Consider the following 457686-nt stretch of genomic DNA (forward strand, 5'->3'; position numbering starts at 1 on the left):
TTTTACAACCTGATCCGCTGCATCATTATGGTGCCGTTTGCCGAACCGATGGCCGGGCTGTGCAAGCGGCTGATTGGGGACGATACCGAAACCGACCTGCGCCTGAAGCCGCGCCATCTTGATCCCGGCTCGCTCGATACCCCGGCGCTGGCGCTGGCGAATGCCGCGCGTGAAACCCTGCGCATGGGCGATGTGCTGGAGCAGATGCTCACCACCTTCAGCAAGGTGGTACATGGCGAACTGCGTGAGGATCGCGAAATCCGTAAGCTGGATGACGATGTTGACGTGCTGTACACCGCCATCAAGCTCTACCTGGCGCAGATGCCGAAGGAAGATCTCCCGGAAGAGGATTCACGGCGCTGGGCGGAAACCATTGAGATGGCGCTGAACCTGGAAATGGCGGGCGATATTCTGGAGCGCATGAGCGGTGACGTGGCTGATAAATCGCTGGCAGCGCGCCGGGCGTTTTCGCAGGAGGGCATGAAGGAGCTGGATGCGCAGCTGGAGCTGTTAACTCACAATTTGCGCCTCAGCCTGTCGGTGTTTTTATCGCGTGATATCACCAGTGCCAGGCGCCTGCGCCGCTCGAAGCACCGTTTCCGTATCACCAACCGCCGCTATTCGCACTCGCATGTCGATCGCCTGCATCAGCATAACGTTCAGAGCATCGAAACCAGCTCGCTGCACCTCGGCCTGCTGGGCGACATGAAGCGCCTGAACTCACTGTTCTGCGCGGTGGCCTACAGCGTGCTGGAACAGCCGGATGATGATAAAGATGAGGATTGAGTGAGGTTGACCGCAACGGGTCAGGCATGCCCGATCCCTGCGTCATTTTGCCGGTGTTGGTAGGGGTCAGGCATGCCTGACCCGCAGTCATAGCCGCAGCCACACCGGTGCAGGCAGGTTACTTCTTCTTAATCGGCTTACCGGACCAGTAACCGGCCAGCAGCGAACCGGACAGGTTGTGCCACACCGAGAACAGCGCACCCGGCAGGGCGGCGAGCGGGGAGAAGTACAGCTTGCCGAGCGTTGCCGCCAGGCCGGAGTTCTGCATCCCCACTTCCAGCGCCAGCGTGCGGCAGGTCGATTCGTCGAAGCCAAACAGCTTGCCGCCCCAGTAACCGCCCAGCAGTCCAATCGCGTTATGCAGGATCACCGCGACAATCACCACCAGGCCAACGGAACCGATAAAGCCCTGGCTGCCTGCCACCACCGCGCTGATGATCAGCAAAATACACACCATCGAAAATGCCGGCAGATACGGCTCGACGCGCTTTACCACGCCGTTCAGGGTGTGATGGATAATCAAGCCAAGGCCGATCGGCACCACCACAATTTTCACAATGCTCAGCAGCATGCCGACGACATCGACCTGAATATGGGTATCAACGTACAGCTTGGTCAGCAGCGGGGTGGCAAATACGCCAACCAGCGCGGAGACGGAAGAGATGGTCACTGACAGCGCGACATCACCCTTAGCCAGATAGATCATCACGTTCGATGCGGTGCCGCTGGCGACGCTGCCGACCAGAATCATGCCGGCGGAGAGGTCCGGCGGCATATTGAACAGCTTAGCCAGGCCCCACGCGGCCAGCGGCATCACCAGATAATGCAGAAAAGTCCCGGCAATCACCGGCGCCGGACGGGTCAGCACACGCTTAAAGTCATCGATGTTCAGCGTCACGCCCATGCCGAACATAATCAGCATCAGCAGGTAGGTGACGTATGGGCCAATCCCGGTAAAGGTGGTGGGGGTGTAATACGCGGCGACAGAGAGCAGGACTGCCCAGAGGGGAAACAGTCGGGTAATGGTGGCGAGCATAGCCGGAAATCCTTATTAGAGTTTTTGAATAAGCGTGAATATTTGCCATAGCACAGGACAACGAAGGCAGGATCATAGCATTAAAAACGGGGTGAAAAGGCAGCGAGATCGGGCGAAAATAAAGCAGAAAACCCCACCGGAGTGGGGTTCAGGCAGCACAGCGTTCTTAGGCTTTCGCTTGCAGTAAAAAGCGATAGATCAGGCCACCCAGGATCGCGCCAACAATCGGCATCACCCAGAACAGCCACAGCTGGTCGATGGCCCAGCTTCCCTGGAATAGCGCCACGGCGGTGCTGCGCGCCGGATTGACCGAGGTATTGGTTACCGGGATGCTGATCAGATGGATTAGGGTTAACGCCAGACCAATGGCTAGCGGGGCAAAACCGGCAGGCGCGCGTTTATCGGTCGCACCGTGAATAACAATCAGGAACACGGCGGTAAGGACCACTTCGATTAACGCACAGGCCAGTAGCGAATAGTTGCCCGGCGAGTGCGCCCCGTAACCGTTAGAAGCAAAGCCGCCGCCCATTACGTCAAAGCCTGCCTTGCCGCTGGCAATGGCATACAGCACCGCACCTGCCGCCAGCCCGCCGACCAGTTGGGCAATGATATAGGGCAGCAGCAGTCGTGCTTCAAAGCGGCCACCCACCCACAGCCCGATGGAGACCGCCGGATTAAAGTGCCCGCCGGAGATATGCCCGACGGCATACGCCATGGTCAGCACCGTCAGGCCAAACGCTATCGCCACCCCGACAAAACCAATCCCCAGTTCGGGAAAGACAGCCGCCAGCACCGCACTACCACAACCGCCAAACACCAGTACAAACGTCCCGAAAAATTCTGCCATAAATTTCTGCATCACAACCCTCACAATATGATTAGTTTAAATGCGGGATTATTCACAACTGCAACGGTATATTCGTCGATCAATTGCATTTTAGACGAGGAAATGAACAAATTGAGTGGCTTCAGGGGGCGGGTTATCAAGATATTTTAATCACCTAACTCAAACTGGACCGATTAATGATGCTTAAGGAGATCCGCGTCTAAGGCCTGTCTGATGCGGGCAAAAAAAAACCGGGCCAGGCCCGGTTTGAGTGTTACTCGAATAAATTTCGGTGCAGCGTCTGAACCACCTTCTCGGCATCGTTGCCCGGTACCAGGAAGCAGAGGTTATAGCTGCTGGCGCCATAGCAGATCATGCGCAGATTGAACGGGTCGAGCACGCCAAACACCTCTTTACCCACGCCACACGCCTGCGACAGCTTGTTGCCGATAATCGCGATCAGCGCCAGGTTCTCTTCAACCTCAACGCGGCAAAGTGAGGAAAGCTCGGTGAGCAGCGCCTGTGAAAGCAGGCTGTCGCCGGTAGAGGTCGAGCCGGTGGTGTCCAGCGTCAGCGCCACGCTCACTTCGGAGGTGGTGATCAGGTCGACAGAAATCTGATGGCGCGCCAGGATGCTGAACAGTTCAGCCAGGAAGCCGTGCGTGTGCAGCATGCTCAGGCTGTGCAGCGTCAGCAGTGTCTGCTTGCGGCGCAGAGCCAGCGCGCGGAACAGCGGCGGGTTCTCGGTTTTGTTGCAGACGATAGTGCCGCCCGCAGCCGGGTCCTTACTGGAGCCGACAAACACCGGAATATCACGGCGTACCGCAGGCAGCAGGGTCGCCGGGTGCAGCACTTTGGCACCGAAGGTCGCCATTTCGGCGGCTTCTTCGAAGGTAATCACATCAATGCGCTTCGCCGCCGGCACCACGCGGGGATCGGTGGTGTAGATACCCGGCACATCGGTCCAGATATCAATGCGCGCAGCATTCAGCGCTTCGCCCAACAGCGCAGCGGTATAATCGCTGCCGCCGCGGCCCAACGTGGTGGTGCGGCCCTTCGCTTCGCTGCCAATAAAGCCCTGAGTCACAATCAGCGCTTCCGCAATGCGCGGCTGCAGCTGCACGCTAGCCAGCTCGGCGAGCGTCGCCACCTCCGGCGCGGCGCGACCAAAGTGGTCGTCGGTGCGCATCACTTTGCGCACGTCGAACCACTCTGCGGCAGCTTCGCGCTGGCGCAGGATCTCAACAAACAGCAGGGTGGACATCAGCTCACCGTGGCTGACCAGTTCGTCGGTCAGTGCGGTCGAATTGGCCAGTGCCGCCGCTTCGGACAGCATGGTGATGTTATCCAGCATGCGGTCGATCTCTTCGCGGATCACCGCTGGCTGGTTAAGCGAATCGATAATGGCGTACTGAATGCGGCGGATCTCATCCAGCAGGTAAGCGCGCTGCTCCTGCGGCTGGCCTTCAGCCAGAGAGACCAACAGATTAGTGACACCCGCAGACGCGGAAAGGACCACCAGACGAACGTCGGGGTTAGACAGCACGACATCGGCGCTGCGGTTCATAGCGTGGAAGTCGGCTACGCTGGTGCCGCCAAATTTCGCTACGATCAGGTTTTGAGACATTACGATGACTACCTTCGTGTCAGGATATATTCCATCAGCTTGGCACAAGGGAAGGGCAGATGAGGGGAAGCCGAAGCATAAAGCGACGATTTACCCAGAAGCGCCCCACCTCGCCGCCCGACTACCGGACGTTGCTGGTGACAACCCAGAGGATTCAGCCCCTGTGGTCGATACGCCCCACTCCGCGTGGTTGGTACCTCGGCGTCGCTTCCCCCTGATGTGTCTTCACCGGATACGGCTCCTCCAACACACTACCTGGGCGACGCGCCTCTTCTGGCTTACGCACGTGGTGCATAAGTTGCGGACTAGAAATATCGGGTTATGCCTCCCCTGTCAACGCTTGTCGGCTGAGGATTATTCATTTTTGTTATGACCGCGCTGGTATCACTCGTGCTTATCACTTTTGTCAGCTAAATCACCGTTTAGACCATAAGCGTCAATTCTTATAAGCACGCCCCAGGCTATAATTTTTTTCCTTAACAGGGTATGAATAGTCATACTGAAACCCCTGGTGGGCACGATCCTCACCCGCCGAGTGCAAAATCGCGATGGGATGATTGCTGATACCTGTTGCAGGAAAAGGAAAGAGCCTGCTCCTTAACGGGTAACATGTCGTCCGATCTGAATGACGGTTCTTAAATAAAAAGAGTGTGTTGCTATGAAAAATATCAATCCGACACAAACCGCTGCCTGGCAGGCACTGCAGCAGCATTTTGAACAGATGAAAGATGTGCAGATTGCCGACCTGTTCGCGCAAGATGCCGACCGGTTTGCTAAATTCTCCGCGACTTTTGACGACCAGATGCTGGTGGATTTTTCCAAAAACCGCATCACCCAGGAAACCCTCGACAAGCTGCAAGCGCTGGCGAAAGAGACCGACCTGCAGGGCGCGATCAAGTCGATGTTCTCCGGCGAGAAGATCAACCGCACTGAAGATCGTGCCGTGCTGCACGTGGCGCTGCGCAACCGCAGCAACACCCCGATCATGGTTGATGGCAAAGATGTGATGCCGGAAGTCAACGCGGTGCTGGAAAAGATGAAAGGCTTCTCCGAGCGCATTATCAGCGGCGACTGGAAAGGCTACACCGGCAAAGCCATCACTGACGTGGTGAACATTGGTATCGGCGGCTCGGACCTCGGTCCGTTTATGGTCACCGAAGCACTGCGCCCATATAAGAACCACCTGAATATGCACTTCGTTTCCAACGTCGACGGCACCCATATTGCCGAAACGCTGAAAACGCTGAACCCGGAAACCACGCTGTTCCTCGTGGCCTCGAAAACCTTCACCACTCAGGAGACCATGACCAACGCCCACAGCGCGCGTGACTGGTTCCTGACCTCCGGTGAACAGGAAGACGTGGCGAAGCACTTTGCCGCGCTGTCGACCAACGCTAAGGCGGTCAGCGAGTTCGGGATTGATACTGACAACATGTTCGAGTTCTGGGACTGGGTCGGCGGCCGCTACTCACTGTGGTCGGCGATTGGCCTGTCGATCATCCTGTCTATCGGTTTCAGCAACTTTGAGAAGCTGCTGAGCGGCGCGCACGCGATGGACCGCCACTTTGCCGACACGCCGGAAGAGAAAAACCTGCCGGTGCTGCTGGCGCTGATCGGCATCTGGTACAACAACTTCTTTGGTGCTGAAACCGAAGCGATCCTGCCGTACGACCAGTATATGCACCGCTTTGCCGCCTATTTCCAGCAGGGCAACATGGAGTCCAACGGTAAGTACGTTGACCGTAACGGCACGCCGGTAACTTACGAAACGGGTCCGATTATCTGGGGCGAGCCGGGCACTAACGGCCAGCATGCGTTCTACCAGCTGATCCACCAGGGCACTAAGCTTATCCCTTGCGACTTTATTGCTCCGGCGAACACCCACAACAAGTTGGGCGATCATCACAGCAAGCTGCTGTCGAACTTCTTTGCCCAGACCGAAGCGCTGGCGTTTGGTAAAGCGCGTGACGTGGTAGAGAAAGAGTTTGCCGATGCCGGAAAAGATGCGCAGTCCGTCGAGCACGTGGTGCCGTTCAAAGTGTTTGAAGGTAACCGCCCGACCAACTCCATCCTGCTGCGTGATATCACGCCGTTCAGCCTCGGCGCGCTGATTGCGCTGTATGAGCATAAGATCTTCACTCAGGGCGCAATCCTCAACATCTTTACCTTCGATCAGTGGGGCGTTGAGCTGGGCAAACAGCTGGCTAACCGCATCCTGCCGGAACTCTCCGGCGCGGATAACGTCACCAGCCACGACAGCTCTACCAATGGCCTGATTAACCGCTATAAGTCCTGGCGTTAATTCTCCCTCGAAGGGGCGAGGTGTGCCTCGCCCTGGGTCAGGCGTGCCTGACCCCTACAAATCCGGATTACCCGTAAACGGTAGGGGTCGACCATTTTTTCCGGTCGACCCGTTCCGATGGCCTGCACAATATTGCCGAACCCCCATTTACTGGGGGTTTTTTATTTTCTGGTATATCCTGGTACTGGTTGACAGCCGGGCAGCCCCCTGTCAGCGATAATCCCACCGTCATCTCGCCGTAAAACCCCCCCAAAGATGAGTAAAATTTGCGTTTTTGAGATGGGCATATTCCTAAAATTGCGCAAAATCACCCGATTTTGCGGCAGAAAATTCTGAATCTGGCCGCTGTTTGCAGGGGCTAAACTCGGTCATTCTCTGTGATTATCTTCATGTTTTTAAATGGATTATTACAAAGATAATGCCATTTGCTACCGTCATGTCATTAATATTTCATCTGGCTGGAATTTTTAGCCTATGGCGCCAGATTTAAATTAAATATTGGTATTAATCTCCGTTTAAGGCACTTATGTAGATAAATATCTGCCTTAACCGCAACTTTCCCGCCATTTACCAGTGTTTTACACCATCTCTTTCCGCGCCGGATGGCCCGCTGCTTTCTGATAATTTATTCCCCATACTGGTGTCGCCAGGTGCCATCCAGGCCCTGGTATCCATTCATTTAATGAAGGGAAAGTGTGATGAAAAAAGTCTTATGGGCTACTGCAGCCATAGTGTACTTAGCGAGTGCTTCGGGCGCGTTTGCCGCAGAAGCAGCTGGCGCATCAGCGACAGAGACCGGTGCAGCTGCCGGTGCTGAAGCCGGTGCGATGTCGGCCGGTGTAACCACTGCCGTTGGTATTGGTGCTGCTGGCGCTCTGGCCGGTATCGCGCTGGCCGCGAGCAGCGGTGGTAATGGTTCCAATACCGGAACCACGACCACCACGACCACAAGCACCACCCGCTAAGTACAAAAAATTAATCATAACCACACGCTTGTGTGGTTATTTTCAGCCTTGTTCTACTTTGCTCAGGGACACACACAGGTGCGAAACCTTCCACTGCTGATCCTCTGCCTGCTGCTTCAGGCCTGTACTCAAACGCAAAAAGGATTGGGTGAAACCGTCAAGCTGGCATTTTTCGGCGCTGACGACATCCAGATGACTAACCAACAAATCGACAGTTTGCCCTACGCCAGCATGTATTTGCGCGTCAATGACGGCCAGCAAATCTTCGTGGTGCTCGGCTTCAACGAGAACGGCCAGCAGAAGTGGATCACCCGCGATCGGGCGATGCTGGTGACCCAGCATGGTCGTCTGGTGAAAACGCTGGGCATGGCCGATAACCTCAATGACGTCAGTAATCTGGCTAACGACCCGCTGCGTGATGCGCTGCATCTTAGCGATGGGGCCAGCTGGGCACGGGCGATGAGCTGGACGGAAAACGGCCAGCCGCGCGCTGCAACCGCGACATCCCGCTTTACCCGCCTGAAGGATGAGGTGCTGCAGCTGGCCGGTGAGCCGGTGGCGTGCCGCGTGTGGCAGGAAGAGGTCAGCGCCGACGACGGCCACGCCTGGCGCAATACGTTCTGGATTGATACCACCAGCGGGCAGGTCCGTCAGGCCCGGCAGATGCTGGGTGCGGACACTATCCCGGTTGAATTCACTATCCTGAAGCCTGCGAAATCATGAAAAAAACACTAACAACTCTTCTCGCAGGGATAGTGGCATCGCTGTCGCTGCAGGCTGTGGCGGATAGCCAGGTCACGGTATTTTATCCCGGGCAAACGGTACCGGTGGCGATCGTCCACGCCGAAAATCTCGCTCAGCTGGTCACCAGCCCGGTGCTTCAGCAGAAAACCTGGTGGCCCGGCACGGTGATAAGCGAAAAGCTGGCTACGGCGGTAGCAGTACAGCAGCAGCAGATGCTGATGGCGCGCCTGCAGGCGTGGCGCGACGAATTGAACAGTGACGGTGACGGCGAACAGGCGGCCATCGTGGACAACGTGCGTCAGCAGATCGCGGCGCTAAAAGTGACAGGACGGCAGAGAGTCAATCTCGACCCGGACTGGGTGCGCTTACGGCCAGAGGCTAACCGCACGCTGCAGGGCGAGTACAGCGTCTATACCCTGGAAAAACCCACCTCGGTGACGCTGTCCGGAGTGGTGGAGAAGGCGGGCAATACGCCGTGGGCGGCCGGGCGATCCGTGGTGGATTACCTCGATGCTCACCCACGCATGAGCGGCGGCGAGCGCAACACCGCGCAGGTGATCTCCCCGGCGGGTGAGGTGACCGAGGTGCCCGTGGCTTACTGGAATCGACGTCACTACGAGCCGCAGCCGGGTAGCATCCTCTTTGTTGGCTTCTCCTCCTGGACGCTGCCGAGCGCCTATGCCGATCTCAACCAGCAGATCGTTTCTGTTCTGACGCACCGGATCCCTGACTGATGAAAAAACGTTATCTTCTCAGCCTGCTGTCATTTTCCGTCGCCTGTGCCTGCCAGGCGCAGGCGGCCACCTGGCCCGACCCGATCGGCCCCTCCCAGTCCGACTTCGGCGGCGTGGGCCTGATGCAGGTGCCGACCGCGCGTATGGCAAAAGAGGGCGAGTTCAGCCTTAACTATCGCTACAACGACCAGTACCATTTCTACTCCTCCTCGGTGCAGCTGTTCCCGTGGCTGGAAGCCACCATCCGCTACACCGACGTAAAAACCCGCGAGTACAGCGCGGTGTCGAGCTTCTCGGGCGATCAGACCTATAAAGATAAAGCGTTCGACCTCAAGCTGCGGCTGTGGGAAGAGGGCTTCTGGCTGCCGGAAGTCTCGGTGGGCTCGCGCGATCTCGGCGGTACCGGGCTGTTCGACAGTGAATACCTGGTGGCGACCAAAGCCTGGGGACCGTTTGATTTCACCCTTGGCCTCGGCTGGGGCTACATCGGTAACAGCGGCACCATCAAGAACCCGTTCTGCTCCGCCAGTGAAAAATACTGCTACCGCACTGAAGGCAACGGCACCGCCGGTTCGGTCAGCGGCAGCGATATGTTCAAAGGCCCGACGGCGCTGTTTGGCGGCATCGAATACCAGACCCCGTGGCAGCCGCTGCGCCTGAAAATGGAGTACGAAGGCAACGACTACCAGGATGATTTTGCCGGTCGTCTGGAGCAGAAGAGCAAGTTCAACGTCGGGGCAATTTACCGCCTCACCGACTGGGCAGACGTCAACGTCAGCTATGAGCGTGGCAACACCTTTATGGCGGGCTTTACCCTGCGCACCAACTTCAACGACCTGCATCAAAACCAGCGCGACACGCCGAAGCCGGAGTACAATCCGCAGCCGCAGGATCGCTTCCTCGACCCGACGGTGACCGCCAGCCAGCTGACCGACCTGAAGTACAATGCCGGGCTTAACGCGCCGAATATTCAGGTGGATGGCAGCACCATGACCGTCACCGGCGAACAGTATAAATATCGCGATACCCAGCGCGGCGTCGATCGCGCCAACGTGATCCTCGCCAATCATCTGCCGTCAGGTATTGAGACGCTGCGCGTCACCCAGACGCGCAGCAACATGCCGCAGGTTACTACCGAAACCAACGTCGGCAGCCTGCAACGCCAGCTGGCAGGCTATCCGCTCGGGCGTGAAGAGACGCTACAGCAGCAGCGGGTAAATCCGGTCAGGCTGGGCCATACCGAGCAGGGCTTCCGCATTGACGGCGACCGTCTCAACTACAGCCTGTCGCCGGTGCTTAACCAGTCGGTAGGCGGCCCGGAAAGTTTCTATCTGTACCAGGTGGGGGTGATGGCCAATGCCAGCTTCTGGCTGACCGACCACCTGCTGCTGGACGGCAGCCTGTTCGGCAATCTGACCAACAACTACGACAAGTTTAACTACAACGGCGCCCCGTCCGACTCCTCGCTGCCGCGCGTGCGTACCCACATTCGCGACTACGTGGAAAACAACGTCTATGTGAATAACCTGCAGGCCAACTACATGCGCGAGCTGGGCAACGGTTTCTACGGTCAGCTGTACGGCGGCTATCTGGAGACCATGTACGGCGGCGTGGGTGGGGAAGTGCTGTATCGTCCGCTGGATGCCAGCTGGGCGGTGGGCGTCGATGCCAATTACGTCAAGCAGCGTGACTGGGACAATATGATGCAGTTCACCGACTATACGGCGAAGGTGGGCAACATTACCGGTTACTGGCAGCCGTGGTTTATGCGTAACGTGCTGGTGAAAGCCAGCGTCGGGCAGTACCTGGCGGAAGATAAAGGCGTGACGGTCGACGTGTCGAAGCGCTTCGACAGCGGCATTATCGTTGGCGCTTACGCCACCAAAACCAACGTCTCGGCGGAGGAGTACGGCGAGGGTGACTTCACCAAAGGCTTCTATATTTCGGTGCCGATGGATGTGTTCAGCGTGTCGCCAACCCGTGGCCGTGCGCAGGTTAACTGGACGCCGCTGACGCGCGATGGCGGTCAGATGCTGGGCCGTAAGTACCAGCTGTACGATATGACCACCGATCGCGACGCCAACTACCGTTAACCACCCCGTTGATGTCGGGGGCGACCTTCTCTTCCGGTCGCCCCGTGCCGACGGTTTGCACCGGCCGTAATGAAGACCTTCTCTTTCGGTCGCCCCGGTTTGACGGGCTGACCGAAAAGGAGGGTCAGCCCCTACGTGTCACACCCTGTAAAATGCCTTTGCCCAATCGAAATGTTGTGATCTGCGTCACGCTCAAGCATATTGTATCCGTCGGCATTCCCGACGGATAACAATGACTTTGAGGCACCCGAGATGACTTCCCAAGACCGTAACACGCCCGCCACCCGGCTGGCCTTTGCCCTGCAAATGGTATTAAACACCGGCCTGATCGTGCTGGCCTGTATCCTGATCATTTTCCTCGGCAAAGAGACTATCCACCTCGGCAATGTGCTGCTCAACACCGGCGAGCAGACCTCGTCGTATCTGCTGATTGAAGGCATCGTTATCTACTTCCTTTACTTCGAGTTTATCGCCCTGATCATTAAATACTTCCAGTCGGGCTACCACTTCCCGCTGCGCTACTTTGTTTATATCGGCATCACCGCGATTATCCGCCTGATTATCGTCGACCATAAAAACCCGTTCGACACCCTGGCCTATTCCATAGCCATCCTGATCTTAGTGGTCACGCTGTGGCTGGCGAACAGCAACCGGCTGAAGCGCGAATAAAAAAAAGGCGATCCGAAGATCGCCTGAAGACACAGGGTAACGCTAAGCACTCTCGCAGTGGCAACAACAAAATCGAATTAACCCTTTACGCCGCCCGCCGTCAGGCCATTGACCAGCCAGCGCTGGGCGACAATAAACACCAGCGTAATCGGCAGCGCCGACAGCACCGCCGCCGCGGCAAAATCGCCCCACAGATAGTTCTGCGGATTCAGATACTGCTGCATGCCGACCGCCAGCGTGTATCTGTTAACGTCGCGCAGCAGCAGCGAGGCGACCGGCACTTCGGTAACGGCAGCAATAAACGACAGAATAAACACCACCGCCAGAATCGGCACCGACAGCGGCAGCAGGATCAGACGGAACGCCTGCCACGGCGTGGCACCGTCCAGCGCCGCTGCTTCTTCCAGCGAGCCATCGATCGTTTCGAAATAGCCCTTAATCGTCCAGACATGCAGCGCGATACCGCCCAGATAGGCGAAGATCAGCCCGGCATGGGTATTCAGCCCGATAAATGGCAGATACTGGCCAAGGCGGTCAAACAGCGCATACAGCGCCACCAGCGACAACACCGCCGGGAACATCTGGAAAATCAGCATCCCCTTCAGCAGGCTGGCTTTGCCGCGAAAGCGCATGCGGGCAAAGGCATAAGCGCAGGTGGTGGAGAGGGCGACGATGCCGACGGCGGTGATCGCCGCGACCTTCACCGAGTTCCACAGCCACAGCAGCACCGGGAACGGCGGCGGCGTCACGCTGCCGTTCTCATGCGTTACCGCAAAGCCGAGCGCCAGCTTCCAGTGATCCCAGGAAATATGCTCCGGCAGCAGCGAGCCAATCGCATAGTTGCCGGGGCGCAGCGAAATGGCGATCACCATCAGCAGCGGATACATAATCACCGCGACAAACGCCAGCAGCAGCAGGTGGGTCAGCAGCAGCCGCAGCTTTTGCGATTTAGGTTGCACGACAGCCATATCTACCTCACTCGATTTTCATACGCGTGGCTTTCAGGTTCAGCACCGCCAGCCCGCCAACTAACAGGAAGATCAGCGTGGCAATCGCCGCCGCCAGGCCAAAGTCCTGCCCGCCGCCGCCCTCAAAGGCGATGCGCCAGGTGTAGCTCACCAGCAGGTCGGTATAGCCTGCCGGAGTGGTGGTGCCAAGCCGGTCCGGGCCGCCGTTGGTCAGCAGCTGGATCAGCACAAAGTTATTAAAGTTAAAGGCGAAGCTGGCAATCATCAGCGGCGTCAGCGGCTTGAGCAGCAGCGGTAGCGTGATGCGGAAGAAGTTCTGCCCTGGCGTGGCGCCGTCGAGCGCTGAGGCCTCATAGAGATCCTCCGGGATCGCCTTCAGCAGCCCCATGCACAGAATCATCATGTACGGATAGCCAAGCCAGGTATTGACGATCACCAGCATGCCGCGCGCCAGCGTCGGGTCGCTAAACCAGGCCGGTTTTATCCCCAGCAGGCTTTGCAGCATGATATTGATCTCGCCGAAGCTCTGGTTGAACAACCCTTTGAAGATCAGAATCGAGATAAACGCCGGGACCGCATACGGCAGGATCAGCAGCAGGCGATAGGTGGCGCGGCCGCGCAGTGCTTCCCACTGCATCAGGCAGGCCAGCACCATGCCCACGGCGGTGGTCAGCAGAACCGTCAGCAGTGAGAACACCACGGTCCAGACGAAGATCGCCAGGAACGGTTTCTGAATGCCATCGTCGGTCATCACCCGCAGGAAGTTTTTCCAGCCGATCGGCACGGTATAGCCCGGGCTGAGACGCTCGCCGCTCCACTGCTGCGCGGCGTCTTTTGCCTGATAAAACCCGCTGGCGTCGTTCGGCCAGTAAACCGTGCCGTTCTGCTGATTGGTCAGCTCACCCGCGCTGCCCAGCTTGTAGAGCGGCTGACTGGCGGAGAACTGGCGCAGTGAACTCATGCGCAGGCGGCTGCCGTCCGGCAGCATGGCGCTGATGCGCGCCAGTGCCTGGCGGTTCTGCGTCACCACGCGCAGCATGGCTCGCTCGCCCGGAGGGTTGCTGCTCTGCGCTTGCAGCGTCAGAGACTGGTCTTTCTGCTCATCGAACGAGAACGGCGCAGAGAGGAAACGCTGCTGATTGTCGTCGCTGAGCTGTAAAATCCACTGATTGCCCGCCGGCCACAGGCTGAAGCTGTAGTGCTCCCCGGCCTGATACTGACGGTCCAGTAGCACCGTCTGCGCCCGTTCAAAGGTCAGCTGGTTGGTGCTGCTGTAGTTGGTAAAGGCAATGGCAATGGTGGCCGCCAGCGGGAACAGGACGAACAGCGCCATGCCCGCCAGCCCCGGATACACATAGCGCCAGGCGCTGGCGCGGCGCTGGGCGAAAATCACCAGCCCGGTGCTGAGCACAATCAGCGTCAGGGCGGCAAACAGCGTTTCGCCCTGCGCATACATCAGCACCACCAGATAACCGGTGAAAATGGCAAACAGGCTGATAACAAGCCACTTCAGGGCGTTCTGTCCGGCTGGCTTCACCATACGAGATTCCTTATCCGGTGGGTTATTTGGTGATGCGCGTCTGCGCGTCTTTCAGCGCGGCATCCACCGTCTGACGGCCATTAATCGCATTCAGCACCGCCGTGCGCTCGGCATACCAGAAGGCGCTCATCTGCGGCACGTTCGGCATGATTTCACCCTTCTGCGAGTTGGCCATGGTGGCGGCGATTTTCGGATCCTGCGCCAGCTTTTCCTGCATCGACTTCAGCGCCACGGCACCCAGCGGCTTATCGGCGTTAACTTTCGCCAGCCCGTCATCGGTCAGCAGATAGTTTTCGATAAACTCTTTCGCCAGCTCTTTGTTCGGACTGGCGGCGTTGATGCCCGCGCTCAGCACGCCAACAAACGGTTTCGACGGCTGGCCTTTAAAGGTCGGCAGCAGGGTAACGCCGTAGTTGATTTTGGCGCTGTCAATATTGCCCCACGCCCACGGGCCGTTGATGGTCATCGCCGTTTCGCCCTTGTTAAAGGCGGCTTCGGCAATGGCAAAGTCGGTATCGGCATTCAGGTGTTTGTTTTTAATCAGATCGACGAGGAACTGTAAGCCCTCCTGCGAGCCTTTGTTCGCCACGCCAACATCTTTCAGGTCATAGCTGCCGTCAGGTTTTTTCTTGAAGGCGTAGCCACCGTCAGCGGCGGTGAGCGGCCAGGTGAAATAGGGTTCCTGCAGGTTAAACATGATGGCGCTTTTGCCTTTGGCGCGCAGCTGCTTGTCGAGCGCCGGGATCGCTTCCCAACTTTTTGGCGGCTCGGGCAGCAGGTCTTTGTTGTAGATCAGCGACAGCGCTTCGGCAGCAATCGGGTAGCCAATCAGCTTACCGTTAAAACGTACCGCGTCCCAGGTGAAGGGGTAGAGCTTGTCCTGGAAGGCTTTATCCGGCGACACCTCCGCCAGCAGGCCGGACTGCGCGTAGCCGCCAAAGCGGTCATGTGCCCAGAAGATAATGTCCGGGCCGTCCCCGGTGGCCGCCACCTGCGGATACTTCTCTTCCAGCTTGTCCGGGTGCTCTACCGAGACCTTAATGCCGGTATCCTGCTCAAACTTCTTCCCGACTTCCGCCAGACCGTTGTAGCCCTTGTCGCCGTTGATCCAGATAACCAGTTTGCCCTCTTCAATCTTTGCCAGCGCCGTCGCCGGGAGCAGCGCGCAGGTCAGGCTGCACAGCAGCAGGGTTTTCGTACTTAATCTGAACTTCGCCATATTTCGTTCCTCTAAGTGTGAGAAGCCGGGATGTGCCCGCAGTCTGCGGTTAATGCACGCAACTGGCTTCCTCCCTGCGTCTACTCCCCCCAATTGCGTTATGTGATCGCGCTTACATAAGCGTGAAATCTGCGTGTGCGCGCACAAAAAACACCCCCTGATTTTGCCCGTGACGTCACGAATTTCCGCCGCCGCCCCGGCTTGCCTTCATGCTGCCCGTTTCCTCATCCTCCTTTCTCCTCCCCCATAAAAAAGCGCCCGGTGGAGGAGTTGCCGCGCCGCCGCCTGCCGCACACTCCGGCCATCGAACAGCGTGGAAGGGAGAGGCAGATGGCCAGCGTGGTGCTGAATAATGTCACTAAAGCATGGGGTGACGTGGTGGTATCAGATGCGATTGACCTGACGATTGCCGAAGGGGAATTCGTGGTGTTTGTCGGTCCTTCGGGCTGCGGCAAGTCAACGCTGCTGCGGATGATTGCCGGGCTGGAGGAGATCACCTCCGGCGAGCTGCTGATTGGCGACCGCCGCATGAATGAAGTGCCGCCCGCCGGGCGCGGCGTCGGCATGGTGTTCCAGTCATACGCGCTCTATCCCCATCTGACCGTGGCGGAAAACATGTCCTTCGGCCTGAAGCTGGCCGGGGTGCCGAAAGCGCAAATCCAGCAGCGGGTGAACCAGGTCGCCGAAGTGCTGCAGCTGGCGCACCTGCTGGAACGCCAGCCGAAAGCGCTCTCCGGCGGCCAGCGTCAGCGCGTGGCAATCGGCCGCACGCTGGTGGCAGAGCCGCAGGTATTCCTGCTGGATGAACCTTTGTCAAACCTCGATGCCGCGCTGCGCGTGCAGATGCGCATTGAGATCTCCCGCCTGCATAAGCGCTTACAGCGCACCATGATTTACGTCACTCACGACCAGGTAGAAGCGATGACGCTGGCCGACAAAATCGTGGTGCTGGAGGGCGGTCGCATTGCCCAGATCGGTAAACCGCTCGAGCTGTACCACTATCCCGCCAACCGCTTCGTTGCCGGGTTTATCGGCTCGCCGAAGATGAACTTCCTGCCGGTCAAAGTGACCGCCACCGCCATTGATCAGGTGCAGGTTGAGCTGCCGAATCGCCAACAGATCTGGCTACCCGTCGCAAGTGACGGCGTGCAGCCCGGCAGCAATATGTCGCTTGGCATTCGCCCCGAGCACCTGCTGCCGAGCGAGGTCGCCGACGTCACGCTCGCCGGTGTGGTACAGGTGGTCGAACAGCTCGGCCACGAAACCCAGATCCATATCCAGATCCCCGCGCTGCGTCAGAACCTGGTTTACCGCCAGAACGACGTGGTGCTGGTAGAAGAAGGTGCCCATTACGCCATCGGCCTGCCGCCCCAGCGTTGCCATCTGTTTCGCGAAGATGGTCGTGCCTGTCGCCGGCTGCATCAGGAACCGGGTGTTGAAGCACTCCAGCAAAAGCAGTGATAACAGGAGTCAAACAGAATGATTAAGCTGAAATATCCTCTGGCAGTGGCCATTGCGATGGCCATCTCCGGCCAGGCAGCGGCGGTAGATTTTAAAGGCTATGCGCGTTCAGGCATCGGCTGGACCGGCAGCGGCGGCGAGCAGCAGTGCTTCCAGGCGACCGGGGCCAACAGCAAATACCGTCTGGGTAACGAATGTGAAACCTACGCCGAATTAAAACTCGGGCAGGAGCTGTGGAAAGAGGGCGATAAGAGCTTCTACTTCGACACCAACCTGGCCTATGCCGTGTCTCAGCGTTCAGATTTCGAAAGCGTCGATCCCGGCTTTCGTGAAGTGAACGTGCAGGGTAAAAACCTGATCGAGTGGCTGCCAGGTTCTACCCTGTGGGCGGGTAAACGCTTCTATCAGCGTCATGACGTCCATATGATCGACTTCTACTACTGGGACATCTCCGGGCCGGGTGCCGGTCTGGAAAACGTCGATCTCGGCTTCGGTAAACTGTCGATGGCAGTGACGCGTAACGGCGAAGCAGGCGGCTCTTACGGCTTTATCGATAACCAGCAGAACCAGGTGCCGACCATTAACGACACCTTCGACGTGCGGCTTGCCGAGCTGAATACTAACCCGGGCGGCGTGCTGGAGTTCGGCGTCGACTACGGTCGTGCTAACGTGCAGGACGGCTACTCGCTGGCCGACGGCGCCACCAAAGATGGCTGGATGCTGACCGCAGAACATACCCAGACTATCTACAACGGCTACAACAAGTTTGTCGTGCAGTACGCGACCGATGCGCTGACCTCCCAGCGTAACGGCCGTACCGAAGGTTCCAGCATTGATAACAACGGCAAAATGATGCGCTTAATCGACCATGGCGCGCTCGACTTCAATGACAAATGGGGCCTGATGTACGTGGCGATGTTCCAGGATGTGGACCGCGACAACCAGAACGGCACCACCTGGTACACCGCCGGCGTGCGCCCGATGTACAAATGGACGCCAATCATGAGCACCCTGCTGGAGCTCGGCTATGACAACGTCAAGTCGCAGGAAACCGGCGATCGCAACAGCCAGTATAAAGTGACCCTTGCCCAGCAGTGGCAGGCCGGTGACAGCATCTGGTCGCGCCCGGCAATCCGCCTGTTCGCAACTTACGCCAAGTGGGATGAGAAGTGGGGCTACGCCACGGCGGACGATACCGGCTTCACCTCCGGCACCGCCTACAACGATACCAGCGCCAAAACCTTCAGCCGCGGAAACGATGACGAAGTCACCTTCGGCGTGCAGATGGAAGCCTGGTGGTAACCCCTGCCTGACCGCATGTTTTACCCCGATGTTGCATTGCCTGGCGGCATCGGGGTTGTCCGTTTGAGGAACCTAAAATGAAAAAAAATCTGCTGTCTCTCTGCCTGATCGCCGCGTTTGGCCTCGGTGCAGCCCCGCTGTCGCAGGCGGAAACCTTCACTTCTCCGACTAACGTGGCGGTGGCACCGAGCATCCCGGCGGACGCGCTTCAGCGCCTCTCCTGGCTGCCGATGACGCCGCCTGTCTCGAACGATATCCAGCTGAACGCCTCGTCGCAGTCGCTCAACCAGGGCGAAATCACCGGCCCGGTTGCCGCCGTGACGCTGCCCGCCGATCGCGGCTCGCTGGAGATTACCCTCACCAGCGTGGTGAAAGACAAGCGCGTGTACGTGCCGAACGTGCTGGTGCTGGATGAGCAGAAACGCCCGGCGGCCTTCTATCCCGGTAGCTACTTCCCGTATGAAAAACCTGGCGTGGTGTCAATGGACAGGCTGGAGGGAACGCTGAAGCTCACCCCGGCGCTGGGCCAGAAGCAGATCTATCTGCTGATCTACACCACCCGTCAGGACCTGACCACCACCACCCAGCTGAAAAATCCAGCAAAAGCCTACGCGGAAGGGGTGGGTAATGCAGTGCCGTCAATCCCCGATCCGGTGGCGACTCACGTCAGCGATGGCCTGATCAAGCTAAAGGTTAAGGCGGAGCAGGGTAGCGGCAACATTATGATAGGCCAGGTGTTTAACCAGCCTGAACCGCAGCCGGTGGTGGTTGGCGGCAGCGCACCTGCCAGCGCTCCGGCTCCGGCGGCGTCAGCGCCTGCAGCCAAAGGCGAACCGATGCTCAGCGATACCGAAAGCTACTTCAACCAGGGCATCCGCCAGGCGGCGAAAGCGGGCGATATCGACAAAGCCCTGCGCCTGATGAATGAGGCTGAGCGTTTAGGCTCCACCTCAGCGCGCAAAACCTTTATCAGCAGTGTGAAAGGCAAGGGCTAAGCTCTGCCCCGCCATGGGCTGCAAGCCCATGGCGGGGGACGGCGTGAAACCCCGCACTGCTGTTGTGGCGGGATGACTGGTGCGCTGCGTTATCGGGCGCACTTTTTTTCACGCTTTTTCCTGACAAAATTCCTCACTTTTACCGCGCTTTAATAGGTTTGCCCCCGGGGTGTGCGATACACTCAGGCATCAAACGTTTTACGGAGAAGTGTTATGGCTGATAACGCGCTGTCGCTGTTGCGCGCGATCAACTGGCTACCGAACTCATCACCCCTGCTAACCGCCCCCCTGCTCGACTGGCTGATGGAAGTTGATTCCATGACCCGCCGCTTTGAGCGTCACTGCCAGTGCGTGACGGTTAATCTGCTGCGTGAAGGGTTTGTTGGCGCTGAGGAAGCGGGAGAGGATGCGGCGCTGCTGCCGGATGAGTCTCAATACTGGCTGCGGGAAATCGAGCTGTGTGGCGATGGCGTGCCGTGGCTGGTGGCGCGCACCCTGGTGCCGGAATCGACCCTCAACGGCCCGGAGCAAAAGCTCCAGCAGCTCGGCACTGTCCCGCTCGGGCGCTATCTGTTTGCCACCTCGACCCTGACGCGTGATTTTATTGACGTTGGCCACAGTGCGGAACTGTGGGGGCGGCGCTCGCGCCTGCGGCTGGCGGGCAAACCACTGCTGTTAACCGAACTGTTTTTACCGCCTTCACCGCTCTACGCCAGCCTGGAGGCCAAGTAGCATGGAGAGAACGTTGCCAATGAGTAAGCTGTCGGCATATAGCCGCCTGATGCGCATCGATAAACCGATTGGCTCGCTGCTGCTGTTGTGGCCAACGCTGTGGGCGTTGTGGCTGTCCGGCATGCAGATGCCGCCACTCAATGTGCTGCTGGTGTTCGTGCTGGGCGTATTCTTTATGCGCGCCGCGGGCTGCGTGGTGAATGACTTTGCCGACCGTAAAATCGACGGCCACGTTAAGCGCACGCGCGGGCGCCCGCTGCCGAGCGGCGCGGTCAGCAGTAAAGAGGCCAAAGTGTTGTTTGCCGTGCTGGTGCTTATCTCCTTTGCGCTGGTGCTGACCATGAACCGCCTGACTATCTGGCTGTCATTTGGTGGCCTGGCGCTGGCGTGGATGTACCCGTTTATGAAGCGCCATACCCATCTGCCGCAGGTGGTGCTCGGTGCGGCGTTTGGCTGGTCGATCCCGATGGGCTGGGCGGCAGTGAGCGGCAGCGTGCCGCTGAACTGCTGGCTGCTGTTCCTCGCCAATATCTGCTGGACCGTGGCCTACGACACGCAGTATGCGATGGTCGACCGCGATGACGACCTGAAGATCGGCGTGAAATCGACGGCAATCCTGTTTGGGCGCTTCGACAATTTGATTAACGGCGTGCTGCAGCTGGCGGCGCTGGGCCTGCTGGCGCTGGTTGGCATGCGTAGCGGGCTGGGCAGTGCCTTCTACTGGTCGATGCTGGTGGCGGCGGGGTTGTTTGTTTATCAACAGAAGCTGACCGCCCATCGCCAGCGCGAGCTGTGCTTCAAGGCGTTTCTCAATAATAACTGGGTAGGCTTCACGCTGTTCGTCGGCGTGGTGCTGGGCATCTGGCAGTAGCGGGTCGGGCATGCCCGACCCCTACACGGATCGGGTGCCCGTGAATCGTAGGGGCCGATCTTCTGTTTCGATCGGCCCGTAGTGATGCCCGCGCAATAAAAAAGGTCGACCGGAAAAAAGGTCGACCTCTACGCATATCGGGTGCCCGTAGATCCTGTTCTCAGTCGGGCGCGACCGCGCTCTCAATCGTCATCCGGACTTCCTGAGTGATCAGCTCGGCCAGCAGCTGATAAACCTGCTGCGTGCGCTCGACCTGGGCGTCGCCAGAATCACTGATATAGCCCTCATCACGCAGCGTCAGCACCAGTGAAGTAAACACCGCTTTATCAAAGAACTCCGGCGCGTTAATCCCGTGCAGCACCGACAGGCGCTGGGCCATGGTGCGGCTCTCTTTCTCCAGCGTACCGCGATTGATTGCCGGGTTAGCGCTGAGGATAGAGAAGGTAATCGCGTAACGCTGCAGGGTTTCACGGACGCCAGCCGCCAGCAGCTGCAGCGTGCGGAAACGACCCGGGCTCAGGCGCAGCGTGCTTTCATCGGCATTCAGCAGCCCCTGGCGCGCCATCTCCGCGATCAGCGCATCCAGCACCGCAGGCAGTTCTGCAATATCCCAGCGCAGGAACAGCTCGGCCTTCAGCATCGGATAAACCACGCTCACCTGGCGCAGCAGCCCGGCGCGGTCGATCTCGCGGTGCTGCATCAGAATCGCAGCAATCAGCGACGGCAGGACCAGCATGTGATGAATGTTGTTGCGGTAATAGGTCATCAGCACCGCCTGCTCGCGCGGCAGAATGACAATCTCACCGATGCTGTCCTGCTCCAGCTCGAACTTATTCATGCTCAGCGCATGTTCCAGCAGCGCTTCCGGCGTCATATCCGGCACGGTGGAGTCCGGCGAATAGGGCACGTTGCGCAGCAGTTGGGTATAGCAGTCGAGCTGTTCAGTCAGCTGTTCACGCGTCATCGAACGCTGGCGTGAGGCCAGCAGCGCGGTGACGCACAGGTTCATGGCATTAGCGGCACCGGCGTTGTTGATGCGCACCATCACTTTCTGGGCGATATCGTTGACGGCCGGGGTCAGCCACGCCGGGCGCTGGGCTTCAATAGGGTCGATCGCGTCACGCCACTCCGGCACCTGCTGGTTAAGGTAGGAGACCAGCGGCAGCGGCTCACCGAAGTTGACGTAGCCCTGACCGAGGTTGCGCAGCTTACGCAGCCCGCGCACCATCGACATAAAGCCCTCTTTCTCTTTCGTCGCACCGCGCAGCTCTTTGGCGTAAGTACCCACTTCCATCACGTGCTCGTAACCGATGTAGATGGGCACCAGGGTAATTGGGCGATTACCGCCGCGCAGCATCGCCTGAATGGTCATCGACAGCGTGCCGGTTTTCGGGTCGAGCAGGCGACCGGTACGTGAACGGCCCCCCTCAACGAAATACTCCACCGAATAGCCGCGGGTAAACAGCTCGCCGAGATATTCGCGGAACACCGTGGAGTAGAGCTTGTTGCCCTTGAAGGTGCGGCGAATAAAGAACGCACCCAGGCGGCGGAAGATCGGACCGGCTGGCCAGAAGTTCAGGTTGATACCGGCAGCGATATGCGGCGGCACCAGACCCTGGTGATACAGTACGTAAGAGAGCAGCAGGTAGTCCATATGGCTGCGATGGCAGGGGACGTAAACAATTTCATGCCCGTCCTGCGCCAGCTGGCGCACGCGCTCGCCGCCATTAACGTTGATGCCCTGATACAGCTTGCTCCAGGTCCAGCCCATGATGCGGTCGGTGAGGCGAATCGCCTCGTAGGAGAAGTCGGCAGCAATCTCTTCCATCAGCTCAACGGCGTTCTGCTGGGCTTTCTCATGGGAAATTTTCTTGCTGCGCGCTTCATCCTCCACCGCCTTGGCGATAGCTTTCGACTGCAGCAGCTTATTGAACAGGTCCTGACGCACCGGCAGGCGTGGCCCGACGGCAGCCAGACGCTGGCGGGCAAAGTGCATCCGCGCCACGCGGGCCAGCTTCTGGGCAATAATCTTGTCGGTGCCGTGCTCGGTGGCCATATGGCGTAAAGAGACCATCGGCGAGAAGCGCACAAAGCTGTCGCGGCCCAGCCACAGCACCGCAAAGAATTTCTGAATGCCGTTCAGCATCCGCAGATGCGGCTGTGCATCGCCCTGAACCTCGCGGCCCGGCGAGCGCCCGAACATCACCGATACCGGCACCATCTGCACATCCAGGTCCGGATGGCTGCGGTGCAGGTCGAGATATTCATGGAACAGCTTGACTGACTCAAGGTTCGGCACGAAATAGGGGAATACGCGTGGGCCATCATGGATAAACACATGACGTGGCAAAACGGCCCCGTCTATCTCCAGCGGTTCCAGCGGATCGGGGAGATCCTGCTTGCGGCACTGCTCTCGCAGTGCAAGGAGATCGGCCTTTGAATCATAAGGCAGTACATACATAATAGGGCGCGACGTATCCAGCCCGAGCTCGGCAACCGGCTCAGCGGGGATCGCCTTGCTTTTTACCAGGAATTTAACTGGTAGATTCAATAAGTTATAATATAAATTACGCCAACCTGACATAGACAACATGAAGCCTCTTGTTAGCAAAGCGCCGCAAGCATACCAGAAAGCGCCAACAGATTCTGTGGTGTTGCAAAATGTGCGCCACCCAGACATTGACGCTCAACATCGTAAAGGGTTCCCTGATTATGGCAAGTAACGTCACCGGATTGACTCGGATTATAAAAGCTGCGGGCTATTCCTGGAAAGGTTTACGCGCGGCATGGCAGCATGAAGCGGCATTTCGTCAGGAGGCTATCGCCGCTATTGTTGCCATTGTTGTTGCTCTGTGGCTCGACGTGGACGCCATCACTCGTGTTCTGCTGGTCGGCTCCGTGGTGCTGGTGATTATCGTTGAGGTGCTCAATAGCGCCGTTGAAGCGGTCGTCGACCGCATCGGCAGTGAAATTCACCCGCTGGCAGGCCGGGCGAAAGATATGGGTTCGGCAGCCGTATTGCTGACGATTTTGCTGGCTGTTTTTGTCTGGATTATGCTGTTAGTGCCGCATTTGCGATGAGTTTTCCAAAATTTGCAACAAACTGAATTTTGACCAACTTTAGGTTTTCATCGCGCAAATACCTGTATATACTCACAGTCGACTGTATAAACAACCAGGGGGCGGGATGAAAGCACTAACGGCAAGGCAGCAGCAGGTTTACGACCTGATTCGCGACCACATTAACCAGACCGGCATGCCGCCGACACGGGCAGAGATTGCTACGCAGCTCGGTTTCCGTTCCCCGAATGCCGCTGAAGAACACCTCAAAGCGTTGGCGCGTAAAGGCGTGATTGAGATTGTTTCAGGCGCTTCACGCGGTATCCGCCTGATGATGGAAGAAGAAGACGGTCTTCCGCTGATTGGTCGCGTCGCCGCAGGTGAACCGCTGCTGGCTGAGCAACATATCGAAGGCCACTACAAAGTGGACCCTGACCTGTTTAAACCGGGCGCCGATTTCCTGCTGCGCGTCAGCGGAATGTCGATGAGAGATATCGGCATTATGGATGGTGACCTGCTGGCGGTACATAAAACTGAAGATGTGCGTAACGGCCAGGTGGTGGTTGCCCGTATCGATGATGAAGTGACCGTTAAGCGCCTGAAGCGCCAGGGTAACACCGTGCATCTGCTGCCGGAAAACCCGGAATTCCAGCCTATCGTGGTTGACCTGCGTAACCAGACGCTGACCATCGAAGGTCTGGCCGTCGGCGTGATCCGCAACGGCAACTGGCTGTAGCAGTTACTCCCTCTAAGCGGGTCGGTCATGACCGACCCCGACTAAATCCAGATACCGACCCCTGTGAAATCCTGGTAACGCACCATGCGACTCCTCACTACAGCTGATAAACACCTCTGGCGGCTGGCGCTGCCGATGATCCTCTCCAATATCACCGTGCCGCTGCTAGGCCTGGTGGATACCGCCGTGATTGGCCATCTCGATAGCCCGGTTTACCTGGGCGGCGTTGCGGTCGGTACTACCGTTACCAGCTTCCTGTTTATGCTGCTGCTGTTCCTGCGTATGAGCACCACCGGGCTGACCGCGCAGGCATTTGGCGCGCAGGACAAACCTGCGCTGGCGCGCGCGCTAATGCAGCCGCTGCTGCTGGCACTGCTCGCCGGGCTGCTGTTCATCATCCTGAAAACGCCGCTCACTCAGCTGGCGCTCAGTCTGACCGGCGGCAGCGAGGCGGTGCTGCACCAGGCGGCGCTGTTTATGCAGATCCGCTGGCTCAGCGCCCCGGCAACGCTGGCTAACCTGGTGCTGCTCGGCTGGCTGCTGGGCGTGCAGTATGCGCGTGCGCCGGTGATCCTGCTGGTGGTCGGTAACCTGGTGAATATTCTGCTCGACCTGTGGTTCGTTATCGGCCTGGGGTGGGGCGTGCAGGGCGCGGCGGCGGCCACCGCTATTGCGGAGTACGTCAGCTTTATTGTCGGGCTGCTGCTGGTGTGGCGGGTGATGGTACTGCGCGGCCTGTCGCTGCGCCTATTACTCAATGCCTGGCGCGGAAACCTGGGGCGCCTGCTGCGACTTAATCGCGACATCATGCTGCGCTCGCTGCTGCTGCAAATCTGCTTCGCCTCGCTGACCCTCTTAGGGGCGCGGCTCGGCAGCGATGTGGTGGCGGTCAATGCAGTGCTGCTGATGTTCCTGACTTTTACCGCCTATGCCCTCGACGGCTTTGCCTATGCGGTGGAAGCCTGCGCCGGCGAAGCCTACGGCGCCAGCAACAGCCAGCGCCTGCTCAGCGTCTGGCACGCTGCCTGCCGCCAGTCGGTGGTGGTAGCCATCGCCTTCTCGTTACTCTATGCGCTGTGTGGCGAGCAGATAGTCGCGTTGCTGACCTCGCTACAGCCGCTGCAGCAGCTGGCCCATCGCTATCTTTGGTGGCAGGTTGTGATGCCGTTGGCGGGAGTGGGATGCTATCTGCTGGACGGGATGTTTATTGGCGCCACGCGCGCCAGCGAGATGCGTAACGGCATGGCGATAGCCGCGGTCGGTTTTGCCTTAACCCTGTGCAGCGTTCCCTGGTTGGGTAATCATGGGCTGTGGCTGGCAATGACCGTGTTCCTGCTGCTGCGCGGCCTGACGCTGTGGATTATCTGGCGCAGGCACTGGCGCAACGGCACCTGGTTTGCTCACTGAAACATTTGTTTACGTCTTCCGCCGCTGCGCTACCTCTATGATGTATTAGGGTTTTTCTCTGCTTTATGGCTTTTTTGTCAGGGGTTGTCGCAACGAGAACCCATTTCTCTACTACAATTATCTCTACGTTAAGCACTTGACCAGATATTTGACTGGTATCTAAGTGGAATTCTTAACCATAAAAGCTGTTTTAACCCAAGGTAGAGGAAACACATCATGAATAAAGACGAAGCCGGCGGTAACTGGAAACAGTTTAAAGGTAAAGTGAAAGAGCAATGGGGCAAGCTGACGGATGACGACCTGACCGTGGTTGAAGGTAAACGCGATCAGTTGGTCGGCAAAATCCAGGAGCGCTACGGCTATCAGAAAGATCAGGCCGAAAAAGAGCTTAAAGACTGGGAAACCCGTAACGATCATCGCTGGTAAGCGACGAACGACAGTAAGTATTAGCTCCTACCCAGGCACATGGAATGTGCCATCCCCCAATAATTCCCGCAAAAAATTTATCAACGCCCGCGCTTTTTACTCTGCACGCTATGATCGTGCTGGCACGCATCCTGATGGGTGCAGGCTTCAATCTCACCACACTCCTGACAAAATCCGTGCGCTTCAATCACACTATGCCCAAGGGTAAAACCTGACTTCAGGGCCAAAGATTTCAAGATATCTTCCACGCCATCCGCATGCTGTTCGCGAACGAGACCGCAGCGATCGCAAATCAACATCGCTGAGGTGTGCGAGGGCTCTTCAAAATGGTGGCAGACCACGTAGCTATTGGTTGACTCGACGCGGTGGATAAAACCCTGCTCCAGCAGGAAGTCCAGCGCCCGATAAATGGTCGGGGGTTTTGCCTGGGGTTCAGAGACGCGCAGCAGGTCCAGCAGGTCATAGGCGCTGATAGCCCCATTCTGTTCGCTCATCAGGCGCAGCACTTCAAGGCGCTGTGGCGTAAGACGCACGCTACGCTGCTGGCAAATCACTTCAGCCTGCGTCAGGATTTTTTCTGCACTGGTAATATTCATGGATCCCCCTCAGGCAAGATAGGATGTTATTTTATCACGTCTGCCACAAAACGCCGAGTTTGCCATTTTAACCTGCCGACCCTGCATTAATGACTGGTATTGCCGATAAGCTAAGCTGATAAAGAACGTTTAATCAGTGGCGGCTTAACGATCAGGTCCAGATTTTTTTTGATTAACACAACTAATCTGATTTGCAGCGCTTAGCGTTTATGTCTACCTTTTTTATAGGGCCGGATGCGTTTTTACCGCGAAGTCACAGTGTAAAAATGCTCAACTGTTAGCGTGTTAACAGATTAATAAAATGGCAATGACCTGAAAAGCCCACTCATTTTCTCTCAATTCACAGCAATGAAATGCTGCCTGTATGTTCATCATTCAGGTATGACGGTTGTGCGCGCGTTTTCGCATTCGCTTTTACATTTTCTATGGTGGATTCTGGGTAAATGGCTAATACATTCAAAAAGTTGATCGGGGTTTCCCGGCCTGTGGTGTTACCCGCTCTGTTTCTGGCGCCTTTCAGCGTGATGGCCGCCGGCAACTATTTCGACGCCCGCAACGATGCGATGGGCGGCACCGGCGTGGCCTCTTCAACCTACGGATCTGCGGTGCTGGCTAACCCAGCCCTGATGACCAAAGCGCAGCCGGAGGATAAGGTCAGTATCATCCTGCCTGCGGCCGGTGCGCAGATCAGTGATAACGATAAACTGATCGACAAAGTTGACGATCTGACCAACTCCGTCGACGGTTATCGTGACCTGCTGAATAACTTCGTCTTCCCCACCGATATTCCGCGTATCCAGGCCGCGGCGGGCGATTTAGCTAACCGGCTGGAGGATATTCGCGGTGAGAAAGCCTGGGGGCAGGCCGGTGCGGCATTTGCCGTGACGGTGCCGAATGATGTGCTGACCTTTGCCCTGGTGACCAAAGCCTACGGAACAGCCTCAGTCAGTAGTGAAATCAGCCAGAGCGATATCGACAACCTGAACGCGGTCGCCGGGGGAGGCTTGCCATCATCGCTGGATCTCACTTCCGTCGGGCTGGGCCGCGGGGCCATCGTCTATGATTTCGGCGTGGCAATGGCGCATGAATTTGATATCGGTGGCCACCCGGTGTCGTTTGGCGTGACGCCGAAACTGCAGAAAACCACGCTGTATAACTACAGCGCCTCGGTGTACACCTACGACAAGTCAGACTTTACCGACGGTCGTTACAAGAACAACAATACCGGCTTTAACGTTGACGCCGGTGTCGCCACCGATCTCGGTGACAACTGGACGTTCGGCCTGAGCGGGCAGAACCTGATTTCGCGTGATATCGACACCAAAGAAGTGAACGGTTACATCGATACCTACCAGATCCGCCCGCTGGTCACTTCCGGCGTGTCGTTCCACACCGAGCGTCTGACCACCGCGCTGGATGTTGACCTGACGCCAACCAAACGCTTTAAGTCAATGCAGGACAGCCAGTACGCTTCGGTCGGTGCAGAATATCGTCTGCTGAGCTGGCTGCAGCTGCGCGCCGGCTACCGCGCCGATATGAAATCGAACGATACCAACGTGTTCACCGGTGGTTTCGGTATTTCACCGTACAACAAGGTGCATCTGGATCTCGCCGGAATGGCGGGTAAGGACAACACCTGGGGCGCAGTGGCGCAGCTGAACTTCACCTTCTGACCCTCTGCGGGCGAGGCTTGCCTCGCCCCTGCGTGATCCCCGTTTTGCGTAGCCAAAACAGTGCCCTGAACTGCACGGATGATGTAAATATCGCCAGGCGTTGCACGTTCAGGAACACGTGGTATACTGTTCCACATTAAGGAACACGGACGCCACAATGATTACAAGCTTCAAACACAAAGGATTGAAAAATTTTTTCATGAAAGCCGATCGTAGCGGGATTGAACAAAAATTGGTGTCCCGCATCAAGACACGGCTTACCGTAATCGACGCGGCTGAAACCATCGATGCTATCAATCTCCCTGGGTATGACCTGCATCAGCTCAAGGGCGATCGTGCCGACATCTGGTCAATCAGTGTCTCCGGGAACTGGCGCATCACGTTCAGGTTTATCGACGGAGATGCAGAAATTCTCAATTTGGAGGATTATCACTAATGAGAATGGCAACCCCCGCCTATCCGGGCGAAATCATCGCAGAGATTTTGGAAGACAATAACGTTAGTCTTCGACAGTTTGCTAAAGCCATGGACATTGCGCCGTCTACAGCAAGCCGTTTGCTGGCAGGGCAAACTTCGGTAACGTCTGAAATGGCGCTGAAATTGGCGGCTGTGGTTGGTAGCACCCCGGAAACCTGGCTGAAGATTCAGACGAACTTCAGCCTGAATGAAGCCAGGAAAAAGACTGATACCAGCCATTTGCACAAGCTGGCATTTGCTTGAGCCGGATTTAGGCACAAAAAAAGGGGTATCCTTTCGGCTACCCCTCTCTGTTACTGCATCTTTTGCCATTCGTCTTTAGCTTCCTTCCTTCGCTTATCAATAAACTCCGCCGGGTCCGAAACATCCACTGTGCGCGGTGATTTCTGATAGCTGCGATCCGGAAAGTCGCGAGGAGCAATTCGCCACCGCGCAGGGTTGATACCAGGGGACGACCGGAAAAAAAGGTCGTCCCCTACAGGATCACTCCCCACCGTGCTATCATTGCGCACAATATCGTCACCCCTTCTGATACAGAGTTAGCGCTTTTCATGACCGAGAAATTACCTGCACACCGCTTTTCCATTGCCCCGATGCTCGACTGGACCGATCGTCACTGCCGTTACTTCCATCGCCAGTTGACGCGGCAGACGCTGCTGTACACCGAAATGGTGACCACCGGCGCGATCATCCACGGTAAAGGCGACTATCTGGCATTCAGCCCGGAAGAGCAGCCGGTTGCACTGCAGCTGGGCGGCAGCGATCCCGCTGCGCTGGCGCAGTGTGCCGTGCTGGCGGAACAGCGCGGCTACAATGAGGTGAACCTCAACGTGGGCTGCCCATCAGACCGCGTGCAGAACGGCCGCTTTGGTGCCTGCCTGATGGGTGAAGCCCAGCTGGTGGCGGATGGCATTAAAGCGATGCGCGACAAGGTCTCGATCCCGGTCACGGTGAAAACCCGCATCGGCATTGATGACCAGGACAGCTATGAATTTCTCTGTGATTTTATCCGCACGGTGTCAGAGCAGGGCGGCTGCGACTCCTTTATCATCCATGCGCGTAAAGCCTGGCTTTCCGGCCTGAGCCCGAAAGAGAACCGTGAAATCCCACCGCTCGACTACCCGCGCGTTTATCAGCTGAAGCGCGATTTCCCGCACCTGACGCTGGCGATTAACGGCGGCGTGAAGACGCTGGAAGAAGCGCAAACTCACCTGCAGCATCTGGACGGCGTAATGATGGGGCGCGAAGCCTATCAGAACCCTGGCCTGCTGGCGCAGGTGGACCAGCAGATTTTCGGCAGCAGTCAGCCGGTGGTGGACCCGGTTGCCGTGGTGCGTTCAATGTACCCCTACATTGAACGTGAACTGGCGAACGGCACCTACCTCGGCCATGTTACCCGTCATATGTTGGGCCTGTTCCAGGGGATCCCGGGTGCGCGCCAGTGGCGGCGTTACCTCAGCGAAAACGCGCACAAAGCGGGCGCGGGCGTTGACGTGGTCGAGAAGGCGCTCTCGCTGGTTGCCGATAAGATCCCTGCCGCAGTTTAAGTTCGTCAAAACTTCACCAGATTGTGATGAATTTCATCAGGGGAAATCCTCCCCTGGTGAATATCTCTCATGAATATCAATCAGTTAACTTCTTCTCCATTCTGGCACGCTTCTTGTAATAGCTCTCCTGGAGTCCAATATCTGGAGCGAGTGATTATGTTAGAGATCCTGTTTGTCATCGGTTTTTTTCTGATGCTGCTGCTGACCGGTATTTCCCTGCTGGGAATTATCGCGGCGCTGCTGGTTGCCACCGTGGTGATGTTCGTGGGTGGGCTGTTTGCTATTGTTATTAAATTGTTGCCGTGGCTGGTGGTGGCGGTGGTTGCCGTGTGGCTGTATCGCGCGTTGCGCAAGCCGTCAGCGGATGATAAGCCCTGGCTATCTCGCTGATATCAATCAGGAGTCTGCTGCTTCCGTGAATGTAATGCGGGCTGGATCACATCATGACAAATTGCTTAGCTGAATATCGCAATTAAACATATTTTTTACTTATGAATTCTGTCAGGATGGTTTAACTGAATCATCACGTATTCATCGCCGCTGACCCTACACCAGCGCGAACTATAAAAAAGAAAGAAACAAAAAGGGGCTTCCGCAAGGGAGCCCCATTTTTTTGCCTGAATGATGCAGTGGGTCAGGCATGCCTGACCCTGGAACATCTAGGGAATCAACAAGCTCGACCCCTGGGTGCCGCGGCTCTCGAGCGTCTGATGCGCCTTTTGCGCATCCGCCAGCGCAAATTTCTGTGCCTGTGGCACATCTACCCTGATCGCGTTGCTGGCAATCAGCGAGAACAGCTCATTGCTGGCCTGCGTCAGCGCCTCACGCGTGGTGATATAGCCGTTGAGCGACGGGCGGGTAACGTACAGCGAGCCTTTCTGATTCAGGATCGCCAGATTCACCCCGGTGACCGGGCCGGAAGAGTTGCCAAAGCTAACCATCAGCCCACGGCGTTGCAGGCAGTCGAGCGAGGCTTCCCAGGTATCTTTCCCCACCGAGTCATACACCACGCGCAGCTTTTTACCGTGCGTCAGCTCGCTGACCCGCCCGGCAATATTCTCTTCGCGATAATTAATGGTGGCCCATGCCCCGGCATCTTTTGCCATCTGCGCCTTCTCCGCTGAGCCGACCGTACCAATCAAATGCGCACCCAGCGCTTTCGCCCACTGGCAGGCAATCAGCCCAACGCCCCCGGCCGCCGCGTGGAACAGGAATACCTCATCCGGCTGCACCACATAGGTCTGGCGCAGCAGGTAATGCACGGTCAGCCCTTTGAGGAAGGAGGCAGCAGCCTGCTCAAAGGAGATGGCATCCGGCAGCAGCGCCAGCTTATCTACCGGCACGTTATGCACTTCACTGTAGGCACCGAGGGAGGATTGCGCGTATACCACGCGGTCACCCGGCTTCAGTTCGCTGACGCCGGGGCCAACACGCGTCACCACGCCTGCCGCTTCGGTGCCTAAACCGGATGGCAGCGGGGCAGGATAAAGCCCGCTGCGCACGTAGGTATCGATATAGTTGATACCTATCGCTTTATTCTCAACCTGCACCTCTCCCGCAGCCGGATCGGCCGGGTCGAAGTCCACCAGTTGCATCACTTCGGGTGCGCCGTGCTGGCTGATTTGTATACGTTTTGCCATGATCACTCCTGTGGATTGCGCCGCGAATGGGGGAGGACGCAGGCTATGCAAACGAGTATACTTGCGCGTCCCCCCACAAGATTTTTGGTATTACATCACTATGGCAGGAAATAAACCCACCAACAAATCCTTCGAAAACCGTGAGCCGCGTGACCGTCAGATGGAAGGTCTGAAGCTGCCGCCGCACTCGCTGGAAGCAGAACAGTCGGTGTTGGGCGGTTTAATGCTGGATAACGAACGCTGGGATAATGTCTCCGAGCGCGTGGTGGCGAAGGACTTCTTCAGCCGACCGCACCGCATGATTTTCGCGGAAATGCAGCACCTGCTGGAACAGGGCAAGCCGATCGATCTGATCACGCTGTCCGAGTCGATGGAAACCAAGGGCGAGCTGAGCATGGTGGGTGGCTTTGCTTATCTGGCCGAGCTGTCGAAAAACACGCCAAGTGCGGCGAACATTGGCGCTTATGCCGATATCGTGCGTGAACGCGCGGTAGTACGTGAGATGATTGCGGTGGCGAATGAGATCGCCGACGCGGGTTACGATCCGCAGGGCCGTACCAGCGAGGATCTGCTCGATCTCGCTGAATCCCGCGTATTCCAGATCGCCGAAAGCCGCGCCAATAAAGATGACGGCCCGAAAAGCGTCGATCAGATCCTCGAAGCCACCATTGCGCGTATTGAATCGCTCTATCAGACGCCGCACGACGGGGTAACCGGCGTCGATACCGGCTATCACGACCTGAACAAGAAGACCGCGGGTCTGCAGCGCTCGGATCTGATTATCGTGGCGGCTCGTCCGGCAATGGGTAAAACCACCTTCGCCATGAACCTGTGTGAAAACGCCGCGATGCTGCAGGATAAACCGGTGCTGATCTTCAGCCTCGAGATGCCCGGCGAGCAGATCATGATGCGTATGCTGGCGTCGCTGTCACGCGTGGACCAGACGCGCATTCGTACCGGCCAGCTGGATGATGAGGACTGGGCGCGTATCTCCAGCACCATGGGCATCCTGCTGGAGAAGAAGAACATGTTTATCGATGACTCTTCCGGCCTGACGCCAACCGAAGTCCGCTCGCGTGCGCGCCGTATCTTCCGCGAGCACGGCGGTCTGAGCATGATCATGATCGACTACCTGCAGCTGATGCGCGTGCCGTCACTGTCCGATAACCGTACGCTGGAGATCGCCGAGATCTCACGCTCGCTTAAGGCGCTGGCGAAAGAGCTGCAGGTGCCGGTGGTGGCGCTGTCGCAGCTTAACCGCTCCCTGGAGCAGCGTGCCGATAAGCGCCCGGTCAACTCCGACCTGCGTGAATCCGGCTCCATCGAGCAGGATGCCGACCTGATCATGTTTATCTACCGTGATGAGGTGTATCACGAAAACAGCGATCTGAAAGGGGTGGCGGAGATCATTCTGGGTAAGCAGCGTAACGGCCCCATCGGCACCGTGCGCCTGACCTTTAACGGCCAGTGGTCACGCTTCGATAACTACGCGGGCCCACAGTACGACGACGAATAATCACATCATTAACGGGCCGATCGAAAAAGAGGATCGGCCCCTACGGTTCACCCCAGCCTCGTTAGCCTCTCCGGATCATCACAAAATAGTGTTGGACAACACTGCAAAAAATGCGGTTATCTGTCGGTAAGCAGTACCCAGCAACCGGCATGGACGAACGATGACCCAGATTGATGATTTCGACCTTAAGATACTGACTTTACTGGAAGCAAACGGCCGCCTGACCAATCAGGAACTGAGCGATATCGTCGGGCTTTCCGCCTCACAGTGTTCCCGCCGCCGCATTAACCTTGAGCAGGCGGGATTGATCCTCGGCTACCACGCCAGGCTGTCGCCGGATGCGGTGGGTTTAGGCATGATCGGCCTGATTGAGGTGCGTCTGATCAACCATACCGCGGAATACGTTGAAAGTTTTCACCGCATGGTGGCGGAGCAGGCGGGCATTGTTGATGCCTATAAAACCACCGGAGATGCCGATTACCTGTTGAAAGTCGCGGTTGCCGATCTCGCCGGGCTGAGTGCTTTAATCAGCCAGCTGGTCGCCGGGCATCAGAGCGTGGCGCATGTGAAAACCTCAGTGGTCCTCAACCGTTTGAAGGAGAATGGTTTGATGTCGGTAAGCGAGACTCTGCTGCGCTAGAATGGTGCGTGTTACGCACCGCAATTGTGCATAAAACTCTGGGTGCATGCGGTATCCGTGCGGTAAAACAGCTTTCAGTGCGTGAAATGATGCTGTATTAATCATTTCATGCACAAAATCGAGCAATAAAGCGCCTTGTATTCAATGGGTTAATTCGCTGGCACCATCCGGTGGTTTGAACCTCCACCGGATTGGTGCGATTTTTGCTAGGTTATTGCTAAAATTTGGCGGTCCCTCTGCCATATCCCTAGTCATAATCACCAGAGAATCAATCTGATGGACAACGTGGTACACCCTGTCAAAATCCCCCATACCCTGCTGGAAGATGTGCTGGCTATCGTGCTCGGCACTCTGATGGTCTCCTTTGGCGTTACCCTGTTAAAACAGGCCGGGGCGTTAACCGGCAGCACTGCAGGCATTGCCTTTCTCATCAGTTACCTGAGCAAAACCTCTTTTGGCCTCGCTTTCTTTCTGATTAACATCCCGTTCTACTGGCTGGCGGTCAGGCGCATGGGCTGGGCATTCACTGTAAAAACCTTCTCTGCCGTGGCGCTGGTTTCGCTCTTCAGCCACCTGCACCCGTTATTTATCCATTTTTCCGCGCTGGATCCCTTTTATGCGACACTGTTCGGTAACGTGGTGATGGGAATTGGGTTTATAGTGTTATTTCGCCATAAGGCCAGCCTTGGCGGCATCAATATTCTGGCGCTGTGGCTGCAGGACCGTTACGGTATCCGTGCCGGAAAATTGCAGATGGTGGTCGATACCTGCGTGGTGCTGGCCTCGCTGTTTGTGGTCTCACGCGAGATGCTGGCAGCCTCAATTGCCGGAGCCGTGGTGCTCAACCTGATTATCGCCATGAACCATCGCCCTGGCCGCTATTTCGTATGAGTCGCTGAATTTATTGATTATTTAATGGAGATTTGCACCGTGTTTCAAAACGTTGATGCCTACGCTGGCGACCCGATCCTCTCCCTGATGGAAACCTTCAAGCAGGATGCCCGCCCGCACAAGGTCAACCTGAGCATTGGTCTGTACTACAACGAGCAGGGTGTGATCCCACAGATGCAGGCTGTTGCCGCCGCTGAAGAGCAGCTGCACGCCCAGCCGCAGGCCGCCTCGCTCTATCTGCCGATGGAAGGGCTGCCGCCTTACCGCAGCGCCATCGCACCTTTGCTGTTCGGCGCCGAGCACCCGGTACTGAAAGCGGGCCGCATCGCCACTATTCAGACGCTGGGCGGTTCCGGTGCGCTGAAAGTCGGTGCCGACTTCCTGAAGTTCTACTTCCCGAATTCGCAGGTGTGGGTCAGCGATCCGACGTGGGAAAACCATATCGCCATCTTCAACGGTGCCGGTTTCACCGTCAATACCTACCCGTGGTACGACACGGCAACCAACGGCCTGAAGTTTGATGCGCTGCTGGAAAAACTCAGTACGCTGCCGGCGCAAAGCATCGTGCTGCTGCATCCGTGCTGTCACAACCCAACCGGTGCTGACCTGACTAATGCGCAGTGGGATGAAGTGACCAGGGTGCTGAAAGATCGCGAGCTGATCCCGTTCCTCGACATCGCCTATCAGGGCTTTGGCGGCGGCATGGAGGAAGATGCCTACGCTATTCGCAGCATCGCCGCAGCGGGCCTGCCAGCGCTGGTCAGTAACTCATTCTCAAAAATCTTCTCGCTGTACGGCGAGCGCGTTGGCGGTCTGTCAATCGTCTGCGATGACGCCGAAGAAGCCGCCCGCGTACTGGGCCAGCTGAAGGCCACCGTGCGCCGCAACTACTCCAGCCCGCCAAACTTCGGGGCGCAGGTGGTTTCCTGCGTGCTGAATAACCCTGAGCTGAAGGCCAGCTGGCTGGCCGAAGTGGAAGCGATGCGCCTGCGTATTATTGAGATGCGCCAGGTGCTGGTGGACGCGCTGACTCAGGCGGTGCCGGGCAAGAACTTCGACTTCCTGCTCAAGCAGCGCGGTATGTTCAGCTACACCGGCCTGAGCGCTGCACAGGTTGATCGTCTGCGTAACGAGTTTGGTGTCTATCTGATCGCCAGCGGCCGCGTCTGCATGGCCGGTCTCAACCGCAACAACGTGCATCAGGTAGCGGAAGCCTTCGCCGCCGTGATGTAATTTCTGCTGGCCGGGGCTGCCCGGCCACAGTTTTTCCCTTTTCAGGTTTACCTTTTCGCCACTTGCTGCACACTTAACGGAACCGATAAGTTAAGGAGCCGTATCATGTGGTATCAGCAAACCCTTACCCTGAACGAAAAACCACGCGGATTTCATCTGGTTACTGACGAAATCCTCGCAGAACTGCGCCGCTTAGCGGATGTTCAGACCGGGCTGTTGCACCTGCTATTGCAGCACACTTCCGCCTCACTGACGCTGAATGAGAACTGCGACCCAACGGTCCGTGCCGATATGGAGCAGCATTTCCTGCGCACGGTACCGGAAGATGCGCCGTATCAGCACGATTACGAAGGGGCCGACGATATGCCCGCCCACATCAAGTCCTCACTGCTGGGCACCTCGCTGATGCTGCCGGTCAGCCGCGGGCGCCTGCTGCTGGGTACCTGGCAGGGGATTTATCTTGGTGAACACCGTATTCACGGCGGGCAGCGGCGCATTGTCGCCACTTTACAGGGGGATGATTAATTATGACGGTTTCCGATTTGCTCACCTACTGCATGAACAAACCCGGCGCGCAGCAGAGCGTGCACAGCGACTGGAAAGCCACGCAGATTAAGGTCGATGATGTGATGTTTGCCATGGTGCACGAGATTGATGGCCACCCGGCGGTGGCACTGAAGTGCAGCCCGGCGCTGGCGGAGTTGATCCGCGAGCAGCACAGCGATGTGCATCCCAGCGCGCACCTCAATCCGTCGCACTGGAACACCGTACTGCTCGACGGTTCGCTTAAAGATTCACAGATCTATTATCTGGTCGATGCATCGCTGCAGCAGATCCAGAAACAGGGCTGACCTCGACGAAACCCGTAGGGGTCGGGCATGCCCGACCCGCTTTATTATGAGGCGCGCAGTGAATCGATATCGATCACGAAACGGTACTTCACGTCGCTTTTCAGCATACGCTCGTAGGCCTCATTGATCTGATCGATCTTAATCATCTCGATATCGGAAGTGATGTTGTGCTTACCACAGAAATCCAGCATCTCCTGCGTCTCTTTGATCCCACCGATCAGCGATCCTGCCACGCTGCGGCGTTTGAAGATCATATTAACCACCTGCGTTGACGGATGGTCATGCTCCGGCACGCCAACCAGCGTCATGGTGCCATCGCGGCGCAGCAGGTTGATAAACGGGTTGAGATCGTGCTGAGCAGCAACGGTGTTAAGAATGAAGTCGAAGCTGTTGGTGTGCTGCGCCATCTGATCGGCATCTTTCGAGATCACCACTTCATCGGCGCCCAGGCGCTTACCGTCTTCTACTTTAGAAGGCGAAGTAGTGAAGAGCACCACGTGTGCACCCATCGCATGAGCAATTTTCACGCCCATATGACCCAGTCCGCCAAGGCCAACGATACCGACTTTTTTGCCCGGGCCAACGCCCCAGTGATGCAGTGGGGAGAAGGTGGTGATACCCGCGCACAGCAGCGGAGCAGCACCGGCCGGATCAAGATTTTCCGGCACGCGCAGCACGAAGTCTTCGTGTACGACCACTTGAGTCGAGTAACCGCCGTAGGTGATATCGCCGCTGGTGCGGTCTTTACCGTTGTAGGTGCCGACGAAACCCTCTTCGCAGTACTGCTCAAGATCCTCTTTACAGCTGTCGCAGGTGCGGCAGGAGTCGACCATACAGCCTACGCCGACCAGATCGCCAACTTTGTATTTATGGCCGTGCGCGCCGACTGCCGTCACGCGGCCAACAATCTCGTGGCCTGGCACTACCGGAAAGATCGTGTTGCGCCATTCATTGCGCGCCTGGTGCAGGTCAGAGTGGCACACGCCGCAGTACTGCACTTCAATCTGCACATCATGTTCACGCAGTTCGCGCGGTTTAAACTCAAACGGAGCCAGCGGAGATTTTGCGTCCTGAGCGGCATAAGCATGCGTAATATTCATTGGTCTCTCCAGTTGTGGATGATGTGGCGCATTGGCCGTAATGGCGGGAGCAGGCAGCAGGAAAAGCGGGCCTTCTCCGCAAAAAGATGAAGGTTAAGCATAGTCACTCAACGGCGTAACGGGTATATCCAAAACTCTCTAAGTCTTGCCTGATCCTGCAAGATTTTGTGGTAATTGTAAGAAAAGTGCAGCAAATAGCGGGGAAAACCAGGGCTGACAGTAGCGGGGCAGGCATGCCCGACCCGTACGGGATTGCGGCGGGTATAAGCCAGGGGCGAGGCATGCCTCGCCCGTCGGTTATTAACCCTGTAACAGCGGTTTCAGGAAGCGCGCGGTGTGCGAACGCTCGCACTGCGCCACGGTTTCCGGCGTGCCGGAGACGAGGATTTCACCGCCGCCGCTGCCGCCTTCCGGGCCGAGATCGACAATCCAGTCGGCGGTTTTGATCACATCAAGGTTGTGCTCAATCACCACGATGGTATTGCCCTGGTCGCGCAGCTGGTGCAGGACTTCCAGCAACTGCTGGATATCGGCGAAGTGCAGACCGGTGGTCGGCTCATCAAGGATATACAGCGTCTGCCCGGTGCCGCGCTTCGACAGCTCACGCGCCAGCTTCACGCGCTGCGCTTCACCGCCGGACAGCGTGGTAGCCGACTGACCGAGGCGGATATACGACAGGCCAACGTCCATCAGCGTTTGCAGCTTACGCGCCAGCGCCGGTACCGCATCGAAGAACTCACGCGCTTCTTCAATGGTCATCTCCAGCACTTCATGAATGCTCTTGCCCTTGTACTTTACTTCCAGCGTCTCGCGGTTATAGCGTTTGCCTTTACACTGGTCGCACGGCACGTAGATATCCGGCAGGAAGTGCATCTCAACCTTGATCACGCCGTCGCCCTGGCAGGCTTCGCAGCGCCCGCCGCGCACGTTAAAGCTGAAACGCCCCGGCGTGTAGCCACGGGTACGTGATTCCGGCACCCCGGCAAACAGCTCGCGCACCGGGGTAAAGATACCGGTATAGGTTGCCGGGTTGGAGCGCGGCGTGCGGCCAATCGGGCTTTGATCGATATCGATAACTTTGTCGAAGTGCTCCATGCCGCTGATGCTGCGGTAAGGCGCGGCTTCGGCAATGGTGGCGCCGTTCAGCTGGCGCTGGGCCAGCGGGAACAGGGTATCGTTGATCAGCGTCGATTTACCGGAGCCGGACACGCCGGTAACGCAGGTAAACAGGCCAACCGGCAGCGTCAGGGTGACATCCTTCAGGTTGTTGCCGCTGGCTCCGGTCAGCTTCAGCACTTTCGCCGGGTCGCCCTTCACCCGCTCCTCAGGAATGGCGATGCCGCGCTTGCCGCTGAGGAACTGCCCGGTCAGCGACGCTTCTACAGCCATAATGTCGTCAACGGTGCCTTCGGCGACAATCTGCCCGCCGTGCACGCCCGCGCCGGGCCCGATATCGATCACATGGTCAGCAGCGCGAATCGCATCTTCATCATGCTCCACCACAATCACCGTATTGCCGAGATTGCGCAGGTGGACCAGCGTTTCCAGCAGGCGTTCATTGTCGCGCTGATGCAGACCGATAGACGGCTCATCCAGTACGTACATCACGCCGACCAGTCCGGCACCAATCTGGCTGGCCAGACGAATACGCTGCGCCTCACCGCCGGAGAGCGTTTCCGCCGAGCGCGACATCGACAGGTAGTTCAGCCCGACGTTCACCAGGAACTTCAGGCGGTCGCCGATCTCTTTCAGCACTTTCTCAGCAATCTGCGCGCGCTGGCCGCTGAGCTTCATATTCTGGAAAAACGCCATCGCATGGCCGATGCTCATATCTGAGATGGTCGGCAGCGTGGTGTTCTCAACAAAAACGTGGCGTGCTTCACGGCGCAGACGGGTGCCGTGGCAGCTGGTGCAGGAGCGGTTACTGATAAATTTCGCCAGCTCTTCGCGTACCGCAGACGATTCTGTCTCTTTATAACGGCGCTCGATATTGTGCAGCACGCCCTCGAACGGATGGCGGCGCACTGAAGTGTCTCCGCGATCGTTGACGTATTTAAACTCGATATTGTCTTTGCCGGAACCGTACAGGATCACCTTGCGGCTCTCTTCCGGCAGGGAGTTGAACGGCGCTTCGATATCAAACTTCAGATGCTCCGCCAGCGAGCGCAGCATCTGGAAATAGTAGAAGTTGCGGCGGTCCCAGCCGCGGATCGCGCCGCCGGCCAGCGACAGCTCCGGGTTCTGCACCACGCGCTCCGGGTCGAAATACTGCTGAACGCCCAGCCCGTCACAGGTCGGGCAGGCACCGGCCGGGTTATTGAAGGAGAACAGGCGGGGTTCCAGCTCGTTCATGCTGTAGCCGCAAATCGGGCAGGCGAAGTTGGCCGAGAACAGCAGCTCTTCAGCGGCGGCGTCATCCATATCGGCCACCACGGCGGTGCCGCCGGAGAGCTCCAGCGCGGTTTCAAACGACTCTGCCAGGCGCTGCGCGAGATCGTCACGTACCTTAAAGCGGTCCACCACCACTTCGATGGTGTGTTTCTTCTGCAGTTCCAGCTTTGGCGGATCGGAGAGATCGCACACTTCACCGTCGATGCGGGCGCGGATATAGCCCTGGCTGGCGAGGTTTTCCAACGTTTTGCTGTGCTCACCTTTGCGATCTTTGACGATCGGGGCCAGCAGCATCAGGCGGCGGCCTTCCGGCTGCGCCAGCACGTTGTCCACCATCTGGCTGACGGTCTGTGCCGCCAGCGTGACGTCGTGATCCGGACAGCGCGGTTCGCCAACGCGGGCAAACAGCAGGCGCAGGTAGTCATGGATTTCGGTGATGGTGCCGACGGTGGAACGCGGGTTATGCGAGGTAGATTTCTGCTCGATCGAAATCGCCGGAGAGAGCCCCTCAATGTGGTCAACGTCCGGTTTTTCCATCAGTGACAGGAACTGGCGCGCATAGGCGGAGAGCGATTCAACGTAGCGGCGCTGACCCTCGGCGTACAGCGTATCAAACGCCAGCGAGGACTTGCCGGAACCTGACAGGCCGGTCACCACGATCAGTTTATCGCGCGGAATGGTCAGGTTGATGTTTTTCAAATTGTGGGTGCGGGCACCCCGTACTTCGATCTTATCCATTCACAATTCCCGGATTAGCACAAACCTCACCATGCCTGCCCGGCACGGCCAGAAAGAAACGTGTCATTATGGCACAAAAAAACCTGAATGGATAACCAGTGTTTTGCCCTGAAGTGCCATGCAAACTGATGCAACGCTGCAACGAAAGTAAGCCTTTTTCGAGGCGTCTCCTAAATGTAGGATCTCAGGGTAGCCCATGATAGAATTTTGCGCCTAGACTTAGAGAACGAACATTAACCGGAGAGAGCAACATGGCCAGCAGAGGCGTAAACAAAGTAATTTTAGTCGGAAATCTGGGGCAGGACCCGGAAGTTCGCTACATGCCGAATGGCGGTGCCGTTGCCAACATCACTCTGGCTACCTCCGAATCCTGGCGCGACAAGCAGACCGGCGAAACCAAAGAGAAAACTGAATGGCACCGCGTTGTGCTGTTCGGCAAGCTGGCAGAAGTGGCCGGTGAATACCTGCGTAAAGGCTCTCAGGTTTATATCGAAGGCGCACTGCAGACCCGTAAATGGACTGACCAGGCTGGCGTTGAGAAGTACACCACCGAAGTTGTGGTTAACGTTGGCGGCACCATGCAGATGCTGGGCGGTCGTGCTCAGGGCGGCGGTGCTCCAGCAGGCGGCGGTCAGGGCGCAGGCAACAACAACGGTTGGGGCCAGCCTCAGCAGCCACAGGGCGGCAACCAGTTCAGCGGCGGCGCACAGCAGTCCCGTCCGCAGCAGGCTCCACAGCAGAACAGCGCACCTGCTAACAATGAGCCACCAATGGACTTCGACGACGACATCCCTTTCTGATTTGACAGCGTCGTCAGCGAGTCAAAAAAAGCCCCGCATACCAATGCGGGGCTTTTTGTTTTCAGCTCATTTAGAGGGTTCTTTGTCTTTTCTCTTGCCCCATTGATGGGATAACCCTTGTAGACAGGCTGTCAGTTACTCTCCGATTCCGCCTCTTCCGCCTCTTTGCCTTGCTCGTCATCTCCGCCGGAAATCAAATCACTCAGCTTCATCTCGCCCAGTTCGCTGATCTTTTTCTTCGCCTCATCCAGCGGTTGTGCGGCATTCAGCTCGGCCATTTTTTGGTCGGCGAGATCGGTGGCCTGTTTGCGGGTTTCATCCCACTGGGATTGCGCGGATTCGACCAGGCTGGTCGCACTCTTATCGGCTTCTTTGATCTTCTCTTTGGTGGCGTCGTCGCAGGCGGCGATCATCGTCACCATCGCGGTTATGACCAGAATACCTAACTTTTTCATGATGAAGTTTCCCAGATTAATTTAAAGAGCAGGGTTAGCCGCAGGCGCAAACACCTGAATAGCTTTAGTTTTGATTGTGAAGCGAGCAGGGGTCTGCCCGATCAGCTCACCGTCGGCGTTGATATCATGCGGGCGACGGGTGGTCAGCGTCAGCGCGGTGGTGGAAAGCGTGCGCACCTTGCGCCAGCGGCCATGCGTGCCGCGCCGCAGCGCAGGCAGCAGGGCGATCATCTGCCACCAGTGCGCCACTTCCAGGCTGTACACGTCCAGTAATCCGTCATCGGGGGCAGCACTCTGTTCCACGGTCATCCCGCCACCGTAAAAACGCCCGTTTCCGACTGAAACCTGTACGGTTTTCACCTTCTCGGTCACGCCGTCATGCTCGATGCTGGCGCTAAACGGGCGGCTCTGTTTCAGCAGCTTAAACGCGGCCAGCGCATAGCCGAAGGTGCCCCAGCGCTTTTTCGATTCGGCGGTCAGATGGCGGGCAAGCGTGGCGGAAAAGCCGATGCTGGAGACGTTGAAAAACAGGTGGCCATTAACTTCGCCAAGATCGACCTCCCGGCGATGTCCGGCGGCAATAATTTTTACCGCCTGCTGCAGATCGTTGCTGATGCCGAGCGTGCGGGCAAAATCATTGGCGGTACCCAGCGGCAATACGCCGAGCGGCAAGCCGCTGCTCATTAACCCCGGCGCTGCGGCATTCAGGCTGCCGTCACCGCCGCCAACAATCACCAGATCAATGCCGTCGGCCCAGGCGCGGATCAGGTCACTGCTGCTGCGGCGATCCTCTTTTGGCGGTTCAATCACGTCGATGCGGTGCGCTGACAGGCTCTGTTTCGCCTGCTGGCGTAGCGCTTTGCCATTGCGCGAATGCTCATTGATCAATAACAGCGCGGTCAGATTGAGTGGCTCAGAATCGGTGTTATCTCTCATTAGGCTTAATTCAACTCATTGAACGGAACGGGGGGAGAGTGCATCGAATCACGGTAATGAGCAGGTGAGCAATCGCCATTTCTCATGTTTACATTTATCGATAAATCATGACGTCCCCTTTTTCTGCCTCTGCGCCAATTACCCCTGTTTATCTCACGATTTCGGTCATAACTTTTTCTTATCGGTCGTCTCTGCCTTGAGGGGGCGCCAGGGCAGAGCTGGCGGTGCTTTGCGCGATTTTTGCTGCTTTTCCCTGCGCTTTTCAGCTCATCACTTTTTCATTGCACCCTTAAAGTGCGGTGATATAGTCGCGCAAGGAACCTCATCATCCCTCTGATTATCCTGAAAAATAATGAATGTCATTAGGGCTAGCTCATCTCGCATAAGGAATTTGTTATGACAGCTTTTACCTCTCTGGAAGCGTTTCTCACCTCTTTACAGCAGCGCGATCCGCATCAGCCAGAGTATCTGCAGGCGGTGCGCGAAGTATTCACCTCCCTGTGGCCATTCCTCGAACAAAACCCTCACTATCAGCAGCAGGCGCTACTGGAGCGGCTGGTTGAGCCGGAGCGCGCTATTCAGTTCCGCGTGGCCTGGGTTGATGATAAAGGCCAGGTACAGGTTAATCGTGCGTGGCGCGTGCAGTTCAGCTCGGCGATTGGTCCGTATAAAGGAGGGATGCGCTTTCATCCATCGGTAAATCTGTCGATCCTCAAGTTCCTCGGCTTCGAGCAGACCTTTAAAAATGCGCTGACGACGTTACCCATGGGCGGTGGCAAGGGCGGTTCTGACTTCAACCCGAAAGGGAAAAGTCACGGTGAAGTGATGCGCTTCTGTCAGGCGCTGATGACCGAACTGTATCGCCACCTTGGCCCGGATACCGACGTTCCGGCCGGGGATATCGGCGTGGGCGGGCGCGAAGTGGCATTTATGGCTGGGATGATGAAGAAGCTGTCGAATAACACCGCCTGCGTGTTCACCGGCAAAGGACTGTCGTTCGGCGGCAGTCTGATCCGCCCGGAAGCGACCGGCTATGGCCTGGTGTACTTTACCGACGCGATGCTGAAACGCCACGGTCTGGGCTTTGAGGGCAGCACGGTTGCCGTGTCCGGCGCGGGCAACGTGGCGCAGTATGCGATTGAAAAGGCGATGGCGCTGGGCGCGCGCGTGCTGACCGCGTCGGATTCACGCGGCACGGTAGTGGATGAAGCGGGCTTTACGCCTGCGAGCCTGGCGCATCTGGCCGAGATCAAAAACGAACGATACGGCAGCGTGGAAGAGTATGCGCGCGAACGCAACCTGGTGTATCTCGCCGGGCAGCAGCCGTGGAGCGTGCCGGTGGATATCGCGCTGCCGTGCGCCACGCAGAATGAGCTGGATCTACCTGCCGCCCGTCTGCTGATTGCCAATGGCGTAAAGGCGGTGGCGGAAGGTGCCAACATGCCAACCACCATCCAGGCGACCGATGCGTTTCTTGATGCGGGCGTGCTGTTTGCGCCCGGCAAGGCAGCGAATGCGGGCGGGGTGGCGACTTCCGGGCTGGAGATGGCGCAGAACGCCGCCCGTCTGAGCTGGAAGGCGGAGAAGGTCGATATCCGCCTGCAACATATCATGCTGGATATCCACCACGCCTGCGTGGAGCACGGCGGGGAGGGCAAGCAGACGCAGTATGTGCGCGGCGCCAACATTGCCGGATTCGTCAAAGTCGCCGACGCGATGCTGGCGCAGGGCGTGCTGTAAGCGCGATAAACACCCGGCAGGGGCCGATCTTTTTCCGATCGGCCCGTCCCCATGTTGCACCGACGGGCGGACCGGAAAAGAGGGTCCGCCCCTACAAATAACGTGGTTCTCACCTGTAGGGGCCGATCCTCTTTACCGATCGGCCCTACCCATGTTGCCCCGACGGGCGGACCGGAAAAGAGGGTCCGCCCCTACAAATAACGTGGTTCTCACCTGTAGGGGCCGATCCTCTTTACCGATCGGCCCTACCCATGTTGCACCGACGGGCGGACCGGAAAAGAGGGTCCGCCCCTACAAAACAACGCGGTTCTCACCCGTAGGGGCCGATCCTCTTTTTCGATCGGCCGCCGGGCCATTACAAAACCGTGGCGGTCTGCTGCTGCTCCCGGCGCTGCTTCACCCGCCAGAACCACGCCAGCAGGATAAACCACAGCGGCATTGCACAGAGCGCGCTCAGCGTATCCGGGTCAAACACCATCACCACCAGCGAGAACAGGAAAAACAGCAGGGTTAGCCAGCTCATCACAATCCCCGCCGGCATCTTAAACGTCGCGCGCTGGTGCAGTTGCGGGCAGCGCTTGCGGTACACCAGATAGGCCACCAGAATCATCCCCCAGCTGTAAATCACCAGGATTGCCGCCAGCGTCGACACCACGGTAAACAGCGTCATCACGTTCGGCACCAGGAACAGCAGCAGCGTCCCGCTTAACATGCAAAAGCAGGAGAACATCAGGCTGCGCACCGGAATGCGCGTGGTGCGCGACAGAATGCGGAACTGCCAGTGGGCGTGCTGCTCAACCGACAGGCCATAAAGCATGCGCGTGCTGGAGTAGACGCCGCTGTTGGCCGAGGACATCGCCGAGGTCAGGGCCACAAAGTTGATCACCGCGGCGGCGGCAGGCAGGCCCGCCTTGGCAAACAGCGTGACGAACGGGCTGGTCTCCGGCGAAATATGCTGCCACGAGGTCACCGCAATAATCACCACCATCGAAAGCACATAGAAGATGATGATGCGCAGCGGAATCGCCTTGATCGCCTTCGGCAGCACCGTCTGCGGCGATTTGGTTTCGGCGCTCATGGTGCCGAGCAGCTCAATACCGGTGTAGGAGAAAATCGCGATCTGGAAACCGGCAAAAAAGCCGACAATGCCGTGCGGCATAAACACCGCCGGGTCGCTGAGGTTATGCAGCGAGGCGGTCACGCCGTCCGGGGAGGTCCAGCCGGTTGCCACCATCCAGATGCCGGTGACAATCAGCGCCACAATGGCGATCACCTTAATAATCGCAAACCAGAATTCCGCCTCGCCAAACATTTTCACCGACAGCAGGTTAAACAGGCACAGCAACCCAAGGGTGAACAGCGCCGGTATCCACGGTGACAGCTGCGGTAGCCAGTACTGTACATAACCTCCGCACACCACCACATCGGCAATACAGGTCACCACCCAGCTCAGCCAGTAGGACCAGCCGAGGAAGAAGCTGGCCTTAGGGCCGAGATAGTCGGAAACGAAATCGGCGAAGGAGCGGTAATCGAGCTTTGTCAGCAGCACTTCACCCATCGCGCGCATCACCATATACATAAAGAAGCCGACCACGATATAGGTGATAAGGATCGAGGTGCCGGAAACGGCGATGGTTTTGCCCGCGCCCATAAACAGCCCGGTGCCGATCGCACCGCCGAGGGAGATAAGCTGAATATGGCGTGAACTCAGGCCGCGATGCAGGTGTTGCTGCGCATCCGTTTGGTCAGACATAGCATCCTCTCAACATTGTATTATTAGCGGGCAAAACCACCCCTTCCCCATAGAAATATCAGGGCGTTACGAGCGCAGGAAGTCGGTAAGTGGGCATCATGCTGGCGCTGTGCTGTAACAAAGTCAACACAGTGTCATCCGTAATTATTCACTTTATGATCACATTCAACTTTTTGAAAAACAGAGGGAAATTTTTTTATATGCATTTTTACTGCATATAAGTTGCATAAAATTGCGTTATCTATACCAGAGTAAAAAGTTAACTAATTATTCATTCGTAAGCGGGTCAGGTACACTCGATGCGGCAAAAAAATAAACGCTAAGGAGAGGCAAGAAGATGCAACACGCTCTTACCCTGCAACAGCTGACCGACCTGGTCAGCGCCGATAATCTGATTACCGATAGCTACCAGAAAGCCTGGTACTGCAAAGGCTTTCGCGTCGGGCACGGTGATGCGCTGGCGGTGGTGCTGCCGGAAACGCTGCTGCAGCTGTGGCAGGTGCTGCAGGTGTGCCAGCAGGATGACTGCATAATTTTGATGCAGGCATCTAATACCGGGGTGACCGGCGGTTCAACGCCGCACGGTGATGACTACGATCGCCCGGTGATTATCGTCAGCACGCGCAAGATCAAAGGCGTGCAGGTGATTGATAATGCAGAGCAGATTATTGCCTTTCCCGGCAGCACCCTGACCGAGCTGGAAGCGGCGCTTGCCCCTTACAATAAGGAGCCGCATTCGGTGATCGGCTCCTCGTGCATTGGCGCGTCGGTGGTGGGCGGTATCTGTAATAATTCCGGCGGCTCGCTGCTGCAGCGCGGCCCGGCGTTTACCGAGAAGTCGCTGTTTGCGCAAATTACCGAGGACGGCCAGCTGCTGCTGGTCAATCACCTCGGTATCGATCTCGGCACTGCGCCGGAGGAGATCATCGCCAACCTGGAGGCCGGGCAGTACACCACCGGTACCGCGCCGGATTGGGCGGGTAAGATCTGGGCGGATGACTATGCGGCGGTGATCAAAGACGTGGCGGCGGAAACCCCAACGCGCTTCAACGGCAATCCGCAGTATCTGCACGACAGCGCGGGCTGCGCCGGCAAAGTGATCGTTTTCGCCGTGCGCCTGGCAACCTTTGACGCTACCCCGCAGGAGGACACCTTCTATATCGGCAGCAACGATGAGCAGGTGCTGCTCGGCCTGCGCCGCTATCTGATTGAGAATCTGGAAACCCTGCCGATTCAGGCGGAGTATATCCACCGCAACGCCTTCCGTTTGACGCTGCGCTATGCCCGCCATATGTTCCTGTCGATCAAGCGCCTTGGCCCGGCGGCGCTGCCCGGCCTGATGCGTAAAAAGGCGTTGTGGGATGCGCGGGTGAAAAAGCTGAAGCTGTTCCCTGCCAACACCATCGATAAGCTGATCCAGTGGGGCAACCGCGTGACGCCATCAACCGTGGCGCCGCGCCTGCTCTCCTGGCATCGCCGCTATGAACACCATCTGATGATTAAACTGGCCCACGATGAGGTTGCGTCGATGAGCCGTCTGCTGACGGCCTTTTTCGCCGCGCGCAACGGCGAGTGGTTTCACTGCAGCGAAGCTGAACAGCAGGATGCGTTTCTGGTGCGTTTCGGCGTGGGTGCCTGCACGGTGTTCTACTGCGACTATTACGGTATTAATACCGACGACAGGCTGATCGCCTTTGACGTCGCCCTGCGCCGTAACGATACGCAGTGGCTGATCCACCTGCCGCCGGAGCTACAGTCACAGGTGCTGGAAAACTCCTGCTGCGGCCACTTCTTCTGCCTGGTCAACCATCAGGACTACATCCTCAAGCCGGGCGTTGATGGCGCCCGGTTCAAGGCGGCGGTGCTGGAGTATCTCGACCAGCGCGGGGCGAAATATCCGGCCGAGCACAATATTGGCCACCTGTATCACGCCTCACAAGCGCATCAGCAGCACTTCCATCAGCTCGATCCCACCAATAGCTGCAATCCGGGCATTGGCAAAACCAGCAAGAAGAAGCACTGGGCATGAATCCGACACCGTTAGTTTTACTGCCCGGCGTGATGTGTGATGCCGGGCTGTGGCAGCGTATGCTGCCGGAGCTGGAGCAGCTTGGCCCGCTGATTTACGGCGATCTGTCGCAGGGGCGCTCCATTACGGAGATGGCCGATGCGGTACTGGCAGCCTGCCCGCCACGGTTCACGCTGGTGGGGTTCTCAATGGGCGGATATGTTGCGCGCGAGATCCTGCGCCGGGTGCCGCAGCGCGTGCAGAGTCTGGTGCTGATCGCCACCTCCAGCGCGGCGGACAGTGAGGCGATGGCGGAGTTTAAGCAGGCGGTGGCGGAGAATCTGCAGCGCGCCAGCGGCACCTTCCACGGCATCGGCCAGCGGGCGATCGCGCAATCGCTGAGCCGTGACCATCAGTCCGACCCGCAGCTGCAGCAGGCGATCCTCGATATGAGCGTGCGCCTCGGGCGCGAGACCTTTATCCGCCAGCTGCGGATGCCGCGCAGCAGCGACACCGATCTCCTGTCGGCCATCCGCTGCCCCACGCTGGTGATTGCCGCCGCCGACGATCGCATGCGCACGCTGGAAGAGTCGCGGCAGCTGGCGGCGGCCATTCCCGCATCGCGGCTGGAAGTGGTCGAAAACAGTGGGCATATGCTGCCGCTGGAGCAGCCCGGTGCGCTGCTTATGCTGCTGCGCGACTGGCTGGGCAACGCAGCATAAACAGTTACTAAAAAAACAGGCGGGCAGAGGGGCGCAGGGCTGGATTAGCCGGATAATTTCAATACAATCACTGTCGGCCAGGATGGCACTAAAATGCTCAGGAGTGTAAGTGGTGATTTATCCGGGATGGTTTGCATGAAAAAGTGGTTGCTGATGCTGGTTGTCACGCTGTTTGCCTGTGGGGCGGTGGCGGCGGAGCATAACGTCGATCCACAGGGGACCAGCCTGGCCTTTTACAGCTGGTATCTGACGGCATTGAGTAAAGAAGAGAGCCCGATCGATGAACACGATCCGCTGTTAAATGAATATGTCACCCAGCGGCTGCTGCAAAAAATTAACCTGCTGATCAAAAGCCCTGATGGCATGGACGATGACTATTTTCTGCAGGATCAGGACTACAGCGATGGCTGGGTCAATAACGTCAGCGTCAGCCGTTTTACCTACAACGGCAACCGCGCCGCCGGGGATGTGATCCTCGGCCGCGATCCCAGCGACCAGCAGCATCTGCTGGTAACGCTGGTGCATGAACGCGACGGCTGGAAGATCGACGAAGTGCAGCAGGAATCCACCCCCGCGCAGTAATCCCCTCAGGCGAAGCGGCTAAACTGCTGGTGCAGATCGTCCAGCAGCTGATAGCGGCGGCGATACTCCGCGCGTTTCTTACTGGGGATCTCTTCCATGGCTTTGTGTGCCAGTTCCGCTGGCAGTTGCCATAGCTGGCGCGACAGGCGGCTGGCATCAAGCGACTGCCAGAACTCATCATAGCTGGCGACAAACGCCTCTTTCTTTTTAAAGCGATAGCGCAGGCTGCGCCAGGTGTGGCTGCAGTCGCTGACCCCCTGCAGGGTGCTGATACCGAGCTCACGCGCCAGCAAAAATGCCACTTCCAGCAGTAATCGTTTCGGAAACAGACCGTAGCAGGCTTTGGTCGCGAGGCGGATTGCCTCGTGGGGCGTATCGCGATGGGCACCCTGCACGCAACCAATGACCAGCACCGGCTGGCCGCGCTGTTCGGTAATGGCGAACGTCAGCACTGCCAGCGTAACCTCCCCACTACTGAGCAGCATCACCACTTCACCCTCGCGCTCGCAGCGGCCATTACAGGCAACTGTGACGCGAAAAGGTTGGTCATCCTTGCCATAAAAACTCACCAGCTCGGTGGAGTGCGGCGACAGCAGCGCCTGGCGCAGAACGCCAGCGGTTAACTGTTGCATAAAACGGTAATGTTGGCCGATGGTCCGGGCACGCTGGGTGGCGCTCAGCCCCAGATGCAGGTACGGGCGGTGAACTTTTCCCGGCAGCATCGGCTGAAGCACAAGTGCTTCGCGCATTGCCGGGATATCCGCCAGCTGCCTCATATGCAGGGCGGTGCTGTGCGGAAAGGCCAGCGAGCGCAGCAGGAACTTTGCCCGATAAGCGGAGGATTGCCATGTGGCGTTCGGCGTGATGCGTCCGCTGACCAGGGCAGTAAACAGTGAGAGCGCGCTCTCGGGACTGCTGAAAAACAGTGCTTCTGATGACATGACAATAAGCCGTTGTAGGAAAGTGTCCCGATTAAAGCAGGACAAAGCTTAATGGTGCCTCAATGCCCGGTGACTGTTTCGTGACGTTATCATTCGGTTGAATCGGCGTTTACTCTTCTCTGGTAACCCCTGTGCGGTGGCATAAACGGCTAAAGTCGGCGTAGACTGAATCGCGTATGGTGATGCCCATCTATTAACAAGGAGTTAGCTTGATGAAACTGTTCTATACCCCGGGTGCCTGTTCGTTATCTCCCCACATTGCTCTGGAAGAAGTGGGTGCGACCTTCACGCTGGAACGCGTTGATCTGAAAACTAAAAAAACCGAAAGCGGCGCAGATTTCACCACCATCAACAGCAAAGGCTATATTCCTGCCTTACTGCTGGATGATGGCAGCCTGCTGACCGAAGGTACCGTGATTGCGCAGTACGTGGCTGACCTCAAGCCGGAGTCGGGTCTTGCGCCCTTAGCCGGCACCGCCGAACGCTACAGGCTGATGGAGTGGCTGAGCTTTATCAGCACCGAGCTGCACAAGCCGATGGGGTCGCTATTCAACCCCGCGCAGTCGGCGGACTGGAAACAGGCGGCGACCGGCAATCTGAACAAACGTCTCGACTGGCTCTCCGGCGCGCTGGCGGGTAAAAACTGGCTGATGGGCGATAAATTTACCGTGGCCGATGCCTATCTGTTTACCGTTCTCGGCTGGAGCAAAGTGGTGGGCTTTAGCCTGGATAACTGGCCGGATCTGCAGGCGTTTGCGGGCCGCGTTGCGGCTCGTCCGGCGGTTCAGCGCGCGATGAAGGCGGAAGGTCTGATTTAACCCGGCTGGAAAGCGTGAGGCAAACACCGTAAGCTGACGCCCTGTTCATTTTTTGATGGGGTCGGCAGTGGAAGGGGTACCAGAGCAGTTTTGCTACGAGCAGGATCGCGCCAGCTTCCGGCATCTTTCCGGGCAGCCAGGCGTCGAGCTGTATCGTGCGCATATCACGCGTTACGCCTTCGAGCCTCATACGCATGAAGCGTTCGGCATCGGCACCATCGATCGCGGTGCCGAACGCTTTCGCTATCGCGGGGCGCAGCATGTCGCCCCGGTCGATTCACTGGTGCTGATGAACCCGGACGAGCTGCACACCGGCGAATCCGCCACCGAAGGCGGCTGGCAGTACCGTATGATCTACCTTGAGCCACAACGTCTGGCTGCCCTGACCGGGGAAGCAGAATGGTGGTTTGAACAGGCGGTGTGCCACGATCCACAGCGCGCCCGTCTGCTGTCGCAGCTGCTGGAAAATCTGTGGCATCACGATGATCCGCTGGCCGTGGATGGCCTGTTGCTCAACCTCTGCGAGCTACTGCGCCCGCACGCCCGCATCGCCCGCCCCTTAGCGGCAGGACCACGCCATCGCTTTGACGTGGTGCGTGATTATCTGCGCGCGAACCTCTGCGAACGCATCTCCCTGAATGAGCTGGCCGCGCTGGTCTCGCTCAGCCCGTATCACTTTCAGCGGCAGTTTAAGGCACAGTACCACGTCACCCCGCATCAGATGCTGATGGCATTTCGCCTTTACCGCGCCAGCCAGCTGTTGGCCGCCGGCCTGCCTGCGGCGGACGTGGCAGCGTCGGTCGGGCTGACCGACCAGGCGCACCTGACGCGCTCCTTCGCCATCCGCTACGGCATTACCCCTTCGCGCTATCAGAAGCAGGTGCGTGCTCAGCTGCGCTGATCGCAATTTGCTACAATCTCTGCCCGCTCTCTTTCCCCATACTGGCGTTTTCTTTTGGCCGGAGCGGACTATGCTTGCTGGAATTTTCTTTGCCCTGATTGCAGGGCTGATGTGGGGGCTGATCTTCGTTGGCCCGCTGATGGTGCCGGATTATCCCGGCACGCTGCAGTCGATGGGGCGTTACCTGGCGTTTGGACTGATTGCGCTGCTGCTGGCCTGGCAGGATCGCCATCGTCTGAAGAAACTGTCGCGCCGCGACTGGCAGGAGGCTTTTCGCCTGACGCTGGTCGGCAACCTTCTCTATTACGCCTGCCTGGCGACGGCGATCCAGCGCACCGGCGCGCCAATCTCTACCATGATTATCGGCACGCTGCCGGTGGTTATCTCGGTGAGTGCCAATCTGTTTTACGGCGCTGAAGAAGGGCGCTTGCGCTGGGCGAAACTCTGCCCCGCGCTGCTGCTGATTGCTGCCGGGCTGGTGTGCGTCAACGTGGCCGAGTTGCGTACAGTGGGGCAGCAGTTTGATCTTTGGCGCTACCTGAGCGGCATGGCGCTGGCGTTTGCCGCCGTCGTTTGCTGGACATGGTATCCACTGCGCAATGCCCGCTGGCTGCGCCGGCATCCCATCCGCCCGGCGACCTGGGCAACTGCGCAGGGGGTGGTCACGCTGCCGCTGGCCGCTGTGGGTTATCTGCTGGTGATGGCGCTGCTTCATGTGACCAGGCCGGAGTTCGCCTTGCCCTTTGGCCCGCGTCCCGGCGTATTTATTGCGCTGATGCTGGCGATTGCGCTGCTCTGCTCGTGGCTGGGCACGCTGTGCTGGAATGAAGCCAGCCAGCGCTTGCCGACTGTGCTGGTGGGGCCACTTATCGTGTTCGAAATCCTCGCTGGACTCACTTATACCTTTTTATTACGTCAGTCGTGGCCGCCGTTACTCACCCTGTGCGGCGTGGCTTGCCTGATGGTCGGCGTGATTAGCGCAATGCGTATCAAGCCTGAGCCGGTAGTAAAGTCGTTGAAGATAACTGAGTAATGCAGGCTGCTGGCGAGGAAATCCTGACGATTTCTGTCGCGCAGCGGCCCGCTCTGGCTCGCGCTCACCGCGGGCCATATAATCGCATTTGTGTGGTTTAGATCACACTTTTTTGGCCATGTCGTTCGCGCTTTTTTTCATCTCTTGCCACCGCTGCTTGGCACAATCCAGGATTGTTCCGCTATAAGAATAATCGCTATTCTTATTGCACCTTTTTTTGGACAGTGAATCCCTCCTACTGAATGTTAAATTCTCCATTTTTGAGACGCATTTATCTTGCGGATACCACTATTTAATCGAAAAAATGAGTCAAAAATTGATAAGTCGCCCGAGGTTTTCCCCATGGGAAGAGGAGGGATTGATAAGATAAAACATCATTTAACAGTAGTGAAGGCGTGGGTTAAGCCTGTAATGTTTAACTCTGATAATGTAAAAGCGCACTTGTAGCATGATGCTACTCACATTCTGATGCCCTTAAAGGCGCGTGGCAGCACATTTCGTTAAACATAAGCTCAGAGACGGATCGCCCACGATGAATTAGTTTAATGAACCAGTGATTAAGCGAGAATGATTATCGTGGCAGGGGCATTACCGGCGGGTATTGGCGGAATTATTAGAAGTTGTTAAGTCACTTTCGGCGCGTTTATCTTTGCCTGCAAAGATAAACGCGCATTGAAAGCCTTGATGCTACTGAGTTTTTAGCTGGTGACTGAGTAAGTTACGGCCAAACTACTGGGCGGGATTACGAATAACTCATTAGTAAAAATCCGCGCCAAAAAAACGTCCGGTACTTTTCAATAAGTGTTGAGAATATTTTAATTTGGACCTGTTAATACATAATAAACAGCTTAAAACGATTACTGATTTTCGAGATTATACGGGTAATGGTATACGCTACGGCTGATATCCAGCAGGCGACAGCTGCGGCGCGTGCCGATGTCATAAGTATCCTGCAAAAAATTAACGGCCTGGCGCTTGTCATTGGTGGTAAAGAAATTCTTCAATACGCTTTGCAGCATCTCTTTGTCCGATGACAGGGTTTGCAGTTCCCGCTCCATAGTGTGCACCTTTTCCTCCAACTCTTTGATTTTTCGCCCTTCTTCTGAGGAAAGGCCAGCATATTTCTTTTTCCAACTGTAGAAAGTTGCTTCAGAAATCCCCAGTTCATCACAAATCTCTTTCACCTTAATGCCGCTCTCAGAAGCTTTAATGGCACTGGTGATTTGCTCTTCGGTATATCGTGACTTTCTCATAATGCTATTACCTTTCTTAACAATATTTGGATGAGAATAACTGCATTAATCAATGGATCTGTTTTGTGCAGATATTGGCGCAGTGTTTAAAAGTACGCGATTGGAATGGCAGGCTTTAAGTTAAGGGATTATGAAGAAATAACATCATGGGATTTCTCCTATTTTATTTCAAAAGGGTTTTGTTAGCTTTCGATATTGGTTTTTTTGATATAAATTCGTCTCATGCCAGTACAAGACCAGGCAGTAATTAGGAAAACTCCAGCGGGCAGGGAAAAAAAACTGTGCTAACTTTGCTCCCGACTTAAGAATTTTTGTGAAAACGGTCACAGTATGAATAAGACCAGAGTTAACTACACTCGCAGCAGTTGAGAATGTGGCACGGTTAAAAAAACCGTCTCAAAAATAAATGGCATGATTTAATAAAAGGCACGCCGATGCCTGATTAGCAGATTAATTTTCGCTTTGTCGCCAGGTATCACTGTGCGTTATTGAATCAGTTGTGGACAAGGATGTGTTGGTTAGTGGCTTTAGGGTGTTGGAAACACAAAGGATGCTTCGATGAAATACAGTGTGATGTCTAATGCTGCCTGGATGATGTCTGAAAAGATTGTCTCGGTTTTTGGTGTAATTTTTGTCACCTCCTATGTGGCCAAATCTTTCGGTCCAGCCATATTTGGCCAAATAGCATTTTCTGCATCACTTTTTTCAATTGTTCAGACTATTGCCATTTTTGGTACTGAAACCATTCTTTTCAAAAGCATCAGCAAAAGTGCATCGAAAGGAATGCGGTTGATGGCCGTGGCGAAATCACTGCGCCTGACATTATTACTGGTGCTGTCGTTACCGGTATTGCTGTATGTCTGGTTGACCATGCGTGAAAATTTTATTGTTTTTGCCGTGGCTTCATTTATTTCGGCCATGTTCGTTACTCAGGATATTTTTAGCGTATACAACAATGCGCGCCTTGAATCGCGAATGAACACGGTGGCCAATGCCACGGGGATGATACTCAGTTTCGCCATCAGCTTTGGCGTTGCCTGGTTCAAACTCAGCCCGTTGCTGCTGTCACTGTCGATTGTTGCGGTTACGCTGGTACCGTATCTGATCAAGCGCAGCCGCTTTTATCAGACCAACAGCATCAGCCCACCGCCGCGGCGCAAGCGCAGGAATTATTTACGTTATTTACTGCATGCGGGTTTGCCACTGGCGATTTCCAGCGTGTTTATCTCTATCCAGGTAAAGACGGCACAGTTCTTTCTGGTTGGGGTTGGCTCAGCGCATGAGCTGGGGTTGTTCACCGCAGCAAACACCATTTCTGCTTCATGGATTTTTATTCCGGTCGCAATCATTACATCGTGCTTTTCTGAGATTTTCCGGGAACGCGGTGATGTGGCAGTAAAACTGGCTTCACGACTGTACGGATATGTAATGGCAGTTTCATTTTTGATGCTCTCCCTTGTCACGCTGTTTGGTGACAGGATCATCAACAGCCTTTATGGGCAAGACTACACACAATCGGGAAACCTCATTACGTTGTTGTCGTTAGCAACCTGCTTTTCGGCAATGGGAACAGTAGCGTATCGCTACATGGTTAAAGAGGGCGGTTTCAACTACTTACTGGTGAAAGTCATTTTACTGGTGGTGATTGGTCTGGCAACGTCTTACTTCTTTATCCACTCCTGGGGATTAACAGGCGCAGCCTGGAGCGTGTTTGTTACTGAGCTTTTATCCCTGACGATAATGAATTATTTCTTTAAGAATGGCGTCATTCTTAAAATACAGCTTTCCTCACTCAACTACAAAACCTACAGATGAGGTAAATCATGTTGAAGCTCAAAGCAGAATTGAGAAAAGGTTTTGTTTACCTGCTCAAAAAGATGCCTTGGTCTTACCAGGATAAAGTTTATTACTTTCAGAAATTCAGAAGTATACCTAACATCCGGGAACCTAAGTTATTCAATGAGAAAGTTCTGTATCGTAAATATGTGACCGGCGATCATGTACGCTATGCCAATCTTTCAGATAAATTGCTGGTAAGAGATTATATTGCCCGCGTTATTGGCGAAGAGTATCTGATTCCGTTGATTCATGAGACTGACGATCCGATTTCACTGCTCAGCCTGGGCAGTCTGAAAAATACCGTGATCAAGCCGAACCATGGCTCAGGGATGGTCGAAATCGTGCTGGAAGAGCCCGACTGCATTCAGAAGCAGCTGCTGATTAAACGATGTGATGAGTGGCTGCATCAGGACTTCTCGCACCATGCGCGTGAGATCCACTATCGCTATATCAAGCCGCGCATTCTGGTTGAGCAATACGTCGGGGATGGCAAGTTTGCCGCCGTTGACTACAAGTTCCATATGTTCAACAAGAAAGACGGCAACTTTGAGTATGTGCTGCAGGTGATCTACAACCGCGCAGGCTGTTCGGCGCTGTCGATGAACTTCTACGTTAACAACCTGAAGAACTGCTTCTATAAAATCCGCGATACCGGTTTTGATATCAGCGGCGATATGGAGACGCTGGAACGTGCGCTAACCCTCAGCAAACAGCTGGCGGCAGATTTTGACTATGTGCGCGTGGACTGGTACATCCATGAAGGGCATATCTACTTTGGCGAACTGACGTTTACCCCAGGCGCGGGGTTGGTGACCGGTCTGGATAACGGACTGAATCAGCTGATGGGAGATATGTGGCTGCAGGACCGTAAATCAGAAGCGTTGCCGGGAAGCAAAGAGCCCGAAGATGTGCCGTTACCGGCGGTGCTAAAAAAGATTTAAAGAGTGGCAAATAATACCCTGTACGGCGAGCCGGGTCAGCTCGCCATGCAGGTGTCGCTTACGGCATTGGCCAGTCAGCGGGTGTACGGCTCATCACTTCGACAAACACATCTTTGGTGATATGCCAGAAGTTGTGCAGATTTTCCATACTCAGCGTAATACCCAGCAGCCCGGTGACAAACCAGCATGACATACCGATACCGATACCAGTAAACATGAAAGCCATCGCATTGCGACTGGCTTTTCGGCACTGCACGTTAAAGGTGCTGGCAATAAACATCATCACTGCACTCAGCAGTTCCCATCTCATGAGTAGTACGCTGGTGGTAATCGTAGCCATCTTATCTAAACTCCACGGTGATCGGTCCTGACAAACGGATGCATCATCACCATGAGCGGACGGGAGCTGCCAGGTAGGCTCCGTTTCGCCTTGACGCGCAGGTCATTAAAGTGTGACGGCGGTCACATTATATCACTCGATTTTAAAAGTTGAACAATATTTATACTTGGTATGGTCGTTTTTTTAGTATCAAAAGTGACCGTAACCTCTGGCGAAAAACGTTAGTTAGCTCTCAGTGATTTGACTTACCGCTAAGTCAAACTTGATGGTTTAAGATGAATCTCACGCTGTTTAAAGTTGTGCAGCCTGGCGATGACCTGTAGGATTTTTATTAATGCTGCTCCTAATCTTAATTTCCAGAAATCTATTCTGGAGGGTTTCCGCTTGCCGAAATCCAAGCAAAAATAATTAATCAGGGGCAGAAGATAATAAGGAGCCTGCGTGTCATTTAATGGTAACTCCTGGCTATCCAGCCTTTTACACCAGCGAAATAAAACCGTGGCCGCGCGCGAACTGCCGACCATGCGCGAGTCTTTTCAGCGCATTCACCTGATCATTATCGTGGTATCGCTGCTGTTCAGCGGTGCATCGCTGTCGGCGCTGTCGATGTTCGCACTGCGCAGCTACGCCGAGAATAATATTCAGCTGGTCGCAACCAGCGTCAGCTACAGCGCGCAAATGGCGGTAGCGCAGAATGATGCAGCAGCGGCAAAGGAGATCCTGCGCGAGATCGGTAACCAGGCAGAATTTGCCTCCGGGCGCATTTATAACGCGAACCTGCAGCTGCTCGCCAGCTGGCAGCAGCCGGGCAAGGCAGAGCACAGCGGGCTGAGCGCTGCCGTGTCGCGCTGGCTGTTTCCGCAACCGGTAAGCGCGCCGGTGATGCTGCATCGGCAGGAAATTGGCCGGGTGTGGATCAGCGGCGATGCGACTCGCGTGCTGCACTATCTGTGGCAGGCACTGCTGTGGCTAAGCGGCAGCCTGTTTGTCACCGCGCTGGTGGCGTGTGCGCTGTCGAACCGCATGCATGCGGGGATCCTCCTGGGCCTGCAAAATATCGCCTCCGTTGCCCACGATGTGCGCCGCCGACGGGCATTTTCCCTGCGCGTGCCGTCATCGTCGATTGCAGAGCTGAACAAGCTAAGCGGCGACTTTAACAGCCTGCTCGACGAGCTGGATAACTGGCAGCGCCATCTGAAGCGTGAAAATGACACGCTGGCCCACCAGGCGCTGCACGATTCCCTGACCGGCCTGCCCAACCGCAAGGCGTTTGAGCAGCAGCTGGCGACGCTGATGCAGGATGCGCTGGCGCGCAAGCAGGTTGGCGTGCTGTTTATTGACGGCGACCGCTTCAAGCAGGTCAACGATCGTTTCGGCCACGCGGCGGGGGACTACGTGCTGACCGTCACCGCGCAGCGGCTGCGCGCCAGTTTACCCGCGTATAATTTGGTGGCGCGTCTCGGCGGCGATGAGTTTGCCGTGCTGCTGCCAACGGTAGAGCGCGAGGAGCAGGTGGCTCAGGTGGCGCGCAACATCCTTGATGCGATGGCGCTGCCGATCCCTCTGCCGGAAGGTACGCGGGTAAGGCAGGCGCTAAGCATCGGCGTGGCGCTGGCTAAAAATCACCGTTCGGCCGAGTCGCTGCTGGCGCAGGCCGATGCGGCGATGTATCACATCAAGGAGATGGGCGGTGGCTGGTACCTGTCGCCCTCGTACTGGGGGCAGGAGGCGCAGGGGCTGCCACCGTCAATCGCAGTGGCGTCGCGCTGATTCAGTTGCGCAGCCCGCTGCTTGAGTAGTCGCTGCAGTCGACGTTCCAGCTGCTGCGCTGTAAAGACTGGCGGCGCATAGCGTGGCGATAAGCGGTTGGCGTCTGTGAGAACTGGCGGCGGAACACGCGTGAGAAGGTCTGCTGCGAGTCATAGCCATACTGCATAGCGATATCAAACACCGGGCGCTGGGTCTGACGCAGGGCTTCTGCGGCCAGCGTCAGGCGGCGTTCGCGAATATAGTTGCCCAGCGTCTGCCTGGTGACGGTGCGGAACATACGCTGCAGGTGCCATTTCGAATATCCCGATTTTGCCGCCACTTCATCTATCGACAACGTCTTATCCAGGTTGTTATCAATCCAGTGGGTCAGGGTGTTGATGATGTCGTCATGCATTCCTTTTTCTCCCAGGTCTTGTGCGTCAAACGGTCGCGGTCTCAATGGTTGCTGAGTATAATTCCTCAAGTTAACTTGAGGTAAAGGGCCAAATGAAAAAAAGTCTCAACAATCCCAACAAGCGAGAACTGACCCCCGGCGACGTGGCGCAGCGCTGCGGCGTGGCGGTCTCCACGCTGCACTTCTATGAAAGCAAAGGATTAATTAGCAGCTATCGTAACCCCGGCAACCAGCGGCGTTACACGCGCGACGTGCTGCGGCGCGTGGCGGTGATCAAGATTGCCCAGCGCATCGGTATTCCGCTGGCGACCATCAGCGACAGTCTGATGCAGTACCCGCCGGGCAAACGCATGTCGCCAAAAGAGTGGGCGGTGCTGTCGCAGCAGTGGCGTGTAGAGCTGGATCGCCGCATCGAGACGCTGACCCATCTCAGAGACGACCTCGACGGCTGCATCGGCTGTGGCTGCCTGTCGATGGAGGACTGCCCGCTGCGCAACCCGGGCGACAGGCTGAGCGAGCAGGGCACCGGCGCGATCCTGCTGGATGTGAAAGGGCCATAAACTCCTATACTTAGAGTTTGTTCACCGCTTGAAGGAGTGGCTATGATCACCGTGCATCATCTGAATAATTCGCGCTCGCAGCGTGTGCTGTGGCTGCTGGAAGAGCTGGAAGTGCCCTACCAGATCAAGCGTTACCAGCGCGAAGCCAGCATGCTGGCCCCCGCCGAGCTGAAAAAAGTGCATCCGCTGGGGAAATCCCCGGTTATCACCGACGGAAATCGCGTGGTGGCCGAGTCCGGCGCGATCCTCGAATACCTGGAAGCCCACTATGACGCAGAAAATCGGCTGAAACTTTTCGATGAGGAGGAGGTGATCCAGTCGCGCTACTGGCTACACTACGCGGAAGGCTCACTGATGCCGCTGCTGGTGATGAAGCTGATCTTCAGCCGCATGGGGCAGGCTCCGGTGCCGTGGCTGCTGCGCCCGATCGGCAGTGCCTTTGGCAAAGGGGTACAGAAAGGCTATCTCAATCCACAGATCGCGACTCACCGCCAGTTTATTGAGCAGCACCTGACCAGCCATCAGTGGTTTGCCGGCAGCCGCTTCAGCATTGCCGATGTGCAAATGAGTTTTCCGCTACAGGCGCTGACCGCACGCGGAGGCGCCGCCGACAGCCCGGCGATTCAGGCATGGCTGCAAAAAGTGCAGGCGCGTGCCGCCTGGCAGCGCGCTCTGCAGCAGGGTGGCGAAATTAACCTCTCCTGAATCTTTTTCTCCCCCTGACGCATAAAGGTTTCACCCAGCCTGCATCGTGCCATAGCCATAAGAAAGCGCTATTACGATGCAGGCACGCTCCCCCGCTACTATTATCCCCGTCATACTTCAAGCTGCAGATGCGTTGGCCGCATTACTCGACCCATCCGTGGGTCTCGCCCTTTCAGGGCTGCTGTGAACAGCGTTCAAATCTGCTCCATGCAGATTTGTCGCTCACCCGAATCACTTACGGAAGTCAAGCTCATCGGGATTTACTCGTTTGCCGCCTTCCTGCAGCCAGAATTATTTAGGGGATATTTTGCTGAGATCCGCTTAACAGGTGTTGAAAATGCACCAATAAACACCGGATAATCGTTTGCTCACAAATAAGCACTGCAATTACGCGGTTTTTTGCGTGGAATAGAAAACGTTTGCCTTTATCCGGTCAGCGCCTCGCCCTGAGGTTTTTTGTACCGCGTATATTGTGCCAGGGATGCAAATGTTGGACGCCGCTGGGTAACAGCGGTACTGCGCAGCGATAACTCATAAGAAAGCTCAGGGGATTACTATGTCGACTCCTTCTCAACCGGCCAGCGGCTCTTTAGACGCCTGGTTCAAAATCTCTGCGCGCGGCAGTAGCGTGCGCCAGGAAGTCTTAGCCGGACTCACCACCTTCCTTGCGATGGTTTACTCGGTGATCGTGGTGCCTTCAATGCTGGGCAAAGCCGGTTTCCCACCGACCGCCGTGTTCGTCGCGACCTGCCTGGTGGCCGGTTTCGGCTCGCTGCTGATGGGCCTGTGGGCCAACCTGCCGATGGCGATTGGCTGTGCTATCTCACTGACGGCATTTACCGCCTTCAGCCTGGTGCTGGGCCAGCATATCAGCGTTCCGGTGGCACTCGGTGCGGTATTCCTGATGGGGGTGCTGTTTACGCTGATTTCCGCCACCGGTATCCGCGCGTGGATTTTGCGTAACCTGCCGATGGGCGTGGCGCACGGCACCGGCGTGGGTATTGGCCTGTTCCTGCTGCTGATTGCGGCGGATGGCGTTGGCCTGGTGGTGAAAAACCCGGGCCCAGGCCTGCCGGTTACGCTGGGTCACTTCCCCTCCTTCCCGGTGGTGATGACGCTGCTTGGTCTGGCGGTGATTTTCGGCCTGGAAAAACTGCGGGTGCCGGGCGGCATCCTGCTGACGATTATTGCTATCTCGGTGATTGGTCTGATCTTCGACCCGGCGGTGAGCTATCAGGGGCTGTTCGCGATGCCAAGCCTGAGCGATGCGCAGGGTAACTCGCTGCTGTTCAGCCTTGATATTCTTGGCGCGCTGAAACCGGCGGTGCTGCCAAGCGTGCTGGCGCTGGTGATGACGGCGGTGTTTGACGCCACCGGTACCATCCGCGCGGTGGCTGGCCAGGCAAATCTGCTGGACAAAGATAACCAGATTATTAACGGCGGCAAGGCACTGACCACCGACTCACTGAGCAGCATCTTCTCCGGTCTGGTCGGCGCCGCACCTGCGGCCGTGTATATCGAATCGGCAGCGGGCACGGCGGCGGGCGGTAAAACCGGTCTGACGGCGATTGTGGTTGGCGTGCTGTTCCTGATGATCCTGTTCCTGTCGCCGCTGGCCTATCTGGTCCCTGGCTATGCCACGGCGCCTGCGCTGATGTACGTTGGCCTGCTGATGCTGAGCAACGTGTCGAAAATTGATTTCAGCGACTTCGTGGATGCGATGTCCGGCCTGCTGGCTGCGGTATTTATCGTGCTGACCTGTAATATCGTCACCGGCATCATGCTCGGTTTCGGCGCCCTGGTCATCGGCCGTATCTTTGCCGGCGAGTGGCGCAAGCTGAATGCGGGCACGGTGATCATTGCCGTGGCCCTGGTCGCTTTCTATGCCGGCGGTTGGGCGATTTAATCCTGTTTCGGGGCCGAATTCGTCGGCCCCACCTTCAGATGTCACTGAATTTCTCCTCTATACGCACATCCTGTTTCTAAACATTTTCTTAATTTGTTTTACTATCATTCAGGACATGATCATCATCATGTTCGTGGTTGTTTTTTACCCACCGGAAGACGTATAAAGAAAGGAAAGCATGGAAATCTTCTTCACCATCCTCATTTTGACGCTGGTTGTTTCGCTGTCCGGCGTTGCTGCACGCATCATTCCGTTTCAAATTCCCCTGCCGCTGGTGCAGATCGCCATGGGCGCGCTGCTGGCGTGGCCGACCTTTGGTCTGCATGTCGACTTTGACCCGGAGCTGTTTTTAGTCCTGTTTATCCCGCCGCTGCTGTTTGCCGATGGCTGGAAAACCCCAACCAGTGAGTTTCTGCACCACGGGCGCGAGATCCTCGGCCTGGCGCTGGTGCTGGTACTGATTACCGTGGTCGGTATCGGCTATCTGATTTACTGGCTGGTGCCGGGCATTCCGCTGCTGGCCGCCTTTGCGCTGGCGGCGGTGCTGTCACCCACCGATGCCGTGGCGCTCTCCGGTATCGTCGGCGAGGGGCGCATCCCGAAAAAGATCATGGCGATTTTGCAGGGCGAGGCGCTGATGAACGATGCGTCTGGCCTGGTGTCGCTGAAATTTGCCGTTGCGGTGGCGATGGGCACCATGGTGTTTACCGTTTCCGGCGCCTCGATAGAGTTCCTGAAAGTGGCGATCGGCGGCCTGCTGGCGGGTATTGCCATCTGCTGGCTGTACGGTAAATCGCTGCGCCTGTTCAGCCGCTGGAGCGGGGATGATCCGGCCACCCAGACCGTGCTGCTGCTGCTGCTGCCGTTTGCTTCTTATCTGATTGCCGAACATATCGGCGTCTCCGGTATCCTTGCGGCGGTAGCAGCCGGGATGACCATTTCGCGCTCCGGCATTATCCGCCAGGCACCGCTGGCGATGCGCCTGCGCGCCAACAGCGTCTGGCAGATGCTGGAGTTTGTCTTTAACGGCATGGTGTTCCTGATGCTGGGCCTGCAGCTGCCGGGCATACTTGAAATCTCGGTGCACCAGGCGGATGCGGATCCCAACGTTGAGCTGTGGGCGCTGTTTGCTTCCGTGGTGATGATCTATGTCGCGCTGATGATTGTACGTTTTGGCTGGCTGTGGACCATGCGCCTCATCAGCCGCACCGCGCTGAAAAAGCGTCCGATGGAGTTCTCCAGCTACTCGACGCGTGAACTGCTGATTGCCTCCTTTGCCGGGGTGCGCGGGGCGATTACTCTGGCCGGTGTGCTCTCTATTCCACTGCTGCTGACCAACGGCGATGATTTCCCGGCGCGCTATGAGCTGGTGTTCCTCGCCACCGGGGTGATCCTGTTCTCACTGCTGGTCGGCGTCGTGGTGCTGCCGCTGCTGCTGCGCGGGGTGGAAGGGATTGATAAAACCGTTCACCGCCGCGAAGTACAGATGGCGCGCGCGGTGATGGCCGGCACGGCGATCGAGAGCCTGTACAAGATGGAAGAGCGCCTGGCGGCGGATACGGAAGAGAATATCGACCCGGAGCTGCTGAAAGAGATCAGTTCGCGCGTGGTGGGTAACCTGCGCCGCCGCGTGGACGGTAAGGAAGATCTGGAGCGCGCACTGTATGCCGAGAACCTCGAACGCCGCTTCCGCCTTAGCGGCCTGCGTGCCGAGCGCGGCGAGCTGTATCATCTGCGCGCCACGCAGCAGATCAGCAACGAAACCATGCAGAAACTGCTGCACGACCTCGACCTGCTGGAAACGCTGCTGATTGAGAAAGAGGAATGAAGGGATTGCGGGTCGGGCATGCCCGACCCCTACGCGATTTCGCAGGGGCGAGGCATGCCTCGCCCTGGTTTTGCCGGGGTTACAACGATAACCGCGGCGCTTCTCCCGGCCAGAACTCGCGGCAGCAGGTGATCCACGCCTGGGCGCTGCGCGACAGATAGCTGCCTTCCCGCCAGATCAAGCCCAGTTTCCACACCAGCTCCGACTTCAGCGGCAGCCACAGCAGCTGGCTTTTATCCAGCCGCTGACAGATTGGCTCCGGCAGGATCGCCACCCCCATTCCCGCCTGCACCATTGCCGCCAGAAAATCCCACTGCCCGCTGCGTACCGCAATCTGTGGGGTAAAGCCGCTGGCCTGGAAGGCGCGCATCAGCTGGCGATTGAGCGAGAACTCTTCGTTATAAATCAGGATCGGCAGCCCGGCCAGCTCGCTGATCGGCAGATGACTGCGGCGCAGCCACTGCTCGGTGCGCGGCACCAGTACGCACAGCGGGTGGCTCATCAGCGCCAGCGAGTTTAGCGGCAAATCGTCGGCTACCGGCAGCGCGGTCATGGCGATATCAAGGCTGCCAGACAGCACCGCCTGCTGCACCGTCAGGCCGCCAAATTCGGAAATTTTCAGCTTCACCCCAGGATAGCGCTGGCGAAAGGCCGAAATGGAACCGGCAATCTGCATCCCGACCATGGGCGGAATGCCGAGGCGCAGCTCGCCGGTTTTCAGCTCGTTAATATCGCTGATCTCCGCTTCCAGCTGCTTAAACTCCTGCAGGATGGTCAGCCCGCGCTGATACACCGCCTGGCCGGTATCGGTCAGATGCAGTTTGCGGCCCTCGCGGATCAGCAGCGTACAGCCCAGCTCGTCTTCCAGCTGGCGCAGCATCTTACTGATCGTCGGCTGAGTGACGTACAGCTGCTCGGCTGCGCGGGTAAAGCTCTGCTGGCGAACCACTTCCACAAAGTAGCGCAGGGCGCGAACGTCCATAATCATTCCTGTCTGGCATAGTTTGAATAATATTAAGTCATTTTTTTCACCCTTTGTTACCGCTTTATAATGTTTGCAGTAAAAACAATTGGCGATGGGGTAAACATCATGGCGCTGGCAATAAGCCCGCAGAGAACGGGCTGGCTGCACAGGTTACAGGTTCCGCTACAGGTGATGCTGTACATTGGGCTATTTGTTTTTTCAGAACAGCTAGTTATCTGGTTCCATTTGCCGCTTCCGGCCAATATCGTCGGCATGTTACTGCTGCTGACACTGATTATCTGCCGCGTGATGCCGCTCGGCTGGGTGAAGGCCGGAGCCAGCTGGCTGCTGGCGGAAATGCTGCTGTTTTTTGTTCCTGCGGTGGTGGCGGTGGTTAACTACGCCGAGCTGCTGCGTCTTGAGGGCTGGCGCATTCTGCTGGTGATTGGCCTCAGCACGCTGCTGGTGCTGGCGGCGACCTCGCTGGTGGTCGAGCGGGTTTATCGTTTCGAAATCTGGCTGGCGCAGCGCAAACAGGAGAAACGCGATGCGTGATTTGCTGCTGAGTATTGCCTGCCTGCTGGCCACGCTGCTGGTTTACTTCCTCAACAAACGCCTGTACCGCCGCTGGCACCGACTGCTGATGATGCCGCTGGTGATGACGCCAATGGTGCTGGTGGCGCTGCTGCTGGTGACGCATATCTCCTGGCAGGATTACATTGGCGAGAGCCGCTGGCTGCTGTGGCTGCTCGGCCCGGCCACCCTGGCGTTTGCCGTGCCGGTGTATGAGAACCTGGCGATTATCCGCCGCCACTGGCTGTCGCTCAGCGCCGGGGTGATCACCGCCACTACCGTCGCGGTGTGCAGCTCGGTGTGGCTGGCGCGCCTGCTGACGCTGCCGGAGGAGATCCAGCGCAGCCTGGCAGTGCGCTCCATCACTACACCGTTTGCGCTGGCGGCGGCGAAACAGCTCGGCGGGCAGCCGGATCTGGTGGCGCTGTTCGTGGTGATCACCGGGGTATTTGGTATGGCGGTCGGTGACCTGCTGTTTCTGCGCCTGGCGATCAAGCAGGGGCTGGCAAAAGGTGCCGGGTTTGGCGCGGCATCGCACGGGGCGGGTACGGCACGCGCCTATGAGATCGGCCAGCAGGAGGGGGTGGTTTCCAGCCTGGTGATGATGCTGTCAGGCGTGGTGACCGTGGTGATTGCCCCGGCGATTGGCCATGTTATGTGGGCGGTTGCCTGAAACATTCACTTGCGCGATGTTTTGTAATGTTACTCAAATTCATCTCAATTGGTTTCTTTCTCATATAAATCCGTATTGGGTTGGTTTACTCTGCACAGCCGCCGCATTTCGGCGTGAGTAAAATTAATCAGGAGAAAAAAATGAAAAGAGTGGCAATGACAACGGGCGCACTGGCGCTGCTGGCGCTGGCAGGCTCTGCTCAGGCTATCGAAGGTGGCGTGAATGTGGGCAAAAATTACACTGACGTACACGTAGGCCTGGGAACTAACTCACCTGGTTTTGCCCTTTCCGGTGACTGGTTGCGCAGCGATCACGACGGTAACGTTGAAAGCCTGGGTCTGGGCTACAACGTCGCGGTCGGTGATGTGTTCCTGTCACCTACCGTGAAAGCCATGTCCACCAACCCGAAAGACACCAAAGATGGCTACGGTATTGCTATCGGTGGCGGCGTGAAGGTTCCGGTTACCAATATGTTCAACGTGTACGGTGAATATTTCTGGTCGCCGGATTCGTTCTCCAGCCATATCGACAACTACCAGGAAGCGTCAGCGGGCGTGAGCTTCCAGCCGATTTCGCTGGTTGATGTCAGCGTGGGTTATAAATACATGACGATGAACGGTAAAGATGGCCGTAAAGACAACGTGGTGGCCGATGGCCCATACGTTGGCGCCGCAGTGCATTTCTAATCACGTCACCGTCTCGTAGGGGCGAGGCATGCCTCGCCCTGGGTCGGGCATGCCCGACCCCTACGGGGCCCTTTTCAATGCCGCAGTTAATGTCCTTTCCCACCCTCAATGCCAATACCGGTCTGCGAACGCACAAACTGTGCGCGGAAGCGCAGGCGCTCCTGCGCGCCGGATGCCGAGTGATCGGTGATGGAGAACAGCCACGTCCCGATAAACGCCACCAGCATTGAGAACAGCGCCGGATACTCATACGGGAAGATCGCTTTGGCGTGCCCCAGCACCTGCACCCACACCGTCGGGCCGAGGATCATCAGCAGTACCGCCGTCAGCAGCCCCAGCCAGCCGCCAATCATCGCGCCGCGCGTGGTCAGCTTCGACCAGTACATCGACAGCAGGATAATCGGGAAGTTACAGCTGGCCGCGATGGAGAACGCCAGGCCGACCATAAAGGCGATGTTCTGCTTCTCAAACATTATCCCCAGCAGAATCGCCACCACGCCCAGGATCACCACGGTAATCTTCGAGACGCGCAGCTCCTCTTTCTCACTCGCCTGTCCCTGACGGAACACGCTGGCGTAGAGATCGTGCGAAACGGCCGAAGCGCCAGCCAGCGTCAGCCCGGCGACCACCGCCAGGATAGTGGCAAACGCCACGGCGGAGATAAAGCCAAGGAACAGGCTGCCGCCTACCGCATCGGCCAGATGCACCGCCGCCATGTTATTACCGCCAATCAGCGCGCCGGTGGCATCTTTAAACGCCGGGTTAGCCCCGACCAGCAGGATGGCGCCGAAGCCGATAATAAAGGTCAGGAAGTAGAAGTAGCCCATAAAGCCGGTGGCGTAGAACACGCTTTTACGCGCCTCGCGCGCGTCGCTGACGGTGAAGAAGCGCATCAGGATATGCGGCAGGCCGGCGGTACCAAACATCAACCCGAGGCCGAGCGACAGCGCGGATATCGGGTCATGTACCAGCCCGCCGGGGCTCATAATCGCAATGCCTTTCGGGTGCACCTTCATTGCTTCGGTAAACAGTGTGTTAAAGCTGAAGCCAACGGTCTTCATCACCATAATTGCCATAAAGCTGGCGCCGAACAGCAGCAGCACGGCTTTAATAATCTGCACCCAGGTGGTGGCGAGCATGCCGCCAAACAGCACATACATCACCATCAGAATACCGACCAGCACCACGGCAACGTGATAGTCGAGGCCGAAAAGCAGCTGGATAAGTTTGCCCGCGCCGACCATCTGCGCAATCAAGTACAGCGCCACCACCACCAGCGAGCCGCAGGCCGACAGTACGCGGATCGGCTTCTGCTTCAGGCGGTAAGAGGCGACGTCGGCAAAGGTATAGCGCCCGAGGTTGCGCAGGCGTTCGGCAATCAGGAACAGGATAATTGGCCAGCCGACGAGGAAGCCGAGCGAGTAGATCAGCCCGTCATAGCCGGAGGTGTAAACCAGCGCGGAGATACCGAGGAAAGAGGCCGCCGACATAAAGTCCCCGGCCATCGCCAGCCCGTTCTGGAAGCCGGTGATATTGCCGCCTGCGGTATAATAATCGCTGCGTGAACGGGTGCGTTTGGACGCCCAGTAAGTGATGCCAAGCGTAAAGGCGACGAATATCAGAAACATGATAATCGCTTCGACGTTGGTCGGCTGGCGCTCAACCGCCCCGCTGATAGCATCGGCCGCCAGCACGCCGCCCGGCAGTAACACCGCCAGAGCAGGTAACAGATATCGTGATTTCATCCCTTCACCTCTTTCAGCAGTTCACGGGTCAGGCGATCGAATTCACCATTCGCGCGCCAGACATACACACCGGTCAACAGGAAGGAGATGACAATTAAGCCAACGCCTATGGGAATGCCGCGCGTCACATTGGTGCCTTGGTGCAGCGGCGTACCCAGCCACGCGGGCGCGAAGGCAATCAGTAAAATAAAGCCGACGTAAAGCACCAGCATAATTATCGACAGCAGGGTGGCAAAGCTCTGGCGTTTTCTCACCAGCTCTTTAAAGCGTGCGCTTTTTTCTATTCTTTCATATAAGACATCGTTCATTGCAGCATCTCCAGAGGTAGAGAGGGTGAGTATTTTTTTATAACTTCACGGTGCTGAAAATTAAGACGTAATACGGCAGGGCTGCTCTGTGGCAGTTAGGATTGAGAGAATAATGGGGGCGCTGAGAGGCCCCCACGGAGTTATGGCATTTTAATGGACTGCTTCTCTTCGAGTAATTTTTCCACCACGCCTGGATCGGCGAGAGTCGAGGTATCGCCGAGGTTGCTGGTATCACCGGCGGCAATTTTGCGCAAAATGCGGCGCATAATTTTCCCCGAGCGGGTTTTAGGCAGTGAGTCGGTCCAGTGCAGCACGTCCGGCGTGGCAATCGGGCCGATCTCTTTACGTACCCAGTTACGCACTTCGCTATACAGCTCCGGCGACGGCTCTTCGCCGCTATTCAGCGTGATATAGGCATAGATCGCCTGGCCCTTCAGCCCGTGTGGAATACCGACCACGGCGGCCTCGGCGATTTTCGGATGGGAGACCAGCGCAGATTCAATCTCCGCGGTGCCCAGGCGGTGGCCGGAGACATTCAGTACGTCATCCACGCGCCCGGTGATCCAGTAATAGCCATCTTCATCACGGCGCGCGCCGTCGCCGCTGAAGTACATATTTTTAAAGGTGGAGAAGTAGGTCTGCTCAAAGCGCTCGTGATCGCCAAACAGCGTGCGCGCCTGACCCGGCCAGGAGTCGACAATCGCCAGGTTGCCTTCGGTCGCGCCCTCCAGCACGTTGCCTTCGTTATCCACCAGCGCGGGCTGGACGCCGAAGAACGGATGGGTCGCCGAGCCGGGTTTCAGCGCGGTGGCACCCGGCAGCGGGGTGATCATAAAGCCGCCGGTTTCGGTTTGCCACCAGGTGTCAGAGATAGGACAGTTGCCGTTACCTATTTTCTTGTGGAACCACTCCCAGGCTTCCGGGTTGATTGGCTCACCGACGGAGCCGAGAATGCGCAGGCTGGAGCGGTCGGTGCCCTCAATGGCTCTGTCGCCCTCTGCCATGAGCGCACGCACGGCGGTCGGCGCAGTGTAGAGAATGGTGACCTTATGCTTGTCCACCACTTCGGCCATCCGGCTCGGTTTCGGCCAGTTTGGCACCCCTTCAAACATCAGGGTGGTAGCACCACACGCCAGCGGGCCGTACAGCAGGTAGCTGTGACCGGTGACCCAGCCAACATCGGCGGTACACCAGTAGACATCTTCCGGATGGTAATCAAACACGTATTTAAAGGTGGTGGCTGCGTACACCAGGTAGCCGCCGGTGGTGTGCAGCACGCCTTTCGGCTTGCCGGTGGAACCCGAGGTGTAGAGGATAAACAGCGGGTCCTCGGCGTTCATCTCTTCCGGCTGGTGGTGGGCGCTGGCTTTGTTCATCAGCTCGTGCCACCAGAGATCGCGATCGCCGTTCCAGCCGACATCTTTGCCGGTGCGTTTAAACACCACCACTTTACCTACGCTGGTGACAGCGGGGTTAGCCAGCGCGTCGTCGACGTTTTTCTTCAGCGGGATGCTGCGCCCGGCGCGCACGCCCTCATCGGCGGTGATCACCAGGCGGGCGTTACTGTCGATAATCCGGCCAGAGACGGCTTCCGGCGAGAAGCCACCGAAGATCACCGAGTGCACCGCGCCAATGCGCGCGCAGGCCAGCATCGCCACGGCCGCTTCCGGCACCATGGGCATATAGATCGCCACGACATCGCCCTTATTGATGCCGAGCTCTTTCAGGGTGTTGGCAAAGCGGCACACGTCGCGGTGCAGCTCACGGTAGCTAATGGTTTTGCTTTCGCTGGCGTCATCACCTTCCCAGATGATGGCCGGATGGTCGCCGCGCGTTTGCAGATGGCGATCAAGGCAGTTAGCGGCAAGGTTTAGCGTGCCGTCCTCATACCAGCGAATGGAAATATTGCCGGGGGCGAAAGAGGTGTTCTTCACCGTGCGGTAGGGTTTGATCCAGTCAAGTATCTTGCCTTGCTCACCCCAGAATGCGTCTGGGTCCTGTACCGACTGCTGATACATCGACTGGTACTGCTGGGCATTAATCAGGGTGTTTTCCGCGATGTTCGCGGGCACCGGGTATACGTGTGATTGGCTCATGGCTGGTCTCCTTGAAGATGTTAATAATATGTCAATCAATGGTTAAGTGAAGATGCGCGTTTGGCTTTGTTTTCTTTTTGCGCGGCAGATCACGTCATAACGGAATGTAATGAAATGGCAATATCACTTTGCTCAAAAGAGAAGAGGCGATGCTAACAATCTTAGAAAAATGCCCGCTAAGGTGCGCAAAAAAAGCGCAACCAGACCATTTCGTTGTTACGGGTAATTGTTCAATTTTTGCATGGCTATGCTATTTGCCATAAGAATATTACCTTTTATAACAAAGGTTTATTTTAAGTGGCTACAGGCAGTGCTTTATCCTGTCTACTGAGCATTAAATAGACACATCTCGCGTAGGGTTGCATTCTTACCGCTGAAAATGGTACTGATTACGCGCCTGCAAAACAGGAATCAACCATCCATTACCTGCGAATTGCCCGATCCCGGTCATCCTCCTTCGAGTGTTATTCACTCCGCATGCAGTACGCGGAAAGCAGGTTTTGTTAAGGAAAAATACAATATGAAAGCTGTAAAATTCAGCCTCGCCTGGCAAATTCTGGTGGCGTTGGTACTGGGGATCACCGTCGGGGCGATACTGCATAACCAGCCGGAAAACCGTGAATGGTTAGTCACTAACGTACTCACGCCGGCTGGGGATATCTTTATCCACCTGATTAAAATGATCGTGGTGCCTATCGTCATTTCCACGCTGATTGTCGGCATTGCCGGCGTCGGGGATGCGAAAAAACTGGGGCGTATTGGCGTTAAAACCATCGTCTACTTTGAAGTGATTACCACCATTGCCATTGTGACAGGTATTACTCTGGCGAACGTGTTCCAACCCGGCTCCGGCATTGATATGTCGACGCTGGCAACGGTGGACATCTCTAAATATGAAGCGACCACGCAGCAGGTGCAGAGCGGCCCGCATAGCCTGGTGACCACTATCCTGTCGCTGATCCCGCAGAATATCTTCGCGGCGATTGCCAGGGGTGACATGCTGCCGATTATCTTCTTCTCGGTGCTGTTTGGCCTTGGACTCTCTTCACTGCCGTTCTGAACACCGCGATCCGCTGGTGAAAGTGTTCCGCTCAACGTCAGAAGCGATGTTCAAAGTGACCCATATGATTATGCGTTATGCCCCTGTTGGGGTGTTTGCGCTGATCTCGGTGACGGTAGCAAACTTCGGTTTTGCCTCGCTGTGGCCGCTGGCGAAGCTGGTGATACTGGTGTATGCCGCTATCTTCTTCTTCGCGCTGGTGGTGCTGGGTGGGGTGGCGCGCTTCTGCGGTCTGCGCATCACCACGCTGATACGTATCCTCAAGGATGAGCTCATCCTCTCTTACTCCACGGCCAGCTCTGAAACCGTGCTGCCGCGCATCATGGAGAAGATGGAAGCCTACGGCGCGCCGAAGTCGATCACCAGCTTTGTGGTGCCGACCGGCTACTCGTTTAACCTGGACGGTTCGACGCTGTACCAAAGTATCGCCGCCATCTTTATCGCGCAGCTATACGGCATTGACCTGTCGCTGGGCGATGAGATCGTACTGGTGCTGACGCTGATGGTGACGTCAAAAGGGATTGCTGGCGTGCCGGGCGTCTCCTTCGTGGTGCTGCTGGCCACTCTTGGCAGCGTCGGAATTCCGCTGGAAGGCCTGGCATTTATCGCCGGCGTTGACCGTATCCTCGATATGGCACGTACCGCGCTGAACGTGGTGGGCAACGCGCTGGCGGTGCTGGTGATTGCCAAGTGGGAAGATCAGTTTGATGCGAAGCAGGCGCTCGCCTATGAAGCACAGCTGAAAGCCCAGCCTACGGGCCAGTAAAAATCGCGGGCGGGTGATGCGTCACCTGCCCGTTTTGCCTCCACTCTCCAGTTTAGCCCTGGATCCTACCTCACAAATCTCGCAAAAATTCCCGTAAGTTTGATTTAAGTGCCCTGGCGTTCAGTGCCGATCTGTGAAGCGGGCGTCTCATACCGCAAGGTTACTATTATGATTTGTCATCAATAAGTTAGCTGAGAATTTTTCGCTGCTATTAGTGTCGCTGTTGGTAACACTATTTTATCTTTGCCGTGAATTTCATAAAAAAATTCAGAATAATGAGTTGCCAGAAAATAAATCAAAAACTATAGATGAATAGACATTATTATCAGCAAAAGTATTAATGAGACTAATTATTGATATTAGTGCCATTTATTTATAGAGATTCTATTTATCATTTATTTTATTTGAATATTTATCCTTGTTATTAACAGGTGCCTTTCTGGGGATGTCACTCCGCACGGATGGATGAATCTGCTGCTTCCCAAGGCCCGGCAATAAACCCTGTATGGACTCAGGGGGACTGCATTCGCCCGGAGGAAATATGCGTTACAGATTAAATCCAGTGTTATCAGGCCTGCTCGCCGCTTTTAGTATTCCTTTCGCTACTGCCGATGTGCTATCTATTTATTCCCCGCTAACGAACGATAATCTTGCTAACCGACAGGCGGTAATTAATGATGGTTCCGTCGGCGCTATTACCGGTAATCAACGCTTCCAGCCCGGAACCAATGGTGCAGTCAATACCACGCTGGGCTCATTACAAAGCGCCGGGCGTATTGTTAATGACAACGGGGTGATTGGTGCCGAGCGTCTCGATCCCGGCCCGCAGAATTTCGCGATAACCATCCCCGATGCGACCACCGGCGGCAACACCACTTTCCAGGTCTATAACCCCGCCAGTCTGGTGGCGCAAACCCCGGTTGGCGCCAGCACTGCGGTAGCGGATATCGTCAACGTGGGTGACGATCAGTACATCAATACCCGTATTGCCGATGTCACAAACGGCACGCTAAACGTCGATATTGGGCAGCGCGGGGCACGGTCGACCGCCGCGACCAATGGCTGGACCATGGCGGCCAAGCAGAGCACGCTGTTCAACGTTGACGGTACCACCAACAGCTCAACGGTGAACTGGAATTCGAACAACCGCATCACCTTTACCGGCGCAGCCGCAGACCCCACGGTGCCGCGCCAGTTCCAGGTCACCAACGTCGCTACCTACAAGGGCGCATTTAGCGTCACCACCCTTGATGGCAAAAGTAACGCGTTTAACGTCACCAGCGCTGCCGGGCTAAAAAGCTATAACGACTGGCTGATTACCCAGCTGAAAAGCGGAAATCTCAATACTGCCTCCTACCTGACCGAATTTAACAAAGCCTTCAGTAAAACCAACCAGAATATCGACTACACCATCAGCGCGGATGACCCGAACGATGACGTGGCGCAGGCGATTGGCGACCGGGTGGTGATCGGCGCCAGCGGGGCCAGTGCGCAGGTGAATATTGCGGCGGGCAGCACGCTGGAAGTGGTCGGCGCCAACGGCGGTGCCATTCGCGCCACCGACGGGGCGACCGTGACAAATAACGGTAAAGTCTCCAGCTCCGGCGGGCTGGGCTCCGACAGCGCGGCGCTGAGCCTGAATACCGGCAGCCGCGGCACCAACTCCGCTACCGGGGTGATCAACGGCGGCTTCTATAATCGCGTCGATGGTACCGGAGTCGGGGCGACCGGCTATAACTCGAACGGCGTCAACGTGGCGGGGGGCAGCACCTTCGATAATGCCGGGATTGTCAACTTCGCCAGCGGCGGCAACCCGGCGGGCGGCTCGACGGCGGCGATTAATCTGACCTCTTCCACGGCGACCAACAGCGGCAACATCAACGTCGGCGTTAATGGCTCCAGCGCCAGCGGCACCACCAGCGGCGTGGCGGTGGATACCGGCTCTGATTTTACCAACGCCCGCGGCGGGACGATCTACCTGGGTCGCGGCCCGCAGAACAGCCTGGGTGAAGAGACGGCAGAAACCGCGCTGAATCAAAGTGGGACCACCAGCGGCATTTCGGTCAGCGGCAACGGCAGCGCCATCAACCACGGTGAGATTATTATGGGTAGCAGGGTACAGAACGGCGCCGGCATGCTGGCCAGCGGCGGAGCTAACAGTACCCTGATTAACGATACCGACGGCGTGATTACCGTCAGCGGCGCAGCGGCGGCTGTACCGCGGGAAAATATCGCCATGTCGGTGCTCAATGCGGGCAGCGGCGGCAATATTGAAAACCGCGGTACCATTAACCTCAACGGCGTCAACGCCACCGGGCTGAAGGTGCTGGCCACCAACGGCAATACGGCGGCAGCGCAGTCCAGCGGCACTATCAACGTTGCGGGCGGCGCGGATCCCGACAGCGGCACGCGCAACTTCGGCGTCTGGGCGGAAGGCCAGGGCAGCGGTACGGCCACGGCCAATGTCGATGGCCCGATCAACCTGACCGGTAACGGGGCCATTGGTGTCCATGCGCGCGGCAATGCGACGGTGCTGGTCAACAGCGACGCCGTACCGCGCTTCAGCCAGGGCAGCAATCAGATCGCCTTCTTCGCTTACGGCCCGAATGCCAGGATCGACGTGACCAATAATAACGCCTTTGACGTAACCACCAGCGGCTCGACCCTGTTCCGTCTGGAGCAGGGCGCGGACTTTGCCGGTAACAACCTGTCGCTAACCGCTTCCGGCGCTAACTCCGTCGGGGTGATGGGGACCGGAACGGGGGGCACCGAGATCAACACGCAGAACGCCAGCTTTGAGGTTTCCGGCAGTGGTGCCACCGCGGTCATTATTGAAGGGGGAGCGGTGGGAAATATTGATGCCGGAACCACCATCAACCTCAGCGGCGTTAATGCTGTCGGGGCGATTGCCGACGGGCAGAAACACACCCTGGCCGGGCGCACCAGCGGCAGCCCGGTGGCCAGCACCACGCTGACCTCGCAGGCTGCCCTCAGCTCCGGCCAGACCGGGCTAACCGGACTGATTGCCCGCAACCGGGCGCAGCTCACCAACGCCGGGAATATCACTTTCACCGGCGCCGGCTCCACCGGCATCCTGGTGGAGAGCGGGGCAACGGGTGCCAACAGCGGCGATATCTCGGTGACCGATGGCGGCTTCGGCATGCGCGTCAACGGCAGCGGTAGCCAGGCGACCACGGCGAACAATAGCGGCACGATTAATGTGGAAGGCGGCTCGACCAGCCAGCGTACGCGCGGCGTCAGCGCGGCCGGCAGCCGGGCGGTGGCAAACCTGACGGGAGCCATCAACATGAACGGACGCGGAGCGATAGGCGCCGAGGCGCTGAACGGCGCAACGGTTAACGTGGGTAGCGCTGCAACGCCCGCGTTTAACAATAGCGATCAGATTGCCTGGCACGCAGCGGGCGTCGGCTCAACCATCAACAGCAGCAGCAGCGCCACCAGCAACGTGACGACCGACCGCTCGGCGCTATACCGCATTGATGATGCCGCCGCGTTGAACTTCAGCACGCCGGCAAATATTACCCTCAGTGGGGCAGGCAGCAGTGGCGTGATCGCCTCCGGCCCCGACAGCCTGTTTAACAGCGGCAGCAGCCAGTTCAACGTTAACGGCAACGGGGCGAATGCGCTACGCGTCGAAGGCGGTGCCAGCGCCACGCTCGGCAGCGGCACCCGCGTGGCGCTTAACGGCGCCAGCAGCATTGGCGTATTGGTGAATAATCTGCGTACCGACCTCAGCAATGCGCTGGATGGCAGTGCAGCGCCCACCCTGGTCACCAGCAGCGCCAGCGTGAGCGCAACAGGTGCCAACAGCATCGGCTATGACGTGGCCAACGGCGCCACGCTGGTTAACGACGGTGCGGTGAATATGAACGGCGCCAACAATATCGGTATCCGCACGCGCAGCGGCAGCAACATTACCAATAACGGCGTGGTGAATGTTGCCAACGGCACCGGGCTGGATATCAGCGGCAGCGGCACCACGCTGGCGAAAGGCGGTGCGATTAACGTGGCGGACGGCGTGGCCGGGGTGCGTATCGGCTCCGGCTCCAGCCTTGCGCTAAGCGGCAGCGACACGGTGATCGCCACCAACGGCAGCGCGCACGGCATTCTGCTCGACAGCGGGGCGGCGGCGCTGAGTGCCAGCGATGCCACCATCAACGTTAACGGCAGCGGCAACGGCATTGAAAACCGCGTCGAGACGCGCAGCGTGACGTTGAATAACCTGACGGTCAACGTCGCCGACGGCAGCGGCCTGCGTACCGCCGTACCGTTCGATCCCGCCTCGACGGTGACCACTAACGTCAGCGGCAGCGGCAGCGGGCTGAATTTCACCCAGGCCAACGGCAGCGCAACCACCAACGATTTGATCCTCGGCAGCGGCTATCAGTTTAACGTCAGCGGCGCGGGCGGCACCGGGATCCGCGCCAATACCACCGGAGCGGTGCAGTCGGCGGCCAACGTCAATATCACCAGCGCCAGCGGCGGTTCGGCCCTGGTAGCGGGCACCGCCAGCTCGGTGCTGAACACCGGGACGCTGGTCTCCGCCAGCACCCGAGCGCCGGTAGTGGATTTACGCGGCGGCACTGCGGTGTTTGAAAACCGTGGCACCATCACGCCAGGCTCGCCTGAGGGCGTGGCGGTGGCGGGCAGCAACGCCAACGATGTGGTGCTGCTGACTAACGGTGACGTGCTGGGGGATATCAATACCGGCGGCGGCACCGATGCACTCGAGTGGACCGGCGGTACGCTGAACGGCAGCCTGACGCTGGGCAATGGTGTGAATAACCGCGCCCTGATCCAGGGCGTTGACCTGGCGCAAACGCGTCACATCACTAACGGCGGAGCAACGGGCAGTGCGTTGACCTTTGACAATATCAGCGCGCGCGGTGGCTCGTTTAGCGCGGATGATATCAGTAAAGGCACCAACCTCGGCTCGGGCTGGAGCACCATTAACTTCAGTAACAGCCAGTGGACGCTGACCGATAATCTGCAGCTGGCGCACAGCACCGTCAATATCGACAGCGGCTCCACGCTGTATGCCGGGAACGGCGTTAATCCGGTGCTGACAGGCGGCAGCAGCAACTCGCTGACGGTGAATAACGGCGGGCTGATTGACCTGACCAACGGCAGCGGATCGCCGGGCAACTCGCTGACGATTAACGGCAATCTCGCCTCTGCAGGTGGTTCGGTGAAAATAAATACCGAGCTGAACGCGGGCGGCGCGCTGAGCAATCAGTTCAGCGATAACCTGCGGGTGACCGGCAATGCCAGCGGCACCACGCTGCTGGATGTCACCCCCACCGCGCTCAGCACGGGGGCGCTGACCGACCTCGACTTCAGCAGCTCAATTGAGAGTAATGAAGGGATTTCACTGGCGCAGGTGGCGGGTAATGCCAGCAGAGATAGCTTTGCGCTGAAGGATGGCTACCTGGCCGCCGGCCCCTGGAGCTACGGGCTGTACAGCTTCGCACCGGGCACCAGTGATGCCAGCCAGCGGCGCGTTGCCGGGGGCAGCGATAATCAGTTCTGGGACTATCGCCTGGCAAATAACTACGTCTGCGCAGGCGGTGCTGCCTGTCTGACCACCTTTAACAACTACCTCGCGCCGAATCAGGAGAGCCGCCCGGCGGTGGTGCCGCAGGTGCCTTCCTATATCTCTGCACCGGTCGGCCTGGCCTACTACACCGCGGCGATTATCGATGACCTGCATAAACGCCTTGGCGAGCTGCGCCACCAGCAGAGCCAGCAGGCGGGCGACAGCGGCGAGATGTTCGTGCGCTATATTGGCTCCAACCTGACCTGGAGCAGTAATAAGAGCTTTAAAGACTTCGGCTATGACTTCGACCTCGACTATAGCGCGCTGCAAATCGGCGGTAACCTGCTGCGGCTCGACGGCGAGAAAGACAGCCTGCGCGGGGGCCTGGCCTATACCCGCGGCAACACCCGCCTGCGCCCGGATGCGGCGGACGGTTACAGCTCCACCACCTTTGACAGCGACAGCCTGGCGCTCTATATGACCTGGCAGCGTGAAAGCGGCTTCTACCTGGATGGCGCACTGTCGTATGACTGGCACCGTGGCGAAACCGATATCCCGCGCCAGAAGGATGTGGCGAAGCTGAGAGGCAAAGGCTGGACGGCATCACTGGAGAGCGGCTACCCGTTTGAGTTTGATAACGGCGTGCGGCTGGAACCGCAGGCGCAGCTAATGTACATGCACCTGGGGATGGATGACTTCACCGATAAAGACCAGCTGACCGTGAAGTACGACAGCTACAACCAGACCATTGGCCGCCTCGGTGCGCGACTCGATCGCACCTGGACCGATGAGAGCAACCGTCAGTACACGCCTTACGTGCGCGCTAACTACTATCGCGGCTGGGGCGGTGAGTCAAAAACCCGCATTGGTGCGGAAAACCTCGACGTCAGTAACACCTTCAGCGGCGGCAACTTTGGCCAGATGTGGGAACTGGGCGTCGGTGGCACCATCACCTTTAAAAACGACGTCTCGCTGTATGCGGAAACCGACTACCGCAAGCAGATCGACGACAACGGGGCTAAGGGCTGGCGCTATAACGTCGGCGTGCGCTGGAACTTCTGATCGTCAGGCGGGCTGTATCACGCAGCCCGCCGTACTAAACATGCATCAGCAGTATTATAAACGTTGCCTTTAGAGTCATCGCTGACTCTGAAGGTGTCTTAGCTGGCTCTTTTCCGCCTCTCCCCGCCAAAATGTCGTTATGCCGCAATATTGCGCGCTTTGCTGGCGCGATCGCAAAATCAGGCGAACGCCGGCTAAAGATCCACGAACTCACGCCGAAAATATAAAAAAACGTAATTAATATTCTCCTCGCCAACCTTTGTTGATCCCTTTAAGGATTTAACCCATGCGTAATAATTTGCCCGTTACACAGCAAGAGTACCTGTTTGACGATCGCGCCACCCTGATGTCAACCACCGACACCCACAGCCATATCACCTATGCCAATGATGCGTTTATTGAGGCCAGCGGTTTCTCGCCGGAGGAGATTAACGGTCAGCCGCACAATATGGTGCGCCACCCGGATATGCCGCCGGAAGCGTTCGCCGATATGTGGGCGACCCTGAAGCAGGGCGAACCCTGGACCGCGCTGGTAAAAAACCGCCGCAAAAACGGCGATCACTACTGGGTGCGCGCCAACGCCATTCCGGTGGTGCGCGACGGCGTGGTACAGGGCTATATGTCGGTGCGCACCAGGCCAACCCCGCAGGAGGTGCGCGACACCGAACGCCTGTATCAGAACTTCCGCGAGGGCAAAGCCAAAGGGCTGCGTTTTCATAAAGGGCTGATTGTCCGCACCGGCATGATGCGCTGGCGCTCGATTTTCAAAACCCTGTCGCTGCGCTGGCGTATTCGCTCGGCGCTGCTGGCCCTGCTGCCGCTGTCAACGCTTGGCGTTTGGGGGCTGGGGCTGAGCCCGGCCGCGCTGGCGATGTTTGCTGGCGGCATGGCGCTGCTGCTGCTGCTGGCTTCGGCCTGGCTGGAGATGCAGGTCTCCCGGCCGATTGAGCGCGTCTGCCGCCAGGCGCTGCGCGTGGCGACCGGGGCCGATCATAAAGTGGAGCAGATGGACCGCGTGGATGAAGTTGGCACGACGCTACGCGCCATTGGTCAGCTGGGGCTGATGTTCCGCTGGCTGGTGGATGACGTCAGCGGCCAGGCGATCAACGTGCTGAGCGCCAGCGATTCTATTGCCCAGAGCAACAGCGAGCTGAGCCGCCGCACGGAACAGGCTGCGGCCAACGTGCAGCAGACGGCAGCGACCATGAACGAGATGACTGCGACGGTGAAGAGCAACACCGAAACTGCCGCCGAAGTGAAAACCCTGTCAGCCAGCACCAGCAGTGCGGCGGTGCAGGGTGGAGAAGCGATGGCGGATATGGTGACGATGATGGCGGAAATTACCGACAGCTCGAAGAAAATCGCCAATATTACCAGCGTGATCGACGGCATCGCCTTCCAGACCAATATCCTGGCGCTGAATGCGGCGGTGGAAGCGGCGCGCGCCGGTGAGCAGGGTAAAGGTTTTGCCGTGGTCGCCGGGGAAGTGCGCAGTCTCGCCCAGCGCAGCGCCAAGGCCGCCAGCGAGATAAAACAGCTGGTGGAAACCAGCGCCGAGAAGGTGAAGTCCGGCACGCTGCACGTTAACGAGGCCGGTAAAACCATCGAAAGTATTGTCTCGCAGGTGCAAAACGTCACCGCGCTGATTGCCCAGATCAGCTCCGCCACCGCCGAGCAGGCCACGGCCATCGGTGAGATTAGCCTGGCAGTGGAAGATCTCGATAACATTACCCACCAGAACGCCGCGAAGGTGGAGGAGGGCGCGCAGGCCTCCGGCCGCATGACCCGCCAGGCCACTCGTCTGGTCGAAGCGATCAGCGTGTTCCGTTAAACCCACCGGGCGCCTTTTCGCGTTGGGGGCGACCCTTTTTTCCGGTCGCCCCGTGCCAAGGACTGGCACCGTCTTGATGAAGATGATCTTTTCCGATCGACCCGTGATTTTGTTAATCTGGTCCTCCATCCCTGCGTGAGGATCCTATGTCAGCCACCGTCGACTTTTCCTTTGCTCACCGCCCGCTGATCCCCTATGCGCACGACTATCGCCACGGCGACTGCCAGCCGCTGCATCATCATAATTGTGCGCAGCTGGTGCATACGCTGAGCGGCGTGGTGAAGGTGGAGACGCCGCAGGGGCACTGGATTGTGCCGCCGGGGCGTGGCGTCTGGCTGCCTGCTGGCGTGCCTCATGCGTTGCAAATCACCGGAGAGGTAGCGGCGCGTACGCTGTTTGTCGACCCGCTGGCGCGCGCCGATCTGCCCGCCACCTGCCAGGTGGTGCAGGTTTCACCGCTGCTGCGTGAGCTGATAGTTAGCGCGCTGGAGCTGCCGGAGGCCTATGCGCCTGCCAGCCGCGCCGAACGGATTTATGAACTGATCCTTGATGAGATCCGCGTGATGGCCGAGCTGCCGTTTACCCTACCGGAACCGAGCAGTAACGCGCTGATTGCGCTGTGCCAGGCATTACGTGCGGCGCCGGGGGAGAGCTGGACGCTGGAGAGCAGCGCCCGGCGGATGAACGTCAGCAGCCGCACTCTGGCGCGGCGCTTTTATCAGGAAACCGGACTGCAGTTCAGTGACTGGGTGCGGCGCGCCAGAGTAATGGAGGCCCTGACGCGGCTGGCGCTCGGTGAGTCGGTGCTGGCGGTCTCACTCGAGCTGGGTTATGAGAGCCAGAGCGCTTTCAGCGCCATGTTCCGCCGCATTCTCGGCGTGGCGCCCAGCGACTACTTCCCGTCCGCCCGCTGACCCTGTGCCAGCGCATTCAGCAGCGCCTGCAGCGAGGCCCGCGACACGTCGCTGTCGATGCCCACGCCCCACGCGCTGCGGTTATCGGGAAAAGTGCAGAGCAGATAGGTGGCGGAGCGGCTGTCGCTACGCTGGCCGAGGGTGTGCTCGTGGTAATCCTGGATTGAGAGCGGCACGTCAAACGCCTGGCGCAGCGCGTCAACCGCCGCGGACAACAGGCCGTTGCCACGCCCGCTAATCTGCTGCATTTTTTCCCCCTGGCGTACGCTGGCGCTGAACAGCAGTTGGCCCTGGCTATCGCTTTCGCTGCGATACTCCGCCAGCTGGAGCGGCGGCGTATCAATGCCGTACTCCTGGCGGAAAAGCTGCCAGAGCGCCGCCTGGGTCATCTCTTTACTCTCGCGGTCTGCTTCCTGCTGCACCCGCTGGCTGAAGTCCTGCTGTAGCGCACGCGGCAGGCTCAGACCGTGATTCTGCTCGATCATCCACGCGGCCCCGCTCTTGCCGGACTGGCTGTTGACGCGGATCACGGCCTCATAGCTACAGCCGATGTCTGCCGGATCGAGCGGCAAATAAGGGACTTCCCAGCGATTATCCTGCTGCTGTTTGCGTTCGGCGAAACCTTTCTTAATCGCATCCTGGTGCGATCCGGAGAAGGCGGTAAATACCAGCTCCCCGGCATAAGGATGGCGCGGATGCACCGGCAGCTGATTGCACAGCTCGACGACGTCCACCACCTGCTTAATCTGACTGAAATCGAGCTGCGGATGGATGCCCTGGCTATAGAAGTTGAGCGCCATCGTGACCAGGTCGACATTGCCAGTGCGCTCGCCGTTGCCGAACAGGCAGCCTTCGACGCGATCCGCACCGGCCAGCAGCGCCAGCTCGGCAGCGGCAATGCCGGTGCCGCGATCGTTATGCGGATGCACGCTGATGCATACCTGCTCACGCTGCGAGAAGTGGCGGCAGAAGTATTCAATCTGGTCGGCGTAAACATTCGGCGTGCTGACCTCCACGGTGGCGGGCAGGTTGATAATCATTGGCCGCGCGGCACACGGCTGCCACACGGCGGCGACCGCCTCGCAGATCTCCAGCGCAAACTCCGCTTCGGTAAAGCAGAAGGTTTCCGGTGAGTATTCATAGGTCCAGCGCGTCTCTGGCTGCGCTTCGCAGCGTTGGCGGATCAGGCGGGTGGCATTCACTGCCAGTTCAATAATCTGCGCTTTGCTCTGGCGGAACACCAGGCGGCGAAACACCGGCGCGGTAGCGTTGTACAGATGAACGCAGGCACTGTGCGCACCCTTCAGCGCGACGAAGGTGCGGTCGATCAGGTCGTCCCTCGCCTGAGTCAGCACCTGGAGGGTGACATCGTCGGGGATCATGCGCTCCTCGATCAGCTCGCGCACAAAGTTAAAATCGGTCTGCGACGCCGAAGGAAACGCCACCTCAATCTCTTTAAAGCCACACTGCAGCAGCAGCTGCCAGAACTGCTTTTTCCGCACGGCATCCATCGGTTCCGCCAGCGACTGATTGCCATCACGCAGGTCGGTGGAGAGCCAGCGCGGTGCCTGGCTGAGCGTGCGTCCGGGCCACTGGCGATCGGTTAACTGTAACGGAGGAAAGGGATGATACTTGTCAGCGGGGTGTTGCAGCATGGTCTGGCTCCTTGTGTTGTGAGCCGTTAGTCTGACGCGCAGCGCGGCGGCTGGCTGGCGCATAACTGACAACCTGTGGTGCAAAACTGACAGGCGAAAAACATAAAAAAAAGAGCAAACGATGAAGTTTGCCCCTTGTAACGCCCTGGTGGTGGCGTGATAGGTCTGTTATCTGCGGATAAATGATCACTGCCAGCAAGGCTGATAGAAATATCTCATTATATCCTTGCTGCTTTAATGGAGATATAGGCGTGCTTTATTATGTCAGTGGATCTGACACTGAAGGTTATAAGCGTCTTTTCTCATCAGTGCAGGAAGATTAATAGCAAAATGTGATTGATACTGCAATTTCATTTAGTACGCCATGCAGCCACTAATATGTGTTTAAATATTACCACAAAGAAAAAATTCATAACATTCAATTGGTTGGTGTTATTTAGTGTGGGGTTTTTCTGAGTTTAGTATCGCGAAGGTTATTTTTCGCTTTCATCACGCGTGCAAACGACGAATAAAAGGCTATAACTGGACGTTAGCAGACTATTAATTATTAGATGTACAGGTAACAGATATTACTCATGCACAAGAGGGAGAGACAATGAGTCAGTTCTTTATGAATCAGAAGCAGGATCTGGTCAATGAGGCGATTGAAGGAGTGCTGCAAAGCGCGGCCAGCCACAATCTGGCGCGGCTGGCGCTGGGGCCGCAGATGCGGGTGGTGGTACGCAGCGACTGGGATAAGTCGCGGGTTGCCCTGATCTCCGGCGGTGGCTCTGGCCATGAACCGGCCCATATCGGTTTTGTTGGCAAAGGCATGCTAACCGCGGCGGTCTGCGGCGATGTATTTGCTTCACCCAGCGTGGATGCGGTGCTGCACGCCATTATTAACGTCACGGGCGAAGCGGGCTGCCTGCTGATCGTCAAAAACTACACCGGCGACCGTCTCAACTTCGGCCTTGCGGCGGAAAAAGCCAAACAGCTGGGCTATCGCGTTGAGATGGTGATGGTGCGTGATGATATCGCCCTGCCGGATAATCCGCAGCCGCGCGGAATTGCCGGAACGGCGCTGGTGCATAAGGTCGCTGGCTTTGCCGCTGAGCAGGGGCAGGGGTTGGAGGCCGTCAGCGCGCTGGCGCAGCGAGCAATTGATGCGACTGCCTCTATCGGGCTGGCCTTTACCACCTGCCACGTGCCGGGGGAGGATCGTGACGATCATCGCGTCGAGCCGGGGTGCAGCGAGCTGGGCATGGGGATCCACGGCGAGCCGGGCGCCTCGACGCTGAAAACGCAAAACAGCGCGGAGATCGTGGCGGAGCTGACGCAGCGTTTAGCCAGCAAAAGTGGCAGCGGTAAGCTGGCGCTGCTGGTGAATAATCTGGGCGGTTTCTCCGCGCTGGAGATGGCTATCCTGACGCGCGAAACGCTGAAATCTGCTCTCGGTAAACAGGTGAAGCTGCTGATTGGCCCGGCAACGCTGGTCAGCGCGCTGGATATGAAAGGCTTCTCACTCTCCACCCTGCAGCTTGATGATGAGCTGGAAGCCGCGCTGTTAGCCCCGGTAGAAACCAGCGGCTGGGTGCGTGCGTTTGAACCCCAGCCGGCAAAAGAGCAGGAAGCGCAACGCGTCGCGCAGCAGCAGAGCTTTACGCCTTCAAATAATGCGGCCGTGGCCGCCACGCTTCACACGCTGTGCCAGACGCTGATTGAACTGGAGAGCGAACTAAACCAGCTGGATGCCAAAGTAGGTGATGGCGATACCGGATCCACCTTCTCTGCCGGAGCGCGCAGCGTGCTGGAAGCCAGCCAGAACGGGGAGCTGCCGCTCGACCAGATGGATGCGCTGCTTACGGTGGTGGGCGAAAAGCTGGCGAACGTGATGGGGGGCTCCAGCGGCGTGCTGATGTCGATTATGTTTACCGCTGCCGGGCAGCAGTTGAAGCAGGGTAAATCGCTGGCCGCGGCGCTGACCTTTGGCCTTGAACGCATGCAGCATTACGGTGGAGCGGGCGTGGGCGACCGCACGATGATCGACGCACTCGACCCGGCGTTTGCCGCGTTAGCGGCAGGCAAAAATCTGGCCGCTGTTGCTGCCGCAGCAAAGCAGGGCGCGGACAGTACCCGCCAGATGCTCAGCGCCGCCGCCGGGCGCTCCTCCTACCTCAATCAGGAGAGCCTGAAGGACGTTAAAGATCCGGGGGCTTACGCGGTGGAGAGCGTCTTCGCTGCGCTGGCCGCTCAAAGATAATGCTGCGGCAAGGGCCGATCGAAACAGAAGATCGGCCCCTACAGTAGGGGCTGACCCTCTTTTTCGGTCAGCCCGAAGGGATCATCCAGCGTGCGCTCAAAGCCACGCAGACGTTTGTAGATCGACATCAGCTCCACCAGCGTGGTCCATGAGTTAATCAGGTACTGGAATGATCCACGTACCTGATCGAATACGTTAGTGATCTGTCTCATCAGCCCAAGCGTGATCGCACCGGTAACAATCGACGGGAACAGCATCAGCATGCCAAATACCGCGTCCACCTGCAGATAGAAAATACGCACGATATTGAAGTAGAGATAGTGGAAGTAGAGGCGGAAATAGTTCCTGCGCACGCCAAGGAACAGTTCACGCACCGTCGGCGGCTGCGCCCGCGATGCATCATCCTCGCCGTAGACCAGCTCTTTACGATAGGCCGCCTCAACCCGCTGATTGCGGAACGACAGCCCCGGCAGTTTGATGCCGACGATGGCCAGTAGCCCGGTGCCGAACAGCGACCACAACACGGCGGCAATCACCAATGCATAAGGGATGCTGCCCAGAACTGGCACGGTTTTCACATGCACCGACAGCGTTACCAGCACCGGCAGGAAGGCAATCAGCGTCATAATGGCGTTAATAAAGCTGACGCCCATATCCTCCAGCGTGGAGGCAAAACGCATCGTGTCCTCCTGCACACGCTGCGCGGCACCCTCAATGTGGCGCAGGCGCGGCCAGTACTGCATGTAGTAATTGTTCATCGCCGTGCGCCAGCGGAACACGTAATGGCTGATAAAGAACAGATTTATCGTGTTAATCGTTACGTAAATCAGGGCGATGTAGAGAAACGTTCTGGTTAACGCGTAGAGGGTGGTCACCTTAACGGTATTGGGATGCGCCATCGCCTGCTGAATGAGATCGAAAAAAGGCTCATACCAGCTGTTGATTGCCACGCCCAGTTCTACCGAAAACCAGGTAATGAAGATAATCAGCGCGCTGCCGAGTATTGACCAGTATTGCCACGGGTGCGGGCTGGCAATAAACCAGAAACCGGCAAACAGCAGCGTGACCAGCAGGTAGTAGCTGTAGATTGCGAGCATCGATGGGGCAATAAAGCGTGAAACGTTATTCGGTAAAGGCCCGTCGGCAACCGGGGAGAAATGCATCAGGTGAGCGAACAGGCTGTCGGCATAGCCGAACCACAGCAGTATCGCCAGCAGGCTCCAGATTGCCGCACTGCTGAAGAACAGCGCTGGCCTGGGGAAAAAGGATTTAAACATAGGCACTCCGCTGTCAATGTTGGATGGTTATACCCTGATTGACTGTGAGTAATCTCACTGTGGTTGTATCTATTAATTTCAGTGGTGAAGCCTGAACGTTTGAATAAGTTATTTATACCTTTTTTAACTCAATTTCATTTATTTTATAAAAGCCAACAGACAAATTTCCCACATAAATATAAGCGCAGCGGCAAGTTTATTTTTTTTTAGCGCTGAATGTTTTTTAAACAAAGCCGATAACGATCAATGAACCGCAGTGCTGAAGCGGAAATTGCTTGAATTGGCTGATGTTTTCGGTTTATACCCGTGTGGTTTTAACACACACAAAACAGGGTACCTGCGGCGAAAGAGCGCGTGGGACGGTAATTTTTACGTCAGTTAATGGCGTATTGCAGCGTTGCGCATATTTTCTACTGTGGGGAAAATGACGGCCAGCGCCCAGGCGAAAATAATAATGAATGAAGACTCTGATGTCATGTACCGTCTACTGGTACAGAGCGTGGTTGACTACGCCATATATATGCTGACGCCAGAAGGTAACGTCGCTAACTGGAATCCGGGCGCGCAGCGCGCCAAAGGATACCGCCCTGATGAGATCGTCGGGAAAAACTTTCGCTGTTTCTACAGCACTCAGGATCGGCTGGACAAAGTACCGGAGAAGAATCTGGCCACCGCTTACCGAACCGGGCGCTTTGAAGAGCAGGGCTGGCGCTACCGTAAAGACGGCAGCGCGTTTTGGGCCAACGTCGTCATTGATGCGGTTCGCGATGATGACGGCAGGCTGATTGGTTACGCCAAGATCACCCGCGACTGTACCGAGGTGCGCGAGTACGAACAGCAGATCCTGCGTGGGAAAGATCTGGCCGAGCAGAACAGTAAAAAAATGGCCTCGCTGTCAAAATTCCTCGACATTATCGTCGCCAATATTCCGTCCAGCGTGATTGTTGAGGATGTGGTCTCGCGCGAGATCCTGCTGATCAACAGCAAGGCGCAGCAGCTGCTTGGCGGCACGCAGCGCCACTTTATCGGCAAGCGCGCGCCCGACTGCATGACGGCGGAAATGGGCGAATATTTTATGCAGCTCTCCGATGCGGCGCAGCGCAAGGAGGGGATGCAGCGCAACGAACGTCTGCTGAACACGCCGGGCGGCGAGCGTATTCTGAATACCACCGCCACCATTATTCGCGGCAACGACGAACGCCATAACTACGTGCTGCTGATCGCCGACGACGTCACCGATCAGCGTGCGGCGGATGCGCGCATCCACCATATGGCGCACCACGATAACCTCACCAGCCTGCCGAACCGCGTGCTGTTTAGCCAGCGCCTGACCGCCGCGCTGCGCGAGGATCGCGATGCCCGCCGGCTGACCGCCACGCTGGGGCTGGATCTCGATAACTTCAAAAACGTTAACGACGCGCTCGGCCATCAGGTCGGCGACGAGCTGCTGCGTTCGGTGGCGGTGCGTCTGCACTCGGTGCTGCGCGACCAGGATACGCTGGCGCGCAGCGGCGGCGATGAGTTCTCTGTCGTGCTGCCGGGGCTGTCGCATCAGCAGGAGGCGGAAGTGGTCGCCAGCCGCCTGATCGAAACCCTTCGTCCGCCGTTTAACGTGGACGGGCACAACCTCTCCATCGGGCTGAGCATCGGTATTGCCATCGCCGACAGCGGCATGACCACCCCGGACCAGCTGCTGCGCTGCGCGGATATGGCGCTGTATGAAGCCAAGCGCAACGGGCGCAACCGCTTTGAACACTTCACCGCTGCCATGGGCGATATGGCGCAGAAGCGTCGGGTCATCGAGAGCGACCTGCGCGAGGCGCTCACCCGCCGCCAGCTCAAGCTTTACTATCAGCCGATCACCAACAACCTGCATCAGGAGATCATCGGCTATGAAGCGCTGATGCGCTGGCATCACCCGGAAAAGGGCACCATCATGCCGATGGACTTTATTCCGATAGCCGAAGAGACCGGCCTGATCCACAGCCTGGGGGCTTACGCGCTGTATGAAGCCTGCCGCGAGGCCGCTACCTGGCCCGGCGATCAGAGCGTGGCGGTCAATCTGTCGCCGCTGCAGTTTAAAAACAGCGCCCTGGTGTCGGTGGTGGAAGCGGCGCTGAAAGATTCCGGGCTGGCCCCGCATCGTCTGGAGGTGGAGATCACCGAATCGGTGCTGCTGGATAACACGCTGGTCAATATCCATATTCTGCAAAAGCTTAAGGCGTTGGGCGTGCATATTGCGCTGGATGATTTCGGCACCGGCTATTCATCGCTCAGCTACCTGCGCTCATTCCCGTTCGATAAGATCAAGATAGACAAGTCGTTTATCAATGATATGCATGACAGTCGGGAAGCGCTGGCGATTATCAGGGCGATTACCGGCATGAGCCGCAGCCTGGATATTCAAATCACCGCCGAAGGAGTGGAGAGCAACGAGCAGTTCGAACGGCTGAAAGCGGAAGGGTGCACCCTGTTCCAGGGCTACTACTTTGGCCGCCCGCAGCCGTCGGAGAGCCGTTTGCAAGAGTTTTAATATCCGTAGGGGGCGACCGCTGTTCTGGTCGCCCCGCCAGCCTCCACCGGTTTAAATATTCTCTAAATTTATCCCGCGCGTTTTCGGCCCGAAAATGCCGATGGTTAGCATCACGATCAACATGCTGACCACGATAAATGCGATCACCCCCTGGGTGCCCGCCGCCTGCAAAATCATGCCGATAATCAGACTGCTAAACACCGTCGACAGGCGGCTGAACGAGTAGCAGAAGCCGACCGCACGGGCGCGAATATAGGTCGGGAACACCTCGGTCTGATAAGCGTGATAGCTGTAGGTCAGCCAGGCATTTGAATAAGTAATGCAGAAGCCGCAGAGGATCAGCATCAGCGGATTATTCTGCAGCGCAAACAGCGTGCCGAACACCACCGTCATCAGCGACGACAGAACGATCTGCCACTTGTTCTCAATCTTATCGGCGTAGCGGCTGCAAATCAGCGAGCCGAGCGGGTAGGCAAGGGTAATAAAGAATGCGTACAGCAGGCTGTGGGTGATGGTCGCGCCTTTGCCGGACAGTAGCGCGGGCAGCCAGTTGCCGAAGCCGAAGAAACCAATCGCCTGGAAGATATTCATCACCACCAGCATCAGCGTGCGCCGGCGGTATTGCGGCGCCCAGATATCGCGAAAACGGCCTTTACGCTGGCTGATTTCTGCCGTTTCAATCTCTTGTGGATGTGGGGCGCTGTCCGCCGCGCCGCAGCGAATTTCCACCGCGCTGACCACCTGATGCGCTTCCTGATGGCGCCCCTGCTGCGCCAGCCAGCGCGGAGACTCCGGCAGGTTCTTGCGTACCAGCCAGATAACCATTGAGCAGACCGCACCGGCTATCACCACCCAGCGCCAGCCTGTCAGGCCAAGAATGGTCTGCGGCACCAGCCACCAGGACATCAGCGCCACCGCCGGTACCGATAAAAACTGTACAAAGAAGGCGAAGGCAAAGGCTTTGCTGCGCAGGCGCGTCGGGACACATTCTGTAAGATAAGTATCGATGGTCACCAGCTCAATGCCCAGCCCGACGCCGACCAGAAAGCGGCAGAAGATGATCCACTCCGCCTGATTCTGAAACGCCATCAGCAGTGAAAAACAGCCGTACCACGCCAGGGCAAACATAAACGTCAGGCGGCGGCCAAAGCGATCGGCGTAAGGGGCCAGCAGACTGGCCCCGAAAAACAGCCCGAGGAAGGTCACGGAAGCAAATGCGGCCTGGTCAGATATGCCAAATACGCCGAGATCGCCAACATGAAATATGCCTCCGGCGATTAAACCTGAACTGATATAGCCCGTCTGGAACAGATCGTAGAGTTCGAAAAAACCGCCAAGCGAGAGTAAGGCAATAAAGCGCCACAGCCCGGCAGAAGCGGGAAGGGCATCGATGCGTTCAGATAATTTATTGTTATTAAAGGGTTTGTGTTGCGGTTCGGGCATCCCTGGGGCGCAGGCTTCACTCATGTTACGTTCCTGATAATCATTGCACGGTAAAATAATTTTCCATGCTAATAGTTAGCAGTAAAATTTAAATTTTGAATTACGCCCTGTAAGCAGAAAAATAAGCATAAAAAATGGCAATGGCCGTTTTGCTGCTATTTCTTCCTGTTTCATCCGCCAGGCGTTCAGACTGAAGCTTGCGCAGTTGTTAATGATTTTGTGCCATTTTGTTTCCATACCCTCACGCTTTTCCCCGGTTACTGTTACAATCTGCATTATTGTTACCGGTAACAATCTGCCGGTAGATACCGACCTGGTAAAAAAGCAGGCGGCGACTCACTATTGTCCCTACACTTTGTGTCATTAAAATTGTGTCACTAAACTTTTTGTCATTAAAAAAGCGACCCCCCATTTTAATCAGCACCCTGTGCTGGTTCGAGAAGGCAATGTCATGTCAGAGCAAAAAAACGGAAGCACGCGCAGAGACTTTCTGCTGAAAACTATCACCCTCGCCCCGGCGATGGCGATTGGCTCCGCAGGGCTGGGTTCACTGGCCGCCGCTGCGCCCGCCGTGGCGAAAGAGGCCGCTAAAACCGGGCCACAGCAGGCGCGCGAGTACCAGCCAACGTGGTTTACCCCCGAAGAGTATGCCTTTCTGCAGGCCGCCGTTGCGCGCCTGATCCCGGCCGATGAACGCGGCCCTGGCGCGCTGGAAGCGGGCGTGCCCGAGTATATCGACCGCCAGATGAACACCCCGTATGCCACCGGCGCCAACTGGTACATGCAGGGGCCGTTCCACCCGGATGCCGATAAAGCGCTGGGCTACCAGCTGCCATTGACCCCGCGTGATATCTATCGCCTTGGCCTGGCCGATGCCGATGCGCTGGCAAAACAGCAGCATGGCAAGGTGTTTGCTGCGCTAAGCGGCGAGCAGCAGGATGCGCTGTTACAGGCGCTGGAAGCGGGCAGCGTGGAGCTGAAACAGCTCCCTGCCAAAACCTTTTTCTCCTTCCTGCTGCAGAACACCCGCGAAGGGTTCTTCAGCGACCCGATCCACGGCGGCAACCAGGGGCTGGTCGGCTGGCAGCTGATTAACTTCCCCGGCGCGCGCGCTGATTTTATGGACTGGGTGGAGCGCGGCGAGCAGTACCCGCTGCCGCCGGTGTCAATTCGTGGGGAAAGAGCATAACCATGGCAAACGTACAGAAGAAAGTCGATGCGGTAATCGTCGGTTTCGGCTGGGCCGGGGCGATTATGGCCAAAGAGCTGACCGAAGCCGGTCTTAACGTGGTGGCGCTGGAGCGCGGCCCGCATCGCGATACCTATCCTGACGGTGCGTATCCGCAGGTGATTGACGAACTGACCTATAACATTCGTAAAAAGCTGTTCCAGGATCTGTCAAAAAGCACCGTGACCATCCGTCATAACTCCGCGCAGACCGCGCAGCCGTATCGTCAGCTGGCGGCATTCCTGCCCGGTACCGGCACCGGCGGCGCGGGCCTGCACTGGTCCGGCGTGCATTTCCGCGTCGACCCGATGGAACTGCGCATGCGCAGCCATTATGAAGAGCGCTACGGCAAAAACTTTATCCCGGAAGGGATGACCATCCAGGACTTCGGCGTCACTTACGACGAGCTGGAACCCTATTTCGACCAGGCCGAGAAGGTGTTCGGCACTTCCGGTTCAGCCTGGAGCGTAAAGGGTAAAGTGGTCGGTCAGGGCGGCAAAGGCAACCCGTTTGCCCCGGACCGCTCCAGCCCGTTCCCGCTGCCCGCGCAGAAGCGCACTTACTCGGCGCAGCTGTTTGCCCAGGCGGCGGAAAGCATTGGCTACCATCCGTACGACCTGCCTTCTGCCAATACCTCCGGCCCGTATACCAACACCTACGGTGCGCAGATGGGGCCGTGCAACTTCTGCGGCTACTGCAGCGGCTATGCCTGCTATATGTATTCCAAAGCCTCGCCGAACGTCAACATCCTGCCTGCACTGCGCCAGGAGTCGAAGTTCGAGCTGCGCAATAACGCTTACGTCCTGCGCGTTAACCTGACGGACGACAAGAAGCACGCGACTGGCGTCACCTATGTTGATGCACTGGGGCGTGAAAACGAACAGCCTGCTGACCTGGTGATCCTCTCCGCGTTCCAGTTCCACAACGTGCATCTGATGCTGCTGTCCGGCATCGGCAAGCCGTACGATCCGGTGACGAACGAAGGCACCGTCGGGCGCAACTTCGCCTATCAGAACATCTCCACCATCAAAGCGTTCTTCGATAAAGACGTGTTCACCAATAACTTTATCGGTGCAGGCGGCGCGGGCGTTGGGGTGGATGACTTCAACGGCGACAACTTCGACCACGCGCAGTATGGCTTCGTTGGCGGTTCGCCGATGTGGGTGAACCAGGCGGGGGTCAAGCCGATCTCCGGCCTGCCTACCCCTCCGGGCACGCCGAACTGGGGCAGCAAGTGGAAAGCGGCGGTGGCCGATCACTACACCCACCACGTGTCGATGGATGCCCACGGCGCGCATCAGTCGTACCGCAATAACTACCTCGACCTCGATCCCAACTACAAGGATATCCACGGCCAGCCGCTGCTGCGTATGACCTTCGACTGGCAGGAAAACGACATCAAAATGTCGCAGTTTATGCACGGTCGCATGCACAAGATTGCCGAGGCGATGAACCCGAAATTGATCAGCGGTGCGCCAAAAATGCCGGGCGCGCACTTCGACACCACCGTCTATCAGACCACGCATATGAACGGCGGCGCGATCATGGGTGAAGATCCAAAAACCAGCGCGATTAACCGTTATCTGCAGAGCTGGGACGTGCCGAACGTCTTTGTGCCGGGCGCCTCCGCTTTCCCGCAGGGGCTGGGCTACAACCCGACCGGTATGGTGGCGGCGCTGACCTACTGGTCGGCGAAGGCGATTCGTGAACAGTACCTGAAAAACCCGGGCCCACTGGTGCAGGCATAAGGATAAGCAGATGAAAAAGTTACTTCTTATTGCCCTGCTGCCGGGCATGCTGGCGTTTAACGCGCTGGCAGAGGATAGCGCGGCGGCTGAAATTCAGCGCGGTGAGTATCTGGCGCGCGCCGGGGACTGCGTGGCCTGCCACACCAAAGCGGGCGGCGAAGCATTTGCCGGTGGCCTGCCGATGGCAACGCCTATCGGCACCATTTACTCCACCAATATTACCCCGGACAAGCAGAGCGGGATTGGCGGCTACAGCTATGACGACTTCCAGAAAGCGGTGCGTCACGGCGTGGCGAAAAACGGCGACACGCTCTACCCGGCGATGCCTTACCCGTCCTACGCGGTGGTCAGCGACGAGGATATGCAGGCGCTTTACACCTACTTTATGCACGGCGTTAAGCCGGTGAACCAGGCGAACAAAGAGAGCGACATTCCGTGGCCGCTGTCGATGCGCTGGCCGCTGGCGATCTGGCGCGGCGTATTTGCGCCGGACGTCAAGGCCTTCCAGCCGATCAAAGGGCAGGATCCGGTGCTGGCGCGCGGCCAGTATCTGGTTGAGGGCCTTGGCCACTGCGGCGCCTGCCATACGCCGCGCAGCATCACCATGCAGGAAAAAGCGCTGAACAACGAGGAAGGCAGTGATTACCTCTCCGGCAGCAGCGCGCCCATCGACGGCTGGACCGCGAGCAATCTGCGCGGTGATGGCCGCGACGGGCTGGGCCGCTGGAGTGAAGATGACCTGGTGCAGTTCCTGCGCATGGGCCGTAACGATCGCACCGCGGTATTTGGCGGTATGACCGATGTGGTACAGCACAGCCTGCAGCACCTGACGCCGGAAGATGCGACCGCGATTGCACGCTACCTGAAATCGCTGGGGGCTAAAGATCCCAACCAGGTGGGCTTCACGCCGGATGATGCAGTGGCGAAAGCGCTGTGGAAGGGCGACGACAGCAAAACTGGCGCATCAGTCTACGTTGACAGCTGCGCGGCCTGCCATAAAACCGACGGCAGCGGCTACCAGCGCTTCTTCCCGGAGCTGCGCGGTAATCCGGTGGTGCTGGCGGAAGATCCGACTTCGCTGATTCATATTGTGCTGAGCGGCGCACAGCTGCCGGGCGTCAAGGATGCACCAACCACCATCACCATGCCGGCCTTCGGCTGGCGCCTGAACGACCAGCAGGTCGCAGACGTGGTGAACTTTATCCGCACCAGCTGGGGCAATACCGCGAAGTCTGCGGTATCAGCCAGCGACGTGGCGAAAGTGCGCAAGGATGAAACGGTGGTCAATCAGCAGGGCAATGTTGATGTGGAGAAGTTGACGCCATAACGTTGAGCTGGCCTTGCGGGTCGATCGGAAAAGATGATCGACCCCTACGGTTCGTGGGCATTTCCGGTTCGGAAAACCCGGCCGTTGTAGGGGCGGACCTTCTGTTTCGGTCCGCCCGCCAATGGGCACTCTATTGCCCGTAATACGCCCCCGCCCCATGTTTACGCAGATAATGCTTATCCAGCAGCACCTGCTGCATATCGCGCATCCCCGGCGTCAGCTGGCGCGAGAAAATCCCCATATAGGCAATCTCCTCCAGTACCACCGCGTTATGCACCGCATTCTCCGCGCTGCTGCCCCAGGCAAACGGGCCGTGGGCGTTGACCAGCACCGCCGGGATCGCCGTCGGGCTGATGCCGCGTGACTGGAAGGTATCAATAATCACCTCGCCGGTGTTGTGTTCGTAATTCTCCGCGATCTCCTGCGCTGTCATCAGAACGGGTGCAGGGAATGGTGCCGTAGAAATAGTCGGCGTGGGTGGTGCCCCAGGCGGGGAGATCCAGCCCGGCCTGCGCCCAGATGGTGGCGTGGCGCGAATGGGTATGAACAATGCCGCCGATATCGTTAAACGCACGATACAGCGCCAGATGGGTCGCGGTATCAGAAGAGGGCTTTTTGCTGCCCTCCACGGTGCGGCCGCTCTCCAGCTCCACCACCACGATATCGTCAACGGTCATAACGTCATACTCCACGCCGGAGGGTTTGATCGCCACCAGCCCGCTGTTGCGGTCAATGGCGCTGACGTTGCCCCAGGTGAAGGTCACCAGACGGTGGCGCGGCAGGGCCAGATTGGCCGCGAAAACCTGCTGTTTCAGCGTTGATAAACTCATTGTAAGCCTCCTTCCTGCATTTTCTGTTCAATCCAGCGCCGCGCCTGCACAATCTCGGCCACCGGCTCCTCGGCTTTTTCTGTCCACATCTCAATCAGAAACGCGCCACGATAGTTCAGCTGTTTCAGCGTGCGGAACACGCCAACAAAATCGACGCAGCCTGCGCCAAACGGCACGTCACGAAACTGCCCCGGCGAGCTGGCGGTGACGGGCTGCGTATCTTTGAGGTGGATAGCGGCGATGCGATCAATGCCCAGCGCCAGCTCGGCGGCGACGTCATTGCCCCAGGCGGTCAGATTGCCGACGTCGGGATAGACGGTGAACCACGGCGAGGCCTGCTGCTTATCCCAGTGTTTCCACTTGCTGATGGCGTTGATAAATTCGGTATCCATAATCTCGACGGCCAGCATCACCTGCGCGGCTGCGGCGCGATCCACCGCCCACGCCAGCCCTTCAGCGAAGCGCGCCACCGTCCCCTCGTCATGCGCTTCGTAGTAAACGTCGTAGCCCGCCAGCTGGATGGTGCGGATGCCAACGTCCTTTGCCAGCTGGATCGCCTGCTCCATCAGGCTATAGGCCTGCTGGCGTATCTCCGGGTCGTGACTGCCAAACGGGAAGCGGCGGTGGCCCGAGAGGCACATCGACGGGATGGTCACGCCGGTTTCCATCATTGCGTTGACCAGCGAGAGGCGCTGCTCTTTGCTCCACTGCAGGCGCGACAGCCGCAGATCGGTTTCGTCCACCGACATCTCGACAAAGTCGAAACCGCAGGCTTTTGCCAGCGCCAGACGTTCCGGCCAGCTCAGGTGAGGCGGCAGGGCTTTTTCATAAATTCCCAGCGGATGTTGGCGCATGATTATTGTCCCCAGATGCTGGCAATGGCCTGATGGAAGTCGGCGGCGGTCGCCCGCCCGTCGGCGCTTTCGCTCAGCGCCCGCCCGACGATAAACGCCTTCACGTCGATGTTTTTAAACTGCGGCAGTTCGTCCGGGGTAATGCCGCCGGTGACCGACAGGGCAAAGCCCAGATCGGACAGGGCTTTCATCGCGTCCAGATCCTGCTGGCTCCACTGCTGGCCGCTGGCCTGGGCATCGCGTCCACGATGGTAAATGGCCTGCGTCAGCCCCAGCTCGCGCCAGCGCTTAGCATCAGCCAGCGTCCAGTGGCCGAACAGCTCAATCTGAATGTCGCCCTGATGCTGGTGGGCCACCTCCAGCGCGCTGGCAAAGGTCGCCAGCGGGGCTGCGCAGATCACCGTCATCCAGTTGGCGCCGGCTTCAAACGCCAGCGTCGCCAGCGTCGCCCCGGCATCCGCCACTTTAAAATCGGCCACCAGGGTTTTCGCGGGCAGCTGCTGACGCAGCTGGCGCACCGCGTCTATCCCGGCGCTGAAGCACAGAATGGTGCCGGCTTCGACAATATCGACCTGCTGATGCAGGCGCTGTGCCGTCTCCAGCGCGGCATCCAGCCGGGTGTGGTCGAGGGCCAGCTGAAGCTGGGGAACCCGGGAACGGCTCATGATGTGACTCCTTGTGTGGCGATCAGCGCCGCCAGTAGTTGCTGATAACGTTGATATTTTTTCTGATACAGGGCATGACGCTCGCTATCGGGCTGGTAGCTGACCATTTCGGGTACCAGCGCCTGCTGTGCCTGTTGCAGCGAGACATACGCCCCGGTTCCGGTCATTGCCGCCAGCGCTGCGCCCAGGCAGCCGCTCTCTTCGATCTGCGGGATCTCCACCGGCAGGCCGCTGGCGTCGGCAAACATTTGCATCCATACCGCTGAACGCGTCGATCCCCCGCTCAGGCGCAAGGCCTTGACCTGCGGGAAGCGTGTCAGAATGCGATTGAGGTGGGTGAGGTGGGAGAACACCACGCCTTCGTAGATCGCCTGCACCAGATGGCCGCGCTGGTGGCCCGCCTGCATACCGAAGAAGCTGGCGTGCAGGTCAGCCCCGGCGTTGCAGCCGTAGAGGAACGGCAGGAACAGCAGGGAACTCGCGGCTGGCGGTAGTTCCGCCACCCACTGATTAAGCAGGTCGTAGTCATCGATGCCCCACTGCTGGCAAAACCACTCCAGATTGGCGGCCGAGGTCGGGCTGGCTTCGTGAATAATGTACTGGCCGTCAATGGCATAGCGGCCGTAAACAAACGGATAGTCGGCTTCGTCGCTGATGCGATCGGTAATCCCGCTGGTCACCGACCAGGTGCCCATGACGGCGTTCAGTCGGGTATCGTCATGCAGCCCGGCGCACAGCGCGGTAGAGACCACGTCGAACAGCCCACCGACCACCGGCGTGCCCGCGCGCAGTCCGCACAGGGCGGCCGCTTCAGCGCTGACATAGCCCGCCATGTCCGTTGGCCCGACAATCGGCGGCAGGGCAGGCAGAATATCGCCGATGCCGAGAGTTTCTGCCAGCGCGGCGGACCAGCCGCCCTGCTGCATGTCGTACAGGTTGGATTCGGAGATATTGGTCTCTTCGCAGGCCAGCTCTCCGGTCAGGCAGTAGCGCAGATAGTCATGGGCCATCAGCACGCTGCCGATCGCCGCGTAGCGCTGCGGTTGATGCTCCTTCAGCCAGCGCAGCAGTGACACCGGATGTCCGGTCCATAACGTCTGTCGGGTGAGCGGATATAGCGTCTGCGGCATGCCGTCACGCTGCCACTGCTGCACCAGCGCCAGCGCCCGGCGGTCGGAGGAGAGAATGCCGTTACCCAGCGGCTGCTGCTGTTTATCCAGCAGAAACAGCCCTTTGCCCTGCGCCGAAATGCCGACGCCGGCAATCTGTGCGGCATCCAGCCCGCTGCGTTTCAGCACCTCTGCGATGACCCGTGCGGCCTGCTGCCACAGCAGCGGCATATCGCGCTCGGCCCAGCCCGGCTGCGGCACCTGCACCGGCAGCGTCTGGCGTGACACTGCCTGTTCGCGGCCCTGTGCGTCATACAGCCCGGCCTTAATAAAGGTGCCGCCGCAGTCCAGCCCTAACCAGTAATTCATGCGGCCTCCCGGTGCTGCGCATCGCAGCGGGCTGGCAGCGTTAACGCCAGCAGTGAGGCAATCGCCAGCGCGATCGCCAGGCTGTAGACCCCGGCATCTTTGCTGTACGCCACGATTAACACCCCGACCATATAGGGGCCGCAGAAGCCACCGAGGTTGCCCAGGGCGTTAATCACCCCGCGCGCACCGCCGGCCACTTCGGCATTAAACAGGCGTGGAGGAATGCTCCAGAACACCCCAGCCGCTGACTGGATAAAGAAACCGCAGCCAACCAGCGCTGCGTAAGACCACCAGATATGCGCTTTCAGCACTACCGACAGCGCCATACACAGGGCAAAACCGGCCAGCGGCAGGGCGACGAACAGCTTGCGGCGTCCGGTGGCATCCGACAGCGCGGAGAACAGGAACATGCCGAAAATCGCGCAGACATAGGGCAGGATCGCCAACATGCCGACCTGCTCCAGATTGCCGTGGGTCAGCCCTTTGAGAATGGTGGGTAGCCACAGGGTGTAGCCGTAGATCCCGGTCTGATAGAAGAAGTTCACCAGGATCAGCCGCCACATCACCGGCTCACGCATCACCTGACGCAGTGAGGCTTTACGGCTGTTTTTGCCTTTGATCAGCAGCTGCTCGTCGTGCAGGGTTTTGATCAGATACTGTTTTTCCGCCGCGGAGATCCACTTCGCCTCCTGCGGGCGGTTGCTGATGGTGAAATGCCACAGCGCCATGACAAACAGCGACAGCACACCCTCAACGAAGAACAGCATGCGCCAGTCCCAGGCGGTAATGATCCAGCCGGAGAGCGGGGCGGTGAGGATCCCGGCGATCGGCACAAACATGATCACAATGGCGTTGGCGCGGCCGCGCTCGGCATCGGGGAACCAGTTACCGATCATCGTCAGCACCACCGGTAACATCCCGCCTTCGGAAACCCCCAGCGCAAAACGCAGCGCCAGCAGCTGATACTGATTGCTGGCGAGGCCGGTCAGCAGGGAGATTACCGCCCAGGCCAGCAGTGACCAGCCGATAAAGCGTTTACCGTTGCCGTAGACCGCCAGCTTGCCCCCCGGCACCTGTAAGAACAGATAACCGATAAAGAAGATGCCCCCGGCCAGTCCGGCCATTGAGGCGCTGATGCCGAGATCGGCATCCATCCCGCCCGGCATGGCAAAGGCGATATTGACCCGATCCATATAGGAAATAATGCAGGTGATCAGGATCGGCGGAATGATCCGCAGCCAGCGCAGAGACGGGATCCCTTCGCGGGCGAGGGTGGTAGACGTCAGGCTCATAGCGATCCTCTTTTAGTCAGCGAGATCGGCCACAGGGATCTTTACCACCACCTTGCGGATCGCCTCAGGGGCATGCAGCGCGCAGTTTGGGCGGTGAATATCCTGCGGGAAGAACACCGCGAAGTTTCCCGGCCGCATCCGCAGCAGGGTTTCATTGGCGGCATCCTGGTAAAAGATGATGTCGCGTACGTCATCATACGGCTGGTGGATCGCCGGTTCCGCTCCCCCGGTGGAGACGCCCATCAGCTCATTGCCGCAGACCAGGTACTGCACATCGATAAAGTGCCGGTGCGCCTCCGGGTAGTTGTCGCCGTGCGGGGCGGTTTGCAGGTCAAGCACCTGCACCTGCCAGCCGGTTTGGCTGTCCTGGTAACGCCCGGCGGCCATCGTGGCCAGATCGTGGCGGGCTAAATAGTCGATGGCGCGCGCAATCGCAGGCGGATAGTGACGGGCATCGGTGTGGTTGATATGGCCAAAAATCATGCGGTGTACTCCCGTTACAGTGCCTGGATGCGTGCCCAGACGCGTTCATCCACCGGAATGCCGAGGCGCTGGTTTTCAGCGCGAATACCGGGGAACTTGTGGCCCGGCAGGCGGATCGCCTGCTGGTCGGCGCGCTCGGCACCGGTAATCGATTCGCGGATGCGCGCCAGCTTGCTGTCGCGGGTGGCGCCGTCGATCAGGCGATCGACATCGATGGCGATAAAGACCTGGGAGATGCCAAATTCGTCGCCGTTATCCTCGGTCACTTCGGTAACGGAGGCCCCGTCAGAGAGCAGGGTGGCGACCATATCCAGCACGATTGAGAGCGCGGAACCTTTCCAGTAGCCCATGGGCAAAATGCGGCGATTTTCTTCTATCGTGGCGGGATCGCGAGTGTATTGGCCGTCATTGTCAAAACCGCCGTCGACCGGCAGGGTTTTGCCCGCCAGGCGGTTCACTTCCAGCATGCCGTAGGAGAACATCGACATCGACATATCGACCATGGTGATCGGTTCGCCCGGCACGGCAACGATTAGCGGGTTGGTGCCGATGGCGCAGCTTTTGGCCCCCCACGGCGGCATAACCGCAATGGAGTTGGTCCAGCAGACGCCGATATAGCCTTTTTCTGCTGCCTGCCAGCCGTAGCTGCCGCCGCGCATCCAGTGGTTGGCATTACGCAGCGCCACCAGACCGATCCCGTGGCCGTCGGCCAGTTCAATGGCGCGATCCATCATGCTGCGGGCGGTAAGATTGCCTATCGCACGGTGCGCATCCCACTGTTCGATCGCCCCCAGCGAGAGGATCTTTTCGGCTTCTGCCTGCGGCACGATATGCCCGGCGTCCAGCTGCTGGATAAAGCGGGGAAAACGATTCACCCCGTGGGAGTAAACGCCGCTCTCGCTGGTGTCAGCGAACAGGGTGGCACAGCTTTCGGCTTTCTCTGCTGGCACACCGCGCGCCAGTAACACCCGCAGAAACTCCTGTTTCAACTGCTGATAGCTGATTCTCATACTGCTGTTTCTCCCCGGAGATGGCTTTATTTCAATATATGGAATGTCGTTCCAAATAAATCCTATGCGCCTGACGAGGACAAGTCAAAGAAATGAGCTGTGATTTTGTCTTTATAAAACAGTGAGATAAAAATAGTATTGGGTTCTGTGATCGGTAACACATCGGGTGAAGTCGTGGCGTGGGGAAGCCGGGTCAGGCATGCCTGACCCCGACAAAAAAACGCATCGCGGCCATCCCTTACCGTCAGGGCGTGGCACGCCTTGCCCGGCCGTTAACCGACGATCGCCCGGTACAGCGAGGTGGTGGCGGTAATATACAGCTCATTACCCTGCGGGCCGCCGAGGGTGCAGTTTGACACCCGTTCCGGCACCGCGATCTTGCCGCGCGTCACGCCTTTGCTGTCGAAAATAATCACCCCGTCGGCGCAGCTACAGTAAAGATTGCCGCGCGGATCCACGCAGAAGCCATCCGGAAAACCGGGGGCCACCTCGGCAAACAGCCGCCCGCTGCCCAGCTCCCGGCCATCTACCGGATAGACCCTGAGCTGGCGGCGACCCAGCGTCGGGAAGTCAACCACCGACATATCCGCGACATACAGCAGGCTTTCATCGGGCGAAAAGGCCAGCCCGTTGGGGCGTTGCAGATCGCTGGCGGCGATGGTCAGCCGCTGTTCGATCGGATCGAAGCAGTAGAGATAACAGCCGATCACCTGGCTGTGCGCGTGATAGCCCTCCTCGTCGCTGACGATGCCGTAAGGCGGATCGGTGAACCAGATCGTGCCATCGGATCGCACCACGACGTCGTTCGGCGAGTTGAAACGCTTGCCGTCCACCTTCTCCACCAGCAGCCTGACGCTGCCGTCATGCTCGGTGCGGCTGATGGCGCGGCGGCCATGCTCGCAGCTCACCACCCGGCCCTCATTATCCAGGGCATTGCCGTTGGCGTAGTGCGACGATGCCCGCCACAGGCTGACTTCGCCATTGCGCTGCCAGCAGAACATGCGGTTACCCTTCACGTCGCTGAACACCACTGCATCCTGGCCGGGCAGCCATACCGGCCCCTCAGCCCAGATGGCCGGGGAGCAGAGTTTTTCCAGCGTCAGATTATCGGTCTGCATAGCGCCTCCGTTACTTCACGCCCCAGATAGTTTTGTAATGCCCCTGATAATCATTCTGCGGGTCGTAATGGTTCTGCGGCCCGCCGTCGCTGCCGATATTATCGCGGGTGATCAGATGCGCGGGGGTGACGTAACCTGATGGCGGCTGCCCGGCAAAGGCGCGGTTAAACTCATCCAGCAGCTGCCAGCCGTGCAGTTTCAGCGGCTCGGCCACCGTGCCGATCTGGCTGTCGCCGCTGCGAATACGCTGGAAGGCAGAGATTGACCCATCCCCGGCGGAGATATTAAACGGCGCGTTTTTGCCGCCTTTGCCGGCGGTCTTCAGCGCCGGGGCCATAAAGTCAAAGTAGAGGTCGTTGATCGCCAGCGCGTACTGGAAGCTGTCGCCGTATTTTTGCAGCAGGCTGAAGGTCATCGACGGCATACGGTTGGCGGTATCGGCCAGCGGGGTATCGATAAACTCCACCACTTTACAGCCGCTGCATTTCTCAATTTCCTGCTTCATCGCGTTGGCCTTATCCAGGGCAATTTGATACAGCGAATCGGTGAAAATCAGCACCTGCGCCTTGCCACCGGACTGCACCACCGCATACTGCGCGGCAAGGCGGGCGACCTCGTTAGAGTCTGAGGTGATGTTGGCGACCACGTTATATTTGGCAATCGGTCCCGGCTGCGGTTCGGCGTGCCAGGCCATCAGCACGATTTTTTGCTGAACCGCTTTTTTCAGCGGAATTTTCGCCACGTTCGGATTCCAGCCGCCAATAACAATGCCGTCAGGGCGCTGGGCGATCGCCTGATTGAGCGCCGCCAGCTGATCTTTCACCGAGCCGCCACCGTCGAGGGTTTCCAGCTTCCAGCCCGCCGCCGCCGCGGCTTCACTCAGCCCCTGCTGCACGCCCTGCACGCCGCCGTTTTTCATATCAGAGGCGATAAAAATCACCTTCTTATTCTTTTGCAGGGTCGGGCCGGTCGTCGGGCCGTCCCACTCTGTGACGCTGGCAGTGGCTTTGGTGACCGCCGCCGTGGCCCGATCGAGATAGCTGTCGGCCCAGGCGGGCAGCGAACCTGCCAGCAGGGCGCCAAGGGTCAGAGCAAGAAGATGACGTTTCATAAGGTACTCCCTGGAGTGAGGGTTTTCTGGTTATTGTCAGGAGTGGTAGCCGGAGCGGTTTGACTGCGCACCACGGCCTTTTGATTCAACATCCGGCGACGCTGGGCGTAACCGGCGAGGGTGATGGAGAGCAGCAGGGTGGCGCCGTTAAACAACGGTTCAACCCAGAAGTCGCCGCCGAACTGCTGGATGCCGGCAATGCCGATTGCCAGGATGGCGATGCCGACCACGGTGCCCCAGACATTCACGCGTCCGGGGCGAATGGTGGTACTGCCGAGGAATGCACCCACCAGCGCAGGCAGCAGGTAATCCATGCCGACGCTGGCCTGACCAACGCCCTGTTCGGCGGCGATTAGCACCCCGCTGAAGCCGGTCAGCACGCTGGAGGCGATAAAGGCACCGATGGTAAATTTATTCACCGCAATACCGTTCAGCCGCGCCGCCGCAGGGTTACCGCCTACGGCATACATGCAGCGGCCAAGCGGGGTGTGTTCGGTGATCAGCCACAGGATAATGGCCACGGCCAGTACGTAGAACGCGCCGATTGGGATACCGAAGATTTCGGTATGATGCAGGGCGGTAAAAGCATCAGGCAGATCGCCGACGATCTGGCGGCCGCCGGAGTGCCACAGCGCCACGGCGTACAGCACGGTGCCGGAGCCCAGGGTAGCCACGAAGCTATCGATATCGGCCAGCGCCACCAGAATGCCGTTCAGCAAGCCGTAAACGGCGGAGATGGCCAGTACGGTCAGCACCGCCATCTGCCAGGAGAAGCCATATTCCACCTGTAAGGTGATGGCGAGGATATGCCAAAGCACAATACCAAAGCCGACGTTCAGGTCGATTTTGCCAACAATCATCGGAATGGTGGCGGCCAGCGCCAGCAGGGCAATTTTGGCCTTACTGGCGAGGATCGCCTGTAAGGTCAGCATGCTGGCAAATGAGGGCGACAGTAAGGAAAACAGCAGGGTGAGCAAAATACACAGCAGCAGCAGGCCGTAGCGGGTGACGATCTGCATCAGCCACGCGGCGGGGCCGTGCTCGCTGAGGCTGACCCGCTGTTCCAGCGCGGTAGACTTCACGGATGTTTTGGACATAGCAGCTTCTCCTGCCACCGTTGGGAGGTGGCGTTAATCATTCAGGCGGTGGCGACAGGGGTTTCGTGGCTGGCAGAGGCCAGTTCGAGTAAGTTGGCAAAGGTGACGCGTTCATTTTTCAGTTCACCCACCACCTGACCACGGTTAAACACCAGCGCGCGGTTGCAGATATGGGCGATCTCTTCGAAGTCGTTGGAGATCACCAGCACCGCCACGCCGTCGGCCAGCGCTTTATTCAGCAGGTGATAGATCTCTTCCCGTGCGCCGACATCGACGCCAGCGGTGGGATCTTCGAGGATCAGCAGCGGGGCATTGAGGTGCATCCAGCGCGCCATCACCACTTTTTGCTGATTGCCGCCGGAGAGGGCGCTGATGTCGAGGTTGACGTCTTTCGGACGGACATCGAACAGCTGCACTTTCCACCAGCTGGCCCCGATTTCGGCGCGGCGGCCGTAGCGTGACAGCAGGGCATGGCCGCTGGCGCAGGGATTAATAAACAGGTTTTCGCGCACGCTCATCGACATCACCAGGCTTTCGCCAGTACGGTCGCCTGCCACCAGAGAGATACCTGCGGCCATCGCCTGCTGCGGCGACTGCGCGTCATACCGTTTGTCCCGGAACTGAATGTTGCCGCCGCTGCGCTGGCGCAGGCCAAACAGCAGGCGACCAATCTCCTCCTGCCCGGCACCGCGCAGACCGGCCAGCGCCAGCATCTCGCCGGGTTGCAGGCTGAAGGAGACCGGGCCGACCTCATCAATACACACCTGGTCGAGAGCCAGTACCGGATCTTTGCCTGCCGGCAGGGCTTCACGCCGGTCGCCGTCGATCGCTTCTCCGACGATCATTTCCACCAGATTGCGCAGGGTGTATTGCGCCGTCATCCCGCCCGCCACCCGTTTGCCGTCGCGCATTACGCAGACGCGATCGGCAATCTCTATCACCTCATCCAGACGATGAGTGACGTAAATCATCCCGACCTTCTTACTTTTCAGATGGTTGATCACGCTGAACAGGTGGCGCACGTCGTTGGCGGGTAGCGAGGCGGTGGGCTCATCCAGCACCAGTACTTCGGCGTTGACCGCCACGGCACGGGCAATCGCCAGCAGGGATTTTTCGGTACGCGACAGCTCAAATACGCGGGCGTCCGGATCGAGTGCGATGCCGACCTCCTCCAGCGCCGCACGCGAACGTTCACGCACCGCACGCCAGTCAATCAGCCCCAGACGGCGGGTAAATCCCATCACCAGCGCCATATTCTCCGCCACGGTCATCCACTCAATCAGCCCGAGATCCTGATGGATAAAGGCGATCGGTTGCTGACGGGCGGTTTTTAAACTGGCGGCAGAAGCGATGCTGGTATGTTGAAAACGGATCTCCCCGCTGTCGCGGGCATAGACTCCGGCCAGCACTTTGATCAGCGTGGACTTTCCGGCACCGTTTTCCCCCAACAGGGCGACCACTTCGCCAGGGAAAACCTCCAGACTGACATCGTTAACAGCGATATTGCCGCCAAAGCGTTTGGTGATATGGCTCAGAGTAAGAACCGGCGTACCGGGTGTATGCTGCATGACAGCCTCCTGCAACTCCTGGTGGGCATTCAACGCGGCGTGGTTAGGAAAAAAGCACCGCAATATTCCAATATGCGAAATCAAGTTTCAAAAATACTATTCTCAGTTGCAGCGGAAAGCAAAGGCACGGGTGTTTTATTTGTTTAGATAAAACAATGATTTATTTTTGATGTTGTGGAATTGTGATGGACAGCGCACTTCTGCAGCGGGCGCCTGCGGGTGAAATTCTGCCTAAAACGGCGCTGAAACAGGGTTCCATGTTCACAGTGCAGGGTGCATGGGGTAACATCGGGCCACTCCCCGTTGCGGGGCAGGAACTTAAGGGGAAGTGTGGATGAGCGTGAAGGACGATAAGAAAGACAAGCCGCTGGGCACCCAGAGCCTGTTTCGTGGCCTTCAGTTGATTGAACTGTTAAGCAACTATCCGAACGGCTGCCCGCTGGCCACTCTGTCTGAGCTGTCCGGAATGAATAAAAGTACGGTACACCGCCTGTTGCAGGGGCTGCACAGCAGCGGCTATGTGACTCAGGCACCGTCGCCGGGCAGTTATCGTCTGACCACTAAATTTATCTCCGTCGGGCAGAAGGCGCTCTCGTCGCTGAACGTGATCCACGTTGCGGCGCCGCATCTGGAAAAACTCAATCTTGAGGTCGGTGAAACCGTCAACTTCTCCAGCCGCGAAGATGACCATGTGATCCTGATTTACAAGCTGGAACCGACCACCGGCATGATGCGGACCCGCGCCTATATTGGCCAGCATATGCCGCTTTACTGCTCGGCAATGGGCAAGATTTTTATGGCCTGGGGCAGCGAAGATTATCCCGCGCAGTACTGGCAGAGCCATCAGGACACTATCCAGCCGCTAACGAAAAATACCATCACCACGCTACCGGAGATGCTGGACGAGCTGAAAAATATTCGTCAGCAGCAGACGGCGATGGACCGCGAAGAGAACGAGTTGGGCGTTTCCTGTATTGCCGCGCCGGTGTTTGATATTCAGCAGCGGGTGCCGTTCGCGGTATCGGTATCGTTACCGACGGCGAAACTGCAGCAGATTGGGGTGAAAAAACTGATGGCGCCGGTGGTGGCGACCGCCAAAGCCATCTCCGCCGAATTGGGCTTTCACGGTTAATGCATCATCCCGGGGCGGCCCGTGTTGCGGTCGCCTCGCTTTATTCAATTGTTAATTTCTCCAGCGTGTTCAGCAGGGCATCCACCTTCGGCGTCAGCTGCTTTTTACGTGGCCACACCACGTACAGCGGTAAACCCGGCACGCTCAGCTCCGGCAGGAATGGCACCAGCTCGCCATTGGCTAACTGCTCTTCCATCAGCCACGTTGCCATCTGCGCCACCCCCAAACCCGCCATTACCGCTGCGCGCTGCGCTTCGCCATCCCCTAAAGCCATGCGGTGCGCCACGGTGCGCGTGGTGACCCGTCCGTCCGGCGAGGTGACGTGCCACGGGCTGGTACTGCCGTCGCCGCGGTAATAGACAATCGCCCGGTGCTGCTCCAGCTCGGCCAGCGACTGCGGCGTGCCGTGCTGAGCCAGGTAAGCGGGCGAAGCGCAGAAGATCAGCCGCTCGCAGCCCTGGTAACGTACGCTGAGGGAGGGGGGATAGTTGCCCGGCCCGCCGATGCGGATCGCCACATCCACCCCTTCCTCAAACAGATCGACAAAGCGGTCGGAGAACGACAGGCTGAGCTGCATCTCAGGGTATTGCAGGCAGAACTGGTTGAGCAGCGGCAGCACGTGCAGGCGGCCGTAAGTGTGCGGCACCGTCAGCATCAGGCGCCCGACCGGGATGGTGCGCTGGGCGGCCAGCACCGCTTCGGCTTCCGCCAGTTCGTTCAGCACGCGGGTACAGGTATCATAAAATGCCTGTCCGGCGTCGGTCAGCGCCAGGCTGCGGGTGGTGCGCTCGAACAGCCGCGAGCCGAGCCGCTCCTCCAGCCGCGCGACACTCTTACTCACCGCCGAACTGGTCAGATGCAGGCTCTCCGCCGCCGCGGTAAAGCTGCCGTGTTCCACGGTGGCAACAAACGGGGTTATCCCGCGCAGACGATCGTCAGATAGCGCCATTCATTCCTCCAGTTCATTAATCCTGTGAATTTATACCTGAGATGGGAATTATATTCTCTATTAAGCTTAACCCATCAACCGAACAGGAGAGAACCTATGCAACAACGAGCTTTGATTGTCGGCGTCAGTGGCGTCACCGGAAGTGCGCTGGCGGAACGTCTGCTGGCTGAGGGCTGGGCGGTTTACGGGCTGTCGCGCGGGCGGACTCCGGTCGCTGCAGGCGTGCAATCGCTGACTGCTGACCTGACCGATGCCGCTTCCGTACAGTCCGCATTACAGGGCGTGGTAGTGGATAAGGTGTTCTTCAGCGCCTGGGCGCGCCAGGAAACTGAAAAAGAGAATATCCGCGTCAACGGCGGCATGGTGCGTAACGTGCTGAGCGCGCTGGGTGACTCGCTGAAGGGCGGCCATGTGGCGCTGATCACCGGTCTGAAACACTACCTTGGCCCGTTTGACGCCTACGGTAAAGGCGCCGTGCCGCAGACGCCGTTCCGTGAGGAGCAGGGCCGCCAGCCGGTCGAAAACTTCTACTACGCGCAGGAAGATGAGGTGTTTGCCGCCGCAGAGAAATACGGTTTCAGCTGGAGCGTGCATCGCCCGCATACGGTGATTGGTTTCGCCGTCGGCAACGCGATGAACATGGGCCAGACGCTGGCGGTGTATGCCAGCCTGTGTAAACAGAGCGGGCAGCCGTTTATCTTCCCTGGCTCGAAAGCGCAGTGGGAAGGGGTTAGCGACATGACCGACGCACGGCTGCTGGCCGATCAGCTGCTGTGGGCGGCGACCACGCCGTCGGCGCAGAATCAGGACTACAATGTGGTCAACGGCGACGTGTTCCGCTGGCAGTGGATGTGGGGCGAAATTGCCGACTACTTCGCTATCGAAGCCGCGCCGTTCAGTGGCGAAGTGCAGCCGCTGGAAGGCCGGATGAACGACGCCCCTGCCCAGTGGCAGGCGCTGGCGCAGCAGCACGGGCTCAAGCAGGACGATGTGACTAAGCTGGCCTCCTGGTGGCACACCGATGCCGATCTCGGTCGCCCGATGGAAGTGTTCACCGACGTCAGCAAAAGCCGTCAGGCCGGGTTCACTGGCTATCAGCCAACGCGTGAAGCGTTCTTCGAACTGTTCGATCACCTGAAAGCCGAGCAGCTGATCCCGCGCTGAGAGGCAACGGTTGTTTCCTGATGGAAACAATCGTGCGCTTTGATAGTTTATTGTTGCGCTGAAAACTGGCTGTGGCAGGATGGTTTCAACGGGTGATTACCCACTTAAATTGAAACGAATCTGAATTAAGGGTCTGCTATGAACGATAAAGTTGTTAACTGGAATGGTGGCTTACAGCCGGAAGCCGTGAAGATCCTGTCTGCTGAAGGCGGCATGATCGTCTGCCCAACCAAAGTGGGCTACATCATCATGACTTCCGATGCCAAAGGTCTGGAGCGCAAATTTGACGCCAAGCAGCGTAACCGTAACAAGCCGGGCGTCGTGCTGTGTGGTTCTCTGGCGCAGCTGAAAGAGCTGGCGCAGCTGAACCCGGAAATCGAAGCGCTGTATCAGCAGCACTGGGACAAAGACGTGCTGCTGGGCTGCATCCTGCCGTGGAAAGAAGAAGCGGTTGCGCGTATCCCGGATGACGGTTCTAAAGATCTGATGATGGACCGCCGCCAGACCAGCTGCTTCGTGATTAAGTTCGGTACCCCGGGCGAAAATCTGGCGAAAGAGCTGTGGGAAAACCACGGTAAATTCTCCTTCGCCAGCTCGGCCAACCCGTCAGGCAAAGGCAACCGTGGCCTGGTAGAGGGCATCGGTGAGCGCATTGAGCAGCACGCTGACCTGATTATCGCTGCCAACGACTATGTGAAATCTATCCAGCCAAACGAGTCTGAAAAGACCCGCTATGAGCAGGGTGTGATGGTGGCGATGGTTGATGATAATGGCAAACTGGTGCCAGAGCAGAAGGGCGAGCGCAATATTACCCCTTGCCCGGTACTGATCCGCAAAGGTCTGGACGTGGATAAGATTATGTCGATGATGTCGGATATCTTTACCACCTGGGATTACCGTCACGGCAACTATTATTAATCTTCTGCCGAAGATGAATAAAGGGCTGACCGAAACAGAAGGTCAGCCCCTACTGTAGGGGGCGATCTTCTTTTCGATCGCCCCTTTTATTCCTGCAACGCCTTCTGCAAATCTTCAATAAATAATCTCACCCGTGGCGAAATGAAATTATCACTCTTCACCAGAATATACGATTTATAAATATCCATTTCCCAGTCGGGTAATATCTGCACCAGCCTGCCGCTTTCCACCGCTTCCTGCGCAATATAACTCGGTAAATAAGCAATGCCGGTCTGCGCGACCGCGGAATTTAACAGGGCGATACTGTTGTTGGCGCGAAAACGGCTGCGCACCTCAATATCTTTCTTCTGCTTTTCCTTACGAAACGGCAATGAAATGGTGTGGGCGGGGCCGCGGAACAGAATAAAATCCTGGCGCGGCAGGTCGTCCGGGCTGGCGATGGCATTCAGCTTACTGAGATAGCCCGGCGCGGCATAAAGTCCCCAGGCAATATCAATCAGCGGTCGGTAGTGGCGGTGATCCGGCAGGTCGCGGGTGATGGCAATGGCGATATCAAAATGGTCATCTTCCAGATTCACCGGGCGGTCGGTGAGATCGAGGTCAATGCTGACGTGGATATTGCCCGCCACAAAGCTATTAAGCACCGGTACAATGCACTGGCAGCCAAAGGTGACCGGGGCCACGACGCGCAGGCTGCCGGTTGGCTCCTCATGGAACTGGCGGATAAACAGGTCTGCGCTTTTCACCTCGTGCAGAATGCGGTAGCAGTAGTGATAATAGGTCATACCGACTTCCGTCACCTGAATGCGCCGCGTGGTGCGCTGCAGCAGCTTCGCCCCGAGACGCACTTCCAGCGCCGAGATCTCTTTACTCACCGAGGATTTTGCCAGCCCGAGCGTCTTTGCCGCTTCGGTATAGCTCAGCGTTTCCACCACCCTGGCAAAAATAATCATCCCGTGCAGGTTTTCAAAATCGCTCATTATTATCCCGGATTGTTTTCAGGCGGAAACAGTGCGCGATATTAGCATATTCCGCGTTTACTGCGCAGGGAAAAGCGCTATGGTGATTAAAATTCATTTACTCCCCGGTAATCTCACAACGCAGAGAGTTAATTTAATGGGTCAGACAATTAGCCAGAAAATACTCGCCCGAGCCAGCGGGCGCGAAAGCGTCACGCCTGGAGAAATAGTTTGGGCAAAGGTCGATATATTAATGTCGCACGATCCCTGCACGCCCGGTGTCGCCAGCGTATTTAAAAAAGAGTTTGGCGCCCAGGCTAAAGTCTGGGATGCGCAACGTTTTATTATGATCCCGGACCACTTTGTCTATTCTGCTGATGCGCAGGCGAATCAAAATATTCGCGTGATGCGCGAATTCGCCGCGGAGCAGGGAATTAAACACTTCTACGATGTGGGTACGCCACAGTATAAAGGCGTCTGCCACATCGGGCTGGCGGAAGGGGGGCATACTCGTCCTGGTGAAGTGCTGCTCGGCACCGATTCGCACACCGTAACCGCCGGGGCGTTTGGCTGTTTTGCTATTGGTTTGGGGATCACCGATGCTGCCTACGCGCTGGGCACAGGCGAGATCCCGCTGAAAGTGCCCTCCACTATTCGCGTTAACTACCACGGCGAACAGCCCGCCCACGTGCAGGCGAAAGATCTGATCCTCGCGCTGATGGCGGAGCTCACGGCAGACGGTGCAACCTATGAAGCGATTGAGTTCGGCGGCAGCGTGGTGGAGGCGATGTCGGTCGATGAGCGTATGACGATGTGCAATATGGTGGTGGAGTGCGGCGCGAAAAACGGCATTATGGTGCCGAACCAGGCGACGCTGGATTATCTGGCCGGGCGCACTGATATCCCTTATCACGTGGTCGAGGCCGATGCCGATGCCTGCTACAGCCGGGTGATGGAGTTTGATGTCTCGACCATGCAGCCGCTGGTGGCAAAACCGCACTCGCCGGATAACGTCGTTACGGCTGACAGCCTGAAAAATGTTGCTGTCTCACAGGCTTATATTGGCTCCTGCACCGGCGGCAAGCTGGCGGATTTTCACGCGGCTGCGCAGGTACTTAAAGGGCACCAGGTGTGCATTCCCACCTTTGCCGTTCCGGCGACCAAAGAGGTATTCCATCAGCTGATCGCGACTCAGCTCGACGGCCAGTCGCTGTATCAGATCCTCTGCGACGCGGGTGTGCAGCTCTCTGCTGAAGCCGGATGCGCCGCCTGCTGCGGCGGCCCTGCCGATACCTTTGGCCGGGTGAATGACCCGATATCGGTGATCTCCACCACCAACCGCAATTTTGTCGGACGCATGGGCCACAAGCGGGCCTGCATTTATCTTGCCTCACCTTATTCCGTCGCGGCGGCGGCAGTGACGGGCACCATTACCAACCCGCTGGGCATGACAGGAGCAGCACAATGAACGCCATTATTCAGGGTGCGGTGTACGTACTGGGTGACAATATTGATACCGATCAGATTCTGAGTGCCGAATTTCTTAAGGTCAATCCCTCCACGCCGGAAGGCTACGCGCAGCTGGGAGCACTGGCGATGTGCGGCCTGCCGGAAGGTGCCCAGCCGTTTATTGATGCCGTCAGCGGGCGCAGCGCCTATCCGATCATCGTGGCGGGAAAAAATTTTGGCTGTGGGTCGTCGCGGGAACATGCGGTGGTGGCGCTGGGTGCGGCGGGGGTAAAGGCGGTGCTGGCACAATCCTATGCGCGTATCTTCTTCCGTAACTGTGTGGCCACCGGGGAGCTACTGCCGGTGGCCTGTGGCCAGGCGTTATACCGGCAGTTATGCACCGGCGACCGGATAACCCTTGATACCGTCACGCAGAGCGTGACGCTGGAGGCAACGGGGGAGCAACTGGCGATCGACCCGGTAGGGGAGCTGGCGAGTATCGTTGATGCGGGCGGGCTGTTTGCCTTTGCCCGCGCCAGCGGACGCATCAAAACCGCCGGGTAAATTACTTCGCCGAGATGGCCAGTGCGCCACCGGCAAAGACGAACAGGCTGCCCGTGGAGCGGTTGAGAATGCGCAGACGGCGGCGGCTGGCGAAGACGCCCGATAGGCGGCGACCGGCGCAGGCATAGCTGAACATAATGCTGCAATCCAGCACCGCCCAGGTGATGGCCAGCGTGGCGAACTGCAGGGCGTGCGGCTGGCTGGCATCGATGAAGTTCGGGAACAGCGCGGCGAAGAACAGCAGATCCTTCGGGTTGCTGATGCCGACGGTGAAGCCTTTGCGGAACAGACGAAATGCCCCTGGGGCCTCTTCCATTTCGCTGGTGCTGACCGCCGTCGGCTCGCTGTTATCGCGCCAGGCAGCAATTCCCAGCCAGATCAGATAGGCAGCGCCCACCACTTTCAGCACGGTAAAGGCGGTGGTTGAGGCGGCGAGGATCGCGCCCAGACCCAGCGCAGAGGCGGTCATCAGCATCATTGCGGCCAGTACGCCACCGCTGACGGTCGCCAGCGCCTGCCTGCGGCCATAGCGCAGGCCGTGGGTCATGCTGATCAGCGCCGAAGGGCCGGGAATGGCAATCAGTGCGGCAATCACACCGGTGTACGCCAGCCAGAGTTGAAGCGTCATGAAAAAAATCCTTTAATTTACAACCCTCTGCCTGAGAGTCTCAGCGTTAGGGGAATGGGGTTCAGAGTAAAGCCTTTCGAAGGCGCAATAGTTTATTTTCCCGGCGATAAGAAGTAAATCTCCGCCGTAAGAAATATCCCGATTCAGATGTAGGATTGTGCTGAGTATTGTCTGAAACCTCAGTTCGGCGCCCGATTTGCAACTTTTACACCGGTGTAACACCCGGGCGGGTAACGGCTCGGCAAGGGTAATCTCGACCTGTTCAGCGGAATGTGAACTAATTGTCTGTTCATACTGAAGATTATGGCGCGCTGCGCGAATTTACGCTGTTTTATCAGTTTGGCTTCTCAGCGGGATAACTCGCTGTAATAAATCAATTAATTCATCGAAATTAACACTACGATTAACATTGTCAGTTTGTGTTTATTTTCCAGTAATACTTCCCCTGTCTGTCAATAAATTAAGGGAAATTCGCCATCTGTTTATTTTTTGAAATATCTCTTCATTAAGAGTAATAGAAACATCGGGTTGCGTCGCGAGACTGCGGTACTATAATAGGTTGCTTATTCACCAAGCGACTTTGTCGGACTTTTTCGGCATCAGGAGGTTCTTATCACTTTCAACCAAAACGAAACGCTGATTGACAATAACCATACTGAATATGAAGCCTGGTATGATGATTATGAGTCGGGTCCAGAGGCGGGGGTTGAACCGCAGCCGGAGCCGATTCGTGGGCTGCCCGCCCCGGACATCCTCACGCCGTCAGACCGTTATCAGGATCTGTTCGAGGCGGTGCAGATGTCGCGTATTTTCCCCGACAGCAAAACCTTTGCCGACTGTGCGCCGAAGATTGAACCGGAGCGCATCCTGTATCGCTATTATCTGGAACGCGAGCAGCAGCAGTTCGACCTGCTGAAGTTTGTGCTGGAGAATTTCGATCTGCCGGGGACTTATGACAGCCGCTATGTGTCTGACCCCACCAACACCATGGCGCAGCACATTGATTCCCTGTGGCCGGTACTCACCCGTCAGCCGCAGAAGCACAGTGAGTTCTCCTCCCTGCTGCCGCTGCCAAAACCCTATGTGGTGCCGGGTGGTCGCTTTAGTGAGACCTATTACTGGGACTCATACTTCAGCATGCTGGGCTTTGCGGCGGCAGGGCGCTGCGATCTGATGCGCAATATGGCCGATAACTTTGCGTGGATGATCGACAAGTACGGCCATATTCCTAACGGCAACCGGACCTATTATCTCAGCCGCTCGCAGCCGCCGGTGTTCGCCATGATGGTCGAGCTGTTTGAGAAGAACGACGTGCATGAAGCGGCGCACTATCTGCCGCAGCTGAAAAGCGAATATGCGTTCTGGATGGACGGGCAGGAAAACCTGCAGCCGAATCAGGCCTATCGCCACGTGGTGATGCTGCCGGACGGCTCGGTGCTGAACCGCTACTGGGATGACCGCGACACGCCGCGCGACGAATCCTGGTATGAGGATGTAGAGACGGCCCGCCAGTCGTCACGCCCGGCGAGCGAAGTCTACCGCGACCTGCGTGCCGGGGCGGCTTCCGGCTGGGACTATACCTCGCGCTGGCTGAGCGAGCCTGGCCGTCTGGAGAGTATCCAGACCACCAGCATTGTGCCGATCGATCTCAATGCGTTCCTCTACAAGCTGGAAACCACCATTGCGCGCCTGTCGGCCAGCAAAGGCGACCAGGCGACTGCGGATCGCTATCAGCAGCTGGCGCTGACGCGCCGTGAAATCGTTGATAAGTATCTGTGGGAAGAGGATACCGGCCTGTATCGTGACTATAACTGGCGCGATGGTGAAAAGGCGTCGTTCTCTGCCGCTGCGGTCACCCCGGTGTATGTCGGCATGTCGAGCCTGGATCAGGCGACGCGCACCTCGAAAGCGGTGCGGAATTATCTGCTGGCTCCGGGCGGCATGCTGTGCAGCATGGAAGTGACCGGCGAGCAGTGGGACAGCCCGAACGGCTGGGCGCCGCTGCAGTGGCTGGCGGTGAAAGGCTTCAACAGCTACGGCGAAGAGCTGCTGGCGCAGGAGATTGCCAGCCGCTGGCTGAAAACCGTCGGTGCGACCTATGACCAGCACCATAAGATGGTGGAGAAGTACAACATCAGCGGTGATGCCGCGCTGCTGGGCGGCGGCGGTGAGTATCCGCTGCAGGATGGCTTCGGCTGGACCAATGGCGTGACGCGCCGCCTGCTGGAGATGTATCCACAGCTGTAATGACCCCGGGGCGGCACGCTGTCGCCCCGTTTAATTTCCCCGCGCATTATAAAAGTGGCTTATAAACGGCCGCGCTTTCATAAGACAAATGCTTTATTTCTTGATGTGAAATCATGCTATTACTGGTGCTTAACCCTATAAAGCTCCCGGAGATCGTGGCATGAAAAAACTGACTTTAACCGCGCTGGCACTGTTGGCGGGGTTTAGCGCTTCGGCATTTGCCGCTGAAGAGCTGCGCTTCGGCGTCGACCCGACTTTCCCACCGTTTGAATCGAAAGCGCCTGATGGCTCGCTGCAGGGTTTTGATATCGATATGGGTAACGCTATCTGCCAGCAGATGCAGGTGAAATGCGTCTGGGTGCAGACCGGCTATGACGGCATCATCCCGGCGCTGCAGGCGCGTAAATTTGACGCAATTCTCTCGGCCATGGCGATGACCGAAAAGCGCCGCCAGCAGGTGGCCTTCACCGATATGCTCTACAACACGCCGAGCGCACTGCTGACGCGTAAAGAGAGTAAGCTGCTGCCGGAGCTGGCATCGCTGAAGGGCAAAACCGTCGGCGTGGCGCAGGGCACTACCCAGGAGGGCTACGCGAAAGCGATGTGGGGCAGCCAGGGCGTGGAAGTGATTAGCTACCCTAACCAGTCCGAGATTTATCCGGATCTCGCTTCGGGGCGTCTCGACTCCACCTTTACCAGCGCGGCATCCGCCGAATCGGGCTTTCTGAAAACCCCTCAGGGTGCCGATTATCACATCGCCGGTAAACCGCTGTATGACCCGAAATACTTTGGTGAAGGCGTGGGGATTGGGCTGCGTAAAGATGACACTGCGCGCATTGCCAAAATTAACGCGGCGATGGCCGAGCTGCATAAAAACGGCACCTACGACCAGCTGTCGAAAAAGTACTTCAGCTTTGATGTTTACCACCGCCCGGAGTAGACCATGACGCAGATAACACTGCCCGATTATCGCCAGCAGCGGGCGCGCTTCCTGGCGGCCGCTAGGCGGCTGGGCGGGGCAATCACTGGCTATCCGCACCCGCTGGCAGGACCGCAGGGCGAGGCACTCTCAACCGAGGTGGCGGTGATTGGCCGGGCCGATGCGCCGCAGGTGATGCTGGTGGTTTCCGGCACGCACGGCGTTGAAGGGTATTATGGTTCTGACAGCCAGATCGCCTGGCTCGATGCGCTCGACGGCAGTTCGCTGCCGCCGCACGTGGCGCTGGTGATGGTGCATCTGATCAATCCCTGGGGCACCGCGCACCTGCGCCGCGTCAATGAAGATAATGCTGACCTGAACCGTAACTTTATCGATTTCAGCGCGGCTATTCCGCAAAACCTGGCGTACCCGCCGCTGCACAGCATTTATCGCTGTCAGGATATTGATGGCCCCGAGCGCGCTGCCGCCGATATGCAGATGGCGCAGAAGTGTGCCGATATGGGCTGGAGCGGCGTAAAGCGGATTGTCGAAGCCGGCCAGTATCAGTTTGCCGACGGCATTTTCTACGGTGGCTGCGAGCCCAGCTGGTCGCAGCGCACGCTGCGTCAGATTATTGCCAATCATCTGCAAATGGCGCGGCGGATTATCAGCTTCGATCTGCACACCGGCGCGGGGGCTTACGGCCATCCGATGCTGTTAGCCATTGCCGAGCGCCCTTATGCGGCGCTGGAGCAGGCTAAGCAGCTGTTCGGCGAGTGGCTGACGGTGATCCTGACCGGTGACAACCGCGACAGTGAAACCGGGGTCACCGCGACGGCAACCGGCTATCTGTCACAGTTTATGCTCGACCAGTTACCGGACACCGAACTGCTGCAGCTGGTAGTAGAGTGCGGCACCTACGAAGGGCGGGAGATGCATCGCCGGGTGCGCGACGATCACTGGCTGCATCTTTACGGCGAGCCGCTTAGCGAGCAGGGCATCGCGCTGAAAAAGCAGCTGTTTGAGGGGTTCTATCCGGCGGATGAAGACTGGCGAGCGCTAACGGCACTGCGCACCCGCCAGATCTTCCAGCGCGGTTGGGATGCCCTGATCGGCTAAGGTTACAGGCGCCCGTAGAAGGTCATGCGGGCGCTTTCCGACAGCGCAATATCCGGCTGGGCATTGTAAGCCAGCACCACCAGCATGCGCGTGGTATCGCCTTCCGTTGGTGAGACGCGATGCAGCGCATTACGCCCGCGGAACAGCACTAAATCCCCCGGTTCAATCGCCAGCTGCTGTACCGCACGTTCCCCGTCCAGCACTTCGGCTACCCCGGCAAAATTCATTTCACCCGCTTCCGCATCACGCAAATGGTTGACGTACTCAAACACGCCGCCCGCCTCGGGTTTCTGGATCAGCAAAGTAATGGCAAACGAGGAGTTATCAAAGTGCCAGCCCAGCTCCTGCCCGGTATGCGCGTAGTGCAGGTTGATAGAGGAGAGCGTGTCGGCATAAGGATAGAGCTGCTGCTCCTGCAATACCCCGCAGAGAAAGGCCTTAAACACCGGCGAGTCGTACAGGGTACGCAGCGGGGAATCAGCCGGGATCTCTTCATCGGTGATGCAGCCTTTCGACGAGACCACCTGACGGTTGCGCGGGTGGTTGTCAGCATAGTGCGCATCGGGCTTTTGCAGATAGACGTTGTGCTGGCTGGCAGCGTAGAACGCCAGCTGCTGATTTTCATCGCCTTCCTGCTTAATCGCGGCCAGCGCATCCGCAGTCAGAAAGCCGCGCAGCACCAGCGCGCCGTCGCTGGCCAATTGCTGCTGGCAGCGGGCGATATAGTCAGCATCGTCAATCGGGTGGGTAGTGAGGTTAAGCAGCGGGGCAAGAGGATTCATCGCGTTCTCATCGGCAGAATGGGGATAAACCAATGTAAAGCTTTGCCCGACGCGTTGCTACGGGTTGTGGCTGATTTCTCATCAGATTATGGACAAAAAAAAGAACCCGATCTTTCAACCGGGCTCTCTTTCTCTGCGCTCGCCGCTGCGGGTAACAGCGACGAGGGCGGTGCGACAAGTACTCCCCAACAGGCGATATATTAGTACGCTTTGTGAGCAGGGTCAATGTGCGGTTATTGTGAAATTATCACTCAGGGTATTATAATTTCAGCGCTGTTGAAGAGTCGTCGTCACTTTTAAGGTGGGCAAGAAAAAGTTTTCGCTCCCGACCGGTAACAGGTGGTGCTGCCCGGTTTGCCTCCACCTGAGAGGGCGACAAGTGCTCCCCAACAGCGAGTACACGCCGTCAGGGGAAATGGAAAGGCACTGATGGTGCGGTGCGCACTCTCCCACAAGGAGCGTGCCGAGTGATAATTGCAGAAGCAATTCTGCTGGCGTTGAACATTGTTCTCGCCAGCCTGCAAATTGTCGTTGCGATAAAGCAACTGACCAGTAGCCGGTAAGGACACTGGAACTCTGAGCAAAGGCGAAGCTAACCCCTTCGCCTTTTTTCGTCTCTATCTAGAATAAAAGCAAAAAAAGAACCCGATCTTTCGACCGGGCTCTCTTTCTCAGCGCTCGCCGCTGCGGGTAACAGCGGTAAGGGCGGTGCGACAAGTACTCTCCTCAACGGGTGAGATTTTAGTACGCTTTGTGAGCAGGGGCAATATGCACTTATTGTGAGATTATCACTGACGGGATTATCATTTCGCCGCTTTCCCAGGGCCACCATTGCTCAGCGCGTTGAGATCGGTTTCTGCCAGCAGCGATCGCAGCGGGGCGAACAGCGGCTGCGGCAGAGCGCCTACGTCAAACCACTGCCAGCCCTTACATTTTTCCGGTTCCAGGCGCTGCGGCGTGCCTTCGGCGTCGTAATTAAGCATAAAAATCGTGACGTAATGTTTCTGCTCACGGCTGAAAAAGTCATTTGTAAAGGGACCATTAATGCATTTCCCTAAGGTTAATCCGGTTTCTTCGGCGACCTCCCGCGCGGCGCACTGCTGCGGCGTCTCGCCATACTCCAGATGCCCGCCGGGGGCTGACCAGTCGCCGGCACCGTGGCTGCCGCTGCGTTTCCCCAGTAACAGCAGGCCATTGCGGAATATCAGGACGCCAACGCCCACTCGTGGATAGGTCATATTTACTCCTCGCGATGATGTTTTAAGCTGTCTCAGCCTGCCATCCGCCGCGGGCTGAAAGTAGACTGGGGTATCAGCCACGCTTAACTATTCCCCTGATTTACAATCCATTTACAAATCCGCCTGCGTAGTGTGAAACTGGTCACAATTTTTTAAACCAGGCATCCATTTATGTTAACACGCAGGACACTCATCACTTCCGGTGCGGCGCTGCTGGGCATGGCGGTACTCAACCCGTCCCTCTCCTGGGGCGCCGCGCCTGCCGCTTCGAGCGACAGCCATATTTTTTACCGGATCTCGCTGTTATTAACCGGGCGCACGCAGCTTAGCCCGCTGGTTTCAGAGCGCGCACTGCACTGCCTGGCGGCGGAAGATGCGCAGTTTCCAGCCCATCTTCAGCAGCTGAGCAGCGCGTTGCAGAGCGCGGGCATCACTCAAGCGGACCAGCTTAACGGTCATGCGCTGATGCAGGGTGGCAGCGGTGACACGATCAAAACCATTATCTCAGCCTGGTATCTCGGCTACACCGGTACGCCGGTTGCGCTGCGTGCCGTTGATAATACCCGTTTTGTCACCTACACCGATGCGCTGATGTATGCCCCGACGCTGGATGCCACCGTCATCCCAACGTATTCCCGTGGTCATACCAATTACTGGACCCAGCCGCCAGCAACACTAAAAAACGATTAACTCTTTCTCTTTTAATGTGAGCACCACGATGAGCCAACAATACGATGCCGACGTGATTGTCGTCGGTTCCGGCGCGCTGGGCAGTAATGCCGCCACTACGCTGGCCCGCATGGGCAAATCGGTGATTATTCTGGAAGCCGGAGAGAAGATCCCGCGCTGGAAAATCGTCGAAAACTTCCGTAATTCGCCGAAAAAAGGCAACTATAACTCGCCGTATCCGAACGAGCCCTGGGCGCACCACTCTTACGACGAACAGTATATTGAAAATACCGGTTCGTTCGACTTTCGCCCCGGCATGCTGAAGCTGGTGGGCGGCACGACCTGGCACTGGGCCGCAGCCTGCTGGCGCTATCTGCCGAATGATATGAAGCTGAAAACTCTGTACGGCGTCGGTCGCGACTGGCCGATGGAGTACAGCGAACTGGAGCCGTATTACCAGAAGGCGGAAGAGGCGCTCGGCGTGTGCGGCAGCGATACGGACGACCAGAGCGGCCAGGGCGGCAGCGCCTTTCCGCCGCGCTCAAAACCGTACCCGATGGAGCCGGAAGGCGAAACCTATATTTTCCAGCGCCTGAAAAGCCGCCTCAGCCCGGCCGGGTACCACTTTATCCATGAGCCTAATGGCCGCGCCACCCGTCCTTATGACGGTCGCCCGGCGTGCAGCGGCAACAACAACTGCATGCCGGTGTGCCCGATTGGCTCGATGTACAGCGGCGACAAGCACGCGCAGCACGCGGAAGATGCCGGGGCGCGTCTGCTGACCGACTCCACCGCGTGGAAGCTGGAAAAAGGCGCCGACGGTAAGATTGTGGCGGTACACGTACGCAGTTCAAAAGGCGTCGATACGCGCCTGACGGCGAAATATTTTATCGTTGCCGCACACGGGCTGGAAACGCCCAAGCTGCTGCTGATCTCGGATGTCGCCAACAGTTCCGATCAGGTTGGGCGTAACCTGATGGACCACACCGGCATGGGGCTGCAGTTCCTTGCCGATGAGCCGCTGTGGCCCGGCCGGGGAGCGGTGCAGCAGGGCGGCATCTTCAACTATCGCGACGGCGACTTCCGCAAAAAACACGCCGCCATCAAACACGCCATGTCGAACAACGTGCCGAATATGGCGGTGGCGCAGCGGCTGATCGCCAAAGGGGTCATCGGTAAGGCGCTCGACGAGCAGATCCGTCACCAGGCCGCGCGCTGGGTGGATATCTCCACGGTATTTGAGATCCTGCCGCACGCCACCAACACCGTGCGCCCGAGCAGCACGCGCAAAGATGCCCTCGGCATCCCGATGCTGACGGTGCATTACGAGGTGGATGATTACGTCAAGGCGGCGAAAAACGTGGTAGATGCCGACTATCGCCGCTTCGTCAGCCTGATGGGCGGAGAAGTGGTGGAGGACAACACCGGCTGGCAGAACCGCGACCACCTGATGGGCACGGTGATCATGGGCGCTGACCCGAAAGATTCGGTGGTCAATCACGAATGCCGCAGCTGGGATCACAGCAATCTGTTCCTTGCGACGACGGGCGTTATTCCGGCTTCCGGCGTCATCAACCCCACGCTGACCGGCGTGGCGCTGAGTATCCGCATGGCGGAAATCATTGAGAGGGAGATCTGATGATGAAAACGCTTCTGACTACTCTGCTGCTGACCTGCGCTTTCAGCGCGGCGGCGGCTGATGCACAGCCTGACCCGGCGCTGATTGCCCGCGGTAAGTACGTGGCCGTCGCCGCCGACTGCGGCGCCTGCCACCGTCAGACCGCTGAGAACGGCGCGCCGTTTGCCGGGGGCTACGCCATCGACTCGCCGATGGGGCGCATTATTGCCAGCAATATCACCCCGTCGAAGCAGTTCGGCATCGGCAACTACACGGAACAGCAGTTCGCCGACGCGCTGCGCAAAGGGGTGGCCGCCGACGGCAGTAACCTCTACCCGGCGATGCCGTACACCGCCTATCAGGGGATGACCGATGAGGATATCCGCGCGCTATACGCCTACCTGATGCACGACGTGAAGCCGGTCGAGCAGGCTCCGGCGGAGAAAACTCAACTGGCGTTCCCGTTCAATATTCGCCAGATCATGTGGGGCTGGAACCTGCTGTACCGCGACGATAAGCCTTTTAAACCGCAGGCCGATCTCAGCGCGCAGCTCAATCGCGGTAAATATCTGGTCGACGTGCTGGCCCACTGCAGCACCTGCCATACCCCGCGCAACCTAATGATGGCGGAAGAGAGCAGCCGCTATCTGGCGGGCAGCCCGCTGGGTGGCTGGTACGCCCCCAATATTACGCCGGATAAATCAGGGATTGGCGACTGGAGCCAGCAGGATATTGTCACCTATCTGAAAACCGGCCACCTTGAGGGCAAAGCGCAGGCGGCGGGTGCGATGGGCGAAGCGGTGGAGCACAGCTTCCAGTACCTGCCGGATAACGATTTGCAGGCAATTGCCGCGTGGATCAAACAGGTCCCCGCGCAGCAAAGCCCGCTGGCGGTCACCGCTGATAAACCGGCTGCGACCGATATCAACGCGGTGATTAGCGGGCAGGGCGACCAGGCTTCGCTGGCGGACAGCGCCACCACCGACGGTGCGGTGCTGTACAGCGGCGCCTGTTCCAGCTGCCATGGCCGGACGGGCGAGGGCACGAAGGATAACTTCTACCCGTCGCTGACCCACAACAGCGCGGTCTCCGCCGCCACGCCGAACAACCTGGTGATGACCATCGTTGACGGCATTCATCGTAAAAGCCGCGATGCGGACGTGGGCATGCCAGCGTTTGCTACCGAGCTGAACAACGCGCAGATTGCCTCGGTCACCCGCTATGTGCGCAGCCACTTTGCCGGAATTAATGATGAGTTAACGGCCGATGAGGTCGCCCAGCTGCGTCAGGGCGGGCAAGCGCCGCTGATTGTGCGTTACATGAACTGGCTGATTGCCGGAGGCGTGGTGCTGGTGCTGCTGCTCCTCTTCGCGCTGCTGCGCCTGCGCAGGCGCTAACCTCGCCAACCCATGAGCGGACCGTTCTGGTCCGCTTCTCTCTCTAACGCAGACGTTCCTGCACAAAATCACGGATGCTGCTCTCCTGACAGTGTTCAAAGAAGCAGTGCTGGAAGCGTTCCCCGGAAATCGCCGTTTTCACCAGCTCCGGGTCAATGGCGCGCAGCGTATCGAGATAGTTATCTTTGATCACCGCGGCCTTCACCTTGTTGAGGATCCCGGCGTTGCGCACCTGTGGCTCTTTGCGCTCCGGTGGGTAACCCTGACCTTTGGCACCGGCGAAGGCCTTCTCAAAGATAAAGCGCAGGTTCAGCTCCGCGCCCCAGCCAAAACCTTTAGCGAACGGCAGCGACAGCGCATTGCCATTGTTGATCTGGGCAAATAAATAGGCATCCGCCGGGTCGATGCAGTAGCCGCACACCACGCCGGGGTGAATATTGAGAGAGACCAGCGCGCCCTGACCGGTGCCGCACCCGGCGATGACAAAATCCACGGCTTTTGAATTCAGTAGCAGGCTGGCCATAATCCCCAGGTGGATGTAGGTCAGGTGGTGATCCTGCTCATCGCTCATGCCGACGTTATACACCGGAAAGTCCTGCTGGGCGGCAACCTGCTGCAGTTCATTCAGCACGATGGCGTTCTTCGCGGCCTGGCTGTTTTCCATCATCAATGCAATTTTCATCCGGTCTCTCCTGATTAAGCGGGTCGTGATGTCAGGTGAGTGTAGTGCGACCCGCCGAAGAGCTCAAGTAAAAGTAAAACAGCGTTTCATTTTTGTGATTTGGCTATCTCATCCCGCGACGAGATCAAATTCTGTGATGAAACTATCACTTAGCTCGCAGCGGCATGACTATCCTGCGGGTGGGACTTTTCAGGAGAACAGTAATGAGCGACCGGTTTATCAGCGCGGACCATATTCGTGACCGCTTTTCCAAAGCGATGTCGGCGATGTACCAGACGGAAGTTCCTCAATATGGCACGCTGTTGCAGCTGGTGCGTGAGGTGAATCAACAGGTTTTACAGCAGCACCCTGAGCAGCTGGCAGCGGCGCAGTGGCAGCAGGAAGTGGAGCGGCTAAGCGTGGAGCGTCACGGCGCTATCCGCGTCGGCAGCGCGCAGGAGTTAGCGACGCTGCGCCAGGTGTTTGCGGTGATGGGCATGTCGGCGGTCGGCTATTACGACCTGTCGGCGGCGGGCGTGCCGGTGCACTCCACCGCGTTCCGCCCGGTGGAAGAGCGCGCGCTGCAGATCAATCCATTTCGCGTGTTTACCTCGCTGCTGCGCCTGGAGCTGATTAGCGATGACGCGCTGCGCCAGCGGGTCAGTGAGATCCTGCAACAGCGCGATATCTTTACGCCGCGCCTGCGCGAGCTGCTGGCGCAGTGGCAGCAGGAGGGCGGGCTGAGGGATGATGATGCCGATGAGTTTGTGCGCCAGGCGCTGGAAACGTTCCGCTGGCACCAGCAGGCCTCGGTCGATCTCAGCACCTATAACACCCTGCTGGCGCAGCACCGGCTGATCGCCGACGTGGTCTGCTTCCGCGGGCCGCATATCAACCATCTGACGCCGCGCACGCTGGATATTGACCGCGTGCAGCAGCTGATGCCGGAGTATGGCATCACGCCGAAGGAGACCATAGAAGGACCGCCAGCGCGCAGCTGCCCGATCCTGCTGCGTCAGACCAGTTTTAAAGCCCTGAACGAGGCGATTGATTTCAGCGACCGCACGGCCGGCACGCATACGGCGCGCTTTGGCGAGATTGAGCAGCGCGGCGTGGCGTTAACCCGTAAAGGACGCGCGCTGTACGACCGCCTGCTGCGCGAGGCCGCAGCGGAAAAACACAGCGATAACGCCAGCCATCAGCAGCATCTCAGCGCGGTGTTCGCTGCCTTCCCGGATGATGCCGCAACCTTACGGCGCGAGCAGCTGGCGTGGTATCGCTACCGGCGTAATCAGCAGGTCAGCGCGCAGCCGGGCGAAGATCTGGAGAGCCTGATTGCCCGTGGCGCGGTGACGGCCGAGCCGATTATCTACGAGGATTTTTTGCCGGTGAGTGCGGCAGGGATTTTCCAGTCGAATCTGGGCAGCGATGCCAGTTCAGTGGGCAGCGGCAACCCCAGCCAGGCGGAATTTGAACGGGCGCTGGGCGTGGCCGTGATTGATGAGTTCAGCCTGTACCAGCAGCTGCAGCAGGACTCAATCGATAATTTGTTCCGTTAAGGGGCACGCCCACCACGGGGCGAGCGGAAAAATGGTCGGCCCCTGCAACAAACTGCCTTCGTAGGGGCGGACCTTCTTTTTCGGTCAGCCCGCTTTTAATGGCTAAACGGATGGCTCCCGGTCAGCACGCGCTCAATCACATTGAGCGCGCCTTGCTGATTGTTACTCTCGGTGTGATACCCCGCGACCTTTTTCACGCCGGGCTGGGCATTATCCATGGCAAAGCCAAAGCCGGCGTGGGCCACCATTTCGATATCATTGCCGCTGTCGCCGACCGCCACCACTTCCTCATCGGCAATCTGCCACTGACGCTGCAGCAGCTTCAGCCCGTGGGCTTTATGTACGCCGGGTATGATCAGGTCGACAAAGCCAAAGCCGCTGGAAACCGGGGTGACGATACCCTCCAGCGCATCCCCGATATGCGCCATCAGCTCGGGGATCTTCTCGTCATTCAGATTCAGGGAGAACTTAAAGATGGTGTCATCCAGCGCGGCAAAATTCTCGCGCAGTTCAAGGCGATGATAATGCTTAGCCATCAGCGCCAGCAGCGGTTGCGGGGTGGTATCAAGCATGTACGCGCTGCGCGGTCCGCACACCACGGCATGAATATAGGGAATGCCCGCCAGCACTTCCAGCACGCGCCGCAGATGCGCATCGCTGAGCGCACCACAAAACAGCGTTTTACCCTTATCCACGATATTCGCCCCATTTTCGGCGATAAAAGCGATCTCATCGCGGATTTCTGGGAAGAAGCTAATCAGCTGGTAATACTGGTTGCCGCTGGCCACCACAAACTTGATTCCCCGCTGCTTTAGCTGCTGATACTGCTGTAAAAATCGCGCTTTGTTATAGCGCTTATTATCGTCGAGAAAGGTGCCGTCCATATCCACAGCAATCATTTTAATCATCACGCCAGCCCCAGGTTGAAATAAACAGAAGATAAACCCTGCCTATCATCGGGGAAAAACATACCGTGAAAAAGAGGTCGTTTTTGCCGATGGCTTCCCCTTTTCAACCGCAAAACAGGCTGTTATCCGACGCCGGTAGCGATTTTATTCCCCCTGACAGGGCATCAGCAGCACAAGAGGATAGGTTAGAAATATCTGAGTAAAAAAAGAGGCATCGAACAGCGCCGTGGAAAGAGATTGTGAATCCGCAACGGCTTTCATAATATGAAAATCACGCTTTATTTTGAAACATCCTGTCACGTCATGGAGCAGAAATGAAAGAGAGACAGCGGCGCATTCTCGACCGGGTAGAAGAGAAAGGTAAAGTCAGCATCAGCGAGCTGGCGCGTCTGTCCGGGGTTTCCGGGGTGACGATCCGTAAAGATCTCGCGGAGCTGGAGAGTCTGCACTATCTGAGCCGCGCCCACGGTTATGCGGTGTCGCTGAACGACCTCAGCGAACGCGTCAGCAGCAACTTCACCACCAAAGAGGCGATGGCAAAACGGGCGCTGACGCTGCTGGAGGAGGGCGATACGCTGTTTATTGAAGCGGGCAGCAGCAATGCGCATTTCGCCCGTGAGATTGGCCGCTCCGGGCTGGATGTCATGGTGGTCACGCCCTGCGTTTATGTGGCTAATGAACTGAAAAACTGCCATCAGGATGTGGTGCTGATCGGTGGCGTGCTGCAAAAACGCAGCGAGTGCCTCGTCGGGCCGCTGACGCATCTGTGCATCAATAACATCAATTTTAACAAGGTATTCATCGGCATTGATGGCTACCACCCGAACTATGGCTTCACCGGCCGCGATATTATGCGCGCAGAGAATATCCGCCTGGCAATTGAGAAAGGCGTGCAGAACTTTGTCATCGCCGAGTCGGCGAAATTCGGCAAGCTGTTCCCCTATAACGTGGCGAAGCACAGCGATATCGACACGGTGATTACCGATGCGGGCCTGCTGCTGAACGTCGAAACGGCGCTGACGCAGCAGGGCGTGACGGTGATGAAAGCCTGACGCTTTCATAAAACGTAGCCTGAGTGACTCAATCCTGCCGCAGATGAAAGCGCGCTTTCACTTATTGCAGGCGGCAGTGGATGTAACACCATTAATCAGTTAATTTCCATAGAGATACATCGCCATTCGCGCATTTAATTTGTGCATGTGGAAGCGTGATGGCGATCAAATTTAGCCACCAGGATTTCATTTATCTTGCTGTGAAACAAAATAGCTTTCATTTGAAAGGTAAACTGGCTTCCCGGAGGGTGTGATGGAATTTTATTTAGATACCGCTGACGTCGGCGTGGTGAAACGCCTGGCGGCGATCCTGCCGATCAAAGGGGTCACCACCAATCCCAGCATTGTGGCACGCAGCAGGCGTCTGCTCAGCAGCGTGCTGCAGGAGCTGGTCTCAATCCTGCCTGCTGACAGTACGCTGTTTGCTCAGGTGATCGCCCACGATGCCGCGGCGATGGTGGATGAGGCGCTGCAGCTGCGCGAAGCGGTGCCGGGACTGGTGGTGAAAGTGCCGGTGACGCATCAGGGGCTGACGGCGATTAAAGCGCTGACGCAGCAGAATATCCCGACCCTGGGCACGGCTGTATACGGTGCCGGACAGGGGTTTTACGCGGCGCTGGCCGGGGCGAGCTATATCGCGCCCTATGTGAACCGCATCGATGCGCAGGGCGGAGACGGTATTGCGCTGGTGAAGGAGCTGCAAACCCTGCTCGGGCTGCACTGCCCGCACAGTAAAGTGCTGGCGGCCAGCTTCCGCACGCCGCGCCAGGTGCTCGACTGTATGCTGGCGGGCTGCCAGGCGATCACCGTCGATCCCGACGTGGCCGAGCTGTTCCTGCTCGATCCGGCGGTCGACAGCGCGCTGCAGCGCTTCGATCAGGACTGGTCTGCGGCCTACGGTAGCCTGCAGCTGTCGTAGATCTCTTACTCGCTGGCGAGGTGCTGTTCCAGCTTCGCCAGCAGCGCCACCAGCTGCTGCTGCTCATCATCACTCAGGGCGGTCAGCATCGCTCTCTCATTTGCCACATGCTTGCCCACCAGCTCATCAATCAGCTGAAAACCGCTGTCGGTCAACTGCACGTGCACCGAACGGCGGTCGCCAACAATCGGCACGCGGATAAGGTGGCCGTGCTTCTCCAGGCGATCGAGGCGGCTGGTTAGCGTGCTGTTGTTGATCATCAGGGCGCTGACAATCTGCGACGGGTTCAGTGCGTAGGGCGCGCCGCTGCGGCGCAGGGTAGCGAGAATATCGAATTCGCTGCTGGAGAGCCCGTACTGGCTGAACAGCTGCTGGATTTTCAGCCCGGCGAAATAGCGGGTGCGGCCGAGCTGACCAATCACCCGCATGGGCGCGACATCGAGGTCCGGGCGCTCCTGCTGCCACTGCGCAATGATGGTGTCGATAGGCATCTGTGAACTCATCTTTCTGATATTCCTTCTTATTTTTTTACTGTCACTCGCATGCTTGCGCCAAAGTAGCATAATTTGGGCAAAAATATCATCCGCGGATATTTCACTTTCGAAATACTTTGACTGATTTATAACGCTGTCGTACTTTACGATCTCGTAATAAATTCGGCCTGTCGCCGGATAATGCGCGGAGTGCAAAATGATAGCGTTACGACACCTGGCGTTTCTCGCCCCCTGCGTGTGGGGCTCCACCTACTATGTCACTACCCAGTTTTTACCGGATGATAAGCCGCTGCTGGCGGCACTGATCCGCGCGCTGCCCGCCGGGCTGATCCTGATTTGTGGGGCACGCCTGCCGGAGTGGCGCTGGCTGCTGCGGCTGCTGGTGCTGGGTGCGCTGAATATCGGCCTGTTCTTTATCCTGCTGTTTTCTGCAGCCTATCGCGTACCGGGTGGGGTGGTGGCGCTGATTGGGGCGCTGCAACCGCTGGCGGTGATCGCGCTCTCCAGCCTGCTGCTTGCGCAGCGCGCCAGCAGAAGCCAGCTGCTGGCGGCCGGGCTGGGGGCGGTGGGCGTTTTTCTGCTGATTGCGCTGCCTTCAGGACGGCTCGATCCCGTCGGGCTGCTGGCGGCGTTTCTCGCCACCCTGAGCATGGGCAGCGGGCTGGTCTTAACGAAAAAGTGGGGCAGGCCCCCACGGATGAGCATGATGACGTTTACCGGCTGGCAGCTGCTGGCCGGTGGACTGGTGGTGCTGCCCGCCCAGCTGCTGACGGAGTCCTTGCCGTCAGCGCTGACCCTGACCAATCTGCTTGGCTATGCCTGGGTGGCGATCCCCGGTTCGCTGTGCGCCTACTGGCTGTGGTTTGCCGGCGCCGAAGCAAACCCCCCGGTGGTGATGTCGCTGCTGGGGTTGCTCAGCCCGCTGGTGGCGCTGATCATCGGCTATGCGCTGCTCGACCAGACGCTGAACGCCAGCCAGCGGGTGGGTGCGCTGCTGATTTTCAGCGTGGTGCTGATGGTGCAGTGGGGCAACGCGCGGCGCGTCCCTGCATCCTGACAATAAAGCTGCCCGCGCCTGCCAGCGTCAGCAGCGCCACCACGCCAGGCCAGCCCGCTTTTTCCAGCATCAGGCTGCCGAGCGCTGAACCTATTGCCATGCCAATAAACACCCCGGTGAACATCAGCGCATTGAGACGGCTGCGGGCGGCCGGTTCCAGGCCGAAAATCAGCGTCTGGTGCGATACCAGCGTAGCCTGCACGCCGAAATCAAAGCCGATGGCGGAGATGACAATCAGCGCCAGCTGGGCAGGTACCGGCAGCAGCGGCAGTAAGAACAGCGCCGCGAAGGAGACGGTCGCCAGCGCGGTGCTGAACTGCGTCACCAGCGCCGGGCCGCGGCGGTCTGCCATGGCGCCCGCCAGCGGAGCCGCCAGCGCACCGGCAGCGCCGGCGAGGCCAAATGCTCCCGCCGTGGCGCTGCCAAGCCCGTAGTGGTTATGCAGCATAACCGCCAGCGTCGACCAGAAAGCGCTGAATCCAACCGACAGCAGCCCCTGCGCCAGCGCGGCGCGGCGCAGTTCGCCATGCTGGCGCCAGAGATGGCGCATTGAGGCCAGCAGCGCCGGGTAGCTCAGACTGGTGCTCGGGGCGATATGCGGCAGGCGGCGCCATAAAATCAGCGTCATCATCAGCACCAGCGCCGCCGCGAGGATAAACATCACGCGCCAGCCAAAAACCTGCGCGACCAGCCCGCTCACCACGCGCGACAGCAGAATGCCAAGCAGCAGCCCGGTCATCACCGTGCCGACGGTTTTACCGCGCTGCGCTTCCGGTGACAGGCTGGCCGAGGCCGGAACAATATCCTGCGCCATGGTCGCGGTAATACCAATGGCCAGGCTGGCAGCCAGCAGCACCATGATGTTGCCCGCGGCGGCGCTCAGCAGCAGCGCCAGCGTCAGCAGCACGCCCTTGATGGTGATGATGGTGCGGCGATCGTGACGGTCGCCCAGCGGAGCCAGCAGTAAGATACCCAGCGCGTAGCCCATCTGCGTCAGCGTCGGCACCAGGCCGCTGGCGGTGACGCTGGCGTGCAGATCGCCGGATAAAATCGCCAGCATCGGCTGGCTGTAATAGATGGATGCCACGCTAAAGCCCGCGCCGCTGGCTAACATCAGCACGGTGCGGCCGCTGAGCGGTGGAGGAGTGAGTGATGCGCCGGAGAGGGTCGACATGTTGTGTAGCCTGTTAGTCAGTAGTGGATGCCGCTATTGTCCGCTGCGCAGGTGACGCTGGGTAGTCGCCTGGCGAGTAAAACTGTTATACGATGAGCGTATGAACAAATCTTCTCTTGCTGGCACGGACCGTATAGAACTGATGCAGACCTTCGTGCGCATCGTTGAAGCAGGCAGCCTGTCTGCGGCGGCCGCGCGTCTGGAAACCAGCCAGCCGACCATCAGCCGCCGCCTGCAGGCGCTGGAAAAGCTGCTCGGCCTGAAGCTGGTGCAGCGCACCACGCACGTCATGAAGCTGACCGAGGACGGCGAACGCTGCTATGCGCATGCCAAAACGCTGCTGGAGAGCTGGCAGGGGATCGAGGACGATCTGCGCGGCGTCACCGAGGAGCCGCAGGGCGTGCTGCGCGTGCTGGCTCCGCACGCCTTTGGTCAGGACCAGATGATCGCTCCGCTGCAATCCTATCTGCAGCGTTACCCCAAAATGACCGTCGACTGGATGCTGAGCGACCGCCGCCCGGACTTTATTGCCGAGGGTATCGACTGCGCGGTGCACGTCGGCCCGGTAACCGATCCGTCGGTGGTGGCCCTGCTGGTGGCGGAAGTGCCGCGTATTGTGATCGGCACCCCGGCGCTGCTGGCACAGCGGCCGCTGCCGCGCCATCCCCAGCAGCTGCAGGACCTGCCGTGGCTGTCGCTGAGTATTTTCTATCGCCACAGCGTGACGCTCAGCCATGAGCAGAGCGGGGAGATGCAACGTTTTGATATTCAGCCACGCCTGATGACCGACAGCCTGTACGCGCTGCGCAATGCGGCGCTGGCTGGGATGGGGGTGGGCATTGCCTCGTCCTGGGTGGTGGCAGAGGATATTGCGCGCGGTGAGCTGCTGCATCTGGCCCCCGAGTGGCAGGCTTCCGCGCTGCCGGTTTATCTGGTTTATCCGCATGCGCGCTACTACCCGGCGCGTTTACGCATGTTTCTGGCGCTGATGAAAGAGGTCATGCCGGCACTGAGCGGGACTCAGCACCCGGGAAGATAGAAGGGCGCCCGTCAGAAGCGCCCGTTAAGCGGTGATTAGAAGCTGTAGCTGACGCCCGCCTGCCAGGTACGGTCGCGGCCGATCCAGCAGTTATTGGTGTCGTAGCAGGTGAAGGTCTCTTTGTTGGTCAGGTTCTGCGCGCTGACTTTCAGCGTGACGCCCGACAGCGTTGCGTCCACTGCCGCCATATTGTAGGACAGCGCCATATCAAACAGCGTGGTGCCGCCCAGTTTGCCCTGATCGTTGGCCAGCGAAATCTCCATCGGACCGGTATAACGCGCACCGCCACCGACGGTCAGACCGCGCAGCACGCTGCTGTCGAAGGTATAATCCCCCCAAACGTTAAATGCATTCTCGGCCACCTGGGTAGGGCGCTTGCCCTGGTATTTATCATCTTTGGTATTCAGCGCGTGGGTATAGGCGTAGTTGGCGATGATAGTGATATTGTCGGTTGGGCGGGCGTTCAGCGACACTTCGGCCCCCTTCGACTCCACTTCCCCGGTTTGACGATAGTTCAGATAGCTGAGATCGGAAGTCAGCACGTTTTTCTGGCGGATAGTAAACACCGAGGCTGTCAGGGTGGTGGCATAGTCAGCCAGCAGGTATTTCACACCGCCTTCCAGCTGGCGGCTGGTAGTGGGTTTGGCGCTGGTCAGATTGCCGGTTGGCGACACGGGCAGGAAACCTTCGGAGTAGCTGATAAACGGCGCGATACCGTTATCGAAGGTGTAAAGCGCGCCGAGGCGTTTGGTCAGACGATGCTGTTCAACCCAGCTCTTATCGTTGTTGCTCAGAGAGTTGGTATTGGTTGAACGGTAGTCGTCATAGCGCAGTCCGGCGATCAGGCTTAGCTGGTCAAACTCGATTTGGTCCTGGAAGTAGTAGCCGGTCTGATTGTAGCTCAGGCGATTTTTCTGCGCGGTATACAACCCCAGAGCGGACTCTGACACCAGGTTGTAATCCGGGTGCAGCATATCGATATCCGGTGATTTCTGCGAGGCGTACTGATAGTTAAAGTGCGAGTCCAGGCGCTGGTGATCGATACCGACCATCAGATGGTTTTTAACGTCGCCGATATCTACCTGTTTGGTGAGCTGATTATCGATATTAAAGCTGCGCAGGTCTTCGTCGGTGGTGTAGGCAAAGCGCGGCAGGATAATGCTGTCCGCCGTCTGCGTCATGCTACCGGTGGCGTAGATGCTGCGCTGATGGGTATCGACATCGAAGTAGCGTGCTTTCTGCGCGAAGCCCCAGCCGCTGTCAAACTCATGTTCAAAACTGTAGCCAACGGACCACTGGCGCTGCTTAAAGCCGCTCCAGTTATCACCGGAGTAATCACGGCGGGAAGCGTGCCCCGAACGCAGATAAGCCATCGGCAGCGGATTAGACGGCGTCAGGCTTGGGATATCCTGGTACTGGGCATCAAGGGTCAGACGCGTTTTATCCGATGTCTGCCAGGTCACGGAAGGGGCCAGCAGGTAATTTTCTGATTGAGTGGAATGTGGCTGATCGTCGCCCGCGCTGGCCTTGCCGATAAAGCGGTAACTCCAGTCGCTGTCGGCAATCGCACCGGTACTGTCGATATAGCCTTCACGCAGGTTGCGGCTACCCGAATTAAAGCCCACTTCGGTTTGCTGCTCGCGCTGCGGTTTTTTACTCTGAATGTTGACCAGGCCGCCCGGCGATCCGTTGCCGTACAGCACAGAGGCCGGGCCTTTCAGGATATCCACGTGATCGATCAGGATCGGGTCAATATTGGCTTTAGTATTACCGGTGACGTTATACGGCAGCTGCAAGCCGTCGTAGAAGGTGTTATCGACGGTGAAACCGCGAATTTTGTACTCGCTCATATAGCTGGTCGAGCCGCGGGTTTCTGTCGACACGCCAGGCGCATAGCGCAGGATCTCATTCAGCGAGTTGGCATGGCGCTGGCTAATTTCCCTGCTGCTGACGCTGTTAATCACCTGCGGTGTTTTACTCTCCGGCACTGCCGACTTAGTGGCGCTGTTGGTGTAAGCCGGCAGGGTGGCTGCGGAGCCGTCACCGGAGGCACTGACCACGAGGGTGTCATCGGCGCTGGCGGCAAAAGCGGAAGAACTGAAGATGCTGGTGATAAGCACGGCAAGAAGGCACGGCTTAAAAGTAAACGTTTTCATGGTTGCCATTATGATAATGTGAAAGATAACGACAATTATTATCATTAGCGATTCAAAAACAATAAGGCGGTGAAAATAAAAACGGCAGGGAGGTTGATTGCGGGTGGCAGTTGGCGACTCAGTGAAAGCCGCATCTCACCTTCAGGCGGTTAAGCTCCTTCTCCTTGTCGAAGATGGGGAAGAGTGTCTGGCTGGCGTGCGCCACGTCCGATACCGGCACATCCTTAGTATGAAAGTGGTGGTTTTTTCAAAAAATTAATCACGCGAAAAAATAGTAAACTTTCATCAAAATATGAAAGGCGCGCCGCAGTTAATTTCAGCGTTTTCAGCGTTTTCAGCGATTTTACAGAGATGCAGGCGTATATTTGTACAGTAGTTAACAGCGAAAGATGGGTACAAAGATAGAGTAATAAAGAGTTATTAAACGCGGACTGAAGGTGCGTCAACACCAGCAGCCCGCTTACCACAGCAACTATACAAGGTAGTTATCATGGCTAAGCGCGATTGTAAGTCAGAACCGCAGGCAACTGAAGTACCGCAACCGACCCACCGCTGTGAGTTTCATAGCAGCGCCCTGCATCATGGGCTGTTTTTACGCGGAGAGTGGCTGGAGCAGGCGGGATTTATAACTTTCACGATAAAGCTTGTAGACTTAAAAGATGATTCTTTGCTTTGTCGATAAGATTTATGAACTCATCATAATTAAATTCAAAAATATCATCATCATTAGGATAAATAAGCACGCTTAAAGAATGTCTATCTTCAGATAGACAGATTTCACCCCACTGACACGATTAAATGATAACTCAACATAAAGATCATCTCTATCCGTAGAACTTCCTGCGCTATATTCCAGCATGATATTAACTCCATATTATTTAGATGGTTCACTGAAACCAATCAATCGTGAACCATCGGCATTAAATCTCAATGCACGGCCGTCAGGTGCAGTGGCTTCAACTACTGTAACCTTCTGTTTATTCTCAAAACAACTCTACTTTGAACTTTCGCATTAGGATTACTCAAGATCTCATTCACGATTGATTGAGCCTCTTGATTCAATACAGCAGCTTTCTGGCTGGTATATGAATATACCGAACCTTCTCTGCCACCATGTTTCTGTAAAGCACGCCCAGCATCAGTTAAACCATTTCTGTTAGGAGCCGATGCCGGGCTGCCTGATACTGATGGTACAACCGTTCACGCCGTAACCGGAGATTATGTATACGCTGAAGAAGGTCTGTAAGCTGTCGGCCCGTAAGCAGCAGCAGGTAACAGAGTTGGTCGAGGTGGTCAGCGGGCGGCAGATACAGAGCGGAAACAGGCTGGGGTATAGATAAAAATCCCGACATCGCGGCCGGGATTTGTTTTGCCTAAAGGTTAATGAAAATCGTCTTGTGTGAGCTGTTTACCCGTCGGGATGACTTCATTTTTATCAAAAGACAAAAGATTTTCTTTATCATAAAGCTTTATTGAGAACCCATAAAGTATCCCATCCTCTTCACTTATTCCCATAATTGCCTATATATATCTTGTTTTTTTCTTTGCAGTCAGTGGATATTTCCACTTCCTGGTAAAACCAATCTTATTTTCCACGAAAGCTTACCTTAGTTATTCCTGAGTGACCATTAGCGTATAAATGTTCTCTTCACCCTAACTGATATCAGGAAATAGGGGATCCAGACCGCAGCATGAATAACCTTCTGTGCGATTCGTTTTATATCAGCAGCGTTAACCTCAATCTGTAAAAAATGATCCGCTAGCCAAAGATCTGAAAGGTCAACCGCGATGGCTGTGATAAGTAGAGTGATATAGTACAGGGGGAGAGTGCGCTTTTTTCTGAAAAATAAGCTTCCGAGATAGATGCTACCAGTCACCAGAGCTAGCATCATAGCTGTTTCGTAAATTAATAGTGATTTTAACGTGTTGCTTATATTTTTGTAGTTAAACATCAATATATTCAAATTGTTTACAAAACTAGCTGTATAGAGGCAGCCGTTCAAAATCAGTGCGGTTAATGGGAACCACAGCCAGCCGCCAATTTTACTGAGCTCTTTTTTCTCACAGGCTGCGCAGTAATCAGATTCACTAATCGCGGGCTGGTCGCACTTGATACATTCCATTTTTTTGGATCTCCTATTCAAATTGTCTAATGTTTTAGTTAAATACAATTGGTGGGCATAAAGAGTGCCGCTATTTTGTGGCGCTATCAATGTAGTTGTAGCTGTTTAATACTCCTGCGCTGTTTAAATTCAACGACAGAATCTGATCTTTATCATTATTAAACGGGATGAAAAAATAGATGCGGCGATCTGTTCGGGTGGATTTGTAAATCCAGGTGTTCATCTTGTTGTATTCTACAGGAAAAGCCGGTACGCCCAGAAGTAGTAAAATATCCTTTTTTGTGGTGCTGCCAGCAGTTAACTTTTCCTTTATCGTGGTTTCTGTATAACCGTCAAGAGCGTTGGTGCGTGTTCTGTCAATATTCGCCATACAGCCTGAAAGAAATATGGCAAGTATGAATGTTAAAACGTTTTTCATTACTTAATTATCTCTTCAACGTAAATGCCCCTGCGTCCTAGCGATGTCCGCCGCCTGGCTGCCGATATCGCCGATAAGCTGCGCCTCCTTCAGGCGGTGCTGCTCCTTCTCCTTGTCGAAGATGGGAAAGCGCGCCGCAAATTTCCTTAGTTTTTTTTCGACGATTAGTCAACATTTCGGAGACCCAATATTTATTGAGACTTATTCAATCAAAATAAAAATCATTTAAAAAAAGTAGGTTTTCTTTGTGTCCCAGAGCTACTATCTCTGAATGAATTTCATCGAAGCTTCCTAGCAAAATAAAAATAATCCCGTTATTTTCCCAGACTTTTTTCATCCAGTCAGATATTTTCCCAAAACTTCCGTCTTGCTGGGAAATGTTATCAGCTTCGATGTTGGTAAAATATAATTTATCCTGGGAGTTAATGATTCCCTGAATAACTCCTACTGTGCTGATAGGGATTTTCCCTGTGCCAGTTAACACTAATCCCTTCTTTCCAGGGGTGATGTAAGATTTTTTATTATTTATTTTACTTACATCTATCCCCCGACTCTCAATCAAACCCCATGTCTTTTTGTGTTTTACAATTGCATTATCAGGTTGCTCTGGTGTTAATTCCAATATTACATTTATTTGCTTTTCTTCAGTAAGTGAAATTTTTTCTGCCATCATTTTCACTAAAGCTTCGCCCATTTTTTTGCGAGGCTCATTAGGCATTTCCCAGCTTAATGCAGAAATATTTTCCCCTTCAATGAAATATTTTTCAAATTTAGCTATCTCATTGTTTTTATTTATATTTTCAGCGTATCTTGTTACGATCTTAGTAGTCATAGTGATTGCCTGTTTGATCGTTAAAATGTGATCCACGATTTTGAGGGTCATCAACTCCAAAAAAGTGTCCTCCAGCATCATCTCGTATATAAATTTTCTGGGTTCCGCCGCCCGGTTTAGATACTTCAAACTCATAAATTAAACCTGGCTGTGGGTTTCCACGTTTATCTGTGTTAGGCAAGACTTGAGTTGGGCTCTGGCTAACAGGTATACCTGACTGCCTCTTGGCTTCATTGAATGCTCCAGCTCTTCCTGCTCCTTCTGGTGATAAATTAGCAGGTTTGTCACCTTCAGACTGATAAGCCAGATCATCCTTACCCGGCCCATCAGGGATCGGCGTAACCGTAGTATTGCCGCCCGTATCTGGTGCTCCATCGTTGTTACCTGTATGCGTAGCTCCGTTCTGATCGCGCTGATCTGGCGTGGTGAGCGAAGTATCCTTTTCACCCTGATGGCCCGGATTTTCCAGCTTACCGCCCGTCAGGTCATCCTTCACCGGCAGGGTTTCGGTTTTACTGCCAGAACCGTCCGAATGCTGCTGGCTTTGCGCTGAAACTATTGCCATCAGCACGCAGGCGTCATTTGCCAGGCAGCCCGCGCTCAGCCCTGCTTTTACCGCTTTCGTCAGCGCCAGCGCCGCCTGGTCGTTCGCGTTGCCTTTTCCTGCTTCGGCCATCGCCGCCGAGTTCAGCGTCTGCTGTGCCAGCATCTGTGACAGCATTCCCGCGCCGACCATATTGTTGCTGAGTTCGTTCTGGCCCGCCTGTGCGCCTGCAACGGCTCCTGCCGTATCGCCTCCGGCAACGCCGCCAGCAAGGCCTGCTGCCAGCGTTCCCAGTGCGACCAGCGTCTGTTTCTGCTCCTCGCTCAGCTGGCTGACGGGCACATCACCATACATTGCTTTTTTGATGGTTTCACCCATCGCCGCAGTCGTCAGCGCACCCGCAGCACCCGCCGCGGCTGAGTTCCCCTGCAGCTGTGCGATAACGCCAGCCACCACCGCATGAGCCATTACGCGGCTGGCCTCGTCCGGCGCGGTCTGCTTGATAACCTCGGCGATGTAAGGCGTGGAGCCGCCCGCAATGGCCTTCGCCAGGTCGCCGCCCGCCAGGCCCTGCACCGCAGCCGTGGCGGCCTGGATACCCTGCTGGAGCGCGCTGCCCGTGCCGTACTTCTGCATCTCGGCCTTATAAACGTCCGAGCTGCGCAGCGCTACCAGATATTCGGCCTTTTCTTTGTCGGTCGCATTCTCCTTCAGCGGGCCAAGCGCTTTTTTTGCCGCCGCCAGCCCGTTGAGGTCGCCCTGCGTCCTCGCAATATCCGCCGCCTGGCTGCCTATCTCGCCAATCAGCTGCGCCTCCTTCAGGCGGTTCTGCTCCTTCTCCTTGTCGAAGATGGGGGAGAGCGTCTGGTTGGCGTGCTCCACGTCGCGGCTCAGGTCAACCACGTCCTGCTTCTGGTTCGCCTGGTCACGCACGATAATCGTGCCGTCGCTGACCGCCGATTTCGTGGTTGAGCTGTCGCTGCCCCTGCCGTTAACGCCGGTCAGCAGGCCGTTGGCCATATTGCCGGCGAACTGGCCGCCGATGCTGCCGCCGCTGCTGACGCCGACGCTCTGGTGCTCCACCTGGTAGTCGGCCTGGTTGCGGATATCGCTGAAGCCGAGGGTGCCGGTATCCAGTTTGTTTTTCGCCGCGTCCGCCGTGGAGCCCATCACCGCGCCGTTCAGCTGGGTGTGCCCGCCGACCGTGACGTCAAAGCCGCCCTTACCGGCAAAGATGCCGGTCTGCTCCTCCACCGACCGCCAGCTGCTGTGCATTTTATCCCGGCTCAGGTTCGCCGAGGCGCTGCCGCCGCCGGAGCTGACGCTGCCGCCCGCGCTGGCGCTCTGCTGCTTCGAGTCGTAGTAGTCTTCGTCCTGCTGGCTGGTCAGGGTCAGGTCGCGGCCGACGTTTATCTTCACCGCCTCGCCGCTGGCCTGCGCCCCGGTCAGGGTGGCGTCGCGCCCGCTGGTGATGCTGAGGTTGCTGCCCGCGTTGACGGTGGTCTCGCTGTGGGTGGTGCCGTTGCCGGTCTCGCTGCCGCGCCCCCTGTTGACGCTGGCGTTGAGCGACGGGCCGTTCGACCCCTGGCCGAAGCTGATGCCGACGCCGACCGAGCCGCCGTGGCTCTCGTTCCTGCCGTCCAGGCGCTGGGTGTTCTGCGCCGAGGTCAGGTTAACGTCGCGCGCCGCGCCGAGGCTGATATCCTTTCCGGCCTGCAGCCGGCTGCCCTGCACGTTGAGGTCGGTGCCGGTGGCGTTCACCGTCAGGCTGTTGCCCGCGGTCAGGCTGCTGCCCTGGCTCTGCGTCTGCGTCGAGGTCTGTTCGGAGCGGGAAGACTGGCTGCCGTAAGAGAGGTTAACGCCCGCCATGCTGCCCGGCGCGCCGCCCGCTTCTGCCAGGCTGGCGGCCTGTGCCGCCTGCACCCCGGTCAGCGCGGCCTTCATGCCCTGCAGGGCGGCGAGGCGGCCGCTGCTCTCTTTACTGGCGTCGTTCGCCGTTGATACCGCCGAGTTTATGGCGCTGCCCGCGGTGCCGGAGAGCGCCAGGGTCAGGCCGCTCTGCTTCTGCTCGACCACGTGCCGCTGGCTGCTCTGGTTCCCGGCGGCGAGGATATTCACCTCTTTCCCCTTCAGGGCGATGTCCTTCGCCGCCAGCACGTCGGCCCCCTTCACCGTCAGGCTATTGCCCGCGCTCAGGGTCACGCTGCCGCCGGTGCTGCCCACGGTGCTGCCGAGGCTGCTCAGGCTGCGCGCCACGTCGGTGGTTCTGGTGCTGGAGGAGCCGGCCGTCACGCCGACGCCGCCGGTGCCGGACAGGCCGCTCTTCTTCTCCTGCAGCATATGCGACTCGTCGCGCTGCTCCGTGGCGGCGTTCACCGTCAGGCTGTTGCCCGCGCTCAGCGCCACGTCGTGGCTGCCCGCCACGCTGCTGCCGGTGACGGTCAGGTCGCGCCCGGCCCGCATCAGCACGCTATCGCCGCCGAGCTGGCTGCCGTTCACGCTCTGCTGGCTGACGGTGTCGCGCGACTCGGTGCGGGTTTTTGCCAGCATGCCGCTGCTGCCGGTGGCCTTGTAGTGCTGGTCGAGCGTGGTGCCGTCGGTGCCGTGCTGTACGCGGATGTCGTTGCCCGCCGCCACGCCGAGCTGCTGCCCGGCGTTGATGGTGCCGGCGGTCAGGTTCACGTCATGCCCGGCGGCGAGCGCCACGCTGCCCTTGCCGGTCACCGTGCTGCCGACCTGCCGGCTGCTGCCGTGGTGCTGCCAGTTGTCGCCCCAGCTGAGGTTGTCTTTGCTGCCGGTGTCGACGGTGGTGAGGTTCAGGTCGCGCCCGGCGCGGATAGCGGTGCTGCCGTTCTCGCCGCTGTTCACCACCTGCGCCGCGCTCAGGCTGACGTCGCGCCCGGCCTGCAGCGCCAGCCTGCCGTCCGGCTGCTGCACGTAGAGGCCCGCCACGCGGTCGACGGTGCTGCGGGCAAAGTTGCCGTCGGCACTTTCCGCGCTGCGGGTGGTGGTGGTGGCGCTGATGTCGCGCCCGGCCAGCGCCAGCAGGCTGTGCTGGCCCGTTACGGTGCCGCCAGTGTTGTTGATGTCGGTGCGCGCCTGCAGCGCGACGTCGCCACCCCGGATCAGGCCGCCGTTGTTGTTGATGTTCTGCGCCAGCAGCTGCGTGCGCTGCTGCGCGCTGATGCGCCCGCCGTTGTTGAGGTCGCCGCTCAGGTTCAGGCCGACGCTGTTCCCGGCCAGCAGCGCGCCGCTGCCGTCGAGGTCGCCCGGCTTGAGCGTGGCGTAGACCTGCGGCACCAGCACCCGCTGGCTGCTGCCGTCGGGCAGGGTGACCGTCTGCGCCACCATCCAGACGATATCGCCGGTCAGCAGCGCCATCTGCTGCGCCGTCAGCGCCACGCCCGGGGTGAGCTGGTACTGTTTGCCGAAGGCTACCCCGGCGTCCATCAGCCCCTTGTACTGCTCCTCGTCGCTCTGCCAGTTGCCGAGGTAGCGGCTGCCGGCGAGGGCGATGACCTGCTCGCGGATCAGGCGCTGCTCGTAGTAGCCGTCGCCCAGGCGCTTCAGCACGTTGTTCGGGGCGGTGGTGAAGGCGTTCATCATGTAGTCGGAGCTGAGCCACTGCTTTTTGTTGGTGAAGCGCGGGTCGGTCTCGATCAGGTACGGGCTGGTGCTGGCCGGCTGCACCCGGTACAGGCTGTTGTCGGGCACGCGGATGTCCGGGCCGACCAGGCGCACTACGTCGCCGGAGCCGATAGTTACCTCGAAGGTTTTGCCCGCCGGGACGGTGGCCGGGGTGATGGCGGCGGCGTCGCGCCCGCCAATTGTCAGGCCGCTGCCTTCGCCCCGGGCGTGGTCCTGCAGGGTGCTGGCGTTGAGGGCGATGCCCTGGATCACGGTCGGCGGGGTGTAGCCGGTGACGTCAACGTTGGAGGAGTCGCCGTGCTTCTGCTGATGGCGCGAGTAGAAGGTGGCGGTGCCCGCGTCGCTGATCTGGCGGTTGGCCGCCACCTCAACGTTATCCAGCGTGCTGCCCTGCAGGTTGAGGTCGCCGCCCGCCACAATCTGGCTCTTGTCGTTGAGCACGCGGTCGGCGCTGACGCTGAGGCTTCCCCCGGCGATAATCTTGCCGGGGTCGCTCTCTTTAACCCGGTCCTCGGTGATGGTGCGCACGTAGTCGTAGTGGGTAAAGCGGTCGCCGTCGGTGGTGTGGCAGATCACCCCCTCGATGCACAGGATGTTCACCTCATCCTGATAGATGTAGATGGTGTAATCCTTGTCGTTGTAGCGTACGCCGTTGTTCAGGTGCGCCACCTCGTACTCGGAAATGTGCTCCTGCGACACCAGCACGTTCTCCAGCGCAAAGTGGTCGTTGACGTTGTTGAGCTGCGCCACGTTGAGCGCCATATTGCCGCCGGACTCAATGGTGGCGCTGTGGTTGTTCAGCACGCTGGCCTGGCCGCTGGCGCGCCAGTCGGCGTCGAGCGTGCGGCCAAGCGCCATATCGCCATCGCTGTAGATCAGCGCGTGGTCGCGGTTGTTCAGCGTCTCCACGGCGAGATCCAGCCGCTGGCGGGCGGCAAGGGTTGCCGCCTTGCCGTTCTGCGCCAGGTTGTTCAGCGTGGTGGCGGCTATCGCCAGCGCATCACCGTAGATGCGGCCGCTGCCGAGATTGTTGAGCACCGCGGCCAGAATGCGGGTGTTGAAGCCGTCGATCAGACCGCTGTTATTCAACGTCTGCGTGGCCGTCAGCTGGGTTGTGTTGGCGCTAAGCTCCGCATCCGCGCCGTTCTGCATATTGCTGGCGGTCACCGCCAGCAGATTGCCCGCCTGCATCAGCGCCTGGTTGTTCAGGTCACCCTGGGTGGTCAGGTTCAGGTCGCGGCTGGCCTGCACCCTGCCGCTATTGTTGAAATCCTGCGTCAGGTCGAGGGTCATATCCCCCAGCGACAGCAGGGTGCCGTCCCCGCTCAGGCCGTCGGCGCGCAGGCTGAGGGTGTTACCCGCTTCGAGATTGCCGCTGCGGTTGGCGATCTGCTGCGCCTGCGCCTGCAGGTTGCCCTGCGCGCTGACCAGACCGCTACCGTTGTCCAGCGTGCCGCTCAGGAACAGCGACAGGTCGTTATCGGCCAGCAGGGCGCCGTCGCGGTTATCGAGATTCTGCGCGCGCAGGGACAGGCTGCTCCCCTGGATGCCCGCGCCGTCGCGCCGGGTCTGGCTGTTTACGATGTCCGCCGCGCTCAGCGTCACCGCCTGCGCACCCTGGATCAGCCCGCCAGTGTTGTCGATGCTGGCGCTGGCCGCCGTCAGGGTGATATCGCCCAGCGCCTGGATCTGCCCCGCGCGGTTATTGAGGTCGGCGGAGGTGACGGCGAGCGCGCCCTTGCTGCTGATATTCCCGGCGTTGCTGTTGTCCAGCCCGGCGCTGAATACCGACAGTGACTCCCCGGCGGCCAGCAGCCCCTGCTGGTTGTTGATATCGCCTGCGTTCAGCGTCAGTGAACCGAGCGCGCTGAAGGTGCCGCGCTGGTTATCAAAGGCGTTGCCCTGCGTGTTCCACAGCAGGCTCTGGCCGGACTGGACGGTGCCGCCAGCGTTGTTCAGCGCGCTGCTGGTAGCGGTGAGTTTGCCGCGCGCCAGCAGCTGGCCCTGCTGGTTATCGAAGGTGGCGGTATTCAGCGTCAGCGTGTTGCTGTTGCTGCCGAGTATGCCGCCGCGGTTGTCGATGCCGCCCGCAAGCGACAGCGTCAGATCCTGCAGCCCCCGCTGTTGCAGGTTGCCCTTCTGATTCGACAGGCGGTTGGCGGTCAGGTCGAGCTTATCCGCGCTGATTTTGCCGCCGTCGTTGTTCAGGCGGCCTGCGGTGCGGGCGCTGAGCTGATGGCTGGCGGAAACATTGGCCCCGGCGCTGCTGATATCGCCCTTGCCGGCATTCAGAGTGATGCCGTCGGCGGAGGTCTGGCTGCCGCTGAGATCGATAGCGCTGCCCGATGCCGTGAGCTGGCCTGCTGCCGCATTCTGACCGTTGGCGCTCAATATCCCCTGGCTGTTGAGCGTCAGGTTGCCGCCCTGCGTGCCGAGGGAACCGTCGCGGCGCATCCCCGCCGCCAGGGTGCCTTTGGCGCTGCTGTGGATGCTGGCGGCGCTAATTGTGGTGTGCTGCTGCGCCGCGATAATGCCGCTGTTGCTGACGGCGGCAGCGGCGCTCAGCGTGGTGTCGCGCCCGGCATAGACCGTGCCGCTGTTGTTCAGGCCGGCTTGGGTCGTCAGCTGCACCGCCTGGGTGGCGCTGATGGCACCGCTGTTGCTTATTGTGCCGTCGGCATTGACCACCACATCCCCGGCGCTGGCACCGATAGCCCCGGCGTTATGCACGCCGACCCCGGCCTCGGTGCCGAGCAGGCGGATCTTATTGGCATACATGCCGCCCAGCGCTGCCACGTCGATCGCCACCTGCGGGTGCGCGCTGCCGTCGTCCGCTTTGCGCGTCGCATTCTGATTGGCGGCATCGACGCTGTTGCGCCCGGTGGTGACGGCGAGGTCTTTGGCCCACAGCCCGGCGTTGATTTTTACCGAGCGGGCGATGAGATCGGTATGGTCCTGCAGGCTGCTGTCCATGCCGTTGCCCTGAATGATGATTTCGCCGCGATCGACGTCATAACCGCTCAGCTGGCCGTTATTCATTTTCACCTGGCCGGTGGTCAGGGTGGCGCGGTTGGCGTTGATAAAGCCGCAGCCGCTGCAGGTAATGCCCGCCGGGTTAGCGATCACCACCTGGGCCTTTTGCCCGGCGACTTCGATAAAGCCGTTAAGCTGGCTGGGGTTGCGCGAGTTGACTTCGTTGAGGATGATTTTGGCTTCACCCTTTGCCAGCCAGGGATTGCCGGTGACCATCCCGGCCAGCTGCGTCTGGGTGCTGGCACGGCTGTTGTTCAGCACCACGCCTTTGTTGTTGACGTCGAACTGGCTGTAAACGTTGCGCGACACGCCGCCCGCGCTCGGGGTCTGAATATTGACCTGCGGCGTACCGTTAGCGCTGCCGATAATGGTCGGCTGCTGGTTATCGGGCGCGCGGCCATCGGCGACGATCGCCGCCTGCACCGGCTGCACCGCCCCAAGGGCCAGCAGCAGGGCGAAAGAGAGACCCTTAACTTTGCCGATCGGCTGGCTGAGGGTGTGGCCGGTGCCGGAAGAGGGCGACGAGCCTGCACGGCCTGAACGGGCGATCTCCGGGACGGCCATCAGCATGCCGCGCGCTTTGTTAAAAATCAGTCGGTATAAATTCTTGTTCATAGCTGCATCCCTGCATAATTTTCGGGTAGGGGATGACCTTGTTTCCGGTCAGCCCGCAATCACGGCACGGGTCGACCGGAAAACAAGGTCGACCCCTACGGCAGCCGCTTAGAAACGGTAGCCGACACCAATGCTGAAGCCGTTGATGGCGTGGTCTTTCTCGCCGTCATTCAGGCTTGAACCTTCGTAGCCAATATCCACGGCAATATTCTCAATCGGGTTGATCTGCACACCTGCGCCATACATAAATGAGGTTTTGCTGATGCTGCCGTCGCTGGTGCCCATATCGCGGTAAGAGCCTGCTTCATAGTTAAGCCAGCGGGTGCTGTAATCGGCTTTATTGTAATTAACGCCGATCAGGCCATAGACGCTGACGTAGGAATTAATGCGGTATGCCGGGCCCGCGGACAGGGAGTAGTATTTAAGGTCGACTTTGTTGTCGATAATATCTTTCGTCGCCAGGTAAGAGTAATCAGACTTCCCGCCCATATAGGTGAATGAACCGATAACGCTGAAAGGCGAATTCCACTCATAGCGATACTTAACGTTCACGCCATTGATGTTCTTCAGGTCCTGCACTTTGCTGTGCGCATACCCCAGAGTAATGGTTTGCCGATCGGCCTGGGCCTGCGTGCTTAAACCCAGTATCGCGACCAGTGCAGAGCGGATAAATAATGTTTTCATGTTTAATCCTTTAAGGTTGTTATATCTGCTTGCGCAGTTTTAGGTTGCTCATCCCGCCGCGAACTTTTCGCTGGCGGAAATTCGGGAATATCAACGGATAATGGTGAACCCGCGCGCCAGGCGCGCGCCTGCTGCGGGCTGATTTGCCTGCCCTTAAAATTCATCACCCGCATCCCGCGCCGTTTTCCCTGGTGATACAGAGAGCGGAAGCAGCGGTCGGGAAACAGCAGATCCGTCACCAGGCGGCTGATGGCGCGGGTGTCGCCAAACGGCGCGATCCAGTCGCGGATCCACAGGCGGTCGCCGCTCAGCCAGTCGCTCTCCTGCACCATAATCGCGGGCTGCGACAGGTAGCGGCGCTCCGCCTCGTTATCCAGCGACATCCAGCTCATAAAGAAAACCGGGCGACCCTCGCGGCTCACCAGCAGGTAGTGCTGATGCTTGATAATTGGCAGCAGCACCGTGGGCAGCGCATGCAGCGGCAGGTCGCGGTGCTGCGGCGAGTGCATCCACAGCCACACCGCGGCGCCGAACACTTCGGCTTCGCTGCGTTCCCCGCCCAGCAGCAGCGGGGCATGAACGTCATAAATTCCGCTTTGCATGGTGCGCTCCTCAGAAGTCCCAGTTCAGGCTGAAGCCCAGCGTCACCGGGCTGGTTTTGAAGCCATCCGGTTTGGCGATCGGCACGCCGGCAAACAGGTCATAGCCGGTTTTTAATACGTTGCCGCGCAGCCCGACCACGCCACCGGCTAAGTGGTTACCCACCAGATCCTCAATGCCGTGGCCGCTGACATGCCCATAGTCAGCCCCCAGATAGAGCTCCTGCGCAGGCAGCGGCGTGCTCCATGCCAAGTCGTTGCGCACCAGCCAGCCGCCGTTAGCGTTGAGGGTGCGTTCGCCGTCAAACCCGCGCACGCTGTAGCGGCTGCCAATGGCGAACTGCTCCTGCGGCGTCAGCGGGGTGCTGCTGATCTGGCGCTGATACTGCACGCTGTAGCGGAAATTCTGGCTGCCGATGGCAAACGGCACGTTGAGCTGGCTGCTGAGCTGCACGATTTTGCTCAGCGCGGTGGCGTAGCCGTTGGACTCTTCCGGTGCGGGCAGCGCGCCAAACCAGCGGGTGCCGCGCTGGTAGCTGACGCCCGCATCCAGCGTCGCCTGCCGGATGTAATGGCGGTGCTGCAGGCCGATGCGCCAGCCTGCGGTCTGGCGGCGTTGCACTTCCACTTCGGTATCGTTGACGTAGTTCTTTGACTCACGCATCAGTACCGCGTAGCTGAAGGTGGTTTTCTGGCTACCGCTGCGGTGCAGTACTTCGCTGAGTTCGGCCGTCAGATTGCGGCTTTTACCGCTGTAGCGATAGTCACCGTTCAGCCCGGCGACGTTCTGATGGTAGTCATAGTCGCTGCCGGTGACCGACAGCATCGCGTAGCGGAACGGCACCGAGTAGTGTGCGGTGACGTTCTGGCTGCCTTTGTCACTACCGGGCCTGACGGCGCGGGTGCCGGAGAGATAGAACAGGTCGCTGAGCGAGAAGGGGTTATCCAGCGACAGGGTCATACCGCCCTGATAGCGCCCGGTGCTGCGGGTGCCGGAATCATCGAGCGAGGCGCCCAGACGCCAGATTTTCGCCTGCTGCCAGTGCAGCATGATGTCGCTTTCACCCGGCTGTTCGCCGGGGACGATCTCCATGCTGGCCTGCACGGTCGGCAGGCGTTGCAGGTTCTCCAGCCCCTGTTCGATATCGCGAAGATCCAGCAGATTACCGGAGCGGGCGGGGAAGGCATTAAACAGGGTGACGTAGCGGCCGCTGTCCGGGGTCAGTTTCACCTGGTGAACGTAGCCGGGCAGGAGGCTGAGCCGCAGGATGCCACTCTTCAAATCCTGCTGCGGTGCCAGCACGCGGGTGGTGATATAGCCGTGATCCACCAGTCTGTTCTGCATGCTGCTCATCAGCAGGTTGATGCCTTTGCCACCCAGGCACTGGCCCTGCGCCTGATTCGCCATGCGCTGCAGCGGCAGCCAGTGCGGTAAAGCGTCTTTGCCGCTTAGCACCACCTGGTCAATGTGGAAGCACGGGGTTTCCTGCGGGAATGCCAGTTTGCCGCTCTGGTCAACGTTGGGTTGCAGACGGATATCGGGCGTGGGCGGCAGCAGCTGCTGTTCAAGCGCCTTCTGCCGCTGCTGTTGCAAGATTAACTGCTCATCTGCCAGCGCCAGCGGGGAGACCATCAGCAGCGCAGGAAAAGCTAGCGCGCAGGGGCGGTAAGGCGCTGCCCGGCGCAAAAAATGAGGGAACAACATCAAACAATCCTTGTTAATGAAACGCTTAATAATTAGCCATGTTGAGGTGGCGAATAATAGGAACAGCCTGGTCGTTTTGCAACCAGTTGATGCGTTTCTAAGGGATCTTCTTAAGCGCAGCGGGGGGAGTTAACCCGCTATTTCTGAGTCAGGCTGAGGTTTTTGCTGCGTGTTGCCACCGTGCTGATTTTACCGATATGACCCGGTCAGTTCGCGCCAGGCAGGACAAAACAGAGGGCGCAGCAGAAGATGATAAATTTGTCATCTTTGCTCGTCGCCGCGCAGTAATGGTTTATTCTGTCGCTTGAGTTTTTCCGGTAAATCATAAGGATCGCACGATGAAGACGGTGGTGTTTGGCTATCACGATATGGGATGCAGTGGATTGCAGGCGCTGCTGGCGGCCGGTTATGAGGTCATGGCGGTTTTCACCCATGCCGATGTGCCGGGTGAAAATCACTTCCACGGTTCGCTGGCACAGCAGGCCGCTGAGCAGGGCATTGCGGTGTTTATGCCTGAAGATATCAATCAGCCATCCATCGTCGCGCAGCTCAGGGCGCTGGCACCTGAAGCGATTTTTTGTTTCTCATACCGTCAGGCGCTGAATGCAGAGATTCGCGCCTGTGCCAGCGTGGGAGCTTTCAATGTGCATGCCTCCCTGCTGCCTGCCCATCGCGGCAGGGCACACCTGAACTGGGCGCTGATTAAAGGGGATAAAGAGACCGGCGTCACGCTCCACCGTATCACCGAGCGGCCCGATGCCGGGCCGATACTTGCTCAACAGCGGGTGGCCATTACCCCACAGGATGATGTTTTTTCGCTGCATAACAAGCTGGTCGCCACCAGTGCGGCGCAGTTGGCCCTCTGGCTTCCTGCGCTGAAGGCAGGGCGGCTGACGGAAACGGAACAGGACGAAAGCCAGGCCAGCAGTTTTGGTGCGCGTAAGCCTGAAGACGGTGAAATCCATTGGCAGCAGAGCGCCGACGAGGTTCACAATCTTATCCGTGCGCTGACGCGGCCCTGGCCAGGCGCTTTTAGCGGCTATCAGGGGCAGCGCATCATCATCTGGCAGAGCCGGGCGATCAACGAATCTTCCCCGCAACCGCCGGGCACCCTGATTTCGATCTCACCGCTGATGGTTGCCTGTGGTTCTGGGGCGTTGGAAATCCTACACGCGGAGTGTGTGGCCATGGCCAATATGGCGGTTGGCGATAAATTAAGCGGCTGAGCGTAGAGTAAGCAGCGTTATTTTATTGATAATAAAAGTAAAAAAAATCTCCATGTCATATTTATTAAATGCCTTAAGGTATTCCTAATCTGCGGTGGCGACACTGGGTGCAATTGTTTGATAATGGGCCCAAAAGTTATGCCACTGCTTTACTTTAAAAGACCAGCGCTGAGCCGCATCTCTTATCTGATTCTCTTTTCACTCTATATCTCAGTCTTTCTGAATATTGCCTATTACCGTCAGGTTTTAGTGGATATGCCGCTTGATAACCTGCGCACCGTGCTGGTGTTCCTGTCGATGCCGGTGGTGGCTTTTAGCGTGATTAATATCATCACCACGCTGGCCTCGTTCCTGTGGCTCGACCGCCCGGTGATTGCCCTGTTTATCCTGGTCTCGGCCTGCGCGCAGTATTTCATTATCAATTACGGCATTGTGCTCGACCGTTCGATGATCGTGAACATGATGGACACCACCGCATCGGAGACCTTTGCGCTACTGACGCCGAAAATGGTGATTACGCTGCTGCTGACGGCGGTACTGATGATGGTGATGGCGTTCTGGGTGCGGATTAAAAAGACGCAGCCGCTGTGGAGAAGCGCGCTCTATCGCCTGATCGGCGTGGCGATCTCCATCTGCCTGATCCTGCTGGTGGCGCTGTTCTTCTACAAAGATTATGCCTCGCTGTTTCGCAATAATAAGGAACTGGTGAAGGCGTTAAGCCCGTCGAACAGCATTGTCGCCTCGCTCTCTTATTACTCGCATCAGAAGCTGGCGAATGCTCCGCTGATTAAGATTGGCGAGGATGCAAAGCTAAACCCGTTAATGAGCGGCGGTAAAAAAAATCTGACCATTATCGTGCTGGGTGAAACCACGCGCGCGGACAACTTCTCGCTGGGCGGCACTTATTCGCGTGAGACCACGCCGCTGCTGGCAAAAGAGGATGTGGCTTACTTCCCGCACACCATTTCGTGCGGCACGGCCACGGCGGTGTCGGTGCCCTGCATGTTCTCCAATATGCCACGCGCCCATTACGACAGCGACCTTGCCGCTCACCAGGAGGGGATGCTGGATATCATTCAGCGCGCCGGTATTCAGGTGCTGTGGAAGGATAACGATGGCGGCTGTAAAGGGGCCTGCGATCGCGTGCCGCATGAGGATGTCACCAGCCTGAACCTGGCAGATATGTGCATCAACGGTGAATGTTACGACGAGGCGCTGTTCCACAATCTTGAGGATTATATTCAGAACCTGAAAGGCAACGGCGTCATTGTTCTGCACACCATCGGCAGCCACGGCCCGACCTACTGGCACCGTTATCCGCCACAGTTCCGCAAATTTACCCCGACCTGTGATACCAGCCAGATTCAGGAGTGCTCGCAGCAGCAGCTGATAAATACTTACGACAATACCATTCTGTATATCGATTACATCGTCGATAAAGCGATTAACGTGCTGAAATCACATCAGGATCGGTACACCACCAGCCTGGTTTATCTCTCCGATCACGGTGAGTCGCTGGGGGAAAACGGCGCCTATCTGCACGGCCTGCCGTATGCGATTGCGCCGATGACGCAGAAGCACGTCCCGATGTTGATCTGGCTGTCGCCGGACTATCAGCAGCGCTATGGCGTTAACGGCGAGTGTCTGAAAAAGCTGGCGAAAAACGATGAGTTTTCTCAGGACAACCTGTTCTCCACGATGCTGGGATTAACCGGCACGCAGACCAAAGAGTATGTTCCAGGGGATGACATTCTGACGTCATGCCGGAGTCGATAATCCATGAAAATTCTTATTGTCGAGCATGATGCCCTGCTTTTGCAGGGCCTTATTCTGGCACTGGAAGGCGAAGGTTATGTTTGCGAAGGGGTCGCCACCCGGCGGGAGGCGGAAACGCATCTCGCTTCCGGCTTATACCAGCTGGTGATCCTTGACCTCGGGCTGCCGGACGGCGCGGGCCTCTACCTGCTGTCACATTTATGCCACCAGATTAAACGCTTGCCGGTGCTGATTATCACCGCCCGCGACGCGGTCGATGAGCGTATTGCCGGGCTTGAAGCCGGTGCGGACGATGACATCATCAAGCCCTTTTCGAACCAGGAGCTGCTGGCGCGGGTGCATAAACTGACCCACTCCGGGATTCGCGGGCGACAGCAGGTGGTGGTCGACGATCTGCGCCTCGAAATGAAATATCGCCAGATTTTTATGAACGATCGGGCGCTCGAAATTACCCCCAAAGAGTATGTCATCCTGGCGCGCCTGATGATGAGCGTTGGCAACCCGGTGCACCGCGATACGCTGTGTGAGGATATTTATCAGCGCAGGAGCCAACCCACCACCAACGTACTGGAAGTGCATATCCATAACTTACGGGAGAAAATTGGCAAAGAGCGCATTCGCACGGTGCGTAGCTTTGGCTATGCGTTAATCAGGCAGGGGGAAAAAGACAAAACCTGATGACAGCATGAGGTGGGGTTCACAGAGTAAACCAGATGTACAGAAAGCTCACCAGGGCCAGCGAAGTGAGCGCCAGCGCGGCTGACGCGTTAATTACCGATTTCATCACGACAGACTCCTGAAAAAAAAGTAATGATATGGCTAAAATATTAAGACCACCTTAAGGCAGCGTTAATTTTCCCCCTCCTGTTTTTGATCCGCCCGCTGCACGATTTCTGCGCACCGTTTCTGGCCGCTGTCGCCTCAATTTCTTACTCTTTTAACTCTTCCTTTCTCCCTCCTTGTTACCCGGCCAAATTGCCAGTCGCGCAATATGTGCTCTTTTTTTCCTGACAGGGAGAAACCCGAAGCGGCAAAGTATCGTAGCGCTCGTGAAATCTTTGTGCGCATAACTCATTATTTTGTTTGGGTAATTTTAATTTCTCTTCTACGGAGATAGATTGTTCAGCGTTGCGTTTAATGTTTAGTTAAGGAAGCTCATATAGGATTAATCTGCATCTCATGATGGGCGTGGGCTGAGATAACCTGCGGCTATTCCCGACAGAAAAATATGCGTGCTGAGAGCTAACTGTCACATTTAAGTAAAATTTTATGTGTAATTACTATCCCTGCGGGACGCCAGAAAAGCACGTTGTGCTAAATTGAACAGACTGAAAACATTAAAGGATTTTAATAATGGCGTTCCTTCCCTTTTCGCGCCCTTCACTGGGTGAAGCGGAGCTGGCCGCGGTACAGGAAGTATTTCAATCCGGCTGGATCACTACCGGGCCAAAGTGTGCTGAGCTCGAACAGGCGTTCTGCCAGCTAACCGGTAATCAGCATGCCATCGCCGTAAGTTCGGCCACGGCAGGTATGCACGTCACGCTGATGGCGTTAAATATTCAGGCGGGTGATGAAGTGATCACGCCGTCAATGACCTGGGTTTCAACGCTGAATATCATCACGCTGCTGGGCGCTACGCCGGTGATGATCGATGTTGACCCGGAGACGTTAATGGTCACGCCAGAGGCGGTTGCAGCGGCGATCACCCCACGTACCAAAGCGATCATTCCCGTCCATTACGCCGGTGCGCCTGCGGATATCGACGCCATTCAGGCCATTGGTCAGCGCCACGGTATTGCGGTGATTGAGGATGCCGCGCACGCGGCGGGGACCTACTATCACCAGCGCCATGTCGGCGGGCAGGGGACTGCAATTTTCTCCTTCCACGCCATCAAAAATATGACCTGCGCAGAAGGCGGGCTGGTGGTGACGGACGACGCCGCGCTGGCCGAGCGCATTCGCATGCTGAAATTCCACGGCCTCGGCGTTGATGCGTTTGACCGCCAGACTCACGGCCGCCAGCCGCAGGCGGAGGTGATCTCCCCCGGGTTTAAATACAACCTGCCGGATATCAGCGCGGCAATCGCGCTGGTACAGCTGGCAAAGCTGGACGAGATCAACGCCCGCCGCAGCGCCATCGCACAGCGTTATCTTGCCGCGCTGCAGGACACGCCATTCAAGCCGCTGGCCCAGCCGGGATGGCCACACCGGCACGCCTGGCATCTGTTTATTATTCGCGTCGACGAGACCACCTGCGGCATCTCCCGCGATGGGTTGATGCAGGCGCTGAAAGCGCAGGATATTGGCACCGGGCTGCATTTCCGCGCGGCGCATACCCACCGCTATTACCGCGAACGCTATCCGCAGCTCTCGCTGCCTGCTACCGAGTGGAACAGCGAGCGTATCTGCTCCATCCCGCTTTTTCCTGATATGACCGACAGTGACGTCGAGCGCGTGATTACTGCACTGCGCGGGCTTGCCGGGGTTTAAATGATGACGGATAAAAAAATTGAGAAAGTGTCGGTGGTGATCCCGGTTTATAACGAGCAGGAGAGCCTGCCCGAGCTGATCCGCCGCACCGAGGCTGCCTGTCAAACGCTGAATCTGCGGTATGAAATCCTGCTGGTGGATGACGGCAGCCAGGATGCCTCCGCCGAGATGATCGCCGCCGCCGCCGAAACGGCCGGCAGCCATGTGGTGGCGGTGCTGCTGAACCGCAACTACGGCCAGCACTCGGCGATTATGGCCGGGTTTAGCCATGTGAGCGGCGATCTCATCATCACGCTGGACGCGGATTTACAAAACCCGCCGGAAGAGATCCCCCGGCTGGTTGCTGCTGCTCAGGAAGGGTATGACGTGGTGGGCACGGTGCGCCAGAACCGCCAGGACAGCTGGTTCCGCCGCCGCGCGTCGCGCACCATCAACCACCTTATCCAGCGCGTTACGGGTAAGGCGATGGGGGATTATGGCTGCATGCTGCGCGCCTATCGTCGCCATATTATCGATGCGATGCTCAACTGCCATGAGCGCAGCACCTTTATTCCGATCCTCGCCAATACCTTTGCGCGCCGTACCATTGAGCTGCCGGTGACGCACGCCGAGCGCGAGTTTGGCGACTCTAAATACAGCTTTATGCGCCTGATTAACCTGATGTATGACCTGGTGACCTGCCTGACCACCACGCCGCTGCGCATGCTCAGCGTGCTTGGCAGCCTGATTGCGCTGTCAGGGTTTGCCTTCTCCCTGATGTTGATCGTGCTGCGCCTGTTTTTCGGTGCCGCCTGGGCGGGCGAAGGTGTCTTTGTGCTGTTTGCCATCCTGTTTATGTTTATCGGGGCGCAGTTTATCGGTATGGGGCTGCTCGGTGAATATATCGGCCGCATCTACAACGATGTGCGGGCCAGACCTCGCTATTTTATTCAACGCGTTATCCATCCTAAGAAAGACGCTTCAGTACAGGAATCCGAGTAATGAAAACCATCGTTTTTGCTTATCACGACATGGGCTGTGCGGGTATCCGCGCGCTGCTTCAGGCAGGTTTTTCCATCAGCGCGATTTTCACCCATGCCGATCGGGCGTCTGAGAATCATTTCTTTGGCTCGGTAGCGCGTCTGGCGGCGGAAAACAGCATCCCGGTGTATGCCCCTGATGACGTCAATCACCCGCTGTGGATCGACCGTATTCAGGCGATGGCACCAGACCTGATTTTCTCCTTCTACTATCGCAACCTGCTTTGCGACCGCATCCTTAACAGCGCGCAGCACGGCGCGTTTAACCTGCATGGTTCCCTGTTGCCGAAATATCGTGGCCGCGCGCCGCTTAACTGGGCGCTGGTTAATGGGGAAAGCGAAACCGGGGTCACGCTGCACCGCATGGTGAAACAGGCCGATGCGGGTGAGATTGTGGCCCAGCAGCGTGTCAGCATTGAAGCGGAAGATAACGCGCTGACGCTGCACCATAAGATGGTGAAGAGCGCCAGCACGCTGCTGGAAAACATTCTGCCGGTGATGAAGCAGGGCACCATCACCGGCCAGCCGCAGGATGAAACGCAGGCAACGGTGGTGGGCCGCCGTACGCCAGAAGATGGGCGTATTAACTGGGCGCTTTCGGCGCAGCAGGTCAATAACCTGATCCGCGCCGTCACCGATCCGTGGCCGGGCGCTTTTGCCTATGCCGGGACCTCAAAATTTGTGGTGTGGAAAGCCAAAGTGCTGGCGAGCAACAGCCAGGCTAAGCCAGGCACCGTGCTGTCAGCAGAGCCGTTTGTGGTGGCCTGCGGTGACGGTGCGCTGGAAATTCTCACTGGTCAGACCGAAAACAGCGTCTATATGAACGGCAGCCAGCTGGCGCAGAACCTTGGCATGGTAACGGGCGCGCTGCTCTACTCCAGGCCGGTCGCGGCGATCAAACGCCGCACGCGCGTGCTGATCCTGGGCGTCAATGGCTTTATCGGTAACCACCTGACCGAGCGTCTGCTGCGCGATGACAATTTTGACGTGTTTGGCCTCGATATCGGTTCCGATGCCATCAGCCGCTTTGTCGGCCATCCCCGTTTCCAGTTTGTCGAAGGGGATATCAGCATTCACTCCGAGTGGATCGAGTATCACATCAAAAAATGTGACGTGATCCTGCCGCTGGTTGCCATCGCCACGCCAATTGAATACACCCGCAATCCGCTCCGGGTATTTGAACTGGACTTCGAAGAGAACCTCAAAATCATTCGTGACTGCGTGAAGTACGGTAAGCGCATCATCTTCCCGTCGACGTCCGAAGTGTACGGGATGTGTACCGATGCCAACTTCGATGAGGATAACTCCAACCTGGTGGTTGGCCCCATCAACAAACAGCGCTGGATTTACTCGGTGTCGAAGCAGCTGCTGGACCGCGTCATCTGGGCATATGGCGAAAAAGAGGGGCTGCGCTTTACGCTGTTCCGCCCGTTTAACTGGATGGGACCGCGCCTTGATAACCTGAATGCCGCGCGCATTGGCAGCTCGCGCGCCATTACCCAGCTCATTCTTAATCTGGTGGAAGGTTCGCCGATCAAGCTGATTGACGGTGGCCGTCAGAAGCGATGCTTCACCGATATCAGCGACGGCATTGAAGCGCTGTTCCGCATTATAGAAAACAGAGATAACAACTGCGATGGGCAGATTGTGAATATCGGTAATCCGGATAACGAAGCCAGTATCAAAGAGCTGGCCGAATGCCTGCTCGCCAGCTTTGAGCGCCATCCGCTGCGCGACCGCTTCCCGCCGTTTGCCGGCTTCCGCGAGGTGGAAAGCAGCAGCTATTACGGTAAAGGCTATCAGGATGTGGAACATCGCAAGCCGTCTATCCGTAATGCCAAACGTCTGCTGGGTTGGGTTCCGACGGTGGAGATGAACACCACCATCGATAACACGCTCGACTTCTTCCTGCGCACCGTTGAGCTGCAGGAGGGCGATGAATGAGAAAAGTCGGTCTGCGGGTTGATGTCGATACCTGGCGCGGAACCGAGCAGGGGGTGCCTGCGCTGCTGAATGTGTTTAACCAGCATAATATTCAGGCCACTTTCTTCTTCAGCGTTGGACCAGACAATATGGGGCGTCATTTATGGCGCCTGTTAAAACCGCGTTTCCTGTGGAAAATGCTGCGCTCGCGCGCGGCATCGCTCTACGGTTGGGATATTTTGCTGGCCGGCACCGCATGGCCGGGCAAGGTGATTGGCGAGGGGTTGAAATCTACTATTCTGGCCACCGCCGAACATCATGAAGTGGGCCTGCACGCCTGGGATCACTTCGCCTGGCAGACCTGGGCTGGCGTCTGGCCCAGCGCGCAGCTCGACAGGCATATCGCTCTCGGGCGCGAAGCGCTGGAAGCGATTATCGGGCAGCCGGTAACCTGCTCTGCCGTGGCTGGCTGGCGTGCCGATGGCCGGGTGGTGCAGGCCAAGCAGGGCTGCGGATTTACCTATAACAGCGACTGCCGGGGCACGGCACCGTTTCGCCCGCTGCTGAGTAACGGGCAGCCGGGCACGGTGCAGATCCCGGTCACGTTGCCCACCTGGGATGAAGTGGTGGGGCCAGCGGTCAGCGCCGGGCGCTTTAACGACTACATCCTCGCCAAGATTCATGCCGACCAGGGGACGCCGGTCTATACCATTCATGCCGAAGTGGAGGGGATTAGCCAGCTTCAGGCTTTCTCCGAACTGCTCCAGCGCGCTAAGGAGCAGGGATTGCAGTTTTGTCCTTTGAGCGAGCTACTGCCGCAAGATGTAAACACTTTACCGACCGGAAAAATTATCCGTGGTCATATTGCCGGTCGCGAAGGATGGCTTGGCTGTGAAACTTTGACAGGATCATCGGAATGACGACAACCAGCAAATCGCTCTTATTGATTTCATTATTCATTCTCTATTACTTAATCCCGATTGAATTCCGCCACCTGTGGCAACCTGACGAAACGCGTTACGCGGAGATCAGTCGCGAGATGCTGCAAAGCGGCAACTGGGTAACGCCGCATTTCTTTGATTCGCGCTATTTCGAGAAGCCGATAGCCGGTTACTGGTTCAATAACATTGGCCAGATGATATTTGGTCATAATAATTTTGCCGTGCGCATCGGTTCGGTATTTTGCACGCTGCTCAGTGCGCTGATGGTGTACTGGCTGGGGCGGCGCATCTATGGCGGGCGCGCCATTGCGCTGACGGCGAGCGTGATTTTCCTCACCTCGCTGCTGGTCTACGGCGTGGGCACCTACGCGGTGCTCGACCCGATGCTGGCGCTGTGGATGACGGCGGCGATGTGCTGCTACTGGTTCGCCAGCGAAGCGGTGAGCGTCAGGCAGCGGGTGCTGCGCTATCTGCTGCTGGGATTAGCCTGTGGTATGGGCTTTATGACCAAAGGTTTTCTGGCGCTCGCGGTGCCGGCGATCGCCATTCTGCCCTGGGCGATCTGGCATCAGCGCCTGCGTGAACTGCTGGTTTACGGTCCGCTGGCGGTAGTCAGTGCGGCGCTGTTAAGCATGCCGTGGGCGATGGCCATTCATCAGCAGCAGCCTGACTTCTGGCACTATTTCTTCTGGGTTGAGCATATTCAGCGCTTTGCCGACTCCGATGCCCAGCATAAAGCGCCATTCTGGTATTACCTGCCAATTATCGTGGCGGGCGCGCTGCCGTGGGCGGCCCTGTTACCCGGCGCGTTATCGATGGGCTGGCGCGAACGACAGCAGTCTGCCGGTGGACTGTATTTACTCAGCTGGGTGGTGATCCCATTCCTGTTCTTTAGCATCGCCAAAGGTAAGTTGCCGACCTATCTGCTGCCGCTGTTTGCCCCGCTGGCCCTGCTGATGGCGCAGTATGGCTACCGCCTGGCGCAGCAGGGCAGCCGCATCCTCAAGGTGAATGGCTGGATCAATGTTGCCTTTGGGCTGGTTTGTGTCATCGCGCTGCTGCTGGTACTGGCTCCATGGGGATTGAGCCACCGCCCGCTCTACCCGGCGCATCAGATGCTGGCGCTGGGGATGGCAACGCTCTCCTTCGCGGGCTGGGCGCTGGCGGGCCTCCTGAGCCTGCGGCCCGGTGCTCACCGCTGGCTAGCCGCGGCGCTTTGTCCGCTGGCGCTGGCGCTGTGCGTAGGAGCGGCTATTCCGGAGAGCGTGCAGAACACCAAACAGCCTCAGGTGTTTATCCAGCCTATCGCGGATAGGCTGGCTGGCAGCCGCTTTATTCTTAGCGATAACTCAGGGATCGCCTCCGGCATCGCCTGGGCGCTACAGCGCAGCGATATCCTCGCGTTCGATAAGAAGGGTGAATTGAGCTATGGCCTGAGCTACCCGGATGCGCAGGCGCGTTACGTCAGCGAGCAGGATTTCCCGCAGTGGCTGGCGGCCCATCGTCAGGATGGAACCGTTTCGCTGGTGCTGATGCTCAACCGTGGTGAAGCGACGCCGACCAATCTGCCGCCCGCTGATTATGTCTATCGTGCCGATCGCTTGCTGCTGCTGCAGTACTACGCCGTAAAATGATCATCAGCCTGCTGTTGGTGCTGTTAACCAGTCTGCTGACCTGTGCCGGGCAGCTGTGCCAGAAACAGGCGGCACATCAGACTCAGCGCCGCCTGATGCTGCGCTGGCTCATTGCCAGCGTGCTGCTGTTGGCAGGCGGCATGCTGGTGTGGCTGATGGTGCTACAACGGCTGCCGGTTAGCCTGGCTTACCCGATGCTGAGCATCAACTTTATCCTGGTCGCGCTGGCGGGGCATTTTATCTGGCGTGAACAGCTCACGTGGAATCAGTGGCTGGGTACAGCGCTGATTATGGTGGGCGTGGCGATGATCGGGAGTTACGTATAATGGGGTACGTTTTTGCCCTGTGCAGCGTGATGCTGGTGACGCTGGCTCAGCTGATGCTGCGCTGGTCGATGGTGAGATTGCCGGGCATTGAGGAGATCGCCGGGCAGTGGCAGCAGCTGTCGCTGCCTGCGGTGATAGCGCTGTGTGCCGGCTTGCTGGCCTATACGCTGTCGATGCTTTGCTGGATGCTGGCGCTCAGGCGTATCGCGCTCAGCCGGGCTTATCCGCTGCTCAGCCTGAGCTATGTGCTGGTGTGGCTGTTGGCGATCGCGCTGCCGATATTCTCCGAACCTTTCCATATCGGGGCGCTGATCGGCGTGCTGCTGATCATTATCGGGCTGGTATTGAGCTGCCTGAAGCCTGCGGTAAAAAAGCGGTAAGCACAGAAAGCAAAAAACCCGCCAGAGGCGGGTTTTTCTAAATATGGTGCCCGAACCCGGAATCGAACCAGGGACACGGGGATTTTCAATCCCCTGCTCTACCGACTGAGCTATTCGGGCAACGGGGCGCATTAAACCGTAAAGGCCGTTCGGCGTCAACGGCTTTGTCATAAAAAAGACGCAAACTCCCGCCGACTGCCTGCTTTTTGCCCGCCTGGATTAAAAGCTGTTCAGCTCAGCGCACCGTTCTTGCGGCACAGCGCAAAGTTGAGCACATCTTCCGCCAGGCAGCGCGCAGTCTCGACATCCTCTACCTGGCGTTTAACCAGCAGGCGTGACAGGCAGCCCTCCAGAATCAGCTCCATCTGGTGCGCGACGCCCGCAGGGTTGTCCGTTTCCAGCTCGCTCAGCAATTGATGAGTGAACTGCCACGAAGCCTGTTTTTGCAGCTCGGCAATCTGGTGGATCGGGTGCTCCGGCTGCGGATAGAAGCTGCAGGCGGCAATAAACAGGCAGCCGGGATAGCGCTTATTGTTCACCGCATCGGCCAGCACCTGGTAACGGGCCAGCAGTTTTTGCCCGGCGCTCAGGCTATCATCCAGCAGCAGCTGGCGGCGCCACACGTCGATCTGCTGGCCGTGATAGCGCAGCGCGTCATACAGCAGCGCGTCGCGATCCGGCCAGAAGCGCTGCAGCTCCTGTGCACTGCAGTCCAGTTCACCCGCCATCATTTCAAGAGAGGTGGTCGCCGCAAGGCCATGCTGCTCCAGCACGTTCAGAGCCTGTTCAAGTACGTGTTCACGCTGCACGCGGTTCTCCTCTTTTACACTTCATTATCGAACCTTAGTGTCGTTTAACGCGCCAGTTTCTGCAAATGCGCGCGGAAAGCGGCAGGTTTCATCCAGCCGGTGATGCGCGAGCCGGGAATTTCGTGGCCGCTGGCATCGAAGAACAAAATGGTCGGCAGGCCGAGCACGTTCAGGTGCTGGAGCAGGGCGCTGTCGGTGGCACTGTTGGCGGTGACGTCCGCCTGTAACAGCTGCAGCTGGCCGAGCGCGCTCTGCACCTGGCCGTCGCTGAAGGTGTACTTCTCAAACTCTTTGCAGGCCACGCACCAGTCGGCATACAGATCGAGCAGGGTGATTTTGCCCGCGCTGTTTTGCAGCTGCTGGTTGAGCTGCTCAACGCTGCTGACGCGGTTAAAGCTGAGGTGCGCGGCCGATTCTGCCGTTGGCGCATTGCCGAAGGCCCAGTCCTGTAACGGGCGGGCAGCAATCAGCATGGCGCCCAGCAGCAGGATTTGCAGCACGCGCAGCCAGCCGCGGTTGGCTTTCAGGCTGCTGATAAATGCCCAGCCGAAGAAGGCCACGCCCAGCGCGCTCCACAGGCGCAGGCCCCAGGCATCGCCGATAACGCGTTCCAGCAGGAACACCGGCAGGGCGAGGATGACGAAGCCGAAGCCCTCTTTGACCGTCTGCATCCACGGGCCGCTTTTCGGCAGCAGGCGGTTACCAAACAGCGTAATGGCAATCAGCGGCAGGCCCATGCCCAGCGCGTAGAGATACAGCGTGCCGCCACCGGCCAGCATATTGCCGCTCTGGGCGATATACAGCAGGATGGCGCTGAGCGGGGCAGTGGTGCACGGCGAGCAGATCAGCCCGGCCAGCGCGCCCATCAGGAATACGCCGGGCAGCGATCCCCCCTGCTGGCGGTTGCTCCACAGCGTCAGGCGGGTCTGCAGGGAAGAGGGCAGCTGCAGGCTGAACAGGCCAAACATCGACAGCGCCAGCACGATAAATAACGCGGAAAGCACGATCAGGACGGCGGGAGCCTGCAGCGCCGCCTGGAAGCGTAGCCCGGCAGCGGCGACCACAATCCCCATCACCGTGTAGGTCAGCGCCATTCCCTGCACATAGACCATCGCCAGCGCGAACAGGCGGCCCAGGCGGTACTGGCGGTTACCGCCGAGGATAATGCCGGAGATCAGCGGATACATCGGCAGTACGCAGGGGGTGAACGCCACGCCAATCCCAATCAGCAATGCCCACAGCGGGGAGAATGGCAGGGTATTATCGCTGCGGTTATCCGGCGCGGCGCTGACGGCGGCTGATGGCGCGGGCGCAGGTGCGCTGCTGTGGGCTGCCACGGCATTGAGCGGCACGCTGCGGGTTTCCGGCGGGTAGCAGAATCCGGCAGCGGCGCAGCCCTGATAGGTGACCGTCATCTGCGCGCCGTTCCCGGCCTGCTCAAGGGTAAACGGCAGCGTCAGGCTCTGAGGGTAGATTTCGGTCTTGCCGTAGAATTCATCTTCGTGTGGCTTGCCTGCAGGCAGTTCCCACTGCGCCAGGGTCGCGCCCTGTACGCTGATTTTCAGCTGTTGGCGATAAAGGTAGTAGCCGGGCTTGACCTGCCAGCTGAGCGTGAGCTGATCGTTTTTCTGAAGAAAATCAAAAGCAAAAGCCTGATTGACCGGAACAAACTGGCTGTTACTGTTCTGCCCGAACAGTGATGCACTGGCGGTAGCGCTGAACAGGCTGAGCAACAGCAGAAAAATGTAGGGGATAAGTCGCTGGGTCATAACGGGTCTTTCTCTCTCCATGTGGGACCGGCCTTACGGGGGAGAGATAATAGCATGGCGTAGGAATTTAGGGTCGACAGTAAATGAGCGGGTCGACCGGAAAAAAGGTCGACCCCTACAGTGCTGAATCGAACCCTGATGTCAGAGGAAAATTCCGCCGAGCAGGAAACCAAACGCAACCGACAGAATAATCGCCAGCGTGCCGGGCACCAGGAATGAGTGGTTAAACACAAAGCGGCCAATGCGCGTCGACCCGGTGTCGTCCATCTCTACGGCAGCCAGCAGGGTTGGGTAGGTCGGTAGCACAAACAGCGCGGACACCGCTGCAAATGAGGCGACGGCGGTAACCGGCGACACGCCGAGCAGCAGCGCCGCTGGCATCAGCGCTTTGGTGGTCGCCGCCTGAGAATAGAGCAGGGTAGAAGCGAAGAACAGGATCACCGCCAGCATCCACGGATAGTCATGCAGCAGCTCGCCCGCCACCTGCTGAATCTCGCCGATATGCGCTTTAACAAAAGTGTCGCCCAGCCACGCTACGCCGAGTACGCAGACGCAGGCGCTCATGCCGGATTTAAAGGTGCTGGCGCTGAGGATCTCCCCGGTGTCGATTTTACAGGTCAGGCAGATCAGCGCGGCCACGGTCAGCATAAACACCACAATGGCCTCATTGCGCGGCAGCACCGGGTTGGCAATCAGCCCAACGGCATCGCTGATGGCGGTGGCGTACAGCACCACGGCAACGATCCCCAGCAGCAGCAGCAGCACTGAACGCTTAGCGCCGGGCTTCTCCTGGAATTTGCTGGCGCCGCGCAGGCTCACCTCACCCTTTGCCAGACGTGCCTGGTAAACATCATCATCTTTTAACTCCTTACCTAAGAAGTTGGTGAACAGCGCGGCAATAAAGATGGCGGCCATGGTGGACGGGATCGCCACGCCGAGCAGCGCCAGATAGCTGATGCCACGAGGTTCGAGAATGCCGGCCATAAATACCACCGCCGCCGAGATAGGCGAGGCGGTAATCGCAATCTGCGAGGCGACGACCGCAATCGACAGCGGGCGCGACGGGCGCACACCCTGCTCCTTGGCAACTTCGGCAATCACCGGCAGCGTCGAGAATGCGGTATGCCCGGTTCCGGCCAGCAGCGTCATAAAATAGGTCACCAGCGGCGCGAGGAAGGTGATGTAGCGCGGATGCTTGCGCAGCAGGCGCTCTGCCAGGCTGACCAGGTAATCCATCCCCCCGGCAACCTGCATTGCGGCGATGGCGGCGATCACCCCCATGATAATCTCAATCACGTCGAACGGGATGGCTCCCGGGGTGATCTGGAAACCGAGGGTGAGCACCAGAACCCCCATTCCCCCGGCAAAGCCAATGCCGATGCCGCCCAGCCGGCTACCTAAATAGATCGCCAAAAACACGACGATGAGTTCTGGTAATAACATGTTGTATTCCTTAAGACTAAAGATAAAAAACCGTTAAAAATTTGTGCGCCATACAAAGTAAAAAGGCACGTCGTTCTGAGAACTGACGTGCCTTAAGCTGCTATCTGATGAAGGGATTATTGTTCATTTTCATCGGTGTAACGTTTGGCTTTATACACCGGGAACATCAGGTTCTGAGTGGAGAAGATGTCATCAAGCTCGCTTTCGGTCAGCAGCCCGCGCTCCAGCACCACTTCGCGTACGCTCTTACCGGTTTCGGCGCAGATTTTGCCAACGATATCGCCGTTGTGGTGGCCGATATACGGGTTGAGGTAGGTGACGATACCGATGGAGTTAAACACATAGGCTTCGCACACCGCTTTATTGGCAGTGATGCCATCGACGCATTTTTCCAGCAGGTTGTAGCAGGCGTTGGTCAGGATGTGGATCGACTCAAACATCGCCTGGCCAATCACCGGCTCCATCACGTTGAGCTGCAGCTGACCCGCTTCAGAGGCCATGGTGACGGTGATGTCGTTGCCGATCACCTTGAAGCAGACCTGATTCACCACTTCCGGCACGACCGGGTTCACCTTGGCGGGCATGATGGACGAACCGGCCTGCAGTTCAGGCAGATTGATTTCATTCAGGCCAGCACGCGGGCCGGAGGAGAGCAGGCGCAGGTCATTACAGATTTTTGACAGTTTAACCGCCAGGCGCTTCAGCGAGCTGTGCACCATCACGTAAGCCCCACAGTCGGAGGTCGCTTCGATCAGGTCTTCCGCCGGAACGCAGGCGAGGCCGCTGACTTCCGCCAGCTTCTGCACCGCCAGCTGCTGATAGCCATCCGGGGTATTCAGGCGCGTGCCGATGGCGGTGGCGCCAAGGTTCACTTCCAGCAGCAGTTCAGCGGTGCGCAGTATGCTGCGGATCTCTTCGTTCAGCAGTACGTTAAACGCGTGGAACTCCTGGCCAAGCGTCATCGGGACGGCATCCTGCAGCTGGGTACGGCCCATCTTCAGAATGGTATTAAACTCGACGGCCTTGCGCTGAAAGCCTTCGCTCAGCTGGCCGATAGCATCCAGCAGCTTGAGGATTGAGCTATAGACCGCAATGCGGAAACCGGTCGGGTAGGCATCGTTGGTTGACTGGCATTTGTTGACATGGTCGTTCGGGTTGAGGAACTGATACTCCCCTTTCTGATGGCCCATCAGCTCAAGACCGATATTGGCTAACACTTCGTTGGTGTTCATGTTCACCGAGGTGCCCGCGCCGCCCTGATAGACGTCAATCGGGAACTGATCCATGCATTTGCCGTTGTTCAGCACTTCATCGCAGGCATTGACGATCGCATTAGCGATGTTGCGCGGAATGGTTTGTAGCTCTTTGTTCGCCAGCGCAGCCGCTTTTTTTACCATCACCATACCGCGCACAAACTCAGGGATATCGCTGATTTTGCTGTTGCTGATATAGAAGTTTTCAATCGCACGCAGAGTATGAACACCGTAGTAAGCATCGGCGGGAACTTCACGCATACCTAACAGGTCTTCTTCGATACGAATGTTATTAGCCATGTGAACCTTCTTTTAGGGGATTACCGGTTAAATCATCACAATTTAAGTGCCTGCTCCGTGGCTGGCATCCAGTGATTATCGGGCCGTGGACAGCCCGCCGCGGGATCTTATCCGTTTGCGCTGGGCTGAGCACGATCATATTCTGCTATGTTGCAAAAGCCTGAATCCAGATCACTTAAACCGCTTGCCATATCAAACAGTTTCAATGATATGTGATCCTGGTCACTTTGAAAGGGGCGGGTGAATTTCGGCATTTCCAGTTGAAAAACGGGGTTGCCGGTCCCATCTTCTATACTATCGGTCGCGAAGACCGCCATTTTCTGCCGCCGCAACACAGTGGGGCGGCCACTGATACAGGAGAATACGGTGCGCTGGTTACCGTTCTTAGTGATTTTTGCCCTGGTGTGGATCGAGATCTCTCTCTTCATCCAGGTGGCCCACGTGATGGGCGTTTTACTGACCATGCTGCTGGTGATCTTCACCTCCTGCATCGGGATCTCGCTGGTGAAAAACCAGGGGATGAAAAACTTTATGCTGATGCAGCAGAAGCTGAATGCGGGCGAAAGCCCGGCGGCGGAGATGATCAAGAGCGTTTCGCTGGTGCTGGCGGGCTTTCTGCTGCTGCTGCCGGGGTTCTTCACCGATTTCCTCGGCCTGCTGCTGCTGTTACCTCCGGTGCAGAAGCACCTGACGCTGAAGCTGATGCCGCATCTTAAAATGTGGCGTGGCAATGGCGCCGGGCCGGACAGCGGGTTTACCGTCGACGGTGAATACGAACGCAAAGAGTCTCATCTGATTGAGCATGACGATCGCCACGATCGTCATTGATTTTCCCAATAAATTCGCCAGCGGCGCAGCCTTAAGGACTGCGCCGTTTTTTTTGCACTGGGCGACCAGTTGCGCAAAAAAACGCCGAACGAAGCAGTTAGCAAAAAAAAATACCTCCTGCCCTTGAAAGGGGTGCTACCCGGCCTTATCTCTTCCGTCACGAGGCCGATGCCAAAGCAGCACGGCTTTCATCCCAAAATGATTGGACTTCTCAAAGGAGAGCTAACAATGAAAATTCGTCCATTGCACGATCGTGTTATCGTCAAGCGTAAAGAAGTTGAATCCAAATCTGCTGGCGGCATCGTGCTGACTGGTTCCGCGGCGGGCAAATCGACCCGTGGCGAAGTGCTGGCTGTCGGTAACGGCCGCATCCTGGAAAACGGTGACGTTAAGCCGTTGGACGTGAAAGTGGGTGATGTCGTGATCTTCAGCGAAGGCTACGGCGCAAAAACTGAAAAAATCGACAACGAAGAAGTTCTGATCATCTCAGAAAACGACATTCTGGCGATTGTTGAAGGGTAATTCTCGCCCATTCATTTCACTTCAGTCACTGAACGTAACGAATTTAAGGAATAAGTAAAAATGGCAGCTAAAGACGTAAAATTCGGTAATGACGCACGCGTAAAAATGCTGCGCGGTGTCAACGTACTGGCAGATGCAGTAAAAGTTACCCTGGGCCCGAAAGGCCGTAACGTGGTTCTGGATAAATCTTTTGGTGCACCGACCATCACCAAAGATGGTGTTTCTGTCGCACGTGAAATCGAGCTGGAAGACAAGTTCGAAAACATGGGCGCGCAGATGGTGAAAGAAGTGGCCTCTAAAGCGAACGATGCTGCAGGCGACGGTACCACCACCGCCACCGTACTGGCTCAGTCCATCATCACCGAAGGCCTGAAAGCCGTCGCTGCGGGCATGAACCCGATGGATCTGAAGCGCGGTATCGACCAGGCGGTTATCGCTGCGGTTGACGAACTGAAAAAACTGTCTGTGCCATGCTCTGACTCTAAAGCTATCGCTCAGGTGGGGACTATCTCTGCTAACTCCGACGCAACCGTGGGCGAACTGATTGCTCAGGCGATGGAAAAAGTCGGCAAAGAAGGCGTGATCACCGTTGAAGAAGGCACCGGCCTGCAGGACGAGCTGGACGTGGTTGAAGGTATGCAGTTCGACCGTGGCTACCTGTCCCCGTACTTCATCAACAAGCCAGAAACTGGCGCAGTTGAGCTGGAATCTCCATTCATCCTGCTGGCTGACAAAAAAATCTCCAACATCCGTGAAATGCTGCCAGTGCTGGAAGCCGTTGCGAAAGCCGGTAAACCACTGCTGATCATCGCTGAAGATGTTGAAGGCGAAGCGCTGGCTACCCTGGTGGTTAACACCATGCGCGGCATCGTGAAAGTGGCTGCGGTTAAAGCACCAGGCTTCGGCGACCGTCGTAAAGCTATGCTGCAGGATATCGCAGTGCTGACCGGTGGTACCGTGATCTCTGAAGAGATCGGTATGGAGCTGGAAAAAGCCGGTCTGGAAGATATGGGCCAGGCGAAACGCGTTGTGATCAACAAAGACACCACCATCATCATCGATGGTACGGGCGAAGAAGCGACGATCAACGGCCGCGTGACTCAGATCCGTCAGCAGATCGAAGAAGCGACCTCTGATTACGACCGTGAAAAACTGCAGGAGCGCGTAGCGAAACTGGCAGGCGGCGTGGCCGTGCTGAAAGTGGGCGCAGCAACTGAAGTTGAAATGAAAGAGAAGAAAGCGCGCGTTGAAGATGCCCTGCACGCAACCCGTGCTGCGGTAGAAGAAGGCGTGGTTGCTGGTGGTGGTGTTGCACTGGTACGCGTGGCTTCTAAACTGGCTGAACTGCGTGGTCAGAACGAAGAGCAGAACGTGGGTATCAAAGTGGCACTGCGTGCGATGGAATCCCCACTGCGTCAGATCGTTTCTAACGCCGGTGAAGAGCCATCTGTGGTCACCAACAACGTGAAAGCGGGTGAAGGTAACTACGGTTACAACGCGCAGACCGAAGAGTACGGCGACATGATCGACTTCGGTATCCTCGACCCAACTAAAGTGACCCGTTCTGCTCTGCAGTACGCGGCCTCTGTTGCTGGCCTGATGATCACCACCGAATGCATGGTGACCGACCTGCCTAAAGGCGATGCGCCTGACTTAGGTGCTGGCGGCGGCATGGGCGGCATGGGTGGTATGGGCGGAATGATGTAATTCCCCCACCTCGCGTGAGTAAAAACCCTCTGTCTTTGACAGGGGGTTTTTCTTTTTGGGGGGAAAATAGTAAAGTCATTAGCACACGATCTAACCTGATGAATTTTTTGCGGGTTCCAGGGCAAGGATAGATGATGCTCTGGCCTGAATCTGATGATAATAAATGGGGATTAAAATGCGGATTAACTTGCTGGGACTCTCTGTGGCGGCCCTGCTGCTGGCAGGCTGTAGTACCTCTAACACCCTGAGTTCTGCGGGCGAGCGCGTCACCTTTACCGATCAGCAACCGGCCAGCAGCTGCCAGCTGCTGGGCAACGTGACCGGCGCGCAAAGCAACTGGTTCTCAGGTGCAGGCGGTGAAGGCAGCTCACTGCGCGGCGCGGCCAACGACCTGCGTAACCGTGCGGCCGAGATGGGCGGCAACGTCATTTATGGTGCCACCAGCCCAACCCAGAACATCTGGTCCAGCTTCGCTCCGCTGGACAGCAAAATGAGCGGCCAGGTTTACAAGTGCCCGTGAAATCGCTGATTTAAGCGGTGATGTGCCTTGAATAAGGGTGGCCTCTGCGGCCACCTTTTTTATGCAGATTAGTGAACGGACTTACGGTCATTACGGTAATTGACCAGCGCGTTAATCACCAGCGTCAGCGCCAGGATGCCGCCAACAATCCCCAGCGAAATCGCAATCGGGATATGGAAGAAATCGACAATCAGCATCTTCACGCCGATAAACACCAGAATCACCGACAGGCCATATTTCAGCATGCTGAAGCGCTCCGCGACGTTCGCCAGCAGGAAGTACATCGCACGCAGGCCGAGGATGGCGAACAGGTTAGAGGTCAGCACGATAAACGGGTCGGTGGTGACGGCGAAGATCGCCGGAATACTGTCGACCGCGAAAATCACATCGCTCAGCTCGACCATAATCAGCACCAGCAGCAGCGGGGTGGCATACAGCAGGCCGTTCTGACGCACGAAGAACTTCTCGCCTTCGATCTTATCGGTCATGCGCAGGTGGCCGCGCAGCCAGCGCACCAGCGGCTTGTCGCCAATCGCGCTGTCATCTTCCTTCGCCAGCGCCATTTTAATCCCGGTAAACAGCAGGAACGCGCCGAAGATATAGAGCAGCCAGCTGAACTGCGTGACCAGCCAGCTGCCGGCGAAAATCATGATGGTACGCAGCACGATAGCGCCTAACACGCCGTAGATCAGCACCCGGCGCTGCAGCGCCGCAGGCACGGCAAAGTAGCTGAACAGCATCAGCCAGACGAAGACGTTATCCACCGCCAATGCTTTTTCAATCAGATAGCCAGTGAGGAACGCCAGCGCCTGGGTATCGGCCACCTCGCGCCCGGCAGTGCCGGTGAGATACCACCAGAAGGCGGCGTTAAACAGCAGCGAAAGGGTCACCCAGACCAGTGACCAGGCCGCAGCCTGCTTCATGGTCATGGTGTGTGAGCCGCGACGGCCCTGCAGCAGCAGGTCAATCGCCAGCATAATGACGACTACGACAGCGAAGCTGCCCCAGAGTAACGGTGTGCCAACAGTATTCATTTTTTCTTGCCCCAATAACAAAAATGGCCAACGTCGGAAGACGCCAGCCACATTATTATTGTCGCTGTAAGCAAACCTCGCCTCCCGGCAAGGTCTCACTTACAACCAAAATTTGGTTGCCCCAGTAACCGGACATCGTGTGGATGCCGTATTGACGATTAACTGGCGAAGAAGTTACTCCCCTTTGCTGGGCAAAAGATAGGCTGCGCGCGGGGCCAGGTCAACATTCTTCAGTAATATTTAGAAATATTTACACAACCGCCACATCGAGACTGTCCGCCGGGAACACCACGCCGGTTTGGCGGCGGATCTCGGTCAGCAGCTGCGCGGTGGTCAGCGAGGTCGCCAGGCCGGCATGATTGATCTCGTTGTGCTCCACCAGGCGGGCGAAGGTTTCCGCTTCGTACAGCATGGTGTTGATGTGCTGCGGCTGGCTGAGATCCTGCGCTTTGCCGCCGCGTGGCACCAGGCTCACGCGCTGGCATTCGGAAACCTGCTCAATCACCAGCGAACCGTCTTCGCCCTGGATCTCACTCGGCAGCGTCGACTGGCTGACCTTCGAGTGCTGGATAGTGACGTCAAAATCGCCGTAGTTAAGGATCACGCTGCCGTGGGCGTCGACGCCGCTCTCCAGCAGGCTGGCGCTGGCGGTGACGCTGTACGGCGCCCCCCACAGGCTGACGGCGGTGCCGAGGCAGTAATAACCGATATCCATAATAGAACCGTTCGACCACGCCGGGTTGAAGGTGTTGGGGTTCTCACCGTCAAGGTAGCGCTGATAGCGTGACGAATACTGACAGTAGTTGAGAAAGGCTTTGCGCAGCTTGCCAATACGGGTGAGCGACTGCTGCAGGGTCAGGAAATTCGGCAGGCTGGCGGTTTTAAACGCCTCAAACAGCACGACCTGGTTGTCACGTGCGCAGGCCACCATCGCCTCCGCTTCGCGCAGGTTGGACGCCAGCGGCTTCTCGCAGATCACATGCTTGCCGTGGCGCATAAACAGCAGCGCCTGCGGGCAGTGCAGGGCGTTTGGGCTGGCGATATACACCGCATCGATAGCCTCGCTCTGCGCCAGCTGCTCCAGGGAGTCAAACAGCAGCTCAACCGGATAATCGCTGGCGAAGGTTTGCGCCTGCTGCAGCGAGCGCGAATAGACGGCGCTGAGCTTCATTTTTCCGGTTTCGTGAGCGGCATCGACAAACTGACGGGTGATCCAGTTGGTTCCAACGACGGCGAAGCGAATCATAGTGTTCCTGTGCGGCTGGGTGAACGAAAAGGCAGATTACCATTTGTGTAAAGTGAGGCAATGACAAAAAGGCGTGATTTGATTTTTCAGCTCACCTCTCGCACCATACAGGAAATCATCCTGAGGGAACCCGATGAGTATCAGTAGCAGGCACGCACTTAACTGGACCAGCATTCTGGTCGCCATACCCGTCGGGCTGGTCGCCACGCTGGTGACGCTGCTCTTTCGTGAAGCCATCGCCCTGGTGGATACCCTGATTTTTGGCGGCGCCGGTGATATCACGCAGTCAATGCGCGCCTACCCCTGGTACTGCTGGCCGCTGATTATTGGCGCGGGCGGGCTGGTCGCCGGATTTTTCCTGCGCTACGCCGCCGCCATCGAGCAGAAAGAGACGGTGCGCACCGACTATCTGGAAGTGATCAACGCCCGGCTCGATGCGGTGCCGACGAAAACCTCGCTGTTTCGCGGGCTCTCCTCGCTGGCGAGTATCAGCAGCGGTGCGTCCATCGGGCGCGAAGGGCCGATGGTGCAGCTCTCTGCGCTGAGCGGCAGCCTGATGGGGCGCTGGCTGTTCCGCTCCCTGCCGCTGAAAAACAGCGATGTGGTGGCGATGGCCGCCGCGGCCGGGCTGGCGTCGGTGTATCACGCACCGCTGGCTTCGGCGATCTTCGTCGCCGAGATCGCCTTTGGCATCTCCTCGATGCAGCGGCTGATCCCGCTAATCATCGCCGCCGGCGTCGCGGTGCTAACCATGTGGTCGCTGGGCTTTCGCTCCGCCATCTATCCCTTCTCCCACAGCCAGTTTGACCTCTCTGCAGGCAGTATCGCCCTGACGGTGCTTATCGGGCTGTTGGCCGGGCTGCTTGGCTGGGCAATGATCGGGCTGATTGGTCAGAGCAAGCGGCTGTTCGCGCCGCTGAAAAGCCTGCCGCTGCGCCTCGGTATCGGCGGCGTGCTGGTCGGTGTACTGGCGATCGGCAGCACCCAGATCCTCGGCAATGGTTACGAAGTGATCGTACGCATTATGGCCGGGGATTTCCTGCTGCCGATGCTGCTGGCGCTGCTGCTGCTGAAGATGCTGGCGACGGCGATCTCGGTGGGTTCCAGCGCCGTGGGCGGCCTGTTTACCCCGGCGCTGCTGATTGGTGCTCTGATGGGGGAGGCGGTGGCGCTGGTGGCCGCCGCTGCCGGGCTACCCATCGGTAATGCCGAAGTGTTCGCCGCCGTGGGTATGGGCGCGGTGCTGGCCTCGGTCAGTCAGGCTCCGCTGATGGCGATGCTGATGGTGCTGGAGATGACGCTCAACAGCAGCCTGCTGTTTCCGGCGATGATCGCCTGCGTGCTGGCCTCGATGACGGTTTACCGCCTGCATTCCACCAGCACCTATCCGGTGATGAACAACCACTTCAGCCGCTCTGACGCCAAGTTCAACTTTGATAACGGCATCATTTCGCAGTTTATTATTTCCGGTGCGGCGCTGACGCCGGAGGCCTCAGTGGGCAAAGCGCTGGCGGTCAGCTCCCTGAAGCGCGAGCGTTTTGTTTATGTGGTCAGCGAGGAGGGGAAGTTCCTTGGCGCCGTGTCGATCCATGACATTTCGCATAAAGTGCTGGATAAAGAGATTACCCTGACCTCCCCGGTGAGCTGCGTGATGGACAGCAGCTTCCCCTATATCTATGAAAATCAGACCATCAAAGAGGGATGGGAAGCTTTCGCCCAGGTGACGCTGGAGCGCCTGCCGGTGCTGAATAACCCGGTAGAGAAGAAGTTTCTCGGCGCGCTGACTAAAACCAGCCTGATCCAGCAGGCAAAAGACTTTATCTGAGGCTGAAAAAATAGAGAGCGCCCCTTTGCGTGGGGCGCTCAGCGTCTGACAGCGGCTGGTGAAGCTGACAAAGGTTACTGATAATAGTAAACCCCAAAATCATTCATTCTTTTCTGGAAGTCGGCCATGTTTTTGCATTTCAGCTTTTCCATAATTTTTAATTTATAGTAGCTAATGGTTTTAATGCTCAGCGGCAAGCGGCGCGAAATATCCTTATGGCATTTCCCTTCCGACAGGAAGCGCAGCAGATAAAATTCCCGCGCGGTTAAAATATCCTTCTGATAACAGGCCAGCTCCTCTTCCGCGCTTTTCTGGTGCAACCTTGAAGGTGTAATACAGAGCGACAGGGCAATAGCGCTTTCATATTTAAATGCCAGCTCGCAGCGCGGCAGGGTTTTACGCACGTAAGCGATAAGCGCCGGGTCGCGCAGGCGGGTATAGATCACCAGCTTCAGCGTTGGCCAGCGGTGCTGGAAATTCTTAAAGTAATCAATGCAGGAAAACAGGGTATCATTGTCCGTTACCAGCTCGCTGATGACCACTTTAATCCGATTTTTTTGCAGCGTATTATCCAGTTCGGCCAGTGATGAACAGCCGAGGGTGTGAATTTCGCTGAGTTTAAAATATTCCTCGACGCCTTTAATGCAAAATGCGTCGCTATCAAGCATGGCGATATGAGACATAATTAGGTGGCCGTGTAATTAGAATAATCTCATTACACTCCTGGCCCCGTTTGTTGTCTATCAGTGCCGTCTGCTGCTTTCGTAGGATTATTCTGACGGGATGACATAAGGCATGCTTTAATTCCCCGCCAGATAGTTTTCAATAGCCCGATTTAATATAGCCAGTTCGTTCTCCGTTTCCTGCCACAGAGCCTGGGCTTCTTCAGCGGAGACGTCATCCTGACGGCAGAGATCTTCCAGACGGCGACAGAGCGCTTCGGCTTTATTGGCGCTGATAATCTGGCAGGCACCCGACATGCGATGAATGCACTTCGCCATTTCCGGCCAGTCCTCCAGCTCCAGCAGCTCTGCCGCTTCGACCATGTCCTGGCGTTGGGTGGTTAAGGTGACGCTCAGCAGGGAGTGCAGCAGCTCATCATCGCCCTGGGTCAGATTATTCAGGCCGCTAAAGCTGAGCATCTGTTCCAGCTCGCTGGGGGCGGGCCTGTCTTTTGCCATGCGCAGCGCCACCTGGCCCAGCATCGCCTGCAGCTGCGGAAGCTGCAGCGGTTTAAACATGCAGTCATCCATTCCGGCCTGCTGGCAGCGTGCGCGCTCTTCCGGCCACGCATTCGCGGTCAGGCCAACGATCATTAACGGCTGCGTCTGGTGGGCACGGATTAGCCGCGTCAGCTCCAGCCCGTCCATACCGGGCATACTGCAATCGGTGATCAGCAGGTCGAACTGCTGCTGCTGCCAGATCTCCCAGGCTTCTTCGCCGTCGCTGGCCTCGGTCACCTGATGGCCGAGGCGCGCCAGCTGGCGGCGCAGCAGCATGCGGTTAGCCGGGTGATCGTCTACCGCGAGGATGCGCAGCGGCGGCACTTCAATGGCGGCTGGCAGGGCTTTGGCCGGTATCTCCTCCGGCCGTGAACTGCGGGTTGCCAGGGCCAGGGTGAAGGTGACCTCGGTGCCGCGCCCCGGTTCGCTTTGCAGCGTAATGTTGCCGCTCATCATCTGCACCAGCTGGGAACAGATGGCCAGGCCAAGGCCGGAGCCGCTCTGACGCTTGCCGTCCTCTGCCTGTACCCACGGATTAAAGATATCGTGTTGTTCACCAGCGGAGATCCCTTTGCCGCTGTCTTTCACCGACACGCTCAGCCGCACCTCGTCATTCTCCAGAGCGGTGATATCGATATTGACTTCCACACTGCCTTTTTCAGTAAATTTAATCGCGTTACTCACCAGGTTAGAGAGGATCTGGCGAAAGCGCAGGGCATCGATAAACACTTCATAAGGCATGACCGGCGGCAGCGTACAGCTCAGGCGCAGGCTTTTTTGTCGCGCCAGCCCCTCAAACACGCGTACCACCGGTGGCGCCAGCTCGGTGCTGCGCACCCACTCTGGTGCCAGCTCAAGACGCCCGGATTCAATGCGTGCCATATCGAGAATATCGCCGATCAATCCCATTAATGACCGGGCCGATTCCCAGGCGACTTTGACCGGCTCATCATCGTCTGTTTTCCGCCCCGGCGCGCTGACTGCCAGCTCCAGCAGGCCGATAATGGCGCTGACCGGGGTGCGAATTTCATGGCTCATGGTGGCAAGGAAGGTACTTTTCGCCCGGTTGGCCTGCTCGGCGCGTTCGCGCGCCAGCGACAGATCGGTGGTCAGGCGCTGATGCTCGGTAACATCAATCCAGCTGCAGATCAGTCCCGCCGTTTGCTGGGAATCGTCGAGGTAGCGCACGGCGTTATGGATCACGCTGCGCTGGCTTTCGCCATTAAAAATCTGGAAGGCTTGCGGGCTGGGCTGCGGCGCGGCATTACCCTGTATCACCTCATCTTTAATCTCGCGCCAGATGACATTGAGCGGATTGTTAACATCGGCCACGCTGCCGCGCGCGCCGTTGACGCTATCGCCTTTAAAGAACTCCTGCCAAGACTGGTTAAACAGCACCAGCCCGCCTTGACGATCGACCACGTATACCGGCACCTGCACGTTATTCAGCAGCTTATCGCTGAACTGAAGCTGAGATTGCAGGCTCTGCTGCGCCCGGCGGCGCGCAGAGATCTGGCGGCGCAGATAGTAGATCCAGATCAGCGACGTCAGGCCAATTGCCAATGTCAGGCCACCCAGCAGCCAGAATTGCGTGCGATAGGCAGCCCAGGTATCCAGCTGTACATCCGGTGAGGTTTGCCATTTATTGATCACCCGGGTCATCGTGCGTGGGGCGATGTCGGCCAGCGCTTTATTCAGGATGCTGAGCAGCTCGGGCTGGTCAGGGCTGACAGCAAAAGAGATCTGCGATGACGCATCTCCCAGCGTCATGGCGATTTTTAAATTATTGCGAAAGTAGCGGTCAATCATATAGCCGCCGCCGACCAGAGTGTGCACCGCGCCGTCGACCTTGCCCTCATTGACCAGCTGCATAGCGATACTGGCATTGGCAACCGTCACCAGGTTGATGCCCGGATACTGCTTTTTCAGCTCGGGGATCAGCATGTTGTTTTCAGTAATCGCAATGCGGGTGTGTTTATTTAGCGCCATCGGCAGCGATTGCGACTGCTGCACCACCAGCACAAAGGGGGAGGAAAAATAGGGACGGGTAAAGCGCAGCTGGTTATCGCGCATATCGCTGTAGCTAATGGCGGCAATAAACCTGGCTTTACCCCCCTTCACGTCGCGGAACATCTCATTGACCGACTCGGCGACCACCGGGGTGAAGTTAATCCCGGTACGCAGGCGGATCAGGCGCAGCAAATCGGCGCTGATGCCGTAAAAATTGCCCTGGGCATCCACCATGGTGAAGGGGGCATACAGCGAATTAACCACCACCGGGATGTTGGGGTTCTCTTTCAGCCAGCGTTTTTCGCGTTCGTTAAAATTCAGTCGGTTAATAATGGGCAGCAGGTCGGAGCCTTCGCTCCACTGCTGAGAGATCACCTGATTTTGCGTCGCCGGGATCGCAGCCAGCACGCTGTTGACGGCGTTGACCAACTGCCAGTCTGCAGCACGCATCAGAAAACGGCTGCCTGGTGCACGCACCGGGAAAATTTCCTGTACGGCCAGCAGGTTATTGTAGTTACGCCCGACCAGATAGCTGGCGGTGGTCAGATTGCCGAGGTAATAATCACTGTTGCCAAAGGCCAGCGATGCCAGCGCCTCTTCGTCGGTATCAAAACGTTGAATACTCGCTTCAGGGAAGTGCTGTTTCAGCCAGGCCAAATCGAGATAGTGATGTGACACCGCCAGATGCAGGTTTTTGACCTTTTTCCAGTCACCGCGCAGGTCGCTGATGCGCCGCATCAGCGTCGGGTTGTCAGCCAGAAAGCTACGGCTGCCGACCAGCGTGCTATGGATGGGCAGGGGATTGCCGGTCGGGTCGGTGACAATATCGACCTGATGCGCTTCCAGTGCCCGCAGTGCCTGTTCCCGGCTGGCAAAGCGGGTGATTTGCGAACGCATCCCGAGATACTGCACCAGCAGCAGGCTGTAATCCGCGTCAATGCCTTCATACTTGCCGCTTTCGGTAAACATATTGAATGGCGGAGTTTCCGGCAGCCAGACGCCGATTTTCAGCTCGCGTTTTTGCCCCAGCCAGCGCCAGTCTTCATCGCTGATATTGAAACTGCGGGGGTTATAATTCTCGCGGCTGATAATCGATAGCGTTTCAGGCGTGTCCTCAGCCCGCGCCATTAGCAGAGGAAGCAGCAGCAACAGCACGAACAGGAGAGGTTTTTTCACAGGATTAATCCAGATGGTTGCGCCGGGCGAAATCAATTAATGCCAGATTAGAATCCAGCTCCAGTTTGGTCATTACCCGGGTTTTATAGGTACTGACGGTTTTGTTACTGATGTGCATGCGCTGCGAGATATCAATGACTTTCATCCCCTGGGCCAGATAGCGCAGAACCTGCAATTCACGGCTGGAGAGCGCTTTCAACGACTCCGTTTCCTGTTCAGGATGGGCAATATTGCCGCCGTTTTTACGCTTCAGCGGGAAGTAGCCGTAGCCGCGCATTACGGCTTTTACCGCATCGCTCAGCTCTTCCAGATTATTTTTCTTGCTGACAAAGCCGTCGGCGCCGATGCTCATGCAGCGGCTGAGATAGTGCTCATCATCGCGTGAGGTCAGGACCAGCAGACCCCCTTTGAAGCCGCTGGCGCGCAGCTTTTCAATCACTTCTATTCCGCTCAGTGAAGGGATGTCGAGATCGACAATCACCATATCCGGTTCAAGCTGGCGCACCATCTGTAATGCCTTTAGTCCGTCATCCGCCTCGCCGACCACCGTGTGCTGATCTTTTTCTAACAGCATCCTGATCGCCAGACGTGCGACGGGATGATCGTCAATCATCAAAATGTTAGCCATTACAACGCCTCATAAATAAATGTCCTTCCCGAATACTGTCATAATAATTACAAACTGTAAAAGTGATTTAATATAAAAATACAGAATTATCTTATTCAATGTAGTCCACGCTGAAATGGATGACAAAATAAGTAAAAAGGCCTGCGTAACTGCTGTTTCTATCTGATGTTAATTGTTTTTTCATGGCCCTACTATTCGCGACCTATATCAGTTAAATCATCATCTTATGGTTTGGTTTGACTGTCTTTGCGTTATTAAACTTTAGATTATGAGATTCGACGTTATTAATTAGCGCCTTAAGCGAGGTTTTTCTATTTCTTGCTGAGAGCGTCAGGCAATTTCATTTTTAATTGTGATAGCGCGTATCTGTCCAGGAACATACGATGAGCCAACGATTTACCCCTTCCGTGCTATCTCAGTGCTGTCTGCTGGCGCTGGCGTCCGGCACATTTTCTCCCGCGCATGCGGGCTATAGCGTTACCGACGGTTCGACGCTGCTGGTCAGCAGCGGTTATACCACCAGCAGCGCAGGCGATTATCCGCTGTTAGCCAGCGGGACAGGAAGCCTGCTGCAAACCAGCGTGCCGCTCACCTTCCGCACCTCCGGCAATAATCTGTTCGCCGCCCGCATCCTTGACGGCGGCGCGATGGCGCTGAACGGTGCCACTCTGAGCACCAATGGGCTGCAGGCGAACGGGCTCGACGTTACCGCTGCGCTGGCCACGCTGCGCGGCGGTCTGATCGCCACCAGCGGCGTGAACAGTAGCGCCATCGCCGTGCGCGGTGACAGCCAGCTAACGCTGGCGGATTTGGCGCTGGTCACCAACGGCAGCCAGAGCAGTGGCATCGATATGCGCGGCGGAACGCTACAAGCGGATAGCGTCAGCCTGGTGGTGAACGGCAGCAGTGCCAGCGGAATTGCACTTGGCAGCGGCATATTTTCAACGCACGTTGACGCGGTACTGAATGACGTCAGCGTCCTGATGCAGGGCACGGGAACGCAGGCGGCGATTGAGGTAGGAAATGCGCAGCTGAATGGCGATCGCGTGACGATCAATGCCCTGGATCAGCACCGTGGGGTGGAAATCTACAACCCGGAAAATAGCCGCGGCGAAGTCACGCTCAGTCACAGCACAATCGCCAGCGAAAGCGGTGATGCGGTCTACCTGCTGAACGGCGATATCACCCTGAACAACAGCCAGTTGAACAGCGGCAGCGGTATCGGCGTTAACGTAAATAAAAATGCCAGCGCCACGCTGAGCCAGACGTCGGTGACCACCCGCGGTAACGGTGCCGATGCGATGTGGATTGCCGAGGCAAATTCACGCGCGCAGATCGCCGATTCCGTGCTCAGCACCACGGGCAGTGCTGCCACGGCACTGAACGCGCAGTACGGCCCGGCAACCATCACCAACAGCGAGCTGAAAACCAGCGGCAGCGGCAGCCACGGTATTTACACCCAGAGTCAGGTCGATGCCGATGGCGTCACCATTACCACCGCTGGCGGCTCCGGTATGGGCGTGTTTGCCGCGATGGGCGGGCAGGTCAACATCAGCAACAGCGCCATTAACACGGCGGGTGAGCTGGCGGCCGGGCTGCTGGCTTATCCAGGATCGCGCATTGTCGGCGATCGGCTGAGCGTGACGACCACCGGCGATAACGCCTTCGCCCTCTGGACGCGCTCCGGCGAGCTGGATATCAGTAACAGCACCCTGACCACCGAGGGGAATGCAGCAGGTCTGTACATCAGCAGCAACAGTCTGGGCGATGCCAGTACGGTCAGCCTCGATAACAGCACCCTGACCAGCCAGGCCGCCAGCGGCATCCAGGCTGTGGGTGCGCAGGGAGAGCTGGCGCTGAGTAAGGGCACCACCGTAACTGGCGGCAACGGCGTGCTGCTGCAATCCAGCGCGGGCAGCATCCTGGCCGTTACCGCCGACAGTCAGGTGACGCTGAACGGCGATGTCAATGTCGCTGCCGGTGACCAGGTCACGCTGGCGATGAGCAATGATTCCACGCTAACCGGCGCGGTGCAGAACCTGCAGACCCTGACGCTGGATAACAGCGTGTGGAATCTCACCGGGGATTCGCTCGTCGGCGCATTGGCCAATAGCGGTACGGTAAACTTCGTCAGCGATGACGCGGGCTACCATACCCTTAACCTCAGCGCGCTGAGCGGCAGCGGTCAGTTTGTGATGAACACCGATATTGCCGGCTTGCAGGGCGACCTGATCAACATTTCCGGCGACGCCAGCGGCGCGCACCGCATCAGCGTGCGCGACAGCGGGCGCGAGCCGGCCGACAGCAGCGGCGTACTGCCGCTGGTGCATACCGCGGGCGGCAGCGCGCTCTTCACCCTGAATAACGGGGTGGTGGATGCCGGGGTGTATCAATATGAAATGCAGCATCGCGGCGACGACTGGGTATTGGCAGCGAAACCCACCGAAACTGGCCCGGGTACGGACTCACCGGATATCGACCTGCCGCCACCACCGGTGGATGACCCCGATAGCGGACTGCCGGTTAAACCGGTAGTGCCCGTTAAACCGGTGGTGCCTGTTGAACCGGTGGTGCCCGTCGCACCGGTTGTGCCGCTCAACCCGGCGCTGACGCCGGCGGCCCGCAGCGTGCTGGCCCTGACCAATGTGCTACCCGTGGCGGCGGATGCTGAACTGAGTACTCAGCGTACCCGCGCCGGGGAGATCCGCAGCGGTCAGCAGCAGGGCGGTGCCTGGCTGCGCGCCCTGGGCGGTGAATATCGCCAGGACGGCAGCCGGGGGACGGATGCGCAGCTGCAGCAGAGCGGCATGATGATCGGCGTGGACAGTGCGCGCGAAGTGGGGGAGAGCACCTCACTGGTTGGCCTGTTTACCGGCGTCAGCCATAACAACGTGAAGTACAGCGTGGGCGGTAGCGGCAAGATCGACAGCTACTTTATCGGTGCCTATAACACCTGGCTGCTGAATGATGGCTGGTTTGTCGATGCGGTGGCAAAAGCCAACAACTTCAGCGTCAGCAACCGCGTGACGATGAGCGGCGGCGAGCAGAGCAAAGGCGGGTTCAGCACGCCGGGCTTCACGCTGTCGCTGGAAGCGGGCCGCCATATCGCACTGAACGACGGCTGGTTTATCGAACCGTCGGCGCTGGTGGCAGGTAGCTGGATCAAAGGGCAGAACTGGCAGATGGATAACGGTATGCAGGTGAAAAATGGCCAGATGTCATCACAGCAGGGCGAGCTGAAAGCCGTGGCAGGGCGCTCCGTCACGCTGGCGAATGGCGTGCAGCTGCAGCCGTGGCTCCAGCTGGCGGCCATCAACGAATTTGCCTCGGGCGATGATATTGATCTTAACGGCCACGCTTTCCGCAATGACAGAAGCGGTCTGCGCGGCGAAGCCGGAGTTGGCATGGCGGCGCAGGTTAACCGCGATCTGCAGATTTACAGCGAAGCCACCCGGGCTAAAGGCAAAAACAGCGAACAACCGTGGGGGGCCAGCCTCGGCGTGCGCTGGAGCTGGTAAGCCATCCCCTGTCGCGCCCTACAAAATGCAGGACATGGACTACAGGTATGGCCTGCAAATCCGATGGAGGGTAAAGACGCTGCGGCAGATAATGGCCGCAGCTAAATTTCCTGCTTATTTGCTTAACCCTTAACTTCTGGACTCTGTAATGAAAACTTCAATCACCGCTATTACCCTGCTGGCATTGAGCCACGGTGCTGTGGCCGCAGACAGCGTTGATGTGCGCGTGGTCGGCACTATCGTTCCCGCCGCCTGTACCCCCTCTTTCCCGTCTGGTGCAGTGGTGGACTATGGCACGATTAAGGCCAGTAGCCTGAATCAGACCAGCTACACCGTATTGAACGAAAAAGCGGTTGAGTTTGCGATTACCTGCGAAGCGCCAACCAAAATTTCAATGCGTGCGATTAACGGCCGCCCAAATACCACGGCAGATTCGAATGATACGTCGTACGGCTTTGCGCCAATGCCGATGGGGATCACGCTGCTGGGTAAAACCTTCCCATCGGGTACTGCCGGGCTGGGGCTGGACGGTGCGACGCGTATCGGTGGCTATGCCATGATGATCAACAACAGCAGCTTTACGGCAGACGGTGTTGCCGTCAACGCTATCCGCCGCCCGTTTGCAAACGCGCCAACCACCTGGGCCGCCTCTGACGGCACGCTGTTCTCGATTTCACCGAGCGATGTGACGCCGGTCAGCTGGGCCGCCGCCGGGCAGTTAACGCCGGTCGCTTTTACCACCTTAACGGGCCAGCTGCGCGTACAGGGCTTCCTGAATAAGGTTTCGGCGCTGGACGTGTCAAAACCGATTCATCTTGATGGTTTAACCACGCTGGAAGTTAACTATCTGTAAGTCTCTATTTTTATAAAAAAAGAGTGTCTGTAGGTGTAGTTTTTCCCGCTCCGGCGGGATTTTTTTTGCCTGTAGTCCTTTAGTTATGGCAAAAAATGGTCGATAGATCCTGAGAGCAACGGTATGATCCCCTCTCAGGAGAACCCCATGAAACTAACTCATCTGGCCTTACTGGCCACCACGCTACTCGTTGCACATGCCACCGTCGCTGCCGATAGCGTCACGCTGCGCGTGACCGGCACCATTGTGCCCGTCGCCTGTTCACCCATGGTCAGCGGGCAGCCCCAGCAGCCCGACCTGAAGATTGACTGCTTCAGGCCGCGCGCGGTGGATATCCGCTGGACGGAAAGCGGTGGCAACAGGCCGATCGCCACCCCGCATCTGTCTCTCTCGCCCAGGACCACCCTGAAGCGCAGCATCGCATCGGGCGGTGCAAGCGAGCTGGAAATTTACTATCTCTGATAACCCTGCGGGCTGACCGAACAAAAGGATCGGCCCCTTTTCCTGCACTCTCGCCTGACCTGTAGGCTGACGCCTACAAATCCCCATCCCCGGCCTTCAGAGCCCTGGCTGTACTCTCATTCAGAACATTCCGTAGTCCTGCCACAATGATTTCACTGAGCAGCGAGACAAAAAATGCCGGCAGGGTTAACACCAGCGGCAGAGATTGTTCCTCGACTGGCCGTCAGCGTGAACTCAAACTTAACTATTGGAATACCTGTCATGATGAAGAAAACTGTTGTTGCCCTGGCCCTGCTGGCCACTACCGCGTCTGCTTTTGCTGCCGACAGCGTTGATGTGCGCGTTATCGGTACTATCGTGCCTGCGGCCTGTACCCCGGCCCTGACCGGCGGCGGCGTGGTGGATTACGGCACCATTAAAGCCGACACCATCAGCGCGACCGACTACACCGTGCTGCCAGAGAAGCAGATCAGCTTTGCGATTACCTGTGATGCACCGGCCAAAGTAGCGCTGATCGCCAGCAATGGCCGCACAGGCTCACTGGCAGGCGTCCCTGAGACAGCTCACGGAGCGGGTCGTAGCCCGGTTAACCTGTTTGGTCTGTCAGCCGTTGGCGCTGCGGGTTTGGGTATGGAAGGTACATCGCAAGTTGGTGGCTACGGCGTGCGTATTGACAGCAGCACGGTGACTGCTGACGGAGTGGCGGTTGACAGTCTGCGCGCCGACCGCGACCCGGGCCATGCTGACTCACCATGGGTTAAAGATAGCTATTCAGGGATCGTTTATTCTCCAAACTATCAGCGCCTGACTACCTGGGCTGCAACCGGTACCACCACGCCAGTAGCCTTTACCGCACTGAGCGGCCAGCTGGGCGTGCAGGCTTATATCAACAAAGGTTCCGAGCTGGATCTCAGCAAGCCGGTGCATCTCGATGGCCTGACCACCATCACCCTGTACTACATGTAATTGCCGCCTGTGACTGAACAGCCGCTCCTTCGGGAGCGGTTTTTTTTCGTCCGCCCGACACCTGTAGTCTCCCACCTACAAATGTACATCCCTGGCCTTCAGCGCTCTGGCTGCACTCTCATTCAGAACATTCCGTAGTCCTGTCACAATGATTTCACTGAGCAGCGAGACAGAAAAGGCCGGCAGGGTTAACACCAGCGGCAACGATTGTTCCTCGTCTGACCGTCAGCGTGAACTTAACCTTAACCTATTGGAATACCTGTCATGATGAAGAAAACTGTTGTTGCCCTGGCCCTGCTGGCTACCACCTCTACGGCGTTTGCTGCCGACAGCGTTGATGTGCGCGTTATTGGTACTATCGTGCCTGCGGCCTGTACTCCGGCCCTGACCGGCGGCGGCGTGGTCGATTACGGCACGATTAAAGCGGATACCATCAGCGCGACCAACTACACCGTGCTGCCAGAGAAGCAGGTTGGCTTCTCCATTACCTGTGATGCACCGGCAAAAGTGGTGCTGATTGCCAGCAATGGCCGCGTGGGTTCTCTCGCCGGGGCGACTGAGACCAGTTATGGTGCGGGTGAAGCACCGATGAGCCTGTTCGGACTGTTTAACGTAGGCGCTGCTGGCCTGGGTATGGATGGCAGCAGCAAAATTGGCGGCTACGGCGTACGTATTGATAACACTACCGTGACCGCTGATGGCGTGGCGGTTGACAGCCTGCGTGCGGATAACAATGCCGGTACTACCAGTGCATGGGTCAAAGATGCTTACGCAGGTCTGGCTTACTCCCCTTACTTCCAGCGTATGACTACCTGGGCTGCAACCGGCACCACCACGCCAGTAGCCTTTACCGCACTGTCCGGCCAGCTGGGCGTGCAGGCATATATCAACAAAGGTTCCGAGCTGGATCTCAGCAAGCCGGTTCACCTTGATGGCCTGACCACCATCACCCTGTACTACATGTAATTCCCCGGTATTACAGAATCAGCCGCTCCTTCGGGAGCGGTTTTTTTTGTCTTGAACCTTGCTGTAGTCCGCACCCTACAGATCTTCATCCCTGGCCTTCAGCAGACCGCCCCCCCTCTCATTCAGAATATTCCGTAGTCCTGTCAGACTTATTTCATCGGACAGCGCAAGGCATTTGGCCTGCTCTGGCTCAAAACCTGAACAACAGATTCAGGCTTAACCCATTAATTTAATTGCACTTACACGTCGAGTCGAAATAATGAAACTGTTACGTTCACTGCCTAAGCACACGCTGTTCCGCTTTTCGCTTATCAGCCTGCTGGTGCTGGGAAATCTCGGTGCACTGCCACCTTTGATGGCGGCCGAAGAGACCGAGTTTGACCTTGAAGCGTTGAAGTCCCGCGGGATTGACCCGCGCATTGCGGAAACCTTTAAAAAGGCACCGCGCTTTAATACTGGCGAAACCACGGTCGCGCTGACGGTCAACGGCAAGGGGCGTGGCAAGGTGAAAGTGCAGTTCGACCAGCAGGGGCAGCTGTGTGCGGATGCGGCCTTTATGCGCGCCGCCGGGCTGAATACACCGGGCAAGGCCGCCGACTGCTATGACCTGAAGGCGCTGTGGCCGCAGACCGAACTGCAGCTGAGCCCGGAAGATGAGAGCATCACGCTGGTGGTCCCGGCCGAAGCCATCAATATGGACGCCAGTCAGAACACCGAGTGGAGCCACGGCGGCGTTGCCGGGCTGCTGAACTACGACGCGCAGTATCTGACCTCATCCGGCAGCGGTAGCAGCCTGAACTTCTACCAGGTCAACAGCGAAGCGGGCTTTAACGCCGGTGACTGGATCTTCCGCAGCCGCCAGTCGCTGACGCACTTCAACAATAGCGACAGCCTGCAACATCAGAATGCCTACGCACAGCGCACCTTTAAGGAGTCTAAGCGCGTATTGCAGGTCGGGCAGATTGGCCTTGGCAACTCGCTGTTCGGCGCAGGTCAGGTGCTGGGCTTCCAGATGTTTCCGGAGCAGGCATTGCAGGGCGGCGGGCGCGGTATTGGCCTGGTGGAAGGTATTGCCGACAGCCAGTCGGTGGTGGAAGTTCGTCAGTCCGGCGTGCTGGTGCACAGCACCACCGTGCCTTCCGGCCCCTTTTCCCTACAGGGCTTTCAGCTGCTGAATACCCGTAGCGACCTGGAAGTCACGGTCACCGGCACCGGCGGTGAGAAACGCCAGTTTACCGTTCCGGCGGCGGCCTTCCTGCTGAACGGCAACCGTATCGCGCCGGGGTTCACTTTTGGTGCCGGGCAGCTGGACCAGCAGGGCAGCGCGCAGTCGCCGCTGCTGGCCACGGCAGCAAAGGGCTGGCAGCTGACGCCGGGCTGGATGCTTAACAGCGGCATCCTGGCGTCGTCACCGTATCAGGCTGGCGCAATCGGCACCGATATTCAGCCGTTTAATGACACCCTGCTGAATGTGCAGGCGACGGCAGCGCGTGACAGCGAGCACGGTAATCAGGGGGTGTCGCTCTCCTCCAGCCTGAGCCATAACCTGACCGAGCGCCTCAGCACCAGCTTTAACGTCTCGAAACAGAGCAGCGGCTACCGCGAACTGAGCGATGCCGTCTCGCGCGAGCCGCAGGATATCAATCGCAGCAGCAGCCAGTATGGCCTCGGCCTGGGATGGTCCGGGCAGAACGTCGGCAGTTTTAACTTCTCATACTCGCAGGCGCAGACTTTCGGCAGCGGTAATATCAGCTACGTGCGCGGTGGCTGGAGCAAAGCCTTTGGCCGCACCTATGTGGGTGCCAGCCTGGAGCGCAGCAGCGGGGGATATTACGGCTCGGAAGACCGTTTCTACCTCACCCTGAGCGTGCCGCTGGGCGATCGCAGCATCAGCAGCTGGGTTAACGGCAGTAAGAACGGTAACCGCGCCGGGGTGCGCTACAGCGAGCGTCTGAGTCAGGATCGCAATTACAGTCTCTCTACCGAGCATGACAACGGCAGCAAGCGGACTTCGACCACCGGCAACTTCGACATGGTGACGCCGGTCAGCCAGCTGAGCGCCGGCGTCAGCCGCGACAGCGACGGCTATACCAGCTGGTCAGGGCGCGCCAGCGGTGCGGCGGTGGTGCACAACCACGGCGTAACGCTGTCGCCGTATAAGGTCGGCGATACATTCGGCATTGCCAAAATCGGCGAAGAGAAGGGCGTGCGGGTTGAAACCCCGGCCGGACCCACCTGGACCGACGGGCGCGGCTACGCGGTGATCCCGCGCATCACCAGCTACAGCAAATCCTCGGTGCAGGTGGATACCCGCAGCCTGGGTAAGAACGTCGATATCAATAACGCCCTTTACGAGACCGAAGCGGCGCGCGGCTCCGTCAGCTACATCGACTTTGGCGTGGTGCGTAGCCGCCGCGTACTGATCGACGTGAAGGACGCGGCAGGGAAACCTCTGCAGCAGGGCGCCAGCGTGTTCGCCGCAGATAACAGCTTTGTCTCCGTGGTGACGGATAAAAGCGCGGTGTTTATTAACGACGCCGCCGACGGCCAGCAGTTCAGCATCGAACGCCAGGGGCAGAGCGACTGCCGCTTTACCCTCAAACTGGCGGAAAAGCCTGCTAACCCGGGCCTGTATGAAGAGGCCAGCGCGGTGTGTCGTTAATTGGCTGTAGGCCAATGCTGACAAAATCAGAGGTGAGGCCTGCACTTCCGGGTAGGGGGGCTGATATCCCTGCACACCCTACTGGATAATAATCTGCTCAGGTAGCGTCAGCCACAGTGCGGCTAGCGCCAGAAGATTCACCGCCTCATACTAGGAGAGCGGTGGTAAATAATGTTCTAAGGAATTGTTAAAAATGAAAAAAACCGTTATTGCTCTGCTGCTGGCCGCTTCTGCCACTTCTGCTTTTGCCGCTGACAGCGTAGACGTCAGGGTTATTGGCACGATTGTCCCTGCGGCCTGTGTTCCAACGCTGCCAGGCGGCGCCGTGGTGGATTACGGCACCATCAAAGCCGACTCCATCAGCAAAACGGCTTATACCGTGCTGCCGGAAAAGATGATCGACTTCACCATCCAGTGTGATGCACCGGCGAAGGTGGCAGTCCATGCAATTAACGGGCGTAAAGGCTCTCTGGCTGGTGTGACGGAGAATGTAGAGGGCGGAGCTGTCGCCCCTGTTGCGTTGTTCGGCAGTGCCAGCACCGTAGCCGTGGGCCTGGGCATGCAGGGTGCAAGCAAAGTGGGCGGCTATGGTATTCGCATTGTTGGCGCCACCGCGACCGCCGATGGCGTGCCGGTCAGCACGCTGGTGAAACCTGTGACTGCCACCAGCTGGGCAATCTCCGCTGCTGGCGGCATGCTGTATGACGCAACCTGGAGCCGTGTAGTGAGCTGGGGAGCGGTGGGTAGCAAAGTCCCGGTAGCCTTCACCGTGTTCTCCGGCCAGCTGTCAGTACAGGCTTATATCAATAAAGGCTCCGCGCTGGATCTGACTCAGCCGGTACACCTTGACGGCTTGAGCACGCTGGAAATGTATTACCTGTAATCCTGAAGCCCTGCCTCACTATAGCGCCCAAATTCGGGCGCTTTTTGCATTTCAGTCCCCGTCATATCACGCGTAGTCCTCAGCCTACAAATTCCCATCCCAGGCCTTCAGCTGTAAGCCGCCGCTCTCATATTGCTCACTCCCTCAACCTGTCAAACTCTCTTCATCGGCACAGGGATGGGTCGAAAGGGAATAGTTCAACACCTGACAGCAAGGACGCTGTCACCTCCAAAGCGGAGGATAAGCCGGGCAGAAAGACCCAGGCACCCGAAACCTTAATTGATTTATAAACACGTCGAGAACCCAACATGAAACTGAACAAAATGACCTCTTTACTGGCCGCAGGCGCACTCTCTCTGTCCCTGTTTTCTTCCCTGGCGCTGGCGACCGGCATGATCCCGGAAACCTCGGTGGTTATCGTGGAAGAGTCCGATGGCGAAGGTGCCATCAACGTAAAAAACAGCGATGGCTTCCCGGTGCTGCTGATGACCTCGCTGGAAAATATCAAAGAAGATAACGAATCCCTGCTGACGATTACGCCGCCCGCCGCCCGTGTCGAAGCCGGGAAATCGCAGCGCGTGCGTTTTATTCTGACCAGCAAAACGCCGCTGAAGACCGAACGCCTGAAGCGGGTGATTTTCGAAGGCGTACCGCCGAAAGAGAAAGGCAAAAACGAAGTGCGCATGACCGTGCGTCAGAACCTGCCGGTGCTGATCCGTCCTGCGGGCCTCGCACGCGATGAAGCGCCGTGGAAGCAGCTGAAGTGGTCAACGCAGGGCGGTAAGCTGGTGGTCACTAACCCATCGCCTTACGTGGTGCGCATGGGCTCCAGCGTGCAGACCCTGCCGGACAACAGTCAGTGGAACATGACCAACAGCTATGTGCTGCCGGGGCAGACCATTACCCTGAGCAATGATAAGAATAAGTCCGTTAGCGGCAGCAAGCAGGTGCGTATTTCTCCGGCCACCACCTGGGGCTTTACGGTACAGAGCTACGACGCAGCCCTGAACTAATCCTCTCCTGACGCTGCCGCCTGCAAACGCTGGCGGCAGCAGGATACCGCGATGAAAAAATTTACCCTGCTACTGCTTCTTCTCAATGCTGCGGTTTATGCGGCGCCCCCAACGATGCCCGGCAACCCGTCTGAAATGCCGCTGTCGATCCCCACTGACAGCCGCTGCACCCTGAGTGCCGGGGGGGGCCAGGCTGATTTTGGCTCCCTGTCGCGCTGGCAGCTGCAGCCCGCCGCAGAGGGAGGCGATCGCTTATCGCTCGGTAAGCGGATGGTGAACGTTAGCGTCACCTGTCCCTTCTCCCAGACGATGAAGCTGATGATTAACGGTGACAGCGCCCTGAACGGTGGTTTTCGCTACGGTCAGAACGGCGAGCTGCGGGTAGTGGTGAAAGAGGCACGGCTCGACGGTCAGCCGGTACAGATTAAAATGCAGCCCGCAGGGCGCGCCGAACAGCCGGGTAGCCTGGCACTGAAAGCCAACGGGCTGCTGGCGTTTGTCAGCCCGGGTGGGGCAGCGATAAAGGGCAAAAGCCTGATGCTGCAGCTGGAAGCTGAACCGCTGCTGCGCGAAGCGGATGCCCGCGTGGCATCACGACAGAATCTCGAAAGTGGTTTTTCAATAAACCTGTCCGATTGAAGTACTTAAACCGGTTTGTCGCGCGCGATAACCGGCTTTTCCCCCCGCGACGTGCGGGGTTTTTTTTCACTATCCTTCACGCCCTTCCATCGCCTGCGCCGTCAGCCACAGGCGCGTATCAAACTCCAGCTGGTGATATTGCGGTTCCATATGGCAGCAGAGCTGATAAAACGCTTTGTTGTGATCCTTCTCTTTGATGTGCGCCAGCTCGTGTACCACAATCATACGCAGGAATGCTTCCGGCGCCTGTTTGAAAATGGTCGCCACGCGGATCTCGGCTTTGGCCTTCAGCTTACCGCCCTGCACGCGTGAGATGGCGGTATGCAGCCCCAGCGCGTGCTTCATCACTTTGATCTTACTGTCGTACAGCACTTTATTCAGCGGCGGGGCATTGCGCAGCGCCTGATTCTTGAGATCCAGCGCGTAGTCATACAGCGCTTTATCGCTGGTGATGCCGTGCGTGGACGGATAACGCTGGTTGATCACCTCGCCTAAACGCTGCTGTTCGATCAGCGTGCGCACCTGTGACAGCAGGGATTCAGGGTAACCTTGCAGGTAAATCAGTGACGACATGCGAACTCCATTAAAGAAAAACGTTTACTGCGCGCCCGTTTTAGGGGATAAAACGCGGAAATTTTACCACTAAGGTGATCCCATGAGCCAACTTGAACTGAGCAACCGCACGCTGACGCTGCATCGATTTCCACAAATGCGCGAAGAGAGCCCGTTGCAGGCCTGGGATGCGGCCGACGAATATCTGCTGCGCCATCTTGATGATGCCCCGGTCAACGGCCCGACGCTGATCTTTAACGATACCTTCGGCGCGCTGGGCTGTGCGCTGGCGGGCGAGGGCGTGTACAGCATCAGTGATTCCTGGCTGAACCAGCAGGCGACGCGGCAGAACCTGGCGCTCAACGGGCTGGATGAGGGCGGCGTGCAGCTGCTGGACAGCCTGGCGCCACTGCCGGCCGCCCCGGCTCGCGTACTGCTGAAAGTGCCAAAAACCCTCGCATTACTGGAACAGCAGCTGCGTGCGCTGCGCGCGGTCGTGACCCCGCAGACCCAGATTATCGCCGCCGGTAAAGCGAAAGATATCCACACCTCGACCCTGCAGCTGTTTGAAAAAGTGCTCGGCCCGACTACCACCTCGCTGGCGTGGAAAAAAGCGCGTCTGATTTACGGCACCTTCACAAAACCAGCACTGGCAGAGAGTGACGTGATTGCGCGCTGGCAGCTGGACGGCACCGACTATCAGATCGGCAACCACGCCAACGTCTTCTCGCGCGGCGGGCTGGACGTGGGCGCGCGCTTCTTCCTGCAGCATCTGCCGTCCGATCTGGAAGGGGAGATTGTTGACCTCGGCTGCGGCAATGGGGTGATAGGCCTGATGGCGCTGCAGCAGAATCCGCTGGCGCAGCTGCACTTCGTCGATGAGTCTTACATGGCGGTGGCCTCCAGCCGTATGAACATTGAAGCCAACCGCCCGCAGGATCTGGCGCGCAGCGAGTTCCGCGTCAATAACTCGCTGGCCGGCTTCCCGTCCGATCGCCTGCATGCGGTGCTGTGCAACCCGCCGTTCCACCAGCAGAGCGCGGTCACCGACCATATCGCCTGGCAGATGCTGCGCGATGCGCGCCGCTGCCTGCAGGACGGCGGCGAGCTGCGCATCGTCGGCAACCGCCACCTCGATAACTACCACAAAATGAAAAAGCTGTTTGGTAACTGCACCACCGTCGCCAGCAACCAGAAATTTGTGGTGCTGCGCTCGGTGAAGATGCCGTAACTAGAGGAGTGCGGGTCGACCGAAAAAAAGGTCGACCCCTACGAAAATTTCGCACCAACCGTAGTGGCGAGGCATGCCTCGCCCGCTGTTATCACCGCTTCGCAATCCACGAGAAGCGCTGCTCATATCCGTGCTGGCAATGGCTGTTGCGGCGGTAGCTGGCTTTCTCCTCCGCCATGCAGTAGGTACAAATCCCCGCCTGATCAATCTGCGCCTGCGGCACGCCCGCCCGTCGCGCAATCCTGTGCGCCAGCAGCGGCAAATCAAACCACACTCCCCCCGTCGTGCCCTGCGCCTGCGCGCGCTGCGCCAGCGGATTGTTGACCGCCTGCGCCGACCACGGCAGCATTTCGGCCAGCTGCTGCGGGTCATCCTGCTGCGCATGGTCAATCACATCCTGCCCCAGCTCATAGCAGCACGGCCCAATCGCCGGGCCGATGGCGATATACAGGCTATCCGGCGTCGCCCCGCGTGTGCATAAGGCCTGGATCGCATTAATCAGCACGCCGCTCAGCACCCCTTTTAACCCACCGTGTACCGCCGCCACCTGCTGCTGGCGCGTATCGGCCAGCAAGATCGGCAGGCAGTCGGCGGTATATACCGCCAGCGGATTTGACCCGCTGCCAATTAACCCGTCCGCATCCTGGCTTTTGACCGGCAGGGCCTCAACATCGCGGATCACGCGCGCGCTGTGGCGCTGCTGGTTGTAGATCGTCCCTTGCGGCGGGCGCTCCCCGGCGGGCAGAAACGCGTGGTCGAGCCAGTCAATACGGGAAAGCAGCGGTGAGCGATAAGGGGAGGGCATGGTGAATTCCTCAAAGCGGGAAAGAGCTCGATGCTACCAGAAAAGCGGGCGGAAACCATGGCGACAAAATGACAGCAAACTGTTGTAGGGGCGGACCCTCTTTTTCGGTCCGCCCGCAAGATGCTAAGGTGCTCTAATTTTGTTGTAATGTTTTACAACACCCTGCAGTGTTGGTATTATTTACAACACCTGAAAGTGGAAAGGATATCCCAATGGTCGCAAAGCAGTTAATCAGAATCCGTCAATTTATTGATGATAACGCGCTTGTTGAAATTGTTGTCTGGGAAGTCGCTCCTCCCGTTAGGGCGAGCCAGCATGGTTATAAGTACCGCCTCGCTTATGTTGTCGATGGACAATGCGTACTGCGCTATGACAACGAAGCTGGCAAGGGCGATCACAAACATATCGGCAGTGATGAGGTCGGCATCTCTTTTGAAAGCCTTGAGGGGTTGCTCTCGGCTTTTTGGGATGACGTAAACAACTTCAAGGGGTAATGCCATGAGAACATTAACGATTAATATTTCCACCATTGAAGAGACTCAGCGCCGTACGCTGGCAGCAATCAAAGGCGACGTGAAAGCGCGTGGCGATTTCCTCTCTTTCACCAGCTGGGACTTGTTGCACAAAGTGCTTACGCCAAAATGCATGAACATCCTCAATGCCATGACAGGCGAGGGCAACTTGTCGGTCAGAGAGGTCGCACGACGCGTCGGCAGAGATATTAAGGGCGTGCATACCGACGTGAAGAAGCTGCTTAGCCACGGTGTCATTGAACATGGCCCCGATGGAATTCAGTTCCCGTTTGATGAGATACGTTTCGATTTTTCTCTGGGGCACGCAGCGGCGTAGCGGCGGACCCTCTTTTTCGGTACGCCCGTCTCACCATTAAGAACGTCATCTCCTATTTCGTTCAGGAGGTGAACTCTCACTGCTTGCTACATCGTTGCCCATTGCGAAGCATCGAGGCTGGAATCTTGATAGGAAATAATTAAATCTGACAGTCCGCAATGAGCGAGATATAGTCATTCGCAATTTATCGATAAAAGATGCAGGCTTGTAAAACGGTCGCGCATTGATCGTGTAGAAATAAAGCAGTTTTTCTATATAGTTGGATGATGAACATTCAAAACTCAGCAGGTAATTGCATGATCTTAAGTGTTAATCACGTTGGTTTTTCAGTTAAAAACATTGAAGACTCATTATTATTTTGGACTCGGATTCTTGGAGGTAAATTATTACGTGAAGGAAAAATGTCTGGACCTATAATCGATGAGGTAACAGGTGCAAGGGGAGCTGATGTACGAATGGCTTTGCTTGAACTGGCTGATATTCAAATTGAATTACTACAATACAATAACATTGAGCAGCCAGAAGAACCTTCAGCGCCCTATATCCCAGGCTACGCTCACCTTGCTTTTATAGTTGAGGATCTTGATACGCTCTTGGGCAAAGTATCGGACTACGGCTGGAAGACGCCGGGTAAACCTCAGACAGTGTTGTCAGGCCCCATGCAGGGAACCAGAGTAATATATTTACAAAGCCCTGATGGTCAGACGCTTGAATTGATGGAACGCAGTCAATGAGGCCCACATATTATGACCTGTTATCCTCTAATTAAAACAGTGATGTTTGCAAAGTCCGCTCCAGGGCACTGAGCAGACCATCAGAACAGATTTCGTCTTATTGGGTCTGGTCACTGGTGAAAATATACTATGTTTATCCCCCCACTTCCGCCACTGCCACGGGGTGACCGGAAAAAGGTCACCCGCTATAAACTGCCGCCAACCTCATTCACAGCGGGCGCCCGATTTGAGGGGCAGGGATGCAGCCTTTGCCGGTCCGGCGTGCTCAATGTTGCCCCGCAGCAGACACAAATATTCCCGGCAACGAGGAACAAATTAAATCCCCAGCCCCAGCCTGGTGCCCTGGGCAATTGCCCGCCTGGCATCCAGCTCCTCGGCGACATCGGCGCCGCCGATAATATGCGGTTGCTTCCCCTGCGCCATCAGCGCATCGGCTAAACGGCGGTTGGGCTCCTGACCGGCGCAGATCACCACGTTATCGACTGCCAGCCGCTGCGGTTCGCCGTCGCGCAGAATATGCAGCCCGTCATTATCAATACGCAGATACTGCACGCCGCCCCACATCTGCACACCGTGCATTTGCAGGCTGGCGCGGTGGATCCAGCCGGTGGTTTTTGCCAGCCCGGCGCCCGGCTTGCCGGGTTTACGCTGCAGCAGCCAGATCTGCCTTTGGCTATGCGGCAGTACCGGGCGCGTCAGGCCGCCGGGCTGCTGCAGGCTGCGGTCAATGCCCCACTGCTGGCAAAATGCGGCGATATCCAGCGCGGTCTGCTCGCCGCTGGCGGCCAGGTACTCCGCCGTATCAAAGCCGATGCCGCCCGCGCCAATAATCGCCACGCGCGGCCCGACCGGTCTTTTATCGCGGATCACGTCGAGATAGCTCAATACCGAAGGGTGATCGATGCCGGGGATCTGCGGGGTGCGCGGCACGATCCCGCTCGCCAGCACCACCTCATCAAACCCGGCCAGATCGTCAGCGCTGGCAGGGTGATCCAGCCGCTGGACAACATGATGCAGCGCCAGCTGGCGGCGATAGTAGCGCAGCGTCTCGCTGAACTCCTCTTTACCGGGGATCTGACGCGCAATATTGAACTGGCCGCCAACCTGCGGGCTGGCATCAAACAGCGTCACCCGGTGGCCGCGCTGCGCGGCGTTAACTGCAAACGCCAGCCCGGCAGGCCCGGCACCGACCACGGCAATGCGTTTGATCTGCTGCGCGGGCGTCATCACCAGCTCGGTCTCGTGGCAGGCGCGTGGATTCACCAGGCAGGAGGTCAGCTTGCCGACGAAAATCTGATCGAGGCAGGCCTGGTTACAGCCAATGCAGGTGTTGATCTCATCGCTTCGCCCCTGCTGCGCTTTCAGCACAAACTCCGCGTCGGCAAGAAACGGCCGCGCCATCGACACCATATCAGCGCAGCCCTCGTCCAGCAGCGCCTGCGCCACGTCCGGGTGATTAATGCGGTTGGTGGTAATCAGCGGGATGCGCAGATGCTGCTTCAGCGTCTGCGTTACCCAGCCAAACGCCGCGCGCGGCACCGAAGTGGCGATGGTCGGAATGCGCGCCTCGTGCCAGCCAATGCCGGTGTTGATCAGCGTCGCACCGGCCTGTTCCACCGCTTTGGCCAGGCGGATGGTCTGCTCGAGGGTGCTGCCCTGTTCCACCAGGTCGAGCATCGACAGGCGGAAGATAATAATAAACGCCTCACCGACGGCGGCGCGCACCGCCCGCAGGATCGCCAGCGCCAGCCGCTGACGGCGGGCTTCATCGCCGCCCCATTGGTCGTCGCGCTGGTTGGTACGCGCCACCAGGAACTGGTTAATCAGATAGCCTTCGGAGGCCATAATTTCCACGCCGTCATAGCCCGCCTGCTGCGCCAGCCGCGCACAGCGGGCGTAATCGGCGATCAGCTGGACAATGTCATCATGGCTTAACGCGCGCGGTGTAAACGGGTTAATCGGCGCCTGCAGTGCGGAAGGGGCGACCAGCGCGGGCTGATAGCTGTAGCGCCCGGCGTGCAGGATCTGCATGGCGATTTTGCCACCCGCCTGATGCACCGCGTCGGTAACTTCGCGGTGATGCGGCAGCTGCGACGCGTCATTGAGCACCGAAGCGCCTCTGCTCACCACCCCCTCCGGCGAGGGGGCGATGCCGCCGGTAACAATCAGTGCCACCCCGGCACGGGCGCGCTCGGCATAAAAAGCGGCCAGCCGCGCCGCGCCATCCGGGTGCTCTTCCAGCCCGGTATGCATCGAACCCATCAGAAAACGGTTTTTAAGCTGGGTGAATCCCAGGTCGAGGGGGGCAAACAGTGAGACGCTCATCGTCAGCGATTCCTGAAGTGGTCGGATGAGTTCTACTGTAGCGGTGATATGAGCGTGACGAAAGTGCAGTTATTGGCTTTGTGATGCGCGCCACTGATTCCCGCTACCCTGAAAGAGCTACCTGCTTCACGTTATGCGTAACATGGGTTTAGTAACATGAATTTTGGTGATCTGATTCACAGTTTTACAAGTTAAACATCTGTCTGATAGGCAGCTGAACTGATACGCATTTAGAGGTACGTCATGAGCACCATCACGCAATCCTGCATGATTAACGGTAAACAACAGGTTGAAGTCATCAGCCAGCAGGTCAACTACCAGGGCGAAGGCACGCTGGTGCGCATCACGCGCGGCGGCATCTGCGGTTCCGATCTGCACTACTACCAGCACGGTAAAGTCGGCAGTTTTGCGGTGAAGATGCCGATGATCCTCGGCCACGAAGTGATCGGCCAGGTGGTGAAAAGCGATAACCCGGCGCTAACAGAGGGGCAGAAAGTGGCGGTTAACCCGTCGAAGCCTTGCGGCTCCTGCAAGTATTGCCTGGCGGATGAAGATAACCAGTGCACCACCATGCGCTTCTTCGGCAGCGCGATGTATACCCCGCACGTGGACGGCGGCTTTACCCAGTACAAAGTGGTCGACAGCGCGCAGTGCATCCCCTACGACAACGCCGCCGACGACACCATTATGGTGTTCGCAGAACCGCTGGCGGTGTGCATTCACGCGGCCAACCAGGGCGGCGCGCTGAAAGGCAAAAAAGTGTTTATCTCCGGCGTGGGTCCGATTGGCTGCCTGATTGCCGCCGCGGCGAAAGCCAAAGGCGCGGCGGAAGTGGTCTGTGCCGACGTCAGCGAGCGCTCGCTGGAGATGGCAACCGCCATGGGCGCGACCCGCACTATTCATGCCGCAGACGGCGATTTTGCGCCCTACCTGGCGGATAAGGGCTATTTTGATGTGTCGTTTGAGGCCTCCGGCCATCCCTCCTCGCTGACCCGCTGCCTGGAAGTCACCCGCGCCAAAGGCACGCTGGTGCAGGTTGGTATGGGCGGCGACGTACCGGGCTTCCCGATCATGATGCTGATCGCCAAAGAGATTAATCTGGTCGGCTCTTTCCGCTTCACCACCGAGTTCAATACGGCGGTTGAGTGGCTCGGCAACGGCACGGTTAACCCGCTGCCGCTGTTTAGCGGTGCCTATGACTACCAGAATATCGATGCGGCGCTGCAGTTTGCCGGTGACAAGAGCAAAGCCGCCAAAGTGCAGCTAACTTTCTAAGGGATGACCATGACCACACTTTTCTCGCTGGAAAACAAACGCGTGCTGATCACCGGTTCCGCTCGCGGCATCGGCTTTCTGATGGCGAAGGGCCTGTGCGAAGCCGGGGCAGAGGTGATTATCAACGCCACCACCCAGCAGGGCGCAGAGAGAGCCGCCGCCGAGCTGCAACAGCAGGGCTTTAAGGCCCACGCGGTGGCCTTTAACGTCACCCAGTCCGCCGAAGTGAACGCGGCGGTAGCGAAGATTGAGAGCGAAATAGGCCCGATTGATGTGCTGGTGAATAACGCCGGGATCCAGCGCCGCCGCCCATTCCTCGAATTCCCGGAGCAGGACTGGAACGAGGTGATTGCGGTCAACCAGAACGGCGGTGTTCCTGGTCTCGCAGGCGGTGGCCCGCCAGATGGTCACGCGCCAGAAAGGTAAAATTATCAACATCGGCTCAATGCAGAGCGAGCTGGGGCGCGACACCATTACGCCGTATGCCGCGTCGAAAGGGGCGGTCACCATGCTGACGCGCGGCATGTGCGTGGAGCTGGCGCGCCACAATATTCAGGTCAACGGCATTGCCCCGGGCTATTTCAAAACCGAAATGACCCAGGCACTGGCGGATGATGAAGCCTTCACCTCCTGGCTGTGCAAGCGCACCCCGGCGGCGCGCTGGGGTAACCCGGAGGAGTTGATCGGGGCGGCGGTGTTCCTGGCATCGAAAGCCTCTGATTTTGTGAACGGCCACTTACTTTTTGTCGATGGTGGCATGCGAGTGGCGGTGTAACAGCTACAACTTATTCACCTGTACCTACCTCTACCTCAAAGGAAGTGCTTTATGCCCATTACAATAATAGCTATTGGCGTAATCCTGCTGTTGGTGCTGATGATCGTCTTCAAGGTCAACGGCTTTATCGCCTTGATATTTGTCTCCGCCGTGGTGGGGATGGCGGAAGGGATGACGCCGCTGGCGGTTATCGCCTCAATCCAGAAGGGGGTTGGCGGCACGCTCGGCAGCCTGGCGCTGATCCTCGGATTCGGGGCGATGCTGGGGAAACTGGTGTCGGACACCGGGGCCGCGCAGCGCGTTGCCACCACGCTGATCGCCTCGTTTGGCAAGCAGCGCGTGCAGTGGGCGCTGATGGTCACCGGGCTGATCGTCGGCCTGGCGATGTTCTATGAAATCGGCTTCGTGCTGCTGCTGCCGCTGGTGTTTACCGTGGTTGCCGCATCGGGTATGCCGATGCTGTACGTTGGCCTGCCGATGGTTGCCGCGCTGTCGGTCACCCACTGCTTCCTGCCGCCGCACCCGGGCCCGACGGCGATCGCCACCATCTTTGGCGCCAATCTCGGCACCACGCTGCTGTACGGCATGATCATCACCATCCCGACGGTGATTATCGCCGGGCCAATCTTCTCTAAATTCCTCAAAGGCTTTGAAAAATCGCCGCCGGAAGGGCTGTATAACCCGAAAATCTTCGAAGACCATGAAATGCCTGGCTTCTGGACCAGCATTTTTGCCGCAGTGATCCCGGTGATCCTGATGGCGGTGGCGGCGGTGTTTGAGCTGACCACGCCGAAAGAGAACGTGCTGCGCCAGTTCTTCGAATTTGTCGGCAACCCGGCGGTGGCGCTGTTTATCTCGGTGGTGATTGCCGTCTTCACCCTCGGCCTGCGGAACGGACGCAAGATGGAAGAGGTGATGGAGATGTGCGGTTCGTCGATTGCCGCCATTGCCATGATCGTCTTTATTATCGCCGGTGGCGGTGCCTTTAAGCAGGTGCTGGTCGACAGCGGCGTGGGCGACTACATCGCCAATATGATGAAAGGCTCGTCGCTGTCTCCGCTGCTGATGTGCTGGACGGTCGCGGCGATGCTGCGTATCGCGCTGGGTTCAGCAACCGTGGCGGCGATTACTACCGCGGGTATCGTCACGCCAATTATCGCTATCACCCACGCCGACCCGGCGCTGATGGTGCTGGCGGTCGGCTCCGGTAGCGTTATCGCCTCCCACGTTAACGACCCGGGCTTCTGGCTGTTCAAAGGTTACTTCAACCTGAGCGTGGTCGAAACGCTGAAAACCTGGACGGTGATGGAAACCCTGATCTCCTTCCTCGGCCTGGCAGGGGTGTTGATCCTGAACGCGATTATTCATTAATCTTGTGCTGTACAGTAGGGGGCGACCGATTTTCTGGTCGCCCCTTTTCACATTTAATCACGGAACCCTGATGCGCGCGCACCGAATCTCCCTGCAGGACATCGCTTCGCTTGCTGGCGTAACCAAAATGACGGTCAGCCGCTATCTGCGCACCCCCGACCGCGTTTCGCCGCAGACCGGGGCGAAAATCGCGCAGATCATCGAAGAGATAAACTACATTCCCAACCGCGCGCCGGAGATGCTGCTCAGTTCGAAAAGCTACACCCTCGGCGTGCTGATCCCCTCGTTTAAAAATCAGATCTTCGCCGACCTGCTGAGCGGCATTGAAGCGGCGACCAAGGAGGGGCGCTACCAGACGCTGATCGCCAACTACAACTATGACAGGCAGACGGAAGAGGAGCAGATCATCAATCTGCTGTCGTACAACATCGACGGCATTCTGCTGAGCGAGAAGGATCACACCCTGCGTGCGGTGAAATATCTGCGTGCGGCGCAGATCCCGATTGTTGAAGTGATGGACACCCAGGGCGGCTGTCTGGATATGCAGGTTGGCTTTAATAACTTCAGCGCGGGCTACGATATGACGCGGGTGCTGCTCGACCAGGGGCGCAGCAATATTATCTACTTTGGCTCGCAGGATGACCGGCGCGATGAGTTTCGCTATCAGGGTTACTGCCAGGCGATGGAGCAGCACGGCGGGGTGGGGCTGCGCATCAATCCAAAGGCGATCTCCTCGCAGAAGCTGGGGGCGGCGATGCTCGCCAGCGCGCTGGAGCGGCATCCCGACCTTGATGCGGTGTTCTGCACCAATGACGATCTGGCGCTCGGTGCGCTGCTGCACTGCCAGCGTCACGGCATTGCGGTGCCGCAGCGCATTGCCATCGCCGGCTTTCACGGGCTGGAAATCAGCCGCGAAATGTACCCGACAATGGCGAGCGTCATCACCCCGCGTTATGCGATCGGTTACACCGCCGCGGAGCTGCTGCTAAAAAAAATCGGCGACAGTCATTTTGTCGCCGACTCGGTCGATCTCAGCTATCAGATCTTTATGGGTGAGACCATTTAAGGCTTATCGCCCTGCTGGAAAACCGGTGGCGAGGCCAGTTTGGCCTCCTCGCGCAGCGTGCTGACCTGCTTCGCGCTGACGTTTGCCGCCGCCGGGTTACCAAACTGCTGGCTGACAAAATTACTGACGTCGGCCACCTGCTGGTCGCTCAGCTCCGGGGCAAAGGCGGGCATAAAGATCTCGCCTTCGGCCATGTGGCGGCGCACGCCGTTCAGCACTACCGACACCAGGTTACGCGCATCGGCCGCGCCGGTGCTGGTGTGGTGGAACAGCGATGGATAGGCATGGAAGCCCTTGCCCGAACCCGCTCCGTCCGCGCCGTGGCAGCTGGCGCAGTTGCCGGCAAACACCACCGCACCCGGCTGCGCATCACGCGTGGCGGCATCCGCACCGCGCAGCGTAATCAGCGCATTCGACGGTTGCCCCCAGCTGTCCCGCGCCCGGGTCTGCTGCTTATCCCCCTGAGGCTTCACGCTCTTGAGATAGGTGGCAATATCCTCAAGATCGCTCTCCGGCAGGTACTGCAGGCTGTGCTCGATAGCTTCCGCCATCGGGCCGGAGGCGCTGGCTTTTCCGGCGACAAAGCCGGTTTTCAGGTAGGTCACCAGCTCCTGCTGACTCCAGTCACCAATCCCGGCCTGCTTATCCGGCGTGATGTTGTACGCCAGCCAGCCGCCCAGATCGCCGCCTGCCAGCGGTTTATCGTTATCCATGCCCATCGTCAGAGTGCGCGGCGTATGGCAGGTGCCACAGTGCGCCAGCGCCTCAACCAGATAGCGGCCGTTATTCCATTGTGCGCTCTGCTGCGCATCGTTCTGCAGCTCACCCCGATCAAAGTTGAACCACTTCCAGAAGCGCATCCCCCAGCGCTGATTGAACGGGAACGGCAGGTCGGTCTGCGGTGACGCCTGATGCACCGCAGGCATCGACATCAGGTAAGCTTTAATCGCCAGCACATCCTCGCGCTTCATTTTGGTGAAGGAGTCGTAAGGCATCGCCGGGTAGAGCTGCTCGCCATTTTTGCCAATGCCCTCCTGCACTGCCGCGACAAACTGGTCGTCGCTCCAGCTGCCGATGCCGTACTGCTTATCGGAAGAGATGTTACTGCCCCAGATCTGACCAAACGGGGTGCTGACGGCAAAGCCGCCGCCAAACAGCGGGCCGTTGGTGGCGGTATGGCAGGCGGTACAGTCGCCCGCCCGCGCCAGGTACTCGCCGCGCTTGATCAGCGCGCTGTTGTCTGCCGCCTGCGCCGCTGCGCACTGCATCAGGGCCACCGCGATGACGAAGGTGCTTAAAACAATTTTCATCGGGTGCTCCTTACAGGCTGGAAAGAACGCTGTCGGCCATACGCAGTGCCAGCGCGGTTCCGGTCAGCGTTGAGTTCACCGTCGAGGCTGACGGCATGATCCCGGTTCCGGCAATAAACAGGTTCGGGTGATCGTGGGTGCGGCAGTGGCCGTCCACCACGGAATCCTGCGGATTACTGCCCATGATCATGGTGCCGGTAATGTGCTGGTTATTGTCGTAAACGCCGCGCTTGCTGTAGATCGCCTCGCTGCCGCCCATCTCCTTCACCATGCGCTGGAAGTCGATCATCGACTGGTCATAGCCGCGATGCACATATTCCGGGAAGCTGTAGTAGACCTCCAGCCGCGGAATGCCCCAGGCATCCTTTTCGGTTTTGCTGAGCGTGACGCGGTTCTGCGGTTCCGGCAGCATCTCCAGCAGGCACTTCAGCTGGACAAAGCGTTCGGACTGGAAGGCCAGCTTGTCGTTGAGCGCTTTGCCGTAGTAGCCCTGGCGCACCAGCCGTTCGGTGAGGTAGCGCACCGGCGAGGTATTGGCGAGGTCGATGCGCAGCGCCGAGCGCTCGCTGCGGAAATCCCCGTCGCGCAGATTATTGATACTGCCCGGACGCATTGGCCCGCGGCCAAACCACACCGGCTCATCGGCGTAGAACTCCACCGACGATCCCGGGTGATCCATCAGATTGCGCCCGACCATGCCGGAGCTGTTGGCGATGCCGTCCGGGTAACGTTCGCTGGTGGAGAGCAGCAGAATTTTCGGGCTTTCAATACCGTTGGCTGTCAGGACAAACTGTTTACCGGTGACGCGATGGCGCACTTTGTTCCGATCGAGGTAGTGCACCGCCTGGATGGTCCCTTTGTCATCAGCTTCAATGCGGAACACCACCGCATTGGCAACGATTTTCACCCCGGCATCCAGCGCCTTACGCGCCGAAATACCGCCGTGATACTGCGCATCGATCGGGCAGACCGGCATACAGTTATTGTTGCCGCAGCAGGCCGGGCGGCCATCGTAAGCGATGCTGTTGCGCGCCTGCGGGCCAATACCCACCTCATAGCCCAGCGGGCCGAGGCGCTGCCTGAGGCGTTCGAAGCCGTACGGCAGCGGAATGCCGGGCAGCGGATAGGGGCGCGAACGCGGCGACGCCAGATCGCTGTCGCCGGAGACGCCCATCTGGTATTCGGCGTCGCAGTAGTACGGCTCCAGTTCGGCGTAGCTGATGGGCCAGTCGCGCCCGATGCCGTACAGAGAGTGGATGCGCATATCGTTCGGCAGCAGGCGAAATGCCTGGCCTGCCCAGTGCCAGGTGGTACCGCCGATGCCGCGCAGGTACTGGGCGCGATAGGGGTCCGGCCCTTTCTGGATCAGGTAGTTATTATCGGCAGGAATAAACTTCGGCTGCGGTGCCCACGGCTGCGGCGGGAAGGGTTCGGTAAAGTCGCCTTTAAACGGCGAGTTGCGAAAATACTCCACCGCTTCGTCGCGTTTAATCTCCGGCCCGGACTCCAGCATCAGCACCGAAGCGCCCGCTTTGGCCATCTTCAGTGCCGCCAGCGAACCGGCAATCCCGGCACCAATCACCACCACATCGGCGCTTAATGAATCAGACATGTGCTCTCCTTGCTGGCGGCTGCGTCCAGAAATCAGGTTGCCCCGGCGCATAGCTCGGCGGTAACAGGGAATCGCGAACCAGCCGATAGCTGGCAATATTTTCAAAGGCAATACACTGCGGGCGCGGCAGCGGTCCGACCACGCCGAGATACCAGCCGGAAACCAGCGCCTGATAGAGGTCGTTCAGCGCTTTAGGCTGCGCCGCCAGCAGCGTTAACAGGGCGCTGCCGTTGGCGTCAGGCTGCTGTTGCAGCAGCGCGTTGAGCGTATCCAGCTGGCTGTCCAACTGGGGAAAGTGGTCATGCAGCCAGCTGTACAGGCGCTGGGACAGCAGGGCATCCGGCTGGTCAAAAGCGGTCAGCCTGACGGAGATGGCGCGAAAACTGGCGGACGGTGCCACCGCAGCGGCCAGCGGAGGGCTGGCAAAGGCCAGGCTGGCGGGCAGCACCTGAGCCAGGACGCCAGCCACCAGCAGGCCCGCCGTGCCGGTCAGTAACCGACGGCGTGAGAGAGTTATCATCAGAATTCCCCTGGCGTTATTTCAGTGCCTGAGCGGCAGCCTCTGAAGCCTGATTGTCCAGCTCCTGTTTCGGCGTGCTGACGCCGACGGCGCCGACCACTTCATCCTGCAGAGCCAGCGGATAACCGCCGCCGAGTGCGATGGCATGCGGGATAGCCAGCACGGTGGTTTCGCCACTCTGCAAGCGCTGCATAAATTTCAGCGAGGGGGCGTGATACAGCGCGGAGGTGCGCGCTTTACCGATTGCCGCATCGACACAGCCCGGCGAGGCGCCATCCAGGCGCTGGAAGGCAAGCAGCGTGCCGCTGGCATCCACCACGGCGACGCAGCCGGTGCTGTGCTGCGCGCTGATACTGTTTTTCACGCTGGCGATCACCCGGTCAGCGTGAGCCGCGTCCAGCTGCGCCGCTGCGGCCTGGCCGATGCCAGCCGCCAGGAGTAGGGAGAGGGTTACAGATGCTCTGAGTTTCATACATTGCTTCCTGATATCCATTCACCGGTGAGCGCACTGGCCCCGGTATTTATTTTTTTCAGACGACCATCTCGTCGCCGTTACGCTAAGCCGTTGCCAATAGCCAGGCAACGCGCGATAAACAAAACGCATGCCTCTATCGACATAACTCATTGTGCTGGATAGATCTTATCCAGCGTCTCCTGCCAGACAAACGGGGTGAGCTGCTGATACTCCAGCGATCGCGCCTGCAGTGCGTCCACCAGCCCCTGCTGGGTTGCGACGATGGCCGCGCTCATGGCGGGCGGAACCCCGACGTCGCGCAGGGTTTTCACCACTTCCTGCATCTCTTCGGCGCGGCGCTGGCCGTGCTCCGCCACGCGGCTAATCAGGTAGTGCGGCAGCTGTTCATCCCAGCCGAGCGAAGGGAAGCTGGCGTGCAGTGAGTCGAGCACCGCCTGCTCGACGCCGTACTGCCGCGCCGCGCTCAGACACTCAGTGGTCAGGGCTTCCAGCCCTTTGATCATGATGCTGCGGCACATCTTAATGGCCGAAGCTTCCCCCACTTCGCTGCCCAGCAGGCGGCTGTTAAGACCGAGCTGCAGCAGCAGGGCATTAACTGCCTCAGCCTGAATCCCGCCGATCAGCAGCGGGGTGGCGAGGCGTTTTGGTGGCACCGGGGCCATCACGGCGACGTCGATATAGCTGGCCCCGTGCGCACCCACCGCGTCGGCCGCCGCACGTTTGGTATGCGGGGCCACCGAATTCAGATCGAGGAAGTGCTGCCCGGCATTGAGCAGCGGCGCGGCCTGCTGCGCCACGCCCAGCGCCTGGGATGCCGTGACCGTGGAGAAAACCAGCGTGGCGCTCTGCAACGCCTCAGCCAGCGAGGGCGCCAGCCGCACGCCGCTCTGCAGCGCTTTTTCCCGCAGCGCGGGCAGGCTCTGCGCATCCAGCGCTTTGCGGTCCCATACCGTCAGCCCATGGCCCTGCGCCTGTAAGTCACGGGCCAGGATGCCGCCCGCTTCGCCAAAACCGATAAAGGTGATGTTCATAACGCTACTCCTTGCTCAGCGGCCAGACAGCCGCAGGGATGAGGACTTCCCCGGCAAAAATGGCGCGCGCGGTGCGCAGTAGCCCGCAGCCCGCCAGCGGATTATCGCCAGCGCGCTGCAGCAGCACGCTGAACTCACCGCTGGGATGCTCCACGCTCAGGCGCTGCTGGGGGGCGTTGCTGATGCGCGCCAGCCCGTCAGCAACGCTGCCCGGGATCAGGCAGGCGCTGGCGACGCTGACCGCGCCGAGCACGCCAATCGACGCATGACAGCGGTGCGGGATAAAGGTGCGCGAGCTGACAGCACCGCCGTGGCGCGCCTCGGCCAGCAGGGTGACTTTCGGCACCGTACGCTGGCTGACGTCGCCCAGATTCATGCGCGGCCCGGCCTGCAGGCGAATCGACTCCAGCCGCTGCTTCAGCTCGCTGTCGTTATCCAACTGCTCACGGCTCTCATAGCCGCTGCGGCCCACATCGGCGGCGCGCAGCAGCACCACCGGCATGCCGTTATCGATGCAGGTGACGTCGACGCCGTCAAAGCGATCGCGCGGCTGGCCGGTAGGCAACAGCGCCCCGCAGCTCGACCCGGCAATCTCTTCGAAAGTAAGGGCGATCTCGCCCGCGGTGCCCGGCACGCCATCGATGCGCAGATCGCCGTCATAGTCGACCTCGCCGCCTGGGGTGGCGAATTCCGCCTCGGCAATTTGCCCGGTGTTCTGCATGAAGATGCGCACGCGGGTACGCTCACTGCCCGCCGTCACCAGCCCACGCTCAACGGCGAATGGCCCCACGGCGGCGAGAATATTGCCGCAGTTCTGCCCGTAATCAACGTAAGGCCGATCGACGTTGACCTGGGCAAACAGATAGTCGACATCAGCATCGTCACGGCGGGAAGCGCTGACGATCGCCACTTTGCTGGTGAGCGGATCGGCGCCGCCCAGACCGTCTATCTGGCGGATATCGGGCGAGCCCATCACCGCCAGCAGCACCCGGTCGCGCACGGAGGGGTCCGACGGCAGATCGTCTGCCAGGAAGCAGGCGGCTTTTGAGGTGCCGCCGCGCATCAGTAAACAGGGGATGCGGCGCTGGCGCATGGGTTACTCCTCCAGTTGCTCAAGCGTGTCGACATAGCGCAGCCCTTTTTCCGCCAGGCGCGGGCGCATCTGATAGATATCCAGCCCCAGCTCGCCTGCCGCCATGCGCTCACGCTTGCTCTCTTCCAGCGCTTCGCGCTGCTGCGCTTTTTCCGCCACGCTGGCGGCTTCGCGGCGCGCTACCACCACCACGCCGTCGTCATCGGCGACGATCACATCTCCGGGCCAGATCGGCTGCCCGGCGCACACCAGCGGCACATTGACCGAGCCGAGCGTCTCTTTCACGGTGCCCTGCGCATACACGGCCCGCGACCAGACGGAAAAGCCCATGGCGCGCAGCGTGCGGGTATCACGCACGCCAAGGTCTGCCACCAGCCCGCGCACGCCGCGTGACTGCAATGAGGTCGCCAGCAGATCGCCGAAGTAGCCGTCGCTGCAGGGAGAGGTGGGCGCCACCACCAGCACGTCCCCCGGCTGGCAGAGTTCTACCGCCACGTGGAACATCCAGTTGTCACCCGGTGCCACCAGCACGGTGACTGCACTCCCGGCGATGCCGCAGTCCTGCTGGATGGGACGGATGGCCGGGTCCAGCAACCCTTTTCGCCCCTGGGCCTCATGGACGGTGGCGACGCCGGAGCGGGCCAGCGCGTCAATGTCGCGGCTGGCTGCGCGTGGGATCTGGCGCACGACGACGCCCTTTTTACCGATGATGCTCATGCCAGATCCTCCGTCACGCGTGGGAAGATACTCTGGTAGCCTTCGCCGTAAACGATGTCGCGGCTGCTGGTAATCCCGACGTTACGTTTGGCCTGCACGCCGCGCTGCTGCGCCACCCGCGTGTAGTATTCCCACAGATGCTCCTGCCCGGCCATGCACTGGATCGCCTGATATTTTTTGTCCCACACCGTGGTGATATCCAGCAGCACGTCCGGCTTCCAGCTGCACTGCTCAGGCTGATGCGGTTCAAAGCAGTAGACCGGCGGCGCCCCGATGATCTTCTCGCCCGGGCGGTAACCTTCGGCCTGGGCGATGATGCGCGCTTCCTGCGCCAGATGCGTGGCCATCGGATGGTCATAGTTGTACGGGTCCTGCAGCGAGTGCGTCAGCACAAAGTGCGGCTGCACGCGGCGATAGACGTCCGCCAGACGGAACAGCGTCTCTTTATCGGGGCGCAGCGGGTAGTCGCCGAGATCGAAAAATTCGATGCTGGCGCCGAGGATCTCCGCTGCGGCCTGCGCTTCGCTGCGGCGGGCCGCCTTCACTTTGGCCTCGCTCATCTCACCCTTGCGCCACAGCTTGGCCGATTCGCCACGCTCGCCAAATGAGAGGCAGACCACGTGGACGTCATAGCCCCGGGCATGGTGCAGAGCGATGGCCCCACCCGCGCGCCAGACGAAATCTGCCGAGTGGGCGCTAACCACCAGCGCGGTTTTTTGGGGGGTGTTCTCAGTCATGGCACTTCCTCCGCTGTTTTTTTCCATGCTGTCACCGCCGGCGCGGTGGCGATAATTCATTTGATTGCAGCGGGTATGCGTTTTATTTATATTGCGACATCGGACGGTGGCGAAAACAGGCAGGGGATCAGAGTGGAAAATGCAACGCAGGAACTGACAAACCTGATGCAAATCAGAGCATTCAGTCAGGTGGTCGCCCAGGGGAGTGTCTCCCGTGCTGCGGATGAATTATTTCGCACCCAGTCGGCAATCACCCGTGCAATTCGCGATCTCGAACTCACTTTAGGCGTGACGTTATTTGAGCGTCACGCCGGGGGAATGATGCTGACCGACCTCGGCAAATGCGTGCTGCCGCGCGCGCTACGGGCAATTGATGAATTGCATCAGGTGCCGCAGCGTCTGGCAAAACTGCACGGGCGCGCGGGGTTGCGCAGCGACGCGGAGCCGCTGTGGTTATTCAACGTGCGTCGCCTGCAAATTTTTATCACCCTGTGCCAGACGCGGCATATGCAGACAGTGGCGGCCCGGCTCGGGCTGAGCCAGCCAGCGGTGAGTGCAGCGCTGCGCGTGCTGGAAAACGGCGCGGGCGTCGCACTGCTGGAGCGCACCCCACACGGCATGATGCCGTCGCTGGCCGGGCGTGAAATAGAGCCTAACGTGCGGCGAGCGCTGAATGAACTGCGCCATATTCCGGCCGATATCGCCGCCCGCAGCGGGGTGCTGGAGGGGACGGTGCGGGTCGGCGCTCTGCCGCTGGGGCGCACGCGCATTCTGCCGCAGGCGATTGTGATGCTGACGGCGCGCTATCCTGGCGTGCGGGTGGTGACCAGCGAAAGCGCATTTGGCGTGCTGGCCTCTGAGATGCGCTCCGGCGATATCGATTTTATCTTTGGGGCATTGCGGCGTGATGAAGAGGCGCTCGACGTGACGCGTGAAACGCTGTTTTCCGAGCGCATGGTGCTGCTGGCGCGCCACGATCATCCGCTGGTGGGGGGCGCCATCTCCAGCGCCGATCTACGGGCGGCGCGCTGGGTGCTGCCGCGTTCGGCAACGCCTGCCCGCCATCTGCTGGACAACAGCTTTCAGGCAATGGGCATCCCGGCGCCTAATCCGGTGGTGGAAACCGGCGATCTGGCGCTGGTGCGCGGGCTGCTGATGCAGTCAGATATGCTGGCGGCGGTCTCCGCGCATCAGCTGGAAGTTGAGCTGGCCTCCGGCGCGCTGGTGGTGCTGCCGGTACCGCTGCCGGATACCGAGCGCGCCATCGGGCTGACGGTGCGCGCCGGCTGCCTGCACTCTCCGGCAGCCGATGCGCTGATCCGCTGTCTGCGCGAGGTGTGTGCACCCTGACGCTGTGGTCATCAGGGGCAGCTCCGACAGCAAACCCGCAGCCGCGACATGCTTAAATTACAATCCGCCTGACTTATAATTTCTCGCCGCCGGTGCGCCGTTGCTGGCCGGCGTTTTACGACCGATAGTCTCCATGCGTACCTGGAACGGTGGGAACGGCATCTCCAGCCCGTGCTCATGATAACCGCGCAGGATCAGCTGATGCAGCTCATGGCGCAGCGGCATGCGGTGCCCCATTTCAGCGGCGTGAATACGCAGCTCAAACAGCTGAATACCCTGCTGTAAATCCACCAGGAACGCTTCCGGCTGCGGCGTATCGAGCACATAACTGCAGCGCTGTGCCGCGGTCAGCAGCACGTTGGTGACCTCTTCACTGTTGGCTTCTGCCGCAGCGGGTATGGTCAGCACCACGCGCGTCACCGGATCGGTCAGCGACCAGTTGATAAACTGCTCGGTGATGAAGGCCTTGTTCGGCACGATAATCTCTTTGCGATCCCAGTCGGTAATCGTGGTCGCGCGCGTATTGATGCGCGTGATGCTGCCGGTGAGGTCGCGGATAGTGACGGTATCGCCGATGCGGATCGGTTTCTCAAACAGGATGATCAGGCCGGAGATAAAGTTGGCGAAAATCTCCTGCAAACCAAACCCTAACCCGACCCCTAAGGCCGCCACCAGCCACTGCAGCTTCGACCAGTCGACGCCGAGCATGGAGAAGCCGCTCAGCCCGCCAATCAGGATCAGCAGATACTTGGTGATGGTGGTGACGGCATAGCCGGTACCCGGCGTCAGGCTGAGGTGCTGCAACAGCGCCAGCTCCAGCAGGGCCGGCATATTGCGCACCAGCTGGGTGGTGATAATCAACACCAGCACGGCGATCAGCACCGATCCGAGGGTGATCGGCTGCAGGTTCTCCACCCCCTGCACGGTGGTGCTGACATCCCACAGGCGGATGTTTTCGAGGAAGCCGAAGGCAGAGTGGATCTCCGACCACAGCACGATCACCGACACCAGCGCGATCAGCGTCAGGATCGAGCGCACCAGCCGCAGAGACTGTGCGCTGATGGCATCAAGGTCGATCACCGGCTCTTCCACATCGATATTATCGGCGGCGGTTTGCTGCGCGGTCAGCTCCTCTTCACTGCGTGCACGCTGTGCCAGAATTTCGGCACGGCGCTGACGGGCGCGATCAAAGGCGATGCGGCGGCGCTGGATCAGCATCCAGCGGCGGATAATGTGGTAAATCACCAGCAGCAGGAACCAGATCGCCACCGAGGTTTCCAGCCTCGCCAGCAGCGCCTGGGCGGTTGCCAGATAGCCGATGCAGGAAGCCAGCGCCGCCAGCAGCGGAATGGCGATCATCGCGTTCCACAGCACGTTATTAATAAAGTTCTCGCCGTTACCCTCTTTATCCAGGTGCAGCGGAATACCGGCTCGTTTCAGGCTGACGGTCACCATGCTCAGTGCGCCACAGATCAGGATAAAGCACAGGCGTCCAAGGGTGGCCGAGAATTCGCGGTCTTCGAGGTTATCGAAGGCGATCAGCAGCATGATCAGCGGCACCACCAGCCCGATGCACAGCGTGTAAAAGCGCATCGCACGGGCCACGCGCGCCTGCGGCCAGCGGAAATGAACGATAAACAGCCCCTGTGAGCGGGCGAAGCTGTTGCTGATCATAAACGCCCACAGCAGCGGCACGCTGGCGGTGACGCCATCGCCAATCGCCACGGCAATCGGATAGGGCCAGGCGTGCTGTAAACCGTAGCCGAGCGCCGCCCACAGCACCGGCAGCGGCAATGCCACCAGTATTGACCAGAATACGGTGCGCATCGTCAGGCTGAAATGGTCCTGCGTGACTTTGCCGACTTTGCTGGAGGCGCGTTCAAGGAAGCGGCGGAAGTGGCGGCGCGAGCTGATGCTAAAGCCGACCAGCAGGATAGCGCCGATGATCGGCAGCACGGTTTCACGGCTGGTGACCATCATCACCATCGCCCCGCCGAGCTGGCCAAGGGTATCCAGCGACAGCAGGCGCTGCAGATCGCGTGCCAAATCGAGCGGATAGCTGAAGCTCAGCGCGCTGACGTCGGCGGTCCAGAACAGATAGCGGTGGGTGGCTTCTTTGACTTCATTCAGCGCATCCACCAGCTGGCTGTTGCCCACTTTCAGCTTGGTGACTTCCAGAATCAGGTTATCGCAGCCGGAGAGCAGGGAGGTCAGCAGCTCGCGCTGGGTTTTCAGCTGCGCATCGAGGATGCGTTTCTGCTCGTTGGTCAGGTTACTGTTATCGTCCTGACGCAGCTGGCGCAGCGACTGCTGGCGCTCCAGCAGGTCTTCATAGTGCAGGCGCTGCACGCGCAGCTGGGCCATTTCACTGTCGAGCTGCTGTGGTTTGGGCATATCCGGCAGGCGTGATACCTGGGCGCGTAGCGCTTCCCCCAGCACGTTCGAGACGCCGAGCCACTGTGACTGCTCGCGGATGGTGCTCAGCGCCTGGCGCACCTGAATCGTCTGGTTAGCGGCGGTGCGCTGCTGCGAGGCCACCAGATCCATGCGCTGCGCCTGCTGGTTCAGCGCGGCGGAGAGCTCGCGGTTGACGCGGAACTGATCGGTGATACCTCTGGGCATGTCGCCGCTGTTTTCCGCCAGCTGCTCGGTGCGGGCCAGCGCCATTTCCGCTTCACGCTGACGCAGGCCGTTGAGCTGATTGCGCAGGTCCTGCAGGTAGGCATCCAGCTCGGCGGACTTGCGCTGGTGGACTTCCGCGCGCATGCGCGCCAGCTCCTGGCGATTGTTGGCCGACAGCTGCGCCAGCTCCAGCTCGTCAACGCGGGCCTTCTGCGCGGCGGATTCCGCCTGGCGCTGTGCCAGCTGAGCCTGGCCGAGCGGGGTGGTGGCAGCAGGCTGCCCCTGCAGGCGGCGTTCGATTTCATTGAGCGCGCGGCGCGCTTCGGTCTGCTGCTGCGGCAGCTGGGAAAGTGAGTCACTGATTTCGCGCGCGCGGTCCTGCTCCTGCTGTGCCTGGCGGCTCTCTTCCAGCAGCTGGCTGCTGACCTGTAGGATCTCCTGATCGAGATCGGCCGCGCTCATATTGCTGCGCAGCGTTCTGCTGCTGTCGGTCAGATTGACGATTTGCTGGCGCAGTTCGCGCGAGAGCTTAGGGAAGTCATCGATAACCTGCTGGTAATCGTTTGAGCGCTGAAGGGACTCCTCGCGCTCATCCAGCCAGTTAATCGTGCCCTGCAGGGCAGCGACAAGTTCCGCCTGATTCGCGGTCGTTTTGTCTGACTTTGCCTCATCAAGTTCCTGTTTGATCTGCGCGGCATCCGGTGCGCTGGCGGCATAAACCGGCTGGAGCAAGCTCCAGCCTAACAAAAGCGTGAGGATCAGGCGTGACATGGCGCTCTGCTATGGGTGATGGAGGACGTCTTCCGCACTCTCTTTCTGGAGTGCAATGGCCAGCGTTTCGCCAAGGCGGGTTTTGCTCTCTGCCGCCAGGCTCTCTGCCAGTTTCACTTTACCTGCCGCGAACAGGTTGATCACCGTGGAACCCAGCTTGAAGCGGCCCATCTCCTGGCCTTTCAGCAGCACCACGGCGCCTTCTTCATCGGCACCCGGCCAGCTCCAGCGCTTGATCACGCCTTCACGCGGCGGGGTCACGGTGCCGGACCAGACGGTTTCAATGCTGCCGACAATGGTGGCGCCCACCAGAATCTGCACCATCGGGCCAACTTCAGTATCGAAGCGGCAGATGACGCGCTCATTACGGGCAAACAGGTTGGGAATGTTCTGCGCGGTCAGCGGATTCACCGAGTACAGATCGCCCGGGACGTAGATCATCTCGCGCAGGATGCCGTTACACGGCATATGCACGCGGTGATAGTCGCGCGGGGCCAGGTAGGTGGTAACGAACTCGCCGTCGCGGAACATATCGGTCATCGCGGCGTTTCCGGCCAGTAGCGCTTCCAGCGAATAGGTGTGGCCCTTCGCCTGGAAAATCTGGTCACCGTGAATGCGGCCCAGCTGGCTGATGGCGCCATCGGCAGGCAGGATCAGCAGGTTTGGGTCAGTCTCAATCGGGCGGGCATCGTCACGCAGCGGGCGCACGAAGAAATCGTTAAACGTGCGATAGCTGGCGGTATCGGGTTTCTGCGCCTCTTTCATATCCACTTTGTAATACCAGACAAAAGCATCGATAACGGCTTTGGTCAGCCATCCTGCACGCTTGCTGGCACCCCAGCCTGCCAGTTCAGTCAGGGCTTTTTTAGGCAGTATATTATTCAGGCCGAGTTTAATACGATCTAACACGTTAGCCTCCTGGCTTGGCAAGACACTCGATAAAAGGGGGCGGATTGTAGCAGCGCCGGCAGGATTAGGCTATTGCCTGCCTGCGGGCGCGCCCCGGTCAGTCTTTGTCCGTGGTAAAGTTGCGGCGCGTTTTCGCCTGCACTTCAGACATCGTTTCCAGAATCAGGTGGTAGTTAACAAAACGCGATTCGTCGATCTCACCTTTTTCCACCGCTTCGCGGATGGCGCAGCCGGGGTCGGTGTCATGCTTACAGTCGCGGAATTTGCAGCCACCTAAATAGTCACGGAATTCGACAAATCCCTGAGTGATTTGTTCCGGCTCCAGATGCCATAAACCAAATTCACGCACCCCCGGCGAGTCAATCACATCGCCGCCGTGCGGGAAGTGGTACAGGCGTGATGCGGTGGTGGTGTGCTGGCCCAGGCCCGAGTTATCGGAGACGTCATTGGTGAGGATCTCCGCGCTGCTCAGCTCCAGCCCCAGCAGCGCATTCAGCAGGCTGGATTTGCCCACGCCCGACTGCCCGGCAAAGATGCTGATACGGTCGGTGAGTGCGCTTTCCAGCTCTGCCAGGCCCTCTTTGCGATGGCTGGAGACCATCAGCACCTTGTAACCAATGTGGCGATAGATATCCATCTGCTCGTCGACGAACTTACGGCCATCCGCATCCAGCAGGTCGGTTTTGTTCAGCACGATCAGCGGCTCCACGCCGAGCGTTTCGCAGGCCACCAGATAGCGGTCGATAATGTTCAGCGACAGCTCGGGCAGAATGGCCGAGACCACCACGATCTGATCGATATTGGCGGCAATCGGTTTGACGCCGTCATAAAAGTCAGGGCGGGTCAGCACCGAGGTGCGCTCGTGAACGGCTTCAACAATGCCTTTGACCGTGGCTGCGCCTTCAGCACCCGGGCGCCACAGCACGCGGTCCCCGGTCACCAGCGAACGAATAGTCCGGCGGATGTTGCAGCGGTGAACGGAACCATCCGCATCTTCCACATCGCAGTGCATACCAAAACGGCTGATCACCACGCCATCACGCGCTTCCCCGAACAGATTGTCATCTGGCTCGGGTTTATCAGCACGCTGCTTCAGGCGACGATCGTGGTTGGCACTTACGCGACGTTGCTGACCTTTGGATAGTTTGTTTTTAGTCACTGTTCCTCACACCCTGTTCGGCATATTTCGCCCTGGCAGGGCAAAACGTCTATCATACACGCTACTTAACTATGCAGCCTATACTCTAAATAATTCGAGTTGCAGGAAGGCGGCAAGGCTGCGAGTCTCCGGGAGCATAGTAAACTATGTGACCGGAGTGAGTAGACGCAGCTAACGCATCTGCAACTTGAAGTATGACGAGTATACGCCGTGGGACCCTATATGACTGCTAATGCTAACAACCTGATTTGGATTGACCTTGAGATGACCGGGCTGGACCCGGAGCAGGACCGGATTATTGAGATCGCCACGCTGGTGACCGATGCCGATTTAAACATCCTTGCGGAAGGCCCGGTGTTTGCCGTGCATCAGTCCGACGCGCAGCTGGCGCTGATGGATGAGTGGAACGTCAATACCCATACCCACAGTGGCCTGGTGGAACGCGTCAAGGCCAGCCAGTACGATGACCGCGCCGCCGAGCTGGCGACGATTGAGTTTCTTAAACAGTGGGTGCCGCACAACAGCTCGCCGATTTGCGGCAACAGCATCGGCCAGGATCGCCGCTTTCTGTTCAAATATATGCCGGAGCTGGAAGCCTACTTCCATTATCGCTATCTCGACGTCAGCACCCTGAAAGAGCTGGCGCGCCGCTGGAAGCCGGAGATCCTGCCAGGCTTTAAAAAGCAGGGTACCCACCAGGCGATGGACGATATTCGCGAATCCGTGGCCGAGCTGGCCTATTACCGCGAACATTTTATTCAGCTTTAATTGCCTGAAAGCAGGCTGTTTTCGCGCCAGATTGCCGATTAAAACCCCATTACGCTGTTTTAATCGGCAGTCAGACATAAAAGTGAAAATTTTTAGCGGGACAGGGTTGCTACAGGATAAAATCCTCGTATAATGCGCACCCCGTACCGGTGAAGAATTTACATCGTTACGCAGAGCGGGAATAGCTCAGTTGGTAGAGCACGACCTTGCCAAGGTCGGGGTCGCGAGTTCGAGTCTCGTTTCCCGCTCCAAATTACGTTTTAGCCGTATCAGCACCACCCAAGCGGGAATAGCTCAGTTGGTAGAGCACGACCTTGCCAAGGTCGGGGTCGCGAGTTCGAGTCTCGTTTCCCGCTCCAAATTCAGTTTGCAGATTCCGCTCTGTAAGCAATTAAAGAAAGAGCCGCAAGGCTCTTTTTTTATGCCTGTTTTTCGCGCGGCTTAGCTGGCAAAGCTCAGTCTGGCGAGGTCGATAAACGCCCGCGCCGCCGCCGTCTGATAGCCCCCTTTTCTTTGCAGCAGCACCGCCGTTCTCTCCAGCAGAGAAGGGGAGAGTGCAACCGCCTTCAGCTCCCCGTTTTCCCGTGCAATCTTCGCCGGTAACAGCGTGGCCAGCTGCGTGCGCCGCACGATCTCCACCACCGCACTGACCGAACTGGCTTCCATCTGCACCTTTGGCCGCAGCTGGTGCTGGCGGCAGTAATAGTCAATCTGTTCGCGGGTGGCATATTCGGGCGTCAGCAGCACCAGATGCAGGTCGTTAAGCGCGCTCAGCCCGATTTGGCTCTCAATGGCCAGCGGATGATGGCGGGCAACGACCAGCGCCAGCGTCTCGCTCAGCAGCGGCTGGGCGTCGATATCGGCCTGCACGCCGTCGGCAAACCCCAGCGCCAGGTCCAGCCGGTCAGCCAGCAGATCCTGCTGCATCTGCTCCTGCGGCATTTCGCGGATCGCCAGCGTAATCGACGGATACTGCTGATGAAAGCGTGCCACCAGCGGACCAAGCAGGTAGCCGGTAAACGTCGGGTTGATGGCGATGCGTAACGCGCCACGGCTGAGGTTGTCGACGTCGTGGATAGCCCGTTCGCCCGCCGACAGCTCGCGCAGCGCCTGCTGCGCATAGCGGGCATACACTTCACCGGCATCGGTCAGGCGTACTGTGCGGCCGGAGCGGTCAAACAGTATCGCCCCGAGCGTCTCCTCCAGCTGTTTAATCTGCTGGGACAGGGCGGGCTGTGAGACGTAGAGCGCGCTGGCAGCACGGGTAAAACTGCCGTGCTCGGCCACGGCCAGAAAATAGTGAATATGGCGCAACAGCATACCGCTTCCTATAACTTCAGCTTATAGCGTTGATTATAAATGCGACTTTTACATTATACCAATGCGCGCTTAACCTCAGTGCTGTCACTACTGCTAATGAGGAGAAGATCATGGATTTTGTACAACGCACCGTTGACCTGGCGCTGAAAAACGTTGAAGAGGGCGGGCGCCCGTTTGCCACGGTGATTGTGCGCAATGGCGAAGTGATTGCGGAAAGCGCCAATCAAGTTGCGCAGACCAGCGATCCGACCGCGCATGCGGAGATCCTCGCAATTCGTGAAGCCTGCACTAAGCTGGGCACGGAAAACCTGACCGACTGCGAAATTTATATTCTCGCCAGCCCGTGCCCGATGTGCCTGGGTTCGCTCTACTACTGCAGCCCGAAAAAAGTGGTCTATCTCACCACGCGCGAAGACTACGCGCCATTCTACCAGGATGACCGCAAGTACTTTGAGCTGGACACCTTCTATGCTGAGTACAGCAAGCCGATTGCCCAGCGCCGCCTGCCGATGGTTCAGCAGAAGAGTGGCGAGGCAATTAAGGTTTATCAGCGCTGGCAACAGCTGAACTCTCAGTAACCAGTCAGCTGGCCAGCCCGCTGGCAGGCGCAGTGCGTGCTGTTGCATTTGTGAGCAACATGAATTTTTTTTGACGCAACGCTTGCCAGCACCATTAAACAGGTACATAATGGCGACCTCTCCTCAGAAAGAGGGGGTTAAAAATCAGTATAATCAATAACTTACAGGTTTTTAGCGCAGTAAAGCAGCACCACTCCTAAGCGGGAATAGCTCAGTTGGTAGAGCACGACCTTGCCAAGGTCGGGGTCGCGAGTTCGAGTCTCGTTTCCCGCTCCAAATAAAATTTTTTCTCATTTAGCCCCATACTTATCCACAGCGCCAGACGCCGTGCGCTCGCTAATTTACGCTCTCTGAAATAATTTTCTAAACAGACTTATCCACAGCTTCTGTTGCCGCACGCTTATCAGCTAAAATGGGCAAAATCTTACATGACTTGTGTAAGTCATTGATTTTAAGTTTATTGTGATTATTTCAAAATGTTATCTGGATCGCTTGTGCTTTCTGTGACGCTTGAATGACAACGAGTTTTTATTTTTATTCACAGCATGTGGAAAAGATTTCGCGTCGGTAATATTCAGCGTGTTGTGCATTTAAGCATCACGGGGTAAGCCTTTCTCCACCACCCGCACCAGGCGTTTTTGCTGGCTGCTCTGCACTTCAATCGTATTTTCATCTCTGCGCGCCAGCTGGCAGGCTATCGCCCAGTGGATATGCTCATCCAGCATGCTGTTTTCACCCAGCCGCGCTTGCAGCGCTGACAGGTGGGCTTGGTCCCACGGGGCATTCCCCAGCGCCACCGCAATATTGCGCAGCCAGCGCAGATGACCAATGCGGCGGATAGCCGACCCTTCCGTCACGCGCAGGAATTTTGCTTCATCCCAGGCAAACAGATCGGTCAGCGGCGGAGCGTGCAGCACCGCACGTGGGCTAAAATCATCCTCATCGGTAAGCTGGCCGTAGCGGTTCCACGGGCAGATCAGCTGGCAGTCGTCACAGCCGTAAATACGGTTACCAATCAGCGGTCGAAACTCTTCCGGGATTGCGCCTTCTAACTCAATGGTGAGATAGGAGATGCAGCGGCGGGCATCGACGGTGTAGGGTTCAACAATGGCGCCGGTTGGGCAGGTCGTGATACAGGCGACGCAGCGCCCGCAGTTCTCCTCAACCGGCTGATCCACCGGCAGCGGCAGATTGACAAGCAGCTCGCCGAGGAAAAACCAGGAGCCGGCTTCACGATTGAGGATCAGCGAATGTTTGCCGGTCCAGCCCAGCCCGGCTTTCGCCGCCAGCGGGCGCTCCAGCAGCGGAGCGGAGTCAACAAAGGGGCGGAACTCAGCCTGTTCGCAGTGCTCACGGATCATATCGCCAAGCTTTTTCAGGCGGTTGCGTAATACTTTGTGATAGTCACGCCCCAGCGCATAGCGACTAACATATCCGAGACGCGGATTTTTTAGCGTGCTGGCAAAGGCGGCTTTGGCAGGCAGGTAATTCATCCGCACGCTGATCACCCGCAGCGTGCCGGGCAGCAGTTCATGGGGACGGGCGCGCATCATACCGTGACGCGCCATCCAGTCCATCTCACCGTGATATTGCTTATCCAGCCAGGCCTGCAGCCGCGGCTCTTCCAGCGTCAGGTCGGTATCACAGATACCCACCTGCTGAAAGCCGAGCGCCAGCCCCCACTGTTTAATATCCAGGGCGAGTTGATTGAAATCGAGAGGATGCGACATGAATAACCTGAACCAGCAGAAAGACTCTGACAGTTTACCCTATTCTGTCTGGCCTGTAGAGGCGTTAGCCCGGCTGGAGCGCGAAGGGGCCGATGCACTCGGCCTCACGCTGTTCGAACTGATGCAGCGCGCCGGCGAAGCGGCATTTGCGCAGCTGCGCCAGCGCTACCCTGCGGCTCAGCACTGGCTGGTGCTGTGCGGGCATGGCAATAACGGCGGCGATGGCTATATCGTGGCACGGCTGGCGCAGTCCGCCGGGCTGACGGTGACGGCGATCGCCGTGGAGGGCAGCAAGGCGCTGCCGGAAGAGGCGCAGCAGGCGCGCGATGGCTGGCTGGCGGCGGGCGGCGCGATCCACGATGCGGCGATCGCCTGGCCGGAAAAGGTGGAGGTGATTGTCGATGCGCTGCTGGGTACCGGCCTCAACCGGGCTGTGCAAGCGCCGTATGACCAGCTGATTGAGCAGGCTAATCGCCATTCAGCGCCGATTTTTGCCGTTGATGTACCCTCGGGGTTAGTGGCTGCTAACGGCACAGCGCCCGGCAGCGTGATAAATGCCGACCATACTTTAACGTTTATTGCCCTTAAGCCGGGATTACTGACCGGCAAGGCGCGTGACCATGTCGGGCAGTTGCACTTTCATGCGCTGAGTCTGGATAGCTGGCTGGACACCCAGCCCGCGCCGCTGGCCCGTTATGATGGCACCAGCCTGACGCAGTGGCTGCAGCCGCGTCGGCCCACCTCGCACAAGGGCGATCACGGCAAGCTGCTGGTGATTGGCGGCGACCACGGCACGGCGGGAGCCATCCGCATGACCGCCGAGGCCGCGCTGCGAAGTGGAGCTGGCTTAGTGCGAGTACTTACTCACAAAGACAACCTTGGCCCGCTGCTGACCGCCCGGCCAGAACTGATGGTGCAGGAACTGAGCGCGGCCGCAATGGATGACGGTCTGGCGTGGGCCGATGTCATCGTCATTGGCCCCGGTTTGGGACAGAGTGCATGGGGCAAAAAAGCCCTGAACAAAGTAGAAAACTGCCAGAAACCGATGCTTTGGGACGCTGACGCGCTTAACCTGCTGGCAATCAGCCCCGATAAACGTCAAAATCGAATCATTACGCCGCACCCCGGTGAAGCGGCCCGCTTGCTCAACTGTAAAGTCAGTGAAATTGAGAGTGACCGCTTACTTGCTGCAAGGCGCCTGGCGAAGCGTTATGGCGGTGTCGTGGTGTTAAAAGGTGCCGGAACGTTAATCGCCGACGCCGGCGGCAGCATAGCGATAGCGGATGTGGGTAATGCCGGTATGGCCAGCGGGGGCATGGGAGATGTGTTATCTGGTATCATCGGCAGTCTGGCAGGGCAAAAGCTCTCACTGTACGATGCCGCCTGCGCAGGGTGCGTAGCGCACGGAGCGGCGGCCGAAGCGGTGGCAAAACGTCAGGGTACACGCGGGATGTTAGCCACCGATCTGTTTGCCGAGCTGTATCTGTTTGTCAATCCTGAGATGTCGAATACAAAAGAATGATGACCTGTGAAATTGCGTTGCCCGATGAGGCAGCAACCCTCGCACTGGGTGCCCGCCTGGCCCGCGCCTGTGACGGCGCGGCGACCCTTTATCTCTATGGCGACCTGGGTGCGGGTAAAACCACCTTTAGCCGCGGATTTTTGCAGGCGCTGGGGCATCAGGGCAATGTTAAAAGCCCGACCTATACGCTGGTGGAGCCTTATGAACTGCCCGATCGCCGCGTCTATCATTTTGACCTTTATCGCCTCTCCGACCCGGAAGAGCTGGAGTTTATGGGCATTCGTGATTACTTCGGCGCGGACAGCCTGTGCCTGGTCGAATGGCCGCAGCAGGGCGCAGGCGTCTTACCCGAGCCCGACCTGGAGCTGCACCTTAGCTATGTCGGCCACGCACGCCAGGCCCAACTGCGCGCCTGCTCGCCCGCGGGCGAAACCATGCTGCAGCGCGTTGCTGCTGAGCAGGGTGAGGCATGATGCTGCGTTTTAAATCCTGGTGCCTGCTGGCCCTGTTCTGCTGCTCGTTTAGCGCGCTCTCCGCCAATCTTTCCGATATCAAAGTCTCGAACGGCAGTAATCAGGCGGAGGTGACGCTCAGCTTTAGCTCACAGCCGATCTACGCTTTCTTCCCGCTGCATAATCCGGAGCGCGTGGTGCTCGACATCCGCCAGAGTGCGGTGGTGCAGGGATTACCACTGACCTTCAGCGGTGAGAATATCGTGAAGCGCATCCGCTCCAGCAACGCGCAGGACAGCCAGAGCATCCGCCTGGTGTTTGAACTGACCCAGCGCGGCAAAACGCGGGCGGTCACCAAGCGCAGCGGCAGCAATTACAACGTGGTGTTCACCATTTCCGGCACGCAGCCGGCGCAAACGGCCAGCCGCAGTGCGCCGGTCAGCAGCGCGACCGCCTCACGCCCGGTCAGCAGCACGCCGCCTAAAAGCCCATTCGATGCCAACCCGGTGACGGCAGTGAGCAGCGGTAATCAGGTGGCACGGCCGCGCAGCGCTGCCAGCAGCAATGACACGGTGATTGTGGCGATCGATGCCGGGCACGGTGGTCAGGATCCGGGCGCGATTGGCGGCGGCGGGCTGAAAGAGAAGAATGTGACCATCGCCATTGCCCGCAAGCTGAAGGCATTGCTGAATGCCGACCCGATGTTTAAAGGGGTGATGACGCGCGATGGCGACTACTTTATCTCGGTGATGGGCCGTTCGGACGTGGCGCGTAAGCAGAACGCCAACCTGCTGGTCTCGATTCACGCCGATGCCGCGCCAAACCGCAGCGCCTCCGGTGCATCGGTATGGGTGCTGTCGAACCGCCGCGCCAATAGTGAAATGGCAGGCTGGTTAGAGCAGCATGAGAAACAGTCTGAACTGCTGGGCGGGGCCGGCGATCTGCTGGCAAATAGCCAGGCGGATCCCTACCTCAGCCAGGCGGTGCTCGACCTGCAGTTCGGCCACTCGCAGCGGGTGGGATATGATGTCGCGGTAAAAGTGATTGCTCAGCTGCAGCGCGTGGGCGCACTGCACAAGCGCCGACCGGAACATGCCAGCCTGGGCGTTCTGCGCTCGCCGGATATTCCTTCCCTGCTGGTGGAAACCGGCTTTATCAGTAATCCTTCGGAGGAGCGACTGCTAGGCAGTAGCGCATACCAGCAGAAGATTGCCGAGTCGATTTATAAAGGCTTACGCAACTACTTCCTGGCGCACCCGCTGCAATCAATCCCAAAGGAGGAAAACCGTCCGTTGCAGTCCGCAGCGGCGGTTGAGGTAGAAGCTAACCCGGCCCCGGCAGGCACAGAGTACAGCGGCCCGACGCAGCGCCACGTGGTGAAACGCGGTGAGACGCTGTCCGGTATCGCCGCGAACTACGGCGTCAGCATGACGACGCTGCGTGCGATGAACACTCTGAAAAGAGACGTGGTGTGGGTCGGACAGCGGCTGAAAGTGCCGGCAGGCAGCAGCAGTGCGGCGACGGCCAGCGTGGCCAGAAGTAAAAAGCCGCTGCGCCATAAAGTGGTGCGCGGTGACTCGCTCACGGCGATTGCGGCCAAATACGGCGTCAGCCCGCAGGCGATCCAGCAGGCGAACAAAATGAAGTCGCAGAATGTGATGCTGGGCCAGACGCTGAAGATCCCGACGTCATAATCACGCGCGGACCGAAAAAGAGGGTCCGCCCCTACAATGTTCGCTGTCGTTTGTAGGGGCCGATCTTTTTTTCCGATCGGCCCGTGCCAAAACGAACTCAAGGATACATCATGCCCATCCAGGTATTACCGCCACAGCTTGCTAACCAGATTGCCGCCGGAGAGGTGGTTGAACGCCCGGCTTCGGTAGTCAAAGAGCTGGTGGAAAATAGCCTGGATGCCGGTGCCACGCGCATCGACATTGATATCGAGAAGGGCGGCGCCAGGCTGATCCGCATTCGCGATAACGGTTGTGGCATAGGTAAAGACGAGCTGGCAATGGCCTTAGCGCGCCACGCCACCAGTAAAATCACCACGCTGGATGACCTTGAAGCGATTATCAGCCTCGGATTTCGTGGTGAAGCGCTGGCCAGTATCAGTTCGGTTTCACGCCTGACGCTGACCTCGCGCACCGAGGCGCAAAGTGAAGCCTGGCAGGCCTATGCTGAAGGGCGCGATCAAAGCGTCACGGTGAAACCGGCCGCGCACCCGGTCGGCACTACCCTGGAAGTGCTGGACCTGTTCTATAACACCCCGGCGCGGCGTAAATTTATGCGCACCGAGAAAACCGAATTTACCCATATTGATGAAGTGATCCGCCGTATTGCGCTGGCACGCTTTGATGTGGCGATCTCCCTCAGCCACAATGGCAAACTGATGCGCCAGTACCGCGGCGTCAGCGATAACAGCCAGCGCGAGCGCCGTTTAGGGGCGATCTGCGGCACCGCTTTCCAGACCCATGCACTCAAAATTGCGTGGCAGCACGGCGAGCTGAGCCTGCACGGCTGGGTCGCCGACCCGGTCGGGTCGAAAGCGCTGCCTGAGCTGCAATATTGTTACGTCAACGGGCGTATGATGCGTGACCGCCTGATCAATCATGCCATCCGCCAGGCCTATCAGGATAAGCTCGGCGATCGGCATCAGCCCGCTTATGTACTCTATCTCGAGATCGATCCGCACCAGGTGGATGTCAACGTGCATCCGGCGAAACACGAAGTGCGCTTCCATCAGTCGCGGCTGGTGCACGATTTTATCTATCAGGGCGTGGTCAGCGCGCTACAGGAAACCGGTGCGGAAAGCCTGCCCGACGTGACCGATTCCGCGCCCGCTGAACGCTGGCAGCCGGAAAACCGCCAGGCGGCAGGCGGCAATCACTTCGCCACGCCGGCACCGGCAGCGGCGCCGCGCCCGGCGGCAGCGTCGGGTGGCGGAGGGGGGGGCAGCAGCAGGCCGCCGCCGCTGCCTCCGACCTATCAGCAACGGGAAGGTGCGGTGTATCAGCAGCTGCTGAAAACCCCAGCGCCCGCCCGCAGCGAAGAGCCTGCTGCGCAGCCGGTAAAAGAGCCACCGCTCGGCGCCCACGTTCACAGCTTTGGCCGCGTGCTGACGGTGGTAGAGCAGCAGTATGCGCTGGTCGAAGGGAAGAGAGGGCTGGCGCTGGTGGCGTTAGCGGTGGCGGAGCGCTGGTTAAAGCAGGCGCAGCTCGACCCTGGCAACGAGGCGTTAAAACCGCAGCCGCTGCTGATTCCGGTCCGGCTGAAGCTGGAGAAGGCGGAACGAGAGGCGGGTAGCAGCAGCGCGGCTTTATTAAACCAGATGGGTATCGACCTGCAGTTTGACGGCCATCATGTGATGCTGCGCGCCGTGCCTTTACCATTACGCCAACAAAATTTACAAAACTTGATTCCAGAAATGTTAGGGTATTTGGCCCGGCAGCAGGATGTTTCAGTCAGCCAGACGGCGCAGTGGTTAGCGCGCCAGGCGGTCTCTGAACATCAGCACTGGAATCACTCGCAGGCGATCTCCCTGCTGGCTGAAGTCGAACGACTCTGCCCGCAACTGGTGAAATCGCCACCTTCTGGATTACTGCAAGATGTCGATCTTGCGACGGCGATGAATGCCCTGAAGCATGAGTGAACAATCCACGGCTGGCCTGCCTAAGGCAATATTTTTGATGGGGCCGACGGCCTCCGGCAAAACCGCACTGGCGATTGCATTACGTCAGGCGTTACCGGTTGAGCTAATCAGTGTTGATTCGGCGCTGATCTACCGCGGAATGGATATTGGCACCGCCAAGCCTTCTGCCGAAGAACTGGCGCTTGCGCCCCATCGTTTGCTGGACATCCGCGACCCGGCTGAAACCTATTCAGCCGCTGAGTTTCGTCGCGATGCGCTGGCTGAAATGGCGGAAATTACCCAACGTGGGAATATTCCGTTGCTTGTTGGTGGCACCATGCTTTATTACAAGGCGTTGCTGGAAGGATTGTCGCCGTTGCCCTCGGCGGATCCAGAGGTACGTCAGCGTATAGAGCAGATGGCGAGTGAAGAGGGCTGGGAAGCACTTCACCGCCAGTTATGTGATGTAGATCCCGTTGCTGGACGTCGTATTCATCCGAATGATCCCCAGAGACTCTCGCGAGCACTGGAAGTTTTTTTTATTTCGGGTAAAACTTTAACGGAACTGACAAAAACATCGGGCGAAGCTCTGCCGTATGATGTTGCCCAGTTCGCCATCGCACCCGCGAGCCGCGAGCTGATCCATCAACGAATTGAGCAGCGCTTTCATCAGATGCTGGCGTCAGGATTTGAAGCGGAGGCTCGGGCGCTCTTTGCACGAGGTGATTTGCATACGGACATGCCTTCCATTCGTTGTGTTGGTTATCGCCAGATGTGGTCATTTTTATCCGGTGAAATTGATTACGATGACATGGTTTATCGGGGGATTTGCGCAACCCGGCAGTTAGCTAAGCGCCAGATAACCTGGTTACGCGGCTGGAAGGACGTTCACTGGCTTGACAGCGAACAGCCTGAAGCGGCGTACTCCCAAGTGTTACAGGTTCTTAGTGCGAAGCATGGGTGATTGTGTACAATTGGTCTGTTTTCTTGCGCAAATTTTTACGTCGTATTTCGAACCGCAGGGTTCTTAAGTTACAAACAACAAGCATATAAGGAAAAGATAGAATGGCTAAGGGGCAATCATTGCAAGATCCGTTCTTGAACGCACTGCGTCGCGAACGTGTTCCGGTTTCGATTTATTTGGTAAACGGTATCAAACTTCAGGGCCAGATCGAGTCGTTTGACCAATTTGTTATTCTTTTGAAAAACACGGTTAGCCAGATGGTGTATAAGCACGCGATCTCTACCGTTGTTCCGTCCCGTCCGGTCTCCCACCACAGTAACAACACGGGTGGCGGAAGCAGCAACTATCATCATAGTGGCAGTAACCAGGGGGCGTCTTCTCAGCCTTCACAAGACAGTGAAGATGCTGAATAAGTAGCGTGGCTGTCCCTCCACGACGGGGAGTCTTTGGCATTCAGGTTCCCCGTCCTGGCGATGATACTCGAATAATGAACAAGAATTAAACAAGAGAACTATCGCTGATTTCCTCATCTCACCCCGGTTGGGTGGGATCATAAAAACGCCGTCTGGCAAGCTGGACGCGCATTTTGAATCTGGTATTAACGCTGTATGGCCCCAACGCGTAGCAGGTTTAACAAGGTACTGAGAGGTTTTAAGTTTGTTTGACCGTTATGATGCCGGTGAGCAGGCCGTACTGGTTCACATCTATTTCTCGCAAGACAGAGATACGGAAGATTTGCAGGAGTTCGAAACCCTGGTCTCTTCTGCTGGCGTAGAAGCGCTGCGCGTTGTCACTGGCAGCCGCAAAGCGCCACACCCCAAATATTTTGTCGGTGAAGGAAAAGCTGTCGAAATCGCCGAAGCGGTAAAAGAGAGCGGTGCCACCGTGGTGCTGTTCGATCACGCCCTGAGTCCAGCGCAGGAGCGCAACCTTGAAGCGCTGTGCGAGTGCCGCGTTATTGATCGCACCGGGCTGATCCTCGATATTTTTGCCCAGCGTGCGCGCACCCATGAAGGTAAATTACAGGTTGAGCTGGCGCAGCTGCGCCATCTGGCCACGCGGCTGGTGCGCGGCTGGACGCACCTTGAGCGCCAGAAAGGCGGTATCGGTTTACGCGGGCCGGGTGAAACCCAGCTGGAGACCGACCGCCGCTTGCTGCGCAATCGCATTACTCTGATCCTCTCCCGCCTTGAGCGCGTCTCGAAACAGCGCGAGCAGGGCAGGCAGGCTCGCAACAAGGCCGATGTGCCGACCGTATCGCTGGTGGGTTACACCAACGCCGGTAAATCCACACTGTTTAACCGCCTGACCACGTCCGAGGTTTACGTGGCCGACCAGCTGTTCGCTACCCTCGATCCGACTCTGCGCCGCGTTGACGTGGTGGATGTGGGCGAAGTGGTGCTGGCCGATACCGTAGGCTTTATTCGCCACCTGCCGCACGACCTGGTGGCCGCGTTTAAAGCCACGCTGCAGGAAACCCGCGAGGCCGCGCTGCTGCTGCACGTGATTGACGCAGCGGACGTGCGGGTCGATGAGAACATCGAAGCGGTAAACGAAGTGCTGGAAGAGATTGAATCCGATGAAATCCCCAGCCTGCTGGTGATGAATAAAATCGATATGCTTGACGGTTTCGTCCCGCGCATCGACCGTGATGAAGAGAACCTGCCAATCCGGGTCTGGCTCTCCGCCCAAAGTGGAGAGGGCATCCCGCTGCTGTTCCAGGCGCTGACCGAGCGCCTGGCCGGTGAGATTGCGCAGTATGATTTACGTCTACCGCCGGCTGCAGGGCGGCTGCGTAGCCGTTTTTACCAGTTGCAGGCGATAGAAAAAGAGTGGAATGAAGAGGACGGTAGCGTGGGATTACACGTGCGCATGCCGATCGTCGACTGGCGCCGACTGTGCAAACAGGAACCGACGCTGGTGGATTACATTGTTTGACTGATGTTGCCTGACACGCGTATCCCGGCTTGGGATACCACCGCACACACAATTAATGGAGTATAAACATGGCGTGGAATCAGCCCGGGAATAACGGACAGGACCGCGACCCGTGGGGAAGCAGCAATAATCAAGGCGGCAACTCTGGGGGAAATAAAGGAGGGCGCGATAAGGGGCCTCCTGATTTAGATGATATCTTCCGTAAGCTGAGCAATAAGCTTGGTGGACTGGGCGGTGGCAAAAAAAGCGGCGGTGACGGGTCAGGTAACGGCAGCGCACCGCGCAAGCCGGGCAGCGGCGGGCGTCTGGTTGGCATCGTGGCCGTGGCCGTGGTGGTGATCTGGGCCGGTAGCGGCTTCTACACCATCAAAGAAGCCGAGCGCGGCGTGGTGACACGCTTCGGTAAGTTTAGCCATCTGGTCGAGCCAGGTCTGAACTGGAAACCGACCTTTGTCGATCAGGTACGTGCGGTGAACGTGGAGGCGGTGCGCGAGCTCTCTGCTTCCGGCACCATGCTGACCTCGGATGAGAACGTGGTGCGCGTTGAGATGAACGTGCAGTACCGCATCACCAATCCGGAACGCTACCTGTACGCGGTGACCAGCGCCGATGACAGCCTGCGTCAGGCAACCGACAGCGCCCTGCGTGGCGTGATTGGTCGCTCGACCATGGACCGAATTCTGACCGAAGGGCGTACCGTGGTGCGTAGCGAAACCCAGCGCGAGCTGGAAGAGACAATTCGCCCTTACGATATGGGTATTACCCTGCTGGACGTTAACTTCCAGACGGCGCGCCCACCGGAAGACGTTAAAGCGTCATTCGATGATGCCATTGCCGCACGTGAGAACCGTGAGCAGGCGGTACGTGAAGCCGAAGCCTACGCCAACGATAAGCTGCCGCGCGCCCGTGGTGATGCGCAGGGTATCCTTGAGCAGGCTCGTGCCTACAAGTCCCGCGTGACGCTGGAAGCCCAGGGTGAAGTCGACAGCTTTGCGCGTATCCTGCCGGAATACAAAGCCGCACCGCAGATCACCCGCGAGCGTCTGTATATCGAAACCATGGAACGTGTTCTGTCACACACGCGTAAGGTACTGGTTAACGATAAAGGCAACAGCCTGATGGTGCTGCCTCTCGATCAGCTGATGCGCGGCCAGAGTGGCGCGGCATCCGGCAATAACCAGAGCGGAAGCAGCAGCCTGCTGCGTCTGCCACCCGCTTCAGGCAGCAGCGAGCGCGCCAGCAGCAGTTCGTCGTTCAGTCCGGACGACATCATGGATCAGCGCCGGGTGAATGCTCAGCGTAACGATAGCCAGCGCGAAGGGAGAGAGTAATCGATGCGTAAGCCATTAATCGTACTATTGATTGTTGTGCTGGTGGTGCTGTACGCGTCACTGTTTGTGGTGCAGGAAGGCCAGCGCGGCATTGTGATGCGCTTCGGTAAAGTTCTGCGCGATGATGAAAATAAACCGCTGGTGTATGCGCCAGGCCTGCACTTCAAGATCCCATTCCTGGAATCTGTGAAGTCACTTGATGCGCGTATCCAGACTATGGACAACCAGGCCGACCGCTTCGTCACCAAAGAGAAGAAAGACCTGATTGTTGACTCCTATATCAAATGGCGCGTCAGCGACTTCAGCCGTTATTACCTCGCCACCGGCGGCGGTGATATTTCTCAGGCCGAAGTGCTGCTGAAACGTAAGTTCAGCGACCGTCTGCGTTCTGAGATTGGGCGTCTGGACGTGAAAGATATCGTCACCGATTCCCGTGGCCGTCTGACCACCGATGTGCGCGATGCGCTGAACACCGGTAGTGCGGGTGCGGATGATGAAGTGGCTACGCCAGCAGCAGACGATGCGATTGCCTCTGTGGCTAAGCGCGTTGAGAGCGAGACCAACAGCAACGAACCGGCTATCAACCCGAACAGTATGGCGGCGTTGGGTATCCAGGTGGTTGACGTGCGCATCAAGCAGATCAACCTGCCAACCGAAGTGTCTGATGCGATCTATGCGCGTATGCGTGCCGAGCGTGAATCCGTTGCCCGTAGCCAGCGTGCTCAGGGTGCGGAAGAAGCCGCCAAAGTGCGTGCTCAGGCCGACTACGAAGTTGAACGTACGCTGGCAGAAGCCCGCCGTCAGGCTCTGATCACGCAGGGTGAAGGTGATGCCGAAGCGGCCAAGCTGTTTGCTGATGCTTTCAGTCAGGACCCGGATTTCTACGCCTTTATGCGTAGCCTGCGTGCTTACGACAACAGCTTCAAGAGCAATCAGGATGTGATGGTGCTGAGCCCGGATAGCGACTTCTTCCGCTTTATGAAAAGTCCGTCTTCCTCCACGCGCTAATAATCTGCTATAACGTGCGAAGGGCCGGTTCTCCGGCCCTTTTTTTATGGGATTTTCCAGGCGAAGCGGCGAGTAACAATAATGAATACAACTGTATGGATGGCGTTAGGGCTGGTGCTGGTGTTCGAGGGGTTAGGCCCGGTGCTCTATCCGCAGCTGTGGCGGCGGATGATTCTGGCAATGGCAAACATGCCCGATGGACTGCTGCGCCGGGTTGGCGGTGGGCTGGTGGTGGCAGGCGCAGTAATCTACTACATGCTCAGCCGCGCGAACGGGGCATAGGCTTAACGCTGCGGGTGATGTCGCGCACTTTGGCAAAAAAGTCCGCAATCGTATGCTAAAACAGCTGAAAGACTAAAATGACGATGGTAGAATCCTTTTTTAAGCAATCGGTGATTTTGAAAATGGGTAAGAACGTCGTCGTACTGGGCACCCAATGGGGTGACGAAGGTAAAGGTAAGATTGTTGACCTTCTGACAGAACGCGCTAAATACGTAGTGCGCTATCAGGGTGGCCATAACGCTGGCCACACGCTAGTCATCAACGGTGAGAAAACCGTCCTCCACTTAATTCCATCTGGCATCCTGCGTGAAAACGTCACCAGCATCATCGGCAACGGTGTTGTTCTGTCGCCTGCCGCGCTGATGAAAGAGATGAAAGGTCTGGAAGATCGTGGCTTCCCGGTACGCGAACGTCTGTTCATTTCAGAAGCCTGCCCACTGATCCTTGAATATCACGTTGCCCTTGATGTGGCACGTGAGAAAGCCCGTGGCGCGAAAGCGATCGGCACCACCGGTCGTGGTATCGGCCCGGCCTACGAAGATAAAGTTGCCCGTCGCGGCCTGCGTGTTAGCGACCTGTTCAACAAAGAAACCTTCGCGGCGAAGCTGAAAGAAGTGATGGATTACCATAACTTCCAGCTGGTGAACTTCTACAAAGAAGAGGCAGTCGACTTCGACAAAGTGCTGGCGGATACTCTGGCGATTGCCGATATCCTGACGGGCATGGTGGTTGACGTTTCTGAACTGCTGGACGGCGCGCGCAAGCGTGGCGACCTGATCATGTTCGAAGGCGCGCAGGGTACGCTGCTGGACATCGACCACGGTACGTATCCGTACGTAACCTCTTCCAACACCACCGCAGGTGGCGTGGCAACCGGTTCGGGTATTGGTCCGCGCTACGTTGATTACGTGCTGGGCATTGTCAAAGCCTACTCCACGCGCGTTGGTGCAGGTCCATTCCCCACCGAGCTGTTCGACGAAACCGGTGAGTTCCTGTGCAAGCAGGGCAACGAGTTTGGCGCCACCACTGGCCGTCGTCGTCGCACCGGCTGGCTGGATGCGGTTGCCGTGCGCCGCGCGGTGCAGATCAACTCCCTTTCTGGCTTCTGCATGACCAAACTGGACGTGCTGGATGGCCTGAAAGAGGTAAAAATCTGTGTAGCCTACCGCATGCCGGATGGCCGCGAAGTGACCACCACCCCGCTGGCAGCAGAGGGTTGGGAAGGCATTGAGCCAATCTACGAATCCATGCCGGGCTGGTCTGAGACCACCTTCGGGGTGAAAACGCTGGATGGCCTGCCGCAGGCAGCGCGCGACTACATCAAGCGCATTGAAGAAGTGACCGGAGTGCCGATTGATATTATCTCTACCGGCCCGGACCGCAGTGAAACCATGATTCTGCGCGACCCGTTTGACGCATAATTCAGTTTCAGGCCGGGCAATGCCCGGCCAGCTTTTATCCAGCACCGGTTATCCGCCGTTCCCCTCTGCTGTCATGATAAATAAAATGGCCCCAATCGCTGAGGCTGGTTTATTATCATTGCTAATCACACCCATTCTTAAGCGGACGATCGCAACAACCGCGGTGAACTCTCTGAGGTTTTCTTGCAGCTGACCAGTTTTACAGATTATGGTTTACGTGCGCTGATCTATCTCGCCACGCTTCCGGCAGGCCAGATGACCAGTATCAGCGAAGTCACGGACACTTATGGCGTGTCACGTAATCATATGGTCAAAATAATCAATCAACTTAGTCGTGCTGGCTATGTTGCTGCCGTGCGCGGTAAGAATGGCGGTATCCGACTGGGTAGGCCTGCTGAAGAAATAGTGATAGGTCAGGTGGTGCGCGATATGGAACCGCTACAGCTGGTGAACTGCCACAGCGATTTCTGCCACATCACCTCTGCCTGCCGCCTGAAAAAAGCGCTGCATGACGCCGTCCAGAGTTTTCTGCGTGAACTGGACCAATACACCCTGGCCGATCTGGTTGAAGACAACCATCCGCTCTACAAAATTTTGCTGAATGAACGACCTTCATTCAGCAGCTGACAACGGAGGAACCTCGATGTCACACGATCCCTTTCAGGAACGAGAAGCTGAAAAGTACGAAAACCCCATTCCAAGCCGCGAGTTCATTCTTGCCCATCTGGACAAACGCGAAAAGCCGGCCAGCCGTGAAGAGCTGGCGCAAGAGTTAGATATCAGCGGCGAAGAGCAGATCGAAGCGCTGCGCCGCCGCCTGCGCGCCATGGAGCGCGATGGCCAGCTGGTCTTTACCCGCCGCCAGTGCTACGCGCTGCCGGAGCGCCTTGATCTGCTGAAAGGCAAGGTTATCGGCCACCGCGACGGCTTCGGCTTCCTGCGCATTGAAGGTAGCAAAGACGATCTCTACCTCTCTGCCGAACAGATGAAAATGTGCATGCACGGGGATATGATCCTCGCGCAGGCGATGGGCGCCGACCGTAAAGGCCGCCGCGAAGCCCGCGTAGTGCGCGTGGTTGAGCCGCGTAACGCACAGATTGTTGGCCGTTACTTCACCGACTCCGGCGTTGGCTTTGTCGTCCCGGATGACAGCCGCCTGAGCTTCGACATCCTGATCCCGGCTGAAGAGCTGATGGGTGCGCGCATGGGCTTTGTGGTGGTGGTGGAGCTGACTCAGCGCCCAACCCGCCGCAGTAAAGCCGTCGGTAAAGTGGTGGAAGTGCTCGGCGATAACATGGGCACCAGCATGGCGGTCGATATGGCGCTGCGCACCCATGATATTCCACACGAATGGCCGGAAGCACTGGAAAAACAGATTGCTCACCTTAGCGAAGAAGTGCCGGAAGAGGCGAAACAGGGCCGCGTTGACCTGCGCGATCTGCCGCTGGTCACTATTGATGGCGAAGACGCCCGCGACTTCGATGATGCGGTATTCTGCGAGCGTAAGCGCGGCGGCGGCTGGCGCCTGTGGGTAGCGATTGCTGACGTCAGCTACTACGTGCGCCCGGGTACCCCGCTGGATGACGAAGCGGTGAATCGCGGTACCTCGGTTTACTTCCCTTCCCAGGTGGTGCCGATGCTGCCGGAAGTGCTGTCAAATGGCCTCTGCTCGCTGAACCCGGAAGTTGACCGTCTGTGTATGGTGTGTGAGATGACTATCTCCTCCACCGGCAAGCTGACCGGCTACAAACACTACGAAGCGGTGATGAACTCCTTCGCCCGCCTGACCTATAACAAGGTGTGGAACATTCTGCAGGGGCATCAGGAACTGCGCGAGCAGTACCAGCCGCTGGTGAAAGATCTGGAAGAGCTGCACCGCATGTATCTGGCGCTGGAAAAAGCGCGCGAGCAGCGTGGCGGTATCTCCTTCGAGACCGAAGAAGCGAAATTTGTCTTCAACGCCGACCGCCGCATTGAGCGCGTCGAGCAGGTATCGCGTAACGATGCGCACAAGCTGATCGAAGAGTGCATGATCCTCGCCAACATCGCTTCAGCCCGCTACGTTGAGAAAAACAACGAACCGGCGCTGTTCCGCGATCACGACCGTCCAGGTGATGAGAGCATCAAGAGCTTCCGCTCGGTGCTGAATGAGCTGGGCCTGACGCTGCCGGGCGGCGACAAACCGCAGCCGGTGGACTACTCCGCGCTGCTGAGCCAGATCGCCGGTCGTCAGGATCACGAAATGCTGCAAACTATGCTGCTGCGTTCAATGAAGCAGGCGGTATATGACCCGGAAAACCGTGGCCACTTCGGTCTGGCGCTGGCTTCTTACGCGCACTTCACCTCGCCGATCCGCCGCTACCCGGACCTGCTGCTGCACCGCGCCATCAAGTATCTGCTGGCGAAAGAAGCGGGCACCCTGCAGGGTAACACCACGCCAACCGGCGGCTACCATTACGAAATGCCGCAGATGCTGCAGCTTGGCCAGCACTGTTCGCTGACCGAACGCCGCGCCGATGAAGCCACGCGTGATGTTGCCGACTGGCTGAAGTGCGACTTTATGCAGGATCAGGTCGGGGAAACCTTTAGCGGCGTGATCTCTAGCGTCACCGGCTTCGGCTTCTTCGTGCGCCTGACCGATCTGTTCATCGATGGTCTGGTACACGTTTCGACGCTCGACAATGACTACTACCGCTTTGACGCCATCGGCCAGCGCCTGATCGGTGAATCCGGCGGTCGTACCTATCGCCTGGGCGATACTGTTGAAGTCCGCGTTGAGGCGGTGCATATGGATGAGCGTAAGATCGACTTCGCGCTGATCTCAAGCAGCCGTAAGCCGCGTGGCGAAGGCAAAACCGAGCGCGAGCGTGAAAAACGCGGTGCGGCGAAAAACAGCGGCAGCCGTCGTCGCGCACCGCGCAAGGGTGCCAACTTCGAGCCGGACAGCGCCTTCCGCCCGGCCAAAGGGGCAGAAAATACCCCTGCGGCAAACAAAGAGAAGAAACCGCGTAAGCCGTCGGATAAAACCCGTAAACCTGGCGCCACGCGCGCTAAGCGCGCGAAGAAGACCGACGACGCCTAATCGCATCCGGGCGATGCAGCGAAACGGGGTAACCTGTTTTTCGTAGGGGCTGACCCTCTTTTTCGGTCAGCCTGCTTCGGTCACCCACTAAATGAATATGACATTTGAGTATCCTGAACCATGAGTGAAATTGTTTTTGGTATCCACGCCGTGCAGGCGCTGCTCGACAGCGACCCGCAGCGTTTCCAGGAAGTATTTATCCTGAAAGGGCGTGAAGACCGCCGCTTGCAGACGCTGGTAAAAGCGCTGGAAGCACAGGGCATCGTTATCCAGGTTGCCAACAAGCAGATGCTGGACGCTAAATCTGAAGGTGCCGTGCATCAGGGCATCATCGCGCGCGTCAAGCCGGGCCGTCAGTATCAGGAAGGCGATCTGCCGGACCTGCTGGCCAGCCTGGATAACCCGTTCCTGCTGATCCTTGATGGCGTCACCGACCCGCATAACCTCGGGGCCTGCATGCGCAGCGCTGATGCTGCTGGCGTTCACGCCATCATCGTGCCTAAAGATCGCTCCGCGGCGCTTAACGCCACGGCGAAAAAAGTCGCCAGCGGCGCAGCAGAACACGTGCCACTGATCCGCGTGACCAACCTGGCGCGCACGATGCGCGTGCTGCAGGAGGCCAACGTGTGGATCGTCGGAACGGCGGGCGAAGCTGACCATACTCTTTACCAGAGCAAAATGACCGGCCCGATGGCGCTGGTGATGGGCGCGGAAGGCGAAGGCATGCGCCGCCTGACGCGTGAGCACTGCGACGAACTGATCGGTATCCCAATGGCGGGTAGCGTTTCATCGCTGAACGTCTCCGTCGCCACCGGTGTTTGCCTGTTTGAAGCGGTGCGTCAGCGCAGCGTGAAGTAAATTGTCCGGGGCGTGACCTGCGCCCCAGCATTCTCCTCTGTCCGTCCTATCCTTTCCTCTGGCTTGTCAGAAAAGGATGCCGCAATGGACTGGAAAACTCATCGCGTTTTTAATCAGCCCCGACCGCTCAGCAACAGCAATCTGTTTCTCTCTGATACTCCCCTGCTTGAGGCCGTGCAGCGTGAAGGCGCTGGCTGGGACAGCGAGCGCCTTGCGTCCGTCGGTCAGCAGTTGGGTAGCGCCGAATCGCTCGAACTGGGGCGGCTGGCGAACCGTCATCCTCCTGAACTGCTGCGCTATGATGCCCGCGGCGAGCGGCTTGACGAACTGCGTTTTCACCCGGCATGGCACCTGCTGATGCAGGGGCTGTGCGCCAACCGCGTACACAACCTCGCGTGGCAGCCGGATGCGCCAGCGGGCGCGTTCGTCGCGCGCGCCGCGCGTTTTCTGCTGCATGCGCAGGTGGAAGCCGGCACGCTGTGCCCGGTAACCATGACCTTCGGCGCCATTCCGCTGCTGCAAAAATCTCTGCCGCCACCTTATCAGCACTGGCTGCCCGGGCTGCTTTCTGACCGCTACGATCCCCATCTGCACGGCGGCGAACAAAAACGCGGGCTGCTGATCGGCATGGGGATGACGGAAAAGCAGGGTGGTACCGACGTGCTGAGCAACACCACGCGGGCAGAACCGCTGGCGCAGCGCGGGCCGGGCGAAGCCTACCGGCTGGTGGGGCACAAATGGTTCTTCTCGGTGCCGCAGAGCGATGCGCATCTGGTGCTGGCGCAGACGGCGGGCGGGCTCTCCTGCTTCTTTCTGCCGCGCCTGCTGCCGGATAACACGCGTAACGCGGTGCAGATCGAGCGCCTTAAGGACAAACTGGGTAACTGCTCCAACGCCAGCGGTGAAGTGGAGTTTCGCCACGCCAGCGGCTGGCTGATAGGCGAAGAGGGCGAGGGCGTGCGGCAGATCCTCAAAATGGGCGGCTACACCCGCTTTGACTGCGCGCTCGGCAGCCACGCCCTGATGCGCCGCGCCTTTTCCGTGGCGCTCTATCATGCACATCAGCGCCAGGTGCAGGGCAAAACCCTGATCGAACAGCCGCTGATGCGCCAGCAGCTGTGCGCGCAGGCGCTGCTGCTGGAAGGGCAAACTGCCGTGCTGATGCGGCTGGCGCGCGCCTGGTCCCAGCCCGCCACGGCCGGCGAGCGCAGCTATTGCCGCCTGCTGACGCCCGCCGCCAAGTTTGCCGTCTGCCAGCGCGGGCCGGGATTTGTCGCGCAGGCGATGGAGATCCTCGGCGGGATTGGCTACTGCGAGGAGAGTGAGCTACCACGGCTGTACCGTGAAATGCCGGTCAACAGCATCTGGGAGGGATCGGGAAATGTGATGTGCCTCGACGTGCTGCGCGTGCTGGCGAAGCAGCCTGCGGTGCTGGAGCAGCTTGAGGCCGGTTTTGACGGTGTGAAAGGGCAGAGCCGCGACTTTGACCAGCGCTGGCGCCAGCTGCGGCAGGCACTGAAACGCCCGCAGGAAGCGCAGGCGCGGCAGCTGGTCGAGCGTTTATTCACTCTGGCAACGGCGGAGCAGGTGCTGCGCCATCTCGACCCACCGCTGGCGGATGCGTGGTGCCGCCAGCAGTTAGATCCGCAGTCAGGTTATCTGCTGACGGAAAAGGTCTGTCAGCGCCTGCTACTGCGCGCCAGCGGCGGCAGCTGACGGGCCGTAAAGAATGGCTGAGCCGTACCACATGCCCGGCGCCACGGTCTCACTGACCATCTGGATCAGATAGTAAGTGGCACCTGCGGCGTTGGCTTTCGCGGCCAGCTCACGCTCGGCGTCGTCCGGGGAGCCGCGCACCGTCGCGCTGATGGTGCCCAGGCGCGGCAGGGTGCCGCTCTGCGCGCGGGTGATCTCCTGGGCCTGCGACGTTGCCGCAGGCGGCGGTTGTGGCGTGGTGTTCAGCGCGCTGCAGCCCGTTAGCAGCAGCGCGACCAGCAGAGCAGGTATCTGGCGCATGATATTCATCTCATAACAGTCTGAATATCAGTGTACGCCACAATCATCACTTCACGCTAAACACCTTCACCAGCTCGCTCAGATGGTGCCCCTTGCGGCTCAGCTCCTGCGCGGTCAGCTCGGAGTGTGTCACCAGCTCGCTATTCTGGTGGGTAGCCTGGCCGATCTGCGCCATCGCCAGATTGACGTGGCCGATCCCGGTCGTCTGCTCCTGCGATGCGATATTGATTTCGCTCATCAGCGTCTTTACCTGGCCGATGCTGGCAGTGATGTTATCCATCGCCCTGCGCGTCTGTTCGGACAGTTCATGCCCCTGCACCACTTTGCTCAGCGAGTTAGCAATCAGCCCCTCGATCTCTTTTGCCGCCTGTGCGCTGCGCTGTGCCAGCGAGCGAACTTCGGCCGCCACCACTGCGAAGCCTTTGCCGTTTTCCCCGGCGCGCGCCGCTTCAACCGCCGCATTGAGCGCCAGAATATTGGTCTGGAAGGCGATCGATTCAATCACCTGGGTAATATCGGCAATGCTCTGCGAGGCGGTTTTGATATCCGACATGGTGGCGACGGAGCGGCTAACAGTATTATCGCCGAGGCTGACGGCACTGGCCGCCTCACCCACCAGCTGCAGCGCCTGAGTCACGTTACCGGCGTTTTGCGCCACGGTGGCGCCGAGCTGTTCCATGCTGGCCGAGGTCTCTTCGACGCTGCTGGCCTGGCGCGCGATCTGCTCGCTGATATTGCCGCTGCTGGCGACAATCGCCTCGGTGCCGCTGGCGATCTCATCGGCCGCATGGCGCACCTGCGCCACCACCCGCTCCAGTCCCTCGCCGATACCGTTAATCGCCACGATCAGCTGGCCCACTTCATCCTGGCGCTGAGTGTTCAGCGTCGAGCGCAGATCGCCGGCGGCATACTGACGTGCCAGGGCGATCACCTGCTGCAGCGGCTGGCTCAGCCAGCGGCGTGTTACCCAGACAAACGTCACGGCGAATACCAGGACCATCGCGCTGCCGATCAGCAGGAACAGATTGCGCGTCTGCTGAACCGGGGCCAGCAGGCTGGCTTTATTGACCTGCGCCACCACCACCCAGTTCCACTCCGGCAGATACTGCCAGGCGAGGATCTGCGGCTCGCCGTGTTCATCCAGGGTTTCAAGCGTGCCTTGAGGCTGGTCAAGCAGCTGCTGCTGGGTCTCCTGCGGCAGCGTTGGCCGCTTACCTTCCAGCGTCGGGTGGAACAGATACTGGCCGTACTGTTTCCCTGCCGCGCGGTTCAGCACGAAGAACGAGCCGCTGTCGCCGAGATGTTTCGCCAGCACTTTCTGGCGGATGGCCGCGTACTGCTTGCTGATATCCACCCCGACGAACAGAATGGCAATCACCCGGCCCGCCTCATCGCGCACCGGCTGATACTGTGTGATATAGCGCTTGCCAAACAGCAGGGCCACGCCACGGAAGATCTCGCCCTTCTGCACCGGCTGCCAGGCGGGGCTATTGTGGTCAAGCAGGGTGCCGATCGCCCGATCGCCGTTCTCTTTGCGCAGCGAGGTTGAAACGCGCATAAACTCGTTATCGTGGGTCAGGGCAAAGATAGTGGCAATCGCCCCGGTGCGATCCTGGAAGTCATCCACCAGCACCTGGTCGAGGTTGAGGGTGCGCAGCCCGGCGCGCAGCGTTGGCGTGGGTTGCCCCCCGACGACAATCTGCTGGGATTCATCCAGCGTAAAACGCTTTGGCAGGAAGCTCTGGAACAGCCCGGTGTAATTACTCACCTCTTCAGCCAGCGTGGTGTTGAACATGCCCGCCATATCGCCGATGCCGTTAACCTGGTTTTCCATATCGCTCAGGGTCAGCGTATGAACCTGCTTCGCGGCGCTGTGGCTGAGCGCCAGGGTTAACATCAGGAACAGGACCGCCACGCCAAGCGAGGTCAGTACCGAAAGTTTGACGCCCAGACTCCATGTCTTGAGAGAGAGACGCTTCATTGTTGTGCCTTAATTAGGTTAGGGTGTTACACGGATTAACGGCATGGCGCGGATAAAGTTTATGAGGAAAGGTGATGATCGAGCTGAAGAGTGAAAGTTTCTCCGGGATTGAGTGCCTGCATGCCTTCCCTGCCGGCCAGCGCGATGCGCCACTGCCCAGCGTGATTTTCTATCACGGCTTCACCTCGTCAAAGGAGGTTTACGCCTATTTCGCCGTCGCGCTGGCTCAGGCCGGGTTTCGTGCGGTGCTGCCGGACGCTGACCTGCACGGTGCGCGCTACAGCGGCGACAGCGAACTGCGCCTGACGCGTTTCTGGGAGATCCTGCGTAGCAATATTGACGAACTGCCCGGAATTGAACAGGCGCTGCGCGCGCGCCAGCTGGTGGACGCTGAGCGGCTGGCGGTGGCCGGGGCATCAATGGGCGGCATGACGGCGCTGGGGGCGATGGCGCGCTATCCGCAGCTGCGCGCGGCGGCGAGCATGATGGGCTCCGGCTATTTCAGCCAGCTGGCCCGGACGCTGTTTCCGCCGCGGGTGGCGCGCACGCAGGAGGAGAAAAAACAGCTGGCCGAGCGGCTGGCACCGCTGGCGCAGTATGATGTCGGCCACCAGCTGGAAAAGTTGGCCAATCGCCCGCTGCTGCTGTGGCACGGGGAAGCCGATGAGGTAGTGCCCGCCGCAGAAAGTGCGCGGCTGGAAAAAGCCCTGCGTGACAGCGGGCAGGACGGCAACCTGACGTATCTTACCGAGTCCGGCGTGGGCCACCGCATCACCCCGCCGGCGCTGACCGCCTTTACCGCCTTTTTTAAGCATTATTTATAAGCCGTAGGGGCGGACCCTCTTTTTCGGTCCGCCCGAAATCAACGTACCCGCGCCAATATTTACCTTGTGTTTGTTCCCCCTCGCCAGTATGATTACGCGTCAATTTTTCAGCCGCATTCTCAGGCTGTGACCCGGAGTTTACTCTGGTCACGGCTTATAACGTTCCTTGCTTCCATGGGCCGCGGCTGACCCTGACAGGAGGCTGAATAATCCGTAAGGAGCAAATTCGATGCGTCATTACGAAATCGTATTTATGGTTCATCCTGACCAAAGCGAACAGGTTCCTGGCATGATCGAGCGTTACTCTGCAACCATCACTGGTGCAGAAGGTACGATCCACCGCCTGGAAGACTGGGGCCGCCGTCAGCTGGCTTACCCGATCAACAAACTGCACAAAGCTCACTACGTTCTGCTGAACGTGGAAGCGCCGCAGGAAGCGATCGATGAGCTGGAAACTAACTTCCGCTTCAACGACGCCGTTATCCGCAGCATGGTTATGCGCGTTAAGCACGCGGTAACTGAAGCATCTCCGATGGTTAAAGCTAAAGATGAGCGTCGTGATCGTCGCGAAGATTTTGCTAACGAAACCTCTGATGATGCAGATGCTGGGGATTCTGAAGAGTAATTGTCCGTGACGGCCAATCGTCTGACGCTGTCTGGCACCGTGTGCAAGACGCCGATACGAAAAGTGAGCCCGTCAGGAATTCCACACTGCCAGTTCGTGCTTGAGCACCGTTCAGAGCAGGTGGAAGCCGGTTTTAACCGGCAAGCCTGGTGTCGGATGCCGGTGATTATCAGCGGCAAAGCCCATCAGGCCATTACTCAAAGTATAACGGTCGGTACGCAGGTTACGGTTCAGGGATTTATTAGCTGCCATCAAGGGCGCAATGGCCTGAACAAGATCGTACTGCATGCCGAGCAGATTGAATTGATAGATACTGGAGACTAGCCTAATGGCACGTTATTTCCGTCGTCGCAAGTTCTGCCGTTTCACCGCGGAAGGCGTTGTAGAGATTGATTACAAAGACATCGCTACGCTGAAAAACTATATCACTGAAAGTGGTAAAATTGTCCCGAGCCGTATTACCGGTACTCGTGCAAAATACCAGCGTCAGCTGGCTCGCTGCATCAAGCGCGCTCGCTACCTGTCCCTGCTGCCATACACTGATCGTCATCAGTAATCGGCCGCCGTCTATTAACGACTTAAAGAGGATAAGGTAATGCAAGTTATTCTGCTTGATAAAGTAGCAAACCTGGGCAGCCTGGGTGACCAGGTTAACGTTAAAGCGGGCTACGCTCGTAACTTCCTGGTACCACAGGGCAAAGCTGTTCCTGCTACCAAGAAAAACGTTGAGTTCTTCGAAGCACGTCGTGCAGAACTGGAAGCCAAACTGGCTGACGTTCTGTCTGCAGCTAATGCACGCGCTGAGAAAATCAATGCACTGGGCACCGTGACCATCGCGTCTAAATCAGGCGACGAAGGTAAACTGTTCGGTTCCATCGGTACCCGCGACATCGCTGATGCAGTTACTGCAGCTGGCGTTGAAGTGGCTAAGAGCGAAGTTCGTCTGCCGAACGGCGTTCTGCGTGTGACCGGTGAGCACGAAGTGGACTTCCAGGTTCACAGCGAAGTCTTCGCTAAGCTGATCGTTAACATCGTTGCTGAAGCTTAATCGCTGACGTTAGCGTTGTTCAAAGCGCCGCCCCCTGGGGCGGCGTTTTTGTTTCTATTGCGCTTTTAAGAATGTTCCATCGGGCTGGCGGGTAAACAGTATTTCCCCATTGCCGCTGTCCAGCGTCAACCCTGTCACCACTCCCTGCGCATCCTGACGAATCTTCACCGTCTGCCCGGCATGTAACGTGCTGAGCGGTTTATCGTTGCCCTCAACCCGCGCCATCGCAAACACATCATTGACCGGCAGATTATTGTCACGGAACAGCTGCGCCAGCGTCTGGCCGGAGGCAATCAGGTATTCATGCCACTCGCCCTGGCTGTCCGACTGGGCGGTGCTGGTTTGCGCGGGCGGCGCAGTGGGTGTTGTTGCTGGCGGAGGGCTATCGGTGATTTCCGCCTGTAACGGCACTTCAGTGCCGGCGTCGCCGCTCTGCATGGGCGTGACCGGCTGCACCGCACGCTGTTGCGGGGTTGACGGCCACAGGAAGGCCAGCAGGACAACCAGCGCGGCGGCAATAATGCCGCGGCGATGAGGCGCTGGCAGCGGGTTCATCCAGCTTATCTGGTCCGGCAAATGCCAGATTTGATGAAGCCACGACGATAAACGTGATGTTGGCGATGCGTCTGGCATTGCTTCTTCCTCCTGGCGCGACACTCGCGCAATCAGTGAGCGGTTTGCCAGCCAGTTTTTGACCTGGCTGACTAACTGCGGCTGGCCTTTCCTTCGCCTGCGGGCAATCTGGCCCATTTATACCTCTAATACACTGTAGCTTAGCCCGTTGCTGGTGGCGTGTTTTTATCGGTACAGGCCAGCAAGGGGTTTTGGGGCTAATAATCGGAAGTGATATTGTTTCCGTTTCACGGCGAAAAGTCACCAGTGGAAGATGGGATTTTACGCCCGTTGTCTGCGCTGTTATGCTTCGTCTTCGGTTTTATCAATGATGAAAGGAAAATCCATGACAACCCCTTCTTTTGACAGCGTTGAAGCGCAAGCAAGTTACGGTATCGGTTTACAGGTCGGTCAGCAGCTGCAGGAATCTGGTCTGCAGGGTTTACAGCCAGAAGCACTGCTGGCAGGCCTGCGCGACGCGCTGGAAGGGAATGCCCCGTCCGTTCCTGTTGATGTGGTTCACCGCGCGCTGCGTGAAGTTCACGAGCGTGCAGAAGCCGTGCGTCAGGAGCGCCAACAGGCCATGGCAGTAGAAGGTCAGAAGTTCCTGGAAGACAACGCCAAGCGTGACGGCGTCAGCAGCACCGAGACTGGTTTACAGTTCAGCGTGCTGACTCAGGGTGAGGGCGCAATCCCATCCCGTCAGGACCGCGTACGCGTCCACTATACCGGTAAACTGATCGACGGCAGCGTGTTCGACAGCTCCGTACAGCGTGGCGAGCCGGCTGAATTCCCGGTAAGCGGCGTGATCCCAGGCTGGATCGAAGCGCTGACCCTGATGCCGGTTGGCTCTAAATGGGAACTGGTGATCCCACACAACCTCGCCTACGGCGAGCGCGGTGCGGGTGCTTCCATCCCACCATTCAGCACCCTGGTGTTTGAAGTCGAACTGCTGGAAATCCTGTAAGTTCTTCGCGGGCCGGGCATCGCGCCCGGCCCCTGAGCCTGCCTGCGAAAACACCGCCACAACCCGCCTTTTCCCCGCCCCTTAACTCTGTGATTTATCATAAAATACCAGGAAATCGTGTCCCTGCGCGTCAGGTGCGTTATGCTGTTGAAAACACCAGAACAGTCAGGAGGTGGGAAGTGTTAGACCAAATTTGTCAGCTGGCGCGTGATGCCGGTGATGCCATTATGCGAGTGTACGACGGCCAAACGCCGTTGGATGTCGCCCATAAATCCGATGATTCCCCGGTTACGGCAGCAGACATTGCCGCGCACAAGGTGATCGTTGCTGGCCTGCAGGCGCTGACGCCGGCGATCCCGGTGCTGTCAGAGGAAGATCCTGCCGACTGGGAAGTGCGTCAGCACTGGCAGAAATACTGGCTGGTTGACCCGCTTGATGGCACCAAAGAGTTTATTAAGCGTAACGGCGAGTTCACGGTGAACATCGCGTTGATTGAGGGCGGCAAGCCGGTGCTCGGCGTGGTTTATGCGCCGGTATTACAAGTGCTCTATTCCGCCGATAATGGCAAAGCCTGGAAAGAAGAGGGCGGGCATAAGGTGCAGATCCAGGTGCAGAACGCGCATCCGCCGCTGGTGGTGGTGAGCCGCTCCCATTCCGATAGCGAGTTGGAAGATTATCTCAGCCAGTTGGGCGAGCATCAGACCACCGCGATTGGCTCATCGCTGAAGTTCTGCCTGGTGGCGGAAGGCAAAGCGCAGCTCTACCCGCGCTTTGGGCCAACCAATATCTGGGACACCGGTGCGGGCCACGCGGTGGCGCTGGCAGCGGGCGCCCACGTGCACGACTGGCAGGGAAAAACGCTGGATTACACCCCGCGTGAGTCGTTCCTCAACCCCGGTTTCCGCGTCTCAATTTATTAATAGCAGCCGGGGCGGGCCGATCGGAAAAAAGGATCGGCCCCTACGGTTCATGTTGTCCGCGATTTATTGAGTTTTGCCGGGGCGGGCCGATCGGAAAACACCATCGGCCCCGACGGTTGATGCTATCTGGGTTTCTGTAGGGGCGGACCCTCTTTTTCGGTCCGCCCTTATTGGGGGGCCGCCCTGGTCATCATTAGTGCAGCAACGCTTGCAACAGCGTTATCACCTGCTTCACCTCATCCTGCGTCAGCGCACCCTCTTTGGCGAACCGCACCTTACCCTGCTTATCCAGCACGATAATCGCTGAGCCGCCGCTCTCCAGCTGCCAGGCTTTACGTGCCGCACCGTTGCTATCGACAATGAACTGCGACCACGGGAACTGCTGCTTGTTGCTGTGAATGCTGCTGCGCACGAACATCCCGGTGCCGGGAATGGCATCATCGGTGTTTACCACCGTGGTTGTCTGGTAGCGGTCGTGCGGCAGTTTTGCCGCTTTGATCGCCTCAATCAGCGCCGCGTTCTGCTCTTTAGCGGAAGATCGCCCGGCAATATGCTGTATCACTCGCACTTTCCCGGGCAGCTGCGCGCTGTTCCAGTTTTTATAGCTAAACTTATCCTGCTGCAGCACCAGTTCCCCCTTGTCGGCAATCCCGACCGGCGCAACGCGTTCCCCCATGTTGAAGTTGTGCGCAGCGACGGTAAAAGGGATAAAAAGGCAAAGTGTAGCTGCCAGTTGGCGGGCTGTTGTCATGATGGCTCCCGAGTTTCGATGTGATCCGACCAGTTAGTCATGGTTCTGCAATAATAAGCGCGGATGATGCTGCTGTCGCATCGAAACAACATCTTTGCAACAGATCGCACAAAACCCTATGTATTGAAGGTTTACACTGTGCAGGTACGTTCGGGTAACAGAGAGTTCTGTCATGATGTGTAAAAACAGTAAAAAAAATCGCTTTTAGGAACATCGGCAACGAATGTTGTTCTATATTGTAGTCACTTTGCGCTTCACCACTTCGTACCGTGCTTGGTCACGATGAAGCGTACGCTATACGTTCAGGAGTAAAAACAGAATGAAGATCTTCCAGCGATATAATCCATTTCAGGTCGCTAAATACGTTAAAACGTTGTTCCGAGGAAGGTTGTATATCAAGGATGTGGGCGCGTTTGAGTTCGATAAGGGCAAGATCCTTATTCCCCGCGTCAAGGATAAACAGCACTACAGCGTGATGTCAGAAGTTAACCGTCAGGTTCTGCGCCTGCAGACTGAGTTTAACTGATGAAAAAGATTTAGGGTCAGGCATGCCTGACCCCTACAAAATACTTCCTCTACGAAACCACACTCTCTTCAGGATCTTTCGGCAGCGCCGGCGTAGTCGGGCGCGCATCAATGCGTGTCACCAGCAGCTGGTCGATGCGGTAACTGTCGATGTCGACAACCTCAAACTTAAAGCCGTGGAACTTCACGAAGTCGGTACGCTTTGGAATTTTGCGCAGCATAAACATCATAAAGCCGCCGATGGTTTCATAGTTGCCGGACTGCGGGAACTCGTCGATATGCAGCACGCGCATCACGTCATCAATTGGCGTTCCGCCCTCTACCAGCCATGAGTTCTCGTCGCGCGCGACAATCTGCTCTTCCATTCCCTGGCCGACCAGGTCGCCCATCAGCGTGGTCATCACGTCGTTGAGGGTGATAATGCCCACCACCAGCGCGTATTCATTCATGATCACCGCGAAGTCTTCACCCGCCGCTTTAAAACTTTCCAGCGCTTCAGAGAGCGTCAGCGTATCCGGCACAATCAGCGCCGAGCGGATCTGCACGCCGCTGTTCAGCGCCATGCTCTGATTACCCAGCACGCGCAGCAGCAGCTCTTTCGAGTCGACGTAACCGATAATGTGGTCAATATCTTCGTTGCACACCAGGAACTTGGAGTGCGGGAAGCGGGCGATCTTCTCTTTCAGGCTGCCCTCATCTTCGTGCAGGTCAAACCACACCACGTTTTCGCGGGAGGTCATCGATGAAGGCACGGTGCGCGACTCCAGCTCGAACACGTTCTCGATCAGCTCATGCTCCTGCTTGCGCAGCACGCCAGCCAGCGCGCCCGCCTCCACCACCGCGTAGATATCGTCGGAAGTGATGTCGTCTTTGCGCACCAGCGGGATTTTAAACAGGCGGAAGATGATGTTAGCCCCGCCGTTAAAGAACCACACCAGCGGGCGGAACAGAAACAGGCAGAAACGCATCGGGTTGATGATCTTCAGCGCCACGGTTTCCGGCGCGATCATGCCAAGACGTTTGGGGAACAGGTCGGCAAACAGAATAAACAGGCTGGTGACCACGGTGAATGAGCAGATAAAGCTAATGCGCTCCGCCATCTCCGGCTCGAAGAAGCGTTCAAACAGCGAGCGGAAAGCGGGGGAGAAAGCGGCATCGCCGACGATACCACCAAGAATGGCGACGGCGTTCAGGCCAATCTGCACCACGGTAAAGAACATGCCGGGGGTTTCCTGCATCTTCATTACGCGCTGCGCGTTGATGTTACCTTCGTCCGCCAGCAGCTTAAGCTTAATTTTGCGGGCAGCCGCCAGAGAAATTTCTGACAGAGAGAAAAATGAGCTGATGGCAATCAGCAGTACGATGACAAGCAAGCTGTCTAACATAGAACATCCATTATTTGGCTCGGCTCTGTGGCGGTGAGAATAGGCTCGCGCTGTCAGAGTGGGCCGGGTTAATCACTTGTCATTTTTGGCCTGGGCAGCGCGCAGGATGATGTCGAATCGGGTCGATCAGGGCTATCCGTGCCAAAAATGTCTGCGGTTCGGCAAGTGCGCCGGAGCAGAAGGGTAATCAGGGCGCGGTGCGTCCTGTTGGCAGATTATAGCTGTGCAGGCGAGCGCTTACAATTACGGCAGTTGCGGGAGTGGATGGCGCGCGGAGAAAAGTGCGGCGACTTGTCCGATCGCCATAGCGCGTTACACTCCTTTTACCCGCAATCGCGATACTGTGTTGTAACGTACCGTGACTTTGCACACAATAGGCACAAAATTTGTCTTAGGTTTAGATGCTACTTAGCAACAGTGATTGATGCAGGGCTGAAAGCTGTTGCAGCGGAATGGTCGCATAATGGGTTTATCAGGTTAAGCCCGGTGGATTGCGGGCTGGCAATAACAACGGGAGTAAGCGTGCCAAGAGTTTATGTGGTTTGCATGTCTTGCCTGCTGATCGTTGCGCCTGCCGTAGAGGCAGCGAACGTTCGTTTGCAGGTGACAGGGTTATCAGGGGAGTTACAGAAGAACGTCAGGGCGCGTTTATCCACCATCACTAATGATGAAGTGACCTCCGATGGCCGCTTCCGCTCGCGGGTGAGCGAAGCGGTGAAAGAGGGCCTGAAGGCGCTGGGATACTACGAACCTCAGATCGACTTCGAACTGCAACCTCCTCCTCCTGGCGGAAAGCGTCCGCTGCTGCTGGCAAAAGTCACCCCTGGTGAGCCGGTAAAACTGGCGGGAGAAACCGTGATCCTGCGCGGCGGCGCGCGCACAGATGAAGACTATCAAAAGCTGGTGAAAAGCGGAAAACCGCCGCTGGGGACGGTGCTCAACCACAGCGACTATGAAAAATTCAAAAGCTCGCTGAGCAATCTGGCGCTGCGCAAAGGCTACTTTGACGGCGACTACCGTAAAAGCCAGCTGGGGGTATCGGTAGAGCGGCGTGAAGCCTTCTGGGACCTCGACTATGACAGCGGCCAGCGCTATCGCTTTGGCGACGTCAGCTTCTCCGGTTCGCAAATCCGCGAAGACTATCTGCAAAACCTGGTGCCGTTTAAACAAGGCGATTACTACAACTCCCGCGACCTGGCTGAACTGAATCGCCGCCTGTCGGCGACCGGCTGGTTTAACTCGGTGGTGGTGGCCCCCGAGTTTGATAAGGCGCGCGACAGCAAAGTGTTGCCGCTGCATGGCGTGGTGTCGCCGCGCACCGAAAACACCATTGAGACCGGTGTAGGTTACTCGACCGACGTGGGCCCACGCGTCAAAGCAACGTGGAAAAAGCCGTGGGTCAACGATCGTGGCCACAGCTTCAGCACCAGCGCCAATATTTCTGCCCCCGAGCAGCAGCTGGACTTCAGCTATAAAATGCCGCTGCGCAAAAGCCCCCTCGAGCAGTACTACCTGCTGCAGGGCGGGTTGAAGCGCACCGATCTCAACGACACCAAAGCCGACTCCAGCACGCTGGCTGCCTCGCGCTACTGGGACAGTTCCAGCGGCTGGCAGCGGGCGATTAATCTGCGCTGGAGCCTCGACCACTTTACCCAGGGCAGCGTCACCAACACCACGATGCTGATCTATCCTGGCGTCAGCGTTAACCGCACCCGCTCGCGCGGTGGGCTGATGCCAACCTGGGGTGATTCCCAGCGCTACTCGCTGGATGTTTCCGATACCACCTGGGGCTCCGATATTGACTTCGCCGTGATGCAGGCGCAGAACGTCTGGATCCGCACGCTGGAAGATAAACACCGCTTTGTGGTGCGCGGCAACCTCGGCTGGATAGAAACCAACAACTTCAGCAAGGTCCCACCCGATCTGCGCTTCTTCGCCGGGGGCGATCGCAGCATTCGTGGCTATAAGTACAAGGGTATTTCGCCGCGCGATGACGAAGGCAAGCTGACCGGTGCCTCCAAACTGGCGACCGGCTCGCTGGAGTATCAATACAATGTGTCAGGCAAATGGTGGGGGGCGGTGTTTGTCGATTCGGGCGAAGCCGTCAACGACATCAAGCAGAGTAATTTCAAAACCGGCGCGGGCTTTGGCGTGCGCTGGCAGTCGCCGGTTGGGCCAATCAAGCTGGACATTGCCCGGCCAATTGGCGACCAGGACGATCGCGATATTCAGTTTTACATTGGACTGGGGCCTGAACTATGAAGTGGTGGAAAAAGGGCCTGATTGGCATGGTGATTTTTGTGGTCGTGCTGCTGGGCGGCGTTGCCTTTTTACTCGGCACCACCACCGGTCTGCATCTGGTGCTGAACGGCGCTGCGCGCTGGGTGCCGGGGCTCGATATCCAGCAGGTGGACGGCGGCTGGCGTAATCTCACCGTCAAAGGGCTGAAGTATGAGATGCCGGGCGTCACGGTTAACGCCGGGGAGTTCCATCTTGCGCTCAAGCTAAGCTGCCTGAAAGAGAGCGCGTTCTGCGTCAACGACCTGTCGCTGAAGGACGTCAATGTGGTGGTGGACAGCAAAAAAATGGCCCCAGCCGCCACGCCACCGGTTGAGGAAGAGAGCAGCAGCGGAGAGATCAGCACCCCCTATCCGCTCACTCTCAGCAGGCTGGCACTGCACAACATCAATCTGAAAATTGATGATACCGCCATTTCTCTCGCCGACTTCACCAGCGGAATGCACTGGCAGGAGCGCAGGCTGACGCTGACCCCAACCCATATTCAGGGGCTGCTGATCGCGCTGCCGAAAGCGGCAAAAGTCGCCAGCGAGCAGGTGGTCCAGCCAAAAGTGCAGGATCCTCAGCCGGATGAAAAGCCGCTGGGTGAAACCCTGAAGGCGATGTTTGCTAAACCGCTGCTGCCGGACCTGCCGGAATTCACCATGCCGCTGGATGTCGAGGTGCAGCAGATCCTCGGCGAGCAGCTGCGCATCACCGGCGATACCGATATTGCCGTCAACCGCCTGCTGCTGAAGGCGAAGAGCGAAAACAGCCTACTGCAGCTGCAAACCCTCGACGTTGACTCGCCGCAGGGGCAGCTTAACGCGCAGGGGCAGGCTACGCTGAGCGGCAGCTGGCCGGTCAGCTTCAACCTTTACAGCGCGCTGAATATCGACCCGATCAAGGGCGAAAAAATCAAGATGACGCTGGACGGCGGGCTGCGCGATACCCTGAAGCTGGCGCTGAATCTCTCCGGCCCGGTGCGCGCCCAGCTGGATGCGGATACGCAGCTGGCGGAAATCGGCCTGCCGCTGAATATGACGCTGCAAAGCCCGCAGCTGCGCTGGCCGCTGGACGGCGCGGCGCAGTATCAGGCGGATAACCTCAACTTCACCTTCAAAGGCAAAGCCACCGATTACGTGATGTCGCTGAAGGCGGCGTTGCAGGGCCAGGGCATTCCTCCTGCCACCCTGACGCTGGACGGTAAAGGCAACGTTGAGCAGTTTGCGCTGGATAAGCTGCGGCTGGCGGCGCTACAGGGCAATGCTGACCTGAGCGCGCTGGTGGACTGGAGTAAGGCGGTCAGCTGGCACAGCGAACTGCTGCTGAGCGGCATCAACACCGCGAAGCAGTACCCGGACTGGCCAGCGAAGCTGGACGGAAAAATCACCACGCGCGGCAGCCTGTACGGCGGCAGCTGGCAGATGCGCGTGCCGGTGCTGAAGCTGAAAGGCAACGTCAGGAACAACGCGGTCAGCGCCGACGGATCGCTGTACGGCAACAGCTACAACCAGTGGGATATTCCCGGCATCAAACTGGTGCTGGGGCGTAATAACGTTGATGTGAAAGGCTCACTCGGCGATAAGCTGAACCTGGATGCCAATATCGATGCGCAGCATCTCGACAATGCGCTGCCGGGGCTGGGCGGCGTAGCGAAAGGCTCTCTCCGCGCCCGTGGCGACCTGAAAACCCCACAGCTGCTGGCCGACCTTACCGCCAGCGGGCTGCGCTGGCAGGCGATGCGCATTGGCCGCATCAAGCTGGATGGCGACGTCAGCTCCGGCGAGCAGGTGCAGGGCAAACTGGCGCTGCGCGTCGAGCAGCTGAAGCAGGATGCGCTGGCGGTGGATCTGCTGACCCTTGATGCCAGCGGCACGGAGAAGCAGCATCAGCTCAAGCTCAATCTCAAAGGTGAACCGGTTTCCGGCCAGCTGGCGCTGAACGGCAGCTTTGACCGCGCCACCCAGCGCTGGCAGGGCAATCTCAACAACACCCGCTTTGATACCCCGGTTGGCGAGTTGCGCTTAACCCGCGCTATCGCGCTCGACTATCTCAACAGCGCCCAGACGGTGAAGATTGGCCCACACTGCTGGCAGAACCCGAACGCCGAGCTGTGCGTGCCGCAGACGGTGGAAGCGGGCCCTTCCGGCAACGCGCGCGTGGTGCTGAATCGCTTTGACCTGGCGATGATCAAACCGTTTATGCCGGAAGCCACCCAGCTGCGCGGCGTGTTCAACGGCGATGCCGATGTCTCGTGGACTGCCGATGGCGCACTGCCGACCGGGCGCATCGCGCTGAAGGGCAGCGGGGTGAAAGTGGAGCAGGATGTGCAGGGCAACACGCTGCCGGTCGCCTTCGACACGCTGAACCTTAACGCGGCGCTGAAAAATGGCCGCGCGCAGCTCGACTGGCTGATCCGCATCGCGGGTAACGGCCAGCTTGACGGTAACGTGCAGATTGCCGACCCGCAGGGCAAGCGCACGCTCTCCGGCAATATCAATATTGCCAATTTGTCGCTGGCGATGCTCAACCCGGCGCTGATGCAGGGCGAGAAAATCGCCGGGGTGCTGAGCAGCAACCTGCGCCTTGGCGGCAATCTGCAGAAACCGCAGGTGTTCGGCCAGCTGGGGCTGCGCAATGTCGATGTCGACGGCAGCTTTATGCCGGTTGACCTGACGGCAGCCAATCTGAATATGGTGTTCAACGGCATGAGTTCGACGCTGGAGGGGCTGATCCAGACCTCACAAGGGCAGATAGCGCTGAACGGTGACGCCGACTGGAGCCAGCTGGATGCCTGGCGTGCGCGCGTGGCGGCCAAGGGCGATAAAGTGCGCGTCACCGTGCCGCCGATGGTGCGTATGGACGTGTCGCCGGACCTGGTGTTTGAAGCCACGCCGCAGCTGTTTAATCTCGATGGCCGCGTCGACATCCCGTGGGCGCGCATTACGGTGCAGGAGGTGCCGGAGAGCGCGGTTGGCGTCTCCTCCGACGAAGTGCTGCTGGATAAAGACCTCAAGCCGATTGCGCCGAAGTCCACCGCCATCCCGATCAACAGCAATCTGATCATCCACGTCGGTAACGATGTGCGCCTCAGCGCCTTTGGCCTGAAAGCGAAGCTCAACGGCGATCTTAAGCTGGTGCAGGATAAACGTGGCCTCGGGCTGAACGGGCAGATCAACATTCCGTCCGGCCGCTTCCACGCCTACGGGCAGGACCTGCTGGTGCGCAAGGGCGAGCTGCAGTTCTCCGGCCCGCCGGACCAGCCTTACATCAATATGGAAGCGATCCGTAACCCGGAAGCCACCGAGGATGATGTCACCGCCGGGGTGCGCGTCACCGGGCTGGCGGATGAACCCAAGGTTGAGATCTTCTCCGACCCGGCGAAATCCCAGCAGGAGGCACTCTCCTATCTGCTGCGCGGCCAGGGTTTAGGCGCCTCCGGCAGCGACAGTGACGCATTAACTTCAGCGCTGGTCGGATTGGGGGTTGCACAAAGTGGTCAGGTTGTGGGTAAAATCGGGGAGACCTTCGGCGTCAGCAACCTGGCGCTGGATACTGCAGGGGTTGGCGACAGCCAGCAGGTGCAGGTCAGCGGCTATGTGCTGCCGGGTCTACAGGTAAAATACGGTGTTGGCATATTTGATTCACTGGCGACGTTAACGCTGCGTTACCGCCTGATGCCCAAACTCTATTTGGAAGCGGTGTCTGGTATCGACCAGGCGCTGGACGTGCTCTATCAGTTTGAGTTTTAGCAATGCGAATAATCGTTTATGGCAGCCTGCGGCGCAAGCAGGGCAACAGTCACTGGATGACCAACGGGCAGTGGCTGGGCGATCATCAGATCGACGGCTACGAACTCTATAACCTCGGGCTCTACCCGGGCGTGGTTCACGGTGAAGGTCAGGTCTACTGCGAAGTCTACCGCATCGACGCCTCCACGCTGGGCGAGCTGGATGCGTTGAGAACCAAAGGCGGAGAGTATAAGCGGGAACTGGTGCCAACGCCGTATGGCAGCGCCTGGCTCTATGTGTATCAGCGTTCCGTCTCCGGCAGGCAGCATATCGCCAGCGGCGACTGGCTGCGGCGCGATGCGGCTGAATAACCCCCCATAAAACACCGCTTTCGAGCGGTGTTTTTTTTGCCTGTTATCTGAGCCTCAGTCTATCCACTGAAACTGGGTTAGAAATCAGTGGGAAATATGATTGTTCTGTTGCTGTTTTACAGGGGATATAAACTGTGGGGCAGTAGGGCAGATATCAATCATATCGCCTTACTAATGATAAGACATTATTGCGATATTAAATGCTAATTAAAAAGCTTTTTTTTGCAGTATTTATTATTTTGGCGGCTGTAGCTAAGTGGTCTGTAGATTTATTAAGTTCGCATGTTATTATACGCCCCGATTAACTTAGCAGGTGTTATTTAACCTTATTTGGAAGTCGCATTCCCATTAACTTCCTTAAATAAGGGGGCTTTTGGTAAATGAAACACCTTAAATATATTTATGATCTTTTACAGGATTAATGTGTATTAAAGGTGTTCTGTTTCTGTTTTTTTGGAAAGGAATGCACCCGATGGTCAGCGCTAAGCGGCGGCTGTTGCTGAGCGGCTGATTATTTCCAGACCGATACTGCCGCAGTATCTGCGAGTGGTCAGGTCACTACAAAATAAAGGACTATTGCAATGAAAAAAATAACCGTACTTGCCGCATCAATCCTCTGCGTTATCGCTTCTGGCCAGGCTATGGCTAGCTCATCGGCAAATCTGCAGGTGACCGGCAAGCTTGTGCCGTCTGCCTGCGACGTAACCGTGGGCGGTGGTGGGCAGGGTATCGTCTTTGGTGATATTGATGTCGCTAAGCTTAACAAAGATAAACCTACCGAGTTGAAAGATATCGCGAAGAAAATTGCCATCACGGTGACCTGCCCGGAAGCAGCCTTTACCGGTATCAAATTCTCCGATATGGCTACGGCTAACAAGGACAGCACTGCTTTCTCACTCGGTTATAAAAACGACGCAGAGCTGGGAACTTTCAAGCTGGTATTTGATCCTAAAGAAAGTAACATCGACGGCAAGCCTGCCGATGCCATGTACTGGCGTGATAAGAATGGCCACTTCATGGGAGGCGGTGGGGCTTCAGAGACTACTATGCCAAATAGCACCGTGCTTACCACGGCAGGTTTTGATATTAGTTCGTCGCAAGGTAGTCGTACTTTGGCGAAAGTTAAGCGTTTCGGTCTGTCCGTTATTCCAACCATTAATGCCCTTAGCTCAATTGGCAGTGTGCAGGAAGCCGAACTTACTGGTATCGCAACGGTTGATATCATCTACTTATAATTAATCATGCCACCGGAACAACAGTTCAGCTCAGGCTGGTAGCGGTTGCGCCGGTGGCTGTATTACCCGATTAAGCATCAAGGATGATTGTTATGCTCAAGCTTTTTTTTTCTCTGTTATTTTCCCTCCCGTCGCTGCTGTTTTTTCATTCTGTCTTCGCTGTGATGCAGCCGCAAAGCTCAATGATATTAATTAATGAGGAGAAGGGCGGTGGCAGTATTAATGTGACCAATACGGACGATCAGGAGGCATTGCTGTATGTCAAAGTCATCGATCTGGATGACGATAAACAGCCGCAGGTGGTGGTCACCCAGCCGGTAGTGCGTGTTGGTGCAGGGCAAACCCAGCGGGTGCGCTTTTTGCTGTCAAGCCAGCAGCCGTTAAGCGTGGAACACATAAAACGGGTGACGTTAGAAGGGCTTCCTCTGATATCTGAACCTGGAAAAAATAAGGTTAATATCAACGTTCGCCAGAACCTTCCGCTGATTATTCGTCCGCGCACGCTGGTTGCCGCAGCCGACCCGTGGAAAGCACTGGCATGGTCGGTGGGCGGTGAAAAAATGACGGTCCACAACGCCACGGCTTATGTCATCAGGCTTGGACAAGACATTACGCTGATTCCCAGCGGGCAAAAAGCCAAAATAACGAAAAGCTACCTGCTGCCGGGCGAGACGTTGGCTGTGGCGGTATCGGATGCCAGAGCCCTGGCCAATGTGAGCAAGGTGCGCTTTGAGACCCTTTCGCAGTACGGGTTTGATACCGGCAAAGTAGACATGCCTGTCAGTCACGGCAGCTGATTATCATGTCTTCCCGTTGTCTGAGGCCGGCACCACTCTGCGTTCTGGCGCTGCTGGCGCTGCCGGCAGAAGTCCTGAGCGATGTCGCGCTGCCGCCGTTAAATAAAACACCGCTGGCGCTGGGTAAGCAGTGTGAGCCGGACGAATCCCAAAGTGCTGCCGCAGACAAGGAGTCGCTGGCGGTAAAATTACTGAAAGCGCGCGGAATTGACCCCGCTCAGCTCAGCATACTGGAGAACAGCGCGCGCTTTCCTGCTGGCGTCAATGTCCTCGATCTCAGCGTCAACGGTGAGTTTAAAGGCACCTTCAGCGTCACGGTGAGTGCCGAAGGGGATCTCTGTTTTACCCCGCAGCTGATCGCGCAGCTGGGGTTAAAACCTGCGGAAAAAATGCCGCCGCAGGGCTGCTTTGCCTGGGTAAAGCGCGACCCGCATATCACCACCCGCTCCGATCCCGCCACGCTGTCAGCCAGTATTGTGGTACCGCAAAGCTGGTTGGCCCCTGCTGAGCGGGCGAACAGCAGCGAAACCGGGGGCGCCGGGGCGCTGCTTAACTACAGCTACTTTAATACCCTCAACGTCAGCCGCAACGCCCGCAGCCGCTACAGCTATCTGACGCTGGAAGATGGCCTCAATCTCGGCGGCTGGATGGTGCGCAGCTATCAGCAGCTGAGCCAGAGTAATGGGGTAAACAGTGCCAGCGTCAGCTCTCTCTATGCTGAGCGCGCCCTTGCCCGCTGGCAGCAGCGGCTGCAGTTTGGTCAGATTAGCGTCAGCGATACGCTGTTTGCCGTCGGCGACATTAATGGGGTACAGCTGATCCCTGATAATGGCTTCGAACAGCAGGAGGAGAGCGGCGTCATGGTAGAGGGCATTGCCAGTACGCCGCAGGCGCGCGTCGAGGTGCGTCAGTATGGTGTGGTCATTTATAACACCCTGGTGCCGGCTGGCCCGTTTCACCTGCGTAATATTCCGCTGACCAACCGCAACAGCGATCTTGAGGTCAGCGTGCTGGAAACCGACGGTCGGCAGCAGCACTTCAGCGTGCCCGCCAGTCAGCTGATGGCGTTTAGCAGCGCTGCGCCACGCGGATTTTCGCTGGCGCTGGGTAAACTGCGTGACGCAGGCAGTCAGAATCATGAAGTGCCAGCTATTTTCACCCTGAATAAGAGCTGGCAGCCGACGTCGCGTCTCTCGGCACAAAACGGCATCATGCTGGCGAAAAAGTACCAGTCGCTGGCAATGGCGGTCAGCGGCCAGCTGCTGCAGGGTTTTCAGCTGGCGGCGCAGATCATGGCGACCAACGACAGCTACAGCAAGGTGCGCAGCGGCCGGCTCTCATTGTCAGCCAGCTATCGGCTCTCCGCTCTGCTGTCGCTCAGCGGCAGCGTGAGTAAGAACACGCCGAACTATTTAACACTCAGTGAAGCCAGCAGCCGCTGGCGCAACGGCGTCCGCGACCTGGAAAACACCCAGTACTCGCTGTCGGCCAACCTGTCGCTACCGGTGTTGGGGAGTGTTTCCCTCAGCCACTCTGAAAGCACCAGCTTTGGCACCGGGCGTGGTGCCACGCGTTACAACATGCTGAGCTGGAGTCGAAATATCAACAGGGCGCTGCTGTCGGCCAGCTATGCGCGCAGCAGCGGCGGCTCTGGCGATAAACAGCTGTCGGTTAACCTGACGCTGCCGCTGGGGCAGCAGCAGATCAGCAGTTATTACCGCAGCAGTGCCAGGTCCAGCCAGCTGGGTGCCCGGACGCAGGGGGCGCTTAACAATAATATGAGCTACGCGCTGTCAACCGAACGCGATCTGCAGCAGCGCACGCAGTCGGTGCAGGGCGGGGTTAATGCCAACCTGCACTACACCATGATGGGGTTCACCACCCAGCAGAGCGGCGGGGGATCCCGCAGTTACTCCCAGAGCGGCAGCGGGAGTATGGCACTGATCGACCGCCATCTGCTGTTCTCGTCTAATCCGGTCGGCCAGACCTTTGGCCTGATTGCGCTGAATGAACCGCTGGCCAACGTTGAGATAAGCACCCCCGGCGGCACCAGCTGGACCGACTGGCGCGGGCTGGCGCTGGCGCCCAACCTGCAGGCATGGAGAGAGAGCGGGCTGGATTTGAACACCGAAACGCTGCCGAAGCGCAGCGATGTCAGCAACGGCCACCGTAGCGTCAACCTGGCGCGCGGGGCGGTCAAACGCATCAACTTCTCCGTGCTGACCACGCGCCGGCTGCTGCTGACGCTGCAGCTCAGCGATGGAAAACCGCTGCCGCGCGGCAGCATGGTGAGAGATGAAAACAATAAGCTGTTAACCATGGCGATTGATGACGGCACCGTTTATCTCGAAAATTCGCCGGAAAAAGCCACGCTGCATATCGAAATAGCCGATAAACAGCAGCAGTGCAGCTTCTCCTATCAGCTTGAAGACGATAAGTCGCAGGATGCGCCTTTCCAGAAAATCAGCGGCGTCTGCGTCTGAATACCATCAACCAGGGAGGAACAGCATGAAAATAGTGACCCGCACTTTACTGCTCAGCACGCTGATTACCGCTTCAACCGCGCACGCCGATACGCAGCTCACGCTGCAGGTAAAAGGGGCTATCTCGCCGCCCTCTTGCGATCTCACCATTGACCAGCAGGGGGTGCTTGACTGGCAGCAGATAAACAGCGCGTCGCTGTCGGGCACCCATGCCACCACGCTGCCTGAGCGCACCACCCATCTTAACGTCAGCTGTGAAACCGCTACCCTGTTCGCGCTGCGCGCTAAGGATATTGCCGCCAGAGCGGCAGACGCAGGCAGCGGCGATGCGACCCTCTTTAGCCTCGGCACCACCCGCAGGGGCCAAGCGATAGGCAGTTATACCCTTCGCAGCGCGGCCAGCAGCTGCCTGGTGGATGGGAAAAAGATGGCGGCACTGATAAGTTCCGACGACAGGGGTAAAACGTGGCAATCGGTGCAGGACGAGCTGAGCTGGACCACGCCGGGTGAGCAGCTGATCGCCTTTTCTGACGGCACTAACCCGCAGCCGCTGCCGGCGAAAACGGCGGTCTTTACGCTGCGCGTTACCCCCTCGGTGGCCGCACGGCAGGCGCTGGATTTTGACGACAGCGTCACCCTGGCGGGCAACACCACCTTCGATTTAGTCTATCTGTAGCGCAACTTACGGTAACCGCAATCCGTGAAACTCAGCCAATTCAATACGCTAATCCTCTGCCTGGCCGCTTTGCTGCGGGCGGGCGCAGCAGAAGCATCCATTATGCGCCCCGCCAGCTCGATGGTGCTGATCCAGGAGGCGGCGCAGGGCGGCAGCCTGAATGTGACTAATACCAGCGATGTGGACGCCCTGCTGTATGTGAAGGTCTACGATCTGCCGGACGATCGGGGTCCGCAGCTGCTGGTCACGCAACCGGTGACCCGGCTGGCGGCTGGGGAGACGCAGCGCGTGCGCTTTCTACTCAATACCCGCGCAGCGCTGGCGCATGAGCACCTGAAAAGAGTGATCGTCGAGGGGATCCCGCTGGTGCCGATCGCCGCGGATCGCGTGGCGGTCAATCTGCGTCAGGATCTGCCGGTGATCATCCATCCGGCCGCCCTACCCATGCTGACGGATCCGTGGAAGATGCTGCGCTGCAGGACGGTCAACGGCGATCTGCGCATCGAAAATAGCGGGCGCTACGTGGTTCGCCTGGCGCAGAGCATCACGCTGCTGCCGCAGCAGAAAACAGTGACGCTGGATAAAAGCTATCTGCTGCCCGGGGAGGTCATCACGCTGGCCGGGCAGGGAGGGGCAGAGGTGCGCCAGCTGGAAATTCAGAGCCTGTCAAAGTATGGCTATGTCGCCGGAAAGTTTCGCCTGCCCGTCAGTGGGGCAGCGCATGCGCAAACATCAGGGAGGAAGAGTGATTAAAAGAGAAATTCAGGTGCGTCGGCGCACGCTGGCTGCTGTCCTGCTGCTCTGTCCGCTGGGGGCCGCAGCGGCCTGTACTATCAGCAGCAGTACTTTACAGCTGGATTATGGTCAGCTGAATAAACGGATTATGCCAGACAGCGCCAGCCGGATTGAACTGCCGGCACGTGAAGTGCAGGTCAGCGTGGATTGCGATGCTCCCCGGGAGATGAAACTGGCGTTTAGCGGCCGCAACAGCAGCAACCCAAAGCAGTTCTCTTTTGGCCGTGATGGAAATCTCGAGGTGGCTATTTCAGCGCTGGTGCTCGACAACCATGCCAGTCAATTTACTGAACGATCGCCGTGGCTGCGTACCAGTGAAGCGCAAAATAAGAGTACGGCAAAATTATTGCCGGGCAGTCAGATTATTGTAAACCCGGCTGGGCAGCATCTCAGTTTTACCCTGAAACTGCATCCGGTATTTAGCAACAGCCTGTTTGCCGTTCAGGATGATTATTCCCCTGAGAATGCGATTACGATATCGCTTGTCGATTAAATCGCAGGGCTGCTTTATTTTAACGAGATAGTGATAAAAGCTAAAAAAAACACCGCCGCAGCGGTGTTTTTATTTAACGCGGAGGAGAGTTCATCTCCTGCACGGATTATTTTGCTGCACGTTCGAAAGAAGAAACAATTTCAGCTTTAGCTGCTGCCACACCTTCCCAACCGTCAACTTTAACCCATTTCCCTTTTTCCAGCGCTTTGTACTGCTCGAAGAAGTGGGTGATCTGGCCGCGCAGCAGTTCTGGCAGGTCGTTCACATCCTGGATGTGCTCATACTCTTTGCTCAGCTTACTGTGTGGAACGGCAACAACCTTGGCATCTTCACCCGATTCGTCGGTCATTTTCAGCACGCCAACCGGACGGCAGCGGATCACTGAACCTGGCTGCAGTGGGTAAGGGGTTGGCACCAGCACGTCTACCGGGTCACCATCCAGGGAGAGGGTGTTGTTGATGTAACCGTAGTTGCACGGGTAGAACATCGCAGTCGCCATGAAGCGGTCTACGAACAGCGCGCCAGTCTCTTTGTCGACTTCGTATTTGATCGGAGAGGCATTCGCTGGGATCTCAATCACGACGTAGATATCATCTGGCAGGTCTTTGCCCGCAGGAACGTGGTTCAGGCTCATTTCGATTCCTTTAATTAGCGTAGTTAAGTGCCAGGTATTATAGCTATCTCACCCGGCAACGCACCCCCCTTTTTCCGGCTTTCAGAATAGACCTGAGCGCGGTAGCGCCGTGTTTGCGAGAAAAAACGCTGCCGCTGATGCGCTACAGGGATTAAAAAAGCTTAAGCGCTGCCGTTTTAAGCAGATTAATCGATTAATAATCTCCATTTTGTGCAAAAAATCGCCACGCGCACCTCCCCTTCTTCTCTGACCTGCAGCTTTACTTTCTGCCCCTGCTGCAGGGGCGAGGAACAGGGGCAAATGGCGCTTTAGCCAGCATTAATGACTGCTTTTTTTCTTTTAGCGAGAGATTAATAGATTAATAAAGTGACTTACCAGGCAGGAAAACTATGATGGCTGCGAATCTTGTTGGGGTGATTGCGGTGTAATCCCGCTGCGATAGCCCCCCTCAGTTACGGACTATAACAATGACACTGAAGATAAAAACACTCTCCCGCGCTCTGGCCTTGCTCTGCACTGTGACAGTGAGTCAGGGCGTACTGGCAGGAGATAGCACCACGCTGGAAATTCGCGGAGTGATTAAACCGCCTTCGTGCAATATTGATTTTCAGGGCGGCGGCAGGCTGGACTGGGGCAAGATCCGCGCCTCAGAGTTGAACCGCGATCATCCGACCTGGCTGTCACAGAAAAAGACCAGCCTGAACGTCAGCTGTGCATCACCCACGCTCTTCTCCATCAAGTCGAAAGATGTGGCGGAGCTGGCCGGCACGCCGCTGGATGGGGTGCCCGATCCGGCGCTACAGTTCAGCCTCGGTGCCACGCGAGAAAACAAGCTGGTGGGTGTTTACCGTATCAGCACCATCCGCGAGGCATCTCAACTGAACGGTAAACCCGGTATTTTCTTCGTCAGCTCAGATGACCATGGCGCAAACTGGACCCGGACAAACACCATTGAATGGAGTAACAGCGACACCCTGAATGCCTTCAGCGACAGCGTGATGAGTGTTCCGGTCGTCGCCTCCAGCGTGATGCTGCATATCCAGGTCACCCCGGCTATCTCCCCGGCGGACGAGCTGGGCAAGCTGGAAAATATTCCGCTTAACGGCAACGCGACCTTTGACATTGTCTACCTCTGAATCAACGCCTGAATTAAAGAGTGATAAATATGAAAAAAATGACATTACCGCTGGTCGCCGCCGCTGTGCTGGGGCTGGGATCTCTCAGTGCGGCGCAGGCAGCAACCCAGGCACGCCTGCAGGTCAGGGGAATTATCGAGCCACCCGCCTGCAACGTCGCGCTGGAAGGGGGCAACGTGCTTAACTGGGGTGAAATTGATGCCTCTGAACTCAACGCCAACCGGGCGACCCAGCTGGCGAGTAAAAACGTTAATCTCAAGATTGCCTGTGAAGCCAGCGCGCTGGTGCTGGTTAAACCGGCTGATGTCGCCGAACTGGCGGGTGAAGTGAGCATTGATGGTAAAAGCGATGCCAGCTACTTCAGTCTTGGTGCGACTTCTGAGGGCAAAATGATCGGCGCCTGGACGCTGAGTGCCCAGGCAAAAAATGCCCGTGCTGATGATAAACAGGCCGCGGTGTTGCTGGAGTCGGATACCGGTGGCAGCAGCTGGAACGCCAGCAGTCAGGAAATTCACTGGAAGGCATCCGGCAATAGTCTGTATGGCATAGCGCTGGGCGGTGAAGCGTTACCGGTGGCAACCAAAGAGCTGACCATGGGTCTCTCGGCCACGCCCTATATTGCGTCAATTAACGATTTGGGGAATGCCGATGATATTACGCTCTCCGGCCTGGCAACTTTTGATGTGGTCTATCTCTGACCTGACGTTATTTCCCCTCGCTTAATAGAGGCGTAATTAACGCCTTCATAGTCTGAATTACGCAGAGAAAAATAGTTATCTTTGGCATGCCACGAACCCTGGTGGCATGTCCTTTTTCTCTATGTGTTATTTTTAACGGAAAGTTTATTTATATGTTATTACGTTCTTTATTCTTATCACTGGCTGTTATTTCCCCCTTCGCGCAGTCATCAATTATGAAACCTGAAACCTCAATGGTGCTAATTAATGAGGACGAGGGCGGTGGCAGTATTAATATAACCAACACCAGCGATACCGAAGCGCTGCTTTACGTAAAAGTTTACGACCTGCCGGATGATAAAGATCCGCAGATACTGGTCACCCAACCGGTTAGCCGCATTGCTGCCGGTCAGACGCAGCGCGTGCGCTTTATTCTCAATCAGGATAAACCGCTGCAGCATCAGCATATGAAGCGGGTTATTTTCGAAGGGATACCGCCGCAGACAGCCAGCGGCGCCAACAGTATTGGCATGAATATTCGTCAGGATCTGCCGGTCATTATCCATCCGGCAGCGCTGGAGATGAGCGCTGACCCGTGGAAGGCGCTGAAATGGACCCAGCGCGGCACAACCTTAACCGTCACCAATCCCTCGGAGATGGTGGTGCGTCTGGCGCAGGAGATCGAACTGCTGCCGCTAAGAAGGAAACTGAAGCTCAGTAAAAGCTACATCCTGCCTGGGCAGTCGCTGAACGTGACGCTGCCGGAAAGCGCAGGCGTCCAGCCGGGCCGTCAGGTGCAAATTCAGACGCTCTCTAAATATGGCTATGTTGCCGGCAAGTTTAAACAACCGGTCACGCTTGCCAGCTAATGAACAGACCGCTACTTCTGCTGCTGACCCTCGCTGGCGCCCTGCACTCTGCCTTTGGCGCTGCAGACGACAAGACGCCGTCGGCCAGCGCCGCCGTCAGCTGGGACGCGGCGCGGCTGAAGCGCAGCGGTATCGACCCCAGCATGATGCAGATGCTGGAGCGCAGCGACCGTTTTCCGGCAGGCGATAACCTGGTGGATATCAGCCTGAACGGCCAGATGGTGGGCGCTTTTCGGGTCCGTTTTGGCCCACAGGGGGCACTCTGCTTTACGCCCAAACTGTTTCAGCAGCTGGGAGTAAAAGAGGTGCAGCCGGACGGCCCGGCAGGCGAAGGTAGTGCAGCCTGTCACGACTGGGCCGACAGCGATCCTGACGTCAGCATTCGCTATCGTCCCTACCGTTTGACGGTCAGCCTGGTGGTCCCGCAGGAGCGACTGCAGCAGGAGGATCCGGCGCTGCAGGGCGAAGAGGGCGGTGGCGCGGGCATGCTCAACTACGAATTCTACACCTCGCTGGCGCGTGGGCGCGGCTGGCAGGAGCGTTACAGCTGGCTGAACACCGAGAACGGCATCAATGTTAATAACTGGCTGCTGCGCAGCCGCCAGCAGTTTCAGAAGATGGATGGCAAAGTGGGCGGTGAAATCAGCTCGCTCTGGGCGCAGCGCTATTTGAAACCGCTGAACAAACTGCTGCAGGCGGGGGTGATTAATGTCAACAATACGCCCTTCGCGCTGGGCGTTATCAACGGCGTACAGCTGATGCCGGACAACGGCCTGAATCAGGACAAAGGTTCCGGCGTGACGGTAAACGGCTTTAGCGCGACGGCCCAGGCAAGAGTCGAAATCCGCCAGTATGGTATGGAGGTATTTCGCACGCTGGTACCGGCAGGCGCCTTTACGCTGGATAATATCCCGGTAAAAAATCGCAATGCCGATCTTGAGGTGACGGTAACGGAAACCGACGGACGCGTGCAGCAGTTCAGCGTACCGGCCAGCGGCTTCGGGCGCATGCTCACCTCCGCCCCGCAGGGCTATTCGCTGGCGATCGGCAAGATGCGCAACAGCAGCGCTGGCGAGCAACCGCTGCTGGCCACGCTGTCGCAGCAGTGGCAGCCGGCAGGGTGGCTCGATCTGCAAAGCGGCATGTTGCTCTCCCGGCAGTATCACTCGCTGGCGCTGGCGGCCTCATCGGCCCCGCTGCCCGCGCTGACGGTCATGTCGCAGCTGGTGGCGGTCAATGACAGCTACCGTCGCCACGTCAGCAGACAGCTGCGGCTAAACACCCGCTATCAGTTCTCTGACACCTTCTCCGCCAGCGTCGGGCTGACAAAAAGCAGCAGCGGTTTTCTCACGCCGGCTGAAGCGACGGATCGCCAGCGCACGACAGAGAAAGAGGGCACCACCCAGTACAGCCTGATGTTGGCCTGGGCGCCACCTGAGCTGGGGCGATTCACCTACAGCCACGCGGTTTCTCAACGCTCGCATCATCACCCATCATCGCGCTTTCACACCCTTGGCTGGAGTAAGCGCGTGGAGTCTGCGCTGGTGACGCTGCACGCTTCACACGGCAGTGACGGGCGGCGCAACGACCGCCAGCTGTCGCTCAACCTGAGCTTCCCGCTCGGCGAACAGCGGCAAAACAGCTACTATCGCCGCAGTAACGGCAGTGAACGTATTGGGCTGGAGAGCAGTGGCGAAGTCACCGACAACAGTAACTATCAGCTCTCGACCGAGCGCGACCTGACGGGAAGAGCCTCGTCGGTCTATGGCGCCCTGAACAGCAATCTGCACTATACGTGGATGAACGCCACCGCAGGTTACGACAGCGCCGGGCTGCAAAATTACTCCCTTGGTCTTAACGGGGGCATGGCGCTGTATGAGGGGGGGCTGACCTTCACCGCCGCGCGCATTGGCGATACCTTCGGCGTGGTGGAGCTGAATGAGAAGCTGGCCGGGGTGGAGATCGTCTCGCCCGGCGGCACCAGCTGGACCGACTGGCGCGGGCGCGCGCTGGTGCCGTCGATGACGCCGTGGCAGCGCAGCAGCATCGACGTGAATACCGAGAAGCTGCCAAAACATATTGATATCAGTAACGGTCACCGTGATGCCACGCTGGCGCGCGGCACGGTGAAAAAATTTCGCTATGCCATGCTCTCCAGCAATCGCCTGCTGTTCAACCTGACGCTGGCAAACGGTAAACCGCTGCCGCGCGGCAGCCGCGTCTGGGATCGGAAAAACAATTACATCACCAGCGCCATCGATGATGGCGTGGTCTGGCTCAGCAACGCCCCTGAACAGGTGCATCTTTTCGCCGAGACCGGCAGCGGTGAACAGCGCTGTGAATTTCGTTACGACAGCAAAAACAGCAGATCGGAGAAACAACTGTATGAAAAAGTTATCGCGCAGTGTCTGTAACAGCCTGCTGATTCTGGCCACGCTGCTCTTTGCGGCGTCAGCAGAAGCAGCCTGTCATGTGACCAGCCACGGCGGGCGCATCGATTACGGCGAGTTGAATCGCCACCTTATCCCCGGCTCGGCAGAAAAAATGAGCCTGACGGCGCGCGAGGTGCAGATCGCCATTGACTGCGATGCGCCACAAATTATCAGCGTGCGCTTCACCTCAGCGCAGGGCGCAGAAGCGGCCTTTGCCTTTGGGCAACAGGGTGAGATGCAGCTGCGGCTGCATGATGCCCGCCTCGACAGCCGTGCGGCTAGCTTCAATTTTCTGCCGTCAGGGGGCAGTCCGGGGAGCGCGCAGCCGCTGAGTGAGGTCTTCGCCGAGCCGGAAAGCCGCATTGTAATGCGTGAACCGGGTCAGCATCTGCGCTTTACGCTGTCGCTGCTGCCGCGCTTTGCGCCGGGGTTTTCCAGCGTGCGCGATCGGACGTCGTTATTGACTCAGATCAGGCTGGAGGTGTCAGAAGGCACATAACCCTGCGCGAAGGGTAAAGATTAACCGCAGAAGTGCCGATAATGATGACGATTTAACGCTCTTGAATAATCTGACTATCTTATCGGGACAACAATCATGCTGAAGAAGATTTCAATACGCTCGGGATTACTGGTGCTGCTCTCACTGATGACGCTATTGCTGCTGGTGGTCAGCATTATGGGAATTATCGCTATTCAGAAAGGCAATCGCTCGCTGGATGTTATCAATCGCATCCAGGGTATTGAACTCAATGCCTTATATATCACTAATGGCAACCTGCTGCGCACCCGCGCTACCGCCGCGCTGGCCATTCGCAAGCTTGAGGTTGGCCTGCCGGATGAAGCGGCCACCATCGCCACGCGCTCTGCCAGCTATGTGGCTATTTCACAGCAAGAGCTGAAACGATTCGTCGATGCCGGTACGGTGACGGCGCACGGTAAAACGCTGGCCGATGCGGTGGTCGCCACCTACAAGGATTACCTGGACGGCGGCATCACGCCGATGATGAACGCGCTGCAAAAGCAGAGCGCGGATGACTACTACGAGGTTCTGGAGGGCAACATCTCCCCGCTGGCCGGTAAATTTGCCGATGCGGTCAATCATTTCGGCAGCTATGCCGATGAGGTGAGCGAGGCTCAGCTGGCGCAGGCGGCACGCAATCAGACGCTGATGACGGTGCTGATTCTGGTGGCGGGCGGCCTGACCCTGCTGCTGGTCGCGCTGGCGTGGAGGGTGCTGCGTGAACTGCTGCTGAAGCCGCTGGATGGCGCGATTAAGCATCTGGAGCATGTCGCGGCAGGCGATCTCACCCAGCCGGTACCGGAAAGCGGCAATACCGAACTGGGCCGCCTCAATGCTGCGCTCGGCAGCATGCAGCAGTCGCTGCAGCACTCGGTCAGCCTGGTGCGCGACGCCAGCATGCAGATTGACGTCGGCAGCCGCGAGCTGGCCTCTGGCAACCTTAACCTCTCGCAGCGCACTGAAGAGTCGGCCGCCTCGCTGGAGCAGACCGCCGCCAGCATGGAGCAGCTGACCGCCACCGTGAAGCAGAATGCGGATAACGCCCAGCAGGCGCACCAGCTGGCGCGCTCGGTCTCGGACACGGCCGATAAAGGCGCCGAAGTGGTGTGCTACGTGATGGAGAAAATGGCGGAGATCGCCAACAGCTCGCAGCGCATTGGCGACATCCTCGGCGTTATCGACGGTATCGCCTTCCAGACCAATATTCTGGCGCTGAATGCCTCGGTGGAAGCGGCGCGAGCAGGTGAGCAAGGGCGTGGTTTCGCCGTGGTCGCCAGCGAAGTGCGCAACCTCGCACAGCGCAGTGCCACCGCCGCTAAAGAGATCCGGACGCTGATTGCGGAGTCGCAAGTCCGCGTCAACGAAGGCAGCGACATGGCGACCAAAGCCGGGGAAACCATGGATGAGATCTCCAGCGAGGTGATGCGCGTGACCACCCTGATGAAAGAGATCTCCAGCGCGTCGCAGGAGCAGAGCCGGGGCATCGAGCAGGTGAATCAGGCGGTGACGCAGATGGATGAAGTGGCACAGCAGAACGCCGCGCTGGTCGAAGAAGCCGCCGCTGCCACCCAGTCGCTGGAAGAGCAGTCGCAGCAGTTAGTGCAGACAATGGCGGTGTTTAAAGTCACTCACGTCGCCTGATTATGTAGGGGTCGACCCTTTTTTTCGGTCGACCCGCTAACGTTAAAGGGCCGATCGAAAAAGAAGATCGGCCCCTACAGTTTGGTCAGTCCCCACGAATCAGTTGCCGTTATCCGGGAACTCACGCAGGAAGCGTTCAGTGTCATCGACCATATGATCGTTACCGACGAAGAACGGTGAGCGCTCGTGCAGGCTTTGCGGCACCAGGTCAAGAATACGGTTTTTACCATCAGAGGCTTTACCGCCGGCCTGCTCCGCGAGGAACGCCATCGGATTGCACTCGTACAGCAGGCGCAGCTTGCCTTTCGGGTGGCTGGCAGTGCTTGGGTACAGGTAGATGCCGCCTTTCAGCAGGTTGCGGTGGAAGTCCGCCACCAGCGAGCCGATATAGCGTGAGGTGTAAGGACGGTGCGTCTCTTTATCCTCTTCCTGGCAGAATTTGAGGTACTTTTTCACACCCTGCGGGAAGCGGATATAGTTGCCTTCGTTGATCGAGTAGGTGTAACCCTTCTCCGGGAAGGTCATACGCTCTGCGCTCAGGCAGAACACGCCCAGTGACGGGTCGTAAGTGAAGGCATGCACGCCACAGCCGGTGGTATAAACCAGCATGGTGGAGGAGCCGTAAACCACGTACCCGGCCGCAACCTGCTGGCTGCCCGGCTGCAGGAAGTCTTCTTCGGTGACCGGTGTACCCGGTGGGGTAATACGGCGGTAGATGGAGAAGATGGTACCGACAGACACGTTAACGTCGATGTTGGAGGAGCCGTCGAGCGGATCCATCAGCACCACGTACTTGCCGTTTTCGACGCCTTCGAAGATCACAATCTCATCTTCTTCTTCAGAGGCGATACCGGCCACGATACCGCGCGCTTTCAGAGCCGCCTTCAGCTTTTCGTTGGCAAACAGATCGAGCTTCATCTGTTCTTCGCCCTGAATATTTTCAGCGCCGCTGGCGCCGAGAATATCGACCAGGCCAGCTTTGTTAATATCGCGGTGGATGATCTTCGCGCCCAGCTTGATCGCGGAGATTAACGCGGTCAGTTCGCCTGTCGCGTGCGGAAAGTCGTGTTGCTTCTCGACGATGAATTCGCCTAACGTTTTCATAACACAATCCCTGAATCTGCGGTTGAGTAGCAGCCTGCTTCACAAACTGCCAACGTATGCGTACGCAGTCTAGCCGATTGGGCGCTAAAGAACATAGGGCAAATCCGTTTCTTCCGCACGATGGGGACGGTACACTGTGCGGGAACTTTTTAAGCAACGGACCTTTTATGCGTATTCATATCCTCGGTATCTGTGGCACTTTCATGGGCGGTCTGGCGATGCTGGCACGCGAGCTTGGCCATGAAGTCACGGGCTCAGATGCTAACGTCTACCCGCCAATGAGCACGCTGCTGGAAAAGCAGGGTATTGATTTAATTCAGGGTTATGACGCCTCACAGCTCGATCCCGCCCCGGACCTGGTGATCATCGGCAACGCCATGACGCGCGGCAATCCGTGTGTGGAAGCAGTGCTGGAGCGCAATATTCCTTACCTCTCCGGCCCGCAGTGGCTGCACGATTACGTGCTGCGCGACCGCTGGGTGATTGCGGTGGCGGGAACCCACGGTAAAACCACCACCGCCGGCATGGCAGCGTGGATTTTACAGGCCTGCGGCTATCAGCCAGGGTTTGTGATTGGTGGGGTACCGGGGAATTTCGAGGTTTCAGCGAATTTAGGAAAAAGCCCATTCTTCGTGATCGAGGCCGACGAGTACGACTGTGCGTTCTTCGACAAGCGTTCCAAGTTCGTGCACTACTGTCCGCGCACCCTGATCCTCAACAACCTTGAGTTTGACCACGCCGATATCTTTGACGATCTGCGTGCGGTGCAGAAGCAGTTCCACCACCTGGTGCGCATCGTGCCGGGGCAGGGCAAGATCATCCTGCCGGAGCACGATGCCAATATTAAGCAGGTGATGGCGATGGGCTGCTGGAGCGAGCAGGAAACCGTGGGTGAAAATGGCCACTGGCAGGCGAAGAAGCTGTCGCCGGATGCGTCGCACTGGGAAGTGCTGCTGGACGGTGAGCGCGTAGCCGAGGTCAACTGGGCGCTGGTTGGCGAGCACAATATGCATAACGGCATGATGGCGATTGCTGCGGCACGCCATGTGGGCGTGAAGCCGGAAGATGCCGGGCGTGCGCTGAATGACTTTATCAACGCCCGCCGCCGCCTGGAGCTGCGCGGTGAGAGCAACGGCATCAAAGTGTACGATGACTTTGCTCACCACCCGACCGCTATCCTCGCCACGCTCTCCGCGCTGCGTGGCAAAGTGGGCGGCACCGCGCGCATTCTGGCGGTGCTGGAACCGCGTTCAAACACCATGAAGATGGGTATCAGCAAGAACGATCTTGCCCCGTCGCTGGCGCGTGCGGATGAAGTGTTCCTGTTCCAGCCGCACCACATTCCGTGGCAGGTCTCTGAGGTTGCCGATGCCTGCATTCAGCCGGCGCAGTGGAGTGCGGATATTGATACGCTGGTCGAGATGATCGCCAAAAAAGCCCAGCCGGGGGATACCATCCTGGTGATGAGCAACGGCGGTTTTGGCGGGATCCATCAGAAGTTGCTGGACCGGTTAGCTTAGCGGGGTAGAGCGGGCCGATCGAAAAAAACGATCGGCCCCTACATCTGTTTCTGTAGGGGTCGGGCATGCCCGACCCGCTTATAATGCGGTGGCCAGCTCGCGCAGATACTGGAAAATCTGACGGTAGGCTTTTGGCGGCTTATTGGTCGCTTTCTCTTTCTGCGCGTTACGGATCATCGCACGCAGCTGCTGGCGGTCCGCATCCGGGTAGAGGTTAAGTACCTCCGGGATCACGTCATCACCCTGTTCTACCAGGCGGTCACGCAGTACTTCCAGCTTATGGAACAGCGCAACCTGCTGGTTGTGGCGGTTCTTCAGCTTGTCCAGCGCGGTACGGATCGGCTCTTCATCACGCGAGCGCAGCATCTTACCAATCAGCTGCATCTGGCGGCGGCGGCCCTCTTTCTTGATCTTCTGCGCCAGCTCAATCGCGGCACGCAGATCTTCATCCAGTGGGATCTTGTCCAGGGAGTTTTTCCCCAGTTCCACCAGTTCACCACCGAGGCGCTTCAGCTCTTCGGCGTCACGTTTAATCTCACTTTTACTGACCCAGATAATCTCTTCGTCTTCTTCTTCGTTATCGGGTACTTCGTCGAGCCAGTCATCGGGCTGCTTGGTCATTGGTACGGCTCCTGAAAAAGAGGCTAATGCTATCAGGTTACGTGGCTACTGCGAAATTGTTCTCTGAGTCTGTTAGACTCAAATCATTCCTTATCACCTTGAGAGCTGCATTTGATGCAGGTATTTCTCAACTAATTATATGGCAGGCCGATGAAATTACTCTCCCAAGTTGCAGAACAGCGTAAAACCCTGGAGCAGGCGGTCTCAACAGCACTCGAGCTGGCGAAAGTCAGCAGCGATGGGGCAGAAGTCGCGGTAACCAAAACCACCGGCATCAGCGTCAGCACGCGTTACGGGGAAGTGGAAAACGTCGAATTCAACAGCGATGGTGCGCTCGGCATCACCGTTTACTATCAGAACCGTAAGGGCAGCGCCTCCTCTACCGATCTCAGCCCGGAGGCGATCAAACGCACCGTGCAGGCCGCGCTGGATATTGCACGCTACACCTCACCGGATCCCTTTGCCGGCGTGGCGGATCGCGAGCTGCTGGCGTTTGACGCACCGGATCTCGATCTGTTTCACCCAACGGAGATCGACGCCGATCGCGCTATCGAACTGGCTGCGCGTGCAGAACAGGCTGCGCTGCAGGCTGACTCGCGCATCACCAACACCGAAGGCGGCAGCTTTAACAGCCACGTCGGCATTAAAGTATTTGGCAACAGCCACGGCATGCTGCAGGGCTACTGCTCCAGCCGTCATTCGCTCTCCAGCTGCGTGATTGCGGAAGCCAACGGCGATATGGAGCGTGACTACGCCTATACCATTGGCCGGGCGATGGAGGATTTAAAGTCGCCAGAGTCGGTCGGAGAAGAGTGCGCGCGCCGCACGCTGTCACGCCTGTCGCCGCGCAAGCTGTCGACGATGAAAGCGCCGGTGCTGTTTGCCGCGGAAGTGGCCACCGGGCTGTTTGGTCACCTGGTGGGGGCCATCAGCGGCGGCAGCGTCTACCGCAAATCCACCTTCCTGCTTGACTCCCTCGGCCAGCAGATCCTGCCGGAATGGCTGACGATTGAGGAGCATCCGCACCTGCTGAAAGGGCTGGCCTCAACGCCGTTCGACAGCGAAGGCGTGCGTACCGAGCGCCGCGACATCATTAAGGATGGCGTACTGCAGAACTGGCTGATGACCAGCTACTCGGCGCGCAAGCTGGGGCTGCAGAGCACCGGCCACGCGGGCGGCATCCATAACTGGCGCATTGCCGGGCAGGGCCACAGCTTTGATGACCTGCTCAAGCAGCTCGGCACCGGGCTGGTGGTCACGGAACTGATGGGCCAGGCGGTCAGTGCGCTGACCGGCGACTACTCGCGCGGCGCATCCGGTTTCTGGGTTGAGAATGGCGTAATCCAGTATCCGGTCAGTGAAATCACCATCGCCGGTAACCTGAAAGATATGTGGCGCAATATGGTGACCATCGGCAGCGATATTGAAACCCGCAGCAATATCCAGTGTGGATCCATTCTGTTACCAGAAATGAAGATTGCCGGGCAGTAATTTAGCGATTTAGGCGTATGCTTATCAGGCGGCTGCTCAGACAGTCGCCTTTTTTTATAATTAAAAGGACTGAAGCAATGCGTAAATTAATGTTTGCAATGTTGAGTGGTTCGCTGTTGTTATCCAGCTTCGCCGTGCTGTCGCAGGATCTGGAAGGCGATATGGATATGCTGAAAGGCGGCCTGCGTACGGTGCAGAAAACCGACGATAAAGCCGAAATGATTAAAGCGCTGACCGATATGAAGGGCGCAGCTGAAAACGCTAAAACCCAGACGCCGGATAAGCTTAAGGGCCAGTCGGCAGACAGCGCGCAGATCAAAGGCTATCACGCCGGGCTGGATACCCTGATTGGCCAGATCGATACCAGCCTCAAGCTGGCCAATGACGGGGACCTGAAAGGCGCGAAGGAAGAAGCAAAAAAAATGGCTGAAACCCGCGACGCCAATCACAAAAAGTTCCGCTAACGCTCAGGGCCGGGAATTTTCCCCGGCCCTGATTAAATCCGTCATAGGTTTTTCCTCTATATCCTTCTGCTGGCCGCTTTACTCTGCTGCTGTTTTCTCTGCCTCTGCATAAATTGCGCAAAATAGTCTTTATTTTGTGATTTAACTCTCATTTTATAATTATTGATGCACGGTCTGATGTTTTTTGCGACCTGGCTCGTACCCCATCCGTTTATTTCCGCTTGCTGGCGGAAAAAGTCGTTCTCCACAGCACCTCTGCGCAGCGGTAGCTTATAACCATTACAAAAAGGGGGGGACGAACGTGAGTAATGGAACGGGGCCGAGTGGGGCAACAGAGCAGGATGATGAGATTCAGGCGCTGGCCGCACGGGTGATGGGGCAGATTGCCGACCTGTTTGCGGCCAGGGCAATACAGCCCAACCCGGTACAGCAGCAGATGCTTACCTCCCACGTGCGGGCGATGGCGCTGCGCTCGCTGACCGGTGAGGCGCTACCCGAAGTGGAAGCTGACCTGTTTGACGATATTTCGCCAGAATCCATGCTGCTGGCACAGCAGGTGGTCGATCTGTTCGGTAACCTGCCGAAAGAGGAAGCCTGGCTACTCTCCGTGCATTTCGAAGTCGCCAAAGAAAACCAATAGTGTGCCTGGTTTACTTGCCATTTTGGGATTGGGCAGTGCTCAAAATCCTCACGTACTACGTGTACGCTCCGGTTTTTCCGCGCTGTCCGCACCCAAACTGACTGCGCCACCGACGGCACGAGTAATCACTCTATAAATTAAAGGAATACACCATGTCTCAAATCATCGTAGTGATCGGCGATCGTTTAGGTAAAGGCCAGAAAGTGGCAGCAGGTATCGAGAAAGCGGGCGGTAAAGCCATCGTGGTTCCTGGCGTGGCAGCGGATATGAAGCTGGGCGACGTGATGAAAGCGGAAAACGCCAACTTCGGTATCTCCTTCTGCGGCAGCGGCGGCGCAGGTGCCATCACCGCACAGAACAAATATGGCTATAAAGCCAAACACGGCATGCGCTCCATCGACGAAGGCGTCACCGCCATCAACGAAGGCGCCACCGTGCTGGGCTTCGGCTTTATGGATAAAGAAGAGCTGGGCGAGCGTCTGGTGCAGGCGTGGCAGAAGAAGCACGGCTGATGAAAGAGCAATTCACCACCACGGTGAACGTCAGCGGCAAGGGCGACAGCAAAGCAAAAGCCTTTGCCGACGCCCTGAGCCGGGTGCAAAACACGGTGCTCAAGTCCACCAGCAATATCCTCCTGCGTATTGAGCCGGTGGATGTGAAGGTGCTGCGTGCCGAACTGCGCGTCAAAACGGAAAAGTTTCTGTTCTTCTTTCTGGCGCGCGAACGGCGAACCTACAGCGTTGAGCTGGCGATCACCGTCAACGTCGCGGTGGTCGACACCGACAAGGTGGATTTCACCGCGGTTAACTAAAAACGTTGGGATATAAATCCAAAGGAAAAAACTGATGTTTTTAATCATCTTATTTAAGTCGTTGATTATTGGCGGCCTGGTCGGAGTGGGCGTCGGTGCCGGGGCAGCGCGTATGTTCCACGCCCCGACCACACAGGGCATGGGCGCATTTCGCACACTGGGTGAACTGAATTCCTGTGAGGGCGACCCGGCTTCTCACTTCTCCTTCGGCCTTGGCTTCTTCTTTAACGCCTGGGCCTCCTCCGTGGCGGCAGGTTCCTTCACTCAGGACGTTGACCACCGCATCATCCCCAACTGGGGCGCGGCGGCACTGATGGTGAAAAACCGCAACGTGGCGGAAACCCTGCACAACCCGAAAAAGATGGCGATTGCCTGCGGCATCATCGGCATGATTGTAGTGGCGTTTCTCAACTCCACCGCCTCTGCCGTGCCTGCTGCGCTGCAGGTCACCGCGGTTAAAGTGCTGGTGCCTGCGGCTAACCTGCTGGTGAACACCGTGATGCCGGTGATCTTCTGGCTGGCCGCCATCGACGCCGGTAAGAAATCGGGCTTCTGGGCCACCATTTTCGGCGGCCTCGCGCAGCTGATTATGGGTAACGCCGTGCCGGGCCTGGTGCTGGGCATCCTGATCGGCAAAGGGGTGGAAGAGGCGGGCTGGAACCGCGTCACGAAGGTGATGATGATCGCCATCGTGCTGCTGTTCGTGCTGAGCGGCTTCTTCCGTGGCTTCGACATGAAGCTGTTGCAGTCCTTCCAGCTTGGCGTGCCCGGCTGGATGGAGATGATCCACAACTCCCTGAGCGGCAAATAAGAGGACAAGGGTAATGGAAGAGTCAAAAAGCGGTTTCTGGTATGCCGACTGGTCGTTCCCGATCTTTGTCGGTCTGCTCTCTGCCGGGGTGTTCGCCGGTACGCATATGTATTACGTCTACGGCCTGGGCGCGTTTAACGAGGTCGCGTTTGTTTCGATGCTGCGTTCCGGCATGGAAACTGGCGTCTACGGCGCGGTGGCGGCATTTGGTGCCAGCTTCCTGTTTGCGCGCATTATCGAAGGTTCGCTGGTCGGTATTCTTGATATTGGCGGCGCGATCCAGACCGGTATCGGCCTTGGCGTGCCGGCACTGCTGCTTGGGGCAGGCATCGTCTTCCCGGTAGCCAACTTCGCGGCCTCGCTGGTTACCGGCCTGGCGCTCGGCCTGGCGGTGGGTTACATCATTATCCTGGCGCGTAAGTTCACCATCAACAACAGCGACTCCACCTACGGGGCCGACGTGATGATGGGCGCGGGTAACGCCTCCGGCCGCTTCCTCGGGCCGTTGATTATCCTGTCGGCAATGGCCGCTTCGATCCCCATTGGCCTCGGCTCGCTGGTGGGTTCACTGCTGTTTTACCTGTGGAATAAACCGATTACCGGCGGCGCTATCCTCGGCGCCATGGTGCTGGGGGCGATCTTCCCGGTGGCGCTGTAACCAACTTGCGCGGCGGCAGGACGCCGCCGCGCTCAGGAGTCTGCAATGTATGATCTGATTATCCGCCGGGCGCGCCTCAGCGATGGCACTCTCAGCGATGTGGCGATCCGCGCGGGCAAGATTGCCGAAGTCGGGCAAATCGACGGCACGGCACAGCGCGAGTGGGACCTGCACGGGCGCTACTGGCTCAGCGCGGGCTGGATTGATTCACACGTTCACTGCTACCCCAAATCGCCGATTTATCACGATGAAGCCGACCGCATCGGCGTGGAAACCGGCGTCACCACGGTGGTGGACGCCGGCAGCACCGGCGCCGACGATATCGACGATTTCTACCAGCTGACGCGCAGCGCCAGCACCCAGGTTTACGCGCTGCTCAATATCGCCCGCAGCGGCATTCTGACGCAGAACGAGTTAGCGGATATGGCGCGCATTGACGCCGCAGCGGTACAAGCCGCGCTGCAGCGCCTGCCGCAGTTTATTCTCGGCCTGAAAGCGCGTATCAGCAGCAGCGTGGTAGAGCACAACGGCATTAAGCCGCTGCAGCGCGCCAAGGCGATGCAGCAGGAGAACGGCGGCCTGCCGCTGATGGTGCATATCGGCAATAATCCGCCCAACCTCGATGAAATTGCCGACCTGCTGAGCAGCGGCGACATCATCACCCACTGCTATAACGGCAAGCCGAACCGCATTCTGACACCGCAGGGCGAGCTGCGCGCCTCGGTCAGCGCTGCGCTCAAACGCGGCGTGCGCCTCGACGTCGGCCACGGCAGCGCCAGCTTCAGCTTCGAAGTGGCGCGCGTGGCGATTGCGCAGGGCATTCTGCCGCACACCATCAGCTCCGATATCTACTGCCGCAACCGTTTGAACGGCCCGGTGTATACCCTCGCGCACGTGATGTCGAAGTTCTTCTGCATCGGCATGACGCTGCCGCAGGTGATCGACTGCGTGACCGCGCACGCCGCAGACGGCCTGCGCCTCGCCGGTAAAGGGCGCCTTGAAGTCGGCTATGACGCCGATCTGACCATTTTCGACGTGCAGCAGGAAAGCGCGCTGTTCACCGATTCAGACGGACAAACGCTGTCCGGTACAACGCAGCTGGTGCCGCTGGCCGCTGTGGTCGCCGGTCAGGCATTCGTGACTAACGAAGGGAAGAAACGTAATGACTTCAGTAAATGAGCTTTCTATTTATGAGAAATATCATCTCAAGCAGGTGATCAACGCCTCCGGCCGCATGACCATTCTCGGTGTGTCGACCCCGAGCGCGGACGTGGTGGAGACGGTGAGCTATGGCCTCAATCACTATTTTGAAATGAAAGATCTGGTCAACAAAACCGGAGCCTATATTGCCGGGCTGCTGGGTTGTGAAGCGGCGGTGGTGGTCTCCTGCGCTTCGGCCGGGATTGCGCAGTCGGTAGCGGCGGTTATCGTTAAGGATAACGACTGGCTGCTGGAAAATCTGCACGCCGCACCGCTGATGGTGCCGCACGACATCGTGCTGCCGAAGGGCCATAACGTTAACTACGGCGCGCCAGTGGGCACCATGGTGGCGCTGGGCGGCGGCAAGCTGGTGGAAGCGGGCTACGCCAACGAGTGCTCGCCGCAGCAGCTCTCCGCCGCGATCACCCCGCAGACCGCCGCAATCATGTATATCAAATCGCATCACAGCGTGCAGAAAAGCCATCTCAGCGTGGAGCAGGCCGCCGTGGTGGCGCGTGAACACGGCGTGCCGCTGATTGTGGATGCCGCCGCCGAGGAGGATTTGCAGGCTTATTACGGCTTTGGTGCTGACCTGGTGATCTACAGCGGCGCAAAAGCCATTGAAGGGCCAACCAGCGGGCTGGTGATCGGCAAAGCGCAGTACGTTGAGTGGGTAAAGCGCCAGTCGAACGGCATTGGCCGCGCGATGAAGGTCGGCAAAGAGGGGATCCTTGGCCTGACGCAGGCGATTGAAAACTATCTGCGCGTGGAGAAGACCACCGGCGCGCAGATGGTGGAGAAGATGACGCCGTTTATCGACAGCTTAAACCAGCTGGCGGGCATTCAGGCGCGCACGGTGTGGGACGCCGCCGGGCGTGATATCGCCCGTGCGGAGATCCACTTCGACGAGGCGGTGATAGGCCGCACCACCGGTGAAGTGGTGCAGGCGCTGAAAACCGGTGCCATCGCCATCTACTTCCGAGGCTACAAGGCCAACGAAGGCATTGTTGAAGTCGACGTGCGCAGCGTCTCTGCCGAACAGCTGCACACCATTTTTATCTGCATCAGAGATCTGTTAACCGGAGAAGCACGCGCATGACACTGAAACCGAAATTTTACCGCGACCGCGTCTGCCTGAATGTCCTCGCCGGTTCGAAACAGAATGCCCGCGACATCTGGCAAGCCGCAGAAGGCCACGTGCTGGTTGGCGTGCTGTCGAAGGACTATCCGGACGTGGCGAGCGCGGTAGCCGATATGCGTGATTACGCGGCGCTGATTGATAACGCGCTGTCGGTCGGCCTCGGCGCGGGCGACCCGAACCAGTCGGCGATGGTCAGCGCGATTGCCGCTGAGGTGCAGCCGCAGCACGTCAACCAGGTGTTTACCGGCGTGGCGACTTCGCGCGCGCGGCTCGGCCAGTCTGACACCGTGGTCAACGGCCTGATCTCCCCGACTGGTACGGTTGGCAGGGTGAAGATCTCGACCGGGCCGCTCAGCTCGCAGCAGGCCGACGGCATTGTGCCAGTCGCTACCGCGGTGGCGATGCTGAAGGATATGGGCGGCAGCTCGGTGAAATACTTCCCGATGGGCGGCCTGAAGGCGATCGACGAGTTCAAAGCGGTGGCAGAAGCCTGCGCCGCGCAGGGGTTCTGGCTGGAGCCAACCGGCGGCATCGATCTCGATAACTATGAAGCGATCCTGCAGATCGCGCTGGATGCGGGCGTCAGCAGGATCATCCCACATATTTACAGCTCGATTATCGATAAACAGAGCGGGCAGACGCGGCCGCAGGATGTCGCCACGCTGCTGGCAATGACCAAAAAGTTAGTCGGTTAATACTGACCGCGCCCTGGGATTATGCCGGGGCGCGCTATTTTCCCGCAGTGAATTCCGTTAGCCTGCAACAACCCGCTAACAAGGTCGACTATCTAAAGAAGAGCGCTCCGTGAGATTCCCCAACCAACGACTGGCCCAGCTGTTTGATCTGCTACAAAACGAAACGCTGCCGCAGGACGAGCTGGCGCGGCGCTTCGACGTCTCCACGCGCACCGTGCGCAGCGATATTAACGTGCTCAACGAACTGCTGGCCGAGCACGGTGCCAGCTTTGTGCTAAGCCGTGGTGCGGGCTATCGGCTGGAGATTGCCGATGCGCGCCGCTACGCTCAGCTTCAGCAGCAGTCACCTTCACATCTGCGCGTGCCGCGCACCTCTGCCGCCCGCGTGCACTATCTGCTCACCCGTTTTCTCACCTCGGCTTTTTCCCTCAAGCTGGAAGACCTGGCCGACGAATGGTTTGTCAGCCGCACCACGCTGCAAAGCGACATGGCCGAGGTGAGAGAGTGGCTGGCGCGTTATCAGCTGGCGATTGAAACCAAGCCGCGCTACGGCATGAAGCTGTTCGGCCCCGAAGTGGCGATGCGCACCTGCCTGACCGACCTGCTGTACCAGATTGCGCAGGAGGACAGCGACAGCCCGCTGCTACAGCTGGAGGCGCTTAACAGCGGGATGCTCACCACCCTGCAACCGCTGCTGCAGCAGTGCCTGTCGCGCTTTAATATCCGCCTGGCCGACGACGGCGAGTTTTATCTGCGCCTCTACTGCGCGGTGGCGGTGCGGCGCATTGGCGAGGGCTACCCGCTGACCGACTTCAGCGCGGAGGATGTCGATGATGAGGTGCGCGATGCGGCGCGCCACATCGTTAACCTGATGCGGCCGATTGTCGGCAAGGCGATCTCCCCGGCGGAAGAGGCCTACCTGCGCGTTAATATCGCCGCCCGCCGCGTGGAAGAGATTGCGCCCAGCGCCATCAGCCCGGACGACGGCGATTCGCTGGTGGATTACATCCTCGGCTACATCAACACCCACTACAACTTCAACCTGCAAAATGACCCGCAGCTGCGCGCCGACCTGCTGACGCACATCAAAACGATGATCACCCGCGTGCGCTATCAGATCCACATTCCCAATCCGCTGCTGACCAACATCAAACAGCACTATCCGATGGCCTGGGACGTGACGCTGGCGGCGGTTTCCAGCTGGGGCAAATACACCCCGTACACCATCAGCGAAAACGAGATTGGCTTCCTGGTGCTGCATATTGGCGTCGGGCTGGAGCGCCACTACAACGTGGGCTATCAGCGCCATCCGCAGATCCTGCTGGTGTGCGACACCGGTAACTCCACGGTGCGCATGATCCAGGCGATGCTACTGCGCAAATACCCGCAGATCGTGGTGAACGGCATTATTACGCTGCGCGAGTACGAGCAGCTGGCGAGCGTGGACGAGGACTTTGTTATCTCCACCGTGCGCCTTAGCGACAAGGATAAGCCGGTAGTGGTGATGTCGCCGTTCCCCACTGAGTACCAGCTGGAGCAGATCGGCAAGCTGGTGCTGCTCGATCGCACCCGCCCCTACATGCTGGAAAAGTTCTTCGATGCCAGCCATTTCCTGATCCTCGATCGGCCGCTGGACCGCAGCGCTCTGTTCCGCCAGCTGTGCGGCGAGCTGGAGCGGGAAGGGATGGTGGATGAGACGTTTTACCCGTCGGTGGAAGAGCGTGAAGCCATCGTCAGCACCATGCTCGGCGAAGGCATTGCGCTGCCGCACTCGCTGGGGCTGCTGGCAAAGAAAACCTGCGTCTATACCGTGCTGGCACCGGAGGGCATCGCGTGGGGGGATGAAACCGCCTATGTGATTTTCCTGCTGGCGATCAGCAAGACGGAGTACGAAGAGGCGATGGCCATCTACGATCTGTTCGTGACGTTTATGCGCGAGCGGGCGATGACAAGGCTGCGCGACAGCGCGGATTTCGCCAGCTTCAAGGCGGTGGCAATGGATTGTTTAAGCCGGTTGTAGGGGCCGACCTTCTTTTCCGGTCGGCCCGTAAATCTTATTTCAAAATGGTAAACGCGGTGGTGACGTGTTTCACGCCGCTCACCCGGCTGGCGATATCCGCAGCCGCTTTCGCTTCTGCATCCGTCACCAGACCCAGCAGGAACACTTCGCCATTCTCGGTGGTAACTTTCACATTCGACGATTTCACCTGATCGCTACCCAGCAGCTGTGAGCGCACTTTGGTGGTGATCCAGGTATCTGAAGATGCCGTGCCGAAGCTGACTTTGTCGCCGGTACGGATCTCGTTATACACCTCGGTTGCGCCATCCACGCCCACGGCAATCTGTTTTGCACGCAGCGCCAGATCGGCACTCGGTGACTGCCCGGTCAGCAGCACTTTACCCTGATAAGCGGTGGCAACAATGTGTGCGCTCTGTTTGATCTGCTCATCTTTCGACAGCGCATTCGTGACGCGCAGTTCCAGCGTGCCGTCATCAACCTGCGTACCAACGGAACGCGGGTCAGTGGCGGATTTGGTCGCCACGGCCGCACTGCCAACAACCGCCGCGACACAGCCCTGTAGCATCAACGCGGTAAGGATAACTGCACATGCAGATAATGCCTTCATTTAAGCTCCTTAAACATCCTGGTGGGGAAACAAAGTGTTATCTATTAAATCGCACAGACAATTCACGGTGAGCATATGCATTTCCTGAATTCTCGCACTGCGGTGGGAAGGAATGCGGATCTCCACATCCTGCGGACCCAGCAGACCGGCGAGCTCGCCGCCGTCGTAGCCGGTCAGGGCGATAATGGTCATATCGCGGGTGACCGCTGCCTCTACGGCTTTGACAATATCACGGCTGTTGCCGCGCGTTGAAATCGCCAGCAGGATATCGCCGGCATGGCCTAAAGCGCGCACCTGTTTGGCGTAAATCTCTTCGTGCAGGCGGTCATTACCAATGGCCGTCAGCAGCACGTTATCCGCGCTCAGCGCAATGGCGGGCAGGCTTGGGCGCTCGGTCTCAAAACGGTTAATCATGCTGGCAGCAAAATGCTGGGCATTGGCGCTGGAGGTTCCATTACCACAGCTCAGTATTTTGTTGCCATTGAGCAGCGACTGTACCATGGTCATCGCCGCACGTGAGATGGCATCCGGCAGCGCTTCTGCCGCCGCGATTTGTGTTTGAATACTTTCCGTAAAACAGACTTTGATTCTTTCCAGCACGTCATTCACCTGGTCTAGTTATTCTGCTGTAAACGCATTGGGTAACCATTCCACCTGCTCGCCGGTGATCGCTACCACATCAAAACGACAGTCGGCGGTGTCAAAACTCTGCCCGCGACCGTTAAGCCACAGCGCTGCTGCACGCAGCAGCTTCAGCTGTTTACTGCGGGTGACGCTGGCCGCCGCGCCGCCAAAGCGGTCACTGCTGCGGTAGCGCACCTCGACAAATACCCACGTTTTGCCATCGCGCATGATCAGGTCAATTTCGCCTGACCGGTAGCGCACGTTAGCGGCGACAAAACGCAGGCCTGACGTTTCCAGCAGGCGGCGAGCCTGACGTTCACGGCTCGCCCCTTGCTGCTGCCGGCTTAGTTGGCCGGAACGATCTGTCCCTGACGATACTGGCTCCATACTAACTTCCTGTTAATCACGCAGTCCCGATCCGCGCTCAGACTGCCGGTGTCACCCTTAACCTGGAAGCCCTGCAGCGTGCGCATTTCGTTAAAGTGGTTCGCCAGTGTCCAGGCATCAATGCCCATCGCGTAGAGGCGCACCAGCGAGTAGTCGTTGTTAAACATCTTCGCCGCCTGCTGCATCAGCGCCGGGTTGGCACCGGAGAGCAGCGGAGCATCGCTGAACTGCAGGCCATCCACTTCCAGACGGTAGTCCGGGCCGCCGCCTGCCTGATAGCTGCGCGAGCTGGCATACAGGCCCACATTATCACGGCTGCTGACGCGCATGGAGATCATCGGCTTAATCAGTGCCAGTTCATCCTGCGTGGCGACGATATACACCGAGTCAACGCTGCCGCCGCTGGTGGTGGCCGCCGTCGGTTCAGCGACCGGGGCCGGGATCGTCAGGCCGCCAATGGTAACGCCCGCGGGCTGTTCAGGCTGCACGTTAACCGGCGTACCGCTCAGACGGATACCGGCACCGCTGTTGATCCCCTGCTTCAGCTCTGCGGTCGAACCGAACTGCTGCTGCAGCACGGTGCCGCCGCCAAGCTTCTGCCACTCAGCGGCAAAGGCTTTATTCACGCGGTCGCCGAGTGAGCTGCGCGGCACCAGCAGCAGCGGTGCACGTTTGCCCTGGTCCCACATATGATGCGCGGCATCACGGGCTTCGTCTTCAGGAGAAAGCGCAAAGTAGCAAATATTCGGATGGTTCTGGATGGTTTCCGGCTCGTTAAGCGCCAGAACGTTGAGGGTCGTCTGGCTGGCTGCCAGCTTTTCGACGTTGCTTTTCAGCAGCGGGCCGACCACCAGCGTAGCGCCGTCTTTTTGTGCCTGCGCCAGCACCTGCTCAATCGGCTGGCTGCTGGTGTCATAGACCTGTACCTGCGTACCGCTGGACGGCGGCGCGGTTTCGACGCTGTTAGCTGGCGCGGACTGCGGCTGCACCTGCTGTGGCTGCGCAGCGGCGGCATCGGTTGGCGCAGCAGAAGGGCTGACTACGGCGTTAGGATCGGCCGGGGTTGCGGCATCCGCAGCGGCATCCTGTGGCGCTTCAACCGGTGCCGCAGGTGCGGAACCCTGTGCCAGCACGCCGTTTTTCGCGTCGTTAAAGCCTTTCTGAATGGCGTTAGCAAACACCTGCGCCTGGCCGCTCAGCGGCAGCAGCAGCGCGATTTTGCCGGTGGAAGCGGGCTGGAAGTTCTGCACCTGGCTGAGCGCGGTCGGCAGCATTTTCGCCGCCGGATTATTCGGATAGCGCGTCTGCCAGTCGCGGATCCCGGCTTTCAGCATATCCGGGTCGTTGCTGTTGGCCCGGTAAACGCCGGAGAGATCCAACCAGCCCTGCAGTACGTTTTCATCCGCGTTGATGTTCAGGCTGTTGAGCTGCTCAGGCGTCATCTGGCTCAGCGCGCCTGCCAGGTGGCATCAATATTCTTCTGCTTGTCTGCCGGGTTGCTCAGCAGCGGCTCCTGGGCAATATAGGCGCGCAGCACTTCCAGCGACGGGCGACCCTGGCTGGCGGCGATCAGCAGCTGGTAGTAGCGGGCCTGCTGGTCTTTCGACAGACTGCCGATATCAATCTGCTTCAGCTGGTCAGCGGCGGCGGGCAGATTCTGCTGCATCACGCTGAGCTGAGCCTGCAGCAGCTGGCGCTCCTGCTGCTGGGTGGCGTCCAGGTTCTGCGGCAGCTGGGAGAACTGATCGCTCGCCTGCGGCACCTTGCCTTCGTTCAACAGCGCTCTGATTGCGAGTAATTGCCAGCCAACCTTGTTATCATCTGCGCTTTGCTGCATCTGCTGCAGGTAATAGTCAGAGGTGCCGGTTGCGGCTCCATGCACATTCGCCTCGGGCGTTTTTGGAGCCTGGCCGGTACATCCGGCAAAAATCAGGGCGGCCAGCAGAAGCGGTACCGTGCGTAGCGCTTTGCGCTGAAGAACTTTCGAAGGAAGCATACTGTATCCAGTGATGTTTTTTTCAAGATGCTCAATATTAAATCGGCAATTCGGATGAAACAATGAAACAACACGATCGGGCAGATATTTCTGCCAGCACGCTCTATATCGTTCCCACACCCATCGGTAATCTGGGCGATATCACCCAGCGGGCACTGAAGGTGCTTGCGAGCGTCGATCTGATCGCAGCGGAAGATACACGTCATACCGGACTGTTGCTACAACATTTCGCCATCAATGCGCGCCTGTTCGCACTGCATGACCATAATGAACAGCAGAAAGCGGAAGTGCTGCTGGCGAAGCTGCGCGAAGGGCAGAGCGTGGCACTGGTTTCTGATGCCGGTACGCCGCTGATCAACGATCCCGGCTATCACCTGGTGCGCCTGTGCCGTGAAGCGGGCATTCGCGTGGTGCCGCTGCCGGGCGCCTGTGCCGCGATTGCTGCGCTGAGCGCCGCGGGCCTGCCGTCGGATCGTTTCTGTTACGAAGGGTTTCTGCCGGCGAAAAGCAAAGGCCGCTGCGATACGCTGCGCGCGCTGGAGCAGGAGCCGCGCACCCTTATCTTCTATGAATCCACCCACCGCCTGCTCGACAGCCTGCAGGATATGGTGACGGTACTGGGCCCCGAGCGCTATGTGGTGCTGGCGCGTGAAATCACCAAAACCTGGGAGTCGATCCACGGTGCGCCCGTGGGTGAGCTGCTGGCCTGGGTGCAGGAAGAAGAGAACCGCCGTAAAGGTGAGATGGTGCTGATCGTTGAGGGCTACCACCAGGCGGAAGACGAGGCGCTGCCGCCGGAAGCGCTGCGTACCCTGGCGCTGCTGCAGAGCGAGCTGCCGCTGAAGAAAGCCGCCGCGCTGACCGCCGAGATCCACGGCGTGAAGAAAAATGCGCTGTATAAGTACGCGCTGGAGCAGCAGGGTGAGTGACAGGTAACCTGGGGGCGCGCAGGTCCACGACACTCTTTGTAACAGCGTTGCGTTAGTAATAGGCAATATTGACAACGGCGCTGCCGGAGTAGAAGCCGCTATCCCGTGCGGTAAATCCTTTAAGCCGGGTGCGCAGGGTCAGCGGCCTGGTTTCATTGTCTGCCAGGGTAAATTTCCCAGGATTGCCAAAGCCTTTGCCCCAGTCGAGTTCTGCCACCGTGACCGATGAGCCGTTAAGCGGAACAATTTCTTTACTGTTAGTTTCAATCGTTACGTTACCTCCACTGATGCAGCTTAGCGAGAGCGGCGTGCTGGCGATAACGCTGCTGGTTTGGCTACTGCTGAGTTCGCCAAAATCAACGGTAATCTGGGGAGGTTCAATAGAGCAGGTTGGTGCATGCACAATGCCCTTTGCACAGTTGGAAACAATCGTGTTTAAAAGCATCCCGTGACCTAGATTTCTGGCTGCAATGACCATACACGGTTTTTGGCCGTAGGCTTTGGGAAGGTAATCTTCTCCCGTGCGATATAAATCACCTTTTTCTTTAGCCGCCTTAACCCACTCGCCAAGCGTTTTATAATATCTGGCGTTAACAGACCAGCCGTTGCCATCTATTGAACTATAACTATCACGTCCAGCCGGTAACCAATCTTCCGATAGGACAAAAAACGCGAGGTTACATCCGTTTAAACCATAACAGGGGTTGGGCGTCGGGTCGCTTTCATCAGCGCCTACAAGCTGCCCTGTGAAATAACCATTCACAAAGGAGGGGGCAACGGTGACGCTGACAATCAGGTTGGCCTGTGCTGCCGATACAAATATGAATAAAAATAACAAAGCTAAAGTTTTCAAGCTAAATGATTCCATTCTTCTCAATCGCATTCCGTGCGAGCTGCGCGGGCTTTAATTGGCTGTGGTTTTTTACAGCCAGGTTGTCACTGGAAAACAATGCTTCCCTCAAGGGGATAATAGCAAAAAATAGCAGTGCCCGATCTTTTATTTTTCTACAAAAATAAATGCGATATTTAATTCTTTTTTATTTTTTCGATTGCTGATAAACAGGTGATTAATTTTTTAATTGTCTCTGCGGGTGAAGTGAAAATTTTTTTTTTCGCTGTTGGGATCGACAGAACATAGTCCAGGGCTATCAAGTGCAGAGGCGCCGACCGCCGGGATCCACGGCGTGAAGAAAAATGCGCTGTATAATTACGCGCTGGAGCAGCAGGGTGAGTGACAACGCGGTGAAAACCCTATACACTGCGCGCCGAAGCTGACCAGACAGTCGCCGCTTTGTTGCCGTCCTCCTTCGGGGGAGACAGACAGAGGGGAGGAAAGTCCGGGCTCCATAGGGCAGGGTGCCAGGTAACGCCTGGGGGGCGCAAGCCCACGACTAGTGCAACAGAGAGCAAACCGCCGATGGCCCACGCAAGTGGGATCAGGTAAGGGTGAAAGGGTGCGGTAAGAGCGCACCGCGCGGCTGGCAACAGTTCGTGGCACGGTAAACTCCACCCGGAGCAAGGCCAAATAGGGGTTCACCAGGTACGGCCCGTACTGAACCCGGGTAGGCTGCTTGAGCCAGTGAGCGATTGCTGGCCTAGATGAATGACTGTCCACGACAGAACCCGGCTTACCGGTCAGCTTCGAACTCATTCAATGAAAAACCCCGCAGAGTGAAAACTTTGCGGGTTTTTTTGTTATTTGCCCTACGGGCATGATGAATGACTGTCCACGACACTCTCTATGACAGAAAAGCGGCTTACCGGTCAGCTTCGAACTCATTCAATGAAAAACCCCGCAGAGTGAAAACTTTGCGGGTTTTTTTGTTATTTGCCCTACGGGCATGATGAATGACTGTCCACGACACTCTCTATGACAGAAAAGCGGCTTACCGGTCAGCTTCGAACTCATTCAATGAAAAACCCCGCAGAGTGAAAACTTTGCGGGGTTTTTTGTTTTGCTGCTCTCAACCGTAGGGTCGAGGTCTGCCTCGACCGGGTGTTTGAGGGCCAGGCAGGAAAGCGGCTTTACAGCGGCTGGCAGGCGATAACCAGGCGTGCCAGCGGGGTAATGTCGCCCAGCGCGCACTCAAACTGCTGCAGGGCACTGCTAACGCGCACGCGGCCCGGTGGAATACGCGTCAGGTGGCGCACCGTCACCTGGCCTTCCATCGATACCAGCCACTCGCCGTCAAGGATCTCCGCCCAGGCCTGCTCGGCAATCCACTGGCGCTGTCCTTCCACCACGATCAGCGGCTTCACCAATGCCGTGGCGCTGAACGCCAGAAAATCTTCATCCAGCATCACCGCCGTCAAATCGCTCAGCTTACCGGCCTCCAGCCGCTGACGCGGTAGCAATGTGGTATTCACTTTTTGTGATTCTTCAGCGCCTGCACCGCTCAAGGCTTCACCCTGGCCCGTCACCAGCCAGTGCAGCGTTGCGCCGGTATCCGCCATGCAGCGCACCACAATATCCGAAGGGAAATAGCCGCGCGAGTAGCGGTTTGCCAGACTGCTGCTGGCGATGCCGAGGTGTTCTGCCAGTGCCAGCTTGGTGGAAAAACCATATGCCTGAAGCACACGGTCCAGCACTTCTTTTGCCCCACTCTGGAAATCGATTTGTAGGCTCAAGCTAAAACTCCTTGCTATTTCACTTTTAGTGAATATACAATTTGCATTCTAGGGTTGTGTGATTTTACTGGCAGTACGCGATACAACAACCCCGGAGTTTGCCCGAAAAGAGCAAAAATTACAATCTTCAGGCCTACTATTCACCGCGATGAAAGCCAGTTATTCATCTTTTGTGAATTGCCTGCCGCTAACCGGAGAGTTCAAATGGCCGATGAGATGGACCGCGCACAGCAGCGCGAAGCCGAAAATCTGGCGCGCCACCTTGCGCGTGCCGTTCAGCGCCCGATGCAGCCCAGCGCCTTTTTCTGTGAAGCGTGCGGGGAACCGATCCCGCTGGCACGGCGCAAAGCGCTGGACGGCGTGACGCTATGCGTCAGCTGCAAAGAAATTGACGAACACCAGGCAAAACACTGCCGTTCACCCCTCGTATAACGCCAGCTACAGTCGGCAGGGAAGCCGTACCCGCGCGTTTTTTGATTAAGTAAACTGCATGATCGACTGTAAAATCGTCTCTCCCCGGTGAAAAATCACGTCTGGCGCGTCCCGCAGTTAAAAATATCGCATTACATGTTTGGGTAAATGCCTCTGCATCTAACTACCTAATTATCATCGAGATAACCCGCTCATTAGCCGGGCCGAAAATACTTTTATTAATGATGAACGCTATGCTACTGTATATATATACAGTAATACTGGAGGGGGAAGTTGTGGATAAAGAATTAGCGGAACGAGTTATCCTGGAGCGGGTGGAACTTATTGCAAGGTTAACCTCTGAAGGGGTCTGCCAGGAGCGCGATCGTGAGATTGCCCTGCACCTGATTGCCGACATTGCCAGCGGCATAGAGCTGAAAAATGCGCAGTTTTCCGTCATCTTTTCTGCCCAGCCGCAGAAGCGCTAAACGGCTTTTCAGTCCTGCTGTCCGGCCAAACTTGTTTGCGTATCAGGAACGGATGCCGCCCCCTCTACGCACCCTCCCTTATTAGCCCCTTTATGGGGCTTTTTTGTTTATATCGTTTCACATAATCCGACTCCCGGTTGTCACACCGCTCCTACAACAGCCCCGCATTGAGCGGCTTGCGGCGAAATCGCACACTTCATCAGGTCATCCGGCAGCACGTATTTCAATCGGCCTGCCGTTCCTGAAAGCGCTTTAACCAATCCGGGAGAACCACCTATGAAAATTTTTGCCCTGCAGGGGGACAGCGTTGATGAAATCTGTTTTCGCCACTACGGCCGTACCCGCCAGGTGGTAGAGCAGGTTTACGCGGCCAATAGCGGGCTGGCAGAGCAGGGCGCCTGCCTGCCCCACGGCTACCCGCTTGAGCTACCCGACCTCCCGAGCTCTGCCACCCATGAAACGCTGAATCTCTGGAGCTAGCGATGGAGAGAAACAGCTCGATTGTGAGCTACCTGGTCGGTGTGCTGATGATGTGGGCCAGCCGCCACACGGTGCAGGACATCGCTTTTGGCATTGGGGCGCTGGTGGCGGTGGCTACGCTGGCCATCAATGTCGCCAACTTTTTTATCAACTGGCACTACCGCCGCAAAACCTGGCTGCTGTTACAGCTGCGCCAGGAGCAAAGGAAACACGATGAATTCCACAGCTAAGAAGTGCGCGGTGCTGACGATTGTCGCGCTGGCCGCGCTGCTGCCGGAGTTTCGCACCTTGCGCATCTCCTCTGACGGCCTGCTGCTGCTGGCGAATGCCGAAGGCTGCCGCACATCGCCGTACCAGTGCAGCGCCGGGGTGTGGACTAACGGCATCGGCCATACCCGTGGCGTCACGCCGCTCAGCGAGGTGAACGAGCGCCAGGTGGCGGTCAACCTGATCGACGACCTGCAGCGGGTGGAGCGCGGCATAGCGCGCTGTATGCCGGTCAGCATGCCGCAGCCGGTGTACGACGCCACGGTGTCATTTGCCTTCAACGTGGGGGTCGGTGCCGCGTGCGGTTCGACCTTCGCCACGCTGATTAACCAGCAGAAGTGGCGCGCCGCCTGCAGTCAGCTGCCGCGCTGGATCTACGTGGATGGCAAATCGAGCCAGGGGCTGGTGCAGCGGCGCAGGGCAGAGCAGGCCTGGTGCCTGAAGGGGGCAGAGTGAAGCGCCTGCTGCCCTTGCTGTTGATGCTGCTGCTGGCGCTTTTCGCCGCAGTGAGCTGGAAGCTGGTGCGCCTGAACCAGCAGCTGCGGGTGCTGCAGCAGCAGAACGCCACTCTCAGCGCGGGGATCGTCAGCCGCGACGTCACCCTCAGCCAGATGCAGGAAGAGAACGGTCAGCGTGAAAAAAGCGAGCTGGCCCTGCGCCAGGCGCTGATTGATGCCGGCGATCTCGGGCTGAAACGTCAGCTCACTATGAACAGGATGATTGATCGTGATGAAGCACTTCGCCACTGGAGCACTGCTGCTCTGCCTGACGGGATTATCCGCCTGCAGCAGCGCCCCGCCTTCACCAGCGCCCGTGATTATCTGGCGTGGTTGTCCCAGGGTCAGCAGCTGCCCGATCCCCGGCAGCCAGAGCGTGACTCAGGGGGATCTGCTGGCCGACATTCGCCAGCTGGAGCAGGCGCTGCTGCTGTGCGGCCTGCAAATTGAAACCATTAAACAGTGTCAGGAGCAACACGATGTTAAAGCCAACCCTGTTACGCGCCGCTCTGCTGGCCCAGGTGCCGCTGCTGCAAACCGATCCGCAGCGGCTGACGCTCACCCTTGAGCCGGGACGGGTGGTCAGCACCCTCGCCAGCTCGCTGAGCTTTGAGTATCAGTACCCGCTGCGCGTCACGCTCAGCCAGTACGTGGATGACGAAGATGCGCTGATGCTGCCGCTGCTGCTGTGGCTGCGTGACAACCAGCCCGACCAGCAGGCCAGCGCGGATAAGCAGCAGAACGCCATCCTGTTCAGCCATCTGGAAAACGGCGATTTCAGCGTGCTGCTGCAGCTCACCGAGCGGGTGATCGTCAGCGAAATCGACGGCGCGCTGCACGCCACGCACGTCCCAGAGCCGCCGCAGCCGGAACACGTCCCGCGCCCGTGGCAGCTGTATATCAACCATCAGCTGGTCAGTGAATGGCCCGCCGTCTGAAAGCCAGAAGGAGTACGCAATGAATGAATTTGTCGTGGAGACCCGCCGCCAGCTCAATAACCTGCTGCGCATCGGCACCGTCAGCGAGGTCGATCTGCCCCGGGCGCGCTGCCGGGTGCAGAGCGATGGCAACCTGACCGGCTGGCTGCCGTGGCTGAACAGCAGCGCTGGCCAGGTGCGCAGCTGGCATGCGCCGTCGCCCGGTGAGCAGGTTCTCCTGCTGGCACTGAGCGGCGAGCTGACCACCGCCTTTGTGCTGCCGGGGATTTTCTCCGATGCCTTCCCGGCGCCGTCGGCAGCAAAAGATGCGGTGTGCTGGCAGTTCCCGGACGGGGCGCAGATCGCTTACGAACCCGAGAGCGGCGCGCTGACCGCCAGCGGCATCCAGTCGGCCAGCATCCGGGCGGCGGTGAAAATTACCCTCGACAGCCCGCTGGTGGAGTGCACCCAGCAGCTGAAAGCGAAAACCTTTGCGCTCAGCGAGGGCGGCACGCTGCAGGGCAATATCAGCCACAGCGGCGGCAGCTTCTCTTCCAACGGGGTGGTGGCCCACAGCCACGTTCACGCGGGCGTCGAGAGCGGCGGCAGCAAAACAGCGGGGCCACAGTGATGAGCACAGCAACCTGGTCCGGCATGCAGCGCGACAGCGGCCTGCAGCTAACTGATATCGACCATATCCGCCAGTCGGTGCGCGACATCCTGCTGACCCCGCAGGGCTCGCGGGTGATGCGCCGTGACTACGGCTCGCTGCTGTCGGCGCTGCTCGACCAGCCGCAGAACGAGACGCTGCGCCTGCAGATTATGTCGGCCTGCTACATGGCGCTGCTGCGCTGGGAGCCGCGCATCACGCTCGACAGCATCCGCTACCAGCTGGGGTTTGACGGCAGCATGGAGGTAGCGCTAAGCGGCGCCCGCAACCAGTCCACATTTTCCTTATCCATTCCAGTGAGTTAACACCTATGGCCACGATTGATTTAAGTCAGTTACCCGCGCCGAACATCGTCGAAGCGCTGGATTTTGAGACCCTGTTGCAGCAGCGCAAAAGCGCGCTGATTGCGCGCTATCCCGCCGATGGGCAGGAGGCGATAGCTCGCACCTTAACCCTGGCGTCGGAGCCGATCGTCAAGCTGCTAGAGGAGAACGCCTACCGCGAGGTGATCCTGCGCCAGCGCATTAACGAAGCGGCGAAAGCCACCATGGTGGCATTCGCCAGCGGCAGCGATCTCGACCAGCTCGGGGTCAACAACGGCGTCACCCGTCTGGTGCTGAAACCCGCAGATAACAGCACGCTGCCGCCGACCCCGGCGCGGCTTGAGAGCGACGACGACTTCCGTCTGCGCATCGCCCAGGCCTTTGAGGGGCTGAGCGTGGCGGGGCCGGGCGGGGCCTATGAATATCACGCCCGCAGCGCCGATGGCCGCGTGGCGGATGTCACCGCCATCAGCCCGTCCCCGGCCGTGGTCACCGTCACCGTGCTGTCGCGTGAAGGGCGCGGCGAGGCCAGCGCTGAACTGCTCGCCGTCGTCAACGCGGCGCTGAATGACGAGGAGGTGCGCCCGGTGGCGGATCGCGTCAGCGTGCAGTCGGCAAAAATCGTCGAGTACCGCGTCGAGGCCACGCTGTTTCTCTATCCCGGGCCGGAGGCGGAGCCGATCCGCGCCGCCTCGGCAGCCCGGCTGGCGGCCTTTGTTAACGCCCAGTCGCGGCTGGGGCGCGATATCCGCAGGTCAGCGCTGTATGCGGCGCTGCACGTCGAGGGTGTCCAGCGCGTGGAGCTGGCGCAGCCTGCTGCTGATGTGGTGCTGGATAAAACCCAGGCGGCGTACTGCACTGCTACGCAGATCGCGGTAGGAGGTTCCGATGAGTGACCGCCTGCTGCCCGTCGGCTCGTCACAGCTGGAGGTGGCCGCCGCCGAAGCCTGTGCGCGACTGCAGCAGCTGCCGGTGCCGCTGCGCACCCTGTGGAACCCGCAGACTTGCCCGCTGCCGCTGCTGCCCTATCTCGCCTGGGCCTGGTCGGTGGACCGCTGGGACGAGGAGTGGCCGGAAGAGACCCGGCGTGCGGTGGTCGCCGCCTCGCAGTTTATCCACCGCCGCAAGGGGACGATTTCCGCCATCCGCCGGGTGGTGGAGCCGCTGGGGTATGTGATTAACGTCCATGAGTGGTGGCAAACCAGCGAACCGCCCGGCACCTTCCGCCTTGATATCGGCGTGCTGGAATCGGGCATAGATGAAGCGATGTTTAACGAAATGGAGCGGCTGATCGGTGATGCTAAACCTGTCAGTCGCCATCTTACCGGCCTGACGATTACCCAGGATATCCAGGGCGTTGTCTGGCTCGGCCCGGTTCAGTATGACGCTGAAACGGTTACTATTTTCCCTGCTTTGTGAGGTTATCAATGGCGTTAAAATTTAAATCTGTCGTGACCACGGCAGGACAGGCGCGTATTGCCGCGGCGATGGCGAATGGCACTCAGGTGGATATCAAGCAAATGGCGGTGGGCGACGGCAACGGCCAGCCAACCACGCCGGTTGCCAGCCAGACTGCGCTGGTGCATGAGGTGTACCGCCAGGCAGTGAACTCCACCAGGGTGGATAAAACCCGCAGCAACTGGATGGTGGTGGAAACCATTATTCCCGCCAGCAGCGGCGGCTTCTGGATGCGTGAGCTGGGCTTGATCGCCGGCGATGGCACCCTGCTGGCAGTCTGTAATATGGCGGAAACCTACAAGCCGACGCTGGAGGAGGGCTCCGGCAGGACGCAGACCTTGCGCATGGTGATTGCCGTCAGCGATAGCGAAGCCATTGCGCTGACGCTGGATGACAGCCTGATATTCGCTACCGAAGAGTACGTCAATCTGCAGATTGGCGAGCATGAGAAAACGCGCAATCACCCCGATGCCAGCCTGACAGCGAAAGGGCTGATACAGCTGAGCAGCGCCACCAACAGCAGCAGCGAAACCCTGGCCGCCACGCCAAAAGCGGTGAAAGCGGCTTATGACCTGGCGAACCGTGCTTATCCTGACGCCAGCCTGACCGCTAAGGGCGACGTGATGCTCAGTAGCGCCATTAACAGCAGCAGCGAAACCCTGGCCGCCACGCCAAAAGCGGTGAAAGCGGCATACGATCTGGCGAACCGTAATTATCTGAATGAGCTTTATCCGATTGGGATTGTGTTGTGGTTTGCACAAAATAAAAACCCTAACACCTTATTTCCTGGGACGAAGTGGAGTTATATCGGCGAGAATAAAACCATTCGCTTAGGCAGCCAGAATGGTAGTGATGTGATGGCGTCAGGTGGGGCGGATACAATAACCCTGGCTGCCGCGAATATTCCGGCACACAGCCATACCTTCTCGGCAACGACTTCCAGTAGTGGAGCACATACCCATACTGGTAGTACTAACTCGGCAGGAGCACATACACATGGAGGTGTGGCCTCAAGAACCAGTCCATGGGAAATTGGAGGAAGCACCTGGACTCGATTTAACTTCCAAACTCTTGGCGCGACTGACTCCGCAGGCGCACATACGCACACAGTTACTATCGCCAATGCAGGCGCCCACAGCCACACCGTCTCCGGCACCACCGCCAATACCGGTTCTGGCGCCGCAATTAACATCACCAACGCCTTTGTGAAGTTAATGGGCTGGTATCGCACGGCATAATGTTTTTCGCGCTTAAATAAAACTCTCCCTGGGAAGCCACGGAGAGTTTTATATTTTCAAAGATAAATATTTAATTATTTATCCCTGCTGTTGTGTCCTGCTCTTCACAACGCCAATCGCATGCCCGCCAATTAAATTCTTGTCATCATTACCTCACCCCAACCACGGAGTGTAATAAAGATGGCTAATTATCACCACGGCGTACGCGTCGTTGAAATCAATGACGGAACCCGCAGTATTTCCACGGTATCCACTTCTATTGTCGGCATGGTCTGCACGGCAGCGGATGCTGATGCCACCGTATTCCCGCTCAACACGCCGGTGCTGATTACCGACGTGCAGGCGGCGGTGGGGAAAGCCGGTGTCAGCGGCACGCTGGCGAAAGCGCTGCAGGCGATTGCCGACCAGAGCAAGCCGGTAACGGTGGTGGTGCGCGTTGAGGAGGGTGAAGACGAAGCGGCAACCACCAGCAATATCATCGGCGGCAGCGATGCTAACGGCCGCTACACCGGGATGAAAGCGCTGCTCGCGGCGCAGACCGACCTTGGCGTTAAGCCGCGTATTCTCGGCGTGCCGGGGCTGGATTCGCTGGAAGTGGCTACTGCGCTGGCGGCAATCTGCCAGCAGCTGCGCGCCTTCGGCTATATCTCGGCTTACGGCTGTAAAACGGTAAGCGATGCGCTCAAGTATCGCGAAAACTTCAGCCAGCGCGAGCTGATGGTGATCTGGCCCGACTTTGTCGCCTGGAACACCGTGACCAGCGCGGCGGAAACTGCCTATGCCACCGCCCGCGCCCTCGGCCTGCGCGCCAAAATCGATAACGACAGCGGCTGGCATAAAACCCTGTCGAACGTCGGCGTCAACGGCGTGACCGGCGTTTCCGCCTCGGTATTCTGGGACCTGCAGCAGGTGGGGACCGATGCCGATCTGCTGAATGAAGCCAGCGTCACCACGCTGATCCGCAAAGACGGTTTCCGCTTCTGGGGCAACCGCACCTGTAGCGATGACCCGCTGTTCGCCTTTGAAAACTACACCCGCTCGGCGCAGGTGATCGCCGACACCATGGCCGATGCGCATATGTGGGCCAACGACAAGCCGCTGACGCCGACGCTGGTGCGCGACATTATCGCCGGGATCAACGCCAAGTTCCGTGAGCTAATCAACGCCGGTTATCTGCTGGGCGCCAACTGCTGGTACGACGAAAGCGCCAACAGCCAGGAGAGCCTGAAAGCCGGCAAGCTGTATATCGACTACGACTACACCCCGGTGCCGCCGCTGGAAGATCTGACCCTGCGTCAGCGCATTACCGACAGCTACCTGGCGAACTTCGCCGCTTCTGTGAACAGCTAAGGAGAAACCCCCATGGCACTGCCTAAGAAACTGAAATACCTGAATTTGTTTAACGATGCCAACAGCTATCAGGGTGTGGTGACCTCACTGACGCTGCCGAAGCTGGCGCGCAAGCTCGACCCCTATCGCGGCGGCGGCATGAACGGCGTGGCGCATATCGATAATGGCCTGGAGGACGATGCGCTGGATCTGGAGTGGACCATCTCCGGCCTCGACGACCGCGTGCTGAGCCAGTGGGGTGGCGCCACGGTGCCGCTGCGCTTTATGGGTTCCTACCAGCGTGACGACACCGACGAGACCATCGCGGTGGAGGTGGAGCTGCGCGGCAAGCATCAGCAGTTCGACTTCGGCGAGAGCAAGCAGGGTGAGGAGAACGAAACCAAAATCACCACCAAATGCACCTACTACAAGCTGAGCTGGAACGGCAAAGCGCTGATTGAGATCGACACCGTCAACATGGTCGAGATCGTGAACGGCATCGACCGCCTGGCCGAGCACCGTAAGAACATCGGCCTGGTTTAATCCGTGGGGGTCGGGCATGCCCGACCCGCATCGTGCAACCCGCCGGGGCCGGGCTTACCTGTCCTGCATTGTGCACCCCGTAGGGGTCGGGCATGCCCGACCCGCTTTCCAATGAAATAAGGAATTCTCATGCAGCAGTCAGAAAATACCGTTCAGCTGGTCACGCCAATCGTGCGTGGCGAAACGACCATCGCCAGCGTCGAGCTGATCAAACCGAATGCGGGCGCATTGCGCGGCACGCGGCTGGTGGATCTCGCCGGATCGGACGTCGACGCGCTGATCGTGGTACTGCCGCGCATCACGCTGCCGAACCTGACCAAATCAGAGTGCCTGAACCTTGACCCGATCGATCTGATTGAGCTGGGCGGGCGGGTGATCGCTTTTTTGTCGGCGAAACCGGACACCTCCGCTGGCCCGACGGGCTGACGGTAGATGACCTGATGGCGGATATCGCCGCCATCTTTCACTGGCCGCCGTCGGAAATGAACGCCATGCCGCTGGCAGAACTGCTCGCCTGGCGGCACAAGGCCATCGTGCGCAGCGGGACACAGAGTGGAGAGTCATGATGAGTATTAACCTCGGTCTGGACGGACTGCGCAAAGCGGTGATCCGGGCAAGCCTGTTCTTAAACGATCTGCCCGGGGAGACCCACTCCCTTGGCAATGCCATGATTCAGCAGCGCGTGGCGTTAACGGCCAGCGCGACGCGCACCCGAAACGCCACGCGCAACAGTAAATCAGCACTCAAAGCCAGCAAGGAGCGCCTGCAGGAGATCCGCATCACCGAGGCGCTTGAGCGCCCGCAGCGGGCCCGCAACAACCTTAATAAGGCACAGCAGCGCTTTACGCTCGGTCAGGGCAAGGTTCAGCAGCGCTATCAGGCCGGGCAGGGTGTGGTAGATAAGATCGGAGCGGTCAGCGGTCAGGCAATGAGCGTGGCCCGTCAGGGGGCGAAGCTGCTGCAGCCGGGCTATCAGGCGCTGACGGTGCAGCCCGCTGCAGCAACGCCGGGGGCGGAAACATCGCCTGCCGCCGGGTTGCCGCCCACGCGCGCAGCGGCAAGCGCCGATAACCTTGCGGGGGATATCGCCCGGCTGAACGGCGCGATAGAGGCCATCAGCATCGCTATCTTCCAGCAGCTCGACGGCACCCTGCGCAGCCTGACGCAGACCGCCACCGGGCTACTGGGTAGTGTGGATCGCTGGATCCAGGCTAACCCGGCGCTGGCGGGCGGGATGGCCCAGCTGGTGGCCGGCGGCGTGATACTGGTCGGGGCGCTGGGGGCGATCGGCTCAGTGGTGGCACCGGTACTGAGCGGGCTGAATCTGCTGATCGCCGGCGCCGGGATGCTGAGCAGCGTCTTTACTTTTGCCGGAGGGGCGATAGCGGCTGCGCTGGGGGCAATAACGCTGCCGATAGCGGGCATCGCGCTGGCTGTCGCGGCGGGTGTGGCGCTCATTTACCAATACTGGGAGCCAATCAGCGCGTTCTTCGCCGGAGTGATGAGGGGGATTGGTTCCGCACTGGCTCCTGCGGCGCAATTTTTCGCGCCTTTTAAACCCGTATTTGACGGGGTGGGCGCGGGGATCGCCTGGCTGTATGACGCTTTTAAACGGCTGATGCAACCGATCGCGCTGACAGGAGAAGCGCTGAATAAAATTGGCGGTGCCGGGGAGTGGATAGGCAAAGCGCTGGGCGATGCCTTTATGCTGCCGCTGAAGATATTCAATGACCTGAGCAGTGGCATTATCGGCCTGATGGAAAAGCTCGGGCTTATTGATAGAAAATCGGCGGATGCGCAGGCATCACTGCGCGACCAACCGCCGGAACAGCCGCCTTTATCGGCCCTCGGCGGTGCAGGAGAAAGCTTCCCGCAGAGTGAATTTCCTGTCGCGCTGGGCGGTGCCCGTTACAAACCGGTGACCGCCACCACCAGCAGCAGCAGCCAGCAGAACACCTTTAACAGCAGCTACGTGATTAATGTTCCTGTAGGCATGGGGGAGGCAGACGTACGCACCCTGATCGAGAATCACGAGCAGCAAACGCGTGCGCGGGCCGCCATCAGCCAGCGCAGCAGTTACCAGGGGTAATAAACCATGATGATGATTTTAGGTATGTTCGTATTCCAGCGCCGCACCCTGCCTTTCCAGACCATGACGCATCAGAGCGCTTACCGTTGGGCGGCGGGCAGCCGTATCGGCTCGCGCCCGGCTCAGCAGTTTCTTGGCGTTGGGGATGAAAGCATCACCCTGGCAGGGGAACTGCGCCCGGAAATCACCGGGGGAGTGCCGTCGCTGGCGATTTTGAAGGGCATGGCTGAGAGCGGGCGCGTCTGGCCGCTGCTCAGTGGTGAAGGGATACCTTACGGGATTTTTGTTATTGAAGCGGTGAATGGTGTCCATACCGATCTGCTGGCGAACGGAGCGGCGCAAAAAATTAGCTTTACCCTACAGCTTAAGCGCGTCGACGGTTCGCTGGATGGGCTGTATGGCGACCTGAAACAGCAGCTGGAGCAGATTTACGGCGAGGTGAGCTCTAAGGCACGCGAGCTGGCAGGGAGCCTGTTATGAATAACTCGATTCCGGTCGATATCGGCGCGCCGCTGGCGCCCGATTACCTTATTCGGCTCAATAACCGCGATATCACCGACAATCTGCGCAAGCGTCTGCTGAGTATGACGATTGATGATGCCCGGGGTCTGGAAGCCGACACGCTGACGCTGTTACTGGATGACAGTGACGGCTGGCTGATGATGCCGCAGCGCGGCGCTATCCTGCGCGTGTATATCGGCTGGCAGGGAAGGCCGCTCTTCTGCAAAGGGGATTTTATCATTGATGAACTGCATCACACCGGGGCGCCCGACCGATTAACCCTGGTCGGGCGCAGCGCCAACCTGAGCGATTCATTGACGCAGAAGGCGCAGCACTCTTGGGATAAAACCACGCTGGGGCAGGTCGTCTCTGAGATAGCTGAGCGCAACAGCCTGCAGGCTAAAGTCAGCGATGGGCTGGCATCTATCAGCATTGCGCATCTCGACCAGACGGATGAGAGCGATGCCCAGTTCCTGACGAAGCTGGCGATAAACCATGGTGCTACCGTCACCGTTAAGGAGAACACCGTTCTGATGCTGCCCCGTGGCGGCAATAGAACCGCTCAGGGAACCGAGATACCGCCCATCGTGTTAACGCGCAAAGAGGGCGACCAGCATGCCTGGCAGGTGGTGTCAAAGCTGCAATACAGCGGCGTCCAAACCCGCTGGCTGCAGCTTGATAAAGCCAGCAGCGGTAAGGTCAGAGTGTTTCGCGCCATCACGGATAACCAGCCGGAGCTGTTTGGCGACGGCGCTGAGCAGGACAGCCCGCTGCCGCTTTATCAGCGGGACGTTATCATCAGTGAAGTGTTCAGCACGCAGGATGAAGCAGTCAGAAGAGCAGAGGCAGAGTGGAAGGCGCGCCAGACCTTGACGGCCAGCATGAGCTTCGTCCTGGCGATGGGGATGCCTGCCCTGTTCCCGGAAACCCCGGTGCGGCTGCGGGGATTTAAAACGGTGATTGATGCACAGCAGTGGACCGTGGTCAAAGTGGGGCATGTGATTGATAGTACAGGATTTCGCACGACGGTAAATCTGGAAAGCTCGTGGAAAGGTGAAACCTACCAGCTCCTTATTGAAGCTGACTAGCCCACGAAGTGAAAAATTCACTTGATGATTCACTTAAAGTGAATATAATTAGTTTTATTCACACAGTGTGAGTTTAACTGACCCCACGGAGTTCACTTATGATGCCTTGCCCGATTTGCCAGCATAATAGCCACGCCCGCTCCAGCCGTATCATCAGCAGTGAGACCAAGGAGCGTTATCACCAGTGCCAGAATCTGAACTGCAGCTGCACGTTCAAGTCGATGGAGACGATCACCAGCATTGTTGCCCGGCCGCTGGACGCCAATACGCCGCCCCCGCCCGCAGCGGCGACGAAGGCGCCGACCAGCCGTCTCGGCAGTTAGATCTTGTGCTTCCCCCCAGCGGCGGGGTCACTCCCGCCCTGGCTTTTGCTGCCCCCTTTCCCGGTTTTCTGCGCTATGATGGTCCGCTTCCCCCGTGACTGCTGGCGCCCCTATGACCGATATTTCTCCGCACACTCCGATCTTCGACGGCCATAACGATCTGCTGCTGCATCTGTGGCTGCATCATCCCGATAACCCGGCTGAAGCCTTTATGCAGCAGCGCCTGAGCGGCCATCTGGATTTTGCCCGCATGCAGGCTGGCGGCTTTGCCGGGGGGCTGTTCGCCATCTTTGTACCGCCAGCCGACTACGTGGCGACATTCCCCGCGCGCCAGGCGGACGTTTTCGACCCGCTGGCGATTGTCGAGCAGCAGCTGCACATCCTGCAGCAGCTGGCGGCGGGATCGGCGGGGCGCGCTAAGATCTGCCGCAGCGTGGCCGAGATCGAGCGGTGCCTGGCCGACGGCGTGCTGGCGATGGTGATGCATATAGAAGGGGCGGAGGCGCTGGATGACGACTTTAGCCAGCTGGCGCGCTGGGTTGACGCCGGGCTGCGCAGCATCGGGCCATTCTGGAATACCCCGAACCGCTTTGGTTTTGGCGTCAGCGGCCGCTTTCCCGGCTCGCCGGATACCGGCGACGGGCTGACGGAAGCAGGTAAGCGACTGATCCGCGCCTGCAACCAGCAGCGGCTGATGATCGACCTGTCGCACATGAATGAAAAAGCCTTCTGGGACACGGCACGCCTGAGCGATGCGCCGCTGGTTGCCAGCCACTCTAACGTCCACGCCCTGTGCCCGCAGCCGCGCAACCTGACCGACAGCCAGCTGGCCGCCATCGCAGACAGCGACGGGCTGGTGGGGCTGAACTTCGGCACGGCGTTTCTGCGCGCCGACGGCAAGCGCGATGGCGATATGCCGCTCAGCGTGATGGTGCAGCACCTCGACTATCTGCTGGAGAAGCTGGGGGAGGATCGCGTGGCTTTCGGTTCCGATTTTGACGGCATCAATCTGCCGGACGAGATCGGCGACGTCAGCGGCCTGCCGCGGCTGCTGGCCGCGCTGCGTGCGGCGGGTTACAGCGAAGCGCTAATCAACAAGCTGTGCCGCGCCAACTGGCTGCGCGTGCTGAGAAAAACCTGGGGCAAATAATGCCCGGCTTTTGAACCAAATAGTTCAAAATAGCATAAACCGTGCAGATTTTAGGGTTGATATCGATTTATCATAGGCGCAACATCTGTGCCGCCAAATTCTTATAATTTGACAACATGCCGATCCCTTGTCGACACTGACAGGTGTGACGTCTGTTTTTTGAACACCAAGAGGATATGATTATGTGGACTAAACCAACTTTCATCGATATGCGTCTGGGCCTGGAAGTGACCTTATATATCTCCAACCGTTAAATTGCCGTCATACTTCGCACTGTAACTGCGTTAGCTTTCCTCGACCACCCCGGTCACTTACTGATGTAAGCTCCCGGGGATGTGCTGCGTTGCTGCCTTGTTACAGCACGAATTATTTAGGCAATTGCATTGATGCCTGCGTTATTGCGGGCATTTTTAATTCCTACTCCCGGTTTCCCCATGAAAATCAAAGTTCTCGGCTCTGCGGCCGGTGGCGGCTTCCCGCAGTGGAACTGTAACTGCCGCAACTGCCAGGGCGTGCGCGATGGCAGCATCCCGGCTACGGCACGTACCCAGTCCTCGATAGCCGTCAGTGATAACGGCAGCGACTGGGTGCTGTGTAACGCGTCGCCCGATATCTGCCACCAGATCGCCGCCAATCCCGAACTCAATAAGCACGGCGCGCTGCGCGGCACGGCGATTGGCTCGATCATCCTCACCGACAGCCAGATCGACCACTGCACCGGGCTGCTCAACCTGCGCGAAGGCTGCCCACACCAGGTGTGGTGTACGCCAGAAGTGCACGCGGACCTGACCAGCGGCTTCCCGATCTTCACCATGCTGAAGCACTGGAACGGCGGGCTGCAGCATCACGCTATTCAGCCCGGCGAGCCGTTCTCCGTGGCGGTCTGCCCGGCGCTGACATTTACCCCGATTGCCATCCTCAGCAACGCGCCGCCCTATTCGCCGTATCGCGGGCGCCCGCTGCCTGGCCATAACATCGCGCTGATGATCGAAAACCGCGAAACCGGCAGCAAGCTACTGTACGCACCGGGCCTCGGCGAGCCGGATAATGCGCTGCTGGCGCTGATGGCGCAGGCTGACTGCCTGCTGATTGACGGCACGCTGTGGCAGGATAACGAGCTGGCAAACACCGGCGTCGGGCGCAATACCGGGCGCGATATGGGCCACCTGGCGCTGGGCGAAGAGCAGGGGCTGATGGCGCTGCTCGCCGATCTGCCCGCCAGGCGTAAGATCCTGATCCACATTAACAACACCAATCCGATCCTCGATGAATCCTCCGCCGAGCGTGCCGCGCTAACCCGGCAGGGCATTGAGGTCAGTTTTGACGGCATGAGTATCGAACTATGAGCACTCCGACCCTGATGACCCCTGAGCAGTTTGAGCAGGCGCTGCGCGACCGCGGCGCCTGTTACCACATCCATCACCCTTTCCATATTGCCATGCACAACGGCGAGGCGACGCGTGAGCAGATCCAGGGCTGGGTGGCGAACCGCTTTTACTACCAGACCAGCATCCCGCTAAAAGATGCGGCGATCATGGCGAACTGCCCGGATCCCCTGACGCGCCGTAAATGGGTGCAGCGCATCCTCGATCATGACGGCCAGGGCGACAGCGACGGCGGTATTGAAGCCTGGCTGCGCCTGGGTGAAGCGGTAGGGCTGGATCGTGAGGTGCTGCTCTCCGGGCGCATGGTACTGCCTGGCGTGCGCTTCGCGGTGGATGCCTACGTCAACTTTGCCCGCCGCGCGGTGTGGCAGGAAGCGGCCTGCAGCTCGCTGACCGAGCTGTTCGCCCCGCAGATCCACCAGTCGCGCCTCGACAGCTGGCCGCAGCACTATCAGTGGATTGAAGAAGAGGGCTACGGCTACTTCCGTGGCCGCCTCAGCCAGGCTCGCCGCGACGTGGAGCACGGCCTGCAGCTGGCGCTGGAGTACTGCGACACGGTGGAGAAGCAGCAGCGCATGCTGGAGATCCTGCAGTTCAAGCTCGATATTCTGTGGAGCATGCTCGATGCGATGACCATGGCCTACGTCCTGCAGCGCCCACCGTATCACACCGTCACCGACCAGCCCGTCTGGCATAAAGGAGGGCTGCTGTGAGCACCCCACAAACCATCCCGATGTTCCGCCGCGGCTACCGCCTGCAGTGGGAAGAAGTGCAGGGCTGCCATGTGATCCTCTACCCGGAAGGCATGGCGAAACTCAACGACAGCGCCACCCTGATCCTTGAACTGGTGGATGGCACACGCACGCTGGCGCAGATCGTCGATGCCCTGAACGCACGCTTCCCGGAAGCGGGCGGCGTGGACGATGACGTCATCGATTTCTTCGCGGCGGCGCGCGAGCAGAAGTGGATAATTTTCCGTGAACCAGCCTGAATCCCACGTTAAGCCACCGCTGTGGCTGCTGGCGGAGCTGACTTACCGCTGCCCGCTGCAGTGCCCGTACTGCTCGAACCCGCTCGACTTTGCCCAGCAGGAGAAAGAGCTGAGCACCGAACAGTGGATCGAGGTGTTCAAACAGGCGCGCGCGATGGGCGCGGTGCAGATCGGCTTCTCCGGCGGTGAACCGCTGGTGCGTAAGGATCTGGCTGAGCTTATCAAGGCGGCGCGCGATCTCGGCTTCTACACCAACCTGATCACCTCGGGGATCGGCCTGACGCAGAAGAAGATCGACGCCTTCGCCGAGGCCGGGCTGGATCATATTCAGATCAGTTTCCAGGCCAGCGATGAAGTGCTGAATGCGGCACTGGCCGGCTCCAGGAAGGCGTTCCAGCAAAAGCTGGAGATGGCGCGTGCGGTGAAGGCCCACGGCTACCCGATGGTGCTTAACTTCGTGCTGCACCGCCACAATATCGATCAGATCGATCGCATTATCGAGCTGTGCATTGAGCTGGAAGCGGATGACGTTGAGCTGGCGACCTGCCAGTTTTACGGCTGGGCGCAGCTTAACCGCGAAGGGCTGCTGCCGACGCGTGAGCAGATTGAACGCGCTGAAGCGGTGGTGCATCGCTACCGTGAGAAGATGGCCGCCAGCGATAACCTCGCCAACCTGCTGTTTGTCACCCCGGACTACTATGAAGAGCGGCCCAAGCCGTGCATGGGCGGCTGGGGCGCGATCTTCCTCAGCGTCACGCCGGAAGGCACCGCGCTGCCGTGCCACAGCGCGCGCCAGCTGCCGGTGCAGTTTCCGTCGGTGCTGGAGCAGAGTTTGCAGGATATCTGGTTTAACTCCTTCGGCTTTAACCGCTATCGCGGCTTTGACTGGATGCCGGAGCCGTGCCGCTCCTGTTCGGAGAAGGAGAAGGACTTCGGCGGCTGCCGCTGCCAGGCGTTTATGCTGACCGGCAGCGCCGACAACACCGACCCGGTGTGCAGTAAATCGGAGCATCACCACCAAATCCTCGCCGCGCGTGAGCAGGCCAACTGCACCAATATCCAGGTGAACCAGCTGCAGTTCCGCAACCGCGCTAACTCCCAGCGGGTTAACGCGCAGCTGATCTTCAAGGGCTGACGGATGCTGCGCCTCAGTAACGGCCTGCGGGTTGAGCGGGTCAGCGACCCGCAGGCCACCCGTGCGGCGGCGCTGCTGCAGGTTGATGTCGGCAGCCACCAGGAACCGGACGCGTGGCCGGGGCTGGCACATCTGCTGGAGCATCTGCTGTTCGCCGGTAGCCGCAGCTTCAGCGGCGCGCAGCGGCTGATGAGCTGGCTGCCCGCGCAGGGTGGCCGGCTGAATGCCACCACCCAGGGCAGCAGCACGGCTTTCTTCTTCGAGTGCGCGCCCTCCCAGCTGGCAGAAGCGCTGGCGCGGCTCAGCGATATGCTGGCGGCGCCGCTGCTGGCTGAGGAGGCCATCCGCCAGGAAATCGCCACCCTCGACGCCGAGTGCCAGCTGCTGAGCAGCCATCAGGAGACGCTGTGTGAGGCGGCGCTCAGCAGCGCCTTTCAGCCGCATCCGTGGCAGCGTTTTCAGGCGGGCAATGCCCGGCATTTTGGCAGCGACATCGCGGCGCTGCTTGCCGCGCTGCGCCAGTTCCATCAGCGCTATTACCGCGCGCCGCATATGACGCTGTGGCTGCACGGGCCGCAGAGTGACGACGAGCTAGGGCAGCTGGCGCAGCATCACGCCAGCACGTTCGTCAACGAGGAGGTCGCCCTGGCGCCGCTGCCCGCGCTGCGCCTGGCTCCGCAGCGGGATATCGCCCTGCAGCTCAGCGGTGCGCCGCGCCTGCGCCTCTCATACCTGCTGGACGGGGAGTATCAACGCGAGCTGACGCTGCTGCGCCAGCTGCTGCTGGATGAAGCAGAGGGCGGGCTGATGGCCGCGCTGCGCGCCGACGATCTCGCCGATGAGGCGCGCCTGCTGCTGGCTTACCGCAGCGCTTCGCAGACGGTGGTCAGCATTGAGCTGACGCTGGTGGATCGGCAGCAGTCCGCGGCGGTGGAAGGCCGGGTGCTGCACTGGCTCCAGCAGCTCACGCAGCTCACCGCGCAGCAGCGCCAGCACGCGGCGCAGCTGGCGGATCGGCACTTTTCCCGGCTGCCGCCGATGGACCAGCTGCGCGAACGGGCGTTTGGCTTTGCGCCCGTGCAGGCAGCCGATGTGGATCTCAACGCGCTGCTGGAGGGGCTGCACCCGGCACGCGCGACCCGCCTGCGCATCTCCGATCGGCCGCTGCCGCTGCGGGCTGCGCAGGGGTTCCCCTTACGCTACCAGTCAGGGCCGTTTAAACCGGCACGCCGCGCTGGCCCGGATCTGCGCTTCTATCCGCAGCCTGCCGGCACGGTAACGCCGACATTGCCGGTGCATCAGGCATTACTCCACCATCAGCCCGGCCCTGAGCAACCGATCCTGCTGCTCAGCCCGCTGGAGGCGCTGCCTGCGTCCTGGGGCGAGATCCTGCAGGCCAGCCTGCGATCGCTGGCGGCCAGCTGCGTGCATCAGGATGCCGCACTCAGCGTCAGCCGCCATCAGGGGCTGTGGTTGATCCAGCTCAGCGCCAGCCCGCTGCTGATGGTGAGCACGCTGAGCGATCTGATCGTCCGCCTGCGATCGCTCGCGCCGCAGGCGATCGCCCAGGGCAAACGCGCACATCAGCGCCAGCAGCAGGCACGGCATGCAGGCATTGCGGTACGTGCGCTGCTGGAGGTGTTACCGGAACTGCTGCAGGCGGCCGGTGACACTCCGGCAGGCAACATGCTGCCCCACGTTGCCTGGCAGGCCACGCTGGAAGGGGGCGACGCGGCGCTGCATCAACAGCTGGCGCAGCTGCTGAGTGCCTTCCCCGGCGCAATCAACCCGGCGGTGCGCGCCTTGGCCGAGCCCATCGCGCCGCAGCCTGAATATGCCATTGCCACCGCCAGCCCCGACGCCGCGCTGCTGCTGTTCTGCCCACTGGCAGAGAATAGCGCCGCATGCCTCGCCGCGTGGCAGCTGCTGGCGCTAATTTATCAGCCGGCTTTTTTCCAGCGCCTGCGCGTGGAGCAGAATATTGGCTATGTGGTCAGCTGTCGTTTTCAGCAGGTGGCGGGCCAGCCTGGCATCCTGTTTGCGCTGCAGTCGCCCACCTTCAGCGTGGCGCAGCTGTGGCAGTGCATTGACGAATTTTTATCGCAGATGACGCAGCAGCTGGCCGCATTGACGGCGCAGCAGCTGGCGGATAATCAGGCGGTGTTAACCGATTCGCTGCACAGCAGCAGCCAGGACGCGCTGGCGCGCAGCCTTGAGCGCTGGCAGCAGCGCCAGAGCGTTGCCGCGCCGCTGATGCAGGGCGCGATTGCCGGGCTGGACCTCGAACGGCTTCAGTATTGCCACCTGCAGCTGTGCCAGCAGCGGCAGCGCTGGTGGCGGGTGAGTAATCAGCTTAAATGAGGGGGCAGGCCATCTGATATGACCTAATGTGACGTAATTACCAGCTAAGTTTCTCGCCGCTGGCTTTTACATTTTGTTTGTACATCATATCTAAGTTGTTGTAATTACACATATCAATAGCGCCCTGGCAATAATCCGCAATCACTTTGTCCATTACTGGGCGATTTTTGGCTTGTGTCATCTGCTTGAAAGCATTGAGGTTTTGCTTTTCCATCATGCGCAACGTGGTAGGTTGGCACATATCGATACTGCCTTCACAGTAGTCTTTTTTCACTTTTGCCTGAATGTATTCAATCACTTCTTTTTTTTGGGCTTCCGACCCGTCGAAATCCATTGGATGAATAAAGGCAGCGTGCAGATTAAAAGCAGCAGTGAACAGGGCTAACCCCAGAATTTTTTTCATGAACATCTTCCATGGTTGTTAAATCATTAGCTGTGTTGCTGAATTCTAACATCAACGCAAAAAATTGTTGAATACCGAGCCTTAAACACCGCATAAAAATATTTCGGGCTTATCCCAGTCAGGCGCCACCCTTCAACACCGGTTTTCAGAGAGGGTACGCAAAATCTATATCCGTTGGTTCCCGCGCTAATCCAGGGCAAAGCGTGCACTTATCGCCTGCTGATTCCTCTTCCGCCTGCAACATTGTGTCGCGTGGATGCTGGGGGCGTTTCACCAGCTGGATATCAGCGAAGCCTCGCCGCGGGATATGACCCTGGCGCAGGCGCTGCAGCAGACCGGATAATCGGGCTGGTTTAAATATATTTTTTTCACACCGCAACCTTTGCCCAAACTCCAGCGAAACTCCAGTTAAGGTCATCAGGCACTCTGCCTTTTTTCATACTGGAGAAACAACATGCGTTACAAAACCTCGTTAAGTACGCTGGCTGCCGCAGCCGTTCTGAGCCTGACACTGCCCGTCACCTCCGCGCTCGCCGCGCTGCAGGTGGGCGAGAAAGCCCCCGATTTCAACCTGAGCGCTGCGCTGGCGGGTAAAGCCACCACCTTTAATCTGCAGCAGGCGCTGCAAAAAGGGCCGGTGGTGCTCTACTTCTTCCCGGCCGCCTTCAGCGCGGGCTGCACGCTGGAAGCGCACGCCTTTGCCGAAGCGACCGATGAGTTCAAAAAACAGGGCGCCACCGTGATTGGCGTCACCGCCGGCAACGTTGATCAGATTGCTAAATTCTCCCAGCTTGAGTGCCGCGACAAGTTCACCGTGGCCGCTGACCCGGGCGCGAAAGTGGCCGCAGAGTATAAAAGCACCATGGAGATGAAAGGCCAGACCCTCTCTGACCGTACCTCTTACGTGATTGCGCCCGATGGCAAAATCCTGCTGAGCTACACCGATAAAAACCCGGACGCGCATATCCAGAAAGCGCTGGACGCGGTGAAAAAATATCGTCAGGCCAACCCGGCTTAACTTTCTAACCTGAGTGGGTTCATCATGCTGACTGCCATCGCCGCCGCCTTCCTTGGCGGCATTATTCTCAATCTGATGCCGTGCGTGTTTCCGGTTATCTCGCTGAAGGCGCTGAGCCTGATCCGCCACCACGACAAGCCCGCCCAGGCGCGCGCGGAAGGGCTGGCGTTTCTGGCGGGCGTGGTGGTCACCATGCTGCTGCTGGTGGGCGTACTGCTGCTGGCCCGCTCCGGCGGCTCGGCGGTGGGCTGGGGCTTCCAGCTGCAGTCGCCGCTGGTGATTGCGCTGCTGATCCTGGTGATGCTGCTGTCGGCACTGAATCTGTTCGGCCTGTTTGAAGTGGGGATGTCGGTGCAGCGCGTCGGCGAAGTGGGCAGCGGGCGCGGCGGTCTGACCGGCTCGGCGCTGACCGGGGCGCTGGCGATTATCGTCGCCACCCCGTGCAGCGCGCCGTTTATGGCCAGCGCGGTCGGCTATGCGCTGACCCAGCCGCCCGCCGTCAGCGTGGTGATCTTTATCGCGCTGGCGCTCGGTTTTGCCGCGCCCTTCACTCTGGTCTCCTTCTTCCCGCTTCTGGCACGCGTGCTGCCAAAACCGGGCACCTGGATGGTGACGCTGAAGCATGCGCTGGCTTTCCCGATGCTCGCTGCGGTGGCGTGGCTAATCTGGGTGCTGGAGCGCCAGGCGGGATCGGCGGCGCTGGCGGCGATCCTCGGCTGCTGTCTGCTGGTGAGCTTTGCCGCCTGGCTGTATGGCATGGCGCAGAAACGCCGTATGATGGGCCAGCGCCACTGGGCGCTGCACATTGCTACCGCGCTATTTATTTTGCTGGCGGTGCCGCCGCTGGCTAACCTTAAAGCGTCGGCGGATGAGCCAGGCAGCGCGCAAGCTTCTGAAGCCGCCGCCGCCGTGGCGTGGTCCCCGGCCAACGTCGATGCGATTAAAGGGCAGGGCAAACCGATCCTGGTGAACTTTACCGCGTCATGGTGCATTACCTGCCAGGTGAACGACCGCACCTCGCTGTCGACCCAGGCGGTGAAGGCGGCAATGGCGCGTACCGATACCATCTATATGGTCGCCGACTCGACGAAGTACAATCCGGACGTGGAGCAGGCGCTGAGTGATTTTGGCCGGGGTGGATTACCACTCTACGTGGTTTATCCGGCCGACGGCGGTAAGCCGGTGGTGCTGCCGCAGGTGCTGACGCCAAACATTGTGATTTCGGCGCTCGATAAAGCGACAGCCGGCGCAAAAAAAACGTAAACAGACGGGAGTAAACCTCTGCGTAATGCGATGCCTTAAGTTTCTCAGGTCAGGCAATGGCGGACACTGACGCCCGCGCGCGGTTATGGCCAGCACTCATGGCCCGTGCCCAGGCAGGCGACAGAGACGCCTATAACCAGCTGCTGAAAGCGATGGTGCCCGCCATCCGCGGCTTCGTGCGCAAAAAAATCGCCGATGAGGCGCTGATTGAGGATGTGATCCAAGAGACGTTAATGGCGATTCACCGCGTGCGTCACACCTACGATCCGCAGCGCCCGATCCTGCCGTGGGTGGCGGCGATCAGCGCGGCGCGGGCGATTGATGCGCTGCGCCAGCGCGGGCGCCGCCACGAAGTGCAGGACGACGAAGCGCTGCAGCAGCAGCCCGCCCGTGAGGGGGCTTATGTCACCACCGAGGGTGAAGAGCTGAACGGTTATCTCGGCAGCCTGCCGCTGCGCCAGCGGGAGATTGTTGAGTCCGTTCATCTGCGCGAGCAGAGCCTGGCGCAGGCGGCGGCGCAGAATAATCTGTCGGTCCCGGCGGTGAAATCACTGTTGCATCGCGCAATGCTCAACCTACGTAAATACGGAAGCGGTAATCATGAGAAATCATGACCATCTGATCGACAAACTTAGCGGCTCAGCCCGCCCGGTGAAGCGCACCTGGCCGACCGGCTGGCGCGTGGCTGCCTGGATCGCGGCGGTGCTGCCGTGCGGCACGCTCAGCAGCTGGGCGCTGCACACCCGCTTCACCGACTGGACGCAGAGCGGGGCGCTGATGGCGCTCGCCACGCTGCTGCTCTCGCTGATTATCGGCGCCAGCACAATCGCCGGGGCCTTTAACCTCAGTATCGCCGGCCGCAGGCCGCTCGGGCTGCGCTGGGCCGCGCTGCTCGCCGTGCTGTGGCTGGCGCTTAACCTGCTTAACACCGCACCCACTGCCGCCGTCCCGCAGCATGGCCGCTTCGGCGAGGGCATCCACTGCTATCTGTTTATGCTCTCCGCCAGCCTGCCGATGATCGTCATCTCCATCATCAGCCTGCAGCGCACCCGTTCGCTCTATCCACGGCAAAGCCTGGCGCTGGCCGGCTGCGGCATCGCTTTTATGTCCTCGATGCTGCTGTCGCTGTGCCATGAGATCCACCTGCACGTGCTGGACTTCGCCATGCACCTCGCGGCGGGCGTGACGATTGTGGTATTGACGGTGGTGCTGGGGAGAAGGTGGATTGGGGTGGGTGAAGTCAGTAAACCCCGTCTTTAAGAGTTTTAAGGCCTTTATCGACCCTGTGAAAACGTCAAAAAAGCCATCGTGACAGGTGGCTTAATCAGCTGATTTAAAAATAATCCCCCAAAGCTGCACGCACATTTTATCCCAGGCGGGCGATACGCGATCTGGCTTCGTCAAGGTGATGGCGCAATGCGTCAAGGCACGGGGCGAAACGGGGGGAGAAGCGGCTGCAGCCGCTGGCGGCAGCATAGAAGCTTTCGGCCAGCTCCAGCGCCTGCTGCCAGATATCCCCGCTAATCACCTGCGGCAGCGATACCGGGCGCAGCGCGTTTACGATTGCGCCCCCCGCTCTGGGGGCAAACCCCATCGGCAGCATGTCGTAGGCGGGCGCGAGGTGATAAGGGCGACCATGAACGCTGATGAACGACAGGTTTCCGTGGTGCATGTCGGTATTACCAATCAGCGTCCCGAATGCCCAAAGCCGGGCGGTGCCGGCAGCGGCTTCTGGCTGAACATGTCCTGCGGCGACAAGGCTGTTCACCAGATCGGGCCAGCCAGCCCTGGCATTGCCGACAAACTCTGCATCGAGTGCCCGCAGCGAGAAGACGCCAATACGGCCCAGTTTGCCCACGCGGTCGAAGCGGGGGATCTCAAGGAAGCGCTGACCAGCAAAATCTACGATCTCTGTTGCTACCCCAACCACTCTCAGCGCCAGGTGCTCGGCCAGCAGCAGATCGCGCCAGCGTTCGCTAACCGGGTTATCGTCCAGAGCCGAAAATTTCACTAATACGTGACCACGATCCGTATAGGTGCAGAACTTAGGCTGCTCACCGCCAGCAGATGACCCTGGCGCTTCACCGGCCCCTGCCGCCAGCGCCAGCGCGGGATACGCTATGGCGCGCTCAAGCGGGGTGGGCTCCGGCATCTCGAGGAAGCGCTCCCGCGCCTGCTCGCCAATCAGCAGATTGCCGATAGCATCATGACCCTGGGCGAGCAATGCCCTGACCACATCCGCGTCTGTCCACTGTTCTGGATTCGCGGGCAGGCCGAGTTCGGCCGCATACTTTGATGCATAGGCTCGCCCGAGGTACCCCTGCGGACGCATATCAAACAGCCACCAAGGCAGTCCGTCGCTATGAAGGCTCACGCCGTCACTCTGCATCATGACAAACCCTTCCGGACGAACCGGAATAAGCTCGCCAAGAGGCCTGACGCGCCCTCCATCGCTGATACGGTAAATGGGGGCAGATCGGAATCCGCGCCAGGCATCATGCAGGGCATACTGAATAGATGGACCCGCTCCGATTCGCACAATCTCCTCGCCGAGAGTCCGCAATGCACGGGACAGCGTTGGCTGGCTAATACCCATTATTTCAGTCAGTTGCCGGGAAGTCATCGGCCCCTGGTTGAGCAACTGGCGTATCCTGTCAGAGCGTTCTGGCATAAGGTTGAATCACTTTGTGAATAGGTAGATGAATAGATAATCTATCAGTTAAATATTAACCAGTCACTATCCGGAGAGGGCAGAGGGAGAACGGGGCGACACTTTTGCGACACTTTCTGTAGCCAACAAAAAAGCCACCCCTTTCAGGATGGCTTAATTATATGATTCTAAAGCTAAAATCTGGTGGCCCCAGCTGGACTTGAACCAGCGACCAAGCGATTATGGGTTCCTACCGGAACGACCAAAAATCAATGGATTGTATTATTTATCATTGGCATAGATTGCCATTGTTTGCCAATGATTCACCATCGTTCGCTGACCTGCCCCCAGGATTAGATACAACGCTCACTCAGTAATGTCGGATCTTTGTCCCGCTCCCCGTATGTAATCCGTTCATAATCAGGAATAACCGGAGTAGCTCATCCTTGTTATCCTCTTTTAAATAGTAAGCAAATTACTAAGCTAACTGATTCGATATGATCCGTCGTCCATTCGTGTACCATCAGTTTCAGCATCTCTTTCAAACATCATTCGGATGCTTGTTTCTAACATATCTCCATTCGCCTCAGACCTGTCTTTTCTTAAAGCTGCCTGTAGCTGTGCGATATCACCAGCACTATCACCCATTGGCCAGAGGGCCGCTCGCGCTAAGCTTCGTTTACGTGACATCAGCCCCTGGAGTAAGCAGTCGAAAGAGTGTTCCTGATAGCCAGTGTGTATTGCCATTGGCATATGAATCTGGACTGGATGCTGTTGGCCGATACGATGTACACGGTCATTACATTGCTCTTCAACAGCAGGGTTCCACCAGCGAGACAGGTGAATGACATGTGTTGCGGCAGTCAATGTTAAACCCGTTCCTGCCGCTTTAGGGCCGAGCACCAGCAAGTCGAAGCCACGATCTTGCTTAAGATGCTGCTGGAATCGGCGCACAATGATCTGACGCTTTTGAATGGGCGTAGCGCCGTTGATATGATCAATATGCTCAAGGCCGAATTCCTGGCGAGCCAGTTCCATAAATCGGAACTGCATCTTGCGGTGTTCGATGAAAACCAAAACACGCTCACCTTTTGCTTTAATACGATGCAAAATCTCAAAACATGCATTAAGACGCGCAGAGGCATCGATAAAACTTTGATTGTCGCCGCTCATTTCCATGGCCGGATGCACTGAAACACCGCGTATATGCTGCAGCATTTTGAGTGCTGCGCCAGGGCCACCCTGAGAAAGTTTTAAACGAGCCGTTTCGTAGGCAATAGCTTGTCCTTCCGGCATCAGGCGCGGATGAAGAAAGCGTGTTTTTGCAGGCAGCTCTTTCGCAACATCTTCTTTTAAACGGCGGAACGCTAAAGGTGGCAGTTGATTGCGAGGTGCAAAGACTTGTTGATACAGCTGAAGCATATTCTGTTCATCAGGTTCGCTATACAGGCTGTTGAAATTACGCAACGTATCCAGAGAACTGGGGGCCAATTGGTCCATGACCGCCCATAGATCGGTCGTGGTATTTTCAATCGGTGTGCCTGTCAGGCCAATTCGATAGTTAGCATTGACGGCGCGGGCGGCGCGAGCTCGTAGCGAGTCAGGATTTTTGACCGCCTGTATTTCATCAAATACCACGGCCGAGAAATGGATTTTCGCAAAAGAGTGCTGGTAATTAGTTAGCGTTGTATAGGTCGTTAGTATCCAGAAACGATGGCCTTTTCCTTCCTTGACTGACTCATGCAACTGCTGAAAATTCAGTAAGGTATTGCCATCTTTTGTCTCGACACCTTTAGCATCGAAATTTTTATACTGGCTTAGCGATGAACCATAGAGGCGCAGCAAATGGCCAAGTCCGTCACTATCAGTGTGCTGCCTGACCTCAGCATCCCAGTTTTCCAGCAATGATGTAGGAGCAACAATAAGTATTGGCCCGCGCTCTTTATTGCTGGCACTGCTGACGTTATTGTTCTCTTTCAACCAGCGTAGAAATGCGATGGTTTGAAGTGTCTTACCTAAGCCTTGCTCATCTGCGTTCAAAATGCCTGGCATGCCTGACTTCCATGATGAAAGCTGCAAGCTAAAGCTCTCCAACTGATGCGGTCGCAATGCTGTCTTAACTCCCGCGGGAAGTTGCTCATCAATAAATACAGGACGTTCTTTAAGGTTAGGCTGCCAGAACAGCTCCTCAAAGTTGTCTTTAGTATCCAGGATCACCGTAGCGGGAGGTAGACCATTAACCTCAGACCTATCTTCAATTTCAATTGTTTCCGCTGGACCTTCTATCTCTTTTAGGTCAGCCAAACGCTTTTCTAGCGCGTGCAATGTCTCTTCTGTGGCTTTAACAGGATGAGACGCGATCTCAACTTCATTCTGAGATGCATCTATAGCATTACGCAACTGTTCGCAGACGCTTGCCAGCGCCTGGCTATCCATCGCGGCGATAATGTTGGTCAGGGCATCAGGGATCACCTCAGGCAACCAGGCCGTTTCTCCGGTCATGGGCGTAGAAACAGCACCTTTTCGGTAATGCAAAATTCCTTTAACACGCTCGGAATATTCAACAGTTTCGACAAATGCGGGACCTGCTGCGGCTTCAATTGCTTCTTCTTCGCCTATATCGTCGAGCCCATCCAACTTGCCCGATTGTCTTAAGTATTTTTCAACAGCACTGGTAATAGCAGGTCGTGGGTTTTCAATAAAAGCGCGTCGTTTTTCAGGTGAAGACTTTTGCTTCTCCACCATGACATCAAGAATGGGACGAGCGCTGCGGTCAATGACCAGATAATTGCCTTCACCAACACGGTAAGCGGAAAGCGCACCTTGAGTTCTGACACGTTGTTGGAACCGACGTAACATTTGTTCACTTAGCTCACCTGCAGCCTCGCTAACCGCTTCTCCGCTGCTTTCCAGTTCTTCCAAGTTTTTACCGGAAAAAGGGACGATTTCGAAATCATCAGCCCCATTTGAGCTGGTGGAAATAGAAAAACGATCGGCAATGCGGACTTCTAAACCTTGCATAAAGTCGGTCAGCGAGACACGGACGGCATTGATTTCATGGCCCATCTGGACGCCAGGATCAAGGGCCTGACGGAAGCGCGCCAGCGATTCCCAGTCCGATGCTTCTCCGCCGCCTGGCGTAAAGTTTTCGGCAACCTCAACAGCCTCCATCATCCACAATGGCAACCGGCGCGACCCTTGAGATGTGGATAAAATTGACCCGGTTCGGCGTGGTATTTGGCGAACACCGTTGCGTAGCCATTCATGATGTAGGCAAAAGGTATCGCTTCCGAGTGAGCCTTCGATATCAGTTTTCAACGTCAGATCGACGAGAGGGGGTAGGCCCAGCGTCTGCGCTGTTTCGGCATCCAGTCGGCCTGCCAGATGATGACTCATTACGATGGCGTTATCACTGATGTGTAAAGGTTCACTAAATTCTTCTGCCAGCGCTTTCAGATCGGCGATAGCGAAAGCTAAGGCGCGATCGTTATGTGTCAGGCCAGACAAAGTCGCGGGCCGCTGTCTTTTAAACAGACGATTAATGAGAGTCTGTTTTTCTTCAGCAATATTGAGGGTAATCGCTTCTGCATTATGATTGAAAGCAAATGTCATGACAGATACTCAATTTGTTCACGCACTTTGTCGGTCCAGCTATAGCCGAGATGTGCAATACGAGTTATATCAGGAATATTTCTAATTAAATTTGCATTGTATTTTTCTTGAAATAAAACGGGTGCTTTTTTATCGTCGCTTCGGAAAACATGCACTTTATAACTATGGGAGCCTTCGATAACGATGCATTTGCCAATTTGTAAAATAAGTAATGAAGTGTTATCTCGATAACCTCCAGCAGTTTGATTGCCAAAGTTAAGTGTTGATGAGTCTCTCATTGAGCTTTTTATTTCTTTTGCTTTTCTGGATGCCATATCACTAAATGCTACCCAGGCCGCTGTGATTTTGCCTTCATTATAAAGCCCTAACCAAAACTTACGCCGTGGTTCCCACATATGACTGTCTTCAACTTTTGAAACCACATCCAGAAAGAACAGAATATTCTCGCGTGTCAGCCAGTTTATAATCAAATTCCGGCAAGATTCTTCTACGCTACCCCATACGCCACCGCGACTCAGGCGCGGATCTTCGTACCAGGCTACTAACGTTTCGGTCAGGTAGCGAGAAAGTTCTTCGTCGGGTTGTTTATGCAACCAGTGTGATAACAGCGCGTTGATGGCTTCCGCTGCGCCATTCATCAAAACGCCACTTCGGCCATCGGGTTTTAACCAGGCAAACAGCTTCTCAATAACAGGTCTTTCATTCAACCCAGGTGCCAGTAATGCTATATAGGCCAGATGAGCGTGCGACATTAACCCCGGATCGTGCGGGCGTGTAATACCAAACTGTTTAAGCTCCTTCCATGGCTCATCCATCTCCATCATTCTCTCTGCTAAAGCTTGATGCGCCTGGTGAGCGTTAAAGAAATCGGGTAGTTGCTCGACAATATCTTTCCACTTATCGCTCATATGTTCGCTGGCGATATCAAGGCAGTTTTTAATTTTGATTGTGTGTGCAGAGTCCGGTTCATAACTACGGATATAGGCCGATATCATTGCAGAAATAAAGGGAGCTGAATCCGTAACAATGGTTTCCCGCAGATAAAACTCTTGTAGTACAGCAAATTCTTCTTGAGTTCTGAACTCTTTATCAAACACAATCGGTGCGCCTGAACAGATAAAGGACATTTTTACATCATTCCATTCCCAGCGCTCGACATAACCAAGCAGCTTGCGTAACACTTTTTCACGATCGTGCTCGGAAATTTCTTTAACGACATCGGGCCAGCGCTCATGAACGGACTGCACCTTTACCGTTAAACCTTTTGATACAGCTATTGCTGGCTTGAAGAGGTTTACCGGCTTTAGAAAAACATCGCTTAATTTCATGGCGTATCCTTCTTCAGGGGCTCGATCAGGCGCTTGCGGATGTCTTCAATTTCCGCTGAATTGGCCGGTGTATGCATAATGATGCGGAGATCGATACGGCGATTCATCGCCATATTTTGCGGGAAGTCATTGGGCTTAACCGGACGCATTTTGCCGTAGCCCGCTACAGAAAGAACGGGTTGGCTACGCATATTAAAATGTGCGATCAGGTCTGGCGCTGCGGCAAGCATACTGGTAAACGTGGTGATGGCTCGGTTAGTCGAAAGATTCAGGTTATAAAGATCTTCGCCTTTGGAATCGGTGTGACCCTCAATCTGTACCGCTTCAATAATGGCAAACGAAGGATTGCAGCTTTTATTCCATCCGACGCTTTGGCTGAAGGTATAGCAGGGCAGCAGGGAATCGAGCGTCTTCGCCAATGCTTCGACGATTTTTCGCTTATCGTCGCTTAGCGTATAGCTATTGCTGGTAAACAAACCTTCCCCCTGAAAGCGCAGCGTGCCTTCTTCAGGAATGACATCAACCGGCAATTCAGGAAACGACTGCTTCAGATTATTGCGCAATTGATAGAGTAAGTTGAGTCGGGCAGCAGCAGCCTGCGACATATACTGTTCCTGCGGATCAAGCTGCTTTAACAACGCAATCTCAGCGCGCAAATCCACGATGGTTTTATCGCGTGTTTGTACCGCCTGTTCATACTCATCACGCGGGACAGTGTTCTTATCGTTGTAGCGGCTGGCAAAAAAAGCGAGTAGCACCATGACAATGAAAAGAAAGCTGACCGTCATATCTGTCATCGAGACAAAAACGGACTCTTCTTCCTCTTCATGTGGACGCTTACGACTGGCGTTGGCTCTCATGAGATTCGCCCTTGTTTCGGTGCGAAGTTTTCAGCCTGTTCTACAATACTCTGCATTGTGTCCAGCGCTGGCATGAGTTCCTTCTGCATGGTTTTGACATGATCGAAGAGCGTTTCAACCGATGTAGCAACTTGCTGTTGATAACTGTCGAATGCCTTGCCAAGTTTTTCGTCAATGCTATCCAGACGTTCGCCCTGACTGCGTAAAGCCGCAATCAAAGACTGAAGATTAGTTAGCGTAGATTCAACCGCTCGATGCTGCCCGCCCAACGTTTCTTGCGCAGCTGAAAGCGTCATTGCAGATTGTTCAGCATTGGTTTTTGCGGCTTGGGCGATAGCCGACAGGCTATTCTCACTGCTCTCACGCAGCTGGCGTGTGCTGACTTCTATACGCTCCATCATCGCCCGAATCGGATCGGCGGCGCTGGTCAATGTTTGGGCGGATGTGCGGAAGCTGCCTGAAGCGTTCTCCGAGGCTACAGCACCTTCTTTAATCCCATCAGAAGCTCGTCGTAATGCAGTGCTGGTTTCGGTCAGCATGCCCATTACGTCTTCCAGTTTTTCAGCGATATCAGAAAGAGGAGAAAGCAGTTCGCTGCTGGCTTTCTGGGTCATCGCCTCAGTTGCTTTGGTGATTTCACCTGCGGTATTGCCAAAAGCACCCAGCACTTGTGTTGCTGCCTGGCCAATCGCGTCGCTGGCCTTAGACGCTGATTCCGACATACGCGCCTGCGCCGCTTCAGCCCCCTGTTTCGCTGCAACTTCGAGTTCGGTACGAATACCCAAGGCGGCGGCTTTCATATCAGCAGCCGCTTCGCCCATCGCACGCGCGCCTTCACCGGTATTGTCTTTAATACCCTGCAGGGTTGAATTCATGGTTGCCAGCAGGTTTTCGGCACCCTGATTGAATGCTGACGTAGCCGTATCTGCCGTTTGCTGCATGCCATCACGCAGCGTTTCCACCGCTTGGCCTAAGCGGCCAATCGCGCTTTCCATTTCATTGCCCATTTTTCCTGAGCTTTGATCCATTCGCTCTGCCAGCAATTTGATCTGGTCTCCTGCCAGAGAAATACGTTCGCTGGCTTGTGCCAGAGCCCGTCCGACATCCTCAGAAAAGCGTGAAGAGAGGTTTTGTACCATTTCTCCCACACCATCGTTGCCCAATCGGCTGACTTGTTCGATAACCGGCGTAATTGCCGTACTAATAGACTCAGAGATCGCTTTTGGAAGGTCTTCCCGCAGCGGACGACCAATCTCAGCAGCCATTTCCAGTCCCAGCTTGCGGAAATGCTCGCGGCTCTCGATGGTGGCTTTCAACTGGCGATTAGAAAGATCTTCGAGGCTAATAAACGTCAGACGTTTTTCAATCAGGCTATTGAGGCCATGAACCGCTTTTTCTAAATGTGACGTACCGCGTCTTAAAGCTACGGTAAAGACAATCGAACAGCATAGACCGGTCAGGGACATGATGAACTTTGCAGAGGCGATGGTAAGCAACCCTTCTAACGCCGCGCTACCGCCATCATCCAGCGAGGTACTCATTGAGTTAAGCGCAGAAATGAGGCCTAGGAAGGTAAGAGACAGGCCTATAGTTACAAATAGCCCCGGAACGATACGCCAGAAACCTTGCGTAAAATGCAGGTCATCCAGATTAAAAAACTGACTGGGGCGGACCGCATTGCGTACGACAAGTATGCCATCCTGATCGTCGATCACGTGGGTTTCCCGATACTCATGCCAGGCTTCAGCCACGCTTTTTTGTTCTTCAGTTTTATCGGCTTCAGCAATGCTGGCGTCGATTTCAGCCACATGTTGGCTGAACTTATCTTCAGGCGTGTTTGCAATAATGCTGTGAATACTGCTGAGAGCATTACGGCGGCTTTTTACCAGCTTGCGCCAGCGGACAACGGCAAAGCAAAGCGTGGCAACCAGCAGGATAGTTACAAATCCTGGGGCAGCATCATTTTTTAAAACCGAAGCGATAGACAAAATGCCATTACGCACCAGCACGCCGGGAAGCAGCAGCGAATCCATTTTTTACACCATAGATAACAAGAAGAAGGGAAGTGTTTCTTTTGGGAATACTCTAATAGATTTCACTGTTCTTATCTATATGAACAGCAGGTATTTAAAAGAGATGCGAATTTTAAATATTTAATATTAATAATCAATTGGTTATTGATATTGTGCTCTTGCTATGAGTGATGCATTTAAAGGAAATCATTAGCTTTAAAGGAGGATCATGAAGTAGAGGGGAGTTTTTTAGAGGGAAATTTGTTGCTTGTGCTCACGCACATGCGCTGTATGATTTTCCCCACCTCATTTGTTGTATCTTCCGTTTGCCGTTTCGACAGGTTGTCGACCGTATATGGCAAGTAACGTATTCAACGCTTTTCCGGAATTTTATGTCTGACAATAACTTTTCGCAAACTGCTGCCTTTATCTGGTCAGTGGCTGACCTGCTTCGTGGTGATTTCAAGCGATCTCAATACGGCCGTGTGATCCTTCCATTCACGCTGCTGCGTCGTCTGGAGTGTGTGTTAGTCAAGACTAAAGACGCTGTAGTGGCCAAAGCAGAAGAATTGAAAAACAGCGCACTGCCGGAAGAAGCTAAAGAGAAATTTCTGCTGCGTGCCAGCGGTCTGACTTTCTTTAATGCCTCTGCGATGGATCTTGGCAAGATGGGGCAGGTCATGGCGATATCGAAGCTTTTAAAGGGGAGATAGGAGAGTGAGAGAAGGAGGGGATCGGATAGGGTCGCGCGACACTTTGGCGACACAAAGTTTGAGAAACAAAAAAGCCACCCCTTCAGGATGGCTTAATCGTATGATTCTAAAGCTAAAATCTGGTGGCCCCAGCTGGACTTGAACCAGCGACCAAGCGATTATGAGTCCGAACTGGAAGGTAATGAAATCAGTAAGTTACTGATTTTTATCGCAGCATCAGGCCATATAGCGACAAATAGCGCTGAATACCGTTGCGCTCTGCTGCCATTTTGCTGCCAATTAAAGGCCGTTTAACGGATTCAAAGTGATGGCTTCAGCAAGGTGGTCTGGTGCGAAGTGGGCATAGCGCATAGTCACTTTGATATCGGTATGCCCCAGAATGCGTTGCAGCACTAAAATATTTCCGCCATTCATCATAAAGTGCGAGGCGAAGGTGTGCCTCAACACATGCGTCAATTGCCCTGGTGGGGTCTCAATGCCAGCTCGTTGTATAGCTTTTCTAAAAGCTGAATAGCAGGGGGTGAAGAGTGGTTTTGCGCGACGGCTTGTTGGAAGCTCTGCAATTAACGATTCACTAACAGGGACGGCCCGATTTTTTTTACCCTTCGTCTTGACGTAAATAATTTGGCCCGCACGGATTTGATTTCCCATTAGTCCTTCCGCTTCACTCCAGCGCGCTCCTGTCGCCAGGCAAATTTTTACGATAGCAGTTAGATCACTGGCGCGGCTTTTCTCACATTCAGTGAGCAGGGTGCGAATATCATCATGAGTAAGATAAGACATCTCGGACTCACCGATCTTAAATTCTCTGACGTTCTCTAATGGGTTGGGCGCCATCCATTCATCAAGCCTACGCAGTTCATTAAACATCGCCCTGAAGTAGGCTAGCTCAAGGTTTACGGTGCGAGGCGTGACAGTTTTCACTCTGCTGGAACGGGTAAGCTTGCCGCTGAGGCGCTTCTCTCGGTATGAAGAGAATATTTTTGCGCTGAACTCGGTGGCGAGTGGGTTTCCCATCGCTTCGCAGGCAAATGTCATTGTGCTTTGACGGCGCTCCCCGTCAGCCAAGGTTATGCCGTGCGCATTAAACCACAGATCCACTAAGTCGATTACTCGGCGCTTATCATTTTTCTCGCCCAGCCAGGGCTTGTCCTGAGCCTCTTCCTTCAAATATTTTTCGAAAGATAAAGCCTCGCCTTTTGTGGCAAACTGCCGGCGCACGCGCTTCCCGTCACGGCCATTGGGAAAGACCTGTGCCTGCCATTTTCCAGAGGGGAGTTTGCTTACGGCCATTATTGCTACACCTGCTCCGTTCGGAGGATAACTTTCCCCATGGCTTTGATGTCATTCACCTGACACTCAAAGGATGCTTTTCCATTTTCAACCCGAATGCGGTTTCCGGGAAAGCGATAAAGCTCCCTGATACTGACAACATTGTCGATCTCTATTAGCCAAAATCCATCGGTGATATCTGTTTTGCTTGCGTCAACGATGTAGGTGACGCGCTCGGACATAATCAGCTGCGGAGTTACTACGTCATCCGGCAAAAGAGATGCATCATAGCTAACCCAATTGGGTTTTTCTGGTGTCCCATTTGTGATTTTAATACACTCGATCCATGGTGAGAGTTCGCTATGGTTTTCAGTTTGGGGCTCTCCTCGTCCATATGTGAGCCACTCAAGTGAAGCACCAGTTTCCATTGAACAAATAAGCACCCAATCGGCAGGAAAGTTACCGCGCATAATGCGGTTAGCCATCGTGCTTTGTGACACATCAAGATGCCTACAGAGCGCCTGTCTTGAGCTAAACCCATACGCCTGAAGCATGCGCTCAATCGGTTCCTTACCACCTTCAGGCAATACGGGAGCCTTACGATTCGTAAAATCTTTTGTTGACCTTTCCAATTTGCGATCCTAATATCACTCATAGTGATCAAGTGTGATGAATAGTGATAAATAGAGTTACCCCTAACTCAACAGAGGATTTTGCATCATGACCCGTAAACTTACAATGCGCCCGTCAATCAATCTCGTTATCTCCGAGCCTTATGTAACGGTGGAAGAGTTCTGCCGCCGCACAGGTTACAAGGAGGGAACCGTGCGTCAGATGTACCGTGAAAATCGCCTGCCTATCAGAAAGAAGGAAGGGGTGAACGGTCTTATTGAAATCAACATGGTTGCACTTACGATTGAAGCGGCCGCAGGCTGTGAAATCACGATGCAGGCTTAATGTGTTCCATATTGGGATGAATGAGGCATTACGTCATGTTTGATTATCAGGTATCCAAACAACCGCATTTCGATAACGCCTGCCGCACCTTCGGCCAGCGTCACAACATTGCGCAACTGGCGCGCCAGGTCGGGATGAATGAGCAGACGCTGCGTAACAAGCTGAACCCGGATCAGGTTCACCAGCTCACGGCGATGGAAATCACCGTGATCACTGATGTAACTGAAGACCCAACGCTGATTGATGGCCTGCTGGCCCAAATGAAGTGCGGCCCTTCAGTACCTTTAAATGAAGTGAAGGCCGAGCGTATGACCCACTACGTTCTCCAGGCTACTGCGGAGATCGGCAAGGTGGCAGCTGCTGCAGTATCAGGTAAGAAAATGACGCCATCGTGCAAAAGCGCTTTTGTGGAAAATGTTAACGCCGGTATTCGATGCCTTTCGCTGATCGGTTTAAGCGTTCATGCCCGCGTGCAGTCTAATCCCGCGCTTGCAAACACAGTTGATGTGCTGAGTGGTCTTAGTGCGTCAATTGGTCTGAGCTGAGGTGAATATGACAATTTCTGTCGCGCCCTTGCTCAAGCGTCAAAGCCCGTCTCCGTCATATGGCCACGGCTGGATCATGGGTAACGAGGGTAAGCGCTGGCACCCGAGCAACAACCAGAAAGCGCTTTTGCGTGAGCTGTCATCTGTGAAGCGCAATTTTATTCAACGTATGTCAAAAGCATGGGGTAAATAATGACTGTCAATATTCACTCACACCTTGAGGCTGTTAAAGAGCCAATGCCTTTTGAGCAGTTTCAGGCGCGCCGCCGTCTGCTACGTAAAAATAATGATAATCCAGCGCTACGTTATTTTAATCGTCTGGATGATGATTTTAAGTTTGCTGTTTTAACTCTGGCTAACCGAGAAAAGCCTACGACATTCAAGCTCGATGAAGTTGGTAAGCAATTTGAAGAATTTGATGAGGCTCGACGCCTGCTAATTATTGGAGCCATGAACAAAATTTCGCGCTGGGGAAAAATGCTACCGCGTTATCTTTCCGCAGCTGACTGCGCACTGACCGAATAATCCAAACATTAAATTAATGGCGTAAATCCGCCGGGCATCCCTTTGCCTAAATCTGGAGTATTACTATGCAAAATATTGAAAACGAGAAAATGGTAGCCGCAGCTGATGCAGTTCTGGTGCTGCTGAATAAAGCCCGCAACGAGCAAAAGAAAGATCAGGCGCTGGTCGTTTCAATCCGTCTTGAGGCTCTCGCTATCCATGCTCAGCGCAGTGAATTGTCTGCCGTTGAGATTATCGAGCTGCTGCATCAGGAAGCAGGCCGGTTTGAAGCTGCTGCGCAGGAGTTGCACTAATGGCTGACTCAATGGATCTGGTTCAGCAGCGCGTTGAAGAAAATCTCGCGCATGCCCTGGCTAAAGCCATCAAGCACCCAACCGCACCGAGTGCTTTCTTTTGTGAAGACTGTGACGCGCCGATCCCCGAAGCGCGCCGCAAAGCACTGGACGGCGTAACGCAGTGCGTCAGCTGCAAGGAAATCAGCGAGCTTAAAGCCACGCATTGCAAAGGAGCTGCGCTATGAATACTGTCTTAAAATGGGTGGGCAGCAAATCGCGCATTATGCCGGAACTGAAAAAGCACCTGCCTAAGGGCCAGCGCCTGGTCGAGCCTTTCGCGGGGTCGTGCTCGGTCATGATGAACACTGACTATCAGGAGTATTTGATTGCTGACATCAATCCCGACCTGATTAACATGTATCGTCAGATTAAAGAGCATTCATCTGTATTTCTTGTGCTGGCAACGCAACTTTTCGCTGCCAATAAATCAGAGGCTGAATATTACAAAATTCGCGATGAGTTTAATTCGTCGCGTGGCATGACGCTGCTTGACCGTGCTGTTTATTTTCTTTATCTGAACCGTCACGGCCATCGCGGTATGTGCCGCTATAACCGCAGTGGTGATTTCAATATTCCATTCGGTCACTACAAAAAACCATATTTCCCACTCGAGGAAATAAAAGCCTTTGCTGAAAAAGCGCAGCGAGCAACTTTCGTCTGTGCCGACTTCACCGAAACCCTGCAAATGGTTAAAGCCGGTGATGTCGTTTATTCGGATTCCCCATATCAGGGGACGTTTAGCGATTACCATACCGAAGGGTTTAACGATGACCGACAGTGCCAGCTGGCATCGCTATTATCTGGCGTAGCACAGTCAAATCCCGTGATCGTTTCAAACAGCGATACAGCCCGGACCCGCTGCCTCTATAGCGATTTTAAAATCACCCGTATCACAGCCCCGCGAAGCCTTGGAGTTGCTGCAGGCGATGGAAAAAGCGCTGCTGAAATTATTGCGGTGTCTTTTCCAGCGCACAGCGCCACGCGTTACCTTAAGCATGAGGCTGTAGCATGACTTATGCCTACCCGTGGAATGCTCCACGGGACGCCATAAGCAAGCCATATCTTGCAACCACCAATATCCAACGCCGCGCCCAGATGTTCGCGGCGCTTTCGCATGCGCGTGATCTGCTGGAGGCGCAGCCCTTAATCATCCAGATGGATGTTAAGCGGCGCATGAATGACTTAGAAAAAACGGAAGGTTTAGCCCGTGCCAATGCGTACCTGACAAAGACATTTGTTGAGCGCACATTGCCACGCGTTGAGCGCGTAAATGCTCAGTACCAGGTGGCAGAAATGCATCCCGACATTTTTGGCAAGCTGGCGCAAATTGCTCCAGCCGGCGATCGCGGCGTGGGTGCTGCGAGCATGCTGTGGGAAATTATTCGACGGTTTAACCGCCTTGCGGATATGTCACGTGCCGACGTGGATTTACTGGCCGGTGATGTGGCTAATCTGATTATGGCTGAAATGGCGCAGGCTCATGAGCTGGTCGCCGATAAATCAGATTATAAATATGCTTTCCAGATTTACATGACGGCAGCGGCCATCACGCGCCAGCTTAATCAGATGCCGCCACTTTGGGAAAAGGTCAGTTCTAAATTTTTCTGCCCGGAGGATATAGCGTCAGCTATTTCCCGCATGAAAACAGAAAAATGGTGGAAAGGACGCCTGCGCCGCGTTGCTGCAGCATGGCGCGAACACCTGCAGATCGCGCTTGCCAACGTCAGCAAAAAACACACCCCTTACGCCAGTACGATGAACGTGATCGAATGGCGCGAGCAGAAGCGGCGGACCCGTGAATTTTTGAAAGGGATGGAGCTGGAAGACGAGGACGGGAACCGCATCAGCCTGATCGATAAATATGACGGCAGCGTGGCTAATCCCGCCATTCGTCGCTGCGAGCTGATGGCCCGCATCCGTGGCTTTGAAAATATCTGTAACGAAATGGGCTTCGTAGGTGAGTTCTACACCGTCACGGCTCCGTCGCGTTATCACGCCACAATTAAGACCGGCCACCGCAACCGCAAATGGAACGGGGCCAACCCTGCCGAAACTCAGCGCTATCTCTGCAACCTGTGGCAGAAGGTCCGTGCAAAGCTCCACCGCGAAGATATTCGTATTTTCGGCATTCGTGTTGCGGAGCCGCATCATGATGCGACTCCGCATTGGCATATGCTGATGTTTATGCTGCCTGAGAACGTCGACCGCGTGCGCCAGATCATCCGTGACTACGCCTACCAGGAAGACAGTGGTGAGCTGACCACAGCAAAAGCCAGAAAGGCGCGCTTTCATGCTGAGGCGATCGACCCTGAAAAGGGAAGTGCAACCGGCTATGTCGCGAAATATATCTCTAAAAATATTGATGGGTACGCGCTCGATGGTGAGCTGGACGACGAAAGCGGAAAGGCGTTGAAGGAAACTGCACCTGCCGTTTCAGCCTGGGCAGCGCGCTGGCATATCCGTCAGTTTCAGTTTGTGGGCGGTGCGCCGGTGACTGTTTATCGTGAACTGCGCAGAATGGCAGACAGTGAGACCGCCCTCGGCCTGAGCGTTGAGTTTGCAGCCGTTCACGATGCAGCCGATCAGGGGCAGTGGGCTGAATACGTGAATGCACAGGGCGGTCCGTTCGTGCGTCGTGACGAGCTGGCGGTTCGCACCTGGTATCAATCGGGCGACGAGCTGAACGAATACGGCGAGGAAACAGTGCGCATCAAGGGAGTTTATTCCACCGCCGTGGGTGACGACACGCCAATTCTGACGCGCCTGACGCAGTGGAAAATTGTTTCGAAAAAAGCTACCGAGCAGGCTGGCATCGCGGATGCGCCGCTCTCTGTTTTGTCGGTTGATTCTGCCTTTGATTTTGTTTTTGACCTTGAGGGCGCGCCCGCGTCCTCTCGGAGTTCTGTCAATAACTGTACGGGAAGACCGGGATCTGAGGATGCGGCGAAACCGGGAAGTGATGGCCCAATAGACTTTAAATCGCTTAGTAGGCGAGAGCGGCGGCAAATGCTTAACAGGATAAGGGCCGATGCCGTAGTGAAAAAACGGCTCAAACTCACCAGGCCCGCAAAAATTGAGGCTGGTTGCGATAACGTGATTGAACAGGTGCGCGACTTTACCGGAGAGACAATCAGCAGGGGGCTGGCCGTTCGTCTGATAAGGGGAGTAGAAACTGTTATCAACGGTGAAATGTTCCGAAGTACCGCCGCTGGTGACTTAGTGCGCAACCACAAAAGATGTGATCCGTTGAAAATATTAGCCAGATTTGAGCGGCTACGCGGCTTGGTTCTAGGAGATTCCGCTTCAGAGTGACCTACATGCCTGATGTGTAATAGGTTTACTGAGATAAAGGCACAGCCAGCTTTAGGGGCTAATACCTGTCAAAGGTAAAAAAAAGGTTCACATTCGGAAAATGTTTATATACTGTATGTATAAACAGTGGTTTGTGTAAGGGGAGGAAACATGAATGATTATCTCTTGGAGTCGGTTAAGCTCCAGCGTATTGATTTTTTTATGAAACTTGTTGCTGCTAGTGATTGTGACGAGGAAGAAAAGCGTTTGGCTATACAGTGGGTATCTGAGCTGACGGATGAATTGATGGCAAAGCTCAGGAGTTATGAGCATGGCCGTTCGATGAGCCTCAATGAACAGTAGGTAATTACTATGCGTATCGAAATAGTGATCGACAAAGAGCAAAAGATCAGCTAGGCCACGCTTAACGCGCTTGGGTCAGAATTGTATAAAAATTTGAGTCCACTTTTCCCTAACGCTGCTGTGAGGATTCGCAAGGGTAGCGCTAATGCTGTCGAATTAAGCGGCCTGAAGCTTGGTGAAGATAAGGAGAACGTGATGCGAATTGTTCAGGGTGTGTGGGAAGACGATAGCTGGCAGCATTAAGCAGGTATTAATTTTGTGCAAATAACAGTCTCTTGTTGGTAATATGGGGCTGTTTTTTTGTGAGAATTGAAAATTAAGGAAAATAATGGATACCCTCATTGCATGTATATCTCTGGTGCTCTTTTTTGCATTTGTTGTTGGCCTATTCAAGCCTGCCTTGGTGCGGATGCCTAATCGAGTGCTATCGAGTGTCACTTACCTCGGCGCGTCGCTAGCACTGGCGGTAGTTGGTTCGAAGTTGTATCCTACAGAAAAGCCGCAGATAGATCAGCAACATGTAGCGTCAGACCCAGTAACGCAATCTGCACCAAAATATTTTGATTCAGCAGAAAAAACTCTAAGTGAATATCTCAACGAGCCGAAAGCCAAGCGTCACGCTATTGTTGATGATTACCTTGTTTATAAATCAATATCAGCCAGTGCTGCAGGCGGCTTTTATGCTTGTTTGAGTGAGTTCACTTTTACAAAAAATGGTGAGCTTAAATTGGGTGATGTTTTAGGGTGGTGCTTAGGTGACTATGAAAAAGATCCGGCTTCACTCAGCAGAAAAATAAATCTTGATGTATTTCAGGATAACTTCAGTGGTTGGGATGGTTCTTACCGTCCGCTGGAAAAAATGATTAAATCCAGCATGCATGACGATTCATCGTATAAACATGATTCAACGGTATACCATGTGCTATTGAGTAAAGACCCGCATGCCATTGTGAAAACCACGTTTCGTGGCACCAATTCTTATGGTGGAGTAGTCAAGCAGACCGTAGCGGCGCGTGTCGACGTGCGAACGGGAGAAGTTATCGAGATTTTAGATAACTAATTTATGATTTAGTTATGATAGCCATGTTGTGTAGTCAACATGGCTTTCATAGTTAAGCGCTGTGTTCTTTGTCGAATAAATCGACTTCTTCAGGTGTTATATCATTATCCATTTCTTCGAATGCATCTGCATCCACTATTCTTGTTTTCTTTAGTAAAGATAGGATTTTTTCTTTATTTCTATTTGTTGCTTTACCAGGAATCCAGTCAACATCCCATAGACCATCTATAGAAAATGTTTTCTCTTTCTTAAGTTCATCATTGATACGAATGCACAAGGCCGACTTATAAGAGCCATCCCAATCTAAATTAATCTTGCCTTGGACTCTCTGAAACCAAATGTCAAGCATTTCTGTGTTAGGCTGTTTCCCGAGTTTGTCATGAAGTTTTTCGAGTTTGGTAAACTTGGGTAGAGTGTCGTCAGCATAAAGAAAGCTGAGTAGTTTTGAAAAAATAGCGGTGCCTACAGGATACGTCGTAGGATTTTTAGCCATGATGCTTGAGATGATGCCAAGCATAGCCTCCAGTTGATGGCCGGTATTCGATATTTTATTTATTTTAAACAACCTTTTGAGTAAATCATTCAGATATCTGACTGTAGTTTTTGAATTTGGATGTTCTAAAGAGAATAAATATATAACATAAAGCATTTTTTGAAATGAATTATGTCTTTCCTCTTTTATGTAGTCTTTTTTTGCTGATTTCAATGAGTGGAAAACAATATCCTCATGTAAATCTGTTTTTTTTGAGTTTAGATCCAAGCCAAAATCACCTAAAACACCAACTAAACATTTAGAGATTTTGTCTAAATCATCTTTGCTATTTGAAAATATCCGGTAGTCATCGCGGTAACGTACGACTCTATAGTTGACGATATTGTGCTTGTCAGTTTCTTTTCTTAATTGTAAGTCAATTTCACCTAGGATAAGCTCTGCAAATGTATCCATTAAAGTGCTGCCTAATGGTATGCCGTTTGTCTGATTGCTCATCATCATTTGAATGTGGCTGTCAATTAATCTTCCGGGATTGTCATTGTTGTTTTTCTTTTTGGCTTCTTCTTTTGATATGAAGACCCACTCAAAGCTATGTGTGTAGATTGAAGGGTAAAAGTTTGAAATGTCTGTGCTGAACATAAACTCATATTCAAGGGCAAGTGCTAGGCTTTTTTGTTCAAAATCCTCCCACCAACTCATTACAGATGCGGCAATATTTGAAGTGTTACCTTTTCTAACGGGTATGCTAGAGCATAAAAAAAGCTCATTTGATTCAAATGATTTAAATTTTTCTTTTATCTGTTTCCAGTTTTTTGGAGTGGTGATTTTTCTACAGAAGTAAACATAATAAAGAGGGTTGATTAGCGTTATCCGCCGCCAGCTGTAGAGGCCGTCTTTACTAACCAAAACCTCATAATTTATTTCTTTACCCATGAGTGATTTTGGATCGGGAGAATAGCTAATTTCTTCATTATCAATGGCTGAGTTTATGTTGTTTAATAACTTTGAAAAATCAATGTAGCTTGGTAACTCTAATGTCGTGTAGGAATCATGGCGAAGAAAATATGATAGCGCGGCCTTGCTGGTTAATTCATGTACTTTTCTCATGCAAACATGCTCTTAAAGTGTGATTTTAATGATTTTCTATCATGGAATTGATGGTATTGCGAGATGTGTAGGGGAGTGCATGTTACTGCATCTTTTTGCATGTGCTTCTGATGATGATTTTTGCAGTGTAGCACCAATGCAGTTGCGGTTTTGGTGACACAATGCAACTGCATGAAAAGCGCCCTATAAAGCGGGCAGGCGTGGCGGGGATAGCATTGCGCGCTGAGGGTACAAACATGTATGCCGTAACGTGCGCCAGCGCCTCGCTGTGCGGTTCTCTGATTCCGTATTATCCCGAGGCGCTTGTAACAAACCATCGCCTTAGAAACGCTTTCATGCACGCATGTTGTATATGATCATACTCGCTATTTTGACACCATTATGCGACACCAAAAAACGCTTGATGTGGTGTCACTTTTTGATACTATGGGCTCATGAACAAACGACACCAGAAAACGCTGTCAGATGTCTTTGCCCGGCCGGTTAGCGGTTCGATAAAGTGGAGTGATATTGAATCTCTTTTTATCGCTCTCGGTGCGGAGGTTCACGAAAGGGAAGGTTCAAGGATTGCGGTGCTGCTGAAAGGGCAAAAGAAAATTTTTCACAGGCCGCATCCCAGACCAACCACTGACAAGGGGGCGGTTAACTCCATTCGGGTATGGCTCGATAGCTTAGGAATTAGACCATGATCAACACACTTAAAATCGACGGCCATCTGGCCGTCATCACCTTTGACCCTGAGATCGAAATGTTTCGCGGGGAATTTATCGGCCTGAACGGCGGAGCTGACTTCTACGCTTACAGCGTCGAAGAGCTGAAAAAAGAGGGTTCAACCTCACTGGCGGTTTTTATCGACGAATGCCGTAAGGATGACATTGAACCTTATAAGACATTCAGCGGTAAGGTAACTACCCGCCTGACGCCAGAACGACATCAGGCTCTAGCCGTGACAGCTCAGGCACATGGCGTTTCTATTAATGAATTGCTCAATGAAGGCGTCGAACTGGTAATAGAAAAGCATTCTTAACTGTAAGATATGGCACCAAAACGGCTACTACAGTTTTTTCCAGTGATAACCTAAGATTAGGTAAGTAAATATATTAGATTAATAGTTTATAGTTACTGACCTTCATTGGTTACTATATATAAGGGAATGGTATGGATGGTGAGTTTTCAAAGCGCGGTCTCTATTTTGGTATGTCTGGGTTTAATACTGGTGAGTCTGTTCTATCATTTGGAGAAGGTATTGAGTTAAGGCCAACTTATGCTCATATAGTTACAGAACACATTTTAGCTTATGAGGAGCCTCAACGTCCGGGCGGGTTTTATCCCAAAACATGGCATGCTACGAGCCACAATCGCGGAGTGGATATACTCGCTGAACTATTCATACCTACTGAATATAATCATGAGAAATTTAATTCTGAAGAAATTGGCGAAATAATAGCATCATTGTTTAAGTTATATATTAATCCTCAGGTGGATTTGAGAGTAAAGAGTAGTAAGCCTATATCGAGTTTTAAACAAGTGCAGTCCAAAGGCGGTGAGTTGGCAGCTCAACTTTTGGGGGGTATACCAAAAGCATTTGATTTGGCTCTCAAGTCTGATGAAGATGAAAATACGAGGATTGAATGGGTAAAAGATAACTGGGTTAAAACAACGAATCTACTAAGCTCAAGTAATGAGTTTAAGTTAGCATTTGATACTATTAATAATGTTCAGTATATCCACAATGGTGCCATGGCTCTTGTATCTGTTTGGGGAGCCTTAGAGGCTATATTTTCCCCTCATAAAGCTGAATTAGTTTTCCGAGTGTCATCCAATTTATCGGCATACCTAGAGCCGCGAGGGCCTAAAAGGCTAGAGCTGCAAAAAGAGATTGTTAAACTTTATGGCCTACGATCTGCCGCTGCACACGGTTCCCCTAAGCATCAGGTAGGTGATGTAGTAAGGACTTTATCATTATTAAGAAGGGCTATAATTAAGATGATACATAATGAAGAAGTGCCTGACAGGGAACTGCTTGAGAATTTTCTTTTTGTTTATTAATAAATAATAGCGGCCAGTGATTGACCGCTATTATTTGATTCACACAAGTTTATAAGGTCGGAAATCGATAATTTTTTCTCCCATCCACCCATTAACTTCTTTCATGCGCTCCTGCAGTGGTGTCAGTTCATTGCGAACAAACACCTGAGCCGCTTTAACCACATCCCCAAACCCTCCCGCGTTGTCCGGGATAACACCCATCATCTGTGGTGGAACCCGGTGAGCGGCTAGCAGGTCATCACGGCTGGCCTTTTTGATATTGAAAAAGTCATCTTTGGTGGCGACCTCACTCAGCGGCAGGATCTTAATCCCGTCCGGCTTTCCGTTCGGTGCGTACATGAACAAGTTACGGAAGTTGCCCACGCCTTTGGTGTCGCGCATGGCCTTGCGCATCTGCTCAATATCGCTGCTGCTCTGCGCGGCGTCGGTCATATACAGGATGTAGCCTGCGTGCGCGCCGTTCTGGTAATACTTACGGCGGTAAAGTGTGGCTGCTTCATTCAGCCAGGCTGAGTTGAGCGCGCTCAGATATTCCGGCAGGCCGTAAATCTCTTGGTTCACATCAGGCTCAAGCAGCTGGAACACGCTGCCTGTTTCGAAGCGGTGCGCGTCCTTCCAGTCGTTGATAAACCAGAACGTGTCATCCTCAACGCCGCGCCGGGTATATTTCGCCGGTGAACACTCAACGCGGAACCCCTTCCCTAACGCGTTTTTGCGCAGCTCTGCAAAGCCGTTGCCAAAAGTCAGGTAATCTAGCACGATGCGGCTGAAGTCCTGCGCACTGAGCATTGGGTGCGGGATGTAGGTGGACAGCAGAATGTTGCGCTTAACGTAAATCGGCGAGCTGTGATGAACGGCGGCACGCAGGCTTTTCGCTAGGCCGTGGAAGCTCACCGGCGGCTCGTACCAGCGCCCGTTACTGATGCATTCGGCGTAATCCAGAATATCGCGCTTATCAAGCACTGGGATCGGCTCGCCAAAGCTGAACGCTTCGGCCTGCTGCGCTGCGGGTTTTACTGGCTCTGACTGGTTTTGAAAAGCCTTGCGGCCCCTGCGCTTGCTCATTAGTAAAACTCCATAAAGTTTGGACTCTGACCACCGGCGGCGGCGGTCAGCGGTTCGTTTAACAAGGCGTGCATGATTGCCCAGGCGACGTCAGCATGGCTGGCTTCCTCGCTACGGCTCGCTTCATAGGTCGAGCGGTTGCCGCTGGCGGTCATCGTTTTGCGAATAGCCATGAAAGACTGCGTGATATCGGTATTCCCGGCGTCGTACTCCAGGCGACCACTGGTGATCGTGTCTTTGGCTTTCAGCACCATGGCGGTTTTCACCTCCGGCGAATAACGGATTTCGCGGGCGGCGGGGAAGAACTGGCGGACCAGCTGAAAAACGCCCTGGCCGATGCCGGTGGCGTCAATGCCGATGTACTCGACAGTATATTTTTCGGTTAGCTCTTTGATGGATGCGGCCTGCGCGGCAAAGTCCATGCCGCGCCACTGATGGCGCTCAAGGACGCGGAACTTACCGCCCGGCACCAGCGGCGGCGCGATAACGGCGCAGCCCGCGCTGTCGCCCGTGTGAGACGGGTCGTAGCCAATCCACACCGGGCGATAGTCGAACGGGCGCAGCGCGAACACGTTAAAGTCAGTCCACTCCTCCATGCTGTCGATCATGCAGCCCTGCAGTTCGGCGAACGGGAACACGCTCGCCTCATCGTCAACAAATTCGCACATCAGCAGGTTCTGGTACTCGGACGGGCTGTATTCGAGCGACAGCTGATCCAGGTCGAACAGGTTGCAGCCGCCGGTCAGCGCATCTTCAACGGTCACAATCTGCCGCCACTGGCCGTCAGCGCACAGCGAGCCGTCGGCGAGATGGGTGTGGCTCAGGTCCAGCTCGATGCGGTCGGCGCGGTTGCGTCGGCCCTTGTTGAACAGCTCGCCGGACCAGAATGGATAGGCGCTGTGCGACAGGCTCGACGGTGTGGAGAAATACGTGGTGCGCCATTTCTTGTGTAGCGACATGCCGCTGGCGACTTTGCGCAGCTCCTGGAACTTCGGGATCCAGAAATACTCATCGAGATACAGATTGCCCGTGTAGCTCTGCGCGGTGCGCACGTTGGTACCGAGGAAAATCAGACGCGCCCCGTTTGGCAGCACAATCGGGTCGCCCTTCAGGTCAACATCGACCAGGCGGGCAAAGTCGATAATGTAGTTTTTAAAGACGTGGGCCTGCGCTTTACTGGCCGAGAGAAAGATTTGGTTGCGGCCGGTCACCAGGGCATCGATCAGGGCTTCGCGGGCAAAGTAAAACGTCGCGCCGATCTGGCGTGACTTGAGGATGTTGCGGATGCGGTGCGCCAGCCCGGCTTTGTGCCAGTGCAGCTGGTACTCAAAGCAGCCCTCCATAAACAGCGAGGTCAGCTTTTCTGTGGCCTCTTCGCTGAACTCGTTTTTAGACGCTGGCTGACGCTCGCCCCGGTTGCGGTTGCGCACGTTGGGATTGAGATCGGCCTCGTTGCCGCTGCTGCGGTAGCGCTCGACGCGCGCCAGCCGTTCTATCTGGCGGCCGAGCGCGTCTATCTCCTTGTAATCACCATTCCCCTTAACCTCTTTCATGATGAGCTGGATTAACCGCGCTTCCATGCTGGCCTCAACGCGGCTGATGGGGGCAATGCTTTCCCATTCGTCGCGGAGTTTCCAGCTCTGCACGGTCGGCGTTTTGATGCTGAGCGTTTCCGCTATCTGGCGCACAGAGAAGCCCTGCCAGTAAAGCAGAGCGGCCTGACGGCGCGGATCGCTGATGATGGTGCCGGGTGTCGTATTCATGGCATCAAGGCTACCGGGGCAAAAAATGGCGCGCCCGTTGTCCCTGCTTGCTGATAAGCCAGCAAGCCGGGTTTCGTTGAGTGGTGTGGTGTTCGTGGTGAAACTGGCCGTGACCTGAACCAATCCACTACCGGAGCCTGATTAATGGCAACTAAAGCAAAGCGTTTTCGCATCGCAGTTGAGGGCGCAACAACAGACGGGCGCGTGATTTCCCGCGACTGGATCTCGCAGATGGCGAAAAACTACAGCCCTGTTGTGTACGGTGCGCGCATCAACATGGAACACATTCGCGGCTATGCGGCTGACAGTTCGTTTCGTCGCTTTGGCGATGTGACCGCAGTCGAAGCTGAAGAAATCGCCGACGGCCTGCTAAAAGGCAAGCTCGCGCTGTATGGCTACATCGACCCGACCGACGAACTGATCGCGATGACCAAAGCGCGTCAGAAAATCTATACCTCAATCGAAGTTAACCCTGAATTCGCCGACACCGGCGAGGCGTACCTCGTCGGCTTGGCTGTCACCGATGACCCGGCGAGCCTCGGCACTGAATACCTGAGCTTTAGCGCGACGGCAAAAGCTAATCCGCTGGCGGCTCGCAAGCAGGACAAAAACAACCTGTTTACCGCCGCTGAGGAAACGCTGATCGAATTCTTCGAAGAGGCCGACCCCGGTCCGTCACTGCGTGACCGCATCGCCGCGCTGTTCTCCGCGAAAAAGAAAGCGGATGACGTGCAGAGCGCTGACGTTCACGCCGCCGTGACGCTGGTTGCCGAGCAGCTGACCGCCAGCGAGCAGGAGTCCGCTGAGGCTTTATCCGCGCTTGAGAAAAAAATCTCTGACCGCCTGGATGCGCTGGAGCTGGAAACCACAACCAGGCGCGCCGAGCTGGAGAGCCTGACCAGCACGCTGTCAAAAACCGACGGCAATTTCCACAAGCGCCCACGGGCTGACGGTGGCGACAAGACCAGCGTACAAACCGACTGCTGAAGGTAGGCCCGGCCAGCAGAAAGAAAACCGAATCACTGATTACAGGAATACCCATGCGCCAGACTACCCGCTTTAAATTTAACGCCTATCTGACCCGCCTCGCTGAACTGAACGGCGTGGATACCGGCGATATGGACAAGAAATTCTCCGTTGAGCCTGCGGTGAGCCAGAGCCTGATGACCCGCGTACAGGAGTCGTCCGACTTTCTGACCCGCATCAATATCACCCCGGTTGTCGATATGAAGGGTGAGAAAATCGGGATCGGCGTGTCCGGCTCAATTGCCAGCACAACCGACACCTCCGGCGGTGACGAGCGCGAAACGGCTGACTTCTCCGAGCTGACGCAGGACGGCTACGAGTGCACGCAGACCAACTACGACTTCCATATTCGCTATAACCAGCTCGACCTGTGGGCGCGATATGAAGACTTCCAGACCCGCCTGCGTGACGCGATTATCAAACGCCAGGCGCTGGATCGCATCATGGCCGGTTTCAACGGCATTGCCCGAGCGAAGACCTCCAACCGCACCACCAACCCGCTGCTGCAGGACGTGGCGATCGGCTGGCTGCAGAAATACCGCCTGCATGCTGCCGACCGCGTTCTGAGCAAGGTCGTTGGCGAAGATGGCGCGCTGATTTCCGATAAGGTCCGCGTCGGCAAAGAGGGTGATTACGCCAACCTCGATGCGCTGGTGATGGACGCGACCAATACCATGATCGCGCCGTGGTATCAGGAAGACCCGGAACTGGTCGTTATCTGCGGGCGTCAGCTCCTGGCCGATAAATATTTCCCGCTGGTCAATCAGTCGCAGCCTGCCACCGAACAGCTGGCCGCTGACGTGATTGTCAGCCAGAAGCGAATCGGCAACCTGCCGGCGATCCGCGTGCCGTACTTCCCGGCCAACGCCCTGTTTATTACCCGCCTCGATAACCTGTCGATTTACTGGCAGGAAGGGACGCACCGCCGGATGATTGTTGAAGAGGCTAAACGCGACCGCGTCGAAAATTACGAATCTATCAATGAGGATTTCGTGATCGAAGACTACGCCGCCGGTTGCCTGGTGGAAAACATCGCGCTCGGTGACTTTACGCCGGTTAAAGCCGCTGCAGCCGAGCCGGAAGCGTCAGCACCAGCCGAAACGGAAGCAGGGGAGTAACGCATGTTAAGCCCTGCCCAGCGTCACGTTATGCGCCAGCAGGCCGTCGAAGCATCGCAGCAGGCTGACGGCCCGCTGCGTCATGCCAACGGCTATGAGCGAATGCTCATGAAGCTCAATGAAGATAAGCGCCGTCTGAGCAAGACGCGCTCCAGGGAAAAAAAGGCTGAGTTAAAGCGCGAGATGCTGCCCGGCTATCTGCCGTGGGTGTCTGGCGTGCTGAGCCAGGGAAAAGGCGCACAGGATGCCATCCTGATGACCGTCATGATCTGGCGGCTGGATGCCGGGGATATTCCCGGCGCGCTGGACATTGCCCGCTACGCCCTGCAGTACGGACTGGTGCCGCCCGACAAGTTCAGGCGCAACAGCACGGCTTATCTCCTGGCTGAAGAGGTCGCCGAGGCGGCGACCCGGACATGGACGGCAAAACAGCCGGTCGACATTGACCCGCTGCTGGCAACGCTTGAGCTGACGAAATCCGAAGATATGCCCGATGAGGTGCGCGCCAAGCTGCACAAAATCACCGGCTATGTGCTTCGCGATATGGGCAGGGCTTTGGATGCAATGGAACACCTGAAACGTGCGCTGCAGCTTCACCAGGGCAGCGGCGTTAAAAAGGACATTGAACGGCTGGCAACCGACCTTAAAAAGCAGGCGCTTGCCAGCCGTTAACAGAACGCGCCCCGCGCCGGGCGGCAGGACGGCAATGAGCCTTTCAGGCTTCTGCGCCGCCCTCCACCGCCCACCTATTCAGAGGCAACTATGCAAACGGTAGTCATACCTCAACCGCGACCGGCCGAAAGTGCCGAGCCGCCGATTGTTAATACCTTTTTCTGGCCGGACGTCGATGTTCAGCGGCTGCGCGAAACCCTCCGCTATGAGGGGACGGTGCCAGCTGCACGGCTCCGCCAGGCGGTAAAAACGGCCATCGCGGAAGTGAACGCCGAGCTGTACGAATACCGGGCGGACCAGATGGGGGCGGGCTTTAAGATGCTGGCCGACGTTCCTGCCGACCAGCTCGACGGCGAAAGCGAAAAGCTGACGCACTACTTCGATGCAGTCAGCCACCTGACCGGGGCGGTGATCGTTGAGCGCTACCGGGGCTATGACGCCAGCGGCACCAAAAAGGCCGAGGAAATCAAAGCCAGCGCTGACGAATACTGGCGCGACGCCCGGTTCAGCATCAGCAAAATCGCGGGTAAGCGCCCGTGCATCATCGGGCTGCTGTGATGAACGTTTTAGCGCAACAGGGCGATACCGTCGACGAGATTTGCTATCGCCATTACGGGCGCACGGATCAGGTCGTTGAGCTTGTCTATGCGGCTAATCCCGGCCTGGCCGAGAGCGGGCCGGTACTGCCGCACGGATGCGAGGTTAAGCTGCCCGATTTGCCTGATTCACCGGTCGCAGGTGAAACCGTGAACCTCTGGAGTTAGCAATGGAAAAAAGCAATTCAATCATCACTTACCTGGTCGGGCTGCTCATGATGTGGTTTAGCCGCCACACGGTGCAGGACATTGCCTTTATGGTCGGCGCGTTTGTCGCCGTGGTCACGCTTGTGATCAACGTGGCGAACTTTTTTATCAACTGGCATTACCGGCGCAAAACCTTTGAGCTACAGCGCCGGAACGTGCAGGGGGTGACGCTTGAATCAGATGGCTAAACGCTGTGCCGTGGTGGCTGTACTGGCAATAGCCGCGCTGCTGCCGGAATTCAGCGCGCTGAAAATCTCCGAGGCCGGGCTGAAGCTGATAGCCGATGCGGAAGGTTGCCGCACCACGCCTTACCAGTGCAGCGCAAACGTATGGACCAACGGCATCGGGCATACCGAGGGCGTGACGCCGCAAAGCGTCATCAGCGAGCGGCAGATAGCGGTGAACCTGGTATACGACGTGATGCGCGTGGAACGCGGCATTGATGCCTGCATGCCGGTCGCCATGCCGCCACAGGTCTATGACGCCGTGGTGTCATTTGCTTTCAATGTCGGCGTGCGCGCCGCATGCACGTCAACCCTCGCGGCTTTCGTTAAGCGCAGCGAGTGGGCCAGCGCCTGTCACCAGTTAACCCGCTGGGTATACGTGAGGGGCGTCAAAAACAAAGGTATCGAGAACCGCAGGGCGCGTGAGCTGGCGTGGTGCCTCAAGGGGGCTAAATGATCCGCCTGCTTGCCGCATTTTTTGCCGTGGCATTGGCGGCGCTGGCTTTCACCGGCTGGCAGCTGTCAGAGGCAAAGGGCGATCTGAGCGATACGCAGCGCATCATCGGCACGCTGTCCGCCGGAATTGCGAGTCGAGATAAAGCCATTGCCCGGTTAAATGACGAGGCCCGCGAGGGGCAGAAACGCGAGGCGGCGCTGCGACTGCTGCAGGGCAGGGCCAGCACCGGCGCACTAAACCGGGAACTGCAAATACAGAGGGAAACCGATGCGAACCCATCACTACGCGGCTGGTCTGCTGCTGCTTTGCCTGACGATGTTATCCGGCTGCACAGCCGCCCCGCCTTCGCCAGCGCCAGAGATTATCTGGACTGGCTGTCCGCGCGTGACAAGCTGCCCGTTTCCGGCCAACAACCTGCGAACGCAGGGCGATCTGGCGGCGGATAACCGGCAGTTAGAGGCTGCGCTCGCTTCGTGCGGGCTGCAGGTCGAGATCATCAAAGAATGCCAGGAGCAGCACGATGCTGAAACCCAAACAGTTACGTCAGGCGCTGACAGACAGCGTGCTGCTGCTGCAGCGAAGCCCTGACAGCCTGAATATGTTCATCGATAACGGACGTATTGTGTCGACGCTCGCCAGCTCGCTGTCGTTTGAGTATCAGTATCAGCTGAATCTGGTGATCACCGACTACGGCGACAATCTCGACCTGCTTACCGTACCGCTGCTGGCATGGCTACGGGTCAATCAGCCCGACATTATGGCCAGCGAAGAAAAGCGCCGCACAGGGTTTACGTTTAACGCCGATATCATCAGTGATACGGCGGTAGATATCAGCATTAACCTGCAGCTGACCGAGCGGGTGATCGTTAAAGAGCAGGAGGGCGAACTGCACGTTAACCACGTTGGCGAGCCGCCATTGCCGGAGAATAATTCCCGCCCGTGGCAGCTGTACGTTAAAAATGATCTGGTCAGCGAGTGGCAGCTGTGAATGAACTTGAACCGCTGGAAACAAAGCTCACTACCCTACTCGCTAATCTGTCACCGGCTGCGCGCAAAAAGATGGCAACGGATATTGCGCGAAAGCTGCGTGCCAGCCAGCAACATAACATCAAGCAGCAGCAGGCACCCGACGGCACGCCGTTTAAGCCGCGTAAGGCGCAACCCCTGCGCTGTAAGAAGGGCCGCATCAGGCGCGAGATGTTCGCCAAGCTCCGCACAGCAAAATACATGAAGGCAAAAGGCACCGCCGATGATGCGGTGGTTGAGTTTATCGGGAGCGTACAGCGGATGGCGCGGATACATCATTACGGGCTGCGCGATAGGCCAGCCCGAGGCGGTCAAGATGTGCAGTATGAAACTAGGGCGCTGCTTGGTTTTAATCAAAAAGACTTCAAGATTGTCGAGAACATGATAATTTTTCTTTTAGATACTTAAAATAAAGTTCAATTTTAACGGTAAGCTCATTATCAGCGGGGTCCCTTGCAAGCTTGGACTTAAGGTAAATTTCAATAGGTTCTAAGGAGGATAAAAAATCATTCCTGAATTCATCATCGGTCTCTGATAAATTATCGTATAGGATCTCGGGTTTGAAGTTTTTATTTTCATGCTCTTTAAAACGGTCGTCTCTATCTGGGTTGTGCAGAGTAAGATTATATCGCGTGTGTATAAGCAAGAGTTGCTCATGCTTGAACAGAGCGCCTAGCAAATTTGTTAATTCCTCGCCCCATAGCGCTTGTGCCTCTATCATACTTGTATAGATAGAAGCACGTTGAACACTAACTTTTTCCCAGCGTGACGTGTAAGCTTCTGCTAATCCATAGTGCCTAATTTGGCTTGCGTTCATGGCTTCTTTTTTATCTTCTGGAGGTAAAGGCATTTCGTTAGAGAACATAGCAGGATTTCTTACATTGTTTATTGCATCTCTGTACTTAAAGAGATGAATTAAAATGTCTTTTGCAAGATTGTAGTCTGCCTGCCCATGTAATTGTTTCCTCCACGTTTTTAATCCTTTAACTGCTACTGTGGCACCTGTAATTCCCGTCCCTATCACGACAACATCTTTTATAACGCCAAAAAATTCAGCAAAATTCATATTTCATCCCTTGCTCAAAAAGCCCCTAAACATCGGAATATACTTTAGTAACTATAAGATGTCGTGCCAATTTTTTGCTCATGAACCATCAAGAAGCATCAGATAGTTTCGGCACGTATCATTCTTCATCATCATGATATGAACTCACAAATTCCCGACATTCAGCGCCTGCTGCGCAACCTGATCCGCCTCGGCACCGTGTCCGCCGTCAATCTCGACGACGGCACCTGTCGTGTGGATACCGGAAACAACACCACTGACTGGCTGCACTGGCTGACCGCTCGTGCCGGTAATACACGCGCCTGGAATGCCCCGTCCGTGGGTGAGCAGGTGCTTGTTCTGTGTCTGGGCGGTGAGCTGGATACCGGCTTTGTCCTGCCGGGTATCTATTCTGACGACAACCCCGCCCCGTCTGCGTCCGCTGATGCGCTGCACTGGTCATTCCCTGACGGGGCCGTGATTGTGTATGAACCCGCCACCGGCGCACTCAGTGCGACAGGTATCAAGACCGCCACGATTGAGGCGGCTGATTCCATCAGTGCGAAAACAAAAGTTGTCGTGGTCAACGCCAGCGAAAAAATCACCCTCGACAGCCCGCTGGTCGAGTGCACCCAAAAGCTCAAAGCGGCGACGTTTGAGCTTACCGGCGGCGGCTCCATGAAAGGCAATATTACCCACAGCGGCGGCAGCCTCACATCCAATGGTGTTGTGTCACACAGCCACACACACGGCGGTATTGAGCGCGGCGGCAGCAGTACGGACGGGCCAAAATGACAACGGCTAAATACAGCGGTATGAACCGCGATACGGGCGCGCAGGCGGCTGATATCGAACATATCCGGCAGAGCGTGCGCGACATTCTCACCACGCCGGTGGGTTCCCGCGTCATGCGGCGCACCTATGGCTCGCTGCTGTCCGCGCTGATTGACCAGCCCAACAACAACGCGCTGCGTCTGCAAATTATGTCGGCCTGCTACATGGCGATCCTGCAGTGGGAGCCGCGGGTAAAGCTGACCGCTATTGACTACACTCCGGATTTCAACGGCGGGATGGTCGTGGAGATCACAGGTGAACGCACCGACTCGCTGCAAAACTTTTCCCTTACCGTTCCCGTGAGCTAACCCTATGGCAACTATTGACCTGAGCCAGCTGCCCGCGCCTGACGTGGTGGAAACGCTGGATTACGAAACCCTTTTGGTCGAGCGCAAAGCCACCCTGATTTCGCTGTACCCGGCAGATCAGCAGGAGGCGGTCGCCCGCACCCTGTCGCTGGAGTCGGAACCCATCGTTAAGCTGCTGCAGGAGAATGCCTATCGTGAGGTCATTCTGCGCCAGCGTATTAATGAGGCGGCAGAGGCCAATATGGTCGCCTGGGCAAACGGCGCGGACCTTGACCAGCTCGGCGCGAATAACGGCGTCGTGCGTCTAACGCTGACGGCAGCAGATGACAGCGCGATCCCGCCCGTCGCCGCCGTGATGGAAAGTGATGATGATTTCCGCCTGCGCGTGGCCTCGGCGTTTGAGGGGTTGAGCGTGGCCGGTCCGACCGGGGCATATGAATTCCACGCCAAAAGCGCCGACGGGCGCGTATCAGACGCCACGGCGATCAGCCCGTCGCCCGCCTGCGTCACCGTCACCGTGCTTTCACGCGAGGCTGACGGCGTGGCCGCTGCTGACCTGCTGGCCGTGGTGGATGCCGCGCTGAATGATGAGAACGTACGCCCGGTGGCCGACCGCTTAACCGTCCAGTCAGCTGCGATCGTCAACTACAGCGTAGATGCCGTGCTGTACATCTATCCGGGGCCGGAAGCCGAGCCGGTACGCGCTGCAGCCGAGGCTAAACTGCAGGCGTTTGTCAGTGCGCAGCGCCGCCTCGGGCGCGATATCCGTCAGTCTGCTTTGTATGCCGCGCTACACGTTGAGGGCGTGCAGCGGGTGCAGCTGAACGAACCGGCGCAGGATGTGGTACTGGATAAAACCCAGGCCGGTTACTGCACCGGCTATACCATCACGGTCGGGGGTTCCGATGAGTGATCGCTTGCTGCCTTCCGGTTCTTCCGTGCTTGAGGTGGCAGCAGCCGAGGCCTGCGCTGCGATTGAGAAAACCCCCGTACCGCTGCGCAGGCTGTGGAACCCGGCGACCTGCCCGGTGGAGCTGCTGCCCTATCTCGCATGGGCGTGGTCGGTTGACCGTTGGGATACCAGCTGGAGTGAGGCGACCAAGCGCAGCGTGGTGGCGTCATCTGCGGCCCTGCACCGCCACAAGGGTACTCTCGGCGCAGTGCGTCGGGTTGTGGAGCCGCTGGGCTACCTGATTACCGTCACTGAATGGTGGCAGACCGGCGACGCGCCGGGCACGTTCAGGCTTGAGATTGGCGTGCTTGAATCGGGCATTGACGAAAAGATGTATCTCGAAATGGAGCGCATGATTGCTGATGCGAGGCCCGTCAGTCGTCACCTTATCGGACTTACTATCACGCAGGATATTCAGGGCATGATTTATATCGGCGCTGCGCAGTATGACGCAGAAACCACCACCATCTATCCGGGTTAATTATGGCGCAAAAATTCCAGTCAATCGTCACCCTGACCGGGCAGGCGCGTATCGCCGCTGCTGTTCAGGGAGGCGGTAAAACAGACATTATCACTATGGTTGTGGGGGACGGAAACGGCGCACCCACTGTTCCGGCCGCTTCACAGACACACCTCGTTAATGAGGTCTGGCGGGTTAAGCTCAACTCGCTGAAGGTGGACGCCAAAAATAAGAACTGGCTGATCGCCGAGGCTATCGCGCCCGCCAGCGTCGGGGGTTTCTGGATGCGTGAGCTGGGCTTGCTGGCCTCTGATGGCTCACTGATGGCCGTGTGTAACATGGCGGAAACCTATAAGCCGACGCTTGAGCAGGGATCGGGCCGTACCCAGACGCTGCGCATGGTGCTGAGCGTGACGGATACCAGTGCCGTCACGCTGCTGATTGATGACAGCATTTCGCTGGCGACCGAGGAGTATGTTAATGACCGCCTGGCAGAGCACGAGCAGTCGCGTAATCATCCCGATGCGACGCTGAGCGAGAGGGGCTTCGCCATCCTCAGCAGTACTATCAGTGAAGATGAAACCCGCGCCGCCACGCCTAAAGCAGTAAAGGCCGCTAACGATAATGCCAATGGCCGCGTGCCTGCCTCACGCAAAGTAAACGGGCTGGCCCTGACGTCGGATATCAACCTCGGGGCGGCGAGCGTCGGGGCGTACACCAAAGCCGAGACTGATGCGCAGATCGCTGTGGCAAAGGCTGCTGCGGATAGCGCCAACGCCAACGCTAACGGGCGCGTACCGTCCTCACGCAAGGTAAACGGGCTGGCGCTCACGGCAGATATTGCCCTCGGGGCGGCGAATGTCGGGGCGTACACCAAAGCTGAGACGGATACACAGGTAGCTGTGGCTAAAAATGCCGCGGATAACGCCAACGCCAACGCTAACGGCCGTGTACCATCTTCACGCAAAGTAAACGGGCTGGCCCTGACGGCAGATATCGATATTTCAGCGGCTGACGTGAAAGCACTGGCAATAACAACGGTGAGAGCGGGGATCAATCCCTCTGCGGGTAATGTGGGTGATGCTAATGAATTACCTTCAAACGCGGCCAGTTTCGTTTACAGCAATGCGGAAAATGCACCGAGCTTTACAGGTTCCTTGCTCGACTTCTCAGGCCTTGGAAATGGTTACAATACTCAAATTGTCACAGCGTATGCCGGTGCAGGGGAAAGGATTGGTTTTCGTACACGTAACGGTGACAAAAAAACGTGGAATCCCTGGTACGAGCTATACCATAACGGTAAAGAGGTCCAGACGACTATTCCCAGCAATTTTCGAATTGCATACGGTGGCTATGGTGTTTTCTGGCGCAATGATGGTGCGCGCCATTATCTGATGCTCACAAACAAAGATAATGAATACGGCAGTTTCAATGATCTGCGCCCGTTTTATGTCGATGTCGCAACAGGAAAATGCCAGTTTGGGCACGATGTGGGCTTTTCCGGGAACATTTACGGGAGCGGAGTTATCCAGCCGGGGAGTTACTCCAACTTCGACGCACGCTATTACACAAAAAGCCAGGCAGACGCAGCTTACATGGTGAAAACAGCCGCTTATACAAAAGCTGAGGTTGATACCCGTTCTGAATACAAAAGGGGCGTTGAATACAGCGTCTAAAGCCGTCAATGGTTGGTGGAAGTGCGGAAGCACCGGCGTGATTATCCAGTGGGGGCAAATCCCGGCAGCGAGTGGTGAAAGGGTTGTTGCCGTCACATTCCCCGTGGCTTTTCCGAATGCTGTTTGCAGCATGAGCGGGATCATCGCCAACCCGTCAGAGAATGTAGAACTGGATGCTTTCCTTGAGTACACAAATCTGAATAACCGGGCAAGCGTGAGACTCATGCTTGGGAACACGACTGGCGGCTGGTCTATGGGCGGCTGCTGGATGGCAATAGGATATTAATATGTATTTTTACAGCGCAAAAAATAACGCTTTTTATCCTGATGTACTGCGGGATGAATACGAACAGGCGGGAAGCTGGCCGGATGACCTAATGGAAATCACCGATGACCTTTATGACGCGCTATTTGCCGGGCAGTCAGATGGCAAGGTCATCACGCCTGGGGATGATGGACGTCCAGTGCTGACGGACCCGCCACCGCCTACAAATGAACAATTGGTAGCGCAGGCAAATTCCCGCATTAAATCGTTAATGGCCCAGGCAACTACGGCTATCGCGCCGTTACAGGATGCTGAAGATCTCGGAATACAGACTGAAAGCGAAGCCGCCATGTTGAAAGCCTGGAAAACTTACCGCGTCCTGCTTAGCCGCGTTACACCTGATGATGAAATGACAAATTGGCCTGAAATGCCCAAAGTTTAACAGTAGCTGCCACAATGCTTGCTGGTTGAAGAGCAAGCCGCAACAGCATGCATCCCCCCGCATGAGCTGACAATCTGAGCGCACCTTTTATTTGGAGTGCTACAGATGGCAGATTATCACCATGGTGTCCGTGTCGTCGAAATCAACGACGGCACGCGCACTATCTCCACCGTTTCCACCGCGATTGTCGGCATGGTCTGCACCGCAGAAGACGCCGACGCCGCGACCTTTCCGCTTAACACCCCGGTCCTGCTGACAAACGTACAGGGCGCAATCGCTAAAGCTGGCAAAAAAGGCACCCTGGCGGCTTCGCTGCAGGCCATTGCCGACCAGTCAAAGCCCGTCACCGTAGTTGTGCGCGTGGCCGAGGGCGCGACGGAAGCCGAGACGATTTCAAACATCATCGGCACCACCGACGAAAACGGCCAGTACACCGGCATGAAAGCGCTGCTCAGCGCGCAGACGCAGCTCGACGTTAAGCCGCGCATTCTCGGCGTGCCGGGCCTCGACTCGCTGGAGGTGGCGACGGCGCTTGCCAGCGTCTGTCAGCAGCTGCGCGCATTTGGCTACGTGTCCGCGCACGGCTGCAAAACCATCTCAGAGGCGATGCTTTATCGCGAGAGCTTCAGCCAGCGCGAGCTGATGGTTATCTGGCCCGACTTCATCGCCTGGAACACCACGGCTAACCAGTCAGAGACGGCCTACGCTACCGCCCGCGCCCTCGGCCTGCGCGCCAAAATCGACAACGACACCGGCTGGCATAAAACCCTGTCAAACGTAGGCGTCAACGGCGTGACCGGGATTTCCGCGTCGGTGTTCTGGGATCTGCAGCAGGTCGGGACCGATGCCGACCTGCTGAATCAGGCGTGCGTCACCACGCTGATCCGCAAAGACGGTTTCCGCTTCTGGGGCAACCGCACCTGCAGCGACGATCCGCTGTTCGCCTTTGAGAACTACACGCGCACCGCGCAGGTGCTGGCCGATACCATGGCCGAGGCGCACATGTGGGCCAACGACAAGCCGCTGACGCCGGTGCTGGTGAAGGACATTATCTCCGGCATTAACGCGAAGTTTCGCGAGCTTGTCAGCGCCGGTTATCTGCTGGGCGCGACCGCCTGGTATGACGACAACGCGAACGATAAAGACAGCCTGAAAGCGGGCAAGCTCTTTATTGATTACGACTATACCCCCGTGCCGCCGCTGGAAGATTTAACCCTGCGTCAGCGCATCACCGACAGCTATCTGGCGAATTTCGCCGCGTCCGTTAACAGCTAAGGAGCCGGATAAATGGCACTACCTCGCAAACTGAAGGGGATGAACCTCTTCAATGATTCCAACAGCTATCAGGGCGTCGTCACCGCCGTCACGCTGCCTAAGCTGTCGCGCAAGCTGGACGCCTATCGCGGCGGCGGCATGAACGGCGCGGGCTTCATCGATAACGGCCTGGACGATGACGCGCTCGACATGGAATGGACCATCGGCGGCGTTGACGATCTGGTGCTGTCACAGTGGGGCGGCAGCGCTGTACCGCTGCGCTTTACCGGCTCCTACCAGCGCGACGATACCGAGGAGGAGATTGCGGTCGAGATCGAGGTGCGCGGTCGTCATCAGGCGTTTGACTTTGGCGAAGCCAAGCAGGGTGAAGACACCGAAACCAAAATCACCACCAAAAACACCTATTTCAAAATCACCTGGAACGGTAAGGAGCTGATCGAGATCGACACCGTGAACATGGTTGAAAAGGTGAACGGCGTTGATCGCCTTGAGCAGCGCCGCAAAAACCTCGGCCTGCTGTAATCCTGACGCCAGCGCCCGGCGCTGGCCCTTACCCCTTCTGAGCAGAGATAAATAAAAATGGAACAGAAAGAAAACGTTGTTGTGCTGGTCTCGCCCGTTAAGCGCGGTGAAACAGAGATCTGCCAGGTGGAGCTGATTAAGCCTAACGCCGGTGCGCTTCGCGGCGTGCGCCTGTCGGACCTTGCCGGGTCGGACGTGGACGCGCTACTGACCGTGCTGCCGCGCATTTCGCAGCCCGCGCTGACTAAGGCTGAATGCCTGAATCTGGCACCGGAAGACCTGATTTCGATGGCCGGGACGGTGATCGGTTTTTTGTCGCCGAAATCGGACGAGTAGACTGGCCCGAAAAGCTGACAGTCAATGACCTGATGGCCGACATTGCCACCATTTTTCACTGGCCCCCTTCTGAAATGTACGTCATGCCGCTGGCCGAGTTGCTCGGCTGGCGGCATAAGGCCATGATCCGCAGCGGAGTAAACCCCGATGAGTAACAACCTCAAGCTGCAGGTGATGCTGAAAGCCGTTGATCAGGCGTCCCGCCCTTTTAAAGCCATCCAGGCCGAAACCAAACAGCTCTCCGGCAGCATCCGCGAAACCCAGGCCAACATTAAAGCGCTGGATGCGCAGGCGGCGAAGATTGACGGATTCCGCAAGACCAGCAGCCAGCTGGCCGTCACGCAGCAGTCGCTGAAAAGCGCGAAGGAAGAAGCCGCCGCGCTGGCACTGCAGTTTCGCAACACCGAGCGTCCTACCACGCAGCAGGCCAGGGCGCTGGAGAATGCGCGCAAGGCTGCGTCCGAACTGCAGACCAAAAGCAACGCCCTGCGCCTGTCTGTGCAGCAGCAGCGTGAAGCGCTCAATGCCGCAGGTATCTCCACCAAAACCCTGAGCAGCGAGCAGCAGCGCCTGAAGGCCAGTTCGGCGCAGGCCACCGTCAGCCTGAGCAGGCAAAAACAGGAGCTGCAGCGCCTGAGCCAGAAACAGGAGCAGCTAAACCGGGTGAGCGAGCGTTACCGCAAAGGGCAGGAGCTGTCATCGAAGGTACGCAACGGCGGCGCTGCAGCGCTGGGTGCGGCAACGGTCGGCACGATGGCCGGGGTAGCAATGCTGCGACCGGGCTATGACTTCGCGCTGGCTAATTCCACCCTTCAGGCGACGCTCGGCCTCGATAAGAACTCCGCCGAGTTCCAGTCGCTGCGCACGCAGTCGCGCAGCATCGGGGATAACACGGCGGCATCCGCCCACGATGCGGCGCAGGCGCAGATCATCATCGCCAAGGGTGGCGGCAGCGTGGACGATATCAAGGCGGCAACGCCGGTCACGCTCAACATGGCGCTGGCGAATAACCGCACGATGGAAGAAAGCGCCGCGCTGCTGATGAGCACCAAAAACGCCTTTGGCCTGGCTAACGATCAGGTGGCGCACATCGGCGACGTCATCAGCTCGACGATGAACAAAACCGCCGCTGACTTTGACGGCCTGAGCGATGCGCTGACCTACATCGCACCGGTGGCGAAAAATGCGGGCGTCAGCATCGAGCAGACCACCGCCATGATCGGGGCGCTGGCACAGAACGGCACTAAGGGAAGCATGGCTGGGACGGGCGTGCGCGCCATGCTGCTGCGCGTGCAGGCGCCGACCGGCGCAGCCTTTAAGGCGATCAAAGAGCTGGGCGTGAAAACCTCGGACAGCAAGGGCAACATGCGTCCATTCTTCACCGTGCTGAAGGAGATGCAGCAGTCGTTTGAAAAGAACCGACTCGGCTCCGCGCAGCAGGCTGAATACCTGAAAACCATCTTTGGCGAAGAGGCAGCATCGTCGGCGGTGACGCTGATGAAAGCGGCCTCAAGCGGCATGTTGGACGACCTGACCAAAACCTTTAAAGGCTCCGACGGCAGCACCGAAAGGCTGGTGAAGGTACAGCAGGACAATCTCGGCGGCGACTTCAAGGAGTTCCAGTCCGCTTGGGAGGCGGTCGGTACTGACCTGTTCGATGGGCTGGACAGCTCGCTGCGATCCCTGACGCAGAGCGCCACGAAATTCCTGCTGACCGTCGACGGATGGATTAAAAAAAATCCAGAACTGGCGGGCGGGCTGGCAAAAGCCGCCGTTGCCGGGACGGTTATCCTTGGCGTGCTGGGGGCGGTCGGGCTGGCGTCGTGGCCGGTTGTGTCGGGTATCAATGCCATACTCGGTGGGGCTGGAAAGCTCCGCGTTGCTTTTGCGGTGGCGGGTGAGGCTATCACCGCCGCGCTCGGGGCGGTCACCCTGCCGGTGGCGCTAATTGGTATTGCCATCGTCGCTGGTGCGCTGCTAATCCGTAAATACTGGGAGCCTATCAAGGCATTTATTGTCGGTGCTGCCGAAGGGTTTACCGCCGCAATGGGGCCGATCACGGACGCCTTTGCCCCGCTTAAGCCCGTGTTTGACTGGCTGGGCGATAAACTCGGCTGGGTATGGGACAAGTTCAAAGGGTTGATTGAGCCGGTGAAGTCCACGCAGGCCGAGCTGAAAGCGGCCGGAGATATGGGTAAGCAGTTTGGTGAACTGCTCGCGGCGGGCATTAAGTTTGTGCTGTCGCCATTAACCGAGCTGCAGAACGGGATTGACTGGGTGCTAAAAAAGCTCGGCGTTATCGACGACAAGTCGAAATCCCTCAAGGATAAAATCCCTCACCCCGACGACCACCCAGGGGGCGATGTGGGGTTTGTTTATCCCGGTATGCAGTACAACATGGCGAGCGCGGGCAACTATCGCCCCGTAACCGCGCCAGCCGCAGGCGGCTACACCGACAACAGCCAGAACCACAGTACCTATGAGATCAACATGCACCCGGGCATGAGTAAAGACGATGCGCTGGCGCTGATAGCACAGGACAGGGAGCGCCAGGCACGCGCCAGGCGGGCGCAGCAGCAGAGCAAAATGGGATGGGAGGATTAAACCATGATGATGATTTACGGGCTGATCCCGTTTATGCGCCAGACGCTGCCGTATAGCGAAATGCAGCAGAACGTTGATTATCGCTGGCCCACTAACAGCCGCATCGGACAGCGCGCCTCGGCGCAGTTTATCGGGCCGGGCGATGACAAGATCACGCTGTCGGGTGAGCTGCGCCCGGAAATCACCGGCGGCGCAATTTCCATGCTGACCATGAAGCTGCTGGCCGACGAGGGGCGCGCCTGGCCGCTTATCGGCGGCAACGGGACGATTTACGGGATGTACGTCATTGAAAACTACTCGTCGACCAGCAGTGAATTTTATTCCGACGGCAGCGCCAGAAAAATCATGTTTTCCCTGAGCCTGCTGCGCGTCGATGAAACCCTGACCTCAATGTTTGGCGACATGAAAAAACAGGCTGACGGGCTGATGACCGGGGTAGGTAACCTGCCGGGACAAATCACCTCGGCAATGGACGGCATCAGGACGGCGGCGGGCGGCGTGCTGGGTTCCGTGGGAGGGCTGATCGGATGACCGTGATTAACAGCCTGGCGATGCCTGCCGGGACGGTGCGAACCCCTGATTTCATGATCAGGGTTAACTCGGAGAACGTGACGGCCAATATCAGCCCGCGCCTGATATCGCTGACGATGACGGATAACCGCGGTTTTGAGGCGGACCAGCTCGACATCGAGCTGGATGACTCCGACGGGCAGCTGGCGATGCCGGTGCGCGGCGCGGTGATCTCTCTGTTTCTCGGCTGGAAGGGCCAGCCGCTGACGGGCAAAGGGGATTTCACCGTTGATGAAGTGGAGCATCACGGCGCGCCGGATACCATGACGATCAGGGCGCGCAGTGCGGATTTTCGCGGCACGCTGAACTCCCGGCGCGAAGTGTCCTATCACGACACCACGCTGGGCGCGGTGATCAAACAGGTGGCCGAGCGCAACAAGCTGCAGCCGATGATCGCCGAGGCATTTGCGTCAGTGCCGGTCACGCACATCGACCAGACTCAGGAAACCGACGCCGCATTCCTGACGCGTATTGCCACGCTTAACGGCGCGGTGGCCGCCATCAAGGCCGGGCGGCTGCTGTTTATCAAGCCGGGAGGCGGCGTTACCGCTGCAGGAAAGCCGATCCCACAGATGACTATCACCCGTCAGGACGGCGACCGGCACAGCTTCAGCATTGCTGACCGTGGGGCTTACACCGGGGTGACGGCCAGCTGGCTGCACACAAAGGAGCCGAAGCCGAAAAAGGTTAAGGTACAGCGAAAGCCCAAAGAGCGGCACCTGCGCGCACTGGAACACCCGGCGGCGAAGAAACGCAAAGCGGCGGCAGCGAAAACGCCCGAGGCAAAAGAGGGGGATTATCTGGCCGGCAGTGAGGATAACCTGTTTGCGATCACCACGGTCTACGCCACGAAAGCCGCCGCTATGCGGGCGGCACAGGCGAAGTGGAACAAGCTGCAGCGCGGCGTTGCCGAATTCTCGCTGACGCTGGCAATGGGGCGAGCCGACCTGTTCCCCGAGACGCCAGTGCAGGTCAGCGGCTTTAAGGCGGTGATCGATGCGCAGCCGTGGGTTATCAGCAAGGTTACTCACAGTCTTAGCGGCAGCGGCTATACCACAGCGCTGGAGTTTGAAGTGTTGTTGTCGGGGGTTGAATACGTAGCATCAGAAAATAACGAATCGTGAATTAAATTGCTCGTTTTGTGATTTTGGTGTATTTAAAGTTATGCGCTCAACGAAGGAACACCAAAATGATGCATTGCCCGATTTGCCTTACCGCCGCCCATGCCAAAAGTAGCCGCTACCTTTCGAAAGAAACGAAAGAGCGCTATCACCAGTGCCAAAATATAAACTGCAGCTGTACATTCAAAACTCATGAGTCGATAGCGGCAGTGATTGTTACGCCGGGCGCTGTTAATAAAGTCCCCCTGCACACCCACCACGGAAGTCAGCCATCTTTACTTCACTAGGCCCGCGAAAGCGGGTTTTTTTTTGAAATTAAAAAGGCAGCAGCGCATGCAATAGTACGAGCACATGAAAAACCTGCTGCCATTTTGCTGCCAATGGTGGCTTAAGAACAAAAAAGCCACCCGGTTAAAGGTGGCTTAATTATATGATTCTAAAGCTAAAATCTGGTGGCCCCAGCTGGACTTGAACCAGCGACCAAGCGATTATGAGTCGCGTGCTCTAACCAACTGAGCTATGGGGCCTGAGGCGCAGGATTATAATGTAACTGCGCGGCCCGATCCAGCGCTTAACCGTTGTCTGCTGCAATTCCAGGCAAATTTATTTTGGCCGGAACTGGTTGAATCATAACCGTTATCTGCCGCAGCCCGCGCCGCGCAGGCGCTAACGGTAGCGTGACGCTGACCGATCGCGTGATAAATCGGGGATCAGCGCCGCACGACTTGCCTCGTAGGCCTGCCATTTCTCAATGTTTTCCAGTGACGCAATCGTCACGCTCTCGCCAAGGTCGAGTCCCGCCAGCGCGGCATCAACCAGCGTATCAACCTCCATAATCATCTGCGGCGGCACCTCGTCCAGTGATTTGCCGGAGCGCTCGAAAATTTCGGTGCGCGTTATGCCCGGCAGCACCGCCTGCACGCGCACGCCGTGCGCACTCAGCGACGCTTCCAGCGAACGGCTGAAGGTCAGCACAAATGATTTACTGGCGTTATACGCGCCGTTGAACATCTCATGCACCAGCGCCAGCACCGAAGCCACGTTGATCAGCGTACCGTGGCCGCGAGCTTTAAATGCATTCCCTGCGGCGTGCGCAAGGCGGGTGGGGGCGAGGATATTCAGCGCAATCATCGTCTCTACCCTGTCGATATCGTTATCGAGGAAGTCGCCATCCACGCTCATTCCGGCATTATTCACCAGCAGGCTGATGCTGGCGTCGCTGCGCAGGCGCTGCTCAACGCGGGCAAGCTCCTGCTTATTGGTCAGGTCCGCCGCCAGCACTTCGCTGCTGATGCCGTACTTGTCGGCCAGCTGCTGCGCCAGCTTCTCTAACCGCTGCTGGTCACGCGCCACCAGCAGGACGTTATAGCCGCGTGCCGCCAGGCGCTCGGCATAGACCGCGCCAATACCGCTCGACGCACCCGTAATCACTGCCGTACCCAAAGTTGCCGTTGTCATGGTTATTCCTCTATATGATGGTCATCATGTTTGCACTGAGCTAATATGACGGTCATCATATATACTGTCAATACGTCACCCGCATTGAATATGACGATCATAATAATTACTCTGATAGCCCTGGCCTGTGGGCACTCATTCAGGAAGCCGTTATGTCAGAAGCAATCAGTCACAAAGAACGTACCCGCCAGCGCATTCTCGATGAGGCGGCGGCGATCATGCGCGTGGTCGGCACCGAGGGGATCGGCGTAGCGGCGCTGATGAAGCGCGTTGGGCTGACCCACGGCGGCTTCTATGCGCACTTTAGCTCGCGTGACGATCTGGTGGCGCAGGTGGTCGGGCAGATGTTCGATCAGACCCACGCGCGCGCGCGCAGCGAAATAAGCGACGGCAGCGTCGCGCAGCAGCTGGCACAGCTGATTGACCTCTACCTGTCGCCCGAGGCGCGTAATGCACCGGAGTGCAGCTGCCCGCTGCCGTCACTGAGCGGTGAAGCTTCGCGCCTGCCGCCGGAGGCACGTCAGCGCTTTGACCAGGGGATTCAGGCGATGCATGCTTTGCTGGTGCAGTGGCTGAGTGCGCTGGGGCATGAAGAAGCACGAATGCTGGCGAGTTCGGTGCAGGCGGAGATGATCGGCGCGATGGCGCTGGCGCGCGCGATACCGGATGAAGCCCGTGCCGGGAGTGCGCTGCAGGCGTCGCGCACCGCGCTTAAGCAGCGTATCGGGATTTAAATCAGCGGCGGGTGGTAGATGGCACTGCTCCAGTGGCGGCTGCTGGCGTGTTTCTCCCCCAGCCAGCCGAGCTTGCGCAGCTGGCGCGCAATCAGTTTGTTCATGATGCCGTGGCCGACCAGCAGCACATCGCCGTGCCGGGATAGCGCAATCAGCTGCAGGGCGGCACGCGCCGCGCGCTGGTTTGCCTCGGCGTATGACTCCACCTCCCCCTTGTAGCCAAACAGCCATATTGCGCGCAGCAGCGGCAGCCACAGCAGCGGCGGCAGAGCAGGAAACGCCAGCGGCATCACCGGCATCGCCACCTCACGATATAACGCATCGACCTGCTGCGCCGGTCTGCCCAGCTTCGCCAGCGACGAGCGCGCGCGCGGCAGCGGGCTGGTGACGATCACCTGCGCCCGCGCCGCCAGCCGCAGGCTGCGCTCCGGCGGATGGTCGCAGATCTCAGCCAGATCGTAAGCTTCGCACCACTGCGCCATCGCCAGCGCCGAGCGGCGGCCGGGGAGGTGGTGGTCGGGTTTACCGTGGCGCATCAGGGTTATGGTCATCGCATCTCGCCTGCATAATTCCGTTCGTCAGCTTAACGACACTCCTGCACTAAGACAAACGCCTCGGCATTTTTCAGACGATGTCATCAAAGCGCAACATCTAGCGGTTAAAAACGTCGGGCCAGCGCGCGGTTTAACCTCATTTGTCTTAAGTTTTGCTGCTCCATGGCGCGATAGAAAAAAATTGCATGTTTTTCACACGATTCAGCCCGTTGATTTTATTTGATTTTTTGGCAGGTCCTGGTTGTGAATGTCAAGATAATCTAATTAATCGTGCTGCGATGGCTTGATTTATCTACCCGCGTAGATACAATAGCTCCGTAGTGAAAATTCACGGTGCTTGATGGTTAGCAGTCACCTGAAGGTCAACTTAGTTTCGCGTAACTTATACGACTGGTCATTTTTAGACCGGCGGCGCAAAGCGAAGAAGCGTTCCAACACCAGGGAACCTTACACGACCTTTCGTCATGGCTTTTATATCAGCATCTTCACTGGCGAATTTTCCTCTGCGGAGGAGTGCGAACCAGGGAAGGTGACAAACTGAACTCCTCACATCAGGGAAATTTTCATGTCTACACCGCAAAACGTCGCATCGGATAGTGCAATGCCAGCCACCTCGGCGGCAGATGAACGTTTAACCACCCCCGAAGGACGCAAAGATTTCTGGCGTGCCACCTTGTCCTGCTGGCTCGGCACGGCGATGGAATATGCCGATTTCGCATTATATGGCCTTGCCGCCGGGATTATCTTTGGCGATGTCTTCTTTCCCGAAGCCACCCCCGCCATGGCACTGCTTTCCACCTTCGCGACCTGGTCTGTCGGCTTTATTGCCCGCCCGATTGGTGCGCTGTTCTTTGGCTGGCTGGGCGACCGTAAGGGTCGTAAAGTCGTCATGGTCTCCACCATCATCCTGATGGGCGCTTCCACCACTCTTATCGGTCTTATCCCCAGCTATGCTTCAATTGGCCTGTGGGCGCCTGCCTGTCTGGTGGTCCTGCGCTTTAGCCAGGGCTTTGGCGCGGGGGCGGAGCTGTCCGGCGGCACGGTGATGCTGGGCGAATATGCACCGGCGCAGCGGCGTGGGCTGGTCTCTTCGATTATTGCTCTTGGCTCCAACAGCGGTACGCTGGTGGCGTCACTGGTGTGGTTGGCGGTGGTGCAGATGGACCAGCAGTCATTGCAGGAGTGGGGCTGGCGTATTCCGTTCCTGTGCAGCTCGCTGATTGCGCTGGTGGCACTGTGGATCCGCCGCCATCTGCGAGAAACGCCGGTATTTGAACGCAAGAAAGCGGAAGTTGAAGCGCAGCGTGAGCAGCGAATCGCCGCGCAGCCGCAGGAGGCCGATACCCGCGGTTTCTGGCGCCGCAGCCGTGCCTTCCTGACCATGATTGGCCTGCGCATCGGTGAGAACGGCCCGTCGTATCTGGCCCAGGGCTTTATCATTGGTTACGTGGTGAAAGTGCTGGCGGTGGATAAGTCCGTTGCCACCACCGCCGTATTTATCGCCTCGCTGCTCGGCTTCCTGATTATCCCGCTGGCCGGCTGGCTCTCGGACCGCTTCGGTCGTCGCATTACCTATCGCTGCTTCTGTCTGCTGTTAATCCTCTACGCCTTCCCGGCTTTTATGCTGCTCGATTCGCGCGAGCCGGCGATTGTCATCGCCACCATCGTCACCGGCATGGGGCTGGCATCGCTCGGGATCTTTGGCGTGCAGGCCGCGTGGGGCGTTGAGATGTTCGGGGTAACCCACCGCTACACGAAAATGGCGACGGCGAAAGAGATTGGCTCGATTCTCTCCGGCGGCACCGCGCCGCTAGTGGCTGCGGCGCTGCTCTCCTGGACCGGGCACTGGTGGCCGATTGCGACCTATTTTGCGGTGATGGCGGGCATTGGCTTCCTGACCACCTTTGTGGCACCGGAAACCCGCGGGCGCGATCTTAATGACCCGAACGATGCGATATAAACAGGGATAACGAACTCAAAGGATGCGTGAGCCGGGAACCTGTTCCCGGCTTTGAGCTGTTTCAAACCAAAGGAAAGTGCCTGTGAGCAAACAGAACCCTCAGCGCGCAACCCGCGCCGATGTGGCGAAAGAGGCAGGAACCTCGGTGGCGGTGGTGAGCTACGTCGTCAATAACGGCCCGCGCCCGGTGGCCCCGGCCACGCGCGAGCGCGTGCTGGCGGCGATTAAAAAGATCGGATATCGCCCGAACAACGTGGCGCGAGCGCTGGCTTCCGGCACCACCAAAACCTACGGGCTGGTGGTGCCGAATATCAACAATGCGTTTATCGCCTCGCTGGCAAATGCCCTGCAGCAGGAAGCACAGGCCAATGACATGGTGATGCTGCTCGGCGACTCTGGCGATAACCGCAAGCGCGAGCTGCAGCTGATCAACAATCTGCTCGGCCAGCAGGTCAACGGCCTGATTTACACCAGCGTCGATCGCCACCCCTATATTGATGTTCTGCAGGCCAGCAATACGCCGTTTGTGATGCTGGACAGAGTCGATCCCAGCCTGCAGGTCAGCGTGCTGCGCGTTGATGAGCGCGCGGCTTCGCGCCAGGTGACGGCGCATCTGTTAAGCCACGGCTATCAGGACGTGGGGATGATCTCCGGCCCGCTGGAGATGCTTAACGCGCAGGATCGTCTGCAGGGCTGGCGCGAAGCGCTGGCTGAACAGGGCGTGGCGCAGCGCGAAGAGTGGGTTTTCGCCGCGCCTTACACCCGCAGCGGCGGCTATCAGGCGGCACAGCAGATGCTGCAGGGCGCCACTCGTCCACGCGCGCTGTTCACCGCCAACGAAGCGCAGGCGATTGGCTGCATTCGTGCGCTCTCCGAGCAGGGTATCCGCGTCCCGCACGATATTGCGCTGGTCTGTTTTAACGGCACCGAGCAATCCGCCTTTCATGTTCCTTCGCTGACCACGGTACGTCAGCCGGTGCAGGAGATGGCAAAAACCGCGATTAAGATGCTCGCGGCATGGAAAGGAGAGACCACGCTGCGTGAGTTTTCTCACCAGCTGGAAATTGGCGAGTCCTGTGGCTGCAAGCTGGCCCGATAATAAGAAACCGATAAATGAAACGATTAATTATTGATTGCGATCCGGGGAATGGTATTGCAGGCGCCAACGTCGATGACGGGCTGGCTATCGCGCTGGCGATGGCCGCGGCAGAGATCTCGCTGGAGCTGATCACCATCGTGGCGGGCAACACGCCCAGCGATGTCGGATACAGCGTGGCGAAAGATCTGATGGCGCGCACCGGGCAAGCGGTGCCGGTGATCAAAGGGGCGGATGCCGCGCTATGTGAACCCGCCGCCGCCTGGCGTGAAGCGCTGGATACGCGGGTGCACACCAGCCAGCTGGCACATCTGTGGCGCGGCGTGCGTCAGCCGCAGCCCTGTTCACCGCCGCCGCAGGAAGCTGCCGATGCGATGGGGCAGCTGATTTGCGCCAACCCGGGCAAAATTACCCTGGTGGCGATCGGCCCGCTGACCAATGTGGCGCTGGCGCTGGAGCGTTACCCGGAGATGGCCGATGCGGTGCAGGAGATCGCCATTATGGGCGGGGTGTTTGCGCTGGACGACTTTATCAAAGACACCAACTTTGGCATCGACCCGGAAGCGGCGCACAAGGTGCTGAGCAGCGGGGCAAACATCACCCTGGTGCCGATGGATGTCACCAGCCAGACGCTGATGACCCATCAGGATCTGAATCGCATCGCCAAAATCGATACGGTGCTGGCGCGCTTTGTCACCGAGACGCTGCGCCCGTGGATTGACTATTCCATCCATACCCGTCATCTGCCGGGCTGCTGGATCCACGATGCGCTGGTGGTGGCGTGGCTGCTCAATCAGCAGGTGGCGACCGCCGCTGACTATTTTGTCGATGTCGAGCTGCGGCCGGGCATGACGCGCGGGAAATCCTGGCGTTTCCGCCAGCCGCTGCGGGTGGATGTGGGTATCGGTCAGCCGCAGGGTGGGTTAGTCCACGTACTGCAGACGGTGGATAACCAGCGCCTGCTGGGGATGCTGGAGCGTTATCTGGCGCAGCCGTTGGGTTAAATCCCGGGTCGGGCATGCCCGACCCCTACTCTGATACGGCGTAGGGGCGGCGGCATGCCCCGCCCGGAATTGACTGATCTAATGCGTTTTTTGCCAGCGCCACATATCTATCGCCAGCAGCACCAGCAGGCTGGCGCCCATCACCGGCAAGCTCACCGCCGCAACCGCCACGATCACCAGCAGCAGAAAACGGGCGCTGATTGAAAGCGGGCGCCAGCAGCCGAGCAGGGTATCCAGCGGGGCAACCTTGCCACCCGCCGGGCGGCGCAGCCACCACATGCGGTAGCCGATGACGATCATCACGCACAGCCCAAGGCCAAACAGCGCCAGCACCAGCTGATTCGCTAACCCGAACAGCACCCCCATATGCGCATCCACGCCCCAGCGCGTCAGCTTCGCCAGCAGGCCAAACTGGGCGAATTCCACCTTATCAATCACTTGATTATTCTGCGGATTGACCGCTACGCTGTCGACCTGGGTTGGCCAGCGGCGGTCGATCTCATTCACCGTCCAGGCCTTATCGGCCTGGTAAGCGGGACGGATCTCAAGCTTCGCCGCATCAATCCCGGCTGCCCGCGCCGCGCTGAGCACGCGATCAAACTGTGCGGGATGGATCGCCACTTGCGCGGCATCGTGCGCCATCATCATATGGCCCTGATGCTCGGCGTGTTCATCCATCGGCATCGCTATCGCAGGTTCGGGATGCAGGGCGGTATTGACCTGAGGTGTTAACCAGCCAAAATGGCTGCGCAATTGGGCGATATTCTCTCCGGCCCAGCGCGACCACGTCAGCCCGGTGGCGGAGAAAAATACCAGACCAAGCAGCAGCGCCAGCCCCAGCGTGGTGTGCCAGTGACGCTGCCCGGCCAGGCGCTGCGCACGGGTTGGCTGCGCACCGGCTTTTCGGCGCGGCGCGCGGCGGGTAGCCCACAGCAGAGCACCGCCCAGCGCGGCTATCCACAGCCAGCTGGCGGCCAGTTCGCTGTAGTTGCGGCCGACCTCGCCCAGCAGCAGGCTGCGGTGCAGATAGTCAAGCCAGGTGCGCAGCGGCAGGATACCGCTGGTGCCGTAGGCGGTCAGTGAGCCGCGCACTTCCAGCGTTTTCGGGTCGATAAATATCGCCTGGCTCTCCGACGGGCCGAGGCCGGCGCGGGAAAACATCACCCGCGTGGTTTCACCCTCGTGCGGGGCCGGGCGCACCGCCATAATTCTCGCGCCAGGGCCGTAAAACTCGCTGGCGCGCGCTACCTGGGCAGACAGCGGCCGATCCGCACCGCTGGAGGCGGTAAACAGCTGCTGATGATACAGCGCCTTTTCCAGCTGCGGGGTCAGCACATACAGCGTGCCGGTCAGCGCGGCGATAAAGATAAACGGGGCGATAAACAGCCCGATATAGAAATGCAGGCGACGCAGCAGCGGCAGCACGCTGCTGCGGCTCTGGCTGGCGTGCAGGGTGATAGGTTTCAGTTGTTCTGACATAGTCTCTTCCATCCGCCTGATAAACAGGCATCCATCAGGGCCTGCGCGCGGGCAGGCAATAAATGACGTGATTACAGGAAAGCGACGGCCTGCGGCGGGGCGCGAGGGTGGAAATAGCGGGGCACAATGCGTGCGGCAACCGACTGCACCAGCGGCAGCTGGGGCGGTTTGGCCGCCTGAAGTGCCGACCACAGCAGCGGCAGCACCAGCATGTCGAGCGGCAGGTGCGCCAGCAGCACGCAGTAGCCGCAGGCGCTGTCATCCATCATTGACAGCGGATGGTGGTCCGGCATCGGGTGGTCCATCGCTGGCATCCCGGCCATCTCCATCTCCATACCCATCGCATGATGCATCATCATGCTGTCACCGCCGCGCCGATCCGCCAGTGATTTGGAAATCACCGGAGCAACAAACAGCAGCAGTATCGCCAGCAGGCCAAGCCAGGCAGCAAGCCGACTGCGGGTATAAGAAAATTCGCATAGAGACATGCGCGGATTGTACGTGAATTGGCTGCCGGGAGGGAAAACATTGTTGCTCAGAGTAAGGCGATTTAAGTTGAAACACGGTTAGTGGGCTAATGATTACATGGGTAATAGAATGAAACGCGCGCTTACAGCCTGAATCTAAGCCTGACAAAAGGCCGCCCGGAAACACCTGTATTACATGTTATAAACAAAAGGTTAACACTCCTCTCGCCCTATAAGACAGGATCTGACCCTATGTTTAACTGGACTTCGACCCAGCGCAACGTGGCGTTTGCCAGCTTTGCCAGCTGGACGCTGGACGCGTTTGACTTCTTTATTCTGGTCTTCGTGTTGAGCGATATTGCCGCAAACTTTAATACTAAAATTTCCGAGGTTTCGCTGGCGATTATGCTGACGCTGGCGGTGCGACCGATTGGCGCGCTGCTGTTTGGCCGCCTGGCAGAGAAATTTGGCCGCCGCCCGATCCTGATGGTGAATATCATCACCTTCACCATTTTCGAACTGCTGTCGGCCTGGTCGCCGACGCTGGAGTGGTTCCTGGTGTTCCGCGTGATTTACGGCGTGGCGATGGGCGGAGTGTGGGGCGTGGCCTCCTCGCTGGCGATGGAAACCATTCCTGACCGTTCACGCGGGCTGATGTCGGGCGTATTCCAGGCGGGCTATCCGTGCGGTTACCTGCTGGCGTCGGTGATCTTCGGCCTGTGCTACAGCCTGGTCGGCTGGCGCGGCATGTTCCTGATTGGCGCACTGCCGATCCTGCTGCTGCCGTTTATCTATTTCAAAGTGCCGGAGTCGCCGGTGTGGCTGGCGGCACGCGAGCGCAAAGAGAGCAGCGCGCTGATGCCGGTATTGAAAAGCCACTGGAAGCTGTGTGTCTATCTGGTGCTGCTGATGGCCTGCTTTAACTTCTTCAGCCACGGCACGCAGGATCTCTACCCAACCTTCCTTAAGGTACAGCACGGCTTAGAGCCGCACGTCATCAGCATCATTGCCATTTGCTACAACATCGCCGCCATGCTGGGCGGCGTCTTCTTTGGTTCGCTGTCGGAGAAGATCGGGCGTAAAAAGGCGATGATGATTGCCGCGTTCCTTGCGCTGCCGGTGCTGCCGCTGTGGGCTTTCTCCAGCGGCTCCTGGGCTGTGGGCATCGGTGCATTCCTGATGCAGTTTATGGTGCAAGGAGCCTGGGGCGTGGTGCCGACCTATCTCACCGAGCTGGTGCCGGCCAATGCGCGTGCGGTGCTGCCGGGTTTTGTCTACCAGCTGGGGAATCTGATTGCCTCGGTCAATGCCACGCTGCAGTCAAAAATCGCGGAGGCGCACGGCAACAATTACGGTCTGGCGATGGCGATTGTGGCGGGCACCGTCGCGGTGCTGATCTGCGTGATTGTCGCCTTCGGGCGCGAAACGCGCGGCGTCAAAATCTCCGGGGAACCTTAAATAAAGTAGGGGCGAGGCATGCCTCGCCCTGGGTCAGGCATGCCTGACCCCTACGGTTTCATCGGCGGTTGGCGCATATCCAAATCTCCGGGTAGGGGCGAGGCATGTCTCGCCCTGGGTCAGGCATGCCTGACCCCTACGGATTCATCGGTGGTTGGCACACATCCACCCATTCGGCGTCGGTGAGCTGCGCCATATAGTCGGGGGTAATGCGCACTGCGCTATGGATAGCGCCTGCGGCAGGCAGCACCTCGTCAAAATCCTTTAGCGACACATCACAATAGACGGTCAGCGGATGCTCCAGCCCGAACGGGCAGACGCCGCCGACCGGATGCCCGGTCCAGGTGACCACTTCATCGGTACTCAGCATGCGCGCCTTGCTGCCCAGCGCCTCTTTCAGCTTACGGTTGTCTAGCCGCGCATCGCCACGGGTGACGATCAGCACCACGCGGTCTTTCACCTTCAGCGACAGGGTTTTGGCGATCTGTCCTGGGGTGACCCGGTGGGCTTTCGCCGCCAGATCGACGGTGGCAGTGCTTTCCGCCAGTTCGATGATGCTGATTTCGGGGGCGCGTTCGGCAAAAAACTGCCTGACAGATTCCAGACTCATGCTGTTCTCCTGAATTTTTAGCCGATAAAATTGCCATATTGTTAGCAATCTGTAAACGGCAAAAAATTCGCGCAGGATGAAAAAACAGCGGTGCTAATTACACTGTTCTCGATTTAATTTGGCTTAATATCTTATTCGGCGTGGGCAATAAAGCGTTTGTATTAAGTAAAGGAGAAGTTTTGAAAATGAATGAGCCTGTTATCCAGGCTCATTCATTTTTACAGCGCGTCGGCGGGCTGAGTCAGTGGTTTTTTAATCAAATCCTGATGGCTGAGGATAGTATTACGGCCCTGGTTTTTTGCCAGATATAATGCCCTATCTGCATTAGCCAGCGCAGTGTCAAAATCTTCTTCAATCAGTGGCGCAATTCCGGCGCTGACGGTGACGTGTGTTGCGACCCGATCGTTAAAGTGATGAGGAATATCCAGGTCGAGCACGTACTGGCGGATGCGCTCGGCCAGCTTCAGGGCAATCGACTCATTCACGTTGGTCAGCAGCACCAAAAACTCTTCGCCGCCGTAGCGGCTGACGATATCGCGCGAGCGCACGGCATCACGGATCGCCACTGATACCCGCGCCAGCGCCTGGTCACCCATCGCATGGCCGTAATTGTCGTTATAGGCTTTGAAATGGTCGATATCCAGCAGCAGCACAAAGTGGCTGCCAGCGTGATTCTCCAGAATATTTTCCAGGCGGTTTTTCAGCCCGCGCCGGTTATACAGCCCGGTCAGCGGGTCAAGCATGCTGAGATCGCTGTAGGTCTCTTTCTCTTCATACAGCTGGCTCACTAACCGCCGGGTAAAGTGGTCGCGGCGGCGCTGCATCAGGTGGTGCAGGGTGAAGCCAATCAGCGGCAGCGTAATCGTGAACAGTATTAGCAGCGTGTTTTGCCCCTGATCGAGCATCAGCACCGCCACGGAGGCCGGGGCGGTATGCAGGCAAAAGGCCAGCAGGTGATCTCCCAGCGCAATGGCGCTGATAAAGAACACGCTGACCAGCGCCATCATCAGATAGCTGTCGTCAAAATAAAACGCCTGATTATACTTAACCACAATTTGCCACGCCCAAAGTATTCCGGTAATCAGCGCCGCAATATTTAATAGCGGAAATTTCCCTAAAGGCTTTAACAACATCCATATCAGTAAGGTGACGCTCATTATTACTATCGCGAGGGAGGGCTTGGTTACCATTGACGCGGCATAGCCATTCACGCGCAGCATGCAGAATGAAGCGGTAGCTGTGTTTAAAAATAGAAATAGCATCAGCGATAGCCGACGCTTGCTGTGCAGCAATTCATCGTAGCTTTGTATTTTCATTATGAATACTCATGACTGCCCTGAAATATCAAAACGCTATCATTGCGTGATGGCCGATATCCCAACCTGGAATAGTTTTGAGTTGTTATTATAAGAATTATCTTAATAGTGTTCGCTGCCAATCTACCACTTTAAGCTGGAACTGTCATCTGCGGGGTCAAAGTTTCAACAATGTTGCTGCAAAATGATAAGAACTATCATATGCTATTGGTAATCATTATCATTTGTAAGCGTGTGGATTAGGGGGAAGCTGGATGATAGGTAAAAGACTGGATAGCGGCTGGGGGATCCTGCTGCCGTGCGCCATGATGCCACTGGTGGCGATGATGGAGCTGTCGTTCAGTGAATGGCGCGTGCTGATGGTGGCGGCGTTCCTCGCAACCCTGGTGATGCTGTTTCATAAACGGCTGCGTCACTACATGCTGCTGCCATCGTGCATAGCACTGGCGGGCGGCGTTGCGGCGATTTTGGTGAATTTTACGTCAGGGTGATGAACGGATAAAACAGGGATGAACAGACAATAACAGGGAGTGTTGATATCAGAGAGAAAACGGATGGAATAAGGTGGGAGTCACTACTGAGGGATTCAACATGGTGCGAAGAGAGGGACTTGAACCCTCACGTCCGTTAAGACACTAACACCTGAAGCTAGCGCGTCTACCAATTCCGCCACCTTCGCGTCCTGTTGAACTATCGTACTGCTTATTCATATCACCGCAAATGGTGCGAAGAGAGGGACTTGAACCCTCACGTCCGTTAAGACACTAACACCTGAAGCTAGCGCGTCTACCAATTCCGCCACCTTCGCGCAGATGCTGCGTAATATGAACAACGTGGTTTTTGGTGCGAAGAGAGGGACTTGAACCCTCACGTCCGTTAAGACACTAACACCTGAAGCTAGCGCGTCTACCAATTCCGCCACCTTCGCATACCCGCAACATAACAACGTTATATCGCAACCACGGAGGCGCATTCTAGAGATTTTACCAGGGACGTCAACAGTTATTTCTTATTGTTGAAACAACAGCCTGGAAAAACAGCGCTGCCGTAACGTTTGAAGCGGGTCGGGCATGCCCGACCCTACGGATTGCGGCGTACTATTTCTTTGGTGGGCGGCCTTTAACGGCGCGGTACACTTTGAAACGGCCATTCTGTAGCAGCACTTCGTGGCTGCCGAAGGTTTCGTCCAGCACCTGCGGATAAGGCAGGAAGGCGTTGGCGACAATGCGCAGCTCACCGCCGGTGTTCAGGTGGGTGATGGCCCCGCGGATCAGCGTCTGTGCCGCATCCAGGCTGGTCTGCACGCCATCGTGGAATGGCGGGTTAGAGATGATCATATCGAAGCGGCCGGGGATGTCGGAGTAAACATTACTGGCGAACACTTCGCCTTCCAGCTGGTTGGCTGCCAGCGTGGCTTTACTGGCTTCAATCGCCGCCGCGTTGACATCGGTCAGCGTCAGGCGCACTTTTGGCGAGAAGCTGGCGATCATCGCGGAGAGCACCCCGGCGCCGCAGCCCATATCCAGCACTTTGCCTTTCATATGCGGTTTGAGGGTGGAGAGCAGCAGCTGGCTACCGATGTCCAGACCGTCGCGGCTGAACACCCCCGGCAGGGTTTTCACCGTCAGGTCGCCCAGCGGGTATTCGTCCCAGAAGGTATCGACGTCGAACGCTGGCTGTTTCTCCAGCTGGCCGTGATACAGACCGCAGCGGCGCGCGCTGTCGATTTTCTCAAGTGAACACCAGCCTTCCAGCATCTGCTCGGCGCTGCGCACGCCGCTGCGGTTTTCACCGATGACGAAAACATCGCTACCCACCGGCAGCAGGGCCAGCAGGTTTTGCAGCTGGAACTGCGCTTCCGGCTTGTTCTTCGGCCAGTAGTACACCAGCGTATTGCAGTCGGCGACCATGTCGGCCGTGGCGACGAGGCCATAATGGGCATTTTCTCCCAGGGCGCGGCTGAGGATCTGCCAGTGATGATACTGCTGGGTATGTACCCGGCTGAGCGCGGTATCCAGTTGGGCGGGCAGGTCATCCTGCAGGTCGCCAGCAAACAGCACGCGGCGTTCAGTAAATTCATCACTGTGGCGCAGTATCACTTCACTGGCCGGGGTAAATGCGGACATCGATGGCTCCTTTAATTTCAGAGCGGGGATTATAGTCGTTTGTTGGCTCTTAATCATCGGGTTTGCTAGCATAGGCGCGCAAACGGGCGACCAGACAGGAAAAAAAGATGTCTTCCAGACGTGACTGGTTATTACAGCAAATGGGCATAACGCAGTATACGCTGCGGCGTCCGCGCGCCCTGCAGGGGGAGATTGCGGTGACGTTACCCGCTGAAACTCGCCTGGTGATTGTGGCGGATACCCCGCCCGTCCTGCAGGATCCGCTGGTGGCGGACGTGCTGCGCGCTCTTAACCTGCAGGCACCGCAGGTGCAATTACTCACTCCCGACCAGCTGGCGATGTTGCCGGATGACGCCCGCTGTAACAGCTGGCGTTTAGGGCTGGACGCCCCGGTGGCCTTAGCCGGAACTCAAATCGCTTCGCCAGTGCTGGCGGAGCTTTATCACAATGCCGACGCCAAACGGGCGCTCTGGCTGCAAATTTGCCAACATGAATCAGATTTCTTTACTCACCACGCAAGACCTTGAGCCGGCGTTTGCCATTGAGCAGCGTAGCCACGCTTTCCCCTGGACAGAAAAGACACTCGCCAGCAATCAGGGCGAGCGCTATCTGAATTTTGCCCTGCGCGTCGACGGCGTGCTGGCAGCCTTCGCCATTACGCAGGTGGTGCTGGATGAAGCGACGCTGTTTAACCTGGCGGTAGACCCGGCCTTTCAGCGCCGTGGCCTCGGGCGGGAGCTGTTACGTCATCTGATCGGCGAGCTGGAGCAGCGCGGGGTGATGACGCTGTGGCTGGAAGTGCGCGCCTCAAACGCTGCTGCTATCGCGCTCTATGAGCAGCTGGATTTCAACGAGGTCTCGATCCGCCGTAACTATTATCCAACCAGAGACGGTAAAGAAGACGCGATCATGATGGCCCTCACGATATAAATGACACATTACGCCTGACCTTCAGGTAAGTAAGGAATGCTCCAATGCTACAAAACCGTGACTGGATTCTTTTTGACGCTGACGAAACGCTGTTCCACTTTGATGCGTTCGCCGGCTTGCAGCGTCTGTTTCAGCAGTACGATGTGCAGTTCAACAAGGCGGACTACGACGACTACCAGGCGATCAACAAGCCGCTGTGGGTCGACTACCAGAACGGCGCTATCAGCGCACTGCAGCTGCAGCAGCGTCGATTCGAAGGCTGGGCCAGCAGGCTGAACGTCACCGCGCACCATCTTAACAGCGGTTTCCTGACGGCGATGGCCGAGATCTGCACGCCGCTGCCGGGTGCCGTTGAGTTACTCAACGCGCTGAAGGGGAGGGTGAAGATGGGGATTATCACCAACGGCTTTACCGCACTGCAGCAGGCGCGTCTGGAGCGTACCGGCTTCCTCGGCTACTTCGATCTGCTGGTGATCTCCGAACAGGTCGGCCACGCCAAACCGCACCCGGCAATCTTTGATTATGCTCTGAACCAGATGGGCAACCCGCCGCGCGAGCGCGTGCTGATGGTGGGTGACAACCCGGATTCCGATATTCTTGGTGGCATCAACGCCGGCATGGCGACCTGCTGGCTGAATGCCGATGGCCGCAGCCTGCCGGAAGGCATTGCGCCGACCTGGCAGGTGACTTCTCTGAACGAACTACAACGTCTGCTGGGTCTTTAACCCCCCGGCTGCCTGCGGCTGATTGTCCTGATTGGCCGCGGGTGATGTCCCTATTTGCCCCTTCTCTGCCCCCTCGAGGGCGAAATTCTCTCCATTTTTGAGACACTTATAGCCAGTGAACGCCCATCCTTAAATTTGTCTTAACCAGCCAAATTAGAGCTTTCTGCTGCCTTCGTAGTGGTTATTACTCTCATTTACTGCCTTGTGGCACAGAACCAGGATTTAAGTCTGATACCCCAATCTCATTGTGGCCGGGCGCTAACTGCGTCTCATTTAGTACCGGCATAAACAGTTTTTTTAAAAATTTTTTGTTTCGGGTATTTCACAATTTTGCACGTCAATTACGCGATTTGATAAATAATCAATAAGAATTTCTAGGATTAATCCTAAGCAACTTCTGAAATTGAGTGATATTTGTCTTAACATTGATAGTTAAGCAAACCTAATCATAACTTAAGTGGATTAAGCACGTTGAATTGTTGAATGTTGTCTGTAAACTTATCGTGAAATTTACAAATAAATACTTCCCATTACCTTTTTGAGATGACTTTTGTCAGCCTCATGCGGTAGCTATAGCCAAATTCCAGCGCGACCACTCTTTGTAACTTGATGTTATTGATCGTAATTACGGTTGTTCGCTGGTATGGTAAGGATTGTTGCCGCCTGTGGTGCTTTACAATCCATTTTTGGCTTCATTTGGAGCTGTAGCCATAAGTTTCCGAATTATAAGCGTAATGGAAGCTATCTGGTCTAATCTGTTCTAATCGTAACCTATTGATTTTTACTTTTATAATCGCTGCAAATTAATCAATGATCCTGGGTGGTACCGTTATCACTCTCGGCTTATTGATGTATCGCTTAAGTGAATCAGTAATCTTGTCTGATGTGAGCTTTTGATCAATCTCGCCTGCAGGAAGCAGCGGATAAATCCTGGTGACTTGATTCTTGCCTGGCTCAGCAGCGCTTCGCTGGCAAATGCCCGGCACGCTGCCCCCTTCCTGCTGGTTAAATCTGTACTGCTGTCTTTTTTTGGTGCTGTTCTGCGGGCATATCTGCCCGTCCCTGTCATTTTGAGAAACGTATGAGGATCATGGTGAAAATTCGTATCGCATTAAGCCTGCTGTTTGTGTTGAGCGTTGCCGGATGCAAAGCACCACCGCCGCCAATGACGGATGACACGATTGTTTCCAGTACTGTCGATGGGGTGAAGCTGAGCTATCGCCACGCTATCACTCCGCCGCAGAGCTTCACGCCCGTCAACGAAGAGTACCGTGCGCTGTACGGCGCCTCAGTGATGAGCCGACCTGACTTTGGCGGCAAGCTGGTGCGTAACCTGGATAACGCGCAGAGCTTCACCGTGCTGGGAACGGTAGAGAATAACTGGCTGGCAATTGCCGAAAGCGGGCAGGAGCAGCTGCTGGGCTACGTGCCGCTGCGAGCCGGTGTGAAAAGCGACATTTACGACAAAACGATAAAGGCCGATCAGCGCCGTAAGCGCGTGCGCGCTCCAGCGAAAAAGACCTGCGTTGCGGTGGATGGCGATAGCAAAGCGTGCCAGAGCAGCAACAGCGGAACCTGGATCATCGATTAATCGTTAATGGTCGCCCGATTATGAACAGACTGAATATTTGGCGCCTGAGCCTTCAGGTGCTTTGCCTCACCGCGCTGGCACTGCTGGCCGGCTGCGGTTCATCTTCACGAGACACACCCACGCAATACAGCCTGCTGTTCCAGGCGCATCCGCAAATTAACCAGTCGGCACCGCTGAAAGTGCGCGTGCTGTGGCTGAAATCCGATGCGGATTTCATGTCGGCTGATTTTTACTCTCTGCAAAACAACGCGCAGAGCGTGCTGGGTGCCAACCTGCTGGACAGCGAGCAGTTCTTCCTGATGCCGGGCCAAACCAATAAAAAAATCGTCGGGCAGAACAACCCTGGCGCGCGCTACATCGCCATCATGGCGGAATACCAGGCGCTGGATGGCAAGAGATGGCGTCTCTCCCTGCCGTTACCGCAGCCTTCAGACAGCCGTTTTTATGAGGTCTGGAAGGGGTCGGACGATGAGCTGCATGCCGAAGTCATTGCGGATATCAGCGGCATCCGCGTGGTGAAAAACTGACAGCGCCGGAGACAGGAGCCAATATGAGCAAAGCAGAAAAAGTGGTCTGGACCGAAGGCATGTTCCTGCGCCCGCACCATTTCCAGCAGTCTGAAAGCCACCTGCACAGCACCCTGCGTGACTGGGGCCTGGCACAGCGCCCCTATCTGTGGGGGCTGCACGATATCGAATTCGACGAGGCGATGCTGCGCCAGGGCAAAGTGGCGCTGGTCTCCGCCAGCGGGCTGCTGCCGGATGGCACCGCCTTCTCGTTTCGCGATGCGCGCCAGTCGCCACCCCCGCTAAGCATTCCGGACAACCAAACCAACGTGAAAGTGGTGCTGGCACTGCCGGTACGGCGCGGCGGGCGCGAAGAGGTGATTTTCAGCGAAGCGGGGGATTCCCTGGCGCGCTTTATCAGCTTCGAACGCGAAGTCGATGATTACAACGCTATCTCGGTCGGTCAGGCGGCCGTGCAGTTCGGGCGCCTGCGCCTGCGGCTAATGCTGGAGAGCGAACTGACCGCGGAATGGACGGCGATTGGCGTGGCGCGGGTCAGCGAAAAGCGCAGCGACAGCCAGCTGCGCCTCGACAGCAGCTATATCCCGCCGATGCTTAACGCCATCAGCCAGCCGCTGCTGTACGAATATGTCGGCGATATTCACGGCCTGCTGGAGCAGCGCAGCCAGCAGATCGGCCAGCGCCTGCAGCAGTCCGGGCGCTTCAATACCGCTGATATGGTCGACTTTATGCTGCTGGCGCTGATCAACCAGCAGCTGGGCCACATCAGCCATGTTAAAAATCTGCCGCTGCTGCACCCGGAAGCGCTGTTCCAGCACTGGCTGGCCTTTGCCAGCGAGCTCACCAGCTGGACGCCGCAGCGCGGGCCGCACAATACGCTGCCGGTGTATAACCACGACGATCTGGCAGGCTGCTTCGGGCAACTGACGCTGCTGCTGCGCCAGGGGCTGTCGCAGGTGATGGAAGAGAACGCCATCCAGCTGCCGCTGACCGAGCGCTCCCACGGCCTTAACGTGGCGACGGTTACCGAAGCGTCAATGGTGCGCGAGTTTGGCTTTGTGCTGGCGGTGCGCGCTAACGTACCGGCCGACGCGCTGCAAACTCACTTCCCGGCGCAGATGAAAGTCGCCCCGGTGACCAAAATTCGCGATCTGGTGCAGCTGCAGCTGCCGGGCATGGTGCTGCGCGCGATGCCGACCGCACCGCCGCAAATCCCCTGGCACGCCGGTTACAACTACTTCCAGCTGGAGAAGGGCGGGGAGTTATGGAAAGAGATGGAGAAGTCCGGGGCCTTTGCCCTGCATCTCGCCGGGGAGTTCCCGGGGCTGGAGATGGAATTCTGGGCAATCCGCAGTCACGCCGTCTGAGCAGGGAATGAATCACCATGAAACAGGAACGACACGCCGATGCGCAAGCCTGGGTTTCCGGGGCCAACAGCCATAACCCGCTGGTGGCGGCGGCCAATCCGCTGCTGAATGCTATCCCGCAAATCCGCCACTCGGTTTCCCACCCCGATCCCGCCGGCTTACGCCAGCGCCTGATCGATGAGATCCGCCAGTTTGAGATGAGCTGCCAGCGCGCCGGGCTGCCGTATGAAGCGATTATCGGCGCCCGTTACTGCCTGTGCACCGCGCTGGATGAAGCCGCCGCGCTCACTCCGTGGGGCGGGCGCGGCGTCTGGCCGGGCAGCGGCCTGCTGGTGACGTTTCACAATGAAACCTGGGGCGGGGAGAAATTCTTCCAGCTGCTGGCACGCCTGTCGCAGACGCCGCGTGAACAGATTGCGCTGCTGGAGCTGATTAACTTCTGCCTGCAGATGGGCTTCGAAGGACGTTACCGGGTGATGGATAACGGCCGCTCGCAGCTGGAAACCATCAAGCAGCGCCTGCTGCAGATGATCCGCTCAGTGCGCGGCAGCTATGCGCCGCCGCTGTCGGTCCACCCGGAAGATCACCCGGTGACGCGCAAGCTTTGGCGCCCGGTGGTGCCGCTCTGGGCCTGCACCGCCGTGGTGGGTTTCCTCGCCTGCCTGCTCTACATCCTGCTCAACTGGCGTCTTGGGGATTACACCAGCCCGGTGCTGGCCTCGGTTTATCAGACCGCGCTGCCGGAAGTCACTATCCACGATCCGGCGCCAGCACCGCCTGCCGCGCTGGACCTGAAAACCTTCCTGCGCCCGGAGATCGAACAGGGACTGGTGTCGGTGCGTGATGAAGCCGACCGCAGCGTGGTGACGCTAAAAGGTGATGGCCTGTTCAGCTCGGCCGCCACCTCGGTAAGCGACGGCTACGCCAGCGTGCTCAACCGCATCGCGGCGGCGATGAACAACGTCAGCGGGCGCATCCTGGTGGTGGGCTACAGCGACAATGTGCCAATCCGCAGCGCCCGTTTTGCCTCGAACTATGAACTGTCGCTGGCGCGCGCGCAGTCGGTCACCGAACAGCTGCAGCAGCATCTCTCCCAGCCGCAGCGCGTCAAAGCGGAAGGGCGTGGGGAGAGCAACCCCATCGCGCCGAACAACAGCGCCGCTAACCGCGCGCGCAATCGCCGGGTCGAGATCACCCTGCTGGTGGCACCGGGAAATACCCAGGCCCAGCTTAACGGCCAGGTGCAAGGAACTCACTGATGCTGAATATTCTGTTTGCCGTCTTAACCAACCGCCTGCTGTGGGGCTTTGTTGGTATCACCGCGCTGTCGTTTATTATCTGGGTGATTGGCCCGGTGTTTTCGATTGTCGATTCACGCCCGCTGGAGCCGGAAGTCAACCGCCAGATCAGTATTGGGCTGCTCTACCTGGTGTGGGCTCTGGGCAACGTGGTGCCGCGCCTCTATAACAGCTGGCTGAACCGAAAGCTGATGGGCAGCCTGAAAACCACGCCGGGGGAGTCGCCAGATGGGGAGAGCCCGCGTCTGACCAGCGAAGATCGGGTGCTGGCGGAGCGTTTTAACGAAGCCTCCGAGCTGCTGAAAAAAGCGCACTTCTCTCACGCCAGCGGCCGCTCGCCGTTCTGGGCGCAGCGCTTCAGCCGTCAGTATCTTTACCAGCTGCCGTGGTACGTGATTATCGGCGCGCCCGGGGCGGGTAAAACCACCGCGCTGGTTAACTCCGGCCTGCAGTTCCCGCTGGCCGACCGCTTTGGTAAGTCCGCGCTGCGCGGCATTGGCGGCACGCGCAACTGCGACTGGTGGTTCACCAACGAAGCGGTGCTGCTGGATACTGCCGGGCGCTACACCACCCAGGAGAGTCAGCAGCAGCAGGACGCCAGCGAGTGGCAGGGCTTTATCGGCCTGCTGCGCAAATATCGCGGCCGCCAGCCGATCAACGGCGTGATCGTCACCGTCAGCATCTCCGACCTGCTGACCCAGTCGGCGGAGGCGTCGCAGCAGCAGGCGGTGGCGCTGCGCCAGCGCCTGATGGAGCTGCACGAACAGCTTGGCATTCGCTTCCCGGTGTATGTGCTGGTGACCAAAGCGGACCTGCTTAAGGGCTTCCGCGCTTACTTCGCCAAATTCGATAAGGCGCAGCGCGAGCAGATCTGGGGCTTCACCTTCCCGTGGGATAAAGCGCGGCTGGCCGATTTCGATCTGATGGCGGCCTTCACTCAGGAGTTCGCCCTGCTGCAGCAGCGGCTGGACGCCGGGCTGCCGGACACGCTACTGCAGGAGAGCGATGCCAAAGCGCGCGCGGAAAGTTTCCTCTTCCCGCAGGAGTTCGCCGCGCTGCGCCCGCTGCTGGCCGACTACCTCGACACCGTGTTTGCCCGCTCCAACTTTGAAACCCAGTTCTCGCCGCGCGGTATCTATTTCGCCAGCGGCACTCAAGAGGGGCTGCCGTTTGACCGCGTGATGGGCGAACTGAACCGCGCCATGCAGCTGCCGCAGGATGACAGCGGCGTACAGGGCAGCTGGCAGCAGGTCAGTAAAGAGGCGCCGATCCCCGGCAACAAAGGTCAGAGCTTCTTCCTGAAGGATATGCTGCAAAAAGTGGTGTTTGCTGAAGCCGGTCTGGCGGGCAGCAACCGCTGGTGGGAGCTGCGCAACCGCGCGCTGCTGGGGTCCGGCTATCTCGCTCTGGCCGCCGTGCTGGTGGTGGCCTCGCTGCTGTGGTTCACCAGCTACGGCAACAACAAAAGCTACCTGCAGCAAGTCCAGGCGCGGGTGCCGGAAGTGGCGCGCCAGAGCACGGCGCTGCAGGGCAGCGACCCGCGCGATCTCTTTGCGCTGCTGCCGTTCCTTAATAGCGTGCTGCACCTGCCGGAGAGCGACGAGTTTGACCTTAACTCACCGCCGCTGACCCGCCGCATGGGGCTGTATCGCGGCGCGGAAGTCAGCGATGCCACCCAGGCGCTGTACCAGAAAGCGCTGCAGCAGATGCTGATGCCGCAGGTGGCGCAGCTGATTACCACCTGGCTGCGCAACGACAACGGCAGCGATGCCGACTACAGCTATGAAGCGCTGAAAGCCTATCAGATGCTGTATCAGCCGAAACACTACGACGGCAAATTCCTGCACGCCTGGCTGATGCTGAATATCCAGCGCACTCTGCCGCAAAACGTCACTCAGGCGCAGGTGAAGCAGCTGGAGTGGCATCTCAGCCAGCTGCTGGAGAACCAGATTCAGGCCTCGCCGTATGCCCGGGATGATGCGCTGGTAAAGCGCGAGCAGGCGCTGATTAATCAGATGCCGCTGTCGCAGCGCGTCTACGGACGCCTGAAGCGCCTGCTGGAACGTGATGACAGCTTACGGGCGGTGTCGCTGGCTTCGCTCGGCGGGCCGCAGAGCGAACTGGTGTTTTCGCGCAAGAGCGGGCGCTCGATTGCTGACACCATCCCGGGGCTATACACCCCGGACGGTTACTGGAACAGCTTCGACAAAAACATCGCTGCGGTGACCAAAGCGCTGCATGACGATGACCAGTGGGTGCTCGGCGGTCAGGTACAGGGCGAGACGCAGCAGCAGACCGATGCGGCGGTGCGCCAGCTCTATATCAGCGACTATATTCGCCAGTGGGACGGGCTGCTGCAGGATATCCAGCTCAACGGCAGCGCCGACCTGGCGCAGCGCATCAACAGCGCGCGGCTGCTCTCCAGCAGCAGCTCGCCGCTGCGCAAGCTGGTGATTAACCTCAGCCACTATCTGGTGCTGGAAAAAGTGCCGCAGGGCGATGACAAAGCCGCTAAGCCCGCCGACAGCGTCAGCGATAACAGCGCCACGCGGACCCTGCAGGCGCTGTTCCGCTCGCGCCAGAACAGCCCCGGCGCGGCGGTACAGCAGACGCCGGAGCAGGCAGTGGCTAACCACTTCGCGCCGATTATTGAGCTGGCCGATCCGCTGGAAGAGGGGGGTAAAACCATCGCCTTCGACGACTTCCTTAAGCAGATTGACGACCTGTATCGCTACCTGACGGCGGTGCAGGACGCCGCCAACAGCGGCATGCCACCGCCGGCGGGTGAGGCGATCGGCCACCTGCAGGCCAGTGCGGGCAGGCTGCCCGGCTCGCTGCAAAACATGTTTACCAGTATGGCGGTCGGCGCCAGCAGCGACACCCAGCGCCGTGACCTCGACAACGTGCGTAAACGTATCAACGTCGAAGTCGGCGGCTTTTGCCGCCAGGCGATAGCCGGGCGTTATCCGCTGGTGCGTTCCGGGCGCAGTGAAGTCACCCCGGACGATCTGGCGCGCATGTTCGCTCCGGGCAGCGGCCTGATGGACAGTTTCTTCCGCGACAACCTGGCCAACAAGGTGGATACCACCCAGTCGGCGTGGCGCTTTACGCCAGGCATTGATGGCAAAACCCTGCCGGGCGGCGAGAGTATTCTGCGCCCGTTCCAGCAGGCGCAGAGTATTCGCGACGCCTTCTTTGCCAACGGCTCTACCACGCCGTCATTCCGCGTGACGGTGCGCACGGTGCGGATGGATAACGACATCCTCACCCTGACGCTGGACGTTGACGGTCAGCTGCTGCGTTACAGCCACGGCCCGCAGGCGGTACAGCTGATGAGCTGGCCGGGCAGCGGCGGCACCAACCAGGTGCGTATGCAGCTCGGGCTGGCCAACGGCACCACCTCGACGCTGGTGACCAACGGCTCCTGGGCGCTGAACCGCTTCTTTGACCGCGCCCAGCAGAGCGCAGGTAGCAGCAGCCTGAGCCGCCAGGCCACCTTTAACGTCGATGGTCACCGTGTGACGCTGGAGTTCACCCCAAACAGTATCCGCAATCCGTTCCAGCTTCCCGGGTTCTCATGCCCGTAGCCGTGAGGAGAAGAGAATGAGCCAGACGCCCGCGATTAGCTGGTACGGCAAATTGCCCAGCGCCGGAGATTTTCTCAAGCGCCGCTTTCCCGATGTGCTGTTTAACCAGTGGAGCCACTGGTTCCAGGTTGGCCTGCTTAACTGGCAGAACGGTGAAGAGCAGCCCTCAGAGAGCCGCCGTCAGTTTGCCAATGCCCCGGTATGGAACTTCGTGGTGCCGCCGATGCTGGGCAGCCAGCAGGTGCAGATGGGCTGCCTGCTGCCGGGTAAAGACAGCGTGGGGCGCCGCTACCCGCTGTGCGCGCTACTGAGCTTCAATCCGGCGCAGTGGTCGGCGCAGCAGCTGGCGCTGGCGGGGGAGTGGTATCAGCAGCTCGGGCGCACGCTGCTGCACGCGGTGCGCAACGGCTACTCCGCCGAACAGCTTGACCAGGTATTGCTGACCATTCCGGCACCGCCGCAGCCCGAACACTTAGACACCTCCGGCATTCTGGCGGTGATTGGTCAGCCGGCGGAAGAGAACACCCTCGGCTGGTCACAGGTGGCGGACTGCTTCAGCCCGCAGCAGTACACCAGCTTCTGGTGGACCAACCGCACCGACGGTTACCCGCTCTACACCCATCTGCACAGCGGCAACTTCACCAGCCAGCTGTTTTCGATGCTGTTCGACCCGGCGGCGGGTGCCAAACCCGGTCGGAACGGCCTTTATCCGCCGATGTTTGAATAGGAAATCCGATGAATATCGATGCGCTTCTTACCCCTGTCAGCAGCGAGCAGCCCTGCGGCGAAAACCTCGAATATGACGCCGACTATATGGCGATGGAGCAGGCCTGCGCCGGTAAAGCCGAGCAGCAGTTTGGCGACACCATCATCCCGGCGGAACCCGCCGACTGGAACAAAGTCGAGCAGCTGGCCCTCAGCCTGCTGGAGCGCAGTAAAGATCTGCGCGTGATGCTGGCGCTGACCCGCGCCTGGACCCAGCTGAAAGGGCTGCGCGGCTATGCCAACGGCCTGCTGCTGGTGCAGCAGGCGCTGCTGCTCTACTGGGAGCCGCTCTGGCCGCTGCTGGAAGAGGACGGGCAGCACGACCCGTTCTACCGCGTTAACGCGCTGGCGGCGCTAAGTGATAAATCGGCGCTCAGCACCGCCCTGCGCCAGGCCGCGCTGATACGCCATGCGTCCGACGAGATCAGCCTGCGCGATGCCTGTTCGCTGCTCGACGGCAGCAAGACCGACTGCCCCGGCTATCCCGGCGGTTTGACCCGCCTGCAGGATGAGCTGGCGCGCGGCGGTCCCGGCCCTGAAGCGGTGGTGCTGATAGCCGAACGCCTGCTGACCATTCGTGAAACCGTCACCGAGCAGCTGGGCAACGGCGGCCTGCCGGAGATGGAGCAGCTGCTAAAAACCGTCAACACGGTGGCCGCCGCCTGTCAGAGCACCGATCTCAGCAGCCTGATCCCACCGCCTGCCAGCAGCAGCGCCGCTGAGCCAACGCCTCAGAGCGCGCCGCAGTCCGCCGACTGGCGCACGGTGCAGCTCAGCTCACGCGCCGATGCGCAGCTGATGCTGGAGAAGGTGAAACACTATTTTGTCCGGCACGAACCCAGCCACCCGGCGCCGCTGATGATCGAGCGGGTGCAGCGTATGGTCGAGCTGGACTTTATGGAGATCATCCGCGACCTCGCGCCGGACGGCGTGCATCAGCTGGAAACTCTTTTCGGGCGTCGCGATAGCTAACGCTTGCGGCGCAATATTTTTGTACGCGCACATCCAATGGAGAACACCATGCCAGTCAGTAAATCCAGTGGGCAGAAATTCATTGCCCGTAATCGCGCGCCCCGCGTACAGATCGAGTACGACGTGGAGATCTACGGCGCAGAACGCAAAATCGAACTGCCTTTTATCATGGGCGTGATGGCCGACCTGGTCGGTAAACCCGTCGACGCTCAGCCGGGCGTGGACGAGCGCAAGTTCCTTGAGATCGATATCGATAACTTCGACGAGCGCATGAAGTCGCTGAAACCGCGCGTGGCGTTCCAGGCTGATAACACCCTGACCGGGGAAGGGCGTCTGAACATCGACCTGACCTTCAACAGCATGGAAGACTTCTCGCCGGACGCGGTGGCGCGCAAGGTCGAGCCGCTCAACCAGATGCTGGAAGCGCGCACCCAGCTCTCTAACCTGCTGACCTATATGGACGGCAAAAACGGTGCGGAAGAGCTGATCGCCAAAATCCTGCAGGATCCCACGCTGCTGCAATCCCTCAGCCACCTGCCGAAATCAGACGATGCCGCAGCGGACAGCAGCGCTAAAGAGGAGTAACTGATGAGCAACCCATCCCAGCAGTCGCTGGCGCAGGAGCAGCAGGCCTGGAGCCAGGACGAGTTCAGCGCGCTGCTGAACAAAGAGTTCCGCCCGAAAAGCGATCAGGCGCGTAATGCCGTCGAGAGCGCGGTCAAAACTCTGGCGCAGCAGGCGCTGGAGAACACCGTTACCGTCTCCAACGATGCTTATCGCACCATTCAGGCACTGATCGCCGAGATCGACGAGAAGCTGTCAAAGCAGGTGAACCAGATTATCCACCACGACGATTTCCAGAAGCTGGAAGGGGCGTGGCGCGGTCTGAGCTACCTGGTGAACAACACCGAAACCGACGAGATGCTGAAAATCCGCTTTATGAGCATCTCCAAGCAGGAGCTGGGCCGCACCCTCAAGCGCTATAAAGGCGTGGGCTGGGACCAGAGCCCGATCTTCAAGAAAGTCTACGAAGAAGAGTATGGCCAGTTCGGCGGCGAGCCGTTTGGCTGCCTGGTCGGCGACTACTACTTCGACCACGGCCCGCAGGATGTTGAGCTGCTGAGCGAGATGGCCCGCATTGGCGCGGCCGCCCACTGCCCGTTTATCACCGGTACCGCGCCGGGGGTGATGCAGATGGAGTCCTGGCAGGAGCTGGCAAACCCGCGCGACCTGACCAAGATCTTCCAGAACACCGAGTACGCCGCGTGGCGCAGCCTGCGCGAGTCGGAAGATGCGCGCTACCTCGGCCTGGTGATGCCGCGCTTCCTGTCGCGCCTGCCTTACGGCATCCGTACCAACCCGGTGGACAGCTTCGACTTTGAGGAAGAGACCGACGGCGCGAATCACGGCAACTACACCTGGACCAACGCCGCTTACGCGATGGCGGCCAACATCAACCGTTCGTTCAAGGACTTCGGCTGGTGTACGTCGATTCGCGGCGTGGAGTCCGGCGGCGCAGTGGAAAACCTGCCGTGCCACACTTTCCCGAGCGACGACGGCGGCGTGGACATGAAGTGCCCGACCGAGATCGCCATCAGCGACCGTCGCGAAGCCGAGCTGGCGAAGAACGGCTTTATGCCACTGGTGCACCGCAAGAACTCCGACTTTGCTGCCTTTATTGGCGCACAGTCCCTGCAGAAACCGGCGGAGTACCACGATCCCGATGCCACAGCCAATGCCCGTCTGGCCGCGCGCCTGCCGTACCTGTTCGCCTGCTGCCGCTTTGCGCACTACCTGAAGTGCATCGTGCGCGACAAGATCGGCTCCTTCCGCGAGCGTGACGAGATGGAGCGCTGGCTGAACGACTGGGTGATGAACTACGTCGACGGCGACCCGGCTAACTCCTCGCAGGAGACCAAATCGCGTAAGCCGCTGGCCTCCGCCGAAGTGCAGGTGGAAGAGATTGAAGACAACCCGGGCTACTACGCCGCGAAGTTCTTCCTGCGCCCGCACTACCAGCTGGAAGGCCTGACCGTGTCGCTGCGCCTGGTATCCAAACTGCCATCGCTGAAGTCGAACGACGCGTAATTAATCCCCGCAAGTATTTAGCCATTAATCACTTCGTTGTCATTAATGGCTAACTCTCTGAAATATCCCTGTAGCGATATTCAGAAATAAGGCAGAGGTAAAATATGGACTGTTTTATTCAGCTTCATTGCTTTCCTGTTTGCCATATCAGTGCTTTATCTAGACCCAAAGGTTTCCTGAAGGAAGCAGGGTAAAAGCAAAAACTTTAACTAATGAGAGTAGATAACTATGGCTATTGATATGTATATGAAGGTTGACGGTGTGACTGGCGAATCAAAAGATTCTAACCACACTGGCTGGATCGATATTGATTCATTCTCCTGGGGTGCTTCTCAGCCGGGCAACATGTCTGTGGGTGGCGGTGGCGGTGCCGGTAAAGTGAACTTTAATGACCTGCACATCAATGCAAAAATTGATAAAGCCGTTACAGCACTGCTGAAGAACTGCGCCAGCGGTAAGCACGTAGCAAAAGTAGAAGTGTCTGTCTGCAAAGCTGGTGGTACTCAGGTTGAATATACCCGCATTACGCTGGAAGACGTGTTGGTGACCAGCGTTCAGTTTGTTGGTTCAGAGCATGATGACACGCTGGGTGTGACCTATGCCTTCCAGGCGGCGAAAGTGAAACAGCAGTACTGGGAGCAGAGCACTTCCGGTGGTAAAGGCGCTGAGAGCAGCGCTGGCTGGAATATCAAAGAAAACAAAGAAGCGTAATGCTACTGCCCACTCGCTATGGGTGGGCATCTCCGAAAAGTTTCACGGAAACGCATCGAGTATTTAATCGGGTAGAGTGAACAACCGGGGCAGGATCGGGTCGACGTTTTGGAAAAACATGGCGGCCACCAGGTCCAGCGCCGGCTGTTTAGTATTTCAGTTGACCATAAATCAGACAAATGCTCAGTGACTAAGATGATTTAGAAGACGGCTCGTTATTGTGACTTAACCTCTGTATGCCGTGATAACAGGTAAAGACTAAGAATAATCAGAGAGATGAAAGGCATCTAGTCGGTGAGCCATGTGTTTGATACGTGCTGGATAATCCATGATGCCTCAGGCTGCCAGGATACCAGCCGATTTACAGGGATTCCCCCCGCAATTGAAACAGTAACGTGAGGAGAGTAAATGGCTATTATGGCTTCAGTCGGCCAGGGTGGTAAAAACCATTTCGGCGACGTTAAACAAGTTCAGCAGCTGCTTCAGCGCAATGGCTTCCCGCAGATCCGAGATGATGGCCGCATTGGCCCGAAAACCATTCAAGCGATTAAAGACTTTCAGTCGCGTTTTATGGCCCGGCCGGATGGGGTGATTGATGCAAATGGTAAAAGTTACAGTTATCTGATTCGGGGTAACGCACCGGGGCGTGTCGCACCGCCTGCGCGCTCAACGCCACCGGCTAACACGCCCGCCACCTCAGGGACGCTGACCGTCAGTGCCGGGCAGGTGACATTCGATGCGGAGGGGGGCGATAACCCCAGCCGAAACAACTTCAGCCGCCATATTCACTGTCCAAGCGATGATTCCGGAGTCACTATTGGGCGAGGCTATGACATGAAGATGCGTTCAGAGTCGAGCATTATCAGCGACCTGACGCAGGCGGGCGTGCCACTGGCTCAGGCTCAGCAGATAGCGAAGTCGCATGGCAAGAGCGGGGCCGCTGCTAAAGCATTTGTCAGGGACAATCGTGCCGCAATTGGAACTATCACTCATCAAATGCAAGTCCGCCTTTTCGAACTGATCTATCCACGTTATGTTGAGACGGCCCACCATTTTTATGATTTACGTACGGCGAATATCCCGCAAAGACCGACTTGGGAAAACCTCAAGCCCGCCGTGCGAGCCCTGACCGTGGATTTCGTTTATCAGGGCTTCAAAAGTGAAAATACCATGAAGAAATGTATGTCTAATGATATCGATACACTCATTAACTACATTGAAACCACACCTGAATTATCGCAGTATGAGGGTGGACGAAATCGCGTAGGTTTTTTGAAAAGAAATCGCTGAAAGGATTGTTTATGAATAAGAAGTTATTATCTGTCGCCCTGTTGTCATTATCATTTTCCAGCTTTGCGGCGCTAGCGGAGCAGGATTGTTCTAAGATGGATTCAACGGGTGGTGTTTATGATTGTGTCCAGAAGAATAAAGACGAGTCAGAGGCAGCGCTTAATAAAGCGTATGGCGAAGCAAAGAAAAAAATCACCGCTGCATACAGTAATGACGCAAGCTATGAAAAGCCCCTGCAGCTGGCTTTACTGGATGGACAGCGCGCATGGGTAAAATTTAGAGAGAATCAATGCAAAATGGAGTCCTTGGTCGCCGAAGAGGGCAGCTCTGCAAACAAAACCGCAGCTAACAACTGTATCATCAGAATGAATAAACAGCGCATCGCCCAGTTTGGTGAGATGCCTTACTAATCAATCCAATCCGGGCAGCCATAATGCGATTTATGGCTGCCCGGCAATAAAAAAACTTCTGAAAGACACTCTCACGATTATCGTTCCTGCGTTATTCATAGCGGCAAAGCCTGCTGGTTATTAAACCTTATAGGAAAAGCCTGATCGTTCGCTTCAGCGGCGATAACAGGTAATTAAGCTGTCAGACAGGAAAGAAAATTTTTTTTATTATTGATTAAGTACGGCGTTATTAATGCCGCTACTTCCGCTGAAAAATGTTCGTCAGCTAACTACAGCCGAATGTAACCCGCATGAAAAGCATTAAGCAGCTAGATAACATTCTCAAAAACTGATTTCCCCGCGCCCACCGCTACCTGAATTTCGCCCGTTTTAGTTTCCCTGCCGAGACGGGCGCAGTGCAGATGCCGAATACACCTGAGCAGGAACATCTTATGCGATTTACGATTATAACCACCAAACAGGGTCATCAGCCGCCGCAGAGCAGCTGCGATTTCTTGCCACCCGGCGGCACGATTGGCCGTGGCGTTGACAATAACCTGGTGCTGCCGGACGACGATCGCACCATCTCGCGGCTGCAGGCGATTGTGCACATCAGCGCCGACGGTGAGTGCCGTATCACCAACCGTGGCAACGTGACGCGCGTGCTGCTCAACGATATCCCGCTGGAGCGCGGCCGTCAGGTGGAGCTGCAGGATGGCGATGTGCTGGGCATTGATGACTATCGCCTGCAGGTCAGCGAGCTGGGCGAGGTAGCACGCCCGCTGGTGCAGCCGACGGTGGCCCCGACGGCTGCGCGCCCGCAAAGTGCAGCTGCCGCTGCCCCGCTGGCAAAACAGGCCGCGCAGACTGCCGCCATTCCCAGCGAGATCTGGGACAGCCTGGCGCAGGAGTTCTCCATCTCTGACAACCTCTCCAGCCGCCGGCAGAATAAAAGTGCAGAGAGCTATGCCAACCCGCTCACCGCGCCCGCTGCCGCAGAGCGTAACCCGGCCGACCCGCTGGCGCAGCTGGGGCAGGGCAGCGAGCCGCTCAACTTCGATCGCCGCCAGCAGACGCCGGAGAGCCTGTTCGAGCCTGACCCGCTGTTCAAGCAGGAAAGCATCTTCGATGACAGCACCCCGAGCACGCTGTTCCAGCAGCCCGGTGCTAAAAGCCCGCTGCCGGACAGCAAGCCGCAGGATGAGCAGGACCCGCTGGCACTGTTTGGCGCCGGCAGCAGCCCGGCGCAGGTTAACAGCGACGACCCGCTGGGCCTGATGATAGGTAGCGCCGTGCCGCTGGCGCCGCTGGATGAGGAGCCTGGCCAGCAGAGCGCGCCGATAATTACGCCGCCGCCGCCGCCGCACGTGCAGCCTGAAGCCGCCGCCCAGCCCGAAGCGCACGACGCGCAAAGCGCGCCAGCCGACGACCCGCTGCCGCCGCTCGACAGCGACTTCTCGCTGTTTGGCGCTGACGCCAGCCAGCAGCCTGACAACGCCGGGTTTGCCAGCTCGCCGCTGTTTGATGAGCCTGTCGATGCCGCACCCGCACCGCCGCCGCCGGACTACAGCGGCATTACGCTGCCGACCCCGCAGGCGATGGTGCGCCAGAACGCCCCGGTGCCAAAAGGCCGCCTGCGCATTGACCCGGTCGCCAACAGCAGCCAGCAGAGCAGCGCCGCAGCGGGCGGTGAAACGCTGGATGGCGAGCTGCTCAACGCGCTGATCGGCGGCATGGGTTTGCAGGACCTGCAGCCGACGCCGCGTTTTGACCACGACTCCATCCAGGAGCTGGGGCAGATGCTGAGCATGTTTTCGCAGGGCACCGTGGCGCTGCTGTCGTCGCGTTCGATCCTTAAGCGCGGGGTGAAAGCGGAGATGACGGTGATCCTCGACGAGGCCAACAACCCGTTCAAGCTGCTGCCTTCCGGTAAGTCGGTGCTGATGCAGATGTTTGGCAGCCGCATGCCCGGTTTTATGCCGCCGAAGCAGTCGGTGCGCGATGCGCTGGTGGATCTGCAGGCGCACCAGCTGGGAATGATCGCCGGGATCCGCGCGCTGATCGCCTCCATGCTGCAGTCGTTCAACCCGCAGCAGCTGGAAGAAGAAGCGCGGGCAGAGGGAGCCACCTCGCGCCTGTCACTGCCCAGCAGCCGTAAGGCCGCGCTGTGGGATCACTTCACCAAACGCTATGGCGAAACCGCCGGTGAGATAGAAGACGACTTCCACACGCTGTTTGGCGAAGCCTTCCTCCACGCCTACGACATGGAAGTGAACCAGTACAAAGACTCTCAGATCAGATCGGAAGAATGATGAATATCACCATTGCCTCAATGTCGAACCAGGGTGAACGCGCCAGCAATCAGGATCAGATCGGCGAGATCGTCGGTGAGCGCTCGGCCTGCTTTGTGGTGTGCGATGGCGTTGCGGGCCTGCCGGGGGGCGATATCGCCGCCAGCGTGGCGCGTAACACCATTATGCAGCGCTTTGACGGGCAGCAGCATCTGAATGCCCAGCTGATCCGCGAGTACGTCAACGGTGCCAACGGCGCTATCCGCCAGCAGCAGAAAAGCGAACCGGACTATCACCGCATGGGCACCACGCTGGTCAGCCTGTTTATCGACCGCGACTACGAGCTGGCTTACTGGGCGCACGCCGGGGACAGCCGCCTGTATCTGTTCCGCCGCGGTTATCTCTACCACGTCACCACCGATCACAGCCTGGTGCAGCAGATGAAGGATGCCGGGCATCAGACCGAAGGGATCAACGGCAACCTGCTCTATTTTGCCCTCGGCATGGGCGATGAAGATCGCGATGCCAGCTACAGCGACGTGGTGCCGATTGAAGATGGCGACGCGTTTCTGCTGTGTACTGACGGCTTCTGGCACGGCGTTTCCCAGCACCATATGCAGCAGTCACTGCATATGGTCAACACGCCGGACGAGTGGCTGACGCTGATGCAGCAGATGATTAAGAAAAACGAACAACAGTCGGAGGGCAGCCAGGATAACTACAGCGCCGTGGCCGTCTGGGTCGGGGAGCCGCAGGACACAACGCTGCTGCACTCGCTGTCGGAAGCGGCGCAGTTTATTCCGCTGCGTGATTGAAACAGGAAATGGATGTTATGAAATATTGGCTGTCAGGTGCTCTCTCACTCCTGCTCGCGTCCAGCGCCTGGGCGCAGGACTATCAGATTGTGCAGTCCCGCTCGCTCAAGCTGGATATCTGGATCGACAACGTTAAAAGCAACAGTCCGCAAAGCTGGTGCGCGCGCGAACTGCCGCTGCGCATCGTCGCCAACGGCAAGAAAGATCCGGCGCTGCTGGATGATTTCCTGCCGCGCGTCGCCAGCCTGTTACAGAGCCAGTGCGCTTCGCTCAGCCAGATCCACTGGCAGATGAACGATAGCGCCGGAGCCAAACTGGCGCAGGGCAGCGCCAGCAAAGCGCAGGAGTGGGTTCCCGTGGTGACGCCGGAGGCGCCCGCAGCAGCTGCCGTGGCTGCGGCGACACCGCCGGCCGAAGTGGCGCGCACGGCCCCAGCGGCAGAAGATCTCTCCCCACCCGCCGATACCACGCCGTGGATGCAGTTCAGCCTGATGGACGGCTGCCACTTCCGCACCTGGTGGCGCGGCAGCAGCCAGACCAGCGCACTGTTCGTTCCGGCCAAAGGCGGCGTCAGCTGCGGTGCTGATGGCTGGCTGAGCGGATCGGGGCAGATCACCCTCGTCGGGCACGGCGCCAGCAAAAGCCAGCGCATGAGCTTCCTGCAGGGCTTCCCGGTGGCTGGCCTGAATAACAGAGCGCCAGCCCACGCGCTGCAGATACTGACGGTCAACAACCAGCGCATGGTGCTGAGCGATGAGAAACAGCCCGGCAGCTGGATGGTCCTGCCTTACGCGCCGGAGCTGAACGGTTTCCAGGCCAGCGGCGAGCTGGTGGTACAGATCAGCGCGCAGGACGCGGCGGATAAAACCCTGCTGCAAAAGCGCCTGAATGAGATACGTAACCTGTGGTCACCGTACCTGAGTAACAGCACCGACCTGACCATCAAACTGGTGGATGCGCTGCACCCGCAGCTGCAGGACCCGGCCGCCGGGGCATTCAGCACGCTTCATTAAGGAAAGACCATGCACTCATTACAACAGCTCGTGGCCGGACAGTCGCTGAATGAAGCGCTGGCCCAGGTGGAAGGCCAGATCAAACAGAAGCCCGCCGATGCCGACCTGCGCGCCAGCTTCGTCCAGCTGCTGTGCCTGGTGGGGAACTGGAGCCGGGCGCTGACCCAGCTGAAAAGCTGGCGGGCGCTGAAGCCGCAGGCGCAGCCGACGGTCAACCTGCTGGAGCAGGCGATCGGCGGTGAGTTAAAGCGTGCCCTGGTGTTTAGCGGCAAGGCCACACCGCGTATGCCGGGCGACGGCTGGAGCTGGGCAGAGCAGCTGTTACAGGCGCTGACGGCCGATCGTTGTGGCGACCATGCGCAGGCCCAGGCGCTACGTGCCGCCGCCTTTGACGCCGCCGCGCTGAATCCCGGCCAGCTGATGCGCCAGGGGGAAGCGCAGCCGCACGCTTTTGACTGGCTGATGGATGGCGACAGCCGCTTAGGGCCGCTGTGCGAGCTGATGGTTAACGGTGAGTACAGCTGGCTGCCGTTCGGCGCCATCAGCGAGCTGCGTTTTCAGCCCCCGGCCAGCGTCACCGACCTGGTGTGGCGCCATACGCTGGTGCGGCTGATCGACGGCAGCGAACAGGTGTGCCAGATCCCGGCGCGCTACCCGCTGGCGCAGGACGCCGACGACCGTTACCGGCTGGGATCGCTGACCGAATGGCAGCCTTTACCTGCTGATGAGCAGCAATTCAGCGGCCACGGCCAAAAAAGCTGGCTCAGCGCGCAGGATGACTTTCCGCTGCTGAACCTGGAGACGCTGACCTTCGCCGCAGCGGAGCCTGCACCATGAGCCAGCAAAGCGGAGACGGGCACGACCTGCTGCACGGCGGCTACCGCCAGCGCCGCCAGCAGGAGAGCTTAAGCGCGCGCGACAAAATGCAGGCCTCGCTGCTCGACCGCCTGACCGATAACGCGCCCGATAAGCAGCAGGAGGCGGCTTACCACACGTTGATCTCGCACAGCTCGCTGCGCCGTAACGTACTGCGCGACCTGCAGTGGCTGTTTAACACCATCAACAACGAAGCCCAGCAGGACCTGCAACCCTTTCCGCAGGTTAAACGCTCCACGCTCAACTTCGGTATCGCGCCGCTGGCCGGGCAGCGCATGTCGGACATTGAGTGGCTGGATATTCAGCGCAAGCTGACGGCGGCGATCCTCAACTTCGAGCCGCGCATCCTGCCGGGCGGCCTGCAGGTGCGCTGCGTCTCCGACACCGGATCGCTCGACCTGCACAACGTGCTGTCGATAGAGATTAAGGGCCGCCTGTGGTGCGTGCCGTACCCGCTTGAATTCCTGTTTCGTACCGATGTGGATCTGGAAAACGGTCACTTTGAGCTGAAAGATATCGGTTAATAAAGAAGGTCATTGTCATGGACAGCAAGCTGCTTGATTACTACAACCGCGAACTGGCCTACCTGCGTGAGATGGGGGCCGAGTTTGCCGGGCGCTATCCCAAGGTTGCCGGGCGTCTGGGGATGCGCGGCGATGAAGTGGCGGACCCTTACGTTGAGCGGCTGATGGAGGGTTTCGCCTTTCTCACCTCGCGCGTACAGCTGAAGATGGATGCCGAGTTCCCGCGTTTTTCCCAGCGCATGCTGGAGATGATCGCGCCGAACTATCTCGCGCCGACGCCGTCGATGGCCATCGCCGAGCTGCACCCGGACAGCCGCAAGGGCGATATCAGCGGCGGATTCTGCGTGCCGCGCGGCACCATGATGGACAGCCAGATCCTCAAGCAGAGCGGCGTGACCTGCAGCTACACCACTGCCCACGACGTGATGCTGCAACCGCTGGAAATAAAGCAGGTCGAGCTGGGCGGCATCCCGGCCAATATCCCGCTCGGCCAGCTTGGGCTGAGCCAGCTGGGGGCGGTGAGCGCGCTGCGCATCCGCCTGAAGTGCGATGAAGCGGTAACGCTGGCGCACCTTAACTTCGACAGCCTGATGTTTTTCCTCAGCGGCCCGGATATGCAGGCGCAGCAGCTGCTAGAGCTGGTGATGCAGCACTACGTGGGCGGCTTCTGCCAGAGCGTGACGGCCAGCCCGCGCCGCACGCTGCTGGATGATGGCGCGGTGCAGCAGGAGGGCTTCGCGCCGGAACAGGCGCTGCTGCCGGATGACCTGCGTAACTTTGATGGCTACCGCCTGCTGCAGGAGTATTTTGCCTTCCCGGCGCGCTTCCAGTTTATCAGCATCAGCCAGCTGCGCCCGCTGTTGCAGGGCGCAGGGGAAGGGGAGCGTGAGTTTGACATCGTGCTGCTGCTGGATAAAAGCAGCGAGGCGCTGGAACGGGTGATTGATCGCAGCCACCTGGCGCTGCACTGCACCCCGGTGATCAACCTGTTCCCGAAGGTGGCAGAGCGCCAGAAGCTGAATGACAGCGTGCATGAGTATCACCTGGTGGTGGATAACATCCGCCCGCTCGATTACGAGATCTTCTCGGTGCAGAAGCTGTATGCCAGCGGTGATAACCAGCGCGAGGAGCAGCTGTTCCGCCCGTTCTGGAGCACCTTCAGCGACGACGGCGGTAACTACGGCGCCTATTTTTCGCTGCGCCGCGAGCAGCGCACGCTGTCGGAACACGCGCAGCGCTACGGCACGCGCACCGGCTATGTCGGCTCGGAAGTGTTTCTCTCGCTGGTGGATGAACAGCACGCGCCGTGGCATGAAGATCTGCGCCACCTCAGCGCGGAAGTGCTCTGCACCAGCCGCGACCTGCCGCTGCTGCTGCAGCAGCAGCAGGGCAACTTTGTGATGCCGGACTCGGTGCCGATCCGCCAGCTGACGCTGCGCAAAGGGCCAACGCCGCCGCGTGCTGCGCTGGCCGAGGGCAAAATCGCCTGGCGGCTGATCAGCCATTTGCAGATGAACTACCTCAGCCTGATGGACGGCGATGACGGCCAGGGAGCCGCCGCGCTGCGCCAGATGCTTGGGCTGTATGCCAATCTGGCCGATGCCCCGGTGGCGCGCCAGATTGAGGGCATTCGCCACTGCCAGCTTAAGCCGGTGTTCCGCCGGGTGCCGGAGCCGGGACCGATTGTGTTCGCCCGCGGCATCAGCGTTGAGCTGGAGGTGGATGAACAGGCGTTTTCCGGCGCCAGCCCGTGGCTGCTCGGCAGCGTGCTGGAGCGGGTTTTCTCACGGCTGGTAGCGATTAACACCTTCACCGAAGTGACGCTCAACAGCCAGCAGCGTGGGGAGGTCGGCTACTGGGCGCCGCGCATGGGTAAAAGGACGCTGATATGACCGCGCAGGCTGCAAAAATTCATCGCCTGAAGCGCCTGCCCGCCGACTTCTGGCCCGCGCTGCAGGCCGCGCCCTGGCGTTACGATCTGTTCCAGCTGCTGCGGCGCATCGATGCACAGGGCGGGGAGCGTTATCCGCTGGGGCGTGCGCCGCTGCCGCGCCATGAACCGCTGCGCATCGGCCAGCTGCCCTCGCTGGCGTTTGCTCCCTCGACCATTGCCAGCGTTACGCCGCGCGACGGCAGTCCGCTGCATGAGGTGTCGATCTACAGCTTCGGGCTGTTTGGCCCTAACGGACCGCTGCCGGTTCACCTGACCGAGTACGCGCGTGAGCGCATCTATCACCAGCAGGACCACAGCTTCACTGCCTTTGCCGACCTGTTTCACCACCGGCTGACGCTGCTGTTCTACCGCGCCTGGGCCGATGCGCAGCCGACCGTGGCGCTGGATCGCGCCGGGCAGCGCCATTTTGAGCAGTACATCGCCAGCCTGATCGGCATGGGCCAGCCGGGCCAGCTGCAAAAAGGCAGCCTGAGCGACCACGCCCGCTTCGCCGTTGCCGGGCACCTGGCGCGCCAGGGGCGCGACGGCGAAGGGCTGGAGAAGGTCCTGCGCCACTATTTTCGCGTGCCGGTAAAGCTGGTGGAGAACGTGCCGCACTGGCAGCCGATTGACCCGCGGGAGCGCGCCAGCCTCGGGGCCGGACGGCGTAAACCGCGCCTCGGCGAGTCGGCATTCCTCGGCGTGGCGGTGCGCGATGTGCAGCATAAGTTTCGTATCGAGCTGGGGCCGCTGCCGCTGGAGAAGTACAACCGCCTGCTGCCCGGCGAACCCTGGGCCGTGCAGCTGCGCGACTGGGTGCGCCAGTATCTCGGCATCGAATACGTCTGGGACGTGCGCCTGACGCTGGCGGCGCCGGACGTGCAGGGCATCACCCTCGGCGGCAGCGGGCGGCTGGGCTACAGCAGCTGGCTCGGCCAGCCCGCAACGCCGCAGCCGCGCAGTGACTTAACCTATAGCCCGGAAGTGCAGGAAGAGATCGTCAGCTGACCCCTTGCCTGAGGGCAGGATCCTATCCCATCAGATCTATAACCACTGAGAATAATCATGTCAGAGATAAGCCGCGCCGTACTGTTCGGCAAACTGGATACGCTGTTATTTACCTCTCTGGAAAGCGCCACCGCCTTTTGTAAACTGCGCGGCAATCCCTATGTGGAGCTGGTTCACTGGCTGCATCAGCTGATGCAGCACCAGGACGGCGATTTACAGCAGCTGATCCGCTATTTTTCACTGGATGAAGAGGCGCTGACGCGCGATATCGTGGCGGCGCTCGATCGGCTGCCGCGCGGGGCCAGCGCGGTTTCTGACCTCTCTGAACATATCGACAGCGCGGTGGAGCGCGCCTGGGTTTACGGCTCGCTGAAGTTTGGCGTGCAGCAGATCCGCGGCGGCCATCTGCTGATCGGCATGCTGAAAACCTTCAACCTCGCCAATCTGCTGAAAGGCATCTCGCCTCAGTTCAGCCGCATCAGCATGGACGTGCTGCTGGAGCAGTTCGACGCGGTATTCGACGGCAGCAAAGAGGCGGCGCAGGTTGCCGCCGCACCGCAGGGTAACGCGGGTAGCGTTCCGCAGCAGCAGGGCACGCTGGCGCAGTATGCGCAGGACCTGACGGCGCGCGCGCGCGACGGCAAGATTGACCCGGTGGCCGGGCGTGACGAGGAGATCCGCCAGATGGTCGATATCCTGATGCGCCGCCGCCAGAACAACCCGCTGCTGACCGGCGAGGCGGGCGTCGGCAAAACCGCCGTGGTCGAAGGGCTGGCGCTGCGCATCGCCGCCGGCGACGTTCCGGCCCCGCTGCAGGAGGTGCAGCTGTGGCTGCTGGATATCGGCATGCTGCAGGCGGGTGCAGGGATGAAAGGCGAGTTTGAGGCGCGCCTGCAGGCGCTGATTAACGAAGTGCAGTCGAGCCCGACGCCGATCGTGCTGTTTATCGACGAGATCCACACCCTGATCGGTGCGGGCGGGCAGCAGGGCACCGGTGATGCCGCCAACCTGCTGAAGCCGGCGCTGGCACGCGGCCAGCTGCGCACCATCGGCGCCACCACCTGGGCGGAGTACAAAAAGTATATTGAGAAAGACCCGGCGCTGACCCGCCGCTTTCAGACCGTACAGGTCCACGAGCCGGACGAAGAGAAAGCGCTGCTGATGCTGCGCAGCACCGTCAGCCCGCTGGAGAAGCATCACCGCGTGCTGCTGCTCGATGAAGCGGTGGCGGCGGCGGTGAAGCTGTCGCACCGCTACATCCCTGCGCGCCAGCTGCCGGATAAAGCCGTGGCGCTTTTAGATACCGCCTGCGCGCGCGTGGCCGTCAGCCAGAGCGCGCAGCCGCCGCAGCTGGAAGACTGCCTGCACCGCATTCACGCGCTGGAGATCGAGCGCGATATCGCCGGGCGCGAAGCGCGTCTCGGCATCGGTGAAGGCGGGCGCGTGGCGGCACTGGAGCAGCAGCTGAGCGAGCTGGCCGCCCAGCGCGACCAGCTGAGCGCGCGCTGGCAGCAGGAGCAGGCGCTGGTCGATGCGATTATCGCCCTGCGGGCGCAGCTTCATGATGAAAGCGTGGAAGAGCCTGAAGCGCTGCACCAGCAGCTCAGCGCCCGGCAGCAGGCGCTGCGCGAGCTGCAGGGGGAAACGCCGCTGCTGTTTGCCGCAGTGGATGCCAACGTGGTGGCGGCGGTGGTTTCCGACTGGACCGGCATCCCGCTGGGACGCATGGTGAAAAACGAGATCGACGCGGTGCTGAAGCTGGCCGATACCCTCAACCAGCGGGTGATTGGTCAGCGCCACGGGCTGGAGCTGATCGCCCGCCGCGTGCGTACCTCGCGCGCGCGGCTTGATGACCCGAACAAGCCGGTCGGCGTGTTTATGCTGTGCGGCCCGTCCGGCGTTGGTAAAACCGAGACCGCGCTGGCGCTGGCAGAGACGCTGTACGGCGGCGAGCAGAACATCATCACCATCAATATGAGCGAATTCCAGGAAGCGCACACCGTCTCCACCCTTAAGGGCGCGCCTCCCGGCTATGTCGGCTACGGCGAAGGCGGTGTGCTGACCGAGGCGGTGCGCCGCCGTCCTTACAGCGTGGTGCTGCTCGACGAGATCGAAAAAGCGCACCCGGACGTGCACGAGATCTTCTTCCAGGTGTTTGATAAAGGCTGGATGGAGGATGGCGAAGGACGGCATATCGACTTCCGCAACACCATTATCATCCTCACTTCCAACGTCGGCACCCAGCTGATTGACGCAATGTGTGCCGACCCGGAGCTGATGCCGGAGCCGGAAGTGCTGGCCGGGGCGCTGCGCCCGCCGCTGCTGGAGGTGTTCCCGCCTGCGCTGCTCGGTCGCCTGCTGGTGGTGCCGTACTACCCGCTGAGCGATGCGATGCTGGCGCAGATTGTGCGCCTGCAGCTGCAGCGCATTCAGCGCCGCCTGGAGGAGAACCACGGTATCGCCTCGGTGGTCGACGACAGCGTGATTGCGCAGATTGTGCAGCGCTGCACTGAAGTGGAGTCCGGTGGCCGTATGGTTGACGCCATCCTCACCAATACCCTGTTGCCGCAAATGAGCCAGATGCTGCTGTCTGCCAGCGCGCGCGACGAACAGTATCGCCGCCTGCATGTCTCACTGCTTGAAGGTGAGTTCCACTGTCAATTTGCCTGATACCCGTCATTCTTCAAGCTGCAGATGCGTTGGCTGCATGCGCTCACCCGAATCACTTACTCCAGTAAGCTCATCGGGATTCGCTCTTTTGCCGCCTTCCTGCAACTCGAATTATTTAGGGTATCGCTATGAGAGTTATCCATAATGTCTGAACATGATAACAACCGCACGGTGCCGAACGCACTGCCGGTCGGCTACCGCTTCAATGAGTTTGAGATTGAGCAGGTGATTGGCGGCGGCGGCTTTGGCATTGTCTATCGCGCCCGCGACCATCAGCTGGAGCGCACCATCGCCATCAAAGAGTTTATGCCCGCCTCGCTGGCGGCGCGTAACAGCGACCTGACGCTGGTGCTGCGCAGCGAGCACTTCAGTAAAACCTTTCACGCCGGGCTGAACAGCTTTATTCAGGAAGCGCGCCTGCTGGCGCGTTTTAACCACCCGAACCTGCTGCACGTGCTGCGCTTCTGGGTGCAGAACGACACCGCCTATATGTGTACCGCGTTTTACAGCGGCACCACGCTGTCGCAGCTGCATCAGCAGCGCCCGCAGATCATCGACGAGGCCTGGATCCGCCGCCTGCTGCCGCCGCTGTTTGGCGCGATTAACGCTATCCACCAGGAGGGCTACCTGCACCGCGATATCTCGCTGGATAACATCCAGATCCAGGATAACGGCGTGCCGGTGCTGCTTGACTTTGGCTCGGCGCGTAAGGCGATTGGCAACCTGTCCGATGAAACCGAGACCATGCTCAAGCCCGGCTTCGCGCCGATTGAGCAGTACAGCGACGACAACGAGAGCGAGCAGGGCACCTGGACCGATATCTATGCGCTGGGCGCGGTGCTGCACACTCTGATTGTCGGCGCGCCGCCGACCGTCAGCGTGGTGCGCAGCATTGAAGACAGCTACCAGCCGCTGACCGAACGCCGCCCGGCGGGCTACTCGCTGCCGCTGCTTAACGCCATTGACCAGGCGCTGGCGCTGCATCCGGAAGACCGCCCGCAGACCGTCGATGCCTTTGCCGCACTGATGGAGCTGCCGGTCTCTGACATCAACGAGATCCACGAAGTGAAAGTCAGCGGGCCGGGCACCATGCTGGTGCCGGTTGAGCCAGAAGCGCAAGCGCCCGCCCCGGTTAACCGGCTGCAGCGCTTTATGCTGCCGGGCCTGGTGGCCGCCGGGGTGCTGGTGGGGATCGGCGTTGGGGTGCTGATGGGTTCATCCGGCGGCGACGATGCCCCGGTGGCCGCGCAGGCGCCGGCTGAGACGCCCGCGCAGCAGAGCGCCAGCAATGCCGCGCCCGCTAACAGTGGCGCGGCGGCGCCAGAAGCGGCAGCGACGCCTGCTGCCGCACCGCCGCCGCCGGAGCCGATTGCCCAGGTCTATATCCGGCTGCAGCCGGGCGACAAAGTGCAGGTGAACGGCAAAGCCGAAGCGCTGGTGCCGTCGCCAAACGGCTTTGCCACCCTGCAGCTGCCGCCTGGCAACTATCAGTTTGACGTCACCAATCGCGGTGAAACCCGCAGTCAGAGCATCACTATTGAGCAGGAAGGTGCGTGGCTGCTGAACCCGCAGAGCTGACGCTAACGCCCGCCGCGTGCGGGCACCGCATTCAGGGAGCAAGATAATGTTTGATCGTATTACCGCCACCACCCCCGCCGGAGACGGCACCCTGCAGTTCTGGAAGCTGGAGGGGATGGAAGTGGTCTCGCGCAGCTTTGAGCTGACCGTGACGCTGCTCAGCACCGACGCGCGCCTTGACCGCCGGGCGATGCTCGGCCAGCCGATCACGCTGACCATTCCCACCACCGCGCTGGCCGCCGCGCCGCGCTACCTCAACGGCAAAATCACCTCGGTGAAGGTGCACAGCGCCGACCTGAACGGTACGCGCTACGCGGTGTATACCCTGGTGATGGAGTCCGACCTGTGGCCGCTGAAGCGCGACCGCAACCAGCGCATCTTCCAGAACCAGCGCCTGCCGGACATCATTAAAACCGTGCTCGGCGAGTACGGGGTCAACGTGGAGGACAGGCTGGCGGGCGACTACCGCACGTGGGAGTACTGCGTGCAGTACCAGGAGAGCAGCTACGACTTTATCTCGCGCCTGATGGAGCTGGAGGGGATCTACTTCTTCTTCCGCCACGACGCGGAGCAGCACACGCTGGTGATGTTCGACGCGCCGCAGCAGCACCAGCCGTTCGCCGGGTATGAGGCGATCCCCTATCACGCCACCGCCTCCGGCGGCTCGACGGATGAAGAGGGGATTGGCGCATGGTCGATAGCCGAGCGGGTCACGCCGGGCATCTACAGCCTGGACGACTACGACTTCCGCAAGCCGAACGCGTGGATGTTCCAGGCGCGGCAGAACCCGTCGTCGCCGCAGCCGGGCAAGATTGACTACTACGAGTGGCCGGGGCGCTTTGTTGAGCACAGCCACGGCGAGTTTTATGCGCGCATCCGCCAGGAGGAGTGGCAGGCGGAGCACCAGCGCATCGACGCCAGGGCGACCTCGACCGGCATCGTGCCGGGCTGCACCTTCACGCTGAGCAACCCGCCGTTCGCCAGCGACGCCGACGACTACCTGATCCTCAGCGCGCTGTACCACTTTGAAGAGAACACCTACGCCTCCGGCGGGGGCGAGAGCAACCATACGGTGTGGCTGACGGTGATCCCGTCCAGTACGCAGTTCCGCTCGGCGCAGCGCACCGCGTGGCCGCGCACCCACGGTCCGCAGACGGCGAAGGTGGTGGGGCCGCAGGGCGAATCAATCTGGACCGACAAATATGGCCGGGTAAAGGTGAAGTTTCACTGGGACCGTCACGCGAAGGGCGACGACACCAGCTCGTGCTGGGTGCGCGTGTCGAGCGCGTGGGCGGGCCAGGGATTTGGCGGGGTGCAGATCCCGCGCGTTAATGACGAGGTGGTGATCGACTTTATCAACGGTGACCCGGACCGGCCGATGGTGACGGGCCGCGTCTATAATGAATCCAGCATGCCGCCGTGGGCGCTGCCCGCCGCCGCCACGCAGATGGGCTTTATGACGCGCAGTAAAGACGGCACCAAAGACAACGCCAGCTATCTGTTTTTTGAGGATAAGCTGGGCAGTGAATCTGTGGACCTGCACTCAGAAAGAAATATGAATGTCTCTGTTGAAGGGATTCATAATGAAGTTGTGCATCAGCAGACCATCTACTCGCATATGAATACCCGCAATGTGACGGTTATGCAGCACGATACTCAGACGTTCAATAACGGTCAGACGATATCGGTGACCGCAAGTGGGCGTAATGAATCCATTGTTGATAATGAAACCAAGTGTGTGACAGGGTATTCCGATAACAGTTATACTGGCAACGTGATTATTAAAACGGATGCTACAGTGAGTACCAATGCGGTCAGCAAAATCATGTACGAGACACCTGAAGTAGTGTTCGGACAAGTGATTGATGCACAAGGAACTCCGAGTGCAGTGCCTGCTGTACCTTTTGATATCAAAAAAACAGTTGGTCCGGTGATGTCAGCACCTGGTACAACTGTGCCTGCCAGTGATTATCTCGCTTCAGCATCCGGTGCCGCCATCAGCGCAGCAACAAAGGTGACCTATAAAAAAGGTGTGGTGACTGATATTCAGGGCATTGATAAGCTAACCGTGCAGCAAAATCAGATTGTCGATGTTAAAGGGAATGTCGCGAGGACTATCCAGGGTACTTATGCAGATACAGTTATGGGTGAAATGACAATCTACTCTCCTAGTAAGATCACAATAAAAAGTGATACGGAAGTGAATGTGGATACTCCTTGGGCGGTTGAAACTAAGTGGAATACGACTAGTTTAGCTGCAACAAATTTTTCTACCACAGGAACTGGTGTCTCCTTGACAGGATTAAATGTAGGCATAACTACTACGAAGTTGGAAAATAATCCAGTGGCTATTGTTTGGAATAATGGGCTTAAGTTTAAATCAGGGGCTATGACAACCTCAAATTACTTGTTGGCATTAAAAAATGCGGCGTTGACATTATTTAACTAGTAAGGGTCTATAAGATGTTTTTTTGGAAATCATTAAATTATATTATTCCTGCAATAGTTGTTTTTATTATAATCTTTATGATTTTTCGGTCCATGAAAAATGGAAAGGTAGAAAGGGAGATAGCTGCTAACCCTGTTTTTGTTGAGGCAACCATCGTCAAGGTTGTGCCTGGGACACCTTCTACAAATGGTCTTGTTAACATCACTTTTGATTATGAGTTTAACGATGATAAAGGAAAATTAGTAGAACGGAAGAATTACCTCACTGCAATTAAAACTATGGATTTGTATAACTTTAATGTTGGAGGGAAGTTAGGAGTTATGTACCTCAAGACGGACTCATCAAAAAACATGCTAACGATGAAAAATGCTCTTGAAGAGCAATGATTTCAATGTGAGAATTTGATTTATTTTCAGGTGCTCCTTAAGAATATCTGGTTTCTAAAAGTAGTATGCATCTTCGAAGTTTTTATTACATGGTGAGTATGAAAGTTATAATGTAGTGTAAGTATGATAACTGAATGTAATTGTGACGATTTCTTATTGGGCTATTTTTTAAAGTTGGCAGATTGTGCGTCAAAAAAAGTTAGTCGTATGTTCCGGTAATGGTTATTTTAAAAATTATCATGATGGGTTTGAATGGATATGCCCTGGATTTTAAATGCATTATTAGTAATTTCCCTTATTCTTGCTATGAATTTTTTTGTCAGAAGGGCAATAAAGAAGTCTCAATTACACCGCGAAAACATCACGAATAAAGGCACAAGTGTCAACCTGACGATTTTATCCATGAAGCAAAGTGGTGTTTTCATAAACAACTGTCCCGTTTTATTACTCAAGCTTAGAGTTGAAGACGTTGCAACTGGTGATAACTGGGTCATAGATGAATTCAAGGAGACTGCGTTACTGATAGCTCTTAATGACTATCAGTCAGGTAATGTTTACCAGGGGAAACTTGACAGAAATAAAAGTGAAATTATTTTTGTTCGTGATCCTGGTGGAAAACCCATTCTCTTGGACAGGAAGTGAGATGGTCAAGATAGAAATTGCTTTTCCGATAAAGGGAGGTTAGTAACAATAGTGATTTCTGTTGAAACTATAATTAGTGTCTTACTATAATATTTTGAAGGCTGATAATGGGTATGAAGGAAGCGATTGCATCGATGTCTGGCATTGAATTAACTTTCATGATGACCGGAATTCTTGTTCCTATGGTCTTCATTGTTTTTACTATCTTTTCCTTTAAGGGAAAGTCTAAAGGAACTGTTGATGCTTTCAGAGTAATTAAGCATGAATCATGGGCAGGAGACCTTATCAGTACAAAAATGGAATCTTGGCAACAGACTGATATAAGCTATGGAAATGACCTTTTTTTTGATGTGTTTTTTTATACAGGTGATGGATCAGAAATGAAATCAGCCAAGGCACTTGTTGCTCTGAGCGATATGCACCTGCTTAAAAAAGGGTTGGATATCATTGTGAAGCAAGATAAGAAGGGAAGGATTGCAGTAGTAAAAATAGATTATTAATATTCAGAATTTGAATAAAACATTCTAAAAAAGCTACTTATTTTTAATATTTTTTTTACGATGTTTTGATGGCTGGGTTCCCCTCCTTTAATCAATGTAATGTGCCTTGGTTTATAATGTTGATTAATTCATTATAGGTTAAATTATTAATGGTGTTGTGACGGTGTTAATTGCCTGCTTTATATATTCAGCAGTTGCGTTGCTATTTATTTATGTTTTGATTTCACTGTATCGCAGAGATCTCAGGAACAAAAAAATCAAAAACGAAGTCTTGAGGGATGGGGTTGATACCACCGCGGTCATCACTCAGGTTGCCAGTCGCTCTGGCGGTAATTCAGGGTTTATCAATATCTCCATAGACTTTCGTTATCAAAACCAACGTGGTGAAGAGCTGCACGGGCAGTCACTGGCGGTGATCGACGCCATGGACAGCGCGAAATATCAAGCCGGGCAGCGCATCAACATTCGTTATGCCCGCACCGATGCACGAAAAACCCTTGTTGATATTCCCAATCCCCTAATGAAACGGAAAAACAGATCTTCCTAAGGACGTATTCCATGAAGATTATCAAACCGCTGCGCCTCAGCGTGCTAAATCGCCCCTTTCGCCTGCAGGGAAAAAACCATCTTGGCGTTACGGTGCTGGCGCTGGCGGATATGGGGCCAAAACCTCAGCTGCGCCCGGAAGCGGAACTGTGGCAGCTGGCGGCCAGCGAGTTGCAGACCAGCGGCGGAGTGCTGGATATGGCGATCCCCAAGGCCCGCGCCGAATTTCTGGCAACCGGCTTTGCCTATACCCACCATCAGCAGGATAAAACCCTGTGCGCTGCGCGTATAGATGTCGAGTCGCGCAGCAAAACGCTCGCGATCTCCGGCGACCGAATCTGGTCCGGTTCACACCCCACGCCACCGCGCCCGTTTGAGCAGATGCGCCTCGACTGGAGCCGTGCCTTTGGCGGCGAAGGCTATGCCGATAATCCGCACGGCATCGGCGCGCTGGAGGAAACTCAGGATGGCATCAAGTATCGCCGCCTGCCGAATATTGAGCCGCTGCACCCGCGCATCACCTCACCACGCCAGCAGCCGGAACCGGTCAGCTTTGGCCCGCTGGATATGCAGTGGCCGCGCCGCATGAAGCGTATGGGCAAGGCCTATGACGCCAGCTGGCTGCAGAACGAGTTTCCCGGCTTCGCGCGCGATATCGACTGGCGGGTATTTAACGCCGCCAGCCCCGACCAGTGGTGGGACGATCGCGACAGCCTGCCCGATGAGGCCGAGTGGCGCATCTGGAATATGCACCCGGAGAAGGCCCTGCAGCAGGGCAGGCTGCCGCCGTGGCAGGCACGCTGCTTTATCAATCGCCAGCGCGGCGATGAGCTGCTGTTTGAAGAGATCCCGCTGCGCGCCACCACCGTTCTGGTTCTTCCCGCACCTGGAGCAGATGGTGCTGATGTGGCAGGGCAACCGGCGCATCAACGAAGATGACGCCGCCGACGTGCAGCAGCTGATGCCCGCGCTGGAAACCACCGGCGCCACCCGCTCGCTGAATCACTATCGCAAAGTGCTGGCGCAGCGGCTGGATAAAGAGAAGGGCGCGCTGTTTGCCTTCCGGGAAAAAGATCTGGTGCCGGAACATGCCATCGGACCCTGGCTGGACAGCGAAGTGCAGACCAGCGAAAGCCCGATGCAGAACAATATGAAAAATCGTGCCAGCCAGCTACGCGAACAGCACCGCGCAACGCTGGAGGCGCAAGGGGGCGATATCAGCACGCTGCTGGCTGAGGTGGAAGAGCCGGAGATGCCAAAGCTGGACGAGCTGCCCGAATTTATCGAGAAGATGGAGCGTAAAGCGGCAGAGATGCAGCAGCAGGCCGAAGCGCGCAAGCGGGAGATGGAAGCGAAATATCCCGATGCCGCCAGCCGCGATAACCTGCCGCGTGGCCCGGAGTCAATGCACCGCATGCAGGAGATGCTGCACCAGCATGGCGACAAGATGACGCAGAAGAAACTGCAGCAGAGCCGCGAGGCGATGCACCAGCTGTACCTGATGTCGGTGCAGAGCCAGCCGCCTGCGCGGCGCTTAACCGGCGATATCGCGCTGATTATCCGCCAGCGTGCAGAACGCACCATGGCGCAGGGCGGTGACTTCAGCGGGCTGGATCTGACCGGGGCGGACTTCTCCGGGATGGATCTGCGCGGCGCTAATTTTCATCAAACCCTGCTGGAGTGCGCCGACCTCAGCGGCTGCCAGCTGGACGGTGCCAGCTTCACTGAAGCGATGCTGGCGCGTGCCAACCTGCACAACGCTTCGCTGCGCGGCTGCGACCTGAGCAGCGCCAGCCTGGCGCTGGCGCAGTGCCAGAACAGCTGTTTCAGCGGTGCGAAGCTGAAAGAGACGCAGCTGGAGCAGGCGCTGCTCGACGGCTGTGATTTCAGCCACGCCACGCTGGAGAACCTGCTGCTGCGCGAAAGCGGCATCAGCGGCTGCGGTTTCCGGCAGGCCACCCTTGAGGGCTGCATCTTTATGGAGATGACGCTGGCGCAGCCCGACTTCAGTCAGGCAACGCTGCGCAAAACCACCTTTCTGAAATGTCAGCTGCAGGCAGCGCGCTTCAGCGGTGCAGATCTTGAGAGCTGCTCCTGGGTGGAGAGCAACGCCGACGGGGCGCGCTTTGACCAGGCGACGCTGACCACCTGCGCGCTGGCTGCGGAAAGCTCGCTGGCCGGAGCCGATTTCAGCAGCGCAACGCTGAAGCAGAGCAACCTGCGCCAGACCGCGCTAAACGGCGCACAGTTTACGCTGGCGAAGTTAGAGAACAGCGACCTCAGCGAAGCCAACTGCCAGGGGGCCAACTTTACGCGCGCCAACCTGGTTGGCAGCCTGTTTATGCGCACCGACTTCCGCCACGCCGATTTTAGCGATGCGAATCTGATGGGCGCCCTGATGCAGAAAACGCAGCTGGGCGGCGCCCGCTTCCACGGTGCTAACCTGTTCCGCGCCGATCTGTCGCAGTCATTCACTGATGATACCACCGCGCTGACAGGGGCCTTTATCAAGCGGGTCAAAACCCTGCCAAAGCGTGACGGAGAAGTGATATGAACGCAGCCGAACTGCAGCAGAAGATCAAAGGCGGCGAACCGATCGGTGAGATCAATCTGGACGGCCTCGACCTCAGCGGCTGTGACCTCTCCGGCGGCATCTTGCAGGAGGTCTCACTGCAGGGGGCTAACCTGCGCGGCGCCAACCTGCATGAAACGGTGTTTACCGAGTGCCAGCTGGAGGGCGCAGATCTGACGGGTGCGACCCTGCAACAGACGGTGTTTAACCAGTGTGGCATGGCGCAGCTGCACACCAGCGACAGCGCGCTTAGCGAATGCGTGTTTAACCAGTGCGCGCTCAGCGGCAGTGACTTTGCGCGCAGCGTGCTGGATAAAACCCAGTTTATGCGCTGCGCGCTGGCGCACAGCCGCTTTAGCCAGTCGCGGCTTGAGCGCAGCACCTTTTTCGAATCCCCACTGACAGAAGCGCATTTCAACGGCTGCCGCTCCCTGCTGACCACCTTTTTTGGCATTGACCTGCGCAGCACCGATCTCAGCAGCAGTCAGTTTGAACGCGTGGTGTTCTTTAACTGCGACCAGCGCGGAAAAAGCTATGCGCAGCAGCAGTTTACTGGCTGCCAGTTTACCGACAATCAGCTGGACGGTGCCAACTTCAACGGTGCCCAGCTGACGCAGTGCAACTTCAAAGGAGCCTCGCTGAAGCAGGCTCAGCTGCGCCAGGTGAATGCCAGCCAGGCGCTGTTTATGGCGGCGGACCTGAGCGGCGCGCAGTGCCAGCACAGCCTTTTTGACCAGGCGCTGTTTGTCGGGGCCACGCTAAGCGGGGCCGACTTCAGCCACAGCCGCCTGTTTCAGAGCATCCTGCAGCAGGTCACGGCCTGCCAGACGTCGTTCGCCCTGTGCGACCTGACCTACAGCGATTTTTCCGCCGCCGATTTACGCCAGGCGGATTTTCGCAGCGCCACATTTTCCCGTACCCGCCTGCACCGGGCACGCCAGGAGAATGCCCACTTTTCCGACCGTCAGGGCATTCTTGAATATGATGAAGAGTTACTGGCTGCCGAAGCCTGGAGCATTGAGCGGCAGAGCCGCAGTTGAGGAGACATGATGAACAATATCAATCACAAACTGGCGCAGGCGGTAACGCTGCCCGTGCAGGCTTCCGGCAGCGTCACCCACGTTTTTGCCGATGGCAGCCTGACCGTTGAGAGTGAGGGGCGCGGCTGGCACTGCCAGCGTGCGGTGAGCTGCGTGATAGCCCCACAGGTGGGGGATCGGGTGTTGATCACTCACGTCGATAACCAGATCTGGCTGCTGGCGGTGCTGGAGCGGGCCAATCCGCAGGCGGCGGAGCTGAGCGTGCCGGGCGACCTGCATATTCGCAGCAGCGGTGAGCTCAGACTGAGCAGCGCGGCGCTGCGCGTCACGGCTGACGAGGGCGACTGCCATATTAGCGCGATGAACTACAGCGGCGACAAGCTCTCCGCGTGGGTCAGCCTGTCGCGCATCGTCGGCAAACGTGCCGAGTCCGTCTGGCAAACGGTGAGCCAGATCAGCCACAACCTGCTGCGCACCACGCGCAACACCGAGCAGGTGCGCGCCGGGCAGCTGGATATCAAGGCTGAAGACTATGCGCGCCTGCATGCGCACAACACGGTGATCACCTCGAAAGCGATCACCAAAGTCGATTCTGAACAGATCCATATGGGCTAAGGAGCTTCTATGTTTGCTAACTGCCAGCTGTTTGGCGTTGACCTCGCTTTTCCCGACGTCTGCCTGACGCCGATGCCGGTGCCGACGCCGGTTCCTTATCCGGATATCGCGCTGGGGCCGACGGCGATCCCTAATGCGCTAAATATTCTGTTTATGGGCATGCCCGCGCACAACATGGCGACGGTGACGCCGCTGACCAATGGTGATAACCCCGGCGTGGCGACCGGCGTGGCTTCCGGCACGGTAATGGGGCCGTCGCGCCATCTGACCGGGGCCTTTACCGTGCTGCTGAAGGGCACCCCGGCCACGCGGCTGACCAGCGTTACCCTGCAAAACTCCACCAATGCTATTGGCATGCGTATTGTGCCCAGCCAGTTCAAGGTGCTGATGCTGGCGCCTTAATTTGCTTCACAGGGTGTATGCCCGATTCGCTGTTGTGCTGCTGACCCGGGGAAGGAGGGCAATATGGAAATTTTTCTCAGATGGGCTGGGGTGACGGTATTTACCCTGTTGTCCTGGCGATATCTTTGGAATGGACGGGATGAGTTTAGTGGAAAAGAGTGGGGGCTGACCCTACTGAAGATGGTGGGCCTGCTGGTCGGTTTCACTCTGGCAATGCTGATTTTAAGAGGATTACACGAGATCTGGCCGGTTATCGATCGGCGGCTCGCCGTCACGATCGTCGTGCCACCCTGCATGTCACTGTTAGCCATACAGATGAACAAAATATTGATAGCCGCCCTGCATACGATCTTCGCGCGAATCCTGCAGTTTCATCAAGTCCACAACACGGCGGAGAATTACCGCAAATTATCCTCATCCCGATACGGCTCCGTCTCCGATCGGGTGTGGTTTATCAAATGGCTACTGACCTTTAATGTTGTGCTGATGCTTTACGGTATTTGGTTTGGCATCCATCCATGATTACGAATCGGGAAGTTATCTATGTTTGACCGTATTACCGCCACCACCCCCGCCGGAGACGGCACCCTGCAGTTCTGGAAGCTGGAGGGGATGGAAGTGGTCTCGCGCAGCTTTGAGCTGACCGTGACGCTGCTCAGCACCGACGCGCGCCTTGACCGCCGGGCGATGCTCGGCCAGCCGATCACGCTGACCATTCCCACCACCGCGCTGGCCGCCGCGCCGCGCTACCTCAACGGCAAAATCACCTCGGTGAAGGTGCACAGCGCCGACCTGAACGGTACGCGCTACGCGGTGTATACCCTGGTGATGGAGTCCGACCTGTGGCCGCTGAAGCGCGACCGCAACCAGCGCATCTTCCAGAACCAGCGCCTGCCGGACATCATTAAAACCGTGCTCGGCGAGTACGGGGTCAACGTGGAGGACAGGCTGGCGGGCGACTACCGCACGTGGGAGTACTGCGTGCAGTACCAGGAGAGCAGCTACGACTTTATCTCGCGCCTGATGGAGCTGGAGGGGATCTACTTCTTCTTCCGCCACGACGCGGAGCAGCACACGCTGGTGATGTTCGACGCGCCGCAGCAGCACCAGCCGTTCGCCGGGTATGAGGCGATCCCCTATCACGCCACCGCCTCCGGCGGCTCGACGGATGAAGAGGGGATTGGCGCATGGTCGATAGCCGAGCGGGTCACGCCGGGCATCTACAGCCTGGACGACTACGACTTCCGCAAGCCGAACGCGTGGATGTTCCAGGCGCGGCAGAACCCGTCGTCGCCGCAGCCGGGTAAGATTGACTACTACGAGTGGCCGGGGCGCTTTGTTGAGCACAGCCACGGCGAGTTCTACGCGCGCATCCGCCAGGAGGAGTGGCAGGCGGAGCACCAGCGCATCGACGCCAAAGCGACCTCGACCGGCATCGTGCCGGGCTGCACCTTTACGCTGAGCAACCCGCCGTTCGCCAGCGACGCCGACGACTACCTGATCCTCAGCGCGCTGTACCACTTTGAAGAGAACAGCTACGCGTCCGGCGGGGGCGAGAGCAACCACACGGTGTGGCTGACGGTGATCCCGTCCAGTACGCAGTTCCGCTCGGCGCAGCGCACCGCGTGGCCGCGCACCCACGGTCCGCAGACGGCGAAGGTGGTGGGGCCGCAGGGTGAATCAATCTGGACCGACAAATATGGCCGGGTGAAGGTGAAGTTTCACTGGGACCGTCACGCGAAGGGCGACGACACCAGCTCGTGCTGGGTGCGCGTGTCGAGCGCGTGGGCGGGCCAGGGTTTCGGCGGGGTGCAGATCCCGCGCGTTAATGACGAGGTGGTGATCGACTTTATCAACGGCGACCCGGACCGGCCGATTATCACCGGGCGCGTTTACAACGAAGCCAGCATGCCGCCGTGGGCGCTGCCCGCCGCCGCCACGCAGATGGGCTTTATGAGCCGCTCAAAAGACGGTACCCCGGATAACGCCAACGCCCTGCGTTTTGAAGATAAAGCGGGTGAGGAGCAGCTGTGGGTGCAGGCCGAGCGCAATATGGACACCACCGTTAAAAATGATGAGACGCGCTCGGTTGGCGGTAACCAGACGCTGGCGGTGGCAAAAAGCTTTGACGGCAAGGTGAGTGGACTCTACAACCATGCCACCCAGCTGAACCGCAGCGAGCTGGTGGGCGGCGATTACAGCCTTGATAGCCAGGGCGCGATCCTGCTCTCTTCAGGTCAGGGCATTCGCCTGCTGAGCGGCGACAGCATGCTGATCCTCGACCCGAACGGCACTATCTCGCTGCAGTGCCTTAACTTCCAGATAAATGCCTCGCAGCAGGGCGAGATCAATACCGGCGGTACGCTGGATCTCAACGTCAAGCAACCCGCGCAGGCCGCCCCGCAGCAGCCAACCCCGGCGGATATCACCGCCAAAGTGAAGGATGCCTTTAACAACTCAGGGAGCAACTCATGAGCCAGCCAGTCGAATATCACCTGTCGGAAGGCACCCTGACGCTGCCGGAAGTGGCGCAGGATCAGAGCGTGACCATTCTGCGCCTGCCAGCAAGCCGCGCCACGCTGGTGCTGACGCGCGCGTGGGAGGTGAAAGCGGGCGACGAGCAGGCTTTTATCGACCAGCAGATTGCCAAAGTTAAGCGAGATATGAAGAAGTTCTCCGGCGATGAGCCGCAGGAGAGCCATTTCGGGCCACTGCCCGCCCGTGAAATCACTATGCGCTTTGAGACGCAGGGCGTGCGCGTGGCGCAAAAACTGCTGGTGGCCATGCTGCCTACGCATCTGCTGGCGGTGACGTTTAGCTGCAGCGGCGAGTTCGATGCGGCGGCGCTGGCCGTCTGGGAGGGGATCCGTCAGGGATTCACTCCGTTGCCGGGCGGGGAGGCGTAAGCGATGGCGGATGAGTTAATCGCAGCGCGCATCGACGACCCGCTGGTCCACAGCTCGCTGCTGGGGGACTTCGCCGCCGGGCTGGTGGAAGGCGCGATCTATCTGGCGGTGTTCTCCGCCGGGGCGGCGATGGCCGCCAGCGGTGTCGGCGTGGCGATTGGCGCCGCGCTGGTGGTGGGGGCGATGGTCAACGGTTTTCCGGAGCGCATCGGCAGCATGGTCAGTGACGCCGTTGATGGCCTGCTGGATACCCTCGGCATGCGTGGCCCGCCGGATGCGCTGATTACCAGCGGTTCCGATAACGTGCTGATGAAGGGCAAAAAAGCGGCGCGTGCGGCGGGTAAAGTCGACCATGATTTTCTCAACGCCCCGGCCCCGAAAGCGGAAGATGAGCCGGGCGCGCTGGCGATTGCTATGGCGATGGCCACCAGCGTGGCCGATACCGTGCGCCATCCGGGGGCTTTTCTCAGCGCACTGGGCGAGAGTATCAGCAGCATCAACGCCGATTCGGTAGGTAACTTCTTCAAAAACGTCGGCCAGGATATTGTGCAGCCGACCGTGGCCAGCGCCAGCCCTTATGCGACCCCGGCGGATAAAGATACCGTGGCGTGCAGCAAAGGGCATATGGCGGAGAGTGAAAACTTTCTTGCGGAAGGCTCAAAGCGCGTACTGATTAACGGCCACCCGGCGGTGCGCAACGGTCACCGCAGCACCTGCGAGGCGAAGATAGAAGTTGCTGACGACCCGCGCGTGCGCATCGGCGGCGACAGCATCGTGGTGCGCGACATCCGCAGCGGTAAAAATTTCCTCGCCTACTTTGCCGGCAACCTGATTGGCGGTGGACTCGGCAAGGAGCTGGGGCAGCTGGGCGTGCAGATGCTTGACCGCTCGGTCAGTCGCCTGATGGCGCGCCTGGCGGTGCGTAAAACCGCCTGCGCCATCGGCGGTGAAGCGGTGGGGAACGCGGCGGCGGCGGCTGTTGGCAGGCTGGCGCAGAACGCCATGGCGACCGCGCACCCGGTCAATATTGCGCTGGGGTCGAAGATCCTCGCCGGGCAGGAAGATCTCGACTTTGTGCTGCAGGACCGTATCCCGCTCTACTGGCAGCGCATCTACCATAGCCGCAACCGCGCCAGCGGGATGCTGGGCAGCGGCTGGATGCTGCCGTTTGAGACCCGCCTGCTGCGCGTGCAGGCAGCGGACGGTACGCTGCATTTTCTCTGGCGCGATATGTCCGGGCGCGAGCTGGGGCTGGGCGAAGTGCGCCCAGGTGATGTGATCCAGTTCCATGAAGATGGCTTTACCCTGTACTGCACCCTGCAGGGCGTGGTGGTGATGCAGACCGCGCAGGGGGAGTTTTTCCTCTACGAGCCGGACCCGACCCGCGAAGGCGAGTGGCGCATTGCGCGCCAGTACGATCGCCACGATAACTGCCTGCACTTCAGCTGGAACGACGCCGGGCAGCTGGTCTCCATCGCCAGCGACAATGAGGCGCTGGAAGTGCGCCTCAGCTATGAGAATGCTCACGGGCGGCTGGAGGCGGTGCATCAGCAGGTAGACGGCGCGCCGCAGCTGCGGGTGCGCTATGCCTACAACCCGCAGGGGCAGCTGATTGCGGTGCAGGATGCGGACGGCATCACCACCCGCTGCTTTGGCTGGGATCGCGCCAGCGATCTGCTGGCCTCGCACAGCTACGCCACCGGCCTGACGGTGGCGTATCAGTGGCGGCCCGCCGCCGACGGCGAGAACTGGCGCGTCAGCGAATATCAGGTTCTCGATGGCGAACAGAGCCTTGAGCACTGGCTGATCGATGCGGATGAACAGGCGCGCAGCGCCACCGTCACCTGCCTTTCAGGGGGCAGCAGCGAGCATCGCTGGGATGCGCTGTACCGTATTACTCACTATACCGACAGCTACGGCGCGGAGTGGCGTTATCGCTGGGCGGTGCAGGGCGAACTGCTGCTCAGCACCACCGGCCCGCAGGGTGAGCGCTGGGAGTATGGCTACGACGAGCGCGCTAACCTGACGCAGGTGAAAGATCCGCTGGGGCGCTCGACGCTGACCGTCTGGCACCCGGTGTGGGCGCTGCCGGAGCAGGAGGTCATGCCGGACGGTGCCGCCTGGCAGTATCAGTACAGCGCGCTGGGCGATGTGGTGGCGGTAACCGATCCGCAGGGTGCCGTGACGCGCTATCAGTGGAACGCGCAGGGCGACCTGACCTGCACGATTGATGCGCTGGAGAATACGCACCGCTACGCCTGGGATGAGCGCGGCCAGCTGCTGCATGACGAGGACTGCTCGGGCTACCAGAGCCACAACCAGTATGATGCCGCCGGACGGCTGGCAGCCCACACCGACGCTGCCGGTAACTGCACGCGCTACCGCTGGAGCGCGGCGGGCCGTTTGCAGCGGCTGACCCGCCCGGACGGGCGCGAGACGCTTTACGAGTACGATGCCGCCGGGCTACTAATCGGCGAGAATATTGACGGCTTCAGCGAGCGTAAGGTAAAACGCAACGTGCGCGGGCAGATTGTCAGCGAGATCAGCCCTGCCGGGCACGTCACCCGTTACCAGTACGATCGCTTTGGCCGCATGACCGGATTGATCAACGCCAACAGCGACCGCTGGCAGTTTGAGTACGACAGCGGCGAGCGCCTGCTGGCGCAGACTGACTACGCCGGGCGGCGTAAGCGCTATCGCTATGACCAGCAGGGCCAGGTGGTTGAGATAACCCAGCAGCCGCTGCTGCAGGCGGGCGAAGCGCTGGCCGCACACAGCACAAAGATGGAGTATGACGCGCTGGGCCGCATTACCGCCCGGCAAACGGCGGAGCACCGCACCGAGTACCGGTACCAGCCGCGTGGCATCACGCTGCGCAAAGTGGCGCTGGCACAGTGGCAGCAGGCGCAGTCTGCGGGCCAGGCGGTAGCGTGGGCGGAAGAGCTGAACTTTACCCGCGACGCGCTCGGCAACCTGCTGAGCGAGGAGAACCACGGCGGCCTGTGGCAGTATCAGTATGATGCGCTGGGCAACCTCAGCCAGAGCAGCCGCCCCGATGGTCGGGCGCTGAATTTCCTGCGTTACGGCAGCGGGCACCTGCTGCAGCTCAACCTGCAGCACGCCGGGCAGAACGAGGAAGTGACGGCTTATCAGCGCGACGCGCTGCACCGCGAGATCGTGCGCAGCCAGGGCGCGCTGAGCCTGGAGACGCGCTATGACCGCGTCGGGCGCATTGTGATGCGACGCAGCCCGGTGCTGGAACGCCGCTATCAGTGGGACCGGCTTGACCAGGTGGCGCAGCAGACGCTGATTAACGGCGTCAGCGCCGACGGCGAAGCGCCGTTTGCGCAGCAGCGCTTTGGCTACGATGCCGAAGGGCAGGTGACGCGCAGGCTGCGCCCGCAGCAGGAGGAGCGCTTCCACTACGACCCGGCGGGCAACCGCACCGATGCACCGGGGCAGGTGGTGTGGCACAACCTGCTGCAGCGGCTGAAGGGGGCGCGCTGGCAGTATGACGGCTTTGGCCGCCTGACGTGGCGCCGCGCCGCGCGCGACGGCGTGGAGCAGCATTTCGCCTGGGACGACGAGCACCGCGTGTCGGAGGTGACCCTGAGCGGCCACCGCGAATTCAGCCGGGTGGCCTACCGCTACGACCTGCTGGGGCGGCGCACGCAGAAGATCCTGCACCGCCACGGCGAGTCCCCGGATGATGCCGAGATTGTCACTTTCCACTGGACCGGCCTGCAGATGGTCGGCGAGCAGAGCAGCCGTCAGCCTGCGCGCAGCACGCAGTATATCTACGCGGAGGGCGGCTGGGAGCCGCTGGCGCGGGTCGACAGCGTGGGCGAGAGCAGCGAAACGTACTGGTATCACAGCGAGCTGAACGGCCTGCCGGAGCGCATGACTGACCAGTATGGCGAGGTGGTGTGGCAGGGGAGTTTCTCCACCTGGGGGGAAACGGAGCGCGAGAGCAGCCCGCGCGGGCTTAAGCAGAACCTGCGCTTTCAGGGGCAGTATTTTGACGCGGAGACCGGGCTTCACTACAATTTATTCCGCTACTACGACCCGGTAGCAGGGCGGTTTACCCAGCTGGACCCGATAGGGCTGGCGGGAGGGCTGAATACCTATGCTTATGTGCCGGACCCGCTGACGTGGGTGGATCCGCTGGGGTTAGCATCTTGTCGACTAAATAATATGGGAAGGACTCCAAGTAAAAATAGCAAGACTGGTAGAGAAGTTATTGAGCGAATGCGTAGTGAAGGCCGTATTCGGGGTACAGGTGATAGAATGCAATTCAAGAGTTCAACAGATAAAAGATGGTATAATATCAAAGATGCCGATATGGCTCACTTAACAGATGCGGTTAAATATTGGAATCAAAAAGGTGGTTATTACGGTCCGAAATCTAAAGAAGTTAGAGCATTTATGAGGGATTCCATGAATTATGAACTGGAATATTATGGTCACAACCGTTCTCAAGGTGCAAGATTATCTGATAGATATAAAACCCCAAGTGATTTTATTGGCGCGGCAGAAAGATCACAATACTTTTTTAATTAAGGTCGATATATAATGAAAGAACTTGCTGTGGAAAATAAAAAGTTGGAAGAGGAAATAGTTGCTATAGTTGAGAAAGGTAATGAGTTTCATGATGTTAAATCTTATGAACGCGCGTTAGGTGAGTATAAAAAAGCTTGGGAATTGATTCCTGAACCCAAGCTGGATTGGGAGATTGCCGGTTGGATTGCAGCATGTATATATAGTGCTTATTTTGATATGGCAGCCTTCACAAATGCTAAAAAATGGGCGGAAGTTGCATTGCAAACTCGAGGGTCAGAAATTGATACTGCGCCTATAATGGATCTTGGAATGGTCTGCTTTGAGTTAGAGGAGTATGATGAGTCATTTAAATACTTCGAAGATGCTTACAGCTATGGTAAAGCCCGTGCTTTTAAAGAAAGGCCCAAGAAATATCTCGATTTTTATTTGTCAAAAAAAAATAACTGAAGTAAAGAATGGTCGGAATAGTTGTTGTTTTTTCGACCATAGTTTACTTTATGTTCTGTTAATATTTTATCTTGTAAAATCTTAACCAACGCTTTGCCTGGCATAGTGCTAATTTACAGTGCTGCCCGGCCAAGCTGTTTAGTGTCAATTAATTCGCCCCTAGAGGTAGCTCAAAGCTATTTTTTTATCTATTCCAGATTAATATATATATGAGCGTCTGCTTTCAATGGAATTCGCTAAAAAGCTGCATCTTTAAAAGTTGATTTTATTTATTATTTATCATGGTCTTTATTTGTGTTAAGTCACTCCTTTCCAAGGGGGTAATTTAATATCAGCATCTTTGTTACGAATAGACTAAGGGGTTAACCCGCTGATGGTTTACTGTGAGTTATGCGAGCTGAGCCTCATTTGCATTCCACCTGAACAATTAATCTTTCCTATTAAATATTTATTATAATTGGCTGGCGGATAAGAATCTTTGTTATTCCAGCCAACATCCCTTTATAAGCATCAGCGGCGCGTTATACGCAGAGGTTTGGTCAATTGATTTATGTTATTTGCCCTTTTACTCAGCTAATTGAATCTTAATCTACATCTCTTACTGCTTGGTGTGGGCGTGAGAAATGAACGTTGTTCGCTGTGCGTCCGACATATTAATAGACCAATACCGATTACGATTATCAGCCGCGTGGCATCACGCTGCGCAAAGTGGCGCTGGCACAGTGGCAGCAGGCGCAGTCTGCGGGCCAGGCGGTAGCGTGGGCGGAAGAGCTGAACTTTACCCGCGACGCGCTTGGCAACCTGCTGAGCGAGGAGAACCACGGCGGCCTGTGGCAGTATCAGTATGACGCGCTGGGCAACCTCAGCCAGAGCAGCCGCCCCGACGGCCGGGCGCTGAATTTCCTGCGCTACGGCAGCGGGCACCTGCTGCAGCTCAACCTGCAGCACGGCGGCCAGAACCAGGAAGTGACGGCTTATCAGCGCGACGCGCTGCACCGCGAGATCGTGCGCAGCCAGGGCGCGCTGAGCCTGGAGACGCGCTATGACCGCGTCGGGCGCATTGTGATGCGGCGCAGTCCGGTGCTGGAACGGCGCTATCAGTGGGACCGGCTTGACCAGGTGGCGCAGCAGACGCTGATTAACGGCGTCAGCGCCGACGGCGAAGCGCCGTTTGCGCAGCAGCGCTTTGGCTACGATGCCGAAGGGCAGGTGACGCGCAGGCTGCGCCCGCAGCAGGAGGAGCGCTTCCACTACGACCCGGCGGGCAACCGCACCGATGCACCGGGGCAGGTGGTGTGGCACAACCTGCTGCAGCGGCTGAAGGGGGCGCGCTGGCAGTATGACGGCTTTGGCCGCCTGACGTGGCGCCGCGCCGCGCGCGACGGCATGGAGCAGCATTTCACCTGGGACGACGAGCACCGCGTGTCGGAGGTGACCCTGAGCGGCCACCGCGAGTTCAGCCGGGTGGCCTACCGCTACGACCTGCTGGGGCGGCGCACGCAGAAGATCCTGCATCGCCACGGCGAGTCACCGGATGATGCCGAGATTGTCACTTTCCACTGGACCGGCCTGCAGATGGTCGGCGAGCAGAGCAGCCGTCAGCCTGCGCGCAGCACGCAGTATATCTACGCGGAGGGCGGCTGGGAGCCGCTGGCGCGGGTCGACAGCGTGGGCGAGAGCAGCGAAACGTACTGGTATCACAGCGAGCTGAACGGCCTGCCGGAGCGCATGACTGACCAGTATGGCGAGGTGGTGTGGCAGGGGAGTTTCTCCACCTGGGGGGAAACGGAGCGCGAGAGCAGCCCGCGCGGGCTCAAGCAGAACCTGCGCTTTCAGGGGCAGTATTTTGACGCGGAGACCGGGCTTCACTACAATTTATTCCGCTACTACGACCCGGTGGCAGGGCGGTTTACCCAGCTGGACCCGATAGGGCTGGCGGGGGGGCTGAATACCTATGCTTATGTGCCGGACCCGCTGACGTGGGTGGATCCGCTGGGGTTGAGTGGTTGTAATCTTGGAATTGTATATCGTGGCGATAAACGTCATCCGAATATAATTTTTTCAGAAGGATTTAAACCACTAGGTGATAGTAATAATTTATTCTTGCACGCTTTGGATAATAAAAATCCGCCAAGTAACTTTATAAGTACATCATTGGATATGGATCGATCGATTGATTTTGCTTCTATGTATAATACACCTGGGTTCCTATATTCAATAAAAAGACCTGTTAATGGGGTTGATGTTAATGGTACGCTGGGAGTAAACAGCCCTTATCCTCATGAGGTAGAAATTGCAGTCCCTGGGGTAATTAAACCTGAAGAAATTCTTGGTGTGACACCAATCAATGCTGATGGTAGTTTTGTAGGTTTCAGTTTTATAAATCCTGTGAGGTTATAGATGGACGAGAATTATGATGTGGTAAGGGATGTGATAGTATATTGTAATGGTGTAAGGGAAAGCGTAAAAATAAAGTTAAACTTGAGGCGTCCTTGTTATCTGCATTTTTCACGTAGCAATGGTTTTACCTTTAGTGCAGGCGGCGAAGATTTTTTTGAATGTCTTTGTGAATTAAGAAGAGCTCTGAAAGATGTTACATTCTTATGTAAGGGCGCGAAGCTAAGTGTTTACCCATCAAGAATGATGCGAGATATGGCTATGGGACTAAAGGCCTATGATCACAAAATTGGCAAGCCTGCTACAAAGATGGATGAAGTTGATATATTTGATTATGAAGATTTCAATATCACGAATAACCCAAGTGATCAAGATGTTTTCTGGAAAGAGTGGTTGGATTTTTTAATGAAAAAAAACGGTTGCTAATCCTTAATATTTAATTGAAATTATAGAGATTTATATCTATGGTGGATTTTTTTTGAAAGTTATTTTGAGTGTCCTATCGAATTAAACAGCCATAATAGGCAGAGGGGAGCATTTTGATGGACTTACGCCAATCTTACCCTTCACTTGCTTACCATGTAGAAGAGCATTATCTCCGCTACTGTCCACCTGAGTATCATTCTTCTTTAACAGAGAGCGGCGATCTGCAAGTAGACTACACTGACTGGCTAAGCGGGCGAAGAGCGTTGCCGCATTGGTTAGGTAATGTTGTTCCGTATGGTGATGAACTACAGTTGTTGGACCGTGCCAAAGGCTCTCTAGTCGGTCTGGCGGTAGCGGACGCAGTCGGTACCACATTAGAATTTTTGCCACGAGATCTGCAGCACGTTAGCGACATAGTTGGCGGTGGTCCTTTCCGGCTTAAGCCGGGGGAGTGGACTGATGATACCTCAATGGCGCTGTGCTTGGCTGAAACTTATATTCAAGCGGGACACTTGGATATAACGTCGTTTCGTAATCGGTTGGTGAACTGGTACCACTTTGGGGTCAATAGTGCTAACGGTGTATGCTTCGACATTGGGAATACTACACGCTATGCGTTGGAGCAATATCTAGATAAGGGGCCATCCTGGTTCGGTAATACCGAATCAGATACAGCAGGTAATGCTGCGATCATCCGGCAGGCTCCGGCGGGGATATTTCAGCGTCATTCTTTGCTGCGCTCACTCTATGACGGTGAGAAGCAGGGGCTGGCTACTCATGGTGCCATAGAGTCACTGGATGCCAGCCGTCTTATGGCATATATACTTTATCAGTTACTTAACGGGGCTGATAAGGCAAAGGCGCTGTCTCCTGCTATGCTGCCGTTGAATGCCCGTTGCGCATTGATCAATGCCGGAGAGTATAAAAATAAGCAACGCGATGAAATCCGCTCCAGCGGATACGTGATCGATACGCTGGAGGCCGCATTATGGGCCGTTTGGCAGACTGATAATTTCCATGATGCAGTACTGCTAGCCGCTAATCTGGCAGATGACGCTGACAGCGTAGCTGCAACAGCAGGTCAGATAGCGGGAGCTTTATATGGTTATAAAGGTATTCCCGAAAGGTGGCGAGAAAAGCTGGTTGAAGAGCCACGCATTTGCATGATTGCCGAACAGTTATTCCTTTCCGGACCTAAGGTTTAATGCAAGCGGAGAATCCGCATCAGGCAGCTTATTTTTACTTACTGGCTGCATTTGCAGTCCCAGTTTATCAAATACCCTCGCGTGGTGGCGTTAAAACAGCTGCTTTTTCTCCAGGCTCACATGCTGCTTGCAACTCAGCCACATTTCACCACCGCGCCGGCTCTCTGCCATTTATTGGCCCAGCGCAGCATAATTACATATGATGCTTTATTGATAGCCGGGTCTTATTACATAAGCATCTTCATCCGTGCGTCCTATCAGGACTAAATCGATACATCACAATAGTATACTCATCCCTGGAAATAATATAGCGATGACTTTTTCAGGGGTGATCGTATTTTCTCCTGCTTTCCATGTCAAAGCGAAAAATCAGGTGAGGAGGGATGCTGACAGGGATATTCACACTCAGGAAGGCCCTTTTGTCAAACAGTTACATTATTAGAAATGCATAAATAATATGATTGAGGTGTGTGATAATTTACATGAATATCTTTTAATAACCTTTATAGCAACAAGGATAGCTAATGAACGATAAAAAAATCAGCAGCCTGGTAATATACAAACTGATGCTGATAGGCTTTGGGGTATCAATAATGGTATTGTCCACCATCATTGGCATAGCCGGTATATTCGGTGCAGGCGTGGTGAAATTTAACGATAAACTCATTACGGGTATTGCCGCATTACCTGTTTCTCTGTTTAGTGGCCTGCTCATCACGGTGGGATTTACTGCTTTTTTTGGTACCCTGGCTTTTATCGGGCTGTGGTTATATAGCAAAGTCAGGCCGCTTAAAATAAAAGTCATTGATTAATCATCTTATCGGTAAGCACGATATCCCACTCTATACGGCACGGGCGGTATCTCTCCGTGAGGCTTAAGACGAAATGCCGGTGGGATTGGGCGGCCTGGCTCAGGCCGCCCTCTGCCGCTCTTACAGCCCCAGCTTAGCAAAGTCCTGCGCGTCGTGGCGCTCCGCCAGCTGCTCGTTCTCCGGGCCCCAGGTGCGGTTAACCACGCGGCCGCGTTTTACCGCCGGGCGGGCTGCCACTTCGTCGGTCCAGCGCAGCAGATTTTTGTACGATGCTGCATCAATAAACTCCGCCGCCTCATACATCAGCCCCTTCACCAGCGCGCCGTACCACGGCCACACCGCCATATCGGCAATCGTGTAATCATCCCCGGCAATATAACGATGCTTCGCCAGCTGCTGGTCGAGCAGGTCGAGCTGTCGCTTGGCTTCCATGGTGAAGCGGTCGATAGCGTATTCGATTTTCACCGGTGCATAGGCGTAGAAGTGGCCAAAGCCACCGCCCAGGTAAGGCGCAGCGCCCTGCAGCCAGAACAGCCAGTTCAGCGTTTCGGTGCGCGCTGCCGGGTCTTTCGGCAGGAAGTGGCCAAACTTCTCGGCGAGGTAAAGCAGGATAGCGCCGGACTCAAATACGCGGGTACCGGGAACGGTGGTGGTGTCGAGCAGCGCCGGGATTTTCGAGTTCGGGTTCAGCGCGACAAAACCGGAGGAGAACTGGTCGCTGTCGCCGATGCGGATCAGGTGCGCGTCATACTCCGCGCCCTGCACGTTTAACGCCAGCAGCTCTTCCAGCAGGATAGTCACCTTCTGACCGTTCGGCGTGCCCATCGAATAGAGCTGTAGCGGGTGCTTGCCGACCGGCAGCTCGGCGTCAAAGCGCGCACCCGCAGTCGGGCGGTTGATGCTGCCCCAGGTGCCGCCGAGGGCTTTGTTTTCGCTCCAGACTTTTGCTGGCTGATACTCTTTATCGCTCATAATTTACACGGCCTTATTAAGTAGTGATGGAGTAAACGTAGTTGAACAGGGTGGTTTATGCGATTAGGTATAGCATTGCGTGCGCGTTGGCGTTTACCCTCAAAGAGCACTGTTAAACAAGGAGAGCGTTAAATGGATAACGTGGATCTTGCCGCTTCAGGGCTGACCCTAAGCGCAGACGGGCGCACCTGCTGTGCCTGGCAGCCTGCCATGCCGCATTACCACGATAGCGAGTGGGGGCGGGTGGTGGTGGATGACATCCTACTGTTTGAAAAAGTGTGCCTGGAAGGATTTCTCTCCGGCATGTCGTGGAAGATGATTTATAACAAGCGCGATAACTTCCGCCGGGCGTTTGCCGGCTTTGATTTTCGTCAGGTGGCGCGCTTCGACGATGAGGATATCGCCCGGCTGATGGCGGATAAGGGCATCGTGCGCAACCGCGCTAAAATCCTCTCGACCATTAATAATGCGCAGCGGGCCATCGAGCTGGTGGACGAAGCGGGTTCGCTGGCGGCGTGGTTCTGGCAGTTTGAGCCTGCGGCGGACCAGCGCCCGGCGCAGGTTGACCTGGCGTACTGGCAGACGGTGAAAACCTGCCCGGAAGCGCAGGCGATGTCAAAAGCGCTAAAAAAACGCGGCTGGACGTGGGTGGGGCCGGTGGCGACCTACTCGCTGATGCAGGCGCTCGGGCTGGTGAACGATCATCTGGCAGGCTGCTGCATTCGGGCCGAGTGCGAGGCCGAACGATCGGCTGCGATAAGACCGTCCTGACCGTTGTTTACGGCGTTTGTCGGCCATTCGGCTGAATAAGCGCCGTTGTTCATTGTTTCTCACGCCGGGATCGGCGAAAATGCCGGCCATTAATGATTTATCATCTGTAGAAGAATTTTCATGTCAAATGCACCCTTTATGCAAGAGGTGGCTCGCCGCCGCACTTTTGCCATCATCTCGCACCCGGATGCCGGTAAAACCACCATCACTGAAAAAGTGCTGCTGTTCGGACAGGCGATCCAGACCGCCGGTACGGTAAAAGGCCGCGGCTCCAACCAGCACGCCAAGTCCGACTGGATGGAGATGGAAAAACAGCGTGGTATCTCCATTACTACCTCGGTGATGCAGTTCCCCTATCGCGATAGCCTGGTCAACCTGCTGGACACTCCGGGGCACGAAGACTTCTCCGAAGATACTTACCGTACTCTGACGGCGGTGGACTGCTGTCTGATGGTGATCGACGCCGCGAAAGGCGTTGAGGATCGTACCCGTAAGCTGATGGAAGTGACCCGTCTGCGCGACACGCCGATCCTGACCTTTATGAACAAGCTCGACCGTGACATCCGCGACCCAATGGAAGTGATGGACGAAGTTGAGAGCGAACTGAAAATCGCCTGTGCGCCAATCACCTGGCCAATCGGCTGCGGCAAGCTGTTTAAGGGCGTTTACCACCTGTATAAAAATGAAACCTACCTGTACCAGACCGGTAAGGGTCATACCATTCAGGAAGTGCGCGTGGTTAAAGGGCTGGATAACCCGGAGCTGGACGCCGCCATCGGTGAAGATCTCGCCGGGCAGCTGCGCGATGAGCTGGAGCTAGTGCAGGGCGCATCGCACGAGTTTGACCGCGAGCTGTTCCTGGCAGGCCAGCTGACCCCGGTGTTCTTCGGGACTGCGCTGGGTAACTTTGGCGTTGACCATATGCTCGACGGGCTGGTTGAGTGGGCGCCATCGCCGATGCCGCGCGATACCGATCTGCGCACCGTCACCGCTGCCGATGAGAAATTTACCGGCTTCGTGTTTAAGATTCAGGCCAACATGGACCCGAAACACCGCGACCGCGTGGCGTTTATGCGCGTGGTGTCCGGTAAATATGAAAAAGGCATGAAGCTGCGCCAGGTGCGCACCGGTAAAGATGTCACCATCGCCGACGCGCTGACCTTTATGGCCGGTGACCGTTCGCACGTGGAAGAGGCCTATCCGGGCGATATTATTGGCCTGCACAACCACGGCACCATCCAGATCGGCGACACCTTTACCCAGGGTGAGAACATGAAGTTCACCGGTATTCCGAACTTCGCCCCGGAGCTGTTCCGCCGCATCCGCCTGCGCGACCCGCTGAAGCAGAAACAGCTGCTGAAAGGGCTGGTGCAGCTGTCTGAAGAGGGCGCCGTGCAGGTGTTCCGTCCGGTCCACAACAACGATCTGATCGTGGGCGCGGTGGGTGTCCTGCAGTTCGACGTGGTGGTTGCGCGCCTGAAAAGCGAATACAACGTGGAAGCGATCTACGAAGCGATTAACGTCTCTACCGCCCGCTGGGTAGAGTGCAGCGACGCGAAGAAGTTTGATGAGTTCCAGCGTAAGAATGAAGTTAACCTGGCGCTCGACGGCGGCGATAACCTGACCTACATCGCGCCAACCATGGTGAACCTCAACATTACCCAGGAGCGTTATCCTGACGTGGTGTTCCGTAAAACCCGCGAGCATTAATCTTCCCAGGTCCGCCCCTACTGTAGGGGCGGACCTTGTTTTTCGGTCCGCCCGCCGGCCAGTGCCAGTTTGTAATAAGGGCCGTTCGAAAAAAAGATCGGCCCCTACAATCTACAGACTCCTCCTAAACAACCTCTTTTCTGCTGCTTTATCCATCAATTCAACTACTCTCCCCGGTGAAATCCTGATTACCGTCTATATTCATTTCTACAGGACGCAAAATATGCGGCGCGGTTGCTGCAACGTTCACGGGCTAAGCTCCATCTGGCCGACAACTACAGCCACGCCGTTTGTGGCTGAAAAGCTCACCGTTGTGAGTGGTACTAATCAAAAGGAACGAATCGATGATCAACACTAAGATTGCAAAAACTCTGATGGCGGTAATGGTAGGTTCGGTACTGGCTGGTGGCTCTGCGATGGCAGCGGACACTATGACGGGCAAAGCGGAGTCTACCGCCGACAGCGCGGGTTCGAAAATCGATAGCTCAATGAAAAAAGTCGGTGGCTACATGGACGACAGCGGCGTAACGGCGAAGGTGAAAGCAGCCCTGGTCGATGACGAAGCGATTAAAAGTACCGATATTTCTGTCGAAACCCACAGTGGCGTTGTCACTCTGAACGGCTTCGTGACTTCCCAGGACCAGGCCGAGAAGGCTGTAGCGGTCGCGGGTAAAGTTGAAGGCGTGAAATCGGTTAGCGACAAACTACACGTAAAAGACAGCACTAAGCAGACAATGAAAGGTTACGCTGGAGATACGGCAACAACCTCTGAAATTAAAGCTAAACTGTTAGCAGATGACATCGTACCGTCACGTAATGTGAAAGTGGAAACCACCAATGGCGTGGTGCAGCTGTCCGGTACGGTGAAAACGCAGGCGCAGTCAGAACGCGCTGAAGGTATTGCCAAGGCCATTGATGGCGTGAAAAGTGTTAAAAACGATTTAGTGGTTAAATCGTAATTACCCGGCGGCCTTCGCTCTGCGGGGGCCACCACTGTCACACCTGCAAAGAATAACGTTCAGCCACAAGCCGTGAGCTGAATGATAAAAACAGTTTGAATACACTACTGGTAAGGAGAGGCTTATGTTTCGTTGGGGTATTATCTTCCTGATTATCGCACTGATTGCAGCTGCGTTAGGGTTTGGTGGTCTGGCTGGTACAGCAGCATGGGCAGCAAAAATTGTCTTCGTTGTCGGTATCATTATCTTCCTGGTCAGCCTGTTTACCGGTCGTAAAAAACTCTAGTTTCCAAACGTTACATCTGAGAGCAAGAAGCGCCTCACAGATTTGACTGATAACAGGTATCCTCTCTTTTTCATCTGAGAGGATACCTGGCTTGGGCATACGCATCCCGATAACCCTCGGCAATATCGAGCCGCTGGCGTTAAAACCTTTCACCCCGGGCAGAATTGCTCTGGTGTGCGAAGGGGGTGGGCAGCGCGGTATCTTCACCGCGGGAGTGCTGGATGAGTTTCAGCGTGCTCACTTCAATCCTTTCGACCTGATGCTCGGCACCTCCGCCGGGGCACAAAACCTTTCCGCTTTCGTCTGCGCACAGCCCGGCTACGCGCGGCGCGTCATCACCCGCTACACCACCAGTAAACTGTTTTTTGACCCGATGCGCTTTGTGCGCGGTGGTCATTTGATCGATCTCGACTGGCTGGTGGATATTACCCGTTCTGAGTTCCCGCTGGCGCTCAGCGCTGCCGAAAAAATGTTTGCTGACGGGCGCGAATTTTATATGTGCGCCTGCCGTAGCGACGACTACACCCCAAGCTACTTCGCGCCGACGGCGGATAACTGGCACGACATTATTAAAGCCTCCAGCGCTATTCCCGGTTTTTATCGCCCCGGGGTGGATCTGGCGGGCGTCAGCTATCTGGACGGCGGTATTCGGGATGCGATCCCGGTGCGTGAAGCGGCGCGGCGCGGGGCAGATACCATTGTGGTGATCCGCACGGTCCCCTCTCAGATGACCTATACTCCGCAGTGGCTGAAGCGCGTGGAGCGCTGGCTGAGTGAGGGCGCTTTGCAGCCGCTGATCAACATTATGCAGGTGCACGAAGAGAGCTATCACCAAATCCAGAGCTTTATCGATAACCCGCCGGATAATCTGCGCATTATTGAGATCTACCCGCCACGCCCGCTCGCCAGTATGGCACTCGGCAGCCGGGTCGCCTCACTGAATAAAGATTATCATCTGGGCCGCCGCTGCGGGCGTTACTTCCTCGCCACCGTCGGCCAGTGGCTGAATGGCGGTGACAGCGTGGTGCGTCGCCATATTGTGGTGCCTCCTGCGCCGGTGGCGAATGAGCCGGATCGCCAGGGGATTATTCTCGACCCGCTGGTGGGTAATGAAACCGATTACGATAAAGGATCGCTGGCATGACAATGCGTTTTGTCGATACCCACTGTCACTTTGATTTTCCGCCGTTTGTCGGTGACGAGGCCGCCAGCCTGGCGCGTGCCGCCGCTGCCGGGGTGGAGAAGATCATTGCGGTGGGCGTGTCGGCGCAGCGCTTTGCCGGCGTGCTGGCGCTGGCAAAGCAGCATGACGCTGTCTATGCCGCGCTGGGCATGCACCCGATGGCGATTGCCGAACACGGTGAGCCGCAGCTGGCAGCGCTGGAGCAGCAGCTAAAATCACGCCCGCCAAAGCTTGTGGCGATCGGGGAGATCGGCCTCGATCTGTTTATCGAAAACCCGCAGTTTGAACGCCAGCAGGCGCTGCTGGATGCGCAGCTGCGGCTGGCGCGTGATTACGATCTGCCGGTGATCCTGCATTCGCGCCGCACCCATGACAAACTGGCGCTGCACCTGCGGCGCATTGCGCTGCCGCGCCGTGGCGTGGTGCACGGCTTTGCCGGCAGCGAACAGCAGGCGCTGGCCTTTATTCGCGCCGGATATTCTATTGGCGTCGGTGGCACCATCACCTATGAACGCGCCAGCAAAACCCGCAATACCCTTGCCCGCCTGCCGCTCTCTTCGCTGCTGCTGGAAACCGACTCCCCCGATATGCCGCTGCAGGGCTTTCAAGGCCAGCCCAACCGCCCGGAACGGGTAAAAGAGGTGTGGCAGGCCCTGTGTGAACTGCGCCCCGAATCCCCTGAGCAAATTGCTGAAACCCTGCGCCAAAACACCCGCACGCTCTTTGGCCTGTGAAGCACGGGCTACACTTCTGAGAGACCTGTTTTGCCTTGAAGATGAAATGTTATAATTATAACATTTTCCAATGGCTCGCTGTGGCCGCCTTACTGCGCGCCGTTCCGGGCGTAATGGCGGTTAAATTGTGATTGCTGTCACTATTCATGCAATAATGGTGCAACTGTCATCTTTTTAATGTGAAACTACCCGCAAAATAGCTCGCCACGGGCTGTTATAATTTTAACATTATCAGGTGCGCTGACCGTGCCTGCTGCTAAATTGTCTGGAGACAACCATGTCCGATGTAAAAACTCAGGCGCTGCGCGCGCTGCAGCTGATGGATCTCACCACCCTGAACGACGATGACACCGATGCGAAAGTGATCGCGCTGTGCCATCAGGCGAAATCCCCGGCCGGAAACACCGCCGCCATCTGCATCTACCCGCGCTTTATCCCGATTGCGCGTAAAACGCTGCGCGAGCAGGGTACCCCGGATATCCGCATCGCTACCGTCACCAACTTCCCACACGGTAACGACGATATTGATATCGCGCTGGCGGAAACCCGTGCTGCTATCGCTTACGGCGCGGACGAAGTGGACGTGGTATTCCCGTACCGTGCGCTGATTGCCGGTAATGAAACCGTCGGCTTCGAGCTGGTAAAAGCCTGTAAAGATGCCTGCTCTGCGGCAAACGTGCTGTTAAAAGTGATTATTGAAACCGGTGAGCTGAAAGAGGAAGCGCTGATCCGTAAAGCCTCCGAAATTGCCATCAAAGCGGGTGCGGACTTTATCAAAACCTCGACCGGTAAAGTGCCGGTCAATGCGACGCCAGAAGTCGCAGAGATTATGATGCGCGTGATTGCCGAGCAGGGCGTGAAGCAGCAGGTGGGCTTTAAGCCTGCTGGCGGCGTGCGCACCGCTGACGATGCGGCGATCTACCTCAAGCTGGCCGATGACATCCTGGGGGCGGGGTGGGCCGATGCGCGCCATTTCCGCTTTGGCGCTTCCAGCCTGTTAGCCAGCCTGCTGAACGCGGCAGGGCACAGCGGTGCAACCAGCGACAGCAAATATTAATTCCGGCATGCGGGTCAGGCATGCCTGACCCCTACGACGGTGCATAACTCGCCGCCGTCGGGCATGCCGATGCGAGACGGCGGCACAGGCAAACGTGCTGTTTACCCGCAGGGGCCGGGCATGCCCGGCCCGTAAATCCGTTGTTCGATTTTCAACTTAAATACCGGGGGTTAGCGTGTTCCTGCCACAAGAAATTATTCGCAAAAAACGTGATGGTCAGGCGCTGAGCGAAGAAGAGATCCGCTTTTTTATCAACGGCGTGCGCGACAACACGGTGTCAGAAGGGCAGATTGCCGCGCTGGCAATGACCATCTACTTCCACGATATGTCGCTGCCGGAGCGCGTGGCGCTGACCATGGCGATGCGTGATTCTGGTTCGGTACTGAACTGGAAGGCGCTGAACCTCAATGGCCCGGTGGTGGATAAGCACTCCACCGGCGGCGTCGGCGACGTGACCTCGCTGATGCTGGGCCCGATGGTGGCGGCCTGCGGCGGCTACGTGCCGATGATCTCCGGGCGTGGCCTGGGGCACACCGGCGGCACGCTGGACAAGCTGGAAGCGATCCCCGGTTTTGACATTTTCCCGGAAGATGACCGCTTCCGTCAGATTATTAAAGACGTTGGCGTGGCGATTATCGGCCAGACTAACTCGCTGGCGCCGGCGGATAAACGCTTCTACGCCACGCGCGATATCACCGCGACCGTCGACTCTATTCCGCTGATTACCGCCTCGATCCTCGCGAAAAAACTGGCTGAAGGGCTGGATGCACTGGTGATGGATGTGAAAGTGGGGTCCGGCGCGTTTATGCCGACCTATGAACTGTCGGAATCGCTGGCGCAGGCGATAGTCGGCGTGGCCAACGGCGCGGGTTGCAAAACCACCGCGCTGCTGACCGATATGAACCAGGTGCTGGCCTCCAGCGCCGGCAATGCGCTGGAAGTGCGCGAAGCGGTGCAGTTCCTCACCGGGGCTTACCGCAACCCGCGCCTGCTGGAGGTGACGATGGCGCTGTGCAGCGAAATGCTGATCTCCGGCGGCCTGGCCGCGACGGCGCAGGAGGCGCAGGCGAAGCTGCAGGCGGTGCTGGACAATGGCCGTGCCGCCGAAATCTTCGGCCGCATGGTGGCGGCGCAAAAAGGTCCGCTGGACTTTATCGAGCGTATGGACCACTACCTGCCCGCGCCGATGCTGAGCAAAGCGGTGTATGCCGACCGGCCGGGCATCGTCGGTGCCATGGATACGCGCGCGCTGGGAATGGCCGTGGTGTCGATGGGCGGCGGGCGTCGTCGTGCCAGCGACAGCATTGATTACAGCGTTGGCTTCAGCGAGATGGCGCAGCTGGGCGACAGCGTTGATGCGCAGCGCCCGCTGGCAGTGATCCACGCGGCGACGGAAGCCAGCTGGCAGGAAGCCGCCGCCGCCGTGAAGCGCGCGGTGGCGGTGGGCAGTGAACAGCCGCAGGTAACGCCGGTTATCTATCGCAGAATCTCGCAATAACGAGTATTCTGTTCTGATCGCATTTTTTTAATGCCAATCGCGCAGGAGACCAGGATGAAACGTGCATTTATCATGGTGCTCGATTCCTTTGGAATCGGCTCCAGTAAAGACGCCGACAAGTTCGGTGATGAAGGCTCGGATACGCTCGGCCATATCGCCGAGGCGTGCTTCAGGGGTGAAGCAGACAAAGGGCGTAAGGGCCCACTCCATCTGCCGAATCTGACCGCCTTAGGGTTGGGCAAAGCGGCAGAGGCCTCAACCGGGAAATTCCCGCCGGGGCTGGACAAAGATGCCGAAATTATTGGCGCTTATGCCTACGCCAGCGAGCTCTCCTCCGGGAAAGATACGCCGTCCGGCCACTGGGAAATCGCCGGGGTGCCGGTGCTGTTTGACTGGGGCTATTTCAGCGACGTGGAGAACAGCTTCCCGCAGGAGCTGCTCGACCTGCTGGTGGAAAAAGCCAATCTGCCGGGTTATCTCGGCAACTGCCACTCCTCCGGTACGGTGATCCTCGACCAGCTCGGCGAAGAGCATATGAAAACCGGCAAGCCGATTTTCTATACCTCCGCCGACTCGGTATTCCAGATTGCCTGCCATGAAGAGACCTTCGGCCTTGACCGTCTGTATGAGCTGTGCGAAATAGCGCGCGAAGCGCTGACCGAAGGCGGTTACAATATCGGCCGCGTGATCGCCCGTCCGTTTGTTGGTGATAAGCCGGGCAGCTTTGAGCGCACCGGGAACCGTCATGACCTGGCGGTGGAGCCTCCGGCCCCGACCATCCTGAAAAAACTGGTGGACGAGCAGGGTGGGGAAGTGATCTCCGTCGGCAAAATCGCGGATATCTACGCCCACGTTGGCATCACCAAAAAGGTGAAAGCCACCGGGCTGGACGCGCTGTTTGACGCGACCGTTGAAGAGATGAAAATTGCCCCGGATAACAGTATTGTGTTCACCAACTTCGTTGATTTCGACTCAACGTGGGGCCATCGCCGCGATATCCCTGGCTATGCCGGTGGTCTCGAGCTGTTTGACCGCCGCCTGCCGGAGCTGATGGCGCTGGTCAAAGAGGGCGATATTCTGATCCTCACCGCCGACCATGGCTGTGACCCAAGCTGGCGCGGCACCGAGCACACCCGCGAGCATATCCCGGTGCTGATCTACGGCCCAGGCGTGAAACCGGGCGATTACGGCTATCGCGACACCTTCGCCGACATTGGTCAGACGGTTGCCAGCTATTTTGGCCTGTCGCCGATGGAATACGGTAAAAGTATTCTTTAAACCCCATTTAATAAGATTAAGGATTTAACATGGCTACGCCTCATATTAACGCTGAGATGGGTGATTTCGCTGACGTGGTACTGATGCCGGGCGACCCGCTGCGCGCTAAGCACATCGCGGAAACCTTCCTGCAGGACGCGGTCGAAGTGAACAACGTGCGCGGCATGCTGGGTTATACCGGCACCTATAAAGGCCGTAAGATTTCAGTGATGGGCCACGGTATGGGTATTCCATCCTGCTCCATCTATGCGAAAGAGCTGATTACCGATTTCGGCGTGAAAAAAATCATCCGCGTCGGTTCCTGCGGTGCGGTGCGCAGTGATGTGAAACTGCGTGACGTGGTGATCGGCATGGGTGCCAGCACCGACTCCAAAGTGAACCGTATGCGCTTCAAAGACCATGATTTCGCGGCGATTGCCGATTTCGACATGGTGCGCAACGCGGTTGATGCGGCTAAAGCGCTGGGTGTGGATGCCCGCGTGGGTAACATCTTCTCGGCGGATCTGTTCTACACCCCGGACCCGCAGATGTTCGACGTGATGGAGAAGTACGGCATTCTCGGCGTGGAGATGGAAGCCGCGGGTATCTACGGCGTGGCGGCAGAGTTTGGTGCGAAAGCGCTGGCGATCTGCACCGTGTCTGACCATATCCGCTCCGGCGAGCAGACCACCGCCGCCGAGCGTCAGACCACCTTCAGCGAAATGATCGAGATCGCGCTGGAGTCCGTCCTGCTGGGTGACAAAGAGTAACCCTGGGCTGACGGGCTGACCGAAAAAGAGGGTCAGCCCCTACGACTTCGGTGTTACCCAATAGGGTAGGGGTCGACCGTTTTTATTCAGGCTGACCGAAAAAGAGGGTCAGCCCCTGGGACTTCGGTGTTACCCAATAGGGTAGGGGTCGACCCTTTTTTCCGGTCGACCCGGTTTGCCCCTACAATTAAAGGATAGGTCGCGTGTTTGCGATCGATGAACAGGGAGAACGTTATGAATTCACGCGCGATGTTCGTCAATGCCGGTGGCGGCTTTGACCATGTCTTTCCCGGTGAAAGCCCGGCTGCCGCCCCCAAAAGCGGCGAAATCACCGTGCGCCTGCACGCCAGCTCCCTTAACTTCCATGATTACGCGGTGGTCTGCGGCATCATGCCCCCTGCGGAAAAACGTATCCCGATGGCCGACGGTGCCGGAGAGGTGATCGCCGTTGGCCCCGACGTCAGCGAGTTTGCCGTGGGTGATGCGGTGGTCAGCACCTTCTTCCCTGACTGGCTGGATGGCGACTCGGCGGAATCGAGCTTTATGAATACGCCGGGTGACGGTATCGACGGCTATGCGCGCAGCGTGGTGACCGCGCGCGTCAATGCCTTTACCCGTGCCCCCAAAGGCTGGAGCCACGCTCAGGCCTCAACCCTGACCACCGCCGGACTGACCGCCTGGCGTGCGCTGATGGTTGACGGGCAGCTGAAACCCGGCGACAGCGTGCTGGTGCAGGGCACTGGCGGCGTGTCAATTTTTGCGCTGCAGCTGGCAAAACTGGCGGGCGCGACGGTGATTGCTACCTCCTCCAGCGACAGTAAACTGCAGAAGCTGCTCGACCTGGGCGCGGATCACGTCATCAACTATCGCCAGCACGCTAACTGGGGCGAAAAGGTTCAGCAGCTGACGCGCGGGCGGGGGGTTGACCATGTTATCGAAGTGGGCGGGCCGTCGACGCTGGAGCAGTCGCTGATCGCCGCACGGATTGGCGGCCATATTGCGATGATCGGCATTCTTACCGGCATGGCGGGCGAGCTGCCGGTGATTAACGTGCTGCTGAAGCAGCTGCGTCTGCAGGGTGTGCTGGTGGGCAACCGCAGCCAGCAGTTGGCGATGATCCGTGCGCTGGATGCCAGCCCGCTGCGCCCAGTGATTGACCGCCAGTTTGACCTCAGCGAAATGGTGGATGCCTTCCGCTATCAGGAATCGAATCAGCACTTCGGCAAGATCTGCCTGAGCATCTGACGCAGCGGGCACGGTGCCGCTGCGCCGTGCTTCTACCTGAATTATCTATTGAAGTATCCATTCCTAAGGCGGCTTGCAGAGAATCTGCAGGCCGTTTGACGGCGTTACTGGCAGCTGTCGCTGATTTTGACGATGACCGCCTGATAGACGCTGGCATCATCAGCGGAGAAGATCGCCAGCCCCTTGTGGTTGCCCTGCGCGGGCAGCTGGCCGCTCAGCAAAGCGTCATCAACCGTATCGAGCTTAAAACGTTTACCATCTGGAGAGAGGGCAATCAGACAAAGGTTCTTCAGGTTGATAGCCTTATCGGATAAATTCGCCAGCGTCACTTCAAAACGTTTGGTGAACACCTGTTTCGCCCCGGTCGAAATTGACCCTATCTCCTGCTGCGTGGCGATAACGGCAATCGAGTCTGTCTTCGCCGCGACGGCGGAAAAGCTGAGAAGAGCGGTGAAAAAGAGGGCGAGTTGATTGCGTTTCATTGCATGTTCCCCGATCCGTGAGAGTCAGAAAGCGCGCGATGCGCGGGTGAAAGACTACCATGCCGGGGACAGGGATGAGCGTACAGACCCGCAAGAGCTATTCGGCGTGAACAGCTCTATTTGCAGAGGGGATCAGCGAGGGTTCTCTTGCGGTTTCTCGTCCTCGTCGTCATCCTCTTTTACCGGGTTATTGGCAGTGAGCAGGAATGGCGACTGCTGCCAGCGCGTACGGCGCGCGCGCAGCAGGGTGCGGGTGAGGATAATTCCAATAGCCAGCGCCAGCAGCATCATCAGGCGCAGAATGTTGGTGGTGTTATCCACCTGCTTGGATTCCGTGACCAGCACGTGGGTATCCAGCGTAATGCGCAGGGAGCCGCGCGGGCCATCCTTCGTCGCCAGCGGCTCCACAATCTGATGGTTGAAATAGCTGCCGGCACGCTGGCCGTCGAGCGCCAGGCGATCGCGCACGTTGATGTTTTCACCACTGTGGGCGATCAGGCTGCCTTCGTCGTCATACACTGAAGCATCCAGAATACGGCTTTCGTGCGTCAGCTGGTCGAGGGTGTCGACAATTTTCTGGTGATTGTCATCGCTGTTTTCCATCAGCGGGGTCAGATTCCACGCCACCTGGCGGGTCAGCGTATGCGCCAGCTCTTCCACCTGCTCGGAACGGGCCATCTGGTGCCCGAGGCTGAACCAGGATGCACCCTGCATCAACACCACTAACAGCGTCAGGCAGATCAGCACGATCACCGTTCGGTGCAGGCGAAATTTTAGTTTGGCTTTAGCCATCTTGACCCTTCAGACTTACCAGAGGAACCGCTGAGCTTTATGTTGCCAGAACACGCTTGAACAAGGTAGCCTCTTGCATTATTTTGCGCAGAATTGCGTGTTGAATGTCCCTACAGGAGCTGTAATGCCAAATAGTCTGACCTGGTGCGACCTGCCTGCTGAAGTCTCTCTCTGGCCGGGGTTACCTCTTTCATTAAGCGGTGATGAAGTGATGCCGCTGGACTACCGCGCTGGCCGAAGCGGCTGGCTGCTGTATGGACGCCAACTCGACAAAGCCCGCCTGACCGAATATCAGCGCCAGCTGGGCGCGGCGATGGTGATCGTCAGCGCGTGGGTGGTGGAAGATTATCAGGTCGTGCGGCTGGCCGGATCGCTGACCCCGCTGGCAACCCGGCTGGCGCATGACGCCGGGTTTGATGTGGCGCCGATGGGCAAGATCCCGCATCTGAAAACGCCGGGCCTGCTGGTGATGGATATGGACTCCACCGCGATTGAGATTGAGTGCATTGATGAGATCGCCAAACTGGCCGGCAGCGGCGAGCAGGTGGCGGAAGTGACCGAGCGGGCGATGCGCGGCGAGCTGGACTTTGCCGCCAGCCTGCGCCAGCGCGTGGCCACCCTGAAAGGGGCCGATGCCAATATCCTGAAAGCGGTACGCGATACGCTGCCGCTGATGCCGGGCCTGACCTCGCTGGTGGCGAAGCTGCAGGCGATGGGCTGGGAAGTGGCTATCGCTTCCGGCGGCTTTACCTACTACGCTGAGCATCTGCGCGACACCCTGCACCTCTCTGCAGTGGCCGCTAACGTGCTGGAGATCGCGGACGGCAAGCTGACCGGTGAAGTGCTGGGCGATATCGTCGATGCGCAGTATAAAGCCGACACGCTGCAGAAGCTGGCCGAGCGCTTCAACATTGCACCTGAGCAAACCGTGGCCGTCGGTGACGGGGCCAACGACCTGCCGATGATCAAAATTGCCGGCCTCGGTATTGCCTATCACGCCAAGCCGAAAGTGAATGAACAGACCGCTGTGACCATCCGTCACGCGGATTTAATGGGCGTGTTCTGCATTCTGAGCGGCAGCCTGATTTTTGACGAGCGTTAAGGGGACGATTTGGCCAAAGCGGTAAAGCGCGCCTTTGTATGTAACGAGTGCGGCGCAGACTATCCTCGCTGGCAGGGGCAGTGCAGCGCCTGTCACGCCTGGAACACCATCACCGAGATGCGGCTTGCCGCCTCCCCCACCGTGGCGCGTAACGAGCGGCTCTCCGGCTATGCGGGCAGTGCGGGCGTCAGCCGCGTGCAGAAGCTGTCGGAAATCAGCCTTGACGAACTGCCGCGTTTCAGCACCGGTTTTAAAGAGTTTGACCGCGTGCTTGGCGGCGGCGTGGTGCCGGGCAGCGCCATTCTGATTGGCGGTAACCCCGGCGCGGGGAAAAGTACCCTGCTGTTGCAGACCCTGTGCAAGCTGTCAGAGAGCATGAAAACCCTGTACGTCACCGGGGAAGAGTCGCTGCAGCAGGTGGCGATGCGCGCCCATCGTCTGGGATTACCGAGCGAAAACCTGAATATGCTGTCGGAAACCAGCATCGAGCAGATCTGCCTGATCGCCGAGCAGGAGCAGCCGAAGCTGATGGTGATCGACTCGATCCAGGTGATGCACATGGCGGATATCCAGTCTTCGCCGGGCAGCGTGGCGCAGGTACGCGAAACCGCCGCCTACCTCACGCGCTTCGCCAAAACCAAAGGCGTGGCGATTGTGATGGTCGGGCACGTGACGAAAGATGGCTCGCTGGCTGGCCCGAAGGTGCTGGAGCACTGCATCGACTGTTCGGTGCTGCTCGATGGCGATGCCGACTCGCGTTTTCGCACGCTGCGCAGCCATAAAAACCGCTTTGGCGCGGTGAATGAGCTGGGCGTGTTTGCCATGACCGAGCAGGGGCTGCGTGAAGTCAGCAACCCGTCGGCGATCTTCCTGAGCCGGGGGGATGAAGTGACCTCCGGCAGCTCGGTGATGGTGCTGTGGGAGGGAACGCGCCCGCTGCTGGTCGAGATCCAGGCGCTGGTCGATCACTCAATGATGGGCAATCCGCGTCGCGTGGCGGTGGGGCTTGAGCAGAACCGCCTGGCGATTCTGCTGGCGGTGCTGCACCGTCACGGCGGCCTGCAAATGGCCGATCAGGACGTGTTTGTTAACGTGGTTGGCGGGGTGAAAGTCACCGAAACCAGCGCCGACCTGGCGCTGATGCTGTCGATGGTTTCCAGCCTGCGCGACCGCCCGCTGCCGCAGGATCTGGTGGTGTTTGGCGAGGTCGGGCTGGCCGGTGAGATCCGTCCGGTGCCCAGCGGCCAGGAGCGTATTTCAGAAGCGGCGAAGCACGGATTCCGTCGCGCGATTGTTCCCGCCGCCAACGTGCCGAAAAAATTGCCGGAAAATATGAAAGTGTACGGCGTGAAAAAGCTGGCCGATGCGCTCTCTATCCTTGACGATCTCTAATTGCCGGAGGCATAAATGTCGTCTTTTGATTACCTGAAAACCGCGATCCGCCAGCAGGGCTGTACTCTGCAACAGGTGGCGGACGCCAGCGGCATGACCAAGGGCTACCTCAGCCAGCTGCTGAATGCCAAAATCAAAAGCCCCAGCGCGCAGAAGCTGGAGGCGCTGCATCGCTTTCTCGGCCTGGAGTTTCCGCGCCGCGAGAAAACCATCGGTGTGGTGTTCGGCAAGTTTTATCCGCTGCATACCGGGCACATCTACCTGATCCAGCGCGCCTGTAGCCAGGTTGACGAGCTGCATATCATCATGGGCTATGATGAGCCGCGCGATCGCCAGCTGTTTGAGGACAGCGCGATGTCGCAGCAGCCGACGGTCAGCGACCGCCTGCGCTGGCTGCTGCAGACCTTTAAGTATCAGAAGAACATCCGCATTCATTCGTTCAATGAAGAGGGGATGGAGCCGTATCCGCACGGCTGGGACGTCTGGAGCAAAGGGGTGCAGGCGTTTATGGACGATCGCGGCATCGTGCCCAACTGCATTTATACCAGTGAAGAGGGTGACGCCGAACAGTTCAGCGCGCAGCTCGGGGTAGAGACGATCGTTATCGATCCAAAACGCTCGTTTATGAGCATCAGCGGCGGGCAGATCCGTCAGGATCCGTTCCGCTACTGGGAGTATATCCCGACCGAAGTGAAGCCGTTCTTCGTGCGCACCGTGGCGATCCTCGGCGGTGAGTCGAGCGGCAAATCGACGCTGGTTAACAAGCTGGCGAATATCTTCAATACCACCAGTGCGTGGGAGTTCGGCCGCGATTACGTCTTCTCACACCTCGGCGGCGACGAGATGGCGCTGCAGTATTCTGACTATGACAAAATCGCCCTCGGCCAGGCGCAGTACATCGATTTTGCGGTGAAGTACGCCAATAAAGTGGCATTTATCGATACCGACTTCGTGACCACTCAGGCGTTTTGCAAAAAGTATGAAGGGCGCGAGCACCCGTTTGTGCAGGCATTGATTGACGAGTATCGCTTCGACCTGGTTATTCTGGTGGAGAACAACGTCCCCTGGGTGGCCGATGGTCTACGCAGCCTCGGCAGCTCGGTCGACCGTAAAGAGTTTCAGTCGCTGCTGATCTCGATGCTGGAAGAGAACAACATCAGCTACGTGCGCGTCGAGCAGGATAACTACGACGAGCGCTTCCTGCGCTGCGTCGAGTTAGTGAAAGAGATGCTGGGCGATCAAAAATAGTAGCCAATATTGACGTTGCTGCGGAAATACCACTTACCGCTGCCGGGGGACTGAGTGCGGGTCCAGCCGGTGGCGTTAAGCGCACCGCCCCAGGGATTGGCGTTTTTTGCCCAGGTTAAATCCAGCCAGAACATCACCGGCAGCGCAAACAGCTGCATTCCCAGGGTGTTCATCTGCGAGTCATCCCAGCTGCCTTTATCTTTCCACAGCACGCTGTAATCATCATAAAAGCGCAGTTTGCTGACCGGGCCAAGATTGACGTCAACATCGCGCGCGATATTCAGCGCCGCAGTGGTGGCTTTAGCCGGGATCAGATAGGCAGGCGACAGCCCGTTGGTTCCCATCAGGATGGTATCTTTATCCCCCCCGCTGGGGTTCTTCGCCGCGTAAGCATAACGGATCGCCTGGGTGCTGAGCTGCCACGGACCGTTGTTCAGTTTGGCATGCAGCCCGCCCGACCAGAATGAGCCGTTATCGCCGCTGCGGTGGTTATACAGGCGCGAGGCCGCCAGTGAGCCGCCCAGCTCGCTGTGCCAGCTGCCGCTGTCAAACTCGCGCGCCAGCCGCAGGTTAAGCTGATCGCGCTTCTCATTGAGCTGCAGGTGGTGCGGGCCATATATTGTGCCTTTCAGCTCGCCGTAATAGCCCACGTCCGGCGCATAGCGCACCCCCTCAGGCAGCATTTTGGCAAAATACGCCGCCTCAAACGTCCAGTTATTCGCCCGGTAGCGATACTTAGCACCGAGCCCGCTGTTGACCGCAAAGCCGAGATAAAACGGAATATCATATGACCAGCCAAACTGCGGATAGGGGGCCAAACCAAAAGGTTTCTCCGGTGCGCCGATCTGAATCTGCTGGTCGCGGTTAATTTGGTAGCCAATATAGGCGCGGTCAATAGCATATTTGCGCTGGTCCTGAAACCAGAAGCCGGAATCAAAAAAGAAATTATCGGCATGGCCGCTGGCATCAATGCGAAAAGTATCAAAACGCAAATGGGGCTGGCGGCGGTTGCGGCTGGTGTTCCAGTCTTCATAGCGATAGTTGGCGCGCAGCGCGCCGCCAATATCAATGCCCTGTTGACCATCCGCGCTCTGCCAGTGCAGGTGGGGCGGGGCGCTGGCGGCCTGAACGCCGCTGCTGAGGCAAAATGTCAGTAACAGCTGCTTTATTTTACGCATAACGATCCCTCGTCTTTTTCCTTAATTAAAGAAAAAATCCATGAAGTATTAAATATGAAACTTGCGCGGTTTAAATTACCGTTGAACCATAAAATAACCAGCAGCTATGTCAAGATGAAATAAATGGAAGTGCCAGCGGGGTAAAATAAAAAAAGATATTAAGGCGGGATGTTTCATGGGCGAACCAAATAAGGTCCGCCCGTTGGGATTAATAGACCATCACCACCTTGCCGCGCATATGACCTTCCAGCACCTGCTTATGGGCCGCGGTCAGCGTGTCGACGCTTAAGCCGTGCAGGGTCTGGCTCAGTGAGGTAGTGACTTTCCCCTCATCCAGCAGTTTTGCCGTGGCGTCGAGGATCTCCCCCTGGCGCGCAATATCCGGGGTGTTATACATGCTGCGGGTGTACATAAACTCGAAGTGCAGCGCGGCGCTTTTCAGCTTCAGCTGGTCCATGCTCAGCGGTTTTTCATTCTCAACGATGGTACAGATTTGCCCCTGCGGCGCGATAAGCTGGCTCATCGTTTCCCAGTGGCCGTCGGTATCGTTCAGGCAGAAGATATAATCCACCTGCTTGAGGCCATGTTTCTCCAGCTCTGCTGGCATATCCTGATAGTTGATCACCAGGTCCGCGCCGCGATCTTTACACCACTGCACCGAGTCCGGGCGCGAGGCGGTGGCGATCACTTTGACCTTGGTGTGCAGCTTAGCAAACGGGATCGCCAGCGATCCAACGCCACCGGCACCGCCGACGATCAGCAGGGTTTTACCTTCTGCAGCGCGGTCAAGCTGCAGGCGGTCGAACAGGCCTTCCCATGCGGTAAGCGCGGTCAGTGGAATAGCCGCAGCCTGCGCCCAGTCGAGCGAGCGCGGCTTGTGCCCGGTGATACGCGCATCAACCAGCTGCTGGCTGGCGTTGCTGCCGGGGCGAGTGATGTCCCCGGCGTAGTAGACTTCGTCACCCGCTTTAAAGCCGCTGACCTTACTACCTACCGCCAGCACCACGCCGCTGGCATCCCAGCCGAGAATACGCGGCTGCTGCAAGCCATTTTTCTGCGCACCCTTATGCACTTTGGTATCCACCGGGTTGACCGAGGCGGCTTTCACTTCAACCAGCAGATCAAACTCGCCCGGAGTGGGCTGCGGCTGCTGGATTTCAATAAAGCTCTGCGGATTTTCTGGATTGATAGCAATCGCTTTGATTGTCATAGCACTTCTCCTTAATGATGTGATATTCAGTGTAGGTAATAAGCAGGCTAATGATAAGCTGCACAATAACGCACTAAGTGTTCGTCTGGGGTGAACAATAATGTTTAAACAGTTGCAGGATATGGCGCTGTTTGCGCTGGTCGCAGAGTGTGGCAGTTTCACGGCGGCGGCTACGCGCGCGGGATTACCGAAGTCCAGCGTCAGCCAGCGCGTCAGCCAGCTTGAACAGGCGCTGGGGCTGCGCTTAATCAACCGTACCACCCGCCAGCTCAATCTGACCTTTGCCGGGGAACGTTATCTGGTGCACTGCCAGGAGATGCTGGCCGCCAGCGAACGCGCCAGTATGGCTATCGAACGCCTGCGTGATAACCCCAGCGGGCGACTGCGCATCACTTCTCCCGCAGGCATCGGTGCCACGCTGCTGGCGCGCTTCAACGCCGGGTTCCAGCGCCAGTTTCCCGACGTCACGCTGGAGGTCTCAGTCTCTGATGAGATCCGCGATCTGGTGCAGGACGGTTTTGATGTGGCGCTGCGCACCGGGCGGCCGCAGGACTCGTCGCTGATCGGTCGGCGTATTGGTTACTGTGAGCGGATGCTGGTGGCCTCACCCGCCTATCTGGCCGATTACGACGTCCTGACACACCCCAGCCAGCTGATGGAGCATCGCAGTATTGCTCACCGGGCCTGGAGCGAATGGGTATTGAAACGTAACGAAGAGTTCTACAGCTGGCTGCTACCGCCGACCCATATGACCGACAACCTGGTGTACGCGCGCGAATGTGCGCTGGGCAATGCCGGGATCACGTTACTGCCGCTCTTTATGATCAATGAATTATTACCGCGGGGTGATTTAGTGCGGGTGTTACCGGAATGGGAAGTGGAGGGGAATGAACTGTGGCTGGTTTACCCGAGCCGAAAGCTGAACTCACCCGCGCTGGCGCGCTTTATTGAATTTGCCATGCAGTCGCCGGTATTCCGCGAATTTTATCAGTAGGGGGCGACCTTTTACTGGTCGCCCCGCAAGCCTGAATAGCTTACTTAATCATACGCTTGTACTTGATACGCTTCGGCTCCAGCGCTTCGGCGCCCAGCGTGCGTTTCTTGTACTCTTCGTATTCGGTGAAGTTACCTTCGAAGAACTCGATCTTGCCTTCATCCTGATAGTCCAGAATGTGGGTGGCAATACGGTCGAGGAACCAGCGGTCGTGCGAGATCACCATGGCACAGCCCGGGAACTCCAGCAGGGCGTTTTCCAGCGCGCGCAGGGTTTCGATGTCGAGGTCGTTGGTCGGTTCATCCAGCAGCAGCATGTTGCCGCCAACCTGCAGCAGCTTCGCCAGGTGCAGACGACCGCGCTCACCACCGGAGAGTTCGCCAACGCGTTTACCCTGATCAACCCCTTTAAAGTTAAAGCGGCCAACGTAGGCACGGCTTGGCATCTCGGTGTTGCCGATACGCATAATATCCTGGCCGCCGGAGACTTCTTCCCAAACGGTTTTAGAATTATCCATGCTGTCGCGGAACTGATCGACCGACGCCAGCTTAACGGTTTCACCCAGCACGATCTCGCCGGAATCAGGCTGCTCCTGACCGGACATCATGCGGAACAGCGTGGATTTACCCGCGCCGTTCGGACCGATGATGCCGACAATCGCACCCTTAGGAACCGAGAAGGAGAGGTCGTCAATCAGCAGGCGGTCGCCGTAGGATTTACGCAGGTTGCTGACTTCCAGCACCTTGTCACCCAGGCGTGCTCCCGGTGGAATGAACAGTTCGTTGGTTTCGTTACGCTTCTGGTACTCGGTGTTGTTCAGCTCTTCAAAGCGCGCCAGACGGGCCTTGCCTTTGGACTGCTGACCTTTGGCACCTTTGCGCACCCACTCCAGCTCTTTCTCAATCGATTTACGACGAGCGGCTTCGGATGAGGCTTCCTGCGCCAGACGCGCATCTTTCTGCTCCAGCCAGGAAGAGTAGTTACCTTCCCACGGAATACCTTCGCCGCGGTCCAGCTCGAGGATCCAACCCGCTACGTTATCCAGGAAGTAACGGTCGTGGGTAATCGCCACCACGGTCCCTTCGAAGTCGTGCAGGAAGCGTTCCAGCCAGGCCACGGATTCGGCATCCAGGTGGTTGGTCGGTTCGTCCAGCAGCAGCATGTCCGGCTTTTCCAGCAGCAGGCGGCACAGAGCGACGCGGCGGCGCTCACCACCGGACAGGTTAGCAATTTTTGCATCCCAGTCCGGCAGGCGCAGCGCATCGGCCGCACGCTCCAGCTGGGTATTCAGGTTGTGGCCGTCGTGCGCCTGGATGATCTCTTCAAACTTGCCCTGCTGAGCGGCGAGCTTGTCGAAGTCAGCATCCGGCTCGGCGTACTTGGCGTACACCTCGTCCAGCCCTTTCAGCGCGCCCACCACTTCGGCCACGGCTTCTTCCACCGATTCGCGCACGGTGTGTTCCAGGTTCAGCTTCGGTTCCTGCTCCAGGTAGCCGATCTTCAGGCCTGGCTGCGGGCGTGCTTCCCCTTCGATATCTTTATCGATGCCGGCCATGATGCGCAGCAGGGTGGATTTACCCGCACCGTTCAGACCCAGTACGCCGATCTTGGCACCAGGGAAGAAACTGAGGGAGATGTTCTTTAAAATATGACGCTTCGGCGGAACGACTTTGCCGACGCGATGCATGCTATAGACGAATTGAGCCACGTTGGGTTGAGCCTCTTATGGTCTGGGGTTTAATTGGGGCAAAACAGCTGCCCACTCAGATAGCGGAGTTTAGCTGTTTTCCCCTGCTATTCACAGCCGGGACGGCCTGATTATCCTGATATCGCTACAAGCGCCTGTTTCTGATTGATTTCTGTTCAGTTACGGCTAAGCTGGTTTTTTTGCCTTTAAAACCATGGAGATATCAATGAGAGTTCTGATAGCCGCGGAAGAGAATGCCTGGGGTGGGATGATCCAGCAGTTTCGCCAGCGTTTGCCCGACGTCGAATTTGTCGCATCGCCGGGCCACGCGGCGGAAAGCCTGGCCGGTTTTGACGCGTTGATCCCTGGCATGGCGAAGGTCACTCCCGCTCTGTTGCACACCGCCGATCGCCTCAAGCTGATTCAGCAGGCCGGGGCCGGGCTGGAAGGGGTGGATATCGCCAGCGCCCATGCGCAGGGCGTGATGGTGGCGAACGTACCGTCCGACCGCTCCGGCAACGCCGACTCGGTGGCGGAGCTGGGCATCTGGATGATGATCGGGCTGGCGCGTAAGGCTAACCAGCTGCCGCAGATGATCGCCACGCGCCAGCTTGGCCTGCCGGTTGGCATGGGACTGAAGGGCAAAACCGTCGGGCTGGTCGGGCTGGGGGGCATTGGCAAAGCGCTGGCGCAGAGGCTGGCGGCGTTTGAGATGCGTACGATCGGCGTTAAGCGCAGCGCCGATGATGACTTTGCCCGCCAGCATCGCCTGGCGTGGGTCGGAGAGATGGACTGCCTGCCGCAGCTGCTGCGGGAAGCTGACTTTGTGGTGCTCAGCCTGCCGGATAACCCGGCGACCCATCATATTATCGATGAAGCGGCGCTGGCGCAGATGAAGCCGGGGGCTTTCCTGATTAATCTCGGGCGCGGCGGGCTGATTGAGAAGTCTGCGCTGCTGGCGGCGCTGGCGAACGGTCAGCTGAGCGGCGCCGGGCTGGACGTGTTCTGGCAGGAGCCGCCCGAGCCGCAGGATGCGTTGTTCAGCTATAACGTGATTGCCACCCCGCACATTGGCGGCGTGACCGATATCTCGCTGGCTGGCAATGTCGCCGCGGTGTGTGAGAATTTACGCCGCCTGCGCGACGGCGAAGAGATTTTAAATCGCTGGTAAAGCGCAGCGGGCGGAGCGAAAAAGAAGGTCCGCCCCTACCGTTTCTGCGGTCGCCGCGCGCCGAGAGTTTGCGCCGGTTACGGGGTGATAACCTCAATACCGATGTCGTACCCGGGGGCGGCATCGCTGATTAAGCCGTTAAACGCGCTGAGATCGGCGATGCGCGCCGGCAGCACCTTGCCATATTTGCTGCTGTCGGCCACCAGTAACTTCTGGCGCGCGCGCTGCAGTGCCAGAAGCTTCATCGGCAGTTCGTTCAGGTTGTAGCAGCTGGCACCCTGCTGCACATCGATTCCGGCGGCGGAGATGAACGCCTTATCCGGGCACAGGCTGTCCATCACTGACAGCTGACCCAGCGGGGTGAAGATGGCGTTATCCGCGTGGAACTCGCCGCCGCACAGGATCACCCGGGCATTTTTCTCTTTCAGCGCGAGGAAAGTGTTCATCGCACAGCAGACGGCGGTAAACGGCAGGTCGGGATCGATGGCGTCAATCACCCACGGAATGGAGGTACCGCAGTCAAAATAGACCGTTTCATTGGCATTGATCAGCGAGCTGGCGTGCTGGCCCAGCAGGCGCTTTTGCTCGACATGCTGCCCCTGCTGATCGGAAACAAAATAGTGGTTCTGGTGACGCATCGGGTCGCTGACGATGTAGCCGCCCAGCAATACCACTGCGCCCGGGCCTTCATTCAGGTCGCGGCGTATGGTCATCTCAGACACCCCAAGCAGTTGAGCCGCCTCTTTCAGATGGATTTTATCGGTGCCTTTCAGCGCCTGGGCCAGCTTATTGATGCGCTCGTCGCGCCGGGTTTCCATGAGTTTGCTTCCAGTTGTCGCGGAATTTGGAGTTTACCGTCAATAAGATAGGGCTGCAAACAGCAGGGCGCAGGCAGGTAAAAACAGGGGGCGGGCATGCCCGCCCCCTACGCAGGAACGCGGATGTTGTAGGGGGCAGGCATGCCTGACCCGCCGTGCAGGGACGCGGATGTTGTAGGGGTCAGGCATGCCTGACCCGCCGCGCAGGAACGCGGATGTTGTAGGGGTCAGGCATGCCTGACCCGCTGCGCAGGGACGCGGATGTTGTAGGGGTCAGGCATACCTGACCCGCCGCGCAGGAACGCGGATGTTGCATGCCTGACCCGCTGGTTTACGCCGCGCTGCTGCCGATCTTCTGCGCCAGGTTCAGCGCGGCGACGATCGGTTCGTGGCACAGGATAATCGAATGGTGATTGGCCGCCAGCGGGATCACCTGCAGCTGCGGGCAGACTTTACCTAGGCCATTATCGCTCAGCGCCAGCAGTTCCGCGCCGTCGATACCGTCCATGCTCAGGTCGGCAAACTCGGTGGCTTTAAACAGCGTCACCCGGCTGTGGCGCAGCGGGGCGCTCAGCGGCTGGTTGTTCATCGACAGTTCAAGCTGCTCAATGCGCAGCGCGCGTTCGGCCGCTTCCCCCTCGATGCCGATCATCGCCAGCAGTGGCGCCAGCATGCCCGCCACAATGCGCTGCTGAATGTCGGTCTGGTACAGGCTGTCGAGCAGGCAGAGATGGATATCGCGATAGCCGCGCTGCTCGAGCTGAGCGGCTATCTCCAGCGCAATCACGCCACCGAGCGACCAGCCCAGCAGCTGCACCGGCTGCTGGCGCGACAGCCCCTGGCTCACCATATGCTGCAGGTAATAGCTGGCGAGCGCCGACAGCGACGGGATAGGCGGCTGGTGGTACAGATTGTAATTATTGATGCCGATGGCATTGAGCTGGCCGTCAAACGCCTGCGCCAGATCGCGGTAGATCTCACAGCCAACCACCGCCGGATGCACCATCCACAGATTACCTGCTTCAGCGGGCGAGTTCAGGCGCTGGGTGAGCCGGAACTGCGCCGCGGGCTGGTTGAGCTGCTTCAGCAGTTTCTGCATCGGCAGCGGCGCGTCAGCCTGCGCGTTCAGCTCCGCGCATCCGGCGATGGCGCGCGCCTGGGCGCTTAGCGTGCTGTTGGCAAACAGGGTTTTCATCTCCAGCGCGATGCCCGCGCGCTTGAGCTTCACCATCAGCTGGATGGCGTGCAGCGAGTGGCCGCCAAGCGCGAAGAAATCGTCGTCGCAGCCGATGTTCTCCACCTGCAGCAGCTCGCGCCACCACGCTGCCAGCTGGCGTTCACCCGCGCTCTGCGGGGCGCGCCACGCCGTTTCTTCCGCCTGCCACGCAGGCTGCGGCAGTGCTTTGCGGTCCAGCTTACCGTTAGGGGAGAGCGGAAACGCATCCAGCCGCACAAAGGCGCTGGGGATCATATATTCCGGCAGCGCGGCCTGCAGGGTGCTGCGCAGCTTCTCGCGCAGGCCGGGCTGCGGGACGGCAACCAGCCAGGCGATCAGCCGTTTGTCACCCCGGCCGTCGTCGCAGGCCATCACCACCACATCGTCGATGCCGCTAAACCCGGCAATCTGCTGCTCAATCTCGCCCAGCTCAATGCGCAGGCCGTGGATTTTCACCTGGAAATCATTGCGCCCGAGGTACTCAATGCTGCCATCCTCCAGCCAGCGCGCCAGATCGCCGGTTTTATACAGGCGGGCATCGGGGTCGCTGCTGAACGGGTCGGCAATAAAGCGCTCGGCGCTCAGCTGTTCGCGGTTAAGGTAGCCGCGCGCCACCTGCACGCCGCCGATATGCAGCTCGCCGCTGACGCCCGGCGGCAGCGGTTGCAGCTGTGCATCAAGGATATAGAGCTGGGTGTTGGCGACCGGTCTGCCAATCGGCACCAGCCCGCGCGCATCGTCGCGCCGGCAGTGCCAGAAGGAGACATCCACCGCCGCTTCGGTCGGGCCGTACAGATTATGCAGTTCGGCATCCGGCAGCTGCTGGTGGAAGCGCTGCACTGCCGCCAGCGGCAGCGCTTCCCCGCTGCACATCACCTTGCGCAGCGGGCGGCACCGTTCCATGTCGCCGTGGCGAAGAAACAGCTGCAGCATTGAAGGGACGAAGTGCAGGGTCGTGACCTGCTGTGCGGCGATAAGCTGGCTGAGGTAGTCCGGGTCCTGGTGACCCGCCGGCCTGGCGATGGCCAACCGTGCGCCGACCATCAGTGGCCAGAAGAACTCCCACACCGAGACATCAAAGCTAAACGGGGTTTTTTGCAGTACGCAGTCCTGCGGCGTCAGCCGGTACTCCTCCTGCATCCAGCGCAGGCGGTTCATCACCCCGAGGTGTTCGTTCATGACCCCTTTCGGTTTGCCCGTTGAGCCGGAGGTGTAGATAACATAGGCCAGCGAGCGCTGGGGATCGGCGGCCAGCGCGGGCAGATTAGCCTCGCGCTGAGTTTGCCAGCGGGCGGCATCGCGGCTCAGATGCCAGACCGGCAGATCGGCGCCCAGCAGCGGGCGCAGCGCCTGCTCGCCGGCATCGTCGAGCAGCACCAGCGCGGCCCCGCAGTCGCTGAGCATATGGCTGAGGCGATCCGGCGGATAGTCGGGATCGAGCGGTACGTAAGCGCCGCCGGATTTGAGGATCGCCAGCAGCGCCGTCACCATCTCACTGCTGCGGGCGCAGCACAGCGCCACGCGATCGTCAGGGCCAATCCCCGCCTGGCGCAGTTCTGCCGCCAGCCGGTTAGCGCGCTGATTGAGCTGCTGATAGCTGACGCTGCCGCCGTGACCGCACAGCGCAACGGCGCCGGGCGTGCGTGCCGTCTGCTGCTCAAACCCGCGGTGAATGCCTTCCGGCAGCGGCCACTGCTGTTCAGTGCTATTCCACTGGCCGAAGATCTGCTGCTGTTCCTGCGGCAATAGCAGTGGGATCTGCGCCAGCGGCTGCTCTGCGCCGTGGTCGAGCAGATGATCCAGCAGCATCAGCAGGCGGTCGGCGCTGCGCTGCGCATCGGCGGCGCTGAACCAGGCTTCATTGAAGTTAAACTCCAGCAGCGGCGCATCGCCGGGGTGATAGTGGCGCAGATAAAGCGCCAGCGGCATCTGTTCAAAACCGTGATGCAGGGTTTCCACTTTCAGCTGGCTGCCTTCCAGTTCAATATCGGTCGGGAAGACTTCCAGCGAAAAGCTCAGGTCATACAGCTGGCGGCGGCCCTGCTGCCCGAGGCGCAGCTGGCGGTTAAGCTCGGCAATCGGGAAGCGCTGGTGGCGGTAGCAGCAGCGAAGTTCGGCGGCAATCTGGCTCATCAGGGCGCTGAATGGCTGGCTGAGGTCAACGCTGAGTGCCACCGGGATCATCGAAGAGAACATGCCAAGCGTACGCTTGTGCTGAGCGCCGCTGCGGTTATGGACCGGCACGCCGAGCGTCAGCTGTTCAACCTGCCACAGGCGGCTGTACCAGCAGGCCAGCAGCGCGGTCATCAGGTGCATCGGCGAACAGCCGTGTGCGGCGGCCAGGGCGCACAGGCGCTGATAGCGCTCCAGCGGAAGAGGGCGGTTAATCTGCTGGCTGGGCCACGCCTGGCCTGGGTCAAAGCCGGCGCGCCGCTCCATTCCCGGCTGGGCATGCTCAGCAAAGCGCGTCAGCCAGAAAGGCGCGGTCGCGTTCATAGCGTGTGGACTGCAAATAGGCGCAGTCGTTAGCGATAAAGTCACGATAGCCGAAAATCTGCTGGTGGGCTGCTAACTGACCGCTTTTCAGCTGTTTGTAGCGATCCATAATCATGCCGCTCAGCAGAGAGACGGAAGTCCCGTCGGCGATAATATGGTGGGCATTAATCAACCACAAGGCAGTTGTCGCCGTGGTTTTAATAAATACGCAGCGCCAGAGTAATTCTTCATACAGTTTAAAAGGTTGATTAAATTTATCCTTTAGGTATTCGCGGGCTTTTTTTTCGGCGTCGTTATCCTGACTAAAGTCGTGGTATTCGAGAGTGAAGTCTTGATTCGATACGGTCGTCTGAATAATACCGCCTTCACTCTCTTTTAAGGTTAATTTCAGTGCATCATGTTGGGCGAGAGTTTCATTTATTGCCTGATTTAACAGGGTGATATCAACCTCTCTTTCAATGCGCCACAGCGCGCCAACGTTGTAGCAGGGGGTGGATGGTGTTAATAACTGATCGAGCCAAACGGCTTGCTGCACGCTGGTTAGCGGATAAATAGCCACGTGAGTACCTCCATTAAAGGATCGGTAAATTTGATTTCATGACAATACAGGAAAGTAGTATATGAATATTTCCAAAATATGAAATGAAATTAAATTTATTTCTTTATGAAGAATATTCAGTAACGGCAGGGAATTATAATATTGCGGGCGGAGATATAAATCTATTAATGAGATGGGAATTTATTTAATTGGGATTATTAACATGATTTTTTTAAAGGCCGATCGAGACATCCGTAGGGGCCGACCCTCTTTTTCGGTCGGCCCGCCGTATCAAAATCAAATCGCTACTAACCCGCGCACCCCGTCGCTTTCCATCTCCTTGCCGAGGCCGCGCTGGACGATCTCACCGCGCGACATCACCAGATAGCTGTCGGCCAGCTCGGCGGCAAAGTCGTAAAACTGTTCAACCAGCAGGATCGCCATATCGCCGCGTGCGGCCAGCTGGCGGATCACCGCGCCGATCTCCTTGATCACCGACGGCTGGATCCCTTCCGTCGGTTCGTCGAGGATCAGCAGCTGCGGCCTGCAGGCCAGCGCGCGGCCAATGGCTAACTGCTGCTGCTGGCCACCGGAGAGATCGCCGCCGCGCCGCTGCTTCATCTGCCACAGTACCGGAAACAGCTGCCAGATCTCCTCCGGCACCTGACGCGCCTGGCTGCCGGAAAAACGTGCCAGCCCCATGAGCAGATTCTCCTCTACCGTCAGGCGCGGGAAGATCTCGCGCCCCTGCGGCACGTAGGCGATGCCCGCCTGCACGCGCTGGTGCGGCTTGCGCCCGTTGATTGGCTTATCCTGCCAGCTGATGGTGCCGGACTTCGCCGGGATCAGCCCCATCAGGCATTTAAGCAGCGTGGTTTTCCCTACGCCGTTGCGCCCCAGCAGGCAGGTGATCTCACCCGCTTTAACCTCAAACGACAGGCCGCGCAGAATGTGGCTGCCGCCATAATATTGATTTAGTTCAGTAACCTGTAACATATCAGCGCCCCAGATAAACTTCGATAACCTGCTCGTTGGCCTGCACCTCGCGCAGCGATCCTTCCGCCAGCACCTGGCCCTGATGCAGCACCGTCACGTGGTCGGCGATGGTTTCGACAAAGCCCATATCGTGCTCAACCACCATCAGCGAATGCTTGCCGGCCAGCGAGCGGAACAGCTCGGCGGTGTATTCGGTTTCGGCATCCGTCATGCCTGCCGCCGGTTCATCCAGCAGCAGCAGGTGCGGGTCCTGCACCAGCAGCATGCCGATTTCCAGAAACTGCTTCTGCCCGTGCGACAGCAGCCCGGCGGGGCGCTGACGTTCCGCCCCGAGGCGCAGCAGCTTCAGCACCTCATCAATGCGGTCCTGCTGCTCGCCGTTAAGCTTTGCCCGCAGGCAGGCCCATACCGACTTATCGGTTTTCAGCGCGATCTCCAGATTTTCAAACACCGTCAGCGCGGCAAACACCGTTGGTTTCTGGAACTTGCGCCCGATGCCGATGCGTGCGATCTCGACAGGGGAAAGCGTGGTCAGGTCAGTGCTCTGGTCGTAGAACACCCGGCCATTGTCCGGGCGGGTTTTGCCGGTTATCACATCCATCAGGGTGGTTTTTCCCGCGCCGTTGGGGCCGATTACGCAGCGCAGTTCACCGACGCCAATCTGAAGTGACAGGTCGGTCAGCGCTTTAAAACCGTCAAACGAGACGTTGATTTTTTCCAGCTGGAGCACCGGGTCGGTCTGCTGGCGATGGCGGTCTGCCGGGTGTGGCTGGGTAAACAGGGGTTCAGTCATGCTTCCTCCGGCGCAGCAGGCCAATCACGCCACGCGGCAGGAACAGCGTGACGAGGATAAACATCAGGCCTAAGAAGAACAGCCAGTATTCCGGGAAGGCGACGGTGAACCAGCTTTTCGCGCCGTTGACGATCCCGGCTCCGAGCAGCGGACCGATCAGCGTGCCGCGCCCGCCGAGCGCCACCCAAATGGCAGCCTCAATCGAGTTGGTAGGCGACATTTCGCCGGGGTTGATAATCCCCACCTGCGGCACGTACAGCGCGCCCGCCAGCCCGCACAGCACGGCGGAGAGCGTCCAGACAAACAGTTTGAAGCCTTTCGGATCGTAGCCGCAAAACATCAGGCGATTTTCGGCATCGCGCACTGCCGTCAGCACGCGGCCAAACTTGCTGCGTGCCAGGGCAAAACCGACGGCGAGACTGGCTGCCAGCAGCAGCACGCTGGCGACAAACAGCCCGACGCGGGTGCGGGTGGCGGTGACAGGGAAGCCAAGCAGCGTAGTGAAGCCGGTGAAGCCGTTATTGCCGCCAAAGCCGGTTTCGTTGCGGAAGAACAGCAGCATCCCGGCGTAGGTCAGCGCCTGGGTCATAATCGAGAAGTAGACGCCTTTGATTTTCGAGCGAAAGGCGAACCAGCCGAACACCAGCGCCAGCATCCCCGGCACCAGCACAATCAGGCACAGCGCCCAGGCAAAATGCTGCGTTCCCGCCCAGAACCACGGCAGCTCGTTCCACGACAGGAAGGACATAAACGCTGGCAGGCCATCCCCCGCTGCCTGGCGCATCAGATACATGCCCATCGCATAGCCGCCGAGGGCAAAGAACAGCCCGTGGCCAAGCGACAGCAGCCCTGCGTAGCCCCACACCAGGTCGAGCGCCACCGCGACAATGGCATAGCAAAGGATCTTGCCGATCAGCGTCAGCGTATAGGTGGAGATCGCCAGCGGATTATCTGCCGGTAGCAGGGCGAGAAACGGCAGCAGCAGCAGGGCGAGCAGCAGCAGCGCGCCAAGGCTGAGCGTCAGGCGCGGCGCTTTCTGCGCCACGGTAAGCGTTATCGGTTGCGTCATCAGTCAATCACCCTGCCTTTTAAGGCGAACAGCCCCTGCGGTCGCTTCTGAATAAACAGTACGATGAGCACGAGGATCAGGATTTTGCCGAGTACCGCACCAATCTGCGGCTCCAGCACCTTGTTGAGAATACCCAGGCCCAGCGCGGCGACCACGGTGCCCGCCAGCTGGCCGACGCCGCCGGTGACCACCACCAGGAAGGAGTCGATGATATAGCCCTGTCCCAGCTCCGGGCCGACGTTGCCAAGCTGCGACAGCGCCACGCCGCCCAGCCCGGCAATGCCGGACCCGAGGCCGAACGCCAGCATATCCACGCGTCCGGTCGGCACGCCGCAGCAGTCGGCCATCGCGCGGTTCTGCGTCACCGCACGCACGTTCATCCCGAGGCGGGTTTTATTCAGCAGCAGCCAGGTGAGCACCAGCACGCCGATAACAAACAGGATCACCGCCAGGCGGTTGTACGGCAGCACCAGGTTTGGCAGCACCTGTAAGCCACCGGAGAGCCACGGCGGGTTAGCGACCTCAAGATTCTGCGAGCCGAACAGCACGCGCACCAGCTGGATCAGCATCAGGCTGATGCCCCAGGTCGCCAGCAGGGTTTCCAGCGGGCGGCCATACAGGTGGCGAATGATGGTGCGCTCCAGCGCCATGCCGACGGCGGCGGTGATAAAGAACGCCACCGGCAGCGCCAGCAGCGGATAAAACGCCAGCCACTCCGGGGCGAAACGCTGGAACAGGCTCTGTACCATCCAGGTGGCGTAGGCGCCGATCATCAGCATCTCGCCGTGCGCCATATTGATCACCCCGAGCAGGCCGTAGGTGATCGCCAGGCCAAGCGCCGCCAGCAGCAGCACCGATCCGAGCGACAGGCCGGTGAAGGCCTGGCCGAGCAGGTCGCCGAGCAGCAGGCGATGGCGGATCTGTTTCAGGCTGTCGGCGGCGGCGGCACGCACGCTGGCATCGGCTTCGACGCTGGGTTGCAGCAGGCGTTCGAGGCTGGCCTGCGTCTGCGGATCGCTGGTTTCGCCCAGCAGCTTCACCGCTTCGAGGCGTACCTGCGGGTTAGCGTCGGCCAGCTGCAGCCCGGCAACGGCCTGCGCCAGCACCGCCTGCACCCGGCTGTCCGGTTCGGCGGCCAGCCGCTGTTTCAGCAGCGGCAGCTGATCGGCCTGCGCATCATTTTGCAGCGTGCGCGCCGCGCTGAGGCGCTGGGCGCTATCCGGGCTAACCAGCTGGTGGGCGGCGAGGGTGGTGGCGATCATTACCCTTAGCCGGTTGTTCATAAACAGTTTTTTGGTGCTGCCAGCGGGCGCATTGCTGCCTTCCAGCGGCGTCAGCTGGCCATTAATCTGGCTGAAGGGGTGTTTATTGTCGTCCAGCACGACACGCTCCTGGCGCAGAGCCTGCAGCAGCGGCAGGCGTGCGGCATCCGGTGCGGCGGCCCACTGCTGCAGAAGTTTCAGCCGATCGCTGCGGCTGGCGGCGGCAAAATCGGCGGCCGGTCCGGCCTGAGCAAGCCACGGCAGGCTGAGCAGCAGTAACAGCAGGAATCGCATCATCATATTTTGCTCCGGGAGTGGGCGGGGCATGCCCCGCCCCTACAATTTGACGGCGGGGTATGCCCCGCCCCTACAATTTGACGGCGGATTAATTGCTGGTTTTTACCGGGCTATCCGGCTTTTTATCGTTGCCGGCGATATACGGGCTCCACGGCTGGGCGCGCACCGGTTTGTCGGTCTGCCAGACCACGTTGAACTGGCCGTTATCTTCGATCTCGCCAATCATCAC

The 457686-nt window shown here is 57.9% G+C and carries 409 protein-coding genes, 8 tRNA genes, 1 other RNA gene, 14 pseudogenes and 1 riboswitch (2 of these 433 running past the window's edge); of the genes and pseudogenes, 300 read left to right on the forward strand and 132 right to left on the reverse strand.

All coding sequences use genetic code 11. The features are described 5' to 3' along the window. On the forward strand, nt 1-786 hold the end of the coding sequence (locus ACLI4M_RS11200; RefSeq protein WP_133622198.1) for a Na/Pi cotransporter family protein. It extends 840 nt beyond the left edge of the window; only the last 786 of its 1626 coding nucleotides appear in the window; its start codon lies off the left edge, out of view; its stop codon occupies nt 784-786. 118 nt (nt 787-904) lie between these two features. On the opposite strand, the gene panS is transcribed toward ACLI4M_RS11200, so the two are convergent. The 3 genes from panS to lysC (ACLI4M_RS11215) all read right to left on the reverse strand — a co-directional run bounded on the left by panS (nt 905) and on the right by lysC (ACLI4M_RS11215) (nt 4275). Continuing rightward, nucleotides 905-1822, reverse strand: coding sequence for a ketopantoate/pantoate/pantothenate transporter PanS (gene panS / locus ACLI4M_RS11205; protein WP_048917595.1), 918 nt, complete (start codon nt 1820-1822; stop codon nt 905-907). Nucleotides 1823-1988: 166 nt separating this feature from the next. Beyond that, on the reverse strand, nt 1989-2681 hold the full coding sequence (gene aqpZ / locus ACLI4M_RS11210) for an aquaporin Z (protein ID WP_413449791.1): 693 nt from the start codon (nt 2679-2681) through the stop codon (nt 1989-1991). A 241-nt stretch (nt 2682-2922) separates the two neighbouring features. Further along, complete coding sequence (lysC, locus tag ACLI4M_RS11215; protein ID WP_048917594.1) at nt 2923-4275, reverse strand: lysine-sensitive aspartokinase 3; 1353 nt, start codon at nt 4273-4275, stop codon at nt 2923-2925. 90 nt (nt 4276-4365) lie between these two features. After that, a riboswitch (Lysine riboswitch) is annotated at nt 4366-4556 on the reverse strand. 377 nt (nt 4557-4933) lie between these two features. Between lysC (ACLI4M_RS11215) and pgi the strand changes: the two genes are divergently transcribed. The 6 genes from pgi (at nt 4934) to psiE (ending at nt 11782) form a co-directional block, all read left to right on the forward strand. Continuing rightward, complete coding sequence (gene pgi, locus ACLI4M_RS11220; protein WP_048917593.1) at nt 4934-6577, forward strand: glucose-6-phosphate isomerase; 1644 nt, start codon at nt 4934-4936, stop codon at nt 6575-6577. 698 nt (nt 6578-7275) lie between these two features. After that, on the forward strand, nt 7276-7542 hold the full coding sequence (yjbE, locus tag ACLI4M_RS11225; RefSeq protein WP_048917588.1) for an exopolysaccharide production protein YjbE: 267 nt from the start codon (nt 7276-7278) through the stop codon (nt 7540-7542). Between the two features lie 78 nt (nt 7543-7620). Next, nucleotides 7621-8265: a YjbF family lipoprotein gene (locus tag ACLI4M_RS11230; RefSeq protein WP_133622196.1), complete on the forward strand. Its 645-nt coding sequence runs from the start codon at nt 7621-7623 to the stop codon at nt 8263-8265. Then, nucleotides 8262-9020, forward strand: a complete 759-nt coding sequence (locus tag ACLI4M_RS11235; protein ID WP_133622195.1) for a capsule biosynthesis GfcC D2 domain-containing protein — start codon at nt 8262-8264, stop codon at nt 9018-9020. Before ACLI4M_RS11230 ends, ACLI4M_RS11235 begins: the two co-directional genes overlap by 4 nt. Then, nucleotides 9020-11113 carry a YjbH domain-containing protein gene (locus tag ACLI4M_RS11240; protein WP_048917585.1) on the forward strand — a complete coding sequence of 698 codons (2094 nt, stop codon included), beginning with the start codon at nt 9020-9022 and terminating at the stop codon, nt 11111-11113. Before ACLI4M_RS11235 ends, ACLI4M_RS11240 begins: the two co-directional genes overlap by 1 nt. A 252-nt stretch (nt 11114-11365) precedes the next feature. Next, nucleotides 11366-11782, forward strand: coding sequence for a phosphate-starvation-inducible protein PsiE (gene psiE, locus ACLI4M_RS11245; RefSeq protein WP_048917584.1), 417 nt, complete (start codon nt 11366-11368; stop codon nt 11780-11782). Nucleotides 11783-11859: 77 nt separating this feature from the next. Here the strand turns inward: psiE and malG are convergent, their stop codons facing one another. Genes malG through malE form a run of 3 tightly spaced genes read right to left on the reverse strand, consistent with a single transcriptional unit; the run spans nt 11860 to nt 15509 of the window. After that, nucleotides 11860-12750 (reverse strand): maltose ABC transporter permease MalG, encoded by an 891-nt coding sequence (malG, locus tag ACLI4M_RS11250; protein ID WP_133622194.1) that lies wholly within the window; start codon nt 12748-12750, stop codon nt 11860-11862. Nucleotides 12751-12757: 7 nt separating this feature from the next. Further along, nucleotides 12758-14290 carry a maltose ABC transporter permease MalF gene (malF, locus tag ACLI4M_RS11255; protein ID WP_133622193.1) on the reverse strand — a complete coding sequence of 511 codons (1533 nt, stop codon included), beginning with the start codon at nt 14288-14290 and terminating at the stop codon, nt 12758-12760. A 22-nt stretch (nt 14291-14312) separates the two neighbouring features. Further along, nucleotides 14313-15509 (reverse strand): maltose/maltodextrin ABC transporter substrate-binding protein MalE, encoded by a 1197-nt coding sequence (malE, locus tag ACLI4M_RS11260; protein WP_048917581.1) that lies wholly within the window; start codon nt 15507-15509, stop codon nt 14313-14315. Between the two features lie 330 nt (nt 15510-15839). On the opposite strand from malE, the gene malK reads away from it, so the two are divergent. The 5 genes from malK (at nt 15840) to ubiA (ending at nt 20870) form a co-directional block, all read left to right on the forward strand. Next, nucleotides 15840-16970 carry a maltose/maltodextrin ABC transporter ATP-binding protein MalK gene (gene malK, locus ACLI4M_RS11265; protein ID WP_133624972.1) on the forward strand — a complete coding sequence of 377 codons (1131 nt, stop codon included), beginning with the start codon at nt 15840-15842 and terminating at the stop codon, nt 16968-16970. An 18-nt stretch (nt 16971-16988) separates the two neighbouring features. Further along, complete coding sequence (locus ACLI4M_RS11270) at nt 16989-18272, forward strand: maltoporin (protein WP_048917579.1); 1284 nt, start codon at nt 16989-16991, stop codon at nt 18270-18272. Nucleotides 18273-18349: 77 nt separating this feature from the next. Then, entirely contained in the window at nt 18350-19267 is a 918-nt protein-coding gene (gene malM / locus ACLI4M_RS11275) for a maltose operon protein MalM (RefSeq protein ID WP_133622192.1), read from the forward strand. A 213-nt stretch (nt 19268-19480) separates the two neighbouring features. Then, nucleotides 19481-19999 carry a chorismate lyase gene (ubiC, locus tag ACLI4M_RS11280; protein ID WP_048917577.1) on the forward strand — a complete coding sequence of 173 codons (519 nt, stop codon included), beginning with the start codon at nt 19481-19483 and terminating at the stop codon, nt 19997-19999. Nucleotide 20000: 1 nt separating this feature from the next. Beyond that, a complete protein-coding gene (ubiA, locus tag ACLI4M_RS11285) occupies nt 20001-20870 on the forward strand; it encodes a 4-hydroxybenzoate octaprenyltransferase (RefSeq protein WP_133622191.1) in 870 nt (289 codons plus the stop codon). A gap of 160 nt (nt 20871-21030) precedes the next feature. Here ubiA and plsB read toward each other — a convergent pair whose 3' ends face one another. Beyond that, on the reverse strand, nt 21031-23454 hold the full coding sequence (gene plsB, locus ACLI4M_RS11290; RefSeq protein WP_133624971.1) for a glycerol-3-phosphate 1-O-acyltransferase PlsB: 2424 nt from the start codon (nt 23452-23454) through the stop codon (nt 21031-21033). A gap of 128 nt (nt 23455-23582) precedes the next feature. On the opposite strand from plsB, the gene ACLI4M_RS11295 reads away from it, so the two are divergent. The 4 genes from ACLI4M_RS11295 to ACLI4M_RS11310 all read left to right on the forward strand — a co-directional run bounded on the left by ACLI4M_RS11295 (nt 23583) and on the right by ACLI4M_RS11310 (nt 26499). Further along, a complete protein-coding gene (locus ACLI4M_RS11295; protein WP_133622190.1) occupies nt 23583-23951 on the forward strand; it encodes a diacylglycerol kinase in 369 nt (122 codons plus the stop codon). A 106-nt stretch (nt 23952-24057) separates the two neighbouring features. Then, on the forward strand, nt 24058-24666 hold the full coding sequence (gene lexA / locus ACLI4M_RS11300; RefSeq protein WP_048917574.1) for a transcriptional repressor LexA: 609 nt from the start codon (nt 24058-24060) through the stop codon (nt 24664-24666). Between the two features lie 84 nt (nt 24667-24750). Beyond that, on the forward strand, nt 24751-26073 hold the full coding sequence (gene dinF / locus ACLI4M_RS11305; RefSeq protein WP_133622189.1) for an MATE family efflux transporter DinF: 1323 nt from the start codon (nt 24751-24753) through the stop codon (nt 26071-26073). Nucleotides 26074-26289: 216 nt separating this feature from the next. Beyond that, the gene (locus ACLI4M_RS11310) at nt 26290-26499 is read left to right on the forward strand and encodes a CsbD family protein (protein WP_048917572.1); all 210 of its coding nucleotides are present in this window, start codon (nt 26290-26292) and stop codon (nt 26497-26499) included. An 80-nt stretch (nt 26500-26579) separates the two neighbouring features. Here ACLI4M_RS11310 and zur read toward each other — a convergent pair whose 3' ends face one another. Then, nucleotides 26580-27089 carry a zinc uptake transcriptional repressor Zur gene (zur, locus tag ACLI4M_RS11315; protein WP_133624970.1) on the reverse strand — a complete coding sequence of 170 codons (510 nt, stop codon included), beginning with the start codon at nt 27087-27089 and terminating at the stop codon, nt 26580-26582. Nucleotides 27090-27538: 449 nt separating this feature from the next. Here zur and ACLI4M_RS11320 point away from each other — a divergent pair, with 449 nt between their 5' ends. From ACLI4M_RS11320 to pspG, 5 genes are all read left to right on the forward strand, one after another. After that, entirely contained in the window at nt 27539-28768 is a 1230-nt protein-coding gene (locus tag ACLI4M_RS11320; protein ID WP_048917591.1) for a conjugal transfer protein TraF, read from the forward strand. Nucleotides 28769-28925: 157 nt separating this feature from the next. Further along, the gene (locus tag ACLI4M_RS11325) at nt 28926-29204 is read left to right on the forward strand and encodes a type II toxin-antitoxin system RelE/ParE family toxin (RefSeq protein WP_133622188.1); all 279 of its coding nucleotides are present in this window, start codon (nt 28926-28928) and stop codon (nt 29202-29204) included. Continuing rightward, a complete protein-coding gene (locus tag ACLI4M_RS11330; protein WP_133622187.1) occupies nt 29204-29488 on the forward strand; it encodes a HigA family addiction module antitoxin in 285 nt (94 codons plus the stop codon). Before ACLI4M_RS11325 ends, ACLI4M_RS11330 begins: the two co-directional genes overlap by 1 nt. Nucleotides 29489-29796: 308 nt before the next feature. Beyond that, nucleotides 29797-30792, forward strand: a complete 996-nt coding sequence (dusA, locus tag ACLI4M_RS11335) for a tRNA dihydrouridine(20/20a) synthase DusA (RefSeq protein WP_048917569.1) — start codon at nt 29797-29799, stop codon at nt 30790-30792. Nucleotides 30793-30948: 156 nt separating this feature from the next. Further along, on the forward strand, nt 30949-31182 hold the full coding sequence (gene pspG, locus ACLI4M_RS11340) for an envelope stress response protein PspG (protein WP_048917568.1): 234 nt from the start codon (nt 30949-30951) through the stop codon (nt 31180-31182). Nucleotides 31183-31451: 269 nt separating this feature from the next. On the opposite strand, the gene ACLI4M_RS11345 is transcribed toward pspG, so the two are convergent. Then, nucleotides 31452-32432 (reverse strand): quinone oxidoreductase, encoded by a 981-nt coding sequence (locus ACLI4M_RS11345; RefSeq protein ID WP_048917567.1) that lies wholly within the window; start codon nt 32430-32432, stop codon nt 31452-31454. A gap of 100 nt (nt 32433-32532) precedes the next feature. Between ACLI4M_RS11345 and dnaB the strand changes: the two genes are divergently transcribed. From dnaB to ACLI4M_RS11375, 6 genes are all read left to right on the forward strand, one after another. Continuing rightward, the gene (dnaB, locus tag ACLI4M_RS11350) at nt 32533-33948 is read left to right on the forward strand and encodes a replicative DNA helicase (RefSeq protein WP_048917566.1); all 1416 of its coding nucleotides are present in this window, start codon (nt 32533-32535) and stop codon (nt 33946-33948) included. Between the two features lie 160 nt (nt 33949-34108). Beyond that, nucleotides 34109-34588, forward strand: a complete 480-nt coding sequence (locus tag ACLI4M_RS11355; RefSeq protein ID WP_048917565.1) for an Lrp/AsnC family transcriptional regulator — start codon at nt 34109-34111, stop codon at nt 34586-34588. Between the two features lie 276 nt (nt 34589-34864). After that, nucleotides 34865-35479 carry a YitT family protein gene (locus tag ACLI4M_RS11360; RefSeq protein ID WP_048917564.1) on the forward strand — a complete coding sequence of 205 codons (615 nt, stop codon included), beginning with the start codon at nt 34865-34867 and terminating at the stop codon, nt 35477-35479. Nucleotides 35480-35518: 39 nt separating this feature from the next. Further along, nucleotides 35519-36712, forward strand: a complete 1194-nt coding sequence (locus ACLI4M_RS11365; protein WP_208864899.1) for an amino acid aminotransferase — start codon at nt 35519-35521, stop codon at nt 36710-36712. A gap of 105 nt (nt 36713-36817) precedes the next feature. Then, a complete protein-coding gene (locus ACLI4M_RS11370; protein WP_048917562.1) occupies nt 36818-37237 on the forward strand; it encodes a secondary thiamine-phosphate synthase enzyme YjbQ in 420 nt (139 codons plus the stop codon). A gap of 2 nt (nt 37238-37239) precedes the next feature. Further along, entirely contained in the window at nt 37240-37563 is a 324-nt protein-coding gene (locus ACLI4M_RS11375) for an MmcQ/YjbR family DNA-binding protein (RefSeq protein ID WP_133624968.1), read from the forward strand. A gap of 44 nt (nt 37564-37607) precedes the next feature. On the opposite strand, the gene ACLI4M_RS11380 is transcribed toward ACLI4M_RS11375, so the two are convergent. After that, the gene (locus tag ACLI4M_RS11380) at nt 37608-38663 is read right to left on the reverse strand and encodes an NAD(P)-dependent alcohol dehydrogenase (RefSeq protein WP_133624967.1); all 1056 of its coding nucleotides are present in this window, start codon (nt 38661-38663) and stop codon (nt 37608-37610) included. A gap of 300 nt (nt 38664-38963) precedes the next feature. After that, entirely contained in the window at nt 38964-41792 is a 2829-nt protein-coding gene (uvrA, locus tag ACLI4M_RS11385) for an excinuclease ABC subunit UvrA (protein ID WP_048917559.1), read from the reverse strand. Between the two features lie 251 nt (nt 41793-42043). On the opposite strand from uvrA, the gene ssb1 reads away from it, so the two are divergent. Continuing rightward, complete coding sequence (gene ssb1, locus ACLI4M_RS11390; protein WP_048917558.1) at nt 42044-42592, forward strand: single-stranded DNA-binding protein SSB1; 549 nt, start codon at nt 42044-42046, stop codon at nt 42590-42592. A gap of 131 nt (nt 42593-42723) precedes the next feature. On the opposite strand, the gene ACLI4M_RS11395 is transcribed toward ssb1, so the two are convergent. Together ACLI4M_RS11395 and ACLI4M_RS11400 are read right to left on the reverse strand one after the other, a co-directional pair. After that, nucleotides 42724-43047 (reverse strand): hypothetical protein, encoded by a 324-nt coding sequence (locus tag ACLI4M_RS11395; protein WP_133624966.1) that lies wholly within the window; start codon nt 43045-43047, stop codon nt 42724-42726. 21 nt (nt 43048-43068) lie between these two features. Then, nucleotides 43069-43983 (reverse strand): lipid kinase, encoded by a 915-nt coding sequence (locus tag ACLI4M_RS11400; protein ID WP_133624965.1) that lies wholly within the window; start codon nt 43981-43983, stop codon nt 43069-43071. A gap of 396 nt (nt 43984-44379) precedes the next feature. Here ACLI4M_RS11400 and gdhA point away from each other — a divergent pair, with 396 nt between their 5' ends. Beyond that, a complete protein-coding gene (gene gdhA, locus ACLI4M_RS11405; protein ID WP_133624964.1) occupies nt 44380-45723 on the forward strand; it encodes an NADP-specific glutamate dehydrogenase in 1344 nt (447 codons plus the stop codon). A 355-nt stretch (nt 45724-46078) separates the two neighbouring features. Here gdhA and ACLI4M_RS11410 read toward each other — a convergent pair whose 3' ends face one another. Then, on the reverse strand, nt 46079-47476 hold the full coding sequence (locus ACLI4M_RS11410) for an amino acid permease (RefSeq protein ID WP_133624963.1): 1398 nt from the start codon (nt 47474-47476) through the stop codon (nt 46079-46081). Between the two features lie 337 nt (nt 47477-47813). Here ACLI4M_RS11410 and dld point away from each other — a divergent pair, with 337 nt between their 5' ends. The 3 genes from dld to ACLI4M_RS11425 all read left to right on the forward strand — a co-directional run bounded on the left by dld (nt 47814) and on the right by ACLI4M_RS11425 (nt 50788). Next, nucleotides 47814-49505, forward strand: a complete 1692-nt coding sequence (dld, locus tag ACLI4M_RS11415; protein WP_133624962.1) for a D-lactate dehydrogenase — start codon at nt 47814-47816, stop codon at nt 49503-49505. Continuing rightward, nucleotides 49502-50206, forward strand: a complete 705-nt coding sequence (locus tag ACLI4M_RS11420; RefSeq protein ID WP_048917553.1) for an alpha/beta fold hydrolase — start codon at nt 49502-49504, stop codon at nt 50204-50206. Before dld ends, ACLI4M_RS11420 begins: the two co-directional genes overlap by 4 nt. Nucleotides 50207-50341: 135 nt before the next feature. Next, a complete protein-coding gene (locus ACLI4M_RS11425) occupies nt 50342-50788 on the forward strand; it encodes a DUF3828 domain-containing protein (RefSeq protein ID WP_048917552.1) in 447 nt (148 codons plus the stop codon). Nucleotides 50789-50793: 5 nt separating this feature from the next. On the opposite strand, the gene ACLI4M_RS11430 is transcribed toward ACLI4M_RS11425, so the two are convergent. Further along, entirely contained in the window at nt 50794-51729 is a 936-nt protein-coding gene (locus ACLI4M_RS11430; protein ID WP_048917551.1) for a VirK/YbjX family protein, read from the reverse strand. A gap of 212 nt (nt 51730-51941) precedes the next feature. On the opposite strand from ACLI4M_RS11430, the gene gstA reads away from it, so the two are divergent. The 3 genes from gstA (at nt 51942) to ACLI4M_RS11445 (ending at nt 54481) form a co-directional block, all read left to right on the forward strand. Continuing rightward, on the forward strand, nt 51942-52547 hold the full coding sequence (gene gstA / locus ACLI4M_RS11435; RefSeq protein ID WP_048917550.1) for a glutathione transferase GstA: 606 nt from the start codon (nt 51942-51944) through the stop codon (nt 52545-52547). Nucleotides 52548-52614: 67 nt separating this feature from the next. Beyond that, a complete protein-coding gene (locus ACLI4M_RS11440) occupies nt 52615-53448 on the forward strand; it encodes an AraC family transcriptional regulator (protein WP_048917549.1) in 834 nt (277 codons plus the stop codon). A gap of 70 nt (nt 53449-53518) precedes the next feature. Continuing rightward, nucleotides 53519-54481, forward strand: coding sequence for a DMT family transporter (locus ACLI4M_RS11445; RefSeq protein WP_133624961.1), 963 nt, complete (start codon nt 53519-53521; stop codon nt 54479-54481). Between the two features lie 857 nt (nt 54482-55338). Here ACLI4M_RS11445 and ACLI4M_RS11450 read toward each other — a convergent pair. After that, on the reverse strand, nt 55339-55734 hold the full coding sequence (locus tag ACLI4M_RS11450; protein ID WP_048917547.1) for a transposase: 396 nt from the start codon (nt 55732-55734) through the stop codon (nt 55339-55341). 558 nt (nt 55735-56292) lie between these two features. Here ACLI4M_RS11450 and ACLI4M_RS11455 point away from each other — a divergent pair. Together ACLI4M_RS11455 and ACLI4M_RS11460 are read left to right on the forward strand one after the other, a co-directional pair. Further along, the gene (locus ACLI4M_RS11455) at nt 56293-57549 is read left to right on the forward strand and encodes a polysaccharide biosynthesis protein (protein ID WP_048917546.1); all 1257 of its coding nucleotides are present in this window, start codon (nt 56293-56295) and stop codon (nt 57547-57549) included. A gap of 8 nt (nt 57550-57557) precedes the next feature. Next, complete coding sequence (locus tag ACLI4M_RS11460) at nt 57558-58514, forward strand: ATP-grasp fold amidoligase family protein (protein ID WP_048917545.1); 957 nt, start codon at nt 57558-57560, stop codon at nt 58512-58514. Between the two features lie 58 nt (nt 58515-58572). Here ACLI4M_RS11460 and ACLI4M_RS11465 read toward each other — a convergent pair whose 3' ends face one another. Further along, the gene (locus ACLI4M_RS11465) at nt 58573-58854 is read right to left on the reverse strand and encodes a YjcB family protein (RefSeq protein WP_048917544.1); all 282 of its coding nucleotides are present in this window, start codon (nt 58852-58854) and stop codon (nt 58573-58575) included. A gap of 441 nt (nt 58855-59295) precedes the next feature. Between ACLI4M_RS11465 and ACLI4M_RS11470 the strand changes: the two genes are divergently transcribed. Further along, nucleotides 59296-60624 carry a diguanylate cyclase domain-containing protein gene (locus ACLI4M_RS11470; RefSeq protein ID WP_282468443.1) on the forward strand — a complete coding sequence of 443 codons (1329 nt, stop codon included), beginning with the start codon at nt 59296-59298 and terminating at the stop codon, nt 60622-60624. Nucleotide 60625: 1 nt separating this feature from the next. Here the strand turns inward: ACLI4M_RS11470 and soxS are convergent, their stop codons facing one another. Then, nucleotides 60626-61018, reverse strand: coding sequence for a superoxide response transcriptional regulator SoxS (gene soxS, locus ACLI4M_RS11475; protein WP_133624960.1), 393 nt, complete (start codon nt 61016-61018; stop codon nt 60626-60628). Nucleotides 61019-61110: 92 nt separating this feature from the next. Between soxS and soxR the strand changes: the two genes are divergently transcribed. The 4 genes from soxR to ACLI4M_RS11495 all read left to right on the forward strand — a co-directional run bounded on the left by soxR (nt 61111) and on the right by ACLI4M_RS11495 (nt 66017). Then, complete coding sequence (soxR, locus tag ACLI4M_RS11480) at nt 61111-61578, forward strand: redox-sensitive transcriptional activator SoxR (protein WP_048917542.1); 468 nt, start codon at nt 61111-61113, stop codon at nt 61576-61578. 42 nt (nt 61579-61620) lie between these two features. Continuing rightward, a complete protein-coding gene (locus tag ACLI4M_RS11485) occupies nt 61621-62283 on the forward strand; it encodes a glutathione S-transferase family protein (protein WP_048917541.1) in 663 nt (220 codons plus the stop codon). A gap of 556 nt (nt 62284-62839) precedes the next feature. Beyond that, entirely contained in the window at nt 62840-64189 is a 1350-nt protein-coding gene (locus ACLI4M_RS11490) for an NCS2 family permease (protein ID WP_048917540.1), read from the forward strand. Nucleotides 64190-64367: 178 nt separating this feature from the next. After that, entirely contained in the window at nt 64368-66017 is a 1650-nt protein-coding gene (locus ACLI4M_RS11495; protein WP_048917539.1) for a Na+/H+ antiporter, read from the forward strand. A 79-nt stretch (nt 66018-66096) separates the two neighbouring features. Here the strand turns inward: ACLI4M_RS11495 and ACLI4M_RS11500 are convergent, their stop codons facing one another. Next, the gene (locus ACLI4M_RS11500) at nt 66097-66999 is read right to left on the reverse strand and encodes a LysR family transcriptional regulator (protein WP_133624959.1); all 903 of its coding nucleotides are present in this window, start codon (nt 66997-66999) and stop codon (nt 66097-66099) included. 108 nt (nt 67000-67107) lie between these two features. Between ACLI4M_RS11500 and ACLI4M_RS11505 the strand changes: the two genes are divergently transcribed. The 3 genes from ACLI4M_RS11505 (at nt 67108) to ACLI4M_RS11515 (ending at nt 68913) form a co-directional block, all read left to right on the forward strand. After that, entirely contained in the window at nt 67108-67536 is a 429-nt protein-coding gene (locus ACLI4M_RS11505) for a CidA/LrgA family protein (RefSeq protein WP_062818492.1), read from the forward strand. Continuing rightward, the gene (locus tag ACLI4M_RS11510; protein WP_048917537.1) at nt 67529-68227 is read left to right on the forward strand and encodes an LrgB family protein; all 699 of its coding nucleotides are present in this window, start codon (nt 67529-67531) and stop codon (nt 68225-68227) included. The genes ACLI4M_RS11505 and ACLI4M_RS11510 overlap by 8 nt, the downstream gene beginning before the upstream one ends. Nucleotides 68228-68367: 140 nt before the next feature. Then, entirely contained in the window at nt 68368-68913 is a 546-nt protein-coding gene (locus ACLI4M_RS11515; protein WP_048917536.1) for a YfaZ family outer membrane protein, read from the forward strand. An 86-nt stretch (nt 68914-68999) separates the two neighbouring features. On the opposite strand, the gene actP is transcribed toward ACLI4M_RS11515, so the two are convergent. The 3 genes from actP to acs all read right to left on the reverse strand — a co-directional run bounded on the left by actP (nt 69000) and on the right by acs (nt 73062). Further along, nucleotides 69000-70658: a cation/acetate symporter ActP gene (actP, locus tag ACLI4M_RS11520; RefSeq protein WP_062818491.1), complete on the reverse strand. Its 1659-nt coding sequence runs from the start codon at nt 70656-70658 to the stop codon at nt 69000-69002. Continuing rightward, nucleotides 70655-70966, reverse strand: a complete 312-nt coding sequence (locus ACLI4M_RS11525) for a DUF485 domain-containing protein (protein ID WP_048917534.1) — start codon at nt 70964-70966, stop codon at nt 70655-70657. Before ACLI4M_RS11525 ends, actP begins: the two co-directional genes overlap by 4 nt. Before the next feature lie 140 nt (nt 70967-71106). Beyond that, complete coding sequence (acs, locus tag ACLI4M_RS11530; protein WP_099753703.1) at nt 71107-73062, reverse strand: acetate--CoA ligase; 1956 nt, start codon at nt 73060-73062, stop codon at nt 71107-71109. A 520-nt stretch (nt 73063-73582) separates the two neighbouring features. Here acs and gltP point away from each other — a divergent pair. The 4 genes and pseudogenes from gltP to ACLI4M_RS11550 all read left to right on the forward strand — a co-directional run bounded on the left by gltP (nt 73583) and on the right by ACLI4M_RS11550 (nt 84252). After that, nucleotides 73583-74888 (forward strand): annotated as a pseudogene (gene gltP, locus ACLI4M_RS11535) (glutamate/aspartate:proton symporter GltP). Between the two features lie 541 nt (nt 74889-75429). Beyond that, entirely contained in the window at nt 75430-81507 is a 6078-nt protein-coding gene (locus ACLI4M_RS11540; RefSeq protein ID WP_133624958.1) for an autotransporter outer membrane beta-barrel domain-containing protein, read from the forward strand. Nucleotides 81508-81793: 286 nt separating this feature from the next. Further along, nucleotides 81794-83338, forward strand: coding sequence for a methyl-accepting chemotaxis protein (locus tag ACLI4M_RS11545; RefSeq protein WP_048917531.1), 1545 nt, complete (start codon nt 81794-81796; stop codon nt 83336-83338). A gap of 146 nt (nt 83339-83484) precedes the next feature. Then, on the forward strand, nt 83485-84252 hold the full coding sequence (locus ACLI4M_RS11550; protein WP_133624957.1) for an AraC family transcriptional regulator: 768 nt from the start codon (nt 83485-83487) through the stop codon (nt 84250-84252). Here the strand turns inward: ACLI4M_RS11550 and leuA are convergent. Beyond that, nucleotides 84231-85907 (reverse strand): 2-isopropylmalate synthase, encoded by a 1677-nt coding sequence (leuA, locus tag ACLI4M_RS11555; RefSeq protein WP_133625142.1) that lies wholly within the window; start codon nt 85905-85907, stop codon nt 84231-84233. The genes ACLI4M_RS11550 and leuA overlap by 22 nt on opposite strands. Nucleotides 85908-86502: 595 nt before the next feature. Here leuA and ACLI4M_RS11560 point away from each other — a divergent pair. Then, the gene (locus ACLI4M_RS11560; RefSeq protein WP_133624956.1) at nt 86503-88149 is read left to right on the forward strand and encodes a dihydroxyacetone kinase subunit DhaK; all 1647 of its coding nucleotides are present in this window, start codon (nt 86503-86505) and stop codon (nt 88147-88149) included. 38 nt (nt 88150-88187) lie between these two features. Here ACLI4M_RS11560 and sbmA read toward each other — a convergent pair whose 3' ends face one another. Continuing rightward, on the reverse strand, nt 88188-89426 hold the full coding sequence (sbmA, locus tag ACLI4M_RS11565; RefSeq protein ID WP_133624955.1) for a peptide antibiotic transporter SbmA: 1239 nt from the start codon (nt 89424-89426) through the stop codon (nt 88188-88190). Nucleotides 89427-89880: 454 nt separating this feature from the next. Here sbmA and ACLI4M_RS11570 point away from each other — a divergent pair, with 454 nt between their 5' ends. Then, entirely contained in the window at nt 89881-91959 is a 2079-nt protein-coding gene (locus tag ACLI4M_RS11570; protein ID WP_253538071.1) for a sensor domain-containing protein, read from the forward strand. A 51-nt stretch (nt 91960-92010) separates the two neighbouring features. On the opposite strand, the gene ACLI4M_RS11575 is transcribed toward ACLI4M_RS11570, so the two are convergent. Further along, on the reverse strand, nt 92011-93402 hold the full coding sequence (locus tag ACLI4M_RS11575; RefSeq protein ID WP_133625141.1) for an MFS transporter: 1392 nt from the start codon (nt 93400-93402) through the stop codon (nt 92011-92013). Between the two features lie 75 nt (nt 93403-93477). Continuing rightward, a complete protein-coding gene (locus tag ACLI4M_RS11580) occupies nt 93478-93678 on the reverse strand; it encodes a hypothetical protein (RefSeq protein ID WP_048917523.1) in 201 nt (66 codons plus the stop codon). 175 nt (nt 93679-93853) lie between these two features. Here ACLI4M_RS11580 and ACLI4M_RS11585 point away from each other — a divergent pair, with 175 nt between their 5' ends. The 3 genes from ACLI4M_RS11585 to ACLI4M_RS11595 are packed head-to-tail and all read left to right on the forward strand — an operon-like array spanning nt 93854 to nt 97705. After that, nucleotides 93854-94591 carry a gluconate 2-dehydrogenase subunit 3 family protein gene (locus ACLI4M_RS11585; RefSeq protein ID WP_133624954.1) on the forward strand — a complete coding sequence of 246 codons (738 nt, stop codon included), beginning with the start codon at nt 93854-93856 and terminating at the stop codon, nt 94589-94591. Nucleotides 94592-94593: 2 nt separating this feature from the next. Beyond that, nucleotides 94594-96378, forward strand: a complete 1785-nt coding sequence (locus ACLI4M_RS11590) for a GMC family oxidoreductase (RefSeq protein WP_048917521.1) — start codon at nt 94594-94596, stop codon at nt 96376-96378. A gap of 10 nt (nt 96379-96388) precedes the next feature. After that, nucleotides 96389-97705: a c-type cytochrome gene (locus tag ACLI4M_RS11595; RefSeq protein WP_133624953.1), complete on the forward strand. Its 1317-nt coding sequence runs from the start codon at nt 96389-96391 to the stop codon at nt 97703-97705. A 130-nt stretch (nt 97706-97835) separates the two neighbouring features. On the opposite strand, the pseudogene araD reads toward ACLI4M_RS11595, so the two are convergent. From araD to ACLI4M_RS11650, 11 genes and pseudogenes are all read right to left on the reverse strand, one after another. After that, nucleotides 97836-98535 (reverse strand): annotated as a pseudogene (gene araD / locus ACLI4M_RS11600) (L-ribulose-5-phosphate 4-epimerase). Continuing rightward, nucleotides 98532-99389, reverse strand: a complete 858-nt coding sequence (locus ACLI4M_RS11605; RefSeq protein ID WP_133624951.1) for an L-ribulose-5-phosphate 3-epimerase — start codon at nt 99387-99389, stop codon at nt 98532-98534. Before ACLI4M_RS11605 ends, araD begins: the two are co-directional and overlap by 4 nt. A gap of 2 nt (nt 99390-99391) precedes the next feature. Next, nucleotides 99392-100054, reverse strand: coding sequence for a 3-keto-L-gulonate-6-phosphate decarboxylase UlaD (ulaD, locus tag ACLI4M_RS11610; protein ID WP_133624950.1), 663 nt, complete (start codon nt 100052-100054; stop codon nt 99392-99394). Beyond that, entirely contained in the window at nt 100051-101532 is a 1482-nt protein-coding gene (locus ACLI4M_RS11615) for an FGGY-family carbohydrate kinase (protein ID WP_133624949.1), read from the reverse strand. Before ACLI4M_RS11615 ends, ulaD begins: the two co-directional genes overlap by 4 nt. Beyond that, nucleotides 101529-102824: an MFS transporter gene (locus tag ACLI4M_RS11620; RefSeq protein WP_133624948.1), complete on the reverse strand. Its 1296-nt coding sequence runs from the start codon at nt 102822-102824 to the stop codon at nt 101529-101531. Before ACLI4M_RS11620 ends, ACLI4M_RS11615 begins: the two co-directional genes overlap by 4 nt. A gap of 12 nt (nt 102825-102836) precedes the next feature. Beyond that, nucleotides 102837-103307, reverse strand: coding sequence for a YhcH/YjgK/YiaL family protein (locus ACLI4M_RS11625; protein ID WP_133624947.1), 471 nt, complete (start codon nt 103305-103307; stop codon nt 102837-102839). Between the two features lie 14 nt (nt 103308-103321). Beyond that, entirely contained in the window at nt 103322-104317 is a 996-nt protein-coding gene (gene yiaK / locus ACLI4M_RS11630) for a 3-dehydro-L-gulonate 2-dehydrogenase (RefSeq protein WP_133624946.1), read from the reverse strand. Nucleotides 104318-104589: 272 nt separating this feature from the next. Beyond that, nucleotides 104590-105435, reverse strand: coding sequence for an SMP-30/gluconolactonase/LRE family protein (locus ACLI4M_RS11635; RefSeq protein WP_133624945.1), 846 nt, complete (start codon nt 105433-105435; stop codon nt 104590-104592). A gap of 10 nt (nt 105436-105445) precedes the next feature. Further along, nucleotides 105446-106546, reverse strand: coding sequence for an ABC transporter substrate-binding protein (locus tag ACLI4M_RS11640; RefSeq protein ID WP_133624944.1), 1101 nt, complete (start codon nt 106544-106546; stop codon nt 105446-105448). Then, nucleotides 106543-107643 carry an ABC transporter permease gene (locus ACLI4M_RS11645; protein WP_133624943.1) on the reverse strand — a complete coding sequence of 367 codons (1101 nt, stop codon included), beginning with the start codon at nt 107641-107643 and terminating at the stop codon, nt 106543-106545. The genes ACLI4M_RS11640 and ACLI4M_RS11645 overlap by 4 nt, the downstream gene beginning before the upstream one ends. 41 nt (nt 107644-107684) lie before the next feature. Beyond that, a complete protein-coding gene (locus tag ACLI4M_RS11650; protein WP_133624942.1) occupies nt 107685-109211 on the reverse strand; it encodes a sugar ABC transporter ATP-binding protein in 1527 nt (508 codons plus the stop codon). Nucleotides 109212-109545: 334 nt separating this feature from the next. On the opposite strand from ACLI4M_RS11650, the gene ACLI4M_RS11655 reads away from it, so the two are divergent. After that, nucleotides 109546-110343, forward strand: coding sequence for an IclR family transcriptional regulator (locus tag ACLI4M_RS11655; protein WP_048917509.1), 798 nt, complete (start codon nt 109546-109548; stop codon nt 110341-110343). A 40-nt stretch (nt 110344-110383) separates the two neighbouring features. Here ACLI4M_RS11655 and ACLI4M_RS11660 read toward each other — a convergent pair whose 3' ends face one another. Continuing rightward, nucleotides 110384-111292: a LysR family transcriptional regulator gene (locus ACLI4M_RS11660; RefSeq protein WP_133624941.1), complete on the reverse strand. Its 909-nt coding sequence runs from the start codon at nt 111290-111292 to the stop codon at nt 110384-110386. A gap of 96 nt (nt 111293-111388) precedes the next feature. On the opposite strand from ACLI4M_RS11660, the gene ACLI4M_RS11665 reads away from it, so the two are divergent. Next, on the forward strand, nt 111389-112456 hold the full coding sequence (locus ACLI4M_RS11665; RefSeq protein ID WP_133624940.1) for an SDR family oxidoreductase: 1068 nt from the start codon (nt 111389-111391) through the stop codon (nt 112454-112456). Nucleotides 112457-112594: 138 nt separating this feature from the next. Beyond that, nucleotides 112595-113374, forward strand: coding sequence for an L-threonylcarbamoyladenylate synthase (locus tag ACLI4M_RS11670; RefSeq protein WP_048917503.1), 780 nt, complete (start codon nt 112595-112597; stop codon nt 113372-113374). 86 nt (nt 113375-113460) lie between these two features. On the opposite strand, the gene ACLI4M_RS11675 is transcribed toward ACLI4M_RS11670, so the two are convergent. Then, on the reverse strand, nt 113461-114354 hold the full coding sequence (locus tag ACLI4M_RS11675; protein WP_133624939.1) for a LysR family transcriptional regulator: 894 nt from the start codon (nt 114352-114354) through the stop codon (nt 113461-113463). Between the two features lie 136 nt (nt 114355-114490). Between ACLI4M_RS11675 and ACLI4M_RS11680 the strand changes: the two genes are divergently transcribed. Both ACLI4M_RS11680 and ACLI4M_RS11685 read left to right on the forward strand, forming a co-directional pair. Then, on the forward strand, nt 114491-115801 hold the full coding sequence (locus ACLI4M_RS11680) for a 3-isopropylmalate dehydratase large subunit (RefSeq protein WP_133624938.1): 1311 nt from the start codon (nt 114491-114493) through the stop codon (nt 115799-115801). Further along, on the forward strand, nt 115798-116346 hold the full coding sequence (locus tag ACLI4M_RS11685) for a 3-isopropylmalate dehydratase (RefSeq protein ID WP_133624937.1): 549 nt from the start codon (nt 115798-115800) through the stop codon (nt 116344-116346). The genes ACLI4M_RS11680 and ACLI4M_RS11685 overlap by 4 nt, the downstream gene beginning before the upstream one ends. Nucleotide 116347: 1 nt before the next feature. Here ACLI4M_RS11685 and ACLI4M_RS11690 read toward each other — a convergent pair whose 3' ends face one another. Next, on the reverse strand, nt 116348-116974 hold the full coding sequence (locus ACLI4M_RS11690) for a LysE family translocator (RefSeq protein ID WP_048917501.1): 627 nt from the start codon (nt 116972-116974) through the stop codon (nt 116348-116350). Nucleotides 116975-117586: 612 nt separating this feature from the next. On the opposite strand from ACLI4M_RS11690, the gene treF reads away from it, so the two are divergent. The 3 genes from treF to ACLI4M_RS11705 all read left to right on the forward strand — a co-directional run bounded on the left by treF (nt 117587) and on the right by ACLI4M_RS11705 (nt 121259). Then, a complete protein-coding gene (gene treF / locus ACLI4M_RS11695) occupies nt 117587-119221 on the forward strand; it encodes an alpha,alpha-trehalase TreF (protein WP_133624936.1) in 1635 nt (544 codons plus the stop codon). A 160-nt stretch (nt 119222-119381) separates the two neighbouring features. Further along, complete coding sequence (locus ACLI4M_RS11700) at nt 119382-120161, forward strand: ABC transporter substrate-binding protein (RefSeq protein ID WP_133624935.1); 780 nt, start codon at nt 119382-119384, stop codon at nt 120159-120161. A gap of 12 nt (nt 120162-120173) precedes the next feature. Further along, entirely contained in the window at nt 120174-121259 is a 1086-nt protein-coding gene (locus ACLI4M_RS11705; RefSeq protein WP_133625140.1) for a DUF2817 domain-containing protein, read from the forward strand. Between the two features lie 2 nt (nt 121260-121261). Here the strand turns inward: ACLI4M_RS11705 and ACLI4M_RS11710 are convergent, their stop codons facing one another. Continuing rightward, the gene (locus ACLI4M_RS11710; RefSeq protein WP_133624934.1) at nt 121262-122041 is read right to left on the reverse strand and encodes a HalD/BesD family halogenase; all 780 of its coding nucleotides are present in this window, start codon (nt 122039-122041) and stop codon (nt 121262-121264) included. Between the two features lie 803 nt (nt 122042-122844). Next, nucleotides 122845-123279, reverse strand: a complete 435-nt coding sequence (locus ACLI4M_RS11715; RefSeq protein ID WP_133624933.1) for a nucleotide triphosphate diphosphatase NUDT15 — start codon at nt 123277-123279, stop codon at nt 122845-122847. Nucleotides 123280-123450: 171 nt separating this feature from the next. Between ACLI4M_RS11715 and ACLI4M_RS11720 the strand changes: the two genes are divergently transcribed. Genes ACLI4M_RS11720 through ACLI4M_RS11730 form a run of 3 tightly spaced genes read left to right on the forward strand, consistent with a single transcriptional unit; the run spans nt 123451 to nt 126963 of the window. Continuing rightward, entirely contained in the window at nt 123451-123969 is a 519-nt protein-coding gene (locus ACLI4M_RS11720) for a sugar dehydrogenase complex small subunit (RefSeq protein ID WP_133624932.1), read from the forward strand. Between the two features lie 28 nt (nt 123970-123997). Beyond that, nucleotides 123998-125587: a GMC family oxidoreductase gene (locus tag ACLI4M_RS11725; protein WP_133624931.1), complete on the forward strand. Its 1590-nt coding sequence runs from the start codon at nt 123998-124000 to the stop codon at nt 125585-125587. Continuing rightward, a complete protein-coding gene (locus tag ACLI4M_RS11730) occupies nt 125587-126963 on the forward strand; it encodes a cytochrome c (RefSeq protein ID WP_099754419.1) in 1377 nt (458 codons plus the stop codon). Before ACLI4M_RS11725 ends, ACLI4M_RS11730 begins: the two co-directional genes overlap by 1 nt. Before the next feature lie 43 nt (nt 126964-127006). On the opposite strand, the gene ACLI4M_RS11735 is transcribed toward ACLI4M_RS11730, so the two are convergent. Then, on the reverse strand, nt 127007-127645 hold the full coding sequence (locus tag ACLI4M_RS11735) for an RpiB/LacA/LacB family sugar-phosphate isomerase (protein WP_133624930.1): 639 nt from the start codon (nt 127643-127645) through the stop codon (nt 127007-127009). A 203-nt stretch (nt 127646-127848) separates the two neighbouring features. On the opposite strand from ACLI4M_RS11735, the gene hglS reads away from it, so the two are divergent. Continuing rightward, nucleotides 127849-129183, forward strand: a complete 1335-nt coding sequence (gene hglS / locus ACLI4M_RS11740) for a 2-oxoadipate dioxygenase/decarboxylase HglS (RefSeq protein WP_133624929.1) — start codon at nt 127849-127851, stop codon at nt 129181-129183. A 95-nt stretch (nt 129184-129278) separates the two neighbouring features. Here the strand turns inward: hglS and ACLI4M_RS11745 are convergent, their stop codons facing one another. Next, nucleotides 129279-130091: a Cof-type HAD-IIB family hydrolase gene (locus ACLI4M_RS11745; RefSeq protein ID WP_133625139.1), complete on the reverse strand. Its 813-nt coding sequence runs from the start codon at nt 130089-130091 to the stop codon at nt 129279-129281. Between the two features lie 314 nt (nt 130092-130405). Here ACLI4M_RS11745 and ACLI4M_RS11750 point away from each other — a divergent pair, with 314 nt between their 5' ends. Together ACLI4M_RS11750 and fsa are read left to right on the forward strand one after the other, a co-directional pair. Beyond that, nucleotides 130406-131143, forward strand: a complete 738-nt coding sequence (locus ACLI4M_RS11750) for a DeoR/GlpR family DNA-binding transcription regulator (RefSeq protein ID WP_133624928.1) — start codon at nt 130406-130408, stop codon at nt 131141-131143. A 253-nt stretch (nt 131144-131396) separates the two neighbouring features. Next, nucleotides 131397-132062, forward strand: coding sequence for a fructose-6-phosphate aldolase (fsa, locus tag ACLI4M_RS11755; RefSeq protein WP_133624927.1), 666 nt, complete (start codon nt 131397-131399; stop codon nt 132060-132062). A gap of 5 nt (nt 132063-132067) precedes the next feature. Here the strand turns inward: fsa and ACLI4M_RS11760 are convergent, their stop codons facing one another. Continuing rightward, on the reverse strand, nt 132068-132565 hold the full coding sequence (locus tag ACLI4M_RS11760) for a MarR family winged helix-turn-helix transcriptional regulator (protein ID WP_133624926.1): 498 nt from the start codon (nt 132563-132565) through the stop codon (nt 132068-132070). 187 nt (nt 132566-132752) lie between these two features. Between ACLI4M_RS11760 and ACLI4M_RS11765 the strand changes: the two genes are divergently transcribed. Continuing rightward, on the forward strand, nt 132753-133613 hold the full coding sequence (locus ACLI4M_RS11765) for an EamA family transporter (protein ID WP_253538086.1): 861 nt from the start codon (nt 132753-132755) through the stop codon (nt 133611-133613). Here the strand turns inward: ACLI4M_RS11765 and ACLI4M_RS11770 are convergent. Beyond that, nucleotides 133558-134787, reverse strand: a complete 1230-nt coding sequence (locus tag ACLI4M_RS11770; RefSeq protein ID WP_048917484.1) for an MFS transporter — start codon at nt 134785-134787, stop codon at nt 133558-133560. The two genes, ACLI4M_RS11765 and ACLI4M_RS11770, sit on opposite strands and share 56 nt — an antisense overlap. A gap of 100 nt (nt 134788-134887) precedes the next feature. Between ACLI4M_RS11770 and ACLI4M_RS11775 the strand changes: the two genes are divergently transcribed. Continuing rightward, on the forward strand, nt 134888-135826 hold the full coding sequence (locus ACLI4M_RS11775; RefSeq protein ID WP_133624925.1) for a LysR family transcriptional regulator: 939 nt from the start codon (nt 134888-134890) through the stop codon (nt 135824-135826). A gap of 35 nt (nt 135827-135861) precedes the next feature. Here ACLI4M_RS11775 and ACLI4M_RS11780 read toward each other — a convergent pair whose 3' ends face one another. After that, nucleotides 135862-137982, reverse strand: a complete 2121-nt coding sequence (locus tag ACLI4M_RS11780; protein ID WP_133624924.1) for a TonB-dependent siderophore receptor — start codon at nt 137980-137982, stop codon at nt 135862-135864. Nucleotides 137983-138472: 490 nt separating this feature from the next. Between ACLI4M_RS11780 and ACLI4M_RS11785 the strand changes: the two genes are divergently transcribed. Beyond that, nucleotides 138473-138664 (forward strand): type I toxin-antitoxin system SymE family toxin, encoded by a 192-nt coding sequence (locus tag ACLI4M_RS11785; RefSeq protein WP_166643201.1) that lies wholly within the window; start codon nt 138473-138475, stop codon nt 138662-138664. 946 nt (nt 138665-139610) lie between these two features. On the opposite strand, the gene ACLI4M_RS11790 is transcribed toward ACLI4M_RS11785, so the two are convergent. From ACLI4M_RS11790 to ACLI4M_RS11825, 8 genes and pseudogenes are all read right to left on the reverse strand, one after another. After that, entirely contained in the window at nt 139611-140105 is a 495-nt protein-coding gene (locus tag ACLI4M_RS11790; RefSeq protein WP_133624923.1) for a DUF2569 domain-containing protein, read from the reverse strand. 70 nt (nt 140106-140175) lie between these two features. Beyond that, nucleotides 140176-140523 (reverse strand): hypothetical protein, encoded by a 348-nt coding sequence (locus ACLI4M_RS11795; protein WP_133624922.1) that lies wholly within the window; start codon nt 140521-140523, stop codon nt 140176-140178. A 21-nt stretch (nt 140524-140544) separates the two neighbouring features. Further along, nucleotides 140545-140649 (reverse strand): annotated as a pseudogene (locus tag ACLI4M_RS11800) (hemolysin); the annotation flags it as partial. 79 nt (nt 140650-140728) lie between these two features. Continuing rightward, nucleotides 140729-141355, reverse strand: a complete 627-nt coding sequence (locus ACLI4M_RS11805; protein WP_133624921.1) for a hypothetical protein — start codon at nt 141353-141355, stop codon at nt 140729-140731. Next, a complete protein-coding gene (locus tag ACLI4M_RS11810) occupies nt 141345-149195 on the reverse strand; it encodes a hemagglutinin repeat-containing protein (protein WP_133624920.1) in 7851 nt (2616 codons plus the stop codon). Before ACLI4M_RS11810 ends, ACLI4M_RS11805 begins: the two co-directional genes overlap by 11 nt. A 108-nt stretch (nt 149196-149303) precedes the next feature. Further along, nucleotides 149304-149879 carry an Ail/Lom family outer membrane beta-barrel protein gene (locus ACLI4M_RS11815; RefSeq protein WP_133624919.1) on the reverse strand — a complete coding sequence of 192 codons (576 nt, stop codon included), beginning with the start codon at nt 149877-149879 and terminating at the stop codon, nt 149304-149306. 2 nt (nt 149880-149881) lie between these two features. Continuing rightward, complete coding sequence (locus ACLI4M_RS11820; protein ID WP_133624918.1) at nt 149882-150481, reverse strand: toxin-activating lysine-acyltransferase; 600 nt, start codon at nt 150479-150481, stop codon at nt 149882-149884. A 10-nt stretch (nt 150482-150491) separates the two neighbouring features. Next, nucleotides 150492-152111 (reverse strand): ShlB/FhaC/HecB family hemolysin secretion/activation protein, encoded by a 1620-nt coding sequence (locus ACLI4M_RS11825; protein ID WP_253539496.1) that lies wholly within the window; start codon nt 152109-152111, stop codon nt 150492-150494. A gap of 410 nt (nt 152112-152521) precedes the next feature. Between ACLI4M_RS11825 and ACLI4M_RS11830 the strand changes: the two genes are divergently transcribed. The 10 genes from ACLI4M_RS11830 (at nt 152522) to arnF (ending at nt 163898) form a co-directional block, all read left to right on the forward strand. After that, nucleotides 152522-153409, forward strand: a complete 888-nt coding sequence (locus ACLI4M_RS11830; protein WP_133624916.1) for a formyltransferase family protein — start codon at nt 152522-152524, stop codon at nt 153407-153409. 138 nt (nt 153410-153547) lie between these two features. After that, nucleotides 153548-155185 carry a phosphoethanolamine transferase EptA gene (gene eptA / locus ACLI4M_RS11835; protein ID WP_133624915.1) on the forward strand — a complete coding sequence of 546 codons (1638 nt, stop codon included), beginning with the start codon at nt 153548-153550 and terminating at the stop codon, nt 155183-155185. Between the two features lie 3 nt (nt 155186-155188). Further along, nucleotides 155189-155863 (forward strand): response regulator, encoded by a 675-nt coding sequence (locus ACLI4M_RS11840; RefSeq protein ID WP_133624914.1) that lies wholly within the window; start codon nt 155189-155191, stop codon nt 155861-155863. Between the two features lie 675 nt (nt 155864-156538). Continuing rightward, entirely contained in the window at nt 156539-157675 is a 1137-nt protein-coding gene (gene arnB / locus ACLI4M_RS11845) for a UDP-4-amino-4-deoxy-L-arabinose aminotransferase (RefSeq protein ID WP_208864897.1), read from the forward strand. Beyond that, complete coding sequence (arnC, locus tag ACLI4M_RS11850; protein WP_133624912.1) at nt 157676-158656, forward strand: undecaprenyl-phosphate 4-deoxy-4-formamido-L-arabinose transferase; 981 nt, start codon at nt 157676-157678, stop codon at nt 158654-158656. Beyond that, the gene (gene arnA / locus ACLI4M_RS11855) at nt 158656-160638 is read left to right on the forward strand and encodes a bifunctional UDP-4-amino-4-deoxy-L-arabinose formyltransferase/UDP-glucuronic acid oxidase ArnA (protein WP_133624911.1); all 1983 of its coding nucleotides are present in this window, start codon (nt 158656-158658) and stop codon (nt 160636-160638) included. The genes arnC and arnA overlap by 1 nt, the downstream gene beginning before the upstream one ends. Continuing rightward, entirely contained in the window at nt 160635-161537 is a 903-nt protein-coding gene (arnD, locus tag ACLI4M_RS11860; protein WP_133624910.1) for a 4-deoxy-4-formamido-L-arabinose-phosphoundecaprenol deformylase, read from the forward strand. The genes arnA and arnD overlap by 4 nt, the downstream gene beginning before the upstream one ends. Beyond that, nucleotides 161534-163192: a lipid IV(A) 4-amino-4-deoxy-L-arabinosyltransferase gene (arnT, locus tag ACLI4M_RS11865; protein ID WP_133624909.1), complete on the forward strand. Its 1659-nt coding sequence runs from the start codon at nt 161534-161536 to the stop codon at nt 163190-163192. Before arnD ends, arnT begins: the two co-directional genes overlap by 4 nt. Continuing rightward, nucleotides 163189-163518 carry a 4-amino-4-deoxy-L-arabinose-phosphoundecaprenol flippase subunit ArnE gene (gene arnE / locus ACLI4M_RS11870; protein ID WP_166643200.1) on the forward strand — a complete coding sequence of 110 codons (330 nt, stop codon included), beginning with the start codon at nt 163189-163191 and terminating at the stop codon, nt 163516-163518. Before arnT ends, arnE begins: the two co-directional genes overlap by 4 nt. Further along, a complete protein-coding gene (gene arnF / locus ACLI4M_RS11875; RefSeq protein WP_133625137.1) occupies nt 163515-163898 on the forward strand; it encodes a 4-amino-4-deoxy-L-arabinose-phosphoundecaprenol flippase subunit ArnF in 384 nt (127 codons plus the stop codon). Before arnE ends, arnF begins: the two co-directional genes overlap by 4 nt. A gap of 44 nt (nt 163899-163942) precedes the next feature. Here arnF and ACLI4M_RS11880 read toward each other — a convergent pair. The 5 genes from ACLI4M_RS11880 to aspA form a co-directional block, all read right to left on the reverse strand. Beyond that, nucleotides 163943-164018 (reverse strand) — tRNA-Phe (locus ACLI4M_RS11880). A 110-nt stretch (nt 164019-164128) separates the two neighbouring features. Further along, nucleotides 164129-164707, reverse strand: a complete 579-nt coding sequence (locus ACLI4M_RS11885; protein WP_048917446.1) for a transcriptional regulator — start codon at nt 164705-164707, stop codon at nt 164129-164131. 44 nt (nt 164708-164751) lie between these two features. Further along, on the reverse strand, nt 164752-166476 hold the full coding sequence (locus ACLI4M_RS11890) for a protein-disulfide reductase DsbD (RefSeq protein ID WP_133624908.1): 1725 nt from the start codon (nt 166474-166476) through the stop codon (nt 164752-164754). A 141-nt stretch (nt 166477-166617) separates the two neighbouring features. Continuing rightward, nucleotides 166618-167919: an anaerobic C4-dicarboxylate transporter gene (locus ACLI4M_RS11895; RefSeq protein ID WP_133624907.1), complete on the reverse strand. Its 1302-nt coding sequence runs from the start codon at nt 167917-167919 to the stop codon at nt 166618-166620. Between the two features lie 116 nt (nt 167920-168035). Then, a complete protein-coding gene (gene aspA / locus ACLI4M_RS11900; RefSeq protein WP_048917443.1) occupies nt 168036-169472 on the reverse strand; it encodes an aspartate ammonia-lyase in 1437 nt (478 codons plus the stop codon). A gap of 366 nt (nt 169473-169838) precedes the next feature. On the opposite strand from aspA, the gene ACLI4M_RS11905 reads away from it, so the two are divergent. From ACLI4M_RS11905 to ACLI4M_RS11920, 4 genes are all read left to right on the forward strand, one after another. Next, the gene (locus tag ACLI4M_RS11905) at nt 169839-170300 is read left to right on the forward strand and encodes an FxsA family protein (protein ID WP_048917441.1); all 462 of its coding nucleotides are present in this window, start codon (nt 169839-169841) and stop codon (nt 170298-170300) included. A 228-nt stretch (nt 170301-170528) separates the two neighbouring features. Next, on the forward strand, nt 170529-170822 hold the full coding sequence (locus ACLI4M_RS11910) for a co-chaperone GroES (protein ID WP_048917440.1): 294 nt from the start codon (nt 170529-170531) through the stop codon (nt 170820-170822). 60 nt (nt 170823-170882) lie between these two features. Then, nucleotides 170883-172529 carry a chaperonin GroEL gene (groL, locus tag ACLI4M_RS11915; RefSeq protein WP_133624906.1) on the forward strand — a complete coding sequence of 549 codons (1647 nt, stop codon included), beginning with the start codon at nt 170883-170885 and terminating at the stop codon, nt 172527-172529. A gap of 175 nt (nt 172530-172704) precedes the next feature. Next, entirely contained in the window at nt 172705-173049 is a 345-nt protein-coding gene (locus tag ACLI4M_RS11920) for a DUF4156 domain-containing protein (protein ID WP_048917447.1), read from the forward strand. Between the two features lie 68 nt (nt 173050-173117). Here ACLI4M_RS11920 and ACLI4M_RS11925 read toward each other — a convergent pair whose 3' ends face one another. Both ACLI4M_RS11925 and ACLI4M_RS11930 read right to left on the reverse strand, forming a co-directional pair. Beyond that, the gene (locus ACLI4M_RS11925; protein WP_133624905.1) at nt 173118-174083 is read right to left on the reverse strand and encodes a TerC/Alx family metal homeostasis membrane protein; all 966 of its coding nucleotides are present in this window, start codon (nt 174081-174083) and stop codon (nt 173118-173120) included. A gap of 250 nt (nt 174084-174333) precedes the next feature. Continuing rightward, on the reverse strand, nt 174334-175329 hold the full coding sequence (locus ACLI4M_RS11930; RefSeq protein WP_133624904.1) for a Gfo/Idh/MocA family protein: 996 nt from the start codon (nt 175327-175329) through the stop codon (nt 174334-174336). A gap of 133 nt (nt 175330-175462) precedes the next feature. On the opposite strand from ACLI4M_RS11930, the gene ACLI4M_RS11935 reads away from it, so the two are divergent. After that, on the forward strand, nt 175463-177154 hold the full coding sequence (locus ACLI4M_RS11935) for a chloride channel protein (protein WP_133624903.1): 1692 nt from the start codon (nt 175463-175465) through the stop codon (nt 177152-177154). A 74-nt stretch (nt 177155-177228) separates the two neighbouring features. Here the strand turns inward: ACLI4M_RS11935 and ACLI4M_RS11940 are convergent, their stop codons facing one another. The 3 genes from ACLI4M_RS11940 to ACLI4M_RS11950 form a co-directional block, all read right to left on the reverse strand. After that, complete coding sequence (locus tag ACLI4M_RS11940; protein WP_133624902.1) at nt 177229-177837, reverse strand: LuxR C-terminal-related transcriptional regulator; 609 nt, start codon at nt 177835-177837, stop codon at nt 177229-177231. A 117-nt stretch (nt 177838-177954) separates the two neighbouring features. Continuing rightward, nucleotides 177955-181563, reverse strand: a complete 3609-nt coding sequence (locus ACLI4M_RS11945; RefSeq protein WP_413449712.1) for a response regulator — start codon at nt 181561-181563, stop codon at nt 177955-177957. Between the two features lie 4 nt (nt 181564-181567). Beyond that, nucleotides 181568-182191, reverse strand: coding sequence for a response regulator (locus ACLI4M_RS11950; protein WP_133624901.1), 624 nt, complete (start codon nt 182189-182191; stop codon nt 181568-181570). Between the two features lie 383 nt (nt 182192-182574). Here ACLI4M_RS11950 and ACLI4M_RS11955 point away from each other — a divergent pair, with 383 nt between their 5' ends. From ACLI4M_RS11955 to ACLI4M_RS11995, 9 genes are all read left to right on the forward strand, one after another. Beyond that, nucleotides 182575-185709 carry an autotransporter outer membrane beta-barrel domain-containing protein gene (locus ACLI4M_RS11955; RefSeq protein ID WP_133624900.1) on the forward strand — a complete coding sequence of 1045 codons (3135 nt, stop codon included), beginning with the start codon at nt 182575-182577 and terminating at the stop codon, nt 185707-185709. A 148-nt stretch (nt 185710-185857) separates the two neighbouring features. Beyond that, nucleotides 185858-186562 carry a DUF1120 domain-containing protein gene (locus ACLI4M_RS11960; RefSeq protein ID WP_133624899.1) on the forward strand — a complete coding sequence of 235 codons (705 nt, stop codon included), beginning with the start codon at nt 185858-185860 and terminating at the stop codon, nt 186560-186562. 147 nt (nt 186563-186709) lie between these two features. After that, nucleotides 186710-187024 (forward strand): hypothetical protein, encoded by a 315-nt coding sequence (locus ACLI4M_RS11965; protein ID WP_133624898.1) that lies wholly within the window; start codon nt 186710-186712, stop codon nt 187022-187024. Between the two features lie 261 nt (nt 187025-187285). Then, nucleotides 187286-187990: a DUF1120 domain-containing protein gene (locus ACLI4M_RS11970; RefSeq protein ID WP_253538121.1), complete on the forward strand. Its 705-nt coding sequence runs from the start codon at nt 187286-187288 to the stop codon at nt 187988-187990. 264 nt (nt 187991-188254) lie between these two features. Then, entirely contained in the window at nt 188255-188956 is a 702-nt protein-coding gene (locus ACLI4M_RS11975; protein WP_413449713.1) for a DUF1120 domain-containing protein, read from the forward strand. A gap of 259 nt (nt 188957-189215) precedes the next feature. Next, nucleotides 189216-191618, forward strand: a complete 2403-nt coding sequence (locus tag ACLI4M_RS11980; protein ID WP_133624897.1) for a fimbria/pilus outer membrane usher protein — start codon at nt 189216-189218, stop codon at nt 191616-191618. A gap of 193 nt (nt 191619-191811) precedes the next feature. After that, nucleotides 191812-192501: a DUF1120 domain-containing protein gene (locus ACLI4M_RS11985; protein WP_133624896.1), complete on the forward strand. Its 690-nt coding sequence runs from the start codon at nt 191812-191814 to the stop codon at nt 192499-192501. Between the two features lie 308 nt (nt 192502-192809). Then, complete coding sequence (locus tag ACLI4M_RS11990; RefSeq protein ID WP_413449714.1) at nt 192810-193514, forward strand: fimbria/pilus chaperone family protein; 705 nt, start codon at nt 192810-192812, stop codon at nt 193512-193514. Nucleotides 193515-193565: 51 nt separating this feature from the next. After that, complete coding sequence (locus tag ACLI4M_RS11995) at nt 193566-194153, forward strand: hypothetical protein (RefSeq protein ID WP_133624895.1); 588 nt, start codon at nt 193566-193568, stop codon at nt 194151-194153. Between the two features lie 69 nt (nt 194154-194222). On the opposite strand, the gene ACLI4M_RS12000 is transcribed toward ACLI4M_RS11995, so the two are convergent. Further along, nucleotides 194223-194726 carry a M48 metallopeptidase family protein gene (locus ACLI4M_RS12000; RefSeq protein WP_133624894.1) on the reverse strand — a complete coding sequence of 168 codons (504 nt, stop codon included), beginning with the start codon at nt 194724-194726 and terminating at the stop codon, nt 194223-194225. 82 nt (nt 194727-194808) lie between these two features. On the opposite strand from ACLI4M_RS12000, the gene rlmG reads away from it, so the two are divergent. Further along, nucleotides 194809-195936 carry a 23S rRNA (guanine(1835)-N(2))-methyltransferase RlmG gene (gene rlmG, locus ACLI4M_RS12005; protein WP_133624893.1) on the forward strand — a complete coding sequence of 376 codons (1128 nt, stop codon included), beginning with the start codon at nt 194809-194811 and terminating at the stop codon, nt 195934-195936. 91 nt (nt 195937-196027) lie between these two features. Here rlmG and ACLI4M_RS12010 read toward each other — a convergent pair whose 3' ends face one another. After that, nucleotides 196028-196741 (reverse strand): polyphenol oxidase family protein, encoded by a 714-nt coding sequence (locus ACLI4M_RS12010; RefSeq protein WP_133624892.1) that lies wholly within the window; start codon nt 196739-196741, stop codon nt 196028-196030. Nucleotides 196742-196953: 212 nt separating this feature from the next. On the opposite strand from ACLI4M_RS12010, the gene ACLI4M_RS12015 reads away from it, so the two are divergent. The 3 genes from ACLI4M_RS12015 (at nt 196954) to ACLI4M_RS12025 (ending at nt 198324) form a co-directional block, all read left to right on the forward strand. Continuing rightward, nucleotides 196954-197235: a toxin-antitoxin system TumE family protein gene (locus tag ACLI4M_RS12015; RefSeq protein ID WP_133624891.1), complete on the forward strand. Its 282-nt coding sequence runs from the start codon at nt 196954-196956 to the stop codon at nt 197233-197235. A 4-nt stretch (nt 197236-197239) separates the two neighbouring features. Beyond that, nucleotides 197240-197590, forward strand: a complete 351-nt coding sequence (locus ACLI4M_RS12020) for a winged helix-turn-helix transcriptional regulator (RefSeq protein ID WP_133624890.1) — start codon at nt 197240-197242, stop codon at nt 197588-197590. Nucleotides 197591-197886: 296 nt separating this feature from the next. Further along, nucleotides 197887-198324, forward strand: a complete 438-nt coding sequence (locus tag ACLI4M_RS12025) for a VOC family protein (RefSeq protein WP_133624889.1) — start codon at nt 197887-197889, stop codon at nt 198322-198324. A gap of 315 nt (nt 198325-198639) precedes the next feature. Here ACLI4M_RS12025 and ACLI4M_RS12030 read toward each other — a convergent pair whose 3' ends face one another. Beyond that, nucleotides 198640-200649, reverse strand: coding sequence for an FAD-dependent oxidoreductase (locus tag ACLI4M_RS12030; protein ID WP_133624888.1), 2010 nt, complete (start codon nt 200647-200649; stop codon nt 198640-198642). A 243-nt stretch (nt 200650-200892) separates the two neighbouring features. Here ACLI4M_RS12030 and idnD point away from each other — a divergent pair, with 243 nt between their 5' ends. The 4 genes and pseudogenes from idnD to idnR all read left to right on the forward strand — a co-directional run bounded on the left by idnD (nt 200893) and on the right by idnR (nt 205136). Then, a complete protein-coding gene (idnD, locus tag ACLI4M_RS12035) occupies nt 200893-201924 on the forward strand; it encodes an L-idonate 5-dehydrogenase (RefSeq protein ID WP_133624887.1) in 1032 nt (343 codons plus the stop codon). Nucleotides 201925-201933: 9 nt separating this feature from the next. Then, nucleotides 201934-202699 (forward strand): annotated as a pseudogene (idnO, locus tag ACLI4M_RS12040) (gluconate 5-dehydrogenase). A gap of 51 nt (nt 202700-202750) precedes the next feature. Continuing rightward, complete coding sequence (locus ACLI4M_RS12045; protein WP_048917421.1) at nt 202751-204070, forward strand: gluconate:H+ symporter; 1320 nt, start codon at nt 202751-202753, stop codon at nt 204068-204070. 70 nt (nt 204071-204140) lie between these two features. After that, nucleotides 204141-205136 (forward strand): DNA-binding transcriptional regulator IdnR, encoded by a 996-nt coding sequence (gene idnR / locus ACLI4M_RS12050; RefSeq protein WP_133624886.1) that lies wholly within the window; start codon nt 204141-204143, stop codon nt 205134-205136. Here idnR and ACLI4M_RS12055 read toward each other — a convergent pair. The 8 genes from ACLI4M_RS12055 to galB all read right to left on the reverse strand — a co-directional run bounded on the left by ACLI4M_RS12055 (nt 205133) and on the right by galB (nt 212631). Continuing rightward, a complete protein-coding gene (locus ACLI4M_RS12055; protein ID WP_253539498.1) occupies nt 205133-206404 on the reverse strand; it encodes a cytochrome c in 1272 nt (423 codons plus the stop codon). The genes idnR and ACLI4M_RS12055 overlap by 4 nt on opposite strands. 52 nt (nt 206405-206456) lie before the next feature. Further along, on the reverse strand, nt 206457-208058 hold the full coding sequence (locus tag ACLI4M_RS12060) for a GMC family oxidoreductase (RefSeq protein ID WP_133624884.1): 1602 nt from the start codon (nt 208056-208058) through the stop codon (nt 206457-206459). Continuing rightward, nucleotides 208051-208578 (reverse strand): sugar dehydrogenase complex small subunit, encoded by a 528-nt coding sequence (locus ACLI4M_RS12065; protein WP_133624883.1) that lies wholly within the window; start codon nt 208576-208578, stop codon nt 208051-208053. Before ACLI4M_RS12065 ends, ACLI4M_RS12060 begins: the two co-directional genes overlap by 8 nt. Before the next feature lie 16 nt (nt 208579-208594). Further along, on the reverse strand, nt 208595-209050 hold the full coding sequence (locus ACLI4M_RS12070; RefSeq protein WP_133624882.1) for a GlcG/HbpS family heme-binding protein: 456 nt from the start codon (nt 209048-209050) through the stop codon (nt 208595-208597). 149 nt (nt 209051-209199) lie between these two features. Further along, entirely contained in the window at nt 209200-210084 is an 885-nt protein-coding gene (locus ACLI4M_RS12075; RefSeq protein WP_133624881.1) for an NAD(P)-dependent oxidoreductase, read from the reverse strand. Nucleotides 210085-210088: 4 nt separating this feature from the next. Continuing rightward, nucleotides 210089-211177: a 4-oxalomesaconate tautomerase gene (locus ACLI4M_RS12080; protein WP_133624880.1), complete on the reverse strand. Its 1089-nt coding sequence runs from the start codon at nt 211175-211177 to the stop codon at nt 210089-210091. Nucleotides 211178-211180: 3 nt separating this feature from the next. After that, entirely contained in the window at nt 211181-211894 is a 714-nt protein-coding gene (locus tag ACLI4M_RS12085) for a 4-carboxy-4-hydroxy-2-oxoadipate aldolase/oxaloacetate decarboxylase (protein WP_133624879.1), read from the reverse strand. Next, a complete protein-coding gene (gene galB / locus ACLI4M_RS12090) occupies nt 211891-212631 on the reverse strand; it encodes a 4-oxalmesaconate hydratase (protein WP_133624878.1) in 741 nt (246 codons plus the stop codon). The genes ACLI4M_RS12085 and galB overlap by 4 nt, the downstream gene beginning before the upstream one ends. Nucleotides 212632-212796: 165 nt before the next feature. Here galB and ACLI4M_RS12095 point away from each other — a divergent pair, with 165 nt between their 5' ends. Further along, nucleotides 212797-213981 (forward strand): LysR family transcriptional regulator, encoded by a 1185-nt coding sequence (locus tag ACLI4M_RS12095; RefSeq protein ID WP_133624877.1) that lies wholly within the window; start codon nt 212797-212799, stop codon nt 213979-213981. A 57-nt stretch (nt 213982-214038) separates the two neighbouring features. Here ACLI4M_RS12095 and mscM read toward each other — a convergent pair whose 3' ends face one another. The 3 genes from mscM to rsgA form a co-directional block, all read right to left on the reverse strand. Continuing rightward, nucleotides 214039-217374, reverse strand: coding sequence for a miniconductance mechanosensitive channel MscM (gene mscM / locus ACLI4M_RS12100; RefSeq protein ID WP_133624876.1), 3336 nt, complete (start codon nt 217372-217374; stop codon nt 214039-214041). A gap of 9 nt (nt 217375-217383) precedes the next feature. After that, complete coding sequence (gene asd / locus ACLI4M_RS12105; RefSeq protein ID WP_133624875.1) at nt 217384-218283, reverse strand: archaetidylserine decarboxylase; 900 nt, start codon at nt 218281-218283, stop codon at nt 217384-217386. A gap of 97 nt (nt 218284-218380) precedes the next feature. Then, nucleotides 218381-219442 (reverse strand): small ribosomal subunit biogenesis GTPase RsgA, encoded by a 1062-nt coding sequence (gene rsgA / locus ACLI4M_RS12110; RefSeq protein WP_133624874.1) that lies wholly within the window; start codon nt 219440-219442, stop codon nt 218381-218383. A 222-nt stretch (nt 219443-219664) separates the two neighbouring features. Between rsgA and orn the strand changes: the two genes are divergently transcribed. The 3 genes from orn to ACLI4M_RS12125 all read left to right on the forward strand — a co-directional run bounded on the left by orn (nt 219665) and on the right by ACLI4M_RS12125 (nt 220569). Then, nucleotides 219665-220210, forward strand: a complete 546-nt coding sequence (orn, locus tag ACLI4M_RS12115; RefSeq protein ID WP_048917432.1) for an oligoribonuclease — start codon at nt 219665-219667, stop codon at nt 220208-220210. Nucleotides 220211-220385: 175 nt separating this feature from the next. Further along, nucleotides 220386-220461 (forward strand) — tRNA-Gly (locus tag ACLI4M_RS12120). A 32-nt stretch (nt 220462-220493) separates the two neighbouring features. Beyond that, a tRNA-Gly gene (locus ACLI4M_RS12125) sits at nt 220494-220569 on the forward strand. 82 nt (nt 220570-220651) lie between these two features. Here ACLI4M_RS12125 and cynR read toward each other — a convergent pair. After that, complete coding sequence (cynR, locus tag ACLI4M_RS12130) at nt 220652-221530, reverse strand: transcriptional regulator CynR (RefSeq protein WP_133624873.1); 879 nt, start codon at nt 221528-221530, stop codon at nt 220652-220654. A 110-nt stretch (nt 221531-221640) separates the two neighbouring features. Here cynR and ACLI4M_RS12135 point away from each other — a divergent pair, with 110 nt between their 5' ends. Both ACLI4M_RS12135 and ACLI4M_RS12140 read left to right on the forward strand, forming a co-directional pair. Continuing rightward, entirely contained in the window at nt 221641-222108 is a 468-nt protein-coding gene (locus ACLI4M_RS12135; protein WP_048917409.1) for a nucleoside deaminase, read from the forward strand. Nucleotides 222109-222308: 200 nt separating this feature from the next. Further along, nucleotides 222309-222384 (forward strand) — tRNA-Gly (locus ACLI4M_RS12140). A 314-nt stretch (nt 222385-222698) separates the two neighbouring features. Here ACLI4M_RS12140 and queG read toward each other — a convergent pair. Further along, nucleotides 222699-223838 (reverse strand): tRNA epoxyqueuosine(34) reductase QueG, encoded by a 1140-nt coding sequence (queG, locus tag ACLI4M_RS12145; protein ID WP_133624872.1) that lies wholly within the window; start codon nt 223836-223838, stop codon nt 222699-222701. Between queG and nnr the strand changes: the two genes are divergently transcribed. The 15 genes from nnr (at nt 223837) to ACLI4M_RS12220 (ending at nt 242040) form a co-directional block, all read left to right on the forward strand. After that, on the forward strand, nt 223837-225360 hold the full coding sequence (nnr, locus tag ACLI4M_RS12150; protein ID WP_133624871.1) for a bifunctional ADP-dependent NAD(P)H-hydrate dehydratase/NAD(P)H-hydrate epimerase: 1524 nt from the start codon (nt 223837-223839) through the stop codon (nt 225358-225360). The genes queG and nnr overlap by 2 nt on opposite strands. Next, the gene (gene tsaE, locus ACLI4M_RS12155) at nt 225357-225833 is read left to right on the forward strand and encodes a tRNA (adenosine(37)-N6)-threonylcarbamoyltransferase complex ATPase subunit type 1 TsaE (protein ID WP_048917406.1); all 477 of its coding nucleotides are present in this window, start codon (nt 225357-225359) and stop codon (nt 225831-225833) included. The genes nnr and tsaE overlap by 4 nt, the downstream gene beginning before the upstream one ends. Further along, nucleotides 225830-227506 carry an N-acetylmuramoyl-L-alanine amidase AmiB gene (gene amiB / locus ACLI4M_RS12160; protein ID WP_133624870.1) on the forward strand — a complete coding sequence of 559 codons (1677 nt, stop codon included), beginning with the start codon at nt 225830-225832 and terminating at the stop codon, nt 227504-227506. Before tsaE ends, amiB begins: the two co-directional genes overlap by 4 nt. Nucleotides 227507-227616: 110 nt before the next feature. Beyond that, nucleotides 227617-229461 carry a DNA mismatch repair endonuclease MutL gene (mutL, locus tag ACLI4M_RS12165; protein WP_133624869.1) on the forward strand — a complete coding sequence of 615 codons (1845 nt, stop codon included), beginning with the start codon at nt 227617-227619 and terminating at the stop codon, nt 229459-229461. Then, the gene (gene miaA / locus ACLI4M_RS12170; protein ID WP_048917403.1) at nt 229454-230404 is read left to right on the forward strand and encodes a tRNA (adenosine(37)-N6)-dimethylallyltransferase MiaA; all 951 of its coding nucleotides are present in this window, start codon (nt 229454-229456) and stop codon (nt 230402-230404) included. The genes mutL and miaA overlap by 8 nt, the downstream gene beginning before the upstream one ends. A 101-nt stretch (nt 230405-230505) precedes the next feature. Further along, nucleotides 230506-230817, forward strand: a complete 312-nt coding sequence (gene hfq / locus ACLI4M_RS12175) for an RNA chaperone Hfq (protein ID WP_048917402.1) — start codon at nt 230506-230508, stop codon at nt 230815-230817. Nucleotides 230818-231061: 244 nt separating this feature from the next. After that, a complete protein-coding gene (hflX, locus tag ACLI4M_RS12180; protein WP_099753547.1) occupies nt 231062-232342 on the forward strand; it encodes a ribosome rescue GTPase HflX in 1281 nt (426 codons plus the stop codon). A 68-nt stretch (nt 232343-232410) separates the two neighbouring features. After that, on the forward strand, nt 232411-233673 hold the full coding sequence (gene hflK, locus ACLI4M_RS12185; protein WP_048917400.1) for an FtsH protease activity modulator HflK: 1263 nt from the start codon (nt 232411-232413) through the stop codon (nt 233671-233673). A 3-nt stretch (nt 233674-233676) separates the two neighbouring features. Continuing rightward, a complete protein-coding gene (hflC, locus tag ACLI4M_RS12190; RefSeq protein WP_048917399.1) occupies nt 233677-234681 on the forward strand; it encodes a protease modulator HflC in 1005 nt (334 codons plus the stop codon). Nucleotides 234682-234762: 81 nt separating this feature from the next. Continuing rightward, on the forward strand, nt 234763-234963 hold the full coding sequence (locus tag ACLI4M_RS12195; RefSeq protein WP_048917398.1) for a DUF2065 domain-containing protein: 201 nt from the start codon (nt 234763-234765) through the stop codon (nt 234961-234963). A 122-nt stretch (nt 234964-235085) separates the two neighbouring features. Further along, on the forward strand, nt 235086-236384 hold the full coding sequence (locus tag ACLI4M_RS12200) for an adenylosuccinate synthase (RefSeq protein WP_133625131.1): 1299 nt from the start codon (nt 235086-235088) through the stop codon (nt 236382-236384). A gap of 183 nt (nt 236385-236567) precedes the next feature. Continuing rightward, complete coding sequence (nsrR, locus tag ACLI4M_RS12205) at nt 236568-237011, forward strand: nitric oxide-sensing transcriptional repressor NsrR (protein WP_048917397.1); 444 nt, start codon at nt 236568-236570, stop codon at nt 237009-237011. Between the two features lie 16 nt (nt 237012-237027). Next, entirely contained in the window at nt 237028-239466 is a 2439-nt protein-coding gene (rnr, locus tag ACLI4M_RS12210; protein WP_048917396.1) for a ribonuclease R, read from the forward strand. Between the two features lie 120 nt (nt 239467-239586). After that, the gene (gene rlmB / locus ACLI4M_RS12215) at nt 239587-240324 is read left to right on the forward strand and encodes a 23S rRNA (guanosine(2251)-2'-O)-methyltransferase RlmB (RefSeq protein ID WP_048917395.1); all 738 of its coding nucleotides are present in this window, start codon (nt 239587-239589) and stop codon (nt 240322-240324) included. Nucleotides 240325-240408: 84 nt separating this feature from the next. Further along, nucleotides 240409-242040, forward strand: a complete 1632-nt coding sequence (locus ACLI4M_RS12220) for an isovaleryl-CoA dehydrogenase (protein WP_133624868.1) — start codon at nt 240409-240411, stop codon at nt 242038-242040. On the opposite strand, the gene bsmA is transcribed toward ACLI4M_RS12220, so the two are convergent. After that, complete coding sequence (gene bsmA / locus ACLI4M_RS12225) at nt 242014-242340, reverse strand: biofilm peroxide resistance protein BsmA (RefSeq protein ID WP_048917430.1); 327 nt, start codon at nt 242338-242340, stop codon at nt 242014-242016. The two genes, ACLI4M_RS12220 and bsmA, sit on opposite strands and share 27 nt — an antisense overlap. Nucleotides 242341-242386: 46 nt before the next feature. After that, entirely contained in the window at nt 242387-244321 is a 1935-nt protein-coding gene (locus tag ACLI4M_RS12230; protein ID WP_133624867.1) for a methyl-accepting chemotaxis protein, read from the reverse strand. 74 nt (nt 244322-244395) lie between these two features. Here ACLI4M_RS12230 and yjfP point away from each other — a divergent pair, with 74 nt between their 5' ends. From yjfP to rplI, 5 genes are all read left to right on the forward strand, one after another. Next, nucleotides 244396-245145, forward strand: a complete 750-nt coding sequence (gene yjfP, locus ACLI4M_RS12235; protein WP_133624866.1) for an esterase — start codon at nt 244396-244398, stop codon at nt 245143-245145. 229 nt (nt 245146-245374) lie between these two features. Then, nucleotides 245375-245770: a 30S ribosomal protein S6 gene (gene rpsF, locus ACLI4M_RS12240; RefSeq protein WP_034891402.1), complete on the forward strand. Its 396-nt coding sequence runs from the start codon at nt 245375-245377 to the stop codon at nt 245768-245770. 6 nt (nt 245771-245776) lie between these two features. Continuing rightward, nucleotides 245777-246094: a primosomal replication protein N gene (priB, locus tag ACLI4M_RS12245; RefSeq protein ID WP_048917429.1), complete on the forward strand. Its 318-nt coding sequence runs from the start codon at nt 245777-245779 to the stop codon at nt 246092-246094. 4 nt (nt 246095-246098) lie between these two features. Next, nucleotides 246099-246326, forward strand: a complete 228-nt coding sequence (gene rpsR, locus ACLI4M_RS12250) for a 30S ribosomal protein S18 (RefSeq protein WP_002210155.1) — start codon at nt 246099-246101, stop codon at nt 246324-246326. A gap of 39 nt (nt 246327-246365) precedes the next feature. Then, complete coding sequence (gene rplI / locus ACLI4M_RS12255; RefSeq protein WP_048917391.1) at nt 246366-246818, forward strand: 50S ribosomal protein L9; 453 nt, start codon at nt 246366-246368, stop codon at nt 246816-246818. 54 nt (nt 246819-246872) lie between these two features. On the opposite strand, the gene ACLI4M_RS12260 is transcribed toward rplI, so the two are convergent. Continuing rightward, nucleotides 246873-247568 (reverse strand): OapA family protein, encoded by a 696-nt coding sequence (locus ACLI4M_RS12260; protein WP_180276718.1) that lies wholly within the window; start codon nt 247566-247568, stop codon nt 246873-246875. Between the two features lie 208 nt (nt 247569-247776). Here ACLI4M_RS12260 and fklB point away from each other — a divergent pair, with 208 nt between their 5' ends. Next, nucleotides 247777-248397, forward strand: a complete 621-nt coding sequence (gene fklB, locus ACLI4M_RS12265; protein ID WP_048917390.1) for an FKBP-type peptidyl-prolyl cis-trans isomerase — start codon at nt 247777-247779, stop codon at nt 248395-248397. 179 nt (nt 248398-248576) lie between these two features. Beyond that, the gene (cysQ, locus tag ACLI4M_RS12270; protein ID WP_133624865.1) at nt 248577-249317 is read left to right on the forward strand and encodes a 3'(2'),5'-bisphosphate nucleotidase CysQ; all 741 of its coding nucleotides are present in this window, start codon (nt 248577-248579) and stop codon (nt 249315-249317) included. Between the two features lie 193 nt (nt 249318-249510). Here the strand turns inward: cysQ and ACLI4M_RS12275 are convergent, their stop codons facing one another. Next, nucleotides 249511-250068 carry a YtfJ family protein gene (locus tag ACLI4M_RS12275; RefSeq protein ID WP_133624864.1) on the reverse strand — a complete coding sequence of 186 codons (558 nt, stop codon included), beginning with the start codon at nt 250066-250068 and terminating at the stop codon, nt 249511-249513. 319 nt (nt 250069-250387) lie between these two features. Here ACLI4M_RS12275 and ACLI4M_RS12280 point away from each other — a divergent pair, with 319 nt between their 5' ends. Continuing rightward, on the forward strand, nt 250388-250594 hold the full coding sequence (locus ACLI4M_RS12280; protein ID WP_048917387.1) for a DUF1107 domain-containing protein: 207 nt from the start codon (nt 250388-250390) through the stop codon (nt 250592-250594). A gap of 49 nt (nt 250595-250643) precedes the next feature. On the opposite strand, the gene ACLI4M_RS12285 is transcribed toward ACLI4M_RS12280, so the two are convergent. Next, nucleotides 250644-251978 (reverse strand): hemolysin family protein, encoded by a 1335-nt coding sequence (locus tag ACLI4M_RS12285; protein WP_133624863.1) that lies wholly within the window; start codon nt 251976-251978, stop codon nt 250644-250646. 546 nt (nt 251979-252524) lie between these two features. On the opposite strand from ACLI4M_RS12285, the gene tamA reads away from it, so the two are divergent. The 9 genes from tamA (at nt 252525) to ACLI4M_RS12330 (ending at nt 264839) form a co-directional block, all read left to right on the forward strand. Beyond that, nucleotides 252525-254240: an autotransporter assembly complex protein TamA gene (gene tamA / locus ACLI4M_RS12290; protein WP_208864920.1), complete on the forward strand. Its 1716-nt coding sequence runs from the start codon at nt 252525-252527 to the stop codon at nt 254238-254240. Continuing rightward, nucleotides 254237-258010, forward strand: coding sequence for an autotransporter assembly complex protein TamB (gene tamB, locus ACLI4M_RS12295; protein ID WP_133624861.1), 3774 nt, complete (start codon nt 254237-254239; stop codon nt 258008-258010). Before tamA ends, tamB begins: the two co-directional genes overlap by 4 nt. 2 nt (nt 258011-258012) lie before the next feature. Next, entirely contained in the window at nt 258013-258360 is a 348-nt protein-coding gene (locus ACLI4M_RS12300; protein WP_133624860.1) for a gamma-glutamylcyclotransferase family protein, read from the forward strand. Nucleotides 258361-258941: 581 nt separating this feature from the next. After that, on the forward strand, nt 258942-259595 hold the full coding sequence (locus tag ACLI4M_RS12305; protein WP_133624859.1) for a DUF1120 domain-containing protein: 654 nt from the start codon (nt 258942-258944) through the stop codon (nt 259593-259595). Nucleotides 259596-259687: 92 nt separating this feature from the next. Beyond that, nucleotides 259688-260392 (forward strand): fimbria/pilus chaperone family protein, encoded by a 705-nt coding sequence (locus ACLI4M_RS12310; protein ID WP_166643199.1) that lies wholly within the window; start codon nt 259688-259690, stop codon nt 260390-260392. Between the two features lie 5 nt (nt 260393-260397). After that, the gene (locus tag ACLI4M_RS12315) at nt 260398-262875 is read left to right on the forward strand and encodes a fimbria/pilus outer membrane usher protein (RefSeq protein ID WP_133624857.1); all 2478 of its coding nucleotides are present in this window, start codon (nt 260398-260400) and stop codon (nt 262873-262875) included. Between the two features lie 25 nt (nt 262876-262900). After that, the gene (locus ACLI4M_RS12320) at nt 262901-263551 is read left to right on the forward strand and encodes a DUF1120 domain-containing protein (protein ID WP_166643198.1); all 651 of its coding nucleotides are present in this window, start codon (nt 262901-262903) and stop codon (nt 263549-263551) included. A gap of 24 nt (nt 263552-263575) precedes the next feature. Beyond that, nucleotides 263576-264304 carry a fimbria/pilus chaperone family protein gene (locus ACLI4M_RS12325; protein WP_133624855.1) on the forward strand — a complete coding sequence of 243 codons (729 nt, stop codon included), beginning with the start codon at nt 263576-263578 and terminating at the stop codon, nt 264302-264304. Continuing rightward, on the forward strand, nt 264297-264839 hold the full coding sequence (locus tag ACLI4M_RS12330) for a hypothetical protein (protein WP_133624854.1): 543 nt from the start codon (nt 264297-264299) through the stop codon (nt 264837-264839). Before ACLI4M_RS12325 ends, ACLI4M_RS12330 begins: the two co-directional genes overlap by 8 nt. Before the next feature lie 106 nt (nt 264840-264945). Here ACLI4M_RS12330 and ppa read toward each other — a convergent pair whose 3' ends face one another. Next, nucleotides 264946-265473 (reverse strand): inorganic diphosphatase, encoded by a 528-nt coding sequence (gene ppa, locus ACLI4M_RS12335; protein WP_048917376.1) that lies wholly within the window; start codon nt 265471-265473, stop codon nt 264946-264948. Nucleotides 265474-265940: 467 nt separating this feature from the next. Between ppa and ACLI4M_RS12340 the strand changes: the two genes are divergently transcribed. The 6 genes from ACLI4M_RS12340 (at nt 265941) to ACLI4M_RS12365 (ending at nt 272748) form a co-directional block, all read left to right on the forward strand. Continuing rightward, nucleotides 265941-266609 carry a DUF1120 domain-containing protein gene (locus ACLI4M_RS12340; protein WP_133624853.1) on the forward strand — a complete coding sequence of 223 codons (669 nt, stop codon included), beginning with the start codon at nt 265941-265943 and terminating at the stop codon, nt 266607-266609. A gap of 29 nt (nt 266610-266638) precedes the next feature. Beyond that, nucleotides 266639-267307 carry a DUF1120 domain-containing protein gene (locus ACLI4M_RS12345; RefSeq protein WP_133624852.1) on the forward strand — a complete coding sequence of 223 codons (669 nt, stop codon included), beginning with the start codon at nt 266639-266641 and terminating at the stop codon, nt 267305-267307. A gap of 152 nt (nt 267308-267459) precedes the next feature. Next, nucleotides 267460-268155, forward strand: a complete 696-nt coding sequence (locus tag ACLI4M_RS12350; RefSeq protein WP_166643197.1) for a fimbria/pilus chaperone family protein — start codon at nt 267460-267462, stop codon at nt 268153-268155. Further along, a complete protein-coding gene (locus tag ACLI4M_RS12355) occupies nt 268155-270569 on the forward strand; it encodes a fimbria/pilus outer membrane usher protein (protein ID WP_133624850.1) in 2415 nt (804 codons plus the stop codon). The genes ACLI4M_RS12350 and ACLI4M_RS12355 overlap by 1 nt, the downstream gene beginning before the upstream one ends. Further along, nucleotides 270541-271086 (forward strand): hypothetical protein, encoded by a 546-nt coding sequence (locus tag ACLI4M_RS12360; protein WP_133624849.1) that lies wholly within the window; start codon nt 270541-270543, stop codon nt 271084-271086. The genes ACLI4M_RS12355 and ACLI4M_RS12360 overlap by 29 nt, the downstream gene beginning before the upstream one ends. Nucleotides 271087-271182: 96 nt before the next feature. After that, a complete protein-coding gene (locus tag ACLI4M_RS12365) occupies nt 271183-272748 on the forward strand; it encodes a methyl-accepting chemotaxis protein (RefSeq protein WP_133624848.1) in 1566 nt (521 codons plus the stop codon). A gap of 99 nt (nt 272749-272847) precedes the next feature. Here the strand turns inward: ACLI4M_RS12365 and fbp are convergent, their stop codons facing one another. Beyond that, entirely contained in the window at nt 272848-273852 is a 1005-nt protein-coding gene (gene fbp / locus ACLI4M_RS12370) for a class 1 fructose-bisphosphatase (protein ID WP_048917370.1), read from the reverse strand. A gap of 167 nt (nt 273853-274019) precedes the next feature. Between fbp and mpl the strand changes: the two genes are divergently transcribed. After that, the gene (mpl, locus tag ACLI4M_RS12375; RefSeq protein ID WP_048917369.1) at nt 274020-275372 is read left to right on the forward strand and encodes a UDP-N-acetylmuramate:L-alanyl-gamma-D-glutamyl-meso-diaminopimelate ligase; all 1353 of its coding nucleotides are present in this window, start codon (nt 274020-274022) and stop codon (nt 275370-275372) included. Nucleotides 275373-275450: 78 nt separating this feature from the next. On the opposite strand, the gene yjgA is transcribed toward mpl, so the two are convergent. Beyond that, on the reverse strand, nt 275451-275993 hold the full coding sequence (gene yjgA, locus ACLI4M_RS12380) for a ribosome biogenesis factor YjgA (RefSeq protein ID WP_133624847.1): 543 nt from the start codon (nt 275991-275993) through the stop codon (nt 275451-275453). 150 nt (nt 275994-276143) lie between these two features. On the opposite strand from yjgA, the gene pmbA reads away from it, so the two are divergent. The 11 genes from pmbA to ACLI4M_RS12435 all read left to right on the forward strand — a co-directional run bounded on the left by pmbA (nt 276144) and on the right by ACLI4M_RS12435 (nt 285924). Next, entirely contained in the window at nt 276144-277484 is a 1341-nt protein-coding gene (gene pmbA, locus ACLI4M_RS12385; protein WP_048917367.1) for a metalloprotease PmbA, read from the forward strand. Nucleotides 277485-277561: 77 nt separating this feature from the next. Next, nucleotides 277562-277948 (forward strand): cytochrome b562, encoded by a 387-nt coding sequence (gene cybC / locus ACLI4M_RS12390; RefSeq protein WP_133624846.1) that lies wholly within the window; start codon nt 277562-277564, stop codon nt 277946-277948. 301 nt (nt 277949-278249) lie between these two features. Next, nucleotides 278250-278588, forward strand: a complete 339-nt coding sequence (locus ACLI4M_RS12395) for a glycine dehydrogenase (protein WP_413449715.1) — start codon at nt 278250-278252, stop codon at nt 278586-278588. A gap of 152 nt (nt 278589-278740) precedes the next feature. Continuing rightward, a complete protein-coding gene (locus ACLI4M_RS12400; protein ID WP_048917364.1) occupies nt 278741-279100 on the forward strand; it encodes an SFCGS family glycine-rich protein in 360 nt (119 codons plus the stop codon). Next, nucleotides 279100-279399 carry a DUF4312 family protein gene (locus tag ACLI4M_RS12405; RefSeq protein WP_048917363.1) on the forward strand — a complete coding sequence of 100 codons (300 nt, stop codon included), beginning with the start codon at nt 279100-279102 and terminating at the stop codon, nt 279397-279399. The genes ACLI4M_RS12400 and ACLI4M_RS12405 overlap by 1 nt, the downstream gene beginning before the upstream one ends. Nucleotides 279400-279433: 34 nt before the next feature. Continuing rightward, complete coding sequence (locus ACLI4M_RS12410) at nt 279434-280210, forward strand: DUF4311 domain-containing protein (protein ID WP_048917362.1); 777 nt, start codon at nt 279434-279436, stop codon at nt 280208-280210. Nucleotides 280211-280223: 13 nt separating this feature from the next. Then, nucleotides 280224-280868: a DUF4310 family protein gene (locus ACLI4M_RS12415; RefSeq protein ID WP_048917361.1), complete on the forward strand. Its 645-nt coding sequence runs from the start codon at nt 280224-280226 to the stop codon at nt 280866-280868. A gap of 45 nt (nt 280869-280913) precedes the next feature. Beyond that, entirely contained in the window at nt 280914-282047 is a 1134-nt protein-coding gene (locus tag ACLI4M_RS12420) for an amidohydrolase/deacetylase family metallohydrolase (protein WP_133624845.1), read from the forward strand. Then, nucleotides 282031-283167: a DgaE family pyridoxal phosphate-dependent ammonia lyase gene (locus ACLI4M_RS12425; protein ID WP_133624844.1), complete on the forward strand. Its 1137-nt coding sequence runs from the start codon at nt 282031-282033 to the stop codon at nt 283165-283167. The genes ACLI4M_RS12420 and ACLI4M_RS12425 overlap by 17 nt, the downstream gene beginning before the upstream one ends. Next, nucleotides 283164-283904 carry a 2-dehydro-3-deoxy-phosphogluconate aldolase gene (dagF, locus tag ACLI4M_RS12430; RefSeq protein WP_133624843.1) on the forward strand — a complete coding sequence of 247 codons (741 nt, stop codon included), beginning with the start codon at nt 283164-283166 and terminating at the stop codon, nt 283902-283904. Before ACLI4M_RS12425 ends, dagF begins: the two co-directional genes overlap by 4 nt. Before the next feature lie 109 nt (nt 283905-284013). Further along, on the forward strand, nt 284014-285924 hold the full coding sequence (locus tag ACLI4M_RS12435; RefSeq protein ID WP_133624842.1) for a BglG family transcription antiterminator: 1911 nt from the start codon (nt 284014-284016) through the stop codon (nt 285922-285924). A gap of 34 nt (nt 285925-285958) precedes the next feature. Here the strand turns inward: ACLI4M_RS12435 and dolP are convergent, their stop codons facing one another. From dolP to ACLI4M_RS12455, 4 genes and pseudogenes are all read right to left on the reverse strand, one after another. Next, nucleotides 285959-286531, reverse strand: a complete 573-nt coding sequence (gene dolP / locus ACLI4M_RS12440; RefSeq protein WP_048917356.1) for a division/outer membrane stress-associated lipid-binding lipoprotein — start codon at nt 286529-286531, stop codon at nt 285959-285961. A 9-nt stretch (nt 286532-286540) separates the two neighbouring features. Beyond that, nucleotides 286541-287131: a DnaA initiator-associating protein DiaA gene (gene diaA, locus ACLI4M_RS12445; RefSeq protein ID WP_048917381.1), complete on the reverse strand. Its 591-nt coding sequence runs from the start codon at nt 287129-287131 to the stop codon at nt 286541-286543. Nucleotides 287132-287149: 18 nt separating this feature from the next. Next, entirely contained in the window at nt 287150-287542 is a 393-nt protein-coding gene (locus ACLI4M_RS12450; RefSeq protein WP_048917355.1) for a YraN family protein, read from the reverse strand. Further along, nucleotides 287500-289538 (reverse strand): annotated as a pseudogene (locus ACLI4M_RS12455) (penicillin-binding protein activator). The gene ACLI4M_RS12450 and the pseudogene ACLI4M_RS12455 overlap by 43 nt, the downstream one beginning before the upstream one ends. A 62-nt stretch (nt 289539-289600) precedes the next feature. Between ACLI4M_RS12455 and rsmI the strand changes: the two are divergent. Continuing rightward, a complete protein-coding gene (gene rsmI, locus ACLI4M_RS12460; protein ID WP_133624840.1) occupies nt 289601-290467 on the forward strand; it encodes a 16S rRNA (cytidine(1402)-2'-O)-methyltransferase in 867 nt (288 codons plus the stop codon). A gap of 52 nt (nt 290468-290519) precedes the next feature. Here the strand turns inward: rsmI and ACLI4M_RS12465 are convergent, their stop codons facing one another. Further along, a complete protein-coding gene (locus ACLI4M_RS12465) occupies nt 290520-291335 on the reverse strand; it encodes an abortive infection protein (RefSeq protein WP_133624839.1) in 816 nt (271 codons plus the stop codon). A 292-nt stretch (nt 291336-291627) separates the two neighbouring features. Here ACLI4M_RS12465 and ACLI4M_RS12470 point away from each other — a divergent pair. Together ACLI4M_RS12470 and rnpB are read left to right on the forward strand one after the other, a co-directional pair. Beyond that, nucleotides 291628-291702, forward strand: a pseudogene (locus ACLI4M_RS12470) (16S rRNA methyltransferase); the annotation flags it as partial. A 32-nt stretch (nt 291703-291734) separates the two neighbouring features. Beyond that, an RNA gene (gene rnpB / locus ACLI4M_RS12475) (RNase P RNA component class A) lies at nt 291735-292114 on the forward strand. Between the two features lie 378 nt (nt 292115-292492). Here the strand turns inward: rnpB and ACLI4M_RS12480 are convergent. After that, nucleotides 292493-293095 (reverse strand): phage repressor protein CI, encoded by a 603-nt coding sequence (locus ACLI4M_RS12480; protein WP_048917352.1) that lies wholly within the window; start codon nt 293093-293095, stop codon nt 292493-292495. Between the two features lie 204 nt (nt 293096-293299). Between ACLI4M_RS12480 and ACLI4M_RS12485 the strand changes: the two genes are divergently transcribed. From ACLI4M_RS12485 to pqqF, 29 genes and pseudogenes are all read left to right on the forward strand, one after another. Next, nucleotides 293300-293527: a TraR/DksA C4-type zinc finger protein gene (locus tag ACLI4M_RS12485; RefSeq protein ID WP_133624838.1), complete on the forward strand. Its 228-nt coding sequence runs from the start codon at nt 293300-293302 to the stop codon at nt 293525-293527. Nucleotides 293528-293802: 275 nt separating this feature from the next. Next, nucleotides 293803-293982 (forward strand): annotated as a pseudogene (locus ACLI4M_RS12490) (hypothetical protein); the annotation flags it as partial. A gap of 288 nt (nt 293983-294270) precedes the next feature. Beyond that, the gene (locus tag ACLI4M_RS12495; protein WP_048917349.1) at nt 294271-294474 is read left to right on the forward strand and encodes a tail protein X; all 204 of its coding nucleotides are present in this window, start codon (nt 294271-294273) and stop codon (nt 294472-294474) included. Nucleotides 294475-294476: 2 nt separating this feature from the next. Continuing rightward, a complete protein-coding gene (locus ACLI4M_RS12500; RefSeq protein ID WP_048917348.1) occupies nt 294477-294704 on the forward strand; it encodes a hypothetical protein in 228 nt (75 codons plus the stop codon). After that, complete coding sequence (locus ACLI4M_RS12505; protein ID WP_133624837.1) at nt 294688-295197, forward strand: lysozyme; 510 nt, start codon at nt 294688-294690, stop codon at nt 295195-295197. The genes ACLI4M_RS12500 and ACLI4M_RS12505 overlap by 17 nt, the downstream gene beginning before the upstream one ends. A 23-nt stretch (nt 295198-295220) precedes the next feature. Continuing rightward, nucleotides 295221-295541 (forward strand): annotated as a pseudogene (locus tag ACLI4M_RS12510) (Rz-like lysis system protein LysB); the annotation flags it as partial. After that, entirely contained in the window at nt 295471-295806 is a 336-nt protein-coding gene (gene lysC, locus ACLI4M_RS12515) for an Rz1-like lysis system protein LysC (protein ID WP_222941430.1), read from the forward strand. The pseudogene ACLI4M_RS12510 and the gene lysC (ACLI4M_RS12515), both read left to right, overlap by 71 nt. Continuing rightward, nucleotides 295718-296176, forward strand: coding sequence for a phage tail protein (locus ACLI4M_RS12520; protein ID WP_133624834.1), 459 nt, complete (start codon nt 295718-295720; stop codon nt 296174-296176). The genes lysC (ACLI4M_RS12515) and ACLI4M_RS12520 overlap by 89 nt, the downstream gene beginning before the upstream one ends. A 19-nt stretch (nt 296177-296195) precedes the next feature. Then, on the forward strand, nt 296196-296786 hold the full coding sequence (locus ACLI4M_RS12525) for a phage baseplate assembly protein V (RefSeq protein WP_048917344.1): 591 nt from the start codon (nt 296196-296198) through the stop codon (nt 296784-296786). Next, the gene (locus ACLI4M_RS12530; protein ID WP_133624832.1) at nt 296786-297130 is read left to right on the forward strand and encodes a GPW/gp25 family protein; all 345 of its coding nucleotides are present in this window, start codon (nt 296786-296788) and stop codon (nt 297128-297130) included. The genes ACLI4M_RS12525 and ACLI4M_RS12530 overlap by 1 nt, the downstream gene beginning before the upstream one ends. Nucleotides 297131-297135: 5 nt before the next feature. Further along, nucleotides 297136-298044: a baseplate assembly protein gene (locus ACLI4M_RS12535; protein WP_133624830.1), complete on the forward strand. Its 909-nt coding sequence runs from the start codon at nt 297136-297138 to the stop codon at nt 298042-298044. Further along, entirely contained in the window at nt 298037-298567 is a 531-nt protein-coding gene (locus tag ACLI4M_RS12540; RefSeq protein ID WP_133624828.1) for a phage tail protein I, read from the forward strand. Before ACLI4M_RS12535 ends, ACLI4M_RS12540 begins: the two co-directional genes overlap by 8 nt. A gap of 8 nt (nt 298568-298575) precedes the next feature. Then, nucleotides 298576-299322 (forward strand): annotated as a pseudogene (locus tag ACLI4M_RS12545) (phage tail protein); the annotation flags it as partial. Between the two features lie 15 nt (nt 299323-299337). Beyond that, nucleotides 299338-299844, forward strand: a pseudogene (locus tag ACLI4M_RS12550) (phage baseplate protein); the annotation flags it as partial. Nucleotides 299845-300024: 180 nt separating this feature from the next. Continuing rightward, nucleotides 300025-301194: a phage tail sheath protein gene (locus ACLI4M_RS12555; protein ID WP_048917305.1), complete on the forward strand. Its 1170-nt coding sequence runs from the start codon at nt 300025-300027 to the stop codon at nt 301192-301194. A 12-nt stretch (nt 301195-301206) separates the two neighbouring features. Next, complete coding sequence (locus ACLI4M_RS12560; protein WP_048917304.1) at nt 301207-301716, forward strand: phage major tail tube protein; 510 nt, start codon at nt 301207-301209, stop codon at nt 301714-301716. 129 nt (nt 301717-301845) lie between these two features. Next, nucleotides 301846-302142 carry a phage tail assembly protein gene (locus tag ACLI4M_RS12565; protein WP_048917303.1) on the forward strand — a complete coding sequence of 99 codons (297 nt, stop codon included), beginning with the start codon at nt 301846-301848 and terminating at the stop codon, nt 302140-302142. 14 nt (nt 302143-302156) lie between these two features. Further along, the gene (locus tag ACLI4M_RS12570) at nt 302157-302282 is read left to right on the forward strand and encodes a GpE family phage tail protein (RefSeq protein WP_053110448.1); all 126 of its coding nucleotides are present in this window, start codon (nt 302157-302159) and stop codon (nt 302280-302282) included. Further along, the gene (locus tag ACLI4M_RS12575) at nt 302279-303805 is read left to right on the forward strand and encodes a phage tail tape measure protein (RefSeq protein WP_133624824.1); all 1527 of its coding nucleotides are present in this window, start codon (nt 302279-302281) and stop codon (nt 303803-303805) included. The genes ACLI4M_RS12570 and ACLI4M_RS12575 overlap by 4 nt, the downstream gene beginning before the upstream one ends. 6 nt (nt 303806-303811) lie before the next feature. Next, nucleotides 303812-304285 carry a phage tail protein gene (locus ACLI4M_RS12580; RefSeq protein WP_133624822.1) on the forward strand — a complete coding sequence of 158 codons (474 nt, stop codon included), beginning with the start codon at nt 303812-303814 and terminating at the stop codon, nt 304283-304285. Continuing rightward, nucleotides 304282-305394: a contractile injection system protein, VgrG/Pvc8 family gene (locus tag ACLI4M_RS12585; RefSeq protein WP_133624820.1), complete on the forward strand. Its 1113-nt coding sequence runs from the start codon at nt 304282-304284 to the stop codon at nt 305392-305394. Before ACLI4M_RS12580 ends, ACLI4M_RS12585 begins: the two co-directional genes overlap by 4 nt. A gap of 98 nt (nt 305395-305492) precedes the next feature. After that, complete coding sequence (locus tag ACLI4M_RS12590) at nt 305493-305717, forward strand: ogr/Delta-like zinc finger family protein (RefSeq protein ID WP_048917299.1); 225 nt, start codon at nt 305493-305495, stop codon at nt 305715-305717. A gap of 112 nt (nt 305718-305829) precedes the next feature. Next, the gene (locus ACLI4M_RS12595; protein WP_133624818.1) at nt 305830-306867 is read left to right on the forward strand and encodes a dipeptidase; all 1038 of its coding nucleotides are present in this window, start codon (nt 305830-305832) and stop codon (nt 306865-306867) included. A 182-nt stretch (nt 306868-307049) separates the two neighbouring features. Continuing rightward, nucleotides 307050-307121: a pyrroloquinoline quinone precursor peptide PqqA gene (gene pqqA, locus ACLI4M_RS12600; protein WP_072166356.1), complete on the forward strand. Its 72-nt coding sequence runs from the start codon at nt 307050-307052 to the stop codon at nt 307119-307121. Between the two features lie 180 nt (nt 307122-307301). Next, nucleotides 307302-308213 (forward strand): pyrroloquinoline quinone biosynthesis protein PqqB, encoded by a 912-nt coding sequence (gene pqqB / locus ACLI4M_RS12605; protein WP_133624816.1) that lies wholly within the window; start codon nt 307302-307304, stop codon nt 308211-308213. Next, nucleotides 308210-308965: a pyrroloquinoline-quinone synthase PqqC gene (gene pqqC, locus ACLI4M_RS12610; protein WP_048917296.1), complete on the forward strand. Its 756-nt coding sequence runs from the start codon at nt 308210-308212 to the stop codon at nt 308963-308965. The genes pqqB and pqqC overlap by 4 nt, the downstream gene beginning before the upstream one ends. Then, a complete protein-coding gene (gene pqqD / locus ACLI4M_RS12615; RefSeq protein WP_336223397.1) occupies nt 308962-309243 on the forward strand; it encodes a pyrroloquinoline quinone biosynthesis peptide chaperone PqqD in 282 nt (93 codons plus the stop codon). The genes pqqC and pqqD overlap by 4 nt, the downstream gene beginning before the upstream one ends. After that, nucleotides 309230-310378, forward strand: coding sequence for a pyrroloquinoline quinone biosynthesis protein PqqE (gene pqqE / locus ACLI4M_RS12620; protein ID WP_048917295.1), 1149 nt, complete (start codon nt 309230-309232; stop codon nt 310376-310378). The genes pqqD and pqqE overlap by 14 nt, the downstream gene beginning before the upstream one ends. Before the next feature lie 3 nt (nt 310379-310381). After that, a complete protein-coding gene (gene pqqF, locus ACLI4M_RS12625; protein WP_133624814.1) occupies nt 310382-312739 on the forward strand; it encodes a pyrroloquinoline quinone biosynthesis protein PqqF in 2358 nt (785 codons plus the stop codon). A 37-nt stretch (nt 312740-312776) separates the two neighbouring features. On the opposite strand, the gene ACLI4M_RS12630 is transcribed toward pqqF, so the two are convergent. Next, nucleotides 312777-313142 (reverse strand): hypothetical protein, encoded by a 366-nt coding sequence (locus tag ACLI4M_RS12630; protein WP_133624812.1) that lies wholly within the window; start codon nt 313140-313142, stop codon nt 312777-312779. Nucleotides 313143-313596: 454 nt separating this feature from the next. Here ACLI4M_RS12630 and ACLI4M_RS12635 point away from each other — a divergent pair, with 454 nt between their 5' ends. Genes ACLI4M_RS12635 through ACLI4M_RS12650 form a run of 4 tightly spaced genes read left to right on the forward strand, consistent with a single transcriptional unit; the run spans nt 313597 to nt 316683 of the window. Next, nucleotides 313597-314160, forward strand: coding sequence for a peroxiredoxin (locus tag ACLI4M_RS12635; protein ID WP_133624810.1), 564 nt, complete (start codon nt 313597-313599; stop codon nt 314158-314160). Between the two features lie 24 nt (nt 314161-314184). Next, the gene (locus ACLI4M_RS12640) at nt 314185-315423 is read left to right on the forward strand and encodes a cytochrome c biogenesis protein CcdA (RefSeq protein WP_133624808.1); all 1239 of its coding nucleotides are present in this window, start codon (nt 314185-314187) and stop codon (nt 315421-315423) included. Nucleotides 315424-315479: 56 nt separating this feature from the next. Further along, nucleotides 315480-316037 carry a sigma-70 family RNA polymerase sigma factor gene (locus ACLI4M_RS12645; RefSeq protein WP_133624806.1) on the forward strand — a complete coding sequence of 186 codons (558 nt, stop codon included), beginning with the start codon at nt 315480-315482 and terminating at the stop codon, nt 316035-316037. After that, nucleotides 316024-316683 carry an NrsF family protein gene (locus ACLI4M_RS12650; RefSeq protein ID WP_133624804.1) on the forward strand — a complete coding sequence of 220 codons (660 nt, stop codon included), beginning with the start codon at nt 316024-316026 and terminating at the stop codon, nt 316681-316683. The genes ACLI4M_RS12645 and ACLI4M_RS12650 overlap by 14 nt, the downstream gene beginning before the upstream one ends. Nucleotides 316684-316789: 106 nt before the next feature. Here ACLI4M_RS12650 and yjjJ read toward each other — a convergent pair whose 3' ends face one another. From yjjJ to ACLI4M_RS12675, 5 genes are all read right to left on the reverse strand, one after another. Then, nucleotides 316790-318094, reverse strand: coding sequence for a type II toxin-antitoxin system HipA family toxin YjjJ (gene yjjJ / locus ACLI4M_RS12655; RefSeq protein WP_133624802.1), 1305 nt, complete (start codon nt 318092-318094; stop codon nt 316790-316792). A 462-nt stretch (nt 318095-318556) separates the two neighbouring features. Continuing rightward, the gene (locus ACLI4M_RS12660) at nt 318557-321685 is read right to left on the reverse strand and encodes a DEAD/DEAH box helicase (RefSeq protein WP_133624800.1); all 3129 of its coding nucleotides are present in this window, start codon (nt 321683-321685) and stop codon (nt 318557-318559) included. Beyond that, nucleotides 321682-323013, reverse strand: a complete 1332-nt coding sequence (locus ACLI4M_RS12665; RefSeq protein ID WP_133624798.1) for an EH signature domain-containing protein — start codon at nt 323011-323013, stop codon at nt 321682-321684. The genes ACLI4M_RS12660 and ACLI4M_RS12665 overlap by 4 nt, the downstream gene beginning before the upstream one ends. Continuing rightward, a complete protein-coding gene (locus tag ACLI4M_RS12670) occupies nt 323010-323873 on the reverse strand; it encodes an OmpA family protein (protein WP_133624796.1) in 864 nt (287 codons plus the stop codon). The genes ACLI4M_RS12665 and ACLI4M_RS12670 overlap by 4 nt, the downstream gene beginning before the upstream one ends. After that, on the reverse strand, nt 323870-325906 hold the full coding sequence (locus ACLI4M_RS12675; protein ID WP_133624794.1) for a hypothetical protein: 2037 nt from the start codon (nt 325904-325906) through the stop codon (nt 323870-323872). Before ACLI4M_RS12675 ends, ACLI4M_RS12670 begins: the two co-directional genes overlap by 4 nt. 371 nt (nt 325907-326277) lie before the next feature. Here ACLI4M_RS12675 and ACLI4M_RS12680 point away from each other — a divergent pair. Next, a pseudogene (locus tag ACLI4M_RS12680) lies at nt 326278-326562 on the forward strand (type I restriction-modification system subunit M N-terminal domain-containing protein); the annotation flags it as partial. 315 nt (nt 326563-326877) lie between these two features. Here the strand turns inward: ACLI4M_RS12680 and ACLI4M_RS12685 are convergent. Then, complete coding sequence (locus ACLI4M_RS12685; RefSeq protein ID WP_133624792.1) at nt 326878-327891, reverse strand: phage integrase; 1014 nt, start codon at nt 327889-327891, stop codon at nt 326878-326880. A gap of 5 nt (nt 327892-327896) precedes the next feature. Beyond that, entirely contained in the window at nt 327897-328502 is a 606-nt protein-coding gene (locus tag ACLI4M_RS12690) for a phage repressor protein CI (RefSeq protein WP_413449716.1), read from the reverse strand. Nucleotides 328503-328590: 88 nt separating this feature from the next. On the opposite strand from ACLI4M_RS12690, the gene ACLI4M_RS12695 reads away from it, so the two are divergent. The 11 genes and pseudogenes from ACLI4M_RS12695 to ACLI4M_RS12745 all read left to right on the forward strand — a co-directional run bounded on the left by ACLI4M_RS12695 (nt 328591) and on the right by ACLI4M_RS12745 (nt 334946). After that, nucleotides 328591-328827: a regulator gene (locus tag ACLI4M_RS12695; protein WP_133624790.1), complete on the forward strand. Its 237-nt coding sequence runs from the start codon at nt 328591-328593 to the stop codon at nt 328825-328827. A gap of 35 nt (nt 328828-328862) precedes the next feature. Then, nucleotides 328863-329372, forward strand: a complete 510-nt coding sequence (locus ACLI4M_RS12700) for a phage regulatory CII family protein (RefSeq protein WP_133624788.1) — start codon at nt 328863-328865, stop codon at nt 329370-329372. A 7-nt stretch (nt 329373-329379) separates the two neighbouring features. Next, a complete protein-coding gene (locus ACLI4M_RS12705) occupies nt 329380-329565 on the forward strand; it encodes a phage filamentation protein Fil family protein (protein WP_133624786.1) in 186 nt (61 codons plus the stop codon). After that, the gene (locus ACLI4M_RS12710) at nt 329565-329897 is read left to right on the forward strand and encodes a hypothetical protein (RefSeq protein ID WP_413449717.1); all 333 of its coding nucleotides are present in this window, start codon (nt 329565-329567) and stop codon (nt 329895-329897) included. Before ACLI4M_RS12705 ends, ACLI4M_RS12710 begins: the two co-directional genes overlap by 1 nt. 65 nt (nt 329898-329962) lie before the next feature. Continuing rightward, entirely contained in the window at nt 329963-330190 is a 228-nt protein-coding gene (locus ACLI4M_RS12715; protein ID WP_133624784.1) for a DUF2732 family protein, read from the forward strand. Next, a complete protein-coding gene (locus ACLI4M_RS12720; protein WP_133624782.1) occupies nt 330190-330417 on the forward strand; it encodes a TraR/DksA family transcriptional regulator in 228 nt (75 codons plus the stop codon). Before ACLI4M_RS12715 ends, ACLI4M_RS12720 begins: the two co-directional genes overlap by 1 nt. Further along, entirely contained in the window at nt 330414-331244 is an 831-nt protein-coding gene (locus ACLI4M_RS12725; RefSeq protein WP_133624780.1) for a DNA adenine methylase, read from the forward strand. The genes ACLI4M_RS12720 and ACLI4M_RS12725 overlap by 4 nt, the downstream gene beginning before the upstream one ends. Further along, nucleotides 331241-333544, forward strand: a complete 2304-nt coding sequence (locus tag ACLI4M_RS12730; protein ID WP_133624778.1) for a replication endonuclease — start codon at nt 331241-331243, stop codon at nt 333542-333544. Before ACLI4M_RS12725 ends, ACLI4M_RS12730 begins: the two co-directional genes overlap by 4 nt. Nucleotides 333545-333694: 150 nt before the next feature. Continuing rightward, nucleotides 333695-333886, forward strand: a complete 192-nt coding sequence (locus tag ACLI4M_RS12735) for a hypothetical protein (protein WP_133624776.1) — start codon at nt 333695-333697, stop codon at nt 333884-333886. Nucleotides 333887-333895: 9 nt separating this feature from the next. Continuing rightward, nucleotides 333896-334129, forward strand: a pseudogene (locus ACLI4M_RS12740) (DinI-like family protein). Nucleotides 334130-334214: 85 nt separating this feature from the next. Further along, nucleotides 334215-334946, forward strand: a complete 732-nt coding sequence (locus tag ACLI4M_RS12745) for a hypothetical protein (RefSeq protein WP_133624774.1) — start codon at nt 334215-334217, stop codon at nt 334944-334946. A gap of 52 nt (nt 334947-334998) precedes the next feature. Here ACLI4M_RS12745 and ACLI4M_RS12750 read toward each other — a convergent pair whose 3' ends face one another. Then, on the reverse strand, nt 334999-336546 hold the full coding sequence (locus tag ACLI4M_RS12750; protein ID WP_413449718.1) for an RNA-directed DNA polymerase: 1548 nt from the start codon (nt 336544-336546) through the stop codon (nt 334999-335001). Nucleotides 336547-336980: 434 nt separating this feature from the next. On the opposite strand from ACLI4M_RS12750, the gene ACLI4M_RS12755 reads away from it, so the two are divergent. The 3 genes from ACLI4M_RS12755 to ACLI4M_RS12765 all read left to right on the forward strand — a co-directional run bounded on the left by ACLI4M_RS12755 (nt 336981) and on the right by ACLI4M_RS12765 (nt 338595). Continuing rightward, nucleotides 336981-337235, forward strand: a complete 255-nt coding sequence (locus tag ACLI4M_RS12755) for a type II toxin-antitoxin system HicA family toxin (RefSeq protein WP_029519675.1) — start codon at nt 336981-336983, stop codon at nt 337233-337235. Further along, entirely contained in the window at nt 337232-337573 is a 342-nt protein-coding gene (locus ACLI4M_RS12760; RefSeq protein ID WP_133624771.1) for a type II toxin-antitoxin system HicB family antitoxin, read from the forward strand. The genes ACLI4M_RS12755 and ACLI4M_RS12760 overlap by 4 nt, the downstream gene beginning before the upstream one ends. A 131-nt stretch (nt 337574-337704) precedes the next feature. Beyond that, nucleotides 337705-338595, forward strand: a complete 891-nt coding sequence (locus tag ACLI4M_RS12765) for a HEPN domain-containing protein (protein WP_133624769.1) — start codon at nt 337705-337707, stop codon at nt 338593-338595. A gap of 39 nt (nt 338596-338634) precedes the next feature. Here the strand turns inward: ACLI4M_RS12765 and ACLI4M_RS12770 are convergent, their stop codons facing one another. Together ACLI4M_RS12770 and ACLI4M_RS12775 are read right to left on the reverse strand one after the other, a co-directional pair. Continuing rightward, nucleotides 338635-339660 (reverse strand): phage portal protein, encoded by a 1026-nt coding sequence (locus ACLI4M_RS12770; RefSeq protein ID WP_133624767.1) that lies wholly within the window; start codon nt 339658-339660, stop codon nt 338635-338637. Continuing rightward, nucleotides 339660-341423 (reverse strand): terminase ATPase subunit family protein, encoded by a 1764-nt coding sequence (locus ACLI4M_RS12775; RefSeq protein WP_133624765.1) that lies wholly within the window; start codon nt 341421-341423, stop codon nt 339660-339662. Before ACLI4M_RS12775 ends, ACLI4M_RS12770 begins: the two co-directional genes overlap by 1 nt. Before the next feature lie 144 nt (nt 341424-341567). Here ACLI4M_RS12775 and ACLI4M_RS12780 point away from each other — a divergent pair, with 144 nt between their 5' ends. From ACLI4M_RS12780 to ACLI4M_RS12830, 11 genes and pseudogenes are all read left to right on the forward strand, one after another. Next, nucleotides 341568-342410, forward strand: coding sequence for a GPO family capsid scaffolding protein (locus tag ACLI4M_RS12780; RefSeq protein WP_133624763.1), 843 nt, complete (start codon nt 341568-341570; stop codon nt 342408-342410). A 53-nt stretch (nt 342411-342463) separates the two neighbouring features. After that, nucleotides 342464-343567, forward strand: a complete 1104-nt coding sequence (locus ACLI4M_RS12785; protein ID WP_133624761.1) for a phage major capsid protein, P2 family — start codon at nt 342464-342466, stop codon at nt 343565-343567. 3 nt (nt 343568-343570) lie between these two features. Further along, on the forward strand, nt 343571-344239 hold the full coding sequence (locus tag ACLI4M_RS12790) for a terminase endonuclease subunit (protein WP_133624759.1): 669 nt from the start codon (nt 343571-343573) through the stop codon (nt 344237-344239). A gap of 90 nt (nt 344240-344329) precedes the next feature. Continuing rightward, the gene (locus ACLI4M_RS12795; protein WP_133624757.1) at nt 344330-344797 is read left to right on the forward strand and encodes a head completion/stabilization protein; all 468 of its coding nucleotides are present in this window, start codon (nt 344330-344332) and stop codon (nt 344795-344797) included. Next, a complete protein-coding gene (locus ACLI4M_RS12800) occupies nt 344797-345003 on the forward strand; it encodes a tail protein X (RefSeq protein WP_133624755.1) in 207 nt (68 codons plus the stop codon). The genes ACLI4M_RS12795 and ACLI4M_RS12800 overlap by 1 nt, the downstream gene beginning before the upstream one ends. A 2-nt stretch (nt 345004-345005) precedes the next feature. After that, a complete protein-coding gene (locus tag ACLI4M_RS12805) occupies nt 345006-345230 on the forward strand; it encodes a hypothetical protein (RefSeq protein WP_133624753.1) in 225 nt (74 codons plus the stop codon). Next, nucleotides 345214-345723 carry a glycoside hydrolase family protein gene (locus ACLI4M_RS12810; RefSeq protein ID WP_133624751.1) on the forward strand — a complete coding sequence of 170 codons (510 nt, stop codon included), beginning with the start codon at nt 345214-345216 and terminating at the stop codon, nt 345721-345723. The genes ACLI4M_RS12805 and ACLI4M_RS12810 overlap by 17 nt, the downstream gene beginning before the upstream one ends. After that, nucleotides 345720-346070, forward strand: a pseudogene (locus tag ACLI4M_RS12815) (Rz-like lysis system protein LysB); the annotation flags it as partial. The gene ACLI4M_RS12810 and the pseudogene ACLI4M_RS12815, both read left to right, overlap by 4 nt. Further along, nucleotides 345991-346311: an Rz1-like lysis system protein LysC gene (gene lysC / locus ACLI4M_RS12820; RefSeq protein WP_338506617.1), complete on the forward strand. Its 321-nt coding sequence runs from the start codon at nt 345991-345993 to the stop codon at nt 346309-346311. The pseudogene ACLI4M_RS12815 and the gene lysC (ACLI4M_RS12820), both read left to right, overlap by 80 nt. Further along, the gene (locus tag ACLI4M_RS12825) at nt 346244-346711 is read left to right on the forward strand and encodes a phage tail protein (protein ID WP_133624747.1); all 468 of its coding nucleotides are present in this window, start codon (nt 346244-346246) and stop codon (nt 346709-346711) included. The genes lysC (ACLI4M_RS12820) and ACLI4M_RS12825 overlap by 68 nt, the downstream gene beginning before the upstream one ends. After that, nucleotides 346708-347157, forward strand: coding sequence for a phage virion morphogenesis protein (locus tag ACLI4M_RS12830; RefSeq protein ID WP_133624745.1), 450 nt, complete (start codon nt 346708-346710; stop codon nt 347155-347157). Before ACLI4M_RS12825 ends, ACLI4M_RS12830 begins: the two co-directional genes overlap by 4 nt. Here the strand turns inward: ACLI4M_RS12830 and ACLI4M_RS12835 are convergent. Then, nucleotides 347114-347815, reverse strand: a complete 702-nt coding sequence (locus ACLI4M_RS12835) for a hypothetical protein (RefSeq protein ID WP_133624743.1) — start codon at nt 347813-347815, stop codon at nt 347114-347116. The two genes, ACLI4M_RS12830 and ACLI4M_RS12835, sit on opposite strands and share 44 nt — an antisense overlap. Before the next feature lie 138 nt (nt 347816-347953). Here ACLI4M_RS12835 and ACLI4M_RS12840 point away from each other — a divergent pair, with 138 nt between their 5' ends. The 15 genes from ACLI4M_RS12840 to ACLI4M_RS12910 all read left to right on the forward strand — a co-directional run bounded on the left by ACLI4M_RS12840 (nt 347954) and on the right by ACLI4M_RS12910 (nt 359446). Further along, nucleotides 347954-348589, forward strand: a complete 636-nt coding sequence (locus ACLI4M_RS12840) for a phage baseplate assembly protein V (protein ID WP_133624741.1) — start codon at nt 347954-347956, stop codon at nt 348587-348589. Further along, the gene (locus ACLI4M_RS12845) at nt 348586-348936 is read left to right on the forward strand and encodes a GPW/gp25 family protein (protein ID WP_133624739.1); all 351 of its coding nucleotides are present in this window, start codon (nt 348586-348588) and stop codon (nt 348934-348936) included. Before ACLI4M_RS12840 ends, ACLI4M_RS12845 begins: the two co-directional genes overlap by 4 nt. A 4-nt stretch (nt 348937-348940) precedes the next feature. Then, nucleotides 348941-349849 carry a baseplate assembly protein gene (locus tag ACLI4M_RS12850; RefSeq protein ID WP_133624737.1) on the forward strand — a complete coding sequence of 303 codons (909 nt, stop codon included), beginning with the start codon at nt 348941-348943 and terminating at the stop codon, nt 349847-349849. Then, nucleotides 349842-350369, forward strand: coding sequence for a phage tail protein I (locus tag ACLI4M_RS12855; RefSeq protein WP_133624735.1), 528 nt, complete (start codon nt 349842-349844; stop codon nt 350367-350369). The genes ACLI4M_RS12850 and ACLI4M_RS12855 overlap by 8 nt, the downstream gene beginning before the upstream one ends. Before the next feature lie 2 nt (nt 350370-350371). Further along, nucleotides 350372-352024, forward strand: a complete 1653-nt coding sequence (locus ACLI4M_RS12860; protein ID WP_413449719.1) for a phage tail protein — start codon at nt 350372-350374, stop codon at nt 352022-352024. After that, nucleotides 352008-352310 carry a gp53-like domain-containing protein gene (locus ACLI4M_RS12865; protein WP_413449720.1) on the forward strand — a complete coding sequence of 101 codons (303 nt, stop codon included), beginning with the start codon at nt 352008-352010 and terminating at the stop codon, nt 352308-352310. Before ACLI4M_RS12860 ends, ACLI4M_RS12865 begins: the two co-directional genes overlap by 17 nt. 1 nt (nt 352311) lies before the next feature. Then, nucleotides 352312-352731 carry a tail fiber assembly protein gene (locus tag ACLI4M_RS12870; RefSeq protein ID WP_133624733.1) on the forward strand — a complete coding sequence of 140 codons (420 nt, stop codon included), beginning with the start codon at nt 352312-352314 and terminating at the stop codon, nt 352729-352731. A gap of 105 nt (nt 352732-352836) precedes the next feature. Further along, nucleotides 352837-354006 carry a phage tail sheath protein gene (locus tag ACLI4M_RS12875; RefSeq protein ID WP_133624731.1) on the forward strand — a complete coding sequence of 390 codons (1170 nt, stop codon included), beginning with the start codon at nt 352837-352839 and terminating at the stop codon, nt 354004-354006. A 12-nt stretch (nt 354007-354018) separates the two neighbouring features. Further along, nucleotides 354019-354528: a phage major tail tube protein gene (locus ACLI4M_RS12880; RefSeq protein WP_133624729.1), complete on the forward strand. Its 510-nt coding sequence runs from the start codon at nt 354019-354021 to the stop codon at nt 354526-354528. Nucleotides 354529-354585: 57 nt separating this feature from the next. Then, nucleotides 354586-354864: a phage tail assembly protein gene (locus tag ACLI4M_RS12885; RefSeq protein WP_133624727.1), complete on the forward strand. Its 279-nt coding sequence runs from the start codon at nt 354586-354588 to the stop codon at nt 354862-354864. A 32-nt stretch (nt 354865-354896) separates the two neighbouring features. Further along, nucleotides 354897-355019 carry a GpE family phage tail protein gene (locus tag ACLI4M_RS12890; RefSeq protein ID WP_133624725.1) on the forward strand — a complete coding sequence of 41 codons (123 nt, stop codon included), beginning with the start codon at nt 354897-354899 and terminating at the stop codon, nt 355017-355019. Beyond that, on the forward strand, nt 355012-357468 hold the full coding sequence (locus tag ACLI4M_RS12895) for a phage tail tape measure protein (protein WP_133624723.1): 2457 nt from the start codon (nt 355012-355014) through the stop codon (nt 357466-357468). Before ACLI4M_RS12890 ends, ACLI4M_RS12895 begins: the two co-directional genes overlap by 8 nt. Nucleotides 357469-357471: 3 nt before the next feature. After that, nucleotides 357472-357999 carry a phage tail protein gene (locus ACLI4M_RS12900; RefSeq protein WP_062818453.1) on the forward strand — a complete coding sequence of 176 codons (528 nt, stop codon included), beginning with the start codon at nt 357472-357474 and terminating at the stop codon, nt 357997-357999. Next, entirely contained in the window at nt 357996-359162 is a 1167-nt protein-coding gene (locus tag ACLI4M_RS12905; protein WP_208864896.1) for a phage late control D family protein, read from the forward strand. Before ACLI4M_RS12900 ends, ACLI4M_RS12905 begins: the two co-directional genes overlap by 4 nt. Before the next feature lie 65 nt (nt 359163-359227). Then, nucleotides 359228-359446, forward strand: a complete 219-nt coding sequence (locus ACLI4M_RS12910; protein WP_133624721.1) for an ogr/Delta-like zinc finger family protein — start codon at nt 359228-359230, stop codon at nt 359444-359446. Between the two features lie 163 nt (nt 359447-359609). Here ACLI4M_RS12910 and ACLI4M_RS12915 read toward each other — a convergent pair. Together ACLI4M_RS12915 and ACLI4M_RS12920 are read right to left on the reverse strand one after the other, a co-directional pair. Further along, nucleotides 359610-359686: transfer RNA gene (locus tag ACLI4M_RS12915), tRNA-Ile, on the reverse strand. Between the two features lie 139 nt (nt 359687-359825). Beyond that, nucleotides 359826-360617, reverse strand: coding sequence for an SDR family NAD(P)-dependent oxidoreductase (locus ACLI4M_RS12920; protein ID WP_133624719.1), 792 nt, complete (start codon nt 360615-360617; stop codon nt 359826-359828). A gap of 152 nt (nt 360618-360769) precedes the next feature. Between ACLI4M_RS12920 and ACLI4M_RS12925 the strand changes: the two genes are divergently transcribed. Beyond that, entirely contained in the window at nt 360770-361351 is a 582-nt protein-coding gene (locus ACLI4M_RS12925) for a TetR/AcrR family transcriptional regulator (RefSeq protein WP_133624717.1), read from the forward strand. Here ACLI4M_RS12925 and ACLI4M_RS12930 read toward each other — a convergent pair. Continuing rightward, nucleotides 361348-361902 carry a histidine phosphatase family protein gene (locus tag ACLI4M_RS12930; protein WP_133624715.1) on the reverse strand — a complete coding sequence of 185 codons (555 nt, stop codon included), beginning with the start codon at nt 361900-361902 and terminating at the stop codon, nt 361348-361350. The genes ACLI4M_RS12925 and ACLI4M_RS12930 overlap by 4 nt on opposite strands. Nucleotides 361903-362470: 568 nt before the next feature. Between ACLI4M_RS12930 and ACLI4M_RS12935 the strand changes: the two genes are divergently transcribed. The 3 genes from ACLI4M_RS12935 (at nt 362471) to ACLI4M_RS12945 (ending at nt 365965) form a co-directional block, all read left to right on the forward strand. Further along, a complete protein-coding gene (locus ACLI4M_RS12935; protein WP_048914705.1) occupies nt 362471-363865 on the forward strand; it encodes an MFS transporter in 1395 nt (464 codons plus the stop codon). Nucleotides 363866-363947: 82 nt separating this feature from the next. Then, nucleotides 363948-364964, forward strand: a complete 1017-nt coding sequence (locus tag ACLI4M_RS12940; RefSeq protein WP_133624713.1) for a LacI family DNA-binding transcriptional regulator — start codon at nt 363948-363950, stop codon at nt 364962-364964. A gap of 14 nt (nt 364965-364978) precedes the next feature. Continuing rightward, complete coding sequence (locus ACLI4M_RS12945; RefSeq protein WP_133624711.1) at nt 364979-365965, forward strand: nucleoside hydrolase; 987 nt, start codon at nt 364979-364981, stop codon at nt 365963-365965. Between the two features lie 78 nt (nt 365966-366043). Here ACLI4M_RS12945 and ACLI4M_RS12950 read toward each other — a convergent pair whose 3' ends face one another. After that, nucleotides 366044-367456, reverse strand: a complete 1413-nt coding sequence (locus ACLI4M_RS12950; RefSeq protein WP_133624709.1) for a PepSY-associated TM helix domain-containing protein — start codon at nt 367454-367456, stop codon at nt 366044-366046. Between the two features lie 59 nt (nt 367457-367515). After that, nucleotides 367516-367932, reverse strand: a complete 417-nt coding sequence (locus ACLI4M_RS12955; RefSeq protein WP_133624707.1) for a DUF2946 domain-containing protein — start codon at nt 367930-367932, stop codon at nt 367516-367518. Nucleotides 367933-368163: 231 nt separating this feature from the next. Here ACLI4M_RS12955 and ACLI4M_RS12960 point away from each other — a divergent pair, with 231 nt between their 5' ends. After that, nucleotides 368164-369369, forward strand: coding sequence for an MFS transporter (locus ACLI4M_RS12960; RefSeq protein WP_133624705.1), 1206 nt, complete (start codon nt 368164-368166; stop codon nt 369367-369369). Between the two features lie 136 nt (nt 369370-369505). Here the strand turns inward: ACLI4M_RS12960 and ACLI4M_RS12965 are convergent, their stop codons facing one another. Together ACLI4M_RS12965 and ACLI4M_RS12970 are read right to left on the reverse strand one after the other, a co-directional pair. Next, nucleotides 369506-369979, reverse strand: coding sequence for a YbaK/EbsC family protein (locus ACLI4M_RS12965; RefSeq protein ID WP_133624703.1), 474 nt, complete (start codon nt 369977-369979; stop codon nt 369506-369508). A gap of 218 nt (nt 369980-370197) precedes the next feature. Continuing rightward, entirely contained in the window at nt 370198-371295 is a 1098-nt protein-coding gene (locus ACLI4M_RS12970) for a GGDEF domain-containing protein (protein ID WP_133624701.1), read from the reverse strand. Between the two features lie 254 nt (nt 371296-371549). On the opposite strand from ACLI4M_RS12970, the gene ACLI4M_RS12975 reads away from it, so the two are divergent. Next, complete coding sequence (locus tag ACLI4M_RS12975) at nt 371550-371786, forward strand: DUF1435 domain-containing protein (RefSeq protein ID WP_133624699.1); 237 nt, start codon at nt 371550-371552, stop codon at nt 371784-371786. Nucleotides 371787-371887: 101 nt separating this feature from the next. Here the strand turns inward: ACLI4M_RS12975 and ACLI4M_RS12980 are convergent. The 4 genes from ACLI4M_RS12980 to rsmC all read right to left on the reverse strand — a co-directional run bounded on the left by ACLI4M_RS12980 (nt 371888) and on the right by rsmC (nt 373421). Then, nucleotides 371888-371974: transfer RNA gene (locus ACLI4M_RS12980), tRNA-Leu, on the reverse strand. A 42-nt stretch (nt 371975-372016) separates the two neighbouring features. Beyond that, nucleotides 372017-372103: transfer RNA gene (locus ACLI4M_RS12985), tRNA-Leu, on the reverse strand. Between the two features lie 33 nt (nt 372104-372136). Beyond that, nucleotides 372137-372223, reverse strand: a tRNA-Leu gene (locus ACLI4M_RS12990). Nucleotides 372224-372392: 169 nt separating this feature from the next. Then, nucleotides 372393-373421, reverse strand: coding sequence for a 16S rRNA (guanine(1207)-N(2))-methyltransferase RsmC (gene rsmC, locus ACLI4M_RS12995; protein WP_048914713.1), 1029 nt, complete (start codon nt 373419-373421; stop codon nt 372393-372395). Between the two features lie 107 nt (nt 373422-373528). Between rsmC and ACLI4M_RS13000 the strand changes: the two genes are divergently transcribed. The 42 genes and pseudogenes from ACLI4M_RS13000 to ACLI4M_RS13205 all read left to right on the forward strand — a co-directional run bounded on the left by ACLI4M_RS13000 (nt 373529) and on the right by ACLI4M_RS13205 (nt 424274). Beyond that, complete coding sequence (locus ACLI4M_RS13000) at nt 373529-373948, forward strand: DNA polymerase III subunit psi (RefSeq protein ID WP_048914714.1); 420 nt, start codon at nt 373529-373531, stop codon at nt 373946-373948. Further along, nucleotides 373911-374351 (forward strand): ribosomal protein S18-alanine N-acetyltransferase, encoded by a 441-nt coding sequence (gene rimI, locus ACLI4M_RS13005; protein WP_048914715.1) that lies wholly within the window; start codon nt 373911-373913, stop codon nt 374349-374351. The genes ACLI4M_RS13000 and rimI overlap by 38 nt, the downstream gene beginning before the upstream one ends. A gap of 44 nt (nt 374352-374395) precedes the next feature. Continuing rightward, entirely contained in the window at nt 374396-375076 is a 681-nt protein-coding gene (yjjG, locus tag ACLI4M_RS13010) for a pyrimidine 5'-nucleotidase (protein WP_048914716.1), read from the forward strand. A gap of 1093 nt (nt 375077-376169) precedes the next feature. Continuing rightward, complete coding sequence (locus ACLI4M_RS13015; RefSeq protein WP_062818463.1) at nt 376170-376667, forward strand: hypothetical protein; 498 nt, start codon at nt 376170-376172, stop codon at nt 376665-376667. Between the two features lie 20 nt (nt 376668-376687). After that, nucleotides 376688-377194 (forward strand): type VI secretion system lipoprotein TssJ, encoded by a 507-nt coding sequence (tssJ, locus tag ACLI4M_RS13020; RefSeq protein ID WP_133624696.1) that lies wholly within the window; start codon nt 376688-376690, stop codon nt 377192-377194. A gap of 23 nt (nt 377195-377217) precedes the next feature. Continuing rightward, entirely contained in the window at nt 377218-378561 is a 1344-nt protein-coding gene (gene tssK, locus ACLI4M_RS13025; RefSeq protein ID WP_133624695.1) for a type VI secretion system baseplate subunit TssK, read from the forward strand. A gap of 17 nt (nt 378562-378578) precedes the next feature. Beyond that, the gene (locus ACLI4M_RS13030) at nt 378579-379820 is read left to right on the forward strand and encodes a DotU family type VI secretion system protein (RefSeq protein ID WP_133624693.1); all 1242 of its coding nucleotides are present in this window, start codon (nt 378579-378581) and stop codon (nt 379818-379820) included. Continuing rightward, nucleotides 379820-383446, forward strand: a complete 3627-nt coding sequence (tssM, locus tag ACLI4M_RS13035) for a type VI secretion system membrane subunit TssM (RefSeq protein ID WP_133624691.1) — start codon at nt 379820-379822, stop codon at nt 383444-383446. Before ACLI4M_RS13030 ends, tssM begins: the two co-directional genes overlap by 1 nt. Nucleotides 383447-383462: 16 nt before the next feature. Next, nucleotides 383463-384173 carry a type VI secretion system-associated protein TagF gene (gene tagF, locus ACLI4M_RS13040; RefSeq protein WP_133624689.1) on the forward strand — a complete coding sequence of 237 codons (711 nt, stop codon included), beginning with the start codon at nt 383463-383465 and terminating at the stop codon, nt 384171-384173. Between the two features lie 8 nt (nt 384174-384181). Beyond that, complete coding sequence (tssA, locus tag ACLI4M_RS13045; protein ID WP_048914722.1) at nt 384182-385183, forward strand: type VI secretion system protein TssA; 1002 nt, start codon at nt 384182-384184, stop codon at nt 385181-385183. A 48-nt stretch (nt 385184-385231) separates the two neighbouring features. Continuing rightward, nucleotides 385232-385768: a type VI secretion system contractile sheath small subunit gene (gene tssB, locus ACLI4M_RS13050; protein ID WP_048914723.1), complete on the forward strand. Its 537-nt coding sequence runs from the start codon at nt 385232-385234 to the stop codon at nt 385766-385768. A gap of 3 nt (nt 385769-385771) precedes the next feature. Beyond that, complete coding sequence (gene tssC / locus ACLI4M_RS13055) at nt 385772-387271, forward strand: type VI secretion system contractile sheath large subunit (RefSeq protein ID WP_048914724.1); 1500 nt, start codon at nt 385772-385774, stop codon at nt 387269-387271. Between the two features lie 228 nt (nt 387272-387499). Further along, the gene (locus tag ACLI4M_RS13060; RefSeq protein WP_048914725.1) at nt 387500-387982 is read left to right on the forward strand and encodes an Hcp family type VI secretion system effector; all 483 of its coding nucleotides are present in this window, start codon (nt 387500-387502) and stop codon (nt 387980-387982) included. Between the two features lie 408 nt (nt 387983-388390). Next, a complete protein-coding gene (locus ACLI4M_RS13065) occupies nt 388391-389272 on the forward strand; it encodes a peptidoglycan-binding protein (protein WP_048914726.1) in 882 nt (293 codons plus the stop codon). Between the two features lie 11 nt (nt 389273-389283). Then, entirely contained in the window at nt 389284-389682 is a 399-nt protein-coding gene (locus tag ACLI4M_RS13070; RefSeq protein ID WP_133624687.1) for a lysozyme inhibitor LprI family protein, read from the forward strand. Nucleotides 389683-390113: 431 nt separating this feature from the next. Next, nucleotides 390114-391973 (forward strand): type VI secretion system-associated FHA domain protein TagH, encoded by a 1860-nt coding sequence (gene tagH / locus ACLI4M_RS13075; RefSeq protein WP_133624684.1) that lies wholly within the window; start codon nt 390114-390116, stop codon nt 391971-391973. After that, nucleotides 391973-392767 (forward strand): PP2C family protein-serine/threonine phosphatase, encoded by a 795-nt coding sequence (locus ACLI4M_RS13080; RefSeq protein ID WP_133625125.1) that lies wholly within the window; start codon nt 391973-391975, stop codon nt 392765-392767. The genes tagH and ACLI4M_RS13080 overlap by 1 nt, the downstream gene beginning before the upstream one ends. 17 nt (nt 392768-392784) lie before the next feature. After that, nucleotides 392785-393780: a hypothetical protein gene (locus ACLI4M_RS13085; protein ID WP_133624682.1), complete on the forward strand. Its 996-nt coding sequence runs from the start codon at nt 392785-392787 to the stop codon at nt 393778-393780. A gap of 9 nt (nt 393781-393789) precedes the next feature. Further along, the gene (locus ACLI4M_RS13090; protein WP_133624680.1) at nt 393790-394617 is read left to right on the forward strand and encodes a type VI secretion system accessory protein TagJ; all 828 of its coding nucleotides are present in this window, start codon (nt 393790-393792) and stop codon (nt 394615-394617) included. After that, nucleotides 394614-395180 (forward strand): type VI secretion system baseplate subunit TssE, encoded by a 567-nt coding sequence (gene tssE, locus ACLI4M_RS13095; RefSeq protein WP_133624678.1) that lies wholly within the window; start codon nt 394614-394616, stop codon nt 395178-395180. The genes ACLI4M_RS13090 and tssE overlap by 4 nt, the downstream gene beginning before the upstream one ends. A 17-nt stretch (nt 395181-395197) precedes the next feature. After that, a complete protein-coding gene (gene tssF / locus ACLI4M_RS13100) occupies nt 395198-397072 on the forward strand; it encodes a type VI secretion system baseplate subunit TssF (protein ID WP_133624676.1) in 1875 nt (624 codons plus the stop codon). After that, the gene (tssG, locus tag ACLI4M_RS13105) at nt 397069-398121 is read left to right on the forward strand and encodes a type VI secretion system baseplate subunit TssG (protein ID WP_133624673.1); all 1053 of its coding nucleotides are present in this window, start codon (nt 397069-397071) and stop codon (nt 398119-398121) included. Before tssF ends, tssG begins: the two co-directional genes overlap by 4 nt. A 57-nt stretch (nt 398122-398178) precedes the next feature. Beyond that, entirely contained in the window at nt 398179-400791 is a 2613-nt protein-coding gene (tssH, locus tag ACLI4M_RS13110; protein ID WP_133624671.1) for a type VI secretion system ATPase TssH, read from the forward strand. A gap of 144 nt (nt 400792-400935) precedes the next feature. Then, nucleotides 400936-402369: a serine/threonine protein kinase gene (locus ACLI4M_RS13115; RefSeq protein WP_133624669.1), complete on the forward strand. Its 1434-nt coding sequence runs from the start codon at nt 400936-400938 to the stop codon at nt 402367-402369. A gap of 46 nt (nt 402370-402415) precedes the next feature. Then, a complete protein-coding gene (locus ACLI4M_RS13120) occupies nt 402416-404818 on the forward strand; it encodes a type VI secretion system Vgr family protein (RefSeq protein WP_133624667.1) in 2403 nt (800 codons plus the stop codon). A 14-nt stretch (nt 404819-404832) separates the two neighbouring features. Beyond that, nucleotides 404833-405204, forward strand: coding sequence for a hypothetical protein (locus tag ACLI4M_RS13125; protein WP_133624665.1), 372 nt, complete (start codon nt 404833-404835; stop codon nt 405202-405204). Nucleotides 405205-405456: 252 nt separating this feature from the next. Next, nucleotides 405457-405846: a hypothetical protein gene (locus ACLI4M_RS13130; protein WP_133624663.1), complete on the forward strand. Its 390-nt coding sequence runs from the start codon at nt 405457-405459 to the stop codon at nt 405844-405846. A gap of 113 nt (nt 405847-405959) precedes the next feature. Beyond that, a complete protein-coding gene (locus tag ACLI4M_RS13135; RefSeq protein WP_133624661.1) occupies nt 405960-406346 on the forward strand; it encodes a hypothetical protein in 387 nt (128 codons plus the stop codon). Nucleotides 406347-406509: 163 nt separating this feature from the next. After that, nucleotides 406510-406893: a DUF3592 domain-containing protein gene (locus ACLI4M_RS13140; RefSeq protein ID WP_133624659.1), complete on the forward strand. Its 384-nt coding sequence runs from the start codon at nt 406510-406512 to the stop codon at nt 406891-406893. Between the two features lie 11 nt (nt 406894-406904). Beyond that, a pseudogene (locus ACLI4M_RS13145) lies at nt 406905-409446 on the forward strand (DUF2169 family type VI secretion system accessory protein). After that, nucleotides 409443-410504 (forward strand): pentapeptide repeat-containing protein, encoded by a 1062-nt coding sequence (locus tag ACLI4M_RS13150; RefSeq protein ID WP_133624655.1) that lies wholly within the window; start codon nt 409443-409445, stop codon nt 410502-410504. The pseudogene ACLI4M_RS13145 and the gene ACLI4M_RS13150 overlap by 4 nt, the downstream one beginning before the upstream one ends. Before the next feature lie 9 nt (nt 410505-410513). After that, complete coding sequence (locus ACLI4M_RS13155; RefSeq protein ID WP_133624653.1) at nt 410514-411119, forward strand: DUF3540 domain-containing protein; 606 nt, start codon at nt 410514-410516, stop codon at nt 411117-411119. A 9-nt stretch (nt 411120-411128) separates the two neighbouring features. Beyond that, nucleotides 411129-411521 (forward strand): DUF4150 domain-containing protein, encoded by a 393-nt coding sequence (locus ACLI4M_RS13160; protein WP_133624651.1) that lies wholly within the window; start codon nt 411129-411131, stop codon nt 411519-411521. A 63-nt stretch (nt 411522-411584) separates the two neighbouring features. After that, nucleotides 411585-412043 carry a hypothetical protein gene (locus ACLI4M_RS13165; RefSeq protein ID WP_133624649.1) on the forward strand — a complete coding sequence of 153 codons (459 nt, stop codon included), beginning with the start codon at nt 411585-411587 and terminating at the stop codon, nt 412041-412043. A gap of 21 nt (nt 412044-412064) precedes the next feature. Then, complete coding sequence (locus ACLI4M_RS13170; protein WP_133624647.1) at nt 412065-413996, forward strand: type VI secretion system Vgr family protein; 1932 nt, start codon at nt 412065-412067, stop codon at nt 413994-413996. Beyond that, nucleotides 413993-414427, forward strand: a complete 435-nt coding sequence (locus ACLI4M_RS13175; RefSeq protein ID WP_133624645.1) for a DcrB-related protein — start codon at nt 413993-413995, stop codon at nt 414425-414427. Before ACLI4M_RS13170 ends, ACLI4M_RS13175 begins: the two co-directional genes overlap by 4 nt. 3 nt (nt 414428-414430) lie before the next feature. Next, entirely contained in the window at nt 414431-418987 is a 4557-nt protein-coding gene (locus ACLI4M_RS13180) for an RHS repeat-associated core domain-containing protein (RefSeq protein WP_133624643.1), read from the forward strand. A gap of 12 nt (nt 418988-418999) precedes the next feature. Further along, nucleotides 419000-419434 (forward strand): hypothetical protein, encoded by a 435-nt coding sequence (locus tag ACLI4M_RS13185; protein WP_133624640.1) that lies wholly within the window; start codon nt 419000-419002, stop codon nt 419432-419434. Nucleotides 419435-420142: 708 nt separating this feature from the next. Next, a complete protein-coding gene (locus ACLI4M_RS13190) occupies nt 420143-421834 on the forward strand; it encodes an RHS repeat-associated core domain-containing protein (protein WP_133624638.1) in 1692 nt (563 codons plus the stop codon). Then, nucleotides 421835-422257, forward strand: coding sequence for a hypothetical protein (locus ACLI4M_RS13195; protein ID WP_133624636.1), 423 nt, complete (start codon nt 421835-421837; stop codon nt 422255-422257). Between the two features lie 116 nt (nt 422258-422373). Continuing rightward, nucleotides 422374-423462: an ADP-ribosylarginine hydrolase Tri1 gene (gene tri1 / locus ACLI4M_RS13200; RefSeq protein WP_301292099.1), complete on the forward strand. Its 1089-nt coding sequence runs from the start codon at nt 422374-422376 to the stop codon at nt 423460-423462. Nucleotides 423463-423986: 524 nt separating this feature from the next. After that, nucleotides 423987-424274 (forward strand): hypothetical protein, encoded by a 288-nt coding sequence (locus ACLI4M_RS13205; RefSeq protein ID WP_133624633.1) that lies wholly within the window; start codon nt 423987-423989, stop codon nt 424272-424274. 120 nt (nt 424275-424394) lie between these two features. Here ACLI4M_RS13205 and yghU read toward each other — a convergent pair whose 3' ends face one another. Further along, nucleotides 424395-425246 (reverse strand): glutathione-dependent disulfide-bond oxidoreductase, encoded by an 852-nt coding sequence (yghU, locus tag ACLI4M_RS13210; protein WP_133624631.1) that lies wholly within the window; start codon nt 425244-425246, stop codon nt 424395-424397. Between the two features lie 132 nt (nt 425247-425378). Here yghU and ACLI4M_RS13215 point away from each other — a divergent pair, with 132 nt between their 5' ends. The 11 genes from ACLI4M_RS13215 (at nt 425379) to ACLI4M_RS13265 (ending at nt 436716) form a co-directional block, all read left to right on the forward strand. Next, nucleotides 425379-426017 (forward strand): DNA-3-methyladenine glycosylase I, encoded by a 639-nt coding sequence (locus ACLI4M_RS13215; protein ID WP_133624629.1) that lies wholly within the window; start codon nt 425379-425381, stop codon nt 426015-426017. Nucleotides 426018-426137: 120 nt separating this feature from the next. Then, the gene (gene prfC, locus ACLI4M_RS13220) at nt 426138-427727 is read left to right on the forward strand and encodes a peptide chain release factor 3 (RefSeq protein ID WP_048914744.1); all 1590 of its coding nucleotides are present in this window, start codon (nt 426138-426140) and stop codon (nt 427725-427727) included. 344 nt (nt 427728-428071) lie between these two features. Continuing rightward, nucleotides 428072-428686, forward strand: coding sequence for a molecular chaperone OsmY (gene osmY / locus ACLI4M_RS13225; protein WP_048914745.1), 615 nt, complete (start codon nt 428072-428074; stop codon nt 428684-428686). 124 nt (nt 428687-428810) lie between these two features. Next, nucleotides 428811-428972 carry a DUF1328 domain-containing protein gene (locus tag ACLI4M_RS13230; RefSeq protein ID WP_072166347.1) on the forward strand — a complete coding sequence of 54 codons (162 nt, stop codon included), beginning with the start codon at nt 428811-428813 and terminating at the stop codon, nt 428970-428972. Between the two features lie 91 nt (nt 428973-429063). Continuing rightward, nucleotides 429064-430116 (forward strand): patatin-like phospholipase family protein, encoded by a 1053-nt coding sequence (locus tag ACLI4M_RS13235; RefSeq protein WP_133624627.1) that lies wholly within the window; start codon nt 429064-429066, stop codon nt 430114-430116. Then, nucleotides 430113-430889 carry a TatD family hydrolase gene (locus ACLI4M_RS13240; RefSeq protein WP_133624625.1) on the forward strand — a complete coding sequence of 259 codons (777 nt, stop codon included), beginning with the start codon at nt 430113-430115 and terminating at the stop codon, nt 430887-430889. Before ACLI4M_RS13235 ends, ACLI4M_RS13240 begins: the two co-directional genes overlap by 4 nt. 277 nt (nt 430890-431166) lie before the next feature. Continuing rightward, nucleotides 431167-431946 (forward strand): deoxyribose-phosphate aldolase, encoded by a 780-nt coding sequence (gene deoC / locus ACLI4M_RS13245; protein ID WP_133624623.1) that lies wholly within the window; start codon nt 431167-431169, stop codon nt 431944-431946. A gap of 175 nt (nt 431947-432121) precedes the next feature. Next, nucleotides 432122-433444, forward strand: a complete 1323-nt coding sequence (deoA, locus tag ACLI4M_RS13250) for a thymidine phosphorylase (protein WP_048914749.1) — start codon at nt 432122-432124, stop codon at nt 433442-433444. A 54-nt stretch (nt 433445-433498) separates the two neighbouring features. After that, the gene (gene deoB, locus ACLI4M_RS13255) at nt 433499-434722 is read left to right on the forward strand and encodes a phosphopentomutase (RefSeq protein WP_133624621.1); all 1224 of its coding nucleotides are present in this window, start codon (nt 433499-433501) and stop codon (nt 434720-434722) included. A gap of 29 nt (nt 434723-434751) precedes the next feature. Continuing rightward, nucleotides 434752-435471, forward strand: coding sequence for a purine-nucleoside phosphorylase (gene deoD, locus ACLI4M_RS13260; RefSeq protein ID WP_048914751.1), 720 nt, complete (start codon nt 434752-434754; stop codon nt 435469-435471). 234 nt (nt 435472-435705) lie between these two features. Beyond that, nucleotides 435706-436716 carry a zinc-dependent alcohol dehydrogenase family protein gene (locus ACLI4M_RS13265; protein ID WP_133624619.1) on the forward strand — a complete coding sequence of 337 codons (1011 nt, stop codon included), beginning with the start codon at nt 435706-435708 and terminating at the stop codon, nt 436714-436716. A gap of 104 nt (nt 436717-436820) precedes the next feature. Here ACLI4M_RS13265 and ACLI4M_RS13270 read toward each other — a convergent pair whose 3' ends face one another. After that, nucleotides 436821-437198 (reverse strand): DUF4354 family protein, encoded by a 378-nt coding sequence (locus tag ACLI4M_RS13270; RefSeq protein WP_133624617.1) that lies wholly within the window; start codon nt 437196-437198, stop codon nt 436821-436823. Between the two features lie 132 nt (nt 437199-437330). Next, the gene (locus ACLI4M_RS13275; protein WP_133624615.1) at nt 437331-437990 is read right to left on the reverse strand and encodes a YtjB family periplasmic protein; all 660 of its coding nucleotides are present in this window, start codon (nt 437988-437990) and stop codon (nt 437331-437333) included. 124 nt (nt 437991-438114) lie between these two features. Between ACLI4M_RS13275 and serB the strand changes: the two genes are divergently transcribed. From serB to nadR, 3 genes are read left to right on the forward strand one after another with little or no spacing between them, the layout of a single operon-like run. After that, nucleotides 438115-439092: a phosphoserine phosphatase gene (gene serB, locus ACLI4M_RS13280; protein WP_133624613.1), complete on the forward strand. Its 978-nt coding sequence runs from the start codon at nt 438115-438117 to the stop codon at nt 439090-439092. A 9-nt stretch (nt 439093-439101) separates the two neighbouring features. Next, the gene (gene radA / locus ACLI4M_RS13285) at nt 439102-440484 is read left to right on the forward strand and encodes a DNA repair protein RadA (protein WP_048914756.1); all 1383 of its coding nucleotides are present in this window, start codon (nt 439102-439104) and stop codon (nt 440482-440484) included. 15 nt (nt 440485-440499) lie between these two features. Then, on the forward strand, nt 440500-441732 hold the full coding sequence (nadR, locus tag ACLI4M_RS13290) for a multifunctional transcriptional regulator/nicotinamide-nucleotide adenylyltransferase/ribosylnicotinamide kinase NadR (RefSeq protein WP_133624611.1): 1233 nt from the start codon (nt 440500-440502) through the stop codon (nt 441730-441732). On the opposite strand, the gene ACLI4M_RS13295 is transcribed toward nadR, so the two are convergent. Both ACLI4M_RS13295 and ACLI4M_RS13300 read right to left on the reverse strand, forming a co-directional pair. Continuing rightward, a complete protein-coding gene (locus tag ACLI4M_RS13295; RefSeq protein ID WP_133624609.1) occupies nt 441723-442910 on the reverse strand; it encodes a hypothetical protein in 1188 nt (395 codons plus the stop codon). The two genes, nadR and ACLI4M_RS13295, sit on opposite strands and share 10 nt — an antisense overlap. A 208-nt stretch (nt 442911-443118) precedes the next feature. Further along, nucleotides 443119-444120 (reverse strand): zinc-binding alcohol dehydrogenase family protein, encoded by a 1002-nt coding sequence (locus tag ACLI4M_RS13300; RefSeq protein WP_048914759.1) that lies wholly within the window; start codon nt 444118-444120, stop codon nt 443119-443121. A 97-nt stretch (nt 444121-444217) separates the two neighbouring features. Between ACLI4M_RS13300 and ACLI4M_RS13305 the strand changes: the two genes are divergently transcribed. Continuing rightward, the gene (locus tag ACLI4M_RS13305) at nt 444218-445114 is read left to right on the forward strand and encodes a LysR family transcriptional regulator (protein ID WP_048914760.1); all 897 of its coding nucleotides are present in this window, start codon (nt 444218-444220) and stop codon (nt 445112-445114) included. A gap of 40 nt (nt 445115-445154) precedes the next feature. Here ACLI4M_RS13305 and ettA read toward each other — a convergent pair whose 3' ends face one another. Then, a complete protein-coding gene (ettA, locus tag ACLI4M_RS13310; RefSeq protein ID WP_048914761.1) occupies nt 445155-446822 on the reverse strand; it encodes an energy-dependent translational throttle protein EttA in 1668 nt (555 codons plus the stop codon). Nucleotides 446823-447027: 205 nt separating this feature from the next. On the opposite strand from ettA, the gene ACLI4M_RS13315 reads away from it, so the two are divergent. Beyond that, on the forward strand, nt 447028-447972 hold the full coding sequence (locus tag ACLI4M_RS13315) for a 2-hydroxyacid dehydrogenase (protein ID WP_133624607.1): 945 nt from the start codon (nt 447028-447030) through the stop codon (nt 447970-447972). Between the two features lie 77 nt (nt 447973-448049). Here ACLI4M_RS13315 and deoR read toward each other — a convergent pair whose 3' ends face one another. From deoR to urtA, 8 genes are all read right to left on the reverse strand, one after another. After that, the gene (deoR, locus tag ACLI4M_RS13320) at nt 448050-448790 is read right to left on the reverse strand and encodes a DNA-binding transcriptional repressor DeoR (RefSeq protein WP_133624605.1); all 741 of its coding nucleotides are present in this window, start codon (nt 448788-448790) and stop codon (nt 448050-448052) included. Nucleotides 448791-449121: 331 nt separating this feature from the next. Then, a complete protein-coding gene (locus ACLI4M_RS13325; protein ID WP_413449722.1) occupies nt 449122-452502 on the reverse strand; it encodes a non-ribosomal peptide synthetase in 3381 nt (1126 codons plus the stop codon). Further along, nucleotides 452462-453061 carry a condensation domain-containing protein gene (locus tag ACLI4M_RS13330; RefSeq protein WP_413449723.1) on the reverse strand — a complete coding sequence of 200 codons (600 nt, stop codon included), beginning with the start codon at nt 453059-453061 and terminating at the stop codon, nt 452462-452464. The genes ACLI4M_RS13325 and ACLI4M_RS13330 overlap by 41 nt, the downstream gene beginning before the upstream one ends. Before the next feature lie 276 nt (nt 453062-453337). Continuing rightward, nucleotides 453338-454036 carry an urea ABC transporter ATP-binding subunit UrtE gene (gene urtE, locus ACLI4M_RS13335; protein ID WP_133624601.1) on the reverse strand — a complete coding sequence of 233 codons (699 nt, stop codon included), beginning with the start codon at nt 454034-454036 and terminating at the stop codon, nt 453338-453340. 1 nt (nt 454037) lies between these two features. Continuing rightward, a complete protein-coding gene (gene urtD, locus ACLI4M_RS13340; RefSeq protein ID WP_048914766.1) occupies nt 454038-454829 on the reverse strand; it encodes an urea ABC transporter ATP-binding protein UrtD in 792 nt (263 codons plus the stop codon). Further along, the gene (gene urtC / locus ACLI4M_RS13345; protein ID WP_133624599.1) at nt 454822-455898 is read right to left on the reverse strand and encodes an urea ABC transporter permease subunit UrtC; all 1077 of its coding nucleotides are present in this window, start codon (nt 455896-455898) and stop codon (nt 454822-454824) included. The genes urtD and urtC overlap by 8 nt, the downstream gene beginning before the upstream one ends. After that, a complete protein-coding gene (gene urtB / locus ACLI4M_RS13350; protein ID WP_133624597.1) occupies nt 455898-457460 on the reverse strand; it encodes an urea ABC transporter permease subunit UrtB in 1563 nt (520 codons plus the stop codon). The genes urtC and urtB overlap by 1 nt, the downstream gene beginning before the upstream one ends. A gap of 85 nt (nt 457461-457545) precedes the next feature. Continuing rightward, nucleotides 457546-457686: the final stretch of an urea ABC transporter substrate-binding protein gene (urtA, locus tag ACLI4M_RS13355; RefSeq protein ID WP_048914769.1), read on the reverse strand. Its footprint extends 1128 nt past the window's final position; the window shows 141 of its 1269 coding nt (coding positions 1129-1269); its start codon lies beyond the right edge, outside the window; the stop codon is at nt 457546-457548.

Source organism: Erwinia sp. LJJL01 (genome assembly GCF_047300805.2).
Lineage (GTDB): Bacteria > Pseudomonadota > Gammaproteobacteria > Enterobacterales > Enterobacteriaceae > Erwinia > Erwinia aphidicola.

Excerpts from the sequence above, each read along its gene's own strand:
- panS (WP_048917595.1), bottom strand. The coding sequence starts at position 1,822 with ATGCTCGCCACCATTACCCGACTGTTTCCCCTCTGGGCAGTCCTGCTC.
- aqpZ (WP_413449791.1), bottom strand. The coding sequence starts at position 2,681 with ATGCAGAAATTTATGGCAGAATTTTTCGGGACGTTTGTACTGGTGTTT.
- lysC (WP_048917594.1), bottom strand. The coding sequence starts at position 4,275 with ATGTCTCAAAACCTGATCGTAGCGAAATTTGGCGGCACCAGCGTAGCC.
- pgi (WP_048917593.1), top strand. The coding sequence starts at position 4,934 with ATGAAAAATATCAATCCGACACAAACCGCTGCCTGGCAGGCACTGCAG.
- yjbE (WP_048917588.1), top strand. The coding sequence starts at position 7,276 with ATGAAAAAAGTCTTATGGGCTACTGCAGCCATAGTGTACTTAGCGAGT.
- ACLI4M_RS11235 (WP_133622195.1), top strand. The coding sequence starts at position 8,262 with ATGAAAAAAACACTAACAACTCTTCTCGCAGGGATAGTGGCATCGCTG.
- ACLI4M_RS11240 (WP_048917585.1), top strand. The coding sequence starts at position 9,020 with ATGAAAAAACGTTATCTTCTCAGCCTGCTGTCATTTTCCGTCGCCTGT.
- psiE (WP_048917584.1), top strand. The coding sequence starts at position 11,366 with ATGACTTCCCAAGACCGTAACACGCCCGCCACCCGGCTGGCCTTTGCC.
- malG (WP_133622194.1), bottom strand. The coding sequence starts at position 12,750 with ATGGCTGTCGTGCAACCTAAATCGCAAAAGCTGCGGCTGCTGCTGACC.
- malF (WP_133622193.1), bottom strand. The coding sequence starts at position 14,290 with ATGGTGAAGCCAGCCGGACAGAACGCCCTGAAGTGGCTTGTTATCAGC.
- malE (WP_048917581.1), bottom strand. The coding sequence starts at position 15,509 with ATGGCGAAGTTCAGATTAAGTACGAAAACCCTGCTGCTGTGCAGCCTG.
- malK (WP_133624972.1), top strand. The coding sequence starts at position 15,840 with ATGGCCAGCGTGGTGCTGAATAATGTCACTAAAGCATGGGGTGACGTG.
- ACLI4M_RS11270 (WP_048917579.1), top strand. The coding sequence starts at position 16,989 with ATGATTAAGCTGAAATATCCTCTGGCAGTGGCCATTGCGATGGCCATC.
- malM (WP_133622192.1), top strand. The coding sequence starts at position 18,350 with ATGAAAAAAAATCTGCTGTCTCTCTGCCTGATCGCCGCGTTTGGCCTC.
- ubiC (WP_048917577.1), top strand. The coding sequence starts at position 19,481 with ATGGCTGATAACGCGCTGTCGCTGTTGCGCGCGATCAACTGGCTACCG.
- ubiA (WP_133622191.1), top strand. The coding sequence starts at position 20,001 with ATGGAGAGAACGTTGCCAATGAGTAAGCTGTCGGCATATAGCCGCCTG.
- plsB (WP_133624971.1), bottom strand. The coding sequence starts at position 23,454 with ATGTCAGGTTGGCGTAATTTATATTATAACTTATTGAATCTACCAGTT.
- ACLI4M_RS11295 (WP_133622190.1), top strand. The coding sequence starts at position 23,583 with ATGGCAAGTAACGTCACCGGATTGACTCGGATTATAAAAGCTGCGGGC.
- lexA (WP_048917574.1), top strand. The coding sequence starts at position 24,058 with ATGAAAGCACTAACGGCAAGGCAGCAGCAGGTTTACGACCTGATTCGC.
- dinF (WP_133622189.1), top strand. The coding sequence starts at position 24,751 with ATGCGACTCCTCACTACAGCTGATAAACACCTCTGGCGGCTGGCGCTG.
- ACLI4M_RS11310 (WP_048917572.1), top strand. The coding sequence starts at position 26,290 with ATGAATAAAGACGAAGCCGGCGGTAACTGGAAACAGTTTAAAGGTAAA.
- ACLI4M_RS11320 (WP_048917591.1), top strand. The coding sequence starts at position 27,539 with ATGGCTAATACATTCAAAAAGTTGATCGGGGTTTCCCGGCCTGTGGTG.
- ACLI4M_RS11325 (WP_133622188.1), top strand. The coding sequence starts at position 28,926 with ATGATTACAAGCTTCAAACACAAAGGATTGAAAAATTTTTTCATGAAA.
- ACLI4M_RS11330 (WP_133622187.1), top strand. The coding sequence starts at position 29,204 with ATGAGAATGGCAACCCCCGCCTATCCGGGCGAAATCATCGCAGAGATT.
- dusA (WP_048917569.1), top strand. The coding sequence starts at position 29,797 with ATGACCGAGAAATTACCTGCACACCGCTTTTCCATTGCCCCGATGCTC.
- pspG (WP_048917568.1), top strand. The coding sequence starts at position 30,949 with ATGTTAGAGATCCTGTTTGTCATCGGTTTTTTTCTGATGCTGCTGCTG.
- ACLI4M_RS11345 (WP_048917567.1), bottom strand. The coding sequence starts at position 32,432 with ATGGCAAAACGTATACAAATCAGCCAGCACGGCGCACCCGAAGTGATG.
- dnaB (WP_048917566.1), top strand. The coding sequence starts at position 32,533 with ATGGCAGGAAATAAACCCACCAACAAATCCTTCGAAAACCGTGAGCCG.
- ACLI4M_RS11355 (WP_048917565.1), top strand. The coding sequence starts at position 34,109 with ATGACCCAGATTGATGATTTCGACCTTAAGATACTGACTTTACTGGAA.
- ACLI4M_RS11360 (WP_048917564.1), top strand. The coding sequence starts at position 34,865 with ATGGACAACGTGGTACACCCTGTCAAAATCCCCCATACCCTGCTGGAA.
- ACLI4M_RS11370 (WP_048917562.1), top strand. The coding sequence starts at position 36,818 with ATGTGGTATCAGCAAACCCTTACCCTGAACGAAAAACCACGCGGATTT.
- ACLI4M_RS11375 (WP_133624968.1), top strand. The coding sequence starts at position 37,240 with ATGACGGTTTCCGATTTGCTCACCTACTGCATGAACAAACCCGGCGCG.
- ACLI4M_RS11380 (WP_133624967.1), bottom strand. The coding sequence starts at position 38,663 with ATGAATATTACGCATGCTTATGCCGCTCAGGACGCAAAATCTCCGCTG.
- uvrA (WP_048917559.1), bottom strand. The coding sequence starts at position 41,792 with ATGGATAAGATCGAAGTACGGGGTGCCCGCACCCACAATTTGAAAAAC.
- ssb1 (WP_048917558.1), top strand. The coding sequence starts at position 42,044 with ATGGCCAGCAGAGGCGTAAACAAAGTAATTTTAGTCGGAAATCTGGGG.
- ACLI4M_RS11395 (WP_133624966.1), bottom strand. The coding sequence starts at position 43,047 with ATGAAAAAGTTAGGTATTCTGGTCATAACCGCGATGGTGACGATGATC.
- ACLI4M_RS11400 (WP_133624965.1), bottom strand. The coding sequence starts at position 43,983 with ATGAGAGATAACACCGATTCTGAGCCACTCAATCTGACCGCGCTGTTA.
- gdhA (WP_133624964.1), top strand. The coding sequence starts at position 44,380 with ATGACAGCTTTTACCTCTCTGGAAGCGTTTCTCACCTCTTTACAGCAG.
- ACLI4M_RS11410 (WP_133624963.1), bottom strand. The coding sequence starts at position 47,476 with ATGTCTGACCAAACGGATGCGCAGCAACACCTGCATCGCGGCCTGAGT.
- dld (WP_133624962.1), top strand. The coding sequence starts at position 47,814 with ATGCAACACGCTCTTACCCTGCAACAGCTGACCGACCTGGTCAGCGCC.
- ACLI4M_RS11420 (WP_048917553.1), top strand. The coding sequence starts at position 49,502 with ATGAATCCGACACCGTTAGTTTTACTGCCCGGCGTGATGTGTGATGCC.
- ACLI4M_RS11425 (WP_048917552.1), top strand. The coding sequence starts at position 50,342 with ATGAAAAAGTGGTTGCTGATGCTGGTTGTCACGCTGTTTGCCTGTGGG.
- ACLI4M_RS11430 (WP_048917551.1), bottom strand. The coding sequence starts at position 51,729 with ATGTCATCAGAAGCACTGTTTTTCAGCAGTCCCGAGAGCGCGCTCTCA.
- gstA (WP_048917550.1), top strand. The coding sequence starts at position 51,942 with ATGAAACTGTTCTATACCCCGGGTGCCTGTTCGTTATCTCCCCACATT.
- ACLI4M_RS11445 (WP_133624961.1), top strand. The coding sequence starts at position 53,519 with ATGCTTGCTGGAATTTTCTTTGCCCTGATTGCAGGGCTGATGTGGGGG.
- ACLI4M_RS11450 (WP_048917547.1), bottom strand. The coding sequence starts at position 55,734 with ATGAGAAAGTCACGATATACCGAAGAGCAAATCACCAGTGCCATTAAA.
- ACLI4M_RS11455 (WP_048917546.1), top strand. The coding sequence starts at position 56,293 with ATGAAATACAGTGTGATGTCTAATGCTGCCTGGATGATGTCTGAAAAG.
- ACLI4M_RS11460 (WP_048917545.1), top strand. The coding sequence starts at position 57,558 with ATGTTGAAGCTCAAAGCAGAATTGAGAAAAGGTTTTGTTTACCTGCTC.
- ACLI4M_RS11465 (WP_048917544.1), bottom strand. The coding sequence starts at position 58,854 with ATGGCTACGATTACCACCAGCGTACTACTCATGAGATGGGAACTGCTG.
- soxS (WP_133624960.1), bottom strand. The coding sequence starts at position 61,018 with ATGCATGACGACATCATCAACACCCTGACCCACTGGATTGATAACAAC.
- soxR (WP_048917542.1), top strand. The coding sequence starts at position 61,111 with ATGAAAAAAAGTCTCAACAATCCCAACAAGCGAGAACTGACCCCCGGC.
- ACLI4M_RS11485 (WP_048917541.1), top strand. The coding sequence starts at position 61,621 with ATGATCACCGTGCATCATCTGAATAATTCGCGCTCGCAGCGTGTGCTG.
- ACLI4M_RS11490 (WP_048917540.1), top strand. The coding sequence starts at position 62,840 with ATGTCGACTCCTTCTCAACCGGCCAGCGGCTCTTTAGACGCCTGGTTC.
- ACLI4M_RS11495 (WP_048917539.1), top strand. The coding sequence starts at position 64,368 with ATGGAAATCTTCTTCACCATCCTCATTTTGACGCTGGTTGTTTCGCTG.
- ACLI4M_RS11500 (WP_133624959.1), bottom strand. The coding sequence starts at position 66,999 with ATGGACGTTCGCGCCCTGCGCTACTTTGTGGAAGTGGTTCGCCAGCAG.
- ACLI4M_RS11505 (WP_062818492.1), top strand. The coding sequence starts at position 67,108 with ATGGCGCTGGCAATAAGCCCGCAGAGAACGGGCTGGCTGCACAGGTTA.
- ACLI4M_RS11510 (WP_048917537.1), top strand. The coding sequence starts at position 67,529 with ATGCGTGATTTGCTGCTGAGTATTGCCTGCCTGCTGGCCACGCTGCTG.
- ACLI4M_RS11515 (WP_048917536.1), top strand. The coding sequence starts at position 68,368 with ATGAAAAGAGTGGCAATGACAACGGGCGCACTGGCGCTGCTGGCGCTG.
- actP (WP_062818491.1), bottom strand. The coding sequence starts at position 70,658 with ATGAAATCACGATATCTGTTACCTGCTCTGGCGGTGTTACTGCCGGGC.
- ACLI4M_RS11525 (WP_048917534.1), bottom strand. The coding sequence starts at position 70,966 with ATGAACGATGTCTTATATGAAAGAATAGAAAAAAGCGCACGCTTTAAA.
- acs (WP_099753703.1), bottom strand. The coding sequence starts at position 73,062 with ATGAGCCAATCACACGTATACCCGGTGCCCGCGAACATCGCGGAAAAC.
- ACLI4M_RS11540 (WP_133624958.1), top strand. The coding sequence starts at position 75,430 with ATGCGTTACAGATTAAATCCAGTGTTATCAGGCCTGCTCGCCGCTTTT.
- ACLI4M_RS11545 (WP_048917531.1), top strand. The coding sequence starts at position 81,794 with ATGCGTAATAATTTGCCCGTTACACAGCAAGAGTACCTGTTTGACGAT.
- ACLI4M_RS11550 (WP_133624957.1), top strand. The coding sequence starts at position 83,485 with ATGTCAGCCACCGTCGACTTTTCCTTTGCTCACCGCCCGCTGATCCCC.
- leuA (WP_133625142.1), bottom strand. The coding sequence starts at position 85,907 with ATGCTGCAACACCCCGCTGACAAGTATCATCCCTTTCCTCCGTTACAG.
- ACLI4M_RS11560 (WP_133624956.1), top strand. The coding sequence starts at position 86,503 with ATGAGTCAGTTCTTTATGAATCAGAAGCAGGATCTGGTCAATGAGGCG.
- sbmA (WP_133624955.1), bottom strand. The coding sequence starts at position 89,426 with ATGTTTAAATCCTTTTTCCCCAGGCCAGCGCTGTTCTTCAGCAGTGCG.
- ACLI4M_RS11570 (WP_253538071.1), top strand. The coding sequence starts at position 89,881 with ATGAATGAAGACTCTGATGTCATGTACCGTCTACTGGTACAGAGCGTG.
- ACLI4M_RS11575 (WP_133625141.1), bottom strand. The coding sequence starts at position 93,402 with ATGCCCGAACCGCAACACAAACCCTTTAATAACAATAAATTATCTGAA.
- ACLI4M_RS11580 (WP_048917523.1), bottom strand. The coding sequence starts at position 93,678 with ATGCAGATTGTAACAGTAACCGGGGAAAAGCGTGAGGGTATGGAAACA.
- ACLI4M_RS11585 (WP_133624954.1), top strand. The coding sequence starts at position 93,854 with ATGTCAGAGCAAAAAAACGGAAGCACGCGCAGAGACTTTCTGCTGAAA.
- ACLI4M_RS11590 (WP_048917521.1), top strand. The coding sequence starts at position 94,594 with ATGGCAAACGTACAGAAGAAAGTCGATGCGGTAATCGTCGGTTTCGGC.
- ACLI4M_RS11595 (WP_133624953.1), top strand. The coding sequence starts at position 96,389 with ATGAAAAAGTTACTTCTTATTGCCCTGCTGCCGGGCATGCTGGCGTTT.
- ACLI4M_RS11605 (WP_133624951.1), bottom strand. The coding sequence starts at position 99,389 with ATGCGCCAACATCCGCTGGGAATTTATGAAAAAGCCCTGCCGCCTCAC.
- ulaD (WP_133624950.1), bottom strand. The coding sequence starts at position 100,054 with ATGAGCCGTTCCCGGGTTCCCCAGCTTCAGCTGGCCCTCGACCACACC.
- ACLI4M_RS11615 (WP_133624949.1), bottom strand. The coding sequence starts at position 101,532 with ATGAATTACTGGTTAGGGCTGGACTGCGGCGGCACCTTTATTAAGGCC.
- ACLI4M_RS11620 (WP_133624948.1), bottom strand. The coding sequence starts at position 102,824 with ATGAGCCTGACGTCTACCACCCTCGCCCGCGAAGGGATCCCGTCTCTG.
- ACLI4M_RS11625 (WP_133624947.1), bottom strand. The coding sequence starts at position 103,307 with ATGATTTTTGGCCATATCAACCACACCGATGCCCGTCACTATCCGCCT.
- yiaK (WP_133624946.1), bottom strand. The coding sequence starts at position 104,317 with ATGAGAATCAGCTATCAGCAGTTGAAACAGGAGTTTCTGCGGGTGTTA.
- ACLI4M_RS11635 (WP_133624945.1), bottom strand. The coding sequence starts at position 105,435 with ATGCAGACCGATAATCTGACGCTGGAAAAACTCTGCTCCCCGGCCATC.
- ACLI4M_RS11640 (WP_133624944.1), bottom strand. The coding sequence starts at position 106,546 with ATGAAACGTCATCTTCTTGCTCTGACCCTTGGCGCCCTGCTGGCAGGT.
- ACLI4M_RS11645 (WP_133624943.1), bottom strand. The coding sequence starts at position 107,643 with ATGTCCAAAACATCCGTGAAGTCTACCGCGCTGGAACAGCGGGTCAGC.
- ACLI4M_RS11650 (WP_133624942.1), bottom strand. The coding sequence starts at position 109,211 with ATGCAGCATACACCCGGTACGCCGGTTCTTACTCTGAGCCATATCACC.
- ACLI4M_RS11655 (WP_048917509.1), top strand. The coding sequence starts at position 109,546 with ATGAGCGTGAAGGACGATAAGAAAGACAAGCCGCTGGGCACCCAGAGC.
- ACLI4M_RS11660 (WP_133624941.1), bottom strand. The coding sequence starts at position 111,292 with ATGGCGCTATCTGACGATCGTCTGCGCGGGATAACCCCGTTTGTTGCC.
- ACLI4M_RS11665 (WP_133624940.1), top strand. The coding sequence starts at position 111,389 with ATGCAACAACGAGCTTTGATTGTCGGCGTCAGTGGCGTCACCGGAAGT.
- ACLI4M_RS11670 (WP_048917503.1), top strand. The coding sequence starts at position 112,595 with ATGAACGATAAAGTTGTTAACTGGAATGGTGGCTTACAGCCGGAAGCC.
- ACLI4M_RS11675 (WP_133624939.1), bottom strand. The coding sequence starts at position 114,354 with ATGAGCGATTTTGAAAACCTGCACGGGATGATTATTTTTGCCAGGGTG.
- ACLI4M_RS11680 (WP_133624938.1), top strand. The coding sequence starts at position 114,491 with ATGGGTCAGACAATTAGCCAGAAAATACTCGCCCGAGCCAGCGGGCGC.
- ACLI4M_RS11685 (WP_133624937.1), top strand. The coding sequence starts at position 115,798 with ATGAACGCCATTATTCAGGGTGCGGTGTACGTACTGGGTGACAATATT.
- ACLI4M_RS11690 (WP_048917501.1), bottom strand. The coding sequence starts at position 116,974 with ATGACGCTTCAACTCTGGCTGGCGTACACCGGTGTGATTGCCGCACTG.
- ACLI4M_RS11700 (WP_133624935.1), top strand. The coding sequence starts at position 119,382 with ATGAAAAAACTGACTTTAACCGCGCTGGCACTGTTGGCGGGGTTTAGC.
- ACLI4M_RS11710 (WP_133624934.1), bottom strand. The coding sequence starts at position 122,041 with ATGAATCCTCTTGCCCCGCTGCTTAACCTCACTACCCACCCGATTGAC.
- ACLI4M_RS11715 (WP_133624933.1), bottom strand. The coding sequence starts at position 123,279 with ATGACCTATCCACGAGTGGGCGTTGGCGTCCTGATATTCCGCAATGGC.
- ACLI4M_RS11720 (WP_133624932.1), top strand. The coding sequence starts at position 123,451 with ATGTTAACACGCAGGACACTCATCACTTCCGGTGCGGCGCTGCTGGGC.
- ACLI4M_RS11725 (WP_133624931.1), top strand. The coding sequence starts at position 123,998 with ATGAGCCAACAATACGATGCCGACGTGATTGTCGTCGGTTCCGGCGCG.
- ACLI4M_RS11730 (WP_099754419.1), top strand. The coding sequence starts at position 125,587 with ATGATGAAAACGCTTCTGACTACTCTGCTGCTGACCTGCGCTTTCAGC.
- ACLI4M_RS11735 (WP_133624930.1), bottom strand. The coding sequence starts at position 127,645 with ATGAAAATTGCATTGATGATGGAAAACAGCCAGGCCGCGAAGAACGCC.
- hglS (WP_133624929.1), top strand. The coding sequence starts at position 127,849 with ATGAGCGACCGGTTTATCAGCGCGGACCATATTCGTGACCGCTTTTCC.
- ACLI4M_RS11745 (WP_133625139.1), bottom strand. The coding sequence starts at position 130,091 with ATGATTAAAATGATTGCTGTGGATATGGACGGCACCTTTCTCGACGAT.
- ACLI4M_RS11750 (WP_133624928.1), top strand. The coding sequence starts at position 130,406 with ATGAAAGAGAGACAGCGGCGCATTCTCGACCGGGTAGAAGAGAAAGGT.
- fsa (WP_133624927.1), top strand. The coding sequence starts at position 131,397 with ATGGAATTTTATTTAGATACCGCTGACGTCGGCGTGGTGAAACGCCTG.
- ACLI4M_RS11760 (WP_133624926.1), bottom strand. The coding sequence starts at position 132,565 with ATGAGTTCACAGATGCCTATCGACACCATCATTGCGCAGTGGCAGCAG.
- ACLI4M_RS11765 (WP_253538086.1), top strand. The coding sequence starts at position 132,753 with ATGATAGCGTTACGACACCTGGCGTTTCTCGCCCCCTGCGTGTGGGGC.
- ACLI4M_RS11770 (WP_048917484.1), bottom strand. The coding sequence starts at position 134,787 with ATGTCGACCCTCTCCGGCGCATCACTCACTCCTCCACCGCTCAGCGGC.
- ACLI4M_RS11775 (WP_133624925.1), top strand. The coding sequence starts at position 134,888 with ATGAACAAATCTTCTCTTGCTGGCACGGACCGTATAGAACTGATGCAG.
- ACLI4M_RS11780 (WP_133624924.1), bottom strand. The coding sequence starts at position 137,982 with ATGAAAACGTTTACTTTTAAGCCGTGCCTTCTTGCCGTGCTTATCACC.
- ACLI4M_RS11785 (WP_166643201.1), top strand. The coding sequence starts at position 138,473 with ATGGCTAAGCGCGATTGTAAGTCAGAACCGCAGGCAACTGAAGTACCG.
- ACLI4M_RS11790 (WP_133624923.1), bottom strand. The coding sequence starts at position 140,105 with ATGGAATGTATCAAGTGCGACCAGCCCGCGATTAGTGAATCTGATTAC.
- ACLI4M_RS11795 (WP_133624922.1), bottom strand. The coding sequence starts at position 140,523 with ATGAAAAACGTTTTAACATTCATACTTGCCATATTTCTTTCAGGCTGT.
- ACLI4M_RS11805 (WP_133624921.1), bottom strand. The coding sequence starts at position 141,355 with ATGACTACTAAGATCGTAACAAGATACGCTGAAAATATAAATAAAAAC.
- ACLI4M_RS11810 (WP_133624920.1), bottom strand. The coding sequence starts at position 149,195 with ATGAACAAGAATTTATACCGACTGATTTTTAACAAAGCGCGCGGCATG.
- ACLI4M_RS11815 (WP_133624919.1), bottom strand. The coding sequence starts at position 149,879 with ATGAAAACATTATTTATCCGCTCTGCACTGGTCGCGATACTGGGTTTA.
- ACLI4M_RS11820 (WP_133624918.1), bottom strand. The coding sequence starts at position 150,481 with ATGCAAAGCGGAATTTATGACGTTCATGCCCCGCTGCTGCTGGGCGGG.
- ACLI4M_RS11825 (WP_253539496.1), bottom strand. The coding sequence starts at position 152,111 with ATGGTCTCCCCGCTGGCGCTGGCAGATGAGCAGTTAATCTTGCAACAG.
- ACLI4M_RS11830 (WP_133624916.1), top strand. The coding sequence starts at position 152,522 with ATGAAGACGGTGGTGTTTGGCTATCACGATATGGGATGCAGTGGATTG.
- eptA (WP_133624915.1), top strand. The coding sequence starts at position 153,548 with ATGCCACTGCTTTACTTTAAAAGACCAGCGCTGAGCCGCATCTCTTAT.
- ACLI4M_RS11840 (WP_133624914.1), top strand. The coding sequence starts at position 155,189 with ATGAAAATTCTTATTGTCGAGCATGATGCCCTGCTTTTGCAGGGCCTT.
- arnB (WP_208864897.1), top strand. The coding sequence starts at position 156,539 with ATGGCGTTCCTTCCCTTTTCGCGCCCTTCACTGGGTGAAGCGGAGCTG.
- arnC (WP_133624912.1), top strand. The coding sequence starts at position 157,676 with ATGATGACGGATAAAAAAATTGAGAAAGTGTCGGTGGTGATCCCGGTT.
- arnA (WP_133624911.1), top strand. The coding sequence starts at position 158,656 with ATGAAAACCATCGTTTTTGCTTATCACGACATGGGCTGTGCGGGTATC.
- arnD (WP_133624910.1), top strand. The coding sequence starts at position 160,635 with ATGAGAAAAGTCGGTCTGCGGGTTGATGTCGATACCTGGCGCGGAACC.
- arnT (WP_133624909.1), top strand. The coding sequence starts at position 161,534 with ATGACGACAACCAGCAAATCGCTCTTATTGATTTCATTATTCATTCTC.
- arnE (WP_166643200.1), top strand. The coding sequence starts at position 163,189 with ATGATCATCAGCCTGCTGTTGGTGCTGTTAACCAGTCTGCTGACCTGT.
- ACLI4M_RS11890 (WP_133624908.1), bottom strand. The coding sequence starts at position 166,476 with ATGACCCAGCGACTTATCCCCTACATTTTTCTGCTGTTGCTCAGCCTG.
- ACLI4M_RS11895 (WP_133624907.1), bottom strand. The coding sequence starts at position 167,919 with ATGTTATTACCAGAACTCATCGTCGTGTTTTTGGCGATCTATTTAGGT.
- aspA (WP_048917443.1), bottom strand. The coding sequence starts at position 169,472 with ATGGCTAATAACATTCGTATCGAAGAAGACCTGTTAGGTATGCGTGAA.
- ACLI4M_RS11910 (WP_048917440.1), top strand. The coding sequence starts at position 170,529 with ATGAAAATTCGTCCATTGCACGATCGTGTTATCGTCAAGCGTAAAGAA.
- groL (WP_133624906.1), top strand. The coding sequence starts at position 170,883 with ATGGCAGCTAAAGACGTAAAATTCGGTAATGACGCACGCGTAAAAATG.
- ACLI4M_RS11920 (WP_048917447.1), top strand. The coding sequence starts at position 172,705 with ATGCGGATTAACTTGCTGGGACTCTCTGTGGCGGCCCTGCTGCTGGCA.
- ACLI4M_RS11925 (WP_133624905.1), bottom strand. The coding sequence starts at position 174,083 with ATGAATACTGTTGGCACACCGTTACTCTGGGGCAGCTTCGCTGTCGTA.
- ACLI4M_RS11930 (WP_133624904.1), bottom strand. The coding sequence starts at position 175,329 with ATGATTCGCTTCGCCGTCGTTGGAACCAACTGGATCACCCGTCAGTTT.
- ACLI4M_RS11935 (WP_133624903.1), top strand. The coding sequence starts at position 175,463 with ATGAGTATCAGTAGCAGGCACGCACTTAACTGGACCAGCATTCTGGTC.
- ACLI4M_RS11940 (WP_133624902.1), bottom strand. The coding sequence starts at position 177,837 with ATGTCTCATATCGCCATGCTTGATAGCGACGCATTTTGCATTAAAGGC.
- ACLI4M_RS11950 (WP_133624901.1), bottom strand. The coding sequence starts at position 182,191 with ATGGCTAACATTTTGATGATTGACGATCATCCCGTCGCACGTCTGGCG.
- ACLI4M_RS11955 (WP_133624900.1), top strand. The coding sequence starts at position 182,575 with ATGAGCCAACGATTTACCCCTTCCGTGCTATCTCAGTGCTGTCTGCTG.
- ACLI4M_RS11960 (WP_133624899.1), top strand. The coding sequence starts at position 185,858 with ATGAAAACTTCAATCACCGCTATTACCCTGCTGGCATTGAGCCACGGT.
- ACLI4M_RS11965 (WP_133624898.1), top strand. The coding sequence starts at position 186,710 with ATGAAACTAACTCATCTGGCCTTACTGGCCACCACGCTACTCGTTGCA.
- ACLI4M_RS11970 (WP_253538121.1), top strand. The coding sequence starts at position 187,286 with ATGATGAAGAAAACTGTTGTTGCCCTGGCCCTGCTGGCCACTACCGCG.
- ACLI4M_RS11975 (WP_413449713.1), top strand. The coding sequence starts at position 188,255 with ATGATGAAGAAAACTGTTGTTGCCCTGGCCCTGCTGGCTACCACCTCT.
- ACLI4M_RS11980 (WP_133624897.1), top strand. The coding sequence starts at position 189,216 with ATGAAACTGTTACGTTCACTGCCTAAGCACACGCTGTTCCGCTTTTCG.
- ACLI4M_RS11985 (WP_133624896.1), top strand. The coding sequence starts at position 191,812 with ATGAAAAAAACCGTTATTGCTCTGCTGCTGGCCGCTTCTGCCACTTCT.
- ACLI4M_RS11990 (WP_413449714.1), top strand. The coding sequence starts at position 192,810 with ATGAAACTGAACAAAATGACCTCTTTACTGGCCGCAGGCGCACTCTCT.
- ACLI4M_RS11995 (WP_133624895.1), top strand. The coding sequence starts at position 193,566 with ATGAAAAAATTTACCCTGCTACTGCTTCTTCTCAATGCTGCGGTTTAT.
- ACLI4M_RS12000 (WP_133624894.1), bottom strand. The coding sequence starts at position 194,726 with ATGTCGTCACTGATTTACCTGCAAGGTTACCCTGAATCCCTGCTGTCA.
- rlmG (WP_133624893.1), top strand. The coding sequence starts at position 194,809 with ATGAGCCAACTTGAACTGAGCAACCGCACGCTGACGCTGCATCGATTT.
- ACLI4M_RS12010 (WP_133624892.1), bottom strand. The coding sequence starts at position 196,741 with ATGCCCTCCCCTTATCGCTCACCGCTGCTTTCCCGTATTGACTGGCTC.
- ACLI4M_RS12015 (WP_133624891.1), top strand. The coding sequence starts at position 196,954 with ATGGTCGCAAAGCAGTTAATCAGAATCCGTCAATTTATTGATGATAAC.
- ACLI4M_RS12020 (WP_133624890.1), top strand. The coding sequence starts at position 197,240 with ATGAGAACATTAACGATTAATATTTCCACCATTGAAGAGACTCAGCGC.
- ACLI4M_RS12025 (WP_133624889.1), top strand. The coding sequence starts at position 197,887 with ATGATCTTAAGTGTTAATCACGTTGGTTTTTCAGTTAAAAACATTGAA.
- ACLI4M_RS12030 (WP_133624888.1), bottom strand. The coding sequence starts at position 200,649 with ATGAGCGTCTCACTGTTTGCCCCCCTCGACCTGGGATTCACCCAGCTT.
- idnD (WP_133624887.1), top strand. The coding sequence starts at position 200,893 with ATGAGCACCATCACGCAATCCTGCATGATTAACGGTAAACAACAGGTT.
- ACLI4M_RS12045 (WP_048917421.1), top strand. The coding sequence starts at position 202,751 with ATGCCCATTACAATAATAGCTATTGGCGTAATCCTGCTGTTGGTGCTG.
- idnR (WP_133624886.1), top strand. The coding sequence starts at position 204,141 with ATGCGCGCGCACCGAATCTCCCTGCAGGACATCGCTTCGCTTGCTGGC.
- ACLI4M_RS12055 (WP_253539498.1), bottom strand. The coding sequence starts at position 206,404 with ATGCAGTGCGCAGCGGCGCAGGCGGCAGACAACAGCGCGCTGATCAAG.
- ACLI4M_RS12060 (WP_133624884.1), bottom strand. The coding sequence starts at position 208,058 with ATGTCTGATTCATTAAGCGCCGATGTGGTGGTGATTGGTGCCGGGATT.
- ACLI4M_RS12065 (WP_133624883.1), bottom strand. The coding sequence starts at position 208,578 with ATGATAACTCTCTCACGCCGTCGGTTACTGACCGGCACGGCGGGCCTG.
- ACLI4M_RS12070 (WP_133624882.1), bottom strand. The coding sequence starts at position 209,050 with ATGAAACTCAGAGCATCTGTAACCCTCTCCCTACTCCTGGCGGCTGGC.
- ACLI4M_RS12075 (WP_133624881.1), bottom strand. The coding sequence starts at position 210,084 with ATGAACATCACCTTTATCGGTTTTGGCGAAGCGGGCGGCATCCTGGCC.
- ACLI4M_RS12080 (WP_133624880.1), bottom strand. The coding sequence starts at position 211,177 with ATGCGCCAGCGCCGCATCCCCTGTTTACTGATGCGCGGCGGCACCTCA.
- ACLI4M_RS12085 (WP_133624879.1), bottom strand. The coding sequence starts at position 211,894 with ATGAGCATCATCGGTAAAAAGGGCGTCGTCGTGCGCCAGATCCCACGC.
- galB (WP_133624878.1), bottom strand. The coding sequence starts at position 212,631 with ATGACTGAGAACACCCCCCAAAAAACCGCGCTGGTGGTTAGCGCCCAC.
- ACLI4M_RS12095 (WP_133624877.1), top strand. The coding sequence starts at position 212,797 with ATGCAAATCAGAGCATTCAGTCAGGTGGTCGCCCAGGGGAGTGTCTCC.
- mscM (WP_133624876.1), bottom strand. The coding sequence starts at position 217,374 with ATGTCACGCCTGATCCTCACGCTTTTGTTAGGCTGGAGCTTGCTCCAG.
- orn (WP_048917432.1), top strand. The coding sequence starts at position 219,665 with ATGACTGCTAATGCTAACAACCTGATTTGGATTGACCTTGAGATGACC.
- cynR (WP_133624873.1), bottom strand. The coding sequence starts at position 221,530 with ATGCTGTTGCGCCATATTCACTATTTTCTGGCCGTGGCCGAGCACGGC.
- ACLI4M_RS12135 (WP_048917409.1), top strand. The coding sequence starts at position 221,641 with ATGGATTTTGTACAACGCACCGTTGACCTGGCGCTGAAAAACGTTGAA.
- nnr (WP_133624871.1), top strand. The coding sequence starts at position 223,837 with ATGAATAACCTGAACCAGCAGAAAGACTCTGACAGTTTACCCTATTCT.
- queG (WP_133624872.1), bottom strand. The coding sequence starts at position 223,838 with ATGTCGCATCCTCTCGATTTCAATCAACTCGCCCTGGATATTAAACAG.
- tsaE (WP_048917406.1), top strand. The coding sequence starts at position 225,357 with ATGATGACCTGTGAAATTGCGTTGCCCGATGAGGCAGCAACCCTCGCA.
- amiB (WP_133624870.1), top strand. The coding sequence starts at position 225,830 with ATGATGCTGCGTTTTAAATCCTGGTGCCTGCTGGCCCTGTTCTGCTGC.
- mutL (WP_133624869.1), top strand. The coding sequence starts at position 227,617 with ATGCCCATCCAGGTATTACCGCCACAGCTTGCTAACCAGATTGCCGCC.
- miaA (WP_048917403.1), top strand. The coding sequence starts at position 229,454 with ATGAGTGAACAATCCACGGCTGGCCTGCCTAAGGCAATATTTTTGATG.
- hfq (WP_048917402.1), top strand. The coding sequence starts at position 230,506 with ATGGCTAAGGGGCAATCATTGCAAGATCCGTTCTTGAACGCACTGCGT.
- hflK (WP_048917400.1), top strand. The coding sequence starts at position 232,411 with ATGGCGTGGAATCAGCCCGGGAATAACGGACAGGACCGCGACCCGTGG.
- hflC (WP_048917399.1), top strand. The coding sequence starts at position 233,677 with ATGCGTAAGCCATTAATCGTACTATTGATTGTTGTGCTGGTGGTGCTG.
- ACLI4M_RS12195 (WP_048917398.1), top strand. The coding sequence starts at position 234,763 with ATGAATACAACTGTATGGATGGCGTTAGGGCTGGTGCTGGTGTTCGAG.
- ACLI4M_RS12200 (WP_133625131.1), top strand. The coding sequence starts at position 235,086 with ATGGGTAAGAACGTCGTCGTACTGGGCACCCAATGGGGTGACGAAGGT.
- rnr (WP_048917396.1), top strand. The coding sequence starts at position 237,028 with ATGTCACACGATCCCTTTCAGGAACGAGAAGCTGAAAAGTACGAAAAC.
- rlmB (WP_048917395.1), top strand. The coding sequence starts at position 239,587 with ATGAGTGAAATTGTTTTTGGTATCCACGCCGTGCAGGCGCTGCTCGAC.
- ACLI4M_RS12220 (WP_133624868.1), top strand. The coding sequence starts at position 240,409 with ATGGACTGGAAAACTCATCGCGTTTTTAATCAGCCCCGACCGCTCAGC.
- bsmA (WP_048917430.1), bottom strand. The coding sequence starts at position 242,340 with ATGCGCCAGATACCTGCTCTGCTGGTCGCGCTGCTGCTAACGGGCTGC.
- ACLI4M_RS12230 (WP_133624867.1), bottom strand. The coding sequence starts at position 244,321 with ATGAAGCGTCTCTCTCTCAAGACATGGAGTCTGGGCGTCAAACTTTCG.
- yjfP (WP_133624866.1), top strand. The coding sequence starts at position 244,396 with ATGATCGAGCTGAAGAGTGAAAGTTTCTCCGGGATTGAGTGCCTGCAT.
- rpsF (WP_034891402.1), top strand. The coding sequence starts at position 245,375 with ATGCGTCATTACGAAATCGTATTTATGGTTCATCCTGACCAAAGCGAA.
- rpsR (WP_002210155.1), top strand. The coding sequence starts at position 246,099 with ATGGCACGTTATTTCCGTCGTCGCAAGTTCTGCCGTTTCACCGCGGAA.
- rplI (WP_048917391.1), top strand. The coding sequence starts at position 246,366 with ATGCAAGTTATTCTGCTTGATAAAGTAGCAAACCTGGGCAGCCTGGGT.
- ACLI4M_RS12260 (WP_180276718.1), bottom strand. The coding sequence starts at position 247,568 with ATGGGCCAGATTGCCCGCAGGCGAAGGAAAGGCCAGCCGCAGTTAGTC.
- fklB (WP_048917390.1), top strand. The coding sequence starts at position 247,777 with ATGACAACCCCTTCTTTTGACAGCGTTGAAGCGCAAGCAAGTTACGGT.
- ACLI4M_RS12275 (WP_133624864.1), bottom strand. The coding sequence starts at position 250,068 with ATGACAACAGCCCGCCAACTGGCAGCTACACTTTGCCTTTTTATCCCT.
- ACLI4M_RS12280 (WP_048917387.1), top strand. The coding sequence starts at position 250,388 with ATGAAGATCTTCCAGCGATATAATCCATTTCAGGTCGCTAAATACGTT.
- ACLI4M_RS12285 (WP_133624863.1), bottom strand. The coding sequence starts at position 251,978 with ATGTTAGACAGCTTGCTTGTCATCGTACTGCTGATTGCCATCAGCTCA.
- tamA (WP_208864920.1), top strand. The coding sequence starts at position 252,525 with ATGTCTTGCCTGCTGATCGTTGCGCCTGCCGTAGAGGCAGCGAACGTT.
- tamB (WP_133624861.1), top strand. The coding sequence starts at position 254,237 with ATGAAGTGGTGGAAAAAGGGCCTGATTGGCATGGTGATTTTTGTGGTC.
- ACLI4M_RS12300 (WP_133624860.1), top strand. The coding sequence starts at position 258,013 with ATGCGAATAATCGTTTATGGCAGCCTGCGGCGCAAGCAGGGCAACAGT.
- ACLI4M_RS12305 (WP_133624859.1), top strand. The coding sequence starts at position 258,942 with ATGAAAAAAATAACCGTACTTGCCGCATCAATCCTCTGCGTTATCGCT.
- ACLI4M_RS12310 (WP_166643199.1), top strand. The coding sequence starts at position 259,688 with ATGCTCAAGCTTTTTTTTTCTCTGTTATTTTCCCTCCCGTCGCTGCTG.
- ACLI4M_RS12315 (WP_133624857.1), top strand. The coding sequence starts at position 260,398 with ATGTCTTCCCGTTGTCTGAGGCCGGCACCACTCTGCGTTCTGGCGCTG.
- ACLI4M_RS12320 (WP_166643198.1), top strand. The coding sequence starts at position 262,901 with ATGAAAATAGTGACCCGCACTTTACTGCTCAGCACGCTGATTACCGCT.
- ppa (WP_048917376.1), bottom strand. The coding sequence starts at position 265,473 with ATGAGCCTGAACCACGTTCCTGCGGGCAAAGACCTGCCAGATGATATC.
- ACLI4M_RS12340 (WP_133624853.1), top strand. The coding sequence starts at position 265,941 with ATGACACTGAAGATAAAAACACTCTCCCGCGCTCTGGCCTTGCTCTGC.
- ACLI4M_RS12345 (WP_133624852.1), top strand. The coding sequence starts at position 266,639 with ATGAAAAAAATGACATTACCGCTGGTCGCCGCCGCTGTGCTGGGGCTG.
- ACLI4M_RS12350 (WP_166643197.1), top strand. The coding sequence starts at position 267,460 with ATGTTATTACGTTCTTTATTCTTATCACTGGCTGTTATTTCCCCCTTC.
- ACLI4M_RS12355 (WP_133624850.1), top strand. The coding sequence starts at position 268,155 with ATGAACAGACCGCTACTTCTGCTGCTGACCCTCGCTGGCGCCCTGCAC.
- ACLI4M_RS12360 (WP_133624849.1), top strand. The coding sequence starts at position 270,541 with ATGAAAAAGTTATCGCGCAGTGTCTGTAACAGCCTGCTGATTCTGGCC.
- ACLI4M_RS12365 (WP_133624848.1), top strand. The coding sequence starts at position 271,183 with ATGCTGAAGAAGATTTCAATACGCTCGGGATTACTGGTGCTGCTCTCA.
- fbp (WP_048917370.1), bottom strand. The coding sequence starts at position 273,852 with ATGAAAACGTTAGGCGAATTCATCGTCGAGAAGCAACACGACTTTCCG.
- mpl (WP_048917369.1), top strand. The coding sequence starts at position 274,020 with ATGCGTATTCATATCCTCGGTATCTGTGGCACTTTCATGGGCGGTCTG.
- yjgA (WP_133624847.1), bottom strand. The coding sequence starts at position 275,993 with ATGACCAAGCAGCCCGATGACTGGCTCGACGAAGTACCCGATAACGAA.
- pmbA (WP_048917367.1), top strand. The coding sequence starts at position 276,144 with ATGAAATTACTCTCCCAAGTTGCAGAACAGCGTAAAACCCTGGAGCAG.
- cybC (WP_133624846.1), top strand. The coding sequence starts at position 277,562 with ATGCGTAAATTAATGTTTGCAATGTTGAGTGGTTCGCTGTTGTTATCC.
- ACLI4M_RS12400 (WP_048917364.1), top strand. The coding sequence starts at position 278,741 with ATGTCTCAAATCATCGTAGTGATCGGCGATCGTTTAGGTAAAGGCCAG.
- ACLI4M_RS12405 (WP_048917363.1), top strand. The coding sequence starts at position 279,100 with ATGAAAGAGCAATTCACCACCACGGTGAACGTCAGCGGCAAGGGCGAC.
- ACLI4M_RS12410 (WP_048917362.1), top strand. The coding sequence starts at position 279,434 with ATGTTTTTAATCATCTTATTTAAGTCGTTGATTATTGGCGGCCTGGTC.
- ACLI4M_RS12415 (WP_048917361.1), top strand. The coding sequence starts at position 280,224 with ATGGAAGAGTCAAAAAGCGGTTTCTGGTATGCCGACTGGTCGTTCCCG.
- ACLI4M_RS12420 (WP_133624845.1), top strand. The coding sequence starts at position 280,914 with ATGTATGATCTGATTATCCGCCGGGCGCGCCTCAGCGATGGCACTCTC.
- ACLI4M_RS12425 (WP_133624844.1), top strand. The coding sequence starts at position 282,031 with ATGACTTCAGTAAATGAGCTTTCTATTTATGAGAAATATCATCTCAAG.
- dagF (WP_133624843.1), top strand. The coding sequence starts at position 283,164 with ATGACACTGAAACCGAAATTTTACCGCGACCGCGTCTGCCTGAATGTC.
- dolP (WP_048917356.1), bottom strand. The coding sequence starts at position 286,531 with ATGAAGGCATTATCTGCATGTGCAGTTATCCTTACCGCGTTGATGCTA.
- ACLI4M_RS12450 (WP_048917355.1), bottom strand. The coding sequence starts at position 287,542 with ATGGAGCCAGTATCGTCAGGGACAGATCGTTCCGGCCAACTAAGCCGG.
- rsmI (WP_133624840.1), top strand. The coding sequence starts at position 289,601 with ATGAAACAACACGATCGGGCAGATATTTCTGCCAGCACGCTCTATATC.
- ACLI4M_RS12465 (WP_133624839.1), bottom strand. The coding sequence starts at position 291,335 with ATGGAATCATTTAGCTTGAAAACTTTAGCTTTGTTATTTTTATTCATA.
- ACLI4M_RS12485 (WP_133624838.1), top strand. The coding sequence starts at position 293,300 with ATGGCCGATGAGATGGACCGCGCACAGCAGCGCGAAGCCGAAAATCTG.
- ACLI4M_RS12495 (WP_048917349.1), top strand. The coding sequence starts at position 294,271 with ATGAAAATTTTTGCCCTGCAGGGGGACAGCGTTGATGAAATCTGTTTT.
- ACLI4M_RS12500 (WP_048917348.1), top strand. The coding sequence starts at position 294,477 with ATGGAGAGAAACAGCTCGATTGTGAGCTACCTGGTCGGTGTGCTGATG.
- ACLI4M_RS12505 (WP_133624837.1), top strand. The coding sequence starts at position 294,688 with ATGAATTCCACAGCTAAGAAGTGCGCGGTGCTGACGATTGTCGCGCTG.
- lysC (WP_222941430.1), top strand. The coding sequence starts at position 295,471 with ATGAAGCACTTCGCCACTGGAGCACTGCTGCTCTGCCTGACGGGATTA.
- ACLI4M_RS12520 (WP_133624834.1), top strand. The coding sequence starts at position 295,718 with ATGTTAAAGCCAACCCTGTTACGCGCCGCTCTGCTGGCCCAGGTGCCG.
- ACLI4M_RS12525 (WP_048917344.1), top strand. The coding sequence starts at position 296,196 with ATGAATGAATTTGTCGTGGAGACCCGCCGCCAGCTCAATAACCTGCTG.
- ACLI4M_RS12530 (WP_133624832.1), top strand. The coding sequence starts at position 296,786 with ATGAGCACAGCAACCTGGTCCGGCATGCAGCGCGACAGCGGCCTGCAG.
- ACLI4M_RS12535 (WP_133624830.1), top strand. The coding sequence starts at position 297,136 with ATGGCCACGATTGATTTAAGTCAGTTACCCGCGCCGAACATCGTCGAA.
- ACLI4M_RS12540 (WP_133624828.1), top strand. The coding sequence starts at position 298,037 with ATGAGTGACCGCCTGCTGCCCGTCGGCTCGTCACAGCTGGAGGTGGCC.
- ACLI4M_RS12555 (WP_048917305.1), top strand. The coding sequence starts at position 300,025 with ATGGCTAATTATCACCACGGCGTACGCGTCGTTGAAATCAATGACGGA.
- ACLI4M_RS12560 (WP_048917304.1), top strand. The coding sequence starts at position 301,207 with ATGGCACTGCCTAAGAAACTGAAATACCTGAATTTGTTTAACGATGCC.
- ACLI4M_RS12565 (WP_048917303.1), top strand. The coding sequence starts at position 301,846 with ATGCAGCAGTCAGAAAATACCGTTCAGCTGGTCACGCCAATCGTGCGT.
- ACLI4M_RS12570 (WP_053110448.1), top strand. The coding sequence starts at position 302,157 with ATGGCGGATATCGCCGCCATCTTTCACTGGCCGCCGTCGGAAATGAAC.
- ACLI4M_RS12575 (WP_133624824.1), top strand. The coding sequence starts at position 302,279 with ATGATGAGTATTAACCTCGGTCTGGACGGACTGCGCAAAGCGGTGATC.
- ACLI4M_RS12580 (WP_133624822.1), top strand. The coding sequence starts at position 303,812 with ATGATGATGATTTTAGGTATGTTCGTATTCCAGCGCCGCACCCTGCCT.
- ACLI4M_RS12585 (WP_133624820.1), top strand. The coding sequence starts at position 304,282 with ATGAATAACTCGATTCCGGTCGATATCGGCGCGCCGCTGGCGCCCGAT.
- ACLI4M_RS12590 (WP_048917299.1), top strand. The coding sequence starts at position 305,493 with ATGATGCCTTGCCCGATTTGCCAGCATAATAGCCACGCCCGCTCCAGC.
- ACLI4M_RS12595 (WP_133624818.1), top strand. The coding sequence starts at position 305,830 with ATGACCGATATTTCTCCGCACACTCCGATCTTCGACGGCCATAACGAT.
- pqqB (WP_133624816.1), top strand. The coding sequence starts at position 307,302 with ATGAAAATCAAAGTTCTCGGCTCTGCGGCCGGTGGCGGCTTCCCGCAG.
- pqqC (WP_048917296.1), top strand. The coding sequence starts at position 308,210 with ATGAGCACTCCGACCCTGATGACCCCTGAGCAGTTTGAGCAGGCGCTG.
- pqqF (WP_133624814.1), top strand. The coding sequence starts at position 310,382 with ATGCTGCGCCTCAGTAACGGCCTGCGGGTTGAGCGGGTCAGCGACCCG.
- ACLI4M_RS12630 (WP_133624812.1), bottom strand. The coding sequence starts at position 313,142 with ATGAAAAAAATTCTGGGGTTAGCCCTGTTCACTGCTGCTTTTAATCTG.
- ACLI4M_RS12635 (WP_133624810.1), top strand. The coding sequence starts at position 313,597 with ATGCGTTACAAAACCTCGTTAAGTACGCTGGCTGCCGCAGCCGTTCTG.
- ACLI4M_RS12640 (WP_133624808.1), top strand. The coding sequence starts at position 314,185 with ATGCTGACTGCCATCGCCGCCGCCTTCCTTGGCGGCATTATTCTCAAT.
- ACLI4M_RS12645 (WP_133624806.1), top strand. The coding sequence starts at position 315,480 with ATGGCGGACACTGACGCCCGCGCGCGGTTATGGCCAGCACTCATGGCC.
- ACLI4M_RS12650 (WP_133624804.1), top strand. The coding sequence starts at position 316,024 with ATGAGAAATCATGACCATCTGATCGACAAACTTAGCGGCTCAGCCCGC.
- yjjJ (WP_133624802.1), bottom strand. The coding sequence starts at position 318,094 with ATGCCAGAACGCTCTGACAGGATACGCCAGTTGCTCAACCAGGGGCCG.
- ACLI4M_RS12660 (WP_133624800.1), bottom strand. The coding sequence starts at position 321,685 with ATGACATTTGCTTTCAATCATAATGCAGAAGCGATTACCCTCAATATT.
- ACLI4M_RS12665 (WP_133624798.1), bottom strand. The coding sequence starts at position 323,013 with ATGAAATTAAGCGATGTTTTTCTAAAGCCGGTAAACCTCTTCAAGCCA.
- ACLI4M_RS12670 (WP_133624796.1), bottom strand. The coding sequence starts at position 323,873 with ATGAGAGCCAACGCCAGTCGTAAGCGTCCACATGAAGAGGAAGAAGAG.
- ACLI4M_RS12675 (WP_133624794.1), bottom strand. The coding sequence starts at position 325,906 with ATGGATTCGCTGCTGCTTCCCGGCGTGCTGGTGCGTAATGGCATTTTG.
- ACLI4M_RS12685 (WP_133624792.1), bottom strand. The coding sequence starts at position 327,891 with ATGGCCGTAAGCAAACTCCCCTCTGGAAAATGGCAGGCACAGGTCTTT.
- ACLI4M_RS12695 (WP_133624790.1), top strand. The coding sequence starts at position 328,591 with ATGACCCGTAAACTTACAATGCGCCCGTCAATCAATCTCGTTATCTCC.
- ACLI4M_RS12700 (WP_133624788.1), top strand. The coding sequence starts at position 328,863 with ATGTTTGATTATCAGGTATCCAAACAACCGCATTTCGATAACGCCTGC.
- ACLI4M_RS12705 (WP_133624786.1), top strand. The coding sequence starts at position 329,380 with ATGACAATTTCTGTCGCGCCCTTGCTCAAGCGTCAAAGCCCGTCTCCG.
- ACLI4M_RS12710 (WP_413449717.1), top strand. The coding sequence starts at position 329,565 with ATGACTGTCAATATTCACTCACACCTTGAGGCTGTTAAAGAGCCAATG.
- ACLI4M_RS12715 (WP_133624784.1), top strand. The coding sequence starts at position 329,963 with ATGCAAAATATTGAAAACGAGAAAATGGTAGCCGCAGCTGATGCAGTT.
- ACLI4M_RS12720 (WP_133624782.1), top strand. The coding sequence starts at position 330,190 with ATGGCTGACTCAATGGATCTGGTTCAGCAGCGCGTTGAAGAAAATCTC.
- ACLI4M_RS12725 (WP_133624780.1), top strand. The coding sequence starts at position 330,414 with ATGAATACTGTCTTAAAATGGGTGGGCAGCAAATCGCGCATTATGCCG.
- ACLI4M_RS12730 (WP_133624778.1), top strand. The coding sequence starts at position 331,241 with ATGACTTATGCCTACCCGTGGAATGCTCCACGGGACGCCATAAGCAAG.
- ACLI4M_RS12735 (WP_133624776.1), top strand. The coding sequence starts at position 333,695 with ATGAATGATTATCTCTTGGAGTCGGTTAAGCTCCAGCGTATTGATTTT.
- ACLI4M_RS12745 (WP_133624774.1), top strand. The coding sequence starts at position 334,215 with ATGGATACCCTCATTGCATGTATATCTCTGGTGCTCTTTTTTGCATTT.
- ACLI4M_RS12750 (WP_413449718.1), bottom strand. The coding sequence starts at position 336,546 with ATGAGAAAAGTACATGAATTAACCAGCAAGGCCGCGCTATCATATTTT.
- ACLI4M_RS12755 (WP_029519675.1), top strand. The coding sequence starts at position 336,981 with ATGAACAAACGACACCAGAAAACGCTGTCAGATGTCTTTGCCCGGCCG.
- ACLI4M_RS12760 (WP_133624771.1), top strand. The coding sequence starts at position 337,232 with ATGATCAACACACTTAAAATCGACGGCCATCTGGCCGTCATCACCTTT.
- ACLI4M_RS12765 (WP_133624769.1), top strand. The coding sequence starts at position 337,705 with ATGGATGGTGAGTTTTCAAAGCGCGGTCTCTATTTTGGTATGTCTGGG.
- ACLI4M_RS12770 (WP_133624767.1), bottom strand. The coding sequence starts at position 339,660 with ATGAGCAAGCGCAGGGGCCGCAAGGCTTTTCAAAACCAGTCAGAGCCA.
- ACLI4M_RS12775 (WP_133624765.1), bottom strand. The coding sequence starts at position 341,423 with ATGAATACGACACCCGGCACCATCATCAGCGATCCGCGCCGTCAGGCC.
- ACLI4M_RS12780 (WP_133624763.1), top strand. The coding sequence starts at position 341,568 with ATGGCAACTAAAGCAAAGCGTTTTCGCATCGCAGTTGAGGGCGCAACA.
- ACLI4M_RS12785 (WP_133624761.1), top strand. The coding sequence starts at position 342,464 with ATGCGCCAGACTACCCGCTTTAAATTTAACGCCTATCTGACCCGCCTC.
- ACLI4M_RS12790 (WP_133624759.1), top strand. The coding sequence starts at position 343,571 with ATGTTAAGCCCTGCCCAGCGTCACGTTATGCGCCAGCAGGCCGTCGAA.
- ACLI4M_RS12795 (WP_133624757.1), top strand. The coding sequence starts at position 344,330 with ATGCAAACGGTAGTCATACCTCAACCGCGACCGGCCGAAAGTGCCGAG.
- ACLI4M_RS12800 (WP_133624755.1), top strand. The coding sequence starts at position 344,797 with ATGAACGTTTTAGCGCAACAGGGCGATACCGTCGACGAGATTTGCTAT.
- ACLI4M_RS12805 (WP_133624753.1), top strand. The coding sequence starts at position 345,006 with ATGGAAAAAAGCAATTCAATCATCACTTACCTGGTCGGGCTGCTCATG.
- lysC (WP_338506617.1), top strand. The coding sequence starts at position 345,991 with ATGCGAACCCATCACTACGCGGCTGGTCTGCTGCTGCTTTGCCTGACG.
- ACLI4M_RS12825 (WP_133624747.1), top strand. The coding sequence starts at position 346,244 with ATGCTGAAACCCAAACAGTTACGTCAGGCGCTGACAGACAGCGTGCTG.
- ACLI4M_RS12835 (WP_133624743.1), bottom strand. The coding sequence starts at position 347,815 with ATGAATTTTGCTGAATTTTTTGGCGTTATAAAAGATGTTGTCGTGATA.
- ACLI4M_RS12840 (WP_133624741.1), top strand. The coding sequence starts at position 347,954 with ATGAACTCACAAATTCCCGACATTCAGCGCCTGCTGCGCAACCTGATC.
- ACLI4M_RS12845 (WP_133624739.1), top strand. The coding sequence starts at position 348,586 with ATGACAACGGCTAAATACAGCGGTATGAACCGCGATACGGGCGCGCAG.
- ACLI4M_RS12850 (WP_133624737.1), top strand. The coding sequence starts at position 348,941 with ATGGCAACTATTGACCTGAGCCAGCTGCCCGCGCCTGACGTGGTGGAA.
- ACLI4M_RS12855 (WP_133624735.1), top strand. The coding sequence starts at position 349,842 with ATGAGTGATCGCTTGCTGCCTTCCGGTTCTTCCGTGCTTGAGGTGGCA.
- ACLI4M_RS12860 (WP_413449719.1), top strand. The coding sequence starts at position 350,372 with ATGGCGCAAAAATTCCAGTCAATCGTCACCCTGACCGGGCAGGCGCGT.
- ACLI4M_RS12870 (WP_133624733.1), top strand. The coding sequence starts at position 352,312 with ATGTATTTTTACAGCGCAAAAAATAACGCTTTTTATCCTGATGTACTG.
- ACLI4M_RS12875 (WP_133624731.1), top strand. The coding sequence starts at position 352,837 with ATGGCAGATTATCACCATGGTGTCCGTGTCGTCGAAATCAACGACGGC.
- ACLI4M_RS12880 (WP_133624729.1), top strand. The coding sequence starts at position 354,019 with ATGGCACTACCTCGCAAACTGAAGGGGATGAACCTCTTCAATGATTCC.
- ACLI4M_RS12885 (WP_133624727.1), top strand. The coding sequence starts at position 354,586 with ATGGAACAGAAAGAAAACGTTGTTGTGCTGGTCTCGCCCGTTAAGCGC.
- ACLI4M_RS12890 (WP_133624725.1), top strand. The coding sequence starts at position 354,897 with ATGGCCGACATTGCCACCATTTTTCACTGGCCCCCTTCTGAAATGTAC.
- ACLI4M_RS12895 (WP_133624723.1), top strand. The coding sequence starts at position 355,012 with ATGAGTAACAACCTCAAGCTGCAGGTGATGCTGAAAGCCGTTGATCAG.
- ACLI4M_RS12900 (WP_062818453.1), top strand. The coding sequence starts at position 357,472 with ATGATGATGATTTACGGGCTGATCCCGTTTATGCGCCAGACGCTGCCG.
- ACLI4M_RS12905 (WP_208864896.1), top strand. The coding sequence starts at position 357,996 with ATGACCGTGATTAACAGCCTGGCGATGCCTGCCGGGACGGTGCGAACC.
- ACLI4M_RS12910 (WP_133624721.1), top strand. The coding sequence starts at position 359,228 with ATGATGCATTGCCCGATTTGCCTTACCGCCGCCCATGCCAAAAGTAGC.
- ACLI4M_RS12920 (WP_133624719.1), bottom strand. The coding sequence starts at position 360,617 with ATGACAACGGCAACTTTGGGTACGGCAGTGATTACGGGTGCGTCGAGC.
- ACLI4M_RS12925 (WP_133624717.1), top strand. The coding sequence starts at position 360,770 with ATGTCAGAAGCAATCAGTCACAAAGAACGTACCCGCCAGCGCATTCTC.
- ACLI4M_RS12930 (WP_133624715.1), bottom strand. The coding sequence starts at position 361,902 with ATGACCATAACCCTGATGCGCCACGGTAAACCCGACCACCACCTCCCC.
- ACLI4M_RS12935 (WP_048914705.1), top strand. The coding sequence starts at position 362,471 with ATGTCTACACCGCAAAACGTCGCATCGGATAGTGCAATGCCAGCCACC.
- ACLI4M_RS12945 (WP_133624711.1), top strand. The coding sequence starts at position 364,979 with ATGAAACGATTAATTATTGATTGCGATCCGGGGAATGGTATTGCAGGC.
- ACLI4M_RS12950 (WP_133624709.1), bottom strand. The coding sequence starts at position 367,456 with ATGGAAGAGACTATGTCAGAACAACTGAAACCTATCACCCTGCACGCC.
- ACLI4M_RS12955 (WP_133624707.1), bottom strand. The coding sequence starts at position 367,932 with ATGTCTCTATGCGAATTTTCTTATACCCGCAGTCGGCTTGCTGCCTGG.
- ACLI4M_RS12960 (WP_133624705.1), top strand. The coding sequence starts at position 368,164 with ATGTTTAACTGGACTTCGACCCAGCGCAACGTGGCGTTTGCCAGCTTT.
- ACLI4M_RS12965 (WP_133624703.1), bottom strand. The coding sequence starts at position 369,979 with ATGAGTCTGGAATCTGTCAGGCAGTTTTTTGCCGAACGCGCCCCCGAA.
- ACLI4M_RS12970 (WP_133624701.1), bottom strand. The coding sequence starts at position 371,295 with ATGAAAATACAAAGCTACGATGAATTGCTGCACAGCAAGCGTCGGCTA.
- ACLI4M_RS12975 (WP_133624699.1), top strand. The coding sequence starts at position 371,550 with ATGATAGGTAAAAGACTGGATAGCGGCTGGGGGATCCTGCTGCCGTGC.
- rsmC (WP_048914713.1), bottom strand. The coding sequence starts at position 373,421 with ATGTCCGCATTTACCCCGGCCAGTGAAGTGATACTGCGCCACAGTGAT.
- ACLI4M_RS13000 (WP_048914714.1), top strand. The coding sequence starts at position 373,529 with ATGTCTTCCAGACGTGACTGGTTATTACAGCAAATGGGCATAACGCAG.
- rimI (WP_048914715.1), top strand. The coding sequence starts at position 373,911 with ATGAATCAGATTTCTTTACTCACCACGCAAGACCTTGAGCCGGCGTTT.
- yjjG (WP_048914716.1), top strand. The coding sequence starts at position 374,396 with ATGCTACAAAACCGTGACTGGATTCTTTTTGACGCTGACGAAACGCTG.
- tssJ (WP_133624696.1), top strand. The coding sequence starts at position 376,688 with ATGAACAGACTGAATATTTGGCGCCTGAGCCTTCAGGTGCTTTGCCTC.
- tssK (WP_133624695.1), top strand. The coding sequence starts at position 377,218 with ATGAGCAAAGCAGAAAAAGTGGTCTGGACCGAAGGCATGTTCCTGCGC.
- ACLI4M_RS13030 (WP_133624693.1), top strand. The coding sequence starts at position 378,579 with ATGAAACAGGAACGACACGCCGATGCGCAAGCCTGGGTTTCCGGGGCC.
- tssM (WP_133624691.1), top strand. The coding sequence starts at position 379,820 with ATGCTGAATATTCTGTTTGCCGTCTTAACCAACCGCCTGCTGTGGGGC.
- tagF (WP_133624689.1), top strand. The coding sequence starts at position 383,463 with ATGAGCCAGACGCCCGCGATTAGCTGGTACGGCAAATTGCCCAGCGCC.
- tssA (WP_048914722.1), top strand. The coding sequence starts at position 384,182 with ATGAATATCGATGCGCTTCTTACCCCTGTCAGCAGCGAGCAGCCCTGC.
- tssB (WP_048914723.1), top strand. The coding sequence starts at position 385,232 with ATGCCAGTCAGTAAATCCAGTGGGCAGAAATTCATTGCCCGTAATCGC.
- tssC (WP_048914724.1), top strand. The coding sequence starts at position 385,772 with ATGAGCAACCCATCCCAGCAGTCGCTGGCGCAGGAGCAGCAGGCCTGG.
- ACLI4M_RS13060 (WP_048914725.1), top strand. The coding sequence starts at position 387,500 with ATGGCTATTGATATGTATATGAAGGTTGACGGTGTGACTGGCGAATCA.
- ACLI4M_RS13065 (WP_048914726.1), top strand. The coding sequence starts at position 388,391 with ATGGCTATTATGGCTTCAGTCGGCCAGGGTGGTAAAAACCATTTCGGC.
- ACLI4M_RS13070 (WP_133624687.1), top strand. The coding sequence starts at position 389,284 with ATGAATAAGAAGTTATTATCTGTCGCCCTGTTGTCATTATCATTTTCC.
- tagH (WP_133624684.1), top strand. The coding sequence starts at position 390,114 with ATGCGATTTACGATTATAACCACCAAACAGGGTCATCAGCCGCCGCAG.
- ACLI4M_RS13080 (WP_133625125.1), top strand. The coding sequence starts at position 391,973 with ATGAATATCACCATTGCCTCAATGTCGAACCAGGGTGAACGCGCCAGC.
- ACLI4M_RS13085 (WP_133624682.1), top strand. The coding sequence starts at position 392,785 with ATGAAATATTGGCTGTCAGGTGCTCTCTCACTCCTGCTCGCGTCCAGC.
- ACLI4M_RS13090 (WP_133624680.1), top strand. The coding sequence starts at position 393,790 with ATGCACTCATTACAACAGCTCGTGGCCGGACAGTCGCTGAATGAAGCG.
- tssE (WP_133624678.1), top strand. The coding sequence starts at position 394,614 with ATGAGCCAGCAAAGCGGAGACGGGCACGACCTGCTGCACGGCGGCTAC.
- tssF (WP_133624676.1), top strand. The coding sequence starts at position 395,198 with ATGGACAGCAAGCTGCTTGATTACTACAACCGCGAACTGGCCTACCTG.
- tssG (WP_133624673.1), top strand. The coding sequence starts at position 397,069 with ATGACCGCGCAGGCTGCAAAAATTCATCGCCTGAAGCGCCTGCCCGCC.
- tssH (WP_133624671.1), top strand. The coding sequence starts at position 398,179 with ATGTCAGAGATAAGCCGCGCCGTACTGTTCGGCAAACTGGATACGCTG.
- ACLI4M_RS13115 (WP_133624669.1), top strand. The coding sequence starts at position 400,936 with ATGTCTGAACATGATAACAACCGCACGGTGCCGAACGCACTGCCGGTC.
- ACLI4M_RS13120 (WP_133624667.1), top strand. The coding sequence starts at position 402,416 with ATGTTTGATCGTATTACCGCCACCACCCCCGCCGGAGACGGCACCCTG.
- ACLI4M_RS13125 (WP_133624665.1), top strand. The coding sequence starts at position 404,833 with ATGTTTTTTTGGAAATCATTAAATTATATTATTCCTGCAATAGTTGTT.
- ACLI4M_RS13130 (WP_133624663.1), top strand. The coding sequence starts at position 405,457 with ATGGATATGCCCTGGATTTTAAATGCATTATTAGTAATTTCCCTTATT.
- ACLI4M_RS13135 (WP_133624661.1), top strand. The coding sequence starts at position 405,960 with ATGAAGGAAGCGATTGCATCGATGTCTGGCATTGAATTAACTTTCATG.
- ACLI4M_RS13150 (WP_133624655.1), top strand. The coding sequence starts at position 409,443 with ATGAACGCAGCCGAACTGCAGCAGAAGATCAAAGGCGGCGAACCGATC.
- ACLI4M_RS13155 (WP_133624653.1), top strand. The coding sequence starts at position 410,514 with ATGAACAATATCAATCACAAACTGGCGCAGGCGGTAACGCTGCCCGTG.
- ACLI4M_RS13160 (WP_133624651.1), top strand. The coding sequence starts at position 411,129 with ATGTTTGCTAACTGCCAGCTGTTTGGCGTTGACCTCGCTTTTCCCGAC.
- ACLI4M_RS13165 (WP_133624649.1), top strand. The coding sequence starts at position 411,585 with ATGGAAATTTTTCTCAGATGGGCTGGGGTGACGGTATTTACCCTGTTG.
- ACLI4M_RS13170 (WP_133624647.1), top strand. The coding sequence starts at position 412,065 with ATGTTTGACCGTATTACCGCCACCACCCCCGCCGGAGACGGCACCCTG.
- ACLI4M_RS13175 (WP_133624645.1), top strand. The coding sequence starts at position 413,993 with ATGAGCCAGCCAGTCGAATATCACCTGTCGGAAGGCACCCTGACGCTG.
- ACLI4M_RS13180 (WP_133624643.1), top strand. The coding sequence starts at position 414,431 with ATGGCGGATGAGTTAATCGCAGCGCGCATCGACGACCCGCTGGTCCAC.
- ACLI4M_RS13185 (WP_133624640.1), top strand. The coding sequence starts at position 419,000 with ATGAAAGAACTTGCTGTGGAAAATAAAAAGTTGGAAGAGGAAATAGTT.
- ACLI4M_RS13195 (WP_133624636.1), top strand. The coding sequence starts at position 421,835 with ATGGACGAGAATTATGATGTGGTAAGGGATGTGATAGTATATTGTAAT.
- tri1 (WP_301292099.1), top strand. The coding sequence starts at position 422,374 with ATGGACTTACGCCAATCTTACCCTTCACTTGCTTACCATGTAGAAGAG.
- ACLI4M_RS13205 (WP_133624633.1), top strand. The coding sequence starts at position 423,987 with ATGAACGATAAAAAAATCAGCAGCCTGGTAATATACAAACTGATGCTG.
- yghU (WP_133624631.1), bottom strand. The coding sequence starts at position 425,246 with ATGAGCGATAAAGAGTATCAGCCAGCAAAAGTCTGGAGCGAAAACAAA.
- ACLI4M_RS13215 (WP_133624629.1), top strand. The coding sequence starts at position 425,379 with ATGGATAACGTGGATCTTGCCGCTTCAGGGCTGACCCTAAGCGCAGAC.
- prfC (WP_048914744.1), top strand. The coding sequence starts at position 426,138 with ATGTCAAATGCACCCTTTATGCAAGAGGTGGCTCGCCGCCGCACTTTT.
- osmY (WP_048914745.1), top strand. The coding sequence starts at position 428,072 with ATGATCAACACTAAGATTGCAAAAACTCTGATGGCGGTAATGGTAGGT.
- ACLI4M_RS13230 (WP_072166347.1), top strand. The coding sequence starts at position 428,811 with ATGTTTCGTTGGGGTATTATCTTCCTGATTATCGCACTGATTGCAGCT.
- ACLI4M_RS13240 (WP_133624625.1), top strand. The coding sequence starts at position 430,113 with ATGACAATGCGTTTTGTCGATACCCACTGTCACTTTGATTTTCCGCCG.
- deoC (WP_133624623.1), top strand. The coding sequence starts at position 431,167 with ATGTCCGATGTAAAAACTCAGGCGCTGCGCGCGCTGCAGCTGATGGAT.
- deoB (WP_133624621.1), top strand. The coding sequence starts at position 433,499 with ATGAAACGTGCATTTATCATGGTGCTCGATTCCTTTGGAATCGGCTCC.
- deoD (WP_048914751.1), top strand. The coding sequence starts at position 434,752 with ATGGCTACGCCTCATATTAACGCTGAGATGGGTGATTTCGCTGACGTG.
- ACLI4M_RS13265 (WP_133624619.1), top strand. The coding sequence starts at position 435,706 with ATGAATTCACGCGCGATGTTCGTCAATGCCGGTGGCGGCTTTGACCAT.
- ACLI4M_RS13270 (WP_133624617.1), bottom strand. The coding sequence starts at position 437,198 with ATGAAACGCAATCAACTCGCCCTCTTTTTCACCGCTCTTCTCAGCTTT.
- ACLI4M_RS13275 (WP_133624615.1), bottom strand. The coding sequence starts at position 437,990 with ATGGCTAAAGCCAAACTAAAATTTCGCCTGCACCGAACGGTGATCGTG.
- serB (WP_133624613.1), top strand. The coding sequence starts at position 438,115 with ATGCCAAATAGTCTGACCTGGTGCGACCTGCCTGCTGAAGTCTCTCTC.
- nadR (WP_133624611.1), top strand. The coding sequence starts at position 440,500 with ATGTCGTCTTTTGATTACCTGAAAACCGCGATCCGCCAGCAGGGCTGT.
- ACLI4M_RS13295 (WP_133624609.1), bottom strand. The coding sequence starts at position 442,910 with ATGCGTAAAATAAAGCAGCTGTTACTGACATTTTGCCTCAGCAGCGGC.
- ACLI4M_RS13300 (WP_048914759.1), bottom strand. The coding sequence starts at position 444,120 with ATGACAATCAAAGCGATTGCTATCAATCCAGAAAATCCGCAGAGCTTT.
- ACLI4M_RS13315 (WP_133624607.1), top strand. The coding sequence starts at position 447,028 with ATGAGAGTTCTGATAGCCGCGGAAGAGAATGCCTGGGGTGGGATGATC.
- deoR (WP_133624605.1), bottom strand. The coding sequence starts at position 448,790 with ATGGAAACCCGGCGCGACGAGCGCATCAATAAGCTGGCCCAGGCGCTG.
- ACLI4M_RS13325 (WP_413449722.1), bottom strand. The coding sequence starts at position 452,502 with ATGAACGCGACCGCGCCTTTCTGGCTGACGCGCTTTGCTGAGCATGCC.
- urtE (WP_133624601.1), bottom strand. The coding sequence starts at position 454,036 with ATGTTACAGGTTACTGAACTAAATCAATATTATGGCGGCAGCCACATT.
- urtD (WP_048914766.1), bottom strand. The coding sequence starts at position 454,829 with ATGACTGAACCCCTGTTTACCCAGCCACACCCGGCAGACCGCCATCGC.
- urtC (WP_133624599.1), bottom strand. The coding sequence starts at position 455,898 with ATGACGCAACCGATAACGCTTACCGTGGCGCAGAAAGCGCCGCGCCTG.
- urtB (WP_133624597.1), bottom strand. The coding sequence starts at position 457,460 with ATGATGATGCGATTCCTGCTGTTACTGCTGCTCAGCCTGCCGTGGCTT.